Here is a 459,385-nt window from a genome sequence, read left to right on the forward strand (position 1 = left end):
ATCCCCCACCCTTTCGCTTTCGGGCGACAAATCTGTCGAGTATTTTCGGAATATCTTCGCCGGAAAACTGTTTCTGGCGACCGCCGGTGTCGCACTGGACACGGGTTTGACCTATCCGAGTTTCGCTGATCTTCAGCTCAAAGAGGCTATGATCAAAGCCGCTGCCCACGTCTATCTCGTTGCCGATTCCACCAAGATCAATCGGTCGTCCTTCACGCGCTTAGGCTCGCTGGATGTCATACATTCGTTCATTACCGATGACGGTATTTCTGACCGAGACGCACGCGAGTTTGAAAAACGTGGCATTGAAGTATTGATAGCCAAGTAATGCCTTCTGATGGAAGGTAAGGACCAGTTTCACGGCTGCCTCTCGAAAATCCATTGAGGAACCGCCTCATGACTCACACCGCGTGTTTCGCGCCCCCGACCATTGCGCAAGCTCCTGCTCTGCCCGCTCCAACGCGCTGTAATTGAGGAGTTTCCGCAAGAATGCCACCGTGACTGCTCGGGTGCGGAGATTGTATTGGCCTTCGGGCTCACCGTCGCCACTCGTCTGGTAGACGTTGAGTTTTTCATAAAGGCTTTGGAGGCGGTTCTGGACGCTTCTGAGGGACAGGTTGCGGCGGCGGGCTATGGTTTTGTCCGTCAAGCCGAGAGCGACGTCGACAAGGATTTCGTATTCGGAATCGCTGAAGCCCCTGACGCGGCCGAGGCTTTTTTCCTGCATTCCTCGGACTTCGCGATCAATGACGCATTGGGCTTCGATGAAGATGCTGCGGAGCGCAAGGCGCAGGCGCTCGTCGGAGGCAGATTTGAGTACGTACCCATAGGCGGCACCTTCCGGCACTATGCGGGAGACGCCTCTCACATAGGCCTCATCGGAGTAATTCGACCAGAACAGAATGCGGGTATCGGGGCGCTCTTTCCAGATCGTGCGCGCGGCCTCGATGCCATTGCGCTCGCCCATCTGCAAATCCATGACGATATGCGCAGACCGGTTTTCCCGCGCCAGTTTTTCGCCCGTTTTACCGTTTTCCGCCTCGATGACGTGGTTGCATTCCGGAAGGGCAGCGCGCACCGCTTCGTTGAGATAGGAGCGATGCAGAACATCGTCTTCCACGATCAGAACTTCCATCTCACATCTCCCCGAATATCTGCGCGCTGTCAGGCAAGGTAATGCTGACGAAAGTGCCCGGACCCTGCCGGTTGTGCCCCATCTCGAAGCGGGCGGAAATCAGCCTAGCGCGGGTCTTCATGTTGCCGATGCCATGGCCGTGAACGGCGGCATGTTTGCCGCAGCCGCTTCCATCGTCGCGGACGATGATGCGCAACCGACCATCGATGGGTTGGATATGGACGGTGATGTTCTGCGGTTGGCCATGGCGGATGGCATTGTTGACGGCCTCCTGCACGATGCGAAACACGGAGGTCGCCACCGTCTGCTCCAGCGCTTCGATCCGGCCATCCGTTTCATCGACCACAGTCCAGTCGATTGCCAGCCCACTGTCGCGTACTGAGCGTTCCAGATCGTTTTCGATGGCCTGAACGACGCCGAAAAGCTGGAGGATCGAGGGTTTGGCTTCCTCAATGATCTGTCGCAAATCCTGCATGGAATGCTGTAGGCTACGAACCAAGGGGTCCAGCATTTCGCCGGAGAGATCGGAGACATGCGTCATCTGCTCCATGCGGCGCGCCAGCCGGGTCAAATCGGCCAGTGTCTGGTCGTGCAAATCCATGCCGATGCGCTGGCGTTCCGCCTCCAAGGCTTGCGTCAGTTTCAGCGCGCCGAGGCGCAATCCTTCTTCGCGTGCATGGGCCTCGGCCTCAACTATAGCGGATCGTTTGGCCTGATCGGCGGCGCGGATGGCGAAAAAATACGGCGCCAGCAGGTCAGCCACCGCGCGGGCATTGGCCACGTCTTCCATGGTGTAGGCATTTGCCTCCAGTGACGAGCAGCTGAGCGCGCCGATGATATCGCCATGGACCTTCATGGGAACATGCAGGCGGCTGTGAAGGCCGAGTTCTATGATCGGGCTGGAGAAGGAGCCCTCGAAATGAAACCGCGGATCGCAGCAGGCATCACCACTCAACAGGAAATCCACCTCACCCGACAGAAGCGAGCGGATGGGGCTGCCGGTGAGTAGTGCGGGCGGCTGCTGGCTCCAGGCGCTGTCCATGCCGCTCTCATACGCAATGTGATATTTGCCGTCGATCAGCTTGATGCAGACATCCAGATGGTCGTGCGGGATGATGTGAGTGATCTCGGTGGCGACGGCCTGAATGATCGCATTGAATTCCAGCTGTCCTGCCAGCAGCCGCGAGATGCCCATATAGTGGTGAAACAGCGATGATCGTGGTGTGTCGAGCATTGGCGGACGCCCTCCCAAGCGTCTGCAACATGGCCTGACTTCGCAATCGACCTCAGCCCACATATCTTGCGCCGTCGTGGCGCTTGCGTCCTGCGGAAACCCGCATAAATTCTGCGGGAACCCGCAACCAGATTGCCTTGAACAGCCTGTACATCAAAGGCTTTCCCGGTCATGCTTATTTAGTACTGGGGAAAGGAGCCTCGGTGCAACGGGAATCTCAGCTCAACGTCGAGGAGGCGTCGCGAGGGTTCCTTTACCCGGAGACGGGTGGGCCACTAGGGAGGAAAATCAATGGCTATCAGGAAGATGCTTCTGGCATCGGTTGCTGTCGCATGCGCGACCTTACCGATGACCGTACATGCCGAGACATCAAGCAAGAAAATCGCGCTTTCGAACAATTACGCCGGCAATTCATGGCGCCAGGCCATGTTAACCAGCTGGGACAAAATTACCAAGGACGCCGTTAAGGCTGGCACGGTTGCCGCTGCCGACCCGTTCACGACAGCAGAAAATCAGGCTACCGAACAGGCCGCCCAGATTCAGAACCTCATTCTACAGGGCTATGATGCCATCGTCATCAATGCAGCTTCGCCGACCGCGCTGAACGGCGCCATCAAGGAAGCATGCGATGCAGGTATTACCGTCGTATCCTTCGACGGCACCGTGACCGAACCCTGCGCATGGCGCATTGCCGTGGACTTCAAGGCCATGGGTGAAAGCCAGATCGATTACCTCGCTAAGAAGATGCCGAAAGGCGGCAATCTGCTGGAAATTCGTGGTCTAGCCGGTGTGTCCGTCGATGACGAGATCCACGCAGGCATTGCCGCTGGCGTTGCCAAGAACACCCAGTTCAAGATCGTAGGTTCCGTGAACGGCGACTGGGCGCAGGATGTGGCACAGCGCGCTGTCGCCGGTATTCTGCCAAGCCTGCCGGAAGTGGCCGCCGTCGTGACGCAGGGTGGTGATGGTTACGGTGCCGCACAGGCATTTGCCGCAGCCAAGCGCCCGACACCGACCATCGTCATGGGCAACCGTGAAGACGAGTTGCAATGGTGGAAGCAGCAGAAGGATGCCAGCGGTTATGAAACCATGTCGGTTTCCATCGCCCCCGGCGTCTCCACGCTCGCCTTCTGGGTCGCACAGCAGATCCTCGACGGCAAGGACGTGAAGAAGGATCTGACCGTCCCATTCTTGCGTATCGATCAGGCTAATCTTGAGGAAAACCTCAAGAACACCCAGAAGGGCGGCGTCGCAAACGTCGAATATAGCCTGGAAGATGCACAGAAGGTCATCGCCTCCGCCAAGTAAGCGCAGACCCTCCCAGCACCAAGACATCGCAGTGCCGCCTTCGCGGCACTGCGATGGATGTAAAGCCGTGGCGAAGGCCGCAAAACTGGCGTAACTGCTCATGAACGAAGTGATATCCACACAGGAAGTCGTTGCAGCGCGGGGCGTGAAGGTGGTGTTCGGTGCCGTAAAGGCGCTGGATGGTGCCGATCTCGTCATTCGCTCTGGCGAATGCCTTGGCCTCGTCGGCCACAATGGCGCGGGAAAATCCACCATAGTCAACGTCATCAATGGCGGGCTGACACCGCATGAGGGGTCCGTCTCCTATGGCGGAAAGCCCAGCAGCTATGGCATTGCAGCAGCACGGGCCAGCGGCGTGCGCTGTGTGTTTCAGGAACTATCGCTCTGCCCAAACCTGACGATCAACGAAAATGTCCGTATCATGCACACCGACATGAAGGGCAGCAATTGGCGCAGCCGTGCGCTTTCTCTGATCAGCAACAAGCTGGACGAGATATTCCCCGGCCATAGCATCGATTGCGATCTGACCATTTCTGAACTCTCCATCGCCGAACGGCAGATGGTGGAAATTGCAATCAACTTTGCAGGCTTGAACGAACAGCCGAAGCTGGTCATTCTCGATGAGCCGACATCATCGCTGGATGCGGGGCTTGCCGAACAGTTGATGGACTATGTGCGCCGCTTCGTGCGCACCGGCGGCGCGGTGCTGCTGATATCCCATATTCTCGGCGAAATTCTTTCCACTGCCACCCGCGTTGTCGTGATGAAGGATGGCAAGGTGGTGGCCGACCGTGCTGCTGGCGAGTTCACGAACAAAACTCTCGTGGAAGCCATGGGCAGTGTGGTGAAGGAACAGGGCTGGAAGCGTTCACTGGAACGCAAGGCTGGCCCCACCGTCCTGTCCATGCCGCCGAGAAAGGGACAGGGCCTCCCCTTTGAGGCGTATCGTGGCGAGATCATCGGGCTTGCCGGTCTGGGTGGTCACGGGCAGACAGAAGCCTTGCTGGACCTCTACCTTTCCCGCAACAGCAGCTGGTTTCCGACGCGGCATCAGGACATCGCCTTCGTCGCCGGCGACAGAAGCCTGAACGGCACGTTTCCGTTATGGAGCATTTTGAAAAACCTCAGCATCGCATCGCTGCGGGACTTTTCACCGGCGGGTCTGGTCAATCGCACGAAGGAAGACGAACTCGGCGCAAGCTGGAAGAAACGCATCGAAATCCGCACGCCTGATGTCGATAACAAAATCCTCTCTCTGTCAGGCGGCAATCAGCAAAAGGTGCTGTTTGCCCGCGCCTTGGCCACCACAGCCAGCACCGTGCTGATGGACGACCCGATGCGCGGCGTCGATATCGGCACCAAGCAGGAAGTCTACGAAATCCTGCGCAGCGAAGCCGCCAATGGCCGCACTTTCATCTGGTACTCGACCGAGATGGACGAAATCCGCCTCTGCGACCGCGTTTATGTGTTTCGCGAGGGCAGCATTCAGGCTGAACTCACAGGCGATGACATCAACGAACAGGCAGTGCTTGCTGCATCTTTTTCCGGGGACGCGCACGCATGAAACTTTCCGCCAACGCCCTGCGCCTCATCATTCCCGCTGCCTCGCTCGCCGTACTTTTGATCGCCGTCTTCTACATGCAGCCCCGCGCCATGAGCTATACGGGCCTTAATCTACTGTTCAATCTGGCCGTTCCCATAGCGCTGGCCACCATCGCGCAGATGCTGATCATGTCAGTCAACGACCTTGATCTGTCGATGGGAACATTCGTCAGTTTCTGCGCCTGTGTTACCGCGACGTTTCTGCAAACGTCACCGATGGTTGGCATCCTGATTTTCGCAGCCGCGATTGCCGTCTATGCCGCCATGGGTGCGATCATTCATATCCGCGCGCTGCCCTCCATCGTCGTGACGCTGGGCATGAGCTTCGTTTGGGGCGGGCTGGCGGTTCTGCTCCTGCCATCTCCGGGCGGCCAAGCGCCTGCGTGGATACGCACGATCATGACCGCAAAGCCGCCTTTCATCCCCATGGCCATCGTTGCCAGCATCGTGATTGCGGCCATTGCCCATTACATCGTCATGCGCTCGTCCTTTGGTGTGCTGATGCGTGGTGTGGGTGGCAATTTCCGGTCCGTTGAACGCTCAGGCTGGTCCGTCATCGGCATCCGCGCCGCGACATTTGCGCTTGCTGGGTTCTTCGCCGTGCTGGCAGGCATTGCGCTGGTCGGTCTCACCACCTCGGCCGATGCCAATATCGCACTGCGTTACACGCTGCTGTCCATTGCCGGCGTCATTCTTGGCGGCGGTGAATTCGTCGGCGGTCGCGTCTCACCCATCGGTGCCGTGATCGGTGCGCTGACATTGACACTGGCGGGCTCGTTCCTGTCCTTCATGCGCATTTCGCCGGATTGGCAGATCGGTGCGCAGGGCGCCATCCTCATCGTCGTGCTCGGCCTTCGCCTGCTGCTGAACCGGCTCGAAAAGGGGGAGAAAAACCAATGAGTGCCTTGCAGAGATTTTCGACGAAGCCGTGGATCTGGTCTTTCGCGGCCACCATCGCGGTGTGGATCATCACCGTGCTGTTTACCGGTGGTGCCAGTTCCTTCGGCCTGTCGCATGCAGCGCTGACATTTGCAGCCTTTTCCGTCATCGTCGGCATTGGCCAGATGTTCGTCATCACGCTTGGACCGGGCAATATCGATCTGTGCGTACCCGCCACAATGACGCTCTCCGGCACCGTCGCGCTGAAGTTCATGGATGTCTCTGACAACCTCATCCTGCCGGGGCTGCTGGTTGCCATCGGCATCGGTGTTGCGGTCGGCATCGGCAATTATGCGCTCATCAAGCTTCTGCGCATTCCGCCCATCATCGCCACCCTGTCCATGAGCTTCATCGTGCAATCCACGGCCATCTGGACCAATCGCGGCCTGCGCATCAAGCCGCCACAGATGCTGGCCGATTTCGCCATCTCCAGCACCTTCGGCATCCCCAACGTCGCCCTCGTTGCCCTGCTGCTTTCCGCCATCGCCTGGGTGCTTCTCGACCGCAGCTTTTACGGACGCTGGATATCCGCCATCGGCCAGAGCACCTTTGCCGCCAGAATGACGGGCATACCCGTGGATGGCACGCGCTTCATCACCTATGTCCTTTGCGCAGTTCTCGCCGCGATTGCGGGCTATCTGCTGGCCAGCTTCTCCGGTGGTGCCGCGCTCAACATGGGTGCCGAATATCTGCTGATGTCGATTGCCGTCGTCGTCATCGGCGGCACGGCGGTTGCGGGAGGTGATTCCAACGTTCCGGGCATCTGGGGCGCATCGCTCTTCATGTTCCTCGTTGTCTCCATGCTCAACACCTACGGTTTCGGTGCGGGCATCCGCCTCATCCTCACCGGCCTCATCATCATCTCCGTCATTCTTCTTGCGAGCGGCCCTAAAAAGCTGCGCTGAACGCGAACCCAATTTTCGGATCAAGCCCATGCCGACAGACCAGTCTTCCCTCTACGAAATTCGCGACGAGCGTTTCCGCCAGTTGATCGTCGGCAATGCAGAGCTTGACGAACTCTATTCCGGCTGTCGCTGGGCCGAAGGCCCTGTCTGGTTCTCAGACCTCAATTGCCTGTTGTGGAGCGATATTCCCAACCAGCGCATATTGCGCTGGGTGCCGGAAGACGGCGTCTCCGTCTTTCGCCAACCCTCCAATTTCGCAAATGGCCACACGCGCGACCGGCAAGGCAGACTGGTTTCCTGCGAACATGGCACAAGGCGCGTGACCCGTACCGAGGTGGACGGCTCCATCACTGTGCTGGCAGACAGCTATCATGGCAAGCGCCTGAATTCGCCCAACGATGTCATCGTCCGTTCCGATGGCAGCGTCTGGTTCACCGATCCCACTTACGGCATCCTCTCTGATTACGAGGGATATAAATCGGAGCCTGAGCAAGCGACGCGCAACGTCTACCGCCTCGATCCATCGACAGGTGACATCGAGATCATGGTGGATGATTTCGGGCAGCCCAATGGTCTCGCCTTCTCTCCTGACGAAACCAAGCTTTACGTTGCCGACAGCTCCTCCAGCCATGACATCACGCGCCCACGCCATATCCGCGTTTTTGATGTGGTTGACGACAGGCGTCTCACGGGCGGGCAGGAATTCTGCGCGCTGGACAACGGCCTGCCGGATGGTTTCCGTCTGGATGTCGCGGGCAATCTCTGGACCAGCGCGGCAGACGGCGTTCACTGCTTCTCGCCCGATGGCACATTGCTGGGCAAGATCAGGATACCGCAGACCGTCGCGAACCTCACCTTCGGTGGCCCGCGCAAGAACAGGCTGTTCATCACGGCAACGAAGTCATTGTATTCGATTTACGTTGCAGCCACGGGTGCGCAGTACCCTTAAGCAGCGGCCGTTCGCGACAACCAACGGGTTGCCTTACCAAATTTACAGTTAGGCAACCTTGGGAAAAGGTGCTGTTGGCGTAACGGGGATTGTCAGCGTTTCAAAGCTCGGCTTCGCCAGCAGATAGCCTTGGATAAGGGATACTCCTAGGTCTTTAAGTGCAGCCAATTCATCCAATGTTTCCACGCCTTCACACAGAGGAACGATTGCCAAGTCCTGCAGCATATTCAGGGTGTGTTTGACGATCGTGCGTCTCACAGGATCGGTGTCGATGCCACGGATCATGTCCATATCAAGCTTGACGATGTCGGGCTGGAAATGGGTGAGAAGGCCCAGTCCTGAGTGACCCGCACCAAAGTCGTCTATTGCCGTTTTGAAACCCATATCCCTGTATGTTCTCAAGATGTGGAGCACGTGCTTGGTATCGAGCACTTCGTTTTCCGTGAACTCGAAAATGATACGGTCCAGCGGAAAGCCGGTTTTCATGGCCGTTGCCAATGTGAGGCGAATGCAGGCCCGCGGCTCGTAGACAGCGTTCGGCATGAAGTTGATCGAAAGCTTCACGTCGTCAGCCGGGTCATAAAGGCTTGATGCCAGCTCAATTGCCTTGACCCGACATTGCTGATCGAAGGCGTAGCGATTGTCGGCCTTCACCTGCCCAAGAACGGTGCCCGCACCTTCGCCATTCGGCCCGCGAACCAATGCCTCGTGAGCAAAGACCTTACCTGTGCTGATATCGACAATGGGCTGAAACGCCATCGAGAATGGCACATCGAAAGCTGCACCATCGCGGCAACCATTGCACTGTGTCGGCATTGCTCATGCTCCTCATGTCGTTGTTTTTCGGAATATTAGATTATAAGGCATTAAGCTTCTGTTGCTGTACCATTTCCAATTGCAACCGTTCCCATATGACAATGCCCTTCATCTGCACGGCGCTCGCTTTTCGCCATCAGAGACGGCATGATGATCAGACGTGATTTCCATCCAGCGCATTCGAGACCGATATGAACGACGTTCCCAAGCCACCCAGGATCAACCGCGGCAGTCTTCAGGAACTGATAGGCGGCTTGAGCGACGGCATCATCTTTCTGGAGCCTGACGGTAATATTGCCTGGGCCAATGAATCAGCGCTAGACATGCACCGCGTCGAGAGCGTCGAGGCGCTTGGGGCGGATGCCAAAGAGTATCGGCGCAGATTTACGCTGCGCTATCGCAACAACCATCTTCTGGAAGAAGGCCAATATCCGCTTGAGCGTCTGCTATCGGGCGAGACGATAGACGATGTGACAGTGGAGATCTCGCCAGCTAGCGATCTCGATCTGGTCTGGGTGCACACCGTGCGCGGCATGGTCATTTCCGACGGCACCGACAAGCCGGACGTTCTGGCTCTGATTTTGCGGGACGAGACGCCGCGTTTCGAGGCGGAAGAACGGTTCGAACGCTCATTCAACGCAAACCCCGCGCCCGGGCTCATTTGTCGCCTGGATGACCACCGTTTCATCCGGGTCAATGAAGGCTTTCTGGAAATGACGGGCTTTACCAAAGAAGACGTCATTGGAAAGACGGTCGAGGCAATAGGTCTGTTTTCGAACTGCGAAACCGGCGAGGACGCTTTGACCAAGCTGGACGATGGCAGGGTTATCCGTCACCGAGAAGCGCTGGTGCCCCTGCCCGATGGCGGAGACCGATTGGTGATCGTCGCCGGTGAGCCGATTTCCGTGGTTGAAGAACCCTGCATGCTCTTCACTTTTGCTGATCTCGATGCCAGACGAAAGGCGCAAAATGCGCTGCGCCAGAGTGAGGAGCGTTTTTCGAAATCCTTCAAGCTTTCACCCGCACCCGCAGCCGTTTCCCGGCTGGATGATTTCGTGTTCACCGAAGTCAACGACGCGTTTCTGCAAGTCTCCGGTTACAGCGTCACCGAAATCACCGGTCGCACTGCAAGCGATCTGCGTCTGTGGGAAGACGTGGCCGCGCGGCGTTCGCTTGAAGAGAAGCTGCGCGACAATATTTTTGTTCGCAACGAAGCCATGCGCATGCGCCAGAAGGACGGCGGCATGGCTGATTGCCTCGTTTCCGCCGAGCGGGTGGAAATCAATGACGAACAATGCGTGATCTGGGCGCTTCAGGATGTGACCGAGCGTAGGCGCAGCGAAGCGCAACTGGTGGAAGCCATTGAAAGCGTGATGGCCGATACCTCCTGGTTCAGCCGCTCCATCGTTGACCGCCTGGCGACACTCAAGCACCAATCGACAGCTGCACCCACCGCGCAACTGATGGAGTTAAGCGACCGTGAGCGTGAAATTCTAGGCCTGATCTGCAACGGCCAGAGTGATGCGGAAATGGGAGAGACCTTGCATCTTTCCAAAAACACCATCCGCAACCACATCGCCTCACTCTATGGCAAAATCGGTGTGAACCGACGGGCAGCGGCGGTCATCTGGGCGCGAGAGCGCGGCTTCACCGGCACGACCGACGCCAAGGCCAAAGCCAAAAAATAATCAAAAACAGGCCGATTTTCGTAAAAAAGGTCATTTTTTACCAATTCAAATAGTACTTTCCACTCTGCAAAAGCTTGGTTTGCGGCTGTATCTCCTATGGCATGGCGCTGGCTCCCACCGACGCCGGATGATTAAGAACACAGTCTTAGGAAGGATACATCATGGATAAGAACCGTATCGAAGGTGCCGCCAAGGAACTGAAGGGCACAATCAAGCAGGCAGCTGGAAAGCTGACGGGCAACAAGAAGCTGGAAGCCGAAGGCCGGGGCGAGAAGCTTGCTGGCGAAGTTCAAGGCAGCGTCGGCAAGGGTGTCGATGCCGTCAAGGGTGCTCTGAAGTAAGCGTTGATCCAGCAATCCCCGCACTGGCAGGCCGGACCTAAGGAGGCAATCCACCAATGTTTTTCCCCGTCTTCTCAGCGCCGTCAGCACCATCTTCTGGCCAGTGTGCAACCAGTGCCGCGATCAAATCGTTATTGGCCTACGCACAGGGTCTAGAAGATTGCCAGATCGATGTTGAGGTTACGTCTGACATTGTCATGCTCACCGGCAAAGCGTCATGCAACGCAGCCGTGGACAAGGCGATAGGGATTGCCGCCGACGTTTCATCACGGCCCGTCTTCAGCGACATCGATGTGCGCGAGACATGCCTGACCCCACCCATACCGCCTGCCCTCGACCTTAAAAAAGATCGACGGACATCCGGCAAAATTCTTCATATTAAAAGAGACATAAAATGAAAAAGACACTCATCCTCGCGCTTGCTGGCGCAATGGCCATGACTTCTGCCGCCTCTGCCGCCAGCACGCATCACAACCGTAAACCTGCTGAAAAAGTGGTGGCACAGCCCAAGCAGCGTCTGGGCACCCTGTCATGCGAAGTCGCAGGCGGCATCGGTCTTCTTGTCGGCTCCAGCCGCGCGGTTGACTGCCAGTTCAAGCAGCGCACCGGCAAGGTGGAACGCTACACCGGCACCATCGGCAAGCTCGGCCTCGACGTCGGCGTTACCGGCAAGTCCTATCTCAGCTGGATCGTCGTCAACACGGAACCAACGACAATCGGCCAGGGCAGCCTCGCAGGCACCTATGTCGGCGCATCAGCCCGCGCTTCGGTTGGCGTAGGCCTTGGAGCCAACGCGCTGGTCGGCGGCAACAACAAGAACTTCGGCTTGCAGCCACTCAGCGCCGAGGCTGGCCTTGGCCTGAACGTAGCAGCGGGCGTATCGCGCCTTCAGCTGCGCACGGCGGGCTAACCAAAGATACCAAGACGCATGGCACCCAGGGTGCCATGCGTTTTTTAATCGGCGTCAATATTGAATACGTGATTGCTCGGTGCTGCACCCTTCGCTTGTGACATCATGCGCAACGCAGATTTCGGCAAATAGCCTGAGAGCACAAAAAATCGCTAAATTAAGTCCTCATTAACCATGATCCGCTAGGAATTGTTACTCGTCCGCCGATGCAGGCTGACGCTCTTAGCATTGGTTAGCGCATGACCCACCAACTGCTTCCGGAATTTTCCCGGCGCCTCGGCTTGTTTACAGCATTGGTCTCGCTCGCCCTCACGACACCTTCTTTTGGTCAGTCCGTCTGGACCGGCAGCGCCAACAATGAATTCAGCGATGGAGCAAACTGGAACCCTAACCTTCCGGGTGAAACAGACGCGGCATCGGTAAACAGCGGCTCGCCGCAGGTGACGAATGGTGTGACAATCGATCAGCTCGGTGTTGGTGGTGGCAATGTCACGATCAGCAACACAGGCACACTGACGGTCACGAATGGCAGCACCATCACGGCTGGCAGCGTCGCCATCAATGCAGGCGGCGTGCTGAACTCGGATGTTAGCCTCAACGGTGGCAGCCTTGGGGTTGACGGTACACTCAATGGCGAACTGAAGCTGAACAACGGCAATGTGACGGTGAATGGCGCGCTTGGCAGTGGCGTCGTTGGCGTAGGCACTGCGCTCTCCAACAATGGTACGGTAGGCAACGTGTCCGTTTCATCAGGCGGAACCTTTGCCAATAACAGCAGTGGCACCGCAGGCTCTGTCAGCAATGCTGGCACCGCCTCCAATGCTGGCACCATACAGTCACTGACGAACACAGCGGGCAATTTTACCAATAATGCAGGCGGGACCATTACCGGAAAGACCACTATCTCCGGCGGGACGGTGACGAACAATTTCGTGGTGACGGATGCCGATGTTGCGGCAGCGGCGGCCTTCGTCAACAATACGGGAGCCACGGCTGGAACTGTCAGGAACTCCGGCTCAGTGACCAACACCGGTACGATTGCCTCACTTCAAAATGATGCGGGGACTTTTACGAATAATACTGGCGGCATGGTGACTGGCGTCACAACGGTTTCCGGCGGAAGCGCCACGAACAATGCGGAACTGAGCGACGTCAATATCGGGGCTGGCGGCACCTTCACCAACACCACCAATGCCAGTGCGGGCGCGGTGACGAATGCCGGAACTGCTTCGAATGCCGGTTCGATTGCCTCGCTGACGAATACCGCAGGAAACTTTACAAACAACAGTGGTGGCGAAATCACTGGAAAAACCGTTGTTTCCGGCGGGACGGTAACAAATAACTTCGTGGTGACGGACGTGGACGTTGCAGCCGCTGCGGCCTTCGTCAACAACGGCGGAGCGACGGCTGGCAATGTCAGGAACTCCGGCACGTCGACCAATGCAGGCACCATTGCTTCTGTGCGAAACGATGGTGGCAGCTTCACGAACAATGGGTCGGTGACCGGCATGACGACGGTCTCCGGCGGAACCGTGACGAACAACTTCATTGTTACGGACGCCGATGTCGCGGCGGCGGCGGCCTTCGTCAACAACACAACTGCCACTGCGGGTGCCATCCGCAATGCAGGCACGGTGACCAATGCGGGCACCATCGCGTCTGTGCAAAATAACAGCGGGCAGTTCACCAACAATGCCGGTGGTGAGGTTACCGGGAAGACAGATGTTGCCGGAGGAACAGTCGTCAACAACGCTAGGCTGGGCGATGTCGAAGTCGGCAAACAAGGCACTTTCACCAACAACAGCGGCGCGACTGCAGACGCGGTAACAAATGCGGGCACGGCTGCGAATGACGGCACCATCGCTTCTCTTGTGAATGTGGACGGCGCTTTCTCCAACACCGGCACCATCGTTGGAACGGCGACAGTCTCAGGCGGCGAACTCGTCAATCAGGGAACGGTGAGTGGGACAATCGATGTATTTGACGGCGGGCTCTTATCCGGCAGTGGAAGGTCTGGCGGACTGATCGTCAATGCGGGCGGCACACTTGCTCCCGGGCCGGGCATAGCGACGCTGAACGTGGGTGGAAATCTGACGTTTCGCAATGGCTCGATCTATCAACTCGACATCAACGGCAGCGGCGCGTCCGACCGGGTCGATGCGGACACGATCACCATTGACGGCGGCACCTTGCAAATCCGTGCTGCCAGTGGCCGCTATGGTCTTTCGACGGACTACACGATCCTGACAGCTAACAGCATCACGGGCTCCTTCGACAGTGTCGCAAGCGATTTTGCCTTCCTGTCGCCGACGCTTACCTATGGCAACAGCAGCGTCGATCTCAGCCTCGATCGCAACACTGTCCGCTTCGAGAACGTTGCGTTGACCGCGAATGATCGAGCCACAGCGGCTGCCGTTGAAAATCTTGGCGTCTCGAACACGCTATTTTCAGCGGTGCTACCGCTTGATGTTCAGACCGCGCAAAGCGCATTCTCCCAGCTTAATGGCGAAATTCACGCGTCTCTCCAGAGTGCATTCTTATCGGACAGCCAGTTTACCCGCGAAGCGGTCATCGACCAGATGAACCCTTTGAATGATCGCCACGCCGCAGATGTCGATGGCGTCTCCTTCTGGACATCGGGCATTCTTGCTCAAAACAATTTCACCAGTGACGGCAATGCCAGAGGGGTGAATACCAGCCTGGCCGGAACCGTTGTGGGTGCTGATGTGGCGGTTTCCGACCACTTGCGACTGGGTGGCGTAATTGGATACAGCCATCTTGGTGCGCAGCCGCAGGCCAGTGCCGACTCCTACCATGTCGGTCTTTACGCAGCGGGCGATATCGGACCTCTGAATATCATCGGTGGTGCGATCTACACGAAGAATGAGATATCGACCCAACGTGATATCGCATTTGGCACATTCACAGACCAGCTTTCCGCCAAATATGACAGCGCCACCACGCAGGTATTCGGCGACATCTCCTGGGCTCTCGAAGCAGATGATTTCAGCGTTCAGCCCTTCGCCAATCTGGCCTACATCAACCTCGATACCGATGACTTCAGCGAGAGTGGCGGTGCAGCGGCCCTGTCCGTATCCGGCGGCGACCGTGAGGTGTCTCTATCGACCCTTGGCATCCGCTGGTCTGCCGCTTTGCAAACCAGCGATCTGCCTGTCGTTGCCTCAGGCATGATTGGCTGGCGTCATGCGGCCGGAGACCTGACGCCCGGTATTCTGACCAGCTTCGCTGGCGGCTCGCCATTCATCCTTGACGGCATCACCATCCCGCAAGATGCGCTCGTGTTGAGGGCAGGCATCACAGCCCATCTTTCCAAGTCGGCACGCCTGTCGCTGACCTATTCCGGGGAGTTTGCCAGCGGATTTCAGTCGAATGCCGCCCACGCAAACCTGTCGATCGATTTCTAGATTGGGCCATCCGCTCAGCCGCTCTTTCCTTCGATGAGGTCCATCGGCCACACCTTACGTTTTATGGCATCGGGATAATGCGCCTGATAGTCCGGCATAACGGATAACAGGCTTTCGGCAAGGCTGATTCCGAGATCGCGAAGAGACAGGCTGAAGCAGGTGAGACTTGGCTGCAGGAACTGCGCCTGCGAGCTCTGTCGCCCGATGATCGCGATATCCTTGCCGGGCATCAAGCCGACTTCCTCCAGCCCGCGATAGAGCCCCGTCACCAGCGTTTCATTGACGAGAACGACAGCGGTGGGGCGGGTTTCGCAAGCCATGATCTGGCGAGCGACGCCATAACCACCCGTTTCGCTCGGCGTTGCGCGGAAGATGTGATTGTCTGCCAAAGATAGACCGTGCCGACCGAGCACGTCGCGCGCACTCTGGACGAACAGATGACCGAGATTGAGATCGCCATGTGGCCAGATCAGGCCGACATGCCGGTGACCACTCTTCACCAGCCTTTCGATGGCAACTTCCGCCATGCCCTCGAAATCGAGGTCGATCCAGGGCTGGCCGACATCGGTCTGGCTTCGCCCTAGGGTTATGAATGGGATGTTGTGGCGGGCGAGCAGTTCGAAACGGGCATCGTGGAGACGGGTGGCGGAGAGAATGATGGCGTCGGCAAAACCCCGCGCCACGACACGCTGGAGATAGGCATCCGGGTCTTCGTCGGATGAGCAGAGCAGCGCCACCAGATCAAGCTTATGCCGGGCAAAAACGGTCTGCACGCCATCGAAGACGCTCATGAAGAATGTGTCGCCTTGCCCGGTAATTTCAGGGCCTGTCTGCATCATGAAGCCGATAACGCCGGTCGAGCCCTTGCGCAACGAACGTCCCGACTGGTTGGCGACATAGCCAAGCCTGTCGGCTGCTTCGAGAACACGGCGACGGGTTTCCTCGTTGACATCCGCTTTTCCATTCAGGGCGCGGGAGACCGTACCGATAGAAATATCAAGATGTTCTGCCAGCTGGCGAATGCCCTTCATGAAGTGCCTTTCCACGGCTCTTAAAGCGATTTCGCAAACAGTATTGACAAAAATAACCTCCTGTCCATAGTGTCGTAAACGTTTACGAAAAACCGGAAGAGGAGTTTCGGTTGCCGTAGGAGGAGGACTTCAGTGACATACAATGCCGTTTTGTGTGGGTGCGGAGCTATGGCCAAAGGCTGGCTCCGAGCATTGCAGGCCACACCGCAAATGAAAGAGGCCGCCAGGATCGTTGGCCTGGTCGATCTGGACCGGGCGACAGCCGAGGCGCTTGCTGCCGAGTTCAATATTCCGAACGCCGTGCTCGGCACCGATCTGGAAACCGTTCTGACGGAAACCAAGCCGGATATTCTCTTTGACGTGGTCATCCCTGTCGCTCGTCATTCGGTGGTCAAAACCGGTCTAGCCCATGGATGCCATGTCTTGAGTGAAAAGCCGATGGCGACATCCATGGAAGAGGCCGAGGATTTGCGCCGCGCCGCCAAAGATGCGGGCCGTGTCCACGCGGTCGTTCAAAACCGGCGCTTTATTTCCGGCGTGCGCCGCATGCGCCGTTTGGTCGAGAGCGGCATTATCGGTCAGGTGACGGGCATTCACTGCGATTTCTTTTTGGGCCCGCATTTCGGCGGCTTCCGTGAGCAAATGGACAATGTGCTGCTTCTCGATATGGCCATTCACACTTTCGATGCCGCGCGCTTCGTTTCAGGCAAATCACCGCTCTCGGTCTATTGCGTCGAAACCAACCCCGTCGGCTCCTGGTATGCCCACGGTGCTGCGGCCAATGCCATTTTCCGTTTCGCGGATGATGTCGTCTTCACCTATCGCGGCTCCTGGTGCGCCGAAGGTGAGCGCACCAGTTGGGAAAGCGCGTGGCGCATCGTTGGCGCTAAGGGCATGCTGACCTGGGATGGCGAGGAGACTTTCAAGGCGGCCGTCGCCGGAAACGAGCCCGGTCTTCTCCACGGGTTCAAACCCGTCGATGTACCACCGCCTGATAACGACGAGGAAACCCACGGCCACGCCAGCGTGATTTCCGATTTCCTTGATGCCATCCGCACCGGACGCGAGCCCGAGACAGTCAGTCACGACAACATCAAAAGCCTGGCGATGGTCCTTGGCGCGATTGAAAGCGCCAAGTCAGGCCAGCCCGTCGACATTGCAGCATAAGGACCGGAATAGTGAGCAATTTACAGGAACAATCCATTCGCATCGGCACCATGGTCAGCGCCACCAAAGGTCAGGCCGCTGAGCGTATCGCGCAGATCGCTGATATGGGTTTTGAGAGCTTCGAGCCGTTTTTTTGGCAGACGACCAACGGGCAGGATATCGCCGAACTCGGCAAACGATGCCGTGAAGCCATTGGAGACCGCGACATCACGATCTCCACCATCGGCATGTTCGGCAATCCGCTGGAAGAAACCGATATGGACCTTCAGAGCTTACAGGGCTGGAAGGACTGCATCAATAATGCCCACCACTTCGGTGCTACCTGCGTGGCCGGCTTTACCGGTCGCATCCGCAACAAACCGCTGACCGACAGCCTGCCACGTTATAAGCAGGTGTGGAGCGAGCTTGCAAAGCGCGCGGCCGACAAGGGCGTGAAGATCGCCTTTGAGAACTGCGCAATGGATGGCAACTGGGCAAGTGGGGACTGGAACATTGCCCATAATCCCGACGCCTGGGAACTCATCTTCAACGAGACACCAGACGACAACATCGGTCTAGAATGGGAACCCTGCCACCAGATGGTCTACCTCATCGATCCCCTGCCGCAAATTCGCAAATGGGCTTCGAAAATTTTCCACGTTCACGGCAAGGACGCGACCATTCGCTGGGACGTCATTCGTGAACACGGCATCTTCGGCAAACATCCCTTCGTGTTCATGCGCACGCCCGGCTTTGGTGACAGCAACTGGACGGACATCATTTCAGAGTTGCGGCTGGCTGGCTGGTCTGGCTCCATCGATATCGAAGGCTGGCATGATCCGGTCTACCGGGACGCGCTGGAAATGACCGGGCAGGTTCACGGGCTCAACCACCTCAAGCAGGCGCGCGGCGGCAGCTTCGTTATCGATCCGGTCTAACGCATGCAATGCAAAGGGATGCCGCGCGGAGGAGTGCGCATCCCGATCGATGAAACATGGATAACCACAAGGAGGAGAACATGGGTATCCGCAATTACACGATTGCCATAGCAACCGCGCTTGCAACGAGCGTTTCACTCTTCGGCATAAGCGCGCAGGCAGAGGATGTGAAGTTGACGCTGTGGTCGCTCGACCGCGACATTCAGCCAGCGCCGAACCTCATCAAGGAATTCAACGCGCAAAAGAACGGCATCCAGATCGAGTATCGCCAGATACAGTTCGATGATGTGGTGAGCGAAGCGATGCGCGCCTACTCGACCGGCAACGCGCCTGATATCATCACTATCGACAACCCAAACCATGCCATGTTCGCATCGCGAAAAGCTTTTGTCGATCTGACCGACATGATTGCCAAATCGACGGTTATCAAGCCCGAGAATTATTTCCCCGGCCCGCTCGCCTCCGCCACATGGGACGGAAAATATTACGGTGTGCCGAAAGCCACGAATACGATAGCGCTCTATTACAACAAGGATTTGTTCAAGGCCGCTGGGCTTGACCCGGAAAAGCCGCCGCAGACCTGGGATGAGCTGCTGGAAACGGCCAAGAAGCTGACCGACCCATCCAAGAATGTCTACGGCATTACCTTCTCGGCCAAGGCCAACGAGGAAGGCACCTTCCAGTTCCTGCCCTGGGCACAAATGGGGGGCGCGACTTACAAGTCTATCAACAGCGATGGTGCGGTTCGCGCATTGACGATCTGGAAGCAATTGCTGGATGGCAAGATGACTTCTCCCGATACGCTGACGCGCAGCCAGTGGGATTCCACGGCAACATTCAACGCGGGGAATGCCGCCATGGCCATTTCCGGCCCATGGGAAATCGACCGCATGTTGACGGATGCAAAATTCGACTGGGGAACGGCTTTGTTGCCGGTGCCACAGCAGGGAGCCGAGCGCTCTTCCGCCATGGGCGATTACAACTGGGCGATTTTCTCCAATACCAAACATCCTGAAGAGGCGTTCAAAGTGCTTGAGTTCTTCGCCTCCAAGGATGTCACGATGTATAAGGATTTCGGCCAGATCCCCGCTCGCTCTGACGTGCCGATCCCGCCAACCGGCAATGCGCTGAAAGATGCGGCTCTAAAGACCTTCGTAGAGCAGCTGAAATATGCCAAGCCACGCGGCCCTTCGCCGGAATGGCCGAAGATTTCGAAGGCTATTCAGGATGCCATTCAGGCGGCGCTGACCGGCCAGATGGAGCCAAAGGCAGCACTCGATCAAGCTGCCGAAAAGATCAAGCTCATCGAAGGTTGAGGCTTACGCCCTTTCTCGAAAACCGATGGCACGCGTGCCATCCAGCTTTTCCTCCCGCGGCGAGCTGTCTGATGCTTCGGCATTGGGCAGCTCAAAGCAGGCTCTCATGAGGTTTCCATGAAAAGGATACTTTCCAGCATCACGGATGGGCGCGGCTTCGACATCGGTCTGGTCGGCGTTCCCTTCGCCTTCCTCTTCATTCTCGCGGGCCTGCCACTGCTCTACAATATTCTGATGAGCTTTCAGGAAGTGGACATGTTCAGCCTGGGAAGCATCATCCGCCCCTTTGTCGGCTTCAAGAATTATATCGATCTTTTCAAACAGCCTGAAACGCTGCCCATTCTCTACAACACCGTCATTTTCGTTGCCGGCTCCATCGCCGGGCAGTTTCTCGTCGGCTTCGGCCTTGCGCTGTTTTTCTGGATCAACTTTCCCGGCTCTTCATGGCTGCGCGGACTGTTTCTGGTGTCCTGGGTCATGCCCGGCCTGGTGGTTGGCGCAATCTGGAACTGGATATTGTCGGGTGATTTCGGCGTTCTGAATTTCTTCCTGCGCGAAAGCGGCCTGATCGACAGCAATATCTTCTGGCGATCAGATCCGCATTTCTCCCTCTGGGCCGTCATCCTTGCCAATATCTGGCTGGGCACCTCATTCAACATGATCCTGCTATCCGTTGGCCTATCGTCCATTCCCGATGATCTATACGAGGCTGCGGAACTCGATGGTGCTAATGCCTGGCAGCGCTTCTGGACGATCACGCTGCCGATGATGCGCTCCACCATCGGTGCGATAATTTCGCTCGGGCTGATCTTCACGCTGCAACAGTTCGATCTCTTCGCCGCCATCACTGATGGAGGACCGAACAACTCCTCCAATGTTGCCCAATATTGGGCATGGGACCTTTCCTTCCGGCAATATGACTTTGGCAAGGGCGCGACGATCTCCGTCATCATGACCGTCTTCGTGATGTTCGCGGCCATCGTCTATGTGCGCTCGACACGTCATGAGGTGCGCGGATGAGCGATACCAGCAGAAATCGCATGATGCTTGCTATCGCCATCATCATGGCAGCTATCTATCTCTTTCCGCTCTACTGGATGTACATCACCGCACTGAAAACCGGCTCCGAGATGTTTGCCAGCCCGCCCAGCTTCTGGCCGTCGACAGCACAATGGAACACCTTCGTCTATGTCTGGGAAAGCCGGAACATGGGGCGTTATCTCTGGAACTCGACGCTGATCGCCTTCGGGTCGGTGGCGCTGATTGCCGTTCTCGGCACCGGCTGCGCCTATGTTCTGGCCCGTTATCGCAACGGCTGGGTGGACATCGGGCTTTTCCTTATCCTGATGCTGCAGGTTCTTCCGGCATCCTTGATGATCACACCGATCTTCGTCGGCTTCTCGCAGGTCGGTTTGCTGGATTATCCCCGCTTTGCCGTCATTCTGGCAATTGCGGCAAAAAGCATGCCCTTCTTCGTCGTGCTGGTTCGAGCCACCTTCATGGCCGTGCCGATGGAGCTTGAGGAGGCTGCGCTGGTCGATGGCAACTCCCGCATCGGTGCTTTCTTCAACATCGTGCTACCACTGGCCCGCAACGGCATCCTCGTCAGCGCCATCCTCATCTTCATGCAGGCTTTCGGAGAGTTCGTCTATTCCAAGTCGATGATCCAGAATGTCGAGTTGCAGCCCGCAAGCGTCGGCCTCAACTCCTTCATGGGTCCAAACACCAGCGAATGGAACAACATCATGGCCTATGCGACCATGTATGTGACCCCGATCCTTGCCATCTTTGTCCTCTTGCAGCGCCGCATCGTTTCCGGCCTCACATCGGGAGCTCTCAAATGACCAATCAAATCGAATTGTCAGGCGTCAACAAATATTACGGTGCCTATCATGCGCTGAAGGACATTGACCTCACCATTCGCAAGGGTGCCTTTGTCGCGCTGGTGGGACCGTCCGGCTGCGGCAAGTCTACGCTTTTGCGCTCACTTGCAGGACTTGAATCGATCTCAGCGGGCGATCTCGTGATTGCTGGGGAGCGCATGAACAACGTGCCGCCACGCAAACGCGATCTGGCCATGGTGTTCCAGTCCTATGCGCTTTATCCGCACATGACCGTCGAGGAAAATCTGACCTACAGCCTGCGCATTCGCGGGACCAAAAAGGCAGAAGCCAGAAAAGCGGCAGAGGATGTGGCGGCTATTACCGGCCTGTCGGACCTGCTGCATCGTTATCCGCGCGAACTCTCCGGCGGGCAGCGTCAGCGCGTCGCTATGAGCCGCGCCATCATCCGCAACCCAAAGGCCTTCCTGTTCGATGAGCCCCTCTCCAATCTCGATGCCGCCCTGCGCGTCCATATGCGCAAGGAAATCCGGGCGCTGCATGACCGGCTGGGTGCGACATCGGTCTACGTCACGCATGACCAGATCGAAGCCATGACGATGGCCGACCATGTGGTCGTGATGCGCCAGGGCGTGATCGAACAGCAGGGGCGACCGCTCGATCTCTATGACCGACCAGTGAACCGCTTCGTTGCAGGCTTCATTGGTTCGCCTGCCATGAACTTCATTCCGGCGACGGCGGGAGCGGATGGTAAAACACTCGTTCTGGAGCTTGGTGAGCCACAGACGATCAGTCTGGATCGCAGCATTCCTGCCAATCGCAAACTTGTGCTGGGCTTGAGACCAGAGCATCTGACGATCTCTGACAACACGGCAGGCGCGCTAAACGTGCCGGTTGCGATGGTGGAATCGACCGGCTCAACAACCTACGTCACCACCGCAACGACGCCCGAATGTGTCGTGGTGGTCAACGGACGCGTTCCGATAAGCGGCGGTCAGACGATCGGTCTGGATTTCGCGCAGGAACATATCCATTTGTTCGATGCGGATACCGGCGTGCGGATCGAGTAAAAGATACTGGACACTCATGAATTCCGGCAAAACTGAACACCTCGCAATCAATGCTGGTGATTAACGTCATTAGATGGTCATAAACGGCCTCTAACTTCAATCATCAGTATATATATATTAGGATCGGTCTCGAAGCCGGAATTCGGCTTTGTTTGGAGGGGTGACATGGTTCGAAAGACAACCGGGCGTGCCAAATCTGCCAATGTCAGTGAAGACGATTTGCGCCGCTTTATTCGGGCCAAGGGTGCTGATTATCTAAACGATCCAAACATAACCTCAGTCGGTATTGGTCTGAAAAACGGCAATGGGCCTATCTGCCTGCAATTTACCGTCAGACAAAAAGGGGAGTCGGCGCTCGAGTCCCTGTCAACGACCCGCGTGCCTGAAACAATCGATGTCGATGGCACAGCTGTACCGACGGATGTCATCGAGCGATCCTATGCTCCGTCTTACAAGCTCGTCGAACCGGAGCAGATTGATCTGCGCAAACAGCGTATCAACCCGATAAGACCGGGCGTCAGTGTTTCTCACATCGCGGAAACGGCTGGCACGATTGGACTCATCGTGTTTGACCGGTCTACTGGCACGCCTTGCATTCTATCGAACTGGCATGTGCTTCACGGAAACATGGGTCGTATCGGTGACACGATTGTCCAACCCGGCTCCTATGACGACAACAACACATCGCAAAACGGTGTGGGACAGTTGTTGCGAAGCCATCTGGGTGCCGCCGGAGATTGCGCGCTCGCTCGCATCCGCCTTCGAGACTATGATCGATCCGTCTATGCACTGGATGTTGTTCCGACGCGCATGGCGCGGGTTTCGTTGGGTGACAAGGTCATCAAGTCTGGACGCACCACAGCAAACACCCAAGGAATTGTTCGCCGCGTCGATGTCATGGCCAAAATCAATTATGGCTCGCCAGCGGGAGAACAGGCAATAGGCTGCTTCGAGATCGGCCCCGACCCGGATGCGTTGCCAGATGACGGCGAAATCAGCAAGGGTGGAGATTCAGGCGCCGCATGGCTTATTTTCGACAAGGGCAAAGCAACCGATATCTTCGCTGGACTTCATTTCGCTGGCGAGAGTGATGGCGTTGCGGATGAACATGCGCTGGCGTGCTATCCTGCATCGGTTCAGAAGAAACTGGACTTCATTCTGGAGCCGGAAACCGACGGCGCCGATGCCAGCGAGGGCATGGAAACGGCTGTGCCACGCTCTGGCTATGACGCTGATTTTCTTGGCCTTGCCTTCCCAGAACCGGGATTGTCCACTTCGCTAAAACGCGATGCCGTCAATTTCGGTCGCGGTCAGAGCATACCCTATACGCATTTCTCTGTGTGCCTCAGTTCCAAGCGCCGCATGGCACGCTATGTCGCCTGGAACATCGATGGCGCCAAAATGGTAAAGTTGCCGAGAAAAGGTTTCTCGCTGGATCCTCGCATCGATGCAAAGCACCAGCTTGGCGATGAGTTCTACGTAGACAACCGTATAGACCGTGGCCATATCGCCCGGCGCGCGGATTTATGCTGGGGCTCTGTTGCCGAGGCCAGACAGGCAAACAGCGACTCCTTTTACTTCACGAACATTGCGCCTCAGCATGAGCGTTACAACCAGTCCTCCCGCAAGGGCCTGTGGGGCGGTCTCGAAAACCTCATCTTTGAGCAAGCGGAACTTCAGGACATCCGGCTTTCGGTGCAGGGCGGGCCGATTTTTGGCGATGATGACATTCCCTACCGCGGCGCGCAGATTCCGCGGGCCTTCTGGAAAGCCATCGGTTATGTCGGCACAGACGGAAAACTGCGCTGCGCGAGCTTCGTTCTCTCGCAGGAGAACCTTCTCAACGACCTCGAAACGCTCGATCTCGATCCGTTCCGGCTCTATCAGGTTACACTGGAAGACCTCGCGGTGAGGACAGGCCTTGATTTCAGTGCTATCGAGCAAAGCGATCTTGTGCGGCATCCCGAACTGGTATCCAGGGTCAACATGCGCGAGGCGCTGGAGCGTTCGGCAAGCGCCGTCGTCGAAATTCGCGCCTTCAGCGACGTGGTGATTTAAGGCCTGAAGCTGACGTTATTGGCACGATCTGGGCGATGCAGCTATAGCAGCGTCGCCCAGTGCGCTTGCCCTTAGATATCCCGCAGACTCGCGAACAGAGCCTCTTGCGCGCAACCGGCTCTGTAAAAAACGGGCGGCTGACCGAGCGGTGCCGCGATCTGGATTTCTGCACCGCCCGCAAATTCCTCGCCCGTCCAGACGTGTACCCAGCGCTCGCCCTGAGGAAGATAGACGGCGCGCTCTTCTTTCGCAGCTTGCCACACCGGCGCGACAAGCATGTCGGCACCGTAAAGGTAGCTATCTTGAATGGTGTAGGTTTGCCGGTCCTGCTGGTGATGCAGGAAAAGCGGGCGTTGCACAGGTAGACCCCGCTCCACAGCCTCTACCGATAAAGACTTGAGATAGGGCGCAAGATGTCGATAAATCCGCGTCATCCGGGAAAAATGCGACAGGACTTCCGGGTCTTGGTCGATCTGAACATTTTCGCGCGGACGGTTTCCTTCATGAGTGCGCATGACGGGGGTGAAAGCCGCCATTTCGGCCCAGCGCATCAAAAGCTCCGGCGTGCGGACATTGCCGAACAGGCTGGTGTAACCTCCGATATCGGAGTGGTGGTAGGCGTTGCCCAGCAGGCCAGATGACAATGCGCCGCAGATGACGGTGATGAGACCATCGTGGCGCGAGAAATCAACCGACTGGTCACCACCCCACAGAAGCGGGCAATGCTTCTGAACGCCCGTAAAGCCTGCGCGCATGAAGAACAGTGCGTCGCCGGTTTTATCGCGGGACGCGACCGCTTTGGCGTTGACCTCGGCCCATAATGTCGGCCAGGCATTGTGCATCAGCTTGGCATCGATCCCATTCGACAGATGCACATCGATCGGCAGATATTCGCCGAAATCCGCCATCCAGCCGGAAAGACCAAAGTCCAGCATGTTCTTGCCGATGATCTCTTCTGCGAACCAGTCCGCCGCCGCTTCATTGGTGAAATCGACCACACCGCAATCGAATTCGCCGAAATCCACGACGGCGGTTTTGCCCGCTTCATCCGTTGCGAAATAGTCTGCCTTTTCAGCAACTTGGAACAGCGGTCCATCGACGCAAAGATACGGGTTCACATAGCCCATAAAGCGGATGCCGCTCTCGTGTAACTCGCTGATCTTCAGACGGAGACCCGGATAGCGCGTCTCGTTGGCTTGCCAATCCCAGAACAACCGTGAGCCAAACGATGTCTGTCTCAGACCGACCCAATCCTCGCACCAAAGGGCGGAGACTTGTACCCCGGCATCACGGATCACGTCGAGACGAGCAAATGAATTTTCACCATCCTTTAAGCCGATGATCGCGCCGTTATAAACCCAATCAGGCAGCGGCGGCTGTCTTCCGAAGCGCAGGGAAAGCGTTTCTACCAGTTCCACGAATGTTGGAGCAGCAAAGAACTCGAGGCGGTCAGGAATTGCCCATATCTCGATCTCATGAAAAGCTTTCTGCCGGAAGTCAAAGACCGAGTAGGCAGTTGTGTCCACATGCAGGGCATAGAGCGCCGATGATACATAAGTCGGCTGCGGATAATTGGTGTTGAAGTAATCGCCCCCTGCCCTGTCTTTGACATTGGCCTTGAAGGTGATCTCACTCGTTGGATCGCGACCGACACCGGGCTCGGATGTCCAGAGCGGGAAACGGCGTCCGCGCATGTCGAAATATGACATCTGCTCGCCACCACCCCAGACATGTTCGTCTTCATCGGCCTTGATACGAACCCAGAGGCGGTTGAGTTTTGGATCGGTTGCTTCAAACTCGATGGCGTTTTCAACGACGTTGAGGATGAGACGAGCGGGAAGCCCTGCGGCGTCGGATAGCAAGACGTGGTTGCCTTCGATCCGGGCATGGGCGAGACCACGGCGCTCGATGACATAATCTTCGATGTCGAAATTACCGCGATACATGTCCATGCGCTCTTCACCGTAACCGACAAAGATTGCAGGTGATGTATCGCTGTGATCAAGGATCGTCCGGCCATTCAGGGACAGCGTAAAGCCGGTCGGTGTCTGCTCGAGTTTCATTCCACAGTCTTTCAAAGTCTTTGATATCAGTTGGTTCTCAGCGCAAACGCACTCATCCCTTGATGCCGCCCGCCGTCAGGCCGGAGACGACACGCTCCTGGAAGATGACGATGAGAATGGCGACCGGCACGATGCCGACGACGAGGGCGGCGGAAATGACCGGCCAGGGGAATGCGAACTCGCCCTGATACAGCTGAATGCCTACGGGTAGAGTGCGCAAGCTGGGATTGGAGTTAAAGGACAAAGCCAGCAGGAATTCATCCCATGCATTGACGAAGGCAAGAATACCAGCGGTAAATACGCCGGGTGCGCAGAGAGGCACCACGACTTTGAACAGAGCTCCCAGCCGCGTGCAGCCATCGATCATGGCGGCGTTTTCCAAATCGCGCGGAATGCCCTCGAAAAACGAGACGAGCATCAGCGTGCAGACCGGCAGGCTCAGCACCGTGTAGGGCAGCACGAGAGCAGTCCAGCTGTTGAGAAGATTGAGCGCCCGCATGATTTCAAACAGTGGCACGAGCAGCGTGACCAGTGGAAAAGTGGAAACTGCGATTATCAGCGACAGGATCAAACCGCGATAGGCGAGGTTGAGCCGCGCCAGCGCATAGGCTGCGAGAACTGAAACAAGCAAGGTCAGCGCTGTCGATAGCAGCGCGACCATGAAGCTGTTGAACAGAAAGATATGCAAAGGCTGGTCGGAAAAGGCCTGCATATAGTTCTGCAGCGTCGGCGCGTGCGGTATCCAGGTAATCGGTTTGGCCGTCAGCTCCGCTTCTGATTTCAGCGAGGTAAAGAGGATCCACAACGCCGGAAACATGCCGTTGATGAGCAGAATGCCCGCGGCGATGAAACGCAGTGGCTTGCCGGACAGGAAGGACATCGAACCGGAGGCTGTCGTTGTGCTCATGGCTGCTACTCCTTCGTCCGTATCATGCGCAGATACACGGCGGTCACACACATCGACAGTATGAACATGACGACGGCAAGCGCGGAGCCGTAGCCGAGATCGAGGAACGAGACGGTGTTCTGGTGGATATACATGGCAAGCGTTGCAGTAGACGTACCCGGCCCGCCGCCCGTCATCATGTAGGGAATGTCGAATGTCTGAAGCGCCGTGATGGTACGGAAAATCAGGGCCACGACGATGGAGGGCTTGAGCAGCGGCAGGGTGATCTCGAAGAACTGCCGCAGTCTGCCTGCACCATCAACATCGGCAGCTTCGTAAAGCGAGCGCGGAATGGTCTGCAGGCCTGCCAGAATGATCAGCGCCATGAAGGATGATGTCTTCCAGATGATTGTCAGGCAGATGGCCGCAAAGGCCCAGTTTGGCGAATTGAACCAGATAATCCCTTCAAAGCCGAGCCGGTTGAGAACATCGTTGACGACGCCATATTCGGAATGGAAGAACCACGCGAAGATCAGTCCGGCAAAGGATAGCGGCAGCGCCCACGGAATGAGCAGCGACAGGCGAACTGGCCACTGCATGCCGAATGGAAGATTTGCCATCAGCGCCAGACCTAGGCCGACCAGCAACGCGCCCGGCACAGTGATGAGGGTGATCAGCACGGTGTTCCAGGTCGTTTCCCAAAACACAGGATCTTCGATCATCAGCTGGTAGTTTTCAAACCCCACAAATGCCGCTGGTAGCCCAGACGTCAGGGAAAGGCTGAAAAAGCTCGTATAGATCAGTCGGCATACCGGATAGACGATGATCAACGCCAGAAGCAGTGCCGCAGGCGCCAGAAGCAGGACCGCCAGCGAACGGTCGCTCAGGTCGAGCCACCGCGTCCAGCTTGGCGAGGGTGCCGACTGTTTGTCGTCCGCTTTGAATGGGGTTGTCATTGCCATGGTTTCGTTCCGAGACATTGTAAGGGCTGGAGGCGATGCAATGCGTCGCCTCCAGCGGTCGGAGCATTTGGAGGGCAGGCCCCTCCCCTAAATCAGGAAGAAGGCGATCCAGCCGTATTATCGCAAGATGCGCTTCAAGCGGGCTTCGATCTGATCAGCACCCTGCTCCGGCGTGGAAACACCTGCGAGGACCGAGTTGACGGTGGTGCGGATGACTTCGCTGACCTCGTTATAGCGCGGGGTCACCGGACGCGGCTTGGCGGTTTCGACCACCTCGAGGGCATCTGCAAACCATGGCGCGCTCTTGAGGACATCCGCATCCTTGTAGAGACCGGCATAGGTTGGAAGCAGAGAGCCGTTGATGGCCATGAACTTGGACACGTCCTGTGAGGACAGATATTCTACCAGTTTCTTGGCTTCATCCTGATGCTTAGAGTAGGCCGAAACGCCCCATTCCCAGCCACCAAGGCACGTCGCCTGCTCTCCACCGGTTACCGCAGGAAGACGCGCAACGCCGACCTTGTCGGCAACGGCGGATTCTTTGCCCTGCGCCTGCGCCCAAGCATAGGACCAATTGACAGCGAAGATGGCGTTACCAGCCTGGAATTCCTTGCGGGTATCGTCCGTGCCGACTTCAGCGATGTTTTTCTTGGAAACGCCATCGTCAACGAAGCTTTTCCAGAGGCTCAGCGACTTGATCGCCGCGTCGCGGTCGAAAGTCAGCTTACCGTTTTCGGTCAGATTTTTGCCCTGGCTCCAATAAGGCAGCAGGAATGTGCAGACCGCACCTTCGATGGCTTTGCCCTGGAAGGACAGTCCCTGGAGATTGGCATTGCCCTCACCTTCAGAAATCTTCTTGGCTGCGGCCTTCAGCTCGTCCCACGTCTTGGGCGGCTGGATGCCGTATTTTTCCAGAAGGTCTTTTCGGTAATAAAGGAACTGCGAGTCCGCAAAAGCCGGAAGCGCGATGACTTTTCCATCGACGGTATTGGCACCTGCATAGGCAGGCAGATACACCGACATATCCTTATTGGCGAAATCGCTCGTCCAGCCAGCGGCTGCAAATTGCGCCGGGCGGATGACATCGAGGATCAGCACGTCGAGCGATGTGTCCTTTGCCGACATCACCGTGTTGAGATATTGCGCCTGCGCTTCCGACGTGTTTCCACCGGTTTCGATCTTGACCTTCACGTCAGGATTGGCAGCCTCGTATTTATCGAGCGCCTGACGCCAGACCTGCGGCTGATGCTGGCTGGAGATATAAACGCTCAGTGTCGTCTCGGCTGCCGCTGGCATCGCGAAAGCCAGCATCGTGCCGCAGAAGAGTGCACCGGTGAGTTTGGTCAAAGTCATTATGTCATTTCCTCCCGTTTGGTCTGTCTCGCGCGGCGCTATCCTCCCCGCACGGAATTTTCGTTTAAATTGCGCGTTCAGTCTCTGCATCGAAGAGGTGGATTTTTGCGGGATCCACCCCAATTCTCAATGTTTCACCAGCTTTGATTTGCGTTTCCGGTGGCATACGCGCCGTCAAGGTTTCATCACCAATGGCGAAATGGACCAAAGTGTCGGAGCCAAGGGGTTCGACAACCTGCACCTGACAGGTCAACGAGACCTCAGAGGCGCCCGCGCTGAAATGTTCTGGGCGAATGCCGACGATGAATTTACGACCATCGACAGAGCCCGCATGACTGGCTGCGCGCAGCATCGAAATCGGCAGGCTATCGCCGTTTGAAAACACCAGATTGCCGCCATCGACACGCGCTTTTGCGAAATTCATAGCTGGTGAGCCAACGAAGCCGCCGACAAAAACGCTGGCTGGTTTGTTATAAACCTCATCCGGCGTTCCGACCTGCTCGATCTCACCACCGCGCAGAATGACGATACGATCCGCAAGCGTCATGGCCTCGACCTGATCGTGCGTGACGTAAATGATCGTTGTTCCGATAGTCTGATGCAGCTTTTTGATCTCTGTGCGGACCTGCCCGCGCAGTTTGGCATCAAGGTTGGACAGCGGCTCGTCGAACAGGAACACCTGTGGGCGACGCACGATGGCGCGACCCATGGCCACGCGCTGGCGCTGACCACCCGAAAGCTGTCCTGGCCGTCGGTCCAGAAGATGGGCGATGCCGAGCATATTGGCGGCTTCATCGACCCGCGCCGCCGCCTCGCCAGCGGCGATACCGCGCACCTTCAGGCTGAAACCCATATTTTCACGCACGGTCTTGTGCGGATAAAGCGCGTAGTCCTGAAAGACCATGGCGATATCACGTTCACGCGGGGCCAGACGATTGACGACGCGGTCGCCAATTTTCACCTCACCACCCGTGATTGTTTCCAGACCTGCGACCATGCGCAGGGTCGTGGATTTTCCACAGCCGGAAGGACCAACGAAAACAACGAACTCCCCGTCGTTGATCTCCAGATCGATACCTTTGACGATGCGCAGAGCGCCATAACTCTTTTCGAGCTTGGTAAGCTTAACTGATGCCATTCTCAATCACCCAACCCTCGGCGATGTTGCTTCGGGCTCCTCTAAAATTGAGCATACGCAAGGATTTAAGGAAATCAATGGTGTATCAATTTAATTTATTCTGTTTAAAATTGAAATCTACATTTTGATTTCACACGAGAATTTTGATTTCGTTTAAAACGCGAGATGAGGCAAATTCATGCCGGTCTAGTCGAAGATTCGCGCAAGCGCCTACCTCAGTCTATTGACGTAACGGGCAACATTCGGGTCGTACCATGTGTGCGAAACCTCGGCCATGGCACCTTCATGGGAATGGCTGATGCGCAATATATGGGGAAGGGGCTGCCCGATTTTCGGGCCGAATGCCTCCGGTGCCCACTCCGGTACATGACCGAGGCCTATGTGGTCTTCCGCTTTGGCGATCCATAGCCCCAAGCGCGTGCGGTAGTAGAGATAGAGCGATTCTGACAAATCTTCGGCGGCGACCTTTTCGATGTAGGATCCGTCCAGCCAAATTTCTTCGATCGCCGCAGCCTGCCCCGCAATGCGTCTGATCCGACGAATGCGGTGCCCTTCTTTAGACGCACCGAAGGCAGGTAACTCCGCAGGCTTGACCTCGCGGCTGACGCTCAGAATTTCTGCCGTTGGAAAACCGCCACCCGCCACCAATTCCAAGCGAAACATGGCATACACGCTTTTGGGGTCGGTAACGGCGCGGATGTAGTTACCTGATCCCTGAATGCGTTCCAGCAATCCGCGACTATGGAGTTCAGCCAGCGTCTTTCGCAGCGTTCCAACCGCAATCCCCAGCGTCGTCGCCATCTCGCGCTCCGGTGGAAGCTTCTCCCCATCGATCAGGCGGCCAGCCGTTATATCTCGCACCAGCGTCTCGGCGATCTGGAGATACACTGGCAAACTTCCTTTGGAACTCCGCATTTTCAATGCCTTCCGATGCGCGGGAGAAATAATTGATACATTATTGATTTACTAAATACCTGATGTTAGTTAATTGGGCAACGTCCTGTGAGGAGGATTTCATGACGATTGTGCCTGTAACGTCTGCTGATCTCGATGCTGCGGAAGTGTCCTGGTTTTCAGCGCTCTGCTCCGATGACTACGCCTATCTCGGCATTCCCGACGGGTCCTTGCGCTCAAGCTGGGATCATTGCTCCGCCATCGTCAAGAAAGCCGAAGAGCTTGGATTTCGCAATATTCTGTGTCCATCCTCCTATCAGGTCGGACAGGATACAATGAGCTTCGTTGCCGGTTGCGCGCCGATTACCGACAAGATCAACATGCTGGCTGCGATCCGCTGTGGCGAAATGCAGCCCATCATGCTGGCCCGTACGATCGCCACGCTCGACCACATGCTCAAGGGTCGCTTGACGCTGAATGTCATCAGTTCCGATTTTCCCGGTGAAGTCGCCGACAGCGCTTTCCGTTACCGCCGCAGTCACGAAGTCGTGGAAATCCTGCGTCAGGCGTGGACCCGCGATACGATCGACCATGATGGGGAAATCTATCAGTTCAAGGGCGTTTCGACCGAACCCGCACGGCCCTATCAGCAAAATGGCGGCCCTCTGCTCTATTTCGGCGGTTATTCGCCCGATGCTCTGGAACTATGTGGCGCGCAGTGCGATGTTTACCTGATGTGGCCGGAAACGAAGGATCAACTCGCCGAGCGTATGCGTGCCGTTCACGCCCGCGCAGAGGCTCACGGCAGAACGCTGGATTATGGCCTTCGTGTTCACATGATCGTCCGCGACACTGAACAGGAAGCCAAGGAATATGCCGAGCATCTCGTTTCAAAGCTCGACGATGAATATGGCCAGCTCATCCGCAACCGTGCCCATGACAGCATTTCGCTTGGCGTTGCGCATCAGGCAAAAGCACGCGAACTGGCGGACAAGTTCGGCTATATCGAGCCAAACCTGTGGACCGGTATTGGACGTGCCCGCTCGGGCTGCGGTGCCGCCTTGGTCGGGTCTACCGATCAGGTCATGAGCGCCATTGAAGACTACCAGAAGATGGGCATTCGCGCCTTCATCTTCTCAGGCTACCCGCATCTGGACGAGGCTGAACATTTTGGTCGCAAAGTCTTGCCGCAGTTGAAAACCTGTTCCCTGCCCCATATTCACGGGCGCGTGCCGGCAACAACACCAGCAACACCCCTTGGAATTGGAGAACGCCACTAATGGACCGCATCGAACTTACCTCCGACCTGTCTGTCAGCCGCATCGTCTACGGCATGTGGCGCATTGGCGATGACACGGACACCTCGGCGAAGCACGTTCAGGCCAAGATCGAAGCGTGCCTTGCGCAGGGCATCACGACCCTCGATCAGGCCGATATCTATGGCGGCTACACCGCAGAAGCAATTCTTGGCGAAGCGTTCAAGGCGTCACCATCGCTGCGCGACAAGGTCGAAATCGTCACGAAATGCGGCATAGTCGCACCAGCCGGTCGGCATTCCGCCGCCCGCGTCAAACATTACGATACGTCGGCAGACCACATCAACGCTTCCGTCGAGGCGTCGCTGCGGGATATGGCGACCGATCACATCGACCTGCTTTTGATCCATCGCCCTGACCCAATGATGGACCCGGATGAAACCGGCGCGGCTCTCGATGAACTGGTCGCCTCCGGTAAAGTGCGCAGTGTCGGCGTTTCGAATTTCCGTCCCTGGGACTTTTCCCTGTTGCAGACGCACATGGAAAACGAACTGGTGACGAACCAGATCGAACTCAGCCTGGCTGAAACGTCACCTTTCACCAATGGCGATCTCGCTTATCTTCAAGAGCGAAACCTCGCCGTGATGGCTTGGTCCCCGCTCGGTGGCGGCGCGCTGATGACCGCAGGCGGCGCGTTGGCCGATGCCATGGGCAAAATCGCTCAGGATCAGGGTGTCGACAGCGCCGCGGTGGCCATCGCCTGGCTGCTTCGGCATCCGGCAAAGATTCTGCCCGTGCTCGGGACCAACAATCTCCAGCGCATCGTCACGATTTCACAGGCCAGCAAAGTCGTCATGGATCGACAGACATGGTTTGAACTCTACACGCTTGCAAAAGGTCACGAGGTGCCCTGATGACGTCCCTTGCCAGCATGCACAATCACAATGAACACAGGTTCGTTCCGGATGCTGCCAATACACGCAGCTTTCGCACTGCGCTTGGAAATTTCCCGACAGGCATCACAGTCGTAACGGCCCAGACGCCGGTCGGGCCAATCGGCATGACGGTCAACAGCTTCTCTTCGGTGTCGCTGGATCCGCCCTTGATCCTGTGGTCTCCGGCGAAGACTTCGTCCCGGCATGATCTCTTTGCTGGTGCCACGCATTTCGCAATCCACGTTCTTGCCGCAGATCAGGGCGATCTCAGCAGCCGCTTTACACGCGGTGGACTTGGTTTCGAAGAGTTTGAGTGGGATGCGAACCCCGAAGGTGTTCCCGTTATTCCAGGGACACTCAGCCGTTTCGAATGCGAACGCGCATCGATCTATGATGGCGGTGATCATTCTATCCTGCTCGGTCGCGTGTTGCGCGCGGCCCACCGTGATGGAGAGCCATTGTGCTTCGCGCGCGGTGCGCTGGGTCGGTTCGCCGCTGTATCCTGATCTCTCCAGCAACTATGCGTGGAGAGCGGAAATCACGACGAAATAGCTGACGACCACGAGCAGAAGCAGCGAGATGGACGATGCAAGGATGACACGTCCACCCGCACTTGCCACCGTGCGGATATCGACCGACAGCCCCAATCCAGCCATCGCGACGACAGTCAACCCACCGGAGACGGTCAGCAATATATTCACGATGTTGAGCGGGATAAGCCCCAAAGACCGCGCGACAACCACAAGCATGAAGCCGATGATGAACCATGGGACGAGGTTTCGGTAGGACGTAGGACGGCCAGCGCGGCGGGCTGCCTTGCCTTGAAGAATACCCAGCGTAAAAATCACCGGTCCTAGCATGAGAACGCGCAGAAGTTTGATGACCGTTCCCGTCTGGACCGCAACCAGACCAGCCGGGGTGGCGGCGGCCAGAACCTGCGGAACGGCATAGACTGTAAGACCGGTCAGGGCGCCATACTGCGCGGCACCAAGGCCCCCATAAGTGTAAAGAAGCGGTAGAAGAAGGACGGAGGCGACACCGAGAACGGCTGTGAAAGCGAGAGCCGAGGCGACTTCATCGGAATTGGCCTCAATGACGGGCGCAACCGCGACGATGGCCGAGTTTCCGCAGATGGAATTTCCGCAGGCAATCAGCATGGCAAGCCGTGGCGACAGGCGCAGCAAGCGAGCGACGGCAAAACTCACATAGATCGACATGCTGACGATAGCCGCGACCGAGATGATCAACGTTAGCCCCGCGCTTTTGATTGTGGCAAAACTGATCGAAGCACCGAGAAGGACGATGGCAATTTCGAGCAGGGTTTTGGAACTGAAACTGATGCCGGGCCGCCAGGACTGTCTGTCAGAAAACATGGTGCGGATGACGATGCCGATGATGATCGCAAAGACCAACGGCTCCAGTAATCCTGCGCCGAACAGAGCATGCTCGACATGAGCCACAAGATAGGCTGCACCGGCGACCGTGACACAAAGGGCAAGGCCGGGAATGATTTGAAGTGCGCGGGGGGAATTCATGATGGACTGTCTCTGTGATGCTTTGTGACAGTTTTTTCACCTAATTTAATTTACTTCCATCGAATATAATTCTACGTTTCATTCGGAAAAACAGAACGATTTCCTATGACTTTCGAACAACTCTCAATTTTTGTCGCCGTCGCAGAGCGTGAGCACCTGACAAAGGCTGCCGCCGCAATCCATTTGACGCCATCGGCAGTCAGCGCATCGATACGCAATCTCGAGCAGCATTACGGTGTCGAGCTTTTTCACCGGATCGGCAGGCGCATTGAACTCACCGCAACGGGACGCATCTTCCTGGATGAGGCGCGAAAGCTTCTCGCACGGTCTCGCTCGGTCGAACTTATTCTCAGCGAGCTCGGCGGCATGCAGCGTGGTTCGCTCAGTGTTTTTGCCAGCCAGACAATTGCCAGCTACTGGTTGCCGCCGCGCCTGATGGAGTTTCACAACAGGTTTCCGGGCATCGAGCTAAGCTTGACGATTGGAAATACACGCACCGTCGCGGATGCGGTCATCAGCGGTGAAGCGGATATCGGCTTTGTGGAGGGCGAACTTGATGAGCCAGCACTTGCCGCGTCCATCGTCGCACACGATGAACTGGTCGTTGTCGTCGGCCCTTCTCACCCTTGGGCGGGCAAGAAGACCTTGGGCATCGATGACATAAGAGATGGCCAGTGGGTGATGCGCGAAGTCGGCTCCGGTACCCGCTCTGCCTTTGAAGAAACCCTGACCGAGATGGGCATCAAGGCAGGCACGCTCAATACGATACTCGTTTTGCCATCCAATGAATCGATCTTGTCTGCTCTGCTGGCTGGCGGCGGTGCCGCAGCCGTTTCGCGACTTGCCGCTCAGCAATATATCGAAAGCGGCAGACTGTGCGAAGTCGACTTCCCCGCATCTGCGCGTGAGTTTCGCCTGCTGAGACATAAGGAGCGCCATGCGAGCAAGGCAGCGCTGACGTTGCTCGACATCTGTCATCAAACGGGATGATGACGGGTCTTAAGCGGTGGTGAGAAACCCGCGAAAAGGAGCGAGGCATGCCAAACTAACGATGCCTCGCCGCGACAATGTTTACTCTACGCTTCCACCGGTTCCCGTACTTCATCCAACAGGAAGTGAACGATCACATATTTCGTTTCGTGAACCATGCCGCTTGGCAGATTCATCTGCTCACTTCCCCCATCGGCGGGGTGCCAATGCTGGTAATGAGGATTACTCGTAATCAAGGTGATTGCTGAGCCCGCGCGCGCTCCTTGCAAGCGAAAACGCATTTCTGCGAGCGGCCAGATTTTTTCGTAGTCCTGCTGGGAAAGCCGAACCTTCAGTGCCTTACGCGTCACCTTGGGATGATCACTGTCTGGGCTGGATAGTGTGAGAGTGACTTCTTCCGCGCCATCTAACAATGAGCCGAACTCATCAGGCCAGTTCCGTTTCATGAAACGCTCCTCCCAAAGCTGGTTTCCATCAACAGGATGTAGTTTCGCTGTCACACGGCGCAAGTCAACCTAAATTCTTGGTTTGGCTTTCAGAAACAGGTGCGGCGTGCGAAACCCAACCACGAAATCAAAGCTCCGCCACCAGATGGCCCGGTGAGACCTCGCGAAATTTCGGTGGAACAGCCTGGTAATCAACTGGTCGTATCGGGCTTTTCAGTTCCTCGGCGACTGATCCGCTTTTGATGCGGCGACGATCCGGGTCAGGCACCGGCACCGCCGACATCAGGCGTTTCGTATAGGCATGCTGCGGGTTGCCAAACACTGCCGCGCGCGGCCCAATCTCAACGATCTCGCCCAGATACATGACCGCCACCCGGTGGCTGACGCGTTCCACAACGGCCATATCGTGGGAAATGAAGAGGAAGGCGAGATCGAGGCTCTGCTGCAAATCCAGCATGAGATTGATGACCTGCGCCTTGATCGAGACATCAAGCGCCGAAACGCTTTCGTCTGCCACGATGACTTTCGGCTGAAGCGCAAGCGCACGGGCAATGCAGACACGCTGGCGCTGACCGCCGGAAAATTCGTGTGGGTATCGCTTGGCCATGTCAGGTGTCAGCCCGACTTTCACAAGCATATCGGCAACCACGTGCTTTGCCTGTTTTTTATCGCCCATCTTGTGTTCGAGGAAGGGTTCAGCGATGGCGGCGCCAACCGTCATGCGCGGATTGAGCGAGGCGAAGGGGTCCTGAAAGATCATCTGGACAGTCTTACGCATCTCGCGCATTTCCTGCTTGTCCAGCGTCAGCACCTCACGCCCATCGACCAGAACGGAGCCGCTTCCCGGCTCTATCAGCCGCATGATCGCACGGCCCGTGGTGGACTTGCCGCAGCCGGATTCGCCAACCAGCGAAAGCGTTTCACCGGCATGAAGATCGAAGGAGACATTCTCCACCGCATGCACACGGCCCGAGAGTTTGCCGAAGAGGCCGGAATGAATGTCGAAGCGCTTGGTGAGATTTCTGACCTGCAACACCGGCTGGCCCTTCGCTACCGTATCGCTAACCTCGACCGGCACATCGGATTCGCCGGTGGCGACGTTGACGACGGGAAAACGACGCGGTCTCTGGTAGTCCTGCATCGAGCCAAGCACCGGCACAGCAGATAGCAGCGCGCGTGTGTAAGGATGCTGGCCGCGATGGAAGATGTCGGCGGTCGCACCCGTCTCCACCTGCTCGCCTTGATACATCACGACGGTCCGGTCGGCGATCTCTGCCACAACGCCCATATCGTGGGTGATGAAGAGAACCGACGTCCCCTCCTCTTCCTGCAAGGTTTTGATGAGATCGAGGATCTGGCCTTGAATGGTGACGTCCAACGCCGTCGTCGGTTCGTCGGCAATCAGCAGCTTCGGCTTGGTGGCAAGCGCCATGGCAATCATCACGCGCTGGCGCATGCCACCGGAAAAACGATGCGGATATTCATCGAAGCGCGATGCGGCGGATGGAATACGAACCTTTTCAAGAATGCGGATGGTTTCCGCCCTCGCATCGTGTTTGCTCATCGGCGCATGACACAGCAGCGCCTCGGAAATCTGGTCGCCAATAGTGAAGAGCGGGTTGAGGCTCGTCATCGGTTCCTGAAAGATCATCGCCACATCATTGCCGCGCACTTTACGCATCTCATGCTCCGGCAGCGCCAACAGATCTCGACCTCCGAGCATGACCTTGCCCTCGATGCGGCTGGTATCGGGCTGCAACAGCCGCATGATCGACAGCGACGTGACAGACTTGCCGGAGCCGCTTTCACCGACGATGGCCACAGTCTCACCCGGCGCGACCGTGAAGGAAATATCACGAACGACCGGCTTCCACACACCATCGACCATGAAGGATGTGCGCAGCTTTTCGACCGACAGAACCGGCTCGGTAGTTTGTGGCGCAATGGGCATGGTCTTTGCGAGGTTGGTCATGATCGTTCCTTTATGTTCTTTCTGCCTGAACCAATCCAACTGATCCGCCTGATTAGTGGATCAGTTGGATGCAACGGGTCAGTCAGGCCATTTCAACGCGCCATCGAAACGATGCTTGCTCAAATCCTCGAAAGGTGTCGCGATGATCTCGTTGGAGGCGCGGGCCTTGTCTAGTTCCTCTGCAAGCCTTGCCGCCACCACCGTTTCCTGGCCCGGATGCAGGTTGCAGGGGTCGAGGTAGAAATAGTGATGCTCGACTTCATGATCCCGCACGATGATCGGCTGCGGACCTTGGCGCAGGGCAGCGGCCAAATCCCAGGCGGTGATGTGGGCTTCCTCCGGCGAGATGATGACCCGCATGCGGTCCAGCGGATTGTTGGTCGGGTCGGGTTCGATCAGCGCGGTGACGCCCGGGCGGTTGGCAAGCGTCTGCTTCCACAGGTTCAGATAGCCTGTTTCACGCTCGCGGATGCCGACATGGTCACGCTTTTCCCAGGCTTCCAGCGCCGCCATGACGCCGTAAATGCTTTCCTTGCCAACCTTCATGCCACGGCCAATGCCCATGTTTTGAAGGAATGCGTTGCGCACGAGGTCTTTTTTGCCCGCGACGATGCCCGATGTCGGGCCACCGAGAAACTTGTGGCCGGAATAGAGGGCGATATCAGCGCCTTGCTCGAGAAAAAGCTTCAGGTCATATTCCGATGCCGCATCCACAATCACGGGCACGCCCTTGGCATGCGCGATCTCCACGAATTCTTTGAGATTAAGGAGGCCGTAATCCACAACGTGATGCGACACGACATAGACCGCTGCTGCCGTTTTATCGGTGATGGCATTTTCCATGTGGTAGCGATGCGTCGATGTTGCCTGACCGATCATCACAACCTTGCCGCCAGCCAGACGGATGGATTGGTCTACCGGTGCGCCGTAGCTCACCACATGGCCCATTTGCACAAGAACCTCGTTCTTGGGCGTCGATGTTTCCGGTAGCCTCTCAATCGCCAAAAGGTCTGGCCCGGTAATCGTTCCGGCTACAGCCAGGCTGATGCCGGATGAGCAGGACGCTGTGACGAACCCGGCTTCACCACCGGTCAGCCGCGCAATGATGGTGCTTGCCTTGCGCTGAAGATCGTTGATCTCAACAAATTGCGGAAGGATAGCTGCCATGGCGGCAACCGCTTCCGGCACCACGATGGACGCCCCGAGGCTGGTCATCGTGCCGGAGACGTTGATCACCGGGCGCAGGCCGAGCTTCGTGCGGATATCGTCGGACATTGTCATTCTCCAGTCTGTGAGCCGTCGATACCGGCTCTGATTTCGGTTGCCCCGCAAACGCCTATGCCATAGTAATGCAATATGTTCTTTAAGGTGCAGGAGCTTGGTTTTGGATTTGAAGACATCATCGGACCTTTCCGAGGTTACATCGGCGGTTGACGGTGACGGCAAGGCGCGTCGCTCGCGTGTCAGCGGCATCGACCGCGCCTTGCAGGTAATCGATTATCTCTATGAAACCGGTGCGCCCGCCGGTGCCTATGCCATTGCCAAGGCCGTCAAGGCTCCGCTTTCCACCGTCTATGTGATCATCGATGATCTGGTGGAAAAGAACATGCTGGCCCGCAATGCCGACGGCATGATCTGGCTTGGCGCGCGGCTTTATCATTACGGTCTGGCTTACGCCCGCTCGCTGGACTTCATGAGTGTCGCGACCCACGAAATGCACGATCTTTGCCGCGAGGCGGGCGAAACCGTTCAGGTTTGCGGCCGTGACGCTGAGCACATGCTTGTGCTGGCCATGGCGGATGGCCCCAGCCATTTTCAGGTTGCATCCCGTGTCGGCACCCGTGTTCCCCTCAACTGGACGGCGTCCGGCCGTCTTCTCGTCGGCCATATGCCGGAAGCCGAGCGTATCGAGCTGTTCAAACGCGGCGCGCGCATATCGCCCACCGGTCGCGCCACCATCGATGCGACCACGCTGTCGGACGCGGCGCGCAAGGCTTTTGAAGAGCGTCTGTCCATTCAGGCCGGGGAGTCCGATTACTCCGTGGCCTGCATTGCATCGCCCATTGTCGATAACAGGGGTGATTGCGTGGCGACGATTTCCATCGTGCTTCCCGAACAGAAAGTCCTTGCCGACAAGTCCGGCTATGCCGACCGCGTCAAGGCGTCGGCAGCGCGGATCGAAAAGCTGATGGGCTGGCGCAACCACTGACCGTCCCCCCTAGCCGTGCAATGCCACGATGGCTTCAATCTCCACCGTGATATTGCCTGGAAGTGAACCGAAACCGACGGCGGAGCGGGCATGCTGGCCCGCCTCACCAAACACGGCATTGAAAAGATCAGAGCAGCCGTTGATGACCTGCGGATGCTCCAGAAAATCAGGCGCGGCATTGACCATGCCGAGCAGTTTCACGACGCGACGCACGCGCGACAAATCGCCCAGCGCGTCGTGCATGACCGCCAGCAGGTTGACGCCCGTCAGCCGTGCATCGGCATAGGCCTTTTCCGCCGAAACATCCGTTCCGACCTTGCCGGTGTGCATGAAACCATCCGCCTCTCGCGGGCCTTGGCCGGAAAGGTAGAGCATGTTGCCTTCAATGACATGTGTTACGAAGTTGGCGATTGGCGGCGCTGGCGGCGGCAGTTCGATGCCGAGCGCGGCAAGCCGGTCATAGGGCGTTTCCGCCTTTGCTTCTGACTTGATCGGGGACTGGGTCACGCAAACTCCTGTATTATGCGAAATTCTCTGTTCATGGCTGGCAGTCCTCAGCGATAGGAATAGCCGTGGCTGTGGCGAACCAGTTTGCGCGCACGCGGAATGTAGCGGCTGGCAACAGTGGCATCCGCGCCAATGACGGCGTAACGCGGCTCGAACAGTTGTTTGAGTTGCGAAACGTCACCGTTGGAATCGGTCGCTTCGAGATCGGAGTCGATGACATCGAAAATGGTGAAATCAGCCCGTGCACCGACCGAAAGGCGGTTCTGCATGTCGAGCTTGATAACTTCGGCGGGCGCATGCGTCACAGCGTTAACGACCTTGTCGAAAGGCATGCCGACGGACATCAGCTTCGACATTGTCGTTGCCAAATCCCAGACAGGGAAGTTCATCGAGTGACCGTGAAGGTCTGTCGAAATGGAATGCGGCAAGAGACCACGCGCAATCGCCGCTTCCGCGACCTTGAACGAGAAGGATGCTCCACCGTGGCCGATATCCAGCCGCACACCTTCCGATGCGCAACGTTCGGCCAGATTGAAGAGGTCTTCGTCTTCCAATATTGATGAACCTGCCTTGCCGTTAAAGCAGTGCGTGACAACGTCGCCCGGGCCGAGAATTTCCAGCACTTCGTCGTATAGTGCTGGTGGTTCGCCCACATGCACCATCATCGGTATCTTCAGGATTTTGGCGATCTTTTTGCCAAGTTTAACCGGGGTCACGCCCCAGGAGCCGGTGATGACGTGGCTGGCCCGGACCTTCAGGCCGACAATGTGCTCGCTGTTTTCGGCATAGCATTCGATGATACGATCAAGGTCGATGTCTCTGATATCACGCAGTTCCGCAACACGATTGCAGGCGACAAGGCCGATAGAACCGAGATTGAGGAAGGCCTTGATGCGTTCCTTGGATGGCTCGATGATATATTCGCGGAAGCCATGAAAGTTGGCTTCACCGGCAGAACCGGCATCGACCAATGTTGTAACGCCGCGCTCTGCCCCGCATTCCGAAGGACGGATCGAAATATCTGTACCGCCGTGCCAGATGTGGACGTGCAAATCCACCCAGCCGGGGGAAATCCATGCGCCCTTGCCGTCGATACGCGTGGCATTTGCGGGCGCGGCAATGGACTGGCCGATGGCGGCAATCTTGCCGTCACCGCCGACCAGAATGTCGGTCGTGCCAGTCTGCACGGTTTCGCCAAAAGCCATTGGCTTGACGTTGGTGAGGAGGAGCGGTTTCGCGTTTTCCCCGGTCATATTACAAATCCCTTCGCAGTCTTGGATCGAGCATGTCCCGCAAACCATCGCCGACCATTTGCAGCGACAGCACGGAAAGAATGATGGCAAAGCCCGGGAAATAGGTCATCCAGTCGGCCTGCCCGATATATTGGCGGCCGCTGGCGATCATGGTTCCCCAGGTTGGAATTTCCGGGCTCACACCGAGCCCGAGAAAGGAAAGGCCAGCCTCCGCCAGCATGGCGCTTGCAAACAGGAATGTGGCCTGCACAAGGATGGGCGAGAGCAGATTGCGCAGCACATGCCGCGTCATGATGTGGAAGGTCGAAATGCCGAGCGCTTGCGCGGCTTCCACATATGGCAGTTCGCGGATCACCAATGTCGAGGCGCGGACGATGCGGGCAAGGCGCGGTGAATAGACAATCGACAGTGCGATGATGACGGTGGTGAGCGAAGGGCCAAGGGCTGCCACCAGCGCGATGGCAAGAAGAATATCCGGAAACGCCATCATTGCATCGATCAAGCGGGCAATGGGCGTATCGAGTTTCTGGAAGAAACCGGCCAGAAGTCCGAGTGTCACACCGATAGCCGCCGACAGCACAACGACAGAGGCACCAATCAGCAACGACAACCGCGCGGAATAGATGGTGCGCGAAAAGACATCGCGACCGAATTCGTCTGTGCCAAACCAGAAGGTTTCGCTCGGCGGCTTCAGCCGGTTGACGATGGACAGTTTGGACGGCGAGTACGGTGCGATCCATGGCGCAAGCGCGGCCAGCAGAACGAAGATCACTAGAATGAGGAGGCCAAAGGCCACCGTTTTGCGCGTCAGGAACCGGCGCAGGAACTTGGAGCCTTCGCTGGCGGCAGGTTTTGGGGTGGCTGTTGTCAAATCGACCATCCGTCGCGCCCCCTTAATAACGAACACGCGGATCGATCGCCAAATAAAGCATATCGATTGCGAAATTGATGAGGACGTAGAGCGCCGCAATGACCAGCAGAGCCCCCTGAATGACTGGATAATCCCGTCGCAGCACAGCCGACACCACCAGACTGCCAACACCCGGCAAACCAAACACGGTCTCGGTAACGACAGCACCGGAGATCAGCACGGCAGCGGTCAGACCTATGACAGTCAGGATGGGGATCAGCGCGTTCTTCAGCGCATGTTTGAGAATGACGCGGCGTTCGACCAGACCTTTGGCACGGGCCGTGCGAATATAATCATCGCCAAGAACATCCAGCATGGACGCGCGCGTGAAACGCAGAATGAGGGCAGAGGAAACAATGCCAAGCGCAAAGGCCGGAAGCGTCAAATGGTACATGCGTTCCATGAAGCTAGAACCCGGCCCGCCATAGCCGGACACGGGAAAGATGTTCAGCCGCACGGCGAAGAACTGCATGAGAATGAGTCCGAGCCAAAAACTGGGAATGCTGGCCGCCAGCATGGCAATGGTCGTTGCGGCCTGATCGATAAATGAGCCACGGCGATAGGCCGCATAGATGCCGATGGGCAGCGCGATGACGCTGGCAATCAGAAGCGAGAACAGCGTGAGGAAAAACGTCGGCTCAGCCCGCGCCATCAGCGCAGAGGTGACCGGCATGTTGAGAAAGATCGACTGACCAAGATCGCCCTTCAGCATCTGGCCGATATAGATCAGATATTGAACGATAAGGGACTGATCCAGCCCCAACCGCATGCGCAGATCAGCAATGTCCTGTGCAGACGCATCCGGGCCCAGCATGACGGCAGCCGGGTCGCCCGGCGTTACGCGCACGATGACGAAAACAATGGTCACGACGAGAAACATCACGACGATCATGCCGAACAGGCGCTGGAGAATATAACGGATCATAGATGTCTCTCTTCATGCTCCAAGACAGAACCATTTTCGAAACCGGAGCCGCAGCAAAGCGGCATCCGGCCCATCGAAAAGCGTTACTTCTTGATCGAGGCATTCCAGAAATACGGCCATGGAGCGGGATCCACGCCCTCGACCTTCTTGGCCTTGGCAGTCAGACCGTTGAAGTCACCGATCTTCATGTAAGGAATTTCCGCATACATCGCCTTTTGAACATCAGCCCAGAGCGCGACGCGCTTTTCCGGATCGGATTCGGCAGAGAAGGCTTCAACCGTCTGCTTGCGCAGCGGCGTATCCCACCAGCCCGGAGATGTTGGCGCGAGCGAACCGATCAATGCAGGTTCTGGCAGGAACGGGCTGTGGGTGATGTAGATGTCCCATAGACCCTTGTCGGCGCGACGCTGCGTGAGCGTTGCCCAATCGACCACCTGCATATCCACCTTGAAACCGGCGAGCTTCAGATATTCCGCCGCGACCTGCGCCATCTTGTAATGGAATTCATACTGGCGGCTGGTCAGAATACGGATCGGCTTTTCGCCGTCATAGCCAGCAGCCTTGGCCGCTGCGGCAGCGCCCTCAGGGTCTGCGAGATTGTAATTGCCTTCAACACCGGCATCTGTGTTCCAGACGAAATTCTTCGGATAGATATCGCCATCCAGCGCGTAGAAATCGGTGCTGCCAAACGCTGCGGCCATCATGTCTTCCATACTCAGAGCCTGGCGAATGGCTTTACGAATGGCTACATCCTTGGCAATACCCTCTGCCGTGTTGAACACGAAGACTGGATAGCCGAAAGGCTTGAGAACGACCGGCTCGGTCACCGTGGACGACTTGATCTTGTCGAAGGATTCGACCGGAAGACTGTCGATGTAGTCATACTGACCGGAGACTGCCGCTTCCACTCGCGTATTGGCGTCCGGCACCGGCACGAAACGGATTTCATCGAGATACTGATGGCGCGCGCCACCATAACCATTGCTTTCGCCAGAGCGCGGTGTGTAACCATCGAAGCGGACGAGCTGGATATACTGGTCGGCCTTGCGCTCTTTCAGCATATAGGGCCCGGTGCCGATGAAGTCCTTCATCGGCTCATCCTGCTTTTCGGCTGGCAGAATAATCGCCGCAGAATTATTGAAGGCGAGCAGTGAAACAAGCGGCGCATAAGGCTGCTTCAGCGTGATCGTCACCGTGGATGGATCGGTCGCTTCGATCTTGTCGATGAAAGATGCTGCCTGCTTGCCGCGCGAGGCAACTTTGATCCAGCGGTTCAGCGAGGCGACGACATCATCGGACGCCATATCGGAACCATCGTGAAACTTGATCCCGGAGCGGAGCTTGATCGTGTAGGTTTTACCATCCGCACTGATCTCAGGCAGGCTTTCAGCCAGCAGAGGCGTCGTCTTCCAGTCCTTGTCGAAGGTGTAGAGCGTCTCGAACATATGCTGCGTAACGATGCCGACGAGGTCCGCAGTCGATGCCATCGGATCGAGTGTCGGCGGCTCGCCAATCGTCGCCACATTGATGACGCCACCCTTTTCCTGTGCGGAAAGAAGCGACGGGGCAGCAACAAGCGCGGTGGCAATAAGAAGTGCTAGCTTGAGTTTCATACAAAGCTCCCGGTTTTCAGATGTTCCACTATTATGTTATATAAGCTTTTATAACAGAATAACTGAAAGCGAAGGGCTGTCAATTACGTTCCTTAAACAGGAGCGATTTTGTAAGCACATGATAATATCTAAATGGAACCGCCCGCACCCGCCTCCGTTGTTTTTTACTCAGACAGTCGGGAGAAAAAACGTGAGCGACTTCGACCTTTACTATTGGCCCGTGCCGTTTCGCGGCCAGTTCATCCGCGCCATTCTGGCCTACGGTGGCCGCGCCTGGGATGAACATGATTCCAACGAAATCGGCGAAATGATGGAGCGTGACGCAGGTCAGCAGCCCATCGCCTTCATGGGCCCACCCATTCTGATCGACCGCGAACGAGACTTCGCCATCTCACAAATGCCCGCAATCGCCATTTACTTGGGAGAACGTCTCGATCTTTTACCGAACACCGCTGAAGGCCGCGCACTCACGACCAAAATCATCAACGACGCTAATGACGTCATCGACGAACTGACGCTGGATGGCGGGCGGGAAATGTGGACCGATGAAAAGTGGAAAGAGTTCCTGCCACGGCTTCAAAAATGGATGTTGATTTTCGAGGACACCGGCCGGCGCAACGGCCTGACGCGCGATGCGGGTTACATACTCGGAACAAAGCAGCCAGGCATCGCCGACATCGTCACCGCTACGCTCTGGGCGACGATGAGTGATCGCTTCCCCGCAATCGATGCCATTTTCAAATCGACGGCACCGACTATCTGTGGGCTTTCGGAGCGGATGCAAGCGATGCCATCTCTTGCTGAGCTCAATAAGAGCACCCTAAAGAAATATGGAGATCAATATTGCGGCGGGCAGATTGAAAAATCACTGCGGAAGGTTGCGGGGTAGGCAGCCAGTTAGATTTCAGTGTTGTTAATATGGCCTGTGCCGAAAGCACACCACCACTTACGGAAAAGATACCTAACTGCCAATTTTCCACGAAGTTTGGAACGAATTTTGCATGCTGGACTAAGTCGATATCTCCTGAGATCGACCAGTAACGCAAATACAGGAATGGCAATGTCCCAGAACATCGATGACAACTATAAGCTCGCATACGGAAAAAAGGCAGGCTTCGGCAAACGCCCCGCGCTGGTTTTGATCGATTTCGCTCACGCCTATTTCGATCCCGATTGCCCACTCTATGCTGATGTCGATGATGCGCTCGCCTCTGCACTGCGCATCCGCAAACTAGCGCACAAGGTCGGGATTCCCGTAGTGCTGACCGAAGTGACCTATCAGAAGAGCGGCATCAACGGTGGACGCTTTATGGAAAAGGCTAAGCCGCTTGGCGCATTCATCAAAGGTAAAAGCACTGCCGAATTTGCACAGGGGCTTGTGCCTCTCGAAAACGAGATCATCGTCTCCAAGCAATATCCAAGCGCCTTCTTCGGCACAAGTCTCGCCTCGACGCTAACATCTTTGGGCATCGACAATGTTGTGCTGACGGGCCTCACCACAAGTGGATGCGTCCGTGCATCCTGCGTCGATTCCATGTCGCATGGCTTCATCACCACGGTCGTTTCAGACGCCTGTGGCGACCGTCATCAGGGGCCACATGAAGCCAACCTGTTCGATATGAATGCCAAATATGCCGATGTCGTTTCGGAAGGCGAAATCACCCAGTTCTTCGAAACTTTCAGGGCGTAATGCACAGAGGCATTCTCGAATTCGCTTTGCTTGCCGCTACATCACTCCCGGTGGCGTCAGGCGATGGAAGTTCGTTGTCCGCTGGAAGGCAGCACCTAGCCGCAGGCAGATGGCATCGGCCTGTGGCCGCCCGACGATCTGGATACCCGTCGGCAGGCCGGACTTGCCAAGGCCCGAGGGCATCATCAGGGCGGGCAGTCCGGTGACGTCGAAAATCATGGTGTTGCGGGAAATCAGCGACTGAAAGGAATGCCCCTCGCCGTTGACGTCCACGGTCAGATTATCAAGACGCCCCGCCTCGCCGCCCACACCGGGCGTGATGACAAGGTCGACATCATCAATGGCGCTGAGGAAACAGATATGAGCCTCGGCCCGCCGCTGTAACGCCTGCGCATAATCCACCGCTGTATAAGTCAGACCGTTTTTCAGCCGGTGCAGGAGACTTGGATCGAAGAGTTCAGCGCGATCAAGCCGGGCAGAATGCAGCGCGGCCAGTTCGCTCTGCAAAATGACCCAACCGGCATCATGCCACGGCGCGATGTCGATGGCAGGCAGGGGCACAAGTGTGCAGCCCAGTGTTTCCAGCATTTTCAGCGCATTTTCCCAATTGATCAGAACCACGTCATCGACCAGTTCCGTGAACCAGTTGACGGGCACGCCGATGCGCAAGCCTTCGATCGCCGGATCGTTGAGAAGTGCGGCGCATTGCGTGGCGAGTTCCGGTTCGCTCTGCGCCGTCATGAACGGCAAGACGCGAGCAATGTCACGCGCCGAGCGCGCCATGGGTCCGACATGATCCAGCGTCCAGGAAAGCGACGCAACACCTGTGCGCGAAACACGTTCGCGGCTGGGCTTCAACCCCGTCGTGCCGCACCAACAGGAGGGAACGCGGATGGAACCGCCGGTATCGGTGCCGAGCGCTAGTGGCATGAGCCTTGCTGCTAATCCGGCACCTGAGCCGGTTGATGAACCGCCCGTCCAGCGGCTTTTGTCCCAAGGGTTGGTGACGGTGCCGAAGCGTGGATTGTGCGGCGAACCGGTGGCAAATTCGGTCGTTGCCGTCATGGCAAAGGGGATGGCACCGGCGGAACGCAAGCTGGCCACCGCCGCGGCATCTGCAGGCGCAATCCGCTCGCCGGTAAAATGAGAGCCGGAGGTGACGACAGCACCCGCAACATCGATGATGTCTTTGACCCCGAAAAATATGCCTTCGAGAGGCCGCGCCGTGCCGCTACGCCAGCGCTCTTCGCTTTCGCGCGCCGCAGCCTCCGCGCCAGGCACGAAACGAAGAACCGCCTCTTCACCGGCCACGCTCCCTCGAACCGCATCGGTTAATGTCCTCAAGACATCTGCGGGCGAGACGCTCCCGCCCGCATAAGCGGAAAGGAGTTGCTCGACGCCAGCCTGTCTCCACGGCATATCCAGAGATGAGGCTTCGACGGGCGCACATTGCAGCGTTCCAGAAGATATCCCGACCCCGCGATATGCTCGATCTGTTAAACCCGGATCGACCAAGGTCAGTGGGTCAAACATATCACTAGCCTCGGTACATGAATTGCCGAGGGTGGCAGGGGGCATCTGGTTCATTTTATTCGGCTGCGATCTGGGTCGGCGTGCGCGATGCCATCAAAGGCTGAATACGCTCGCCGAACGTATCGAGACCGACCAGAAAGTCGTCGAAGGTCAGCATGATGCCCTTCGTGCCGGGAACATTGCCTGCCTCGTCCAGCATGCGCGCCACGTTGGCGTAGGATCCGACCAAGGTTCCCATGTTGAAGTTGACGGCACCTTCCGGCAGGTTGATGTGTTTGGCCGTGGAGTTGCTGTCGGCGGTTGCGTCCTTGCCCCCCTGATCGGCCATCCATGCCAAGGCATCGACATCGGCACCGGCGCGGTAGCTTTCCCACTTGGCCTTCGCCAGTTCGTCGGTCTCATCGGCGATGACCATGAACAACACATAAGCGCCAACATCACGACCGGTTTTCGCAGCAGCCTCAAGCAGCTTGGCGTTGTTAGGCGCATAGGCTGTCGGCGTGTTGATGCCAGCGCCCATAACGAAGTTGTAATCGGCATATTCAGCCGCGAATTCCATGCCGCGGGGGCTTTGGCCAGCGGCAACGATTTCGATCTTGTTTTCCGGCGTCGGCTTCATCATGCAATCCTTCATGGTGAAGTGCTTGCCTTCGAAATTGCATTCGCCGTTCGCCCAGAGTTCTTTCATGATGTGGACATATTCTGTCGAGTAGTCGTAGCGGTAACCAAAGTAGTCGTTGCCCGGCCACATGCCCATCTGGTCATATTCCGCCATCTGCCAACCGGACACGATGTTGACGCCGAAACGCCCCGGCGCAACGCTGTCGATTGTTGTCGCCATGCGCGCAACGATCGCGGGCGGCAGTGTCAAAACGGCAGTCGAGGCAAACAGCTTGATACGGTCTGTAACTGCAGCGAGGCTCGCCATCAGCGTGAAGCTTTCCAGATTGTAGTCCCAGAACTCTGCCTTACCGCCGAAACCGCGCAACTTGATCATCGAAAGCGCGAATTCCAGCCCATATTTTTCGGCTTTCTGGACGATCTGCTTGTTGAGCTCGAAGCTGGGCTTGTACTGCGGCGAGGTCGTAGAGATCAGCCAGCCATTGTTTCCGATGGGAATGAAAACACCGATATCCATGTGGTTCCCCTTTATGATCTGGTGGATATGCTAGGCAGTATGTACGAACTAATGCAAAAATATTTGAACCTGTCCAGCCAAAAATGACGCAAGTTTAGGCGTGATTATTTTTTGGTCAGACGGTGATTTTGCGCGCAGGAATTCATTGCCGATGATTTCGCCAAAAGACGAATCGGGAGGCAAAGGGCCAATAATCGGGCAGGATTTTGGAGTGCTAGCTTTCGGCGCGGAGTGTTGTCGTGAACGTAAAGCGTTCGGCAGGCAGAACCTGAAATGCATATTCCAGCAGGCGCCGACCGGAGCCGTAATAGCGGCGCGTCACAACAAGCGCCAGATCGCCCGCCTTGACGCCAAGCTTTTCAGCGGTAACGTCATCCAGCATCAGCGGCTTGATATCCTGCTGAATTTCTTGGATTTTCTCGCCCGTGAACTGCTCGATATAGTGGAAGATGGCACTGCGGGCGACGGTAAGGTCTTTAACCGCTGCGGCAAGCTTGGAATCGACATAAACCTCATTCCAGGAAAAGGCGCGACTGCGATCTCCAGAATAGCGAATGCCCGCCATGTGAACGAATTTGCGGCCGGGGCGGCAGCCCAGCTCAACCGCCAGCTTGCCCTGCGCCGAAATCTCTTCCTTCGTATCGATCACGAATTCAGTTTCGGCAGCGATCTCGAACAGTTCCGAGCGTGAGTGGGCGATAAAGCGCTTGCGCTCCGGGTCAAAGCCAGCCTCGACGCGGGTGCCAACGCCCTTGCGCGCTGAAAGACGACCCTTGTTGCGCAATGTGCCGATAGCCTGACGCACAGTCTGGCGGCTAACGCCCAGAGCTATGGCAATCTCGTTTTCCGTGGGCAACAAGGTTCCGACCGGATAATCGCCCTTATTGATGCGGCTTTCCAGATGATGTGCGACTTGCAGATAGAGCGGCGCCGTCTCCAGCTCCGGCTTCCAATCAGTGCCTTTTTGGTCCAAGCCCATCCCCGCCTGCGTCCGTGCGCGTTGCCGCATTCTTGTTTCAAAAGTTTCAACCTTCTTTCCGGGTGAAACGCAAACAAAATCCGGACGATCAACAAAGCCGTGCCAGCAACCTTGCGACACGACATCAAATCAATTAGTACGTACATATACCAAACGTCATTTCCCGGGACATTGAAACGCATGTCGGACTTAGTTGGGCAAGAGGCCACGCCAGCACGCCACGCCTCTTCGCTCATTCAAACGCTGGTCGCAGCAACTCTTATCCAGATCGTGGCAACGGCAAGTGTTCTCGCGCTGACGGCGATTGCGCCAACCGTGGCAGCCGATCTGGATATCGGCGCCTACTGGATCGGGTATCAGATCAGCCTGATCTATGCATCCGGCATGTTCTCTTCGGCTGTTGCGGGCACGCTCGTGCAGCGTTTCGGGCCTGTCCGTATCGAACAGATCGCTTTGATGTGCTTCGTGCTTGGCTTTGCGGGCATCGCCACCGCCAATATCGTCATCATCATTCTGGCGTCGCTTCTCATCGGCATCGGTTACGGGCTGAACAATCCGGCAGCCTCCGAAATGTTGAGCCGTGTCACGCCGCAGAACAGGCGTAATATTGTCTTTTCGCTGAAGCAGTCCGGTGTTCCGCTGGGCGGCATTCTGGCGAGCTTCGCTTTCCCCTTTCTGTCGCGTTATGTGGATTGGCATGTGGCATTGCTCATCGGCGCACTTGCTCCGCTTTTGACAATGGGTTTGTTGGCAACGACCCATGCGGCGGAACCGAAAACCACAAAACAGGTGCCATCCATGCTGCGCGGCCTGATCGAAGAGCAATCGACGATCTGGCGCAACCCGCGCCTGCGGGTTTTGAGCTGTCTTGGCTTTGCCTATTCGGCCATGCAACTCTCCGTCTCTGCCTTTGCGGTGGTAACGCTCGTGCATGATGCTGGCTGGCCACTTTTGGCCGCAGGCTCCGTTGCCGCCGCCATGCAGCTTGCAGGGGCGCTCGGCCGTATATTCTGGGGCGTGGTCGCGGATCGGATCGGCGGCGGATATATCACCCTGTCGCTGCTCGGATTGCTGGGTGGGATCGGCTATGCCCTGCTTTACTGGTTACCCTATTTGCCCCCGGCGGCCCAGATCGCGCTCTTCGTCGCCATGGGAGCCGTCACCATCGGCTGGAACGGCGTGCTGCTGGCCGAAGTCGCCCATAATTCTCCCGAGGGTCGGGTGGGCGCGATTACCGGCGGCGTTCTGGTCTACACGTTCATCGGCGTCATCGTCGGCCCCTCATCCTTCGCGGGCCTTTACGCAGTGACGGGACATTACGGCGCGAGCTTCCTGATTTTTTCGCTCTTCGGCTTTGCGGGCATGATCATCGCTTGGCGGGCGCGTATCAGCACACGCTAAGATGAACGATATGTACTGACATAGCATTGGTGTTAGCCGGGATTTCTTTGTTGCGAGCGCTCACGCTGCACCAATTGTTCATAATTGAAGCGTTGCACTGTCAGGGTTTTCAGCAGTCGCCGCTTAAATGTGCAGTGCAAAAAATTAGGCAAAAACCGATTGACGATCGCTTGAGTATGTACGTACATTATCTCTACAGCGGATCACAGGGACCGCTTAAAAGATACCCGGACAACCGGGATCATAGAGGGGATGTCGATCATGCGCCTGCTTCTCGTCAGTTCATTCTTGGCCGCCTCAGCTGTCGCGGCCGTCTCCAACCCAGCTTCCGCAGACCCCATGGCAGATGCCAAGGCAATCATCGAGCAGCACCGCGCCATGCCGGTCTTTACGCCTCCGGGCGAAGCCTTCGATGCCAAGGCGTGTATGGCGGGCAAGAAGGTGCTGTCGATCCCGATTTCCATGACGATCCCCTTTAACGTCGAACTGCAAAAGGCAATGTCTGACGCGGCCAATGAGGTCGGTTTCACCTACACGACATGGGACAACCAGCTGAAAATCGACCAGTGGGTTCAGGGCATTTCACAGGCCATCACGCAGAAATATGATGCACTTGATCTTGCCGGTGGGCTGAATCCAGAGGTTCTCGGCCCACAACTGGGCGAAGCGCGCGCTGCCGGATTGAAAATCTCAACGACGCATTTTTATGACGTGACGCAAAAGGCGATCGATAGCGTCGATTACTCCGGCAAGGTCGATTTCACCGGCGCTGGAAAACTGCTAGCGGTCTGGGCCTATGTACAGACCGGCGGCAAACCCAATGTGCTGATCATCGGCTCATCGGATGTGTTGCCATCCATTCCCTTCGTCAAATCGATACAGGATGAACTCGCCGCGCTTTGCCCGGATTGCAAGACGAAGCATCTTGACGTTCCTGTGTCGGAATGGGCGACGAAGATTCAATCCGGCACGCAGTCCGCTCTGCTGGCCGATCCGTCGATCAATTACATCCTGCCGATCTACGACTCCATGTCGCAATTCGTCATTCCAGCCATGCGCATCACCGGCGCGGAAGGCAGCGTTAAGCTTGCCAGCTTCAACGGCACGCCATTCGTACTAGACATGGTGCGCGCAGGTCAGGTGCAGATGGATGTGGGTGAAAGCCTTGGATGGGCGGGTTACGCCGCTATCGATAACATTATGCGCATGCTGTGCGGAAAGCCCGAGGTGGCCAAGCTGAACGTGCCGCTGCTGGTCTTCGATGAAAGCAATATCGAAACCGCTGGTACGCCCGCCAACTTCAATGATGGCTATGGCGATGCCCATCTCGATGGGTTCCGAAAACTCTGGATGATCAAGTAGGCCAGCCCCAAGCAGGAGCCGCATCATGACTGATAATGCCGTGCTCTCCATGAACAACATCCGCATGCGGTTCGGCAGCTACTATGCTCTCAAGGGTGTATCGCTGTCGATCCGGCGCGGCGAGGTGTTCGGGCTTCTTGGCCAGAACGGCTCCGGCAAATCCACTATGATCAAGGTTCTGGCTGGCTTTCACCAGCCGGAAGACGGCAGTGAGGTCATACTCTGGGGACAGAAAATGCCGCTGCCGCTTGATCCGATGGAGATCAAGAAACGCGGCGTTGCCTTCGTTCACCAGCATCTCGGCCTCGTGCCATCTCTCACGGTGCTGGAGAACATGCGGGTCACCGCGCTTGGTCAGAAAACGCCATGGTTTGTGAACTGGAAAAAAGAAGCGGCAGCAATCTCGAAGCTGTTTGCAGAGTTCGATCTTTCGATAGACCCCTTCCAGACGGTGGCTAACCTGCCCCCGGTGGAGCGGGCATTCGTTGCCATCATCCGCGCCTTCGAGGATTTGCGGGCATCCGATGCCGGTCATGGTGGGGAAGGCATATTGGTGTTGGATGAACCAACGCCCTTCCTTCCCGCCGAAGACGTGCAGCGACTGTTTACCCTCATCCGCTCCATCGTCAAGACGGGCGCTTCCGTCGTCATAGTCACCCACGACATTGACGAGGTGCGGGACATAACCGACCGCGTCGCAGTGCTGCGCGATGGAGAGTTGGTCGATATTCTCGACACACGCAGCTCTGAGCGCCAGTCCATCCTCGACACCATCGTTGGTTCGCGCATCGATGCGTTTGAGAAAAGGCGGATGCCACAGAGTGGCGTACCGGCAGCCGTCAGCGTGCGCGGATTGACGGATGGCGTCAGCGCCCCGTTCGATTTCGACATTCGCGAGGGCGAAACGCTGGGCGTGACCGGCCTTATCGGTTCCGGCTTTGCCGCGCTTCCCTATCTGCTTTATGGCGCAAAGCGCGGCACGGGCGAAATCTCGTTAGGCGGGAAAACCGTCCGTATCGACGCCATGACCCCGCTGGCCGCGCAGAGAATGGGCATCGCCTTCCTACCCGGTGACCGGTTGGGCGCTGCAGGTATTGGCTCGCTTTCCGTGACCGACAACATCACGCTTCCCGTTCTGGACAACCTGCTGAAGCCTTACGGGCTTGACAGGTCGGGCATGACGCGAGAGGCCGCGCACCTTGCAAAAATCTATGACGTCAGGCCGGACAATCCCCACCTGACGCTCGGGTCTCTCTCTGGCGGCAATCAGCAGAAGGTCCTGCTGGCCAAATGGCTACAGATCAAACCCAAGCTGCTGATGCTGGATGAACCGACGCAGGGCGTTGATTTTGGTGCGCGTCAACAAATCTTCAAGGCGCTGGACCGGGCAGCGGCAGAGGGCACTGCCATTCTCTGCGCCTCCACCGATAATGAACAACTCGAGCAAATCTGCGACCGCATCATCGTCTTCTCACGCGGTCGCCCGGTGATCGAACTCAAGGGCTCCGACATCAGCCGCAAGGTGATCACCGAAGCCTGTTTCCACAGCCATGAAGCGGAGGCCGCAGAATGACGACGCTCGATATGCCGACAATGAAAGCTCCCGCCTCCCCCAAAAGCCGCTTCACGCTGAAGACCGAAGGAGAGCGTTTTGCGCTCGTGGGCGCGTGGCTGCTGCTGATCGTGATCTTCGGCGCCCTGATGCCGGATTCCTTTTTGAGTTGGCGCAGCTTCTCAACGCTATTCGGCTCGCAGGCCATTCTGGTGGTGCTGACGCTCGCCATCATTATCCCACTCACGTCAGGTGACTTCGACCTATCCGGCGCCTCGACATTGACGATGAGCTGTATGTTGATTGCGGTTTTGAATGTGAAACTAGGCTGGCCAATCGTGCCGGTCATTCTGATCGCCCTTGTCAGCGGCGTCATCATCGGCGCGGTCAACGCCTTCTTCGTGCTCTATTTTCGCATTCACTCGCTGATTGTAACGCTCGGCGTCGGCACCTTCGTCAACGGGCTGATCCTGTGGGTCAGCAATTCGCAAACGATCTCCGGTGTGTCGATGGGGCTGGTGCAATGGGTCATCATCAATCGGATGTTCGGCATTCCCCTCGCCTTTTTCTATGCGATGATCCTCGCTGCCATTCTGTGGTACGCGCTTGAATTCACCATTGCGGGCCGCAAGCTGCTTTTCGTCGGTCGCGGGCGCGAGGTCTCCCGGCTGAACGGCATCAATGTGGACCGCGTTCGCGCCACCTCCTTCATCCTGTCCGGCCTGATATCGGCCTTCGCGGGGATGCTCTATGCGGGAATGACAGGCTCTGCCGACCCGCTGTCAGGTCTCAATCTGCTGCTCCCCGCCTTCGCAGCAGCCTTTCTCGGCGCCACGACCATCTCGCCCGGTCGGTTCAACGCCTTCGGTGCTGTCATCGCCGTCTATTTTCTCGTCACCGGCATCACCGGCCTGACCATGCTGGGCGCGGATGCCTATGTGCAAAACTTGTTTTACGGCGGCGCACTCGTCATCGCCGTGTCGCTCAGCCAGCTTGTGCGCAACCGCCAACCGCAGGATTTCAGCTGATGGATACCAAGGATGTCGTGGCAGCGCTTGCCGAGACTTATTGGGGCCGACCGGCTGTCGAGGCTGAATTGGTGGCCATGGCAGGGGAGATCGCACGCGACAGTGCGGCGATTGCGCCTTCACTTGTCGGAAAATCTGGAGCTCTGTTCAACATTGAGCCGGCGCATTTCGACGCCCTCCTGCTTGCGGAGGCAAAGCGATGAGCCTCGACAATCCCACATCTCTTAAACAAGCGGCAGAGGCAATTCGCACCGGCAAGATCAGTTCGGTCGAGATGACACAGGCAGCGCTGACACGGGCTAAGTCCAGCCAGGAACGGCTGAATGCCTTCATCGACATCGAGGAAGGCCCAGCACTTGAAGCCGCGAAGGCCGCGGACGCCATGCTGGCATCCGGCCAAACCGTCGGCCCGCTGCACGGCATACCGCTTGCCCATAAGGATATGTATGACCGCAAAGGTTTCGTGACCGGTTGCGGCTCGAAAATCCGGGCCGGAAACATCGCGGCCTCGACATCGACGGTGATGGAGCGCTTGCAGGGCGCTGGCGCGCTTTCCATCGGTCGGTTGAACATGAGCGAATTTGCCATGGGGCCAACCGGGCATAATTTTCACCACGGGCGAGCGTTGAACCCGATAGAGGCAGCGCGGATCACCGGCGGCTCTTCATCCGGCTCAGGCTCGTCGGTAGGCGGTGGCGTGGTACTGGCAGCCCTTGGCTCCGATACAGGCGGATCGATCCGCCTGCCAGCCGCCTGTTGCGGTGTGGTCGGCATCAAACCCACGCAGGGACGCGTCAGCCGCCACGGCGTCATGCCACTCTCCTTCTCGCAGGATTGCGTCGGCCCTCTGGCTCGGTCGGTTGAGGACGCCTATCTGATTTTACAACTAATCGCTGGCCCTGACGGTCGCGACACGACCTGTATGGACGTTGAGAAACCAGCCGCACTGCTTGAGGATATTTCGTCGCTCCGCATTGGCATTGCTGGCGGCCTTTTCACTGAAGGTCTGGAAGACAGTGTAACTGGCGGCATCGAAACCGCCATCTCTGCACTTACGCCTGGCGTCGCCAGCATTGCGCAGGCTTCCATTCCAGATCTCTCGTCCATCGCAGAACTCGCCAATGCCGTTGCCATGGCGGAAGCGGGTGCGGTGCATTTCGACTGGATGCGCGAGAGACCTGAGGATTACGGTCCCCAAATCCGCATGCGTCTGTCTCAATCCCTGGCCATACCGGGGCCAATCTATCTGCGCGCGTTGCAGATACGCTCGGTCATGCTGAAGGAATTTCTGGATACCGCTTTTGCCTCCGCCGATGTGCTGATCGCTCCCACCATGCCCTTGGTGCCACCGCTCTCGTCGAATGTCGATGTCGGCACAAGCCCGACCATGAACGCCGTGGTCAGCGCCATGACATCCTTCACGCGCCCCTTCAGCTATCTCGGCCTGCCCGTGGTAACCGTGCCGGTATCGATATCCGCCGAAGGCTTGCCAATCGCTCTCCAGATCGTCGCACGGCCATGGCGCGAAGACTTGGCGGCGAGCGTTGCCTTACGTCTGGAAAAGGCACTGGCCCTGCCCGCCTTTACGGACAAGTCGCTTACCAGATCAGCAGCATGATCACCGTGCACACCACGCCGAAAAGGCCAGATGGCCCAGAAAGGAATGTTCCGATGAACACCATGCCAAATCTTGTTGGGCCAATCGAGACCGTGCCCGATGTCGATCAGCAGGCATTTCGCAACGCCATGGCCAAGATGGGCGCTGCCGTCAACATCATCACCACGGATGGTCCTGCCGGAAAGGCAGGCTTTGCAGCCACGGCAGTTTGCAGCGTGACCGACAGCCCCGCAACGCTTCTCGTCTGCCTGAACCGCACAGCATCAGTCTTCGAAGCTGTCATGGAAAACAAGGCGATTTGCGTCAACGTGTTGACTGCAGAGCATGAAAAGCTCTCATCCCTATTTGGCGGCAAAACGCCCGTCGAAGAACGCTTCGCAGCAGCCAATTGGCACTATGGAGCAACCGGCGCCCCGATACTCGATGACGCCATGGTGTCCTTCGACTGCGTGATTACCGACATGCAAGATATCGGCACCCATCGCGTGCTGTTCTGTTCAGTGAAAGCGATCCGCGAAAACGAGGCGGACAAAGCGCTGGTGTATTACAAGCGGGCCTACCATCACATAGGTGGGTGATCCTAAACGGAGCCGTCTGCGCCGCTATTGGCGCAGAGCCTTTGGCATCATCAATCGATGAATTCGCAACCGGCCTCCTTCAGGACCTTATCCACCCAGTCACGACTGACCGTGCCTGCCTCGGTTTCTGTCATCTGCTTGGTCTCGGCCTCATGCTTTTTGATTGTTGCCTTGAGGACATCAGCCGCATCGGCTTTTGGAACGCATACCACGCCATCGAGATCACCGAGTATCAGATCGCCGGGCTCTATCACCGTCCCGTTGATGGCGATGGGAAGCCCGATTTCGCCCGGGCCGGTGCGATAGGGGCCGCGATGGGTTACGCCGCTGGCAAAAACGGGGAGGTTGCGCTCCATAAATGCTTCGGCGTCGCGAATTGCACCGTTAAGCACAAAGCCTGCTACGCCCCGCCGGATTGCGTGGGCAAGCATCAACTCACCCATCAGGGAGTTGGCGGTTTCGCCAGCGGCATCGACAACGATGATGTCGCCCGGTTGTGCCATATCGATTGCCTTGTGAAGCATCAGATTGTCGCCGGGGCGGGTTCTGACGGTCAGTGCCGGGCCCGCGAGATTGCCAGAGCGGTGCATCGGTCTCATCCCTGTGCCAAGGGCACAAATGCGCGACATGGAATCGCTGACATTGGCTACGGGAAGGCTTCGGAATGAATCAATGAGCGTTGGCTCGATACGATCCCAGTTCAGTTTCACGCGAAATCCGTAAGTCATGAGAGCCTCAGGTAGCAGAAAGTTCGGTTGGTCGGGCAATCGAGCGCTCGTCGGGCGCATTGCCGTCGAGAACGCTGATAATGTGCTGAGCGGCGATAACCGCCATCGCATCTGCGGAGCCGTAGGTGACGCCACCGATATGAGGGGTGGCGATGAGTGTGCCCAGTGTCCACAGCGGATTGTCGGGTGCCGGTGGCTCGGTGGCGAAGCTGTCGAGTGCTGCGCCTGCGATGGCACCAGTAGACAGGGCTTCAGCAAGCGCCGCCTCATTGATAATGCCGCCACGAGCCGTGTTTACGAGGACGGCGGTCTTCTTCATCATGCTGAGACGACGCCCGTCAATCAGATCGCGTGTCGTTGCTGTCAGCGGGCAATGGATGCTCAAAATATCGAGGGCTGGCAACATGAGATCGATGTCGCTGGCAGAGGCAAACCCATCGGCTTCTGCTGCGTCCGGCGCGAAGGGATCGTAGACCACAACCTCCATGCCAAGCGCTTCAGCCATGCGAGCCGTCTCGCGCCCAATGCCGCCATAACCGATCAGGCCAAGCGTAGCTCCGAGGAAATCCTTGCCGATAAAGGTCGGCTTAGGCCATTCACCACTTTTCACCGCCCTGTCGAGCGGCAGCACCTCTTTGATAAGGCTCAGTGCCAAAGCAATCGTATGCTCTGCAACAGCACGAGAATTCGATCCCATGGCTCTTAGCACCGGGATACCAAGTTTAGCGGCAGCCACGATATCAACATTGTCGATGCCAACACCATGTTTCGCTATGACTTTGAGGTTGGATGAAGCGGCAATCACTTCCTCCGTGATACGGCCCTGCCGGACCATCATGCCATCAATCTTAAGCTCTGCAGCCCGCTTGGCGACAATGTCGGATGCATCGTAAGGTGGAGAGAAAAACACGTCGATGTCGTGTTCGTTCAGCAAGCGGATCGCTTTTTCAGCAATCTTGTTATGGGTCACGAGGATGCGGCGGCTGCGATGGCCGTGCTGTGCGCCCTGAATGATGTCGTGGGTCATGAGGTGGCCCGTCCTTTCTCAAATCGTGCAAGAAGATTTTGGGCGCGCATCACGATTGGCGCATCGATGAACTTGCCGTCCAGCATGAAGGCCCCTCGCCCTGCCGCAGCCTCTTGAGCATTCGCTGCGATGACTTTCTGCGCCCACGCAACCTCGTCCAAACTGGGGGCAAAGCATTGGTTCAGGATCGGCACGACGGATGGATGGATGCAGGTTGCGCCATCGAAACCGAAGTCACGCGCTTCAAGTGCAGCCGAACGAAGCGCCTCCTTATCGGCGAAATCGACCGTTGTCCGCAGCATTCCAAAGGAGAGAACACCCGCCTCCTTGGCCGCATAATGGATCATCAGCTTGGGATAGCGCAGCACATCCGGTGTCGGCTGAGCTCCCATTGCTGTCGCCAGATCCTCGCCGCCGGAGGTCAGTGCCAGAACGCGCGGGCCGTGTGCGATTGACCGGACTTCAAAGAGACCCTTCATATCCTCGATTAGAGGCACGAAATGGATCGGTGGACGTGAGGCCTCATACTTCTGAAGGCGTTGCGCCAAATCTGTGAGAACATCTGCGGTGTTGACCTTTGGAATATAGAGCGCATCGGCTCCCGCAACGGTCGCTGCCACAGCATCCTCGAACAATCGCTCAGAGTTGTTGACGCGAACGAAAACCTTGCCGCCGCTCTGCTGTATTTCCGGCACCCATCGTTCCAGCGCCTCGCGTGCTTCCGCCTTGGCATCTTCCGGCACGGCATCTTCGAGGTCGATGATGACGACATCCGCGCCCCGCTGGCCTGCTTTTTCCAGAAAGCGCGGCGCATTGCCTGGAACATAAAGGAGAGACGCGATCATTCGTCGCCCTCCAGATCATTAGGGGTCAAACCGACCTCGGCCAGAATTGCCTCCGTCTGCTCGCCCACATCCGGTGCCGGATGACGGAAAACACCCGGCGTCTTCGAAAAGCGCGGAAAAATATTGTGCTGCGGAATACTGCCGAGATCGGCATCCTCGACATTCACGACGATTTCCCGTTCGGCAAAATGCCGATCCGTACTGATGTCAGCGATGTCGTAGACCGGTCCGACGGTGGCACCTGCCTTACGCATCTCCGCAAGCGCTTCATCTCGGGTTCGCGTCACGAACCAAGCCCCGAGCGCGGCATCGACCAGTTCGCGATGTTTTACCCGTTCTGCATTGGTGGCAAAGCGTGGGTCATCCTTCATGTCGGGGCGTCCAACGATATCGAATATCCGCATCGCAATAACCTGCGTCGAGCCGGACAGCGCCACGTATTTGCCATCACTGCACAGATAGACGTTGCGCGGTGAAACCGTGTTTGAGCCTGAGCCAGACCTTTGCTTGACCTTGCCGGTAACGTGATAAATTGATGCTTCTGGTCCCAGCGACGCGAAGATTGGCTCCAGTAGTGAGAGGTCGATAACCTGACCGACAGCATCACCCCGTTCACGCGCGAACAGCGCCATCATGACGGCATTTGCGCCCGTAAGACCGGAGATCATGTCTGCGAGAGCCAAAGGTGGAAGGACCGGTTCGCGATCCGGGAAACCGGTGCGCATGGCAAAGCCACTCATCGCCTCAACCAATGTGCCGAAACCGGGAAGCTTTGCATAAGGACCGGTTTGACCAAAGCCGGAAATCCGCACGATGATGAGCTTCGGGTTAAGCTCCGCCAGACTTTCCGGCGAGAGTCCCATTTCCTCAAGCGTGCCGGGCCGGAAGTTCTCTATGAAGACATCCGCCGTTTCGAGCAGTTTCTTCAACGCCTCCAAAGCTTTTGGATTGCGCAGGTTGAGAGCGATCGATCTTTTGTTTCGGCCATAGGTTTTCCAATGCAGGGAATGGCCGTTGTCACGCCATTCACGCAACGCATCGCCCTGCGGTGGTTCGACCTTGATGACATCAGCCCCGAAGTCTCCGAGCTGCAACGAGAGCATGTTACCGGCGACGACGCGGCTGAGATCAACGACCCGAATGCCGTGTAACGGGCCTTTTTGATCCGCCTGAAAACGGACGGTTTTTGGATTCTCTACCATTGAAGGCCTCAATTCTGGTCACGTGTTCCGGGAAAAACGGCACAAAACTCCTGAGGAAGATGAACCAGAATGGACGAGTCCTTCAGCTCCAATGGTGTCTGGATACGAAACTCGATCGGGCCGGAGCGCACCGCATATTGCCAGACGGAACCGAGATAGGTCCGCTGCTCAATGGAAACCCGCATCGTGTTCGGGCCGGTCTCAGCGACAATTTCGATCTTTTCAGGCCTGATGGCTACAACAACGGCCCCGTTAGGGTCAGATGGCCCCGCTGGCGTCACGATTTCGCTACCATCGACAAGACGGATGCGTGCCGCGTCCGTGCCGCTCTCAATCATCGTGCCATCGAAGAAGTTTGACGAGCCGATGAAGTCAGCAACGAAGCTGTCGGCGGGACGCTCATAGATATCGCGCGGGCTGCCAAGCTGGCGCATCCGCCCCATGCTCATCACGGCGATGCGGTCAGACACGGCAAGCGCTTCGGCCTGATCGTGGGTCACGTAAATGGTCGTCACTTTCAACCGCTCCTGCAATTCGCGCAGCCAGACACGCGCACGCTCTCGCAGTTTCGCGTCGAGATTCGAGAGTGGCTCATCAAGGAGAAGAAGCGGCGGGCGATAGACGAGCGCGCGGGCAAGGGCAACGCGCTGCTGTTGTCCACCCGAAAGTTCGAACGGATAGCGATCCGCATAGGGCAACATTTCAACGAGTCCCAACGCATCCTTTATGCGCTCATCCCGCTCTGCTCTGCCAATTTTGCGTAGCGTGAGAGGAAAGGCGAGGTTTTCAGCGACTGTCTTGTGTGGCCATAGGGCGTAAGACTGGAAAACGAGGCCGATATTGCGTTTTTCCGGGGGCACGGTGTTGCCGGGATTGCCATCGAACAAGACACGGTCACCGATCCGGATCGTGCCTGACGTGGCATGGTTGAGACCGGCAACGGCAAAGAGCGACGTGGACTTTCCACAGCCGGAAGGGCCGAGCAAGGTCAGAAATTCGCCGGACGCAACGTGAATGTTGAGATTATCGACCGCCGTAACGGCCCCGTATTTGATGGTGAGGTTTTGGAGAACGAGATCAGCCATAGATTTTGGCTCCCATGACGCGGCGTGCGAGAAGAACGAACGCGGCGGTAATGATGACTTGGATGGTTGCAAGGGCGGAGACCGGGCCATTATCGCCTTGGGCAACAAGCTGAAGCATGGTCGTGCCGATGATTTCGGACCCGGGCTGATAGAGGAAGGCCGCCGTCACATATTCTTTGAAGAAGTGGATGAAGAGCAGCGCATAACAGCTGAACAATGCGGGCTTCAGAATAGGCACGATAATGCGTGTCACTGTGGTCCACCAGTCCGCACCGGAAATACGTGCCCCGCGGTCCAGCTCTTCACCGACCTGAGCAAGAGCCGGAGCGATAGCGCCGAAACCAACGGGTATGTAGCGGATCATGAAGGCAAGGATCAGCACAGCGATGGTGCCGCGAATGACATCGGCTCCCGGCAGCCAGATTACCGCATAGAAGAAGCCGAGGCCCGCAATGATACCCGGCAGAGCGCGCGGAAACAGCGCGATATATTCGAGCGTCCGCCTGTAACGGAAGTCCGAGCGGCGCGCGACGAGCGCGATGACAAGAATGAAGAAAGTGCCGATGGCTGCGCCAATCGTGGCGACCAGCACGGAGTTAACAATCGATCTTACATAGTTGGCTGAACCCAAGACATGTTCGAAATTGGCGGTGGTCAGCACTTTCCAGAAGGGAATGAGCGGCGTGAGAAAGCTGACCGCCGATCGCATGAAGATGCCTCCGAAGATCGAAATGATCGTCAAAAATGCAAAGGCAAAAACGAAGAGGAAAGCGGGCCAGCGCCATGCGCCAAGATCCAGTGTCGATGGACGGCTGGCCTTGCCGCGCACCGTGACAAAACGACCTGAGGATTTCATCAGGAAGCCTTGAAGCCACACAAGGAAGGCTACCACGATCAAGAGAATAACGGCTGCGGCACCGACAATTCCGTATTCCGGACGGACAGAGGCGTTGATGCCGGCATTGTAGAGAAACGTCGTTACCGTCTGTATGCCGGACGGGCCGCCAAACAGAAGGGGAATGGCGAGCATCTCGATGCCGACAACGAAATTCAACACGGCGGAATAGATGATGGCCGGACGGATCATCGGAATGGTGACCGAAAACAGCGCGCGGAACGGGCCAGCCCCTGTGGAGCGGGCCGCATCTTCCAGAAGCGGATCGGCCTTGGTCACGGCAGCAAGACACATCAGATAGGTCAGCGGCGCCTGGCTGAGACCCGCAACGATGCCCATGCCGGTCACGCTATAAAGATTCCACGGCGCGCCACCGAGATAAGTCTTGGCGGCGAGCGTCATGAAGCCTGAAGGGCCATACATGGTGAACCAGCCGAAGGCGATCACGAGGTTAGACACAAACAGCGGCCAGATGAAAATCTCGCCCAACCACTTGCGACCCGGAAGATTGGTGCGCCCGACGAGAACGGCCATGACTGCGCCGAAGAGCTGCGCAACGAGCATGGTCAGCGCGCCAAAATAGAGCGTATTCCAGAATATGCCTGCCATGCCAGGTTCACTGAACAGGCGGCTGAAATTGCCGACCGTCATGACAGCCGTGTCGTCATAGAGTGGCTTGTCGAGGAAGGCCTGGAAGATGATCGGGGTGATCGGACCGAATACGAGGATCGTCGTCAGCGCCGCAACGCCCCAGTAGATCGCACGCGATCGGTCTATCCCCCTTCCGGCCGCGCCGGGGTGGCTGATATCCGTCATCGAATTTTCCTGTCAGGGTTGGTAGGAGGGCCGCCACCGAAAGGCGGCTGACCCTCGAAGCACGGCCTTAACGGCCAGCGATTGCCGCGTTCCACTTCTCGACAAAGGGACCCGCTTCGGTAATCAAGCGCTGATCGAAGCCAGCAATGATCATGTTGTCGTTGCCGACGATGCCGCCGATTTTCTGGAACGTGTAACGCACCTGGTCTTCCGGCACATCTTCACGGTAGGGAACAAGACCACCCTTGCCCACCTGCGTCTGGCCATCCTGGCTCAAAGCGTAATCGACAAACAGCTTGGCAGAGTTCGGATTGGCGACACCCTTGGGAATACCCATGCCGCGAAGCATCATGATCGTGCCGTCATCGGGGAAAGCAAAACCGAGAATCTCGCCGCCTGGCTGCTCTAGGCGCGGGAAAATGGTGATGCCAGAAACCGCAACGCCCATCAGATACTCGCCGGTAGCGATCTTTTCATTCATCGGGCCACCGGATGTTTCGCCACGGATCATCGGGCCGATCTTGCGCAAATCGCTCCAGCCCTCTTCACCTTTCTTGTTCATATAGCTCCACCACGCGCTGAGACCGAAGCTGTTGCGCGAGGCATCGTAAGTGGTGATCTTTCCTTTGAACGTGTCCGGATCAGCTGTGGCCGCAGCAACCATTGATGAGAAACCCTTCGGGCGCTTGTCATCTGGAAGAAGCGCTGCGTTATAAGTAATGACCAGCGGATCGGTCGAGAGCACATTCACGCCGGGATAGGGATGTGCGAACTCTGGAAGCTTGGCGATTTCAGGGCTTTTGTAATCTTCCATCAAGCCATCCTTGCCATAGGATGCCCAGCGGTCGTTGGCACCGGAAACAAGAATGTCGGCGGTGCGTGCGCTCGAACCCTTTTCGGCCTCCCAACGCGAATGCACGGTGCCCGATCCCAGATCGACCGTCTCGACCTTTACCCACGGATATTTGGCATTGAAGCCCTTGATGATGGGCTGCCAATTGTTATCGGCCATGTTGGAATAGATCATGACCCCTGACTCGGTGCGGGAACCTTCGATGATCTTAGAATAATCGGCTGGATAGCCGGCCGGGACTTCCTGCGCTTGGGCAATGCTGGCAATGCCGGCAAACAAACCGGCAATGGCCGAAAGCGTGGTGAATTTCATTGTTATTACCTCCCTTTTGATAGGCGACGACTGCGACGCGCCAGCTCCTCACTGATTGCGACCGCAGTTTCTCTGACCACTTCACTGATGCGGCCGGAATTTGAAATGAACCTTGCCTGGGGACCGGAGATGTTGAATGCGGCAACGGCTTCGCCACTCGCTCCGAGGATTGGCGCCGCCGCACCCGCGGCTCCCTCAACGATACCCATTGGATTGAGATAGAAGCCAGACGCCCGGGCACTTGCCACCGCTTCTAGAAGTTTCGTTTGCTCGGGCTCCGAAAGGGAGGTCGCGGACACATAATGATCAATCTTCGTGCCGCTGCCAGCGGCAAGAAGAACGATACCGCTCGCAACCTTGTGCGCGGGCCGCGTCGGAACGATATCACGGTCGTACAATATCTCGCGCTTCGGCAAGACCTTGTTGAGATAACGGATCGACTGCCCCTCCAGAACGGCGACAAAGCCGCTTTCTCCGGTCTCTTCTACAGCCTGGAGGATGTAGGGTGATATCAGCGCGATCAGCGCACCGTAGTTGTGGCCATCGGAGGAAATTTCCCCCGGAAGGCGCCGCAACTCATATTCACCACTTCCCAGCCTGTGAACATAACCGCGCTCCGTCAACGACTGGAGCATCTGCAACGCGCTCGATTTCGGCATCGCGAGAGCGTTTGCAATCTCCGAAAGGCCAGCAGGTCCGGTCGAAGCGGCAAACCACTCGATCATATCAAGAACACGCTCGACACCGCGACCACTCAAAAACAAATCCTCCCAGATCGTTCGCTATAATGAACATATACATAATATTGAATCGCATAGACGTAGTCAATCCACGAAACGACAAGGTTGCCCTTCGAGCAGTTACGGGGTGAAAGCTATGGCAGCGAACCGACGAACGGCGATGTTGGGATGTTTTGAGGGAGGCTAGGTCAACGTCTGGATGACGTGAGCAAGCTTTCTTAAAGCCAGCCCAGTGCGGTCGCTGCCCTGATTGCTTCTGCACGACGTTTGCAGTCGAGTTTTTTGAACAGGTTCCCAAGGTGGAACTTGACCGTCACTTCGGAGATGTTGAGGGCTTGCGCGATGCGCTTGTTGGACATGCCACCCGCCAGAAATTGCAACATCTGCACCTCCCGCTGAGACAATCCGCCGTGCAAGGCGCGTGCCTGGGGCGAGTTGATGGAGGACGCGAAGATCGACAGCGCAGCGCGGACATCGGATGAGGTTTCGATGAAGCTGCGGATGCGGCGATTTTCCAAGAGAGGAGACAGAAATATCCGCTCTTCGGATAGCACGCCGTGGCAGCCGAGACGTTTGGCCGATTCCAGCGCCAGAAGAATATGCGAGCGCGCTGCGGCATTATCTCGGCGTTGGTGAGCGGTGTAGCTCTGCCATATGTGCAGGGCGACCCTCTCGCGATTGGTCACCTTTGGATTGGCGATCAGGGCATCGAGCTGGCGGGAAAGATACGGGCGTGGCGTCCACAGGTGAACGGCGTCGCGCAGCCATGCCATGACATAGGCAATCTCATCCCGCCGCGTCAGGCGCGAAAGCTCGTCCTGCGCGGTTTCCACCCAGTTCCGGCCCATGGGCATTCGGATCGACGTCAGTGTTGCAGCGGCTTCAGCCCAGCGGTTGGTGTTTTGATAGGCGATGGCCGTGCGGATTTCCATCATCGCATGGAACTGCAGCCCTTCTGACAGATGAATCCAAAGGCCATCCAGAAACCCCGGCCTTATGGTCGTCGGGAAATGATCGATTACGGCCTGCGTTGCATAATGCAAGCCGAATTGCATGAGGCTCGGCCATATTTCCGATGCCGCGAATTGTTCGAAATCATTCTGCACGAATTGCAGAAGATCATGCGAGCGGCCTGCCTCATAGTTGATGCAGGCGTCCGCAAGCCGCAACATCCGAAACTCCGTCTCGGCTTCGTGGTTGACCTGTCCCAGCCTGTTGCGGGCATCTTGCGCTGCGTGCCGCGCCATCAGCACATCGCCGCTCATCAGGCGCAGGACGATCTGGTGCAGGTGGATAAAGAACTCTAACAGCGGCTGACCGCCCATTTTTCGCAGGTAAATGAGGGCGCGCGCAGCAGCGGCTTCCGCCTCTCGAAAATTGCGGCGGCGAATTTCGAATTCGAGAAGTGCGTTGTAATAGCTCGCCCATTTGCCATGGTCCCCCATGGGATAGTCAGCCATGAATTCCCCAAGCCGGTTGATCACGGTATCATTTGGGGTCAAATCCTCGCTGATCATCAGATTGAGGCGGAAAGTGCGGGCGGCGAAGGAAAATCTTGATCCAAGCGACAGCACTTTGAGCGGATCGAGATAATCCGAGCCGAGATGCTTGCTGACGAGATGGCGAACGCGTTGAAGTTCTCCCTGCTTGAGGAGCGAGCGACAGACGGCAAACAACACCGTCTCATTCGTGGCAATCATTTCACGCGAGAAGCGGGTGATGATGTCCTGAAATGAACTGACACTGGTGCGATAAATCAGTTCGCGACCATGGGCGCGCTCAAGTATCTGTGCCGCGTGGGTTTCGTATCCATGATCGAGCAGAAGGGACATGGCGCGCAGCGACTGCCCCGACGTTTCCAGTGCCGATGCCAGTTCGACCACGGCACTGCCGGTCTCAAAAGCTGCAAGGCGCTCCCGAACGGCTAGTGACAGAAGCCGCAGAAGCTCGGTATGCTTTTGCGGCTCACGCATCAAAAACGGCGGCAACTGACTGGTCCAAGGCTCATTTTCGGAGGCTGTGGGAGCTTCAAGCCATAGGTTGAGCGCCATGGCCTGTGATGGCGAGAGGTGGGCGAGAAAAGCCTCTCGCAGATAGTCGATCCGCGTCGGCTCATCTACGCCCTCATCAAGGCCCAGAAATGCTGGCCAACCCGCGTATTCGTTGCGCATGCGGGCCGCGGTTGTAATCGGCAGAGCTGCAAGTTCACCATCGCTCAGCGTCAGATCGTCCGCATGGATCGTGTCGGACCCGAAATGCAATATTTGCCGCGCCAGACCGCTGATGCGTTGTTCGGGACGGCACGCAATCACCAGCGTTCGCACGATCTCGATGACCCCAGCCGGCAGCCGTGCCGTTCGCACAGAAACTGGAATATCCCAAAACAGCCAGCCATCCTGCACATCCGTCACGCCCGGTTGGCGGGACGTGCAAACGTGTCGCCCTACATGCTCCGCCACCGTGTTCAGCAGCATTGTCTTACCAGCACCCGCAGGGGCGCGCAGAAAGATGACGCCCGCTTCATTGCTTAGAATGCGCGAGCACAAAACCGGGCGTTGGATGATCAAAGTCATAAAATCGGAATAGGCGAAACTGCGTCAAAAACCTATACCATAAAGCAAAAAAACTATACCTTTTTCGGATTGCTGTCATCCGATCTGCGGGGGATGTTCGCTTCATCAGGAAGCGACAACCAAGAAAGCCTCCCCGATGCAGCAACATCCTTTGTTGGCAGTCATGACCCGGCTTGGCACCTTCGTGCTGGTCATGGTTGCTCTGTCGATTATGATTTTCACACTGGCACGTGTGGTGCCCGGCGACCCGGCACGCATGGCGCTTGGCCCTGCGGCGACACCAGAACAGGTGGAGGCGTTGCGCCTTCAGATGGGCTTGGACAAGCCGCTGGCGCTGCAATATTTCGACTATGTCGGCCACGCCTTGCAAGGTGATCTCGGCCAGTCACTTGTCTCTCAGAGGCCTGTAACGACGGACCTTGCCCAGACAGTTCCGGCCACGGTCGAACTGGTTCTCGTCTCTGTTATCTTCATGTTTCTGGTCGCCATACCGCTTGGTGTAATCACCGCGCACTACCGGGACAGAGGCCTCGATCATATCGGTCGGATACTGTCGCTCACCGGCGTCACCATCCCGAGCTTCCTTTTCGCCATTACGCTTCAGTTGCTGGCAGCAAAGTTCATTTCCGGCTGGCCCATCATCGGCAGGCTTGATCACTCCTTGGGCTGGCAGGGCGGGCCAACGGGCTTTCTGATACTGGATGGTTTGCTGGCTGGCCGCTTCGATGTGGTGCTCGATGCGCTGAAACACCTTGCACTTCCGGCTTTCGCGCTCTCCATGGCCGGCATCGGGCAGATCACCCGCATCACCCGCTCCTCGATGATCGAAAACCAGCGCAAGGACCATGTGCTGACGCTGCAAAGCTTCGGCGTACCTGAGCGCGTGATTATCTTCCGTTATCTGCTCAAGCTGTCTTCCATCGCGCCCTTGACGATCATGGGGCTGGAATTCGCGTCGCTAATTGGAAATGCCTTTGTGATCGAGATGGTGTTCGCCTGGGGCGGCTTCGCATCCTACGGGCTGACCTCGATCCTGCAAAAAGATCTCAACGCCGTGACCGCCGTGGTGCTGGTTGCAGGCCTGTTTTTCATCGTTGCGAACATGATCGTCGACATCCTGATCTCGATCATCGACCCGCGCCTGGGCCGAAAGGAGGCACGTTGATGGCCGATATGAAAATGCTCGACACATCCGACCGGGCGCTGAGTGCCGGATATATCATGTGGTATCGCTTTAGCCACAATCCGACGGCGGTCATCGGCGCGCTGATCCTGCTTTCCGTCGTCATCCTCGCCGTGTTCGCACCCTGGCTAACGCCCTACCCCAAACATGTCGGCGCTGTGGTGGATTTCCGTGCCCGGCATCTGGCTCCCGATGCCCTTCACTGGTTCGGCACCGACAAAGCGGGACGCGACATCTTTTCACGCACCGTGTTCGGCTTGCGGGTGTCACTGCTTCTGGTCATCGGCGTTCTCGGCATTTCCGTCCCAATCGGCACCGTTCTGGGTCTGATCGCTGGTTATTTCGGTGGCTGGACGGAAAAGCTCATCACCGGATTGACCAATGTCATGCTGGCCATGCCGCCGCTGGTCATGGCGCTTGCCGTTTCCAACCTTCTGGAACCGACACTGACCAACGCCATGATTGCGATTACGCTTCTGTGGTGGACCTGGCACGCACGGCTGATCTACTCCGTCTCTAAATCCATCGCCTCGGAAGATTACATCGAGGCCGCGCGTCTGGCCGGCGCAGGACCGATGCACATTCTGTTTCGCGAAATTTTGCCGAACTGCGTATCGGTCATCTCGGTCAAGACCACCTTGGATGCGGCCTTCGTCATCCTGTTCGGGGCAACCCTTAGCTTCCTCGGCTTTGGCGTAAAGCCACCGACACCGGATCTCGGCTCTATGGTCGCAGACGGTCGTCAGTTCATGCCTGACTTCTGGTGGGAGGTCCTCTGCCCAGGTGCCGCGGTCTTTTACGTCACCCTGGGCTTCAACCTGCTGGGCGATGGCCTTCGCGACATGTTTGACGTGGAGAACTGATCCATGAGCGAAGCGCTTCTCAAAGTCGAAGGCCTCGACGTTTCCTTCACCACCTATGGCCGCATCCGCCAGGTATTGCGCAATGTCAGCTTTACCGTTGCGGCGGGTGAGCGCGTGGCACTGATCGGCGAAACAGGTTCCGGCAAGTCGGTCACGGCCAAGGCGATCATCGGCACTTTGCCGAAAAACGCGGCTATCACCTCCGGTTCCATCCTTGTCGGCGGCAAGAACATTCTGGACATGCGGCCTGCTGAACGCGAAGCACTGAAAGGCACCGCTTTCTCGCTCATCATGCAGGACCCGCTTTCGTCCTTCAACCCAGTGTTCAAAATCGGCACTCACCTAGATGACGTCATGCGGTTTGCGGATCGTCGCAACGGCATCTCATCACCAAAGGCCGAGCGCCGGACCCGTATTGCGGAAGTTCTACGCCGAGTGCAGCTTGCCGATACCGACCGCATCATGAACGCCTATCCGTCCGAACTGTCCGGCGGCATGCGCCAGCGGGTACTGATTGGTCTGGCACTGTTACACCGCCCGAAACTACTGATCGCCGATGAGCCCGGCACGGCGCTCGACGTGACCACGCAGGACGAGATTCTCAATCTCATCAACCGGCTGGTGATCGAAGAGAACATGGTGCTGCTGATGATTACCCATAATCTGGGTGTCGTGCGCAAAGTGGCGGATCGCGTGGTGGTGATGCACCATGGCGACATCGTTGAAACCGGTGCCTGTGCGGACATTCTCCACAGCCCCAAGGACGCCTACACCAACGCGTTGCTGGACGCCGTCCCACCCCTTTACGGATCAAAGGTCAAGGATGCGCAACAAAGCGACCGGCAGCCAATCGTTCGCATCGAAGGCCTGAACAAGATTTTCGGCAGACGCAACGGCTATCATGCGGTGCGGGACGTTTCCCTCACCCTTCGCGAGGGTGAGGTTTTCGGACTTGCGGGCGAATCCGGTTCTGGAAAGACGACCGTGGCGCGCATGATCATGGGGCTGGTGACGCCCACATCGGGCGTGCTTGCCATCGACGCACCGCAGCCGGAACGCGGCAAGCGATTGACGCAGATCGTCTATCAAAATCCCGGTACGTCGCTCAATCCCAAGCGCTCGGTTCGGCAGACGCTGTCACTGCCGTTGAAATCCATCGGTATGGACGCGTCAGCGCGCGAAGCCCGGATGGCGGAACTGATGGATCTGGTGCGATTGCCGCAGGCTTATCTGGCGAAATATCCGCATGAGCTTTCCGGTGGGCAAAAGCAGCGCGTGGCAATTGCCCGCGCACTGGCTGCCGAACCGAAGATTCTCATTCTGGACGAGCCGACCGCAGCACTGGATGTGTCGGTGCAAAAGACCGTCATCGAATTGCTGGAACAACTGCGCCGAGAACTCGGGCTGACCTATCTGATGATTTCGCACGACCTATCGCTGATGCGCAATTTCTGCTCGCGCATCGCCATCATGCTGCGGGGTGAAATCATCGAGGACGGGCCAACCGGTGATGTCTTCGCCAATCCGCAACACCCCTATACCCGCGCCCTGATTGCCGCAATTCCCGTCGTAACGGACGAAGAAGAGCGCCTGAAACCGATTGTGACCACCGAGGAGCGTCAGCGCTTCCTGGTCAAAACGACAGACTGATTGAGGAGGAACTAACGTGTATCGCGTTGGAATCGACGTAGGCGGCACCAATACGGATGCCGTTGTCCTGAAAGATAAAACCGTTTTAGCGGGGGTCAAGGCATCGACCACCGAGGATGTGACATCTGGCGTGATCGAAGCGCTGGAAAAAGTCATCGCCGCATCCGGTATCGACCGCAGTGGTATCTCAGCCGTCATGATCGGCACGACCCATTTCACCAATGCGGTGATCGAGCGGCGTCATATGGAAGAGGTCGCGGCGATCCGCCTCGGCCTGCCGTCAGGCGCCGGCCTGCCGCCAATGGTGGACTGGCCGGACGACCTGCGGGAAATCGTCGGCAATCACGGCTATCAGGTGAAAGGTGGCTATGAGTTCGACGGGCGCGAAATTTCCCCGCTGGATGAAGATGCCATCATCCGCATTGCTGGAGACATCCGCGCCAAGGGCCTCAAGGCTGCCGCCGTGACCTGCGTGTTCAGCGGCATCAATGACGCCATGGAGCAACGCGCAAAGGAAATCCTGCAGGAGCGCTGCCCCGGCCTGCCGGTGGTGATGTCCAAGGATATCGGTCGGCATGGCCTGCTGGCACGTGAAAGTGCTGCCATCATGAATGCCAGCCTGCTTTCGCTGGCAGACCGCACCGTGACGGCTTTCGGCAAGGCGCTCGCCGCCGCCGGTTTGACCTGCCCATTCTACATCACCCAGAACGACGGCACCCTGATGGCTGCCGATGTCGTGCGGGCTTTCCCGGTTCTGACGTTTGCCTCGGGGCCTACCAACTCCATGCGTGGTGCTGCCTTCCTCACCGGTCTAAAGGACGCGGTCGTGGTCGATGTAGGCGGCACGACGTCGGATGTCGGTTCATTGTCACATGGCTTCCCGCGTCAGGCTTCGACCACCGTCGATATTGGCGGCGTGCGCACCAATTTCCGTATGCCGGATGTGTTTTCTATCGGTCTGGGCGGCGGCTCGCTGGTTGTGAATGGCGACAAGGGCATCACTGTCGGCCCAAAGTCCGTCGGCTACCGCGTGCGCGGCGATGCCCTTTGCTTTGGCGGCTCGACCCTGACGGCAACCGATATCGCGGTCGCTTCCGGGAAAGCTGACATTGGCGACAGGAAGCTCGTAGAAGGGCTGGATTCCAAGCTAGTCGAAGCGGCCGTAGCGAAGATCAATGCCATGCTTGAGGCCTGCGTTGAACGCAGCCGCATTTCCAACACCCCGGTTCCTGTGATTGCCGTGGGCGGCGGATCGATCCTGATGCCCGACCGCATCGGTGAACTCGACGTCATCCGCCCCGAGAACTTTGCCGTCGCCAATGCCGTGGGTGCCGCCATCGCCCAGATCAGCGGCGAGACGGACCGCGTCTTTTCACTGATCGATGGTCGTACCCGCGAAAGCGCCCTGGCCGAGGCCGAAGCCGAGGCCCGTGAAAAGGCAATTGCGGCAGGTGCCATGGCCGAAACGCTTGAGGTCATCGAGCGCGAAGATATGCCGCTTGCCTACCTGCCAGGCAATGCCACCCGCATTCATGTGAAAGTCGTCGGAGAAATGGGAGGCCACCATGGCTGAAACGCGCAAGCTGAAATATGACGAGGCCGATCTGCGGACGTTGACGCGCGAAGACCTCGACGCTCTCGAAATCGGCGCTGGTATTCTGGGCACTGGCGGCGGCGGCAATCCCTATCAGGGCAAGTTGCTGGTGCTGGAAGCCATGAAAGCCGGTTACGAGATGAAGATACTCGCGACTGATGCCATCGAACCCGATGCGCTCTGCATGTCTCTCGGCGGCATCGGCGCACCGGTGGTTGGCGTGGAGCGCATACGCGAGGGTCGCGAAGGCCTGCGCTGCCTGCGCGCCATGGAAGAACTGATCCGCACGCCCATAGATGCCATCGTCTGCGAAGAAATCGGCGGTGCAAACTCCATGAACCCGCTGGTAACCGCCGCCCTCGGCGGCCTGCCGATCCTTGATTGCGATGGCATGGGCCGCGCTTTCCCGGAAATGCAGATGACGACATTCTCGATCTATGGGCATAGCTCCACGCCATCTGTCATGTGCGACCTGCACGGCAATGCGGTGATCTTCAGCCACGCCGTCTCGGAAGTCTGGCATGAGCGCATGGCGCGCGCCTGCGTCGTGGCGCAAGGCGGTGGCGCGATGCTGGCGACCGCGCCGATGCAGGCACATTATGTGCATCAATATGGCATTCCCAAAAGCTACACCAAGGCCATCGCGCTGGGTGAAGCGGTTATCAACGCCCGCAAGGCGCAGGAAGACCCGATTGCAGCCGTCTGCACGCTCGAAGGTGGCCGACGCATCTTCAATGGCAAGATCACCGACCTGAAACGGCACCTGCGAGGCGGTTTTTCCGTAGGTGATCTGGAGCTTGCAGGCTTCGACGATTTCAGCGGCCAGACCGCTGGCGTCGCCATTCAAAACGAGTTCCTGATCTTCCGCCGCAACGGCCAGGTCGAGGTTTGTGTGCCTGATCTGATCGTTCTGCTGGATGTAGATACCGGCTATCCGATCACCACCGAAATGCTGCGCTATGGCCAGCGCGTCGCGGTCATCGCCATTCCCTGCCACGATCTGCTGCGCAGTGCCCGCGCTCTCGAAGTGGTGGGACCAACAGCCTTCGGATACCCGGACATCAATTTCTCGCCCCTGCCCGCGCCGGTGCGAAAAGCTGCCTGATAACAAGCGGGGCCGTTCTGTTCCCGCATATAAAGAGGAGAACTTCCATGACGTCACATACCAGAGACTCCCGCCTGGCCGCCTTGGCGCTGGGCACAGCAATGGCTTTGAACTTCGGTTTTTCCGCAAAGGCAGCGGATGAAAAGGTGTCCATCGCCGTCAACACCATGCAGATCTTCAGCTCGCTCGATCCGGCAAAGGTTACCGATTACACAGGCTATATGGCTGTGGTGAATATGTATGACGGCCTGACCACAGTCAGCCCCTCGGGCGAGGTCATCCCGCATCTGGCGAAATCCTGGGAGATTTCATCGGATGGTCAGACCTATACCTTCCATCTTCGCGACGACGTGAAGTTTCAGGATGGCACCGCGCTGAAGGCCGCCGATATGGTTTGGTCGATCCAGCGTCTGATCGGCATCAATAAAGGCCCGTCGAACCTTGTCGTCGGCCTCGTCAAGCCGGAGAACATCACCGCGCCTGACGAAAAGACCGTCGTCATCAAGCTCGACCGCAAATTTTCGCCCTTCTTGTCGATCACGCCGCTGATGGTTGCGCTGAACGAAAAGCTGGTGACGGCGAATGCCAAGCCAGATGACAAATGGGGCGAGGCCTATGTCGGAGAACATTCTGCCGGCTCAGGCCCATACAGCCTTGTGAGCTATAACCGCTCTGCCGACATGGTCATTGCCCGCAACCCGGATTACTTCGGCGGCTGGAGCAATGGCAAACCAATCGATGAAGTCCGCTTCATCCAGACAAGCGACGATGCCACGGTCAAGGCACTGGCGGAAAAAGGCGATCTTGGCCTCAGCTCGCATGGCCTCGGCAACGACACCTATGAATCCATCGGCAAGATGCCCAACTACAAGCTCATCCAGACCCGCATCTCGGGCGGCTTCGTTATCAAGCTGAACACCAAGACCTATCCGACAGACGATATCCACGTCCGCCGCGCCATTGCCTATGCGACGGACTACAAGACCATTCAGGAAGTGATCTATCCCGGCTTCGACATGCAGGGACCGCTGTCTACGGCCTTCAAGGACGCGCATAATGACGGCATCCAGCCAGGCGTTTTCGATCTCGATAAGGCCAAGGAAGAACTGGCGAAGTCGAAATATGCCGGTCAGAAAATCACGCTGGTCAACAGCTACGTCGCATCCCTCGCTTTTGAAGCGGAAGTGGCGCTGATGCTGCAGGCCAATCTCGAGCAGATCGGCATCACGCTCGACATCAAGCCTGAGCCATGGAACCGCATTGTCGAACTTTCCTCCAAGGCAGAAACGACACCGGCCTCGACCCAGGTCAACATTTCGCCCACCTATCCTTCGCCGGACGCGATGTTCTACAACCAGTATCACTCGAAGGCATCAGGCACATGGATGTCCATGGAATGGCTGCAAAATCCTGAAATCGACGCGCTGATCGACAAGGCGCGTGGCACGACTGACGTCAGCGAACAGAACGCGACATATAAGGAACTTCAGACGAAGATTGCCGATCTTCAGCCTGATGTCTGGGCCGTCTCGCCAAACCGTCGCTATGCCGCAAATAAATGCCTTCAGGGCTACGAGTTCATTCCCATGCAGAGCTGGGACCTGAACTTCTCGCGCTTCCACTGGGATTGCGCGGCCAAGTAATAGCCGGATGAACGAAGGCCCCGCATGCGTGCGGGGCCGCAGATGCCATTGCCGAAGGTGATACATGCTTCAGGAATTTGCAGAAGAAAACATCGAGCCGCTGGCCACCGGCGCATGGATTTTGGGTACGGGCGGCGGGGGCAATCCCTATATCTCGACGCTGAACCTGAGACGGCTCTACGCCGAGGGAAAGCGCGTACAGGTCATGGACCCGATGGCGCTTGACGATGATGATATGGTCGCGGTCGTTTCGATGATGGGTGCTCCACTTGTCAGCCAGGAACGTCTGGGCGATCCGGCGCATCTGGCCCGTGCAGTCGAGGTGATGGAAGACTATCTCGGCAAACCGTTCCGCGCCATCATGAGCGTAGAAATCGGCGGATCCAACGCCATCTCGTCCTTCCTCGCCGCAGCCATGCTGGACCGTCCGGTGGTCAATGCCGATGCCATGGGCCGCGCCTATCCGGAAGCACAGATGACCTCTTTTGCCATCGGGAACCTGCCGATGTTTCCGCTCTCGCTGGTCGATGTTCGCGACAACGAAGTCATCGTAACGCGCGCAGCATCCTGGAAGTGGATGGAGCGTATCTCCCGCAAAGTCTGCACCGAAGTCGGTTCGACGGCTGCCACCTGCAAGGCACCCCGGACCGGCAAGGAAGTCAAAGAGTGGGGCATCCACTACACCGTCACCAAGGCAGTTGAACTCGGTCGCGCCGTCATGGACGCACGCGCACGCCATGACGATCCGGTCAGAGCCGTTCTCGATCATGAAGGTGGCAAGCAGCTTTTCCGCGGCAAGGTCGTAGACGTGGCCCGCGAAACCACCGGCGGCTTTTTGCGCGGACGCACGATCATCGAAGGCAGTGATGCAGACCGTGGTTCGCGGATGGAACTGGGCTTTCAGAACGAATGGGCTGTGGCCTTCCGTGATGGTGAGCCAGTGGCGATGACACCCGACCTTCTGTGCCTGCTCGACACCGTATCCGGCAGCGCCATCGGCACGGAATCCGTTCGCTACGGTCAGCGGGTAACCGTCGTTGCCCTACCTGCACCGGAACTGCTGACGACGCCGGCTGGAATAGCCGCAGTGGGGCCGCGTGCCTTCGGTTACGACATTGATTTCAGATCGGTATTTCCATGAAACGCATCGGTATTGACGTAGGCGGCACCAACACGGATGCCGTGCTGATTGATGGTGATACGATCATCACCTCCATCAAGGTCCCAACCACGACGGATGTCCTTTCGGGTGTTCGGGCTGCACTCGCACATGTGTCTGCCCATCCGCAGGCGGCTGGTCGCCCGGTTGATGCTGTCATGATCGGCACCACCCATTTTACCAATGCTGTGGTGGAGCGAGCACGGCTGGAGCGCGTGGCCGCCATCCGCATCGCGCTACCGACAGGCGCTTCCCTGCCACCGATGTGCGACTGGCCGGACGACCTGCGCGCCGCTATCGACCCGATGATCTTCCTGGTGCATGGCGGCCATGAATATGACGGCACCCCGCTTGTGCCGATGATACCGGATGAAATCCGCGAAGCGGCCATGAAAATTCGTGACGCTGGCATCACCTCCATTGCCATCTCCGCGACATTCTCGCCGCTGACGACGGAATGCGAAGTGAAGGCCGCCGAAATTGTTCGTTCGGTGATCCCGCAGGCACGCATTACGCTTTCGCATACGCTGGGCCGCATCGGCCTGCTGGAACGCGAAAACGTCGCTATTCTGAACGCTGCCTTGCAGTCACTCGGCAAGACAACCGTTCAGGCGTTTTCAGATGCGCTTCGCGATGCAGGTGTTACCGCGCCGTTTTTCCTGACGCAAAACGATGGCACCGTGGCACTTGCGGATGTCGCCTCGGCCAACCCCGTCCATAGTTTCGCATCTGGCCCGACCAACTCCATGCGTGGCGCGGCATTCCTGACCGGACTGACCGATGCCATGGTTGTCGATGTTGGGGGAACAACGTCGGATATCGGTTGTCTGGTGGGAGGCTTCCCACGCGAGGCGAACAACATCGTCCATATCGGTGGCGTGCGTACTCTATTCCGTATGCCCGATCTGCTGCCGATAGCCCTGGGCGGCGGCACAATCATCGACCCGGAAACAGGCAAGATCGGCCCACGGTCTGTGGGTTATCGCATCCTCACCGAGGCCCGCGTTTTTGGCGGCAAAACATTGACGACCTCTGACATCGCGGTTGCGGCAGGGTTGATCGACATGGGCGACCGCGACCGTGTGAAAAACCTCGACCCCGCTTTCGTGAAGGCAAGCCTTGCCCGAATCCGCGATATGGTCGCCGAGAATTTCGATCAGATGAAAACCTCGGCGGATGGTGTTCCGCTGATTGCCGTGGGCGGTGGCGCGTTTCTGATACCGGACGAAATTCCAGGCGCATCCGAAGTGCTTCGTGTGGAAAATGCCGGAGTGGCCAATGCGCTGGGTGCCGCCATGGCACAGGTTTCCGGCGAGGTCGACCAGGTGTTTTCAGGCATGAGCCGCGATGAGGCGCTGGCAAAAGCGGAAGCCGATGCGCAGGAAGCTGCCGTTGCCTCAGGCGCCGGACGCCACACGCTCAAGACCCTGGAAGTCGAGGATATTCCGATTGCCTATCTGCCGGGCGGCGCACGCCGCGCGCGGGTGCGCGTTATCGGCGATATCGACTTCAACTGAAAAGCGAGTGGCGGCAATTGCCGCCCCGGATGACGGAAGCAAGACATGACGGAAATTGCATTGGCCATTCATGGTGGCTGCGGCGTGCTGCCGGAAGACAGCATGACACCACAGGAATGGGCTGAAGCCAGACAGGATTTGGCAAAGGCGCTGCGCGCCGGTTACAGCGTTCTCGCATCTGGCGGCAAAGCCGTGGATGCGGTGGAAGCTGCCTTGATCACGATGGAAGACAGCCCGCATTTCAATGCCGGTCACGGGGCGGCGCTCAACGAAAACGGCGTGCATGAACTAGACGCGTCGATCATGGATGGCACAACGCTTGAAGCCGGCGCCATTAGCGCAGCGCGCGCCATCCGCAACCCGATCAAGGCGGCCCGCGCATTGATGGAGGACGGTCGCGCCGTCTACCTCACCGGTGCCGCAGCGGATGATTTCGCCCGCTCAAAAGGTCTAAAAACCGAGCCGCAATCCTATTTCACCACGCAAAAACGTGTCGAGGCGCTTGAGGCGATGAAGGCCCACGCTGCAGTAGGCACTGATGCGACGGAGAATGAGAAACATGGCACGGTCGGCGCCGTGGCACTCGATGCCAATGGGCATCTTGCTGCGGCAACCTCGACCGGCGGCTATACAAACAAGCCCGACGGTCGCGTTGGTGACAGCCCCATTATTGGCGCGGGAACCTATGCACGAAACGGATCCTGCGCCGTTTCCGGCACCGGCAAGGGCGAGTTGTTTATCCGCTACGTCGTCGGCCACGAGATCGCCGCCCGCATATCCTATCTCAACCAGAGCCTGGAAACCGCTGCAAATGGCTTGGTGCATGACGATCTGGCGCCCCACAGCATCGGGGCAGGCCTTGTCGCCGTGGATGGCCAAGGCAATATCGCAGCCCCATACAATACGCCCGGCATGTTTCGCGGCTGGGTCACATCCGCAGGCAAAGGATTCGTCGCGACCCATGACGAGGTTTTTGAAATTGCGCTGTGAGGCGACAGCGGGGCCTAACTAAAGGCCCGCGTCGTTACGCGCGGTCTGCCCGATAGGCGACGCAATCAATCTCGACTTTGCAATCCACCATCATGCGCGATTGAACGCAGGCGCGTGCGGGAGGGTTCTCTCCGAAGTATTCCGCATAAACGCCGTTGAAGCTCCAGAAATCTCTGGGATCATCAAGCCAGACGCCAACGCGGACCACATCCTCGATGCTGTAACCGGCCTCGTGGAGAATTGCGATCAGATTTTCGATTGTTTTGCGAGTTTCCGAAACGATTCCGCCGCGAACGATCTCACCCTTTTCCATGGCAACTTGACCGGAAACATGAAGCCATCCGCCAGCTTCGACAGCGCGAGCAAAGGGAAGCGCCTGCCCGCCCGCGCCGGTTTCGCCTGCACCATATCGCTTGATCGTCATCAGTTTCTCTCTTTCTGATATTTGAAACAGGGTATCTGAAGTTCCCGTTGTCCCGTGGATGTTTCGCTGGATTGACATATCACGGCTTGGGCATGAAGACTTGTCAATAGGGCCTGCTCACACCTAAGCCTGTGCCACAATTCTCTCGCTGCACATCATTTCTATCGAGGTCAAAATGCCTTTTTCGTCTGAAGAACTGGCTGCCATCAGCACACCCGCCGTCCTCGTCGACCTCGATATTGTCAATCGCAATATCGAGCGGTTTCAGCTTTATGCGGATGCCAACGGTCTGAATGTTCGTCCACACATCAAGACACATAAGCTTCCCGCAATCGCGGAAATGCAGCTGGAAGCGGGGGCTATTGGCATCACCTGCCAGAAAGTGTCTGAAGCGGAAGCCATGATGTCGGGCGAGGCAAAAATCCGCGATATCCTCATCACCTACAACATCGTTGGCCGTGAGAAGCTTGAAAAGCTGAGAGAGCTTGCGAACCGCGTAACGCTTTCAGTCGTGGCCGATAGCACGGCTGTGGTGGATGGACTGTCGGAAACGTTCAGGAATGAGCCGCAGCCACTCACGGTTCTCGTGGAATGCGATACAGGGGCCCGACGCTGCGGTGTTCTAACCCCTGAGGCTGCGGAGAATTTGGCGGCCTATATCGACGTAGCGCCGGGACTTACCTTTGGTGGCCTGATGACGTTTCCACCAGTGGGACAGGAAACCTCTGTTGAAAGCTTCATGAAGGAGGCTAAAACCCGGATCGAAGCGCGCGGCATTGCCGTTCCGGTCATCACCTCCGGCGGCAGCCCCTCCATGATGCATGCCGCCGATGCACCGGTCACGACAGAATATCGACCGGGAACATATGTCTATAACGACCGCTCCCTGGTCGCCCGGGGTGCCTGTGGCTGGGATGATTGCGCGTTGCATGTTCTGGCGACCGTCGTTTCCGTACCAGCACCGGATCGCGCGATTATAGACGCTGGCTCCAAAACGCTGACCTCCGATCTCTTCGGCCTCACCAACCATGGGCATGTGGTCGGTCGTGACGATATCACCATCGATCAACTCTCGGAAGAACACGGACGTCTGGTCAGCAACGGACCCATCGGCCTCGTCGTCGGCCAGAAGATCAGGATCGTGCCCAATCATGCCTGCGTGGTGACCAATATGGTCGATGCCGTGATCGTCAAAGGCCACGGACGATCTGTGCCGGAAAACTGGGCTGTCGCGGCGCGCGGAAAGATTACCTGATAAAAAAGCTTCCTCATCAAAACGCGTGAAAACAGCTCAAATGTTTTTTTGAAAACCATTTGACTAAATAGAAATGCGGTGTCAGTCTTCCCTCATTCGGGGACTTCTGACATGGCATTGCGTGGCACCAATCAGGAATCTGGAAGGCCGTATAACCGGCGGATCGTGCTGGAATCCATCCGGCTGCGCGGACCGACGACACGCGGTGACATTGCCGACAGCGTGGGCCTGACAGTCCAGACGGTGTCCACCATCGTTCGCGAGCTGGAAGAGCATGACCTCATCCGCTCTGTTAAAGAAGAGCCCAAAGGCCGCGGCATTCCGCCATCGACACTAAGCATCAATCCAGATGGCGGCTTGGCCGTGGGCATTCACCTGACGCCGCTTTTCATCGAGGCGGCGCTGGTCAATCTTCTCGGTGATGTCGTCGAAAGCCGCCACCGTCACGCGTCAAACCCCACACCGGACGAGGCCTTTGCCCTGATCGGCGAAATGGTGACAGAACTCAAGGCGAGCCTGCGCGCTGGCCGGTTGTTGGGCGCTGGCCTTGCCCTCCCCGGCCCATTCGATGTGGAATCCATGAGCTTCGTTGGCCCGACGACCATGACTGGATGGCAGAATGTGGACATTCGCCAGCGCCTTGCAGAAGCGACAGGCCTGCCGTCGTTTATCGAAAACGATATGGCGGCCGCCGCACTCGGGGAGCAGCTTTATGGTCTCGGGCAGCAGCTTTCGGATTATTATTATCTATTTTTCAGCGTGGGCCTCGGCGGGGCTATGATGCATGACGGTCTCGTTATGCGCGGCGCCTGGGGCAATGCAGGAGAAATTGGCCACATCCCCGCAGTGCCAGATGGCGAACCATGTCCTTGCGGAAACCACGGGTGCCTTGAGCGGTATCTGTCACTTGAAGCCTTCACGCGTCGGGGCATACCGGAAGAGGAATGGGTGCGCGAAATCGCACCGATTTTCCGAAATGCGATCCGCACCATCGAAAACCTCTTCGACCCCGAAACCGTCGTCGTCGGCGGACTGGCGCCGCAACCTTTGATCGACCAGTTGGCGACGCTCGTTGAAGGCCTCAACAATTCCGTGTCCGTCCGTCCAAACCGCTCATATCCACGCGTCGTCATTGCCAGTGACTGCCAGCACTCCGCGCTTCGCGGTGCTGCGGCACTTGCCGTGTTCGGCATTCTCTCACCACGATACGGCCAAATGTTCGAAACCTAAGAAAACAGGGGAATGCCTGATGAACGAGAAGCTGCTTGTGCTCGATAATATTCGAATGAATTTCGGCGCGATTGAAGCGCTGAAGGGCATCAGCTTCTCGATTGGCAAGGGCGAGGTCGTGGCGCTTCTCGGCGACAATGGTGCAGGCAAATCGACCTTGGTAAAGATCATTTCCGGCGGCCTCAAACCCACATCCGGACGCATGCTGTTCGAAGGACAGGAATATAACGCGACAACACCTGCGCAGGCCAAGGCGGCGGGCATCGAAACCGTCTATCAGGACCTTTCGCTCTGCACCAATGTCGATGTCGTCGGCAATTTTTTCATGGGCCGGGAGATCACCCGCAAGATCGCAGGCATACCTTTTCTGGACGAGCGTGCGATGGAGGATGTCACGGCCAAGGCACTGGCAAGTGCAGGCACGCGCATTCCCTCCATGCGCACCAAAGTCGAGCATCTGTCCGGCGGTCAGAGACAGGCCATCGAGTTGAACCGCTTCGTCCACTGGGGCGGAAAGCTGGTTCTTTTGGATGAACCATTCGCAGCACTCGGCGTGGAACAGACGCGGCGCGGGCTGGACATGATCCGTCATGTTGCCAACCAGGGCATCGGCGTCGTCATCATCACGCATATCATGCAGCAGGCCTTTCAGGTCGCCGACCGCATCGTCGTCATCCGTCACGGCGTCATTGCCGGGGATGTCGAGCGCAATCAAACAAGCCCGGATGCAGTGATCGAGATGATCACAGGGCAAACCCTCGCCGGTGCCGGACCGGCGGGCCAATAATGACAAGGGGTCCGGCTAAAACTGGAGAGAACGACCATGAAGCGAATAGGATTGATGCTGCTGAGCGTATTGGTGCTCGGCCTTTCCATGCTTTCGACTGCCAACGCTCAAACCAAGGGCACCGTTTATTACCTCGTACCAACGCTGCTTGACGAGTTTCAGACCGGGTCTGTCAGCGCGCTGGAAATGTTTCTGAAACAGGCCGGCTATGAGATGAAGACGCTTAATGCCGATAACAAAACCGACGCGCAGCAATCGCAGATGAACGACGTCATCGCGCTGAAACCTGCAGCGATCATTCTCGCTGCTGTGGATTTCAATGCACTGAAACCCTCCATCGAGGCGGCACGCGCTGCGGGCATTCCGGTGGCGGAGTTCGACCGTCAGATCACCTCCACAAAGTCAGACTTTACGTCCGTGGCGGGAACGATAGAGATCGGCCATGTTGCCGCCGATCAAGCGCAGGCTATGCTGAAAGCAAAGAAAGGCGACGTAAAAGGCAAAATCCTGCAGGTGCTGGGTGACCCCGGCGATCCCTATACGCTCGACATCCAGAAGGGTTTCGAAGAAAAGATGAAGGCCTTTCCCGGCATCACCATCATTTCTGTGCCAGCCCTTCAGTGGGAAGCCAGCAATGCGGGCACGATCGTTTCCGACCAGATGCTGGCCAATCCCGATATCGATCTGATTTTCCTCCATGCAGCCCACCTATCAGTTGCAGCCGTTGCCTCGCTTGAGGCCGCTGGCAAAAAGCCCGGTGACGTGATGATGATGAGTTCAAACGGTGCGCCCGTTGGCCTCGACCTCATTCGCAAGGGCTGGCTGAATGCGGAAGTGGAGCAGCCGCTTTACGCGCAGGCTGCTGCCATTGCCATGTTCATGGACAAGATTGTCGGCAAGCAGGAAATCAAGGCTGGAGACTATGACGTGCTCGGTCTCAAGGGCGTGGTGACCATCGAGGCCTGGGGCCCCAACATCAAGATTCCGGGTTCGGCGATCACCAAGGAGAATGTCGATGACCCGGCTTTCTGGGGCAACCTGAAGCCGCCGACATCGAAAATCGAATCCGTCAAATAAAGGCGGTTCGTCCATCCGGGGTCTCAACGACCCCGGCTTCCTTCTCCTCCCATCCCGGATTGGCCGTATGACGCCTCGTACCCGCACAACTCTTGAATTCGTGCTGGACAATCTTGTCTGGTTCATGCTCATCCTCGTGCTCGCCCTGTTTTCAGCGCTGATCCCGAACTATTTTCAGCTCGGCATTTTCACCAACATCATCGAGGCTTCCAGCGTGCTCGGTGTCATGTCTATCGGGCTGGCGCTGGTCATCATCACCGGCCACATGGACTTGTCGGTGGAGTCCGTGGCGGCTTTATCGGCCATGGCGGTGGGAATTCTGTTCTGCTCGGCAGGCATCGGGCTGGGCATCAAGCTTTCGCCTGAATGGCTGATGGTGCCCGTTTCACTGCTGATCGCCTGTGCCATCGGCGCGCTGATCGGATTTCTCAACGGCGTCCTCGTCGTCAAACTGAAGATGAGCGCCTTCATCATCACGCTCGCTTCCTTCATTTGGGTGCGCGGTATTGTGCTGGCCGTTTCCGGCGGCAGGTCAGCGCAGGATCTTGCGCCTTCCATCCGGTGGTTTGCAATCGAACGCTTTCTCGGCATCCCGCTTTCCGCCTGGATCGCGATCAGTTGCTTCGTCATCTTTTCCGTTCTCATGGCGAAAACGCCATTCGGGCGGCATCTGGTGATGATCGGCGGCAATGAAACAGCGACGTTTCGGGCCGGTATTCGCGTGACCCGCAATCTCATCATCGCCTTCGTCATGGCTGGCGCCATTGCAGGTCTGGCGGGCTGGCTGCTGGCCATTCGCACATCTGGCGCAACGGCCAATCTGGGCGTTGGGCTGCTTTTCAATGCTTTCGCTGCGGTGGTCATCGGCGGCGTCAGCCTGAAGGGCGGCGTTGGTTCACTGCCGGGGGTTTATGCCGGTGTGCTACTTCTTTCCTCCATCAACACCGCCATCAACCTCATGGGCCTGCCCGCAAACTATACGCAGGTCATCCACGGCTTTCTGGTGCTGGCGGCCGTGCTTCTCGATACATTCAAACAGAAACTTCGCCAGAGGCTCGCATGACAGACAGATTGAAAGACAAAGTCGCACTGGTCATTGGTGCCTCACGCGGCATCGGCAAAGCGATTGCGCAGCGCTTCCTTGAGGAAGGTGCCAAAGTTGTGGTGTCGGATTTCGAGGTCGATGAGGGTAAGGCAACCGCGGAGGAATTCGGCGTCGATTTCATCCAGACCGACATTTCGAAAATGGATGACGCAGTGGCAGCCGTCACCCACACACTGTCGCACCATGGACGCCTGGATATCATCGTCCAGAATGCTGGCATCTATCCCTGGCAACTCATCGAAAACACCAGCCCCGACGATTGGGACCGGGTGATGGCCGTCAACCTACGAGGCTGTTTCAACGCAGCGCGCGCAGCGCTGACACCGATGAAGGCGCAAGGATCAGGCCGCATTCTGTTCACATCCTCCATCACCGGCCCGCATGTAACCAGTCCCGGCCACGGCCATTACGCCGCGACTAAAGCAGGAATCAACGGCTTCATCCGCTCTGCGGCACTGGAGTTTTCGTCCTATGGCATCACCGTCAACGGTGTGGAACCGGGCAATATTCTGACAGAAGCCGTCCAACTGCATCGGAGCCCTGCCTTCATCGAAAATATGAAAGTTTCCATCCCCCTTGGCCGCCTCGGCTCACCAAGAGATGTCGCCAACGCCTTCCTCTTTCTTGCGTCAGACGATGCCAGCTACATAACCGGCACGACAATCGTCGTCGATGGCGGGCAACTCTTGCCGGAAGGTGCGGATTTCCGGCTCCTGCCTTCGTAAAAACGGCCCGTATTCGCTTCGTTCGCATAATCTCGGGAACCCCTGTGACTTACGCGGGTTATTTATGCATGACCCCAACGAGGAGTGGAACCATGCCTAGCAACGATAGCTTCCCGACCGACCCGGCATCTTCACCACGAGGCCCGACATCGACACCGGGAATTCCTGACCGTGTTCAGGAAAAGCCGCCGACACCTCCTGTCCAAGATCCGGGCGATAGCAAAAATCCGAACGATCCAACGCTTGATCCTGCGCTTTTGCCGATAGGTGACCCTGCTGGCGCGGCGTAAGCCAAAACAGCTTAAATTCAAGGCGCTTGAAGTACTTTGCTCACGGAGCTGGTTTTCAGGCGCTTTTTCATGTGTTTTTGCAGGGGTTGGTCGAAGTATACCGTCAAAGCATATGAGATACAGACCGTTGCTACTATAAAGGTCAGGCCAGCAGGGATTGCCCAGCCCGCGTCACTGGCGCGGGGAATAAGAAAAACCGTCCAGGCAAGCAATGGAATGTGCAGCACGTAGACGGCGTAAGACGCTGTTCCCAGAAAGCTCGAAACCCGATCAAGCCACCCGCCCGCCTCGATTGAGGACGAGACACTTAACAGGATCGGCCAGACAATCAGCACGATAACGAGGTCGAATATCGGGCGAATTTCGTCGGTGATGGGCAGAAACAACACCAGAGCAACAACTGATAGGCACAACAAGGCTAGCGCCGGACGGGTTTTGATTGTTTGACTGCGAAAGCGATAAATGAGCACACCGGCGAAGAACGAGAAGAATACTCTCCCCATGCCTGCATACATCTCGTGCCAGCGAAAACCCAGATGAAGCTTACCAGAATGGATGGCCGCGATAATGAGAACACAGGCGCTCAACGCTGAAATGACGCCGATTGTCTTTACATGCGCGCGAGCGCCCTTGAGAGCATAGGCAATGTTGACCACCAGTTCATTGAACAGCGACCACGCGGGGCTAACCAGAAACAGCGCACCGTTGAGCGTGAGCGTAAAGGGGGCCGGCAAAAACAGCAGCCCTGTCACCAATGCAAAACCCAGTTCTGCAGGCTGTATCTTCCGATGAAGATCATCGATAGGCGTGGGCAGATCGAGGACATATAGGCAGACGAAGAAGGCTGTCATCAACAGCAGCGCCAGACCATAAAGCGGGTATAGCCGCAGGAACCGCGCCTTCATAAAGTTCAGCGGCTTCATTTGTCCGTTCGCAAGCCGCTCGCCATAGGCGTGAGCCAGCACGAAACCGCTGAGTGCGAAAAACAAGTCTACGGCAAGGTAGCTCGACGCTTCCGGTCTGCCAAAAAAGACTTCAGCATGCCGATGCACAATCGCAACCGCCGCTAGCCCCCGCATTCCATCGAGCAGCACAAAACGTTGCGGGGCAAGAGTATCTGTCATTTATGATCCTGAAAGGCAGAACGCGAATGGATCAAACGCGTAAAAGCGAGACCAGTTCACGACGCATACCACATTGGTGGTTTTTCTAGAGGTCTCTGCCATTGCGAAGTGACTTTCAAGCCCAACTCAAAGCTGCGCTTCTTCACGAGAAACGCTCCGATCCTACTTGATCGGGAAACCTAGCGCCCGCAAAGTCGTCATCATCTCCGCTCTGCCTTTAAGTGCGTCCGCGTTCTCGATGCGCTTTGAGATTGGTGCTGTCCAGCCCGCTTGTGGCATCTTTTGCTTGGCTTGAAATGCTTTCAGCACATCGTCATAAGTGCCCAAATCCGTCTCAGTGGTACCGGCATATGTCTCGTGAAACAGTACGGAAGATTGTGGCAGTCGTGGTTTCACATCGGTGACAACGTCCGGGTCTGGATACCCGACGGTGAGGCCGAACACAGCGACGGTTTCCGGCGGCAATTGCAGTTCACGGGCAACCTCCTGCGGCTGGTTGCGAATGCCTCCGACATAACATGAACCGAGACCGATGGAATCGATTGCCGCAACAGCATTCTGGGCTGCAAGAGCCGCATCGACAGCACCGATCAGGAAGCTTTCCAAATAATCGAGACCCTCACCCTCATTGCCATGTTGCTGGGCAATCGTTCTCAACCGGTTCAGGTCGATAAGCCATACGAGGAAAAGCGGTGCAGCCAGAATATGCGCATTGCCGCCGGTATAGCCAGCGAGCCGAGCCTTGCGATCTTTATCCTGGACGGCGACGACACTCCAGGCTTGAAGGTTGGAGGAAGTAGGCGCGGATTGGGCTGCTGCAACCAACAGCTCCAGCGTCCCTTCGGGCAATGATTTTGGCAGATAAGCGCGTGCAGTACGGTGATCCAGCAAAGTATCTATCGTGCTGTTCCAGAATGGCAGTGAGAAATCCTGGTCCTCGCCATAGCGCGCAGCAAGGCGCTGCTGTGGAACTTCGCTTTCGGTGATGGCGGAGGAATGAATCGTCATGGAAAACCTCTTGAGCGAAAAACAAAGTGGTGCGCTTACATTCAGCCAGCGTCAACCGAGGAGTTTTCAAGCCTTGCCTTAGGCAATATCTGCGACGGACTCCCGCTCGATCAGCTGGGTTGGGATGACGATGCGCCGCGCCGGACACTCTTCGCCGTTCAATCGCTCGATCAGCATTCGGGCAGCCGCCTCACCCAGTTCGTAAACCGGCTGGCGAACGACAGTCACCGGTGGTGTCGTTACCGCCGTCCAGGTGGCATCGTGGAAGGTCAAGAGCGACAGCGTTTGCGGAATGGCGATACCAACTTCGCGAGCGACCTTGAATATTTCCAAGGCGATCAGACTATCGGACGCGATGATCGCACTGGGCGGCGTCTTTGCGTTCAATAAATCGAGCGTCATTCTACGGGTCGCTTCGGGCGTCGTTGCACCCAGCCGAACCCATTGCGGCATATCGGCTATTCCCTCTTCCTCACCGACATGAAGAAATCCTTCGATACGTTCGCGAACGGACGCTGTCAGAATATCGCTGGGGCGCCCGTAGAGATGCGTTGGCGTATCGCAGGCCGTGACGTAAGCGATATGGCGATGACCGCGGGTGACCAGCAGCCGCGTGACGGCTTCCGCTGCCTCCCGATCATCTGCCGTTACGCTGTCCACATCGAGCGTTGCAATCGCGCGATCCAGGAGGACGAGCGGACGCCCAGCGCGGCTGATGTCTTGAAGGTGGCCGACTTCGTTTTCACGCGCTGGTGAAACGATCAATCCATCGACGCGCTTTGCGACAAGGGTTTTGATTGCGGCACGCTCGACATCGATATCCTCTCCGGAATTCGCGAGCACGACGTTGAAGCCTGCAGCGCGCGCGGCGTCCGATATTCCCCTCACCGCCGACCCAAAGAACGGATTTTCAATATCGCCCACCACCACGCCAATAGTACCGGACCGCCCGGTCGTCATGCTGCGTGCCAGTTCGTTTGGCCTGTAATCCAATGCCTTGGCAGCATGTTTTACGGCCTCGCGCACCTTTTCACTGACGGTTCCGTAGCCACCTAGGACGCGGGCAGCCGTGGCCTTGGACACGCCAGCAGAACGCGCGACATCAGCCACCGTCGCGGCTGAATTTTTCGGCTGAGATTCTTTCATGGGCCAAGCTTTACAAGAGATATTGACGGGCGGTCAACTCGAATATAACAATCGTCAAGTGAATAAGAGACCGGTCTCAAAGAGGAAAGAGAACGGTCTCATACTCAAATAAAAGAGATTGGTTCTACGCAGCGGAAGCAATGTTTGGAGATAACTCTCCCGACTGAGCGTACACGCGTTCTTGCAAACCAAATCCAATAACAACCAACAGAGACGGAGAACAAAATGACGATTTCTGCTATGACAAAGCTCTCATTTTCAACCCGGATGCGTACTGCGGCGCTGGCCTTTGGCCTCGCGCTGTCCGGCGGTCTCGCCATGACCGCACAGGCAGCCGACAATCCGTATGGATTGATCGACCCGCAAACGATCAGTGTTGGTACGATGGGCGATTCAAAGCCCTACACTTTCACGACAGCGGACGGCAATTTCACGGGCTTCGATATCGAACTGTTTCTGAACGTCGCCGAGCGGATGGGTTTCAAGAAGGATCAGGTGATCTTCACAGGTCAGGAGTTTTCCGCTCTCATGCCATCGATTGCCAATGGGCGATTCGATGTCGCCGTGGCTGCCATCGGCACCACCGAAAAGCGAAAGCAGACGGTCGACTTTTCTGATGGATATCTTGCCGGTTATCTCTCGGTCGTTACGCCTGACGCCAAGATCACCAATGCTGATGCGCTGAAGGGAAAGCGCCTTGGCGTCGTGCAAGGCACATTGCAGGAAATCTATGCCGAAAAGAACTTTACCGGCACGGACCTTGTCAAATTTCCCGACAATAATTCTGCAATCTCAGGTCTGAACAACGGAACCATCGACGGTCATTTTCTCGATTACGAAGCAGCCAAGGACTACACAACCCGTTATTCCGCACTCAAAATCACTATTAACATTCCCAGCTTCGACGCGCCTGCAGGTTTTGTGATCCGCAAGGGTAATGATGGCTTGCGCACGGCTCTGAATAAGGGGCTGCACGATGCCATGCAGGATGGCACCTGGAAAACCCTGTACGAGAAGTGGTTCCCAGGTTCGCCAATGCCGGACGCCTATCTTCCCAAGAAGTAGCATGCGGGCCCGATCGCATTGAGGTCGGGTTCCCCAACGCTGGCCTGAGCGGCAGACTGACTCTCCGCTTGCCCCGAATAATAAACTTCCAAGGAAGACCATATGAACTGGTTCGATAATATCAGCCGGAGCTTTTTCGACTGGAATGCGATGGCGGAGGTTCTGCCGGCGATGATCAAGGTTGGTCTCAAGAACACTTTGATCCTTGCGTTCGCATCCACGGTCTTTGGTGTCGTCATCGGTATGATCCTGGCGATTATGGGCATCTCACGCTCGCCGTGGCTGCGCATTCCCGCACGCATATACACGGACGTTTTCCGCGGACTGCCGGCCATCGTCACCATTCTGCTGATCGGTCAGGGTTTCGCCCGTATCGGTAGAGATATTTTCGGGCCATCACCCTACCCACTCGGGATTATGGCTCTGAGCCTCATCGCCGGTGCTTATATTGGCGAGATTTTCCGCTCCGGCATCCAAAGCGTGGATCGAGGACAGATGGAAGCGTCTCGGGCTCTTAGCATGAGCTACGGGCAGGGCATGCGGCTCATCGTCGTGCCTCAAGGCGTGCGTCGGGTTTTACCTGCGCTGGTCAACCAGTTCATTGGCAACGTCAAGGATTCGAGCCTTGTCTACTTCCTTGGCCTCCTTGCCTCCGAACGCGAGATTTTTCGCGTAGGACAGGACCAGGCCGTTGTGACTGGCAACCTATCGCCATTGCTGCTGGCCGGGGTGTTCTATCTGGTCATCACGGTGCCGCTGACACATCTGGTCAACACCATCGATACGCGCCTGCGCATCGGCAAGCAGAAAACGACCTCCATTACAAGCGGACTGGAAGAGGTCTCGGAACTCGACCGGGCCAATCAAGCCAAAGACACAAGCACCTCCTTCAAGGGCGGAAGCCTCCATGTGCGCGGGCTAACCATGGCCTATGGTGAATTGGACGTCTTGAAAGGCGTGGACTTAACCGTAAAGGCGGGCAGCGTTACCTGCATCATCGGCCCTTCCGGCTCCGGCAAATCCACCCTGTTACGGTGCCTCAACCGGCTGGTAGAACCCAAGGGCGGGACACTTCTGCTTGACGGCGACAGCATCCTTGCAATGAAGCCGGAACGATTGCGCCGCCGCGTCGGCATGGTCTTTCAGCATTTCAACCTGTTTCCGGATCACACGGCCCTCGACAACGTCATGCTATCGCTGACGAAGATCAAGCGCATGCCGCGTGCGCAGGCAGAACGTATCGCCAAGGCGCGGCTTGCGGACGTGGGTCTCGCCAGCCGTCAACATCACCGTCCCGGCGGACTGTCCGGCGGCCAGCAGCAGCGTGTGGCCATTGCCCGCGCGCTTGCAATGGAGCCTGAAGTCATTCTTTTTGACGAAGTAACCAGCGCACTAGACCCGGAATTGGTGAAGGGCGTCCTCAACCTCATGGCGGATCTTGGCGGGCGTGGCATGACTATGGTCGTGGTGACGCACGAAATGGGTTTTGCCAGACGCGTGGCAGATCAGGTGGTCTTCATGGACGAAGGCCGCGTTGTGGAAGCCGGCACGCCAGAGCGCATCTTCGATGATCCACAAAGCCCGCGCCTACAACGCTTCCTCGCCGAAGTCCTGTGACGAAGCAAAGTACGGGGAAGCGCCCCACGTTCGAATTTTGAAACAAACTGAGTGAAAGACAATCTCATGTTCGACAACACAATCTCTACCGCTGTCATTATTGGCGCAGGCATCTTCGGCGTTTCAACCGCCGTGCAGCTTTTGCGACGGGGCGTCTCCGTAACCCTGATCAACGACGGTCCAATTGGCAATGGTGCGTCCGGGCGCTCACTGTCATGGTTGAATTCGGCGCGCATGCGCTCCAACCCTTACCATTTGCTGCGGATGGCAGGGATCGACCGTTATAGGACATTGTCGAGCCAAATTGGCCCGGTCGATTGGCTTCAATTTGATGGAGGCCTGACCTGGGACCCGGAAGGAGAAGGCAATGAGATCGAAGCGGCCTACGCTCATGAAGTGTCGCTCGCTTATGATGCCAGGCATCTTGTGCCCTCTGAAGTTGCCCATGCGACACCCGGCATCGACTCAACGGCCATCACCGGCGGGGCAGCAATCTTCAACCCGGGCGAAGGCTGGGTGGACCTTCCTTCACTCATAGCCTTGCTGATGAATGAATTTACGGAGAAGGGCGGCATGCTCGTAACCGGCGAGGGCAAAGCCCAAGTTCTCGTTGAAAATGGCCGCGCTGTTGGCGTCAAGACGACGGCGGATAAATCCTATCTCGCTGACGCGGTCCTGCTCGCGACCGGACCAGCTGTTCCTGCCATGGCGGCGGAGCTTGGCGAAACGATTGTTGACGGCACGCCGGTTGCTCTTCTTTTAACGACAAAGCCTACCGACCACCCTTTGAAGGCGGTGCTGAACACACCTCGCGTCGCCGTTCGACCTACACCAGATGGCGGCTTTGCAATCGATGCGGATTGGGCCGCAGATGAGGTTGTGACCCAACCCGACGGTTCCTATAAGGTGGCACAGACGACCGTTGATGGCCTGTTGGCAGAGGCCTCCAAGGTGCTGTCAGGTCATCCCAAGCTAGAGCTGGCGTCTTATGCAGCCGGACATAAACCGATACCCGGCGATGGCGATCCTGTACTCGGCGCGCTGCCCAATCTGCCGGGATGCCACGTCGCTTTCAGCCACAGCGGTGCGACCCTCGGACTTATTGTCGGGGAATTGACGGCTTATGAAATGGCGATCGGCAAGCGCCATCCGCTTCTGGCAACATTCCGCCCCGAACGCTTTACCAAATGACGTGAGAGGGTGTGCCAACTAGGACGCGTGTTCTTAAGGCTTCTTTTCAGTAAGGCCCGCAGCCCTTCGTTGATCAATTTCGCCCTTGGTGATAATTGATAGTATCAACGAAGGGCGCCACATGCGATTTTTGCTATCATGAGCGACTACAGCCAGATCACAGGCCGTCAGATTGCTGCCGCGCGGGCTTTGCTGGGATTAGATCAGGCAGGTCTCGCCGGGGCGTCGCATATTTCAGAAGATGCGTTGCGTGCTATAGAGGCCAAAGGCGCGACCATCACAGACGTTTCTGATGATCTCCAGGCCGTGGTAAGTGCGCTCCAATCGGCTGGCATCTCCTTTATTGATGACAACCAGACGTCTTCAGCGGGCGGGCCGGGCGTTCGGTTGTTGAAGTCGCCGGGCGAATTCGATACCGATCAGTCTCAGACCGTTCAATATCCCGAACATTTGGCGCCGGATGCGCCGACAGGTGCAGGTGGCTGATGCCAAAGAAACAGAAGTTGGAACATTCCGAATTTTCAGGTGAATTCGAGGACGACGGCGTGACCGTACTGGTCGATATTTTTCGGCCTGCTGGCACCCAGCAGGACTGGCAGATGGAAGTCGTCAGTGAAGAGGACGATGTGACCTCCTGGGACGAACCTTTTGCGACCGATAAGGATGCCTGGGAAGAGTTTCTGGCAACCGTCGAGAAGGACGGTATCAAGACCTTTCTCGAAGGCGAAGAACCAGCCGTGCACTGAGGCCGACTGGGTTTCCCGGCTTTGACTTGCGGGCATGTCGGCACCCGAAGGTGCCGCCATCTGTATCAATTGATTTTCGGTAGCAATTCCGACACCGACTTCTTGGCATCGCCGTAGAACATGCGCGTGTTTTCCTTGTAAAACAGCGGGTTCTCGATGCCCGAATAGCCAGTGCCTTGGCCACGCTTGGACACGAATACCTGCCGCGCCTTCCAAACTTCCAGAACCGGCATGCCGGCAATGGGTGAGTTGGGGTCTTCCTGTGCAGCCGGGTTGACGATGTCGTTGGAGCCGATGACGATCACCACGTCTGTCTCGGGGAAATCGTCGTTGATCTCATCCATTTCCAGAACGATGTCATAGGGCACACGGGCTTCGGCAAGCAGCACATTCATATGGCCGGGAAGACGTCCCGCCACCGGATGGATGGCAAAGCGCACCGTCTTGTTGGCCGCACGCAGTTTGCGGGTCAACTCTGAGACTGCCTGCTGGGCCTGCGCCACCGCCATGCCATAACCGGGAACAATGACGATGCTGTCGGCATCGTTGAGAGCTGCCGCGACACCATCGGCGTCGATGGCGATCTGTTCTCCCTCGATTTCCATGGCAGGCCCCGTCGTGCCACCAAAGCCACCGAGAATGACCGAGATGAAGGAGCGGTTCATCGCCTTGCACATGATGTAGGACAGGATAGCGCCCGATGAGCCCACCAGCGCGCCGGTAACGATCAGCAGGTCGTTGCCCAGCGTAAAGCCGATGGCTGCCGCTGCCCATCCAGAATAGGAATTGAGCATCGATACCACGACTGGCATATCCGCGCCGCCGATACCCATGATCAGGTGATAGCCGATGAAGAAGGCAAACAGCGTCATCAGGATCAAGGTCCAGACGCCCGCGCCATTCGCATACATCATCAAAAGAATGAGCGAGAAGATTGCCGCGCCGGCATTGAGAAAATGCCCGCCCGGCAGTTTTTTCGCCTTGCCATCCAGCTTGCCCGCAAGCTTGCCGAAGGCTACAACGGAACCGGTGAAAGTGACGGCGCCGATGAAGACGCCGAGGAAAACCTCGACCTTCATGATGGCGAGCTCCACGGGGGTCTTGTGGGCAAGGATACCCGCAAAACCGACAAGACCCGCCCGCTCCACCGCATCCATGCCTGCTACGCGCCATGCTTCAATATGCGCGTTGAAGCCGATGAAGACGGCTGCCAGACCCACGAAAGAATGCAGCGCGGCCACCAGCTGCGGCATTTCCGTCATCTGCACGCGTTGCGCCACATAGGTTCCCAGCACCGCACCAACTGCAATCATGACGATGATGACAAACCAGTTTTCGACACCGGGGCCGAAAATGGTGGCGATGACGGCGAGCGCCATGCCGACGATGCCGTACCAGATGGCCCGTCTGGCGCTTTCCTGACCGGAGAGGCCGCCGAGCGAAAGAATGAAGAGAACAGCCGCAGAGATATAGGCCGCCGAAACGATTCCGATTGTCATGTTGATCTTCCCCTACCCGCTCAAGACTTCTGGAACATGGCGAGCATGCGCCTTGTTACGAGGAAGCCGCCGACGATATTGACCGTCGCAACCAGCACGGACAGTGCGGCGAGGATCACCACGAGCCAGTTACCTGACCCGATCTGCAAGAGTGCACCGAGAATGACGATGCCGGAAATGGCATTGGTCACGGCCATCAACGGTGTGTGCAGCGAATGCGAGACATTCCAGATGACCTGGAAACCGATGAAGCAGGACAGAACGAAAACCACGAAGTGGCTCATGAAGCTGGCAGGAGCAACCGCACCGACCAGCAGAAGCAGCCCCGTTCCCACTGCCAGCAGCAGGCCCTGGTTTCTGGTCTGCGCTTTGAATGCGGCCAGCTCCTGCGCCTTCTTTTCCTCAGCCGTTGGCTCCTTGACCTTGGCTTTGGGTTTTGCCGCAGCAATGGCCTGCACTTTGGGCGGTGGTGGCGGGAAGGTAATCTCGCCCTCATAGGCAACCGTCGCACCCCGGATGACATCGTCTTCCATATTGTGGACGAGCTTGCCATCCTTACCGGGTGTCAGGTCGGCAATCATGTGGCGGATATTGGTCGCATAAAGCGTGGATGCCTGCGCGGCCATGCGGCTTGGAAAATCCGTGTAGCCAATGACGACGACGCCGTTATCGGAAACGATCCGCTGGTCGGCAACGGTCAGATCGCAGTTGCCACCGCGCTCAGCGGCAAGATCGATAATGACGGAGCCCGGCTTCATCATCGCAACCATATCGGAAAGCCAAAGCTTCGGCGCATCCCGGCCAGGGATCAGCGCCGTGGTGATGACGATATCGATCTGCGGTGCCAGTTCGCGGAACTTTGCCAGCTGCTTTTCGCGAAACTCGGGCGAAGATGGAGCGGCATATCCACCGGTGGCGGCACCATCCTGATGCTGGTCGCTGAAATCGAGATAGACGAATTCCGCCCCCATGCTTTCAATCTGCTCGGCGACTTCCGGGCGGACATCGAAGGCATAGGTCACAGCACCCAGCGACGTCGCCGTACCAATGGCTGCAAGACCTGCGACACCGGCGCCAATCACCAGAACCTTGGCTGGCGGCACTTTGCCCGCAGCCGTCACCTGCCCGGTGAAGAACCGTCCAAAATTGTTACCAGCTTCGATCACCGCGCGGTAACCGGCAATGTTGGCCATGGAGGAGAGCGCATCCATTTTCTGGGCGCGGGAAATGCGCGGCACCATGTCCATGGCGATGACATTGGCGCCTGTGCCCTTGGCCTGCTCCAGCAAATCCTTGTTCTGGGCGGGATAGAAAAACGAGATCAGCGTTTTGCCGGCCTGCAACCCTACAAGCTCCGCCTGCTCAGGCGGGCGAACCTTGGTAATAACGTCGGCTTCCGCAAACAGCTGATCGGCACTCTCGACCACCGTCACACCGGCCGCGCGATAGGTCTCGTCGGAAAACCCCGCATCCACTCCGGCCCCGGCCTCGACAAGGCATTCATGTCCCAGTTTCTGTAACTGCAACGCACTGTCAGGTGTCAGTGCGCAACGGGCCTCTCCCGGATATCGTTCTTTCGGCGATCCAATTTTCATGTCAAAGCCTTGGTAAGATGCCGCCCTGCTCCGCAAAGGAAGCAAACTGGCCAAATGAATACTGATTTGGCAATGAACCTCGTCTTTTTGAAAGCGTCAACTACGGCTACGGGGCATAGGCGTCGCAAGCGTGCGTTATTTTTACGCAGCTGGAGGTCAAGAACTGAAGTCCAGGCGTTTCAACGGTAAGGTCTACCAGATTTTGCTTTGGTGCATGAACACCGTTACATGTGCGAGGCAACGGCAGTGCTCAACATGGGTGACAACTCATTTCGTCATCCTGAGTGCGCCGAGGATGGGAGGATTATTGCATGAAGATTACCGCAATCGAGACCTTGCGGACGGAGGAGTTTGCGAATGTGTTATGGGTGCGGCTCCACACCGACGCCGGGCATATCGGGCTTGGAGAAACCTTTTATGGCGCTGGGTCAGTAGAGGCGCATATTCACGATATCCTCGCCAGTCGTCTGCTCGGCAAGGACCCGCTGCGCATCGAAGCGCTTTCTCGCGAGCTTGTGAACTTGCCGATGGCGCAAGCATCGACCGGGGCCGAATACCGCGCGGCGTCCGCAATCGATCTTGCGCTGTGGGACATTTTCGGAAAGGTCTGCGACCAGCCTGTGCATCAGATGCTTGGCGGCCTGTGTCATGACCGTATTCCCGTTTACAACACTTGCGCCGGCTATGGCTATGTACGCTCCAACAAGATCAAGCCTGTCGATACGTGGAACTTTCGTGATGACCCGGAAGGTCCCTATGAAGACCTTAGGGGTTTCATGACCGACGCGGGCGCGCTTGCCGAAAACCTGCTTGAGCAGGGTATTTCCGCGATGAAGATTTGGCCGTTCGACCCCGCCGCCATCGAAAATGACGGTCGCTACATCACCGCCGAGCAATTGCGGACGGCCATCAAGCCCTTCGAGCAAATCCGCAAACGGGTGGGCGATCAAATGCGTGTCATGGTCGAGTTTCACAGCCTCTGGAACCTGCCGACGATCAAAAAGCTTGCCCGTGAACTGGAGGCATTCGACCCCACTTGGTACGAAGATCCGATACGGATGAACTCCGTTTCGGCCCTGTCCGAACTGGCCGCATCTACCAGCGTGCCGATCTGCGCATCCGAAACCCTGGGCTCCCGCTTTCCCTACAAGGACATGCTGGAAGCCGGTGCCATCGGCATTGTTATGACCGATCTGGTCTGGACAGGCGGTTTGACCGAGGGCCGCAAGATCGCCTCGCTCGCCGATACCTACCACCGCCCCTATGCCCCGCATGATTGCACAGGGCCGGTTGCCTATGCGGCGGCAGTCCATTCGTCGTTCTCTCAAACCAACACGATGATCCAGGAATCGGTGCGGGCTTTTTATACGGGATGGTATAGCGAGCTGGTGACGAATGTTCCCGTGATCGAAAATGGCTATGTCCTGCCGATGGAAGGACCGGGACTTGGCACGGAATTGCTGCCACAACTATTCGAACGCCCGGACCTGACGGTTCGCCGCAGTTCACTTTGAGGAGGATACTATGAACACCCCTGGAATTTTCGATCTTTCCGGAAAGACCGCCTTGGTCACCGGCTCCTCTCGCGGGCTTGGGAGAGCCATGGCGGAAGGGCTTGCCAATGCCGGTGCACGCATTCTCGTCAACGGAACAAATGCGGTTCGCGTGGCCGAAACCGTTGCTTGGTTCAAAGACGCGGGCCATTCTGCAGACGCTGCGGCTTTTGACGTGACCTCGGAAGTATCCATCCTTGAAGCCTTCGCACGCTTTGACGCAGATGGGATCAACATCGACATTCTCGTCAACAATGCCGGCATCCAGTTTCGCAAACCCATGATTGAACTGGAAACGGCGGACTGGCAGCGGGTGATCGACACCAATCTGACCAGTGCTTTCGTGATTGGTCGGGAAGCAGCGAAACGGATGATCCCTCGCGGTTATGGCAAGATCGTCAATATCGGCTCCCTGACAAGCGAACTCGCCCGCGCAACCGTAGCGCCCTATACCGTCGCCAAGGGCGGCATCAAAATGCTGACCCGCGCCATGGCCGCCGAATGGGCGCAACACGGCATTCAGTCGAACGCAATCGGCCCCGGTTACATGCTGACGGACATGAACCAGGCTTTGATCGACAATCCGGAATTCGATGCATGGGTCAAGGCGCGAACGCCGTCAAAGCGCTGGGGCAAGCCTGAGGAACTGATCGGCACAGCCGTATTCCTTGCATCTTCTGCATCCGACTACATCAACGGCCAGATCATCTATGTCGATGGCGGCATGCTCGCTGTTCTCTAAGCGGCTTGCAAAACACGTCGAGAAAAGGAACCACGCGAGGCGTCGTTATCGACGCCTCGACCCGCTGTCATCCTTCACCGGGTCGCCGGCTCAGGCTGCCGCTTGGGCTGGCGGTATGGTTTCGGAGGCGTCGCGCCTGCAATCGACTTGTAGATTTCAGCCGTCCTCAGGCCAATCGTCCGCCAATCGTATTTCGACATGATGCGCGAGCCGTTCAGGCGAGATGCACGGGTAGCGGATTTGTTTTCCATTTTTGTTTGCAGCGAGTTCGACAAAGCGTGGATGTTGCCGAGCGGGAAGTATGAGGCGTCATCCAAAGCTAAAGCAAGATTGGCTTCGATGTCACTGGCTAGAACCGGCAGCCCATGCGCCATGGCTTCGAGAAGTGCAATCGGCATGCCTTCATGGCTCGAAGGCAGAACAAAAAGCCCGGCATTTGCGAACAAACTGGCGAGTTTACGACCTGACTGAACCCCAGTGAGAACGACATTCGGATTGTCGTTGGCGCGTGCCTTAAGCTCCGTCACATAGCCGCTCTCCAGATCGCCGCCACCGACGAGAACGAGCTTTGTGCCTTTAAGATTGGTGCGAGCGAAGGCTTCGACCAGATCGAGCTGGCGTTTTTCGGCAACCAGACGGGCGACGAGCAGGATGTAGCGACCTTTTTCCAGGCCGAATTCACCGAGAACGCTATCTTCCAGATTGCGTGTATCGACCTTCACGCCGTTCGGAATGAAATGTACGGGCGCCTGAAAATCCTTCTGCATCCTGTCTGCAATATGTTTGGCAATAGCGATGCGCGCATGCGAGAAGCGCATTCCGGCCCATTCGCCAAGCTGCAAGACGCGTTTTTCGAACGAATTCCATTTCTCGCGATCATAGTCATAACCATGGTGGGTAAAGACCACGCGCAGGCCCAATATGCGCGCCAGCGGCGCTACCAGAGACGGCCCGACTGCGTGAATGTGGACGATATCCGGGTGCAGAAACCGTGCTTTCACCAAGGCAAGGGCGGTATGAAAAATCGCCTCGAACCGGGTGCTGCGTGGTGCCCATAATGGATGAACGGTGATGCCGCGCCAGATGTAAGGCTTGGTGTCGGCTACATAGTTTTTGCGGGCAAAGACATGCACATCCGCTCCCAGATCGACCAGATTGGAAACCAGCTGTTCGACATGGGTTTCGACCCCGCCCTGCACGTCCGGAATGCCGCGCAGACCGATCATGCAGATGCGCATTTGATCGAGCATCCGCTTATCTTCATCCCGGCGATCAGCGGCTCCGTCCACCTCAAGTGCAGGCTGATCGTCTTGCGTGTGACCGTAATCCATAACCCGCTCCTAATTACATTAGAACATTAGGATATAATAACTTAAAATGAGGATTAGGCTAGTGGGGTCGCAACATCACCCTTTTGAACTCACCGACATAGTAAACGGCGTGGCTGTAGAAACCCGTCTTCTAGACGGCTATCTTCGACTCAGTATTATCCTCACGCCTAATAAACCTATACCCAAGGTTGATCATTGGCTTCTCCAAATACTCGTAGACGAAGACTGAGATAAGGATGGTGAGGACGAGGCTGGTAATCCCTATGGGTAAGTCCACCCATGTGCCTGTGAGCGGCAGGAACGAAAAAACCAGAAGTGCCGCGATGCCGTGGAACAGATAGATCGAATAACTGAGCGCGCCGAGCCATGAGAGCAGCGGGTGGTTTGGCATTCTCGTTTTGACCGAAAACACGAAGACGCAAAGTGCGGCGACATAGCTGGTCAGAATCGGAACAGAGCCGACCAGAAAGAAACCATCCTGCCGCGACAGGGAGAATTCCCCGATTGTCAGAAGAATGATGGCCTGCGTGATCAGCACGCATATTGCGCCGAACTTAGCACCCGCAAGCCTGTCGATCAGCGTCATCCGAAGCAGCAAGCCGAGATAGAGGAATGAAACGTGCAGGCTGATATATTGTACCGGCAGCGATGTCCCGTAGGAACGCAGAGCGATGGGAATGGCGGTGGCCAGCGCGAGCAATATGGCGAAGAGCGCAATGATCGCGGGCCGGTAAAGCGCGCCCAATGCAAAAAGGCCTGCGGACAGGGCGTAAAATACCAGTTCGATGGTGAGGGTCCAGTAAGCGCCGGACATCCATGGCTGCCGGAATGCAGCTGGCAGCATGGTCATATTCGCCAAAAATGTGGGCAGCGACGGCATTTGCCCATGGAAGAGCGACGCAACAGCCAGACAGAAAAGCGCCAGCCACATGGCTGGGAAAAGCCGGAAAAATCTCGATATTGCAAAGCGATGTAGCGGATAACTTCCCTTGATGCTGAAGGGAACGACGAACCCGCTGATGAGAAAGAACAGGACCACACCAAACCGACCGGCATCGAAATATGAGACGCTGGACGAGGCAACATGGACTGCGATGCCCTGCTGATCCGTTGCCTCCCGAATGATATCGCCGAAGAAGTGCTGAACCACCACAGCAAGGGCGGCAATTGCACGAAGGGCATCAATGTTTTCATATCGGTTCGCCGGTCTTCGAGCAGTGCCTTGATCGAGAACGACCGTGATCGGCACTGGCGACCCACTGGATGTAACGTCTGAAGACTGCATCGAACCACACCTCTCCGCTGTATCGGACCGCGCACTGGATTGGATCCGGCATTTGCAGATTTAATGTATTGCAGTAAATTCTAAAATAACTAATTCCCTTCTACGATTGCATGGATGTTGACGCGGCCCTTGAATATCGGCGCGTAAATATCTGAAATGCCGACGAACCGGCTGAATTCAACATTGCACGGGTCTGGAAATGCCAATTTTCTTACGGAATTTTCTGTTCAAAATTTTCGGCGCTGCGATCCTGTTCAGCGTCTGGGCCAAGCATCGCTTGATGGGGTATCGCAAGCCCAACACAGTATCGGCAGACGATCGGGATGCCCGGATCGATTACGTCCATGACGTGATGCAATCGTGGCTCAGGTTTTTGCCTGCGGATGTTTCGGTGAAAGACCGTGCGGTGCTGGAGCTTGGGCCGGGCTCTTCGCTGGCGACGGGCGGGCTTTTGCTTGCCCATGGCGCGAAGTCCTATACGGCAGTGGATGCCTTCAGGCTGGCAGCGGGCGAGACCGGAGACTTCAGGCGCGATGCAATTGCGCGTTTCAATGGCACGATGCAGCCTGATGACATCAAAGCTGCCAATGCCATGCTGGACGATTTTTCTCCGCCTTTTCAATATCATGTGGATGCCAGCTTCGACATTCCGGCCCTCTGCAAAGGGCAGACATTCGATCTCATCCTCAGTTGTGCCGCCTTCGAGCATTTCGATGCCATAGAGACGACCATAGATGGCCTGACAAAGGTCGCGAAAAGCGGCTGCGTCAGCCTGCACATCGTCGACCTTCAGACACACACCAACGCCATCCGCCAACGCGACCCCAACAACATCTACCGGTTTTCGGATTGGTTCTATTCGCTGCTCGCCTTTCCCGGCCAGCCGAACCGCAAACGTCCGATCGACTATGTCAGGGCATTCGAGCGAAATGGATGGGTGGATATCGAGGTGATTGCGGCAAAATCGATCCCCGAAGATAAGCGCAAGATGCTGACGGCGGGCCTTGCAGATCGGTTTCGTTCGCCCGAAATGGATATGAACATGCTGGATGCCGTCATCATCAGCCGTTATCCTTGAAGCCTCAAGGCCGAACGCCGAGTTCGCGGTAGAGTGTCGTCGTGCGGTCCAGATAGGCAGCCTGCGAAAAATCCTGCTGCACCCAGGCACGACCGCGAGCGCCCATGTCCCGGCGCGCGCTTTGTGACAGATCGCTCATGGAGGTCAGCACCCGGGCCAGATCCTGCGAATCGGACGGCTGCGCAATCAGGCCGGTCTCACCATCCCTGATCAATTCCGGGATGCCGCCGATATTGGTGCCGATGACAGGGCGACCAAGAGCATAGGCTTCAAGCAGGCTCACAGGCGCGTTTTCATACCACTCGGATGGCAAAACCAAAGCCTTGGTACCAGCAATCGTCTTATGCAGCGCCCGCCCCGTCATGTAGCCCAGAAACTCAACCTCCGCACCGGTCTCCTGCGCTAATGCACGAAGTGCTGCCTCGTCCGGCCCCGTGCCTGCAATGCGAAGACGTTGTCCGGACAGGCCCGCCGCCTTGATCAGCGTCGCGATGCCCTTTTCAGGTGCTAACCGTCCGGCAAACAGGAAATAGTCGCCTTCATCGACCGAGACCGGATTGTCGGTGATCGACTGATCCACGAAGTTTGGAATATGGACAAGCTGCTCGCTCGGCCAACCCCATTCCATGAGTTTGGCCTGATAGAACCGGCTGGGGACGATGATCTTGTCCAAATGGTTGCGATAGACGCCGAGCGTGCGGTGAACCGCCGTCTCCACCATCACAAGGCCGCTCAGCGCCACGGATTCCTTCATGCAGCGATTGACGAGCACGTTGTATATTTTGCCGCCCTTGCATTTCTCACAGATGCCCTGCGGCGATAGCATCTTATAGGCCGGACAGGCCAGTTTCAGGTCATGCGCCGTCAGAACCGTCGGTATTCCCCTTTTCTTCAGAAGCGGAAAAATCGAAGGGGAAATATGGTGATAGACATTGTGAGCATGGGCGACATCTGGGCGCACCGCATCGATCAGACGGTTCAAATGGGCGCGCGCTTTTCTTGAATAAATGACCTCGAGACTATGCTCGACCTTGGTCATCAAGCCGCTTTGGCGACCGAACTCGATCTCGGGAATGAAATAGGATGACCAATCCGAATTCAGATTGTTGGGATGCTGCATGGAAAACGGCACCGCCTGCCAGCCTGCACGCTCGAACATATCCATCTGGTCGAGAAAGATCGCCTCTGCGCCGCCACGACGGTAGAAGTAATTGTTGATTGCAAGCAGCGTCCCTCCCATCCTCTGGCGTTCCTATTCTGCAATGTGCTGAAGGGCGTCACGCACGGGCAAGACAAGACAGCCCTTTGAGACGGCGTAATGAACAAGCGTGGCGAAGGTTTCACGCCGACAGCCATAGGGGGTCGGCGTTTCGCTCACATCATGCGTGAAGAAAATCAGCCAGCCCGGCTGCGCAAGCACGGCATCGATCTGACTGGTGAGAGCCAGAGCATCGCTTTCCGGCTGCCTGATCTCCATGCCCCAGAGATAGGAGCGATTGACCACGCCGCGATTGATACGATCTCCACCACCGCGCGCTGTCGTATAGCGCTTCGCAAAGGCCTGCCGATGGCGAAGGGAGCCTCGATTATAGGGATAGGCAAAGTTTCGTCTCCCGATGTTGGGATCGAAGCTGTCCAGCATGTCCCTGTTGCGGTCGAGATCGCGTTCCAGCGCGTCGCCCGACAGGGTACGCACTGCACTGTGTGCAAAGGTGTGGCATCCAATTTCGTGACCGGCATCCGCAAGCAGCTTGCAGCCTTCAGCCGAGATCAACTCTCGGTCCGCCTCCTTGTTACCCAAGAGACCGCCCGCGATGTAAAACGTTCCCTTGACGCCATGTTCGTCAAGAATACGCGCGCCTGCGGAATGCGCCGTTTCTGGAACGTCGTCGAAGGTGAAGGACACGATGGGGCGCGTGCACGTCACGTTCAATGTGGAAACGGGAAAGGCGCGGACGGCCCGCTCCGCGACGCGATCCTGCACATGCTGCAGCTTTGAAACGGCCTTAGACAGCAACGGCATGTTTCCCCTCCCACTCGGCTTTTCGTTCTTCCACAAGGTTCATGCGCGACTGCATTTCCAGACCGAAAATGGAGACCAGGAGGAAAAAGCAGATCGGACTGCCGCTCTGGAAAAAGATAACTTCAAGACAACCGGCATAGATGACGTAGAGCCAGACGCGCATGAACAGGCGCGACAGCGCCGGGCTATTCGGAGTAGGCCCAAGCCGCCCCACCGCGCGCAGAGGTACGAAAATCACCAATGCGATGGTCAGGAGAAACCCCGGAATTCCAGTCGTCAGCAGGGCATCGACATAGGCATTATGCCCATTGAAGGCCTTCACAGCCCAAGTTTCCAGACCAGCAGAACTCTGCGTGATATCAGAGGTTTGCCAGAAACCCTGAAAACCGTACCCAAGAATGGGCGACTGGGTGATGGCGTCAAAGGCGATCTTCCAGATGTCGGTTCTGTTGGTGAAAGTGGGATCGACGCCGAGTGCCGCGATCAATCCGCGAAAGCCTTCGGACTGTGCCGCGCCGAGAGCCAGAAGATTGAAGGCCAGAATACCGCCGACAGCAATGGGCCATCTGGTCCAGCGGAATTTCTCGAAGACCCATTGCAGACCAAGGATCAGCGGCAGCATGGCGGTCGAGGATTTACCGCCTGTCTGAATGAGGAAGAAGACGGACAGGACGATGACCGCGAGCCCGCTCTTTTTGTAACCGACACTGCGAAAATAGAGACCAAAGAATGCGGCCACCAGCATGACGGCGGCGGCAAGATTTTTGTGGGAATATTGACCTCTCCAGAAGCCCGCATTCATGGGCTCGATCAACTCGTCCGCCTGATGGATCGACAGCCTTGGCAGAAAAATTACGCCAAAATAGGCCATGCCAAGCGTAATGGCCGTTCCGATCAGCATCAGCCTTGCGAACTGCTTTTCGGAGCGCGGGAGCAGTAGGAACATGCCAGCATTGGCGCAGGTCAATATGGCAAGGATGGTCCTTTTGATCCCATCAACCGGATAATGCGAAAGAGCGGATGAGATCAGGAACCATGAGAAAAGAGCAATAACGAGCCATTGCGGCTGGCATATTCGCGACCGCAGGGGATGGGTGAGCGCGGCATAGACCGTCAGTAACGTCAAAACAAGGAAGGTCAGCTGGTTGATGAGATTGGAGCCGCCGGTGGCATCCGACCCGCTGGCCTCGACGCTGACGAGATCCACGAAGGGATTGGTGGTGATCCAGAAAAACAGGAAGAGGCCCATGAAGACCAGCGTTCTGATCCTAGCCTGAAGCCCTGTTCCGTCCACCCCCAACGCCGCCGTTTTCTGCATCAGCCTGCCCGCTCAAAACGCCAATTGTTTTGCTTGAGAACGAGGAAGAGACGTGTTGCCAGAACGGCGATGACGCCGAGGATTAGCCCAGCGAGAACACCGCCGATGGCAAGAAGCAATGTTGGCGGTGGCCAGCTGCGTTTTTCGGGCGGCACGGGTTCTGTTACGATGCGGAGATTGGAGACGCTGATCTGCTGCTGCTCACTGGTTTCGCCGACGCGCTTCAGGAACGTATCGTAAAGTGCGGATTTTGCCTGGCTGTTGCGCTCCAGCTCCTGCAACTGAACCTGCGCGCTATCATCGGTGGAGACTCGTTTCTGCGCTTCTTCAAGCTGGGTGCGCAGCGTTGCAACAGAGTTTTCCGCCTGGTTGAGATCAACCTGAATGGTCTGTAGCGACCTCTCGGTCTCCCGCGCCATTTCAGCCCTTAGCGTACCGAGCTGTGCACGCGCGCTGACAAGCCTTGGATAACGTGTGCCGTAAGTCAGCGCCAGTTCCTCATATTGCTGCTTCAGCACGCTATATTGCGACCGCAGTGCAATCAGCGTCGGCGAATCCAGTGTGTCGGAAGGTGTCACGCCATCGGCAGCCGGTTGGCTCAGGCGGCGGTAACGTGACTGAACGTCTGACAGTCGCGACGACGCCTCATTCAAAAGCGTGTTCAGTTGCGACACGCTCTGAACATTAACGGAGCCCGTGCCACCGAGATTTTGAAGATTGTTATCCTGACGGAACTGCACAACGGCATTTGCCGCCTGCGTTGCCGCCTGCCTCAACTCCTCAAGCCGGTTGGAAAGAGCCTGGCTTGCATTTCTGGCAAGGTCGGTCTGTGTTGCCTCCAGCTCTTCCCGGAAAGACTGGGCCAGTGTCGAAAGAACACTGACTGACCTACCAGAATCTCGGGTCCAGAGGCTGATGGAGACCAGATAAGTGCCGCCCTGTCGGGCGACCTTGATGCGCTTGGCAAGGTTGCGCATGGCAACGACCACGCCATCATCTGCGGGGGCTGGGCTTGCCGGTTTCAACCAGCTGAACAGCCCTTCCTCGGTATCGACGGCGGAATTGAATTCCGGCAATTGCTGAAGATTCTCGCGCTCGACGGTCCGACGCAGGACATTGCCGGAGGTGATCAGCAGCAGCTTGCTGGAAATATCCAGAATTTGCGCGTCGCTTTGAATATTGGGTGTCGTCAGTTCATTCGGCACCACCTGACCCGTGGGCGGCGGCAAGAGAATGTCCATGCTGGATGTGTAACGCGGCTTCACCGCCATGCCAAAACCAACCGCAAGCACACCACCAAGAAGTGCAAAAACAACGATAAACAGCAGGCCACGCCGGAGCCATATCAGCAGTTTTGCAGGCGTTATCAAGGGTTCGGCAGTGGTCGAACCGCGTGGATGAACGCTTACGCGAGGCGCTGAATCGTCAAAAACGGGTTTCGCCCGCTTCTCGGCTGGGTACTCGTACATGCGCTACCGTAACCTCTATATCAATCAAAACGAAACGTTTTTAGTATATACGATCTTACTAAATCACATAGTCCGCTGATAAATAGTTTACAGCACGTCTATTTTTGCGGCATGGAGATGAACCGTATGAGCAGCAGCGACAAAAAGGACAAGCCACGGTTGATCGGCATGCTGCTGTCCTACAGCGCGTCCTCGGCCAGCCTATTGATTGCCAATGCAGCGCAGCTCGTCACCTTCGCGATTCTGGCGCGCTCCTTCGGCGCGGAGGAATTCGGGCGCTATGTCTCTTTCATCGCCATCACCAGCATCGCCGTGCATCTATGCGGTCTTGGCGCATCGGAATGCCTTGTCCGACGCGTGCCGCAAGACCCCAGCTGCTTCCCGCGTATTTTCGGCCACAACCTCATCCTTACTTTCGTCAGCGGTGCAGTTCTGTTGGCACTCGGCACCGCCATATTGCCGGAGTTCATAAGCTTTGGCGAAACGACCAGCCAAAGCGTTCTGACCACCTTTCAGCTGGTGCTGACCAATGTCGTGCTGGTGCGGCTGATCATGCTGGGCGAAAGCATCTTTCTGGCTCATGGCAAATACGGGGCAGCCAATGCGTCCGTGGTCGGCTTCGCTTTCATTCGCACGATTACGGCAGCGTTCGCCTGTTTTGCCTTTCATGTTTCAACGGTTGAAAGCTGGGCGACCTGGCAGCTTGCGGCCCATCTCGTCACACTCATCCTCTACGCCTTCATCGCGTTTCGCATCGGGCGTCCGAAATATGTCATTGAGCGAGACGAAATCCGGCTTGGGCTTTTGTTCGCGACGCCGTTTATTTTCCGCGCCATCCGCCAGAATGTCGATTTGCTGGTGCTTGGCTTTGTGGCTGGTGCCGAACTGGTGGGCAGCTACGGGGTTGCGCGCCGAATTACAGACAGCAGCTACATGGCCATCGATGCGCTGAACCGACTGGTTTATCCACGCCTTGCCGTGGCCAGCATGACCGGCATTCACAATGCCTTTCGCCTGACGATCCGTATTCTCGGCGTGGCTCTCGCGCTCGGTCTCGTGGCGGCTATCGTGATTTACGTCTCCGCCTCCTTCATGCCTTTGATCTTCGGCCCGGAATATGTCTCTCTGCCGCATTTCCTACGGATCATGGCGTGGCTCATCGTTCTGGTCGCCGTCTGGTCTATCGCCGTGGATTTGCTCGGAGCGGCAGGTCGGCATTCGTCACGCGCATGGGTTTTAAACCTGTCCAACGGCATCGGCGCGATCCTTATCGGAGCCGCCGCCTGGGCTTGGCCGCCCTATGGCATTTTCATCGCAGGTTACATGATTGAGCTGAGCATTGTCGTGGCGGCATGGATCGTCGTCAAAGTCCATGTCACGCGCTCACTGGAGAAAAGTCGGGAGGTCCAGCCATGACAGCAGATAACGCCACCAAGATCAGACCTGCGGAGCCGGCTGACGTTCCCCAAATCGCTGACCTGTTTGCCAGCGTATTTCGAAAACGCACGAAGCCGGACAAGGCCGACCTCAGCACCTACATGTCGCAACTCATGTTTTCGCACCCAAACTACACGCCTGAAAACGGCAGCATGGTGTCTGTCGATCATGCCGGCAATGTCAAAAGCGCACTGACGACCTTGCCGCTTTCCTATCGCATCGGCGAAAAAAGGGTGATCGCGCGGCTGGCCTGCACCTTCATGGCCGCAGAGGATGCCAATCCCCGCGGTATTGCGTCGCTTATTTTTCAGCTGCGGCCGCGCACAAACCAGATCAGCTTTTCCGATAGCGCCGCCCGCGTCAGCATTTCACACCTGAAGGCCATTGGCGGCACCGAACTTCCGGTCCAGGGCCTGCGCTGGTACAAGCTCTTCAAGCCTTTACCATCTGCGTTGGGCTATATCCGGCGTCGTGTCTCGCAGAAATATCCCTTCATTCTGAGCGCAGGCGCGCTGCCTGAACCTGTCACTCTTGCAGGGACGACAACGTCAGCAGGATATAGCGCCTCGCAGGCAACGCCTGCTGTCTTCGCAGAATACGCCAATCGTTTTCTCAGTGGCTTCGTCGTCGCACCGGTCTATACAGCCGAGGAGATCGAGTGGACGATCAACGCCTCAAGCGGTCCAAGTGGCCGTGGCAAGCTCGCTCTTACGCAGGTGCATGACGAAAATGGCGATACATGCGGCGTCTTCTCTTTCGCCGGCGCGCGCGGTGGTGAAGCGCAAATCCTCGACCTTCTGGCGCAGGATGGCAAACACGAAGCGGTATTGGAGACAGCTTTCGCGGCATTGAAAGAGGCCGGCTTCGCCTTCGCCTCAGCACAGCTTCGGCCGGAAATGATACCGTCCTTGTCGAAATATAATGGCATCTGGTATCGCCACGTCACCGGCGTTTCCGCTTCCTCCCGTTCCACTGAATTCAGGCAGGCCATGCTCAGCGGTCAGGCCTATATTGGCGGCATCGCCGGTGAAAGCTGGAGCCGCCTGGTGCGGGATTTTTACTGAGTGGTTTCTAGAAGAAAATAAGTGGTCGGACCTTGAGGCGTATCATTCGTCAGCGTCACCGCCTCCCCGCCTGCGGAACTAATCACCGGCGGATAAACCCGTCCATCCAGACCAACCGGAGAAATCCTGAAAGCACCGGTGGCTTTGAACGTCAGGCCAATCTCCATTCGACGGATCATAACCGGGAGCCGCCCGAAATCCTCGATAACCCGTTCATCCGCATCTCGAAACGTCATGCCCGTATTGTGGGCATCGGAAGCCATGATCAGCAATTGTCTCTTGCTGCTTTCCAGCGGCAGATCATCCAGCGATGACATTGCGAACAACCCACGCCCATCTGCCGATTGCACAGTGGCAAAGCCGAGATCGACAGGCTCATCGATCTTGTCGAAAGCCAGCGCCTCGGTCTTGGGCGAGCGTAGCGCAAGGCTTTTCTCCGGCGCATCCAGCTGTAATTCGCCGGTTTGGCTGACGACACGTCCCTGATCGAGATCGGTTGGGTGGGCAGCATCCAAAGTGCCAGCCTGCTTCAACTGCGCGACGATTTGCATCGGTGTCTGGCCACTGCGCACGGGTTGAACGGCGACAGCACCACCTCCGCCATTCCCGGGCTGAAGGCCAATTGCCCCGACCAACCCGAGACGGGTCAATATCTCCGGCTCCATATCGTTGATTCCATCAGGCAAACCAGCCTGCCCATCGACGAGAAACGGGATGCGAACTGAGGCAGCTGTCGCATCGCCCCGTCGAAAGACGAGTGCGCTCAATGTTTCTCCAGCACGCGCGACGGGATCGAGCGCGATGGCATAGGGAAGCATCTGTTTTTTGTGCGGAACATCTTCGCCATAAGACAGGATGATGGGACCGTGGGCATGCCTGCACAACACATCCCAATTCTGCAAAGCCGCGAAGGCAGGCGCGGCAAGCCCTGCCTCATATCGATAAGGGCTCCAGAACAGATGGTCATACTCGGTCACGAAAAAAGGCCGCCCCAGCCAGCGCGCAGCCCCTATGGTTCTGAGATAAAGCAGGCCGTCTTCCAGCGAGCTTTTGCCTTGAATGCTGGTGCCCGGCGCATAGGAATCGACCCAATCCTGATAGGTGTTCATCGCCACCGCATCCTGAATGCTGCGCGTGATTCCGGTCTGGATAGTCGGCCAGTTGTTGTAGGGAAGGATGATGCCCCGAAAGCCGAGGTCTCGAAACGCCTTCGTCACGCGGCCTGTGGCCTGTTGCTCCACCTCGATGAAAAAGGATTGCAGGTCGCGCATCCGCTCACTGCGCTCGTAACGATTGGTTGGCAGGGCGATAGAGCGGTTGAAAAGTTCGCCGCTTGTGGCCCACCATCCCCACTCCGCAACAAGCGCTTCTGTCGTGCCGTATTTCTTGAAAAGCCAATCGTTGAACAGCGGCTTCAGGCGCTCGGAAAACACGCTGCCCCGCACATTCTCCTGCATCATGGAGTCGAACTCCAGACCGTTCTCGTTGAACGGCACGATTGCGACGAGGGCTGGATCACGAATAGGCGCTACACCGGTATAAGGATTGACCTTGGCCAGAACGAGCTGCTGAAACTTGAGCCAATGCTCAAAATCCCGGTCATCGATCTGAACACCTAGCTTCAGATCACCCTTAACCTCCCACCGATCACCAAAACCGCCAAAGGCTCCGCGCGATGAGCTAAGCCCGTCCATGATCCAATAGATGCCGTTCCGCTTCAAGGCGGCCATGAGATAATGGATGCGGTTAAGAACCTCCGGATTAAAATCGAAATCCGTCGTGCGCCCTTCCATCAGCGCTGCATCGACATAGTGAAAACGCGCAATATTGTAGCCGTGCATCTTCAGCTGCGCCGCATATCGATCCGCCGTTGCGTGATCGGGAAACCCGCCGGATGCAGGGCTCCATGCCAGAGAGGCGCAGAGGAAGCGCTGAGATGTCTCACTGTCGCCAGCCTTCGCCAGTTTCCCGGCGGAATTGATGACAATCCGGCTAGCGTCATCGATAGGCGGGTTAGGAAGTATGGTGGAGAAATCCAGTGGACTGCCGGGCTGAACTTCCAGCGACACGTCCCGCACCGGCAGCCATTCAGCCGCACGAACCTGCTGGCAAAACAGCAGGCAGGCGACGAGGCTGGCTAAAACGGCATGCTTCATTGCGACTTCAGAAGTTTGCTTTCGATCCATCGGTCCGGCGGCTGGCGAGAACCAAAGAAGCCGAGCGGCAAGGCCGCGGCATGGAAGCACCATGCAACAACGGCATAAAACCCCAAAGACAGGCTTTTCTGCTTGATACTCATGAGAACGACCGGAAGCAGAAGGGCAACGAGAAATGCGATGAAGCCGTAAGCACTGAAGAAGCCTGCAATCAGACACACCAGCACTATGGCCCACCACAGATAAACACCGAACCACAGCCGTATCTCGGAAAGCTCATTGGTCAAAGCTTTCAATCGCGACTGTTCCGACCCGGCCCGCAAAAGCTCTCCAACGCCTCGAAGATATTTCGAGGACCAGCGGCGGGTCAGGAGCACATAGGAATTGATGCTGTGGCCGAAGTGATCGACAAATCTTCGGTCGAGACGGTAAAGCGTCCAGCCCCGCATGCGCAGACGCTGGCCCAGATCGAACTCCTCGTAGCCGTGAAGATTTCGATCCGAAAAATATCCCACCTCTTCAATCGCCGCACGCCGATAAAGCCCGCCCCCATTCAGTCGATCAAGAACACCGCTGCGATTTTCAGGCGCGTTTCTCTGCACTCGTCGGGTGAATTCAAGGTTGTCGAGATTGACCTCGTTGACATGCCCACTCACGCCCGCGACCTTTGGATTGTCATTCAGATATTCCAGAGCGGCGGGCAAAAACGCCGCATCCAGCAGCATGTCTCCGTCCATCAGGCAAACAAATTCGCCTTTGCTGTACTGAAATCCAAGCTGAGGACCAATCCCGCAACTGGCTTTGGCAGGCGCTTCAATCTGCGCGATGATGACGGGATAACCGGAGGCGATCTCAACAGTCCTGTCCCGCGACCCACTATCAGCAACGATAATCTCGCCGTCCATGCCCTGCAAAGCAGCCATGACGCTTTCGATAGCCGCTGCAATGCGCTTTTCTTCGTTGAGCGTTTTGAGGATGACCGATATCTTCAAACCCGAATCCTGCAACCAGTAAGCGATGAGGTGAAATTACACTCTGTGGGCGGAATGTATATACGAGTTTGCTTAAATTATTAACAAGGGTTGCGTGGCTTTGGGTGCAACACAGCTCATCCTTTGACGCCGGAGGATATCATGATTGCATCGGTTACCCGTCGCTGGAATATGACATAGGCGAGGATGACCGGCAGCGCCGCCAGCATGGCTACAGCCATCAGTCTGGCATAGGCCACACCGAAAGCATCGTTGACCTGCGTGATTCCAACCGGAATGGTCATCATGTTCTCCGAAGTGACGACGAGGAATGGCCAGAAAAATGCGTTCCACACAGTGATGAAGGTGACGATCGCCATGGCAGTGGTAATCCCCCAATTCAGGGGCAGATAGACCTTGAACAGGATCGTGTACTCACCGCCGCCATCGAGAACCACGGCCTCCCTCATTTCTTTCGGCACGCTATCGAAGAACTGCTTGTAGACGATGATGACGATGGGCGTGATCAGTTGGGGTAGAATGATGCCGGCCCAGGTGTTGATGAGGTTCAGATTTTTCATGAGAATGAACTGCGTCACCACGAGCGTCTGCGCAGGCACCATAAAGCTTGCAAGCACGACGCCATACAGCAAGCGCCGTCCGGGAAAACGTATCTGGGACAGCGCGTAAGCGCAAAGCATGGATATGAACAGCACGGACACTGTGACGATTACCGCTGTACCAATCGAATTCACGTACCAGGTCAAAAGCCGGGTGTTGAAGATCGCGTCAATATAGGCCTTTAGCCGAAACTCATCTGGAAAAAGCGACATATTGCCAGCCACATTCTCATCGGAACGTATAGACGTGACGAAGGTCCAGTAGAGGGGGAATATCCATACGATGGCCGCTGAAAATGTCAGCAGGGTCAGAATGACGTTTTCCAGTCTCTTCGTCGGGCTCATGCGTTTCTCCTTATGCGCAGCAGCTGGAATTGCAGCACGGAAACAATGACGATCAAAAGGAAGAGGACAGTGGCGACGGCAGAAGCATAACCACCATTGTTCAGCTGAAAGGCCTCGCGGTAGACCTTGAGCAGAAGCACGAAACTGGAATTGAATGGACCGCCGCCGCTCAGCAGGTAAATCTGGTCGAAAATCTTCAGTTGCAATATCAGCTGTAACGTCAGCACAAGCGCGGTGACCGGCCACAGCAGCGGCCAGGTAACCCGACGAAATTTTTGCCAGGTTGTCGCACCATCCAGCGCAGCCGCCTCATAAAGCTCTGTTGGAATATTTCTCAAACCAGCAATGAAAAGCAGAACATTAAAGCCATTCGTCCACCAGATGGTCACGACGGCAACCATAGGCATGACCCAATATGGATTCTTGAAAACGGCAATCGGCTTGCCAGCAATCAACGAAATGACCGGCTGAAGAATGCCGAATTGCAGGTCGAGCATCCAGGCCCACATTTCTGTTACCACCGAGACTGGCAGGACATAGGGAAGGAAAAACAGGCTCATGACTATCGTCTGCTTCACACCCTTGAGACGGCTGACCGCCAGCGCTATCAGCAAAGCGATCACCGTCGTTGGCACAACAGTCAGCAGCACGAAATAACCATTGTTTTTCAGCGACGTTACGAACAACCGATCGCTGAACAGCTTCACATAGTTTTCAAAACCAACGAAATCGCCATCCCCGATCAAAGGCGCGTTGGTGAAACTCATTCGCACCATCTCGATCATCGGATAAGCGAAGAAGGTGCCGAAAACCACGATAAAGGGCGTCACCATTGAAAGCGCAATCAGCGACTTCTTACGCCTGTTTTCAATCATCGCCATGGGATGCCTCCGAGACTGCCAGCATTGTGAGATGTCCTCCGGCACTCACGCCGAAGGACAAATGCAGGTTATTTAAGTTTGCCCTGGAGCTCTTCCTTGATCTGCTCAACGGCGTCGGCACCACTCATGTAACCCTGAATGGATGGAGCGATGATGTTGAGTGCAGCGTCGTAGGCCGGTGATGCGACCCCTGTGATGGTGGTCTTTGGGTCGAAGACAGCGGCCTCGGCCAATGAGGCATAGGTCGCATTCGGCTGCATTGCCTTGTACTCACTGCTTTCCGTGACGGATTTGTAGGCTGGGATATGTCCGGCATCGGCCCAGGTGATGGCGTGTTTTTCCATCCAGCCAATAACCTTCATCACCGCTGTGCGTTTTTCACCGGAGATCGTCTTGTCACCCTCGTTTGGAATCGCGAACGCGTGGGAATCTGCCCATGTCGCACGTTTGCCCATCAACGGTGGAACCTCGACGGCGCTCCACTTGAAGCCCAGCTTTCCGCTCTTTGCCAGATCGTTGTAGGTCGGGACCTCCCAAACGCCGTTGAGCTGGAACGCGGATTTGCCCGCAGAGAAAAGCGCAACGGAGGCTTCGTATTCGGCCTGCTCAGGTGCCCACCCGTTTTCCCGCCACTTGGACATGATGTCGATCACCTTGGCTGCCTTTTCCGCGTTGTCCCCGACCAGCACCTCATTGTTGGTCACCAACTCACCGCCCTGCTGCGACAGCAATGTGTAAAAGACGCGCCAAACACCACCCTCACCGCCGGACTGATAGGTCAGAGGCGTTTGAACCCCGTGGTCCTTTGCCCATGCCAGAGCGGCTTCAAAATCCTCTATGAATTTTATACCGGTCAGTTTGCCGTCTGCATCGAGATAGGGCGAACCCTTCAGAAGGTCGGCATTATAATAGAGAATGAGCGCATGAATATCGAATGGCACTGCATAGAGCTTGCCATCATGCGTAGCAGCTTCAATGGGGGCGCTGAAGAAATCACTCGTCTTTAACCCAGCATCATCGAGGTCTTTCTGCGTGATCTCGCTCAAGACCTTTTCTTCCAGGCCAAGCGGCGCGCGCGACAGGTGATAGGTCATGATATCAGGCCCTTCACCCACGGCCGATGCAGTGCGAACCTTGGTGTAGAAGGGAACACCCCATTCAAGCGTCGTACCTTTGATTTGAATGTCGGGATGCTCCTTGTTGAAGGCACTGATCAGCGCCTTCATGCGCACGCCATCTCCACCCGCAAGGAAATCCCACCAAATCACGTCCTGTTTTGCCAGCGCAGGAAGCGCCGTCAGACCAAGGACCGTGCCAATAAGCAATGTCTTGATAAGTCGCATCATTCACTCCTCCCGTTTCATCATCGTCCACGTTTCAGGGATGTTTTGGTCCTGTCGATATGCGCCTCCTCCGCGCCTATCGCAGCCTGTTACCCTCGCTATCAAAGACCAGAATGTGCTGAGACAAGGCACTCAGCGTTACCGATTTTCCGTCCAGACTTTCGCGTGAGCCCTGCCTTTGAACGACGAGTTCTTTGCCGCTTTTTGTGCGGGTATAGAGATAGGAAACATCGCCCAACTCCTCGGCTACCTCGACATTGACGGGTAGCGCTCCGTCGACTCCAATCAGAAAATGCTCAGGCCTTATGCCAATCTCGATCCGCTGGCCCGTTGGAACCGCGTGAGACAACTTTGCCTGCAAAGGCTTTTCACCCCCTTCGATAGAAAATGTAACGACATCTCCCTGCTGAGAGATGATTTCAGCCTGCAGGAAATTCATCGCCGGAGAGCCTATGAAGCCTGCAACGAAACGGTTGTCCGGATCATCATAGAGGGTCAGTGGCGAGCCGGCCTGCTGAACAACCCCGTTTTTCAAAACGAAAATCTTGTCGGCAAGCGTCATGGCCTCGACCTGATCATGCGTGACGTAGATCATCGTTGCGCCGAGCTTACGGTGCAATCGTGTCAGCTCCAGCCGCATTTGCACGCGCAGTTCTGCATCGAGGTTGGACAGGGGCTCATCGAACAAGAACACCTCGGGCTGCCGGACGATAGCTCTGCCAATAGCGACGCGCTGCCGCTGCCCGCCGGAAAGCTGCGATGGACGCTTCTGCAGCTTGTCTTCCAGCTGAAGTACCTTTGCGGCTTGGCCTACCCTCTCATTGACCTCCGCTTTTGGTCGATGCGCCAGCCGCAAGCTGAAGGCCATGTTTTCGAACACAGTCAAATGCGGATAGAGTGCGTAATTCTGAAAAACCATGGCCACACCACGGTCTGCCGGCTCAACCGCTGTTACGTCTTTTCCAGCGATATCAATCTGTCCGCCGCTGGTTTCCTCAAGTCCGGCGATCATGCGCAGCAGGGTGGACTTGCCACAGCCGGAAGGACCGACAAAGACGGCGAAACTGCCGGTTGGAATTTCCATCGAGACGTCGCGGATCGCTGTGAACGACCCGAACGACTTGGCGACATGTGTGAGACGGACACCCATCAGAGCCTCACTGAACCTTTATCCGCAGGACATGGTAAGACAGTGCTGGAACCGAACCCCTCACGACCCCGTCCTGCACAGCGACACCCGCGCCTTGAACCGGCACGACACGATCAGGGTGATCCGGACCATTGCCGGTACGCAGATCATATCCGGCCATAGAAAGGTGCAATGCGAGTTCCGGCGATGCGAAACCCGTTAGGCTGACGTTCAGGTCTGCCGCTTCGGTCAGGTGGCGATTGAGAATGAAAAGCGTGACGAGACCCTCATCCTCATTATGAACGCCCGCGACATCGAGATATTTCACATCATCGGCGGCATTGCAGTCATATATCGGGCAATCGACAGCAACGTTCAGGGCGGTTCCTCTGCCATAAAGAGATGCGAACTGATAGGGGTAATAAATGGTCTGGCGCCATGCGGGCCCGCCCTTCTCTGCGCGGATGGGCGCGATGACGTTGACCAGCTGCGCGATGCAGGCAATACGAACGCGGTCCGAACGCCGGATGAATTCGTTCAACAGACCCGCGACGAAAAGCGCATCTTCGAAATTATAGGTTTCCTCCAGCAACGCAGGCGCTTCCGGCCAATCCCAGCTTTTGTAGCGCTTTCCGTCCTCTTCGCGAATATGGTACCAGACATTCCATTCATCGAAGCAGATAGTGACATCGTTCTTGGCGCGCTTCTTGGATTTCACGTAATCTATGACACCAGCAATGGTCTGGATGTAGCGTCCCGTTTCCTCGATCTTGCCGAAATAGTTCAGTGTATCGTGGCTGCTGTTGCCGAAATATTTGTGTAGCGAAATATGATCGACGTTTTCGTAGCACTCCTCCAGAACTTCGCGTTCCCATTCGGGATAGGTCGGCATGCTGTCATTGGAGCTGCCACACACGATCGCCTCTATCGTCGGATCGAAGCCTTTGAATGCCTTCGCGGTTTCATTGGCAAGCCGCCCATACTCCACCGCCGTCTTGTGGCCGATCTGCCATGGACCGTCCATCTCGTTTCCGAGGCACCACATTTTGACGCCATGCGGCTTTTCAACACCATGAGTGCGACGAAGATCGCTCAGTGTCGTACCGCCGGGGAAATTGACATATTCCAGAAAGTTGCGGGCGTCATCGAGACCACGCGAACCGAGGTTGATGGCAAGCATCATTTCAATGCCTGCAAGCTTGGCCCAATCGGCGAATTCATTGACGCCGATCTGATTGGTTTCCTTGGAGCGCCATGCGAGGTCAAGGCGGATCGGTCGCTGGTCGCGGGGCCCGATACCGTCTTCCCATCGATAGGCCGAGACAAAATTTCCGCCGGGATACCGAATGGCGGGAATTTTGAGATCCTGCACGAATTTCAGAACGTCTTTTCGAAAGCCGTTCTCATCTGCCTGAGGATGCCCTGGCTCATAGATCCCGCCATAAATGGCCCGGCCCATATGTTCGATGAAGGCAGAATATAGGCGATCGTCAATGCGCCCAATCTGGAAATCCCGGTGGACTGAAACCCGCGCTTTCATAGGCTCTCCTCCCATGCGCATATATATCTTAAAATATGATATAAACCATATTTCATGATATTGATGCAGAGAGACGGGCAGGATGTCAACCGGTAAAATAATACTAATTAGAAGTTGGGATGCACATCAACTTGCCGTGCGTAAGCGCAGAACGATGTCCTGATTATAATTGCCAAAGCCACGCCCGAAAATATTGAGCCCGCCGGGATGGCGCGCATCGGCCTTTACCTCAATGCGCAGTCGAATTGACCGGTGGCTCGAAAGGTCGATGTCAGACAGCGTGACATCCGAAATACGCGTCCCATCCACATAAGTGCCTTGGCTGGTAATCCGCCATGTTTTGAGCATTCCATATTGCGAGCCGGAAAGCTTCCACCAGTCCGGCGTGAATGTGCCTCGCTTATCCCCAAAGTCGCCGGGCGAGGTCCAGACGCCGATTTCCTGACCGTTGACGGATAAGGTGATATCGGACGGCCAGTTGGTGTGAGTGCCGGGAACTTCCGAACTCACCTCCATGGCGAATTCGACTTCCTCCACAGTCCGACCCTGGATTTTAGCGTTATTGGGAAACTGGTACTCTACGAACCCTGATGTAAACCAGAGCAATGCTGCCTTCATGCGGTCAGGGTCCATGAACGTATCTGGCACGTCAAGCAGACCTATGATTCCCTCCGGCGAGCAGATTCCGCAAGGGCCGGTAACGGCGCTTTGCGTGTACAGACCAAGGGGCATGGCGACGGCAATGTGATTGGACGCAGCCGGTTTTTCCGGCTCTCTAAACGAGATGACAAGTTCGTCGCATGTTGCAAAACAGATTTTCTGATTGCCCTTGCGCGCTTTTCGCGTCTCCGTCCGCAGAAGACCTGCCTCCTCCAGCATCGTGACACTGGCAGAGACGGTTGACTGCGGAAGCTCTAGTCGCTCGGCGATTTCATTGACATTGAGACCATGACTATCATGCAGCAGCTTCAATATCTGAACGCGCATCAGCGATGCCGCAGCCTTGACTATGTTGAAGTCTTTTTCCGCATCAATGAGAAGAATATTGGGCGCCATCGTCTCAGCTTCAGATTTTTCGATTTAGATCGGAAAATCTGGCCTGAAAACATGATCGTTGTCTAGGGGGTGCCCACAGGAAAACAACGTGCGTAAATCGATTTCCGCTCACCTAATTGGCTGCATGCCACAAGCGATCCGCAAAAAATCTCTGACGGGTGATGGCCATGATCGCTGCGTGCTTAGTCGGCAGATTGACGCTCTTCACATGGGAAAAGCCCGATTTCTGGAGATTGCGCAATTGCCGATGATGGTTGCTGCTTGGCTCCTGCACGATAGATTGAGTTCGGGGATCGTCCAGAAACATGAAGTGGAGAAGCGAAGGTAGCCATGCGGTGAACCAGTCACGACCACGGCAAGCTTCATCCCCGACGATCACATGGCAGCCTCTGCCGTAATCTCCGGCGTCGCAGAAGGTGCCGACAATATCTTCTTTAGCCCAATAGACTTCGAAATAGGCGAATGCCTTCCCATCGAAACGGCCAATCAGCGGCATGATGTGCGGATCGGCAAACATGCCCTCCAGATAGCGGCGATGCCTGTCTTCGTCGCCAGCCTCGTGCCAGAACTCGTTAACCCGTGGATCATTCATCCAGCGATGAACGATGGGCAGATCGTCAAGCGTGGCCACATCAAGCGAAAACACGCCGCCTAACCAGGGAATATAGCGAGCGTAGACGGTTCCCGTTGGCTTTGGTGGCCGCAAGGGATGCGCTATCCTGCCATCGAAAATGTCATGCCGTGGGAAAGCAGCTGCGGCAGACGACGTCCACAAGCCGGTGGTCTGCCAGAACATATCTGCAAGCACCACCAGCTCCGTAGCCGACGCATTCTCCTGCGGCCAAATTCCATTGCGTGATAGCTCATCCCGAAGGTCCGACCATGTCTCATCCTCAAGCACCAAAGATTGAAGCGCGGGCAGTGAAGAAAACAGATACTCGAAAACGGCACTCACCAACCGCCAGCGGCTACCCACATCGCTTGAAATATCGACAAGCTCAATATGCGCATGAGAACCGTTCAGAGCAAACCGGAACGTAGCATTCGCTCCTCGTTCGGAGGAGACGAACAAGACAAAATCTCTTCGACGCACCTCGACGGCATGCGGACCGTCGAGGCAAAAAGCTCGATACACGACAGGGTCGGACGCCCAAGCCGATGAAGGGCGTCCTAGGGTATTGACGATACCGTGCCGTATGTCACCCTGATGATCCATCAGAAGACTTTCGTCAGCGACACGGCGAAAGTACGACCGCGTCCCTTGTAGTCGAAGATTTCGTTGGCGACGGATTGACCCACCGTGCCGCCGTAAAGTGCTTTTGCACGGGAGCCCCAGACGGTCGTGTAATCCGTATCAAAGAGATTCTGAATACCAAAATTCAATGTCGTATTGGCTGTCTCAAATTTGTAGCCGCCCGTGAGATCGAAAAGCGTATAACCTTCAATTTTGAAGTTGTCGGCATCTGTCAGATCGAAAATATGCTGTCCTGTAAATTTGAGGCTGAGTGCATCGTTCGTCCAGCCGACATAACCGCCGACCTTGGAAACACTCGCATTTTGTACTGTTGCTTTTTCCCAGCCATTGTCACCCTTAACGTCGGTGCGAACCCATTGGCCCAACACCCCGACGTCGAAACCGTGATCGAGCTTTGCTCCGACTTTGCCTTCAATGCCGTAAACCCGCTTGTCTTCGTTCAGCACATTCACGGCAAGTGACGTGCGATCAAGCGTTATCGACTTATCAGATAGTGAATAATAAGCAGCCGTTTCCACGTTGTAAGTGCCATCATCAAAACGATATCCGACTTCTACGGAGTTCGTTTTAATTGCCTGAAGCGCAGAATCCGCAACATTAACGCTGTTGCCCAATACGTATCGACCAGCGCCGTTGAGCGTATAGCTACCGACACCATAGTATTTGGCGGGATCAGGCAGTTCTACGCCTTGGCTGAAGTTGGCATAGATTTGCTGGGCATTGGTTATTTCGTAAGTCGCACCGAAATTGAAAAGAAAATCATCATAGCTGACACTACCACCCGGGATGGAATCGGCCGAAGTTCCCACACCTTGAATGATTGCAACCTGCTGTGCAGCACCTACAAAGTCGGATACCTTCGTATAAACGAATTGGTACCGTGCGCCGCCAGTCAAAGTCAGCCGATCCGTGGCTTCGTACGACGCCTCTGCAAAGCCAGCGACGGTGGAAACCTTAATGTCTGGATAAAGACCCGCTATTCCAATCGTATCAAAATTAAGCCCGCCGCTCGAGGAGGCTGTTGCATAGTCAAAAACGTTTTGATGGGACGAAAGGGCATCATGGTCCGCGTCGATACCGTACGTAATTTTCAGTTTATCTGTTGGTTCTGCAACGAGCGCAGCCTTGCCGGAAAAGTAATCTGTATCCTGCGCACTGCCGCCAAAGTAAAAACCGTAAGGCGGTGATGAAGCGTTGGACGCCGGGAATGGGCTGAACGATATGCGCTCTTTACGAAACGCGCCTTGAAGCAACAATTGCTGACCGTGAAAATCTTCGTCCGTATAGGTGGCATTAAACATGGTGCGTTGAGTACGAGGATTAAAGTCCGACTCGTACCCATTTCGCGTTTCAAAAAGTGACGGGTTTCTGGTCAGGAAACCATTGAGATTGGCTCCGTAATAAAGACCGTAATCGGAGTCCTGCTTACTATCGTAATACTGCCCCGACAGCTCCAACCTCCGCGTATCGTCGATCTGGAAACCAACAGACCCTAAGAAATCCAAACGCTTGTTGAACGCCGTTGAAGTCTGAACAATGTCCGGTATGACCATGGTGCCACTACCGTCGTAGTAAGCACCACTGCGGTTGCCCGCGATGGAGAGACGTGCGTCCCAATTTTCTGCGTTATAGGTCACAGCGCCCTTGGCGAAGCGGTCGAAATCCTGGCTTCCGGCAAAGCCGGTTTCCGCACCAATGGTGACTTCGCTGTGCATGCCGGGTTGGGCGTCCTTGCCCTTTTTGGTGATGATGTTGATGATACCGCCGGTTGCGTTACCACCGTAGATGGCTGTCGCGCCGGACAAGACTTCGATGCGCGCGATATTGAAGGGGTCAATCGAGTCGAACTGGCGGCTCAATCCGCGTGCGGAGTTCATGGATACGCCATCGATCAGCACGAGAGCCGTACGACCGCGAAGGTTTTGACCATAAGAAGTTCTGGCACCGTCGCTGGCAGGGTCGAAGCTTGGGACCGTATCGGCAAGTATCTGCTGAACGGACTTTCCGGCATTGGCCTGCGAGGAGATTTCTTCGCTTTCCACGACGTAGATCGTCTTGGCGGTTTCGGAAATTTGCTGCGGTGAACGGCCACCCGTCACCACGATGGTTTCCAGAACCGTCGAGCCCCCGCTCGCCTGCGTATTTTCAGCCGCATCCTGCGCCTGCGCTGCTGCATGCAAACCCGTTGCAACGGCGATAGCCAACAGGCTAACACCAATATTCCATTTTCCGTTCATTTCGCCCCCGATGCACAAAAAATCCCCGCAGCCGTCCAACTGCGAAAAATACAAGACTATTTTTATCATGTTTTATGAGTTAAGACGTTGAAGCGCTTGGATGAGAACGAACACGTTTTGGATAATTGCGAACATCAACAATAAAGACGGGTTGATTTTTAATGGAAATAATTCGGCCTCTCAAACTCGGGACCATTTCTCTGCCCGACTCCGAAAGCAGGCTCGTTTGCCGCACCATTTTGCTGGATATGCTGGGTGAAGCGACGATCACGGTCGAGGATGGTGACTTGGCTGGTGTCACCGGGCTTTTCTGGAAACACGTCGATCTTTCGCTTGCAACGCTCTACCTTCCCAAAACACCACTGCGCCTCACCGCAAATGGCATTGGCACCCCTGACATCGTCATGCTTCGGGCGACGGACGGCCCAATGATCGTGCATCATCGCCAGCAGACATTCACGCTGGCGTTGAGGGACGTCATTCTGCTTCCGGCGGATACGTCTTCGGAAATTGTTTTGCCGGAGGGTGGCAGGTTCGATTGTGCGCATCTGCCGCATTCTGCCGTTGCGCCGGTTCGAAAATCGCTTGATAGCCTGCTGCTGCGACGGTTCCAGGCGGAGTGCCTGCCCCTGCAATTGCTCACGAATTATGCAGGCTATCTGTTGCGACAAGACCATCAGGACAAAGACCATGCCAGCATGATGGTCGCGCATTTCTATTCCCTGCTGCCGGTTCTCGCGCAGCAGGTGAAGGATGATAACAACCCGCCGGATGTGCCGCAAAACCGGGTGGAAACGATGAAGGCGCTGATTGAGGACAATCTGGCGGACGGCTCATTCTCCATCACCGATGTCGCCAAGGCCGAAGGCATTACGCCGCGAGCCATCCAGAAGATTTTCAGCCGGACGGGCACGACATTCTCTCGCTATGTGCTGGAACGGCGGCTAGTCCTGGCCAAGACCCTGATCCTGTCCGACACTGCAGCGACGCCGATCAGCCAGATAGTCTACAGCGTCGGCTTCAACGACCTGTCCTATTTCAACCGGACATTCCGCAGCCGGTATGGCATACGCCCCACGGATTTGCGGCGTATGACAGGGCAAAACGAAGAGGCGTGACGGAGGGCTTACGCCCTCCGCGATATTCAAGCTGCTTCTTTCTTCCGGTCGAAATGGACCAGCGGATTGCTGACCATGCCCTGGAAGTCCGGCACCGGGCGCTCGTCATCATCGGCATAGCCATGGGTGAAGAGGCGGACGCGGTTGAGGCAAAGCCTTGGATATTCGTCACCGAAGAGGTCGAAAATCTCGAAGCGGTCGGCCATATCCGGGAACCGAGCCTGATAACGCTTCACGGCGTCTCCAGCCAAGGCCCAGAATGCCTCTTCCGAAAGACCGGATTTCTTGTCCAGCAGCACCGACATGTAGCGGAAGACGCAAACGAAGAGCGTTGTCTGAATGAAGTGGATCAGGAAATCCGGCGGAAGGCGCAGGAGAACATCCTCGACTTTCGCTGGAAGGCTGGCAGTCTCTGGGAAGTTCAGGTCGCAGACGATGACATCATCGATGAAGTCGCGCAGCGCCAACCGCTCCGGCAAGCCATCTTTCAAAATCAGCGTCGCATTCTGGCCGTGGGCTGAGAAGGCCAGACCGTGACGTGCGAGCAGATGGAAGACGGGCGGCAGGACAACATCGAAGAACCGCGCCATCCAGGTTTCAACGCTGACACCAGCCTTTTCCGCCAAGGCCTGAACAACCGGCTTGCCATCGCTGCCCGCATGCATGAAGGCCGCCAATGGCATGCCGGTCTCACCGGCTTTGAGGTGACCGGCAAGGCTATCGCGCCACAGGCATCCCAGCATTTCGTTGAACTGGTAAGGCGCTCCTGGGATGTTGGAGAATTGCGGATGGACATAATGCATCCCCGCGCGTTCGCCGAGAAGAATAAGGCCGCATTCCTCGGATAGGAAAGTGTCGCTCTCCAGCAGCTTATCCAGCCACGTCGTGAAGGCGGCTGCCGTAAGGGCACGCTTGCCCGGAATGCCGCGATAAACCGCCGTATTGAGAATGGTCATGCACAGTTTCAGCGTCGATTTTGCGGGTGCGCTGACATTCGACATGGTCCGGACGGACTGCTGCGGCAGGTAGAGATCATTGCCGTCGCCCAGGAGAACGATATGCCCCGACGAAATATCCGCAGCGAAATGCGGCACGATCATGTGGTCCCACTGCCAGGGATGAACCGGCATGATGTCATGTGTCGTCAATGATGCACCGGCGGCCTCCAGCTTTTGCACGAAGGCTGCGAAAGCCTCGTCGCCAACAGCTTCAGTAACGAGTGCCTCATTCGTCATGCCATCTTCAGCAACGAAAGACGCGCGCTCGCGGCTGACGCCGATCCAGACGATTTTCATCGCTGCACGGTTTTCTGGCGTATAGGCCAGATAGTCGGCATAGCCCAGACCGATGCGGCCCTTGCTGACCGTGACCCAAGGATGGCCGGTCGTCTCGCCTTCCATGCGGATGTCGTCCAGCTCGGCCAGTTCGGCTCCCGTATTGCTAGCGCGGGCCGCGATATGGGCGTCTGAGACCAGTGTATTGCCAAGCTCACGAATGAAATGCGCAACCGTCATTGGCTTCACGCCAAGTTCGGGCAGCACTTCTGCGCAAAAGGCGAGTGGATCGTGAACCGGCATATCGATACCATCGGCATGTTTTACGATGCTGTGTGGCTCGACCGAGAGGTTGTCGAACACATAGCGCTTTGCCTTAAAGCTGTAGGATGCGTTGGAAAATTCGATCCGGTAATGGCCGGACTTTTCCTGCGTCACCGGGAAAACGCGCTCATAGGCGAATTCTTCGATAACCTTGGCCAGCAGGCGACGGGATGTTTCTTTCCACAGGGTCGGTGCGAAAGCGGGCTGAAAAGGTGCTTCAAACGGCGCGGGCATAGACATCTCCTGATATTTTCGAGGATTGGGCTGGGTCCTGTGGCACTCCAAAGCTCTGGAATGCAGAGCGTGCGGTGACCCGGTAATGCTCTTTTTCGAGCAACTGGTTGATGATGACGGCGTTGCGGAATGCGCCGAGCCCAAGATCGGGCGCGCCGACACCGTGCTGGAAAGTTTCGGCGTTCTGAACGAAGACAGCACCTTTGCCACCATCGCTGCGCTGCGCGCGGAAATCGGCGCCCACGACAAGATCGCCGCGCTCACATGTTTCCAGAACATCACCTTTCAGCCTGCCCAACCATTCGGGCCACGCATGGCGATATCCCGTCGCGGCCACGATTGCGTCGGCCTCGACAATGCTTTCCTCCTCTGAAAGATTGTGACGGACGCCAATCTTCAAGCTGCCGGAGAAGCCTGTGCCTTCGACATTGGTGACTTCGCAATTGGGCGAAAGGGAAAGGCCGGGATCGCGCCCGCCAATGGAGCGCTCATAGAGAAGGTCGAAGATGTCGGAGATGGTCGAGAAGCTGATCCCCTTGTAGAGCAGCCCCTGATCGGCAACAACATCGCGTCTTTTCGAGCGCGGCAGCGTGTGGAATGCTCGCATATAATCGGGCGTGAAATATTCCAGACCGAGCTTGGAATATTCCATGGGGAAGAAGCCTGCCGAACGGGTGATCCAGCGAATGGAAGCTCCGGCTGAAATCTTCTCAGGCGTCAATTCGTTGAACAGCGCTAGCACGCATTCAGCCGCGCTCTGGCCGGAGCCGATAACGGTGACCCTACGTGCTTTGGTCAGTTCCGCCTTGCGCTTTGCAAATTCGGCAGAATGGAAAATCGGCGCATTGCTGCGCTGCCCTGCCCATGCGGGCAAATGCGGTGCGGTGCCGATGCCGAGAGCAATGTTGCGGCTGTGATAACTGCGCAAAGCGCCGGTCGGAGAACGCGTCTCCGTTACGAAGGTTTGCGAGGCGGCATCGTGCCGCACATCGATGACGCTTTCACCAAATCGGCAGCTTTCCAGCTGCTGCGACGCCCAGCGGCAGTAGTCATCATATTCCTGACGCGGGATCAGGAAGTTTTCATAGAAATAGAATTTGTAGAGCCGGTCGTGCACCGCAAGGTAATTGAGGAAGCTCAAACGATGCGTCGGGTCCGCCATGGAAACGAGATCGGCAAGGAACGGCACTTGCAGCGTGGTGCCTGGCAGAATGAGGCCCTCATGCCAGCGGAAGCTCGGCTTGCGTTCCAGAAACGTGGCGGAAACCTCGGGGTGGGACGACAGAAGCGAGGCAAGGCCAAGATTGAATGGCCCGATACCGACGCCGGTCAGATCGAGTGTTGTCATGATCAAAGTCCAAATTGTTCGGTAAAACGCTGCCTGTGGCAAAACATCAGCTTGGCACGCTTGTCCGGCAGATCGATTTCGCCCTGCTCCTCAAAGGCGCAGACAGGGGCATAGCGAAGCAGGCGACGGGCGGCGACGCTCGGTTCGCCCACCACCTTTTCGGTGGCAGGATCATCAAGAAACAGAAAACGCGTGAAGGCGCGGATGACAGCGGGCGCAATGCCGTGGCCCAGAAAGGATGGCTCCCCCACCAGCATGTGCCAGCCACGATCCTTCTCCGCCGCCGGGTAATGGCGACCGAGAATATCATCCTTGGCCCAATAGGCTTCCCAATAGCTCATGGGCGAGCCATCAATGAAGCCGATATACGGGTCCTGATGCGGATCGGCCAGATTGGTGTCGATGTAGGCGGCAATGTCCTCTTTAGGCTTTGCCATCTTCCATTGCGGCACCACATGCGGCTGGTTCATCCAGCGCCAGAGCAGATCGAGATCGCGGTTCTTGTCCAGCATCCGGAAACTGACCGTGCGGCCAATATCCGGATCATATCTCGAATAGGCAAACTGGCTGCTGGCCGTGGTCAGATCAGCCATGAGCCTGCACCCGGGCGTTCTGAAACAGCGGATTGTCGATTTCCAGATAGACGGACTGCGTTTCAAGCGGCCCGACCAGTTCGTCCATCTGCGCAAGCCGAGTTCTGAGGTTTGCCTTGCATTGCAGAACCGGTGCCAGCATCTTGCTGACGAGGCGGGATTGGCCGCCTTCCTTGGCGTCCAGTTGCACCAGCGCCTCGCGTAGCATGGCAATCAGCCGTTGCTCGTCGATCAGTCCCTCGCGACCAAGCGCGCCGATCATGCCCAGCGTGGAATTGATGAAGCCGTAGTAAAGCACACGTTCGTCCACAGCTTCCTCGCCAAAGACGGATTCACTGCGTTCGCCAATGCCCGGAATGGCCGCATTCAATGGTCCATGGGCCCTCTCATGGTGGAAGAAGCCCTGATTGTCCCGGTAAAAAGCCGCGGCAGGATAACCCTCGGCAATTTCCAGCAGTATGTTCTGCTGGTGTGCTTCAATGGCGATACCGTGGCGCAGGTAAAGCGCAAATACCGGCGTGACGAAGACGGAAAGGAAACGGGCGAACCAGGCTTCCGCGACAGCCTCGACCGGGCGGTTTTCAATGTCGGCCCGCTTGCGGATCAGCGCCCCAAGCCGGCTGCCACGTTCCGGCAAATGCTCGCATAGCGCCGCCAGAAGCGTGACATTGCGGTCAACCTCCGCGCCATGGAACGGGTTTTCGCGCATAGACACGGACAGCCCATCGATTACTTCGCCGCCGACGGAGACACCGATATAAGCCGGGTCAGGCATGAAATTCAGACCGGGATAGTCAGTTGCGAGAGCGTTCCCCAACGCGCTTGCGCGGAAGCGATACATGTCATCGCCGCGCAAAAGCTCCCGCGCCAGATTGATGCGCACGGAATTGGTAATGCCGATACCAAGCGAGAGCTTCAGCATGAAGGGCGCATCGGGCCGGTAAAGCGTGCGGACAGAGGATGTGGGAAACCACGGCTTTCCGGCCTCTCCGCAATCCACGATTTTGCCCGAAGACAGCAGTGCGGCGACATTTGCATCTTTCAGCATGGCATCCGCCTGCCAGGGGTGCACCGGCAGAAATGCAAAGTCTCCCTCTGGCAACCGGCTGCGCAAAATGTCCAGCGTTTCGGCCTCTACTGTATTCAACCAGTCCTCGACAGAAGGCGAACCAGTGGAATGGCCGGCGTGATAGATGTCACGGGCAACGGCAAACCAGCGCAATGGAAAGCTTGCCGCGAATTCCGGTGAATATCGCTTGCCCTCTTCTTCCGTCATACCATCGCGGCTTTTCGGGCACGGGTGAATGCCGTGCCCGGCAATCAGGCCCTGTTCCGCCTCGATGAATGAAACGTCCTCACCGGCGAGTTTTTCGAGATCGGCTTGGCGATCCTGAAGTGCGGCTTCAACCAGCAGGCGGCTGGAATGAGCACGGCTCAAGAGGTCGCGACGGCCTTCGTCGGAGGCATTAGCCTCCAGCCGTTCGATGACGATGCTCATTGAATCGCTGGCGCTCACGGCGCGGGTGCCGTTATCATCGGTCAGCACAATTGGCTCGCCGAACAGGTGATGGCCAGTCGCGGAGCGATAAAGCACCGGAATTTTCAGACTGCCGCCGTGACCCGGAAAGTTCAACGTCAGTTTCTGGCCGCTACCGTCATGGCTCCAGACGATGCGGCTGGCATATTCGCGTGTCACGCAGTTGAGAAGAGATCGAAGGGCGAGTGTTGCTGCCTTACGGGCGTACATGGTCGTTCTCCAGTTCGCGCGCCATGGTTCCAACCGCATCCAGAACGCGGTCGATGACGTCAGGTGTCGAATTCGGGTTGAGAAGCGTCAGTTTGAAATGAACCCGCCCATCAAGGACGGTGGTCGCAAGTGCTGCGGTGCCGTCGCGGAAAAGCTGTGCCCGGATGGCCAGCGTCAATTCGTCGGACCGCGCAGCACCGTGCGGCGAGACGTAACGGAACAGGACGGTGGACAGGGTGGGCTGCTGCGCCAATCGCAGATAGTCGCGCTTGCGAATGGAATCAGCCGCAGCCAGTGCATTATCCAGTGTCCGGCAGATCAGGGCATCGAGACCGTCTTGACCGATGGCACGCAGCGTCATCAAAACCTTCAAGGCATCGCTTCTGCGTGTTGTCTGGAAGGATGATTCCACGAAGTTCGGTACATCACCGAAAATCGAAACCTCGGGGTTGAGGTAGTCTGCCTTCATCGACAGAGGTGAGAAATGCGCGCCGTCACGAAGCAGCAGAGCGCCGCAGCTGATTGGCTGAAACAGCATCTTGTGGAAATCGAGCGCGACGGAATCCGCACGTTCAATGCCGTTCAGGCGGTCCCGATGGCGGGAAAACAGAAGTCCGCCGCCATAGGCCGCATCCACATGCAGCCAGAGCCCATGAGATGCCGCAAGATCAGCCACCTCGCTCAAGGGGTCGATCGCACCGAGATCGGTCGTGCCCGCCGTCGCCACGACTACGAAGGGTACGCGGCCTTGCTCTTTGGCGTTATCGACAGCCTCTTTCAAAGCCGTAACCGACATGCGGCCTTCTATATCAGTCGGTACCGTTACAACGGCATCGCTGGCAAAGCCCAGAACGGAGGCGCTTTTGCGGATGCTGAAATGCGACTGCTCCGAGGTGAAAATCACACCCCGGCTTCTTGCCGCCGCACCATGACGTTCGGTTGCGAGATAGAGCGCCGTCATGTTGGACTGGCTGCCGCCACTGGTGAAGCTGCCGCTTGCCGCTGCGGGTAGACCGGAAAACTGCGTCAGCCACGTCAGCACCCGCTCCTCCACAAGCGTCGCGAAGGGCGACTGGTCCCAGGAATCGAGAGACTGGTTGGTGGCGGAAATCAGGACTTCCGCCGCCAGTGCGGGCACGGCGACCGGGCAATGCAGATGCGCCATGGTTGCCGGATTCCCCACATCAAGCGCATGCCGCACCGCTGGGGCGCCAATATCCTCAAGCGCTGCGGAAAGACCGGTGCCTTGCTGCGGGAAGACATCCAGCGAAGAGAGGAAGCCGCGCAGATCATCCGCATCCACACCAGAATGAACCCGGTGTATGGACGCATTCTGCACGACCAGATCCACCGCTTCGATCATTGCCTTGCGATAGGATGCCTGCGATTGGAGGCCGGGACCGAGGATGGACGCTGAAAGCTCATCCCCTGTGGCAAGCACCTGTTTGCTTTGCAATACGGTCACGTTCATGCCGCGTTGCGTCCAAGGCGCGAAAACGTATCGGACAGAATGTTCGACACCTGATCGATCTCGGCATCGGAAATGGTGAGCGGCGGCAGGAACCGCAGCACGCTGCCATGACGTCCACCGGTTTCGAGAATGAGCCCCGCCCTGAAGGCCTCGCCCTGCACTGCGCGCGCCATATCCCCACCATGCGGTGGCTGGCCGGAACTATCCGGCTTGCGCGTTGGGTCGATCATTTCGACACCGAGCATGAGACCCTCACCGCGCACATCGCCAATGTAAGGCGTCTGCATCCGAATGCGCTCCAGATTGGCGCGCAACCTGCGGCCAGCAATGGCCGCGCGTTCGACCAGACCATCCCGCTTGATGATTTCCAGCGTTTTGGAACCCGCCGCCATGGCCAGCTGGTTGCCACGGAACGTGCCGGCGTGGGCACCCGGCTTCCACACATCGAGACCTTCGCGGTATATCATGACAGCCATTGGCAGACCGCCGCCGATGGCCTTGGAAAGAATGATGATGTCAGGAACGATGCCTGCCTTCTGGAAGGCGTAGAATGTTCCGGTACGACCAACGCCGCTCTGCACCTCATCTAGGATCAGCGGAATACCAAGTTCACGCGTCACGGCACGAACCCGGCGCAACCACTCCACTGGCGCGGGGATAACACCGCCCTCACCCTGAACAGCCTCCAGAATGACGGCAGCGGGCCGATTGATGCCGCCTTCAGGATCACGCAGGGCAGATTCGAAATAGTCGGCGGCAAGCGTTGCGGTTTCGGCCCCGCCCCGTCCGAAGGGGCAACGATAGGCGTAGGGGTAAGGGAAGAAGTGCGTGCCCGGCATCAACTGGCCAACATCCGCCTTTGGCCCCAAAGACCCCATGAGGGAGAGCGAGCCTTGCGACATTCCGTGATAAGCACCCCGAAACGCGACGATATCGGTCCGGCCCGTGGCCGTCTTGGCAAGCTTTATCGCCGCCTCCACCGCATCCGTGCCGCTTGGTGAGCAAAACTGGATTTTTGCTTCTTCGCGCAGACCGGCGGGCAGCGTTTCATAGATATCCGATACGAATTTGTCCTTGACCGGGGTCACGAGATCGAGCGTGTGCAGGGGAAGACCCGAGGTGAGGACCTCTTGCAGGCTTGCGATTACCTCGGGGTGATTGTGGCCTAGTGCCAGAGTTCCGGCACCGGCAAGGCAATCGAGATAGGTTCGGCCTTCAACGTCGGTCACCATGCAGCCGGAGGCGGATTTCAGAGCCAGCGGAAAGCGGCGTGGATAGCTGCGGGCATTGGATTCTCGGCGCGCCTGACGCTTGAGATAAAACTCGTTATCGTGCCGTTGGAACGTGTCCATAAGATCAACTCCAGTGGAATCTTTCGTGGAATTCGCGTTCGTTCAGACACCTGCCGTAACAGGTGCCTTCGAACAGCGCCCGAGCCTTTGGAGAAACCAGACAGACAGCGCCATGCCAGCAAGCGAGATAACGGTCGCTGTGGAAAACAGCGCGGAATAACCCAGCTTGTCGGCAACGATACCGGCAACGGATGCACCAGCCATATAGATGATGAGTTCCGCGCAGGTCAGGATCGTGAAATCCGTGCCGGGCTGATCATGCGATGAGGATTTCATGAAGAAGGAATAGATGGCGACGAGTTCCATATAGCGGATCAGTGTCTGAAACGCCGAGGCCGACAGTGCCACCCAGATACCAGGCAAAATGCCAGCAGCGTTCAGCGTAAATGCCAGAAAGCAGATACTTCTCAGACCACCCAGAAGAATAAGCGTGGCCGTCAATCCTGCCTTGCGAATGAGAAATGCGGCAATCGCCACCCCAATCAGGCCAGCCGTTGCGGCAGCACCGCCGGAGAGATAACCGATCCAGTCTGTCGGCACCTTTATATCGACGAGATAGGTGCCTTCCATGCCGCGCACGAGGCCTTCGCTCGCGCGATATGTCAGCGCAAAACCGAGGATCAGCCAGGCATTCGGGCGACGGAAGAAGCCGAGCAGACTTGCGGGCTTCTGGCTTTTCTCCGCAGTCGGCGCTTCCGGCTGCATGGCGACAGCAGCGGCAAGCGGCAGCAGAGACAAGGCCGCAACAAGCAGGATCATGGTCTGCCATCCGGCAAGATGGAACACGACCAGAGCCGCCGTTCCGCCGATGATGACGCCCAAAGCCACGGCCCCCGCCTGTACGGCATTACCCATGGACCGTGTTCTGTCCGTCAGTTGCCGCACCGCATAGCCATCCGTCGCAATGTCCTGAATGGAGGAGATAACGGTGATGCAAATGCAGATGGCAAAGAGAACCGAGACATTGCTGGGGTCGACCAGAGCCATCGACGCAATTCCGGCGCTGACGAGAAGCTGGGTGGGAACCACCCATCCCCGGCGATGCCCGATCTTTGGCCAGGGCGACCAGCGGTCCACCAATGGCGCCACGAGAAACTTCAATATCAAGGGCAGCATCAGCAGGGAAAACAGCCCGATAGCCGTGCGCGATGCGCCGCTTTCTCGCATGATAGGCGGCAGTGCGACCAGCAGCAGGTATGTCGGAATGCCCTGAGCGAGATAGAGGCCGCCCAACACGCCCATCAACCGCCGCTCGAATGGCGTCGTCGAAACAGCGCGGTCAGAAATCGTGTCGTTGATGTGGGCCATGCAGGAACCGAATTGTTTGGCCGATATCGCAACAGACCTTGAAGGCTTGGCGTCAAACGCCATTGCGTACCGGTGAATTAAACAGGAGTAATATTATCATGTTTAATTCCAGACGATCCGTAAAGCTTGGATATGAGCGAACCCGGTTAAGACAATAACGAACCGTGATTGTCTGCGGGGATTTTTCATCGGCAATCGACTTAGGGCGTCAAGATAAATGGTATAAATGACATAACCTTATAATCTTTTAAATTGCGCCACGCGACCCGCTATGAGATTGTTCGTTCAGAAGCAGAAACGGTTTTGGGCGGAGCAAATGAGTGATGCGGGGCGCGGTCGCGAAACGATAGCGGTGATCGGCGGCGGACTGATCGGGACGAGTTGGTCTGCGCTTTTTCTGGCCTATGGATATGACGTGGCACTGTTCGAGCCCGCCGTTGCTGACCGCGATCACGTCGCTGTTCGCATCGATGCGGCAATGGCGCAGATTGCGGAGGTGGCCCAAACCGTGCCTGCGCCGGGCCAGCTCCGTTTGACGGAAAACCTTGCAGACACCCTATCCGACGCAATCTGGGTTCAAGAGAACGCCCCGGAAAACGTGCCGCTGAAACGTGAACTTTACACTGCGATAGAAACCTACGCCCCGGAGGGGATCACCATCGCCTCCAGCACCTCATCGCTGGTCTGGTCGGAGCTGAGTGCAGACATGACCGATCCGTCACGGCTCATCACAGCGCATCCCTTCAACCCACCGCATCTGATGCCACTGGTCGAACTCTATGGCAGTGATCGCAACCGCGTTGAGGCTGCGGCGTCTTTCTATCGCACGCTGGATCGCCATCCGGTCAGATTGAAACGGGAAGCAGTGGGCCACATTGCCAATCGCCTGTCTTCGGCGCTCTGGCGGGAGGCGGTCAATATGGTGGCGGAAGACATTGCCGAGGTCGAGGATATCGATGCAGCTCTCGTCTACGGCCCTGGCCTTCGCTGGTCCGTCGTCGGTTCGCATATGGCATATCATCTCGGCGGCGGCGCAGGCGGTATCGCACATTATCTTTCGCATCTCGGGCCCAGCCAGGAACGCCGTTGGCAGGACCTTGGCTCGCCACGCCTCGATGCAGCAACGCGAGAAAAACTCGTCGACGGCATCAGCTCGGAAACACGCGGCAGGAACATGTCCGAACTGGAGGCGATGCGCGATGACGGGCTAATTGCCGTACAGCGCGCATTAAAAGGTCGCCGCGTCTAACGAGCTTCGCTCACATCCTTTTTTCTCATCTCTATGGATCCACGCATATATGGCCGAACGACATTCCCCGACCCCGCTTTATCATCGCGTTTATGCGGTCATGCGCGAACGTATCGTCAAGGGCTATTACCCCATCGACGTACCGGTTCCGAGTGAAGCGGAGCTTTCCGAAAGCTTTTCCGTCAGCCGCATTACCATCCGCAAGGCCATGGAAATGTTGACGGCGGAGGGTCTGGTGACGCGCACGCGCGGACGCGGAACCTATGTCACCGACCGCTCAAAGGAAAACAAACTCAACCGCGTGGTCGTTTCAAATATCAACAGCCTGTTCAGCTACCTCAACACGGTGGGCAAAAACACGAGGCTGAAAGTGGTCAGCCTCGATCTCGGTGAAGCGCCACCGCGCATCTGCGAGCAGATGGGCGTCCCACCGACCACAGAACTGATACGGGCCGTTCGCATCCGCTCCCTCGACCGGCGCCCCTACTCGCTGTCGATCGCGTATCTCCTGCCAGAGATCGGCCAAACACTGAACCGTCAGGACCTGGCGACCACCAATATGATCGATCTGGTCCAGAAAACCGGTGTGGTGGTGGAACAGGTTGAACAGACCCTGACGGCCACGCTTGCCGATGATTACGCCGCTAAGCATCTGGAAATTCCTATCGGCGCGCCGCTGATGCTGGTCAACCGCGTGTTCTTCAACGCCGATCTGAAGCCGTTCTATGTAGCAGAAATTTTCTACCGGGCTGACCGCTATGAGTACCGCGTCTCGCTGAAGCGGGAAGATGGCAAGGATTTCTCGCTAGGGAATTGATCGTCTTCGCGTCAAAGAAAAGGCCGCACATCGGATGCGGCCTTCCTCTAAACTATGACATCAGCAGCTCTGAACCTATCGCTCAGCCCTTTGCTGCATTCTCCGAAACGGCTCCCGCCTTCATCATGGCGTGCAGCATATCCAGCCGCGGCTCGACCGGTGGCGGATAGACATCTCTGCCGTGGGTGAGGCCAAGCGCGAGAAAGGTCTCGACCAGCTTGTAGGTAAGAGGACCGGGATTAACCACCGGCACCGGCAGGTTCGCGGCGAGATATTCGCCGGCCTGATGCATGGTCGTTGATCCCAGGCATATGACCTCCGCTCCGTCTTCCTCGATACAGCGCATGGCAACGTCGCGCATGCGTGGGAAAACACTGTCTTCCTTGCCGCCCAAGAGGTTGGAAAAATCCGGCGGCTGATCGAAACTGCGCACCGAGGCGCATTGACGGTCGAAACCATATTCGCGGATGGCCTTGCGGTATCGCGGCAAAGCGGGTTCCCACTGCGCCAGTACCGAGAATTTGCCACCGAGCGTCAGCGCGTACAGCATCGAAGCCTTGCCCGCGCCGATGACGGGAATGGAGAGGATCGAGCGCAGCATGACCATGCCGCTGTCCGACATCGTGTCGATGCAAACGGCGTCAAAGCCTTCGTCTTGCGCCTTGCACCCGGCCTCGAAGATGGCGAGGTCCATCAGCCCCCAGTCATGCGGAGACATGAAGGATGTTGGGCCACAGGTGACGGGGCGATAGGTCAGCTCCCAATCCGCAGGCAGGGGCACGTATTGCGATTGCGCTTGGCGATTGCGCACACCTTCTTCATCCAGCGCGAAGGGAACGATGACGAGAATGCGGATCATTGGTTACCCTCCAGATAGGCCGCACCGGCAGCGCCGATGGCACGGATCATGTCATGCTTGGGAGACAGCGGGGTCGGCCAAGTCGCCTTGCTGTGGGTGAGGTTCAGGTCGAGCGCAATCGATGCCAGCTTGTAGGTCAGCGGACCTGGGTTGATGACAGGAACGCCGATACGGGCGGAGAGCCAGGAGTGCGCCTCATGCATCGTGGTGGAGCCGAGGATCAGCACCTGCGCGCCATCCTCTTTGACGCATTTTTTCGCCGCGTCCAGCAGAAGCGGGAAGACTTCATCTTCCTTGCCGGCAAGCAGGCTCTTATTGTCAGGTGTCACCCCAATCGAGCGCATCGAAGCACATTTATGCTCCATGCCAAGCTCGCCCAGCGTCTTGGTGTAGAGCATTTTCCAGCGATCCCACATCATCAGGATCGAGAACTTGTCACCCAGCATCTGCGCCATCAGCATGGAATGACGTCCCGGCGCAATGACCGGAATAGTCAGAACCGAGCGCAGCATCGACATGCCGCTATCCGACATGGTGTCGATGCAGACGGCGTCGAAGCCTTCCTTCTCGGCGTCAAGACCGGCATCGAGGATCGAGAAATCGGCGAGCGCCATATCGTGCTGGCTCGAGTAGTTCTTTGGGCCCACCCGCACGGAACGATAGTGAAACTCGATGCCCGGGCCGAGATCGACGGCTTTCATCTGCGCTTGCCTGCGAGCCAGATCGTCCTGCCCCATGGGAAACGGTACGATGACAATAACCTTCTTCATCATGTCCTCCTCCTAATTGTGATTAGCTTTCAGCAGCAATCCGCGCAGCCGTGATGCCAGCCAAACGGCCAAAGCTGGTCGCCGTCAAAAGGCCGTTGCCGGACAGGTAACCGTAATTGGAATCGCCAGATACGCCCCGCGCCGCGCCGCCGCCTGCCAAAAGGTTCGGCAAAACAGTGCCATCTTCGCGCAGCACCCGCGCCTCGGCATCGATCACCAGCCCGCCCTGCGTGTGGAACAGCGCACCGTTGACCTTAACCGCATAATAGGGGGCGCTGAGCACCTGATCCTGCGTAAAGCTGCGACCAAAGCGGTCTGGCTCGCCGGTGCGTGCGGATGTTTCGATGGCTTCGAACTCTTCGCGGATGGCGGAAAGAGGAAGCCCTGTCACCGTGGCAAGTTCTTCCAGACTGTTTGCCGTCTTGATGGCACCCAGCTTGCGGATTTCACGGTAATCGTAAAAGCCCATCCCGGCCTCATCGCCCCTGGCATCATAGATGTCCCACGCGATATGGTCCGGCTGCGCGGCGACTTCTGCGGCATGTTCGGAATAGCCACGCATCTCGTTGGAAAAGCGCTGGCCTTGCGTGTTGAGAAGAATGCCGCCCTTGGTGATGACGGCCCATGTTAATGGCAAGGCATGCGGGTGCGCGACCGATCCATGACCTTGATAGGCTCCCATGTCGGCCAGCGCCGCGCCGATCTGGGCGCCCCATTTCACCGCATCACCCGTGTTGGAGAGGTGACCGCAGCGCTCGGCATCGGCAATTTCCGGGATGTATTTCTGCACCAGGGCAACATCGCCAGCGAAACCGCAAGAGGCGAGAACGAGCGCCTTGCAACCCAACATTTCCAACGCGCCATCCGGTCGACGAAAACGGACGCCGGTTACGCGACCAGACGCATCCACATAAAGGTTTTCGACGGACGCATTTGTAACGACATCGATATCGGCGTTGGACACGGCAGAAAGAAGCGACTGTTCCAAGTCCGCACCGGTGCGGCTTTTTGGGCCATGCATGCGAAGGCGCGAATGGCCGGGATAGGTGAACCCCGTAACCAGTTCGAATTCCACATTATGCGTGTCCATCAACCAGTCGATCATCGGACCTGCGGTTTGTGCCGCGACCAGCGCCATATCATGGGGCGTGTGGTCATGGGTCTTGGCGACGAGGTCTTGCGCGAAGAGTTCGGGGCTGTCCTCGATACCGGCCTCTTTCTGCAACCGGGTGCAGGGAGCCGGAATGAGCCCGGCGGACAGCGAGGTAGAGCCCGTCGGGTTCTCGTCCCTCTCCAGCACCATGACCTCTTGGCCCGCATCATGGGCCGCAAGGGCTGCGACCAGACCGCAGGCCCCTGCCCCGACGACCACGACCGGCATTTCAAAATCGAACGTCACGCCTTCCGCAGATAGCACTGCCATGGCTCAAATCTCCTGCTCAGTAGCTAGTGCGGCTTGCTTCCGGCGTGCCGTAGCGCGCTTCCAGTTCCTGAATTTCAGGCATCCGCGCCATATCGAAGAACTCCTTGAAGTTCATGACGTTGGGCGCGACCGAAGCGATGGTCTCTTCCGTCTTGAGAACCTGAAGCGTTTTACGTGCAGCCTCACAGGCCGAAAGCAGCAGCCAGTTCGGATAGATAATGAGCTTGAAGCCTAGCGCCTCGATTTCCGACCGCGTCAGGAACGGTGTCTTGCCCGAAGTCGCCATGTTGTAGAGCAGCGGAATGCCGGGGAAGCGCGGGGCGATATGCGGCAAGTCATCCGGGCCGGGGCTTTCAATGAAGATAACATCGGCACCAGCCTCGCGGTACATTTCCGCACGGTCGAAAGCGGCATTGCGGCCAAGCAGCGCCAACGCATCCGTGCGGGCGATGACGACGAAATTCTCGTCGATACGTGCATCCACGGCCGCCTTGACCTTCGCCACCATATCTTCGGCTGAAACGATCTGCTTGCCTGCCAGATGGCCACAGCGCTTCGGCAGGACCTGGTCTTCCAGATGCACCGCAGCCACGCCGCCACGCTCATAAAGCTGAATGGCACGGCGCACGTTGAGCGGACCGCCGAAACCATTGTCGGCATCGGCAATCAGCGGAATGTCGGATGCGTCGGCGATGCGGGTGGCATTATCAACCATCTCCGTCATCGTCAGCAGACCGACATCCGGGTAGCCAAGGCGCGTGGCAGAGGTGCCAGCACCGGTCATATACATGGCGTCAAAACCGGCTTCGGTCACAAGGCGGGCATACATGGCATCGACCACGCCAGGAGCCATGAGGGCTCGTTCGCCTGCCAGCAGCTGCCGCAGACGTTGGGTACGTGTAAGGGACATTGTATTCTCCATTTCTCTGTAAATTGGCCCCGGCTCACTCCATCCGGGGCCGTGGCTCACATTCCGAGATAGGCTTGGCGCAACTGTGGATCGGCCAGCAGTGTTGCGGCCTCTCCCTGCATGACGAAGCGGCCCTGCTCGATGACATAGGCGCGCTTGGCGACACCCAGCGACTGCATGACATTCTGCTCCACCAGCAACACGGCAACACCATCGGCATTGATCTTGGTGATCAGACCGAACATTTCTTCGACCATGATGGGGGACAGGCCGAGCGACGGCTCATCCAGAATGAGCAGTTCCGGCTCCGACATCATGCCGCGACCGATGGCCAGCATCTGCTGCTCACCGCCAGACAGTGTGCCTGCAAGCTGGTTCATGCGTTCGCGAAGCCTTGGGAAGATTTCGCAGATGCGCTCGAAATTCTGTTTGGTGTTTTTGCTGGCACGGCGAAACGCACCGAGCTTCAGATTTTCGCCGACCGAAAGGTTCGGAAAAACCTTTCGCCCTTCCGGCACATGGGCGATGCCAAGCGCCACGATGTCACGCGCGTTTTTGCCGGTTATCGTCACGCCCTTGAAGGAGATCGATCCCGCACTTGGCTTGATGAAGCCGGAAATGACGTTGTTGAGCGTCGTCTTGCCCACGCCGTTCGAGCCCAACAAAGCGACGATTTCGCCATTGTCGACCCGCATATCGATGCCTTGCAGCACGCTCATCGAGCCGTAGCCTGCGCAGATACCCTTGATATCAAGCATGGTTTTCCTCCTGCAGGCGGGCTGCGGCACCGTGGCCGAGATAGGCTTCCACCACGGACGGGTCCTTGACGAGTTCGCGCGGCGTACCGTGAGCAATCATCTTGCCCTGGTTCAGCACATAGGCCGTTTCGGCAAGCTGCATCACCGCCTGCATGACGTGTTCGATCATCAGGAAGGTGTGCCCTTCCTCGCGGATTTTTCTGATAATGCCGACGATCTCGGTGATTTCAGAGGGTATCAGGCCCGCCATGACTTCATCGAGCAGCAGCAACTTCGCACCGGTTGCCAGCGCACGCGCAAGCTCAAGCCGTTTGCGACCCGCAATGGTCAGCGAAGAGGCGGAGCGATCAAGCATCGCGCCCATGCCGAGCCGCTTACCCACATCCCGCGCCACCGACATGGCTTCGCGGCGGTCGTGGTGGTGGAGATAGGCACCGACAGCGATGTTTTCCTGAACCGTCAGCCCGGCAAAGGGCTGGACGATCTGGAAGGTGCGGATCATACCCAGCGCGCAGATGCTGTGCGGCGCAAGGCCGGTGATGTCCTTGCCCTGAAAGCGCACCGTGCCTTCATCAGCCTTGGTAAAACCGGCAATCATGGTGAAGCAGGTCGTCTTGCCTGCGCCGTTAGGGCCGAGAAGTCCGACGATGGAGCCTTCCGGCACATCGAGCGAAGCGTCCGTGACGGCCTTCAAGCCACCGAAGCTTTTGGAAAGATTACGGACTTCAAGCATTGTCGTCCTCCTTCTTCTTGAAGGTGCCGAGCTTACCCGCAAGGCCAACAAGACCATTGGGCAGGAAGCGCAGCGCGCAGATCAGCACAATCGCGTAAAGCACGAAGTTCAGACCCGGCGCATTGGGCAGCAGATGTTTGGCACCTTCTCCGAGGAGATGCAGGCCGAGTGTGCCGAGCAGCGGGCCCCAGATCGTCCCGGCACCGCCGATGATCGGACCGATCAGCGCTTCGATGGAAACGGCGCTGCCATAGACCACGTTGCTGTCGATGAAGAGCCAGAGCTGGAGATAGAGAACACCGGCTAGCCCCCCGAAGGCGCCGGAGATCGCCATGGCCTGCACCTTGATCTTGTAAGTGTCGATACCCAGCGCGCGGGCTGCATCCTCGTTTTCCCTGACGGCGATGAGATAGGCACCGAAACGGGAATATTTGATGAGAGCCGTCAGCGCCATGACCAATCCCACCACCACCAAGAGAGCGGTGTAGGCGATGGCACGGTCATTGAATTGCAGGTTGGCAACGCCGGGAACCAGCTTCAATTGCAGCCCGCTGCCGCCGCCGGTGAAATCGAAGGAGGAAGCGCAGATGCGCAGCACTTCGGCAAAGGCCAGGGTGACGAGCGCAAAATAGGAGCCCTTGAGGCCATAACGAAACGCCAGGGCGCCGATGAAGGCACCCATGGCGGCACCCGCAAGAATGCCAGCACCAAAACCGACCCATGCATTGACGCCGTACTGCACCTGAAGGATGGCCGAGGCATAGGCACCGGTGCCGTAAAGTGCGGCGTGACCGAAGGACGACATGCCACCGAAGCCGCCGGTGATGTTCCACGACAGGGCGACGACCGCGACGATCAACGCGTTGATGGTAAAGCCCATCCACACCGGAGAGGACGCGAAATAGACGCCGAAGAGATAGGCGAGAGCCGCCGCAATGAGGGCGATCTGCCCGATGGATTGAGGTCTCATGTCCTTGCCCTCCCGAGAAGCCCTGACGGTTTGAAGAGAAGGATAAGGATGAAGGCGAGGAAGATGCCGATCTGGCCAAGGCTTTCGCCAAGGAAGAGACCGCAGAGAGACTCGATGACGCCAAGAAGCAGACCTGCGACGAGCGCGCCCAGCAAGCTGCCCATTCCACCCAGCACCACCGTGGTGAAGGCGACGAGGACGAAAGTGTAACCAACCTGCGGCGTGATATAGAATGTCGGCAGCAACAGGCAGGCAGCGAGCGCCACACAGGCCGTGCCGATACCGAAACAGATGGCATAGGTGTGGTTGACGTCGATACCGACGAGTTCGGCCCCACGCTTTTCAATCGCCACCGCGCGAATTGCAGAGCCTGTGCGCGTATAGGCCATGAAGCACCAGAGGAGCGGTGCGACGGCGAGCGCGGCACCGAAGGCGATCACACGACCAAGCGGCAGGTATGCGCCCAGCACCTCGACCGTGTCATAGGCATAGGCGATATCCGCCGTGCGGGTATTAGACGTCCAGAAGTAGAGCGCCAGATTGTCGACGATCATCGACACGGCAAGCGTGATGAGAAGCACATTCTGTTCCGAGCCGCTGCTCATCGGCGCAATCAGGAAACGCTGCAACACGTAACCGAGCGCGAAGAAGACCGGAAGAACGATGGGAATGGCGAGATAGGGATCGACGCCGAAATAGAAGTACAGGAAATAGACGGCGTAAAGCGCCAGCATCAACAGGCTGCCATGCGCAAAGTTGATGATGTGGAGCACGCCATAAATGAGGGTGAGGCCCAGCGCCACCAGCGCATAGACAGCTCCCATCATCAGGCCGCTCAACACGGCAGGTAAGATCAGACTTGACATCAGGGCTCGCCTCTCTGTCGTTTGAAGAGCGCCCCCAGGGACATTGGCGTCCGTTGGGGGCGAGACCGTGTCAGTTTTTGGCAGGGATCGGGAAGACCGCTTCTGCGGTGGCATATTCCTTCGGGAAGACCAGTTCGATCTTGTCGCCACGGATCTGCGTGTTCACCGGCTGCGAGTTGACATTGTCACCATTGACGAACTTCGTCGGACCGTAAGGCATGATGGACTTGTCGAAGGTCGATGCGGCCAGAGCTTCGATCATCTTCTGGCGATCAGCCGAAGCGCCACGCTCCAGAGCGTAAGCGATGACCTGTATCGTCGCATAGGACACCATCACGTCATAGGTCAGGTCGAGCTTGGCAGCAGCAACGCTGGCGGCGAGCGCCTTGGACAGGTCCTTGGACGGATCGTACCAGTGATTGCAGTCCATCACATATTGGGCGACTTCCTTGTTCTCGCGAACGAACTTGATGTTGGATGCCGCGCCGCCGAGGATGGAGTAGATGGCTTTGAGTTCAACACGCTGCTGGTTCAGCGCACGCGCCATCAATGTGTATTCATTGATGTAGTTCGACGGAATGAGGATATCGGCCTTCGATGCCTTGACGCGGAGCGCGATGTTGGAAAAGTCACGCTGCGGTGTTGGGTGCGAGATGGTCTCGACCACCTCGATGCCCTGCTTCGGCAGCTGTTCGGCCAGGATTTTTGCCATATTGGAGCCGAAAGGACCATCTTCGTGGACGATGGCCGCTGTCTTGATGGAATTGCCAGCGCCTGCATTGAGCAGCTTGAGGTTTTCAAGCGCAACGCTGGTGCATTTGTTGACGCCCGGCGTGAAGCGGAAAACGTTGGGCAGGCCGCGCGTTACGACAGTTTCGGCGGTGCCGATGGAGAAGACCTGAGCGAGATTGTACTTTGCTGCTGCCTGCGAAGACGCAAGGCCGAGCGCAGATGCCGTTGCGCCGGTGAAGGCGCAGGCGTCTGCCTGAATCAGCGTATCGACAGCGGCGGCGGCGGCTTCCGGGCGGCTCTGCGCGTCCACCACGACGAGTTCGATCTTGGCGCCGCCCATGGACTTGATGCCGCCTGCGGCATTGATGGCTTCTGCGGCAAACTTTGCACCGGCAGCACTCTGCGTGCCGTTATAGGCAAGGTTGCCTGTCAGTGGTTCGATGACGCCAACCTTGATGGTGGGTGTCTGCGCGCGCAGAATAGATGGCGCAGCCAGGCTGACGGCTAGCGCTCCAGAGACCTTTAAAAGGTCGCGTCGTTCGATTTTGAATGTCATTTTTATGCTCCCAGTTTTTTTATGAGACGGCAAAAGAAACTCGCTGGTCCGCCCGTCAACGGCCCAGCCAGGAATGCGACGCCATTCGATCCGTTTCGAAGGCGGTGATCTGCTCCATGAAAGTGAATGTCATCTCGATCTCGTCCAGACCGCGTAAGATACAGTCGCGCGCGAAGGGATCGATGGTGATGGGGTGCGTGCCGAGATTACCCGGCAGGATCAGCTCGGCAGCCTCCAGATCGACCGTGACCTCCAAGTCAGGAAAACGGTTGAGGTGATCCGCTAGCGCTTCGCAATGATCTACGGACAGGCGAACTGGCACGAGCCCATTTTTAAGGGCGTTGTTGAAGAAGATATCGCCGAAGCTCGGCCCGATGACCGCCCGGATGCCGTGATCCACCAAGGCGTAAACCGCACCCTCTCGAGAAGATCCGCAACCAAAGTTATCCTCCACTAGAAGGATGGTCGCGGCATCGGCACCCGGCTTGTTCAGCGGAAACGATGGGTCCAGTTCTTTCTGTTCGTCGCGACGGATGTCGTGGAACAGGAACTGACCATATCCCTGCGCGCGGTCTGCCTTCAAAAAACGTCCGGGAATGATCTGGTCCGTATCGCAGTTCACACCGGGGATCGCTACTGCTGTGGATGTTTCGCGAATGAATGCTTTCATCATTTTGCCCTTACATCCTTCGCACGTCGGTCAGACAGCCGCTGATAGCGGCAGCGGCGGCCATGGCCGGACTGACAAGATGGGTGCGCGCGCCCGGGCCCTGACGACCGACGAAATTGCGGTTCGACGTGGAGGCACAACGTTCACCGGGACCAACCACGTCGCCATTGATCGCCGCGCACATGGAGCAGCCTGACTCGCGCCACTCGAAACCTGCTTCAAGGAAGGTGCGGGCAATGCCCTCCGCTTCCGCCTGCGCCTTCACCTGTGTCGATCCCGGCACGACGATCGCGGGTATCATCGCTTTCCGGCCTTTGAGAATGGAGGCCGCCGCCCGCAAATCTTCGATCCGGCTGTTGGTGCAGGAGCCGATGAAGACCTTGTGCAGCTTCAGACCATCCAGGGGTGTGCCGGGCGCAAGCTCCATATATTCCAGCGACTTCGTCACCGCCTTGCGCTTTTCGGCGCTATCGAATGTCGATGGATCGGGAACGCGTCCATTGATCGAAACGGCATCTTCCGGGCTGGTGCCCCACGTTACCATCGGCGCGATATCCGCAGCGTTCAAGGAAACGTCGGCATCGAAAAAGGCATCGCTATCGCTGGCAAGCGTGCGCCAATGGGCAACCGCGCCGTCCCACTCCTGCTCCGATGGCGCGAAATGACGGCCCTTGACGTAAGCGAATGTCGTTTCATCCGCCGCAACCATGCCGAAGCGGGCCGCAGCCTCGATGGACATATTACAGAGCGTCAGCCGTCCCTCGATGGAAAGATCCCGCACCACCTGCCCGGTAAATTCGATGGCGTGGCCACCGGCACCCGCCGCACCAATCTTGGCGATCAGCGCCAGCATAACGTCCTTGGCGGTCACGCCCTGCCCCAGCAAGCCGTCAATCGTCACCCGCATAGTCTTAGGGCGAGACTGCCACAGCGTCTGGGTAGCCAGAACATGCGCGTTTTCGGATTGGCCGATACCGAAGGCGATGGCACCCAGCGCCCCTTGCGTCGATGTGTGGCTGTCGGAACAGACGATAGTGAGGCCCGGCAAAGTAATACCCTGCTCCGGCGCCATCACATGCACGATGCCCTGTTCCCGGCTCGATATGCCGAAATGGCGCACGCCGCCCCATTCCATGTTTTCATCGAAAGTGTCGATCATGTGGGCGATTGCCGGGCTTGCCGCATCGCTCGATTTTCGGCCCAGCGTCGGCACATAATGATCGGCAACACCGAAGATTTGCTGCGGACGCCGAGGCTTCAGGCCCCGCCGCTTGAGATCGGCAAAGGCATGGAAGCTGCCTTCGTGAATCATGTCGCGGTCGATGTAAAGCAAAGACGGGCCAGCCGGATGGCGCAATATCTCGTGCTCATCCCAGATCTTGCCCAACATTGTGCGCGGTGCGACTGCTTGCGCCATGACCTTGTCTTCCTGTTATTCGGCTCGACGTTCGGCTTTAGCCAGCAGCACGAAACGCCGCGCAAATGTCACCCGCGGGTGCGTTCCACACACCCTCATGCGACAGAATGTAATCGAGCGCTTCGCGCAGATATTCGACGCGATAGGGCATGCCAGACACCCAGCTATGCAAAGGCAAGCTCATGACGCGACCGCCATACTGCGCACTTTCACGGTACAGCACGTCGAAGCGGTCCTTGACCTGCTGCACCCATTCGGCTTCCGACTGGAAATACTCATCGGCCACGACACGGTCATCCGTCTCATAGGCCATGGGCATGGCGAGCAGAGAACCGTTTTTCGTCTGCATCTCGTAGGGAAGATCGTCGTTTGCCCAGTCCAGGCTATAGGCAACACCGTTGCGCGCCAAAAGATCGGGCGTATTGAAGCCCTGCGCGCGACCGGGCGAGAGCCAACCCTCGACCTTCTGTCCGCTCGCGTCGCGCAGCAGGCTCAGGGCCTCGGCAATGATGGTATTCTCTTCGTCTTCGCCAAGGCCGGAGTGATGGACCTTGCCCATATCCAGACCGTGGGCAATGATTTCATGCCCGCCCCGCACCACAGCGTCGATAAGCGCGGGATAACGCGCCGCAATAACGCCATTGATCGCAAAGCTGGCTTCCAGCTCCTTTTCCGCAAGCAGCTTAAGGATGCGGAAAATGCCGATGCGATTGCCGTAGTCACGGTTCGTATAATAGCGAAAATCCGGGTAAGGCATCGACAAAGCGCCCGGCGCCTTGAACGGCTTCGAGGGCATATCAAGCGGAAAATGCTGGACGTGTGTGACGATGGATAGCGCGATACGCGCACCATCGGGCCACGAGATCGGCTTGCGGGCAAACAGGTCGCTCCACTCGTAGCGATCATGGTCCATGCCATAACGACGGGCGGGATAGTTGAGATAGTCTTCAGGCATAGACATCAACGCGCTCCCTTCCCGGAATTGTGGGTGACCATGGCGGCGCTCATGGCGTCATAGGCACCGGTGGCGTGATAGGCAGCTGCGATCTCACGGCCTGTCGTCTGCCAAACACCGTCATGGCTGGCGATATATTCGATGGCTTCGGCAAAGGCGTCGATGCGGTGTGGCTGACCGACGAGATAAGGATGCAGCGGAATGCACATGACCGTGCCGCTTTCATCGCCTTCCTTGTAAAGCTGATCGAACTGCCGCTTGATGATCTCACCGTAGTGGCGAGGCGTGACCTTCTGGCTGTTGTAAACGATGACGTCGTTCATCTCGAGCGAGTACGGCATGGAAATCAGCTTGCCGGACTTCACCTTGACCGGCATCGGCTGGTCGTCATGGAACATGTCGCAGGTGTACTGAATCCCCGCTTCCGAGAGAATATCCATCGTCCAGAAATTATTGGACAATGCAGGCGAAAGCCATCCCGCCAGCTCCTGACCGGTGTGTTTACGCACCGTGTCGAAAGCGTCGCGGATGATCGCGCGTTCCTGCTCGATATCGAGATTATAGACATAACGCGTGTTGTAGATGCCGTGAGAGAAGAACTCCCAGCCACGATCCGCACAGGCCTTGATGATCTCGGGATGGTGATCGCACAGGGCAACATTGAGCGAGACGGAGCCGCGAAAACCGGCCCTGTCCATCGCCGCCATCATCCGCTGCCAACCGGCGCGGTTGCCGTAATCGCGATGAGAATATTGCAGAACATCCGGGTTAGGCCGCGCCCATGGCGTGCGGGTGGGATTGTTCGGCGGATTGTATTCGTAGAACTCGATGTTGGGCGCGATCCAGACGGCAATCTTCTTGTTGCCGGGCCAGACGATCTTCGGACGGTTGGGCCAGGGCAGATAATCATAAAGCCCGAGGTCCGATTTCATTGCACTCGCCTCGTCAGCCATCTCAGCGCACCTCCGGCTGATAGGCCTCGTACCAAGCGATGGCATCCGAGACAGGGATCACGTCGCCATACTTCACCGAAATGTCGTAGAGATTGGCGAAATGCGGGCTCTCATGCTTGTCGGCCACGCACTCCTCGGGAACGATGACCCGGTAGCCGCGCGAAATGGAATCCACGACGCAGGCGCGGATGCAGCCGGATGTCGAGCCACCGGTCAGGACGACCGTATCGCACTGGTGCCAGACCATCAGCGACTGAAGATTCGTTTCGTGGAAGGGCGACGCCATGCGCTTGTTCATGACGATGTCCTTGACGTGATCGATCTCCAGACGCGGGTCGAACTCGGCTCTGCGCGAACCGACCTTGATGTTCTGCAGGGAATCCGGCGTGTCGGTGCGAGTGCCCCAGACGCCACAGTCCTCACCCGATTCCATGTAGGCCACATAGGTCCACGTCACCGGCAGGTCCTTGTCGCGGGCAAGACCGGACAGCGTATTGACGTATTCCAGCTGCCGGGGATCGGTCTCATATGCCGTCACGAACTCGCCGAGAGACGTGTAAGCACATTGCAAATCGATATTGATCAGCATCGGCTTGCGGCCGAACCCAAATCGTTTGCGCGTGGGGTTGGCTTTGGCCTGCTCGTACAATTGACGCGCGGTAAGCGATGAGTTTTCCATGACGGCCTCCTGTGTCTTGCGACCCTCCACACGGTCCGACAGGCGGGCCGCTTCCTCAGCAGAGGGGACGCTTTATTCTTTCTATTGTTATCACTTTATATCATTTGTAAAGCCACTTTTCGAAGCCATTTGATGTCTTTTTTAAAGGCGCATTTTGTCTGTGCAGATGCCTTGCAAGTAACGGATTCAATGCTGATAAATTGAGCAACTAGAGCTACCATGATGGAGAAAATGCGATGTCCCAATCCCCCTGCCCGCCGATCCGCGATGCGGAATGGCCCGAATCCATCATTGAGATGCGCAGCGGTTTTGCTGGTCAGCTGAATGTCTATCGCACCATGGCGCACCACCCTGCCCTTCTTCAAAGCTGGGCACCCCTTCGACAGCATCTTGTGAAAGAAAGCGCTCTTGGCCCCGCTCGATCCGAGGTGGTCATTTTGCGCACCGGGCATCGCCTTGGCTCGCATTATGAATGGGCGCACCACGTTAGCAGGGCGCGCACCTTAGGCTTCACCGATGAGCGCATAAGCGCCATCGCGGCCATCCCTGATGGAGAGGATAGCTTGCTCGTCAAAGCGGTCGATGCCCTGTTCGACCTCCATCGCATTCCCGCAGAACTGGAAGCCGAACTGGCAGCGGTCATAGGCCGCCAGGCGGTTTTCGATCTGATCGCAACAGTCGGCTTCTACATCGTCCTCGGCGGCATTCTGATGACCTATGAGACGCCCGTGGATGACGCCGTCGCATCGGAGCTGGCAGCAGTTCCGATATCGCCGTCTGCATGAGATCGCGTCAAGCGTCTTTCAGTTTGGGCGCGCCGTTCAACTGGTCGATAAGCGTTGAACTGGCTTCGTTCATACCCAGCACATCAACAGTCACACCGTGCTTTGTGAAGCGGTCCACCACCTTCTCAAGCGCGGCAACGGCAGTGATATCCCAAAAATGCGCCTGGGAAACGTCGATGACAGCAGCCATACCGGTTGCTTCCTCGATATCGAAGGCATCGACGAAGACATCCGCCGAGGCGAAGAAGACCTGACCTGACACACGGTATGTCACACGACGCGCAGTCTCGTCCCCGTCCGTTTCCACCCGCAACAGCCGGGCAACCTTGAAGGTGAAAAAGACGCCGCTGAGAAGCACACCCACGGCGACACCCAAAGCGAGGTTCGCGCTCAATACCGTCACGACGACGGTTGCGACCATGACCACGCTCGATATTTTTGGATGAACGACGAGGGTCTTGAGCGATGACCAGTCAAACGTATCGATGGACACCATGACCATTATCGCGACCAGTGCAGCAACCGGAACTTGAGAAACCCAGGGCTTCAAAAGCACCATCAGCACCAGAAGAAATGCGCCCGCAAACAGCGTCGACAGGCGCCCGCGCCCTCCATATTTGACGTTGCTGACGGTCTGGCCGATCATCCCGCAGCCCGCAATACCGCCGAAAAGGCTGGCCGCCGTGTTGGCTATGCCGAGGCCTGTGCATTCGCGGTTCTTGGAGCTGGGAGTTCCCGTCAGATCGTCAACGACGCTCGCGGTCATCATGGATTCCAGCAATCCAACCATCGCGATGGCCAGCGCCGGTCCGGCGATGATCTTGATCGTGTCCAGCGTGAGTGGAACAGCAGGCCAGCTGAAGATCGGCAGGGAATCCGGCAGTTTTCCAAGGTCTGCGATGGTCATGACCGGAAGCTGGAAGCCTACTGAAACGGCGGTCAAAACCAGAATGCAGATCAGAGGCGAAGGAACAGCCGTCGTCAGTCTTGGAACGAGGTAGATGACAACGAGCCCGGCAGCCAGCATGCCGTAGGCCAACCAATCGCCACCCAGAATATGCGGCAACTGCGCCGCGAAGATGAGGATCGCAAGCGCGTTGACGAAGCCAGTTCGCACGGATTTCGAAACGAAGCGCATCAAGACGCCCAGCCGCAACAGACCGAACAGAATTTGCAGCACACCCGCCAGCAGGCCGGCGGCAAAAAGATAGGGTAGTCCATGCGTATGGACGAGCGGCGCAGCGACCAGCGCCACGGATCCGGCCGCAGCCGAAATCATGGCGGGGCGGCCACCGGTAAACGCAATGACGATGCCAATGATGAAGGAGGCAAAAAGCCCGACTTGAGGATCAACGCCCGCGACGAAGGAAAACGCGATGACTTCCGGGATCAAAGCGAATGTCGCGACGGCACCGGCAAGCATTTCGCGGATGGGATTGGCAGACCAATCCCGACGAATAGAGGTGAGTAGCATGTGATGAGTTCTCGCAAAGCATGTCGAACGCGCTTGAGGCGTCATTAAAAAGGCATGCAGCTTTTGCGTTGTCTGGCGGATCGGCGGCCAGAAGAGCCACCCGGAGTTTCACCGGGTCCGTGGTGAGTGACTTTTTATGACCTCATCCGTTCTGCGATGCAACATGGTGCTCAAAAAATTTGACATCAAGACGCCAAGCGTCAGCTTATTCAGGCCTAGCAATACTCGCCATTAGCGGGAAACGTCTCCGTTTTATCCGCTCAAATGCCCTCGATTTTCCTAGCAGCCGCGCAGAGGAACCAATTGAGTTCATAGGCGTTTATCTCCGTCCCGCGAAGGAGAGCCCTCATGAAAATCTTCACTGCTGCTATCTGTTTTGTTTCCGTTGCCGTACTCAGTGGTTGTGTCGATGACCGTGGCTACCGAAGCGGCGGATATTATTCGACCACCGTCTACAGCCGGACCTACGACAATGATCGTTACTATCGTGATCGGGATTACCGCCGGGATCGTGGTCGCGACTGGAGAGACCGTCGTGGCGATTGGCGCGACAACGACCGTGGCCGATATCGCTACGGTGACAACCGTGTGATCTACGGCGTTACTACGCGCTAGTCGTATTTTCATGGGAGGCTCCGCAAGGTGCCTCCCCCTTCTTTAGTCAAACCTTAGACAGCCATTTTTTGAATTTTCCATTTTAGAATTTGCGCATCGCACTGGCGTCATCCCTTGCGACGAGTTCCAGGCCACATCGAAATATTTTATGAAGATGGAACCTAAGAATGGTCCTTTCGGTTAGGGGCCTAATGATTAGCATCATACGTGCGGACACCCGGACCATCGTTACAGGCGCTTGGAATTAACCATGGCATTCAACCAAGCCTGAATTCAGCCGATAATGCCTGCTTTGCGGTTGAGGGATACCCCACGTTGCCATACGAGTGGAAGGTCTGTTTGGTGGCCTGATCCGGGCCACCCAATCGCATGGGGGACTGGATTGATGCATGTGGAGAGCCTTGCCGTCGCTTATGAGGAGGCCGGAATCTATACGTGGTCGCTTGAGAATGACCGGCTCTACGGTGACACAGCGGTAGCCGCGCTGTTTGGCCTTGAGCCTGAGATGACTATACGCGGCCTGCCACTCAATTCTTATCTGGAACGAGTTCATAAAGATGATAGGGCCATGCTTGCGGCGCTCATAGCCAAAGCCGTCAGGGACGGTCTTCCTTACAGTGCGGAATATCGGGTGCAAAATGCGCTTGATGAGTTCGAACTCGTCATGGCTCTCGGGAGGTGCTTCCGAGACCCGAACGGAAACCCATCCATCTATTCGGGAATTATTTATCCCATAGACAAGCTCGGTAGAGACTAATACCCAACAACGGTGTCAGTCGGGCCCGCCTCTAATGACAGGCCCGACAAAGATCTTCTTAGGCGACCTCTGGCAGCCCGCCGAGGAGCTTATCGAGCGTCATCGGATAGTGCCGAACACGCACACCAGTCGCATTGTAAATCGCATTGGCAATGGCCGCCGAAACACCACAGAGACCCAGCTCTCCGACACCCTTCGCCTTCATGGGCGAAGACATAGGGTCTGTCTCATCCAGAAAAATCACATCCTGATGTGGAATATCGGCATGAACAGGCACTTCATATCCGGCGAGATCGTGGTTGACGAAGAAGCCACGCTTGGTATCGACCGCAAGCTCTTCCGATAGGGCACCACCGGCACCCATCGTCATCGCACCGATAACCTGGCTGCGCGCCGTTATCGGGTTCAAAATGCGGCCCGCAGCACACACCGCCAGCATGCGACGGATGCGTGTTTCGCCTGTTGCGGCATCCACACCGACTTCAACGAAGTGGGCGCCGAACGTGGATTGCTGATGCGTCTTGGTGAGATCACCCCATTCCATCTTGTCTTCGCCAACCAGTCCCTCAGCACCGGCTGCTTCAGCAAGCGGAACAGCGCGATTGCCAGATTTGACGGATCCGTCTTCAAACACCGCATCTTCGGAATTGAAGCCGAGCTTCTGGGCGATGGCTTCCCGCAGTTTCACGCAGGCGGCGTAAACACCTGATGTCGAAGAGTTCGCACCAAACTGGCCGCCAGAGCCCGCAGATATCGGGAAGCGGGAGTCGCCTAGCTGCACGGCGACCTTGTCGATGCCCACACCCATCATCTCCGCTGCCGTCTGGGCGATGATCGTATAACTGCCCGTGCCGATGTCGGTCATATCGGTTTCGACGGTGATGATGCCGTCCGTGCCAAGTTTGACTCGCGCTGCGGACGGCAGAACGAGGTTGTCGCGGAATGCAGCGGCAACGCCCATACCGATCAGCCAGTTGCCCTCTCGCTTTGATCCAACCTTCGGGCGGTTGTTCCAACCAAAGCGTTCCGCACCCAGCTTAAGGCAGCCGATGAGATCGCGGTGGGAGAATGGCCGATCGTGGTTTTCGGGATCGACCTGCGTGTCGTTGAGGACACGAAACTCGATTGGGTCGAGACCAACTTTTTCCGCAATTTCGTCGATTGCGATTTCCAAGGCCATCAGACCCGGCGCTTCACCCGGCGCACGCATGGCATTGCCTTCAGGCAGGTTCAGCGTCGCCAGCCGCATTGCCGTCATGCGGTTTGCACCGGCATACAAAAGACGCGTCTGATTGACAGCCGTTTCCGGCACGCCACCGGGAAGATCACCCGACCAGCTTTCATGAGCGATGGCCGTGATTTTTCCATCCTGCTCTGTACCAATACGAATGCGCTGGATCGTTGCTGGGCGATGCGTAGCATTATTGATCATGAAGGGACGCGGTAGCGCCACCTTCACCGGGCGACCAGCTTCTTTTGCGCCAAGCGCAGCCAAAACAGCATCGACGCGCAAAAACAATTTGCCGCCAAAGCCGCCACCGATAAAGGGTGACATCAGGTGGATCTTATCCTTCTCGACGCCCAATGTGGTGGCGAGATCGGAACGCCACCAATCGATCATCTGACTGGACGTCCACACCGTCACTTCATCACCATTCCACGCAGCGATGGAGGCATGCGGCTCCATCATCGCATGTGATTGGTCAGGAGTCGTATAGGATTGGTCAATCGTGACAGGCGCTGCGGAAAACGCGGCAGCGAAATCACCGACGGCGGTGTCAGGCTTCTGGGATTCGTCCGGTTTCTTTGCTGCGTCCTTTTGCGCACTCAGATCGAAAGCACCCTTTTCTTCCGCATATTCGACCTTGATCAGACCGGCAGCGGCACGCGCCTGCTCAAAAGTCTCAGCTACGACAACGGCGATGGCCTGATGGTAATGCTCGATCTCATCACCACCGAAAAGATTGGCGGTGTTAAACTCGCCCTTTTTGAGCTTGCCGACATCCAGAGTGGTGACAACCGATAGAACTCCGGGAGCCTTTTTGGCTGCGGAGACGTCCATGGATTTGATCCTGCCCTTGGCAATGGCCGAGCCGAGCGGATAGCCATAGGCATATTTCAGGTTGGGGTCATGCCACTCATAGGCATACATGGCTCGGCCCGTCGCCTTCAACTCGCCATCGATGCGATGGATCGGCTTGCCGACGACTTTCAAACGGTCGATAGGGTTGGTCGTTGCTGGCTTATCGAACTTCATGACTCAACCCCTTGCTTCGAACAGGACGGCACCAAGCGTGCGCTCGACGAGATCGACCTTGAACCGGTTTTCTTCAGTCGGGCGAGCGCCAGCAAGAATATGCTGTGCCGCCCCCCGCGCGCCCTTCGGCAGATCGGCTTCCGCCGCTTCAACGCGCCATGGCTTGTGGGCAACACCGCCGACAGCGACGCGTCCCGTTCCATCTGGTTGGATGATAGCCCCGACTGAAATCAGCGCGAAGGCGTAGGACGCGCGGTCCCTCACCTTCTTGTAGATGTGCTTTCCGCCAATCGGCGGCGGCAGTACGACGGCGGTGATGAACTCACCCGGTTCCAGAGCCGTCTCGATGTGCGGCGTATCGCCGGGCAGCCGATGAAAATCAGCAATCGGGATGGAACGACGGCTAGCGTCTGCCTTCACCGTCTCTACCGTTGCATCCAGCGCGCGCATGGCAATCGCCATATCGCTTGGGTGCGTTGCGATGCAGGCATCGCTTACGCCAACAACCGCATGCTGGCGGCTGAAACCGCCGATGGCGGAGCAGCCACTACCCGGCTGGCGCTTGTTGCACGGCTGGTTGGTATCGTAGAAATAAGGACAGCGTGTTCGCTGCAAGAGATTGCCAGCCGTGGTCGCCTTGTTGCGCAATTGGCCAGACGCCCCAGCGACAAGCGCGCGTGACAACAGACCGTAATCACGGCGAACGGTTGTGTGGGCGGCGAGGTCGGTGTTCCGCACCAATGCGCCGATGCGCAGACCACCATCCTGTGTCGTTTCGATCTGGTCCAGGCCCAGCCCATTGACATCGATGAGATGCGTCGGCGTTTCGATCTCGAGCTTCATCAGATCGAGAAGATTGGTGCCGCCTGCAATGAATTTGGCGTTGCGATTGGAAGCGGCAGCTCCGGCTGCGGCCTCCACGGAAGATGCGCGTTCGTAAGTGAAGGCTCTCATGCTCTTATCCCTCCAACTTCTGAAATCGCATCCAGAATGTTGGAGTACGCCCCGCATCGACAGATATTACCGCTCATACGCTCGCGCACTTCCGCTGCTGTCAACTGTGCAGGGCTGTTGAGATCACCGGTAACGTGGCTTGGAATGTTGGCTTTGATCTCTTCAAGCACCGCCACGGAGGAACAGATTTGCCCCGGCGTACAGTAGCCACACTGAAAACCATCATGTTTGACGAAAGCGGCCTGCATGGGGTGCAGATTGCCGGGAGCGCCCAGCCCTTCGATGGTCGTTACGTCGTCACCGTCATGCATGACAGCAAGCGTGAGACAGGAGTTGATCCGTTTGCCGTCAACCATAACGGTGCAGGCACCGCACTGACCGTGGTCGCAACCCTTTTTCGTGCCTGTGAGATGTAGATGCTCCCGCAATGCGTCCAGCAATGTCGTGCGATTATCCACGTCAAGAATGTGGTTTTCACCATTGACGGTGAATTCAACTTTGGAATGATGGTTCATCTGGCTCCCCGGAGACTGCGCCACCGCCTGTCCGGCGACACCCGTGGCCGCGATTGTCGCAGCCGAGGAGATAAGTAAGTTGCGTCGGGAAAGTTCCAGTAGGATGCTATCCTGCATATCCAACTCCGCTTCAATTGTTTGAGGTGCTTGGTTAACGGGGCTGGCCGGTAAAAGTGCCGCGGACGAACGGAAAGTTGAACGCAGCCGAGTTCTGAGCACGCTTGTCAGTTACGGCGCATAATCAGTCTCGCCGCTCAACATCGCTTGCTACCTTCGCGCAGGTCTGCCATCACAATACAATCTGCATCTGCAACGACTGACCCTGACATCACATGCTAGTAGCCGCGATACTTTCCCTGTTACTTGTTGGCGACGGCGCCGATCTCGCCGCGACTTCTGGCGCGCAGGTCACCCCAGCGGTTGAGAAGACTCAACAGGAAACATCCACCAGCTTCAGCGCGCTTCGCTGCCAGGGCATGGCCGATCTCTCCTCACCCAGCCGCCCGGTCTTTGTTGAGAAGCAGAACGGTGAATGGGAGTGCACCTATCTGCTGGAATATTCCGAAACCGGCCACAGCCCTTCGGTGTTCATCCAGATCAGAGGCGTTGCAGCCGGAACATGGAACAGTTTCCGGCTGAAGCTGAATTTCGGCTCGCTTCTGTCGCGCCAAGTCCTTGCGACAAGAGCGGCCAGCCTCGTCAACAGCCTTTTCGGAACGAAAACTCCACTGACCGACTTGGATGGAATGCTTGCATCAGGACGCGAATTCGAGCTGACCTTCGACGGCGTAACGCTGAAATACCGGCAGGAACGCATGGACGAAAATCGTTTCAATCTTTTTGGCAGCCAAAACGTTGTTGACGCACGGAAGACTGATCCAGTGCCGGACTGAGCGAGGGGCGAAACCATGGACAACCCGACAGATGATCCGCTGACGACCGCTCAGGAATGGGCAAAAAACGGACGAAAGGTCGCGATTGCGACCGTCATCGAAACCTGGGGGTCGGCACCCAGACCTGTCGGCAGTCACCTCGTTATCGATGCTGACGGCAATTTCGAAGGATCAGTATCTGGCGGATGTGTAGAAGGTGCCGTCATAGCTGCTGCAAGCGATGTCATCGAAGACGGAAACTCTAAACTTCTCGAATTCGGCGTTGCGGATGAAACGGCATGGGCTGTGGGCCTATCCTGCGGCGGTCGTATCAGCGTTTACGTCGAAAAGCTGCCAAGCCTTGAACAGCTGAACGCGCTCCGTCAGGCTCGTCAGGCTGTGGTGGTCATAACTGAGATGGGAAGCGGCCAAACGCGTCTTGTTACTCATCACGACGAAGTTGACGGGCTTCTCGGGGAGGAAGTTACAGCGGCGTTTCGATCAGGCAAATCCGGCAGCGTCACGATTGAAGGCACACGTTACTTTATCAATGCCTATCTTCCCGCGCCATGTCTCGTCATCATCGGCGCGGTCCACATCAGTCAGGTTCTGGTTCAGATGGCCAAGCTTGCGGGTTTCGATGTCAGCATCATCGATCCACGCAAGGCCTTCGCCACTGCCGAGCGTTTTGCGAAAACCGATCTCGTGGCAGATTGGCCGGAGGATGTATTTCATACTAGGCCGCTTGACGCGCATACGGCTCTGGTCGCGCTGACGCATGATCCCAAGATCGATGATTTTCCGCTGGCGGAAGCGCTGCGAAAAGGCTGTTTCTATGTGGGTGCGCTGGGTAGCCGCAAAACGCATGCCGCACGGCTGGAACGTTTGAAACAACAGGGATTGACGGAAATCGATCTTGCAAAAATTCACGGGCCGATCGGATTGAACATCGGAGCCGTCAGCCCCGCCGAAATAGCCGTCGCTATTCTGGCCGAAATGATCGATGCCCTGCGATCTGGAAGCCTATCGAAGCGGAACAGTTGAGGACGGATCGACCAACACGCCGCCCGCTGCCGCAACTGCCTCAGGCGTATCGACATCCACCTGCGCCGCAGGACCGACATCCACATTGATGACCGGCAAGCCGGAGGTTTCGATCAGATGCCGCGCGCCCACATCGCCTTCCAGTTGCAAAACGCCGTCATGTAGAGAGCGCGGCAGAATAACCGGATTTCCTGGTTTGCCGCCCGAAACGGCACGGACAACGGCGGTGTTTCCCGATGTGTGGAAAGCTTCGATCAACTGGTTCAGGTGATGGCTAGTGATCTCAGGCATATCCGCCAGCATGACCATCACCCCTTCCGCGGCCTGCGCCTTGGCCGTAGCAAAACCCATGGCAAGAGAACGCGCCATTCCTAACGCGTAGTCCGGGTTGATGACGACGTCCACATCGACGCCGGAAAGAACATTCCGCATGTCGTCATTCCTGTGCCCCAGCACAACGGTCACAGATGAGGCTTCGCTATCGGCTGCGACCATAACCACGCGTCGCAGCAAGGGCACGCCGTCGAACTCGGCCAGCAACTTGTGCGGTCCATCTTTGCCCATGCGGCTCGACATTCCGGCGGCAAGGAGGACAATTGCAACGGCCATGTGATGTTCTCCGTGAAGTTTTATATGACACAGGGTTCAGCAACTATCGTTGCCCGCTTCACCGTTTTGCCACTCAATGGTCCTATGGTGCAATCCTGCATCGGTTGCGGTTGTGCGAACGGCAAAGGCTTCATATCTTGCTGCTGCGGTCGCAAAAAACATGCGTCCAAATCGGGAGGTAAAGCGTTACCGTCTGCAAAGACTGTGATCGCTTGTGAAAAGGAGATGTGGATGTCGGATGAAAAGACGGTGAAAGACTGGCAGGGGCTTGCCGAAAAGGAACTCAAACGATCACCGGAAAGCCTTGTCTGGCATACGCCTGAAGGCATCGACATCAAGCCGCTCTACACCGCCGAGGACACGAAGGACATCAAGCATCTCGATAGCCTACCGGGCTTTGCACCTTTCGTGCGCGGTCCGCGTGCCACCATGTATGCTGGCCGTCCCTGGACAATCCGCCAATATGCCGGGTTTTCCACGGCAGAAGAATCCAACGCCTTTTACAAACGCAATCTTGCTGCCGGACAGAAAGGCCTGTCCGTCGCCTTCGACCTAGCTACCCATCGCGGTTACGACAGTGACCACGAGCGGGTCGTCGGTGATGTCGGCAAGGCGGGCGTTGCCATCGATAGTGTCGAGGACATGAAGGTTCTCTTCGACGGCATTCCGCTCAAAGACATGTCCGTTTCCATGACCATGAACGGGGCCGTTATCCCCATTCTTGCGAGCTTTATCGTTGCGGGTGAGGAGCAGGGTTGCTCCAAGGCCGAGCTTTCCGGCACCATTCAGAACGATATTCTCAAAGAATTCATGGTCCGCAACACCTATATTTATCCGCCCGAACCCTCGATGCGGATCATCGCCGACATCATCGAATATACCGCCAGGGAAATGCCGCGTTTCAACTCGATTTCCATTTCCGGCTATCACATGCAGGAAGCGGGCGCGACGCTGGTGCAGGAACTGGCATTCACCCTTGCCGATGGCCGCGAATATGTGCGCGCCGCCATCAAGAAGGGGCTCAATGTCGATGATTTCGCAGGCCGCCTCTCCTTCTTCTTTGCCATTGGCATGAATTTCTTCATGGAAGCGGCAAAGCTACGAGCGGCACGCCTGCTGTGGTCCAAGATCATGGAAGAATTCGAGCCGCAAAAGGCATCCTCGCTAATGCTGCGCACGCATTGCCAAACCTCGGGCGTGTCTTTGCAGGAACAGGACCCGTATAACAACGTCATCCGCACGGCCTATGAAGCCCTGTCCGCTGCTCTTGGCGGCACGCAGTCTCTGCATACCAATGCGCTGGACGAGGCGATGGCTCTGCCAACCGACTTCTCCGCCCGCATTGCCCGCAACACCCAGCTTATTCTTCAGCACGAAACAGGCGTGACCAAAGTGGTCGATCCGCTGGCAGGTTCCTACTATGTGGAAAGCCTGACCAATGAGCTTGCCGAAAAAGCATGGGCTTTAATTGAAGAGGTCGAGGCGCTGGGCGGCATGACCAAGGCCGTAGATGATGGCCTGCCGAAACGGCTGATCGAGGAGGCCGCCACACGGCGTCAGGCTGCGGTGGACCGTGGCGAAGAGGTTATCGTCGGCGTCAACAAATTCCGTCTGGAGAATGAAGACCCGATCGACATTCTCGATATCGATAACAGTGCCGTGCGTGCCGGTCAGATCAAGCGGCTGGAACAGGTACGCCGTCAGCGTGACCCGAAACGGGTGGAAGCAGCGCTTGCGGCTTTGACTAATGTTGCGAAATCCCGCGAGGGCAATCTGTTGGAGATGGCAGTGGAAGCGGCCCGCGCCCGCGCTACCGTCGGCGAAATATCAGACGCCATGCGCACAGTCTTCGGCGACCATGCCGCCGTGCCGGAGGTGGTACATGACGTCTATGGCGCTGCCTATGAAGACGATCCTGAATATGCAACGCTCTGCACACGCCTTGGCGAACTGTCTTCCGTGGTGGGAACCAAGCCGAAAATGCTGGTGGCCAAGCTAGGTCAGGACGGGCACGACCGCGGCGCAAAGATCATCGCTTCCGCCTTTGGCGACATAGGCTTCGATGTGGTGGCAGGTCCGCTGTTCCAGACGCCTGAAGAGGCGGCGGAACTGGCCATCGAAAACAAGGTCCATGTCGTTGGCATGTCGTCACTGGCGGCAGGCCACAAGACGCTAGCACCGCAGCTCGTGCAGGCGCTGAAGGCGAAGGGCGCGGAGAATATTATCGTCATCGTCGGAGGCGTCGTGCCGCGTCAGGACTATCAATTCCTGCTGGATAACGGCGTCGCCGCTGTCTTTGGCCCCGGCACCAACGTGCTCGAAGCCGCCCGCGCAGTCATAGACTTGATGCAGGGGCGGCTTCGAAACGCTTGATTTCGTAAAATCGGCGGCCCTTTACAGGGTCGCCAGCAAACGGTTGTTCAACATGCCAGCCGATGCCGCCTGCATGTTCACTTTCTTCTCAATGGCTTCGATAACGGTATCGGTAAAGTCAACCTTGGTCAGATCACGGATATGCGCGAGCCCACCCGGCGAAAACACATTAACCTCCAAAATCTTATCGCCGACGATGTCTAGCCCCACGAGGAACATGCCGTCTTCCACCAGTTTCGGCCGCATCATTTCAGCAAGGGCGATAACCTCATCTGTCACCTCCACCGCTTCTGCCGTGCCGCTGGCGTGAATGTTGGAGCGCAGATCGCCCTTGGCCGGCACCCGGCGCAGCGCCGCATATTGGCCATCGCGCATCAGCGGCTCGCCATTCATCATGAAAAAGCGGATATCGCCATCTTTCGCAGCGGGCAGATAAGCTTGCGCAATGAGATAACCCTCGATGCTGACGGCTTCGAAAATCTGATTGAGGTTGGTTTCCTTACTGGAGCCGATCTTGAAGACATTTTTGCCGCCCGACCCCTGCAAAGGCTTCACGATTACGCCCTTCGGATGCGAATCCGCAAAAGCCCGGATTTCCTCGACATTGCGCGAAATCAGCGTCGTTGGCCGAACGATTTCAGGGAAACTCTGGAAATAAAGCTTGTTTTGCGCCAGTGCCAAGCCTTCAGGGTCATTCAGCACCACCACGCCGCGCTGTTCCGCCAGGCGACCAAACAGAATGCCGGAATGGACCGCCCATGGCCGCGCGGTCTGATCCAGCGACGGGTCGTTGCGTAACATTAACGCATCGATATCCTCGATGTTGATCGTTTCCCGCTCCAGCTTCTTTTCCTGCAAGACGGCATGGAAATTTTCGACCTTCTTGTACTTTTGACGCGGCAGCACGAGGCCGTGGACCACAAGCGAGTCATCCGGCCTCAGCGTAAAATCACCCGGTGTGAGATAGATGACCTCATGGCCGCGGTTGAGCGCGGCCATTGCCAGCAGTCCCGTGGCAAAGGTCGGTTGTTCGCCCTCGATTGAATTGACGAAAAATGCAAGACGCATATGTCCCTCCCTTATAAGGTTGCCATTTCTGCTATCGATAAACCTGATCGTATTTTTTCCAGCCGTTCATTGGCCTTTGCAGGCGCAAGAAAGGCTGGCCGTATGCCCGGTGGACGCAAAAGCCCACGAAGCGCAAGCTCCTGCATGACCGGGAAATGTGCGGCTGAAATCTTGCCCATCCAGAATGGATCGAGAGCGCCGCCTTTTCTCAAATGCTCGAGAATTTCGTTAAGACCGCGCAGATAGATTGCGTCCTTGGAAAGTCCGCCACCGCGATAGATCCTCAAGACCATGTTGAACGCACCGGCCTCATCGAAACCATGCTGCTCGGTCACAATGCGGAAGGTTTCGACAAAACTCGCACCATCAAGCATCGCCGCACAGCCAACCACGCGCCCCGCAATCAGCCGCAACCGCTCACGCGTCATGCCGCCAGCCAGATACTCTGCCAGCACCGCAAGGCCTTCCTGCACACCTTCGTAACCGGAAAGGCCCGTACGAAAGAGGCGTAGCCCCTGCGCGGAGCCATTGAAATATGTCAGCAGATGGACGCCAATCTCGTGATGAAGCAATGCTTCCACACGTCGGCGTTCCATCACCGTGTGGCGTGAGACAAGCAGCTTTTCACCGGTCACCATCAACCCCGGCGGCAGGTCATCGCGTATTTCGACGCGCGCCTTGAATTCGGGATTTTCATCCCGGTAGGCTTCCACCATTTCCCGCGCTCTATTCGTCACCTCGTAGCAATCGACCATAGCGATTTCCCCGACATTATCCGGGCGGGGACAGCGTGCCAGAACATCTTCGGCAAGGGTCAGTAGCGAAGGCTCTACCGAACCGTACAGCGCGCGGCTAAAATCCGAATACTGACGGCGATGCAGGTTGGCCAGCATCGTCAGCTGCAAATCGATCTCCTGCTGTTTTTCACGATACAGATGATACAGCACCGGGTCTTCAAGATGATCGAATGCTACGGAGTAGAGCTTTCGCTTCTGCTCCTCCACATCGACACCGAGCGGTCGATAAAGAAAATGCGGCGCATATTGGAAATTGCTTTCCTTGAAATCCGCAAAAGCCTTGCGCGCATTGATTGGCGTCACCGACAACAGAAAATCGAATGAAGCGGCAATATCGTCTATAGACCGGTCGGCGCGACGCACTGCATCCACAAATGCCTTGCGGCCAAGCGCGCGATGCGACGCAACCTTGAGGGCATCCGAGCCGGTTGAAAACGCCGCAAAGGCGCGCAGGCCCGCGTCAAACAAATCCGCGATCATCGTCTCGCGCAGACCTGGATAGTCCGCACCGGATTCCGGCTGGCGATAAATCGGCGCAAAGCGAACGCTGATGCAGGGAAACTCGAGCCCTGCCGCTTTCAGCTTCACGACTGGATCGTTTTCTTCATCGGGACGCGTTATGCGCGGCGTGCGGAAGCGTATCTCCACATCACACACCGCTTTGATAAATACCCGCTTTGCATTCTGCGTTTCCGTCTCTGCCGTCGCGGAAACCGCCACTTCATAATGCGGCAGAGACGGCGAGTCATCGGCCAGCAGAATATCGTGCTCAAGCTCGCCCATATCCAGAACGATGAAGGTGCCGAAACGCTTCTGCATTTCCGCCCCCACCGCCTGAAGAAGCGGCATGGCTTCAGCAATATTGGAGGCGATCAGATAAGAAGCATGCGCCGACGCAATATCCCGCGCCGCAAGATTTTTGGACCCATTGGTCAGATGCAGGCAGATAAAAGGCAGAGGTCTGTCGATATGCAGGCGTCCATCGACACCGATGTCCTGACGAACAGCCCTTCCGGCAACAAGGGCCTCAAGAACATCATCGAGTACGTCAGTGACAGCAACCTGCTTCTTCGCCTCAGACGCACTCATGTCCGCGTCCTCAGCAATTCCTCCAGAACAGGCTCCAGCGATGTCACGGCATCCCTGATATCCTGGATGATTTTCATATCAGGCTCACCGGTCCATTCGTCCATGAAGATTTTCTTGAACTCAATGGCAATCGCACAGCCGTTGTCTGGAAAGCGCTCATGGATAAATCGCGTTTGCTCACCCTTGCCCTGAAACGCTATATTCTCACGTACGTCCAAATGGCGACCGCCGATCAGAGCACCGCTGAAATGCTCAATAATCGTATCCACAACATCAGCCCAACGATCCCGATCCATTGAGATCGTACCAATATTGACATCCGGTGCATTTCGCTGAGGCGTAGGCGCGGCCTCTGCACCGTCTCGTCTGTGGTTATAGCTGTGCACATCCAGCACAACGAATGAGCCATAGCGCCGCTCTACGCTCTGCAACATCTCATACAGCATCGCATAGTAATCATCGTGGAAATTCAACGAGCAGCCTGAGACATCGTCATCTGGCTGCTCCCGCCAAACCTTCAAACCCCAAGCCTGTTCAGGCTTCAGGTAAATCGCCTGGTCTTTCGCCCTGTTTAAATCGATTTCAAAACGGGAGCGGTGAACAACGATCTGATTTGTCAGCCCCGAAATCATCTGTGCCGTAAAAGGGTCTTCCTCACGAAGCCGCTCATCATCCGAAAGCGCCATCAAAGGCAAAACGTCATCCCGCGTCCCATGCCCGTCATGGATAGCCGTCGCCACCACAGGCGATGCCCCACATTCAACCGACCAAAACCGCTGCTTATCTCTGTCTTCCCGCTCCGACGTCGCGCCCATCCTGCCCTCTTATTCATAGGCAGGGAAACACCAAGACGCGAAATTTAGTTCCGAATTGATTTCCAGCAAGGCAAAACACCTACCCCTTGCCAACCCAAATTCCCCCTTTTCACAAAAGCATCAAAAACTTGCGCAAGCACCACCACAACAAACATTTAGCCCTTGCAAGCACGCAGATTGCTGGTTATGAGAACGCCCGCACGACGCTTAAAAACCTCGTGCCCGCGGAGAGGTGGCAGAGTGGTCGAATGCACCGCACTCGAAATGCGGCATACCTGCAAGGGTATCGTGGGTTCGAATCCCACCCTCTCCGCCACTATGAATTTTGGCTTGTGCGCCTCACGCCAGTTTCTAACCCAGCTCGAAAATACTGTTCTATTTAGTCATCCCGACACGTATCAACTGCCGCTATCAACACGTTCGTTGACTTGAAAGCGCCGAACCACCATCTGTGCGGAATGCCAAAGCGTGAAAAAGATGAGATCGAACTGATCAGAACATGGACCCTGCCGGCCACGGTAACAATGGGGTCGGCCGTTCGGGCAAAAGGCATTCTTCAGGAAATACAGGCGAGGCTGCCTGCGATCTCTAAAAAGTCGATCTCGCTGGGAGGCGTCGATCTCACACTGGCAATGGCAGCCAGTGAGAAGACCGCCTTCAACGCGGCAGCGGCTATCGTCGCGAAAGTGGTGGGGGAGGCCATAACCCTTCCGGTCATTCCGCGCGAAATCGAAGACATCCTGACCATCAAGACGAGCGAGCGGCATCGTTGGCTTGCCGACGGTCGTTTGCGAAGCGCGGGTACGAGAACCGTCAGGCTGAACGGACGCGCCCGTCAGATCACATTTCATGTTTTCGACCTGAAGGTGGTGGAAGACCTTCTTGACCGTGGAGCTGTGGAAGAATGGCGCTTGGAGGATGCCGAGGCCAAAGCCGAAAAGAGGCAGAGGGCGGCATATCAAGCGAAGCTGACGCGTTCGCTCAAGAAACAGACTGCTAAGCGGCCCAGGAAATCAGGCGACAGTTCCGATGATCCAGCCCCGGAGCTGGGCGGCTGGGCGGAGTTCGACATTGACGGATTGCTCCGTTGAGCATTTTACACCCGCCGGGAAGACGATAACGTTTTTGCGATAAGCATATCAGACATCTCGTGTTTGCTAAAAGCGGTGCCTATGTAATTGCTTCCAACAGCACAGGAGAACGCATGACGGAAAAGTATGGGCCCTACAAACAAATGGGAATTCTTGCAGAGCGGATGGCCGCCCATTACCAAACGGATGCGAACCTGGAACTGGGACCACATCTTGCTCACTACATGGATGAGGTCCAAGTCAATATTGCCGCCCACCATTTCGACCATGTGGGGTTCATGAGAAAAATAGACGAGCGGCTAAAGGCAACCTTGGCAGCGACTTCAAACCCTCGGCGTGTAGAGTTCTTGCGCGCGGTTACGGTTGCGCTTCAAGACCGCATGGACGCTCATCCAGCGGTAGAGCATTAACTTGTGCGGTTCTACTCACGCGCTTTAGAACCAGCGCTCGCGTGTTATTGAGTTTCTATGATGTCGATTGGCATGCAACGGAAAACTGCATAAAATCTTACCCGCCTGTGATTATTCGAAACGTTTGCGAAGGAATGCGGCGGCCTCCCTCGACTCTGCCGGTGAAATCGTGTGTCCGACGCCGGGGAAGATTTCGGACGTCACGTCGAACCCTGCTGACTTCAGTTGGTTTGCCGCTGCTACTGTTGCTGCCGAAGGTATTGTCCTGTCTGCTTCGCCATGCATCAATAATATCTTCGTAGCCGATGAGGTTGAGGTCGGTGGTAGAGGCAGCAGTCCTGCGAAGCTGACGAGAGCACCGACCTTCCATCGACCCGATGCCACAGCGTCCAGCGCCATGATTGCTCCCTGAGAAACCCCGACGAAGGCCACCCTGTCCAACGCACCTTCGAAACCCTCTCGCTTGATGATATCCGAGACCATGTCATCGAACGCGCGTCGGGCGGCCTCTATTCGCTCGGGGCGCATGACTTGGTCATCGATCGCAAACCATTGACGACCGCCTGATCTGTGGGGAAACGGCGCGTCTGGCGCGACGTATTCTATATCGGGCAACGTTGCCTGCCAGGACTCGGCGACCGCTTCCATAACAGCGCCCCGCCCCCGAAGGCCGTGAAACAGGATCACTAGGTGGCGCGCGCGCAATCCTTTCTGCGCTTCCGCCAATTGTGCGGCGCGTCCTTTTACCTGCGTAAGCCTGAAGGTATCCACCGCACTCAAGGTCCTCTCCGGAACACTTCGGAATTCCCTGTCATCAGCCATGGCTTGGACCGGGCTTGCGACGGCGTATATCGATGAGATCGCGAGGACGAATAGGCAAAAAAGGGCGGCGGGATTTGACGATGTCATCGGATTTTCCTGTTGTGTCGTCCCAACCACGACGCTTAGGCGTTCGTTCCGCACAACTGCCGTGCCGAAACTGACAATCTCGTTATCTCCGCTCGATCAAGCGTATATTTCGGGGCGGGGCAAAAAATTAATTATCTGCCGTCTCGGATCAGAGACCATCCAATCATCAATCGCGATCAGCGGCAGGCCAGTCGGATGAGCGACATTTTCATCTCCAGCGAAAATATCCCCCCACAGCAACTGAACGATGCGCCAGCCCCTGCGTTATCTCCACTCGATAGGAGATCGCGCTATGAGACGTTTGCTTGTCGCATCTATTCTTTCAATCACGGCATCACAGGGGTTTGCTATGGATGGGTTGTCGGATTTCAACTGGAAAAACCGTGTCGTGCTGGTCTTTGGTGATGCTGGTGATCAAAAGGTCACACGGCAGATATCGCTGCTGGAACGCCAGAAGGGAGAATTGGCAGACCGGGACATGGTCGTTATCCAGGTGTCAGGGCAGCAGGCTCACGCTGTTTATGGAGAGGCTGCTGTCATGGATGCTGGAAGCCTGAAGAAGTCTGCGGATGTCAGCGGAAATGGTTTCCACATTGTCCTAGTGGGCAAGGATGGCGGTGTGAAGCTTCGAAGCGAGCACGTCGTCACGGACGTCGAAATGTTCGATCTCATCGACCGGATGCCGATGCGACGCGCTGAACGGAATTGACGTCTTATGGGTAAGGCGCTGCCCTATCCCGAAACGCCTGATGGAAGGTACTTCGTCGTTAAGGGACGTCTCTGGCGTAAGACCAACCCTAACCTTTCAAAGCCGGATGAAGAGCAGCTTGTACGTGAACTTATGGCGGCTAGGCGCGCCGTTCGCGCCAGCAAAGGCGATGCCGACGAGACTGTATCTGCTCGAAGCAGGGTTGACGCTGCAAAGATCGCTTTGGGTGAGCGAGGGCCGGTCTGGTGGGAAGACGGCGCGCCTGACTATAATCGCCACCTCGCTCGCAATACGCCCTATTCGGACTGGTTTGCCGGACTTACGGATGACTAGACATGCTGGACGGCATGTAAGGCAAGCTTGAATAATCGCGGGGTTACAATCCGTTCTGCGGTGGCAGGTGAGGCCATCGAACGAGCGCGTCGCGACATTTGTTAGTCCGTAGATGCCTCTCTCAAGGACGCTGGAACCAGCCATAGATATTCTACAACAGGATTTTCCCAGCTTCGGGAAAAGCTCTCGCTTACCAAATGTTCTGAGGCGGTCTGTGGCAAAGAGAATCTGAAGCCCCCGGGTTCATTGTTGTCGCACTATCTCAGTCAGCATGGCGCGCCATAAGCGACGGTACTTGTTGCTCAAAAAACTTTGAGAACGAGGCTATTCGAGGCGGCAGGGCCTGATAAGGCGGGTAGTAGAGCGTTAGCCAAAGGTCTGGCGGCGTCCATGCGGGCAAAACGTGGATGAGTTTTCCGGATTGAAGTTGCTCCTCTACATGAAACTTTGGGAGCAATGCTACACCGGCACCCTCTGCAGCCATGCTTGCAAGAACCTCACCGCTATTGGAGCTGAACGCTCTGCCCGCTGAGATACTTGCGCTTCCGCTGCCATCGGAGAGCGCCCAATTCTCCCTCCTGCTTTCCCCGCTATAGGCGAGGCAATCGTCCGGCGTCAGTTCACTTGGATGCTGTACATCCGCAAACCGGCTTCCCGGAGCCGCAACCAGAATACGCTTTACCACGCTGATTTTACGCCAGATCGTGAACTTGTCCGATGGTGCCGCCGAGATGCGGATCGCCAGATCGAAATCGTCATCGATGATGTTGACCAGACCATCACCGAGGGACACTTCGAAGCTGATCTTTGGGTAACGTTCGCGGAACCCGGACAGGATAGGCGGTAGGACCTGCTGGCCGAACCATGTGGGCGCGCTGATCCGCAGGCGGCCATGATCAGCCTTGTGGGTGTTCATCACGTCCTTTCGGGCGTTCTCCAACGCCTCGAAGGCGGGCTGTATCTGCGCCGCGTAGATTGCGCCGTCGGTGGTCAGAGAAACCTGCCGCGTCGTGCGCACGAAGAGCTGAATGCCGAGATCCTCCTCTAACGCAGCAACCGCACGCGTCACAGCCGCTGGCGTCATATCCAGTTCCCGAGCGACCTGCGCGAAGTTGCGCTTTTCCGCAGCCATCAAAAAGGTTCGCAACGCCTTGTAGTCGTTCATTGATTATTTCATCCAACGCAATTCATTGACAATTATTATTGCAATTCTTCTGCGTGATCAACTGGCTTAGATTTCAAATCACACCAGACAACGAACTCAGAAAAGGAAGGCCAGCAGCACGATGTCACTTTCAGACAATCGGTCGGCATAACCTTCAAGACTTAACGCCTCCCCTTCTCCATTCCCTTAGTCAACACATCAAAGGAAAGACGACAATGTCCAACAAGCTTCAGGTTCTCACGCCCCAGAACAGCCAGATCATCTTCATCGACCAGCAGCCACAAATGGCCTTCGGCGTGCAATCCATCGACCGGCAGGTGTTGAAGAACAATGTCGTCGGTCTTGCCAAGGCGGCCAAGATTTTCAACATTCCGACAACGATCACCACTGTCGAAACAGACAGCTTCTCGGGCAACACATTCCCGGAATTGCTGGCAGTCGTGCCAGATAATGACATTCTCGAACGTACTTCGATGAACTCCTGGGATGACCAGAACGTTCGCGATGCGCTTGCCAAGAATGCCGCAGAAGGTCGCAAGAAGATTGTCGTCGCCGGTCTTTGGACCGAAGTCTGCAACACGACCTTCGCGCTCTCCTGCATGAACGACACGGATTATGAAATCTACATGGTTGCGGACGCCTCCGGCGGCACCTCTGTGGATGCCCACAAATATGCCATGGACCGCATGGTTCAGGCTGGTGTGGTTCCCGTCACCTGGCAGCAGGTTCTTCTGGAATGGCAGCGTGATTGGGCACGTAAGGAAACCTACGATGCCGTCACAACCTTGGTCAAAGAGCATTCCGGCGCTTACGGCATGGGCATCGATTATGCCGTGACCCACGTCCACGGCGGTGCCGAGCGCGTTAGCCACGGCAAGCGCATCGGCCCAAACCCAGCCGCCATCTGATTTGAAGCTGCCCCGCCTGAATTGTCGGGCGGGGCGATCATTTTGGAAAAGGAACGCATCGATGAAAATTTACCTGCTCTCGCTTGCCGTAGGCCTTCTCGTCGGGGTTATTTACGGCCTTCTCAATGTCCGCTCTCCCGCTCCGCCTGTCATCGCTCTCGTCGGTCTTCTTGGCATTCTCGTTGGCGAACAGATCGTGCCGCTGGCCAAAACGATCTGGAACAAGGAGCCAGCAGCAGTCTCGTGGCTCAACCACGTCAAGCCGCACATGTTCGGCCATATGCCCAAAGGCGGACAGGCTACGACCGATATTGCCGCCTCCAGACAAGACGCTCCCGAAGGTAAAGGCTGATGACGACGCGCCGCACGTTCCTGGGTGCGGCCTCCAGCCTCGCCTTGTCCAATCTCTTCTCGTCGGCCAAAGCCGCGGATCCAAACAAGACCGGAGCAGCCACCATGCATCCCGATATCATCCTTCACAATGGCCGCGTGACGACGCTTGATCTCGCCAACCCCAACGTAACGGCCATTGCCATCAAAGACGGTCTCTTTAACGAAGTGGGCAGCGATGGCGATGTCATGGCGCTTGCCGGACCGGATACCAAGATCATCGACCTCAAGGGTAAACGCGTTCTGCCCGGCCTGATTGACAACCACACCCACGTCGTACGCGGCGGGTTGAACTTCAACATGGAGCTGCGGTGGGATGGCGTTCGCTCGCTGGCCGATGCCATGGATATGCTGAAGCGGCAGGTGGCAAACACCCCTGCCCCGCAATGGGTGCGCGTGGTTGGTGGTTTCACCGAACATCAGTTTGCGGAAAAGCGTCTACCGACAATCGAGGAAATCAACGCGATTGCGCCGGATACGCCGGTGTTCCTGCTGCACCTTTATGACCGGGCGCTTCTCAATGGTGCCGCCCTTCGCGCCGTTGGTTACACGCGTGATACGCCCAACCCGCCGGGCGGCGAGATCACCCGCGATCTCAACGGCAATCCAACAGGGCTGCTGCTGGCAAAGCCGAATGCGGGCATTCTCTATTCCACGCTTGCCAAGGGTCCGAAGCTGCCGCTGGACTATCAGGTCAATTCCACACGCCATTTCATGCGGGAATTGAATCGGTTGGGCATTACCGGCGTCATCGATGCCGGTGGTGGTTTCCAGAATTACCCCGATGATTACGAAGTCATCCAGAAGCTTTCCGACGAAAACCAGATGACGGTTCGTCTGGCCTACAATCTCTTCACGCAAAAGCCGAAGGAAGAGAAAGAAGACTTCCTCAAATGGACGTCTTCCGTCAAATACAAGCAGGGCAATGATTACTTCCGCCACAATGGCGCGGGCGAAATGCTGGTCTTTTCAGCAGCCGATTTCGAGGACTTCCGTCAGCCGAGGCCTGAAATGGCCCCGGAAATGGAAGACGAGTTGGACGAGGTCGTGCGGGTTCTGGCCGAAAACCGCTGGCCATGGCGCCTGCACGCCACCTATGACGAAACAATCACGCGAGCACTGGACGTTTTCGAAAAGGTCAACAAGGACATTCCGCTGGAAGGCCTGAACTGGTTCTTCGACCATGCCGAAACGATTTCGGATCGCTCCATCGACCGGATCGCGGCGCTCGGCGGCGGCATCGCCACCCAGCACCGCATGGCCTATCAGGGCGAATATTTCGCCGAGCGCTATGGCCACGGTGTTGCCGAAGCAACGCCTCCGATCCGCAAAATGCTGGACAAGGGCGTCCATGTCTCAGCCGGAACCGACGCAACCCGCGTCGCCTCCTATAATCCATGGGTGTCGCTATCGTGGATGGTGACGGGCAAGACCGTTGGCGGCATGCAGCTTTATCCGCGCGCAAACTGCCTGGACCGTGAAACGGCGCTTCGCATGTGGACGGAAAAGGTCACATGGTTTTCCAATGAGGAAGGTAAGAAGGGACGCATTGAAAAGGGCCAGTTCGCCGATCTCGTCGTGCCGGACAAGGACTTCTTCTCCTGCGCGGAAGACGAAATCTCCTTCCTGACCTCGGACCTCACCATGGTCGGCGGCAAGATCGTCTATGGCTCGGGTGACTTCAAGGCGCTGGATGAAACCGACGTGCCGCCAGCCATGCCGGACTGGTCTCCGGTTCGAAAGTTCGGCGGTTATGCCGCATGGGGCGAACCGGAAGGTGCAGGTCAGAGGTCGCTGCGCCGCACGGCCATAACCTCCTGCGGTTGCGCCAGTGATTGCGGTGTTCATGGCCATGACCATGCAGGTGCATGGACGTCGAAACTGCCGATTGCCGATCTCAAGGGCTTCTTCGGAGCGCTGGGTTGCTCGTGCTGGGCGGTGTGATTTCCCCTGCTTTAGCGAACGGGCCTTGCCGCCCGCTCGCTCTCATAATTACAAAAAATGCAATTAAATCGAAACTATTGATGCAATTGTTGGCAGCAATGTTTCGGCGCAAGATCACTCCATCGCAAGACGACAGCCCGTCAAACCGGCCCAACCTGCAGGAGCAGCCATGACCTACCAAACACCTACCACCAATCGACTGAAAAGAGGTCTGGAGGGCATTATCGCAACACCAGCGGCGCGTACCGTTGCGCTGCTCGCGCTCTGCGCCGCCTATATTCAGGGTCCGCTGACCAAAATCTTCGATTTCAACGGTGCCATGGCCGAGATGGACCATTTTGGCCTGCATCCAGCCGCCGTCTTCGCATTCGTCGTCATCATTTTTGAGCTGACGGCGTCTGCCATGGTGATATCAGGCGTTCTGCGCTGGGCAGGAGCATTAGCACTTGCGGGCTTCACGCTAATGGCCACATTCATCGCGCTCCGGTTCTGGGACATGGATCCCGGCATGGACCGCATGATGGCAACCAACGCTTTCTTCGAACATCTCGGCCTTGCCGGTGCGTTCGTCTTCGTTGCCGCCTCCGACCTCACCAAGGGAGCGAAGTGATGACCGCCCGCATATCATCCACCGGCGGAAGCTTCGCGCCGCTGCGCCAGCCTGTCTTTGCAGTCCTTTGGGCGGCAACGGTTCTGGGCAATACCGGCAGTTTCATGCGCGATGTCGCCAGTTCCTGGCTGATGACCGATCTTTCCGCAGCGCCCGCAGCGGTGGCTCTTGTGCAGGCCGCCGGTACGTTGCCGATCTTCCTTCTGGCAATCCCGGCAGGCGTGCTCTCCGATATTCTTGATCGCCGCAAGTTCCTTATCGCCATCCAGCTTCTGCTTGCCAGCGTCAGCATATCGCTGATGACGCTGTCCTATCTCGGCATGCTGTCGATCAGCGCATTGATTGGTCTCACATTTCTGGGCGGCATCGGCGCAGCCCTGATGGGGCCGACATGGCAGGCCATCGTGCCCGAACTGGTGCCGCGTGAAGATGTGAAAGGTGCGGTTGCGCTCAACTCGCTTGGCATCAACATTGCCCGGTCCATCGGACCTGCGGCGGGTGGTCTGCTGCTTGCGGCGTTCGGGGCTGCTGTCACCTATGGGGCCGATGTTGCCAGCTATATTCTAGTCATAGCAGCCCTCATCTGGTGGCCGCGTGCCAAAAATGCCGACGACGCTTTATCCGAAAACTTTCTCGGCGCATTCCGTGCTGGACTGAGATATACCCGCGCCAGCAAACCGCTGCATGTCGTGCTGTTGCGCGCCGCTATCTTCTTCGCCTTTGCCAGTGCAGTCTGGGCACTGCTGCCCCTCGTCGCCCGCCAGCTTCTCGGCGGTGATGCCAGCTTCTATGGCCTTCTGCTCGGCTCGGTCGGTGCGGGTGCCATTGGCGGCGCACTGGTGATGCCGAAACTGCGAGTGCACTTTGACTCCAATGGCCTGCTTCTTGGCTCCGCCATCGTGACTGCGCTCGTCATGGGCATTCTCTCACTTGCCCCGCCACAATGGCTGGCCATAGTCATCCTCCTGTTTCTCGGTGCATCCTGGATAACGGCGCTGACGACTTTGAATGGCGCAGCACAGGCTGTTCTGCCCAACTGGGTCAGAGGCCGTGGACTTGCGGTTTATCTGACGGTCTTCAACGGCGCGATGACGGCGGGCAGCCTTGGATGGGGTGCCGTCGGTGAAGCCGTGGGCGTTCCGGCAACGCTGCTCATTGGAGCAGCCGGATTGCTGGTGGCGGGGTTCATCATGCACCGCGTCAAGCTTCCCGCAGGCGATGCGGATCTGGTCTCTTCCAACCATTGGCCGGAGCCGCTGGTTGCCGAGCCTGTCGCACATGATCGCGGCCCGGTTCTGATCCTGATCGACTACCACGTCGAGAGACACAACCGCACCAAGTTCCTGCACGCGCTTGATGAGATGTCATCCGAACGACGCCGCGATGGTGCCTATGGTTGGGGCGTTACAGAAGACTCCGCCGACCCCGAGAAAATCACCGAATGGTTCATGGTGGAATCCTGGGCAGAACATTTGCGCCAGCACAAGCGCGTGTCCAATGCGGACGCGGATGTTCAGAGCAAGGTCATCGCATTCCATACCGGTCCTGAAAAGCCCGTGGTTCGGCACCTTCTGACAATCAACAAGCCGGGCAAAGCAAAATGACGGCATTATTGCAATTATCAAAATATATTCGAGAGTTTTATTGCAATTGTTAGCCGTTCGTTTTCGGCGCATTCTCTTCACATAGACAAACGCACTGCACACGAAACCACTTCGAACCAACAGTGAGCCATCATGGCCGACCACAATTTTCCTCTGAGCCGCCGTGATGCACTTCTTGTTGGCGCTGCCATGACTGCGGGAGTGCTGCTTCCAACCCGCCCGGTCCATGCTGCACCGGCTGCCACACATCCAAATCCAACCACAGGAGACACGACAATGGGCTTCGTTAAAACCACAGACGGCACCGACATCTTCTATAAGGACTGGGGTCCGAAGGATGCACAGCCAATCGTATTCCATCACGGCTGGCCCTTGTCTTCCGATGACTGGGACGCACAGATGCTGTTCTTCCTCGCCAACGGCTACCGCGTGGTCGCCCACGACCGTCGCGGCCATGGTCACTCGGCACAGGTGTCCGATGGCCATGACATGGACCATTACGCTTCCGACGCATTCGCCGTTGTCGAAGCACTGGATCTGAAGAACGCGGTTCACATCGGCCACTCCACAGGCGGCGGCGAAGTTGCTCGCTATGTTGCGAAGCACGGCCAGCCTGCCGGTCGCGTTGCAAAGGCTGTGCTGGTGTCCGCCGTTCCACCGTTGATGCTGAAGACAGAAGCCAACCCTGAAGGCCTGCCGATGGAAGTTTTCGACGGCTTCCGCTCAGCCACTGCTGCCAACCGCGCTCAGTTCTTCCGCGATGTTCCCGCCGGCCCATTCTACGGCTTTAACCGCGAAGGCGCGACCGTTCATGAAGGCGTGATCCAGAATTGGTGGCGTCAGGGCATGATGGGCAGTGCAAAGGCCCATTACGATGGTATCAAGGCCTTCTCGGAAACCGACCAGACCGAAGACCTGAAGGCCATCACCGTGCCAACGCTGGTTCTCCACGGCGAAGACGACCAGATCGTGCCAATCGCGGATGCGGCTCACAAAGCCATCAAGCTGCTGAAGAACGGCACCATCAAGACCTATCCCGGTCTCCCGCACGGCATGCTGACCACCAATGCCGACGTGCTGAACGCCGACCTGCTGGCTTTCATCAAGGGTTGATCCAGCTAAACATGATACCGACGGCCATGTGTCGTCGGCATCGTCGGCATCTTCAGCTTAGTGACGATTGCGCGAGCGCCATTCGTCCGGTGTGACACCCGCGGAATGCGTAAAACTTTCAATGAAGGTCACTTGGTCCGTGAAGCCACAGGCCTCCGCAACCTGATCGATACTCTCGCCGGTCTTGGTGAGGTAGGCCTTTGCCCTGGCAATCCGGCTGGCCAACAGCCACTCGCTAATGGACTGCCCTGTCGTCTCTTCAAAGCCGGAGGACAGTTCTTCCACCGAAAAGCCGCTGGCCACGGAAATATCCTCAAGGCCGATATCTCGGGAAAGATTGGTGTTTATGTAGGTCTTGATCCGCTTTTCCTGCAGGGAGGTGAGCTGCCCGGACGCCGAAAGATGTTGGGCGGGAGACCGGCCATATTTATGGGCAAGATGCGCGATGAAGGCGAGACCGATGTGGGGAACAAGCGTATCCCTTACCTCATCCGGCATGTCGAACATGGGCATAAGCGCTGCGCCCATATTGCGGATCACTTGATCATGCAAACCGCGACAGGTCAGGAAATCATCGATCCGAGGCTCGCCTGCTTCCTCGGCGAGTTCGGCTAGATGCGAAAACGGAACATGGAAGGCGAGCACATCCAACCGGCCATTGATGGAAATCGCCGCACCCTGTTTCAGGCTCACAAGACAGATGGAGGCCTTGGGATAGATCTTGATCGGTTCTAACCGCTCGTCCAACCCAATATCGGAATGCTGGGCATCCTCAAGATAGAGCATGACGAGGAATGCGTTATCAGGTTCCAGAATGACACGGCTGTTGCCATGCTCATAAAATTGCTGAAGGTGAACGACGGTGAGTTGGGCATCCCGTAATGGCCTGATGACCAATGCCCTTGCCGCTTCGACCCCAAAGCTCTCTGCAATTTTTTCACTGACTGCCAACCATTCACTCACATTCGTATTGTTCTTGCATAAACTACGTTGCAGGCCTCATTGCGGATCATCTATCGCAGTTTCCTACACATAATTTGTCACGCTATCTTGTATAAAAGCATTCTTGTAGAGTGGTTACAGTCCGTAAACTGATTGCAATGCAGGAACCCGTTGGGCCTATCAACGAACACCGTTGCTGCAATCAAAAGGAAGGTGGATTTCATGAGTGCCGGTTCAGACGATAAAGGCCTCCCCATCCCCGGCAAAACCTCCGACAAGTTCGGCTGCACGTTGACGCAACTGTCGATCAACCAAAGCCTGTCTTCCTCGAACATAGACATTTTCCGCAAGGCGACGCAATCCAACGCACTTGACCAGGTGAAGACATCGGCCAGCAATCAGGGTTTCGTGGTTGGAGTGTCATTACTCGCCGGGCATCAGCGGCGAATCTTTCACGAGAACCACGCAACCAGCCATGATTTTTCCGAAAACGCGATCTACATCCGAGATCTCTCCGACAACTACAAAGCCGATCTCAGCACGCCTTTCGATTTCATGCTATTTCAGATTTCGCCCTCTTCCCTTGCCAAGATTGCGGAAGATGCGGATGTGAGCGGCATAGCCCTGCTGACGACGGAAACAGCATCCAAAGACATCGTCCTTGCCAACCTAGCCCGCGCCCTGCTTCCCGCGCTTCAGCGTCCAGAAGAGGCGAATGCGTTGTTCGTCGACCAGATGACGACGGCCATTGGCACCTATCTGGTGCAGCGTTACGGCGGAAAGACCGCACCGACCGCCAGCAAAGCGCCGACATTGTCTCGCGCGCATTTGGAGATGGCGAAATCGATCCTTCTCGAACATCTCGAAGGCGAGGTGTCGATTGCCGACGTGGCCGAAGCCTGCAGCCTCTCGCGCGGATATTTCATCCGCGCCTTCCGCGAAGCAACGGGCATGACGCCCTATCAGTGGCTCCTGAACCAACGCATTGATCGCGCCCGGCACATGATCAGCGCCACCAATACACCACTTGCAGAAATTGCCGTGGCTTGCGGCTTTGCGGACCAGAGCCATTTTACACGGGTGTTTTCAAATATCGCAGGAACGACACCCGGCACTTGGCGTCGCAATTCATGATCGAGGCTCTCCCACCGGGTTCTACGCCTTGCCTGATCGGCTGATCCCAACCATCTCAAGTAAGCCAAGAGATAGTGGGTAAAGGCTGCGAACAGTCCGACGATTGACGCGTAGTTTACAAAGAAGCCCAGCGTTGGCTCGTTGAAGTCCCACATGTCGAGTGAATAGGTCAGCATCAGCTTCTCGCCGAACGCCATTCTAGAGAAACTTTTCACACCCCAGACGACCACGCCCAGAGTAAGGATTCGGAGTATCCATGTTCGAACCGGGTGCGGCTGCCGCATTCCGAAGGTCGTTCGGGACGCATTCATCACCACCGCCCAACGTGTTCCGAGATGGACCGCAATGATGAGCAGGACCCAATAGCCCGCAAACATATGAATTTCCCGGACAGCAAACGCGCCGCTCAAAGCCGTAAAGGGAAAGAGGTTTCGCGAAACAAGAAAGCTCGTGACCAGCATGATTGTCATTCCGATTACGAGACAGGCAATGGTCACGAGATTGATGACGCGTGTTGCATCCAACGGGCGCTTTGCCACCCCGCCGTACCAACGCCTGTTGAACACGTTGTGGACGATGACAAGCGCAAAAAGCGCCGTGCCAAACAGTTCGTGATAAAGGTTGTCCAGCCACCAATAGGCAAGGCAGGCGATCACGAGAGCGACGGCCAGAAAATCCAGCAAAAGACGGAGGCGGAAGGCGATCATTTGAGTTCGAACCGCCGCATCTCGTTGAACGTGTACAGGAAGTCCCTGTCGGCGCGGGACATGTGACAGCTCTGGCAGCGCGTGGTGTTCTCCGCCTCGTTGATGGTGCCATCAGGCTTGAACCACTGGAACTGCCAGTCGGCGGTGCGTCGGTTTTCTGGGTAGTCCTGCCCCCAGTTATCGCCTTTCTCCATGATGAAAGTACGGAAGAGCTTGCCGTCGCGGTAATCGACCAGCGCGACATGGGTGCCGTTGGGGATTGGTTCGCCGCGCTTCACCGCTTCGATTGCCTCGCGGGTCGTCATGATATGCTCGGTGACGTCGCCGCGTGTAACCGTCGTGTAGTGGATGAGCTTGTCGATGTCAGGCATCGTCGCGCGGGTAGGCTCTGCGTGAACCTGCATTCCGACCAGAATGACGACAAGCCCAGAGAACACAGCTCCTCCGCCTATGCCACCAATGAATTTTCTCATGAGCACCTCATCTGAGCGCGTGACCAGAGGTCACCGCGTATATTGTTTGTCGGTAACGTGTTCCAACCACTCGACCGTCTTCCCGTCCAGTGTCTCGGAAATGGCAATGTGGGACATTGCCGTGGTCTCGGTCGCGCCGTGCCAATGCTTCACGCCCGGCACTATCCACACGATATCGCCAAGACGGATTTCCTGCACCTCGCCCTCCCATTGCTGGACAAGGCCGACGCCTGCGGTGACGATCAGCGTCTGGCCAAGAGGATGCGTGTGCCAGGCGGTGCGCGCACCCGGCTCGAAGGTCACCGTCGCACCTCCGACAGTGGCGGGCGCCGTCGTTGCAAAACGGGAATCTATGCGAACGGCACCGGTGAAATAGCTCGACGGACCAACCGTTGAGGGTTGTGTTCCTGCCCGCAGTATCGAAACGGCTTCGTTGTTTTTAGCGGGCGAAGTTGCGGTTGTCTTGTTCATGGGTCACCTATCCTTGAGTTTAAGGGGCTGTTCGCGAACTATTCGGCAAAAACTTCCTTTGCGATAGCCACGGCAGACACCGCGCTCGGCCAGCCGGAGTAAAACGCCATGTGGGTGATGGTTTCCACGAGCTGCTCTTCTGTCAGGCCGTTCGCCTTGGCACGTACGAGATGTGAGCGAAGCTGGTCTGGACGGTTGAGCGCAATCAGCGCTGTCACGGTCACAAGGCTTCGGTCGCGCTGGGAGAGCTGCGGCCTTTCCCAGACATCGGCATAGAGAACATCATCCGTCAGTTCCGCCAGCTTGGGCGCGATATCGCCCATCAGTTGCTGAGTGCGTGACCGTGCGGAATCAAGGTTAGATGCTGGTTGCTGTGCCATGCTGGCCTCCGGTCCTGATCCCAACAGGATCGTTGCGCTCAAAATTCCAGATATGAGGTTTTTCACGTTTGCTTCCTCTGCTTCTTTTGCCCGTGGCTGTTAGGCGGCGGTTACGGATGCACTAGTGCCGATGCCTCAATCGAGCTTCTTGTCAGCGAGGAATTTGGATATCTGGTCGGCGATCTCGACATTGTTCAGGTCCGACATCAGAAAGTGGGTGCCGCCCTTGATGCCGATTTCCGGCAGGTGGATGAGCGTCGCATCGCCGCCGTGCCTGTCGACGGCCTCGACCCAAAGCTTGGCCATCGCCAGACGCACCCGCCAATTATCCTGACCGCGTTCGGTGGTCGGCTCGACAGGGAAATTGTCGCCGTAATAGATGACGATCGGCAGTTTGGTCAGTTTCTCGAAATCAGCGACCGGGACCGCCTCGCCCTTCAGCGTGCCGGCCGCGCTTGGCATGTCGGCGGGCACTTCGCCTTCGGGGAAGATGAAGCCACTACCGGGTTCAAGTGCGACGATACCCTTGACGTTCGGGTTCTTGATCGCGGTCCGCCAGCCGGGACCACCGGCCTGCGAATGGGTGAAGAGAATGCCGGGTCCAGTCTTTTCGAACAGAGCCGACATTGCGTCCGAGATCACCTTGGCATCGTAAGGGCCGGTGTTCGGAGTCACTGAACGGAAGAACTGGTCGAGCGTTTCTGGCCCACGATCGAACTGGACATTCTGAAAATAGTCCGGCCATTTTCCGAGGCGGAACTGGTCGAAGAAAAGCTGGTCATTGGGTGCCGGTTCAATCGTCGCTGCCACGGTAGAGTTGCCCGCACGGCCTCGGCGCGGTTGGTCTACGACATAGGTGGAAAAACCCTTGCGCAGAAAAATATTCTGGAAACCTTCGCGACCATCGGGGGTGGTTTCCCAGCTACGGCCGGACTGGAAGGCTCCATGCAGCATGACGATGGGCAAAGGTTTGGGGTTCTGCGGCACCTGATAGAATACATAGGCGTGATCGCCGTGAAGCGACTGCCCCTCCGCCGTCGGAGCGTTGTTGTTGTAAGTGCCAGCGGTCTTCGCGACCGTCCCGCCCACCGCAAAGCTACCTTGCTCCTGAATGACCAGCGGTTGCGGCTTCGTTCCAGATTGTGCATGGGCTACGCCGGAGAGTGCGATGGCGCTTGAGAAAGCGAGGGCAGAAAGAGTTTTGGCAAATAAGGGAGGCATATCGATCTCACAACATTAAGTTGGGAGAAGGCTGCTTGAGCATCGACAGGATGATTAGATACCTATTTACGATTGAAGCCATAAGCCCTGCTAATCAATCACAAACGGTTGATTAGCGCGTTATCCACGATATCGAAGGGCATCAATTACCAGCGCGAAGGCGGGAGACGTGTGTCTTCGGTTGGGGTAGTAGAGGTGATAACCGGGAAATGGAGCGCACCAGTCTTCGAGTACCCGTATCAATTCACCCTTGGCGATCTCCTCCGCCACCAGATCATCAGGCATATAGGCTAGCCCAAGTCCTCTTTTGACGGCGTCAAGCCGCATGGCAATGTTGTTGAACACGAGTTGGCCCTCAGCCTTCACCCTTAGTTCATGTCCATCCTTCTCGAACTCCCATGAGAGAATATTGCCGTGGGTCGGCATCCTGATCTGGATGCAATTGTGCCCTGTCAGGTCCTCGGGCTTTTCGGGCCACGGGTTCTGCCGGAAATAGGATGGCGCGCCGACGACTGCCATGCGCATCTCCGGGCCGATACGGATCGCGATCATATCCTTGGCGACCTGCTCGCCCAGGCGCACGCCCGCATCATAACGCTCAGCCACGATGTCGGTCAGGCCGTAATCGACAGTGATCTCGACCTTCACGTCCGGATTGTCGGGTAAGAATTTATCCAGCGCGGGAGCGAGAACAGAAATCGCGGCGTGTTCGCCAGCCGTAATCCGCACCGTCCCGGCAGGCTTGTCCCGCATCTCGGTGAGCGCCGTCAGTTCGGCCTGAATTTCCTCGAAGCGCGGGCCAGCCGTCTGGAGAAGACGCTCACCTGCCGCTGTGGGAGAAACGCGCCGTGTCGTCCTCGTCAGCAACCGCAGGCCAAGCCGTTCCTCAAGGCCACGAACCGTCTGGCTAAGCGCAGACTGCGACACGCCCAGCTTGACGGCGGCTTTCGTGAAGCTTTCCTCCCGCGCCACCATTACGAAGGCAACCAGATCGTTGAAATTCTCCTGCGGCATTCATTAGGCATCCTTATAGCTTCATCCCGATTACTGCCCCTAATCCAAATGGTCGGCAAGGGTTATCTTGTCCCAAACGAAACAGAGGCCCCGTCGTGGAGGACGGTGTGGTCGATCTTGAATGGAAAACGAGATGCCAATAGGCCAGGCTGTAACCGCCTCACAAAACAAGACCGCCATCCTTGCGATCATCCTGATCAGCTATGTGATGATCGTGCTCGACATCTCCGTCGTGCTGACCGGCCTGCCGAAGATACATCAGGAACTCAGCTTCACCGATGCGGGCTTGGCCTGGGTGCAGAGTGCCTACACGCTCACGTTCGGTGGTTTCCTGCTTCTGGGTGCCCGTGCGGGCGATATCCTCGGTCGCCGCCGGATGTTCATCCTTGGCATGGCGATCTTCACGCTTGCCTCCATCGCAATCGGCGCTTCGCAATCATCCGCCTGGATGCTGTCGTGGCGTGCTGTCCAAGGTCTTGGCTCCGCAATCCTCGCACCATCGACGCTGGCTCTTCTTCAGACCAAATTCGACGAGGGCGAGGAACGTGTCCGCGCCGTATCGCTCTACAGTGCTGCCGCAGGGGTCTCGGCGACCATCGGGCTGATCGTCGGCGGACTTCTGGCCGACTGGCTCTCATGGCGCATCGGCTTCTTCATCAATCTGCCGATCGGCATTGCCATGATCCTGGCCGCTCGGCTCTATATTCCCGAAAGTGCCAAGCGACCGGGAGCCCTCGATATTCCCGGCGCGATCACCTCCACTCTTGGCATGAGCGCGCTGGTCTATGGTTTCATCCGCTCCGCGCAGTCTGGCTGGGATGCAATGACCATCGCCACTCTGGTTGCTGCCATCGCTCTGCTCGCAGCCTTCGTGCAGATCGAGCGTTACGCCAAACAGCCGATCCTTCCGCTTCGCCTGTTTTCGGACATTGAGCGGTCAGGAGCCTACGCGGCGCGTGTTCTCTATCTTGGCGCAATGGTTGGCTTCTTCTTTTTCACCACGCTGTATTTGCAGGAAGTCGCGGGCTTCCGCCCGGCGGTAACGGGCCTCGCCTTCGTTCCGGCAACAATGCTGCATGTCCCGATCGCCATCCTTGTCCCGCGTCTCATCAATCGCTTTGGCCGCAACGCCGTCCTCGTGTTCGGTATGGTGATCGGCATTATCGCCATGGGCTGGTTAAGCCGCGCGGGCATCGGATCGAACTATTGGACGGCGGTGGCATTACCCATGCTGTTGATCGGGATCAGCCAAGGCCTGACACTGAGCCCGCTCACTTCTTCGGGCGTCGCCCGGGTCTCCAAAGACGACGCTGGTGCCGCATCTGGCGCGGTAAACGTGGCACACCAGATAGGCAGTTCAGTCGGCCTCAGCGTTCTCATCGCCATAGCCGCCTTGGGGTCGGCGGACCTGACCGGGGCTGATCTCACCGCATTCCGCGTCTCGCATGCCTTCGACGCCGGAACTGTGATGTTGATGCTCGCGCTTGTCATTGCCGTCATGACCATCATCCCTGCCGCTCGTCGGCTGGACAGAAACCAGGAAGAGCCCGCGATTGTGAAGAGCGCGGCGTAATCAAGGAAGATTGACATGCAAAAACGTAAAATCGGCACTCTCGAAGTCTCGGCTCTCGGTCTTGGTTGCATGGGCCTTAGCCACGGTTACGGTGCGGCGACCGACACCAAGGACGCGGTCGCCCTTATTCGCGCCGCCCATGATCGTGGCGTGACCTTCTTCGATACCGCGCAGGTCTACGGGCCGTTCACGAATGAAGACGTGGTCGGCGAAGCACTCCAGCCGATCCGCAATAAGGTCGTCATCGCCACCAAGTTCGGCTTCGAGCTTCCAAGCACCGATGGCGGCCAGCATTTAAACAGTCGCCCGGATTACGTTCGCCAGTCGATCGAAGCCTCATTGAAGCGGCTGCGCACCGACGTGATCGATCTGCTCTACCAGCATCGTGTCGATCCGAACGTGCCAATCGAGGACGTCGCGGGCACGGTCAAGGACCTGATCGATGAAGGCAAAGTAAAGCATTTCGGCCTCTCGGAAGCGGGCGCGCAGACGATCCGCAAGGCGCACGCTGTCCAGCCCGTTACCGCCCTCCAGAGCGAGTATTCCCTGTTCTGGCGCGAGCCGGAAAAGGAGATCATCCCGACGCTCGAGGAACTGGGCATCGGCTTCGTGCCCTTTAGCCCGCTCGGTAAAGGGTTCCTCACGGGCAAGATCGACGAAACGGCAACATTTGGCCCCGGCGATTTCCGCAGCGTCGTGCCACGCTTCCAGGCAGAGAATCTGAAAGCCAACAAGGCCCTCGTCTCAGCGCTGACCCAGATTGCCGAATCCAAAGGCGTAAGCCCTGCACAGATCGCGCTTGCATGGCTTTTGGCGCAAAAGCCGTGGATCGTGCCAATCCCAGGCACCACAAAACTTCATCGCCTTGAGGAAAATCTTGATGCGGCAACTGTCGAACTGTCGGCAAAGGATGCCGCAGACATCGCAGACGCCCTCGCAAAGATCGACATCGTCGGCGACAGATACCCCGCGCATCTTCAGGCACGCGTCGGCAAGTAAAGACATGCGGTGAGCTCCGCGCTCCCGCTTCCAACGAAAGGAAATCAACATGGCTCAATCAGTCCCCACAGTGACCCTCAACAATGGGATCGAGATGCCGATCCTGGGCTTCGGTGTCTTTCAGGTGCCCGATCCCACCGAATGCGAACGCAGCGTGCGTGACGCGATCGATGTCGGTTATCGTCTCCTCAACACTGCAACGTCTTACGGCAATGAAGAGGCGGTCGGCAACGCGATCCGCAATCACGGCATTGATCGAAGCAAGCTATTCGTCACGACCAAGCTGTGGATCGAAGACGCGTCCTATGAGGGTGCCAAGGCCGCCTTCGAACGCTCGCTGAACAAACTGCAACTCGATTATCTTGACCTTTGGCTCATCCACCAGCCCTATGGCGATGTCTATGGGGCATGGCGTGCAATGGAAGAGCTGCACAAGGCGGGCCGTATCCGCGCCATCGGTATCAGCAACTTCTATCCCGACCGCCTCGTGGACTTCGCGCTTCACAACGAGATCGTGCCCGCGGTCAACCAGATCGAAATCCATCCATTCCACCAGCAAAACGACGCGCAGGCAGTCCTTCAGGAATACAAGGTCCAACCAGAAGCCTGGGGTCCTTTTGCGGAAGGTAAAAACGGGCTGTTTACAAACGAACTGTTGCAGTCGATTGGCAGGAAACATGGCAAGAGCACCGCGCAGGTCGTGCTTCGCTGGCTGATCCAGCGCAACATCGTTGCCATTCCGAAGTCCGTGCGCAAGGAGCGGATGGCTGAGAACTTCCAGGTCTTCGATTTTCAACTCGACCAGGAAGATGTCACAGCCATTGGCTCGCTCGACCAAAAGGCCAGCAGCTTCTTCGACCATCGCGATCCGGAAAAGGTGAAGTGGCTTGGCACACGCAAGCTGTAAGCCAGTGCCATCCGCCGAACGCGTGGAGGTCTTCCGTCTCAAGTTCGATGCCATCGGCACGTCCTGGGAGATCGACACGCCAGCACCGCTCGAAGCGGAGATCGAACGGCACATCCTCGAACTGGTCGAGCGTTTCGACAGCGTCTATTCGCGGTTCCGGGAGGGCTCCATCGTCACCCGGATCGCGGCGGCAAACGATGGCGGGACGTTCAGTTTACCGGACGATGCGGTCCCCATGTTCGATCTCTACGACCGACTTCACGCGGCCACTGATGGAGGCGTCGATCCGCTGATCGGCAGAGACCTCGAACTGCTCGGCTATGACCGGACGTATTCGCTGACGCCTCGGGAGACAGAACGCGACCAGCTTCGACCATCCTGGCATCGAGACATCGTCCGGGACGGGAGGACATTATCTACCCGTGGCCCCTTGGTCATTGATCTCGGCGCAGTCGGCAAAGGATACCTTGTCGACTTAATGGCCAGAACTCTGGAGACGAATGGCTTCGAGGACTTCGTCATCGATGGCAGCGGCGATATCCGTCATCGCTGGAGCGTTGAACTGGCGGTCGGTCTTGAGCATCCTCTTGATGCGGAGATGGTGATCGGAGTTGCCAATCTCAGAAACAACTCGATCTGCGCCTCCGCATCCAATCGGCGGCATTGGGGCGATGGCCTCCACCATGTTCTCGATGGCCGCACCGGACGACCGACCAACGACGTTATCGCCACCTGGGCCATTGCAGCGGATACGGCGACGGCGGACGGGCTGGCGACAGCACTCTTCTTCGGCCCTTCGTCACGACTTATGCAGAGCTTCGACTTCTCCTTCGTCCGCATGTTCGCCGATGGACGCGTCGAAGTCTCGGACAATTTCGATGGCGAAATCTTCACCTAAAAAGGAACCATCATGCGCAATCAGACAAACAATCTTTTTCTGACCACCGCCCTTACATTGACGCTTGCGGGAAGCGCGGATGCGCAGAGCACCAGACCCACCCGATATGCGGACGGAGTCTACACGGCAACGGGAGAATATGGTGGCCAGCCTTCGCACATCACGGTCAAGGCGACGCTTAAGGACGGCGTCATCACTGCGGTGGCTGTGACCCCGCATGCCTACGTCCCCCGTTCTGTCGAACTGCAACGCGCCTTTGCTGCAGCGGTGCCGAAAGTCGTGGTGGGCAAGCGCATTGATCAGGTTAAGGTTGGCAAGCTGGCCGGATCAAGCGGCACGCCCAAAGGGTTCAACGATGCCATCCGCCAGATCAGGGAACAGGCCGTTCGCGGTTAAAGCGCATGCCTGATTTCTGTGTCAGCCCATTCCAGCGCTCGACCACCGGCGGAAAGTAATTGAAGTGGTGCGACCGGGTCTTTTGTCTCGCTATCCACCAAAACGGAACGCCGTTCGTCGGCTCGATACAGATGCGCTTCGCCCCATTGCCTAAGCGCGACGATCACCAGAAAGAGATTCCGCCCTTTCGTGGTCAGAACATACTCCCGGTACGCGCTGCCATCAGAAGCAGACACCAACTCAAGCACACCGGCTTCAACCAGATCACGCAGACGCGATGACAGCATGCCTTTTGCGATGCCGAGATTCTTTTGGAAATCGCTGAAGCGCGTGATGCCATCGAATGCATCGCGGACGATCAGCAGTGACCACCAGTCGCCGATTGCATCAAGCGTGCGCGCCACAGGACATTCCGCTTCTCGAAAGCTCTTCCTTTTCACTCCATCACCTCCACTAAACTGGTTCTAAAATAGAACTAGAACATGCGTGGCGCAAGTGGTCTTATCTTAATACCAGACTGGAGCATATTCGATGGACAAGATGACAGCAACCAATCACCCGCCCTACGATGAAAGAATGGAGGTCCAGGCCACGCCGGCAGTGTTGCCAAGATGGCTGGTCATGATTTTCGCTGTCACCTGCGGCATCAGCGTCGCCAATATCTATTATGCCCAACCGCTGCTCGATGCGATCGCCTCCGATTTGGCCATAGATCAAGCAAAAATCGGTCTCGTTGTCACGCTGACACAGGTCGGCTACGCAGCGGGTCTCTTCCTCGTGGTGCCGCTGGGTGATCTTGTCGACCGCCGCAAGCTCATCCTTTCCCAGACCATCTTATCGGCCATTGCACTCGCCCTTGTCAGTCTTTCGCCCAGTGCCAGCATTTTCTTTAGCGCAATGATAGCCGTCGGCCTTCTCGCAGTCGTCGTTCAAGTGCTGGTCGCCTTCACGGCAAGCCTCGCGGCTCCGGCGGAAAGGGGCCGCGCCGTCGGCCTGGTGACGAGCGGAGTGGTTACTGGAATTTTGGCTGCCCGGTCTGTAGCCGGACTAATTGCCGACTTCGGAGGCTGGCGCGCCGTCTACCTCACATCAGCCGCGCTGATGCTCTTGATGGCGACAGTCCTCTTCCGCGTTCTTCCCCGCCAACAGGCGTCCAAGACTTCGGACACTTATGCCACCATCGTGAAATCCATCCCCGCGCTCTTCCTGCATGACGGTCTGTTGCGCCAGCGCGCAATATTCGCCTTTTTTGTATTTGCAAGCTTCAGCACGTTATGGACGGCCATGGTGCTGCCGTTGAGTTCAGCACCCTACGAGTTGTCGCACACCGAAATTGGCCTGTTCGGACTGGCCGGACTTGCTGGCGCATTGGCCGCGAATGCAGCTGGCCGACTGGCAGATCGTGGATTTGCGCAGTGTACGACAGGACTGTCGCTAACCCTGCTCACCCTATCCTGGCTTGGGATCGGCTTTCTGCCTCAATCTTTGCTCGCCTTCCTTGTCGGCGTCATCCTTCTCGACTTTGCAGTCCAGGCTGTTCACGTTACCAATCAAAGTCTGATTTTCGCAGCGCGCCCTGACGCCCACAGCCGGCTGGTAGGCGGGTACATGATCTTCTACTCACTCGGCAGTGCGGTCGGCGCCGTCGCCTCGACAACCATCTACGCCAGCTGCGGATGGACCGGCGTTTCCATCCTCGGCGCCGCATTCAGCGGCACCGCTCTGTTGTTCTGGCTCGTGAGCCGGACGCGTGCCGGACGAAAATTCCGCTCTTTTCCTAACTCTTGAAAAGATGCGCCTTACCGAGAAAGGAAACGGAAACGGCTTCTCCGCTACTCATTGTTTCATGAGAGGGAAGGTTCACATGGAAGGACACGCCACTGCTTTGCAGCGTGACCTTTGCGGTGAAAGCTGGCCCGCAGAAGCTCACGTCATTGATTGTGCCAGATGACTGCTTGTTGCTGGTCGCTCTCGTTACGACAATCTGTTCCGGGCGGATCATGATCTGGGCTTTGCCGCGGTAGAGGTCATCCTCGACAGGCAGCCGACCGAGCTCACTATCGGCATGGCCGTCAGCAACATCTGCCGGAACAATAATTGCGTCCCCTAAAAACGTCGCCGTCGCGGGATCAACCGGGCGGGCGTAGAGTTCTTGCGGTGAACCGACCTGGGCAAAACGGCCCTTTTGCATCACCACCAGCTGTTCGGCAAAAGCAAAAGCCTCACTTTGGTCATGCGTGACGAGGATGGTCGGAATGCCTGCGGCGGATAGAACCTCGGTAACCGCTTTTCGTGTGGCGACCCGCAAACCGGTGTCGAGCGCGGAAAAGGGTTCATCCAAAAGCATCAGACGCGGCTTTCTCGCTAATGCACGGGCCAGCGCGACACGTTGCTGCTGGCCGCCCGAGAGCTGGTCGGGTTTGCGCGACAGCATCGCGCGGTCAAGCCCGACCATGTCCATCAACTCGGCTGCCTTGCTGTGTCTGACTGCCCTCTCTGCATTCACGCCAAAGGCAATATTGTCTGCGACCGACAAATGCGGAAACAAGCAGCCGTCCTGGGCGACGATGCCGATATTGCGACGATGGGCCGGGACTTTCTGGCTATCGCCGGCCATCACTTCGCCATCAAGGGTAATCGTCCCTGAATCAGGAACGTCAAAACCAGCCACGAGCCGCAGCAATGTGGTTTTTCCGCAGCCGGACGGACCGACGATGGCGGTGCGGCTGCCTGCCTTTACGGAAAGATCGACGCTATCCAGCGCGACGACCGAACCATAGGATTTGCGGATGGCTTGAAGCTTCAGAAACGTCATCGCCCTGAGATCTTTCGAGATTGATTATGGAGCAGAAAAGTCATGGGCAAAGAAAAAAGCACCATCAGAAGGGCATAGGGTGCCGCACCCGCATAATCGATTTCATTGGTCATGGCCCAGAAAGCCATGGCCAGTGTGCGGGTACCGTTCGGTGCCAGCATTTGCGCAGCGGTCAACTCGTTCATGATACCGAGAGCGGCTAGAGCAGCACCTGCCGCTGCACCCGGGGCTGCCAGCCGCACGGTCGTAGACCAGAGTGCGCGGGCTGGCGAACGTCCGAGACTTGCCGCAGCCTGTTCCAGCTCCACCGGCACCTTCGCTATTCCCGCGCGAAGGCTGACCAGTGCGCGGGGCAGAAACATGACGACATAGGCAAGAAAGATGGTGGTAACGGTCTGATAAAGCGGCAGAATGACCCGAACCGTCACCGTTACAAGCGCCAGCGCAATAACCACACCCGGCATGGAGCTTGCCAGATAATAGCATTTCTCCAACAGGGCGGAGGCCCGCGTCGAGCGGCGGACGGAAAGCCATGCGATGGGCACTGCTGCGGCTGTGACGACAACGCCGCCGATGAGGCAAATCTCTATGGTCTGCCAAAGTGCAAGGCCGATTGTATCCACCTTCCATACCCCTGCCCCGCCCGCAATAAGCCAACGCCCGAGTGTGAGAGCCGGGATGCCGAGAGAGAACATGGATACGATGATGAAAAGGGCAAAGGCGGGATATTTCCATCGCCCAAGCGGAACCAGCCCGTTGCGACCGGAAACGCCTGAACCCACACGCGCACTGCGACTTTTGCCGCGAAACCTAGCCTCAAGTGCAAGGAGCAGAACGCAGCAGAACACGAGAACCACCGCCAGCATATTTGCTGCCGCGCCGCTATAGGTCGATTGGAACTGATCCATGATCGCCGTCGTGAACGTATCGAAGCGGATCATGGCGTAAAGGCCATATTCCGCCAGCAGATGCAGACCAACCAGAAGCCCGCCGCCACAGATTGCCAAGCGGAATTGCGGCAGCACGACACGGCGAAAAACTGCAAGCCGGTTCAGCCCCAGTGATGCCGCACAATCTTCAAAGGCTGGATCAAGCAATCTGGTCGCAGCCGACACTGGCAAATAGACAAATGGAAAATACGCGACGACCGAGATGGCAATACCGGCGGGCAGTCCGTTGAAGCTGGGCCACAGGCCAACCCAGGCGTAAGAATGCACAAAAGCGGGCACCGCAAGCGGTGCAATGGCCATCCATGACCAGATTCTCGCACCGGGAAGATCGGTGCGCTCCGTCAGCCAGGCCAGCGTCACGGACAGGAGTATGCAGATGGGAAGGGTGAAGAGGATCAACAGCACGGTGTTGACCATCAGATCGCCGACGCGGGCGCGGAAAATCAAATGGGACGCCGTTTCCCAGCTGGTTTCGATGCACGCCCACAACACGAAGCAGAATGGCAAAAGCGCCAGACATGCAACAAAGATTGCGATCAGGATCGTCCATGGCAAATCGACCACCGGACGCGGTCTGGAAATGGAAAGATGACCGGTTTCTACGACAGATTTCATCCGTGCCTCGAAAATCGAAAAGTCATCGCAGACAAGCTGCGATGACTTTTGTCTGAGTTGAGGATTTAGAGCAGGCCAGCTGCCGTCATCAGGTCGGTGACTTTGGCATTGTCAAGCGTGGATGCCTCTACCTTCGGCGCCTGAAGATCGGCAATCGGTACCAGCGCCTTGTTGGAGGCCTGACCGTTGCCAACAGCATATTCGAAAGAATCGCCATCACGCAGGATCGTCTGGCCGCCCTTGCCGGTAACCCACTTCAGGAAAGCCTGGGCCTGTTCCTTGTGCTTGGAAGAGGCGAGAATGCCGCCGCCGGAGGTCGAGAGAAACGCACCCGGATCCTGATGTTTGAAGTAGTGCAGCGCGACATTCTTGCTGTTTTCGCCAGTCTTTGCCTGATCGCCGAAGTAGTAATAGTGATAAATCAACGCGCCTTCGACTTCACCGGCATTGACGGCCTTCATGGCTGTTGAGTTGCCGCGATAGGCCTTGAAGTTTTCCTTCATGCCCTTGAGCCATGTGGTGGCTTCCGCTTCACCCTTCAGCTGTACCAGCGCACCAATGATGGCCTGGAAATCCGCACCCGTTGGAGATGCAGCCCAACGGCCCTTCCATTCCGGCTTTGCGAGGTCCAGCATCGACTTTGGCAATTTGTCTTCTGTGAGCTTGGTCTTGTCATAGGCAAAAACGGTGGAGCGAGCAGCAATGCCGACCCAATGACCATCCGCAGGGCGGAACTGCTCGGGAACCTGCTCGAGCGTTTCCTTAGCGACCGGTTCGAACAGGCCCTTGCTATCGACAAGCGCCATGGCTGGCGAGTTTTCCGTCAAAAACGCGTCCGCCGGAGAATTGGCACCCTCCTGCACGATCTGGTTGGCAAACTCCATGTCGCTGCCCTTGCGGAGCGTGACCTTGATACCCGTTTCCTTCGTGAAAGCTTCTGCCCAGGCAATGCCCAGTCCTTCGTGTTGCGCGTTATAAACGACGATTCCATCGGCATCCTGCGCATGCGCGGTGCCAGACAGGCACGTCGCGGCAAAGGCAGCCGCTATCAAAAGATTTTTTCCAGATAGTTTAGTCACGTATGTCTCCCGATCAAAACAGGCCGCGATGGACCATATTTTCCGTGCGATTTAAGCGTCCGAACACGCACTTGAAATGCGCTTAAAACTATTCGGATAAACTCCACTTATACCCGCGAAACGGTTCGAGCTATGGGGACTAAAGTCCCTATCGGGAGATGTGCTGAGAGGTCATTATCCCCCGATCAGTCTTTTGATCGGGCTTCTCGGAGATAGATCGCAGCCTCGGTTCTGTTGCGCAGTTTCAGCTTCTGCAGAATGCGCGTCATATTGTGTTTGATGGTCTTTTCCTGAAGGTTCAACAGCCGGGCAATTTCCTTGTTGCTGTTGCCAGCGGCCACGAGTTCAAGAATCTGCTCCTCTCGGGGCGTCAGACTGGCGAGGGCTTGCGCAGGGTGCCTGACGGTTTCCAGCCCCGCCACGGCATCGCGCGTCGAAGACGACGCGATGCAATCCTCACCAGCAGCAACCCCCGAAATCACCGCAACAAGTTCGGATACACCGACGCCTTTAAGAACATAGCCCTTTGCTCCCTCGGCAAGGGCTTGCGCGATATCGGAATCATGTTCCGAGGCCGTCAGAACGATGACGGAGGCCGCAGCGTCTCGCCGCAGAATAACGCGCAACGCCGAATGTCCGCCACCGGGCATGGAAAGATCCAGCAGCAGGATATCCGGACGGTGCTGGTCAAACAGTGAAATCGCATCGGCAGCACTGGCGCCTTCTCCAACCACTTCAAAACTCGGCTCATCTTCCAGACTGCGCGACAACCCGCTTCGAAAAATCGGGTGGTCGTCCACGATCACGATTCTGATTACACCCGGTTTCATGCGTTAGCCCCACCGGGCAGGGTCATGGAGATCGATGTGCCTGATCCGACTTCGGAAACAATTTCCAACCGCCCGCCTAGCCCTGCGACCCGCTCCTCTAGCCCAGCCAGACCAAGGCCGTCCTCATTATCACGCCGAACAAAACCGACACCGTTATCACGGACACTAATGATGATTTCGCTATTCGTTTCGCCTGCTGAAACAGCGATGTTAGTCGCCTGCGCATGCCGGGTGGCGTTGCTGAGAGCTTCTTGGAGGAAGCGATAAGTGCAGATTTTCATGGCCTGGGAAGTAATCTCCAGCGGAGCGATATCTGCTTCTACAGATCGTGCAGAATGCTTTTCGTGAGTGGCAATCACGCGGCGTACCACATCCTCGCCGGAAAGCCCTTCAAGCTCCGGCAAGGTCAGGCCACGGCAGATACCCCTGATCTCTCTGACCGCTTCATCAATGGAATGTTGGACCATGGCTTCGTCGTCTTCTCTTGCCCGTCCGGCGCGGATTGCCTCCAGCCGTAACGCGGCAAATCCCAGGAGCTGGGCCGGGCCATCATGCAGCTCGGCAGATATTCTGCGCAGATAGCGCTCGTTGAGTGCCGCGGTGCGCTGAGTTGCCTGATCGATACGTCGGCGTAAACCTTTGTTGACCTCAAGCATGCGCGATAGTTCCGTTACCTGCAGATGCAAAGATCGTTTCTGCTCCTCGATCAGGCGGCTCCCTTTCGCGACGATGCCAAACAGCAGCACCAGCATGCCCGCCGTCACGCCGGCAACGACCAGCCAACTTTCGTAACGCGCATTATCTAGCTCCGACATGAGATCGGCAGAGCGCTCGTAAAATTCCGCGACGGCGATGACCCTGCCGGACACGGCATCGCGAATGGGGCTATGAATTTCCAGCAACATCTGGCCGCTTTGCTTTTCCTCGGCATGCTCTTCACCTTCCAGAGTATCGAAAGCGGCATGAACCGTGCCATTGAAGGCGGTAGAAAGTCCGACCGATCCGTCAAACCTCTTGCCGATCAGGCTGGGCTCGCTACTGAAGACTATCGTGTTGTCCTTGCCCCATATTTTGAAGGAAAACAGTTCACCTCTCAAAGGTCCCTGATTAAGCGTGTCGAGGATTTTGCCTCGCGCATCATCACTGAGTGACGAACCGGTCGCTAGTTCCTGCGTCAGCGGAGAGACAATGCCGGCAACATAGAGAGCCGTTCCGCTTGCCATGTTGCGCACGGCTGCGTTCTCGATTTTGGACGTTACCCATAGCCCGATCAGGATCATGCCGAGCAAAAGAACGACCGTCCCAGCCAAGGCGAATTGCCAGGCTAGCGTTGGCCGACGTCCAGACAGACGAAGAAACTGGCGTACAGCAAAATACTTCATGGTCGTTCCGGAGCCGCAGCGTACATCTTCGACTTTCTGTTCCAGAAGGCCGCCGATTGCAACGCTCCAAATGTTTGGAAACGGAAGCACCCTTTGCCACCGTGCCGAAAGGGTGCTTTTTGCCTGACTTTATCTGACGCCGGACACAGGTGAGATCAGTTCGGCGTATTTACCCGCTGCATCTGTCGGCAGAGTTGCGATAGGTCCGATTGCCTCCATCGCCTCACGAGTTCATTGGCATCTACAGCATTCGACAAAAAGTTTCCCAGTTCGCCACCAATCTGAATTTGAGCATCGGTAATCCTGCATGCTCTTTCGTCGATTGAAACGGCAACGGCAATTTCTGCCTGCATTGGCGGCGTGTTGAAAAGTGCGTCTGGAGGGCTTTCGCAGGTCACGAAGGCAGTCGCTCTCAGAGAGGCGTTACGATCCGCGCTGCGACACAATTCCGCTGACTGTACGTGGAAACTTTGCGTGTGATTGGGTCCGGCGGGAAGCTGCTCGCAAACCTTCGCTGACGACAAAGCCCGCGCAATCGTCGGCCATTCGGGCCGTCCAACCAGCGAAACGCAGTTTGCCCATGCGGGAGCAATGGAGGCGGAGAGCGACACGGCGCACATAAACAGCGTTGCAAAAAGGTGTTTCACGGATCACGCTCCTCACTGTCGTTCAGACGCTCGTAAACCCGCTTTGCGACTTTTTTGCTTCGAACAAAGCTCGTCGTGTACACCCTTCGAGTTACAAAAGTTCCTTCAGGCAGGACGTTATCAACGCGTGATCTTCGACATCAGGCAGACCACTGACACCCACCGATCCAATGAGCGTTCCGCCGTTTAAAACCAACGGAAATCCGCCACCGCTTGCCACGTAGTGACTGGTTGGCAACCCGAATTTCGTGTTGAAATCATAGCCCTTCGCTTCCGCTTCAAGCCGGACGCGCAAAGAACTGCGGTGGAACCGATGGACAACAGCGCATTTGCGGCTGGTCCACCCAAAATTATCGATTGTCGCCCCCGGAAGAAGGGTCGCGAATACCACATCAGCGCCATGCCTGACTTCGATAGCCACTGGCAGTTTCAGAGACGCCGCTCTTTGCCTGATATGGCTGCCCAACATCCACGCAAAATCATAGTTGAAGCGATCCAGTTTAAGATTGGCTTCTTCGGCCAACACGGCTTCTATACTAGGCGTTTCTACGGCCATGTGGCTCCCCTAACATGATGATATCCTTACCAACCTCCATTCAAACGCCCGAAAAGTCAAAGGCTGGGTGGGTTGAGCACCCCTTTTGCGCTCACTAGGGCTGCAAGCCCGCACAACGCGCCGTGTTGCGAATATGCGCCTCCATTTCGCTACGGGCCAAAGCTCCGTCGTTTGCCCTCAAAGCTGCAATGATGCGGCGGTGTTCTGCAATGGATTGCCGCATCCGTTCCGGGTCGGTGATCGGGATCGGCTGGCGCTGGGTTTCGGTCACCTGATCCCGAACCGTTTGGTAAAGCGCTTTCAGCATGGTGTTGGAGCAGGCAGACACGATGGTGCCATGAAACTCCAGATCGGCATCGACATTGGCGAGCAAATCCTGATTGGCCCAGCAATCCTCCATGATCTTGGTGGCCTTTTCCATCTTTTCCAACTGTGTCTGGGACAATCGCCCGGCGGAAAGCCGCGCAATCTCGCCTTCCAGCAGAATACGGGTCTGGAAGACGTCGAAGACGGAATAGCTTTCGGAGTAGCGCCATGGCGCCATGCCCGATTGGCCAGCCGCCCCATCACCAGCGGCCACGAATGTCCCGCGCCCGGCCTCCGTTTTCAGCAGACCTAACGTCTCAAGCGTCAGCAAAGCTTCTCGTAGGGATGCCCGGCTGATACCGAATTTCTGGGAGAACTCGCGCTGTGACGGGATTTTCTCGCCGGCCTTCAATTGCCCAGCTTGGATCATGGCCTGTATTTCGCGGGCAACCGATTGTGGCACAAGCGTTTTGTTGAGCATTCGATCCCTGTTCCCTGAAAGCCGCCACCGGCTCTTCCGATATATTTTTTAAGTAACATCTTGCAAAGCACAAAAGCGCGTGCTTGTTTGGTCGGACTGGTCTGACCAGTTAGACCAACGTAGATTGGCTTAAAACATAAAACAAGGGGTTCTCGCATGCTTCACGTTTCGCGCATCAAAAGCACATTTCTCGCCGGGCTGGTCTCAGCACTCGGCGTGTTCAACGTTCAGGCCGCCGATCTCACGGTCGGCGCCAATATCGGCAACGTGCCCTGGGAATTCGAAGATGCCAGCGGCAAGGTCACCGGCTTCGAAGTCGACCTCGTCAACGAAATCGCCAAGCGGCTCGGCAAGTCGGTGGAATTCGTCAACACGCCGTTCAACGGCCTGTTCCCCGCCGTCCAGTCCGGCCGTATCAACATGGCCATTTCCTCGATCACCATCACTGAAAAGCGCCTGGCATCCGTCACCTTCGCGCAGCCCTACTACGACAGCGACCAGTCCCTGACTGTTACAGCCGCTTCCGGCATCACCGGCCTCAAGGGTATGAGCGGCAAGGTCGTCGGCGTCGATACGGGATCGACAGGCGATATGTGGGCCGAAGCTCATAAGGGCGAATACAAGCTTGGCGAAATCCGCAAGTTCGAAGGCTTGCAGCCCGCCATGCTCGATCTCGTAGCCGGTCGCATCGACGGCTATATCTCGGATATTCCTGCCCTGCTCTATTACGCAAAGGACAAGCCGGAGTTGAAGGTTGTCGAGCGCATTCCGACCGGTGAAAAATACTCGATCATGTTCAACAAGGGCGATCCGCTCGCCACTGAAGTCAACAAGGTTATCACCACGCTGAAGGGCGAAGGCTTCATTGCCAAGCTGCATGAGACATGGTTCGGCGCAAAGGCAGAGGACACGACCTCGACCGTTGCCGTTCTCGACATGCCCAAGGCCAAGTAAGGCTTGAACCGCATCCGGCGGGGCCAAACGCGCCCCGCCAGATTGCCAAGGGAGCCACTCCGGCATGAACCTCATCAATACCTTCTTCAATGTTCCCGTGTTTCTCAACAGCCTGCCGCAGCTGCTTTGGGGTCTGGTCGTCACCATCCAGATCGGCATCACCAGCATTCTCTGCGGCCTGATTGGCGGCCTCTTTCTGGCGGTGGCACGCCTTTACGCGCCGGCTTTCTTCAAGCTGCTGATCCGTGGCTACATCGACATCTTCCGGTCGATCCCGCTATTGGTGCTGCTGATCGTCGTCTACTACGCGCTGCCCTTCGTCGGCATCCGGCTGTCGCCGTTCCTATCCGCTGTCACTGCACTATCGCTGGTATCAGCCGCCTATACCGCCGAAATCTTTCGTGCAGGCATCGAGGCTGTGCCGCATGGGCAATTCGAGGCGTCCGCAGCCCTTGGTCTCTCTAACCGCAACACCATGGTCGATATCATTCTGCCGCAGGCCATCCGCATCGTCATTCCACCGCTGACCAACAACTGCATCAACGTCATGAAGGACACCGCCCTTGCCTCGGTGGTAGCCATGCCGGACCTGTTGAAACAGGCGACGCAAGCGCAGGCGCTGAACGCAAACCCCACGCCGCTGATCGGTGCTGCCCTCATCTATATCGCGCTGCTATGGCCGATGGTCGCCGTCGTGGCACGCCTTGAAAAACACTTCAGCCGGGGGAAACGTTGATGGAAAAGGCCACCTCCCCTCTGATTTCTATTCGTGGGCTGACCAAGGCCTATGGCACCTTCACCGTGCTGCACGGCATCGATCTCGATGTGGCCGCAGGCGAAGTCGTCTGCGTCATCGGCCCTTCCGGGTCCGGCAAATCGACGCTCATTCGTTGCATCAACCATCTGGAAGCGTTTTCGCCAGATAGTACCATCACCGTCGATGGGATTCGCGTTGCACCCGGTCCGGCCCTTGCCAAGGTGCGCGCGGAAGTCGGCATGGTGTTTCAGTCCTTTAATCTGTTTCCGCACATGACGGTTCTCAGAAACGTTATGATTGCCCCCATGCGGGTGCGAAAGACGCCGGAAGCGGAAGCCGAACGTAAGGCGCGCGAGCTTCTGGCCCGTGTCGGCATTTCCGAGCAGGCGGAAAAATTTCCCGGCCAGCTCTCAGGCGGCCAGCAGCAACGTGTGGCAATTGCGCGTGCGCTTGCCATGGAGCCGCGCGTTCTTCTGTTCGATGAGCCGACATCAGCGCTTGACCCCGAAATGGTCGGCGAAGTGCTGGATGTCATGCGCAAGCTGGCGGGCACCGGTGTGACCATGGTGATCGTCACCCACGAGATGGGCTTTGCCCGTCAGGTCGCGGACCGCGTCATCTTCATGGACGGCGGCAGGCTGGTAGAGTCCGGCACGCCTTCAGACATTTTCGACAATCCACAAGAGGCAAGGACACGCGGCTTCCTTCGCGCCGTCCTCAACCATTGAATAAAAGACCACTCGGGAGACACCAGGAATGACCACCCCTTCACCGCTTAACCTCGATTATGTGCGCAGCCAGTTTCCAGGCCTGTCACGCGGTTGGACTTTCTTCGACAATGCCGGCGGATCGCAAATACTGAAAGGCGCGCTGGAGCGCATCAATACGTTTCTCATCGAAAAGAACGTGCAGATCGGCGGCTCCTACGCGGTTTCGCAAAGCGCAGCCAATGCGCTCTACGAGGCCCGAACGGCCGCCATGCATCTGGTCAATGCTTCGAGACCGGAAGAAATCGTGTTCGGCAGTTCCACCACGGCGCTCTTGCAAAACCTTGCCCGCGCTATGCAAAGCCAATTGTCTGCGGGCGATGAAATCATCGTCACCGTCAGCGACCACGAATCCAACATCGGCCCTTGGGACCGTTTGCAGGATGGCGGTATCACGCTCAAATTCTGGCCGCTGAACAAGGAAACGCTGACGCTCGATCTGGCCGATCTCGCACCACTGATGAGCGAACGCACAAGGATGGTCTGCGTCACCCATGTCTCCAACATTCTCGGCTCCATCAATCCGATCCGCGAGATCGCCGACTTCGTTCATGCGCGCGGCGCAAAGATTTGCGTCGATGCCGTGGCCTATGCCCCGCACCGCGCCGTCGATGTGCAGGCGTTCGACGTCGATTATTACGTCTTCAGCCTCTACAAGACCTATGGCCCGCATTATGCGCTGATGTATGGCAGATACGATCTGCTGCTCGAGCTTGATACGCTCTACCATTATTTCTACGGCAAGGACAAAGTGCCGGGCAAGCTGGAGCCGGGCAACCCGAACTATGAACTGGCCTACTCTACCTGCGGTATCGTCGATTATCTGACGGCGCTGGGCGAGCAGGCGGGCGAGACCGGCACGGTGCGTCAGAAAATCGAGGCGGCCTTTGCAGCCATCACAGCGCAGGAGAACCTCCTGACCGAACGATTGCTAACCTACCTGCGCTCCCGCAACGATTGCCGGATCGTTGGGCAGACCACCAACCATGATGAAACACGCGTGCCGACGATTGCCTTCCGCTTCGATGGCCGTGAAGCTGGCGATCTCTGCAAGGCAATGGACGGCGAAAACATCGCCATGCGCTTTGGGGATTTCCACTCCCGTCGGCTTGCCGAATATCTCGACCTGACAGACCATGGCGGCATGCTGCGGGTTTCCATGGTGCATTACAACACGCTGGAAGAGGTTGATCGCTTTACAGCTGCGCTTGACCATATTCTGGCTGGCGATGCGGGATTTGCGAAAGCAAGCTGAGCTGTGAACGACAGGAAGGATAGGGAATGATGCGTTTCGATACGGTGATCAGGCACGGAACCGTGGTGACGGCAAGTGACACCTTCGTCAGCGATGTCGGCATCAAGGATGGTCGTATCGTCGCACTTGCCGCTGAACTGACCGACGCCGACGAAGTGATCGACGCCACCGGCCTTTTCGTCATGCCCGGCGGTATCGACAGCCATGTCCATCTCGACCAGCCCTCCGGCGATGGCATCGTCATGGCCGATGATTTCGATAGCGGCACCCGCTCGGCCGCCATTGGCGGCAACAGCACGGTTCTGGCTTTCTGCATGCAGGAAAAAGGCCATTCACTGCGGGAGGCGTTGAAGGTCTATCATGCAAAGGCCGAAGGAAAATGCCATGTGGACGTGTCCTTCCATCTCGTTATCACCGACCCGACTGCCGAAGTTCTGGGGCAGGAGCTTCCGGCGCTGGTGGAGGATGGCTACACCTCACTGAAGGTCTTCATGACCTATGAGGGCTTGCGGCTCCGCGACGATGAAATCCTCGCGACTCTGGATACGGCACGCCGCACCGGCGCGCTCGTCATGGTTCACTGCGAGAACGAGGATGCCATTCGCTACCTCATCGGTCGCCATGAGGAAGACGGCAAATTCGAACCGAAATACCACGCCACGACACGACCCATCGCTGCCGAGCGTGAGGCGACACACCGCGCGCTCTCGCTTGCCGAAATCGTCGATGTGCCCATCGTCATCGTCCACGTCTCCAACCGAGAGGCGATGGAAGAAATCCGCAGAGCCCGTCATCGCGGTCAGAAAATCGTCGGCGAAACCTGCCCACAATATCTGATGTTGACCGCAGACGATCTCGACCAGAGCGAGATGGAAGGTGCCAAATATGTCTGCTCACCGCCCCCGCGCGACAAGGCCAGCCAGGACGCCTGCTGGGAAGGTATCGAACAGGGCGTGTTCGACCTGTTCTCCTCCGACCATTGCCCGTTCCGCTTTGATGACCCGGAGGGAAAACTGAACGAGAAAGGCAAGCGGAATTTCCGTTGGATTCCGAACGGCATTCCCGGCGTCGCCACCCGCCTGCCCATCCTGTTTTCGGAAGGCGTAATGAAGGGCCGGATCGACATCAACCAGTTCGTCGCCGTGACCTCGACCAATCACGCCAAACTTTACGGCCTCTACCCGCGCAAAGGCACCATCGCTGTCGGTGCAGATGCTGACATCGCCTTGTGGGACCCGAACAAGCGCGTCACGCTCACCAATGACATGCTGCACCATGGCGCGGATTATACGCCTTACGAGGGGCTGGATATTAGGGGTTGGCCAGTGCGTCTGCTGCTGCGCGGCAAGACCATTATGGAGGACGGAGCTTTTGCCGAACCCACCCCTCAAGGAAACTATCTGCCGCGCGAACGATCGTCGCTTACGAAGCAGCGTTCCGAAGCGTTGAGTTGAAATCGCAAAGCATCAGGCTGATTTCTTCGCAAGCAGGTGCTCGGCATATGCCATCATCAACGGACCCACGCCCTTGGCATCGTCACTGACCACTGGCTCGGTCAGATAATATTCCTGTGAGCCATCGCGATAATTACCATCGAAACCACCGAGACCAGCGACGTGGACGATCCCGCACAATTGTGTTCGTCCGTGCGAATCTTGCTCGAGTTTAGTCTCTATCAACGCATTCAAAGCGGTGCCTCCCCCCTTTCGCGCCCTCTCCGTTTCGTCTGCGTCCAACAGCTTCAGTCGCGATGCCCGCAGCAGGGCATATGCGAACATGGCAGAAGCCGACGTTTCTTCATAATTGCCGACAAGATCGGGCGCGTCGAAGACCTGCATCCACAGGCCTTTCTCTGTTTGACGCTCCATGATTGCCGCCAGAAGCACCCGAGTGCGTTTTCGCAGCGACGCGGTTGCCTCATCGTCTGGTAATATCGTCAGGCAGTCCACGAGGGCCATGGCCAGCCACCCCAAAGATCGCCCCCAAAGGGCTGGCGAGCGACCAGTCACGGGATCGGCCCACCTCTGGTCGCGGCTATCATCATAGCCATGAACGTAAAACCCACCCGGATTTTCTGTCAGGGCCAGCGCCGTCGAAAGCTGTTGCAGCGCGTCTGTAATCAGTTCGAGACGGCCTGTCTCTTGCGCGTATTCGATCTGGAAGGGTAATCCCATGTAAAGGCCATCCAGCCATAGCTGATGCGGATAACGCTTCTTGTGCCAGTAATTTCCAGCCGGAATTCTGGGATGCGTCTTGAGCTGACCTGCCAGATGATCAGCAGCCTTCAGGTATCGGCTGTTACCCGTTGCAGCGGCCAGAGGAAAGAGAACGCGCCCCGCCAATATGTGATCGATGTTGTATTCGTGCGGATCGTAACCCGCCAGCGTACCATCTTCTCCAATCTGCTGATCCGCGAGGCGATGCAGATGATCGTCCCAGCGCTTCTCAGCCGTTGCGTCATGGAGAAGCTGCAAGCCGCGATAGATGCAGCCATCTTCATAACACCAGCTGCCACCTTTGTAGTGCTGATAGCGGCTGGCGAATTGCTCAAAATAGTCGATGACTGTCATCTGTGGCTCAATCGGCTTGTGAAACATTGGAAATGGGAGCGCGACTTAGCAACGCGGGGTCATCGCAGGATATGTCTGCCTGCTCGCAGACGATCATCTCATGCAGCATGGAACGCACCTGATCCGCCATGATGGGCGCTGTCGCCACCGCATCGGGATCAAGAGACACGACTTTCAGTCTTCTGATCTCGATGTCGCGGATCGGCGCTTCGGGAAGCCCGAGGAAAACGCCTACGGCATGGGACAGTTTTCGAATCTCGATATCTTCCACGAAGATTTTGTCGATCTGCGGCGTGCCGCTATCGACCTCAGCGGGCAGTCTCGATTGTACCCGGTCGCTATGACCATCTGCATCGCAGTGATAATGCGCGTTGGTGGAGAGAGCAGTATGGACACCATCCAGCAGGACGCGCCGCATCGTGATATTGCTGACGGTGCCGCCGCGTCCGCGCCGCGTCTTGAGACGCAACCCGCGATCCGTGCCGATCATCTCGCAGTCTTCCATCGTCACATCTTGAACGCCGCCGGACATTTCCGAGCCGATCACCAGCCCTCCATGGCCACGCTCCATGAGGCAGTGGCGGATACGGATCGCCCGTGTTTCTGCCAGATGATCCTCTTCGCCATTGGACCCGCGCTTGCCCGCTTTGACCGCGATGCAGTCGTCACCGACCGAGAAACGCACGCCCGCAATCTCAATGTTGCGAGAGCTCTCCGGGTTGAAACCATCCGTATTCGGACTGTCGTGAGGCGCCATGATGGAAAGGCCAGCGGCCACGAGACCATCGCAACCCTGTGGGTGGATTGTCCAGGACGGCGCGTTTTGAATGGTGAAGCCAAAGAGCTTCACATTGTTGCAGGAAACGAGATGCAGGCCGCGCGGTCGGCGCGCGCCGTCGCGGGTTTCCTTCGGCCATGTCCACCAGTCCCCCTTGTCACCGGAACCATCCAGAACGCCCTCGCCTTCAATGACAAGGTTGTCCGCTGCGATGGCGTGAAGAGGAGCAGCAAAACAGGCATCCGGCAGTCCTTCCCAGCTGCCCAGCATACGACCATCCGCATCACGCGCCGGTAGGATCGGCCAGCCTGCACGGGTAGAGGGCGGGCGAAGCACAGCCCCCTTGGCCAGATGCAGGGACATGTCGCTCTTCAGTCGCAGAGGGTAAGAGGTCCATGTGCCTGCCGGAATGCGCAAGCTGCCGCCTTTCGGAACGGCTGCAACGGCTTGCGCGAAAGCATCTGCATTTGCGCGTGCAGCCTCGGCATCGTCCAACGCCACATCGGGCACAATCGCAAATGCAGCCGCATCCACGAGACCGGCGCAAGGCGTCGTCCGGAACTCGAGGCTTTCGAAACCATCCGCCTCGAACCGGAAACGCGTATCAGGCTGCAAATCATGCAACAGCATCACGACCGTATGGGTGTGGCCAAACCGCTCGCCATGATCGACGTCAGGCGTGGACAGCCGCCAGGCAATCGCCGCGGGGAGATGATAGCGCGCGCCGGGAACGGGAAGGCATAGCGCCGCCGTTCGTGCAGAATGCGCGATGAGCGAAGGTCGGTTCATGTTCGGTCTCGTGTTGTACAAGCCCCCGCCCTAAACGTCGGCGGAGGCAGTGCTTGGTCAGCAAAGAGTGGCTGGGCCGCTGTGATCGACAACGGCCCGGCCGCATCAGTCGAATTTCGCCAGAACATCGTTGGTGGAATCGATGATCTGCTCGGCGGCCTCCTCAGCCGTGAGCTGGCCATAGGCATATTCTTCCAGCGTATCGATGAAGGCCGAGCGGATTTCCGGGTGTTCGTTGAAGGGCGATACGACGGGGCCGGAGGCTGCCATGACGATGGCGTTTGCTGCACGAACCTCCGGCTCGCCCTTTTCGCCGAGACGCTGTGCTGCCGCCTTGGATGCCGGAAGACCACGCGAAGTGCCGAGCGCATCGATGCCTTCCGGTTCGTTCAGCAGGCAATTGACGATTTGCGCCGCAGCGTCAGGGTTCTTGGAGTTGCGCGAAATCGAAAACACCATGGACGGCTTGCGATAGACGCCTTCGGTCACAGCATCAGCCTGCTTCAGCATCGGCACGGGCTTCAGGACCTGACCCTCCTTCAAAGGATCGGCATATTTCGAATAAGTCGAGTCCCACTCATAGGAGCCGGCAATGCGCCCCTCAGACCAGGACGGTTTCTCATAGAGATTGACGTTGCCGTCACTCGCCTCTTCCTTCTGAGACCGGATGGCACCGCTTTCAACCAGTTTGCCGAGGAAAGAAATTGCGCTCGCAAGCTCCTCCGGCGTCCATGCAACCCGGTTGGTCTTTTCATCGACCAGATCCTTGCCGGTCTTCTGGACAACTGCGAGCGTGACCAGAAGCTGGGCTGTCTCTTTCACGGCATTGAAAGTGTAGTAGTCCTTGCCAAGCTTTTCTTTGATGGTCTTGGTGGCGGTAAAGAATTCGTCCCAGGTCTTCGGAATGGCAACGCCAGCCTTTTCAAAGGTCGTGGCATTGAAGAAAAACACGCGGCCCGTGGTGGATACCGAAAGTCCCTGCAACACGCCATTCATCGACCCGGCCTCGAGATCGGTTTCAGCCCACTGCGACAGATCGAGCGCTTTGAGCTGTCGCAGATCCGCAAATCCCTCGCCATTCTTGGAAAACAGCGGCAACCACGGCCAGTTGACCTGAACGATATCGGCCTCTGTCTTGCCCGCCATCTGCGTCGTCAGCTTTTCCAGATAGCCATCAAAGCCAGTGAATTCGCCCTTGACGGTGTGCCCATGCTTCTCACCGCAGGCGGCAATCGCCTTCTGGGTCGCCACATGTCGGCTATCGCCGCCCCACCAGGACATGCGCAGTTCTGCGGCATTGGCCATAGGGGCCACAGCCATCGTGGCATAGGCACCGGCAGCCAGCAGGATCGCGGTTCTTTTCAGCTTGCTCATTGTGTATTCCTCCTCCTCAAAAACTTGAAACTTCGCGCCGCGCTCATATCGAAACGTTGCGGCCATCGGCCTTGTCGAAAATGTGCAGCTTCTCAGGGTCCGGTTTCAGCCGCAGATCCCCTGACTTGCCAAGCTCCTCGAACTCCGCAGCGCCCACCACACTCACCACCTTCTGGCCGCCAAGATCGGCGTGAAGGTAAACCTCGTGTCCCATGAACTCCGCATTGGTGAGCTTGGCCTGTAGCGATGGCCCCTCATCCTTCATCGCAAGAGAAAGATGCTGAGGCCGGATGCCCACGACGGCGTCCTTCGGTCTGGCGGTCAGGCGCTTTTCCAGATGGTCGCCGATTGGCAGCCGCTGACCTGCAATCAGGAAGTCGGACCCTTCTATCGTAACGTCGATCAGGTTCATTTCCGGCGAACCTATGAAGCCTGCGACGAAGAGATTGGCAGGCTGGTTATAGAGTTCCTTCGGTGTCGCGACCTGCATGATGCGACCGTTCTGCATGACGCAGATGCGGTCCCCCATGGTCATGGCTTCGGTCTGGTCGTGGGTCACATAGATGACGGTCGATGACAGACCATCCGCCTTCAATTGCCGGTGAAGATCGGTGATACGCACGCGCATCGAAGCACGTAGTTTGGCATCCAGATTGGAAAGAGGCTCGTCGAACAGAAACACTCCGGGCTTTTTGATCAATGCGCGCCCCAGTGCCACGCGTTGCGCCTGTCCGCCGGAAAGCTGCTTCGGCAACCGGTCCAGAAGCGGCTCGATCTCCAGAATGCGGGCGACGTTGTCGATGGCCTTTTCGATCTCCGGCTTCGCTACACCTGCGATTTTCAGTCCGAAGGCCAGATTTCCGCGGACCTTCATGTGCGGGTAAAGCGCATAGTTCTGGAAAACCATGGCGATGGATCGCTTGCCCGGCGGCAGATCATTGACGCGCTGATCCCCGATCAGGATTTCGCCTGCGGTAATTTCCTCGAGCCCGGCCACCATGCGCAGGGTGGTGGACTTGGCGCAGCCGGAAGGCCCGACAAACACCATGAACTCGCCGTCTTCGACCTCAAGGTTGATGCCATGGACAGCTTTGAAGCTGCCGCCATAGACTTTTTCGAGATTTTTTAGTTGTACGCTTGCCATGTTCAGCCCTTGACCCCGCCAGACGAGATCCCTTCAATGAAATACCGTTGTGCTGCGAAGAAGACGATGAGCGCGGGCGCAATCGTCAGGACCGACATCGCCAGGATGCGGTTCCACTCGAAGGCTTCAGTGGTATCGATGGAGAGTTTGAGCGCGAGGCTCACCGGATATTTTTCGACCGAGGACAGATAGATCAAAGGCCCCAGAAAATCGTTCATCGTCCACATGAACTGGAACAGGCAGACCGAAATCAGGGCCGGTGCCAGCATGGGAACAACAATATAGATCAACGTTTGCAGGCTGTTGGCACCATCGACCCGTGCGGCCTCTTCCATATCCGCAGGCAGCGACCGCAGAAACTGCACGAGCATGAAGACGAAGAAGGCGTCGCCCGCGAATGCCGAGGGCACCCATAGCGGCAGGAAGCTGTCGAGCCAGCCGAGATCACGGAACAGGATATATTGCGGAATACGCGTCACGACATTCGGCAAGAGCAGAATGGCAATGACCGAGCCGAACAGGATTTTCTTGAATGGAAAATCAAAGCGGGCGAAGGCATAGGCAGCCATGGTGCAGGAAATTGCCGTACCAATGACCTTTGGCAGAATGATCAGGAACGAGTTCCAGAAAAACCGACCGAATGTATAGGGCGTCGAAGTTTCCCAACCGCGTATATAGCCATCAAGCGTCGGGTTTTCGGGAATGAAGCCAGCGCCCGAAAAGATTTCCGAATTCGTCTTGAAGCTTGCACCCACCAGCCAGATCAGCGGGTACAGCATGATGAGACCGACAGCGAACAAGAGCACATATCGAACCGTTGTCGATAGAAGCCTTACCCGTGCGCGGCGCGCAGTCTGAAGGTCGTTTAGGGTTGCGATATGCGTCATGGCATCAGTTCCGCTTGTCGCCAGCGTAGTAGACCCACTTCTTCGAGGACCAGAAGGCCACGAGGGTCAGTACGGTGATGATGGTGAAGAGGATCCAGGCGATGGCAGATGCATAGCCCATGTTGAACTTCTTGAAGGCCTCGTCGTAAATGTAGAGGGGCAACAGGTAAGTCGATTTCAGCGGTCCACCCTGGGTGATGATGTAGGGGCCGTTGAACTCCTGAAACGCCTGGACCATCTGCATGATGAGATTGAAAAAGATCACTGGCGTCAGAAGCGGCAGGGTGATGAAGAAGAATGTTCTGACCTTGCCAGCACCATCGATGGCCGCAGCCTCAAAAAGCGATTTGTCGATGGATTGCAGGGCTGCAAGGAATATCACCATCGCGGAGCCAAACTGCCAGCAACGCAAAAGCGTGATGGTGAAAAGCGCATTGCCGGGATCACCGAACCAGTCCACCGGGGACAGACCGATTGCTGCAAGCGCCATGTTTGCCAACCCTTCTGAAGCGAAGATATAGCGCCAGAGCACTGCGATCGCGATGGAGCCACCAAGAATCGACGGCACGTAGAAGGCGGTTCGGAAGAAATTGATGAACTGCAGCTTGTAATTGAGTATGGCCGCGATGAAGAGAGCGAATGCGAGTTTGATGGGAACCGTCAGAAACACGTAGAACAGGGTCACGTTCAACGATTTCACGAAGGTGCGGTCACGGGTGAAAAGGCGCTCGTAATTGGCCAATCCCGTCCATGTCGGGTCGCTCATCAGGTCATAGCGCGTGAAGCTGAGATAAAGAGATCCGAGAAATGGTATCGCCGTGAATATCAGCAGGCCAATGATGTAAGGCGCCAGATATCCCAGGCCCAGAAAGCGTTGAGATTTCACGGCTTCCCTCCCCGCGCCCCGGAGGAGCGCGAATGATAAAATACGATTTTGTACAAGTGTCTCTCCCAAGTCGATCAAGGCGCGCGCGAATTTTGTCGCTCCCGCAGCCAAAACCGATCTCCTCCTCGGTGTTAAGCATCGTGTCGCAAGTTGTGGCGTGACAAAACCAAAATTTACGACCAAGGTGAATTAACAAAGTCGAGGAAAAATATGGACGAAATTGAAGGTGGCATATTGTCCTCCATTCCCCCGGCCGCCTTGCAGCTCAACCTGACGCGCGCCACCATCCGGATGGAGCATTCCCGCACATGGCAGATCGACAAATCCAATCAGGTGGATGATCTCATCATCTGCCTGGAAGGACAGGGCCATTATCTTGTGGATGGCGAGGCACGGGTTCTGGAACCCGGTGATGCCATGTTGATCTATCGTGGACAGCGCTTCGTCGGCTGGAATGAGCAGGCCACGACCTACAGGGGTGTCGCCCAGCATTTTTCGCTGGACATCTACGGCAGACACAACCTTGTCGCGCAGATGGAATTGCAGCCCAAGATTCGTCTGAGTCGATGGGCGCTTCTTGAGCCTCTGGTGCGGCACTACCGCCAAAGCGCCCCACCCTCCTCCGTCACGCTCGGCCAGCATCATCTGTTCATGGTGCTGTTGATCGCCTTCATCGACGATGCCTTCATTGGATGGACAGACCGCCGGAGTTTTCAGTCAGACGGAACGGAGGCCCTGGATCTGGCCGTAATGAAAGCCGTCACGATGATTTCGGCAAACCCGCTCGACCCGGACATTGCTGGCAAAGCCGCGGATGCCGCACCCTACAACCGCGATTATTTCCTGCGGGAATTCCAGAAACGCGTCGGACGAACCCCGCGCAAATACCAGGAATTCAAACGAATGGAACGCGCGATGCATTTCCTCGAGGCGGGACAGTCGGTCGCGTCTGCAGCAGCCGAGGTCGGCTACTCCGATCCCTTTTATTTCTCCCGCATGTTCAAGCGCACGCTGGGTTTGAGCCCCAGAGACCACATGAGAAAACTTCGCCGCAGCCAGCATGGCAATCTATTGGGCTTTGACGAACACGAGCAGGAGCAGCTTCTTGCGGCACAGCCCGATGGCCTTGGCGAACAGCGTTAAATCCTGTCAGCTTCAGGTGTGCCGACGAGCTTTGCTGCGGCTGCATTTGCTTTTTGAAGCGCCTCGTTCATCGTTTTACCGGATGCAATTTCTGCAGCGAGGACGCCGATGAACTCATCTCCCGCCCCATGCGTGCTTTCGACCTTCACCTTGACGGCTTCGATGGCAATTTCTTCCCCGTTCTGACTGACATAGGCAACGCCTGAACCGCCTGCGGTGACAACGACCTCTGGATAGACCTTCGCGAGCTTCCTTGCAGCTTCAAGCGCGCCTTCAAGCGTTTCCACGACCGGAACGCCTGCCAGCATTTCTGCTTCGATGGCGTTGACGACGAGGATGTCGATCAGCGGCTGGAGATCGCTGGAAAGAGCGCGCGCAGGCGCCGCGTTGATCAGCACCCGGCCACTGGCCTGCCTGACGGCCTTTGCGCCTATGACGTTGGCCGCATCGGGAATCTCGTTCTGGAGGACAAGCAGTGTCGTCTTTGACAGCAGATCATGAGCAGCTCTCACGTCGGCTTCACCAAGGGTCAGGTTGCTGCCAGAAACGATAACAGCGCCGTAATCGCCCTCGTCATCAAAAATGGCAACGCTCATGCCGGTGGATTGGGAGGCATCGCGCCGGACGAAAGTATGATCGACGCCTTTGCGTTCCAAATTAGCAAGCAGGAAACGCCCGAAATCATCATCTGCGACGGCTCCGATCATCGAGGTCGCAACGCCGGTGCGTGCTGCCGAAACCGCCTGATTACCGCCCTTGCCGCCGCTCTTGGGATGCCATGATGTGCCTGTTACCGTCTCGCCTTTGCGTGGCCGTGATGGCCCCATAACGGCAATATCGTAATGAAGACTGCCGAAAACAGTGACGAGAGGCGAGGATGTCATGAAGGTTTATCTTTCCGTTTGGATTTGACGGCAGACATGGTGCGGTCAAGATTTCGTTCAGCCGACTGATAGTCGCGTTGCGCCACTGCCATGAAAACGGCGTCGAGAATATTCAGCTGCGCGATGCGCGCCGCTGCGTTCTCCCCCATCAGGGGAGAGCCCTGTGCCGTGGAACAGAGGACGACATCAGCGGCCTGCGCCAAGGCAGAGGAGTTGTAGTTGGTAACCGCAATCGTCTGCGCGCCGTTGCGCTTGGCGACTTGAAGCCCCTCGATGATGGCCGTCGTGTTGCCCGAATGGGAAAAGCCGATGGCGATATCGCCTTCGGACAATAGGGCTGCCGACATCAGCATCATGTGCACATCATCAAACACGCTGGCGCGCACGCCGATGCGCAGAAACTTATGGGCGACGTCCCGTGCAATCTGCGCCGAACCGCCGACACCGTAGAAATCCCGATGTTTCGCGCCGTGAATGAGGTCTGCGGCTTTTTCGAACGCAACCATATCGAGGATCGAAAGGGTTTCTTCCAGGGCATGGATCGATGTCCGGAAAACCTTTTGCACGATCTCCAGCGACGTATCATCGACCGAGAGTTCCTGGTGCATTTCCGCAGTCGGCTGGCGATTATACTGGCTGACTGCCGTGCGAAAATCACGATAACCGGCAAAGCCCAGTTTCTTGGTGATCTTCACCACCATGGCTTCGGACACACCGGCATCGTCTGCGATCTGTTTCAGCGAAGTCTCATCGCTGAAATCACGCATGGCGAACACGGTATCGACAACCTTGGCTTCGAGCGGCGTCAGCAGGGGCATCATCATGCGGATGCGTGGGCCGACGGCCTTTGTGTCGAAGCTTTCGGAATTCATTCTCTTCCCCTTGTCGCACGATCAATCATCATGGCGACGAGGATTATAAGGCCAGTGGCGAGCAGTTGATAGAAGGCCTGAACATTCATCAACGTCAAACCATTGCGCATTGCACCCAAGATGATCGCGCCCAGAATGGTGCCGAGAATGCTTCCCTTGCCGCCCATCAAAGATGCGCCGCCTATGGCTGCTGCCGCAATGGCATCCAGTTCCCACAGATTGCCGAGAATGGGTTCGGCTGCGCCAAGGCGGCCGATGAGGATGAGCGAGGCAAGTGCCGCGAGACCACCGGAAATCACATAGGCCGTGATCTTGGTGCGGGCAATCGGAACGCCCGCGACATAAGCCGCCTCTTCATTGCCACCAACCGCCATCAGATATTCGCCAATCGGCGTCTTCTTGAGCAGAATCCATGCGGCAACGGCAACGACAGCGACGATCAGGACGGGTGTCGGGATGCCGAAGAGATTGCCGTTGAACAGCGAGCGGAACCCTGCGGGAATACCGAGAACTGGATTGCCCCCCGTGTAGATCAGCGCGATGGCGCGGTAGGTGCTGAGCGTGCCGAGTGTGACGATAAAGGGTTGCAGTCCGACATAGGCAACGAGGCCGCCATTGATGAAGCCGCAAAGGACGCCAACGCCGAGACCCGCGAGGATCGCCAACGGTATCGGTGTGCCAGCAACCAGCAGGCTGGCAGTGACGACCGCAGAAATCGCAGCCGTCGGGCCAACAGAAAGATCGATGCCACCAGAGATGATGACCAGCGTCATGCCGAGCGCCAGGCAGGCATTGATGCTGGATTGCTGCAGAATGTTGACGAGGTTCCTCTCGGAAATGAAGCCCGGAACCAGTGCGGCAAACACCGCCATGATGACGATGAGGCCGATCAGCGTTCCCGCATCGCGCAGCGAGAATGAAAAACGGCGGAAAGCCGGAGCGGAGGTGGCGGGAGCATTGGAAGTGCTGGTCATGGGTTGTCCTGTAGGTTCACACGGGTCGCGCAATGCGCGCGTCATCCGCATCGGCATTCGCCCCTGGAATGGCATGCGCGACAATCGCGCTTTCGCTCAGTTGATCACGTTCAATCGTCGCAGCAATCCGCCCTTCGCGCATGACCAGCACGCGGTCAGACAGACGAATGACTTCCGGCAGTTCGGAAGAAACGACGATGATGGAATGGCCCTCGCGGGCAAGGTCTTCGATCAGGTGATAGATTTCAGACTTGGCCCCGACGTCGATGCCGCGTGTCGGCTCATCGAACAGCAGAATTTGCGATTTCGCCGCCAGCCAGCGCGCGATGATCGCCTTCTGCTGGTTGCCGCCGCTGAACAGGCGGATCGGGCGATCAAGCTGGAAGGGCCGCAGATTGACACGCTTCAACAAATCCTTCGCGGTCGTGTGAAGCTTGGAATTGTTGATCATACCGCCGGACGAGAAGCTGCCGAGGGAGGCCAGCGCCATATTGGTGGCGACAGGGCGCAAGGGAATGATGCCTTCCCGCTTGCGCTCTTCCGGCACCAGTCCGATACCGGCGGCAATGGCATCACGCGGATTGGCGAAGCTCTGCTCCTTGCCGTCTATGCTGATCGATCCTGCGCTCAGGCGGTCGACACCCGCCAGAAGGCGCAGGAGTTCCGTGCGGCCAGAGCCGACGAGCCCGGCAATGCCTAGAACTTCACCCTTATGCAATGTGAAGGACACATCACGAATTCTGGTGGCCGAAGAGAGATTTCTGGCTTCGAGCTTGACGCTATCGGTGACGAAGGAATTATGCTCTTCCTGCATCAATTCACGACCGACCATCTTGGCGATCACGTCGGTTTCAGACACCTTGGCAAGATCGACAATGTCCACCAGCTTGCCATCGCGCATGATGCTGGAGCGCTGGCAGATACGAAACACCTCATCCATCTTGTGCGATACGTAGATTATGGAAACGCCGCTTTGCGACAGACTGGCGATGACTTCGGCCAGACGATCGAACTCGCTGGGTGTCAGGCTCGATGTCGGCTCGTCCATGGCGATGACCTTCGCCTTGTCGAGAAGCGCGCGACCGATTTCGACGATCTGGCGCTGCGCGACCTTCAGCGACGATATCGGTGCTGAGGGGTCGATGGTCTTGTCGATCATAGCAAGCGCTTCGGCAGCGCGGGCTTCCTGCTGGCGGCGGGAGACGAAGATGCCGCCCATATGCGTCAGCGAGTGTCCGAGAAACATGTTCTGGGCGACGCTCAAATGCGGCACCTGCTGAAGCTCCTGATGGATCATGGCAATACCGGCGGCACGCGCATCCATCGGCTTTTTGAAGGCAACGGCCTCCCCGTCCACGAAGACGGTGCCGGATGTGGGGCGAAACACACCGGACAAAATGCGCAAAAGCGTGGATTTGCCGGCGCCGTTTTCACCGAGAAGTCCATGGATTTCGCCGGGAGCCACGTCAAACGAAACGTCCGTCAGCGCGTTGACGCCGGGAAAGCTCTTGGAAATCGTCTCGAATCTCAGTCGTGGCGTCATCGTTCCACCTCTTGGCTGATGGAGATGCCGAGGATAGGTCGGCATCTCCTTGAGCATTGATCACTTGGCAGTCTTGGCATCTTCCATCAGCACGGCGCGCACATCGACGCCCTGGCCCTGATAGCGGCTGAGATTGTCTTTGGTGATGAGGGCCTGCGGCGTGGCGACCACGCGCGGCAATTTCTGACCGGCGACGAGACGCAGCGCAGTTTCGAGTGCGACTTCGCCCGTCAGAACCGGGAAGCTGTCCACCGTGCCGGTGAGTTCGCCTGCCTTGATGGAGGCATAAGCGTCGGAGATACCATCAGTGCCGAAGACTGCGACTTTACCAGCAAGACCGGCAGCCTTGACTGCTTCAACAATACCCAGCGCCATGCCGTCATTATTGGCGTAAAAGCCGATCAGGTCAGGATGCTGGTTGAGAATGTTGGTGGCAGCGTCATAAGATGTCTGACGATCCCAGTTGCCGGGAACGCTCGCAACGACCTGGAACTTGTCGTTCTGGGTAATCGTGGATTTGAAGCCATCCGTGCGCTGAACCGCCGCGTAAACGCCAGCCTGACCTTCGACAATGGCCACCTTGCCGCCCTGCGGACGGTTTTCGATAAACCACTTGGCAACGCGCACACCATTATCGCGCTGGACGTTACCGACATAATGCTCAGCCTGCGGAATGACGGCATCATTGACGTTGACGACAGGGATATTGGCGGCCTTGGCCTGCTCGATAACCGGCTGAAGATTGGCATCCGTCTGCGGCGAGACGAGCAGAACATTATAGCCCTGCGTGATCATGCCTTCAGCAATCGTCAACTGACCCAGCTGGTCGCCTTCACTCTGCGCGGCCTGATAGGCAACTGGAACGCCGACCTTCTTGCCGAAAGCCTCGTATCCCAAACCCAGCGAGCGCCAATACTCATTGGTCAGCGTCTTGGAAACCGCACCTGCCTTGGTGCCCTCAGGTAGTTTCGGGAAAGGCCCGAGCTTGGCTTCCAGCTGCGACCAGTCCATGCGGTCCTTTTCCGTATCGGAATTCAGCGGCGCAAGTTCCTGCGCAAAGGCTGCGCTGAACAGGAAGCTGGCGGCAAGCCCGGCAGCCATTGTCGTCTTCAAAAAGGTTTTCATCGGTTTCCTCCCAGATGGAATGTGTCGGCACGCCTTCGGCATGCATTGTGACGAGGTTTTTGGATTTTCTTGCGCAGATCAGCCGAGCATCAGCTCCTGAATGACGGCCTGCGCGGAAACGGCATCCTGACGTTCAATGGCACCGGACAAGCGATTGTCCTGCTCAATACGATCCACCACTTTCAGCATCCGCTTGACGGTCTGGATGTTGACTTCGCATTCGTGAACCGGGTCGAGACCCGTCATGTCAGGGAAGGTGTCGAAATAGATCGCGCCATCATAACCGTCCTTGCGGATTTGGCGCAGAAGCTCGATTGTCTGCTGCGTATGAACAGCCCCAACCATAAGGCCGTCGTCACGCTTGGCGTAACCGTCATTGAGGTGGACGCCGAGAACGCGGCTGTAGCGGGCAATCAGGGCGGCGGCGAAAGCAGGCTGCTCGTCGGCATAGAGCACATGAGCGAAGTCCAGCGTCACACCAAGGTTGGGCATATCCACATCCTTGATGGCCAGAAGCGTGGTCGCGCAATCGGGCATCAGGCTGTAAGAGCGCGGCTCGTTCGGCTTGTATTCGATGCTGACGAGACAATCCGGATCATGCGCACAAACTTCACGAATTCCATCGATCTCGTGTTGCCATAGCGTGTGATAATCGGCCTGGAAGGCGTAGTCGAAACCATCTTGCCCCAGCCACAGCGTCATCAGGTTACTGCCGGCGGCGCGCGCGGCATCGATGCCCTTCTTCGTCAGATCAATCGCCTCACGCCGCACAGCCGCATCAGGATTGGTAAAAGCACCGATCTTGAAGGCCGGATTGGTGTAATAGCGCATGGCAAAGCCGTTAATCGCAAGGCCGAGATCGCCGATCTGGCGAGCAAGAAGCGCCGGATCATCGGCCACATGGTCAGGATAATTCAGATCTAGATCCGTCAGACCATCAACTTTCGCAGCACGCTTTGCCATCTGCAGCATGGTCGGCTTGCCGGAAAGATCAGGCCACTCGGCAGCAGGCTTCGAGGCGAAGGAATTCAGTCGGGTGGCGAATTTCAATTGGGTCACTGGTCTTGCTCACTTCGGTCGTTGTTGACGCAACTTCACAAATTAAAACTATTTTGTAAAGCTATATATGTTGTGCATCGCATCAATTCGTTTCGGAGACGCCGTTTTTCGACCTTATTCCGCGCCATCAAGACGCGCGAAATCCAGCCGCCAGAATTCCTGCAGCCCTCAACGGTTCAGGCATGACAAAGGCAACCAGTTGCGCAGCCAAGCCCCGTGGTGTCAGCGCGCCACCACGGCCTCGATTTCAGACAGCATCGGCATTGCGGGGGCCGTGCCACGCCGGGTCACCGCAATACCGGCGGTCGCGCAACCGAATCGAACCGCCTGAAGCGGCCCAGCGCCACGCGAAAGCGCAGCCGCAAAACCACCCACGAAAGCATCCCCCGCACCGGTCGTATCGATGGCTGGGCCGCAGGACATGGCGGGCACATGCACGGATTGCCCCGGCGCATGAAACAACACGCCCCGCCCGCCAAGCGTGATGATAGCCACGCCGACACCGCGAGACAGAAAAATGTCGCCCGCACGCTCGGCATCATCAATCGTGTCGATTGGAAAACCGACAAGTGCTGCGGCTTCCGTTTCGTTGGGAATGATGAAGTCGCAAAGGCTGTAAATCTCTTCCGGGAAGGCTTCGGCTGGGGCTGGATTGAAAATCGTCGTGACATTGGCACCGCGTGCGATTTCCAGCGCATGGCGCGCAGCCTCGACCGGCTGTTCCAGCTGGGTGACGAAAACGGAAGATTGCGCAATCGTGTCGCGTGCCGCTTCCACATCGCCAACACCAATCGTGCCTGCGGCTCCCGCATAGACGATAATGGCGTTATCTCCGGTGCTGTCATTGACATAGATGAAAGCAGCACCGGTCGGCTGATCGTCCATGACCGTCAGCTTCGCAGTCACTCCGGCCTCGTCATACGTTTTCAGTGCCAGATCGCCGAATGTGTCGTGGCCAATCTTGGAAATGAAAGATACCTGCGCACCGGCCCGCGCCGCCGCAACGGCCTGGTTGGACCCCTTGCCGCCCGGACCGACCGAAAAGCCGCTGCCGGTAATGGTTTCGCCCAAAGCGGGCATGCGGGGTGCTAGATAAGCGGTATCGGCAACAAAAATACCAAGAATGGAAACGCCAGATTTCATTCCAGACCTCATTTTACGGCCCCTGCGGTGAGGCCCTTAACGATGTAACGCTCCAGGAAGATGCCTACGAGAACGAGCGGCATGATGGCCGCCGTCGCAATCGCCGCCATCGACCACCAGTTGATGCCCTGCGACCCCGTCTGGCTGGCCACCATCACCGGCAGCGTCTTGGCATTCGAACTCGTCAGCAGCGCGGCAAAGAAATATTCGTTCCAACACAGAATGACCGAGAGAATGAAGGCCGCGACCATACCGGGCAATGCGATGGGCAGAACGATGCGCAAAAACGCGCCCCAAATCGAGCAGCCATCCACCAGTGCTGCCTGCTCCAGTTCCACCGGGATCGTGTCGAACTGATCGCGCATGATCCAGATGACGATGGGCAGCACCATCAGAGTATAGACGAGGATAAGGCCGACTAGCGTGTCGAGCAGCATGAGGTGCTTGTAGAGAACCAGAAACGGCATTGCCAACACCACGGGTGGCAGGATGAGCTGCGACAGGAAGAAGAAGGAGATGTCCTTGTTCTTCATCCAGAGAAATTTGTAGGAAAACCGGCTGAGTCCATAGGCCGCCAGCGAACCTATCAGCACGGCCAGAAACGATGCGCCAGCCGAGGCCACGATACTGTTGAGAAAGCGGCGAATGAATTCATCGCGAACCGTCGATTGCACAAAGATCGTATCGGGCGAGAGACCCAGTGAGCGCCAGCCCTTCCAGTCCGGGGTGAAGTCAACAAAGGGAATGAGATGCCCCTGCGTCACATTCACCGCCGTCTTGAAGGATGTGGTGATGGTCCAGTAAATCGGAAACAGCGACACGAAAGCCCAGAACACCAAGGCAGCATAGATCAGCAGACTGCTGGTCAGAAACTGCGGACGCCGGGACCAGAGGCTTGGTCGTGGGGTGGATGTTTCAACAGGTGTTGCCATCGGCTCAGCCTCAATTGTCGCGTTGCATCCACCGGCTCGCCCCTTTGAGGATGAGCGCGACGAAAATGATGATGATGACGAGATAGAATTCCGCAAGCATGGTGCCGTAGCCGACATTGGAGCGATCACGGTACTCGCGGAAGATGAAGCTGGAGACGGTATCCGTTGCGCCGCCCGGCCCACCTGCCGTGACATTGATGACGATATCGGCCAGCTTCAGCTGGAAGATGATGCGCAGAATGATGACGGTGATGCTGACCGGCAACATCAGCGGAAAGGTGATTTCCTTGAAGCTCTGCCAGCCGGATGCACCATCCACCTTCGCCGCCTCCTTGATTTCGGAAGGCAAGGCCTGAAGGCCTGCCAGCAGCAGGATCATCATGAAGGGAATGGACACCCAGGCATCCATGGCCATGATCGAGGAACGCGCCAACCATGGTGTAGAAAAGAACGCAGGATTGTCCCAGCCCAGATGTCGCGCAAGCGTAGCCGCCGGGCCGAACCGATATTCCATCAGCGATTTGCCAATCATCCAGCTGACGGCAACGGGGCTTAGCATCAGCGGAAGCAGAAAGGCGACACGGAAGAATTTGCGCGCCTTGATCTCCGCGTTCAGCAGCAATGCCAGCCCGAAGGCGATGGCATATTGGACCAGCACCGACAGAACATAATAGACCATGTTCAGCAGCGCGTTCCAGAAATAGCGATCCGCAAACAGCGTGCGCAGATTATCCAGCCCGTTGAAACGGCGGCCCGCCACCGCACTCAGGTTCCAATCGGTAAAGGCGATATAGAGGCCAAACACAGTGGGAAAGACCACCATGGCAACGGTAAAGAGAACGGCAGGCAGCACGAAAGCCGCCCGCTGGCCCGCCTCCCCGCGGATCATCACTTGTGCTGCGCAAAGCGCCACCGCCCAGATGATGTAGGCGAAAAGCAGTGGTCGCCAACTGACGAAACCAAAACCCGTGATGCCTGCTACGTCGGTTATCTGCGCAACGAGGACGCCAAAGAGCAGCACCGTCGCGGCCACCAGCAGCAGCTTTCCGCGCCGCGCGGAGCTGGGTGGAACGATGGTCCGCTCCACGGGGCTGATGGTTTGCGTGATCGTATGCGACATGGGCAGACCTCTGGGCTGGTGAGCCGAACGGAAGACTTCGTGGCTCAGGCGGCGAAACCCCGCCGCCTGAACGATTGCAAACTAAAAGCCTGCACCGGGCATCATGCCCCAAGTGAGGCCTTGTAGAGTGCAATCTGCTTGTCGCGCCCAAGCTGATCCGTCAGCTTTTCCCACGCAGCAGCAATGGCGTCCGCTCCGGCCTGTGCGCTGGCCTGACCGGCAAACACCTTGGCAAGCTCATCTTCCGCGATGCTGTAATATTGGAAGATGCCGGGAATACGCGGCTCGATGGCAGCATTGGGGTGGTTGTAGGAGTTGGACTGCGAGGCGAGGTAATTCGAGATGAAGGCCTCGTCATAGCCCGCCGTCACCCATTCCTTGATGTCGAACTGGCTCTTGCGATAGCACTGGAAGCCGGATGGGTACGCCGCCGTCCATAGCGCGATGTCCTTGCCGCCCAGATGGGCTGCTGCACTCCAGGCAGCCTTCTTCTTTTTCTCATCGCTATCGACCCGCGACATGACGTAAACGCCCCAGCCAAGATAGGCCATGTTTGGCGCATGGTTCGGGCCGCTGGCAAGCTTTTCCCATTTGCCGGTCTTCGAATTATAGACATCGTCAGAACCCGGCAGAATATCAAAGCCGATGGTGTCGCCCACGACAGAACTATCGCTGGTGCGTGCGGCAGCCCCCACATCACCCCACCACGACACCATCGATCCGGTTCCGGCCAGAAACTGCTGGAAGGCCGTGGTGCCGGGGTCGGCGTTCAGCTGGTCACCCGCTTCCGATGGCAGCGCATCGATAACGTCCTGAATGGCGCGAACCCAGGCAGGGTTGTTGATGCGCGGCTTCATCGTGTCAGCGTCGAACAGCCACGCCTTGTCATCCGGGTGCTTGGCATAGGCGGTGGCACGGCTGCCGAGGAAGTAGAAGCCAAAACCACCCCAGGCCTTCGGCGCATCGAGATAGCCGATAGCATCCCCACCGGCGACAGTCTTGCCCTTGAGGAATTTGGTAACTTCCTGAACCTTTTGCCAGGTTTTCGGCACGCCCCACTCGCCCTCATGTCCCTCGTCCTTCCAGGCTTTGGCAAGGTCGGCATCGGTGAAGTAATCGGTGCGGTAATTGAAATTATGGCAGTCGCCATCGACGGACACGCGGTAGGTCTTGCCATCCCACGTCCCAACAGGCGCTTTCAGGTAATCGACATAGTCATCCATGTCGATCTGGGCCTTGACCCAATCAGGCATCTCGGAAGCCAGCCCCTTGCCGCAGACATCACCCTCAAACGGCGCGCCCATTTCCAGAATGTCGAAATCGACCGTGCCGGTAGCGATGGCCTGCTGCAGACGTGGATTGTAATCCGCCTGCGCCAGATCGATCCAGGTGATCTTCGCGCCGGTATATTCCTCCCATGGCTTCAGAAAGCCGCGAAATAGAACGTTGTGAAGGTTCTGGTTATTGAGGCCCATGAAGGAGAGTTCGACACCGGCAAATTCGCCCTGCTTGACGCTCTTCTTCGTCGCTTCCAGACACATTTCGCCAACCTTCTGCCAATCGGCATCGGTTGGAGAGCCCTTGCCGACGCCCGGCACCTGCAATATCTGCGTGCGCAAAGATGCGTCCTGCGCATAAGCTGCTCCAAACGGACCCAGCATACTGCCTGCGGCAGCCACAGCACCCAGGCTTGCGCCCGTCTTCAAGATGGCACGGCGGCTTAAGCCGATCGCCATCATTCTCTCGAAATCACTGACTTTCATGCGGTTCTCCTCCCGTTGATTAGATATCGTCGCGTTTCTCCTCGCCGCGACGAAAAGATTTCACTCCAGCCTCAGCCAGTTTTCCCCATCGAAAAGATGGACCAGCGCAACATTTGGCGTCATCGCAATCGTGCCGCCCGCTGGCTCTTCCACGCGGTCGCGAAACACGCCGATGATCTTTTGCTGGCCGAGTTTTGCAAAGACCTGCGTTTCAGACCCGGTCGATTCCACCACCGTTACCTGCGCGCTGACAGAACCGCCAAGCGTGAAATGCTCCGGCCTGATACCGTAAAAGGCAGACCTGCCATCCGAGTTGACAGGCGCGCGCGACAGCGGCAGGCGAATGCCATCATCCGTCTCGAAATAGGGTTCAGCGGCACTGCGAACATGGCCCTTGATGAGGTTCATGGATGGAGAACCGATGAAGCCAGCCACGAAGGTATTGGCTGGCTTATCATACAGCGTCAGCGGCGAGCCGATCTGCTCCACGCGTCCATCGCGCAGCACGACGATACGGTCGGCCATGGTCATGGCCTCAACCTGATCATGTGTCACATAGATCATCGTCGTTGCCAAGCGACGCTGGAGTTCCTTGATCTCAGCCCGCATCTGCACACGCAGCTTCGCATCGAGGTTGGACAAAGGCTCATCGAACAGGAACACCTTGGGATCGCGAACAATCGCACGCCCCATCGCAACACGCTGGCGCTGACCACCGGAAAGCTGTCGCGGGTAACGGGCCAGATAAGGCGTAAGATCAAGAATCTCAGCCGCTTTGTGGACGCGGGCATCGATATCCGCCCTTGTTTCTCCACGCATTTTCAGCGCAAAGCCCATATTCTCGGCCACCGTCTTGTGCGGATAGAGCGCGTAGCTCTGGAACACCATGGCGATATCGCGATCTTTCGGAGGCAGATCATTGACCACCTTTCCGTCGATCTGGATATCGCCAAATGTAATCGGTTCGAGCCCCGCCACCATCCGCAGCAGGGTCGATTTTCCGCAGCCGGACGGCCCCACCAGAACGACGAATTCGCCGTCGGGTATTTCAACGGAAACGCCATGGATCACCGTCAGGCTTCCATAGGCTTTTCCGACATTGACGATGTTCATCGATGCCAAAAGCTGTTCTCCTCCCACGGCGTCGCACTCCCCGCGACACTGCGCCTCCCTGTAAAATGGGCGAGTACAGCCCGCCAGCTGCACTCGCCATCATCATGTTATCCTTGGGAGGACACATCCGTTAACCGAACTTCACACATATTTATATTTTTGTAAATTAGAGTTTTGCTAACTTTTGAGAATTCTTTAAATTAGCTTGAGAGCAGAGGTTTTATCAGAGAATAAACGGGAAATGTTGCCTAAGCAGCGCGATATCGCCACTCTCGCTTGCACATTCTGACCTAAAGCAATTGCAGACATTACAAATATGATATAGTTCGTGAAGAATAAGTCTGCAGTTCCTGGGAGGAGAAAGCAGTGCTCAAAGGGATCGACCCTATTATTAACGCGGAACTGATTCATGCCCTGATGTTGATGGGACATGGCGATCAGTTGGTTTTATGCGATATCAATCATCCTGCACAAACCATCGCGCGTCAAACGACTTATGGCCGCCTGATCGATGTTTCCGGCTGCGGCCTGGAACGTGCCGCAGAAGCCATTTTAAAGCTTTTCCCGCTGGACACATTCGTCGATGCCCCAGTCAAACGCATGCAGCTCGTCGGCGATCCAGACGGCCAAGTTCCGATCTTCGCAGCCATGCAGGCGGTCATCGATCGTTCCGAGGGCCACCCCGTTTTGATAGAGCCGCTGGAACGCTTTGCGTTCTACGAAGCCGCCAAGAAATCCTTCGCAATCATCAGAACCTCCGATCCCGGGCCATACGGCTGCTTCATTTTCAGCAAGGGCGTTTGCTAGGTAGACCCGCCGCCCGAGTGGACGGCGCGATCATGTTACTCCTTAGCAGCGGGTAATGCTCTCAGCGACGCGAAGGTCACGATGCAGTTATTGGTACATTTTCCAAAACATCAGGGTTTTGGGATAACGGTTGCGAGCTTGCGAAATGGTGAGAGGATTTCGAGACGGCTTGGCACGCCTTTGGCGATGCTGACAATCGAGCCTGGGCCAATCTTCACCGAGACGGCGTTGGCCTGCGAATACATAGCCTCGCCCTCAACCACGACAAAGGTTTCTTCAAGGTCTCGACCCGGATAGTTGTAGGTTCCAGGCTCCGCTTTCCAGACTGCGACGATAGTGCCGTTTTCAGTCTGGTCTTGCCATATATGTCGGCGGAAAGAGCCGCCATCATGCCCCTCTGCCGGCATGGCTGGAACAAGGTCGACGTCGTCGGAAATATTGAAGATCGGCATCGTCATAGCATTCTCCCTGCTGTGGCTAAAAAAAGTCGCATGGGCCTCATAGCCTTGCGGATATCAAGCATGGGGTGGCAGATCTGCCCCTGCGAGTTTCGTAAATATGTTGTCGCGCAGCCGGTAGTAGCGCAGCGCCATCGCGGGTGCGAAGCTCATGTAGAAAGGAGCGGCCTTCAACGGCTCCAACTTGAGCGCCAGTTCGTTTTCCGGCTTTCCAAGCGCCCATTCCGAAAGAATGGAACCAAGCATCGAGCCGGTTGGCACACCGCGACCCGAAAGACCGGTCAAGGCCACAACACCCGGCGCCAGATCATATAGACGCGGAACGGTACGATATTGCATATCGAGTTCGCCAAACCAGAAATAGTCCCGTCGAATTTCTTCTCGGAGTTGAGGATGCAGCCATTTGAGACGTTCGCTCATAATCTGTTTTGTATAGGCCATGTCCCGACCGCGGCGTCCCATGGGAAACATCGATGCAACAAGCCGGCCTTCGGCATTGTATTTATAAACATAGATGTCACCACGGCCATCGTGGATCGTCGTGTTCTGCGGCAAGACGGTCCGGCGCGTCTCTTCTGACAAAACTTGCGTCGCTGCAGCGAAGACACGCTGAATTTTGAAGGTCCGATCAAGTTTCGGCCAACCGCCGACGGTGTAGGCGCCTGTGGTAAAGATCACTTTCGACGCGACGACTTCTCCGCCATCCGTCTTGACTTTCCAGCCTCCGCCCATGTCGCGCTCACAGCCCGTTACAGCAGAGTCAGTGAATATCCTGCCGCCCTCCTGAATGACGGCCCTGGCTAGACCGCGAGCATAACCAAGCGGATTGAGATGACCTGCCTCCTCGTGCAGCCAACCGCCGTGGAACCGGGGGCTGCCTGTCACCGCAGCCACCTCGTCGCGGTCTAGAAGCCAGGTTTTCGCGCCTGCCGCATTGTAGGTTTCGACTTTGCGCCTGATATCCGCCATTGCCCCCTTGTGCGACGCGCCCATCACATAACCGTTCTGAACCCATTCGCAGTCGATCTGGTAATCACGGATCATGCTTGAGACACGGTCATTCGCCCGTGTCTGCCGTTCGATGAGCCGTTCCGCCCAAGGTTCTCCCAGCATCCTACGCAGCTCGGGAAGGCTGTAGTGTGTAAAGGTTGGGGTGCAATGTCCGGCATTGCGGCCCGAACCGCCGAACCCGACCTCCTGCCGCTCCAGAAGCACGACATGGACACCGGCTTTTGCGAGTTCCAGTGCGGTTGTCAGACCGGTATAGCCCGCACCCACAATGCACACATCGGTCTGCACGCGACCGGAGAGGCGCTCCGTCTGCGGCGCGGAAGCTGCGGTTGCGTACCACGGTGTCACGTCAAAAGGTGAGAACGAGACCATTCTGCGCTGTCCTCAGTTCAGATCACTGCGAGCATCAAGCGCATCACGCAACCCATCGCCGATGAAGTTGAAACTGGTAACAGCAAGCGTGATGGCAACGCCTGGTACGATGGCGAGCCAAGGAGCCTTGTCGAGATACTGCTGGGCTCCATTCAGCATATTGCCCCAACTCGGCAGCGGCGGCTGGATACCGTAACCGAGGAAGCTGATATAGGCTTCCAGAAGAATGGCACGCGCTACCGTCAGCGTAGCGGCCACGATGATCGGGCCGACAGCATTCGGCAACAATTCCCGAAACATAATCCACCCATTGGGCAGGCCGAGCATCCGGGCAGCCATTACAAAGTCACGCTCGCGCAGCGACCGGACCTCCGCCTCAACCAGGCGGGCAATCTCCATCCAGCTCGTGACGGCAATGATCAGCGTGATCATGAATGGACTTGGCTTGACGAATGCCGCAAGCGCAAGAAGTAGAAAAATACTTGGGAAGGATAGAAAGGCATCGACGAAACGCATCAGTATCGTGCCGACGCGGCCGCCGTAATAGCCGGCGACGACACCGATGACTGTACCGATTAGCGTCGATAGAACCATGGCAAAGAAGCCAACAAGCAGCGAGATACGACCGGCATTGAACAGTCGCGCCGCTATATCTCGCCCTAGCGGATCGGTACCGAATATATGATATCCCGTCAGAGGCGGCGCAAAACGCGCGCGTAGATCGATAAACAATTCGTCGTAAGGCAGCAGATATGGCCCTACGAAACAGGCGAAAATCATGATGGTGATCATGATGAGGCCAAGCACGGCCAGTTTGTGGCGGGCAAAACGACGTAGAGTACGGTTCTGCCACCAGTGGAACCGAGGCGCAGCCTGCGAGGGACGGAGTGTTGCAGCGGACATGATCTTTCCTTCGGTTGATTGCGGCATTCGTGGATCGGGCCCTATCCGAGGCGAATACGGGGATCAACGAGAGCGACCATCAGGTCAGCGAGCAAGCTGCCAAGCAGTACAAGGATTGCGGAAAACATCAGAAGTCCCATGACCACCGGATAATCGTGATAACCGAGGCTATCGAGGAACAGGCGGCCCATGCCTGGCCAGGTAAACACGGTCTCCGTGACGAGAGCGCCACCGAGGATCGTCGGGAGTTGTAGACCGGCAAGAGTGATCATCGGGAGAAGCGCATTACCGACAACGTGTTTCATCAAAACCCGACGCGGGGTTAATCCCTTGGCGCGGGCGGTGCGGACGAAATCCTGATTGATGACATCCAGGGTTGCGGTCCGCATATAGCGGCTCCAGACGGCGATGTTGACGAGGGCAAGCACGAGGCTCGGCATGATCAGGTGAATGGCATAATCGTAAAACGACTGATCGCCGATCGTATACATGTTTCCCGCTGGCAGCCATTTTAGTCGCAGCGCAAAGACGTAGATGGCGACGAGCCCAAACCAAAAGGTGGGAATGGAAAGTGCGACCATTGCACCGACCGTCGCGGTGTAATCGAACAGCGTGTAACGTTTGGTGGCTCCCTTGATGCCGAGCCAAGTGCCAACAAGGATTGATACGACAGTCGATGAGACCATCAACAGCAATGTCGCGAACAAATGCCCCGAGATGATATCGAGAACCGGGCGCTGGTCGCGATAGGATTTACCCCAATCTCCCTGAAGCAGGCGCCATGCCCACTCGAGATATTGGACAGGCAATGGACGATCAAGGCCCATCTGGTGGGCGATGCGATCAAGCGCCTCCCGTGTCATGCCCGGTGTCAGCGCAAATTGCGACAAGGGCCCGCCGGGCGCGAGATTGAGGACCGCAAAACCGATGATCGAAACAAGAAACAAGAGCACAAGGCTCTGCCATATCCTGTGAAGAAGAAAACTCAGCATGATGAAACTCCAGGTCGCATCGCAGAAGTGAAAGCAGACCATCCGCGAATAGTCGTTTGGGTGCCGGCTGCATTAAAGCCGGCACTTTCCACGTCGGTCAGGCTCGTGGCCCTGTATGGTCAGCTTTAAGCCAGGTGCCAGGTCGCAACGTTCCAGGTGTCGATGCGGGTATTGACGTTAGGCTTCACATTCTCGATGCCCTGCTTGTGCCCACGAACGGTTGCGTACTGGAACAACGGCAACAGTGGCAGTTCCTTGCGCATAATCTCCTGAATCTTCAGGTAAACCGCCTTACGCTCTTCCGGTACGAACAGGCTGCCACCCTTGGCAAGAAGTTCGTCAACATCCTTGTTGACGAACTGCCAGGTATTTTGACCAGAGCCGCCTTTCGCAGCGCTCGATGTCGAGCGGAAGAAATCCGATGTATCGGGATCGGGGCCAGTCAGGAAGTCGAGACCGACGATCACAGAATCGAACTTCGACAGCATCCAGTAGTCGCCCCACATGACAGCTGGCGGCAGGTTGGAAATGGTCATTTCCACACCCACATCCTTGAAGGATTGCTGCATATATTGCTGGACCTGTTCACGAATGTGATTGCCCGCCGTTGTTGAACATGTGAAGGCGAGCTTTACACCATCCTTGGCGCGGATACCGTCGGCACCGGCCACCCAACCTGCGTCATCAAGCAGTTTTTTGGCTTTCTCAACCGAATACTCATGTTTGGGAAGATCGGGATTGTAGTAGAATGACTGTTGCGGAACATAGCTTTCTGTGGGTGTCGGCAGACCGTAATAAAGCGCGTCGATGATCGACTGCTTGTCGATGGCTGCGTAGAGCGCCTCTCTCACCGCTGGATCCTTGAACTGCGGCCGCTCCATATTGAAGGAGAGTGATTCAATCGTTGATCCCGGGACGACATTGACCACCTTGCCTGCGAGATCCTTGGCTTCCTCGTAGTGATCAGGTGTGATCCATTGCAGACCTGCGACGTCAATATCGCCCGTCTTGAACTGGGTATACATGACATTCAGATCGGGCACGTATTTGTAGATCAACCGCTCAATATGCGGGCCGTCGGCAAAATAGTCGGTATTGGCCTCAAGAAGAATGTAATCGCCTGCAACGCGCTCTTTCCATTTGAAGGCGCCCGTTCCCACCGGTGCGTTGTTATAGGCAGAGGTGTTGCGGTCAACTTCCGCTCCCAGCAGGTGCTTGGGGGTGATGAAGGTAGACGCGAGGATCGACGGATAGGGAGCGAAAGGTTTTTCCATTTTCCAGGTAATTTCCGTCGGTGACACGATAGTCAAATCACGCACGAATTCGTGGCCAGTCTTACGCCATGAACGGAAATTCGGATCAACAAGAAGCTCTAGAGTGAACTTCACGTCTTCTGCGGTGAATGGCTTGCCATCGTGCCATTTGACGTCATCACGCAGCTTGACCTTCCAGTTGAGACCATCAGCAGAGATACCGCCGTTTTCAACTGTCGGCACTTCAGCGGCAAGCGCCGCAATGAACGCTCCTTTATCATCGACATAAAACAGCGGGTCGAAGATGCTGAAATGGATGCCTTCGTCCACTTCGATATGCGGCATATGCGGATTGAAAACGGTTGGCTCCTGCGAGAAGCCGACTGTGATCTGGCCCTTGGCGGCTTTGTCCTGCGCAATAGCGCGAGAAAAACCTGGAAGACCCGATAAGACGACACCGGATGCGCCGAGGGCCAAAAGGCCGAGCGCCTGGCGGCGGGTGGTATTGATAAGCGGCTTGTTCTGGTCGGACATTTTTTGGTTCCCCTTGATCCGATGGTTGAACATGACGATTATTGTTGCTTCCGCCTCTTTGGGCGGTACTACTCCCATCGGCAGTTGCCTGCCTCATGCCTGCTAGGAACGGTGGTGCTTGAGACGCCTAACCTCTCCTTTCAAAATCCGCTGACCAGTTCGATCTTCGAACCGTCGCTGAAGCGGCTGAAACGAAAATCGTGACGATCAACGATCGGATCACGGCCGGTAACGATATCGGCCATGAGTTTCCCTGCCGCTGGGCCAATGCCGAAGCCGTGGCCGGAAAAGCCGGTCGCAACATGAAAGCCAGGAATGGCGTCGATACTGTCGATGACCGGAATGGCGTCCGGCGTCACGTCAATCATACCGGCCCAGCGTTGCGAAATTTCGGCCTTTTCGAATACCGGAAACGCCTGCTTCAGCTTCGCAAGCGCGCCGTCCGTCATACTGACCGACGGAATAGGATCGAGCACACGATTATATTCGAAGGGTGATGGTTCATCGAGTGACCACCGCCGTGGAATGCGCCATTCGTCGTAAAACCGACCGGTCAGGCGCAGGTCAAGCGAACGCCACTCATGCCGCAGCGCTGGCAGAAATTGTCGCGCATAGCGGAACGACGCGGGCACGATATCGACAATGTTCTGGAAGCCGTTCGCGATGGTATACCCGCCGTCAAGGCGCTTGCGGATAGCAAAACCGTTCGACCAGATCGCTTCTTCCGGTCCGCCTTCCAGCGGCTTCGTCCGCAACACGGAATTCATGACCTTGAGCTGGGGCAGATCGAGACCGTTATTGCCAAGAAACAGGCTGGACCAGGCGCCGCCGGCCATTACCGCTGCCTTGCAGGCGATTTCGCCGCGCTCCGTCACCACACCAGAGACCTTGCCACCGGAAAGCTGGAGCCCACGCACCGCGCATTCGGTAAGAATGAAGGCGCCACGGTCGCGGGCGGCTTCCGCAATGGCAGGAGCGGCCCGCTGCGGCTCAGCGCGGCAGTCACCTGCGGTATAGAGCGCACCGGCGACATTCATGTTTGAGCCAGGATACTTCGCCTTGAATTCCGACGCGCTCAGCATGCGGCTATCAATCTGGTAGCCCTCCAGATTGCGGTTCCAGCGTTCGTGCTCGGAAAATTCCTTGTCGGTCGCGCAGGTGAAGACGATGCCGGAACGCGCGAAACCCGTTTCTCGTCCGGTACGGCGGTTAAGATCGGCCCAAATACGCAGCGATTCCGCCATCAAGGGAACTTCGCGAGGATCGCGGCGGGAAATGCGGACCCAACCCCAATTGCGGCTCGACTGTTCATGACCGATCCCACCTTTTTCGCAGAGCGCGACACGCAGTCCCTGATCAGCAAGTTCAAGCGCGGTGGACGTACCGATAATACCGCCGCCGATGACGACGACATCGACTTCTTTCGGAAAATCCGTATCACCGTGGACGGGAACGACATAAGGACCGGGCATATCAGAAAAACTCCTCAAGCTGGCAATTGATAGCGAATTCGGCGACGGAAGCCTCGTTCGGCAGGGACAGCAGCATGGCAATGATGCGGGCAAGATCAGCAGGCTGAGTCATTTGATCTGCCGGTCGTTCGGAGATGGCTGTGGCCATATCGGTTGCGACGAAGCCCGGACATATGGCTGTGGCGCGTACGCCCTTCTCGAAACCCGTCTGACGGATGGCGTGGGCGAGCGCAACGGCGGCAAATTTGGAGAGCGAATAGCTGCCAGCCGACGCAGATTTTACCCGTTTTCCCGAAAGTGATGCTAGAATGATGACCCGGCCACGGCCGCTCTCACACAACGCTTCCCAGGCGGCCTTTATCAGCCTTCGCGGTGCCTTGACGTTGACAGCGAGCATCGCGTCGATGTCATCGTCATCCGCTTCGATCACAGTCTTCGGGATCATGATACCAGCGTTGGCTACAACCGCGTCGATACGTCCTAAATGGCGCAGAGCATCGTCCGCCCATCGCTTTTCTGACGTGATATCATTGGCATCGTAAGCAGCAAGATGGACGTGGTCTTCGTGACCTACTGCCCACTGCGGCAATACGGGGTTGCGCATACCCAGCGATACGGCCCAACCTTCGGCAAGAAGTGCATAGGCAACATGGTCGCCTATGCCGCGGCTTGCGCCAGATATGAGAGCGACGCGTTTTGTTGTTTGATTGGTCATTCCCGTCCCACAATATGACGGTAAGCACGACGCAGAATGTCAATGACCTGTTTCTGTTCGTCTTCCGGAATGAAACTGAAGAAATCGCGCGATTGCTGCGGAACGATTTCTCTGATTTTCATGGCAAGTGCAGCACCTGCTTCGGTTATGTAAAGCTCCTGGGCACGGCTATCCTCTTGCGATACCTCTCTCCGTATCAGATCATGTGACACCATCTGGTCGATGACCCGACCCATGGCTGAACGGTCCCGCATCGTCAGATGCGCGATGACAGAAGGGCGAATTCCCGGATAGTCGTCTACCAGCAGCAAAGTCGTGATCTTTCCTGTTCCCTTCGCCACATCCAACCCGTCCAGCCGGATATCGAGATCACGCGATACGGCAAGGTTGATGGTGCGTATGTAGAAGCTCAACGTATCTTCAAGTACGTCGAGATTGACGTCCGTTGGCGATATCGGCGGTTTTGCAATGGGTTTGGACATGAAGTTTCCGTTTGAGTGGTCAAAAATGGAGCCTTAGCAGATGCGCTTTTCAGGGCGCACCACAGAGCAATTTTTCGGCCATGTCGTATTGCAGTTTTGTGACGATATGAAATGCCAATTAGTGGATAAGTGCAACTATTTTTTTAAAAAGTTTTGATATTTTCCTCTGATAAAACAATATCTTAACGTACAAAAAGCCCGCCGCCGGATCTGCAGGAGACTCCGGCGGTCTAACTGGTTTTTAATGTCGCGCGACGCCGAGGACTGGCTTTAAGCAATCCTATCGGCAGACTCCAATATTACGTGCCGACGGCCGTTGCCGCAGGTTCCCAGTCTGCACCGGGAATGGCCGCGACGAGTTTCTGAGTATAAGGGTGCGTCGGCGCCCGGAAGATTTTTGTCGGCGGCCCCTGTTCCACGACCGTGCCCTTGTGCATGACTAGAACCTCGTCGCAAATCTGGCTTGCTACCCTGAGATCATGGGTAATAAAGATCATCGCAACCTTCATTTCTCTCTGCACCCGCGCCAGAAGCTCCAGAACCTGCGCCTGTATGGAGACATCCAGAGCAGACACGGCCTCGTCGGCGACAAGAACTACGGGATCAAACATCAGGGCACGGGCAATGCCTATGCGCTGGCGCTGACCGCCGGAGAATTCATGCGGGAACCGATCATACGCCTGCTCGTCCAGACCGACGAGGTCCAGAGTCCGAAGAGCTTTAAGCCTTGCCTCATGCAGCGCCATTCCATGGGCAACCGGACCAACCGTCAAAATCCTTCCGATGGTATGACGCGGATTGAGTGAGGCGAATGGGTCCTGAAAGATCATCTGGATATAGGGTCTCAAAGACCGAAACGCGGCCTCATCCATTGCAGCGATGTCGCGACCATCGAAACAAATCGAACCGCCATCCGGCTCCAACAACTTGAGCAAAACACGCCCAAGCGAGGATTTACCCGATCCGCTTTCTCCGACGATACCAAGTGTCTGGCCTTTCCGGAGCTTGAAGCTAACACCGTTCACGGCTTTGACTACCCTGGCCTTGCGGAAGAATGAGCCGGAACTGCGGTATTCCTTCTCCAGATTTTGGACTTCGAGCACGACCGGAGCTTCCTCACTGATCGCCCGTTCAGAGCTGCGCATACGCGGAACTGCCGCGACCAGTCGCTGGGTATAAGGATGAGCAGGCTTAACCAGAACCTGATCCGCCCTCCCCTGCTCTACAAGAAATCCCTTCTCCATCACCACCACACGATCAGCTATCTCGGCAACCACACCAAAATCATGGGTGATGAACATGACGCTCATCTTCTTCCGCCTCTGTATCTTGCGGATGAGTTCGAGAATCTGCGCCTGGGTCGTAACATCGAGCGCAGTGGTCGGCTCGTCAGCAATTAGGACGTCCGGGTCCAGCGCCAGCGCCATGGCGATCATGACGCGCTGCCTCTGTCCGCCGGAAAGACGAAACGGGTATTGCAACCGCATCAACGGTGGGTCTGGAAGACCTACTTCTTCAAGGAGATCGAGGACTTTGGCCTTGCGGCTTTCAGGTGTTCCTTTGCCGTGGGCCACAAGCACCTCGGCGATCTGATCGCCGATGGTCATCAATGGATTGAGTGCAGAAAGCGGGTCTTGGAAGATGATTGAAACCGCCTGACCTCGCAGCGGCCGGATACGCTCTTCTTTGGCCGAAAGCAAATCCAGTCCCTTGAAATGGATTTCGCCGAAACTGACGGTGATCACCGGCGATAACAGCCCCATGATCGTGCTGGCCGTGACGGATTTGCCGGAACCGGATTCACCTATGATGCACAGGATTTCACCTGCATGGAGGTCGAATGAGATGTCTTTTACCGCGTGAGTGCGTTCCATTCCCGAAGGGAGATCCACCGTTAGGTTACGAACGGACAGCACCACGTCGGGCGACGTGGTTTGATGCGACATAAGTTCCCCTTGTTTTTTTGTAACTTTGTTCGCTTTGTCCGACGCGTCATGCGCCGAAGGCAATATAGTGGACGACATCCACTATATTGTCCAGACTTCGGTCTTCAGCGATTTCGTTATCCGCATGGCGGCTTCACTCCGTGTACAAGGTGCATCCATCCAGACCGACAGCGCTTGCCAAACATCTCTACAACCTCCAATTTATCTGTGTTGCGACGACTGTTTTAAACTGCCGATAACATTCCTATCGCAACGTGCTATATGGCCCGGATTGTTTCAGGCCGTTCAGGCTCTGGGTGTCTTTACGGTTTGGAGAATTCGGGCAAATGGCAAGAAAAGCGCAGGGCTCTACCGCTGTCGAAAACGCCGTGGTCGAGCCGCGTGAGCGCATTATCAATGCAGCCCGTGATGTCTTCATAGAGCAGGGTTTCGATCTGGCCACCGTGCGTGAAATCACGTTGCGGGCGGATGTGAATGTGGCTGCGATCAATTACTACTTTGGCTCTAAGGATGAACTGATCAGCGAAGTCCTCAACATCATGATGGAGCCCTATACGAATGCGCGCGTGGCGGCGCTCGACGCATGCGAGGCAGCGGCGGCTCCGGCTACCCCCACACTTGAAGCCGTGGCCGAGGCTCTGGTGCGACCCATGGTTCAGTTGAGCCGCGACGCCGATGGCGCGCGCCCATTGACCCGGCTCATCCTGCAAATCCGCTCTCGCCCTCGCGAAATGACGACTCGATTTTTCATGCGGCGGGTCGATCCGGCAGTCTTCCGCTTCATCGACGCTTTTGGAAAAGCCCTGCCGACGCTGTCGCGCAGCGATGTCTTCTGGCGTTATAATTTCTCCATCGGTGCGGTGATGCAGATCCTGATCGATTCCGATCATGCGACATTTCGGCTTAAACAGCTCTCCGGCGGCCTGTGTGACACGGATGATGACGAAGAGATCATTTCTCAGCTGGTAGCCTATATCTGCGCCGGGTTCTCTGCGCCGCAGGTGCAAGCGATCCGCCCGAAACCTTAACCCACCAAAGGCAGATTCTTCCAAAAATGCCGCGAAATTGGGCAAATCCTGCCTCGATTGCGGGCAAAATGACTATTCAAAATCGTTGACGGTCTCATAATTAAAACTATGTTTGAAATATTGTTTATTTCCATAGGAGCAAGACCAGATGTCCGCAGCCGCCAGGAAGATAACCGGTTCCTTCGTCGCCCTCATCACACCGTTCGATCGTTCCGGCAATGTGGATATCGGCGCGTTTCGCGAGCTTCTTCAGTTCCACGAGACCAACGGTACGTCGGCTGTGCTCATCATGGGGTCTACTGGCGAAGTCTCGATGCTTTCCCAGGATGAGAAGCGCCGGATCATCGTGGAAACGGCGAAAATGAAGTCGGAAAAAATGCCGATCTTCTACGGCTGCACCGGCAACAATACCGATGTCACCATCGACAACGTGAAATTCGCCCGCGACAATGGTGCGGACGGCGCAATCCTTGCGGCGCCCGCCTATATCTGTGCGCCGGAGGCCGATATCGAGCGATATTTCCTTGAAATCGCCGACGCAACCGACCTACCGCTTGGCCTTTACAACAACCCGCCCCGCGTCAAGAGCGACCTGCATTGGGATCATCTTCTGCGCATCTTCAAGCATCCGAACTATGTGATCCACAAGGAGTCCACGGCGCGCGTGGGTCAGGTTGCGCAGGTGCTTGCCGCACGTCCTGACGTCTCTGTCATGTGCTGCGACAGTCCCAATCTCGGCCTCGTGGTACCGACGATGAGCCTTGGCGGCCACGGCACGGCCAATATGAGCGGCAATATCGCACCGGCCGAAGTTGCCGTCATGTCTCGCCCATGGGCGAGCTATACCGAGGCGGAAGGTTTCCGCGACACCTATCTGCGCCTGCTGCCGCTGCTGCATTTCAATTATTCGGCCATCAACCCTGTTGCGGTGAAGTCACTGATGAAGGCGGTCGGTCTGCCAGCTGGCGAGTTGCGCCGTCCACTCACGGGTCTGGAAGGCGAGGCCTTGGCGCGCGGCGTTCGCATCGTGCAGGAACTCGGCCTCGACAAGGTCTACGGCTGGAAAATCAACCCTTCCGCTCTGGCTGCGTGAGGGCGCCCCGATGGATCTGGGGATATCCGGTCGCCACGCACTCGTCACTGGTGCCAGCCGCGGCATGGGCAAGGCCGCAGCGCTTGCACTCGCACGGGAGAATGTTGAGCTGACCATTCTTGCCCGCACGCCAGAAATTCTGGCGGCAACGGCGCAGGAGATCCGCGACCTCACCGGCGCGCGGGTCACGACCGTGGTGGGCGACATCACCACTGTTCAGGGTCGACAGGACGCATTGGCTGCCTGCCCTGCGCCCGACATTCTGGTGAACAATGCCGATGGCGAACTGCCGGGTGACTTTCGCAACTGGGCGAGAGAGGACTGGCTGCGCGGTATCGACCGCATGATGCTGACGCCAATCGATATGATCCGCTTGACAGTGGACGGCATGATGGAGCGCGGCTTCGGTCGCATCGTCAACATCGTGTCGCGCAGCGTCAAGATCGCCCAGCCGGAACTGGGCATGTCGAATGCGGCCCGCTCCGGGCTCGTGGGTTTCGTCGCCGGTCTAGCGCGGCAGACCATCAGCCGGAACGTGACGATCAATAACGTGCTTCCGGGCATCGTCGCCTCGGATGGTCAGCGCCAGCATGTCGAGGTTCTGGCGCAGGAAAGTGGCCGTCCTTTCGATGACATCTGGCGCGAGCGCGCAAAGCAAAATCCTGCCGGGCGTTATGGCGAACCGGCGGAAGTGGGTGACTATATCGCCTTTCTGTGCTCGACGAATGCTGGTTTCGTCACGGCACAGAATTTGCTGATCGATGGTGGTCAATACCCCGGAACCTTCTGAGGAACCGGAACAGCTTTACACACGACGCTCTGTCGATCGTCGCGCAATCCGTTGGTGCAGCCGTGCCGCGAACCCATACTCGTGTCCGCAAACAGGAAGGAATCGTTCAGTCATGAAGACCATTGGATCACTTTTGCTCGCCGCGACCATCGCGACCGTGACAGCCGGTATCGCCGCAGCCGCGGACTATCCCGAACGGCCTGTCAGCATCGTCGTGCCTTACCCGCCAGGCGGCGCGGTCGATGGCGTGGCGCGCGTGCTGGCAACAGAGCTTTCCGCCTCCACCGGCAAGACCTTCGTGGTGGATAACCGTGCAGGCGGCGCAGGCGGCATCGTCGGTTCATCGGAAGTCGTCAAGGCCGCGCCCGATGGCTACACGCTTCTCCTGAACGCCTCCATCCACGTCGTCACCCCGCTAATCAACAAGAACGTTCCTTTCGACGTCCAGAAGGACTTTACGCCGATTGCCGGAATTGCCGCCGGCCCGCTTCTGGTGATCACCAATCCCGAGACCAAGGCCAATACACTGAAGGACTTTTTTGCCGAGGTGCAAGCGGACCCGGACAGCTTCAATTTCGCAACGTCCGGCTACGGTTCTGCAGGCCATCTCGCATTGGAGGCGTTGAAGGCCCAGGCGGATGTCGATGTCGATATCGTCACCTACAAAGGTGCTGGCCCGGCATTGACCGACATGATGGGCGGACAGGTGCAGTTGATGGCCGACCCGATGCTGTCTTCGCTTCCGCATGTCAAATCCGGTCGCCTGAAAGCGCTTGCCGTGACCAGCCCGAAGCGGTCTCCCCTTGCGCCGGATGTTCCGACGGTCGAGGAGAGCGGTATGCAGCCACTGGATATGGTCTCATGGTACGGCGTTTGGGGGCCGAAAGACCTTGATCCCGCCGCGGCCGAATATCTGGGTGCTGCGGTCAGCAAGGTCGTGAACTCCGGCAAATTCAAGGAAAAGCTGACCGTTTTCGGTTTCGAGCCGATGTATAAGAACAATGCCGATCTCAAGACATTCGTCACCGATGAGACGGAGCGTTACCGCAAGATCGTCGATTCAGCAGGCATCAAGGTTGAATGATATGAGCAAGGCTCCGGTGAATTTCAGCGATATGACGCAGGGCCCGGAGCCTTCGCAACACAGGCGTGTCGTGGGAACCCACTGGGGTTTCTATGCGCCGGGACCAACGCCAGATCGTCTGGAACCATTGAAGGATGACCCGAACCCGGCTTTCTTCGGGACCGACCTGATTGCGGACCGTCTTGCACCGTCGCGAATCTTGAGACCTGCGGTGCGTCGCTCCTTTCTGGAACATGGCGGCGCGACACGCCATGGACGACGCGGGGCCGAACCGTTCGTGGAAGTGCCCTGGGATGAGGCGCTTGATCTGGTGGCTGCCGAAATTACCCGCGTCAAAACTGACTATGGCAGCGGATCGATCTTTTCCGGCTCCTACGGCTGGTCCAGCGCCGGACGCTTCCACCACGCGCAAAGCCAACTGAAACGGTTCTTCAATGTGGCAGGCGGGTCGGTGCGATCCGTCCAGACCTATAGTTATGCGGCGGGGGAGGTGATCCTTCCGCATGTGATTGGAACGACGAACGGTCTGATCACGGGACACACGCCGTGGAGCCAGATCGTCGGCCATGCCGAACTGATTGTCATGTTTGGCGGCACGCCCTTGCGCAACGCGCAGGTCAATGCGGGCGGCGTGACGCGGCATATGGCTCGCGAGGCACTTCTGGCGTGCAAAGCATGCGGCACGCGAATGATCAACATTTCACCCGTCAGCGACGATGTGGAGGAAAGCCTTGAAGCGGAATGGCTGCCGCTTCGGCCATGCACGGACACGGCTTTGATACTGGCGCTGTCACACACATTGATTTCTGAGAGCCTTCACGACGTGGCATTTATCTCCCGATACACATCGGGCTTCGAGACATTCCGCGCCTATGTGATGGGTGAGAAAGACGGCATCGCAAAGGACGCGATCTGGGCCTCCGGCATCACCGGCATCGAGACGCAGGCCATCGCCGATCTGGCGCGGCAGATGGCAGCGAAAAAGACCTTCATCATGATGGCCTGGGCCTTGCAGCGCGCCGACCACGGCGAGCAACCCTATTGGGCCGCCATCGCGCTCGCCTCACTACTGGGCGGCATCGGTCTTCCCGGCCAGGGCTTCGGCTTCGGCTATGCCTCCGTTGCCAGCATCGGCCAGGCGGCGTCCAAGGTGCGCTGGCCATCATTGCCGCAAGGCCGCAATCCGGTGGCAGACTACATTCCCGTTGCGCGTATTGCCGATATGCTGCTTTCACCCGGAAGCGAATATGAGCACAATGGTGAAAGACGGACCTACCCGGATATCCAGCTCGTCTATTGGGCGGGCGGCAATCCGTTTCACCATCATCAAGACCTCAATCGTCTTGTCGAAGCGTGGCAGAAGCCGCAAACGATCATCGCGCACGAGCATTTCTGGAACGCCCACGCACGCCATGCCGATATCGTGCTGCCCGCCGCAACGTTTTTCGAGCGAGATGACGTCGTCGCAAGTGGCCGTGACAACTTCATCGCCTATTCCACGGCCATCGCGCCTGCGCCCGCTGATGTGCCCACGGACCACGAAATCCTCCGTCGGTTAGCCAGTCGCCTTGATGTCGAAGAGGCGTTCACCGAAGGCTTGAGCGAAGAGCAGTGGCTACGGCGCCTTTACGACGACGCCAGCAAGGACGCCGCGTCTCGGAATATCCAATTGCCGGAGTTCTCAGGATTCAAGGAAGACAGTATCGTAGAGGCCCCGCAGCACAAGGATGAACCTTTCCTTGCCGCCTTCCGTGCCGACCCGGAGAAGGCAGCGCTGCGCACGCCATCGGGACGTATCGAACTTGCGTCCGAGGTCATCGCCCAATTCGGCTATGATGACTGCCTCGGCCATCCGGCATGGCTTGCACCGCGCGAATGGCTAGGCGCGGCATCTGCAGCAACCTACCCTTTGCATCTTCTCTCCTGCCAGCCGCATGACAAGTTGCACAGCCAGTGGGATCACGCAGCGCCATCACGGCGCACGAAAGCGGGTGGCCGCCAGCCGCTGCGCATCAATCCGGCGGACGGGAAAGCGCGGGGTGTCGAAGATGGAGACCTTGTCGAAGTCACCAATTCACGCGGCACGTGCCTCGCCGTTGTCGCGATCAGCGACGACCTCATGCCGGGCGTGGTGCAGCTTGCAACCGGCGCGTGGTTCAATCCCGTCGATCCCTCGCAGCCCGGATCGCTGGAACTCAATGGTAATCCGAATGTGCTGACCCCGGATCATGGCACCTCCCGGCTGGCACAGGGGCCAAGTCCCAATGCCTGTCTGGTCGAGGTGAAAAGATATCACGGCGACGTGCCGGAAGTGACAATCTACCAGCCCATGACCTTCGTTGCAGACCCACGCCAGTCAACGCCCGCCGAATGAACGAGGTAGAACAATGTCTCGACGCATGAATGCCGAATTGCTTGCCGGAGTTTTGTTCATGGTGATTGGCGCCGCCTTTTTGATCGGCAGTTTTCAATTGCCATTCGGCACGCTGCGCCGCATCGGTCCTGCGGGCTTTCCGACCATGGTGGCATCAGGCCTGATCGTCATGGGCATCATTGTCCTCGTGCAGTCCTTCAAATCAACGGCCTCACGCGAAGCCCTGCATTTCGATCTCCAGAAACTCGGCGTCATCGTGCTGTCCATCATCGTCTTCGGCATCACCGTGCGCGGTGCGGGGCTGCTGGTTTCCGTTGCCATTTGCAGTCTGACTGCTGCATTGGCTTCACGCCCCTTCCGCCCGCTGCCGATGGCGATCTATGGCTTGTTCCTCGGGATCGTCTGCGGGCTGGGTTTCGTAACGGGCCTTGGCATGCCCGTCGCCATCATCGGTCCCTGGTTCGGCATCTGAGGAGAGATCAATGGAAACCGTTCACGCGCTGCTTCTCGGTCTCGATCAGGCAACGATGCCCAACAATCTGTTCTGGTGCTTCATCGGAACGTTGCTCGGCACACTTGTCGGTGTTCTTCCGGGGCTGGGACCGGCTGCAACCATGTCTATTCTTCTGCCCTTCACCATCGGACTTGAGCCGGTGACATCGTTGATCATGCTTGCCGGGATTTATTACGGGGCGCAATATGGCGGCTCCACGACGGCGATTCTGCTCAACCTGCCTGGAGAAGCCTCATCCGTGGTGACAGCCATCGATGGATACAAGATGGCGCGCAAGGGCCGGGCGGGCGTGGCTCTCGCCACTGCTGCCCTCGGCTCATTCTTTGCGGGAACCGTGGCGACACTTCTGCTTGCGCTTTTTGCACCCTCTCTTGCCGAATTCGGGCTGTTATTCGGCCCTGCCGAATATTTCTCCCTGATGATCCTCGGCCTTATTGCATCCATCGTTCTGGCGCGGGGATCGTTACCCAAGGCGCTCGGCATGGTCTTCATCGGCATATTGATCGGATTGGTCGGGCAGGACGTTCAAACAGCAGCACCTCGCTTTATGCTTGGCTATGAAGAGCTTTCGAGCGGCGTCAATTTCGTCATCGTTGCCATGGGGCTGTTCGGCATCGGCGAACTGGTGCGCGATCTGGAAAATACCGGCAGTCGCACGGCCATCAAGGCACCCTTCTTCTCCATGTTGCCGAGCCGCGAGGATTTTCGCCGCATGGCTCCGTCTATCCTGCGCGGCACCGGCATCGGCTCCGTGCTTGGTCTTCTACCCGGCAGCGGAGCCCTGCTTGCCGCCTTTGCCGCCTACGCCGTCGAAAAGCGCGTGGCAAAGCCCCCGGAAGGCTTTGGCGAAGGTGCCATCGAGGGCGTGGCTGCGCCGGAAAGCGCCAACAATGCCGGAGCGCAGACATCCTTCGTGCCCCTGCTGACGCTCGGGCTTCCGGCCAATGCCGTCATGGCGCTGATGTTCGGTGCCCTGATCATGCAGGGCATAGCCCCCGGCCCGACATTGATCAGCGATCACCCGCAAATCTTTTGGGGTGTCATCGTTTCCATGTGGGTTGGCAATCTGATGCTATTGGTCTTGAACCTGCCGCTGATCGGCATCTGGACCAAGCTGCTGACGGTGCCGTTCCAGTATCTTTATCCCGCCATCATCGTGTTCTGCACCATCGGCGTCTTTTCCCTCGGTAACTCGGTGTTCGATCTGTGGCTGCTGGCGATATTCGGTGTGCTTGGCTACGTCTTCGCCAAGCTCGATTGCGATGCAGCACCTTTGGTCATGGGCCTTATACTCGGCCCTCTGATGGAAGAGAATTTTCGCCGCGCCCTGTTCCTGTCCAAAGGCAGCGTGTCGGTATTCGTTGATAGGCCCATTTCGGCGGTTCTTCTGGTTGCCGCTGCCGTCATTCTGGTTCTGATGATCCTGCCGAAATTCGGCTCCGTTCGGCAGGAGGCGTTTCAGGAATGACAAAGCATGTTGTCATTATCGGTGCCGGGATTGTCGGTGCAGCAACCGCCATCGAACTGCTAAGGGATGGTCATGCGGTGACCATTGTGGAGCCAGGCCAGCCAGGTGGACGACAGGCCGCGAGTTACGGCAACAGCGGCTGGCTAAGCCCGGCATCGATTATCCCCATTTCCATGCCGGGCCTTTGGAAGAGACTGCCGGGTATGATGGCTGATCCTGCCGGGCCGCTAGCCATTCGCTGGCGCCATATTCTTCGGCTTGCGCCATGGCTCCTGCGCTTTGTTGCGGCGGGCGCGACCGTTGCCAAGGTGGAGCGAACGGCAGGCATTCTCTCCACGCTGCTTCACGACGCACCGGAAAGGCACGAAAAGTTGGCGCAAGAGATCGGCCGCTCCGATCTCATTCTGCGCAAGGGACTGATCTACGCCTATCCCGACCGCGCGGCCTTCGACGCAGAGGCGCTGGCATGGTCATTACGGCGCAAAAACGGTGTCGCTTTCCGCGAGCTATCCCCGACTGAACTGCACGCCCTCGAACCCAATCTTGATCCACGCTATGGCTTCGGGGTGATTGTCGAGAAGGGCGGCCATTGTGTCGATCCGGGCGGCTATGTCACCGCCATTGTTGCGCATGCCGTTGGGCTGGGTGCGAAACTCGTCACGGCGAAGGTGACAGGCTTTGAGCTGACGGGGCAGAAACTGACTGCCGTCCAGACAGAAACAGACACGATTGCATGTGACCGGGCAGTCATCGCTGCGGGTATTCATTCCAAGGGTCTGGCAGCGCTGGCGGGTGACACCGTACCGCTTGAAAGCGAGCGTGGTTATCATGTCGTCATACCCCATGACATCGCCACGGGTACGATGCCGATTATGCCTGGGGACGGGAAGATGGGGAACAATCCGACGCTGGCAGGCTTGCGGATCGCGGGTCAGGTTGAACTTGCCAACAGCAGCGCGGCGCCTGACTGGGCGCGCGCGGATATCCTGCTACGGCACGCCAAACGCACCTATTCCGACCTCTCGGCTCCCTTCGATGAAAGCCGCATCGATCGCTGGATGGGGCATCGCCCATCCACACCCGATGGGCTGCCGGTCATCGGCCGTTCCAGCCAAACCCCAGACATCGTCTACGCCTTCGGTCATGGCCATGTCGGTCTGGCAACAGGACCTGTCACCGGATGCCTGGTTGCCGACGTTATCGCAGACCGGCCATCGCCGATAGATCTGGCCGCGTTTTCAGCAGGCAGGTTTTAAAACAAGAGTCCTGTTCGTCTCAAAAACAACAATCATGACGAATCCCGCAACATCCGGGACATAGGCAGTGCAAATCCAGTTTTGCCATGAAACGCTTGATCGAACTCTACCTCTTGAACTGATGAGGCAGGCGTCGATGCTTGACTGACAACCCTCATCCACCTGCGCCCTGATATCGGCGCTGGCAGGCCTTCCATACCACGGAAGCCACCAACACGGCTGCTGGACCTGCCAAAATGGAAGCCAGCGGTGCAGCCTCACCAATAAGCGGTACGGGCTTGCCCAGCAATGATGCGACTGGCACGTAGGCCATGTAGCCGAGAGGCACCACCGATAAGAGGAGGAACTGGAGGGGAAGCGCAAAAATGGTCAGCGGATAACGCGACAGTTCCCAGAAATCGAAATAAATGCCGAACAGATAGCGTGAGCGACTGAGCACCAGCGCCATGGCGCCGACAATTGTCAGCATCGCGCCAGTCAGCAATGCTGCGCTGATGAGGCTTGCGGCAAGCTGCAGTGCTGTCAGCACCGACCAGTCTATGGTCAGTTGCGGCAGCGCCCACACCATCAGTCCGATCCCAAGCGCAATATGGCCTCCATATTCGATATTGATTCCGGAAAAAGCCAGAAATGCCCAAGGGCTGACCGGCCGCACCAGCAGGGTATCGTAAGTGCCCAGCCGCACCAGCTCTTCCATATTGCGCAGCTGTACCAGAGTGAAAACGGCGCCAAGCGCGTAACCGAGAACATGGAAGCCGAGCATAAAAGCAATTTCTGGCCAGACCCATCCTCCCAGCCTTTCAAACCGGCTGGCGATGATCCAAATGGTCGTATAAACGCTGGCATAACCGAAGGCCTGTGCGACCCAGCCGATGACGAGGTTTCCACGATACTGCAGCCGGGTGCGCAATTGCATGCGCATGATATGCATATAGAGCGAAAGCGTATGTCGCATTTCAGCCTCCCTGCACGACCATGCGGCGGCAGGCAGCCCGCCACATAAGGCCCACGATGCAAATCAAAAGCACGGCCCAGATCGCGCCGTAGAAAAGATGCAGCACACTTGCTGCCAAATCCAGCTCACCGAGATAGATCGCCAGCGGATAAAATGTGATCCAGGCGAAGGGCAGATGGAGGACTGAGCTGGCCAAGGCATCTGGGTAAAACCACAGTGGCACGAGGCCGCCGGAAAACAGCGCGAGTGTGCCACGCAGCAACCATTCCAGCGACAACATATCCATAACCCAAAAGCCGATCATGGAAACGGCAATGGAGATCGTGAACAGCAGCAGCAGTGACAGCCCGATAGCGATGACGAACAGCGCGGCATGCCCTAAGCTCGCTGGTGGCTGCACGCCGTAGATTGCGCTCATGAGAATGAAAACAGGGATACCAACCATAAGCATTTCATGACCACGCACGCCCAGCTGACGCGCGAACAGCGAGACAGGGTAGCTGTAAGGCCGCATAAGCTGGCTGATAACATCACCGCTGCGGATATCCGCGCCGATCTCGCGCAAAATCTGGTTGGCGTCCCAGGTCGAAAACATGGTTGCACCGAGGATCGAATAGGTGATCATCTGCTGAAGGCTGATATCGGTCGAGGCCGCACCATGGGAAAGCACTGCCTGCCATATCGAGACGCGGGCGACCACGTTCAGCACGCCCCCGAACAGCTTGAACCAGAACTGCGCGCGAAAACTTGCCTGAATGCGAAAGCCAGCTGAAGCAAAAGCGAGAAACATGGTGCTACCCCGCACGCTTTGACATCAGCACGGACTTGGCAGCGTCCGGTTTTGTCGATGCCTCCCTGGACTGATAATAGGTGCGGATGACCTCTTCAATATCCGGTTCGTGCAGGTGCACGTCTACCAGCTTGGCGTCGGCCACAAGTGTGGTGACGATATCGACCAGCGAGCGATTTTCATCCGTCAGCCAGAATGTGCGAACAATCCCCTCGCCACCTGCCGGCTCGGCATCGGCAAGCTTGACCGTTCCGGGGTCGGTAGCGAATTCCAGCGTAAGTTTACGTCTTGCACCGAAGGACGCGTTGAGGCCTGCCAGTGGTCCGTCGAACAACAGCTTTCCATCATCGACCATGATCAGTCGAGGACATATTTCCTCGATATCACGCAGATCGTGAGTGGTCAGGATGATCGTCGTGCCACGCTCCCGGTTGATACGGGCCAGCAGTTTGCGCACCACATCCTTCGCCACGACATCGAGGCCGATTGTCGGCTCGTCGAGAAACAGGATTTTGGGCTGGTGCAACAGCGTCATCGCAATCTCGCCGCGCATGCGCTGACCGAGGCTCAGTTGCCGCACCGGCCTATCGAAAAAGGGGCCGATCTGCAGCATATCGACAAGGTCAGCCTGAGCTTTCTCAAATTGCGCCTGTTCGATCCGGTATATGCGCCGATGCAGCTCGAAACTTTCAAAAAGTGGCAGCTCCCACCACAACTGGCTGCGCTGGCCGAACACCACGCCGATGTCGCGCGCATTGGCGATGCGATCCGCATGGGGCACACGACCAAGCACCTCGACAGAGCCGGATGTCGGCACCAGAACACCCGTCAGCATCTTGATCATGGTGGACTTGCCCGCGCCGTTGGGACCGAGATATCCCACGGCCTCTCCAGCTTCGATGGCAAAGGATATGCCATCCACCGCCTTGACCTGCTTCGTCACGGGCGCCAGAAAGTTGAGCAGCGCCCCGTAAAGGCCCGGCTGCGGCACCCTTTGAGCAAACCATTTTTTAGCATTATCTGCATGAATGATGGGAGGCATGGCAGCGAATCCGGCGGGAGGAAATCAGCAGGTACACGCCCAGTATGACTGTTATACGACGACCGGCAATGCTGAATCCAACGCGACCTCACCGCGTCACGGAACCGCTGTAAAGCTATACGGCTCCGCACTTCTAACCCTGACGTCGAGGCCAAACACTCAGCCCGCAGAGCCCGTCGCCTGTGGTTGTGTCAACGGACGTGGCTTCGGAACCGGCACGTCAATTGCCGTGTCGCTCGCCCATGTGATGATTGCACGGACCTTGCCTTCGATCTGGTCGTTCAGATAGGTCTCGTGGCCTGGCAGTCCCATGGGGTAAAGCGCTTCACGCTCGGCTTCGTAAGCCACGCTTTTGTCGGTGCAGAGCCGGATGCGCATGTCCTGCGGCGCGACATCCGTGCGGTTCTGTAACGCCTCTAAAGGGCCGGAAGGGTTCAAGCGACCGTCGAAGGCCTCAGTCAGATATTGCGCGGATCGTTCATTGCGTTCGCGCTCCGTCGTCGCGCCCAGCATCACCACCATCACACGCTTTCCATTTCGTGTCGCAAGGCCGACATAGTTGCGGCCAGATGCGCAGAGGAAGCCTGTTTTCATGCCAACCGTGCCGCTGAAGCGGGTCAAGAGGGCGTTGTTGGATTTGATCTCTTTGCCGTCAATCGTGACGGCAGAATCCTGAAAGAAGCGGCTATATTCCGGAAACGCCCGGTCGATTTCCATGCCAAGCAGCGCAAGATCGCGCGCGGTGGAATAGTTGCTGCGGCTGAACAGGCCATTGGGGCTGGCAAAATGCGTTCCTGTCATGCCAAGGCGCGTCGCTTCGGCATTCATTCTTTGAACGAAGGCAGCTTCGTCCGATGCCACGGCTTCTGCGAGAGCGACTGCGACGTCGTTTGCCGAGGCGGTCAACGCTGCAAAGAGCGCGTCCTCAAGTGTCATCGTCCGGCCGAAGGTGAGGCCCGATTCCAGAAAGGCCTGCTTCGTGGCATTGCGTGTCATCATCACGGGCGTCGTCAGCGTGACGTCACCGACTCGCAGCGCTTCGAAAACAACGAGCGCCGTCATAAGCTTCGTTGTCGATGCCGGATACCAGGGCACTCCCGCATCCTCCTGATAGAGGACTTGGTGACTTGCAGTGTCCACGACCAGAACAGGCGTTGCATTGGCAATGCCGCTTGCAAAAACGGATGCTCCAAACGCCAGTCCTGCCCAAAAGTGTCCGGCCACGATGGTTCTTATCATTGTTCAGTCTCCACGGCTTGTGCCCTCATGGCATGAGAGGCCTTTCGGGCACAAGCCTCTGCTAAGGCGTGACTTTGGCAAGTCAAGGACAAAGCAGCGGCTTGGTGTATGGATTTGAGACGTTCACGAAGAGTTTTTCGACGATATGGCAATCACCGTCGTTCTGCGCGTGATGCGACACTGCTATCTCTAGACGCACAACCCCTGATCTTCCAAGCATTTCAGCGTTACGGAATCTTCTCAAAACTGTCGCAACACCGTCATGTAGCGGCTTCATACGCGCCTTCGAAAAGGAGCGCAGAATGCAGCCTCAATCGCTAAATATTTCGGGAATAGGAAAAGGCTTTGGAGCAGATGATGTGCTCAAAGGCATCGACCTTTCCATTCGTCCCGGCGAATTTCTTTCGCTTGTGGGCATGTCTGGATGTGGCAAGTCCACATTGCTGCGGATCATCGCGGGTCTGGAAGCGGCAGATCGCGGCAGCGTTTCCATCGGCAGCCGCGATGTGACGGATGTCGATCCGGCGGATCGCAACCTTGCCATGGTGTTCCAGTCCTACGCGCTTTATCCGCACATGACCGTGCGCGACAATATTGCGACGCCGCTACGCATGCGCCGCCTGTCGTTCTGGGCAAGATTTCCGCTGATCGGACGCATGGTCTCCAATGCCGAGATAGTGCGCGAGATCGACGCCGCAGTCATGGATGCGGCAGATGTTCTCCAGATCAGCCATTTACTGGATCGCAGACCCGCCCAGCTTTCCGGCGGACAACGCCAGCGCGTGGCGCTTGCCCGGGCGCTTGTGCGTTCGCCTGCTGCCTTTCTCATGGACGAGCCGTTATCGAACCTCGATGCCAAGCTGCGCGCCCATATGCGCGGGGAACTCACCAATCTGCACAGCCGCCTTGGCGCGACATTCATTTATGTCACCCATGACCAGATCGAAGCGATGACGATGTCCGACCGCATCGCGCTGATGTCGGAAGGCCATATTGAGCAACTGGGCACGCCGGATGAGCTTTACCAGCAGCCCGCGACGCTGACTGTAGCGCGGTTCATCGGCACGCCGTCGATCAATCTGCTGCCTGTCGAAACGGATGCATCCGGCGAGATCGTCCTGTTCGGGCGCAAACTCGGTCTTCGCACCTCAAACATTGCCTCTGGCCCGGCAACGCTTGGCCTTCGTGCCGAAGACATTTTTCCTGCCGCTGATGGCATTGAAGCGCGTGTTCTGCGCACCGAAACGCAAGGCGCTGACCGTTTCGTGACCTGCCAGTTGAGCGATGATGACTCCATCCATATCGTCATGCGCCAAAGGGCGGGCGATCAACTGGGCGCTGGGAGCGAAGGCAAAATTCGGCTTGGCTTTGCCAAGGGCAATGCGCATCTCTTCGGCTCCGACGAGAAGCGCTGCGAAATCACGGTTCACGAACAGGTGCCGGCGTGAGCATGGTCACCCCAATTACCGAGACCATTTCCAAGACGAGATCTCAAAGATCATCGACGGCGCGGCGCATGGCATGGCGCGGCATTCTGTTCGTCTTGCCCGCAGTTTTGCTCCTGCTGGCGATCTATATCATCCCGATGATCGTCCTCGCCGTCTTCTCGGTCACCGACTATCAACTCGGCGCGCTATCGACAAAATTCGTTGGCTTCCATAATTTTCAGAAGGCATTCAGCGACCCCGTCTTTTTGCGCGCTTTGGCGAATACCGTGCTTTACGCGGTCATCGTGATTCCCGCAGGCGTGTTCCTAGCGCTCGGCATCGCGCTTCTGGTCTATAACCGCAAGCGTAGCCGTGCTTTCTGGGAAATCGCCTACTTCCTGCCCGTCACGGCGACGCTGGTGGCTATGGCAACGGTGTTTCAGTTCCTGCTCCACCCATCGCTTGGTCCCGTCAACGCAGCGATCAAATGGATGGGTTTCGAGCCCGTGGGCTTTCTATCCAACCCGTCGCTGCTCATTCCGACCATGGCCATTATCGGCATCTGGCAGGTGCTCGGCTTCAACATGGTTCTGGTTCTGGCTGGCCTGACGGCCATTCCGAAGGACTTGCATGAGGCGATCCGGCTAGATGGCGCAAAGAATCCGATCGACCGCTTCTTCAAAGTCACATGGCCGATGCTGGGACCGACCACGATGTTCGTCGTCGTCACCACCTCGATCTCCGCCTTCAAGGTTTTTGAGACGGTGGCGGTTCTGACCAAGGGCCGGTCCGGATCGGAAGTGCTGCTGTTTGCGCTGTATCTCGAGGGTTTTGAGTATTCCAACACCGGTTACGCAGCCGCCCTGACGCTGATTTTCCTCGTCATCGTTCTGGTTCTGTCAATCGGTCAGACGCTGCACATGGACCGGAAGGTGCATTACTGATGGTCGCGCTTCGCAAATACCTGCCGCATGTCATCCTCACCGCAGGCGCATTCGTGATGCTCCTGCCGTTCTACTGGATGTTTCTGACCTCGATCCGCTCGCCAGCGGAAATCTTCAGCGTATCGCTCTGGCCGATCCCGCAGAATTTTGACGCAGTGGACAATTACACGCGCGCTGCCAGCCAAGTGCCGATGCTGCGTTTCATGATGAACGGCGTCATTGTCTGTTTCGGCATTCTGATCGTGCAGATTCTGACCGCGGTTCCGGCGGCTTATGCCCTGGCGAAACTGCGTTTTCCCGGCCGCAAGCTGCTGCTGACACTGGTGATTGCCGCACTCTGCGTACCCATTCAGGCGCTGGCACTGCCGCTATTCGTTGGGCTGGCAAAGGCGCAACTGCTGAACACCTATTTCGCGATGATGATGCCGTTCCTGCTTTCCGTCTTTGCCATCTTTCTCTTCAATCAGTCTTTCCGCAGTTACCCCGATGAAATCATCGAGGCGGCGCGCATGGACGGGTTTTCGGAGTTGGAAATCTGCTGGCGGCTGGTGCTACGCGGGTCGCTGCCTTCGCTGGCCGCTTTCTCCGTTTTCTCGCTGGTGGCGCATTGGAACGACCTTTACTGGCCGATGATCGTCGTTACCGATACCAATCTGGCCCCGCCCCCACTTGGCATGCTGTTCTTCTCGGATGTCGAATCCGGAGCGAATTACGGTGCGCTGATGGCGGGCGCAACAATCATCACGGCACCCATGGTCATCTGCTTCCTGCTGGCCAGACGACATTTCATCGCGGGCATCACCATGACCGGCGTGAAGTAACTTCCCTCTCCTCCTCCCCAACCGAACTCTCTGGAGACCGACATGAAAATCAACCGACGGACCGCTCTTGGCGGCCTGGCCTTCAGCCTCGCTCTCGCTGGCGTTTCTACGCCAAGCTTTGCTGCCGATGTAACGCTCAACGTGCTTTACAACCTGCCGGGCTTCACCAAATTCCATCAGCCGCTGGCCGATGAATTCATGAAGAAAAATCCGGATATCAAGATCAACTTTCTGGCTCCGGCACCGGGCTACAATGAAGGCCAGCAGCAGGTGCTCCGCGCTGCCGTCACCGGCAATCTGCCGGACGTCTACTTCTCCGGTTACAATCTGACGGCGGAACTGGTGCACACGCTTGCGCCTCGCAACCAGATCACGGATCTGGCTCCCTTCATCGAAGCCGAAGGCGGTCAGACGTTTCTCGACAAGAACTATACGCCGAACATGGCGGCTCTCGGCAAGATCGATGGCAAGCAGTACGGTCTCCCGGTCAACGCTTCCTCGCCGATCATCTACATCAACGCCGAACTGGTGCGCAAAGCCGGTGGCGACCCAGACAACATGCCGAAGACATTCGATGGCCTGATTGCGCTCGCCAACAAAATCCACCAGCAAGACAGCAAGATCGCTGGCATGGGCTATGACATCAACCTGTGGCCGGATGACTGGTTGTGGCAGGCGCTGATCTTCCAGCAGGGCGGCAAGCTGGTAGACGAAGCCACCAAGACCGTAGCCTTCAACAATGAAATCGGCCTCAATGCCCTGAAGCTGACCCGCCGTTTCGTCACCGAAGGTGGCCAGAACCTGCTCGATTGGGACCAGTCCCGTCAGCAGTTCGGCGCAGGTCTCACAGGCTTCATCTTCTCCACGCCTGCCCATGTGCAGACCGTGGAAGGACTGGTCGGCAACCGCTTCGAGCTGAAGACATCGACCTTCCCGCTCGACAACCCGGAAAAGGGTGGCGTACCCACGGGCGGCAACTCGGCTGTCATGCTGACGCAGGACAAGGCCAAGCAGGATGCAGCCTGGAAGTATCTCAAGTGGATCACCGGTCCGGAAGCGCAGAACGTCATCGTTCGCATCACCGGCTACCTGCCAACCAACAAGCTGGCCACTGGTCCAGACTTTCTGGCGCCATACTACGCCGAGCATCCGAATGTGAAGACTGCTTCCTTGCAGGCTGAGCGCTCGCTGCCATGGGCCGGTTATCCGGGTGGTGATTCCGTCCGTATCTGGCGCACCCAGCGCGATATCATCGGCACCGTTATGCGCGGCGAAGTGACGCCAGAAGACGGTCTGAAGCAGATTGTAGAGCAGACCAACGGCCTGATGAAGTAACCCTTAGATATATCACCCACGGCCGCGGAGTTTCCCTTCGCGGCCAGTTTCAATGCCGGAAATCTCCATCATGAAAATCATCCAGATCACCGATACGCACCTCATGCTCTCCGGTCAGTCCGTCAACGGCGTCGACCCAGAAAAGCATCTGCGCGCGACCATGGCCGATATACTGGCCAAACATGCGGATACTGATCTGCTTGTTATGACCGGCGACCTTTGCAATTACGGTGATCCGGAAGCCTACGACATCCTGCGCGATATTCTGTCCCATGCACCATTCGATGTACGCCTGATGCTCGGCAACCATGATGACCGGGGCAACTTCATCGCAGCCTTTCCCGACCATCCCCTCGATAGCAAAGGCTATATCCAGTCTTATCTCGATACCGATTTCGGACGGCTGATCTTCCTCGATAGCCACGAGGCTGGCGTTATCGGCGGTATTTTTGATGACGACCGGCTGGCCTTCCTCGCAGATGCGCTGGCGAGTGCTGGCGACAAGCCCGTCACGGTCTTCATCCACCATCCGCCAATGGATTGCGGCATCGCCCATTTCGACAAGATCGGCATGCATGATGATGGTGCCGTGATGCGCCTGCTCGCTGCGCATAAGGGCGGCGTCCGGCACATCGTCTTCGGCCACATCCATGTGCCACTGGCAGGCACCAGCGCGGAAGGCATCGCCTTCAGCTCTGGCCAGGCCTGCGCGCATCGCTTCATTACCGATCTGACGAGCCCGATACCTTTCTGGACCAGCGGCAATCCGTGCTACCGCATCATCACGCTCGATGCGCAGGGCTTTCGCGCTTATGGCGTCGAGGTGGGTGAGGTTGTGACGGGACAGGCACCGGTCTGCGACGGGCCGTAATCTTGGGTGCAAGGACGAGGCCGGATCGGCGTCTTTGCCAATTTGATCAACCGAACGCTTGGCTGGCAAGCGCCCATGTTTTGGGTCGCAATGCCTGATCCTCGTCCTGACCCGGCATCCAGCGCCCGCCGAGCGACATAGTGGTGACGGTGTCGAACACGGCGAGGCCCGATTGTGCGAGGTAATGTGCGAAGGCGCCGCTTTCTTCGCGCGTGTCGAGGCGCAGGAAGTTACCCGCATGCTCCACGACATGTGGATGCGTGACTGCGATTGCATCCTCTTCGTTCAATGCGACGACGGGGCCAATCAGCGCGCCGCGCCCAAAACGCCGACACAGCGAGAATGCTTCGATGCGCTGGTCACGCACCAGCACCAGACCTTTGGATACGGGCAGTAAGGCGTTGAACAGCGTTGCACGACTGGCACCAAAGGCCTTGTCATCCAATGCAAGAATGGCTTCCACATCGCCGGATGCCAGCGCCCGCAGCTCCGCACCACCGGAAACAACTGGCGTTGCAATGGGTGTTGCCTCGCCCTGACACTGAAACACCGTCTTTTCAATCGTAAAGCCCATGGATTGGTAGAGCCGCTTTGCCGCGCGCGTGGCGTTGAGGCCGAACCGTCGCTTTCCCGCCTGCTGCATCACATGCAGCATCATCCAGCTTCCCGCGCCCCGTGCCTGAAGCCGGGGCGGGATGATGACCATGCCGATGGTGGAAAAGGCCGAGCCGAAATCGAACCACATGGCAGATCCCGCCAGCCGTCCTATGGCGTCCACGGCCACCACACCCCTGCCGTTTTCCAACAGCATCTGCCAGTCCTTGGGCCGGTGCGGCCAGCCGACGCCGATGGACAAAGCATGCAGCTTTTCGATATCCACATCGGCAATGTCCTGAAGCGTCAGCTCAAAGGTCTCCAGCTGTATGGTGTCATGATTGGCCACAGCGCCCCCCTCGCAGGTTTCTCGCCATGGCGAACCTGCCTCTTCCGTCTGTCCGGATTCTGAAACCCGTTTTCAAGCTTTAAGCGATCCCCAGCAAATATTTCACTCGAATCTGGCGCAGTTTCAGCAGTTTACGCTGAAACGAGCGTCCTTTTGGCGGAAATTGGAGCGAGCAGGCCTTATTTTGGCGAAAACGATGAGAGGCGATGATGACGGCACAAGACATCCTGGAACGCTTGGTTTCTTTCGCCTCCGTGGTAGGCACGCCCAATGCCGATATCGTTGCCTGGATTGCCGATTACGCGCAAAGCCATGGCGCGCATGTCACGACGGCGATCGGCCCGGAAGGAGATCGCGCCAATCTCTTTGCAACCATCGGCCCACGCAATGTGCCCGGCGTTATTCTGTCCGGCCATATGGACGTCGTTCCGGCAGGCGAAGCGGACTGGTCGAGCGACCCGTTTTCTCTGCGTGCCGATGGCGACAGACTCTACGGACGCGGCACCAGCGACATGAAGGGCTTTCTGGCCTGCGCACTTGCCGCCCTGCCAGAATTTGCGACAATGCCCTTGAAGCGGCCCATCCATCTTGCCTTTTCCTATGATGAGGAAGCCGGTTGCAAAGGTGTGCCGCATCTCATCAAACTCATCCCCACGCTGTGTGCGCTTCCGGATATGTGCATCATCGGCGAGCCAAGCGGCTTGCGAGCCATCCGCGCACACAAGGGCAAAGCGGCGGCACGGATTACCGTCCGGGGTCGCTCGGGCCATTCCTCACGACCCGATCTTGGCCTGAACGCCATTCATGCCATGAGCGAGATACTGACAAGCGCCGTGAACGCCGCCAACGCGTTTACGCATGGTCCTTTCGACAGCAATTTCGAACCGCCCTACTCCTCGCTTCAGGTCGGCACGATCAAAGGCGGGCAGGCCGTCAACATCATTCCCGACCTCTGCATCGCCGATATAGAAGCAAGGGCAATTTCCGGTGTCTCGCCCGCCAGCCTGCTCGAACCACTGCGCAACGCGACAGCAGCGTTGCAAGCGGATGGTTTCGACGTCAGCTTCGATACCTTGAGTGAATACCCGGCCCTTTCACTCGCAGCAAGTGCACCTCTAACCGCTCTCATGCGAAACCTGACCGGCATCGAGCCACTGGCTGCCGTCAGTTATGGCACCGAAGCGGGGCTTTATCAGGCAGCCGGCATCGACAGCATTATCTGCGGTCCCGGTGATATCGCACGCGCGCACAAGGCAAACGAGTTCATTACCCGCGACGAACTCGCCGCCTGCCACAACATGCTGCGTGAGCTTGGAACGAGATTGAGCGCCTGATGCGGCCAAATCGGTCAGATGTGCTGCGATCCATCGTTGCTTCAGTGCATCCTGCCGTTTGAAATACGCCAACTTCGAGCGACTGAAAGACGAGGGCTGGCGCATGACATTTCTGTTCAATTCCGACGCAGCGCGCGCGAAAATCTTCGCCGAGCACTTTGCGCAGGAGCTGCCAGAGGTGCCCTTTGTGTCCGATCCGACCTCCGTCGATCCCGATAGCGTGCGTTATCTCATCACCTGGACGGCACCAGCGGACCTTGCGCGCTACAAAAATCTGGAAATCCTGTTTTCCATCGGGGCCGGTATCGACCAGTTCGATACATCGGTTCTGCCCGCCCATGTCAAACTGGTGCGCATGGTGGAAGACGGCATCAGCAGAATGATGCAGGAATATGTGACGCTCGGCGTTCTGGCACTCCACCGTCGCCTGCCGGACTATCTGGCACAGCAGGCAAAAGCCGAATGGAAAGCGCTGCCGGTAAAGCAGGCGCATCAGCGGAGCGTTGGCGTGCTGGGTCTCGGCCATCTCGGCAAGGCGGTTCTGGAGCGGCTGAAACCGTTTGGCTTTCCGCTCTCTGGCTGGAGCCGCAGCGCACATGCCATCGATGGCGTGACCTGCCACCACGGCGCAGATCAGCTTGATGGCTTTCTGGCGCAGACGGATATCCTCATCTGCCTGCTGCCGCTGACACCTGAGACGCGCGGATTTCTGAACGCCGAACTCTTCGCAAAGCTGCCCGCTGGTGCGGCCCTCATTCATGCCGGGCGTGGGCAGCAGCTCGATCAATTAGCGTTGATAGACGCGCTCAACAGCGGTCGTCTGTCCGGCGCGGTGCTTGATGTGACCGACCCGGAACCGCTGCCTGCGGACCATCCGCTGTGGCAGCACCCCGGCGTCATCATCACACCGCACATCGCGTCCGTCACGCAGCCGGAAACGGCAGCGATGGCCGTTATCGACAATATCCGCCGCCACACAAACGGCCTCGACCCCATCGGCCTCATCGACCGCAGCCGCGGCTACTGAACAGCACAGAAAGGACATTCCATGTCACTCATCACCCGTATCGATACCAACCCGCAGACGACGCCGAAAGAGGCGCTGCCGACTCCGGAGCGTCTGATTTCCGGCAATCCATCCTTCAAAACATGGGCGCTGGATGATTGCCGCGATGGCACCGTTCACACCGGCATTTGGGAAGCCACGCCCGGCGAAACACACTCCATCAAGGGCACGACCTACGAGTTTTGCCACATCATCTCCGGCGTTATCGAGCTGGAAGAAAAAGACGGCGACACCGTTACCTACCGCGCAGGCGACAGCTTCATGATGAAGCCCGGCTTCGTCGGCATCTGGCGCACCATCGAAACGGTTCGCAAAATCTACGTAACCGTGACGGACCCGGCATAAGGGTGACAAAGCGATGACGCTCAGCTTCGATCCAGACACGATTTCACTGCCGCATTACCACTTCATTGGCGGTGAGAAGGTGAATGCCAGCGAGGGCATTGCCATGCACCGCCCTTCGGATGGCGTGGCATTTGGTGATTGCCCGGTCGCCAGTGCCGATCTTGTGGATCAGGCCGTTCAGACTTCCAAAACGGCGCTTGAAGCCAGCAATTGGGGTGGCGTGCGCCCGCGAGACCGCACCCGCGCCATGCAACGCTGGGCGGATTTGATCGAGCAGGACGCGGAATATCTGGCGAAGCTTGAGGCGGTTTCCTCCACCCGTCCCGTCGGGCATCTGGTGGTAGGTGATATCGCCGTCACTGCTGAGCAAATCCGCTTCTTTGCCGAATTCGCGGACAAGGAAGGCAGCGATCTCGTTCCGACCTCCGACACGAGCCTCGGCATGATCATGACCGAACCCTACGGTGTCGTCGGGGCCATCACCCCGTGGAATTTTCCGCTGTCGATGGCAGGCTGGAAGCTCGGCCCGGCCTTGGCGGCAGGCAATGCCGTGGTGCTAAAACCATCCGAAATGACGCCGTTTTCGACATTGCGCATTGCCGAGCTTTCGGTCGAGGCAGGCATTCCCGCCGGGCTTATCAATATCGTTCTGGGCGATGGCATGGTCACCGGCAATGCGATTACCGGCCATGCGGATATTTCCAAGGTCAGCTTCACCGGCTCCACCGCCGCCGGTGCCGCCATCATGCAGAATGTCGCGCGCACCGGCATCAAGCCGATGACGCTGGAGCTTGGCGGCAAGAGCCCGCAAGTGGTCTTTGCAGACGCCGATATCGAGCGCACAGCCAAGGCGGTGGCGCAAAGCATCATTTCCAATGCGGGCCAGGCCTGCGTGGCAGGCTCACGCCTCATCGTCGCCAAGGAGATCGCAGAGGAACTGATTGCTGCGATCACCGCCATCATGCGCCGTGTCGAAACCGGGCCGACCTGGGATGAGAAAACCCAATACAGCCCGATCATTTCGCAAAAGCAGATCGAACGTATCGATGCCATCGTACGCGCTACCATTGGCTCCGGTGCCGAGTGCCTGACGGGCGGGCAGATCATGGATCGCCCCGGCTATTTCTACGCCCCGACTTTGCTTGCCAACGTCACACAGGATTCGCCTGCTGTGACGGAGGAAATTTTCGGGCCGGTTCTAACGCTGCAGACGTTTCAGGATGAAGACGAGGCTCTCGCCTTGGCTGACCATCCGACATACGGTCTGGCAGCAGGCGTCTTCACGCGTGATCTTTCGCGGGCGATACGTGTAACGCGGAGGTTGCAAGCGGGCACAATCTGGGTCAATCGTTATGGACGCTCGCGCGATCACATTTTGCCGACCGGTGGCTACAAAAGCTCCGGCATCGGCAAGGATCTGGGGCGTGAGGCCTATATGGCAAACCGGAAGTCCAAAAGCGTTCTTATCGATCTCTAAAGCGGATATTACATATGAAAAATCATTCCATCGCACTCATTCCCGGTGACGGCATCGGCACTGCTGTTATCGATGCCACCTGGGCCGTGTTGCAGGCAGCAGCCAAAAAGCAGGACACCTTCACGCTGAGCGAGACAACATTCCCTTGGTCTTGCGCCTTCTACAAGGAAACCGGCGCGATGATGCCCGCGGATGGAATTGAAAAGCTGCGTGGTTTCGATGCCATCCTGTTGGGTGCTGTTGGCTGGCCAGCTGAGGTGCCGGATTCTGTTTCTCTGCACGGTCTGCTGCTGCCGATCCGCAAGGCCTTCGTGCAATATGCGAACATCCGCCCCCACCGCCTGCTGCCGGGTGTCGAAGGACCGTTGAAAAAGGATGCCTTCGATATTCTCTGCATCCGTGAAAACACGGAAGGCGAATATTCCGGCGCGGGTGGCCGCGTTCATGTCGGAACGCCGGATGAAGTGGCTGTCGAAACCTCGATCTTCACCCGCACGGGCGTAGAGCGCATCTTGCGCTTCGGCTTCGAGCAGGCACGCTCTCGTCGTAAAAAACTCGCGTCAATCACCAAGTCGAATGCCCAGAAATATTCCATGGTGTTCTGGGATGAAATGACGGCGAAAATCGCTGTCGAATATCCTGACGTGGAGGTGATCAACTATCACATCGACGCCATGGCAGCGCGCATGGTCATGGCACCGGAAACGCTGGATGTCGTCGTCGCTTCCAACTTGTTCGGCGATATTTTGACCGATCTGGGTGCGGCCATTCAGGGCGGGTTGGGCTTTGCGGCCTCGGCCAACATTAACCCGGATCGCTCGTCACCCTCGATGTTTGAGCCCGTTCATGGCTCGGCGCCCGATATCGCGCATCTCGGTATCGCCAATCCCATCGCAGCCATCTGGTCGGGCGCGATGATGCTCGATCATCTCGGCGAAAAAGAAGCTGCCGCCGATATCATCTCGGCCATCGAGGCGACCACGGCCAAGGGTGTTGGAACGGTGCCTGGCAAGGACAAAACCGACGTGATTACCGCAGCCGTGCTGAGCGCATTGTCTTAGAGGAGAATGGAATGAATGCTCTAAAAGATCAGGGCCTGTTTCAGCAGCAAGGTTTGATTGGCGGTAAATGGCTGAACGCGGCATCTGGCAAAACGGTCGATGTCATCGATCCCGCTACGCAAAAGGTTCTGGGAACCGTGCCGGATATGGGCGGGGATGAAACCCGCGCGGCCATCGATGCCGCGGCCAAGGCCTTCGCGCCGTGGAAAGCCAGAACCCATGCAGAGCGCGCGGCGCTTCTGGAAAAATGGTATGCGCTGATGATCGAGCACGAAGACGACCTCGGGCTGCTGCTGACCATGGAACAGGGAAAACCCTTAAGCGAAGGCAAGGGTGAAATCCGCTATGGCGCATCCTTCGTCAAGTGGTTTGCCGAGGAAGCACGGCGTATCAATGGTCACACCATTCCATCCCCCACAAAAGACCGCCGCATCGTCATCCTGAAAGAAGCGGTCGGTGTCTGCGGCATCATCACGCCGTGGAACTTCCCTAATGCCATGATTACCCGCAAGGTCGCACCAGCGCTTGCCGCTGGCTGTACCGTCGTCATCAAACCTTCCGAGTTCACGCCCTATTCGGCGCTGGCACTGGGTGTGCTGGCAGAGCGGGCCGGCATTCCGGCAGGCGTCATCAACATCGTCACCGGCATGCCGACGGACATCGGTAACGAATTGCTGTCCAATGAGACGGTCCGCAAGATTTCCTTCACCGGCTCCACCCGCGTCGGCTCGCTCCTGATGCGTGGTGCCGCAGACAGCATCAAGCGTCTGAGCCTCGAACTCGGCGGCAATGCACCTTTCATCGTGTTTGACGATGCCGACATTGATCTTGCCGTCGAAGGCGCGATTGCGTCCAAATTCCGCAATGGCGGCCAGACCTGCGTCTGCTCCAACCGCATTCTGGTACAGTCTGGTGTCTATGATGCCTTCGCAGCGAAGCTGTCGGCGCGAGTTTCGGCCATGAAGGTCGGACCGGGGACTGAGGCCAATATCGATATCGGTCCGATGATCAACGCTGCCGCCATCGACAAGATCAACCGCCATGTTGAAGACGCCCTTTCCAAGGGCGCTGAAATCCTGTCGACGCGACCGACATTGCCTGCGGGCGATCAATTCACCGCACCCATCGTGCTGGGTGGCGCCACGACAGACATGCTGCTAGCCGGCGAGGAAACTTTTGGACCTGTCGCACCGCTCTTCCGCTTCGAGACGGAAGAAGAAGCGATTGCCATCGCCAACGGCACACCTTTCGGTCTTGCGGCCTATTTCTACACGGAAAGCCTGAAGCGGTCCTGGCGCGTGGGGGAAGCACTGGAATTCGGCATGGTCGGGCTCAACACCGGTTCCGTTTCCATGGAAGTCGCACCCTTTGGCGGCGTCAAGCAGTCCGGCCTTGGTCGTGAAGGCGCACAATGCGGTATCGAGGAATATCTGGAAACCAAGGCCTTCCACATCGGCGGCCTGAACTGAAACGAAGAGGCCCGCAGCGTGATCGTTGCGGGCCTATCTTTCACTGAAACTTGTCGAGCATCTTGTAATAGAAGCCGACCACAGGCAGGAACCAGGGCTTGCCGGAATAGCCAGGCACGGCGTTCCAATCCAGGCCCTTTAGCGGATTACGATCCGGTCTGCCCAGCAGCTTATCGGCAATCAACGTGCCCATATGGATCGACATCTGTGCGCCATGGCCCGAATAGCCCATGGCAAAGTTCACGCCTTCGACTTCGCCTGCACGCGGGAAACGGTCGCTGGTCATGCCGACCAGACCGCCCCAGCAATAGTCGATATCGACGCCACGCAGCTGCGGGAACATCTCGGCAAGGCCGCCCTTAAGTATTTCACCGCTTTTGGCATCAGAGCGCGCATCCGACGTTGCCGAAAAACGCGCGCGGCCGCCGAAGATCAGACGGTTGTCTGGCGATAGCCGGAAATAGTTGCCGATATTCATGGAGGTAACGCAGGTGCGGTTGCCGGGCATGACAGAGGCGACTTCAGAATCGCTGAGCGGCCGTGTCGCCACGATGAAGCTACCGACGGGAATGATGCGGCGCTTGAAATAATCGAACGGGCCGGATGTGTAGGCATTGGTGGCAACGACGACATTGCGCGCGTCGACAAAGCCGCGCGGTGTGGTCAGCCGATGAATGCCGCCCTGTTTGCTGCGATCCGTGACCGGAGCCTTTTCGAAAATGGTCACGCCGTGGCGCACGCAGGCTTCCGCGATGCCATGCACGAAACGGCCCATATGCATCATGCCGCTTTTCTTCGACAGCATCGCGCCGTGAAAATCATCCGAACCAATTTCCGTCTTGAGATCAGCCTTGGAAAGAAGCGCAGTATCGAGATCGATCTCGCGATGGACAACCTCGAAATTCTTCGCAATCGCATCCATGTGGGCAGGTTTCGATGCCAGTTTCAGCTTGCCGGCACGGCGGAAGCTGCAGTCGATGCCCTCTTCTGCAACGATCGCCTCGATCGTATCGACTGACGCGTCATAGGCACGGTAGAGCGCGCTGGCGCGCTCTACACCTAAATGCTCCTTCGCCGAGATGAAGCTGTGCGCGATGCCGTTGTTCAGATGCCCGCCATTGCGACCGGAGCCGCCAAAGCCAACATGCTGCGCTTCCAGCACCACCACTTTCGCGCCGCCCTTGGCCAGACTGCGGGCCGCCGAAAGTCCGGTAAAGCCGCCGCCGATAATGGCGACATCGAACGTGCCTTCCACCTGTCCCGTTGCCGCAGAGGTAAAAACGGGGGCCGTGTCGTGCCAGTAGGATTTGAACTGCATCGTCCTCATTCCCCTTGTTTACTGCGTTAAAGCCCGACGACGCCCGCGAGACCCGATATATCCTTGATTTCCGTATAGCCGTAATAGGGATTGGCCGGTTCATGGCCTCTGTTAACCCAGACCTTGTTCTTGATGCCGAGATCATGCGCAGACATCAGATCGTAGCGGAACGACGAGGAGACGTGGAGAATGTCTTCCGGGTTGCAGCCCAGCATGTCGAACATATATTCGAATGCCTTGAAACGCGGCTTATAGGCAGTGGCCTGCTGCGCGGTGTAAACCGCATGGAATGGCGCGCCCAGCTTTTCCACATTGTGCATGATCTGCTCGTTCATGGCGTTGGACAGGATAACCAGCGGAATTTCCTTGGCCACCTTGGACAGACCGGCGGGAACATCCGCATGCGGACCCCAGCTCGGCACCTGCTCGTAAACGAAGCGACCGTCCTCGTCCTTGAAGGTCACACCATTCTTGCGGCAGGCGCGCTCCACGGCGTTGTGAACGACTTCATTATAAGGCTTCCAGTCTCCCAGAATCTCATCCAGCCGGTAGGCCGCAAAGTTCTTGATGAATTGCGCCATTTGCTGTGCATCCAGCCGGTCGCCATAAAGCGCCTGCGCCGCTTCCGCCATCTGGAAGTTGGTCAGTGTACCGTAGCAATCGAAGGTGATGTACTTGGGGCGAAACTGGGTCATGTCGTTCTGTCCTCTGGATTGGCCTTAGGGCTGCGCTCTTTATGAAGCCATAATAGTTGCCGGAATTCGGCTGCGGTCACCGCAATCACCCTGAAGCGAAGCAGATTGTTGCGTAAAGATGCGGCGCTTTGGCAGAGAGTTGCGCAAACTCGTCTCGTCAGGGCGATCCTCCAGACCATCAGCCGTCGCCGCAGCATAAGATGCGGCAGCCCCCGCCACAGACAGCGCAAACTGATTAAACCGACGCTGAGGTCAGGACGATCTTCTTTGCACCAAGGGCTATCAATGAAGAAAGCAAACATGCCGCGAGGGAATACGCCATGCTGGCGAGCCAGATCGATCTCGTTGAATTCACGCCCGACCACTTGGAGGGTGCACTGGCACTCTCGCAACAGGCGCAATGGCCGCACCGGATCGAAGACTGGGCCATGGGCCTTGCGCTCAGCAAAGGCGTCGCTGCCGTGCATCAGGACCGCGTTCTCGGAACAGCCATGGCAACGCTCTATGGCGATGATGTCGCGACCATTAATATGGTCATTGTCGATGAAACCATGCGTGGGCTCGGTATCGGCAAGCGTTTGATGGATTTTGCGCTCAACGCCGCAAGTGGGCGCGAATGCAGGCTGGTTGCCACGCAGGACGGATTACCGCTCTATGAAAAGCTCGGTTTTCGCGAGACACACCGCATCGTCCAGCATCAGGGGCAGGTTTCGCCCATCCAGCCAAGTGAAGGTGTGGAGTGGGCAGGCACGCAGGATTTGACGGAATGCCTGAGCCTTGATCGCGCAGCCTGCGGCATGGATCGCCACAATCTTCTTGGCTACCTGGCCGAATATGGCCGCCTTGCCGTCATTCGTCGTGGCGGCCGCATTTCCGGCTTCGGCGCTATTCGCAACTTTGGGCGTGGTGAGGTCGCCGGACCTGTCGTGGCAGAAAATGCCGTAGATGCCAAAATGCTGCTTTCCTTTCTGTTTGCCGGAAAAGACGGACGTTTTCTCCGCGTCGATACAAGCGAACAAACCGGCCTTGCGCCGTGGCTAACGGACCTCGGTCTGTCCCATGTCGGCGGCGGCATTGCCATGGTGCGGGATGCAAAGCCCCGCGACCACACCACCACTCAAACATTCGTCCCTCAAACATTTGCATTGGCCAGTCAGGCCCTCGGTTGATCCTGGAGATCGTTATGCTCAGCAATTCCCTTATCGAACTCGACCGCGCACATCTGGTCCATCCCGTTGCGTCTTACAGAGGCCATGAAAAGCTTGGCGTCCGGGTGTTGAAATCCGCCAAGGGCGCCACCGTGACCGACATGAGCGGCCATCAGATGATCGATGGCTTCGCCGGTCTGTGGTGTGTGAATGCCGGTTACGGCCACGAAAGCATCGTGGAAGCGGCTGCAAAACAGATGCGCGAGCTTCCCTATGCGACGGGCTATTTCAGCCTAGGTTCGGAAGCCGCGATCCGTCTGGCATCGGAACTGGCAGATCGCGCGCCGGGCGATCTCACCCACATCTATTTCACGCTCGGTGGTTCCGATGCGGTGGACAGCACGGTTCGCTTCATCCGTTATTATTACCATTCTCTCGGTACGCCGCAGAAGGACCAGTTCATCTCTCTGGAACAGGGCTACCATGGTTCCAGCACGGTCGGTGCGGGCCTGACCGCGCTCCCGATATTTCATGCGGGCTTCGGTCTCCCGTTCGATTGGCAGCACAAAATTCCGTCGCATTATGCCTATCGCAACCCTGTCGGCACCGACCCGCACGCCATTATCGCCTCTTCCGTTGCCGCTTTGCGGGCGAAGATCGAGGAGATCGGTGCGGAACGTGTCGCTGCCTTTTACGTCGAGCCCATTCAGGGCTCAGGCGGCGTTCTGGTGCCGCCTAACGGCTGGTTGAAGGCCATGCATGAAGTCTGCAAAGAGTATGATGTGCTGCTGGTGGCCGATGAGGTCATCACCGGCTTTGGCCGCACCGGTCCACTCTTTGCGTGTTCCGAAGATGATGTCGTGCCGGATTTCATGACCACAGCCAAAGGCCTGACATCCGGCTACGTGCCGATGGGTGCTGTGTTCATGTCCGACAGGGTGTATAATGTGATTGCAGATGGTGCCGGTGCTGCTGCAATCGGCCATGGCTACACCTATTCGGCCCATCCTGTCAGCGCAGCTGTTGGGCTGGAAGTGCTGAGACTGTATGAAAACGGGCTTCTTGAAAACGGCGTCAAAGCCGGTGCGCGGTTGATGGCTGGACTTCATAGCCTTGCAGACCACCCGCTGGTCGGCGACGTGCGCGGTCGCGGCATGCTGGCGGCCATCGAACTGGTGACGGACAAGCAGAAGAAGACGCCTCTGCCTGCCGCTGCCGACCCATCGCGCCGCATTTTCGACCGCGCCTGGGACAATGGCCTCGTCATCCGCGCCTTCGGAAACGGCGTTCTGGGCTACGCACCGCCGCTCTGCTGCACCGAAAGCGAAATCGATGCCATCATCGAACGTACGCGCATGACGCTGGACCAGACGCTGGAAGACCCGGACGTGCGCGCCGCCATGGCTTGAAGGGGCTACGCTGGAAATACCGCTTTGACGGCATATTCAGAATATTGTGCCGCAGGGGTCTGGTCTTTCAGCGAATCCCACGATCAATTCTTGCGATGATGGGCGGAAAGAAGGCGGGAAAAGCGCAAAAAGCCACCGCCCAAGCCGGGAACAAAGCGATTACGGATCAAAACTGACAGCACAGAATTCTGCGACGACATCAAGACCCATCCGTGATCCGCTTGCAAAACAGGAGCATGACATTGCCGAAGAGTTTAGCAGACTTCAAATATCTGAGCTTCGACGTGGTCGGAACGCTGATCGATTTCGAAAGCGGCCTGACGACATGCCTGAAGCAGATCGCTGAAGAGCATGGCGTGTCCATCGATGCCGAAGCTGCGCTGACCCTCTATCGCAAGGCTCGCTATCTGCCTGATGTCGGCCTGTTCCCGGATGATCTCGTTCGCGTTTATCTGGTGATCGCGCCGGATCTCGGCCTGCCCGCCGAACGCGCCCTTGGAGAGCGGCTCCGCGATTCCGCAAAAAGCTGGAAAGCCTTTCCCGATAGCGCAGACGCCCTTGCGCGCCTGGCCAAGCGCTACAAGCTGATTGCGATGACGAACGCCCAGCGATGGGCTTTCGAATGCTTTTCCAAGGAACTCGGAAATCCCTTCTACCAGGGCTTTACGGCTGACGACACCGGCACCGAAAAGCCCGACCCTGCCTTTTTCAATTATGTCTTCGAGTTCGTTCAATCCGAAGGTAACAGCAAAGACGATATTCTGCACGTCGCCCAGAGCCAGTACCACGACATCGGAATTTCCAGAAAGCTGGGCATGACGAATTGCTGGATCGAGAGACGCCACGCGCAGAAGGGCTATGGCGGTACCATCGAGCCGGAAAACTTTACCGAACCTGATTTCCATTTCACCTCCATGGCAGCACTTGCCGATGCTGTTGAGGAGAAAGCCAACGCCTGACACTGCCCTCCATGGGTAAAAGCGGCGCGCATAAGCCGTTCGACCCGCCTGAACTTAACAAAAAGGGGAATGAACATGACCGATAAAACACTCATCAACTGGACCTCCGCCGATGATGCGATGGTCGAAAACGCCATTCGCCGTGGCGCGAGCCGTCGCGATCTTCTCAAGATGCTGATGGCGGGCGGCGTCGCCATAACCGCCGGCTCTGCCATTCTGGGACGCGCCGGTCAGGCCCTTGCGGCTGCCCCGGTTTCCGGCGGCTCGCTGAAAGCGGCTGGCTGGTCGTCGTCTACCGCCGATACGCTCGATCCGGCCAAGGCATCGCTATCCACCGACTACGTTCGCTGCTGCGCATTCTATAACCGCTTGTCGACTATCGATCAGGCCGGTATGACGCAGATGGAGCTGGCCGAAAGCATCGATAGCAAGGACGCCAAGGTCTGGACCGTCAAGCTGCGCAAGGGCGTGACTTTCCACAATGGCAAGTCGCTGACCTCGGCAGACGTCGTCTATTCTCTCAAGCGCCATCTCGACCCCGCCGTTGGCTCCAAGGTCAATTCCATTGCCAAGCAGATGACCGGCTTCAAGGCTGTGGATGATCTGACCGTCGAAATCACGCTTGAAAATCCGAATGCCGACTTGCCGACCATTCTGGCATTGCACCACTTCATGATCATTGCCGACGGCACCACGGATTTCGCTAAGGCCAATGGCACAGGCGCTTTCGTCTGCGAAGTCTTCGAGCCCGGCGTTCGCTCGCTTGCCACCAAGAACAAGAATTACTGGAAGTCCGAAGGACCTTATCTCGACTCCTTCGAGTTCTTCGCGATCTCCGACGACACAGCCCGCGTCAACGCGCTTCTGGCTGGCGATATCCAGCTTGCCGCATCCGTCAACCCACGCGCCATCCGCCTGATGGAAGGTCAGCCTAACGTCGTCATCTCCAAGACGACATCCGGCAACTACACCAACCTCAACATGCGTCTCGACATGGCACCGGGCAACAAGGCCGATTTCGTGCAGGGCATGAAAAATCTGGTCAATCGCGAGCAGATCCAGAAATCGGTGCTGCGCGGTCTTGCGGAAATCGGCAATGATCAGCCGGTTTCGCCTGCCAATATGTATCACAACAAGGATCTCAAGCCGAAGTCCTTCGATCCTGACAAGGCGAAGTTCCATTTCGAAAAGTCCGGCCTCATGGGTCAGTCGATCCCGATCGTTGCTTCAGAGGCTGCAAGCTCCTCGATCGATATGGCTATGGTGGTACAGGCAGCGGGTGCGCAGGTAGGCATGAAGTTCGATGTCCAGCGCGTACCGTCAGATGGCTACTGGTCAAACTACTGGCTGAAGGCACCGGTCCATTTCGGCAACATCAACCCGCGCCCGACACCGGACATTCTGTTTTCGCTTCTCTACGCATCCAACGCGCCATGGAACGAAAGCCAGTACAAGTCGGAGAAGTTCGACAAGATGCTGGTGGAAGCACGCGGCCTGCTCGACATCGAAAAGCGCAAGACGATCTACAACGAAATGCAGGTGATGATTGCCGAAGAAGCCGGCACCATCATTCCGGTCTATATCTCCAACGTCGATGGTATCTCTTCCAAGCTCAAGGGCCTTCAGCCCAGCCCGCTTGGCGGCATGATGGGTTACGCGTTCGCCGAACACGTATGGCTCGAGGCCTGATCCCGGAACTTTGCCCGTCGCAACAGGCGGCGGGCAAAACTCCGTCTGCTCCCCGCATTGCCATTGGCGCACTTTGGCCGGACAATGATTTTCAACGGGAGCCAGGATCGTTTCCGAAAGAGAGGCCGCATGAACAAACATGTCCTTGCACTTGTGATAAACCGGCTCTTTGTGGCGATCATTACCCTCTTGATCGTCGCCTTCACCGTGTTTTTTGCAACCGAGATGTTGCCGGGCGATGTCGCGCAGATTCTGCTCGGACAATCCGCAACGCCGGAGGCCGTGGCGGGTCTCAGAACCGCAATGCATCTCGATGACCCGGCCATTTTGCGTTTTCTTCGCTGGCTAGGGGGATTGTTCGTCGGCGATCTGGGCAAATCCTACGCAAACAACATGGCCATCGTGGATCTTATCGGCGGACGTCTGGCCAACACGATGAAACTGGCCGCCGTGACCGCGCTGTTTTCCATTCCCATTGCGCTGACGCTCGGCATAACCGCGGCCATCATGCGGGGCACGATTTACGACCGTGTCGTCACGACGATCACCATCACGGTCATCTCCGTTCCCGAATTCATGGTGGCAACCTCTGCCGTTCTGATTTTCGCGGTCTATCTGAAGTGGCTGCCAGCGCTTGCTTTTGCCAATGAGGTTCATTCCTTCGGCGAATTGCTGCGCGTCTTTGCGATGCCGGTAATAACGCTCAGCTTCGTCATTTCCGCGCAGATGATCCGCATGACACGCGCAGCCGTCATTGAAACCCTCGACACGCCCTATGTGGAAATGGCGCTGCTGAAAGGCGCGTCACGCTCCCGCATGGTGTTGCGCCACGCTCTTCCCAATGCGCTTGGCCCCATCGTCAATGCTGTCGCGCTTTCGGTCTCCTACCTGCTGGGCGGCGTCATTATCGTCGAGACCATTTTCAACTATCCGGGCATTGCCAAATTGATGGTCGATGCCGTTTCCACCCGCGACTTGCCCCTTATCCAGACCTGCGCGCTGATTTTCTGCCTCGGTTATCTCATATTGATCACCATTGCCGACATCATCGCCATCGTCTCCAATCCGAGGCTCCGCTGATCATGGCAGGTTTTGCTCTTTCCCCCCGCAGGCTCGGATATCGTTTCAACGCGGTAGGTATTGCCGCTCTGACGGTCATTCTCTTCTGGGCCGTCATCGCGATTTTCGCGCCGCTGCTGATCCCCTATCCCGTCGGCGATATTGTCGATTTCGACTATTTCGGCCCGATGTCGCAAAAGTTCATCATGGGCACCGACTACCTCGGCCGCGATATCTTCTCCCGCATTTTGATGGGCGCCCGCTATACAGTCGGCATCTCGCTGGCCTCAGTCGCTATTGCCTGCTTTTCCGGCGTGACACTTGGTATGTGCGCCGCCGTTACAGGCGGATGGTTCGACACATGCCTGTCGCGTTTCCTCGATGCGCTGATTTCAATTCCCAGCAAGCTGTTCGGCCTCGTCATCGTGGCGGCCATGGGGCCATCCATTCCAGTCCTGATCATGACAATGGCCATCATCTATACGCCAGGCTCATACCGCTTTGCCCGCTCGCTGGCCGTCAACATCAACACGATGGATTTCGTAACGGTGGCCCGTGCGCGTGGAGAAGGCGTGTTCTACATCATCCGTTCGGAAATCCTGCCCAACATCTTGGGGCCGGTGCTGGCCGACCTCGGCCTGCGCTTCGTCTTCATCGTGCTGCTGTTGTCTGGCCTGTCCTTCCTCGGCCTTGGCGTGCAGCCGCCAAATGCAGACTGGGGTGCGCTGGTGCGGGAAAACATCGGCGGGCTTTCCTACGGCGCACCTGCCGTGATGTTTCCATCCATCGCAATCGCCACACTCACCATCAGCGTCAACATGCTGATCGACAATCTGCCGCAGAAAATTCGTGACCGGAGTGCTTGATGGCCAATCTCGTTGAAGTTCGTGACCTCAAGGTCGAAGCGAAAACCGACACTGGCCGGACGGTGGAAATCATTCGCGGCGTCAGTTTCGATATCGCCGATGGCGAAATCGTTGCCCTGATTGGTGAAAGCGGTTCCGGCAAAACGACCATCGCATTGACGATGATGGGCCACACCCGCCCGGGCTGCAAGATCGTTGGCGGCTCCGTTCGTCTTGGCGCCAATGATATGGCCGCGACGTCACGCAAAGGGCTTGCGAAACTGCGCGGCACGGAAGTCGCCTACGTGCCGCAAAGTGCCGCTGCCGCCTTCAATCCCGCACAGCGCATCATGGATCAGGTCATTGAAGTTGTGCGCATTCACAGCCTGATGAGCGACGAGGCCGCGAAGGCCCGCGCCATCGAGCTATTCCGCGCACTGGCCTTGCCCAATGCCGATACGATCGGTGATCGCTACCCGCATCAGGTTTCCGGCGGCCAGCTGCAACGGCTTTCCGCCGCTATGGCACTGATCGGCAATCCACGCCTGATGATTTTCGATGAGCCGACAACCGCACTTGATGTCACGACCCAGATCGAAGTTCTGCGTGCGTTCAAATCCGTCATGAAAGCCGGCAATCTCGCAGGCGTTTACGTCTCGCACGACCTTGCAGTCGTCGCGCAGATTGCTGATCGCATCGTGGTTCTTAAAGGCGGCGAAGTGCAAGAAATCGGCACGACCGAACAAATCCTGACCGCGCCAAAACACCCCTATACGCAGGAGCTTCTTGCCGCCTTCAAACCTCACATCCACGCCAGTGCCGCGGAAACTGAAGGCAAGGTGCAAAAGCCGTTGCTGGAAGCCAAGGGTATCTTTGCCGGTTATGGACCGATCCAGCCCAACGGCATGCCGCTGGCGCTGGCCTTGAAATCGGTCGATATCTCGCTGGAAGAGGGCCGCAACCTGGGCATTATCGGCGAATCCGGCTGTGGAAAATCGACCCTTGCGCGCGTCATCGCAGGTATTTTGCCGCCCGTTTCCGGCCATATTATCTTCGATGGCAAGGAGCTGGCCCCGGACGCCCGCCAGCGCCGGCGCGAAGAGTTGCGCAAGCTTCAGATCGTCTTTCAGTTTGCCGATACGGCGCTCAACCCCTCCAAGGCGATTGGCGACATTCTGGAGCGGCCGCTGGCCTTCTATCACGACATGAACAGAGCCGCGCGCGAGGCACGGATCGATCAGCTTCTCGACATGGTTCGCCTGCCACGCACCCTGAAGTTCCGCCGTCCGGCAGAATTGTCTGGCGGACAGAAGCAGCGCGTCAATCTGGCCCGCGCTCTGGCTGCCGATCCGAAAATTATTCTTTGCGATGAGATTACCTCCGCACTCGACACAGTGGTGGCTGCTGCCATCATCGACCTGCTGAAAGAACTGCAGCGGGAGCTAAAACTCTCCTACATCTTCATCAGCCACGATCTCTCCGTGGTGCAGGCCATCTGCGATGAGATCGCCGTGATGTATGCGGGTGAAAAAGTGGAGCAGATGCCGCCATCCGCCGTGGGCAATGCCAATGCTCACCCCTATTCGAAGCTGCTGTTCTCCTCCGTTCCCAAACTCGATACCGGCTGGCTGGACGGTCTGGAGCGGGACCCGGAACTGGTGCGGGCTTTCGCGCAGCGCTGAAGCGCTGCCGTTACATCGGGAACAGGCTGGTCAGCGGCATATGCGGCTTGACGATGGGGGATTTCAGCACGACGAAGCTGAAATATTTGTCAATGCCGATATCCATGTCTATCAGCCGTTCCATGATCGTCTGATACTCGCCAATGCTGCCGGTGACGAATTTGAGCAGATAGTCATATCCACCTGATACGAGATGGCATTCGATGACCGAGTCCAGCTTTTCCACGGCGGCGAGAAAGCGTGCAAAATCGATCTGTCGGTGATTTTTCAACGTTACCTCGGTAAAGACGGTCAGTGTCTGGCCAAGCTTGCCGATATTGATCTGCGCCGAATAGCTGGTGATGAACCCTTCGGCCTGTAACTTCTTGACGCGCATCAGGCACGGGCTGGGCGAGAGGTTGACCAGTTCCGCCAGCTCGACATTGGTGATGCGGCCGTTCTTTTGAAGTTCATGGAGAATCTTGATATCGATCCGGTCAAGCTTCATTTCACCAAACATCCTGCTGCGCCATCATCTCACAGCATAATATGCGGCAAGGCCACTTGCGCAAGCAAAACCACCCATACAGAGCCGTTCAAAAGCGTGAAAATCCGATTTTGGCAGAATGATGCGCGGCAAGATGCCGCTACAGAATAAAATGCTGCTCGTTGCTTATCTTGCGGCAGGCGGGAGATGACGCGACTGCTAGAATGGCGCGTCGACAGGAGAAAGCAATGCCCGCACCGCTGTATCGGATAGAGTCCTCCCCGCAATTGCCCAAAGAAGCCGACGTTGTCGTGATCGGCGGTGGCGTAGCAGGCGTGTTCTCGGCCTATTATCTGGCAAAGCGCGGGTTGAAGGTGGCGCTCGTGGAAAAGGGCCTTGTTGGTGCTGAGCAAAGCAGCCGCAATTGGGGCTGGTGCCGCCAGCAGAACCGCGATGCCCGCGAGCTCCCCATGTCCACCCATAGCCTGACGCTGTGGGAACGCTTTACCAAGGAAACCGGCGAAGACACCGGCTTTCGCCGTTGCGGCCTTCTTTATTTGAGCAATGACGAGGCCGAGCTTGAAGGCTGGGCCCGCTGGCGTGATTTTGCCCGCACCGTTGGCGTCACCACCCATATGCTGAATGTCGAAGAGGCAAAGACGCGAGGCAAAGCCACGAGCAGAGACTGGAAGGGCGGCGTATTTTCACCGACCGACGGCATCGCCGACCCTTCGCGGGCGGCACCCGTCGTGGCGCGGGCCATTCTCAAACTGGGCGGCACGGTGCACCAGATGTGCGCCGCGCGCGGTCTGGAACTTCAGGCTGGCAAAGTCAGCGGTGTCATCACCGAAAAAGGAACGATTGCGACCAAGACTGTCGTTCTGGCGGGTGGCGCTTGGGCCTCCTCCTTCTGCCACCAGCTTGGCATTCGTTTCCCGCAGGCATCCACCCGCTCCTCCATTCTGTCTGTGACACCCGGCGCGCAGGGTTTGCCAGACGCCCTCCACACTTCGGAAGTCTCCATCACCAGCCGTGGCGATGGCGGCTATACGCTGGCGATCAGCGGACGAGCGCGCATCGACCCCACCCTGCAAATGCTGCGTTTTTCCCGCGAATTCGTGCCCATGTTCCTCAAGCGTCGCAAAAGCCTGGCACCCGGCGGGCTGGAAGGCTGGAAAGCGGGTCACGAATCTCTGAGCAAGTGGCGCGTGGATGCGATCACACCGATGGAAAAGAACCGTATTCTCGACCCCAAAGTCGACCAAAGCCAAATTGACGAAACATTCCGCCGGGCGCTGAACCTGCTGCCGGAATTGCGTAAGACCACGATTGCAAACGCCTGGGCAGGGTATATCGACAGCACACCGGATGGCGTGCCAGCAATTGGTGAGGTCAGCGGCGTACCGGGCCTGATCCTTGCTGCGGGCTTCAGCGGCCACGGCTTCGGCATTGGACCCGGCGCGGGCCATCTCGTTGCCGACATCATCACTGGCGCGACGCCCATCGTCGATCCCATCCCCTACCGCCCAGACCGATTGAACACCTCGGTCTGGGGTAAGGTCGCTGAGTTTTAAGCCGGGTTACGCAGCAATCTCAGGGCGTTCAGGGTCACCAAGACCGTCGCACCCGTATCCGCCAGAATTGCAGGCCAGAGGCCGGTGATGCCGAGAATGGTGGTGACCAGAAACACCGCCTTGAGCCCGAGCGACATGGCAATATTCTGGTGAATATTGCGCATGGTGCGTTTGGATAGATCGACCATTCGCGCGACATCGCCGACGCGTCCATGGAGAATGGCGGCATCCGCCGTTTCCAGCGCCACATCCGTACCGCCGCCCATGGCAATGCCGATATCCGCAGCGGCGAGCGCTGGTGCATCATTGATGCCATCCCCAACCTTGCCGACGATGAAGCCTTGAGCCTTCAACTCGCCGACAATGCGCTGCTTGTCTTCCGGCATCAATTCGGCACGAACCTCGATGCCAAGCGTCTGGCCAATGGCCGTTGCTGTCCGGGCATTGTCGCCGGTCAGCATCACGATCTTGACGCCTCTGTCCTTGAGGGATTTCAGACCTTCGGCAGCGTCCGTCCGTGGCTCGTCACGCATGGCGATGGCCCCGGCCAAAGTCTTGCCGATGATCAGCACCGAGACCGTCTTGCCCTCATCGTTTAGCGTAGAGATGGTCTTCCAGTGTTGCCCTGAAATGGCAACACGCTCGGCAGCGGCCTTGGGAGACCCGAGGAAAACCTCCTGATCGGCTACGATTGCGGTCACACCCTTGCCGCCCAACGCTTTCGCATCCGTAGCTGAGGGAATGTCGATATTGTTCTCGACTGCCCTCGCCAGAATGGATAACGCAAGCGGGTGGCTGGAACCGGTTTCGAGTGCGGCAGCAAACTTCAGCACCTCTGCTTCTTCCGTGCCGAAAGATACGATATCCGTGACCTTCGGTTTGCCCTCCGTCAGCGTGCCGGTCTTGTCCAGGGCGACAGCAGTCAGCTTGCCCAAACCTTCCAGAACAGCACCGCCCTTCATCAGCAGCCCGCGCCGCGCACCGGCGGAAAGCGATGCTGCGATGGCAGCGGGCGTGGAGATGACCAGCGCGCAGGGGCAGCCGATCAACAGAATGGCGAGGCCCTTGTAAATCCACTCGTTCCAGTCAGCGCCAACAAAAAGCGGTGGAATGATCGCGACAAGAGCGGCGACGAGAACCACAGCGGGGGTGTAATATTTGGAGAAGCGGTCGATGAAGCGTTCGGTTGGCGCCTTTTTCTCCTGCGCTTCCTCCACCAGTTTCACGACGCGGGCAATGGTGTTGTCCTGCGCCGTTGCGGTAACTTTTACGCGGAGTGCTGCATTGCCGTTGACCGTACCGGCAAAGACGACGTCGTCCTGCTTTTTGTTGACCGGCACGCTCTCCCCCGTTACCGGGGCTTCATCCACGGAGCTTTCACCGGAGAGGATAACGCCATCAGCCGAGATGCGGTCGCCCGGGCGCACAAGAATGGTGGCGCCGACGCCCAGACTCTCTGCAGGCACTTCGCGCGTCTTGCCGGCTTCCTCCAGAAGTGCGGTTTTGGGAACGAGAGCAGCGAGCGACTTGATGCTGTCTCTTGCCTTGCCAGCGGCAACACCTTCCAGCAATTCACCGACCAGAAACAGGAAAACGACCGCTGCCGCCTCCTCGGTTGCATTGATGATGAGCGCGCCGATAGCGGCAATCGTCATCAGCATTTCAATGGAAAACGGCGTTCCAGCAAATGCCGCCATGATGGCGCGGCGCGCAATGGGAACCAGACCGACCAGCATGGCGAGCACAAAGGCGTAGATTTGAATGGCGGGAAAGAGGTGGCCGATACCATAGGCGATTACCAGCGCAAGACCGGCCAGAATGGTCATCCGTCCCTTCTTGCTCTTCCACCACGGGCCGATGCTGGGGCCGTGGTCATGACCGTGCAAGCCTTCGACCGCAGCCACAACACCCTTCTTATCAAGGGAGGCGTGGCTGTGATCGTGATGGTCGTGATTGCACGCCGGACCGTGTTGATGTGTCGCTTCAGACGTACTGGATGACCGGGCTGCAAGCTGCTCGACCGCATAGCCCAAGCCCGTAACCTTCTTGCCGATGGCCATCAGGTCACTGCTTTCGTTATGACTGACGGTCATCGTGCCTGCGGTGACGGAGACCGAAACATCGTCTACGCCGGGGATGCGGCGAACAGCGGTGTCGATCTTGGCGGCGCAGGAGGCGCAATCCATGCCATCTACGCGAAATCTGGTCTGTAAAGACGTGCTCATATGCCATTCCTCTCAATTACAAACCACGTCTTACGACCTCTAGTAACTAGAGCTGCAAGAGCGAAAATCAGCTATTTTCATTTAAGTTGAAGCGGAGAAGATGGGACGCGTCCGATTTTCCGCGAAATATCGGCACACGCAAGTTCTTTTCCTAAGGCGGGTCTTTGAAGCAAGCTTTGCCTCTTGATTGCAGGCGCTATCATGACTTATGTTCATTTTGTTCTCAGGGCGGGGTGTAATTCCCCACCGGCGGTATCGGGATTTTCCCGGAGCCCGCGAGCGCTTTCGGTGGAAGCCGAAAGGTCAGCAGATCCGGTGAGATGCCGGAGCCGACGGTATAGTCCGGATGGAAGAGAACAAGGTGACAGAACCCGCACACTGCGGAGGACCGTCGCGTTGTTCGCCCAAGGGAAATTTGGCGTTTTTAAAAAACGCGAAAGTGCTGGAAACGGCATAACCCTTGAAAGGCAAGACATGACTATTTCTAAAATTGAAGATGCGGTTGCAGCCATTGCACGCGGTGACATGGTCATCGTCGTGGATGACGAAGATCGCGAGAATGAAGGCGACATCATCGTCGCTTCAGACAGCATCACCGCCGAACAGGTTGCTTTCATGATGAACCACGCCCGTGGTCTCATCTGTGTGGCCATGCCGGGTGAGCGGCTGGATGAACTCGATATCCCCTTGATGGTGCCGCGCAATACCGAGTTCCACAAAACGGCATTTACCGTTTCGGTGGATTACATTCCCGGCACCACGACCGGAATTTCCGCCAGCGACCGTGCCAAGACGGTGCGCGCGCTGGTTTCTGCGGAAGCAAAGCCGGATGACTTTGCGCGTCCGGGCCACATCTTCCCGCTGCGCGCCAACCCGCTGGGCGTTCTTGGCCGAACGGGACATACGGAGGCAGCGGTTGATCTCTGCCGTCTCGCTGGCAAGTTCCCCTCTGGCACGATCTGCGAAGTGGCCAATGACGACGGCACGATGGCGCGTCTGCCGCAGCTGGAAGTCTTTGCGGAACGACACGGGCTGATCGTCGTGACAATCAAGGATCTGGTCGATTATCTCACAGTGCGCGAGCACGGCGACATCGCCGAAAAGCAGGTCGCCTAATCAACGCAGCATTCCGTGAAAGCAAATGCGCCCTGATGGGGCGCATTTTTGTTTGTGTATTTTGGCTCAAGGCGAGCGATCAGTTCGGATAACGCGATGCGTACCATGCCTTGAACAGGGCATACTGGTTTTCCAACTGGCGGCGCTGGGAGGCGCTAAGCTCATCCGTCTCGTTAAAATGCAGCGCGTATTCGGTGTCGCCGTTCAGAACCATCAGATATTTGTAGTGAAGCACAAGGTCCGGACCTTCGTCATAGGCGGAAAGCACAGTCAGCGCTTCTTCCAACTCGCGTGCATCGCGACGCGCAGTCGCATCGCCCTTCGCGGCTTTTTCGCACAGGGAAACGAGGTGTAGGACTTCCTTCGGCAACGCGTTGCCAATGCCGGTGATGGCACCGCCGGCACCGCAATTGACGAAGCCATGGTAGACGCCGGTATCAACGCCGACCATCAAAGTCAGGTCATCATCGCCTGCGGTGATGTTTTCGGCCGCATAGGTCATGTCGGCTTTGCCGCCAAATTCCTTGAAGCCGATGAGGTTGGAGTAGCGCGAGCGGAGATCGAAAAACAGGTCGGCGCGGGTGGCAAAGCCGTAATAGGGGCTGTTGTAGATCACCGCTGGCAGGCCGTTTGCGGCTTCCAGAATGGCCGAGAAATGCGCCTTTTGCGCAGAAGACGAGGACCCGCGCGAAAGCACGCGCGGAATGACCATCAGCCCCTTCGCGCCAACCTTTGCCGCATGCGCAGCATGACTGACGGCAGACCTGGTGTTGATAGCGCCGGTGCCGACGATGACGGGAACGCCCGCTTCCGCCAGACGACGCACGCCTTCCTGACGCTCTTCATCCGTCAGCAAAGGCCAGTCACCCATGGAACCGCAATAAACAACGGCAGACATGCCAGCAGCAATCAGCGCCTTGCCCTTCTTGACCAGCGCATCGAAATCCGGCGTGCGATCTGCCTTGCAGGGTGTCATGAGAGCAGGAATGCAGCCAGTGAATATCGTATCAGCCATGTTGTCAGCCTCTTTAAGCCAGGGGCGCCAAGGCCCAATCAATCTCTGAACAACCATCTAACACAGCGTCGAATTTTTGTCGACAAATAAAATACAGAGATTAAGGGCGTGTGAAATCACCTGCGTCAGGTCGGCAATCTTAGAGAGGCAGGCCCACGCTCTGGCGCGTATCGGCAGCGATGTAAGAGCGGATTTGCTGGACGATCTGGTCCGCATGAGCAACCGCGATGCGGTCTGCTTTTTCCACGTCCCGCTCGATGATCGCCTGGATCATGTCTTCGTGTTCAGTAACATAATGGCGCGGCAGAACATCGTTGAAGGACGAATAATAGAGACGCAGAATGCGGCGTCCCTCATCCAGCAATCGCGTGAAAAGCTCCGTGTAATGGCGGTTGCCGCCAGCAACGGCGATGGCGAGATGGAAATCGCGATTGGTCGCGATCATGGCCACAACATCCCGCTCGTTCACAGCTGTCTCGAATGCGGTTTGAAACGCCTTGATCTTGGCGATGTCTTCCTCAGCATGTCTTGCAGCGGCTAGCCGCGTTGTTACGCGGTACATCAGCGTCAGCGCGTCGAAAAACTCCGGCAGTCCGAGGAAGTCGATCTGAGATACGATCGTTGCGCGGTTCGTCAGGGTGGTAATCAGCCCTTCGGCAGACAGTTTGACCAGTGCCTCACGGATTGGCGTTCTTGAAAGCTCGAAACGTTCAGAAAGCTGCACCTCGTCGATGGGGCTGCCCGGGGCCAGTCTCAGTTCGATGATTTCATTGCGCAGCGTCTCGTAAACGGTGGAAACGCCAAACCCTCTGCGGTGGGTCTGTTTTTCCTTCTCGTCCACTTTATCGCTTACGCTCATGCCGTCATATCCCCGCAACCTTCTAGATAGGATCATTTACGATATTCAACGGGATAACGAAATCCCCAAACAGGCCCATGCCGGAGGCCATTGGTGCCGAAAGGAAGGTTTTGCGCAATTTTCGGTAACGCTATTCCCCTGACCGCTTTCCCATCGAGAAAAAACTGTTGCGACCTTCGCCTTAAGTGAGCATGAGTTACTAAAGGCGATTCTAAATCGTCTCATATCGCGTTCATGGTAAGGGAGGAAATTCCATGAAAGTCGTTCTCACTTCGGTGACATCCGCAGTTCTTGCTACGCTCATGGCATCCAGCGCCATGGCCGCCACGGAAATCCAGTGGTGGCACGCCATGACTGGCGCCAACAACGAAGTCGTTGAACAGCTTGCCAAGGAATTCAATGAAAGCCAGTCCAATTACAAGGTTCTGCCGGTTTTCAAAGGAACCTACCCGGAAACCCTGAATGCCGGTATTGCCGCATTCCGTGCCAAGCAGCCGCCTGCGATCATTCAGGTCTTCGACGCCGGTAGCGGTGTGATGATGGGTGCGCAGGGCGCAATCGTGCCGGTGGCCGATGTGCTGGAAAAGGGCGGCTACAAATTCAACAAGGCCGATTATCTGCCTGGTATCGTTGCTTATTATTCCAAGCCTGATGGCACCATGCTGTCCTTCCCCTACAACTCCTCGTCTCCAATCCTTTATTACAACAAAGACATCTTCACTAAAGCTGGACTGGACGCGGAGCATCCGCCAAAGACATGGCCAGACGTGTTCGAAGCCGCCAAGAAGATCAAGTCCAGCGGCGCAGCGCCTTGCGGCTTTACCTCCACATGGCTGACATGGATTCAGACCGAAAACTTTGCCGCCTGGAACAACCTGTCCTATGGCAGCAATGAAAACGGCCTTGCTGGAACGGATGTGAAACTGGCGTTCAACGCCGAGCCTTTCGTCAAGCATTTTCAGTCGATTGCCGATCTCGCAAAGGACGGCACCTTCCGTTATGGCGGTCGCACATCCGAAGCAAAACAGCTCTTTACCTCAAGCGAATGCGGCATTCTGACCGAGTCCTCGGGCGGTTTGGGCGATATCGTCAAGAGCGGCATGAATTACGGCATCGGTCAGCTTCCCTATTACGAAGGCGACGGACGTCCGCAGAACACCATTCCCGGCGGCGCCAGCCTTTGGGTGTTCGGCGGCAAGTCCGATGATGAGTATAAGGGCACGGCCGAGTTCTTCCACTTCCTGTCCCAGACCAAAATCCAGTCTCGTCTGCATCAGGTCTCCGGCTATATGCCTGTGACACTTGCAGCCTATGAGGACACCAAGAAGTCCGGCTTCTACGAAAAGAACCCGGCCCGTGAAACACCACTGCTGCAGATGATGGGTAAGCCGCCGACAGCAAACTCCAAAGGCGTTCGTCTCGTCAATCTCCCGCAGGTCCGCGACATCATGAACGAAGAGTTCGAGACGATGCTGGCGGGCAAGCAGGATGCGAAGGCTGCTCTCGACAAGGCCGTCGAACGCGGCAATGCCGCCATTCAGCAGGCTATCGGTCGGTAATGCGCTTTTGGCTGCGTGGTCTTCCAGGCCGCGCAGCCAAGGCTATCGAGCAGAGTGGAGATTCCATTTCGCTTCACGCATTCTAAACCCAAGACCACCTTAGCCGTCTCATAGAACGCCTTTCGATGTTCTAAACCTCTATGCCATGCCATTCCATTCGCAGAGCCGCTTGCTGGACCTGTGCTAAAGGAGCCCGACTTTGCAAAGCGTTGTCTTTCCAAACAAGATTCTTCCCTATTTTCTCGTCGCTCCGCAAATCGTCCTGACCGTCGTGTTCTTCTTCTGGCCAGCAAGTCAGGCGCTTTATCAATCGGCGATGCGGGAAGACCCGTTCGGACTTCAAAGCACATTCGTTGGTTTCGCGAATTTCTCGGCCATTCTTGCCGATCCCAATTATCTGCACGCGCTTCAGGTCACGGTGGTTTTCAGCGTTGCCACGGCGCTGCTGTCCATGGGCGTGGCGCTTTTGCTGGCAACGGCGGCTGATCTGGTGGTGCGGGGCAAGGGCTTCTACCGCACCATGATGATTATTCCCTATGCGGTGGCACCGGCGGTGGCCGGCATGCTCTGGCTGTTCATGTTCAACCCGGCCATGGGCACATTCGCCTATATTCTGCGCCGCAACGGCATTGCCTGGGACCCTCTTCTGGACGGTAATCAGGCCATGACGCTCGTGGTAGCTGCCGCCGCCTGGAAGCAGATCAGCTATAACTTCCTGTTCTTCGTCGCGGGCCTGCAGGCCATACCGAAGTCGCTGCTGGAAGCTGCCGCCATCGATGGCGCACGCGGCGCGCGGCGTTTCTGGACCATCATCTTCCCGCTGCTGGCGCCAACCACCTTCTTTCTGCTGGTGGTCAACACTGTCTATGCCTTCTTCGATACCTTCGGCATCATCCATTCCGTCACCGGCGGTGGCCCGGCCAAAGCCACGGAAACGCTGGTTTACAAGGTTTACAATGACGGCTTCGTCAATTTGAACCTCGGCTCATCCGCTGCTCAGTCCGTGGTTTTGATGGTCATCGTTATCGCGCTCACGGCCTTCCAGTTCCGCTTCGTTGAGCGGCGCGTGCATTACGGTTGAGGGAAAAACAATGATCCAGAACCGCCCTATCGCAACCCTGATGGCGCATCTGATGCTGGTCCTCGGCATCATCATCGTCGCCTTTCCGATCTACTATACCTTCATCGCATCCTCGGCGACGTCGACCGACATTCTTCGCCCACCGCTGTCACTGCTGCCTGCGGGGCATCTGGCGGAGAATTATCATGAGGCGATTTCCGGCGGCGTCGAGCGGGTGGTTGGCGTCAGCCTTGAGCGGCTGCTGTTCAACAGTTTCGTGGTGGCCATGGCGATTGCCATCGGCAAGATCATCATCTCGTTTCTGTCGGCCTTTGCCATCGTCTTCTTCCGCTTTCCCTTCCGCATGGGCTTTTTCTGGATGATCTTCATCACCCTGATGCTGCCGGTGGAAGTCCGCATTCTGCCGACCTACAAGGTGATCGTTGATCTGGGCCTGTTGAACACCTATGCCGGTTTGACGCTGCCGTTGATGGCGTCAGCAACAGCCACATTCCTGTTCCGGCAGTTCTTCCTGACGATACCTGGCGAAATGGTGGAAGCGGCGCGCATCGACAATGCCGGACCATTCCGCTTCATGCGCGATATTCTGCTGCCGCTTTCCACGACGAATATCGCCGCCCTTTTCGTGATCCTCTTCATCTATGGCTGGACCCAATATTTGTGGCCGCTGCTGGTAACGGATCGCGCTGAAATGAACACGATCATAATCGGCCTGCGCCGCATGGTGGATTTCACCGACGCCTCGACACCCTGGAATTACGTGATGGTCACGGCAATCCTTGCCATCATCCCTCCGGTTCTCGTCGTGGTGCTGATGCAGCGCTGGTTTGTCAAAGGCTTGGTGGAGACTGAAAAGTAATGGCGACAATCGAACTCAAAGACGTTCGCAAAGTCTATGGCGGCAATGTCGAGGCGATCAAAGGCGTATCGCTGAGCATTCAGGATGGTGAGATGATCGTTCTGGTCGGCCCGTCCGGCTGCGGAAAATCAACGCTTCTGCGCATGGTCGCCGGGCTGGAAAGCATCAGTTCCGGGGACATCGACATTGCGGGCAAGCGGGTCAACGATCTCGAACCGGCAGAACGCGATATCGCCATGGTCTTCCAGAACTACGCGCTTTATCCGCATATGACCGTGCGACAAAACCTCGCCTATGGTCTGAAAAACCGCAACACACCGAAAGACGAGATCGACCGCCGCATTACCGAGGCGGCACGCGCACTGGAAATCGAACAGTTTCTGGAGCGCAAGCCTCGGCAATTGTCGGGCGGCCAGCGCCAGCGCGTCGCCATGGGTCGCGCCATCGTGCGCAAACCTTCCGCGTTCCTGTTCGATGAGCCGCTTTCCAACCTTGATGCGAAGCTGCGCGTGCAGATGCGGGTGGAAATCCGGCGGTTACAGCGATCGCTGGCGACCACCAGTATTTACGTAACCCATGATCAGATGGAAGCCATGACACTAGCCGACCGTCTTGTGGTGCTGAATGCAGGCCGCATCGAACAGGTCGGCACCCCAATCGAGCTCTATGAAAAACCCGCGACCAGCTTCGTTGCCACATTCATCGGCTCTCCATCCATGAACCTGTTGCCGCTCAACGGCTCGGTCTGGAAAGCGCCTGAGAATGGAACGATACCGGCCAATGCCAAGACAATCGGCATCCGCCCGGAAGACATCACCATTGCCGATGGCGTATCAAATAGCCCATTCCAGATTCCGGTAACGGTGGCTGCCGTGGAGCTGGTGGGGGCGGAAAGCTATGTTCACGGGGAAATGTCGGATGGAAGCCCGATCGTCTTTCGCGTGCCGGGCCGTTCCGCGATCGAGATCGCAGAGACGCTGACCATCACCGCCGATCCTAGCCGTTTCCACCTTTTCGATGCGGAAGGAAAGCGCATCTGAACGGATGCGCTTTAGGCTTGGACCACAGAGACCGGCATTGCGAAGGTGAAACGCGTGGCGACATCATCGGAATGAACGGTGATCGTCCCCTTATGCGCCTTGGCAATTTCGGACGCGATGTAAAGCCCTAGTCCCAGACCTTGCATGCTGGGACGCACATCGCCGCGGCGGAACGGTTGGAATAGCTTTTCCAGCGTGTCCGGTGGGATGGGCGTGCCGGGGTTGCTGACGCACAGTTCCAGATGATCGCCATTCACGGAACCGGTGATGGTGACAGGGCCGTTCTCGATACCATGCGTCAAAGCATTGGACACGAGATTGGAGAACATTTGCGCAATGCGCAGTCGGTCTATCAACAGCGGTGCCGGGATGTTGAAATCGACATCGATGTGCCTTTCGGGATGCGCGACCCGGAGTTCGTCGATGATGTGGGACAGCGTCGTCGCGACATCATGCTCGGCAAGCTCCAGCGAAATACCGCCGCCTAGCCGTGCGCGCGCAAGGTCCATGACGTTATCGACCAGCCCGCCCATGCGGCCAATGCTCGATTTCATCAGCTTGAGAACCAGCGGACTGCGCTCCGTCCAGCCTTCCTTCAGCAGGCGCGATGTGCCCGCATCGACGGCGGCGATGGGGTTGCGCAGGTCGTGGCCGAGAACGGCAATGAACTGCTCGCGCAGTTCCGAAACCTGACGTTCACGCTCCAGCGATTTCTGCGCCGCCTTTAGCCTGTCATCCGCATCGAGGTGATGGCCGATCAATTCGGCAAAAAGCCTGAAGGCGCCCAGAACCTGCGGATTGTTGACCCGCGCCGGATTGGGGTCGATGGCACAGAGCGAACCGAAGAACTGACCATTCGACAGGATGATCGGCACAGATATATAGCTGCGCAGGCCATAAATGCGCGGCGTGTGATGATCCTTGTAGAGAGGATCAATGCTCGCATCATCGAATACGACTGCTTCCCGGTGATCACGGATTTCGTTACACAGCGTGCTTTCAATCGGCAACTCGTCGCCGGGTTTCAAGCCAAAACCGAGATGATCAAGCGACTGGCAGGTGATCCATCTTTCCTTCGTCACACGGGCAACGGCAGCAAAGCCCATACCCGTCATGCGAAGCACGACATCCAAAATGGTAGGAACAGCAGCAATACCACCAACGCGCTCGATGTCTTTCGAAAAATCGTCCTGGCTGTCGCTATAATCCGGTAATTGGCTACGCGCCTGCGCCAGATCATTGGACAGTGAATCGATGAGGTCGGCGGTTTCGAAGGCGGAGGCCGCCGCACTCGCCAAAGCTTCGAGCGTTTCGATTTCCCACTGCGTCGGCTCGTAGGCGTGAGACCAATATGCACCGATGGCTCCGACAGGATTTTCCATGCCGACGGGTGCCATTGCCAAAGCTTTGACAAAGGTGCCTGCATAAAGGTCATGCGGAATGCGCTCGTCCTTCACAATATCTGGAATGACGGCGGTCTTCTTGTTCACCATCGCCCAGCCGCTGATGCAAGCAACTGTTGGAAATCTCTGGCCTTTCCAGAGCGGGCCGATGGCGTCCTCTTCCACATAGTGGCAAAGGTCTCTATCGCGGCGGATAATGGCGATGCCTTGGCAGCCGATCAATGCACGTGCGGAAGACCTCACCGTCTCGATCACTTCGTCCCGCGTGCGGGCGCGCGAAATCCGAGCGGTTGCCTCAGTCAGACTGGCCAGCGACGTCACATTGATGGATGTAAAGTCCTGCAGCGCCATATCGGTCTTCTTTCCCGGTACTATGGCCGTGTTGCATATAGATCAGCACTTTCGCACATGTCCGCGACGAGAGCAAATACATTGCATTCCAAGCCAATAGAGCCTGCTCGTTCATGTCGGACTGACGTCTCGTTGAGGCGTCAGCCCGACTTTTCTCATGTCAAGTTGGGCGTCGTTTCCGTAACAGGCTTGTGCCGCCCACGGCTCCACAGCGATTTGATGAAATCAGACAGCCGTTCGATTTCCACAAACACGACAGGGGTCATGAAGAGCGTCAATATCTGGCTGACGATCAGCCCCCCGACCACCGCGACACCCAAAGGCTGGCGCAGCTCCGAGCTTGCGCCCGTACCAAGCGCAATCGGCAGCGCCCCGAAGAGAGCGCAGAAGGTGGTCATCATAATGGGTCGCAGGCGGCGCACGGCGGCTTCGTGAATGGCCTCAAGCGTCGGCATCTTCTGATCGCGTTGCAAGGTCAGCGCCACGTCGATCATCATGATCGCGTTTTTCTTGACGATACCAATCAGCATCAAAAGACCGATCAGGGCGATGATGGACAGGTCAAACCCGAAGAGCTTGAGCGTGAGCAGAGCGCCGAAGGCAGCCGATGGCAGGCCCGAGAGGATGGTGATCGGATGCAGGAAGCTTTCGTAGAACACGCCAAGCACGATATAGATGGTGAGAACCGCCGCCCCAATAAGAAGGCCGGTGCTATCGCTCGTCTGCTTGAATATCTGCGCGGCACCGGCAAGGTTTGTCGTGACGGTTGCCGGAAGATTGATCTGCTGCTTCAAGGCATCGATCTGCGCCGTGGCAGAACCCAGCGAGACACCCGCAGGCAGGTTGAACGAGAGAGTAACGGAGGTTAGCTGTCCCGTCTGGTTGACGGTGACCGGACCCGATACGCGCGACACAGTCGCAAAGCTCGACAACGGAACCAGTGTTCCGGACGAGGAGGCCACTCGGATTGCGCCCAGAGCCTGCTCCGTCCATTCGATGGACTGGTCATATTCCAGAATCACATCATAGCTGTTGCCGGTGGTCTGGATTTGCGTCGCGACATAGCTGCCGAAAGCGGCTTCCAGGGTCTTTCTGATCGATTCCGACGTCACGCCCAAGCTGTTTGCCCGGTCGTGATCGACCGCGACATGGGCTTGCAGGGCGTTATCCTGCAAATCCGAGGCGACATCCACGAAGTAGCTGTTGTCGGCACGCATGGCGTCGGCCAGCGTTTGCGACCATTGCCGCGCAGCTGGCGCATCGATGGATTGCAGCACGACCTGATACTGGCTTTGGGTGCTGCGACCGCCGAAACGAAGGCTCTGCTGTGGGGTGATGAAGGTTCGCAAGCCGGCAATCGTGGATAGCGAATGGCGCAACTCGTTGAGCGTGACGTCAAGCGCCGGGCGGTTTTCGGCGGGCTTCAGCTGCACCAGAAGCGTGCCCGAATTCAGCGCCGAGCCGCCGGGGCCGGAGCCAAGCGTGGAGGTGACATGGGCCACGGACTTATCTGCAGACAAAATCTCCGCTGCCTTGGACTGAAGAATGCTCATCGCCTTGTAGGAAATATCCTGCCGCGCCTGCGTGGAAACCGTCAGCAGGCCGATGTCTTCCGTGGGGAAAAAGCTGCGGGCGAGGCTTGAGAACATCCAGCCGGAACCGATCAGCGTCAGCACGAACATCAGCATTACCACCATGCGGTGCTCAAGGCACCAGCCGACAGACCAGCTGTAAGCATCCGTCGCGCGGTCGAACAACGTCTTTTTGGCGTGTTCCGGCTCTTTGTGATGCGGCAGACGCGCGGCCAGCATGGGCGTGACCGTCAGCGAAACGATGGCAGACGACATGATGGCCAGGGTGACGACGACACCGAATTCGTTCAGCACACGACCAACGATACCGCCCATCAACAGGATCGGCAAAAACACGGCGACGAGTGAAATCGACATGGAGATAATCGTGCCGGTGACTTCCTTGCTGCCTTCCACGGAAGCCTGAAATGGCGGCATCCCCTCTTCCACTTTGCGCACGATGTTTTCGAGCATCACGATAGCATCATCCACCACCAGACCGACGGAAAGCGTCAGCCCCAGCAGCGAGATGTTGTCGATGGAGAAACCCAGCGCATACATGGCACCCAGCGTTGCGACCAGCGACAGCGGAACGGCCAGACCCGGAATAAGTGTGGCCCAGACCTGACGCAGAAACAGGTAGATGACGAGTATGACAAGGCCGAGTGTGACCATCAGCGTCGTTTCGACATCGGCCACGGCGGCGCGGATTGAGACCGAAGCGTCGTTGACGACATTGATATGCATGTTGGCGGGCATGCTGGCCTGAAGCTCGGGAAGCTTGGCCTTGATTGCGTCCACCACCTGCACCGTATTGGCACCCGGCTGACGCTGTACGGAAAGCACAATTGCGGGCGTGCCATCCAGCCAGCTGCCCTGATTGAGCACTTCCACGCTGTCATTGACGGTCGCAACATCCTGCAGGCGAACGGCCCGCCCGTTTGGATTGGCGATGATCAACGTGCGAAAGGACGCGGCATCGGTACGCTGCGTAGACGCATCCAGTGTCAGCGCCTGCGACGAGTTCTGCAACGTGCCGATTGGCGACTGGTCGTTGGCGGCTGCCAGAGTGTTGGACAGCCCATCCAGCGACAGCCCACGATTGGCCAGTTTGGACGGATCGACTTCCACACGCACGGCGTAGGTTTTCGCACCGAAAATCTGTGCCTGCGCCACACCTGAGATGGTCGATAGTGCCGGGGAAATGATGTTTTCGGCCAGATCGTCCATTTTCGTCAGATCGGCACCGTCGCTCGTCAGCGCCAGAATGATCACTGCCGCATCGGCGGGGTTGGACTTGCGGTAGCTCGGGGTCGAGGTCATGTTGTCGGGCAATTGCCGCTGCGCGCGCGCAATAGCTGCCTGCACATCCGCCGCCGCCGCATCGATGTTGCGCGACAGGTTGAACTGGATGGTGATTTGCGTGTTGCCGAGAGAAGAGCTGGCAGTGATCGTATCGATACCGGCGATGGTTTCGAACTGCTTGATAAGCGGTGTGGCGACCGAGCTCGCCATCGTATCGGGTGCAGCCCCGGCAAGCTGGGCAGAGACGTTGATCGTGGGGAAGTCTGCTTGCGGCAGGGCCGCGACCGGCAGGTTCTTATAGGCGGCGGCACCGGCAAGTAGCACGCCGATGATGAGAAGTATGGTCGCTACCGGTCGGCGGATGAAAATCTCGGAGATATTCATAGGGAAACACCGTTTTGAGATATTTCCGCCTTGGTATCGGCAGGGTCTGCGGTCTGGTTGACCACCACATGGCTGCCATCGGTCAGGCTCGCCTGCCCTTCGGTCACGACCAACTCACCCTCTGTTATGCCTTGGGAAACACCCGCAAGATTACCATTGCTGAGCGCCAGGGTGACCTTTCTCTTCTCAACGGTCTTGTCCGGCTTCACGACGTAAGAGACATAGCCGCCCGCCTGTGGCTGAAGCGCAACCAGCGGCACCGTGACCAGATTGTCCATCTGCCCGGCATTGACGGTGACCTTCAGCGACTGGCCCGGCCAGAAGGTTTCGCTCTGATTGTCCAGCAGAACGCGCAGTTTGAAAGTGCCTGATGCGGCATCGACATTGTTATCGAGAAACACGACGCTTCCCGAGGCGGATGCATCCTTGCCCTGAGCCTGCGTTGGGTAGACATCCGCAGTCAGGCTTTTGCTGGCGAGGTTGGAACGGGCGAGATCAAGGTCCGGCTCCGGCAGCACGAATTCCGCATAGACGGGTTTCATCTGCGTCAGCAGCACGACGTCAGCACCGGGGGCGACATAGGCGCCTGCCGACAGAAGCACCGCACCCAGTTTGCCATCAAAAGGCGCACGGATCTGCGTTTGCGACAGCGTGACATTGTCTGCTGCCAGATTGGCCTGATCGACCGCAACCGTGGCCGCAGCCTGTTTTGCGGCGGCAGCGGCATCGCTGAATTGCTGTTGTGTATCGACGCCGGATTTGCTGAGCGATTCCACCCGCGCCAGCGTCGTATTGGCTGAATCCAGCGAAGCTTGGTCCTTGGCAAGCTGCGCCTCATCGCGCTGGATATTCGCCTTGATGGTGCGGTCATCCAGTTGAACCAGAAGATCACCGGCCTTGACCTCTGCGCCATCCTTGGCCAGCACATTGGCGACGATACCGGAAATTGGGCTGGTCAGCGCTGTCGATGCCACCGGGACGATGGTACCGATTGTCTGGCGAACCACCGGAATAGAGCCGGACTTTGCAACGGCCACTGTTACGGCAGATGTACGCGCGCCTGCCTGCGCTGCGCCGCCTCGCTTATCGCCATTTCTGGTCTGGCCATTGGCCGCAGAATGGGTGGCACCCGAGGTTGTCTGTGTCGGGTTCGCCCATGCCGGCAGATAGGCCTCAAACTCTCCGCGATAAACAAAGAGCAGGAGAGAAATGGCGGCGACCAGCAAAATTGTAACGATGTATTTCATGCAGAAGTCCTTTGAGGAACCAAATCCGATGGACAGAAGGCACGTATGACGACGAGATTACACCAAGCAAAACCTAATTTTCACTTGCCGATGCTTGCCGTTGATCGATGCGTATGCAGTTAACTTCGAATTGAATAATAAGCGCGGACGGTCTGGTGGGCTGCCGAGATGACCATGCCTCTTCAAGCTTTCACTATACAAAGAGGTCGGCAGACGGCGCAGCTGCCATTCTTCCTGGCGATCACTTAACGCGCCAACACAGGAAAACGAAAGATGATGGAAGATTAAATTACTGTAATATGTAAGCTATTTGGAAAGTAACGCTCTCGGATTAACTCACGCGAGGGACCGAGTTTTACCGCAGTTTGCTCTTCGCTGACTGAAAGAAAGCGGATTTTTATGTTTGCCAGGAACGACATAGCGCGCGGTCGGATCGGCTCGCAGTACCGCGAAAACTTCTTCGAAGCATGGGAGGCGGCGACCGGTACGCTACTCGATCAGCTTGAATTCCAGCATCACATTTCGTTGCAGGAAGGAGTAGTTATCGTCAGAGACGACGATCAGATGCGTCGAGCCGTCTGAAGCCTTAACGACATCGAGGCCTTCCATATTGTCGATCTGGTTGGAAAGATCGGCTTCGATGATGACGTCACCATCCACGATAGCGCCGGGCTTGATGGTTTCACCAACAATCCGGCGGATGCGCATGCCGACGCCCTCGGCCAGATTGAAGCGTCTCTCCAACAGCAGCAAATCACCATTGTCCAGAAATGCACCGTCCGTGACAGCGAAAGAGCCGCCCTTGATGACGGAGAAGAGCCCCTTGCGCTTTCCTTCCAGAGTAGCGGCGTAGAGATTGCCGTGGCCATCGACACTCGCCTCTGCCACCGTGACCATGGCACCCCTCAGCGGGCTGTTGGCGGGAGATAGAGCAAGGGTTTCCATCCCTGCATTGCGGCGGAATTCATGATCGGGAATGAGATGCGGCAGTTGCCCGACTGGCTTGGCCGTTGCGAGGTTGTCCGCATTGTAAATGTCGATGCGAGGTCTCTGTTCATAGCTGACAAAGGCCTGTTTGCCGCGTAGCGCCAGCCCTTCCGCATCCATATCGACCTTGCGCTTGGCCTCGCGTCCGTTCTCATCCAGCATGGGGTCGATGTGAACATTGGAAAGACCGGACAAGGCACCGGCCTGATTGCGCTCGATCTCCCCCTTCATCCAGTGTCCCGTGTCCAGCACGGCAAGAAAACTCCGGCCATCCGGCATGAAGCGGATGCTGGAGATGGCACCGAACAGCGGTTCAGGCGAATCCATGATCAGCCCACCGACGAATTCCAGTTTGCCGAAGCGCTTCTGATCAGACCCAACTTTGAATGCCGAGATCGGTCGCGCAGTGACCTGCACGTCAACTGTTGCTGCGGCCATGCCGGAAGGAAAAAGCGCCCCCACGAGGAGGGCCGCAATTGCGAAGAGTTGACCGCGGATAGGATTGCCAGACCGTATCGAACCACGGTCGCCGCGCGGCTTAGCCCGCACGGCGCATCCTGCCGGCACGACGGGGCGCAGTGCTGGTATCTTCAAACAGCGCAGCAAGCTGCTCGGTCATTGCTCCGGCCAGTTCGTCCGCATCCACGATGGTAACTGCGCGGCGGTAGTAGCGCGTCACATCATGGCCGATACCGATCGCCAGCAGCTCGACAGACGAACGTGTTTCGATCTGCTCGATAACCGCCCGCAAGTGCCGCTCCAGATAGTTACCGGGATTGACCGATAGCGTGGAGTCATCCACCGGTGCACCATCAGAGATCATCATCATGATCTTGCGCTGCTCAGGGCGATTGATCAGGCGGTTATGCGCCCACATTAGCGCTTCACCGTCGATGTTTTCCTTCAGCAGCCCTTCGCGCATCATCAGGCCGAGATTGCGGCGCGCGCGGCGCCATGGAGCATCCGCCGACTTGTAGATGATGTGGCGAAGATCGTTGAGACGACCGGGAGACGGTGGCTTGCCGCCCGCCAGCCATTGCTCACGCGACTGCCCGCCCTTCCAGGCCTTGGTCGTAAATCCAAGAATCTCGACCTTGACGCCCGACCGTTCCAGCGTGCGCGCGAGAATATCGGCGCAGGTGGCAGCAACAGTAATGGGACGGCCACGCATGGAACCGGAATTATCGATAACCAGCGACACGACCGTATCGCGGAACTTCGTGTCACGCTCTTTCTTGAAAGAGAGCGGCTGCATGGGGTCGATGATGAGGCGCACCAGACGTGCCGGATCGAGATAGCCCTCCTCCAGATCGAAATCCCAGGAGCGGTTCTGTTGCGCCATCAGGCGGCGTTGCAGACGGTTGGCCAAACGACCGACCGCACCCTGCAAATGCGCAAGCTGCTTGTCGAGGAAGGCGCGAAGGCGGTCGAGTTCGGCTTCGTCGCAAAGTTCTTCGGCCGAAATCTCCTCGTCGAATTCCTGCGTGAAGATGCGGTAATCAACCTTCTCGTTGAAATCGTTGAATGGGCTGTTAGGGCGGCGTGTCTCACCGGGTGTTTCGGAATCCTCATCGAGATCGTCGGACATTTCGTCCTCCGACATCTCGGCTCCGTCCATTTCGCCGTCTTCCATCTGCTCCTGAGAGGCTTCGCTCTCTTCGGCAGGGGCAGCATCGGAACCGGCGTCTTCTTCGACCTGTTCGTCCTGCGTCTCGTTGCTGGCGGGCTGGTCTTCGTCGGTTTCCGCTTCCTGGGTATCGGGCTCTTCCTCGTCGCCGAAATCCTCCGCCATCTGCATGGAGGTCAGCATTTTGCGGATGAGCTTGGAAAACGCCTTCTGATCTTCGACGACGGTCGAGATATCGCGAAGGTCGGCGGCAGCCTTGTCTTCGATGAAGGGGCGCCACAAATCCAGCACCTTGCCGGCACTTTCCGGGGGCTTTTCGCCCGTCAGACGCTCTCGCACCATCATGGCGACCGCTTCGGACAGCGGTGCGTCTTCCTGGGTATTGATGTTGACGAAATTGGCCTTGGCGTATTTCTCGGTGTTCATGGCGCGTATGTTGGAGGCCATGCCCGGCATGCGTCGCGCACCGATGGACTCGACACGCGCCTGCTCCACCGCATCGAAGATCAACCGGGCATCAGCACCCTGCGGGGCCATGCTGGCATGCACGTCGCTGTCATGGCAGGCAAGGCGCAAAGCCATGGAGTCGCCGAGACCACGGGTAACGGCGATTTCCTGAGCCGTCGGCTTCTTGGAAATTTCCGGCAGGCGCATACGCTCACCGGCAAGGCCCGGACGCTCATTGGCGAAGACGACTTCAACTTCAGCGTCGCCAGCAATCGAGCGCACACATCCGGTAATGGCCTGACGCAACGGTTCGGTGTCGATGACCATCCCCGATTTGGGTCTCACATTATCGCCGCGGCCTGCCATTGTCTTTCCTGTCGATTCTGGACGTTACCCGCCAGCCAGAGGCGGAAGGGTAACGTCTTCAACTCATCGGTGATGTTCTCCGGTCAAACCGGGGAAATCAGGCGCTCAGAACGATGTTCGCAGCGCTTTCCTTCAGTTCAACGCCGAATGCGCGCTGATACTGCTCAGCCACCAACGTCCGCTCCAGCTCGTCGCACTTGTTGAGGAAGGTCACGCGGAAGGCAAAGGCGATATCGCCGAAAATATCGGCATTTTCCGCCCAGGTGATGACCGTACGCGGGCTCATGACGGTGGAAAGATCACCATTGATGAACGCCGAACGGGTGAGGTCCGCCACGCGCACCATCTTGGAAGCGGTTTCGCGACCCTTGGCATTGTCGAGGCTTTTGACCTTGGCAACGACGATATTCACTTCCTGCTCATGCGGCAGATAGTTCAGCGTGGTCACGACAGACCAACGGTCCATCTGCGCCTGGTTGATCTGCTGCGTGCCGTGGTAAAGGCCGGTGGTGTCACCAAGGCCAACCGTGTTGGCGGTCGCGAAAATACGGAATGCGGGGTGAGGACGAATGACGCGGCTCTGATCGAGCAGGGTCAGGCGGCCGGAGGATTCCAGCACACGCTGGATAACGAACATCACGTCCGGGCGACCGGCATCGTATTCATCGAAGACCAGCGCGACATTGTGCTGGTATGCCCAAGGCAGAATGCCGTCCTTAAATTCAGTAACCTGCTTGCCGTCCTTCAGAACGATGGCGTCCTTGCCGACGAGGTCGATACGGCTGACATGGCTGTCGAGGTTGACGCGCACGCACGGCCAGTTCAGGCGGGCCGCGACCTGTTCGATATGGGTGGATTTACCCGTTCCGTGGAAACCCGACACCATGACGCGTCGATTGTGAGCAAAACCGGCAAGAATGGCGAGCGTCGTATCGCGGTCGAACAGGTAGTCGGGGTCTAGATCCGGCACATAGGCATCACCCTGCGTATAGGCAGGGACGCGCAGGTCCGTATCGATGCCGAAAACTTCGCGCACGGAAACAGTCGTATCCGGCAGGTTGGTAATATCCAGGTCAATTTTGCTCATAACGTCTCCAAGGCGGGTAGCAGCCACCCGGCCACATATCTTTCAGGCGATCACACAAAAGGGCTTAGCAGAAACCGGATTGCTTTAACAATTGGTAGGCTTGAATAACAGCACGAAAACGCTCTTCCGATCCGCGATCACCCCCATTAGCATCAGGATGATGCTTTTTGACAAGCTCCTTATAGCTTCGTTTTATATCTTCTTTCGCTGCATTGACGGAAAGACCAAGCGTATCGAAGGCTTTCTGTTCCAGCGTCTTCAACTTGCGGCTCTGCTGGTAACGCGGCCCGCCGCTGCGTCCCTGCCCTGCAAATCCGAAGGGATCGCGGATGCGCGCATTGGCCGCGCCGGAGCGAAGTGTTGAATGCAGCGGGCTGTCACTGGCGGTTTTGTTCACGCCCACAGTCCAGGTGGGGCGGTGGCCGGTGATGGCCTCTTTCTGATAGCGCGCGATCTCGCTGTCCGACAGGCCGGAGAAATAATTATAGCCCTTGTTGTAGTCCTTCACATGCTCGAAACAGAACATGAAGAATTGCCCCTCGGCATTGCGGCCGACGGGAGCGCGGTGAACGCCCGGCTTGTCGCAGCCATCCCACTGACAGGTCACGGTCTGAACCTCAGGTTCCCGGTCCCGTTTGCGGCGCGTGCGAATGCGGTCGAAATATTTCGAATCCAGTTTCATGGTAACCTGATTATGGTGCGCGAAAACGCGCACAACAAGAATTGACAAAGCGGAATGTTACAGGTTTCTAGAGAGCCCCTTTTCACAGACAAACATCGATTTGGAGACCGAACAAATGTCCCTGCGCGAGCACATAGAAAACAAGCTCAACGAGACGTTTTCGCCGGTCCGGCTGAATGTGATCGATGAAAGTCACATGCATGCAGGGCATCAGCCGGGCATAACCGGCACGGGCGAAACACATATGCGTGTTCAGATAGTGTCGGAGAGCTTCTCCGGCAAGTCACGGGTGGACCGCCACCGCGCCATCAATGCGCTGCTGAAACCGGAGCTGGATGCAGGGCTGCATGCACTTGCCATCGAGGTCGCGGCACCGGGTGAGCCCACCCGGTTCTGACGTCGTGCCGTTAGCCCGGATGCTTCTCGCTGAGGAAGGATTGCACTTCCGACGCTGCCACATCATCGGCCACGAATGACTGACCGATGCCGTGGGTCAGGATGAAGGTTAGCTTGCCGCCCTTGACCTTCTTGTCCTGCGCTATTGCAGTCATCAGCGTTTCCACTGGCGGCAGCTTACCCGGGATGTCTTTCATGGTGGTCGGCAGGCCAACGGCCTTCAGATGCGCCTCGACACGGGCGGCATCATCAGGGCTGGCAAGGTTGAGCCGCGCGGAGAACTGGTGCGCCAGCACCATTCCGATGGCCACACCTTCGCCATGCACCAGACGCCTGCTGTCATATTCCGTTGCTGCTTCCAGCGCGTGACCGAAGGTATGGCCGAGATTGAGAAGGGCGCGGACGCCATTTTCCTTCTCATCTGCCACGACAACATCCGACTTCGCCTGACAACTGATTGCAATGGCCTGAATGCGGGCCGGGCCGCCCTTGAGAACATCCCCCCAGTTCTTCTCCAGCCATTCGAAAAAGTCCGGCTTGTCGATGAGGCCGTATTTGACGACCTCCGCATAACCGGCGCGGAATTCGCGTGGGCTCAGCGTGTCGAGGACGGCGGTGTCGGCCAGTACGAGATCAGGCTGATGGAAAACGCCGAGAAGATTTTTGCCGTGGCGGGAGTTGATGCCTGTCTTGCCGCCAACGGAGGAATCCACCTGCGCCAGAAGCGAGGTCGGTATTTGCACGAAGCGCACGCCGCGACGCACGATGCCTGCAGCAAAGCCTGCCAGGTCGCCAATCACCCCGCCACCGAGCGCAATCACGGCATCGTTACGTTCAATGCGCGCTGCGAGTACGGTATCGCAAACCGTACCCAGATGCTCGAAGCTCTTGGTCTTTTCACCAGCAGGCAATGTTAGCGAAACGGCTTCGATGCCATCCGTCTGCAGACCATCCATCAAGGCTTCCAGATAGAGCGGCGCGACATGCTCATCGGTGATGATGGCGGCGCGCTTGCCCTTGAGGCGAGAGGAGATTTCCCCACCGGCACGCCCCACCAGACCCGGCCCGATCAGAATGTCATAGGCGCGTTCGCCGAGCGGGACATGCACGAGGCGTTCTTCGATGTGGGTGTCGTGAGCGGTCATGGATCAGGCCTTCTGTTCGGTGCCGGCGATGGCTTCCAGCACTTCATTCACGATGATCTCCTTGCGGACATCGCGCGATTCGATCGTTATGTCGGCTTCCTCGTAAATCGGGTAACGCCGTTCCATCAGCGCCATCAGCGTGGCCTTGGGGTTTTCCGTCTTGAGAAGTGGCCGGTTGTCGCGCTTATTGACCCGCTCCCACAACACGTCAAGGTCAGCCTTCAGCCACATGGAGATGCTGCCGCGCTTGATATGCCTGCGGGTGCTCTCATTGACGAAGGCTCCGCCACCGGTGGAGACGACCTTCGGCCCGCCACGCAACAGGCGCTTGATCACCCGCATTTCCAGCGCACGAAACTCATCTTCTCCATAGGACGCGAAAAGCTCTGAAATCGTCATGCGCGACACGCGCTCGATTTCGACATCCGTATCGATGAAAGGAACTCGGAGTTGCTGTGCAACCATCCTGCCAATTGCGGACTTGCCCGCACCCATCAATCCCACGAAAACGAGGTTTCGTCTTCCGAGCTTAGCCCGTGCCCGTTCGCCGATACTTTTCTCACCCATACCGGGGTGAACCGCTGTGTTGGTTTCGCTCATGAATGATGGCCCGTTTGGCATCGGTATCTGCAAATGTTTACCAAGCGTCAAGCCTAATTGCGCCTTATAGAAAGAGAATCAGCTGGAAGACGCGCCTCTCGGCAGGGCATCGGCCTTGTCCTTGCTTCAGGCGCATCTCATATTATGCCCAAGACGTGCACCGGAGTGTCCATGCCTACCCTTTTCCGTTTCATCTTCGTGCTGGCTGCCATTGCGGGCATCATCTATGGCAGCATGGTTTCGCTCGTCATGCTGGTCCAGCCACGCGAACGTGAAGTGACGGTGCGCATTCCCTCCGAACGCTTGAACCCGCCCACCCCCTGACCCTAGAAAAAGAAGACATCCATGGCCGGTCAGGATGCCGCAAGGCTCGACAGTTTTCTGGAGATGATGAGCGCCGAGCGTGGGGCTGCGGCCAACACGCTATCGTCCTACGACCGCGACCTGAACGACCTCAGAGATTTTCTGCAACAGCGCAAGGTGCCGATGTCTGACGCGGCGACCAGCGATCTCTCGGCCTATCTCGAACATCTTTCGGCACAGGGATTTGCCGCATCCTCACAAGCGCGCCGATTGTCCTCCATGCGGCAGTTCTACAAGTTTCTCTATTCGGAAGGTCTGCGTGGCGATGATCCGACGGGCATATTGGATGCGCCCAGGAAAGGTCGCTCCCTTCCCAAAACCATGAGCGTTGCGGATGTCACAACCCTTCTGGCTCAGGCATCCACCGAGGCCAGCAAGGAAGGGCCCGGTCAGGTCTCGCGGATCCGCATGCATCTTCTGCTGGAGCTTCTTTATGCCACCGGCATGCGTGTCAGCGAACTCGTGTCGCTGTCTGCAAAGGTTTTGCGGCATGAAGGGCGTTTCCTGATGATCCGCGGCAAGGGCAACAAGGACCGCATGGTACTGCTCTCCCGCGCTGCCATGGAAGCCATGGACACCTATGACCGGGCGCGCAAAGCACTTATCCCCAAAAAAGAGGGCGTGCCGGAAAGCCCGTGGCTGTTTCCTTCCAACGGCAAGGAAGGACATCTGCCGCGACAGGTTTTTGCGCGCGACCTGAAAGACATCGCCATCCGGGCGGGTCTCTCGCCTTCGGCAATTTCACCGCATGTCATGCGCCACGCCTTTGCCAGCCACCTTCTTCAGAACGGTGCGGACCTGCGCGCGGTACAGGAACTGCTGGGCCATTCGGACATTTCCACGACACAAATCTATACACATGTGCTGGAAGAACGGCTTCAAGAGCTGGTACAAACGCACCACCCTCTTGCCAAACAGGCTAAAAACCTTGAATAGAGCGACCGGAACCGCCGGGACCACCCGGTCAAACCTTGCGCAAAACGATCGGAAACGGATCTCATGCACAGCTACCTCGACTTCGAAAAACCTATCTCGGACCTGGAAGGCAAGATTCTTGAGCTGAAAAAGCTCGCTGCCGAAGACGAGAGCATAGATACATCGGAGGAGATTTCGCGTCTTGAATCCCGCGTCAACGACGCGATGCAGGACATTTACTCCAAGCTGAATGCCTGGCAGAAAACGCAGGTCGCGCGCCACCCGCAGCGTCCGCATTTCGTGGATTATGCCAAAGCCCTGTTTACGGATTTCACGCCGCTTGCAGGCGATCGCAAGTTTGCCGAAGACGCCGCAATCCAGGCAGGCCTTGGCCGCTTCAACGGACAGCCGGTTGCCATTATCGGCCAGGAAAAGGGCAGCGACACCAAATCGCGCCTGAAGCACAATTTCGGTAGCCCGCGCCCCGAAGGATATCGCAAGGCGATCCGCGTGCTGGAACTAGCCGACCGCTTCTCTCTGCCGGTCGTTACGTTGATCGATACGGCAGGTGCCTATCCGGGTGTTGGCGCGGAAGAGCGCGGACAGGCGGAAGCCATCGCCCGCTCGACAGAAATGTGCCTCAACGCGAAAGTTCCGATTGTTTCTGTGGTCATCGGTGAAGGTGGATCTGGCGGCGCAATCGCCATCGCCACCGGCAACCGTGTCTATATGCTCGAACATGCCATCTATTCGGTCATTTCACCGGAAGGTGCCGCTTCCATTCTCTGGCGCGATTCCACTCGCGCGAAGGAAGCTGCAACAAACATGCGCATCACTTCGGACGATCTGAAGGCGCTGGGCGTGATCGATGCGATCATTCCAGAGCCCATGGGCGGCGCCCATCGTGATCCAGCGAAAGTGATCGAGGCAACCGGCAAGACAATCGAAGCCGCACTGAAGGAACTCCTGCCTCAGTCCGGCACCCAGTTGCGTGCAGAACGCCGCCAGAAGTTCCTGGATATTGGCCGCAGCCTGTAATCCAACTCTATCGATGAAAAACAAGCCCACTGCGTGACAACGCCGGTGGGCTTTTTGTTTGCGTATAGGCTGTTGACACCCGAAAACAAAAAGGGCGGCTGCAATGCGCAGCCGCCCGATTATTCAAGACGAAAGACCTGACCGGCCTTACTTCTTCAGTGCTTCCAAATCGATGTCGAGCTTGAAGTCCGGGCCAAGACCGAACTCTGTGAGTTTGCTGATGCCGAAATCGACGCCGTTGAAGCCACCCGTTGCGGAGAAGCCGGTCTTGATCTTCGTCGCATCCCATGGAAGCGGCGATTCATTGTTCCATGTCACGTCGAGCGTAACGGGCTTGGTGGTGCCAGCCAAAGTAAGGTCACCGGTGACCTTCGCAGTCTTGTCGCCGGTCTTTTCGATGGCGGTGCTGGTGAAGGTGATTTCCGGGAATTCCTCGACATTCAGGAAGTCCGGGCTCTTGAGATGCGTATCGCGCTTCTCATTGTTGGTGTCGATGCTGGCTGCATCGATCTTCAGTTCGATGGAGCTTTTCGTCACATCTTCCTTGTCGAAGGAGATGGTGCCGGAAACCGTCTTGAAGTTGCCATGGGCATTCGACCAGCCTGCATGGTTGGTCTTGAAGTTGACCCATGCGTGGGTCGGGTCGATTTCATAAGCATCGGCAGCGAGAGCTGTGCCGGCGAGAAGGCCGAAAAGGGCGGCGGTCGTTGCAAGAAGCTTCATATATGTCTCCATTTGGGAAGATATCCGACGACATGTCGGACGGTTATCAGCCGGAAAATTGAACTCCGGCGATGAGGATGCCCGCAATCGCGGGAACGGCGGCCAGCAGGCCGAACAGAATGGGGCGCAAGCCTGCGGGAACGTTGGGCAGACGGCTGATATGGGCGGATAGGGGCAACAAGCCGAGCGTCAGTCCTGTTGCGACGAGAGCAGCAGATGACGCGACTGGCGCGAGCATCGCGGTCGTGAGCAGGCCCATATAGGCAACCCATGCAAAGGCAAATCCACTGACATGACCCAGCGCAAAAGCTGTGCGGTCTCCGCGCAGGTAGGCGATGTAGGTCACCAACAGATAACCGCCGGACAGTGCCGTCAGCGCGCCGTTGAACATCGCCATGCCCATGTAGCCGCCAAGAATGGCGACGAGGGAAGTGGCGAGCGACGTCGCAAAGACGGCTTGCGGCAAGACCGGGTTCTGCACGCCAGTCTCGGCCTTGCGTTTCGATGCGAACCAGATAACCCCGGCAACTGCAATGGCAACAAGCGCCAGCGTTACGATCAGTTTCTGCTGGTTGCTTGCGAGAATGTTTTTGCCGATCCACCAGACAGGCAGACCAAGAGCAATCAAGGTTGCGACACCTGAGATAACAGCGGACTGGACGCGCAAGCGCCAAGAAGCGACAGCCAGAACCAAGCCGCCGATTACCAGGACATGCGGCAGCTTGTGGAGGGCACGCACCGGCGGGAAGGCCGGAAACCCTTCAAGAATAATGAACACCGCTGCTGCGCAGACGGGAACGAGCAGTGCGAGAATGACCCCGCGAGCGCCCGGCAACTGTCGGGCCAAAAAGGCAATTGCAACACCAAATACCAAGGGAATGGCAATGATTGTCAGAAGCATGGTTTGCAGCATTTTTGTCGCTATACCTTTGAAATCTAAATTAGAATATTGAGCGAAGCAGTGCACGAGCGCTGCCCGATCTGCGCGCGACGCTAGTCCGAGTTTCAGCGTGCTTGCAACCGCGCTTCAAACACGAACCCGTCACATCGACGTGACATGAGGGGTGACGCTTTGTTCGATAAAAGTGAACAACTTAACCAATGATGCAGCAACGACTTGCGCAACCCATCAAGGCTGGACTACTTACGAAATATCTTAAAAACTGCGGGGCATGCGGTGGCAAAATTATCTGCGTTCATTCGCCGAACACTCATAATGTTGGGACTGGGTGTTGCGTTGCTTGTCGGCATGGTTGCGACCTCACTCTGGCTGGTGCAGGCAAACAACAAATACTCGCAGGAAACTGCCGAACTGCGCAGGCTGCGCGCCTCCATTCTGGACGTTCTGACAATGGTGCAGGATGCAGAAACCGGGCAGCGCGGTTTTCTCCTGACCGGCGACGAGCGCTACCTCTCGCCCTATCGGGAAGCTCTGGAGACGCTTGGCAAGAAACGTGCGCTTCTCGTCGAGCGCATCGGCGAGCGCCCGGAATATGTCAATGATCTCCCCAAGCTCCAGTCCAATCTGGATGCGAAACTCGCCGAAATCGGTCGCGGTATCGACCTCGTGCGGGATAACCGTACACAGGAGGCCATCGACCTCGTTCGCAGCGATACTGGCCTCGCTTATATGCGGGAAATTCGCGGCACCCTCAATCGCTACCAGCAGACGACCGATGACCGTTTGCGCGTCATCGTCGCAGACCAGCTGTCTGCGGCGGAAAACCTGCGTTGGGTAACGATCCTCGGCGCCGTTGCCATCCTTGCCGTGATTGGCGGTGCGCTTGCGCTGATCATGAAATATATTCGCGAGTTGATGCGCTCCCGCGAAGAGGTGGATGAGCTGAACCGCGGGCTGGAAGAGCGCGTAGATGAGAGAACGAGAGACCTCATTCGCGCCAATCAGGAAATCCAGCGCTTTGCCTATATCGTGACGCATGATCTGCGTGCGCCATTGGTCAACATCATGGGGTTTCTGTCGGAGTTCGATTCATCGCTGAAGCCGGTGCAGGCCTTTGTTCTGGCCGGTGAAAATCCGGTTTCCGACCGGGATGCGCAGGATGCGAAGATCGCGGTTGAGGAGGACTTACCGGAAGCCATTGGCTTCATTCGCTCCTCCACCCGCAAGATGGATCAGCTGATCAACGCCATTCTCAAGATTTCCCGCGATGGGCGCAGAAAGCTTCAGGCCGAAAAAGTCGACCTCAAGGAGCTTCTTGTGGGCGCAGCGGCCAGCGTTCAGCATCAGGTCAGCGCCGTTGATGGCACAATCGATGTGGAGGTCCAGAATTTCACTGTCATCAGCGACAGGATTTCTTTGGACCAGATCCTGGGCAACCTCTTCGACAACGCCGTCAAGTATCAGATGCCGGGCAGGCCATTGCAGCTTTCCGCCCGCATTCTGCCGCAGGGTCGGGGCATTGTTCGCGTTGACGTCAGCGACAATGGTCGCGGCATTGCCGACGATGATTTTGAACGCATTTTCGAACTCTTCCGCCGGGCAGGCGCACAGGACCAGCAGGGCGAAGGCATAGGCCTTGCCCATGTGCGCTCACTCATCAGAAATTTAGGCGGAGACATTACGGTCACATCCGAACTCGGCAAAGGCAGCACATTCCACCTGACACTGCCGACAGATCTTCGGAAAATCACGCGCGGGAGCGACATATGAAAGCCACAGGACAAGAAGTTACGATCGTGATGATCGAAGACGATGAGGGTCATGCGCGCCTCATCGAAAAGAATGTGCGCCGCGCTGGCGTCAATAACGAGATCGTGCCCTTCACGCTCGGCCACAAGGCGCTGGACTTCATCCTGGGCCCGGAGCGCGATGGGCTCGTCAGCAAGGATCGTTATCTGCTGATACTGCTCGATCTCAATCTCCCGGATATGTCCGGGATCAAGATCCTCGAGCAGATCAAGAGCAACGAATACACAAAACGTCTTCCGGTGGTTGTACTTACCACGACCGATGACGAAACCGAGATACAGAAGTGCTATGATCTTGGCGCAAATGTCTATATCACCAAGCCTGTAGACTATGAGGGTTTTGCAACCGCTATCCGAAACCTCGGTCTCTTCTTCTCTGTAATTCAGGTCCCGTGAAAGCTTGATGACGTTGCGAATACTGTATGTCGATGACGACCCAACGCTCGCAAAGCTCGCGCAGCGCGTGCTTGGTCGCCATGACATAACGGTGGTTCACGCAGCCTCGGTTCACGCCGGACTGGAAGAGTTTGGGGCGAATACTTTCGATGCGGTGGTTCTCGACCACTATTTCCAGAATGGAACGGGCCTTCAGTTCCTCGCCAGTATTGGTGACGCATGCCGGGATATCCCCGTTCTTTACGTTACCGGCGCAAGCGAAGCCCAGATCGCCATCGATGCGCTGAAGGCGGGCGCGGCGGATTACGTCATCAAGACCGTTGGTGACGACTTCTTTCCGCTGTTGCTGAACTCCATTCAGCAAGCCCTGGATAACTTCCAGCTGCGCCGCGAAAAGGAAGAAGCCGAACGGCAATTGGTGCAGGCGAAAGAACGCGCCGAGCTGATGGCCAAGGAAATGAACCACCGTATCGCCAACAGCCTGTCATTGGTGTCGGCAATGATTCGCATGCAGTTGAATGCGGTGGCGACTGAAGAGGCCCGCACGGCACTTCTGGAAACCCAAAGCCGCATCTCAGCCATCGCAGGCGTTCATCGCAGTCTTTACACCGCTTACAACGTGGGCGAAGTGGAGCTTGATTCCTATCTCTCCTCCATCATTCACGATCTCGCGCGCTCGGGCCAAGACAGCGAAAAAATCCGCATCGTGACCGATATGGAAACCGTCAAGGCATCGCCGGATCAGGCCGTGGCTCTCGGCGTCATCGTCACCGAATTGACCACCAATGCCATTAAATACGCCTACCCCGATGGTGTCGGCGACATTCGTATTCTGCTGAAAACGCAGGAGAACATGGTGCGGTTGGTTGTTGAAGATGACGGCATCGGAATCAGCGGCAACAACCCGCCAAAAGGCACGGGCCTCGGCACACGCCTGATTACCGCCATGGCACAAAGCCTGCGCGCAACTGTCAGCCAGTCTGCCACGCCTTCATCTCAGGGCGCGTCGATTTGCGTGCAGTGGGAAGAAAACACTCCTTCCCACTGATCTATTGCTCAACGAGCTTAGTAAGGCTCTGCCATCGGCACCATGGCGATGTTCTGCGAACCGGGCGTTCCTGACATCACCACAATCGGTGTGCGGTCTGGCACACGATTGTAGAGGTCGATAATGTCCTGGTTCATCAGTCGCACGCAGCCTGATGAAACCGACTTGCCGATTGTCCACCACTCCGGCGAACCGTGCAGACGGTAAATCGTGTCTACGCCATCCTTGAAAATATACAGCGCACGCGCGCCAAGCGGGTTCATGAGACCCGGCGCCATGCCGCCATTGGCCGCACTGTAGGGCTCAAGCTCAGGCTGACGGGCGATCATTTCCGTTGGCGGCGTCCAGCGAGGCCATTGGCGCTTATATTGGATGACGCCCCTGCCCGCCCATTCGAAACCGGCGCGACCGAGACCCACACCATAACGCATGGCCTGATTACCCTCATAAGTCAGATAGAGGAAATGGTTGGCTGTATCGACAACGATCGTTCCTGGGCGCTCACCGGTCGGATTTTCGACCATCTGGCGGTAGAAGCGGCGGTCGATCTTCTCATAGGGAATAGCCGGCAGCGGGAACTGCTCATCCGGCTTCGGGCCATAGATTTCCGCGTAGAAGGGATCAACCACAGGCCGGTTATTCTGTGCGACTTCGCGCGGCGTGGTAGTGCATCCGGCAAGCGCTGTCAGGGCCAGGCCTCCAGAGCTGAAGAGGAAAGACCGGCGGGTGGTGTCATGCATTGTCAATCGATGTCCTTGTCCAGATAATCATCTCGCACCCGCAAACGGGTCTGCGAGCGCCGCATCGGGGCGGCTGATGGGGTATTTCGTGCCGGAAACTTTTGCTGCCATGCTCGTTGCGCCATCGTTCTTCAACAAAGCGCGGAAGCTGGGGTGCATCCCGCCGTCGACATAAGCGTTGACCGCGCTCGAAGTTCCTTCGTTTAACGCAACTGTGAGCTTCTGTTGTTCGGCATCAAGCTTGGCGGCAATGGCCGGTTCCGGCTGGTTGATCGTCTGTGGGCAGCTCGCCAGCGGGTCGGATGGCTCACCGCCCGCAAATTCGCTGTTGAACACATAGCGACGGCCACAGACGGATACTTTCGGCTGACGCTTGGTCAGTTCGAAATAGTCATAACCTTCTTTCAGGGTTTTCCAGAAGGTGAAGTTGGGGTCGTTCTTGTACGCAGCCATATTGCGCGTCGTCATGCGAAACGGATAGGCCTGAACCTGGAACTGGTTCTGTCCACCCTTCAGGGCTCTATCGACAATGGCGTAGATTTCGCCGACCTGCTGGTCCGTCATGGCGTAGCAGCCGGACGATGAGCACGCACCATGCACCATCAAGGCTTCGCCCGTGTAACCGAGAGCCGACTCCAGCCGGTTCGGATAGCCGAGATTGAAAGAGACGTAATATTGCGAGTTCGGGTTCAGCATGCCTGCCGAGACATGGTAGAACCCTTCCGGCGCCTGCCTGTCACCGCTTTTGGTTTTCGGGCCCAGTTTACCGGACCAGCGGCACATGGGGTAGGTCTTGAACAGGGCGTAGTTGCCCGTCTTGTCCACTTTCCAGACCTCAAGTTCGCTCTCCTGCTTGAAGATGCGAACGAGCACCGGGCTTTCTGGCTTCATGCCCTTGGCGGACATGGAAGCTGCAACTTTCGAAGACAGCTTCGGCGGGGCTCTGTTGGCGGTATCAAGCCCCATGGATGTGCAGGCCGCGAGCGCGCCACACACAACAGCGACGGCTGTTGCCCTCGCCGATGCGTTGAATACGCTCCGCAGCTTCGCAGGTACGAACCTCGAAAGATGTAAAATGCTCATTAAAACGCCTTGCCCGCCTCTGTAAGCGAAACCGTACATAGAGAAGTTGGCCGCATGACGGCAACCATTCCGAGGGACAAAGAGTCGTGAATTTGCGTTACAGGTTCGTTAATCATACGAACACAACAAAGTGAGGCTTTCAGGCTTTAGACCAGTAGCCCCTGCCCGCCATCAATCCAGACCGGGCTACCGGTTATGTGTCGAGACTTGTCTCCTGCGAGGAAAACAATGAGATCAGCGACATCTTCACTTCTGCCCGGCTGGCCGCGCGATACCGGAATATTGCCCTGCGGCCACTCGACCGGAATCTCCGTCTCATCCTTGGAGCGAATATCCGTATTGTCATCGATTTCGGTTTCGATGGCACCGGGGCAGACGGCATTCACCCGTATGCCATAACGCGCCAGTTCCAGCGCAAGCTGCTGCGCCATGGCCAGTTGGCCAGCTTTGGTCACGGAATAGGCGGTTGCGCCGGGTGAAGTAAAGGTGCGGGTGCCGTTGATGGATGACACGATGACGATAGAGCCGCCGGTCGATTTCATATGCGGCACGGCCTTGTTGATGGTCAGATAGGTACCGCGCAGATTGATGTTGATCGTCTGATCCCACTCATCCGGTTTCAAATCCTCAATCGGCGCCCAGACGCCGTTGATGCCCGCATTGGCCACGACGACATCCAGTCTGCCGAATTTGCTGACGAGCTCGGAAGTGGCGGCACCCATCTGCTCTTCATCGGAAACATCTGCGAGCAATGTCATCGCCTCGAAGCCATTTGCCCGGATTTCATCCGTAACGGAATCAAGCTCATCTTTCGTGCGTCCCAAGAGGCCGATGGCATATCCTTCTTTTGCCAAAGCAAGCGCCGACGCTTTTCCGATACCCGAGCCTGCTCCCGTCACCAGCGCAACTTTTGCTAATGCCATGCTTTTCTTCCTTTATGACTATATCTTGCCTGCCGAACGGCTTAACTCAAACACAACAGCGTGGACTCCCGCGTTGTTCCCGTCAAACACGCGTGCAAACATGACCGTCCTTCCGCAAAGCTTTTATTCCCGAGACGCCGTGTTCGTTGCCGAAGCGCTCATCGGCTGCGTATTCCACGTCCAAAATACCGGCGGCATCATCGTGGAAACGGAAGCCTATCGCCCGGATGATCCGGCCTCGCACAGCTTCAATGGCCCGACGCCCCGCAACAAAACCATGTTCGGCCCGCCCGGCCATCTCTATGTCTATCGGTCCTATGGGCTGCACTGGTGTGCCAACATCGTCTGCACCTCTGGCTCTGCCGTGCTGATCCGCGCGTTAGAGCCGACGACAGGCATCGACCTGATGAAACTGCGTCGTAATATCAGCGACGTAACCAACCTCTGTTCCGGACCGGGAAAGCTGACGCAATCGCTGGGCATCACAGCCGAGATGGATGGCGTAGTGCTGACGAGCGGACCCATTCTCGTCAGAAGAGGCCCGGCAACGACTTCGACAATCGCCGGTCCCCGTATCGGTATTTCAAAAGCCATCAATCAACCTTGGCGTTTTGGACTGGACGGATCGAGGTTTTTAAGTCGAAAATTCTGAGAGGGGTATTGGCTCACCCCAGCCAGACGTCATTTTCTCGTTAGCCTTACTCGTGCCCACACAGGGCGACCCAAGCTCGCAACTCATCAACTATGCCGACGCCGGTCTGAATATAGGCGAAACGGTCGTTTGCGCCACCGCACAATTTTATGCCGTGACTATCGTAAAGTTCATTTTCGCGCTTTACGCGTAAGCCAGAATTTTCAATATTCGGTCATCACTATAAAGGTTGCGTCATGAATTATCACCTCGTTGCTGACTACACGGATGCCTATTCCAACGGCATTCACATTGCCGGTGGAGATCGCTGGCCTGCTGCTTGGGTCAAGCCTGCGGCAGACTATCGCGCGGCCATGTTGGCAAAGGGGCTGGCAAAGCTGGATGTCTCCTATGGGCCGGGTGAACGCAACGCTATGGATGTCTTCCTGCCAGAAGGCACGCCGCGCGGCCTCGTCGTTTTCATTCACGGCGGCTTCTGGAAAAGCCTCGACCGGAGCTACTGGTCTCATTTCGCAAATGGCTGCGTTGAGCGCGGCTTTGCGGTGGCAATGCCATCCTATGATCTTTGCCCGGATGTTCGCATCACAGAGATCGGTCGCCAGATGGGTGCTGCTATTACAAAGGCGGCGGAAGAAATTGCAGGACCGATCATCGTCACCGGCCACTCGGCGGGAGGGCATCTGTCGGCCCGCATGGTCAGCGCCGGTTCTCCTTTGCCCACCGCTATTCTGGACCGCATTGAAATCGCCGCACCGATTTCCGGCCTGCATGATCTACGCCCGCTGATGCGCAGCCAGCTCAATGAATCACTTCACATCGATGACGCAGAGGCGGCGGCTGAGAGCCCGGCGCTTTTGCGCCCGGTTGCCCATGCGCGCATCTGCGCTTGGGTAGGCGGCGCAGAGCGGCACGAGTTCATCCGTCAGAACGCGCTTCTGGCCAACATCTGGACCGGGCTTGGCGCGGAAACATCCTGCTATGCCGAGCCTAACCGCCACCATTTCGACGTGCTTGACGGAATGGCGGACCCCAATCATCCCCTCACCCGCGCGCTTACCGACATTTGACGCGCTGCATTGACGGCTGAATCAAAAAGGGCGTGGAGATCCCACGCCCTTTCGCTTCTCACCGAAAAGCTTGATCTGTTAGCCGCGGGAAGCAGCCACGGCGTCCAGTGCGCGTCCCAGCGCATCGAACATGTCATCGATCTGCTCAGCCGTGATGATCAAAGGCGGGCAGAAGCAGACAGCTTCGCCAACGGCACGGGCAATCACGCCCTCATGCTCCAGCGCTACGGTAACAGCCGCAGCCGCATCTCCTGCCTTCGCATCGCTCCAAGGCTTGATTTCCAGCGCGCCAAGCAGGCCAACGCCGCGTGAGGAATGCGCAATCGGGTGCTTCGCCAACTCTGCCAGACGGGACAGGAATTTCTCCTCCAGCCGCGCAGCATTGCCGACCAGATCACGCTCCTGAATGATCTTGAGATTTTCCAGCCCAACAGCCGTCGCCACCGGATGGCCGGACGCGGTAAAGCCGTGACCGAAGACGCCGATACGGTCGGATTCATCGGCTATGGGCTGATAAAAGCGGTCATTCATCAGGATGGCCGAGAGGGGCAGGTAGGAAGACGAAATCTGCTTCGACAGCACCAGCACATCAGGCTCGATACCATAGGTCTGGCACGCGAACATATTGCCGGTACGGCCAAAGCCGCAGATGACTTCATCGACAACGAGGAGAATGTCGTATTTCTTCAGAATGTCCTGTACGCCAGCCCAGTAACCATCCGGCGGCACCAGCACGCCGCCTGCACCCATCACCGGCTCTCCCCAGAAAGCAGCGATCGTATCCGGGCCTTCCTTGAGGATCAGGTCTTCCAGATCCTTCAACATACGCGCCGTGAAATCGACTTCGCTTTCACCGGCCTCACCGAAATGAACATAGGACGGGCAGGAGGTGTGGATCATCCGGTCGAGCGGCAGATCGAAGCTTTCATGGTTGCGCGGCAGGCCGGTGATGGAGCCTGCGGCAATGGTCACACCATGATAGCCCTTGATACGACCGATGATCTTCTTCTTGTCCTTCTTGCCGAGAGCGTTGGAGCGATACCACACCATTTTGCAGGCGAGGTCGTTGGCTTCGGAACCCGACGAGGTGAAATGCACCTTGGACATCGGCACAGGCGCGAGCTTGATCAGCATTTCGGACAGATCAATGGACGGTGCATGCGTCTTATAGGCAAAGGTGTGGTAATAGGGCAGCTTCTCCATCTGCGCCTTGGCCACTTCCGCCAGCCGCTTTTCACCAAAGCCGATTGCGACCGACCACAGACCCGCAAGGCCTTCGATATAGCGCTTGCCGTTATTATCGAAGACGTAAATGCCCTCACCGGATTCGATGACCAGACCACCGGTCTTTTCGTATTTCCTCAGGTTCACGTTTGGATGCATCTGATAGGCAATATCGCGGCCTTCGATGGAATTCGGCATAATGTTCACAAGCTTGCTCCTACGTTCCCTGTTATTGCAGCTCCGACCCTTGGTCTGGGACTCTATCCGTGCTTTGACTGGCATCCACCTGACACCCGTGACTGCATGCTATCGTCTGCTCTTTGCTTCACAAGCCATTTCTTGGCGAGATAATAGGAGGTCGCAATCGGCGAGCGCCGGAAGCTACCGCAAGACGCGCAAAACGATAAAGGGCGGATCAGAACAATCTTGCTCACGCCAAAAAATCCTTCCGCGAGAACCAAAAAGCGGCAGCGATGCAGAAAATAATATTCTGAAATCAGCATTCTAAGAGAAATCTATCTTCCGGCAGAGTTCCACCTTTCGAAAAGAAATTCTAAACAGGCGATAGAATTTAGTCGTTGGACCCCTCCCGATACGCTGCATATCGTCTCCTCAACAACAAGGTGAAAGGGGAATATCGATATGAAGTGCATCTCCATGAAAGTCCTTTCTGCTACTTTATTCGCGGCGACAATGCTGTCGGGAGCTTATGCAAGCGCTGCGGAAATCACCGTCATGGGCTACCGTGGCCCGTTCGAAGAAAACTACATGAAAGCCGTCGTCCAGCCCTTCATGAAGGCTCATCCCGATATCAAGGTGAACTATTACGGCGTGCAGAATGCAGCCACATCGCTCGGTAATATGCGCGCTCAAAGAGATGCGCCGCAGGTGAACGCCGTGATCTACGACCTTTCGGTGGCCAAGATCGCAAAGGAAGAGGGCCTCGTCGCGGAACTCGACACAGCCAAAACTCCGAACTACGCGGATCTCTTCGATATCGGCAAGGAGCTTGGCGGTGCCGCCATTCCATTGACCTATGATACGTTGACGCTGATTTATAACAGCAAGGCTTTCCCCACCCCGCCGGTCAGCTGGGAAGCGCTGTGGGATAAAAAGCAGGCAGGCAAGGTCATTCTGCCGGCGCAGGGTGGCGGTGACATTCAGGCCATCGTACTGACCATTATCGCCAATCGTCTGGCGGGTGAAGAAGATTACAAGAAAACCATTGATCCCGGCGTTGATAAGCTGGTCGAACTGGCACCGCGCGTTCAGACCTGGGAGCCCAAGCCGGATGCCTATACGCTCATTGCCAACGGTACGGCCACGGTTTCAATCGGCTGGAACGCACGCTCGCAATTCTATTTCGATCAGACGGAAGGCCGCCTGAATTCGATTGCCCCTGCGGAAGGCACCGCGTCGCAGATCAACGTCATCAGCGCCATCGAAAAGGCATCCGAAGCCGAGGCAACGCAGACCTTCATCAACTATGCGATTGGGCCGGAAGCACAGGCCGCCTTTGCGAAGGCTATGTTCTACGCGCCGACCAACAAAAAGGCCGAGGTGGACGAGGCCACGGCCAAGCGCATTCCGATGATGGACCCCGCTCAGCAGGAAAAGCTCATCAAGGTTGATTGGATGACCATCGGCGATATGCGCGACGATCTTCTCCAGCCATGGCGCCGCAAGATCATTCCAGCGGGTCGCTAAGACCTGAAAGCTGGAAGCGCGCTGCTCCTTACCAACATGACATTGGATCGATGACCGCAACGCGTGCCCGCACGCGATTGCAGCCACGTACCTAGAGTTTGGCAGCGCGTTTCCCTCCCACGATGACGACCTCAATCTGCGGATGGTGATGACATGTATACGCAACAACGACAGCTGGATGATCAGGCCGCCTCGCCCGCCGGTGATCAGACCTTTCTCAAACTTGAGGGCGTGACCAAACGTTACGGCGTCGATTATCTGGCAGTCGATGATCTCGCCATCGATGTTCCCAAGGGCAAGCTTCTCGGACTTCTAGGGCCGTCTGGATGCGGCAAATCCACGACCCTACGCATGATCGCGGGCCTGCTGGACATCACCAAGGGCAAAATCTCGATCGACGGCGACGATATCTCTCACAAGCCGCCGCATAAGCGCGATATCGGTCTCGTCTTTCAGAACTACGCCCTGTTTCCGCACATGACGGTGGCGGAGAACGTGGCCTTTGGTCTTGAAATGCGCGGCATATCCCGCATCGAGGCGCGGGACCGGGTAGAAGAGGCGCTGGAAATGGTGCGCCTGCCCGGTTACGGAAGCCGCAAACCCAAGGAAATGTCCGGTGGCCAGCAGCAACGTGTGGCGCTAGCCCGCGCCCTTGTTATCCGTCCGCGCCTTCTCCTTCTTGATGAACCGCTTTCCAACCTCGATGCCAAATTGCGCGACGACATGCGCATCGAAATTCGGGAAATACAGCAGCGTCTGCAAATCACCACCGTCTTCGTGACACACGATCAGGTGGAAGCGCTGACCATGTGCGATTTTGTCGGCGTGATGCATCGTGGCAAGCTTGCGCAACTCGGCACGCCAGAAGACATCTATGAGCGTCCGGCAGATCTGTTCGTCGCCAATTTCGTCGGCCGCACCAATGTTCTCGATTGCGAGATCGAAGCGCTGGACCGCGTGCGGATCGGCGGCTCCGTCTACCCTTGCAAGACGCAAGGGCTGACATCCGGCAAAGCCAAAGCCGCCATCCGTCCCCACCGCATCAGCCTGACTCCAAGCCGCGACCGCAGCCTCGTCAGCATCGCGACCAACTCCACGCACGGCAAGGTCGTGCGTGTGACCTATATCGGAGACGTCGTGCAATATGACGTCGATATCGGCGGCAACATTCTGACCACCGAAGTGCATACGGCCAGTGCAGGTCACAGCTTTCAAAGCGGTGAGAAACTTCTCTGTGAGTGGAAGCCGCAAGACATGCAAGTTTTCGGGAGCTGACCCATGGCAACCGTAACCGGCACTTTTCCAATTACCCAAGCGCCAGCGCGCAAGCGAACGTTTCCGTTTCTTATCATCGCTCTGCTGTTACCGATGGCGATCATCAATTTCATCGCCTTCGTGCTGCCCGTGGCAAGGTTGGCGATGATATCCTTCATCGAAAGCCGAAGCGGCGGCGTGCTGACGAACAACTACACGCTGGAAAACTACATCGATTTCTTCACCGATAGTTTCAGCATAGAGCTCATCTCCAACTCCCTGATCCTGGGCTTTGGCGTAACCTGCATCACGCTGTGCTGCGCCTATCCGATTGCACTTTTCCTGCACAGGGTTTCACCAAAATGGCGCAACATGCTGTTCGTCATCACCGTATCGCCGCTTCTCGTCAGCAGCGTTGTGCGCACCTATGGATGGATGGTCATTCTGGGAGACCAGGGCGTGGTCAACGGCATGCTGATGTCGTCCGGCATCATCGACAGCCCCTTGCGCCTGACCAACAACACGCTGGGTGTCTTCATCGGCATGGTCGAAGTGCTCATTCCCTATATGGCACTGTCGCTGATCGCCGGCTTCGGTCGTCTGGAAAATGTCTATGAGGAAGCCGCCGCCTCTCTCGGGGCCAATAGCTGGACCCGCTTTCGCCGCGTCATTCTTCCGTTGACGGCACCCGGCATCGCCCTTGGTTGCCTGCTCTGCTTCGTCCTTTCCATCAGCTCGTTCATCACGCCGAAGCTTCTGGGCGGCGGGCGCGTCTTTCTGCTGGCCACCGAAATCTACGATCAGGCCGTCATCCAGCTGGAATGGCCAACCGCTGCAGCGATCTCCGTCATCGTCCTCATCATCTTCGGCATCGCCCTTGCCGTCTACTCCCGCGTCGTCAAGCGCTTCGACTAGGAAGGAAATTGATATGATCGGCCAATTGAGCATTCCGTTCCGGCTTCTCGTCGCCAGCATCTATCTCTTTCTGCTGGCTCCCATTCTGATCGTGCTGCCACTCTCCTTCAGCAATGACAGCTACATGACCTTCCCACCGGAAAGCTGGGGCATACGCTGGTATGTGGCGATGTTCAGCCACAGCGGTTTCATCAACGCGCTTTGGATCAGCCTTACCATTGCCGTCACGGTAACGGTGCTGGGACTGGCAGCGGGCGTGCCTGCGGCCTTTGCCATCCGCCGGAGAAAATTCATTGGCCGGGAGTTTCTGTTGAACCTCTTCACAGCGCCCCTGCTTCTGCCATCCATCGTGCTGGGCCTCGCCATTCTCCTGGTGTTCGTTCAGGCAAGGTTGCTTGGCACATACACGGGCCTGATCATCGCCCATTTGATCATCACCACCCCCTATGTGATCCGCATCATGCTGACGGCGTTCTCCACCCTGCCGCCATCCGTGGAAGAAGCGGCGACCATGCTCGGCGCTTCCCCTTTCACCGTCGTACGCCGCATCACCTTGCCGCTGATGATGCCCGGTTTCATTGCCAGTGCCGCACTCTCCTTTCTCCTTTCCTTTGACGAGGTGGTCATCTCGCTGTTCATCACCGGCCCGCGCCTGCGCACTTTGCCGGTGGAAATCTTCGACTATGTGGAGAGCCAGACTGACCCGATGACCGCCGCCGTCTCGGTCGTTCTCGTGGCCGCCACCCTTGCCATCATCTTCCTCATCGAACGCACGCTCGGCCTTTCCAAGACCGTCGGCAAATAACGACTTTGCAATGGAGACTTCTGACATGGACAATATCGCGCTCTGGATGTCGCAGCCGCATTTCGGCTTTCTGGAAATCGCAAAGACCTGCGGCGTCAAGCAGCTGGTGATCGAACTGGAGCACGGCACATTCGACCTCGCCACGCTCGATCAGTTTCTGGCCTTTTCCAAATCGCTGGGCATCCCGACCCTGACCAAAGTCATCGCGCCGACGACGGAAGCCATTCAGCAGGCGCTCGATTTCGGGTCCGATGGCGTCATCCTTCCCCATATTCTCGGCGTCGATCATGCGCGGGAGGTGACGAAAGCGGCAAAATATCCGCTGCTGGGTATCCGCTCCTACGCCGGTGGCCGCGTCTTCGGTTATGCACGCCCCTCTTCCGATGCCTTCGAGGCAGAGAACAAACGTACCAAGTGCTATGCCATGATTGAGACGGCAGAAAGCCTGACCGACGTCGAAAAAATCATTGCTCTCGATACGGTCGATGGACTGTTCCCCGGACCATCCGATCTGGCACTGGCCTGCGGTCGTGGCGCCTACGCCTTCAACGATGCGGATCGCAAAGACCTCTCCCGCATTGCCCGTGCCGCGCGTGAAGCAGGCAAAAGCTGGGTCATGCCAGCCTGGACCCCAGCAGAGCGAAGCTTTGCGCTCGAAGAAGGCGCAGAAATGCTGGTCGTCGCCACCCAGACCATGACGCTGCGCGCAGGCATCATGTCCACCATCAACGCACTCAAGCAGGAAAAGATCGTCGCCTGATGGCGGTCGATACAACAGGAGGGAAATCCATGAAAATCAGCCTCATCCAGACCAACCCACAAAAAGACCGCGACGCCAACCTGAAGATCACCCGCGACCTGATGACGGAAGCGCTTAAAGCCGACCAGCCGGACCTCATCGTTCTGCCGGAATATTTCGAGGTTTATGGCACGACGACAGAAGAAAAACTCGCCCTTGCCGAACCCGCCGGTGGAGCCGCCTACAAGATGGCGCAGGACTTCGCCCGCGAGAACAAGGTCTTCGTCCATGCTGGCACCATCATGGAAAAGGTCGAGGGTGAGAACCGTATCTACAACACCAGCTTCGTGTTCGACCGCGAAGGCAAGCAAGTTGCTGCCTATCGCAAGATACACATGTTCGACATCGTCGCACCCGATGGTACGGCCTATAAGGAATCGGCGACCGTCAAGCCGGGCGAAGACATCGTCACCTATGAGATCGACGGCATGAAGGTGGGTTGCGCGATTTGCTACGACATCCGCTTTTTCGAACTCTTCCTGCAACTGGAAAAAGCAGGCTGCGATATCATCGTGCTGCCCGCCGCCTTCACCTTGCAAACCGGCAAGGACCATTGGGAAGTTCTGGCCCGTGCACGCGCCATCGAAACGCAAACCTATTTCGTGGCCTGCGGCCAGACCGGCAGCGTCACCGTCAATGGTGAAAAGCGGGCCTGCTACGGCCACTCGCTGGTTTGCGACCCGTGGGGCCACACGATTGCCCGCGCGTCAGATCCGGTCGGGTACGTCACAGCCCGCATCGATACAAAGGAAATTGCGCGGGTGCGCAATCTCATCCCCATGACCCAGCATCGCCGTCTGGCCTGCGCTTAAAGGAGGTTCGATCATGTATGTCATCAAGGACATGCCGGAACAGGTTCCACAGGAAGACCTCGATCTCTTGAGCGGTGTGGAGACGGCAACCGTCGGCCACTGGCGTCTGCTTGGCTTCATGGATCGCCAGATCCAGCCGCTGCTTCCCGGTCGTCGCGTGGTAGGTACGGCGGTGACGCTGGCCATCGCTGGCCCGGACTCCACGCTGTTGCACCACGCCACCGGGCAGCTGCGACCGGGGGATATTCTCGTTGTGGACCGCCTGGGCGACGACAAATATGCCTGCTGGGGCGGCGGGGTGACCGTTGCGGCCAAGGCGGCTGGAGCAGTTGCCGGGATCGTGGATGGTCCCTGCACCGACCTCACAGAGATTCAGGATTCCGATTTCCCAATGTGGTCACGCGGGCTCTCGCCGATCACGACCCGACTCTACGATCTCGGTGGCGGTTTCAACATTCCGGTCAACTGCGGCGGTGCCGTCGTCATGCCGGGGGACGCTATCCTTGCCGATGAGAGCGGCGTGCTGGTCATACCGCGCGACGAGGTGCGGGCTGTTTCCGAAGAGGCGCTAAAACGTCAGGAAACCGGCAAGAAGCGCGAAGCCAGCGTGCGAGACAAGGTGCAGAAACTCGGTGACATGACCGGGGCCAGCGCCAAGGTTCTGGCAAAGCTTGCCTGATGATTTTCAACGATGCGGTTCGAGCATATCGTCCGGGCCGCATCGTTGCGACGATCTCACAAACTCTACCGACCCGACGTTGTCATATTGCCCCTGCGGTGTAACGTGGTGACTGGGAACATAGTCTGTAAAAAACAGCAGCTTGCGACAATTCTTGCGCCACTTTGCACGATTTTGTCGAAAAACGGTGGGGCGCTTTTAAGCGATGAATATTCGTTTTCTGGAAACCGTGGTCTGGCTTGCCGAACTGAGAAGTTTTCGCGTCACAGCCGACCGCATGAACATCACACCAGCCGCTATTTCCAACCGAATTTCGGCCATGGAACAGGAACTCGGCATCCGGCTTTTCGAGCGCGATACGCGCGACGTGCATCTGACGCGTGAAGGGCGCGCTTTCGTCTCGGGCGCACGGGATATCATCACCCGCTACAATCGCCTGGTCTCTGACGTCGCTCCGCCGGAAACACTGGAGGGCACCATCCGCATCGGTCTCGTTCCCTCAATGGCGCTGGCAATCCTTCCCGGCATCATGGAAACGCTCCGGCAACGGTTCCCGCGCGTTCGTGTGGCTGTGACCACGGACGCGTCGCAGACAATTCTTTCCAAACTGGAAAAGCGGGAACTGGATATCATTCTGGGTTTCCACGGCACGCAGGTGGAAAAATACCGGATCGTCGATCTCTGCACGCTCGGCATGTTCTGGATTGCCAACAGCGCTTTCCCAGCCGACGAAGAAAATATGAGCCGCGCCGACCTGATGCTGCACCCGATTATTTCCTACGAAGTCGGAACACAGGCCTACAAGCGAATGGTCGAATATCTGCCGACCAACTCCTTCGGTCAGGGCGTGGTGCATTACTCCAACTCGCTTGCAACGACGATCAGCATGGTGGCGGCAGGCATCGGCATTTCAGTTTTGCCGCCCATCGTCATTCAGAATGAACTCAGGCTCGGCACGCTCAAAGTGCTGAACGTCCGCCACCCATTTCCGGCAACGGACTATTTTGCCGTCTATCTGGAAAATCCATCGTCCCGCCTCTCACCGCTGATCGCGTCGATTGCAGCCGAAGTCGCGGCCGATTTCTGCTCGCTTTATGACAATGCACTTGCGGTTCATCTGTAAACCGATCACTCCATCACATGTCACAAACAAATAAGCACCACGCCTGAAACAGGCGTGGTGCACTGATGCTGATTGTTGATCCGATCAGGTCGTCTGAGGAAGATCGACTTCGAATTCGCGCACGATCTGCTCTTCGGCGGCCTTCGGATCGCGGTTGGCCAGCTCCGCTTTCGCTGGATCGAACTCGTTGCAAAGCTTGGCAGTCACCACAGTCGCCACGCAGTTGCCGACGACGTTGCAGGTCGCGACCGCCATGGACATGAAGCGGTATACGCCAAATAGCAAAGCCAGGCCCTCGACGGGTATGAAGCCGGATGCGGTAACAGTGGCGGCGAAGACAACGAAGGTGCCACCGGATACGGTTGCCGCACCTTTGGATGTCAGCAACATGATGGCCATCAGTGTACCCAGCTGCGTCCAGCTGATGCTGATACCATAGGCATGGCTCAAGAAGACGACACCCATGCCCATATAGATGGACGTGCCATCGAGATTGAAGGCATAGCCCGTTGGCATCACCAGACCAACCGTCTGCTTGGATGCGCCGTAGCCGGGAAGCTTCTCAAGCAGCTTTGGCAAAACACTTTCTGACGAGGCCGTGCCGAGAACAACGATGATCTCGTCTTTGATATAGCGCAGCAGACCAAGGAGGTTGATCTTGAAGATGGCGCAGACTGTACCCAACACTATCGCAATGAATGCAATGATCGTCAGGTAGAAACTCAGGACGAGCCAAGCCAGCGCAATCAGGACGTCCGTGCCGTTAGCGCCAACGGCATAAGCGACGGCGCCGAAGGTACCGATAGGCGCAAGCTTCATGATGAGATGAATGAATTCGAAAAATGCTGTGGAGATTGTTGCCAGACCGCTTTCGATCGGTGCGCGTTTCGCGGGCTTCAGAGACAGCAAGGCAGCGCCGAAGATGATGGCGATGACGAGCACTTGAAGAAGCTCACCCTTGGCAAAAGCTCCCATGAAATTGTCCGGGAACACATTGAGGAAAAACTGGCTGAACGTCGTATGTGAATCCGCCGCTTTCTGTGCGGCGTCGGCAGCGCCTTTTGCTGCGCCCGCAGAAGCCGTTGTCTGCCCCATGCCGATACCGACGTCGAAGAGATAGGCAGCAGCGAGGCCGAACACGATTGCGATGGTCGAGATGATCTCGAAATAGACCGTCGCGATCAGTCCGACTTTTCCGACGCGTTTGAAGTCACCGGCAGCGGCAATACCTGCCACCACTGTGAGGAAAACGAGCGGTGCAACTGCGGTCTTGATCAGGCGCAGAAAGATGTCGCCGAGCAGCTTTAGAGATGCGCCGAATTCTGGCCAGATAAGCCCGACGAGAATGCCCAGCACCATGCCGATAACGACCTGGAAGCCGAGCCCACGCCACAGCGCAGGTTTTGGTTTAGGCAATGCTGTACCAGCATGCGGACGCGAAACATCAGTCATGAAAGTCCTCCCGCGCAATACCCTCCCGGCATGCGCACTGTAAATTTTAATGGATGAAGGGTGCAGCAGAAAGCAGCACCCTTGATGTGCTGAAATCAGCGACCGTCGACGGCGCGATCAACCATCTCACCACTCAGGCCGAGATAGTTTGCCGGATCACAAGCACGATCGATCGCTGCAGGTCCGCCTAATGCTGATACCACTTCGGCGTTTTCCTTGAGCAGGTCGGCAAGCATGCCGCCGCCTTCGATTGCCTTGCGGCAGGCTTCGTAAACCACGTCATGCGCGTGTTGACGCCCCAGCTTTGGAGCTGCTGCCATCATCACCGCTTCGGCGACGATCAGGCCCTTGGTCAGATTGAGGTTCTCGCGCATGCGCGCCTCATGGACCACGAGACCATCGAGCATATATCTGGCGTTGGCCAGGGCTGAGGCGGTGAGAATGAAGCTTTCTGGAACAGCGATCCATTCGAGATGCCAAGGGCCGGTCGCACGTTCGAAATCGTGGATCATGCCATCGAGCATCGTCGCGACCTGCTGGCGAACAGATTTGGCCGCAGCGAGAATGAGCTCGCTCGAAATCGGATTGCGCTTTTGCGGCATGGTGGACGATGCGCCACGGCCCGGAACGAAAGGCTCAGAAACCTCGCCGAATTCGGTCGACATCATCATCATGACATCAGTGGCGATCTTTGCCAGCGAGCCGGTTACCAAGCCAAGGAACGTCACGACTTCCGCGATACCGTCACGGGCAACGTGCCATGTGGCTGGTGGCTGTGCCAGATCGAGTTCCTTGCAGAACTCGGCCTGCATTTCGAGACCGCCCTTGCCGATGGAGGCAAGCGTTCCAGCCGCACCAGCGAATTCACCGAAAAGCACACGGCTGCGAAGCTGCTGTAAGCGCTCGGCATGTCTGTCGAGTGGTGCCAGCCATACGGCAACCTTGTAACCGAAGGTAACGGGAAGTGCCTGCTGAAGATGCGTGCGGCCCGCCATTGGCGTGTCACGGTATTTCTTGGCAAGACCCACGAGAATGCCGCGCAACGTCTCGATGTCGGCATCGATGATATCCAGCGCCGCACGGATCTGAAGGATATTGGCGGTGTCCATGATATCTTGGGTGGTCGCACCCCAGTGCACATAACCACCTGCATCGCCGGCGGCGTCAGCCAATTGATGCACCAGCGGGAGGATTGGATATCCAACGATTTCCGTTTCGTGACGAAGGCGGTCGTAATCGATCTGGATGGCGCGTGACGCGGCGTCGATCTTGGTACCGGCTTCGGCTGGAATGGCGCCGAGCTTGGCCTGCGCCCGAGCAAGCGCAGCCTCTGCTTCAAGATAGCGGCCAACGAGCGATGTATCGGAAAAAACGTTGCGCATTGCTTCCGTTCCGAACATATCCCGGAATAGCAATGAATCGAATACAGTGCTGGACATAAGCATTCCTCCCTTTTGTTCGAACAAAACATATTGTACGAACAATGTCAACCGATCTGCAGGAGCGATCATGAAGAAGCGATACGAGCAGGTGGCGAGAACACTCACAGCACGCGTGGCCGATGGCGTTTACCCGCTTGGCTCGACACTGCCGAGTGAGCCTGCTCTGGCGGAAGAACTTGGCGTCAGCCGCTCGACCGTGCGGGCGGCATTGTCCGAGTTGCAACAGCTGGGAATGGTCAGCCGCCGCCCGTCTTTAGGCACGCGCGTCGATTCCGTTCGCCCGGTCGGCAGCAGTGGTGGATATGCGCAGACAATCGAAACCATCGATGCTCTCGTTCAATATGCAGCCAAAACACGCCGAACGATTCTGGACATTGTCGATATTGTTGCGGATGACGTTCTGGCAAAAAAGCTGGATATTCGTGCTGGCAGCAGATGGCTGCGCGTCTCCCATCTACGACGAGACCCTACGGATATGTCCAAGCCACCTATCTGTTACACCGAGGTCTATATCGACGCGCGATATACAGAAGCGCTGAAGGAGCGGGTTCAGGATTACCCCGGCGCCTATTCAGAAATCATCGAAGAAGTATCTGGACGGCGTGTCGTGGAAATCGAGCAGACATTGTCCGCATCCGCAATTACAACCGAGACAGCCGAGAAACTCCAGGCTTCAGCAGGCCACCCCGCTCTGGAAATAACACGCCGCTATTACTTTGCAGGCAACGATCTTGCAGAGGTGACCGTCAGCGTTCATCCAGCAGACCGGTTTCAATATACGTCCCGGCTGAAGCGGGTGGAGAGCCTGTAGCACCTGGCGAGTCTGCGGCTGAACGCAAAATCCAGACGCAATGCGTCCGAGGATTTACCTAACTTTACAATCTCCTGACCGCACTTAACGTTGGCTCGAATAGCTTGCGATGAGCCGACTTTGACACGGGAAAGGGTGCCCGCCCCCCATCCGTTAAAAGCCTGCGGCTGGCTCTGATCGCCAGAGAGCCCTACGAGTGCCAAGAGCTCCCCCAGCTGGTCACTCGTGGGGCTTGAGTCGGTCGTCGCTTTATTGAACCACTGGAGGTTTGAGCGCGTGACATATCTGCACCCGGCAAAAGACGTGAAAAGCAGCGGCAAGATGTACCCTGTATCACCAAAAATCATCACAGCGGCATTGGCGCTCTTGGCGACACTCCTCGCTCTGCCGCCTGTTTTTTTAGAGCTGACGACACCACGCTTCGTCGGGTTGCTGGCTGGCGCAAACTTTTTGGCGCTCCAGTTTGGGATGTTTTGGTGCCTGCTGAAAAACAGTGCGGCCCACCGCATGCTTCACATTCGCGGCAATCGGGTAACAGATTAAATGCAAAACGCTGACATTGAGCCGAGGCTTCTCGAACATCATCGTGACATTCCGTCATCGCTCGCAAAAAGCCCGCCGTCTTTTTCGACCTTCTCATATTTCATTATCGGCTCTCATCTTCGTGCCCATGGCATGAGGCTGCTGATCAGTAGCACACTTGTCTGCGTGCTGGCGGGCTGCACGAATGTCGCGGTTGCGCCGCCACAGATCGAGACACCAAGTAAATTCGCCTATGCAGCATCGGAGACCAAAGCGCGATCCATTCAGAAAAACTGGTGGGCTGCTTTTGATGACAAGGCGCTATCGCGCTACATCGAGAAGGGACTTGCCCAAAGCCCGCAACTCCAGCAGGCGACAGCAAAGGTCGATCAGGCGAAAGCGAATGTCGGCCTGGCGAATTCCAGCCTCTTCCCATCCCTCTCCACAGGCGCTGGTGTTGCGCGAGGCGATAAATATGGCTTCGGCACCGCGCAAAGCAGCAAATACAGCACCTTGTCCACGGACTGGACGGTCGATCTCTTCGGCGGTGTACGTGCAAAGAAACGCGCTGCAGAAGCAGATTTGGCGTCAGCTTTGTCATCAAGAGACCAGACCGAGGACAATCTCGTTTCTGCAATCGCGTCAGCTTATGTTGATATACGATATTATCAGGCGCGAATTGCGATAGCCCGTTCTACGGTGGCCAACCGAGAGAAGAACCTGAAATCGGTGGACGACAGTCTCGATGCAGGCAACGCTTCGAAAATACAGGTCGTGAATGGACGGCAGCTTGTCGCCCAGGCTGAGGCGACTCTACCTTCGCTCGAAGTTCAGCTTGATTCATCCATTGCAACCCTTGCCGAACAGGTTGGAGACTCGGTCAGCCACGTCAAAGCGGATGTCGCACGCTCGACTGGGCAACCGGTGGTACGTTACAGGATCGGCACCGGTGTTCCGGCAAATGTCATCCGTAACCGTCCTGATGTCAGAATGGCAGAAAGCAATTTCGCCTCGGCAGCGGAAAGCGTTGGGGTTGCCAAAGCTGCCTTCTATCCTAGCCTCGATCTATCCGGCTATCTGACTCCGACGCAGATCCTCGAGACGGGCCACGTCAATGTTTGGCTGATTTCCGCCGCTTTGAGCGCGCCACTCTTTGATGGTGGAAAGAACAAGTCAAACCTCGCCAATGCGAATGCGAAGCTTGAAGAGGCGCGGGGTGCCTGGCGTGCAGCCGTTCTGACCGGCATCACCGATATCGAAAAAGCCCTGGCTGCTTACAATAAAGATGGCGCCAATATCGCCGCCCAGCGAAAGCTGGTGGCGACGTCGAAGGAAACCGTCGAAATGGGCCGAACGAGTTTCCAGCTTGGAGCAGATCCCATCTCGATTGTGCTCAATTCGGAAAAGGATTATCTCACCGCGCAAGAAGGTTATGCCGACGCGGTCAGGCAGCAGGCCCTGCATTATATCACCCTGTGCAAAGCGGCCCCGGCAGAGCGGCCTGATCACTTGCTCGAAGTGCGAAACACAGAAATTGCCCTCGCGAAGAAATAGACTTCGCGCCCTTAGCTCGGATCAACGCCTACCTGGCGCTTGCCAGATGTGGCCCTTCACGGACATCTGTAACCGCAGGCTTGGATGAATCGATCTCACGACTCCAGCCACCGCCGAGCGCCTTATTAAGCGAGATGTAGTAGGTCGCGACATCGGACCGTGTTTCGATCAAATCCTCTTCGACCGAGTAAAGCGACCGTTCCGTGTCCAGCAGACTGAAGAGATCGCTGTCGCCCGTTTTGTTCAGTTCGGTCGAAACCTGTAAAGTGTGTCGATATCGCTGCGCCGAAACGGCAAGCCGCGACTGACGAATTCTGGACTGATTGACTGCTACGATGGCGTTTTGAACGTCTTCCATGGCGGACAGGACAGCGGATTGATAGGCAAAATAATATTGGTCGCGCTGCGCCTTCGCGACATCGACGGCAGCCTGTAACTTGCCACCTTGAAATAGCGGTATGTTGATACTTGGACCTATCGACCAGCCGATTGTCGATTTTCTCCCGATATCACTCAAACTGCCGCCCGACGTATCGATGGAGCCGGATAGCGAAATGGAGGGATATCGGTTGGCCTGCGCCTGACCGATGCGTGACGTATATTGCGCCAGTTCGCGCTCTGCCTCACGAATATCCGGTCTGTTGACCAGAATATCGGCCGGTATTCCCGTCGAGGTCGATGCAGGTGGTGACGGTATCTTGCGCTTCTTTCCCAAGACGGCATCGAGCGCCGATGGCGGCTGACCCGTGAGCACACTCACCCGATGCACATACTGCGCGTAGGAAATTTTATAGGAAGGGATATCTGCTTCCGTATAAGCTGCCTGCGCTTCCGCCTTGGTGACATCACCCATGGTTGCGTAGCCTTCGTTCAGCAGTTTCTTCGTCAACTGTACCGTTTGGCGCTGCGATCTCGATGATCGCTCAGCCAGATCGACCAACTCCTGATATTCCCGCGCCTGAACGTAATAGGCCGCAACATCGCCAATCAAAGTCACCAGAGTATCTTGCAAGGCTTCTTCGGTGGCCTGCTCGCCAAATCTGGCCGCTTCGATCCCGCGCCTGTTTTTGCCAAACAAGTCGAGTTCCCAACTCGAGTCGAATCCCGCCTGAAATTGGCTTGATGTCGAGACGCTTTGATCGGTGCTGGCTGCGGTTTTGGCACGGGTCGCAGATGCTGAAGACGAGACGGTGGGGAATAGCCCGCCGACCTGCTCTCGCGTGGTTGCTCGCGCCTCGCGAATCTTCGCTTTCGCAACCGCCACATCCAGATTGTCCTGCACGGCCCGGGCGACAAGGTCGTCCAGCACGGGGTCATCAAGCCGTTTCCACCACTCATGTAACTGTGGCGCTTTGGCTGGTGACTTATCCTTCGAACTCCACTTTGCGGGCATCGAAAGAGACGGCTTTTCATAATCCGGACCGACGACACACCCCGTCAGCATCGACGTCACAAGCAGGAGTGAAACGCGACGATAAAGGCCGGAAATGTGGGATTTCGGGGATGTTTCCCGATCAGTGGTCAGCAAGGCGAGACTCCCTATAGACAATGATCTTCATCCATAGAGAGCCAAACGTTAAGCGCTGTAAACCGCGTGTAAAGTTGAGTAAAATTGTACGTTTCGCGGTCTACGATAACGCGCGCGATGACGTTATCGTAGAAGCTGTAAACCTCCTGCAGGAGGCATTACGAACAGACGCCAACTTCCTACGAAAGTGGCAATGCAGTCAGCGTGAAACACGCGTGTGAGTTCAAACGAGTTGCCCGCACGCCTTTGCAATTCTTGCCATGGCTTCCATCAACTCCGCTTCTGATGTCGCGTAGGAAATGCGGAAATATGGGGAGAGGCCAAAGGCCGAACCGGGAACGACGGCAACATGCGCCTCTTCTAGAAGGTAATCGGTAAAATCGCTGTCTGCTTCGATCCGCTTGCCTTTCGGTGTCGTCTTGCCCATGAGGCCTTGGCAGCCTGCGAAAGTGTAAAAGGCACCTTCCGGCGTGCGGCAATCGATGCCGTCGATGGCATTCAGTGCAGACACCACGAGATCGCGCCGCGCCTGAAAGCTTGCCCGACGCTCTTTCAGAAAATCCTGCGGCCCGTTCAGCGCCTCAATGGAAGCAGCCTGACCGACCGAGGACGGGCAAGAGGTGGCCTGACTCTGGATCACCGCCATGGCCTTGATCAGAGCTTTTGGCCCACCGGCATACCCGATGCGCCAGCCGGTCATGGCATAGGCTTTGGAAACACCGTTGATCGTCAGCGTCCGCTCCTTCAAAGCAGGCTCCAGCGCGACGGGGGTGACGAAGGCGAAATTGTCATAGACGATATGCTCATACATATCATCGACCATCAGCCAGACATGCGGGTGCTGCAACAGAACATCGAGAAGCGGTCTGTAGTCCGCGGCGCTATAAGCAGCGCCCGAAGGGTTGGATGGTGAATTGAGCAACACCCAGCGCGTCTTCGGTGTGATCGCTTTTTCCAGCTGATCCGCTTTCAGTCGAAACCCTGCCTCGGCGTCACAAGGGATCAATACCGGCACGCCGCCGCAGATTTCCACGATATCTGAATAAGAGGTCCAATAGGGTGTAGGAATGATGACCTCATCGCCCGGATCGATGCTGGCCATGAAAGCATTGAACAGGATTTGCTTGGCACCCGTTCCAACCGTGATTTCGTCCAGAGCGTAATCGACGCGGTTCTCGCGGCGGAATTTTCCTGCGATTGCTTTTTTCAGTTCCGGCGAACCGTCAAGGGCGGTGTATTTCGTTTCGCCGCGGTCGATGGCTGCCTTGGCGGCCTGCTTGACGTTTTCAGGCGTATCAAAATCCGGCTCGCCCGCTCCGAGAATGATGATCGGCAGGCCATCACGCTTCATCGCAGCGGCGCGTGCGCCTATCTGCAAAATTTTTGATACACCGATTGAGGCGATCCGCAAGGCAGGCCGAAACGCAGCATTTTCGATTTTCGTTTGCACATTCATGAGCTTTACTCGATTGGGCGGCCGTGCCGCTAGAAGTTGACTGTTCCAAGCGGTGCAGGCGACGTCATCGCCTTCAAACCAGCCGCCAAGCGGCGAACCTCTTGCGGCGTGTATTTGTCGTAGAAACTCTGGTTCTTGCGGCCAAGCGCGTGCTCGGCGCTGAAACTTCCGCCAAAATCCTCGACGGCAATCTTGAACACCCACTCTCTTAGAGAGTGTTCGAAACCAGTGTCCGCCAATCTAGCATCGTCTTTCGCGACCACGAGATTGAAATGAACGCCGCCATCGCCGATATGGCCAAAATCACAGATCGTAATGCCCGGAAAAGCCTGCGGCATCTCCAGCTTCATCCGCTCGAGGAAGCGCATGATATCGCCACGGCGGAAGGAAAGATCGAAAGCGATCAGCCGTCCCATGTGTTTCACACCTTCCGACAGCGCATGCCGAAGCGCCCAGATTTCATGCGGCGGGCCAACGAACGCATCGGCCAGCGGCGCGTCGTCGCGTTCCCAGATAGCGCCCAAAACCTCTTCCAGCACAGCATCCAGAGGCTGCTCACCCTCGCGTGGTGCGTTGGAGCGGGAGATTTCTGCCAAAATGACGAAATCCGGCACGGCTCCATTCTGGAACGGATTGCGCAGCGATGGCACATGATCCAGTGCTGCGCGCACCGCGTTGCCCGACATGCCTTCAAAGGCGGAGAGATAGCTGCCGAGCGCCTCTTCCATCGCGATTAGAAGTTCCGGCACTTGTTCGGGCGAGGAAGGAACCAGCAGCGCAGTTGCGCTCTGGCGTGGTGCGGGCTCCAGATTGAGCACGCATTCCGTCACGATGCCGAAGGCGCCGGACGTGCCAATGAAAACCTGTTTCCAGTCAATGCCGGTATTGTTCTTGCGCAGGCCCGAAGACAGGTCCAGCACCGTTCCGGCCTCATCCGCCAGCACAACCGTAAGGCCGAGTGTATTGCGGCGAACATCGCCATAGCGCAGGAAGCGAGACCCGCCTGTATTGGTGGCAATCATGCCGCCGAGCCGCGGATCGGCCCCGAGATCGATGGGAAAGAACAGGCCGCTTGCCTCGAGTTTCGCATTGAGGTCTGAAAGCCTCAACCCGGCACCGGCCTTGACGGTGCGATTGATGCGGTCGAGTTCATACGGTGCAGTCAGTCGGTCGAGACTGAGAATGCCCTGCTGCCCGGAGCCATCCGGGGTCGATCCCGACACCAGCCCCGTATTGCCGGACTGGGGCACAAGAGCGATCCCATTCTTCACGCAATAGGCAACCACGGCCGAAACATCTGCCGTCGATGCAGGGCGCGCAACGAAGGCTGCACGGCCCTGATCGTAACGGGCACCTGTCTCGTAGGCAACCATGTCGGACGCCGCAGTCAGCAAGCCCTTATCGCCAAGCATATGCGTCAGCGCTTCGATATGCCGAGGCTCCATCATCTCAGCACTCACTCCGCAGCAGCGGAACTGCGGACGACTGAGAGGCATGCCTCAAGCGAAGCGCGTTCGATGCCCGCATAATGCTGGAATTCGTCCAGCACCCCCGCCCCGAGATCGCGCTCGAACATGACCTGATTTGGGCTGGCGATGAATTCCTGCGCGACTTCATCACCGAGGTTCGACTGGAAGATGCCAGCCGCGCTGACAGGTAGGAAGTCTTCATAGACGATGGGATCGAAGCGGACATAGCCCTGATCGATTGCATCCTCCAGACCAAGCGCTGATACATTCGCAGCCTTGCCTTCATCCGTCAGGGAATAGTTGAAATAGCCGAGACCGGCCTTGCGAATGGAATTCCAGTCATCCGGGAAGGCTTTGAAAACATCGGCCAATGCGGCTTCATAGGCATCGGAATTGGAGCCATCGGCGGCAGGGCGCACACGTGCGCGAGTTTCGTTGAGCAAAGCATCGTAAAGCGCCCGTCCTTTAGGCGTCAGCGCCACACCGCGCTGCTCGATTTCGCCGAAACGAGCCGTGTGCGAACCTTCCTGCCAGGTGCCATCTGTCCCGATGAAAGATACGGCTTCTTCTAGCGCCTTGAAGGATGTCTGGCGCAGAAGGATTGGACATGTGCGTGTCGGCGGCCCCTCGACCACGGCCTTCGGCGCGATGCCCTCTTCCGGCATCAGCGTTTGAACCTTGTCGATGTCCAGCGTACGCGGGGTCAAATGGTTGATGTGAGGGCCTTTGAACGACACCACATCGGCAATCAACCGATGCGCATCATGCAGCCGCTTGTACATCTGCACATCGACGATGGCCTTGTCATGCCAACGGAAGGTTTCCAGCACCTCCTGAATGAAACGCGACGCATCGGCAGCATCGAGACCGCCATCTTTCTCAGCCTTTTCCACGAGAGCGACTGCCGCATCGGTAAAAATCTTGCGTGATGCCAGAACCTTCGCGGCTTCAGCGCGCAAGGCTTCATCAGCGATCAGATCAAGCCGGAGCAGAGAAGTGAAGACGCGGAAAGGATTGCGGTTAAGGCTCTTTTCGCCAACGGGGCGAAACGCCGTAGAATGAACGGGAACGCCAGCGGTGGAGAGATCATAATAACCGACCGGATACATGCCCATGACGGCAAAGACGCGCCGCATCATGTGCAGCTCCTGCGGCGTGCCAAGTCGGATCGCGCCGTGGCGCTCTTCCGAAATGCGCTCCAACGTATCCGTGGCTTCCAGCCGTTCTTTCAAATGCTGGTCGGCTGCAAGCGTTGCGTTGTTCACCTTGGCAACCAGTGCCATCAGCGTACCGTAAGCCGGCACTTCATCGCGATACATGGCCGACATGGCCAGAGAAAAATCAGAACGGATGTCGTCTGGGGATATAAAGGAAGTGGCGGTCACGGCGTTTACCTCGCGGCATTGAATGGTGAACTTCATGCGTTAGCGGCACCATACCAAGCCGCAAAGCGCAAATCTCGTGAGCTTTATGACTATGTTGATGCAAATATGGAATTAATGTCGTTTTAAAAAACACACAGGCAAGCGCAGCCACGTCCTGCGGGGCAAGTAAACTCTTATGTTCTGGAGCGAACCCTAGTCGTCCTACCTCGCCTTAAGAAACGATCAGGGACGATACGGTTCTGGCGGTTTCGTTGAGCAACGGTACGAGGCGATCCTTGACGGAGTCAGTGGAATGGCGAACCCGCAACGCAGACAGATTGATCGTGGCGATGACCTTGCCACGATAATTGTAGACCGGCACGGAAGCGGAGAGTGAACCGAGATCGAGGTCTTTCTCGGTTAAGGCGTAGCCTTGCTCCTTGACGATAGCGAGTTGCTCGCGAAACTCTTCAAAGCCGATATTGTCGATACGCTTGTGAGAGCCGGGCAAGGCCTTGTCGAAGATCATCTTGACCTCGTCATCCGAGGCATGTGCCAGAAAGACCTGCCCCGATGATGACGACAGCGTGGGATAGCGCGACCCCACCGGCAATGTAATGGCAGACCGATGCGGGCTTGGGACACTGCTCATCACGACGATGTCTTCGCCGTCCAGCTCCACCCAGGAAACGGTTTCTTCCGTCTTTTCGGCCAGCTGCGTCAGGAGATGGAACGAGGATTCCAGTGCGCTGTTGGCGGAAAGAACGCCCTGAACGAAGCGCAGGACGCGGTTTGACAGACCGAATTTGCGCGATTCCGGATCACGTCTGAGATAGCCGATCTTTTCGAATGTGTAGGCGAAGCGTTGGGCCGCACTGCGACCCAAGCCGGTTCGTTCGGCGATTTCCGAAATGGACAGCATACGATTGTTCTGGTCGAACGCTTCCATGACGAGCATGGCCTTCTGCACCGACCCTACGAACAATCGGTCGTCAATCGGAACCTGAACATCCCCTTCCGCCATCGTCTCTACCTTCATTGTAAGCACGTCTCTAAAATCATCAAAACAACCGAACCGCAAGCATGTTCAACACGCTCAGGCATTCTCGAAATGCTTCATATACTGGTTTCGCAATTCGCTTTTCTTGATCTTGCCCAAAGCGTTGCGCGGGAATTTGGTGACGATTTCAAAATGCTTGGGCACCTTATAACCGGCAAGCGAGTGGCGAAGCAATCGGCGCATTTCGGCGGGTTCGGGCAAACGCTGAGGCTCTGCCGTTTCGATAACCGCAACGACGACTTCTCCATATTCCGGATGCGGCAGACCGATGACCGCCGTCTCCGAAACGCCCGGCAATGTGTTGACGAGTTCCTCGACTTCCTTGGGATAGACATTCAGCCCACCGGTAACGATGAGTTCGCTGCCGCGCCCCAGCACGGTCAGCCGACCCGCGGCATCCAGCCTGCCAAAATCACCCGTTATCATCCAGCCATCATCGGTAAAGCTGGCAGCAGTTTTGTCCGGTGCATTCAGATATTGGCGAAATGGCATGGGCTGGCGGATCTGGATCATCCCCACCTGCCCTTCCAAGGTCGCCCCCCCGTCTTCCTGAACCAGACGGATGTCGCTGCCCGGTAGAGGATAGCCACTGTTTTCAGCGAGGCGTGCCTCGCCCGCCCTATTGGAAGTGATCAGAAGCGCCTCCGTCATGCCGTAACGGTCCAGCAGCGCGTGACCTGTCCGCTCGTGAAACGCTTCGAACAAATCCGGGCGCATCGGTGCCGAGCCGGTGATGAACAGGCGCATGTTGCGAATGCGCTCCAGCGTGAATTCAGGCGCATCGAGCAGGCGCTTGTAGACGGTTGGGACAGTCGCCAGCATGGTCGCCTGCGGAATTGCCGCGACGATGCCATCAATATCCGATCCCGGCAGGAACATGATGGATGCCCCGGCGGCATAGATGGGAAGCAGGGTCGCGAAAATGCCGAAGGCCATGAGATTGAGGTGCAGCAGAACGTCTTCGGAACTGATGTCCCATACATCGCGGACAGCGGATATATTCCACACCACCTGACCGCATCCAATCCACGCGCCTTTTGGTTTTCCTGTCGTGCCGGATGTGTAGACCAGCGCATTTGGGTGTTCGTGGTCACAATCAGCAAGCGTGGCCAATGGCGCGGCGGTTGCGGCTTCATCCGTGAAGCTGCCTTGCCCGCTGATATCGAGTGTGAGGGGCGGTTGCGGAAGCAAAGGTGTGACCAGCGCCTCGAACCGTGGATCACAGATGGAAAGCTTCGGCTTTGCATCCTGAAAGATGTGGGTTATTTCCGTATCCGTCAGTCCCGAGTGGACAGGCAGGAAAACCGCCCCGATCCTTGCCAGAGCCAGATAAAGCATCAGACCTTCTGGAGACTTGTCCAGCAGAACAGCGACGACATCTCCCTTGCCGATGGCCTTGGACTGAAGTGCACCGGCAAACCTTTCGGTCGCCTGTTCCATATCGCCGTAGGACAGAACCGTACCCGACATCTGGCGTATGAATGGTGCGTCGGGACTAAGATGTTTCGGTCTCAGCGCACCAAACACATTCCAGCGCCCCGGTTGATGGGGCGTTGGAACGTAAGCCTCTGTGATTTCCACCATGGTCTCAGCCTTCGAACTTGCGGCTGCTGCGGGCTTGCAGAAAAGCCCCGACCGCCATGATAGACAGAACGATCAGCAGAACGATGGTCGAGACCGCCGACAGTTGAGGATCGACCTGCATGGTGGCCGCGCTCCACATTTCCTTCGGCAAGGTCGCCGACATGCCAGCGGTGACGAACAGCGAGATGGTCAGGTCATCGAAGGACGTGACGAAGGCAAAAAGGAATGCTGCCAGCATGCCAGCCCTGACCAACGGAAACTGGATGCGCCAGAAGGTTTTCCAGGGCGAGGCTCCCATGGTCCAAGCGGCTTGCGTCAATCTGCGATCATAATTCTTGACCACGGCCATCACGGTAATGACGACATAGGGCAGAGCGATGACGGCATGACCGAGCATCAATGCGCCTTTCGATCCGATCAGACCCAAGGGCGCAAAGACATAGAACAAGCCGACCGCGAAGATCACATGGGGTACGATGAGCGGGAGAATGAGCAGCAAAAGCCAGGCCGAACGCCCCTTCACGCCCTCGCTGGCCAAGCCGATTGCTGCAAGCGAACCGACGATGGTCGCGACCAGGGATGCGCCGATACCGACGATGACCGAGTTGCTGAGCGCCCGCAGCCAGAGGGTGGAGTTGAAGAAGCCTTCATACCATTGGAACGAAAACAGCTTTGGTGGCCATGTCAGATATTTCTGTTGCTGCAAGGAAACGGGGATGACCACGAAAATCGGCAAGACGAGAAACACCAGAACGAGTACGGCCACGAACCAGACCGGCGCTTTGGCCCATGCACGGTTTGGACGATCGGCGCGAGCTGGAAAAATGTTACCGAAGAACTTCTCCACCGCCGTTCCAGCCCGGGCGGGAACCTCAAGTGCGGCGGCCCAGAAGCGTGACACACCGGCGGATTTGTTCTTGCTCTCACCAGCCAGATTGGAAATACCGACAACCCTGTCGTAAGCCAGAAAGAGCAGGCCAGCGGTTGCCAGCAGCAGAACCGAAAGCGCTCCGGCAAAGCCCCAGTCCAAGCCCTCTTCCACCTCACGGATGATGATGCGGCTGATGACCGTTTCCCCACGACCGCCCAGCAATGTCGGCGTCAGGAAGAAGCCGATGGAGGTGATGAAGACGAGGATGGCACCGGCAGCGACGCCCGGGACGGAAAGCGGGAAATAAATCTTCCAGAATGCCTGCGAATGGCTTGCGCCCATGGTTGCGGCGGCATTGGAAAGGTTGCGATCGATACGCGCCATTGTCGGCGCTGCCGCGATGATGAAAAGCGGCATCAGCGAGTGAACCATGCCGATCAGCGCGCCGTTGAAATTGTAGATAAGCTGCAAGGGCGCATCGATGAGGCCAAGGCTTTTCAATATGCTGTTTACGGCACCGGTACGACCCAGAAGGATCATCCATGCAAAACCGCGAACGAGGAAGCTGGTCCAGAACGGCAGCATGACGAGCACGAGAAGTTTGCGGCTGACGCTGTTTGAACTGGAGGTGAGAAGATAGGCGACGGGATAACCGCCGACAACGCAAATCACGGTGGTGATGAGGCCGAGCTTGAAGGTGATCCAGAGCGAGTCCAGATAGACCGAAGCCGAGAATATCTGCGCGTAATTGGCAAGCGTCAGCTCACCCGTTTTGCCATCCACGAAGCTGAGGCGCAGAATGTGCAAGACAGGCACGGCGAAAAGCAGCAGCAGGAACACCATCGCTGGCACCAGCAAAAGCAGCCAGCTGCGATTGCGTGCAAACCAGCTGGTCGAAGGAGCTCTGCCCTGCACGGTGGCAATATCCATGACGCTCATTTGCTCTCACCCTTTGGAAAATACCGTGTGAAAGACACCGGGAAGGAAAGAGACAAAGCGCTTCCGCGCTCCACACCTTCGGTAAAGAACTGCGACAGACAACTCATGGAAATCGGCGTCGATGCTGGACCATCGAAGAAGATGCGACGCGTGCCGCCAACCAGAACGGTATCTCGAACCGTTGCCGAAACCACATTATCCTGCTCCGGTGCCGCCTTGCCGGAAATGGTGACGTGTTCCGGGCGGAACATGATTTGAACCGATGTTCCTGGCGTCAGGTTATCGAGCGATTTCGGCGCGCGGAACTTGCTGCCATCAGCCGCCTCGATAACAGCGACCTCGCCTTCGTAACCCAGCAGGACTCCATCCATAAAGTTGCTATCGCCGAGAAAGCTTGCGGCGAACTGCGTGCGTGGGTGAAAATAGAGTTCCTGCGGAGCACCGAGCTGGACAATGCCACCGCTCTGCATCAGGCAGACGCGATCGGACATGGTCATGGCCTCATCCTGATCGTGCGTCACATAGATGATGGTGGTGCCCAGTTGGCGATGCAGTTCCTTGATTTCATACTGCATCTCTTCGCGCAGATTGCGATCCAGCGCACCGAGCGGTTCGTCCATCAGGATGATCGAGGGCTTGTAGACAAGGCAGCGGGCCAGTGCGACACGCTGCTGTTGACCACCGGACAGAGCCTGCGGCAACCGGTCGGCTACATGACCGAGGCGGATGGTTTCCAAGGCCTGGCGAACCTGAACACGGATTTCCGCTTCCGGGACATGGCGCATGCGGAGCGGAAAGGCGATGTTTTCCGCGACGGATAGATGCGGGAAGAGCGCATAGTTCTGAAACACCATGCCAAGATCGCGTTTCTGGATCGGCAGATAGGTCGCTTCGCGCTCGTCGATCCACAACTGGCCACCATCCGGTGTGGCAAGACCGGCGATCAGGGTGAGAAGCGTCGTTTTGCCGGAACCGGATGGGCCCAGCAAACTGACGAATTCACCGGCGCGGACTTCGATGGAAACATTATCGAGGGCGACAACGGGACCATAGTGCTTGCTGAGCTTCTGCGCACGCAGCTTGAGGGGATTATCCGATGCGGCAGACGCATGTATTTGGGTATTGGACACGTTCATGTTCATGGCTTTCGTCTCGCAATTCAGGTGCCCGTGAAAACGGGTGGTCGCTTGGCGGCAAATGCGGCCGCGCCTTCCTTGTAGTCATTGCTGCGATCAGCACGCTCCGACAGAGCGCGTATCTTGTCTTCGATTGCGGTCAACTGGCCAATCGCGATGGCGTCACAGGCGATTTTCGATGCTTCGATGGCAAGCGGTGCGTTACCGGTAAACTCTTCCGCAAGGCTGAGCGCCGAGCTGATGACATCGCTTGTATCGGTGCCAAGGCCGAATGCCAGCCCGCTCTCCACGGCCTGAGCCGCATCGAGCCGATTGCCGGAGTAAAGCATATATTTCGCAGTTGAGACACCGACAGCCGTAACCAGCAAGGCGGTACTATCGGCAGGATAGACCAGTCCAAGTTTCGCCGGAGGAATGGCAAAACTAGCGTTGCTTCCCACAATTCGGAAATCACAACGCAGTGCCAGCGTACAGCCACCGCCGTAGCAGGGACCATCAACTGCGGCGATGACCGGAACCGGTATGGCACTCACGGCAGCATAGGCTTCCATGATGCTGTCCCAGTAAACCTGCCGCGCAAGCGGATCGGCCTGCGCCGCCCGAAACGCCAGAATATCGTCACCCGCGCAGAACGAGCCATCCGTTCCCGCCAGTATGACCGCTCTAACAGAGCGATCATTGGAGAGTTCACGAAAGGCCTTGCCCAGATCGGACCAGCCCGACTGGTCGAGCGCGTTGCGCTTTTCCGGCCGGGAGATGGTGATCTGCGCAACGTTCTCCCGCGGACGGCTGACCTTGATGTAGGACAAGGCTGCGACCTTGGAAGCGGCGGCCGTCATGACAGCAACCATGCATCGAAGCGTGCTTCAATCGCTGCACGGTTCTTGGCCCAGAATTGCGGATCGACCTTGACCAGCTTGCTGAAGATTTCCGGGTTGGTCGGCAGACCGGCACCGGCTTCCGGCGTCATGAAATCGAATGCCTTGGGGTGGACGGGTCCAACGGCCAAGGCCGGTGTCCATTGCGCAAGACGCTCGGGATCCGTCGAGAAGCTGATGAACTCACGGCAGAGATCAGCCTTCGGCGTGCCACGCAGCATGCCCCAACCCGCGGTGTTGTAATAGCCCTGGTTCCAGACGAGCTTGATCGGAAGACCTTCGTTGATGGCAGGCTGAAGGCGTTGCGACCAGGTAGCCACCATGTCCACTTCACCGCTCGATATGACGTGGGTGGATTGCGGGCTGTTTTCCCACCAGACCGCGATGTTCTTCTTGGCCTTGTCGAGCTTGGCAAAAGCGCGGTCGACATCCAGCGGATAAAGATCGGCACCGGAAACACCATCGGCCAGAAGTGCCGCTTCCAACGTATCGAGTGCCGCGCGACGAAGAGAACGCCGACCGGGGAAGTCATCGAAATTGAAGAAATCGGCCCAGCTTTGCGGCGCGGCGCGACCGGCGAAGGCCTCCGTATTATAGCCGAAAATGCCGGGATAAAGATAAAGCGGAACATAGATGTTGGAGCGCAAATTGGCCGGTATGGCCGATACGTTCTTGTCATTATCCATATTGATCGGCTCGAGATATTGATCTCCGAGCGTCACGGTCGAGAGTTCTGCAAACTCCGCCATGTCCCAGCTATAGGTCTTGGTATCGACCATGCCCTTGATCATGTTGAGCGGGGCCTGACCCGAGGTCACCATGACGACTTCGATACCGGAGGCGGCCTTGAAGGGATCGATGATGAATTTCTTGTAGGCGTCTGCCAGCGCACCACCGGAAACGCGCAGGACGATGGTCTTCTCCTGAGCGCTGGCCGTGCGCATGATGGATGGTGCGAAAAGTATTCCGCCCGCTCCAATCGCGGCAGTCTTGAGGAATGTTCGCCGCGATGCCTCAAGGGCACCAGAGGTTTTTTTGGCTGATGATTGCTGTTCCATGTCAACTTCTCTCCAAACATAGGGGGACGGAGGACGCCTGTTTTGTTGAATTGCTCGCAACCTGAACATAGACGTAAAAATTGCATTGCAATTACCGTAATTATTTATCGACATTTCTTGCCTGTCAACCGGTTTTCCACTCTTGACGGAGTTATTTTAATCGAAATATAATTTACGCAATTGCATTACAATTAATTGAGGTGCGCAATGCTGACGAAGACGAGCCCGAAAACGGTTGATGACCATGTGGAACTGCCGACAGCCACGATTGCAGAATTGTGGACAGCCAGAGCGGCGCGGGACCCAGACCACGTTTACTGCACCTATGAGGGTGAGGACTGGACGATTGGCCGTATGCATGATCGCTCCAACCGCATCGCCAATGGATTGCTGACCCAGCTGGCTACCGGCGATCGCGTGGCCGTGATGCTGCCGAATGACCCGGAATATGCAGCTGTGATCTTCGGACTGGCCAAGGCTGGGCTGGTGCGCATTCCCGTCAACGTCCACCTGAAGGAACTGGCGCTTGAATTCATTTTCGAACGCTTCGACCCGCGAGGGCTGATTGCCGATGTCAGCTACAGGGCGGCGCTGGCACCGATTCTGGAAAAATATCCGGCATTGACGGTCATCTGGCGCGACTCGTCAGCACCGGAGGGCTGTGCACTCAGCACGCTCGCGGCAGCGGCGAGTGCGGAGAACCTTGAGGTCGGTGTTACGCCGGATACGATCATTGCGATCACGCCGAGTTCCGGCACCACCGGTGAGCCGAAGGGCGTGTTGAAGAGCGACCTCAGCCTTCGCGCCGGGCCGTTGGGTATCATCGCGCTGACCGATGCCGATGCTGGCGACGTGCTGTTGCACTGGGAACCGCTCTATCACGGCGCGGGTGTTGCAGTGCTGATCGCCGCCGTGATGAAGCCCTTGAAACTGGTGATGATTTCCCGTTTCAGTGCATCTCGCTTCTGGCCGCAAATCGCCGATAACGGTGTGACGTTGATCCACTATCTGGGTGGAGTTCTCCAGATATTGCTCGCACAGGCACCCCACCCTGCAGAAGAGCGGCACAAGGTTCGCCTTGCCTGGGGCGGGGGCTGTTCGGCGGAAGTCTGGAAACGCTTTACTGAACGTTTCGGCATTCCCATGCATGAAGGCTACGGCCTTTCCGAAGCCACTACCTTTGTGACGATCAATCGTGATGGCCCCGCCGGTTCCTGCGGCGTGGCGCTGCCTTTCTACGATGTGCGCTTGCATGACGACGGCGACGACGCAGACCCAGACGTCGGAGAACTGCTCATTCGACCGAAAACCCCGGGACTTGCGTTCAAGGGCTATTACGGCCGCCCGAATTCCGTCAGCGAACTGGTAACGGACGGCTGGTTCGCCACCGGCGACCTGATGCGCAAGGACGAGAATGGCTACTTCTATTATGCTGGCCGTCTGAAGGACAGCGTGCGCCGACGCGGTGTCAACATCTCGTCCTGGGAAGTAGAACGCGTCTTTCAGGCCCATGAAGAGGTCGAGGAATGCGCCCTGATTGGGGTGCCCGGCGAATTCGGTGACGACGATCTCAAACTCTTCGTCAAACGGTCCGATGGCGCGTCGATTACCGACGAGGGCTTGCTGTCCTGGGCAAAGGAGCGGATGCCCTATTTCCAGCTCCCGCGCTATCTTGCCTTCATCGATGCGTTTGAAAAGACGCCGACGCAGCGCATCATCAAGGCCAAGCTCTCAAAGGAAATCAGCGATTGCTATGACTATGAAGCCCAGGTGGGCCGTATCTCTGGCAAGCGCTAAGGTGCAGGAAACTTGCAAACGAGGTTGCCACTTTGACTTGGCAACCTCTCACTCCGTTTCGGATGGAAGGTTCATCAGCCGGTCACGCATCGTGATCAAATCCGACGAGACACGCTCGAGGTCGGACAGCGCAAATCCTTGCGCATGTGGCGTACCGGCCTCCTCCAGAAGCTCCTTCAGCCTGCCATGATAGCGCACCGCGCCGTTACTCACCGTCAGACCTTTTCTCTCCTCGAAGCCTTCATTCCAGTCGATGGCGTCTTGTTCGCTCAATCCTCGCGGCAAATCCAGCGTTAGTTCACCGCTTTCCAGCCGAACCGCGTAACCGCCGGGCAAACCGTTGGGGCCGGGTACATGGCCTTCCCATTGCTTGCCTGCAACCAGCGCACAGATCAGCGTCACGCCGGATGCGCCAGAAATCTCGATTGCCGGTTCGGGCGTCAGCTTGCACGATGCAAAGGCCTCGAACGGATTCTGTATCTCCTCATCACCGATGAAGACGCGTGGCGATGGCAGACCCGACCGCTCACTGGATGGTAAACGCCACGGGGCAAGGCATTGATAATGCGCCAGTACGCGCAGCTTGCCATCGGGCAATGCGTTACGCGCACCGGCAAAAATGTTGGATAGTATCGCGACGTTGCCGGTGCCGCACAACACGCGGTGCCCCAGCCCGACAATCATGCCGTTGACGACATCGGGAAAGGAGCAGTTTATCAGCTTTGTGTCCGGTGCGATCTCACTGATCGCTGCGGCCATTCGCGCGGAGATCACGGCCTGAAAGACGGCAGTCGCGCTCAATCCGCCCTTTGCAACGAGATCGGTCCATCGCGACCCCTTGTCCGAAATCACCGTGGAGGTCTGGATCGATGCGGCCTGCACGACCAGTTTGGGTGCATATTGACGAAGCAGGCCTGCACTGGCGGAGGGTTCAAGCAGATCGATTTCCTGCGTAGAGAATCGAGCCGCCGTACCGAACATGGCAGCACGCGCGTTACCCGCTGTGCGCAGCCAATCGAGGCGGGTCCGGTTTCTGCCCGCGATGACGACATCGATCGGTTCTTTCGCCGTCGCTGCAATATCCAGCGCAATACGTCCGGCGAACATCCCAGTCCCGGTTATCAGCACATCACAGCTCATGATCTCGCCCCCTGCTTCATGTCGGCCTTGCGGCTGGATATCGCCTCCCAGCGATTATCCGGCTCGTTGGGTAACAGATGTTTCTGGATGCGCTGGCTGGGCGTGCGCGGCATATCTTTTGTCAGCACGATGTATCGCGGGCGCTGGTGCGGTGCCAATTGCTCTGCCATCCAAGCCCATATCGAAGCGGGATCAGGATTGGTGCCGGCACGCGGCTCGATGAAAAGCTGGATATCATGCTCGCCGATATCGGCAGGCACGCCTACCATGGCGGCATCCAGAACATCCGGATGTCTTGCCGCGACACTTTCCACCTCGAACGCCGAGACGTTTTCGCCCTTGCAGCGCACGGAGTCCGTCATGCGTCCATGAAAGAGCAGCATTCCATCCGCATTCCATGATCCCAGATCTCCCGTATGAAAGCCGGTGCGACGGATGGCCTTTTGAGTTGCCTCAGGATTGCGGTAATAGCCTCGCGTGATTGCGCCCGGCAGCGACGTGCGCACCACGATCTCGCCGCGTCCCTCATCAGGCCCCAATATCCGTCCGGCCTCATCGATAAGGTCGATCTCGAACCATGGCATGGGCCGACCGACGGAGCCGACGACCCATTCATTGTTCCATGTGGTCAGGCTCGAGCATTCCGTCATCCCGTAGCACTCGCGGATCTGTACGCCGAAACGCTCCTCAAACGGACGCCAGGCATCCGGCGCGCAGCCCCCTCCCCAGGCAATGCGCACCTTGTGAGAACGCTCGAACTCACTGACCGGTTGCTTGAGCAATATCTGGATGATGCCTCCGAGATGATGAATATGGGTGCAGCCGGTCTCGACCAGTTGCTGCCAGAACTTCGACGCGCTGAAGCGCTCGGCAATGGAGAGATGAACATCGCGGATAAGCGGCAGAAGAAGCACCTGTGCACCACCGATATGGTAGAAAGGCTCCCACATGAACAGATTGTCGCCGGGCACCAGATCGGCGCAGAGCGCCACACCCTCAGCGGCCAGTTCCAGCATCATGTGACTGACCATGACGCCTTTGGCCGGACCGGTGGTGCCGGAGGTAAACATGATGGCTGCGAGATCGGCAGGTTCGGGAAACCGTTCATCGAGCGCGGGGCCAGCCGTTGGCAGACCGTGATCGGAAATGGTCTCGACTGGAATGCCGGATGCGCTGCCGCAAGCAAGAATGGATGCTTCCAGTCCCGCATCGCAAATGATGCGACTTGGCTGGGTGGTGCGGATCACGTGAGCAAGCGGCTCGCCGACCAAAGCCGGATTAACCGGCACCCAGACGAGCCCACCGCGCAGAAGACCGTAGATCGTTGCCAGCGACGCCACGCTGTTGGCCATCATCAGCACGACCCTGTCGCCTTTGCGCAGACCCTGCTCATGCAGACGCGCAGCAATGCCATTGGCTGCTCCCGCCAGTTCGCTGAAGGTCAGCGGGCTTTCGCCGATCTGCGCAAAGAGCCGTTCCGGCGCGGTATCGCCCAGCGCCTGCAAGCGATTTACAAGTCCTTGGATTTGCATCGAAAATTACCTTATATGCCGATCATGGGAGATCATCGCGTCTTTTGCATTTTTTGCGCGATGAGAAGGATCAATGTCACGATCACCAGAACCACGACCGAAACGGCCGCCAGCGTCGGATTGAGCTGCAGGAACATGTCGTCCCACATCTGTTTGGGCAGGGTTGTCTTGAGGCCGCCTGAGATGAAGATCGCGATGGTCAGTTCATCGAAAGAGGTGACAAAGGCAAAGAGTGCCGCCGACAGAATGCCTCCGCGAAGAAGCGGCAGCGTAATGCGGCGCATGACGGTGAACCGCCCGGCCCCCAGTGTTTCCGCAGCATCGTTCAGCCGCCAGTCGTAGCTTCTCAGCACTGCGCCGATGGTGATGAAACAATAGGGAATGGCCAGCAGCGTGTGGCCGATCACCAGTCCAAGGTCGGTCGCCACCAATCCGATTTGCGCCATGAGGTAGAAGAGGCCAACCGCCACCACGATGCGGGGCACCACCATGGGCGCCAGAATGAGCGCGAAGATCGGACCTTTCCACAGGGAGCGTGAACGACCGAGCGCGAGCGCTGCAAATCCTCCAAGAACCGTTGCACAGAATGCCGTTGCGAAGGCGACGCCGAAGGACCGCACGGTTGCGGCCAGCCAGACGGGCGACGACAGATATTGCTCGAACCAGCGCAGCGAGTATCCCGGCGGCGGAAATTGCAGGGACGTTGCCGAGGTGAAGGCGATGGGAAAGACGACCAGAAGCGGCGCGATAAGAAAGGCCAGTGCAAACAGCGGATAGATGCCCATGCCGCCGCCATCCGCGCCGCTGTGAGGACGAATTCTATCGAATGGTGCTGACACCCATGCCATGAAGCGAAGCACGCGACGTCCGCTGTTTCGAAGGATGCTGTTGCGATTGGGCAGCGTATTGCTTTCCCGGCCTGAAATGGCCGACAAGCCAAAGAGCCTGTTGTAAATCCAGATGGATGCCAAAGCAGTCACGACCAGAAGGCTGGCCAGCACCGCGGCGAAGGACCAGTTCACCAGTTCCTGCACCTGCGTAATGATCGCCTGCGCCAACATGGTCTGGCCACGGCCACCGAGAAATGCCGGGACGATGAAGAAGCCGAGCGATGTTATGAATGTGAGAAGCCCTGCCGCGGCAGCACCCGGCGCGGACAGCGGAAAATAGACCAACCAGAAGCGCTGCGACCTGCTGGCGCCCATGGTACCAGCCGCAAGGGACAGCCTTTGGTCGATCCCATTCATGACAGGCAGCATTGTCAGCACCGCCAAGGGCATCATGGCGTGAACCATGCCGATGATAACACCGAGTTCGTTATACATCAGGCGCAATGGCCTATCGATCAGGCCGACATCGATGAAGAGTGTGTTGAGCACACCGCGATTGCCCAGCAGGATCATCCAGGCGAACGTCTTGACGAGATAGGATGTCCAAAACGGCAACAGAACCAGAAGCGCAACAGTCGCCTGCCGTCCCTTCTTCATCCGCGACAGCCACAGCGCCAGCGGATAACCAAGGAGCACGGAAAAGAGGGCCGTGAGAATGGCGATGCGGAAGGTGATGACGAGGATGCGCCAATAAACGGGCGTATCGAGCACCCGCGCATAATGTTCGCTCGTAAATGTACCGGTTGCCTGATCCTGCACGCCCAGCAGAAACAGCCGTGCCATCGGAAAGAGGAAGAAAACGGCGAGCAACACGACGGCGGGCAAGGCCAGCCAGATCGGGCCGAGACGAAATTGCTTGGGAGACGCAAGGTTCTGGGCGGTACTCATGCCACGATCCTTGCAAGAGATTTCAGCCAGTGAACATCGATCTCATCTCCTACAGTCGGCAGGGCACCCAAAGAGGGATCGTGTCGCAGCATGAAATCCGAACCATCGGCAAGCCGGAGCAACAGCCGCGTCTCCGAGCCGAGATAGATCAATTCGGACAAACGACCGCGCAATCCTTCAAAATCACCTGACGGAGAAGGGCCAAGGCGGATTTGTTCAGGACGGATAACGAGCGCAACCTCGCTTGTGGATGTATCGCGAGCGGTATAGCGGCCCGAAAACGTGCCATTGCCGGTCTGAACCGTTGCCGACTGCCCATCGACGCTCTGACGCGTACCCTTCAGCACATTGGAATTGCCGATAAAGGTTGCGGAAAAAATCGTCGTCGGGTCGGCATAGATTTCCTGTGGGGTGCCAAGCTGCTCGACCTTGGCATGGTTCATCACGCAGATCCTGTCGGACATGACCAGTGCTTCTTCCTGGTCATGCGTGACGTAGATGACCGTCGTGCCATATTCGCTGTGCAGGCGGCGGATTTCCAGCTGCATCCGCTCCCGCAATGCTTTGTCGAGCGCACCGAGCGGTTCGTCCATCAGGATGATATTGGGCCGGAAGACAAAACAGCGTGCCAGAGCCACACGCTGCTGCTGGCCACCGGAAAGCTCCTGCGGAAAACGGTGAGAAAAGCTGTCAAGCTGCACTTTGCGCAGCGTTTCCGCTACCTTGGCGCCGATATCCGCGGCAGGCAGTTTGCGCATCTCGAGCGGAAAAGAGACGTTTTCCTCCACCGTCATATGGGGAAAGAGGGCGTAATGCTGGAAGACCAACCCCATGCCCCGCTGGTTGACCGGGCGGTGTGTCCAGTCCTGACCATCCACCATCAAACGACCCGCCGATGGCTCGGCCAGACCGGAGATCATCTGCAAAAGGGTTGTCTTGCCGGAGCCGGACGGACCTAGCAGGGTCAGGAACTCACCCTCCTTTACGTCAAGACTGGTGGGTTCCAGCGCGGTAAAAGTACCATAGCGCTTCGACAGGCCTTCAAGCACAATCTTGCTCTCACCAGTTACCGTCGTCATCGTCGCTCCTGCAAGTCATAGTAGGCTAAAGCACCGGGATAGAGGGTGCGCCTGTGTTTCATCGGGCGGGCATCGCGAGGGGCTCTAAAGCCCCACACGAAAACGGCAATCACATCAGAAGCCAACCATTGAAGCGCTCCGTCAGTGCAGAGCGATTGGCTTTCCAGAAGGGTTCGGACGCCAGCGACATGGATTTCAGGTTCTGCGGAGCGGTCGGCAGGACCGAAGCACGTTCAGCGGAAATATGGTCATAGGCTTTCAGATTGGTCGGACCATAGGCCAGCTTGTCCGTAAACTTCGCCTGCATGTCGGCCTGAGCGCAGAAAGCCACGAATTCGCGGGCAAGATCGGCTTTCGGATTGCCCTTTGGAACACCCCAGCCCTCAATCGAATAAAGCCCGCCATTCCAGACGATCTTTGCCGGTGCGCCATTATCGATGGCAGCCTGAAAGCGTGCGTTCCATCCCGCGATCATATCGACTTCGCCGCTTTCCAGAAGCTGTGTCGATTGCGCGCCGCCCGTCCACCAGACATCGACCTTGTCGCGGATTTGGTCGAGCTTCTTGAACGCCCGGTCGACATCCAGCGGATAGAGATCGGCTGGTTTGACGCCATCTGCCATGAGGGCGATTTCGAGTGTGTCGATCGGGTTCTTGCGAAGGGACCGGCGGCCGGGGAAGCGATCGAAATCCCAGAATGCGTCCCATCCAGCCGGCGCATCGGAAAACGTATCGGTATTGTAGGCAAGCACGGTCGAGTAGACATCCGTACCAAGCATATTGGGATGGACCGCTTCGGGCATGACATCTGCAACCTTTGCCGGGTCGAGGTTCAACGGCTCCAGCAAGCCCTGCTCTTCGAGAATAAGGCGAGCCGAGAGCGTCAGGGTGCAGACGTCCCAGATGTAGGAGCCCGTTTCCACGATCGACTTGAATTGCGCGGTCGGCTCCGCGTCGCGGGCGACGCCATTGATGGAAATGCCGGTCGCTGCGGTGAAGGGCTCGTAAAATGCCTTGCGATAACCCTCGGTAAACGGGCCACCGGGATCGGCCACGACGAGCGACTCGTTCGCCCATGAGCGACGGGTCAGCATGGGTGTGGCAAGAGCGGCAGTCCCTGCCACCAGAAAGCCACGACGGGATAGGTTCAGTAAACTGGTCTTTGTCACATCATTCTCCTCTGTGGTTTTTTTGTTCGGCATCGTTGATCGACACTCGAAATTTGCGCTTCGGCGTTGCCGCCGAAGCGCTGTCACTCACGCCTTGCGAGCAGCCCGCACGGCCAAAAATTTCTCCATCATCGCCTGTGGTTCACCGGAAGCGTAGGCTTCGCGCTGGATGCGCACGCCGGAGGTCATGGCATCGTCGAAGCCTTCCTGCGTCAGTTCGGCAAAGCGCTGGCGGTTCAAACGCATGGCGCCTGGTGGCTTTTCTGCCAGGAATTCTGCAAGCGCCAAGGCTTCCGACTGAACCTTGTCCTCATCCACCAGACGGGAAATCAGTCCGAAGGAGAAAGCCTCTTCTGCTTCAAGCATGCGACCGGTCAAGGTAAGGTCGATGGTGCGAGCGGTTCCGATGAATTCCCGCATGATCCAGCTGCCGGTGACGGTGGCGATCCCGGAATTGATTTCGGGCTGTCCCATCTTCACACCGGCATGCGCCACACGAAGGTCGCACAGCAGCGAAACCTGAAAAGCGGAACCCGCCGCGATGCCGTTGAGGGCAGCAACGATTGGCTTCGAGCCGAGTCTGAAGAGGTTATAGAGCCGCTTCCACTCTCCCATCCAGCTAACCGCGCGGTCGGCATCAAAGCTCTTGCTTTCGGACAAGTCCTGTCCGGCACCAAAAGCTCGATTTCCAGCACCTGTCAGAACAATGGCCCTGACAGAACCGTCAGCCTCTGCCGCCTCAAGGGCTGCAATCAGGTCTGAACGCATTTCCGTGTTCCAGGCATTGAGTTTTTCAGGACGGTTCAGTGTCAGCCTCCGCACGGAACCAATTGTCTCAACCAGTACAAAATCCGACATGTCTACCTCATATTGCATAGCGATAACTTTTATCGTATGTTGATATCGACATTGGGAATGGTCAAGTTAAAAATGCACGGTCGATGATTTAGGTGGGCGTGGCATTGCAGAGCGGTTGGTTGTAAAGCTTTCGATCTGCCGCTTAGGGCGGAGTGGAAGCTCGAACAGAGAGCGCAGCGGTATCGCGAAAGTCGGACTAAGGCAGATATGGAAAACGACAGCCCACGGACCAAACGTGCAGAACCCTTGATGGTGAATTCCGTCGCCAAGGCGTTCAAGGTTTTGAATGTATTCGACAAGGGGCGTGGATCGCTGACGCTGTCACAGATCGCTCAGTTGACCGGCATGGATGTCAGCGCGGTGCAACGGTTCACCCACACGCTGACGCAATTGGGCTATCTGCGAAAAGACCCGCTGACGCGCCAATTCGAGCTGTCGATCAAGACACTCGATCTCGCGTACCACTACACACGCGGTTCGCGCTTGGTGGACCGGGCGATGCCGGTTCTCCAGCATCTGAGCAAGGAAACAGAAGAAGCCGTCAGCCTGACCATTCTAGATGGCACCGAGATCGTTTTCGTATCGCGCTTTCTCAGCCGTCAGTCTCTCAATACCGACGTCATTACCGGTTCGCGATTGCCAGCCTATTGCACATCGCCAGGCCGGGCCATTCTTTCGCGCATGTCGGAAGCAGCGGCCCGCGAGGTTCTGGACCAGACGAAGCTTCAGAACCACACGCCCTCCACGCCACGAACCATCGAGGAGGTGGTGGAGCGTTTGAAGGAAGCACAAAAAACCGGCTACGCTTTTGCTTTCGAGGAAATTTATCACGGCGATGCCTCGGTCGCGGCCCCCATTCTTGGCCCCGACGGCGAAGTCGTGGCTGCCGTCAGCATTGCCGTGCCTCTGGCGCGAATGAGGCGGGATGAGATTTTGGAGACCTTTCCGAAACTGGTGATCGCAGCCGCTCGCGGCATCTCTTTCACCTGATCCTCAACATTAGAAATTTCGACAATTGACAGCGAGTGCGATTCGGGATTGTCTTATTGCAATAATTTTTATTGCATAACGATAAGATGGCCGCATGTGTTCTCGTCGCCCGCAATTCTATCCAGCCGTCACCGTGACGCCCGATACCGTCATCCGTATCGACGGCGATGACATCCCGGCATGTGTGGGCGATACGGTCATAGCGGCTTTGTTGCAATATGGAGAAATCATAGGCCGATCCGAGTTTGATGGGACGGCACGGGCCGGCTTTTGTCTTATGGGCGCCTGTCAGGACTGCACGTTATGGACGGCATCCGGCAAGCGGCTGTGCGCTTGCATGACGACAGTCGAGCCGGGCATGGAGTTGCACAGGACACCGTTGATCGGAGATGCAGCGCCATGACCTCTCCAACGCCCCCGGTCATCATCGGCGCAGGTCCGGCGGGGCTGGCATGTGCCCGCGCTTTGGTTGAGGCCGGAATACGGCCGATCATTATCGAGGAAAGCATGCGTCCGGGCGGACAGGGGACACGACGCCTGTCCGGGGCGATGACCAAAGAAGCCACACGCTTCATGGGGCGTCGTGCAGCGGCAGAAGCCTCGGCTCGAGAACGCTCTGAAGACCAAATCCTTGCCGCTTGCGACTGGCGTCCGCAGACACTGGCCTGGGGCATATTTGCAGACCGGGTGGAGACAGTCAGCGAAGGTCGTCACGACAGCATTCCCTATGATCAACTCATGATTGCCGTGGGTGCGACAGACAGGATCATGGCGATGCCGGGTTGGACATTGCCGGGTGTGTTTTCGCTGGGCGGTGCGCAGGTGGCCTTGAAAACCCACGCGTCATTCATCGGGAAGCGCGTGGTTCTTGCGGGGGCATCGCCCCTGCTCTACCTCGCAGCCGCGCAATATGCGCGAATGGGCCTGCGCGAACTCACGGTCGTCGATACCGCTCGCTCCTCCGACAAACGGAAGGCAGCACTTGGCATGGCGATGACATCGCCATCGACGCTGCTTGAAGGCATCCAGCTTCTGCGCGAACTCAGACGCCACAAAATTCGCACCATAACCGGCGCGACCCTCGTCAAGGCATCCGGCATCGAACGGCTCGAAACCGTTCATTTTCGCCACGCGAACGGAGGATTGGAAGCGATTGATTGCGACGCGCTGGCCTTTGGATATGGATTGCGGCCAGAGACGCAACTTGCCGAATTGGCGGGCGCAGACTTCCGTTTTGACGACACGCTTCGCCAATGGTTTCCGGTTACAGACACCGATGGCCGCGCGGGGCCAAAACTCTGGCTCGCCGGCGACAGCGCATTGACCGGCGGCCGTGTGGCAGCAGCACGAAGCGGACGGCTGGCGGCACTTTCAATGATCGCGGCGAGAGAGAGCAAACCCAGCGATACGCAAGAGATGAGGCAATTGCGGACGTCCGTTTCGCGCCTGCGTCGGTTTCAGATGCACATGGCTGGCGCTTTTCCCTGGCCGCATGATGCAGCAAAGGACCTTCCGGACGACACCATCGTTTGCCGTTGCGAGCGTGTGTCCGCAGGCGACATTCGTGACGCTATTCGAAAAGTTACAGGGCCGGTCGAAGTCAATCGCGTCAAGGCAATTACCCGCTGCGGCATGGGCCGCTGTCAGGGGCGTTACTGCGCGCAGACCCTTCAGGAGTTGACGGCAGCCACCTGCGGGCGACCCGTGGCCGATGTTGGCCGGCTGCGGGCTCAGGCGCCGGTGCGCCCAATACCGATGAGTGTTGACGAGGACGGAGGCCACCAGCGATGAGCGGGGAGTTCGACGTCATCATCATCGGCGGAGGCCTTTTCGGCAGCTTCACGGGCCTTTTTCTAGCACGGGCGGGCAAGCGTGTTGCCTTGATAGAGCGCGGCTTCGTCGGTGGGCAGTCGAGCGGCGCCAACTTCGGGGGACTTCGGCTGCAAGGACGCTCGCCGGAGCAATATCCACTGTCGCTCATGGCCCAAAAACACTGGGAAAACTTCGAAACGCTCGTGGGCGAAGGATGCGAGTATGACCGCAACGGCATGGTCTACTTTGCTCACACCGAGGCTGGCAGGGAGCGCTTGCTGACATATGCCTCGCAATCACGCGCCTGCGGCCTTGAAGTCGAGATATGGGAAGATGCCGACATTCGCCACCGCATGCCCTGGCTGACAGGAAATGGATTGCTGGCATCTTATTCACCAAGATGTGCCGTCGCCAATCCGCGTATCAGCACACCTGCCGTGACACGCGCAATGGTGCGGGCCGGAGGTCATGTTTTCGAGCAGACCGAGGTGGTGGAGATTGACCATCACAATGAGATGTTCACGATCAGGACCGCCAATCGACCGCCAATGAAAGCACCTGTGCTTGTAAATGCAGCGGGAGGCTGGGCTGGATCGATCAGCCAGCATTTCGGCGAGACAACACCGCTGTTTTCCGCAGGCCCACCGCAATTCGTCACCGAGCCTATGCCCTATGTGCTGAGATCGTCAGTCTACGCCATCGAAGGCGATCTCATCCTGCGGCAGATTCCGCGTGGTAATTTCATTTTCGCCGGATATCCGCACACCCTTTCGAATGAAGATGGACAGCACACATTCGTCCCGCCACAGAAAACGCTAAACGGAATGCGCGCGGTATCACGGCACATGCCAGGCTTGCGAAACGCGGAGATCATCAGAGTTTGGTCCGGTGTCGAGGGGTATCTACCCGATATGTTGCCGGTCATAAGTGCCAGCGAAACCACACCCGGCCTCTATCACGCATTCGGCGGTAGCGGCGGCGGCTTCCAGATTGCCCCGGCGGTTGGAGAATGCCTTGCGCTTCAAATCTGCGGGCAGACGCCACCCGTTGACCTCTCGCCCTATTCCATCGGACGATTTCGATCTTCCATTAAGGCAAGCGACAAACTCGCGAAGGAGTTTGATGGCGCGCATAAAGGCTAGTCCTAATTTCTATCGAACCAGCGCGCGGAACAACTCTAAGAACCTGAGCAAATCCTGAAGGCCAGATGTTTTGACACTCTCCTCCACCATCGTGCCCGCACACAGGTCGCGATAAAATCCGATTTTCTCCGCAGACAGGCCATTTGTCGTTCCATCAGCGCGGAGAAAATAGAAATCATCCACCATTTGCCGAAGTGGCAGAGGCGTAAATTGCGGCCATCGCTCAGTCAGCCCTAAGGCGTCTACATCGAAGAGTTGCCCAATCGGGGTATCGAGAGTGGCTCGAAATTCTGGTGTCCAGTCTTCTGGTAGATGCCTATTCTCGATCAGGTTTTGCAGGTGGGCACGTAAAAAACCGGAGTAGTTTGGAGCGGCAAGAGCGTTAGTAAAGGCGTCATTGCTGGTATGTGCGGTCTGCGCGCGATAGGCGAGGAACGCGACGTCGTAACCGTGAACCTCATCAAGCTGGACGGTTTCTATGTCTACCTTGTCAGGGTCGGTATTTACGATGGCATAGCCACCCGGATAGGCGACGGGGGATGGCACCGCGATGTTGACAAGGCCATCCAGTTCAATTTGTCCACCAATATGCATATGCCCGCTGAAATGCCAACGGATGCCAGCCTTTGCGAGTTGTCTGCCGCTTTCCGGTGATGGCATGCGCTTTAGCCAGTCCGGCGTGCATGCGGCCTTTACGGCATCGCCTTCTCCGGCCAAGGCCAGCGGCAAAGCGGGGTAATGGGAGAAAGCCAGAAGGGTCTTGCCTGACTGGGCTGCACGCTGGGCGACATCGGTGATCCACGGCAGGAGGTATGGACGTGCCGCCAGAACATGGTCCCAGGCGGCATCTGCCCTGAGTTCCCAGACATTGCCGACCTTTTGAAAGACGTTGGCATCCAGCATGAGCAGCCACAATCCATCCTGCGGCTCCACTAGATAGGAGGCATCGAGTCCTGAGGCGTCGCTGCCTGCCGGTCGCCGGTCATTTAGTTGGTCGCTTTCGCCGAAGGGTGTTTCCCAGTGCAAGACATCATCTGGTCGCGCTACACCATAGTTGGCCATCACCTCCATGGCTTCCAAGGTGGACATTCCGCGCATGCCGGAGCGGATCAGTGCTGTCTCATCAGCATTCTCATCGCTCGTCACGATGACCGGCTGAAGCCCATCGGCCTTCGTCAGCCGCTTGGCCTGATGTCGTGGCTCCGGGCCGTAGCAATCGTGATTGCCGAAGGTGAGGAAAAAGCGCAAGCCGTGCCTTTCCTCATAAGACGACAGCACGCGTTTGACCGCCGATACGGCGCCCAGCTGACCATCGTCGGAATAATCTCCCAGCAAGACCACATCACGAATGCCGCGCTGAACGATATCGTCAAGCACCGCGATAAATGCCGGGTAGCTTTCGTTGAAGACACGCGTGGAAGCCATCGTGTCTTCAAGCGTGCGCAGGGCAAGCTCGCCGCTCCCCTCTTCCAGCATGCCGTAACCGCCGTGGAGATCATGCAGATGAACGTCGGCAACCACTGCAATCTTCATTATGCGGCGGCTCCGCGCAGTTCCCGGCGGGCGGACTCGAACAGGTCCGGGCGGTCGAGATTGATGTAATCGACGCCAGCCTTTGCAATCTCGCGATGAATGGCCATGTCGTCTCCGCCGTAATAGGTCATGACTTCAAGCCCGGCCTTGGCGCATGCCTGTAGCAGGCCCGGCCTGCGCATCTGCTCCACCGTTATTTCGATGATCGAAGCATGGTGAACAGCCCCCACCAGAGACGGTGATTTGGCGATGTTCAACGTCATCATCTTGCGAAACTCCGGCGCAATCAATTGCAGATCACGGCGCATTTCCTCGGAGAACGAGAAGTAGAAAGTATCGCGCACTATGCCGAGATCGCGCACCAGCGAAACCACCTTGGCGGGATCGCAATATTTAAGTTCGATGTAAACGCCTGCACGACCGCGCAGATGTTCAAGATAGGCATCGAGGCGCGGCACCACAGCACCCTTGAAGGCGTCGCCGAACCAGCTTCCGGCATCCAGCGCATCGATTTCGCTCGACAGCGCATGGCCGATGGGACCGGTGGCATTGGTGGTACGATCCAGCGTTTCGTCGTGGAAAACATAGAGAACGCCATCGGCACTCTCGCGCACATCGAGTTCGATATAATCAGCGCCCTGCTTGATCGCGAGGTCGGCAGCGGCAAAGGTGTTTTCAGGCGCAAAATGGTTTGCACCGCGATGGGATACGATCTTAGTCACGAAAAAGTCCTGTCAGTTTGCGGGTTCGAGTGTTTTGACCCGGATGTCTTGATGCGAAACATGGGCGTGGAGATCGACAATGCGATTGCCCGACACGTCGAACAGAAGCGTGAGGTCGGATTTGCACGCAATGCCGACGGACGCGCCCGGCGCGTGACGAACCAACTCGCCATACTCAAGCGCATGGATGGGCCCGGCCGGTGTATCGATGGTGTAGAACACTTCGCGGCCCATGGGCTCGACGGTGACGATCTGCCCCTTCAACGTTGCATCGGCATCTGAGCCAAGGGTGATATCTTCCGGTCGCAGACCGAAGGTCACCTCGCCATCATACTGCGAGGTGAGGTCCAGCGACGTATCCCCCAACCGCAATCGGCGTCCGGCAGACTTGCCCTTGATCAGATTCATGGGCGGCGTGCCAATGAAACCTGCAACGAACAGATTGTTGGGACGGCGGTAGAGATCATCAGGCGTGCCGATCTGGGCAATTTCACCATTGTTCATGCAGATGATCCGATCTGCCATGGTGATTGCTTCGATCTGGTCATGAGTGACGATCAGCGTGGTGAAGCCAAGCCGCTTCTGAATGCTTTTCAACTCTGCCCGCATGGTGATGCGCAAGGTGGCATCGAGGTTGGAAAGCGGCTCGTCCAGAAGGAGGATGTTCGGCTCCTTGACGAGCGCACGCGCCAGGGCCACGCGCTGCTGCTGCCCGCCGGAAAGCTGTGACGGGCGGCGGTCGAGTAGGGCGCTGATCTGTACGAGGCTTGCGGCTTCTTCCACCCGTTTCGCGATTTCCTGCTTGCCCATGCTTTTGAAACGCAGTGGAAAGGCGATGTTTTCCCGCACGGTCAGGTTCGGGTAAAGCGCATAGGACTGGAAGACGATGCCGACATTGCGGTCGCGTGCATCAATGCGGTTGACATTGTGCCCATCGAACGAAATCTGCCCGCCCGTCGGCGCGTAAAGACCCGCCAGTAGAAACAGCGTGGTGGATTTGCCGCAGCCGGACGGCCCGAGGACAGCGACGAATTCGCCATCTTCGATGGTCAGGTTCATGGGTTTCAGAACCTGGGTCTCGCCCCAGCTTTTGGTGACTTTATCGAGAGTGATCTTGGCCATGGAATTATCCCTTGATCCCGCCGAAGCTCATCTGGGTGATGTACTTTTGCGTGAAGGTGTAGAGGAGCAGCACAGGCAGGAGATAGATGATGCCGACAGCGGCGATCATGCCGTAGTCTGCGCCCATATTGTCCTGTGCGACGAAGAAGAGGTAGAGGCTCATCGTCATCTGGCTCTTGTCGATGAGCAGCGTCTGGACGAAGACATATTCCTCCCAACCTCTGAGGAAGGTGAAGGTCGCAACCGCGATCAGGCCGCTTCGTACCTGCGGCAGCACAATCATGCGAAACGCCTGCGAACGGGTCGCACCGTCCGTCACGGCACTCATTTCGATATCCCAGGGGACATTGTCGAAGAAGCTTTTGAGCACGAAAATTGCAAAGGGCAATTCCAGTGCGCTCATGACCATCACCACGCCTGCTAGGTTGTTGAGCAGGCCCATATAGTGAAGCTGAATGAAGATGGCGACGGTCAGCGCCAATGCTGGAAAGGCGTGCAACAGCAGCAGGCCCCGCAAAAAGCTTTCACGACCAGCAAAGGCGAAGCGAGACAGAGCATAGGCAGCCGGTGTTGCGACGAGCGTGACGATCAGCGTCTGGCTGACCGCAAAGATCACTGAGCTTCCCAGCGCGGTCCATATGGATGGCATCAGGTCTATGATGGTCGTTTCTGTTCCGGCGATGTCCCGATTCCACAAGAAACGGTAGTTATCGATTGTCATGTGCGGGGCGAGCAAAATCCCCACAAGAATGACGATGATGATTCCCAGTGCCGACCAGGACAGAGCGGGTTTGCGCAGACGATCAGCTAGGAAAGCCAAGGCAATCGCGCCGAAATAGGCAACGAGCGCAATTCCTGCGGTGCGCCATAGAACCAGCCGGCTGACAGCTTCATCCGATGATGTCAGCGATTTCACCAGCAGCCAGAGATACGGCAGGAGAACTGGGACGGAAACAATCGTCAGAAACAGGATGATTGCCGAGAGAAAACCGGCCCTGTTGGCGACACCGCGACGCTCAAGGCGCTGCCAGTGTGCGGAGGGGGCGGCAGGCATGGTATCGGTCTGGACGAGCGTCATCACAGCACCTCGATCTTTGGAGCAGAAAAGGTGGAGCGCATATTGCTGACACGCCACTGGATGAGCGTTACAACCACGCCAATAACCATCAAGCCAAGCGCCAGCGCAGCACCATAGGCATAGGCGCCGTTTTCGAATGCGCGACGGTAGATATAAAGCGCGTATGGGGTGGAATCGTAGACCGGGCCGCCGCCGGTGATAAGCAGAATGTACTCATAGGTCGTCATCAGCGAAAGCGCCTGATAAATGGTTATGAAGCGGATGGGCTGCGAAAGCGCAGGCGCCACGACATGCCGCAGCACACCCCATTCGCTGGCACCATCAACCCGCGCGGCGTTGGCAAGGTGGGACGGGATCGAGCGGATGGACGACGTCAGGATGACCATGGCGAAAGACGCACCGACCACGCCATTTGCGAGAATGACGAGCAAAAGCGGAAAGTCGTTGCGCAGGTTGAGCGTCGGAAGGCCGAAGGTGCTTGTGACCTGGTTGAGCAGACCTGATGGTGACGGATCGGCAATCCATATCCACAAAATGCCGTAGAGGACGGCCGGGCTCATGCGCGGCAGAAGCCAGAGGCCGCGGAAGAAATTGCCGAGTTTGTCAGGTATCGCCGTAGACGTCATCGCCAGCAGCGTGCCGAGGCCGATGTTGAAAATGAACAGTGTTGCGGTGACGTAAATCAGCGTCGTCAGCAGCACCATCGGCATGCGGGCATCCCGCTGCACGATGCGTTCGAAGTTCTGCGTCGTGAACTGCCCGACGCGCAGATTGGCACCCATATCGGTAAAGGCAATCACCGCATTGACGACGATTGGCGCCAGAAAAAACACGGCAAGCAGCGCTATTGCCGGCGCAAGATAGAGCATGGGCCGTGCCGGACGGTGCGCTCGGAGCTGGAATTGGGACATTGTGAACTACCGGTGAGAAAAGGCGTTGCCGCCCGGCATCATGCCGGGCGGCAGGCAATGAAGTGAAATTTTAGTTGCTGGCGCTATCGCGGATTTCGATGTCCTTGCCGAACTGCATTTCAAGCTCGTCGGCGATGAAATCGACAGCCTGTTCAGCGGTCATCTTGCCGGTTTCAACAGCCTGAAGACCATTGAACAGCACCTTATTGTAGCTGCCGAACTGAGTGTGGTTCGGAACGAACTGAGCATTCGCCATCATCGGAGATGCAGCAGACAGGACCCAGTTTTCCTTGTATTTTGGCATCGCCGTCTGCGCGTTGCTGATTGCCGTGTGATAAGACGTCACGGCATGCTCATTGTTGAAATAGGGCAGCGATGCAAGCGCTACGAGGTCGGCAGCGATTTCCGCATTCTTGCTCTTCGGGTTGACGGCGTAAAGAATGGGGTGGGAAAGGTTGGCAGGCTTGCCGCCCTTTTCTGCGGCAGGAGCAGGCAGCCAGCCGATCTTGTGGAAGTACCCTTCCTTGTCAGTCGGCCACGTTGCACCGTTCTTTTCACCAACCTGCCAGGCAACAGCCCAGACGCCCTGATGGAAGATGAAGGCCTTTTCCTGCTTGAACGCGCCCTGGATCGCTTCCCAGCTCATGGCCGTATTGTCGATAGGCGTGACGCCTTCCTTGGCATTACGCTCATACCAACCCAGCGCCTTGGTCATTTCAGCCTTAGGGAACACCAGCTTGCCGGTCTTTTCATCCATGAACTTCACGCCATAGGCCTGGAAGACCATGAGATAGTCGATACCGACATTGGGGCGATGCAGCATGCCGTACTGGGCAGCCTTACCGTCTACGACTTCCTTGGAGAGCGCGGTCAGATCATCCAGAGTAAACTCGCCGGCTTCGACCTTGGCTGGAAGGCTTTCGATGAAGGCTTCGTCCTTGCCGATCTTGCGCAGCATATCCTTGTTGTAGAAGAACATGCGGATTTCGGCATCCTGCGGAACGCCGTAAATCTTGCCATCATTGGCCTTGGCGGAGTTCCACAGCACCGGCAGGATATCGCCGTAAACCCATGGTGACGCAGCGATCCGCTCATCCATCTGCATTGCATAACCATCTTGGGCAAACTGATCGATCCACTCGTGCGGCACGGTGTAGATGTCTGGACCCTGACCGACAGAGAATGCCTTCAAGTTTTCCAGCGCCAGATCGTCCCAGCCCTTTACGGCGCTGTTGTTGGCTTCAATGACGATGTGCTTGTCCACGCCTGCCGACTTGAACTGTTCGTTCATGATCTTGGCCGCACCTTCAATATTGGTGATACGACCCGGTGCCGTCTTGTCGGCCAGGGTGGAAATCTTGATCTTGATGTCTTCCGCATGCGCTGCGCCTGCGACGAGAGCGGAGATCGCAACGGATGTGAGAAGGGAAACGAATTTGGTCATGGAGGTGTGATCCAGTTGAAGAATGATTATTTAATTAAGTTGCTTAAGTAATAGATTTATGACATCGCAAATTAAATATGTTGAGGATGGACGACTGTGCTGAAACGACTGCGCCCGCTTGACGAGATTGGCGATACACAAGCTGCGGTGCTGAGATTTCTGCGCCGCAGGGGTTCTGCCTCACGCGCGGAGATTGCTGAATTTTGCCGCGTTACCCCGGCAGCCGTCAGCATGATGGCGCGTGACCTGATCGAACGCGGTATCGTCATAGAAGGTGCACGGCGTGCCGGCGGACGTGGTGCGCCACACATCGATCTGATGCTGGATGGCAATGTCGGCTATGCGCTGGGCGTCCATGCGAACCGCTATACGCTGACGATGACACTCCTGGATTTCTGCGGCAAACGGGTTGGAGAGCAGCATTTACATGGCCCTTACGACACGCTCGCCGACATCCAGACATCTCTGGGCAGCCTCAAGACGAACCTTCTCACGGCACATGAAATCGATGAGCGCCTGCTGATTGGCGCTGGTATTGCCATGCCGACCCGCTTCCGTCAGGGCGCAACCGTTCTCGATCTGGCAGAGGAAGTGATTTCCTGGGCAGGTTCCGATCTGACGTCAACGCTCAACGAAGCGCTCGGCTGTCCTGTCATCATTGAAAACGATGCCAACGCCGCAGCTATGGGTGAGCTTGCGCTGGGCAATGCGGATGAACATGAGAACTTTGCCTATCTCTACCTATCCGAGGGCATCGGGAGCGGACTCATCATCGGCAAAGAGCTTTATCGCGGCAATCTGGGAAATGCGGGCGAAGTTGGCGCGCTTCGCGCACGCGGCTTGACCCGCCCGTCTTTCGAAGACCTCGCAATCTGGTGCAAAGAGCATGTCGGGCATATTCCAGATGGCCGCGCGTCCGACCGATGGACAGCCTATCTCGAGAAAAACCGTCCTGTCCTCAATGCTTGGCTGGAGCGCGCCGGACCGCAGACCGCGCAGCTTGCCTTCTCGATAGCGGCTGTTCTCGCTCCCTCCGCGATCTACATCGGTGGCACACTTCCGCCAATGGTTCGCGAAGAGCTGGCCAAATGGCTGGACTTCGCGACGTCCAAACCGTTCGAAGGCGCGCGCGTTCTTCAACCTGACATCCGCATCCCGCAAATCCCGGCAACGGACTCCGTCGCTTTCGGTGCCGCCGCCATGATACTGCACAGCATTCCGCGACAGAATGCCTGACCCCGAACTGCTGGTTTCAAAACGAAAAGGGACCGAGCTCAACGCTCAGTCCCCTGTGTGTTTTGGGCTGTGATGGCTTACTTACGGATTTCCGTCAGCTCGGCAATGATCGAGTCGACAACGTCAGGGCCGATCTGGGCCTTGTGCTTTTCATAAACGACCATCGACTTTTCGCGGATACGTGCCTGTTCTTCCGGCGACAGCGTATTCACCTTAAGACCGGCTTCCCGAATCTTTTCAAGCGACGTCTTGTTCAGCTCCTGAATGACCTTGCGTTCTTCATCACGACCAACCACGGCGCATTCACGAAGGGCAGCCTGCTCTTCCGGCGTATAGGTATCGAAAATTGCCTTGGAGAACAGAAGCAGGAATGGTGTGTAGGCGTGGTTCGTCTCGGTGATGTATTTCTGGACTTCGAAGAACTTCGACGTATCGATCGTCACATAGGGATTTTCCTGCGCGTCGATGGCGTTGGTTTCCAAAGCCGAGAAGACTTCACCGAATGCCATCGGCGTGGGGTTTGCGCCAAGGTTCTGGAATGTATCGAGGAAGATGTTGTTCTGCATGACGCGAACCTTCATCCCCGAGAAATCTTCCCACTTGGTGACGGGGCGTACGGAGTTCGACAGGTTGCGGAAACCGTTTTCCCAATAAGCAAGATTGACGAGACCGGCGCCTTCCAGCTTCTCGTTCATCATATCACCGAATTTGCCGTCAAGCACTTTGTAGGCTTCCTGCGGTGTGGCGAAAAGGAACGGTAGGTCAAAGACGCCAAGCGCTGGAATAATGCCGACCAGCGGTGAGGACGAGGTGACGACACCTTCCTGTACGCCGGAGCGAAGAGCCTGCGTCGCCTGAAGGTCTCCACCCAGTGCACCGCCCCAGAAAGCCGTGATCTTTAGCTTTCCGCCCGACTTTTCGTCGAGGCAGGCCTGCATTGCCTTGATGCCATTTCCGACGGGGTGGTCTGCGTTGATGCCGTTGGAAATACGAATATTGCGGGCGTTGAACTCGGCAAAGGCCGGAGCAGCGGCTGAAAGGCCAAAAGCAATCGCCGTCGTGGCTAGAAGCAGTTTTCTCATAATATCCCTCCCTGGATTATTGAAAACATCATGTATGGATCGCCAGCTGCTATCGCAGCCAGCGGGCAGGCACGAGTACGAGGTCCGGAAACACGACCAACAGGAACAGCACGATGGTCTGCGCCAAAAGGAATGGCCACACACCTATGGTGACCTTGCCGAGCGGGATGCGTCCAACACCGCTGACGACATTCAACACGACACCAACCGGCGGTGTGATAAGGCCGATACAATTGTTCATGATGAACATCACGCCGAAATAGACGGGGTCGATACCGGCCTGTTTGATGATCGGCATCAGCACCGGCGTCAGGATCAGAATGGTTGGCGTCAGATCCAGCGCCGTGCCGACAACCAGCACGAGGATCATGATGACAAACATCAGCAGCATCGGACGGTCGATCAACGGTTCGATATAACCGGCGATTTCTGCCGGAATATTCGCGGCCGTGATAAGCCATGCCGAGACCAAAGCTGCACACACCAGAAACATGATGACCGAGGTCGTTTTGGCGGCCTGCAGAATGACGCGCGGCAAATCTTTCGGCTTCAGTTCGCGGTAGATGACCATGCCGACGAACATTGCATAGGCAGCAGCGATGACCGCCGCTTCGGTCGGCGTGACGATACCAGCCTTGATACCACCCAGAATGATGACGGGCATGCCCAGCGCCCAGGCAGCGCGCCCGGTTGCGTTCAGCCGTTCCGACATCGGCGCCTTCGGCAAGGGCTCGACCTTGTCTTTGCGGACGACGATCAGCCAGGCGATGACAAGCGCCAGTCCCATCATGATGCCTGGCACGATACCGGCCATGAAGAGTTGCGTGATGGAAACGTTTGCCGCCACACCGAAAACAATGAAGGCCATCGATGGCGGGATGACCGGCGCGATGATGCCGCCAGCGGCAATCAGTCCGCCAGCGCGCGGCACGTTGTAACCGGCTTTCGCCATCATCGGCAGAAGAATGGCGGCAAGGGCTGCCGTATCAGCGGCGGCTGATCCCGAAATACTGGCCATGATGATCGCCGCCAGAATGGCGACGATGCCGAGCCCGCCGCGGATGTGGCCGACGCAGGCAATCGCAAAATCGATGATGCGGCGGGAAAGACCACCGGAATTCATCAACTCACCGGCCAGAATGAAGAACGGAATGGCCAAAAGCGTGAATGTATCGGCACCGGCAATCATGTTTTGCGCAATGATCTGCGTATTGAACATGCCCATGAACCACATGAGCATGACGCCGCAGAACATCAGCGCAAAAGCAACGGGTACGCCGATCACCATCGCTCCCAGAAGCGACGCGATAAAGACGAGAAGGGTCATATCAGGTGCGCTCCGCCAGCTGCTCGATTGTCAGGTTTTCACCGGCAAAGGCAGCGATTTCATCATCTGTGACGCGGCCCGTCAGCAAGCGGAACAGGCGCTCGAGCGCAATGATCGTCATGCCTGCGCCTGTGAAAAGGCCGATGCCATAGACCCAGATCATCGACATGCCCGTGACCGGGGCCGCCATGCTGGCATTGATGGGAAACTGCTTCCATGTGCCCCAGAAGAAGATGGCGGAGCAGGCGACGATGACCAGATTGGACAGGATCATGCAGATGATGCGACCGCGACGCGACAGGAACATCACCAGCGTTTCGATGCCGAGATGGCTGTGTTCGCGAAAGGCGACGACGGCGCCGATGAAGGTCAGCCAGACGAAGAAATAGCGCGACAGTTCTTCGGATACGTTAAGACCCGAATTGAAGCCGTAGCGCATGATCACGTTGACAAAAACCATGATTGCCATGCCGGACAGGAGAATGATCAGCAGCACTTCAAGGAAGCGGTAAAAGAGGTCGATTGCTCTTTGCATGCCTCACACCTTTCCCAGAAGACCGCGCCCGGCCAGATTGCGAACCAGCGCACCGACACCGAAGCTCCATTCCGGGCAGACATCCGTGCGCTCGACCCAGTTTACAAGACGACCGAGTTTGGCTGTCGAGATTTCCACCCGGTCACCCACTTCATGGGTAAAGCCTTCGCCAGCGCCGCGACGATCCTTTACCGGCGCAAACATGGTGCCGAGAAACAAAACCGCGCCATCGGGGTACTGATGGTTCCGGTTTCTGAGTTGCGAGGCGAGGCTTTCCGGCGAACGGCTGATTGCTTCCATGGGGCTTTCGCCTGTCATCTCGAAGCCGTCTTCGCCATGAACCTTCAAAGCAACCCGGATCTGACGCAGGTCATCCATGGTGAAACCGTTATCGAACAGGCGAATGAACGGGCCGATCGAGCAGGAGGCGTTATTGTCTTTCGCTTTGCCCAGAAGCAAAGCGGAGCGCCCTTCGACATCCCGCAGGTTCACGTCGTTGCCCAAAGTGGCCCCGACGATGGTGCCATCGGCGCGCAGGACGAGGACGACTTCCGGTTCAGGATTGTTCCACTGCGAAATGGGGTGAATGCCGACAAGGTCGCCACATCCGACTGACGACATGGGCTGCGACTTCGTAAAGATTTCTGCATCGGGGCCAATGCCGACTTCCAGATATTGCGACCACAGGCCCATATCCTGCAGCAGTTTCTTTACCTCGGCAGCCTTTTCAGAACCGGCAACAAGCCCGCGAAGACTATCGCCCAGAACCGGAGCGAGTTTGGCGCGGATATCCTGAGCGCGGCGCGGATCGCCCTTGGCCTGCTCTTCGATGACGCGTTCCAGCATACTGTCGGCAAAAGTGACACCAGCAGCCTTGATGGCCTGGAGGTCGGTGGGGGCAAGGATTTTACCGGTTTCACCGGACAAAAAACTTTGCAGGCTACCGAGGTCAGGCAGGCTGGACGCGGCATGCAGCGTTTGCACCAGACTATCCATCTCCAGAAGTCCGGACATGGTGGCGGCAATTCCGGTGAGGTCGAGGACGCGCCCGTCCGAAATCAGCACCGGGCAAGGGCCAGCGCTGGTATTCGACCAGACACGCCCAACCAACAGAGCCTCGGCTGCGTCATCAGGCAAAATGGATTCTGCGCGCAATATACGTTCGGAATTCAAAACTCGTCCTCCACATTCCCCAGGCAAATGCGCCCTCCAGCGCCGCTTGCCCTATTGTCAGGATGTCTGACAATGCTCCTGGTTGCATTTCTAATATGGCTTATTCGCTATGTCCAGCGCTCTCGCGCCAGTAAAATTGTATAGGCGGCGGATACCCCGCAGACCGTCGCAAACCTCAATAGACTTCGAGCGTCAGATCAAGGCGTTGCGCAGCACCAATCAGGTGGTGGCGCATTGCCGCACGTGCCTTCAACGGATCACGCGTCACCAAGGCATCCCGGATGGCGACATGTTCGGCGATGGTGGTCTCGACAATTTCTTCAAGAACAGCAGCGGCGCGCGCGGCGTTGATCGCAAGGCTGATCCGTTCGGCAATGAAGCCTATGAAAAGAGAGAAATACTCATTGTGCGTGGCCGCAGCCAAAGCACGGTGGAAAACGAGATCCGCAACGATGCCCTGATCCGTCCATTTCTCCGCACCCGTCATCTGCGCAAGCGCATCATCGAGCTTTTGCAGATCGGCATCGTCGTGGTGAACGGCAGCAAGACCGGCGGCCTCGATTTCGAGCGGCATGCGAAGCTGGAACAGGCTGCGGAAGCTTTCCCGATCATACAGCGCGTTCTGCTCAATGCGGATGGAGCCCCGCCCCTTGGCTTCGGTCACGAAAGCACCGATGCCCTGGCGGGTTTCAACCAGTCCCTCATTGCGCAACTCGGCTATGGCTTCCCGCACCACCGAGCGACTGACACCAAAAGTCTTGGCAAGAATATGCTCTGTCGGCAGCTTATCACCGGGCAATATCCGGCCTTCCGCGATTTCTTTGCCGATGTGACCGGCAATGCGCGCCGGGAGATGTTCATTCCGTCTGATCTGGCTAAAATCCGCCGTCATGCACTTGTCCGCCTTTGATGATGCCAGACTATTCTACGATATGTCGTTGAAATTCAATTGGCAGCCCGGGTTCATCACCATCGAAGGATCGATTGCCCTTTTGACCGCCGTCAGCAAGGCACGCTGCGGCGATGGCAAACGCTCTTCGAAATCTCCCCGCTTCAAACGACCGATGCCATGCTCGGCACTGATGCTGCCGCTATAGATGTCCACGACCTCGTTCACCACGACCTTTGCTCTGTAGATCATGGCATTTACCTCATCAGCCAGCAGGCCGGATGGCGGCAGGACATTGAGATGCACGTTGCCGTCCCCGACGTGTCCGTAGGAAACGCTGACACAGGTTGGAAGCGCAACCGACACCGCCTTTTCTGCGTCGCGAACGAAATCCGCAAGGCGTGAAAGCGGCACCGAAATGTCCGTGCGCATATGCGGACCGCGCTTGGCCTGCCCCTCATTCATGCCTTCACGGATCAGCCAGAGATTGCGTGCCTGAGCCTGCGAGGACGCGATCACGCCATCGACCACGAGGCCATCCTCCATGACACCGCCCAGAAAACGCTCCATCAGATCTGGAATATCGACAAGGCCAGAGCCGGAAATTTCCATCAGCACATAGGCTGGATAGTCACCCGCAATCGGCAAAGGCAGATCGGGCATCGCTTCGCGAGCGAGAGTAAAGGCGAGCGGCGGCATGAATTCGAAAGCCGACATCAGATCGCAGCAATCGCGGCGCGCGCGGCGGTAAAGAGCAATGACATCATCGAGCGAATTCAGACCCAGCAACGCCGTTGCGATCTGATCGGGGTTCGGCATCAGCTTGATCGAGACTGCGGTGATGATACCGAGTGTGCCTTCTGCCCCGATGAAAAGCTGTTTTAGGTCGATGCCGCGATTGTCCTTGCGTAGCGTCGAAAGACCATTGAAAATCGTGCCATCTGGCAATACCACCTCAAGCCCCAGAACCAATTCCCGCGTCATACCGTAGCGCAAGACATTGATGCCGCCTGCATTGGTCGACACGTTGCCGCCGATGCGGCATGAACCCTGTGCACCAAGCGCAAGCGGGAAATACATGCCCTTGGCGGCAACCTGCTCTTTCAACTCTGACAGAATGCACCCGGCCTCGACCACCGCAGAAAAATCATCCGCATCGATGTCGCGAATGGTCGCCATGCGCTCTAGACTGAGGATCACCTGGCGATCAGGCTGATCGGGAATCGCGCCTAGCACAAGCCCGGTGTTACCACCTTGCGGAACGATAGAAAGCCCAAGGTCCCGGCAGGCAAGAACCGCAGCGCTGACGCCTTCTGTCGATCGCGGGCGCAAGACCGCAATCGCGTCACTGGTCACGTCGCCATGCCAATCCCGACAGAAGCGCAGCATTTCGGCCCGATCCGTCAACACGATATCGCTGGTCAGTGCCGCGCGGAGAGATTCCTGCAAATTCCAAACAGCGCTCGCGACATCGCCTGTCATAGTTCCGCCTTTCCAATCGTATCGCAGCTTCAGAAGCCACGCCGATGTTCCTCAGCGCGGTCTGTTTTTGCGGGGCATAAGTCAAATCCCTGTTTTCAATCCAGCAATATATGGTTATCAGACAACCTTACAACGAAAATTTTCGGCGTTATCTGAGATGCTTGTTGTCGTTACGGAGGAGAGACGAAATGCATATTCTGATCATTGGTGCGGCAGGCATGGTGGGCCGTAAGTTGACGAACCGCCTTTGCAAAGACGGACAACTGGGCGACCGACTAATTTCCGAGATGACGCTGGTTGATGTCGTCATTCCAGACGTTCTGCAAAGCTTTAGCGGCAAGGTGAACACCAAGGAAGCCGATCTATCGGCACCGGGCGAAGCTGAAAAATTGGTGGAAGCCCGGCCAGATGTCATCTTTCACCTCGCAGCCATCGTCTCCGGAGAAGCGGAACTCGATTTCGACAAGGGCTACCGGATCAATCTCGACGGCACGCGCTATCTCTTTGACGCCATCCGTTTGGCCAACGGGGTGGACGGCTACCGACCACGCGTCGTCTTCACATCCTCAATCGCGGTTTTCGGCGCACCTCTGCCATACCCCATCCCCGACGACTACCATACGACGCCGCTGACCAGCTACGGCACTCAAAAGGCAATCTGCGAGTTGCTGCTGTCGGACTACAGCCGCCGCGGTTTTCTGGATGGTATCGCCATACGCCTGCCGACAATCTGCATTCGCCCCGGCGTCCCAAACAAGGCGGCATCCGGCTTCTTTTCCAATATCCTGCGAGAGCCGCTGGTCGGCAAACCCGCCGTCCTGCCTGTTTCTGACGATGTTCGCCACTGGCACACGTCGCCACGCTCGGCTGTTGGTTTTCTCATTCACGGCGCGACAATAGACTTGGACACGGTCGGCCCGCGCCGTGCGCTTTCCATGCCGGGCCTCAGCGCCACGGTGGGTGAACAGATCGAAGCGCTACGCCGGGTAGCGGGCGATAGTGCCGTCGCATTGATCCGCCGCGAACCCGACGACATGATCATGAAGATGGTGGCTGGCTGGGCTCCGGGTTTTGATGCAAGCCGCGCCACATCGCTCGGGTTTCAGGCAGAAACCTCCTTCGACGACATCATCCGAGTGCATATAGAAGACGAGCTTGGTGGAAGCATCTAAGCAGGTTTGGGAGTGGAAAGGCGGTCATGACGGGCCGCCTTTTTGTATGCAAACCCAAATGGGTCACGAGTTATCCACCGGTCCGGAATTTTAAGGTAGCAAAGAGTTCCAATTCTGAACCCTCCAGAAGTAAATTAAACTACTATGGGCATTTTTTACGCAACATCGTTTTGAGTCTATTTCCTAACCAAATCTTTCATTTACATTTCAATAAAGCCATCATAGCATCCTCATAATGCAATTTATGAATAATGAGGCCTCAGGGTGACAAGCCTTGGAAACCAGCGTCCGGACTCATTGGAAGCTCTCGAAGAGCGGCTTCAGCTCGACCTTCTTTGGCTGAACCTGCCGCCAAAGACATGGATGCCTGCGCTTACCTCAGACGGTCAGACAGTGCTGGATGTCGCTGTCATCGGCGCCGGTCTCTGCGGCCTCGTCACCCTTGCAGCGTTGAAAAAACTGGGCATCGAAAATGCCTGCGCTTTCGACCGTGCCTCGGAAGGCCGCGAAGGACCGTGGGTGACGTTTGCCCGTATGGAAACCCTGCGCACCCGCAAGGAAGCCGCAGGCCCGGCTTTGGGTATTCCGTCCTTGACCTTCAGGGCTTGGTTTGAAGCGCAATATGGCGCGCAGGCCTATCTTGATATGGGGCTTATTCCGCGCATAATGTGGATGGACTACCTTGTCTGGTACCGGCGGGTTCTGTCTCTGAATGTCGAGAACGATACCGACCTTCAGACAATGCAGCGTCGTGATGACGGGCTGATTTCACTGTCCTTGCGAAATGGCGAAACGATGAAAGACGTTCTCGCCCGCCGTGTCGTACTCGCCACGGGTCTTGATGGCTTAGGCGCACCGACCATGCCAGAGGTCGCCGGGCGCGTGCCATCACGTTTCATCCGCCATGGCGCTGACTTGATCGACAGCGCGGAATTCAAAGGAAAGCGCGTTTCCGTCGTGGGTGCGGGTGCTTCTGCCATGGATAATGCCGCAGCAGCGCTCGAAGCTGGTGCATCCCGCGTCGATATCTTCATTCGTCGCGCCGATATTCCCCGGATCGACAAATTCACCGGTGTCGGAAGCCAGGGCATGACGCAAGGTTATGTTGGCCTGCCGGATGCTGATAAATGGACCTACATGGTCGCGGGCGAAAGGGCGCAGATTCCCCCTCCCCGCCACAGTGTGCTGCGCGTTTCCAAACATCCCAACGCTTTCTTCCATCTGGCAAGTCCCATCAAAGACCTTGCGGACAATGGTCACAGCGTATCGGTCGTAACACCGAAGGGGCGTTACGAAACGGACCTCGTAATTTTTGCCACCGGCTTTTCCGTCGATTTTAGCAGGCGTCCTGAATTTGCGATGCTCGCGGACACGATCAAGCTCTGGCGCGATGCCTATACGCCGCCGCTGGGCTGGGAACATGAGGGCATAGGTTCAATGCCCTATCTCGGCCCATCGTTCGAGTTTGTGGCCAAACCCGGTATGGACGCGCAGACCGCGAATGCGGTGTCCAACATCTTCTGTTTTGCCTATCCTGCCGTGCCATCGCACGGAAAAATCACCAGCGGCATTCCATCGATCAGCGATGGCGCCGCCCGCCTTTCCACCGGCATTGCGCGCTCTCTTTTTGTGGAAGACCGCGCTTACCATCTGGATCGCTTCACCAATTTCGAAACGCCGGAACTGTTTGGCGACGAGTGGAGCGATGCGGATCAGCTTCAGGAGATAAACCGTGCAAATGGATGATACCAAGCCGACACTCCAGATTTTCTACGGCATTTCTTCACCATGGGCCTATTTTGGCGCGCAGAAGGCGGCAGCCGTTGCGCGAGACAATGGTGCGAAGATCAAACTTCGGCCCATTCGCATTATCGAGGCGAATGGCGGTATTCCGCTGAGAAAACGCCCGGATGCGCGACAGGCCTATCATGATGTCGAGTTGCGGCGCTGGCGGGAATATCTAGACATTCCGATGAACTTGAAACCAAAATTCTATCCGTGCCGCACGATCGAACTCGCCGCCCAAGCCGTTATCGCGCTTCAGAATGCAGGGCTGGATGCCATTTCATTTTCCTTTGCCGTGCAACAGGCACTCTGGGCTGAAAACCGCGATATCGCCGATATTGTCACGCTGCAGGAGATCGGGCAGGAAACTTTGGGATGTGCTGCCGTCAAGCTCATCGTTGAAGAGCAGCCCGAAGCCATCGTGGATGAATGGAACGGCAATCTGGCGGAAGCGGAACGGCTCGGCATTTTTGGAACGCCGACCTACGTTCTGGGTAAGGAATTGTTCTGGGGACAGGATCGTCTCGATTTCGTTGACCGGGCACTCAAAGCTATCAAGCAGAAGAACGAAACATTGAAGGAACTGGCCGAATGACCGATACGCAATTGCACGACAAGGCGATCATCGTCGATGGCTTGCAGACCTGCCAGTGGAGCCGCGAGATTTTCGAAGAAATGCGCGCCGGCGGGTTAACCGCCGTCAATGTCTCTTCTCTGCTCTGGGAAAATTTTCGCGAAGGCATCGCCTATGTCTCGGAATGGAAGCGCTTTATCCGCGAGAATGACGATATTCTGCGCCCGGTTCGCTCCGTCGCCGATATTCATGCCGCAAAGGCCGAGGGCAAGACCGGTATTATTATTGGCTGGCAGAACACCTCTCCGCTGGAAGACAAGCTGGATTACGTCGAAATCTTCAAGGATCTCGGCGTTGGCATCATGCAGATGACCTATAATACCCAGAACTATTCCGGTGCCGGATATCTGGAAGAAGTCGATAGCGGCCTGACAGGGTTCGGCAAGGAAGTGCTGTCGGAAATGAACCGCGTCGGCGTGTTGTGCGATCTCAGCCATGTTGGCGACAAGACGTCGGCGGATGTCATCGCGCAATCGAAGTCGCCCGTGTGTATTTCACATATTCTTCCCCGCGCATTGCGTGATGTGAAGCGCAACAAGCCGGACGATCTTTTTCTGGCATGTGCGGAAAAGGGTGGCCTGATTGGTGTCAGCCTTTTTGCCCCGGGCCTCGCGGCTGGAAATGACGCGACCGTCGAAGACTATCTCGATGCCATGGCCTACATCATCGATCTCGTGGGTGAAGATCATGTCGGCATCGGCACGGACTTCTCACTTGACCGCCCACGCCCCGGCCCTTGGCTGTTATGGGCCAATAAGGACAAGGGAACGGCCCGCAAGCTGACAGAATTCGGCAACGTCAAGATCAACAAGCCGAAGGGCATTGAGCGGATGACGGATATGCCAAACCTGACATCGCGCATGCTGGCGCGCGGCTGGAGCGACGAGCTGGTTTTGAAACTCCTGGGCCAGAACTGGCTGCGCGTGCTGGGTCGTGCCTGGACACCAGCGGCCTGACAGTTGTAGTGGCGAAAATCATAAACCGCAGATATGACTAATCGACCTATTCGCAGTCACAAATACCATGGCGCACATCGCCAAAAACGGAACTGGAGAGAGGAAATGAAGAAGACTATGCAGAGTGGAATTTCCAAAACCCTTCTCCGCGCCGGCGCAGTGGTTGCGGCCTTCGCGGCATTGATGGGATCGGCATCCGCACAGGATGCATCGACCAAGGGCACCGTCAACATCGTCGGTTTTTCCGGCGTATTTGCCGATAACTATCAGAAATTCATCATCAATGCCTTTAAGGAGAAATATCCGGGCATCGACGTCACCTATCAGCAGAGTAAAAATTCTGCCGAAACACTCGCGCTTTTGACGCTTCAGCGCGCCGACCCGAAGGTTGATGTCGCGTTGATCGACGTTTCCGTAGCTATCAAGGCCAGCAAAGAGGGTATCTTTTCCAAGCTGGACGCGGCAAAGGTTCCCAATATTGCCGAGGCACCGGACTGGGCCCGCATCGATGGTGACAAGGCCATCGCCTTTTCTCAGGACAATCTGGCAATCCTTTACAACACCGACGCCGTGAAGGAACCGCCAACCAGCTGGAATGATCTGACCGACCCTAAATACAAGGGCAAGATCGCAGCAAAGCTGGGCGATACACGCGGCGTCATTCTGCTACCGATCCTCAGCAAATTGCAGGGCGCGGATTACAAACAGACCATCGATCCCGGCATCGAGAAGCTGACGGAAATCGCCCCCAATGTTTCGACATGGGAACCGGCACCGGATTGCTATGCGGTCGTGCAGAGCGGCGAAGTCGATCTTTCGATCTGCTGGAATGGTCGCGCGCAGTATCTGCATGATACACAGGGCGGCAAGATCGCAGTCGCGGCACCGAAGGAAGGCTCCATCGGTCAGACCAACACGATTGGTCTTGTCGAAGGCTCCAAGAATGCCGAAGCGGCGCAGCTTTTCGTCAATTATGCGCTGAGCGCCGAGGCACAGGCTGCCTTTGCCGAAAAGAGCTTCTATGGCCCCGTTAACACCAAGGTCAGCCTGCCGGACGCTGTCGCTGCCCGCATTTACGGCTCCAAGGAAGCGCAGGCCGCGCAAATGTCGCTCGACTGGAACTTCGTTGCCGAGAAATATTCGGCATGGATCCAGCGCATCAACCGCGAAGTCATCGCACTCAACTGATCTTTAAAGGAAAACTGGACGCCATGGCTGAACAGCACGTCATCATCGACAATCTCGTGAAGACCTATGCGGGCGCCCAGAAACCCTCTGTGGATCACGTCAGCTTCTCGTTGCCGCGCGGCGAGATGCTGGCGCTGCTCGGGCCCTCCGGCTGCGGAAAGACGACGATCCTGCGGATGATCGCCGGTCTCATCGACCCGACATCCGGTGCAATCCGGGTCGATGGCAAGGATGTATCTTCGACACCGGTCTACAAACGCAACATGGGCATGGTGTTTCAGGCCTATGCCCTGTTTCCGCATATGACGGTTGCCGAAAACATTTCCTTCGGTCTGGAAATGCGCAATTTCGGTCGTGCAGAACGGGAAGAGCGCGTCAACAAAGCGCTCGATCTCGTGAAGCTGACGGGGCTCGGTGCACGCAAGGTCGCCCAGCTTTCCGGCGGGCAGCAACAGCGTGCGGCGATTGCCCGTTCGCTCGTCATCGAACCGGAACTGCTGCTTCTCGATGAGCCGCTTTCCAACCTCGACGCCAAATTACGTGACGAGATGCGCGATGAAATTCGCGAAATCCAGGCCCGCACCGGCGTTACCGCCATCTTCGTAACGCATGATCAGGACGAAGCATTGTCCATGGCGGATCGCCTTGCGGTCATGTCGAATGGCAGGTTGGAGCAGATCGGCACGCCGCGCCAGATATTCGACCGCCCACAAACCGAATTCGTGGCGTCCTTCATCGGCGCCGGAACATTCTTCGAGGGAGAAGCCGTCGAACCGGGGCTTGCCGTCGTCGATGACCTGAAAACGATACGCTTTACCGGCACCGCACCGGTCGGTGCCCGGGTCAAGCTGATGATACGCCCGCACCGCCTTCGCCTTGCAGAAGGCGCGGCGACTGCCAACACCTTCAAAGGCACGGTGGAGCATGTCGTATATCGCGGGCAGATTCTGACGATGAACGTGCGATGCGGCAAAAAGCTTTTGCAAGCCGATCTGCCGACGCATGCCGGCTCTCTTCCCGAAAAGGGCAGTGAAGTCACGCTTTCCGTCGCGCCTGAAGATGTCACTCTCATCGGTGAGGAAGCACGATGAGTGCGGCGGTCGCGACAGCAACGGGCAAGCAGTCTTCCGGTGCGCCGCGCGGCGTGCTTCTCCTGCTGCTGGTGCCGGGGCTTGCCGCCCTTGTCGTTACTTTCGTCTTGCCATTGATCTGGCTGTTTCGTGCTTCCTTTGCGTCTTCGACCATCGCTGCCTTCAGCGGCGGTGACTGGACTGCGCAATCCTATTCGACTGTGGTCTTTGATCCGTTTTACTGGCGCGTGGCGTGGAACACGCTTGTTCTCGGCTTCAATGTGGCCCTGTTTGCCGTCATCCTGTCCTATCCAATCGCGCTGTTTCTGGCGCGCACCGAAAGCCGCTGGCGCGGCGTGTTGACGGCACTGGCGGTTGCGCCGCTGCTGACGTCATCCGTTGTCCGGACTTATGGCTGGATGGTTATTCTGGGCGATAAGGGGGTCATCAACAGCACCCTGCAATCTCTATCCTTGACCGATGGCGTCATCCGGCTGACGAATAACAGCTTCGGCGCGACCGTCGCGCTTGTCGAAATCCTGATGCCCTACGCCATCCTGGCCATGCTCAGCGGCTTCGGTCGCCTGAATGCGCAGTTGGAAGAAGCCGCAGCCATGCTCGGTGCCAATCGCCTCAAGGTTTTCACCCGCATCATTCTGCCGCTCAGTTTGCCCGGCGTGCTGACTGCGGCACTTCTGGTGTTCGTTCTGGCCATCTCGGCCTTCGTCACCCCACGATTGATGGGTGGAGGGCGCGTTTTCGTTCTTGGCACGGAAGTCTTCAACGAAGCGACAGTGACACTGAACTGGCCACTTGCGGCAGCGCTTTCCGTGATGCTGCTTCTTCTTTTCAGCAGCATCATTGTCATGTACCAGCGCGCGTTGCGCTCTCTGGAGGCGTGAGGCGAACCATGCGCAACAATCTCCTCGGCCGCATCACTTGGAACAGCCTGATTACGCTGCTTTATCTGTTCCTTCTGGCCCCAATCATCATCGTCTTCATCATTTCCTTCGATACGCGGCAATATCTGGCATTCCCGCCCGAAAGCTTCTCGTTCGGCTCCTATGTGAAGGTCTTCGAAAACGCGAAGTTCATCTCCGCCTTCTGGCGCAGCCTGATCATCGGCGTCATCGTCGGTTCTGCCGCCGTTGTGTCCGGCATGCTGCTGTCCTTTTCGCTGGTGCGGTACAAGTTTCGCGGCAAGGGCGCGGTCAATTTTCTGATCCTCGCACCGTTTCTCGTCCCCCATATCGTGCTGGCCGTCGGCATCATGCTTGTCATCGCACCGATTGGCCTGCTGGACAGCTATCCCGGTATCGTCCTCGCACATCTTGGCATCACCATTCCCTATACGGTGCGGACCATCACCATGAGCCTGATGGCGGTCGATATCCGTGTCGAGGAAGCTGCGCTCGTCCACGGCGCTTCACCAGCAAAGGTGTTCTGGCGCATCACGCTGCCATTGGTGCGACCGGGGCTGATTGCCGGTGCCGTCATCGCGTTTCTGATCTCATTCGATGAGGCGACAATTTCGCTGTTCATCGTTTCGGTCAAGGCATCGACGTTGCCGACTGAAATCTATCACTACCTTGAATATTCCACCGATCCGCAGATCGCAGCACTCTCCGTCATCCTCATTCTCATTTCGATTACGGTTGTCGTGGCGGTCGAGAAACTGATCGGTCTGCGCAAGGCATTATAAGATGACTGTCGAGACCAAAGCCGGGCGGGTCGAAGGTTTCGAGGAAAACGGATATCACGTTTTTCTGGGCGTACCTTATGCTGCGCCCATTACACCGGAGCGTCGTTTCATGGCGCCGCAGCCGGTTGATCCGTGGTCCGGCGTGCGACCGGCAAAACACCTCAGTGCCGTCTGCCCGCAAATCCCCACTTACGGACCGGTGGGCAAGGCCGCGACCTCAAAGCTTGAATTCGGCACAGATTTTCTGACGGTCAATATACGCACGCCTTCGCTCAGTGGCTCAGCGCCCGTGCTGGTCTGGATACACGGCGGCGGTTATGCGGTGGGCTCCGCCAATGAGGCCGTGTTGCAAAGCGGCGCTTTTGCCTCAAGCGGGATCGTGGAAGTCACGGTCAATTATCGTTTGGGCGCGCTTGGCTTTCTGCATCTAAACGATGGCTCGCCTGACAATCGCGGGCTGCTCGATCAGATCACGGCAATGGAATGGGTTCGCGACAACATCGCTGCCTTCGGCGGAGATGCTGAACGCGTGACCTTTGCCGGACGCTCGGCGGGTGGCTTTTCCGTTGCAGCGGTGATGGCGATGCCAAAAGCCAAAGGCCTGTTTGCCAAGGCCATGCCGCAAAGCGGCGCCAGCACCGGCATCGCGACAATGGAGGACGCAAAAAAACTCAATCGTCGTCTGCTGGAGCGACTTCAGGTGACGGAAGCGGAACTGATCGATGTGCCGCTCGAAACACTGCTGATCGCCCAACGCGATCTCTGCAATCAGTCCTATGAGGGTCATGACTTCGAGCGCGACGGGTCAGCGGCGATGTTGGGCGTTCCCTTCGTGCCGGTCATCGACGGCGTTTCACTTCCGGGTCACCCGGAGGAACTGGCTGCAAAAGGCGAGGTCGCGCAGGTGCCGATGATGATCGGCTGCACGACGGGCGAATATGTCACCCATGCCACCGCCCAGCCGCAAGACATGGACTTTGCCGGTACTGCCCAACTTCTGCACGAACGCATGCGGCCCATGGGTTTGACAGGTGAAGAGATCGTTGCACGCTATCGTCATGCTCTTTCAGACCACAGCCCGCTCGGTATCTGGCGTGCAGTGGCGGGCGATCTGGTTTTTCAAAATCCGGCAACAAGCTTTGCGCAATTGCATTCCCGCCACCAGCCCGTTTACAAATATCTCTATGGAACGCTGGAGGCTGACGAGCTTGGTGCGCCGCATGGTGCGGAGGTCGGCGCGGTCTGGTATCGCCAAGGCATGGATGTGAACAGCCTGCCCGAACGGCAGCGTCCGAGTGACACAGTATTTGCCAAGGCCATCCACGATATATGGGTTTCGTTCATCCGTGATGAGGCGCCCCAAACGCCAGTTGGTTCCTGGCCGCGTTTCACGGCCGACACACCTACCGTGCTTCATGCCGACAACGGAGATTTCTGCTTGGCGACCGATCCTTTCCAAGATAGGACAAATTTGTGGAAAGATATTCCACAAAACCATTCACAGAGAGATGAAGCATCGTGACAACCATCAGTCGAGCACCGCGAACCCGCCAGACACAGCGCTTCTTTTCTGCCGGATGGAGTGCTGCGTGATGTCAGATTGCCTCTCCACACCGCCCATCACGCCCCTGCCCGCCTGCGAAGACCGTGACTGGGCTCGCCGCGCCATCGGCATTCTTCAGGGCGATGGTCGTCGTTCTGCCGATACGCATCTTGTGAAGCCCGTGTTCAAAGGCTTGCGCGGCATTTCGATCTATCTGAAGGACGAGTCCACGCACCCGACCGGCAGCCTCAAGCACAGGTTGGCACGCTCCCTGTTTCTCTACGGCATCTGCAACGGCAAGATTGCGCAGGGCACGACGCTGGTCGAAGCATCATCCGGTTCCACGGCGGTTAGCGAAGCCTATTTCGCGCATCTGCTCGATCTGCCCTTCATCGCGGTGATGCCGCATTCCACCAGCCCGCAAAAGGTGGAAGCCATCGAGCGCTTTGGCGGCAAGTGCCATTTCGTGGATCGACCTTCCGAAGTCTATACCGTCGCAGAAAAGCTGGCTGCCGAGACAGGTGGACATTATCTCGACCAGTTCACATATGCCGAACGCGCCACCGACTGGCGCGGCAACAACAACATCGCCGATTCCATTTTCGAGCAGATGAGAAGCGAAGAACATCCCGAACCCGAATGGGTGGTGATGAATGCCGGAACCGGCGGCACATCAGCGACGATCGGTCGCTACATTCGCTACCGCAACCTCTCCACCCGCCTCTGCGTGGTGGATGTCGAACATTCTGCGTTCTACGCATCCTATATGACCGGCGATAGAGACGTGACCTGCGCGACGCCATCGCGCATTGAAGGTGTTGGGCGTCCTCGCGTGGAGCCGTCTTTCATTCCCGGTGTGATCGACCACATGATCAAGATACCGGACGCCGCCTCCATTGCGGCCATGCATGTTCTGTCCGACCGGCTTTTCCGGCGCGTTGGCGGCTCGACGGGTACTAATTTCTTCGGCCTGTGCTGGATTGCCGCCGCGATGATGAAGGAAGGCAAGGAGGGCTCGCTGGTATCACTGATCTGCGACAGCGGTGACCGCTATGCCGCGACCTATTACAATCCCGACTGGCTGGCGAAGAACGGCATCGATATAACACCCTATCGCGATATGCTGGAAACCTTTATCGATAGCGGTGAATTCAGGAGTTTCGATGCCACCGGATTACCTTGATACCCGCCAACTCGAAGCATTTGTCGCCGTAATTTCCATCGGCAGCATGACAGGGGCCGCAAAAGCTCTCGGCAAGTCGCAACCCGTCATTACCCGCCTGATCCAGGATCTGGAACAGGAACTCGGATTTTCCGTCCTTCACAGAAACGGTCCGCGCATCGCCCCAACAGAACAGGGCGTTGCCTTCTTTGCTCAAGCGGAACTGTTTCTAGGTGGTTTGCGCACAATCAGCGAAAAAGCGCGGCAGATCGACAAGGCGCAGGCACGGCCCATCGAAATCGCAGCCATACCGGCTCTTGCCGCCAGCATCGTGCCGCTTGCACTTGGGGATTTGCCAAAGGAAAACTTCCCGCATCATGTGCATGTGCAAAGCACGGCGTCGGAAAATGTCGTCCAGTCCGTGGTGGCTCGCACCGCAGATATCGGCATCGCCAGTTTACCGCTCGATAATCCCGGCATCGATGTGCACTGGATTGGTGAGGTTCCCTGCGTCGCCATCGTCTCGGAGAACAGCGAACTGGCGGCCAAAGACATTCTGCATGCCGCCGACCTGAGAGGACACAGGCTGATTGCCTCCGCCAATCCCTACCGGCTGCGCATGCGCATCGACAAGGCGCTGGCGGAACATTCAATCGAGCCGCGCGGTGTTATCGACAGCAATGCGACCTATGTGTCGCTTTCGCTGGCGAGGGCAGGTCTTGGCGTTGCGATTGTCGAGTCCACCACCATTGCGGGCCTGCCTATCGAAGGGCTGAAGATATTGCCGCTTGATTTCCACATCCCGTTTTACTGGGGCGTCATCACCGCGACGGGGCTGCCTTTGCCGAACACGGTCAGAACCTTGATCGCCGCTATCGAGCAGCGCGCGTTCACGCTGCCCAGTTTCCGAAAGCACGACAGCCTGCCAAACCTGTATTGAGTGCTTAGCCTCAGCTAGACCCTGCGACCATCCGCACCGAAGACATGGGCGTTGGCCAGATCGAAGGACAGAGGCACCATTTCACCGATCCGCAATGGCTTCTGCCCATCCAGCAAAACGGTGACTGGCTGTCCATCTGCGGTGTTGGTGTAGATCACCGTCGATCCGCCCAGATGCTCCACCAGCTGAATGTTGCCATCGCCCAGGCTGGCTGATTGTGCCTGCGGCTGAATGTGTTCGGGCCGGATGCCGAAGGTCAGTGCCTCACCATCCTCAGCCTCCAATGGGCGATCCAGAACAATCTGCTGACCGGATATTTCTATGGTCCGGCGCGATGTATCTGCAGCCACAAGCTTTGCGGACAGGAAGTTCATTTTTGGCGAGCCGATGAAGCCTGCCACGAACTGGTTGGCGGGATGATTATAAAGATCGAGCGGTCGCCCAACCTGCATGATGCGCCCCTCGCGCAGAACCACGATCTTGTCGGCCATTGTCATGGCTTCCACCTGATCATGGGTCACATAGATCATGGTGCTGCCGAGCGTCTGGTGAAGCTTGGCGATTTCGACACGCATCTGCACGCGCAGTTCAGCATCCAGGTTGGATAGCGGCTCATCGAACAGGAAGATTTTCGGCTCACGCACGATGGCTCGACCAATGGCAACGCGCTGACGTTGGCCGCCGGAAAGCGCTTTCGGCTTGCGCTGCAAAAGCGGGCCGATCTGCAGCACATTGGCTGCCTTTTGCACCCGCTCCTCGATTTCCTGCTTTTTATAGCCAGCGGTCTCGAGGCCGAAGGCGAGGTTCTTGTAGACGCTCATATGCGGATAAAGCGCGTAGGACTGGAAGACCATGGCAATACCGCGCTTTGAGGCGGCGGTTTCATTCACCCGCTCACCATCGATCAGGAGATCTCCGGCCGATATTTCCTCCAGACCGGCAATCATGCGCAAAAGCGTGGATTTGCCACAGCCCGATGGGCCGACGAAGACCGTGAATTCACCGGGCTCAATCTGAAGGTCAATGCCATGAATGACGGGGAAAGCGCCGAAGCGCTTGACGATTTTGTCGAGAATAATGCTGCTTGCCATATCGTTCCTCCGCCCCGCGATTAAGGTCGCCAGCTTATGTATTTTGGATGACCTGTGGTGATGGGCAGGGTGACATCCGAATTCGTATCACTGGAGTGATAGATTGCTGCGATGAGCTCCAGAGAGCCCCGCGCATCCGATGTGCGAACCGGCGCCGGTTCGCCCTTTTCCAGCGCATGATAAAAAGCCTCCATCTGCCCGGTAAAGCGCCGACCAACCGGCGGCATGTCCGCCAACAGCGCGTCGATCTTCTGGCCAATCTCCTCGTTGGCTGGAAGGATGCGCCAAGGGCCGTCACCCGGCGAATAGGCGGCGTGATTGCTTTCGAAGGTGACATTTTCAAAAGCCAAACGTAGACGGCTGATTTCTTCCTGAGAGCCGAGTGTGGTGGTGAGAGACACCAGCGCGCCGTTCTTCATCAGCAGGCTTGCAGACACACAATCCTCAACCTCGATATTATTGACGCGGGTATCTGTGCGGGCAAACACACGCTCAACCGGCCCCATGAGATAAGTCAGCATATCGTGAAGGTGGATGGCATGTGTCATCAAGGTGCCACCCAGTTCAGTCGCCCATTTCCCACGCCAGGGATTGTCATAATAGGCCGCGTCCCGTTTCCACAGCGTTTCGGCGGTGCCGACATACGGCTTTCCGGCCAGACCGCTTTCGATGATGCGGCGGGCCTGCTGCACACCATCGCCGTAGCGATACTGATAGATCGGCATCAGAGTGCCCTTGGCACTCTTTTCCGCTGCAACGACCTCATCCAGTTCCGCCAGCGAACCCGTCAGCGGCTTTTCACACACCACATGTTTGCCAGCGGCCAGAGCTTGAAGAATGAGCTTCGTGTGAATGGCAGGTGGCGTGCAGATATCGATGATGTCGATGTCCTCCATCGCCATCAATTCATCGGAAGACCGGGTGCGGCCTTGCACGTTGAATTCATCGGCAACCGCATTCAACCGCGCTTCGTCGAGGTCACACAGGACGGCAACTTCGTATTTATCCGGATGCGCCGCATATCCTTCCTCGATATGGGATCGACCGATGCCGCAGCCGATGACGCCAACTCTATAACGCTTAGCCATTCTGGCGACCCTCCGCGATCTGCTGGGCTTTCAGCGCAATCTCCATCGCCGCAAAGCAGCGGGCCTGCGGCATGGCCGTTTGCGTGCGGTTGCGAATATCGTCCAGAAGCTGCGGCCCATAGGGCAAGGGCACATCCGCACAATCGAAGTGCCGAACGCTGGTTTTGTCGGTCAGGAACAGGTGATTGCCGCCATCGCGCCCGGCAATATCGACATTCTTGCGAATTTCGATCGCGCCTTCCGTGCCTGTTATGAACAGACGTCCATCGCCCCAGCTTGGCAACCCGTCTGGCGTAAACCAGTCTACACGAATGAAGCCGTCCGCATCCCTGGTGGAAAGATGAATATCGCCGCTATCCTGCAAACCCGGCGATTGCGGATTTGCGCGGTTCGAGACTTTGGCCGAGAGAATGTCGGCAGTGTCCGAATTGGTGAAAAATAGGAACTGCTCGCACTGGTGCGACGCGATATCCACCAGAATGCCGCCATAACGCTGCCGCTCGAAAAACCAGTCCGGTCGTGTGCTGGCACGCAGGCGGTGCGGCCCGAAACCGGCGGTGGATACGACTTTGCCGATGGCACCGGCGGCAATCAGCTCGCCAGCCTTGACGGTGGCGCGGTTTTCGAAATGTTCGGAATACAGCACCGAAAAAATACGGCCTGTCTCTCCCTGGACTTTTCTGACCTCATCCAACTGAGCGAGCGTTACCATGCCCGGCTTGTCCACCATCACATCCTTGCCAGCGCGCATGGCGTCGATGGCAAGAGGCGCGCGCTCATCGGGAATGGCGGCGCTGATGATGAGGTCGATGGACGGATCGTCCAGCAGTCTGCGCTTGTCATCGACACGCTGCACGCCTGAAAACGTCTCGGCATATTCCTTTGCCAGATCATCTTCGATGGCGTGGAAGCCGACGAGTTCAGCGCCTGCATTCAACAGGCAGTTCGTCTGGCCGAATATGTGATTGTGGTTGATACCGATTGTCGCAAATCGAACGGGTTTCATTGTCCAATGCCTTGATGTGTCAGCGTTTCATGCCTGTGGTGGCGATGCCCTCGATAAGGAGGCGCTGGAAGAAGAGGAAGAAAAGGAAAACGGGGATCAGTGAAAGGTTAGACATGGCAAACAGCGCCGTCCAATCCGAGCTGCCGGTGGAATCCACGAAGGATCGAAGGCCAAGCTGCACGGTGTAGGTATTGATATCGTTGAGGTAGATCAGCGGCCCGAAGAAATCATCCCAGGTCCAGATGAAGGAAAAGATGGCCGCGGTTGCCAGAACCGGCGAGGATAACGGCAGCATGATTTTCCAGTAGATGCGGAAGGGGCTACATCCATCCATGACAGCAGCCTCGTCCAGCTCTCGCGGAATGCCCCGGAAGAACTGCACCATAAGGAAGATGAAGAAAGCATCTGTCGCCAGATATTTCGGGACGATCAATGGAAGCGACGTGTTGACCCAGCCCATTTCCAGAAACAGGATATATTGCGGGATCAGCACCACATGATAGGGCAGCATCAAGGTGCCCAACATCAGCGCGAACCAGAAATTCCGCCCGCCGAAACGAAGGCGAGCAAAGGCGAAGGCCGCCAACGAGCAGCCGACGACATTGCCGATGGTCGCAAGCACGGCGATGAAGAACGAGTTCCAGAAGAACTGCCCGAAGGACACCTGAAGTCCGGTCCAACCGCGAATATACCCGCCAAGATCAAGCGCCGAGGGAATGAGCGACGACGATCCGAACAACTCGTCCTGCGGGCGGAAAGAACCGGATATCATCCAAAGGATGGGGTACATCATGGCGATGGATGCAAGGATCAGCGCAGTGTGCAGAAGCACTGATTTCCAAAGCGGGCGTTGCACCGCCTGACCGGGGCGAAGGGAGGTAACGGCATCAGTCATCGTAATGCACCCAATATCGCGCGCTAAGGAAGGAAAAGGCCGTGAAGAGCGAGATGATGACGACCAGAATCCAGGCCAGAGCCGAGGCATAGCCCATGCGGAAGAAGCCGAACGCTTCCTGATAGAGATAGAGCGTATAAAACAGGGTCGAGTTGATCGGCCCGCCGGAGCCTTCGGAGATGATGAAGGCAGGGGTGAATGCCTTGAAGGCATCGATGGTCTGTATCACAGCGTTGAAGAAGATAACGGGTGTCAGCAGCGGCAGCGTGATGCGGAAGAACTGGCGCATCTTGCCTGCACCATCCATCTCCGCCGCCTCATACATGTCCTGCGGAATCTGTCGCAGACCGGCGAGGAAGATGATCATCGGCGAACCGAACTGCCAGACCGACAGGATGACCAGCGTGTAGATGGAATAGTCAGGGTTGGAAATCCAGCTAGGACCTTCATAGCCAAACAGCTGCCACAGCACCATGTTGACCAGACCATCCGAGGCGAAAAGCTGGCGCCAGAGAACGGCGATGGCAACGCTGGAGCCCAAGAGCGACGGCAGATAGAAGACGGCGCGGTAAAGCGTCAGCCCTTTCATGCCGCGATTGAAGGCCATCGCCACCATCAGCGCGAAGATGAGTTTCAGCGGGACCGAGAGAAGAACGTAGGTGAAGGTCACCTTCATGGCCGCTGCAAATTTCGGGTCTGCCGTGGCGATCCGAACATAGTTGGACGCGCCCACCCAATCCGGTGACTGCAGCAGATCGTAATTCGTAAAGGAGAGATACAGCGAGGCCAGAGCGGGGCCAAGCGTCAATCCAAAAAAGCCGATCAGCCATGGCAGCAGGAAAACGTAGGCGTGGACGTTGCGATCGAACATCTTTCGCAGTCCACCCTTGGGAAGAGCCGCAGAGCGGCCCTCCCTCGCTATCGTATCGGATCGAAACGCCATTGATCGTTACTTCCGTTTGATAACTGTTTCCGCTTCTGTAACGAGCTGCTTTCCGCCCTGCTCCGGCGTCATTCTGCCGAAAGCAACCTCTTCGGCGGTCCGCTTCAGCACGAAAGCAAATTCACCGGCGCCCGGAGGTGGTGCTGGTGGCAGAGGTCCAACGCCCGGCGTAACCTCGGCAATATATTCGACCATGGCTTTGCTGACGTCGTTGAGTTTGGGGCTGAGCTGGTTACGCATGGATTCCGACGCCGGAACGCCACGCTCCACGCCCAGAATATCCACGCCTTCCGGAACGGCCACGAGGAAGTTGATGAACTCGACGGCTGCCTCGATAACGGCACTGCCATTGGCCACGCTCATCAGCATCGATGGCTTGAGATAATGACCGGACGGTGAATCCTTGGACACCTTGGGGTAGGACGTGATCGAGAGCTTGGCCTTGTTGACCGCCTGATAACCGACGAACTGGTTGGAATGAGCGAAGGCTGTCGCGGCCTTGCCTGTGGTCAAGGCGTTGCTTTCGATGTTCAGCTGGTCGAGAGCCTGAATGTCGGCTGGCACGCAGGCGCCTGCCTTGCGCATATCGGCCCACATGGTGAACCAGTCACCCGCATCCTTGGCGTCATAACCAAGTGCGCCTTCTTCACTGAATAGCGCCTTGTTCTGCTGGCGAAGCCAGTTTTCGAAACTCGGCTCGACGCCGCTGGCATCCGCCGTAGCGAAATAGCCGGGCTTCGGTTTGTTCTTGCCAAATTCCGTGGCGCTTTTGACGAATTCTTCCCATGTCTGCCCGGCGCTCGGCGGCTTAACACCGGTCTTTTCCCAGCCCGCCGCATCATAAAAGACCGCACTGGAGTTCACGCCGAGATTGATGCCGTAAAGTTTCCCATCCACGCGACCTGAATCGATATTCGGCGCACCGAAATCATCGATTTTCAGAGCCTTGCCAAGATACTCATCCAGCGGAGCGAGAGCGCCACGGCGGGCATATTCAAAAATGTAACGATAATCCATCTGGATCAGGTCCGGCGCATTGCGGCCCGCGACCTGTGTGGCCAGACGCGGCCAATAATCCGACCACCCCGCAAACTCGCCAGCAATGGCAAGGTCAGGTTTTACCTGCTTGTAAGCCGCAATTGCCTTGTTGGTGCGGTCTGCTCGTTCCTGCGAGCCCCACCAGAGAAGGCGAAGGCGGGCTGCCTGTGCGAAAGCGGGTCCTCCACCCACCGTCGCCAAAGACAAAGCCGCGAGACCCGCTGATAGAACAGCACGTCTTTGAAGCATCATGGACATTGGCAACTCCTCCCTAATTGACTGCCAAATTGAATGATGATGGTAAACAGCGCTTGCCGTTTTATAACTATCTGGTTACATGGGATCATTGATCAGCAACATTGTCAAGCGGCCATTAAACATGGATGACACCGGCAAAACAGTTTCGGAAAAAGCAGACGACGAGCCCGTTCAAAAGGCGGCACCGGCGCGCAAAAAAGCTGCAGCTCAATCTCGCAATCCGGAACGTACCCGTGCCGCCATTCTGGAAGCCGCCCGTCGCGAAGTTGCGGCCAAGGGGCTTGCGGGCGCGCGCATCGATGTGGTGGCAAGACGCGCAGGCACCAACAAACGGATGATCTACCACTACTTCGGAGACAAGGACGCACTGTATCTCGCGGTTCTGGAAGACGCCTACCAGCACATCCGCAATGCAGAACACCGACTGGACCTCGCCCGCAAACCACCGGTAGAGGGTCTAAGAGAACTTGCCCTGTTCACATGGCATTATTTTCTCGACCATCCGGAATTTCTCAGCATTCTGGCGACTGAAAACCTCAATCAGGCCAGATACTTGCGCCAGTCCGACTTCATACCGGAGATGCATTCCAACTTCATTTCGGAGTTGAAGGACGTTTTGCGGCGCGGCGAAGGAACCGGCGATTTTCGGCCCGGGCTGGATCCTGTTGACGTATATCTAACGATCGCGTCGCTCGGATTTTTCTATCTTTCGAACCGCTTTACGCTGTCTACGATCTTTCAGCGAGACCTCGCAGCCCCCGCAGAACTGGAGCGTTGGGGCCAGCATATCGTGAACACAGTTATTGCTGCACTGCGGCCAATCTGAGCGGCCATTCCAAATTACCCAATAAGAACAACCATCCTTATCTTCGCACATGCGAAATATCGAATGTTAGGGTAGTCGCGACGAAGCCCTACAGATTTTTCCGTATCATTTCCTCGGTCAATTTTCGCATCAAAATCCTCTTGACAGAAACATCCTTTCGCGACCACAAATAACCAAATGGTTACAAATTCTAACCGGAAGACTGTGCCCTGACGGGAGTGGGGCGCTCTTGGAGGAGGTTTCATGCAACGTATCGGCGTCATCATGCACGGCATCACTGGCCGCATGGGATATAATCAGCATCTTGTTCGTTCCGTTCTCGCAATCCGCGACCAGGGCGGCGTAACGCTCAAGAGCGGCGAGAAGGTCATGCTCGACCCCATTCTGGTGGGTCGAAATGGCGAGAAAATCGAGGCGATTGCCAAAAAGCACAATGTCGCCCGTTGGACGACGGATATCGATGCGGCACTGGCGAACCCTGACGATACGCTGTTTTTCGACGCTGGGACCACCCAGATGCGCGGCAGCCTTCTGACCAAAGCGATCAAGGCCGGGAAGAATGTGTACTGCGAAAAGCCTATCTCCGATAATATGGAAGAGGCAATTGCCGTGGCGAAGCTAGCCGAAAGTGCTGGCATCAAGCATGGCGTGGTGCAGGACAAGCTTTTCCTGCCCGGCCTTCGCAAGTTGGCCATGCTGCGCGACAGCGGTTTCTTCGGCAAAATTCTTTCCGTGCGCGGAGAGTTTGGCTACTGGGTTTTCGAAGGCGACTGGCAACCAGCCCAGCGCCCCTCCTGGAACTACCGCGCAAAAGACGGCGGCGGCATCATTCTCGATATGCTGTGCCACTGGCGCTATGTGCTCGACAATCTGTTCGGCGAAGTCAAAGCCGTCAGCTGCCTTGGTGCAACGCACATTCCGCAGCGTTTCGATGAACAGGGCAACGCTTATGTTGCCGATGCGGATGATGCCGCCTATGCAACGTTCGAACTCGAAGGCGGCGTCATTGCCCACATCAATTCATCCTGGGCCGTGCGCGTTCGCCGTGATGACCTCGTAACATTTCAGGTGGATGGCACCCATGGCTCTGCCGTTGCGGGCCTGACGAAGTGCTTCACGCAGCACCGCACCAACACGCCAAAGCCCGTCTGGAACCCGGACCAGCCGCAGACCATCGATTTCTACAAGACATGGCAGGAAGTGCCGGACAATGTCGTCTACGACAACGGCTTCAAGGCCCAGTGGGAAATGTTCGTGCGGCATCTGGTAGACAACGACCCATGGCCTTACGGGCTGATGGAAGGCGTCAAGGGTGTGCAGCTTGCCGAACTCGGTCTGAAATCTTGGAAGGAGCGCCGCTGGCTCGACGTTCCGGCCATCGCTTGAGGAGGTTCACATGACCCAACTCAACCTGCCCACAGAAGACCGCTCGATTGAGCTTTACGCACTGAGCGGCACGCCTATTGCTCTGGAAAAACGCAGTGCGGCAGATTTCAATCGCATTGCTTTTGCCGCTGCCCATGTGGTGGCCGACCCGTTTGCCGATAACGACCCCTGGCTGACACCGGCAATCGATTGGGACGCCACGCTTCGCTTCCGGCACCGGCTGTGGGATTTGGGTTTGGGCGTGGCGGAAGCCATGGACACGGCCCAACGCGGCATGGGGCTGGCATGGCCGCAGGCACAGGAGTTGATCTCCAGGGCCTTGAAAGAAGCCGCGAGCCGGAAGGACGCACTGATTGCCTGCGGCGTCGGTACGGATCACCTGACCGGCACGGGCTATAATCTCGATCAGATTGTCGATGCCTATCAAGAACAGCTGGATTTCGTGCAAGGCGAAGGCGGTCGCGTGATTTTAATGGCAAGCCGCGCGCTGGCCGCCAGCGCAAAATCGCCCGACGATTATCTGGAAACCTATGCCCGCGTGCTGGCGCAGGCCAAGGAGAAAGTTGTCATCCACTGGCTCGGTGAAATGTTCGACCCTGCGCTTGAGGGCTATTGGGGTTCTAGTGACCACATGACTGCGATGGACACATGCCTTGAGATGCTCAAGGCCAATGCGAACAAGATCGACGGCATCAAGATTTCGCTTCTGTCGAAAGAAAAGGAAATCACCATGCGCCGCCGCCTGCCAGCGGGGGTTCGTATGTATACGGGCGATGACTTCAACTATGCGGAACTGATTGCGGGCGACGAACAGGGGCATTCCGATGCCCTGCTCGGCATTTTCGATGCGATTGCTCCGGCAGCGTCCAAGGCGTTGGCGAGCTTGAAGCGCGGGGCAAATAACGAGTTCTTCGATATCCTCGAGCCGACCGTTGCGCTGTCGCGGCACATCTTCAAAGCCCCTACGCGCTTCTACAAAACCGGCGTCGTATTCCTGGCCTATCTCAACGGATTGCAGGACCATTTCACCATGATCGGCGGGCAGGAAAGCACGCGCTCCACCCTCCATCTTGCCGAGCTTTTCCGGCTGGCGGACAAGGCAAATGTGCTCGCTGACCCGGATGATGCTACGCGACGCATGAAGGCGATTCTCTCGGTCAGGGGTGTGCATTGAGATGGCTGGAGTGCCAATATTAAAGGTCAAGGATACCTCGATTTTCGAGCGGCGCCTGACCATGCGGATGCCGTTCCGTTTCGGAGCGGCGACTGTGACCGAAGCTGCGCAGATTTTTCTCTGCATCGATATCGAGGATGCGCAGGGGCGGATCGCCACTGGTTATTCCGCCGAGTTGATGGTGCCAAAATGGTTCGACAAAAACCCTACCCTCAGCAATGCGGATAATGAGCAGCAGCTACGCCGCTCGGTGCACATGGCGGCAGCACTTGCCAGAGAAACTCCTGCTTCCTCAGCCTTCGGTCTTCACTCAACGCTGGAACCACAGCAGCACGCGCAGGCAGCATCGGAAAATCTCAACGGACTGATCGCCTCGTTCGGTCTGGCACTGGTGGATCGCGCCATTCTGGATGCGCTTTGCAGGCTGCATGATCTGCCGCTGGTGGAAGTGATCAAGTCAAACCTCCCCGACATCGACCTGTCGACTACACCCGATCTCAATGGGTTTGACGTGGCCGGTTTTCTAAAGCAACTGAAACCACAGAAGACTCTCTATCTACGCCACACCGTCGGTTACATCGATCCGCTGACACCACAACAGATAAGCGGGCCTCGTCGCGACGATGGCTTGCCCGAGTGCCTGAGCGAAGAGATCGAGACCTACGGCATCAAGTATTTCAAACTGAAAGTTTCCGGCAGACCGCAGGAAGATACGGAACGATTGAAGGATATCGCCGCTGTCCTCGATCGATTACCGGCTTACAAAGCCACACTGGATGGCAACGAACAATTTGCTGATGAAGCCGCCGTCATCGATCTGATGGACCGCATCGAGAAAGAGCCCGCACTCGCAAGGCTGCGGCAATCGCTGCTTTTCGTGGAGCAACCGATCATTCGTACTGTGGCGCTGTCTCAACCTGTCAAGACGCTGGCCAAGCGGGTGGCGCTGGAAATCGATGAATCCGACGGCACTAAAGATGCGTTTCTCGAAGCGCGCGAACAGGGCTATCTCGGCGTCTCTTCCAAATCCTGCAAGGGTTTCTATCGCTCGCTTCTCAACAAGATGCGGGTTGAGAAATGGAATGCGGAAACGGGTGGTGGCTATTTCATGTCGGCTGAAGATTTGACGACGCAGGCGGGCATTGCCGTGCAGCAGGATCTGGCACTGGCATCGCTTCTCAACCTCGGACACATCGAGCGCAACGGGCACCATTATGTCGATGGCATGCAGGGCGCATCTGCCCCGGAGAATGCCGCGTGGCTTTCCGCCCATGGCGATCTCTACCGCGATCATCAAGGGCATGCGCGTCTGACGATCCAGAACGGCCAGCTTTCGCTCGATACGGTTCTGACGGCCAAGGGCCTGGGCGTCGCGCAAGCCGCTGGGCAGGCAACATTTCAGACGCTTCAAGAAAAGGAGAATGCCGCATGAGCCTTGAAGGTCTTTCCATCAATTTCGCCACCATCAAGCAGGGCGGATCGTTCGGCACGCTGGTGGATGCCTGCTTGGCACAGGGCATCACCACCATCTCCCCTTGGCGAGACCAGGTGCATGGCGTCGGGCTGGACGAAGCGGCGCGCATCGTGGCACAGAATGGCATTCGCCTCAGCGGACATTGCCGTGGCGGATTTTTTCCCGCGCCAGACGCGGAAGGACGCCGCAACGCCATCGAGGACAACAAGCGCGCAGTGGATGAGGCCCAAGCCTTGAATGCCGATTGCCTTGTGCTGGTGGTCGGTGGCTTGCCAGCCGGATCAAAAGACATCAAAGGCGCGCGGCAGATGGTGGAAGACGGCATGGCAGAGCTTCTGCCCTATGCCAGACAGGCTGGCATTCCACTCGCCATAGAACCACTGCATCCGTTCTATGCAGCAGATCGCGCCTGCTTCAACACGCTGAAGCAATCGCTCGACCTGTGCGATAAATTGGGTGAAGGCACCGGCGTTGCGATCGATGTCTATCACGTATGGTGGGACCCGGAGCTGGAAGAGCAGGTTGCCCGGGCCGGTCGCAATGGCCAGATATTTGCTCATCACATCTGCGACTGGCTGGTGCCGACAACGGACCCGCTCAATGACCGTGGCATGATGGGTGACGGTGTTATCGACCTCAAGGGCTTCCGCCGGATGATCGAAAAGGCTGGCTTTTTCGGCCCGCAAGAGGTGGAGATATTCTCCTATAACTGGAACGCCCGGCCTATCGATGAAGTGCTGTCGACCGTCGTTGAGCGTTATCAGACTGTCTGCCAGCCTTGAATTAGATTTCCCTGACGACATCAAAAAAAGGGCGCGTAAACCACGCGCCCTTTGTTTTGCGTCATCGCTTTGAAGCGATTACCGCTCCTTGGTCACGACTTCAAAACGCGAATACCAGGGGCTGACGATCATGCCTTTGACATCGCTGCGATAAGCCGCCGTATCCACCACTTCCGAGAACGGCTGGATCGAAATGACCAGCTCATCCATATAGGCCTGAATGTCTTCGTAAGCCTTGGCCTGCTTGGCAGGGTCGCGCTCGACAAGTGCCTGCTCGATCATCTTGTTCAACTTTTCATCGTAGAAGCTCGTGCGCCAGCCTTGATAATTCGTGAGCTTTGCCTCGTCGGCATTGTTCGGATTATAGACCATGGCGCGTAGATTGTTGTCCGGGTGCGGCTGCTGCCCACCGCCGCCACGACCGACGAGCAATTCGAACTTACGGTCACGCATCGCGCCGTAAATCTGGTCGCCGGAACCGCTGATCAGTTCAGCCTGAATACCAGCCTGACCCAGCGTGTTCTGTATTGCGGTCGCGGCCTTCATGAACGGATCTTCGGACAGCACGCGCAGCGTCGTTTTAAAGCCGTTTGGATATCCGGCTTCTGCAAGCAGAGCCTTTGCCTTTGCTATATCCAGTTTGAAACCTTCGTCCGGCAGAGCGCCAAGAACCCCAGTGCTGATCGGGCGCTGGTGCAGCTTGCCGTAATAGGGCATGACGGCCTTATCCAGACCTTCATAATCGATCAGATAACGAAGGGCTTCGCGCACTTTCTTGTTCGCGTAACGCTCGTCCTTCATCGAAACGCCAAGGTAATAGAAGCCCGAACCCGGCGTGGATTCGATGGCGATTTCCTTGTCGGCCTCAAGTGACTTCAAGTCCGGCGCCTGCAGAGAGTAGGCAACATCGATGTCACCTTTTTCCAGCATGAGGCGCTGCGACTGCGATTCCGGCAAGTGGCGCATCAACACCCGCTTCATGGCAGGCTTTTCACCCCAGTAATCGTCGTTACGGGTGAGAATAATGAACTCGTTGGATTTCCATTGTCCCAGTTTGAAAGGACCAGAACCTGCGGAGTTCAAGGTCAGCCAACCGGCTCCGAGATCTCCGTCCTTTTCGTGTTCCAGCACGGCTTTGCTATCAAGGATCGAACCCGGTCCATTCTGACCAAGGATCATCAGCAACAGGTTCGGGTCATCCGGCTTTGGCATGTTCAGAACGAATGTGTATTCATCCTTGGCAACGAACAGCTTGTCCGCATCCTCGACCTTGTAACCGCGAGTTTTGAGGAAGGAGGACTGCGCCAGATTGCGGGTAAGAACGCGCTTCAGGCTCCAGGCGACATCATTGGCCGTGACCGGATTGCCGGATGCAAACTTTGCATCCTTGCGCAGGTGAAACGTGATGGAGTTGCGATCTTCGGAGATTTCCCAGCGCTCGGCAAGGCGGGGCTGAACGCTTCGGTCTTTCTCGGAGAGAATGACCAGTGTGTCATAAACGTTATTCAAAACCTGAACGGTCTCGCGACCCGTGATGGCGGCAGGGTCGAGCGTCAGAATGTTGCTCATGGTCGTTGCAACGACCAGCTGATCCTTCGGCGTTTCCGCCAGAGAACTCAGCGGCATGGCACCGATCAACAAGGCACCGAGCGCTACTGTTGTAAAAAACTGTCTCATGTTTCCTCCCAATGAGCCGTGTTTCATGACGGCGTTCAAATTACGATCAGGCCACACTCCTCTGCAGCGATGCTGATCAGCACAAAATGGCGCGAACGGGTGCAACAAGCGCCCGCCCTATTTTTGCAGTTGTCTCGGCGTCGAGGTGAACGCCATCGACCGATGACGCGCGCGCAACCGTACCTGCATCGAAAAATGCGCAGTTGGTTTCACCGGCAAGCTTCTCGTAAAGCGGCGCCAGACGTTCAGACTCGGCAATTCTCCGTCCCGCCGCTGGCGCACCGGCTGGCCCCGCAACACATGGCGGTGGTGCAACGATGAGCACTTTCGGCAGCGCTAAGCGCGGCTTGTAGGGAAAGGTCTCCACGATCTGGGCCAGGCGTCGCATGCCGGATACGGCAGTCTCAGCTTGTCCACCGTGAACGGGTTTCAGATCATTTGTTCCCAGCATGATGATGACGAGATCGAGCGGCATGTGGCTGGCCAGCGCAACTTCCAACGCTTTTGCACCGTTGCGGCAGGCCGGGCCAGCATGGTCGTCATAACACGTGGTGCGCCCGCCCAGGCCTTCCGCCAGAACCTTCGCCTCACCAGCAAACTCGGCTTCCAGCACCTCCGGCCAGCGATATTGCGGCGGGTGGCGCAGTCCAGTTTCCGGGTCTGCGCCCCATGTCAGGCTATCGCCAAATGCAAGTATGGTCTTCATCGCAACATTACCTTACGCGGTTGTTCTCGATGAAATTGAAATCTATGTCCTCACCAAGACCGGGACGATCCGGCACATGCACAAAGCCGTCCTTATCCATCGGGTCGGACAGCGACTTCAGGTAATCGAAGCCGTCATCATATTCGAGGAAGGGGTGAAGCAAGCCGCGCTCATACCATCGGCAGTTCTTCGTTGCGGCCACCACATGCAGGTTCATCGCCGTATTGCCGTGGACCTCGCACTCCACGCCAAAGGCTTCGGCCAGATGCATTGTCTTCAGCGCGGGCGTGATGCCACCGACGTCGTTGACGCCGGTTCTGAGAATATCGCAGGCACCCGCCTTCAGCCACTCCGCGCGGTGCCAGTGCTTGCCGGCGGCGCTTTCCGGACCAACGACGGGAATGTCGAGATTATCGGCCAGCCATTTGTAGGATGACATGGACTGCTCATCCATCGGCTCCTCGATCCAGTCGAAATCGAGCTTTTCAAGACCGCGACCCAGCGCCATTGCGTCCGTGCGGGAATACCAGTGGAAGGCATCGATCATCAGGCTAATATCCGGACCGACCGCTTCGCGAACGGCGGCGCAGGCCTTCAAATCCATCTTCACATCTGGAGCCCAACTGACAGGTGGCATCCAAGTGTGCAGCTTGATGCCTTTATAGCCGCGCTTGACCAGCGTCTCGGCGAAACGACCGTAGTCTTCCGGCGTCGCCAGACCGCCCTCCAGCTCGTCTCCGCACATGATAGAGCCATAGGCCAGCACCTTGTCGCGATAACCACCAATCAACTTGTATACAGGTTGGTTGAGTGAGCGACCCGCCAGATCCCACAAGGCGCAGTCTACGACGGCTAAGGTGCGGTCCGTCAACTGCGCCGCAGAGCCGCGCTGCCAGTGGGCAAGGTCTTGCCACAAGCGCTCACGGTCGCGGTGATCCTCGCCGATCAGCACCTTTTTCACGAATTTCTCGATGACATGCGACCGCACGATCTCCGGCGCCGTAAAAGAGTGACCTTCTTTGCCGTCTTCGGTGCGGATCGTCAGCATCGCCTGCTCTACCTGATGCGCAGGACCGGGATGAGCGTGGCCGGCGCTATCGGAATGGCGACGCGTTGTCGTCTTGAACACTCGCACTTCGACGTCGGTAATAATCATCTGTCCTCCCAATGCAGCCCGGCGGCCAACGGCAATCTACTGTGCTTCTTATTAGACAGATATTCGAATAATTGTCAAACATGTATGACATGTTGTTTTTGGCACTTATTTGTTGGAGAGGCTAATTTAGACTTGCGGCAATTGATGCCAGCACATCGAAATCCCTCACTTTCTCTGTTTTGCATCCGGCAATAATCGTCTAAGAGGTTCAGACATCTCCGCTCATCGTCTGCCCAATCAGAGTTCCCAATGCCTCCTCAATCCGTAGGTTATCTTTACGCGTTAGCGGCTTTCACGATTTTTGCTGCGCAGGATGGCATCTCGAAACATCTTGGTTCCGCCTATCCGCCCATATTCGTGACGATGCTGCGCTATTGGGCCTTCGCCGTGTTCGTGACCATTCTTGCGTTGAGATCGAAAGGTGGAATTCGGCAGGCTGTCGCCACGAACCGGTTCTGGCTACAGGCAAGTCGCGGCGTCATTCTCGCGGTCCAGATCGTTCTTTCGATCATATCCTTCGCGGCTGTGGGTCTGGCTCACACCCATTCCATTCTCGCCTCTACGCCATTGATCGTTGCCGCCTTGTCCGTCCCTATTTTGAGCGAGCAGGTCGGCTGGAAGCGCTGGTCGGCCATTCTCGTCGGCTTTCTCGGCGTCCTCGTCATTCTCAAACCCGACGAAAACGGCTTTGACCCGATACTAATCGTGACATTTGCCGCGGCATTCCTGCTTGGCCTCTACGGCGTGCTGACGCGGCTCGCCAGCCGCACGGACAAAGCGATGACAAGCTTCTTCTACACCGGTGTTCCCGGCGCTATTGCCTTGACGCTGGTCGGGCCATTTTACTGGGTAAACATGGCGTCCTATGACTGGGGCTGGATGCTGGCGCTGTGCATAACCGGCATGAGCGGCCACTATCTGCTGATCCGCGCCTTTGAGCTTGCGGATGCCGCGTCCGTCCAGCCTTTTTCCTATTATCAGCTGGTGCTGGTTTCCATTCTCGGTGTCAGCTTTTATGGGGAAGTGCTGAGCACGCATATGGTGGTCGGCGCGGCAATCGTGGTTGCCGCTGGCCTTTTCACCATATGGCGGGAGCAAATGGCGGCCCGCAAAAAACGATTGGAGCGGTTATAATACTGCTTCGGGCTGGAGTGGCGACGCGGCTTTCGTCGATGCTTCGCAGCGCAAAAGCATGCCGTAGAGATCGCGGGGCTCGTCAGGGTCTGCGAGCAAATCCAGTTCCTCATAAAGACCCGTCTCGGCAAGCTTCGATCTGACATAACGAAGCGCAGAAAAGTCTTCAGTGGCAAAGCCGACGCTATCGAACAGCGTGATTTGCCGATCCGTCTTTCGCCCAACCGTTTTGCCGGTAATCACCTGCCAGAGCTCGGTCACGGGATGGTCCTGCGTCAATTGCTGAATTTCGCCTTCGATTCGGGTCTGTGGCGGGTACTCCACGAAAATGTCGGAGCGGAGCAGAATATCCTTGTGCAACTCTGTTTTCCCAGGGCAATCGCCACCCACTGCGTTGATGTGAACACCGGGGCCGACCATGTTGTCTGTCAGAATAGTCGCGTATTGTTTATCCGCCGTCACGGTCGTGATGATATCGGCACCTTCGATCGCCTCTTCGGCGCTCTTGCATATCGTCGTCAAAAATCCCTGCCCCTCCAGATTTCGCTGACATTTGAGGCTGGCAGCAGGATCGATGTCATAAAGCCGGAGCTGATCGACGCCCAGAATAGCCTTGAAAGCGCGGGCCTGAAATTCGCTCTGCGCGCCATTGCCGATAATGGCCATTGAGCGCGCATCCTTGCGGGCGAGATATTTCGCCGCGACTGCCGAGGTCGCCGACGTCCGCAACGCCGTCAGGATCGTCATCTCTGTCAGCAGCATCGGGTAACCGTTACCAACATCTGAGAGAACACCGAAAGCGGTTACCGTCTGCCTGCCCTGTCTCGTGTTTTTCGGATGCCCGTTGACATATTTGAAGCCGTAAAGCTTACCGTCACTCGTCGGCATCAATTCTATGACGCCCTCTTCCGAGTGAGATGCGATCCGCGGAGTCTTATCGAACGTCTCCCAGCGGCGGAAATCCTCTTCGATCGTATCGGCCAGTTCACGAAGAAACGTGTCGATGCCGACCGTCAGAACCAGCTTCATCATGTTATCGACGCTGATGAATGGGACGATGTTGAGATTGGGTGTTGCTGTCATCATGCTGTTCCTCCTCAACCCGCTCTCGTCGGGCGATCCATCACACGCTTGCCCATCAGGCTAGCGGTCAGGTCCACCATCAAGCGTGCTGTACGCCCCCGCTCATCAAGGAAGGGATTGAGTTCTACTAGGTCGAGACTGGAGACCAAGCCGCTGTCACACAGCATTTCCATAACCAGATGCGCTTCCCGGAATGTCGCGCCCCCAGGCACGGTGGTGCCGACAGCAGGAGCGATTGAAGGATCGAGGAAATCCACGTCGAGGCTGACATGCAGCAGGCCGTTCGCAGTTGCGACACGCTCCAGAAACGCACGCAACAGCACACCCATGCCGTGCTCATCAATCATACGCATGTCATGAATGGTAACGCCGGTTTCGCCAAGCGCTGCGCTTTCCGCCGGATCGACGCTGCGGATGCCGATCATGCAGATATTGTCTGGATCGACGGGGTTGGTTACCGGCGGAAAGTAACCTTCGAACCCTTCGCGACCGCTATAATAAGCGACCGGCGTGCCATGCAGATTGCCGCTGCGGGTGGTCTGCAATGTGTGATAATCCGTATGCGCATCCAGCCATAAAACGAAAAGCGGCCGCCCCCGCTCTGCGGCACGCCGCGCAACACCTGTTACGCTGCCCGCCGAGATGGCATGGTCGCCGCCCAAAAATATCGGCATCGCATTTTCGCTTTCGCGGTAGGCAACCTCCACCAACGCTTCTGTCCAGGCCACCGTTTCCGAAAGATGATGAACGGCGCTGTTGGGATGGTTAAACTCGCGAAACACAGCGGGCGCGACATTGCCTACATCCACGACGGAATGACCCAGCTCTTCCAGAGCGGTTTTCAACCCGGCAATGCGAAGCGCGCTTGGCCCCATTTCGCAACCCAGTTGGCCTGCACCGATTTGCAGCGGTACCCCGATAAGCCTGCATTCCATGAAATTTCCCCCTATACCGTTCAGGGAATTTCACCACGGCAACATGGCAGATTGAACAATGAATATTGGCAAAACAGTCCGCATAACTTATCATTTTGATAATTCGATTTATCATAATGGCGCCAATGGACGATCTAGATAAAAAACTGGTCACGCTTCTGCGTCACAATGGCCGACGCAGCATATCCGACCTTGCGCTGGAAACAGAGACATCGCGCGCAACCGTGCGCGCCCGCATCGAGCGGCTGGAGCAGAGCGGGGCGATCATTGGTTACACGGTCATATTGCGCGCCGATGCTGTGGAAGAGGCGGTGCGCGGCATCATGATGATCGAGATCGAAGGGCACGTCACGGATCGCGTCATTCGCGCCCTTGGCGGGTTTCCGGAGATTTCGGAAATCCACTCTACCAATGGCCGGTGGGATTTAATTGTGGAACTCAGCGCTTCAACTCTGGGGGATTTCGACTCGGTCCTGCGCCGCATTCGTCTGGTTCCCGGCATTACAGGCAGCGAAACCAGCCTGCTGCTTTCGACTGCGCGCTCCACGAAAGCCAGACTGTAAAGATTACCGCGCCATTGCAATCAGCCTGCCGCTCGAGGGCTGGCGGATGATGTCCATCGGCACATCGTAAATCCGCAACAACTCGTCTGTGTTCATAATCTCCTCCGGCCTTCCATGCGCGATCAAGTGTCCCGAATGAAGCGCAACGATTTCATCGCAATAGCGCGCGGCCATGTTGATATCATGCAGCACCATGATGATACTGATGCCCTTCTTGCGGCACAGGTCGGCGGTCAGTTCCAGAACATCCAGTTGATGGCCGATATCGAGAGCGGAGATCGGCTCATCCAGCAAAAGGCAGGTCGCATCCTGCGCAACCAGCATGGCGAGCCAGACGCGCTGGCGTTCACCGCCTGACAAACTGTCCACCATGCGATCTGAAAACTGGCCGATGCCGGTCAGTTCAATCGCCTCATCCACCTTGTCGCGGTCTTCCTGCCCGAAACGTCCGAGCGCGCCGTGCCAGGGGTAACGGCCAAGCGCGACGAGTTCCTTGACCAGCATGCCGGGTGCAGATGGCGTGCGCTGCGGCATGTAGGCAAGCCGGCGCGCGAAGGCCCGGTTGCCCCAATCGCTCAAAGCTTTGCCCTCGAATTCAATCGAGCCACCCGTCGGCATCTGTTGGCGTCCGATCAATTTGAGGAGTGTCGATTTGCCAGACCCGTTATGACCAATGAGTGCGATGGATCGGCCAGAACCAAGTTTCAACGTCAGTGGATGAAGCAATGTTCGGCCTTCGACCGCAAAGGACACGTCCGACAGAGACAGAAGTGGCGCGTCGATACGCGTGGACTTTTGCTGGGCATTCAAAGGCATTGGAATTCCGCTGGGTAGATTTCGAAGATTGAGGAGCTCGATCTTTGGCCAAGTTGGAGCAGGGCGTCAATATCGCTTGCGGGCCGCCTGTTGAATACAACCAGAAAACTTGATAAAGACCCGCAACTTTTAGCGCTTTATCTCCCTTGAGTCCGTAAATGACCTTTCAGCCGAGAATGCAGAACCAGATTGAAGGCTTCTCTGTTGTGGGAGGGCTGCGCCGCCGATACTGGAATGGCATCACTGCCGATCTGTGGGATGTGGAATGCGCCAGCTATGCAGGCGGGCATTATATCGCCCGCGATCCGCGTCTCTTCATTCTTCTCGATCAGCGCGGCCGTGGCCGCCCCTCCGTCAAGCGCTCGGCGCGAGAACCGGGAATGCCGCAGGATTCCCATCTGAGCCCGATCTCTTACGTCCCGGCGGACATGGACCTTTGGGTGGATATCAAGGATGTCCAATCCATTCGCCACCTCGATATCCACTTCGATGTCGATGCCATCAGCCGCCGTCTGGGTGATGATCTCGATCCCTCGCTGCTGAGAGAACCAAAACTTCTCTTCGCAGACAGCCGGATCGTGACATTGGCGCAGCTGATTGCCGCCGAAATCGCCAGTTCAGATCCGCTGCACGACCTTTACGGCGATGGCCTGGCGCTTTCGCTCTTGATCGACGTATTCAAGCTCGCCAAGGCGCAGCCCCGCAAACGCGGTGCGCTGGCCCCTTGGCAATTGAGGCGCGCAAAAGACTTCATCGAAGAACATTGCCTGCGCAATATCAGGCTGGAAGAACTGGCCGCAATCACCGGCCTGTCGCAATCGCATTTCAGCCACTCCTTCAAGGCCGCCACTGGCGTGGCTCCGCATGATTGGCAGATGAGTGCGCGGTTGGAACGCGCGAAAGACCTGCTCAAGTCAGGTCGACACATGTTAACGACGGTGGCCGCGGAAACGGGTTTTGCAGATCACGCCCATTTCAGCCGCACGTTTCGCAAGCATACCGGGCTGACACCTTCCCAGTGGAAAAAGGCACAATGTGAATAAAACCAGTGAGCAAATGCGCTTGAGCGTGAAATTTGCCCAAATTCGTTCAATTCCCGTGCATACGGACAAGCAGATAAGTTAAATCTGAGTTAACCACTCACCTTATCGAGAGGCCGCCTGAGAGAGCGGTATGAGTGGGGCGCAGAGTGAAGACATTGATCAAATCTTCCGCAATGAAAGCGGGCCTGTTGGCGGGCGTAGCAACGATTGTTCTCAACACCGGAGGGCAAGCTTGGGCGCAAAGCGCAAGCGATACCGGCAACACGACAACCCTCGCCCCCATCATTGTTCAAGGCAACAAGGAACAGGGCGGCACCGGGCCAGTGAAGGGCTATGTCGCCAAGGAAACGACGACGGGATCGAAAACCGACACGCCGCTGAAGGAAATTCCGCAGTCTGTTTCGGTGGTGGGCACACAAGAAATGAACGACCGGGGCGTCCTCGATAAGGTGGACCAAGCCCTGCTCTACACGCCGGGCGTATTTGCTCAGCCTTTTGGCTCAGATCCAGATACTGACTGGATTTACGTCCGGGGCTTCAATGCCAGCCAAACCGGGCTCTTTCTCGACAATATGGCACTAACGAGCCATGCCTTCGGAAACTTTCAGATCGATCCATTTATGCTGGAGCGTGTCGAAGTTCTCAAAGGCCCAGCATCCGTTCTGCTCGGCGGCGCCAACGCTGGCGGCGTGATCAACATGGTGCGCAAGCGTCCCTCGGACGAACCATACGCCTATACTGAGATCGGGATCGATAGTAACGCAAACGGTTTCTTCGGCTTTGATTTCTCAGATAAAATGCCAGGAACAGAGTCCGTAAACTATCGTTTAACCGGCAAACTTTCCGGCGGCAAAGGTTATTCCGATAAGCAGGAAGATATTCGCGGCACGTTTATGCCGCAGATCACCTTCCAGCCAGATGACACCACCAGCCTGAACATCTGGGCCTATATCAGTCATCTGGACCAGACGCATACCTCAAACGGACTTCTCCCCTATTCCGGCACCGTTGTCGCCAACCCATTCTTTGGCAAAATCGACCGAGACGCATATTTCGGACGCAAAGACTTCGACATCGGCTTGGCGACGCAGGCACTGACGGGCTACGAATTCCAGAACGAATTTGAAAACGGGTGGAAATTCACGCAGAATATGCGGCTTGGATATCTCAACAAGCGAGAACGCCAGCTATACCCCTTCGACTTCGCCAACCAAGCAGATGACGAAGTTATGATGTATGCCGATGATGTCCGGTCGAAGGCATATTCCGTCAATATTGATAATCGTCTTGAAAATGAATTCGAGCTCGGCGGCACCAGCCACAAGCTGATGGCTGGTTTGGATTATCGCTCGTATCGACTCGACAATGATCAGCTGGCCACACCGTGGGGTGCATATCCAACTCCAATTAATCCAGATGACCTGCCATACAACCTGCCTTTACCGCCGCTTACACCTTTCACGCATCAGGTCTACACAATCCGCCAAGTTGGCGTTTACGCGCAAGACCAGATCAAATTCGGCGATGGATGGATTGCGACACTGAATGGCCGCTACGACTATCTCGACAGTAAAGTCGATGACCGTCTCGGAACCGGCGACTTCTCAAGAAACGATGCCGCGTGGAGCGGTCGCGCGGGTCTGGCCTATGAATTCGACAACGGCATTACCCCCTATGCCAGTGTTTCGACATTCTTCAGCCCACTCGTGGGAACATCGTCAGACGGAGCACTAAAACCGGAAGAGGGCGAGCAGTACGAAGCTGGCGTCAAATATGAGCCAAGCTGGCTTGATGGCAGCCTGACAACTTCCGTATTCCAGATCGACAAGAAGAACTATACCGTCAACATAGCGGGGACGTCTAACAGCAGGCAGTTTGGTGAGGTTCGTTCCCGTGGAGTTGAGGTCGAAGGGAAATTCAACCTGACGGAAAATTGGAAAACAATTGCGTCGGCCTCCTATACCGATCTTGAGTTCACCAAAAATCCCGGCGATCCTAGCATGGAGGGGCTTACTCCTTTGCTAGTCCCTAATTCGCAAGCGTCGCTATGGCTGGACTACACCGTTACGGAAGGCCCTTTGACAGGCCTCGGCCTTGGTGCGGGCGTGCGATATCGCGGCAAGTCTTGGGCTGACGACGCCAATACATTGCGTGTTCCAGACGCAACCGTTTTTGATGCCGGAATTCGCTACGAAAAGAATGACTGGAAGGCTTCGCTCAATGTGACCAACCTGTTTGACAAGGAATATGTTGCCGGTTGCAACACCATGTCCTTCTGCGGTTATGGTGAAGCGCGGACCGTCAGTCTTAAACTCAGCAGAACCTGGTAAATGCTTCTGCGAAAGTGGCGCAACAATGCATTTAGAGGGAAGGTCCGAAAGGGCCTTCCTTATTGTCGTTGGAGACAGATGTGAATTCCCATTTTCTGTTCTCCCGTCGAGCCTTTCTCGCAGGTGCCACCTCGTTCGCAATCACGCGCTCTGCACATGCGGAAACGCTGCCACGAACGGCGACGCTCGATTGGGCCTTGCTGGAAACACTTCTCGCCTTGGGCTCCAATGTCGTTGCAGGGCCGGAGCTTCGGCAATTTCGCGAAGTGGCGGTCGAGCCGGCGGTGCCGGAAACGGTTGCCGATCTGGGGCTGCGGGGATTGCCCAATCTGGAAACGTTGTCCTTCGCCAAACCTGACATCATCTTCAACTCCAATTTCTACGCCTGGGCTGATCCTCTGCTGTCCGGCATCGCGCCCACACACAATCTTGGCATCTATCTCTCTAGCGAAGACCCTTATGTCATGGCTCAGCGGGCGACGATGGCTGTGGGGAAGCATCTCGACATCACATCCAAAGCCGAAACCTATGTTGCGGGTACCGCCCAGCGGCTGGTCGATCTGCGAGAGAATTTGGCGAGGGGTGATCGACTTGCCGTGTTGCCCATCAATCTCGGCGATTCCAGGCATTACCGTGTGTTCGGCTCAGACAGCATGTTCGGCTCTACGCTAAAGCGGCTGGGATTGGAGAATGCATGGACCGGGCAGACGGCCTATTCGGCAGCTGCGCCCATGGGCATCGAAACGCTTGCCTCCATGCCGGATGCCTGGATCATTCTCATCCCACCGCATCCGCTTGATGCGGTCATGGGTCTGGAGCGAAGCGCCTTCTGGAACGCCCTGCCCGCCGTTCGGGAAAAGCGGGTCATCACGTTGGGCTCCATCAATCCCTATGGGGCGCTACCCGCTGCGCGTCGTTTTGCCGAAGAGCTTGCGAAAGGTCTGACCGATGCCGGGAACGGCTAGCGCAGCCTCGATGGCTACAGGCTCCCGTCGCGCCATGATTTCTGTGGTGGCGATTTTTGCCGCGTGTGCTGCCATGCTGGCGCTTCTCATCGCCACAAGGCCAACGGTGCCGGGGGATCCGGTCATAGCAAATGTGCTCGGCCAAATTCTCCTATGGAATAGTCTGCTTCCGCGAACCGTCATTGCACTTTTGGCAGGTGCTGCGCTTGGATTGGCTGGTGCGCTGTTGCAACGGGTGCTGCGCAACCCCATCGCGGATGCGTCCACGCTTGGCATTGCTGCCGGAGCGGAGCTTGCGCTGGTAGCAGGCCTTAGCTTCTCGCCGCTTCTGGCCGGATTTTCGCGTGAATTGGTGGCTTTCTCTGGCGGGCTTGTCGCCGTCGGCCTGGTATTGGCGCTGTCGTGGCGGCGATCATTCGATCCGGTAACGGTTGCGGTATCGGGTCTCATCGTCAGCATGATCACCGCCTCGCTCACCATCACCTTCATTCTTGCGCGCGGTGAATATGCGCTTTCCGTCAGCATTTGGGGTGCGGGTTCCCTGAGCCAGCAGGATTGGCAGGGCGTGCTGTCCTTGGCACCCCGGATCTTCATCGGTGCCATCGCTGCCGCCATCCTTATTCGCCCCCTCAACGTTCTGGCGCTGGACGATACAAGCGCCAAAAGCCTTGGCCTCTCGCTTGTGTGGCTGCGACTGGCCATTCTGTTGCTCGCCGTATGGCTGGCGGCTTCCGTTACCGCCACGGTGGGTGTCATTGGCTTTCTCGGGCTTGCAGCGCCTGCAATCGCGAGGCTTTGCGGTGCGCGAACGACGGGGCAGGTTTTGATCGCAGCACCGTTTACGGGCGCCGCACTGCTGTTTCTCACGGATGCCATCAGCCAGTTGCTGGGCCCAGGTTTTTCCGATCTGGCACCAGCGGGTGCCGCAACCGCGCTCATGGGCGGGCCTGTCCTGCTTTTTCTCTTGCCAAGGCTGCACGCCATCTCGCCCGTCACGGCCTCCGCATCTTCCACGGAACGACGCTTGGCGCGGCCCGACTTATACATCGTTTTTCTGGTGGTGTTGATCGCTCTGCTCATGCTGGCGGCACTTGTGGTCGGCCCCTCCCCCACAGGCTTGCGCTTTGCATTTGGACAGAGCCTATCCGAGCTCATGCCCTTCCGGCTGCCGCGCATTCTGGCTGCTGGGGGTGCCGGGGCACTTTTGGGGGCCGCCGGCTACATCATGCAGCGCGTGACGGGAAATCCGATCGCGAGCCCCGAAGTGCTGGGCGTTTCGGCAGGCGGTGGCGCTGGACTGGCCGCCACGCTCTATCTTTTCGGCTCCGGACCGCCAACCGTGATGCTGATGGGCATGGCATTGGGGGCGCTAGCAGTGTTCTCCATCATGATCGCCATCACCGCAAGCCGCGAACTGTCCGCAGAGCGCCTGCTTTTATCCGGCATTGCCATGAGCGCGATATCCATGGCCATCGTTACCATCGTGCTGGCACAAGGCGATATGAACGCCTTCATTTTGTTGATGTGGATGGCAGGATCGACAAATCGTGCTGGCGCATTCGAGGCATGGACATCACTAAGTGCACTCGTTCTATTCGCGGCACCACTGCTGTTCATGAGCCGCTGGTTGACGATACTGCCACTAGGGTCCGTCGTCTCCAAGGGCGTTGGCCTTGGCCTCACATCCTCACGACTCACCCTCGCCATCCTCGCAGCGCTGATGACGGCGGTCGCCTCTTTTCTCGTTGGTCCACTTAGCCTAGCCGGGCTTGTCGCCCCGCATCTTGCCCGCCTGATCGGGCTGACCGGCGCGCGCCAGCAGCTTTTGGCGTCGTTGCTAATCGGCGCTGCGATGTTGATCGGCGCCGACTGGCTGTCCCGCGTCGTCATCTATCCCTATCAGGTGCCGGTCGGCGTGTTTGCGGCTCTGATCGGCGGGCCATATCTTCTGTGGCTCATCTCCCATACCGGAAAACGGTAGGGGCCGGGCACATCAGGCCACGCGATTTCCCTCACGCCAGACACCTGCAATGAAGGGTGGAAGTCCCTTTGTGGCCCGAACCCGAACGAGATCCGCCCGACGACCGATCTCGATCCGTCCACGATCATCGAGCTTGGCCGCTTCGGCTGGGTTTGCAGAGATCAACCGGATGGCTTGGGGCAGGTCGATGATCTCTTTCTCCCAAAGCGTGAATGCCGCCTGCACGAGGCTGAAGGGCACATAGTCGGACGAGAGGATATCCAGAGCACCCTTTTCCAGAAGCTCAAGCGCCGAGACATTTCCGGAATGGGAACCGCCGCGCACCACATTCGGCGCACCCATCAGCACTTGAAGACCGGCCTCACGCGAAAGCTGTGCCGCCGTGACCGTCGTCGGGAATTCGGCCAGCGAAATGCCAAGGGCGATCCCTTCCGCCACATGCTCGGCGGTCGCATCATCATGGGAAGCGATGGATATGCCCGCGGCGTGACAACGCTGCGCAATGAGCTGCCGGTGTTTTGCCGAATACATTTCAGACTGCGCGATGCGTCGTTCGCTGAAGGCAGCAAAATCCGCGTCTGAGAGCTTTTTCTTGCCCTGATAATAAATGCGATAGGCTTCGAGACTGACGAACTGGCGCTGGCCGGGCGCGTGGTCCATCAGCGACGCGAGCTTCACGCGGTCATTGGACTTGATCTCATCGAAATGCTCCGCAGCATCAGGCATCGATACCTCGCAGCGAAGATGGATGAAGTGTTCCGCGCGCAAGCGGTTTGCTGCCGTTGCCGCCGAAATGGTCTGCGCCATGGCCGACATATCGTCCGAACCAAGTTCGGTATCACCATCCATACCAACCCGCAGAGCATCGAACACAGTCGTGATGCCAGCCGTGGCGATCTGTCCGTCATGCGCCTGAAGGGCTGCATCCAGATTCCAGCGCACTTTCGGGCGCGGCTGGACGTGGGTTTCTAGGTGGTCCGTGTGCAGCTCGACGCAACCCGGAATCACGAAATCACCATCCAGATCCGTGCCCGAGGATGAGTTGCCCTGAGTGACATCGGCGATCTTTCCATCGCGGACGAGCAAGGTGCCGTTGATGATTTCCTGCGGGAGAACGATGGCGCAATTGGTGAAGACGATATCTTTTTGCATGATGTTCATTCGGTTGATGTGCCGTTGCGAAACGGCTGTGGAGAGCGAAAAAGTTGCAGTTGGGCTCAGATCACGATCCGGCGCAGCTGCTGCGAAATGAGGTCCATCAGCGTAACCGTCAAAACCACGATGATGATGATGGCGGATGCCTGCGGGTAATAAAAACCGCGGATCGATTCAAAGAGAACCTGACCGATTCCGCCAGCGCCGATAAGGCCCAGCACGGTTGCTGAACGAATGTTCGATTCCAACCGGTAGAGCGAGAAGGAAATCCACAGCGGTAAAACCTGCGGAATGACGCCGAAAATGACCTGTTGAATGCGCGATGCACCGGTCGTGCGGATGGCCTCGACGGGACGCGGGTCAATGGCTTCGACCGCCTCGGAAAACAGCTTTGCGAGAATGCCTGTTGTGTGGATGAAGAGAGCCATGACACCGGCAAAGGGGCCGAGCCCGACCGCCACCACGAAAAGGACCGCGAAGACGACCTCATGGATGGCGCGGAACATGTCCATCAGGCGTCGCACCGGCTGGTTGATCCACCACGGTGCCATGTTGTGGGCAGAGAGGATGCCGAACGGGATCGACAGAAGCACGGAAAGGAAAGTGCCCCAGAGCGCGATCTGAACCGTAACGATCATTTCTTCGAGGTAATATTGCCAGGTGCTGAAATCCGGCTTGAGGAAATCCTTGGCATAGGCGGCCATGTTGCCGCTGTCGCTGAACAGATAGGTCCAACGCCCCATTTCGGCAGGGCCCCAGCTGATGAGCAGCGCGGCAACCAGCCCCAGCGTGAGCAGTCCATTGCGCAGGCCGCCCGGCTGTTTCGCTACCGCCATGGGCATCGCTTTGTTTTGCAGGGGTGTTTCACTCATTGTCGTCAATCCGGTGCCAGAGGGCTGGGCGGGCCTTTGAACCCGCCCAGTAGATTTTGAAGAGATCAGGTCTTGGAAGCTGTTGCGAGTTCGGCTTCGAACTTGCTCTTCTGTTCCGTCAGATCCTTGACCTTTGCAGCTTTGGCTTCAGCGGAAAGCGATGCATCGGCATTCGCCTGGGCAATCGACTTCGACAGTTCCATGACGCGGATCGGCAGAAGCTGCTTGTCGGTGGAAGCGCGGAACGGAGCCCACTTCAGACCGGCCAGTATCTTCTTCTCTTCGGCAACATTTCCGGTGGACTTGTCGGTGCCGTAGGTCAGGAAGAACTCGCGGATCTTTGTCTTGGTGTCGTCCGACAGGTCCTTGCGCCATACGATTGGGTCAGACGGGATCAGCGGCGAACGCCAGACTTCGCGGATATTGGCGAAAGCGTCCGGCTTGTTCTGCTTGATCAGCGCCATGTTCTCGGTGTTGTTGGCAGCAGCATCGACCTGCTTGTTGGCAACGGCCATGGCATTGGTTTCATGGTTGGCGTTGGTCACGTTCTTGAAGCAGGACTTCGGGTCGATACCGCGTGGGCCGAATACGAAGGTCATCGGCACGAGGTAACCGGACGTGGAGTTTGGATCGCCCAGACCGAAGTTGAGCGACTTGTCGCACTTCAAAACGTCGTCGATGGTCTGGATCGGGGAATCCTTGGGAACGATGACAACGGACCAGTAGCCAGGCTCGCCGCCGACAGCAACGCTCTGCACGAAGACTTCGCCATTGGCGCGGTCAACGGCTTCCATGGCAGACTTGTTGCCGTACCAGGCGATCTGCACCTTGTTGAAGCGCATGCCTTCGATAATGCCGGCGTAATCGGAAGCAAAGAACGCCTTGACGTCCAGACCGGTCTTTTTCTTCATGTCGGCCAGAAGCGGATCCCAGCTGGTCTTGAGGTTCTGCTGAGACTCGGTCGAGATGATGCCGAAATTGATCGTGTCCTGAGCCAGGGCTGCGGACGTCATTGTAAAGGCGATAGACATCGCCGCCATGCTTTTCAGTATCGCGTTCATGAGAGGTCTCCGATAACAGGGGAAGTCAGGCGGTGGTAAACGCCGGCTGACGGTTGGGCAGCTCCGTGGCAGTCACGGGAGCCGATTGCTCCGCCGGGGCATCCGGCAGGACCAGTTCTTCCGATGCCGAACCGTAAAGTTCGGCCAGAAATGCGTTGGACAGCGAGGTCGAAGGGCCATCGAAGACGATAGCGCCGTTGCGCATGGCGATGGTGCGCTTGCAATATCGACGGGCATATTCGACCTGATGCAGAGAGACGAGGACCGTAATCCTGTCCTGCGTATTGATATCGGCCAGCACATCCATCACCCGGCGCGCCGATGATGGGTCGAGCGCCGAAATGGGTTCATCGGCAATCAGAATTTCCGCACCCTGCACAAGCGTGCGAGCGATTGCCGCGCGCTGCTGCTGCCCGCCAGACAGTGTGGAAGAGCGCTGCACGGCAACCTGTGGAATGCCTACGCGTGCAAGGGCTGCACGGGCTGCGGCTTTTTCCTCCGCATTGAACAGCCCCAGCGTTCCGCGCCAGCGCGGCACCCGGCCAAGAAGACCGATCAGCACATTGGTCAGCACCGAAAGGCGACCGACGAGATTGAACTGCTGGAACAGCACCGATACGGCACCGCGCTTCACATAGCCTGTCAGGCGACCGGCCTTTTGCGAAACCGTGTCCAGAATCTCGATCCGCCCATTTTGACCGTCACCTGTTTCGAGGCCAGCGATGTGGCGAATGAGCGTGCTTTTGCCGGAACCGGACGCCCCGATCAAAGCCACCATCTCGCCCCGCTCGAGCGTCAGATTCACGCAATCGAGAGCACGCGTATTTCCGTATTTTTTCGAAAGATTGGATACGGTGATCGCAGTCATTTTTCGCTCCTGATGTCTGTCAATTAGAAAGACATTGGGTGATGTTCGATGATCGCTTGGTGACGGTTCGGTGAAGTTTTTATGTCAACCGCCGTAGCGGCTGAGGAATTCTTCCGCGCCCAAAGCTCGGAAGTCGGCAAGCGCTTCGAAAAGCTTGTCGTGCGGCCAATCCCACCAGGCGAGTTGGTCCATTCGCGCGCCAATTTCAACCGCAAACCGTTCGCGGATTACGCGGGCGGGCACGCCACCAACGATGGTGTAAGGCGCGACATCGCGGGACACGACGGCCCCTGCGCCGATAACGGCTCCGTTGCCGACAGTCACACCGGGAAGAAGTGTTGCCCCATGACCGATCCAGACATCGTGACCGATCACCACCCGCTTTGCACGGCGGGCAGTGAAGAAATCCGCCTCATTGCCTGCACCTTCCCAATAGTCACCAGCGCGATAGGTGAAATGATGAAGGCTGGCACGGTCCATGGGGTGGTTGGTGGCATTGATGCGGACGCTGGCCGCGATGTTGACGAACTTCCCGATCGTCGCGCACCAGACCTGGCCGCCGCGCTCGATATAGGAATAGTCACCCATTTCGGTTTCCGAGATATGGCAACCCGCAGCCACTTCCGTATAGCGTCCAAAAACGCAATCCTTGACCTGCGCGGTTGGATCAATCAGCGGTTCAATGGAAAGCTTGGTCATGCTGCTGCCTTTCTTGCAGAGAAGCCCGATACATCAAGCATGCGCGTGGCAACGGCGTTGCGAACCGGCAGGTCATGGAAAATACCGAGGATCGCCGTGCCTTGGCTAAGCTTTTCCTTGATCATATCAACCACGACATCGCGGTTTTCAGCATCCAGCGAAGCCGTTGGTTCATCCAGCAGCAGGATGGGATGATCGGTGATGAAGCCGCGTGCGATGTTGACGCGTTGTTTCTCACCGCCCGAGAACGTCGCAGGCGGGAGGCCGAACAGCGCTTCCGGCAGGTTGAGTCTGGTCAACAACGCCGCTGCGCGCGCAATGGCGTCTTCCTTGCTGACACCGCGCGCCGTCAAGGGTTCCGCTACGATCTCCAGCGCCGAAACGCGCGGGACCGCGCGCAGAAACTGGCTAACGTAGCCGATACTGTTGTGCCGCAGCGCAAGGATCAGTCTCGGATCGCCGCTGCCGAGATCACTCATGGTGTTGGTCGAACCGTCGCGAACCAGAATATGGCCTTGGTCGATAGCATAGTTGCCGTAGACCATGCGCAGGATCGATGACTTGCCGACGCCGGATGGGCCACCAAGCACGACACATTCTCCGCGATGGAGATCGAAGCTGACATTGCGCACCACCGGCAAAACGATGCCGTCGCGCAGATGCATGGTGAAAGATTTGGCGACATCGCTGACCGAAAGAACGATCGTCTCTGCAAGTGCCGACGTGGGATGATGAAGCGTCATTTCAGCTCTCCGGTATCGAGGCGACAAGAAGCTGGGTGTAGGCATGCTGCGGATCGTCCAGCACCCGGTCTGTCAGTCCCTGCTCTACGATTCGACCACTCTTCATGACGATCATCCGTTGCGACAACAGGCGGGCAACAGCCAGATCATGTGTGACGATGACCACCGAAAGACCGAGGTCGTTGACGAGATTGCGCAACAGGTCGAGCACACGGGCCTGCACGGACACATCGAGGCCACCAGTCGGCTCATCCATGAAAATCAGACGTGGATGGGTGACGAGATTGCGGGCAATCTGCAATCGCTGGCGCATACCGCCGGAAAAAGCCACAGGCTGATCGTCTATACGATCCACGGCAATTTCGACACGCGACAGCCACTCGCCGGCAGACTTGCGGATATCACCATAATGCCGCTCGCCAACTGCCATCAGCCGCTCACCGACATTGGCACCGGCAGAAACCCGCATGCGCAGACCATCTGCCGGATTCTGGTGCACGAAGCCCCAGTCGGTACGCATCAGAAACCGGCGCTCGGCCTCTGAAAGCTCCTCAAGATCAGGAAAACGCCCGTCCCGCATGCGGTATTGCACGCTACCCGAGGAGCGTTCGAGCCGCGCCGATATGCAATTGAGCAGCGTTGTTTTGCCGGAACCGGATTCACCGACGATGGCAACGACTTCGCCGGGCCAGACATCGAACGAGACATCCGTACAGCCGATGAAGTCACCGTAACGGCGCTCCAGATTTCGAACAGAAAGGATCGGGCCTGTCATGGCTGTTCTCCCATCGCCAGTTGGGGCAAGCCTGGGCCGTGATGACCCTCTGCCTGGCGGGTTTCGCAATGGTCGGTATCGGAGCAGACGAACATCCGGCCCCCGCGATCATCCGTCACCACTTCATCGAGATAGACGCCGGTGGCGTTGCACAGCGCGCAGGGAGCGCTGAAACGCTGAATAGCAAAAGGGTGATCCTCGAAATCGAGGCTGACGACTTCGGTGAACGGCGGCAAAGCATAGATGCGCTTCTCGCGCCCGGCACCGAACAATTGCAGCGCAGGTGAATTGTTCATTTTCGGATTATCGAACTTCGGGATCGGTGATGGGTCCATCACATAGCGCCCTTCAACCTTCACAGGATAGGCATAGGTGGTGGCGATATGGCCGTGTTGGGCGATGTCCTCGTAGAGCTTCACATGGATGAGGCCGTATTCCTCAAGCCCATGCATGACACGCGTTTCCGTTTCGCGTGGCTCCAGAAACCGCAACGGCTCGGGAATGGGAACCTGATAAACGATTGTCTGGCCAGCTTTAAGCGGTGTTTCCGGAATGCGGTGACGTGTCTGGATGACCGTCGCCTCCTCGGTCTTCGTCGTCGTGGCAACGCCCGCCATCTTTGCGAAAAAGGCGCGGATGGAAACGGCATTGGTGGTGTCGTCGGCCCCTTGGTCTATGACCTTCAGAACATCATCCGGCCCCAGAATGGCAGCGGTGACCTGAACGCCGCCGGTTCCCCAGCCATAGGGCATCGGCATTTCCCGCGATGCGAACGGCACCTGATAACCGGGAATGGCAATCGCCTTCAAAATCGCGCGGCGGATCATCCGTTTGGTCTGTTCGTCAAGATAGGCGAAGTTGTAGCTTGGCAGGTTCATTCTGCGGCCTCCTTGGTCGCCAGCAGTTCTTCGTTTTCGCGCCGAAGCATGCGCAATAGGCCCAGTTCCGCCTGGAAATCCACGTAATGCGGCAGTTTCAGATGCTCGACAAAGCCGGTGGCTTCGACATTGTCGCAATGTGCAAGAACGAATTCCTCGTCCTGCGCGGGCGCGGCGCGCTGCTCCTGAAACTCGTCGGCGCGGAGAGCGCGATCGACAAGGCTCATGGCCATTGCCTTGCGTTCCGACTGGCCGAAAACGAGGCCGTAACCGCGTGTGAATTTCGGCCCGTCCTCACCCTGCCCTTTGAACTGTGAGACCATCTGGCATTCCGTGACGCGGATGGAGCCAAGGCAGACGGCAAAACCAAGTTCCGGCACATCGATCTCGATATCGACCATACCGATCCGCACTTCGCCGACGAAGGGGTGAGTGCGGCCATAACCGCGCTGGGTGGAATAGCCGAGCGACAGAAGAAACCCTTCATCGCCGCGCGCCAGGGCCTGCAAGCGCAGATCACGGTCAACCGGGAAAGCGGTGGGATCACGCGTGAGATCGGCAGGCTCCTTGTCCGAAGCAACGTCCGGCTCGATCAGGCCTTCATTGTTGAGGATATCTGTTACGCGTGGGTAAGATGGTGCACCATCCAGCGGTCGTCTGGCGGGTTCATCCACCGGCGCGTCACCGGCCATGTCGGGATCGATCAGACGGTGCGTGTAATCGAAGGTTGGGCCAAGCAGCTGCCCACCCGGAATATCCTTGTAGGTTGCCGAGACGCGTCGCTCGATACGCATGTTATCCGTTGCGATAGGCCGCGAATATCCGAAGCGCGGCAGGGTCGTGCGATAGGCGCGCAGCAGAAAAATCGCCTCGATGAGGTCCCCGCGCGACTGGCGCACGCACATGGCCGCAAGTTGTGGATCGTAAAGCGATCCCTCGGCCATGACCCGGTCAACCGCCAGTGACAATTGCCCGGCGATCTGTTCGAGCGTCAATGCGGGCACTTCACGATCACCACGCCGACGATCCGCCAGCAGCTTATGGGCTTTATCGATGGCCGCTTCGCCACCCTTTACCGCGACATACATGGATCAAACCTCCCGAATACGCGTGGTGCGCGGCAAGGCAATCGCCTCGGCACCGCAAACAAGCAGAATGTCAAAGCCCAGCGGATAGCGGGCGGCGTTGGCGTCCATGGCATCCACAAACCCCTCAGGTAGTCCGACGGGCGCGATGTTGGAGGAGGCTTCGATGCCGGGGCCTGTCAGTTCAAGCGAGGGGCCGCCATCCATCGAGCGGACGGGCAGAATGAGGGTCGCGGAACGGTCCGGATATTCCATCGTTCCATGCGCGAAGCCCTGCCATTGCGCCACGTCACTTGCTTCAGACAGAAGAACGAAGCTCGCCTTCTCTGGCTGCTGCGCAATGGGTGCGCCGCTGTGGAAGGTTAGCCAGGTGGCAACATCCTGAGCTTCCAAGTCCTCAATCCAGACAGGCGTGTCGTAGTCAGCCAAGGTCAGCAGAATGGCCGATGCCGCAGCGCAGAGCGGTGCAGGGCCCGAAGCCCGCTCACCGAGATCGGCGACCGATCCCGGTCTGGAAAAGGCATGCATGACGGCGTGGAAAACATCCTGCGAAGCAAAAACTGGATCGGCGAAACCGCCATCGAACGTGACTGTACTCATCAGTCTTCTCCTCTCGCGACCGTGAAGAAATCGACCCTTGTCGCTTCGGTCTCTTCGGCCTTGCGACGCTGCTCGTCTTCCATCACGGCCAAAGCCGGACGGACGATTTCGCCATCGATGCGCGAAACCCAGTCGGGACGTTGACGCAGCGCGTCGAGATGCGCGACGATGCGAGCCTTGGCCTTGTCCCTGCCCAGAACAACCGAATGACCGACTTCGCCGCTCTCCAGCTTGACGGTCGCGCGGGTGACGCTTGCTTCGCCAAGATTGAATGCCGCGCCGCCACCGCCGATCTTGCCGCGAACCATGACGGTGCCGATTTCCGGTCCGCGCACAGGGGTCGCCGCGGGCATGTCGGATGCCATCAGGTCATAATGCTGCAAAAGAACATCCGCTGGTGCGCCAGCCAGAATATCCAGCGCCTGCTTTCGATCAAAACTGTTCATCGTTGGGTCGCCATCTTCATTCGTCAAATTTGTCTATTTGTATAGACAACCATTCTTATTTGTTTTATACACCCTTAATGATGACGAAGGAATGACAATGGGACGTTTGGCTTGAAATGAATGCAAATGATGATGGCATATCGCGGTGGCGCCGGGTCGCGGACGGCATACGCAGTGCGGTGTCCGAAGGGCGGATCGGCGAGCAATTACCACCAGAAACAGAACTCGCGGCACAATTCGGCGTCAACAGACACACGGTAAGGCGCGCCATCGCAGTTCTTTCGACCGAGGGGCTGCTGCGCGCTGAGCGGGGGCGCGGCACCTTCGTCAACGCGGTCCAGCCGCGTGTTGTCTATCCCATCGGCACCAGAGCGCGTTTCTCCGAAAACATGATGCGCCAGTCGCTCGAACCGTCTGGACGGCTTATCCATGCGGAAGTCATCGCTGCAGATGCCGTTCAGGCAAAGCTTCTTCTGTGTGGAGCAGGCGCACCCCTGCACCGTGTCGAGCATCTGGCGGTGGCTGCCGGCGCGCCGATGTCCCGCTCTGTCTCCCTGTTTTCAGCCGAACGCTTCCCCGGCATTATTTCCGCCTATGCGGAGAGCGGCTCCATCACCAAGGCGCTGGAGCGCGAGGGCTTGGCGGATTATCGCCGCAAGGAAACGCGCCTGACGGCTGAACGGGTGTCTACACGCGATGTGGAACTGCTCAATTGCGCATCTGACAGTATCGTCCTCGTCAGTCAGGCCATTGATGTCGATCTGGAAGACAGGCCTATCCAGAGCATCGTCACCCGCTTTCTGGCCGACCGCATGGAGCTGGTTTTCACAAACCCACCAACGCATTCCAACTGAAGCGATACGGGAGGCGTGGGCAATCGGAAGGCGATGCGCACGGAACTCATCCCTCCATCGCTGGTTAGACCGGGGAGCACGTCATCCCCCCAACCGCACGATTGGAAGTTTCATGTCCGATATCAGCCGTCCTATGCCGCCCTTTTCTGAACAGCAGCAGGAGCCACCGGGGCTAACGGCAAAAATGCAGCCAGTGCCTGATCACGGTGAACGTTCCTATCGCGGAGACGGCAAGCTTACCGGCAAAGTCGCCCTCATCACCGGTGCCGATTCCGGTATCGGCAAAGCTGTCGCCATCGCCTTTGCGCGCGAAGGTGCCGACATCGCAATTTCCTATCTCAATGAAGATGAAGATGCCAAGGACACGGCGAAATGGGTTGAAGAGGCAGGCCGAAAAGCCATTCTGATGCCCGGCGATATCAAGTCAGAAGATCACTGCAAATCGCTCGTCACGCAAACCGTCCAGAAGCTTGGGAAAATTGACATACTGGTCAACAATGCGGCGTTTCAGCGGACCTACGACTCTATCGAGGACATCACCGCTGAAGAATGGGATGAGACGTTCCGCACCAATATCTATGCGCCGTTTTTCCTGTCAAAAGCCGCCGTGCCGCATATGAAATCCGGAAGTGCCATCATCAACACGACATCGATCCAGTCCCGTCAGCCATCTCCAGCGCTGCTGGCCTATGCGTCGACAAAGGGCGCGATTTCGAACTTCACCGCCGGACTTGCTGAGATGGTGGCAGACAAGGGTATTCGAGTAAACGCAGTCGCGCCCGGTCCAATCTGGACCCCTCTCATTCCATCGACAATGCCGGCGGAAAAAGCTGCGAAGTTTGGTGAGAAAACCTTGATCGGTCGCGCTGGCCAACCGGCAGAACTGGCTGGCGCTTATGTGCTGCTTGCTTCTGAACTGGGAAGCTACATGACCGGGGCGGTCGTTCCAGTCACCGGCGGCGAGATCATGATCTGATGTGATCAGAACTATTGAAACATAAATAAATTTGGCATGCCGCAACTGAAATCAGTCGCGGCATGCTTCTTTAATTACATATCGACCTTGGCATTCTCGCCCATGTCAGGCCGCGTCTTGCTGACAGCAGCTGCCGCCATCTTGATGTAGCTGATGACTGTGCCGGGGCTATCCCAATATTCCGCGAAATTCGGCGTTACCTTGAGGATACGAATGGATGGGTCATCCGCGTCATCCCACCAGGCCTTTGCGGGCGTTGCCCACAATTCACGAATTTTCTCACGGTCATTCTGGACCTCAGCAGCACCGGAAATGGAGACGTATTTCTGGCCCTTGGAATCCGCAAATGCCAGGCAGACATTTGGCGCTTTGGAAATTTCCTCGTCCTTGTGGCTCGCCACATCTGTCAAAAAATAAAAGGCATTTTCCAGCTGCTCAGCATAGGCAGACATGGGCCGCGCCCGCAGGTCGCTGCCAGTCTGCGTCGTCAACATGCAGAAGCCAATCTTGTCTGCGAGTTGCCATACCTTGCTGATATCGTCATCGGTGTTGGTCATGCGTCGTCTCCTTTGTGTGTCAAGGAAACGGCATTGGCAGATCAACGTTCCAATGCTTTTTTATTCCACCAGACTTGCCTGCAAACGGCTTGGCACCGCAGGATCGTCAAGCGATCCCAAAGCGCTTTTGTGCAGCAGCTTTGCGATCCAATCGACAAAGACACGAACCTTGTTCGTCACATGTCGTGTTTGCGGATAAACGATATAAACCGGCATCGGCTCCTGCTTCCATTCAGGTAAAATGCGAACGAGATTGCCCTTGGCCAGTTCACCCCTGATCGTAAACGGCACGAGTTGCCCAATGCCCATGCCGGCCAGAACGGCATTTTGATAGGTGCGGCTATCATTGGCGGAGACGATGTAGCGGGCATTGATCTCCACCGACCGTGTGCCGTTGTCGAAAGCCATGGTCATGATCTGCCCCGACGTCGCGTTGAGATAGCCGACGCTGAAATGGTCGCCCTCCAGATCTTCCGGTTGCTGCGGCATGCCGAAGCGCTCGATATAGGAAGGTGCGGCGCATGTGACGAAATCGAGTTCGGAAACCTTGCGCGCAATGAGCGACTGGTCTCGCGGTGTGCCGACACGCAAGGCGCAATCGACGTTTTCGGCAATGTAGTCCACCAATCTGTCGCCGACACCGAGATCGAGACGAATGAGTGGATAGCGCTGGTAGAAATCGCACAGATTGGGAATAATGATATTATCGGCAAATGCACCCGCCATCTCCACCCGCAAACGGCCTGATGGCTGCACATTGGCGTTGGAAAGGCTTCCGTCCAACTCGTCTATTTCAGACAGAATTTGTATCGCGCGTTCATAATAGAGTGCCCCATCCGTCGTAACCATGACGCGGCGGGTCGTGCGGTTCAAAAGCGTTGTGCGCAAGTGCGCTTCAAGGCCTTGCACCATATTGGTAACGGTGGTCTTTGGCATGTTCAACGCGCTGGCCGCGCGGCTGAAATTTCCCGTTTCCACCACACGCGCGAAAACACGCATTGCTGACAGTTGGTCCATGGCATATTGCCCTTTGATCGATTATCCGTGATTTTGGAATAGTGTTTCCAAATTTGCATGCTTGTGCAATTTCTCCCGAACAATAATATCTGTTTTAGAAATTGCTGCAAGAGGCCGCCTTTAACGGCCTCCGAAGGAAACAAGATGAACACGCAGTGGCACACGATTGAGAGCAGCGGAGCGGCACAGCCGCCTCTGTCCGTTCGTGTTTACAAGGGTGCTGGCGAAAACCGGACGCCGCCGCTGGTGCTTTATCTGCGGGGCGGCTCGTTCTTGGAAAAAGGCGGTCAGTGTCCGGAATTACCGGTTGCCCGAGCGCTTGCCGATAACGGCGCTGTGGTCATCGAGGCTGATTACAGCACGACGTCCTGCAACGAGTTTCCAGCGGTGATCGATTGTGCATTCGATGCGCTGGACTGCCTGAGCAACCATCGCAAGCAATATGGCAGCGCGAAATCGCTGCTGTTTGTGGCGGGTGAAGAGGCGGGCGGAAATGTTGCGGCCGGTCTTGCGCTCAAAGCAAGGGATCGGATGCCGGGAAAGCTGGCGGGGCAGATTTTGCTCTCGCCGATGATAGACCCGCTGATGGCGACGACGTCTTTTCGGGACGCCGACAAGATTGGCATGCGGCAGCGCTGGGCGGAAGGCTGGAGCCATTATCTGGCAAAGGCCTGCGGATTTGCCCACCCCTACGCGGCACCCTGCCACTGTACGCGGCTGAACCGCGTGGCACCGGCGCTGATATTTACAGCCGAGGACGACCCTCTGCGCGACGAGACCGTGAATTACGCTGGTCGTTTGAGTGAGGCGGGAGTTCAGGTTCGGCAGCATGTTTTCCCTGTCGGTTCCGGCTGGACAGGGCTTTATCGCGGTGAAGGTGGCAAATGGCTTTCCGCTGTTTGCACCGAGTTTGCGGATTTCGTTCAAGACCTGAAGCATTAGCATTTATTTACAGTAACTGATCGGCTCCGGATGGAGCCAAGGAGATACCCATGACGCTGAAGAACAAGCGCCGGGCCCTGGCGGGCGCCGGTATAGGCCTTGCTGTGTCCGTTGCAGCGGCGGCATTCCTATTCGAGTTTCCAATGACCACCGGTGCGGTAGCCGCATCCGGCCCGGCGGAAACGCCAGCCATCCCTGTGACGGTTGCCGTTGTCGAAAGCCGTGACGTCACCCATTGGGAACAATTTTCCGGTCGTCTGGAAGCCGTCGAGCGGGTCCAGATCCGCTCACGCGTGGCTGGCCAGATCCAGGCCGTCCATTTTCGTGAAGGTGCTTTGGTGAAGGCGGGTGACGCCCTGTTCACCATCGACCCCGCGCCCTATCAGGCAACCGTTGCCGGTGCTGAAGCGCAGGTTGCCTCTGCCGAAGCCAAGGTCGGTCTTGCCAGAACCGAACTGGAGCGCGGTCGCAGACTGTCAGACAACCGCACCATTTCGCAAAGCGATCTGGACCAGCGCCAGAGCAACGTTGCCGATGCGGAAGCACAGTTGCGGGCAGCACGCGCAGCCCTGACGACGGCGCAGCTTGATCTGGGCTATACGGAACTACGCGCCCCTGTCTCGGGTCGCGTCGGCAAACTTGATATCACCGTTGGCAACCTCGTTGCTGCTGGCTCTTCATCGCCCGCACTGACCACGCTGGTCTCTGTCGATCCGATCTATGCCAGCTTCAATGCCAGCGAAGAAATGGTCGCAAAGGCTCTGTCGCAGCTTCCCGTCTCGGACGGTGCGCTTCAGGCTCTGGAGCAGATCCCGGTCGAGGTGGGAACGCTGGCTGATGAAGGCACGCCGATCAAGGGCACCTTGCACCTCATCGACAATCAGGTCGATAGCGCAAGCGGCACGATCGGGGTGCGGGCCGTGTTCGCCAATGCGGATGGGCATTTGATCCCCGGCCAGTTCGTGCGTGTCCGCATGGGCGAGCCGAAGTCGGAAAACCGCATCGTCATCACCGACCGTGCCATCGGCACGGATCAGGACAAGAAGTTCGTCTTTGTGGTGGATGGCGAGAACAAGGTGAATTATCGCCAGATCAAGCCCGGCCCAGCGGCTGATGGCCTACGCGTTGTCGAAAGCGGCCTTGCCGCCGGAGACAAGATCGTCGTCAACGGTCTTCAGCGTATTCGCCCTGGCGCAATCGTTGCCCCGCAGACCGAAGAAAAGGTCGCGACCTCGCAGTAAACATTCATGGCGGGCCCCTGAAGGCCCGCCAGCATAATCCAACAGAAGAGCGATCCGCCGGTGGCCCAATGTCACCGGAGCGGTTTTCTGCATCCAAATTCCACCCGGAGGCGAGAGGGCCTTTGCTATGAACATCTCCAGATTTTTTGTGGACCGGCCGGTTTTCGCTGGCGTGCTATCGGTTCTAATCGTCGTCGCGGGCCTTATCGGCATGCGCGCCCTGCCGATTTCTGAATATCCGGAAGTCGTGCCACCATCCATCGTCGTGCGCGCCACCTATCCCGGTGCTAACCCCAAGGTTATCGCCGAAACGGTGGCAACGCCGCTTGAAGAACAGATCAACGGCGTCGAGGACATGCTCTACATGTCCAGCCAGGCGACATCCGATGGCGTCATGACGCTGACGGTGACGTTTAAGCTCGGCACCGACCCGGACAAAGCCCAGCAGCTGGTGCAAAACCGCGTCTCGCAGGCCGAGCCACGTCTGCCCGCGGAAGTCAGAAGCCTCGGCGTTTCCACCGTCAAAAGCTCTCCCGACCTGATGATGGTCGTGCATCTGGTTTCACCCGGCAACAAATACGACCTGACCTATCTGCGCAACTACGCGGTCCTCAACATCAAGGACCGTCTGGCTCGCATTGAAGGTGTGGGACAGGTGCAGATATTCGGTGCAGGTGACTACTCCATGCGCGTCTGGATCGATCCGCAAAAAGCTGCCGAACACAATCTGGCTGCCGCCGATATCAGCAACGCCATTCGCGAGCAGAACGTGCAGGCCGCCGCTGGTACCATCGGTGCTTCACCAAGCCTCAACGGCATCGACCTTCAGCTCAACGTCAATGCGCAGGGCCGTCTTTCCACGCCGGAAGAATTCGGCAATATCATCGTAAAGAGCGGCACGAATGGCGAAATCACTCGCCTGCGTGACGTTGCGCGCGTCGAACTCGGTGCGGCGGATTATGCGCTGCGCTCTCTGCTGGATGGCGAGTCTGCCGTTGCCATTCCCGTCTTCCAGGCTCCCGGCTCCAACGCCATCACCATTTCCGACCAGGTAGCTGCCACAATGCAGGACCTGCAAAAGGCAATGCCTGATGGGGTGAAATACGAGATCGTCTACGATACAACCCAGTTCGTGCGCGCTTCCATCGACAAGGTCATCGACACGCTGCTCGAAGCTATCGCGCTCGTCGTCATCGTCGTCATCCTGTTCCTCCAGACATGGCGTGCCTCGATCATACCGCTGATTGCCGTGCCCGTATCCATCATCGGTACGTTCGCGGTGATGTATGTCTTCGGCTTCTCGATCAACGCGCTTAGTCTCTTCGGGCTTGTGCTGGCCATCGGTATCGTCGTGGACGATGCCATCGTGGTGGTCGAAAACGTCGAGCGAAACATCGAGAACGGCCTGTCTCCGCGTGACGCGACCTACCGCGCCATGAAGGAAGTGTCCGGCCCGATCATCGCCATCGCACTGGTGCTTGTCGCCGTGTTCGTGCCGCTAGCCTTTATCTCCGGTCTGTCGGGACAGTTCTATCGCCAGTTCGCGCTGACGATTGCCATCTCGACGGTGATTTCGGCCATCAACTCGCTGACCCTGTCGCCAGCTCTGGCAGCGCTGCTGCTGAAAGGCCACGACGCGCCGAAGGATTGGCTGACGCGAGGCATGGACAAGGTGTTCGGAAAGTTCTTCCGCGGCTTCAACCGTGCCTTCGGTGCAGCCTCGAATGGTTATGGCAAGAGCGTGGGTGGGTTGCTGAACCGCAAGAGCATCGTGATGTTCGTGTATGTGGTTCTGGCCGGTGCGACCTACGGCATGTTCAGTGCGGTGCCGGGTGGTTTCGTGCCTGCACAGGACAAGCAATATCTGATCGGCTTTGCCCAATTGCCGGATGCCGCCAGTCTTGATCGCACCGAAGACGTCATCAAGCGCATGAGCGATATCGCCATGCAGCAGCCGGGCGTCGAACATGCGATTGCTTTCCCGGGCCTGTCCATCAACGGCTTCACCAACAGCTCCAACGCTGGTGTCGTCTTCGTTGGCCTCAGCCCCTTCGAAGAGCGGACAACACCTGAACTCTCCGGCGGTGCCATTGCCATGGCGCTCAACCAGAAATTCGGTGCGGTTCAGGATGCCTTCATCGCCATGTTTCCGCCACCACCGGTCAACGGCCTCGGCACGACGGGTGGTTTCAAGATGCAGATCGAGGACCGCGCAGGCTTCGGCTATCAATCTCTGGACGAAGTCACCAAGGCGTTCCTTGCCAAAGCCTATCAGGCGCCGGAACTGGCGGGACTGTTCTCCAGCTTCCAGATCAACGTGCCGCAGCTCTATGCCGATCTTGATCGCGCAAAGGCTGAACAGCTTGGAGTATCTGTCACCGACGTGTTCGAAACGCTGCAGATCTATCTCGGCTCGCTTTACGTCAACGACTTCAACGCCTTTGGCCGCACCTACAGTGTGCGGGTGCAGGCAGATGCGAAATTCCGCGCCCATGCGGAAGATATCGGTCAGTTGAAGGTGCGCTCGTCCAACGGCCAGATGATACCGCTCTCGGCTTTGCTGAAGGTGGATGCCACGACAGGACCGGAACGCACGACCCGATACAATGGCTTCCTGGCCGCTGATATCAATGGTGGTCCGGCTCCGGGCTTTTCATCGGGCGAGGCGCAAGCTGCCATCGAGCGGATCGCTGCCGAAACCCTGCCATCCGGCATCTCCTTTGAATGGACGGATTTGACCTACCAGCAAATCCTCGCCGGAAGCTCGGGCCTGCTCGTCTTCCCGCTGGCTCTGCTGCTGGTTTATCTGGTGCTGGCTGCGCAATATGAAAGCCTGACCCTGCCGCTTGCCATCATCATGATTGTACCCATGGGTGTGTTGGCTGCCATGACCGGTGTCTGGTTGACAGGAGGCGACAACAACATCTTCACCCAGATCGGCCTCATCGTCCTTGTGGGTCTGTCGGCAAAGAACGCGATCCTGATCGTGGAATTCGCCCGGGAACTGGAGTTCGAAGGCCGCTCTCCCGTTGCCGCCGCCATCGAGGCAAGCCGTCTTCGTCTGCGGCCTATCCTGATGACATCGCTCGCCTTCATCATGGGCGTGGTGCCACTGGTAATCTCCACCGGCGCCGGTGCAGAAATGCGCTCGGCCATGGGTATAGCGGTGTTCTCCGGGATGATCGGCGTTACGATCTTCGGCATCTTCATGACGCCGGTGTTCTATGTACTGGTGCGCAAGCTCTCAGGCAACCGTCCGCTGATCCAGCACAAGCCGGAGGAAGCAGCGAATACGGACTACAAGATGGATAAGGCCGTCTGACGAGCTGATCTCCACCTCAGACAAATAGAAGCCGCAGGATAATCGTCCTGCGGCTTTATACTGCGCACTAAGCGACAAGCTCACAAGGCCCGCCTCCAGTTGGAGCTGATCATCTTGATTGTTATCCAATCATCGATATATCTGACATTAGGGAAAATCTCAGAGAGTCGCATGAATGCTCCAAACCTTGTCGAATGAGACCGTTGCGGAGAGCAGCTATCGACGGATACGTTCGGACATCATCTTTGATAGATTACACCCCGGCCAGAAGTTAAAGCTGGACAGTCTCAAAGACGCTTATGGCACAAGCATCAGCACACTCAGAGAAATCCTGAACCGTCTTTCTGCCGACGGATTTGTATTGGCTGAAGGTCAGCGGGGTTTCGAGGTTGCGCCGGTATCGGCAAGCGATCTCAAGGAAATTGCAGCCCTGAGATTGCTGCTGGAAACCCATGCCCTGTCTCAATCCATTGCCGATGGCGACACAGAATGGGAAGCACGGGTTGTCTCTGCGCATTACAAACTGACGCGCATGGAAGACGTGATGACCTCAAACGACGAGGACAGTGCAGAGGACTGGAAGCGTTATGACCGGGAATTCCACCAGTCGCTGATCTCTGCCTGTGGCTCTAATCTGCTGATGGAAACACATTCCAACGTCTTCGACAAATATCTGCGCTATCAGATGGTGACGCAGTCCTACCGCGGGAACGTCGCTTCCGCGGAACACCAGCAGCTACTGGATGCCGCATTGGCGCGCGACGAAAAGACCGCGAAAAAAGTCCTGACGATGCACATTCAAAGCGGCATGGAACACGCCTTGGCGTGTGGCAAGCTCGGCTGAAAAACGCTGCGAGAAAGAGCAGGAAACCCAATGTTGAAACAGAGCCATCCCCCAGCCGAGACCGTTGGTGACATCGTCTTTCGGCAAATCCGCCAGGACATCATTTCGGGCCATTTGCCACCCGGCTCTAAGATCAAGCTGGAACAGGCCAAGGAACATTATCAAATCAGCATCTCCTCGCTGCGGGAGATTCTGAGTCGCCTAGCCATGGAAAATCTCGTTGTCGCGGAGGGTCAGCGCGGTTTTGAAGTCAGTCCCGTATCGCGAAAAGAACTCGAAGAGTTGGCAGACCTGCGCATCGTTCTGGAAACACACGCCATCGGCTTGGCGTTTACGGAGGGCGACCTTGAATGGGAAGGCCGCATCGTCGCCGCTCACCACAAACTAGCGACCGCAGAACGCAAACTTCTGACGGGCGACGTCTCACGCACGATTGATTGGGTGCGATATGATTGGGAATTTCATCAGGCCATCGTTTCCGCCTGCAACTCCGTAACGTTGATGGCAACCCTGTCCTCTGTATTCGACCGGTTTTTGCGTTATCATCTATTTGCAAGAACGTTCAGAGGCCCCGCCGTGGTCGATGACCACAAATTGCTATTCGAAGCGGCGCTCAAAAAGGACGTCGAGGGTGCCAAAGCAATCGTGCGCAAGCACATAAAGAGCGGCGTCGATCACGTTTTGCAAAGCGGGTTTATTCCGTAATCGCCCTCGCGGTTGCCACTTCCATATCCCTTATTTCGAAATCAGGACTGAAACGATCGCCCTCGTGACGGTCGTCGTTTGCCTGTGCAAAGCGCTCACAGCAAAAAGCAAAAACATAAGAAATTATTTTTAGTCGTTATATTTATTATCATCATATGTTTTTAAAAAACTCTGTTGATTTATGTTTCGCTCTCTGCAACCATGCCTTCCAGCAGTCAAAGGTGAGGAATAGCTGCACGGTCGTTTCACGGCCGCCGTTACAGGAGGAGGAAATATCATGATCAGATCGAAGTTGACTCGTCGGCACCTTATGCTTGGCGCAGCCATCCTATCAGCGGGCCTCGGCCTCGCGCAGCCGGCAGCGGCCATCACGCCTGACGAGATCAAGGCCAGGGGTAAACTCATTGTCGGCATCCAGGGCGACAATCCGCCATGGGGATTTGTGACCAGCGCCGGAAAGCAGGACGGGCTTGATGCAGACATCGCCACGCTGTTCGCCAAGGAACTGGGTGTAGCGGTGGAATTCGTTCCGCTGGAAGTGAACAACCGCATTCCCGCGCTGACAAGTGGCCGCGTCGATCTGCTTTTTGCAACCATGGCCATGCTGCCGGATCGCGCCAAAGCCGTACAGTTCAGCAAGCCTTACGTCGCAAATGCCATCGTACTGATTGGCCCCAAATCCATGTCGATCAAGACCAATGAGGACATGGCGAACCTGACGATATCCGTTGCAAAGGGCGCTGCGCAGGATACGCAGGTAACGAAGAACGCTCCTTCGACCGCAACAATCCGCCGATATGACGGCGATGCTGCGAGTGTTCAGGCTCTGGCCTCCGGTCAGGTTCAGGCGCTGGGCGGCAACATTTTCTACATGGACCGGGTTGAGAAGGCTCGTCCGGGCGAGTTCGAAAACAAGCTCGAGTTCCAGAAGCTCTACAACGGCGCCTGCACGCGTCTTGGAGAAAAGGAAATCAACGCCGCTCTCAACACCTTCATCGACAAGATCAAGGCAAATGGTGAGTTGAAGACGGTCTACGACAAGTGGATGAAGGTCCCCGTGCCGGAATTCCCCGAAAGCCTTGAAGGCATTTCTTTCGTCGCAAAGTAAACTTCGGTCGGCCTTGCTGACAGAAACGGTGGACATCGCCTGATGTCCACCGGCACCCTTCTCATGCTTGCGAGATCATCTCGGAACTAGTCCAAGAGTATGACCATGAGCCAAACCATCTTCATCTTGAACGGACCAAATCTCAACCTCTTGGGACAGCGCGAGCCGTCCATCTACGGCACGACGACGCTGCTGGACATCAAGGAGCGGTGCATTGCCAAGGCTCAAACGCTCGGTTTCAATGTCGAATTTCGCCAGACAAATTTCGAGGGCGAATTGGTCGAGAGCGTCCATCAGGCGCGCAATGAGGCCTGCGGCATCATCATCAACCCTGCCGGTTACACCTTCACCTCGATTGCGCTTCTCGACGCACTGAAGACATTCGATCCGCCGAAGATCGAGCTTCATATTTCCAATGTCCACGCCCGCGAGAGCATCTACCACAATTCTCTCATTTCCCGCGTCGCCACGGCCATCATGATCGGCTTTGGAGCGGCGGGTTACGAACTGGCCGTGGAAGCCATGGCTGGCATGGTCAACAAAGCCGCACCTTCTACCGAGCGAACCAGAGAAGCGTCATGAATTACCAGCTGGATTTCACGCCCGTCATCGACGGTTTGCCGAGCCTGCTATCGGCCTGCCTCGGCACTTTTACGCTTGCCTTGTGCGGCATGGTTCTCGCCATCATCATTGGCATTGGCGGGGTGGCGTTACGCGACTCCCGGTTCAAAGCCTTCCGCTGGCTCGTCATCGGCTTCGTGGAGTTGATCCGTAACACGCCGTTTCTGGTGCAAATCTTTTTCATCTATTTTGCACTGCCACTCGCCGGTGTCCGCCTCGACCCGACACCCACCGCCATCATTGCGCTCGGCATCAATGGCGGAGCCTACGCAATCGAGATCATCCGCGGTGGCGTCCAGTCAATATCGAAGGGGCAGATGGAGGCTGGTCTGGCGCTTGGCCTGCACAAGGCGCAGGTTTTCCGCCTGATCATTCTCAAGCCCGCCCTTCGCGCCATCTATCCATCGCTGACAAGCCAGTTCGTTCTTCTGACACTGTCTACCAGCATCGCCTCGGCAATCTCCGCCTACGAGCTGACCTCTGTTTCCCAGCGGATCGAATCCGAAAGTTTCCGAAGCTTCGAGATCTATTTCACCATCACGGCCCTCTATCTGGTGATGTCGTGGATGATGATGCGCCTCTTTTCACTCTTTTCGGCGCGCTACTTCGCCTATCCCGTCAAGTAGGAGCTGGTCATGGGTTACGATGAATTTGTCTTCCTGCTGATTGGGCTGAAATGGACCGTTGCCCTATCTGCTGTAGGCTTCGTCTGCGGCTGCATCGCGGGCCTGCTGGTTGCACTGGCCAGAACATCGGGCATTATTGTGCTGGAGAAACTGACATCCGGCTATATCGCTGTGTTTCAGGGCACGCCGCTTTTGATGCAGCTTTTCGTGGTCTATTATGGCCTTGCTCTTATCGGCTTCCGGCTGGATGCCTGGGTCGCGGTGGCGATTGGCCTCACGCTCCATGCCAGCGCATATCTGGGCGAAATCTGGCGCGGCTCCATCGAGGCCGTGCCGAGAGGCCAGATCGAAGCCGCGAAAGCGCTAAGCCTCCGCTATTATCACCGCACAAAAGATGTGGTCCTGCCCCAGGCCATCCGCATCTCGCTTCCCGCAACCGTGGGTTTTCTGGTGCAGCTGATCAAGGGAACGTCGCTGGCATCCATCGTCGGCTTCACCGAACTGACGCGAGCAGGCAACATCATCTCCAACCAGATATTCGAGCCCCTGACGGTCTTCAGCATCGTCGGCGCACTGTACTTCGTGATGTGCTGCCCGCTGACGATTTTCGGTGCACATCTTGAACGGAAGTTTGCGGCGACAACACGCTGAATGCGCGCCGTCGCAGCCTCCAATCAGACCGCCTTTAAAACGGCACCAAGCGTATCCACCAGAAGATCGGCATTTTCGCGCGAGAAAACCAGCGGTGGCCGGATTTTCAGAATGTTAGCATTGGGGCCGGAGGCGCTGATAAGGATGCGGCGGTCGCGCAGACCGTTGACGATGCGGGTTGTCAGAGCCGCATCCGGGCACTTGGTTGAAGCGTCACCGACAATCTCGACGCCGATGAACAGGCCCGAGCCGCGCACATCCCCGATTGCCGGGTGGGAGAGGCTTTTCAAACCATCCACCAGGTAGCGTCCAACCTCGAGCGCGTTCTGCTGAAGGCCTTCAATGCGGATCGTATCCAGAACGGCCTTGCCTGCGGCAGCAGCTACCGGATTGCCACCGAAGGTATTAAAGTATCTGGCACGCGGGCCGAAGTCGGCAATGACTTCCGGGCGCAGAACGATGCCCGCGATGGGATAACCGTTGCCCATGGGCTTGCCGATCGTCACCATATCAGGAGCAACGCCATGCCGTTCGAAACCCCACATGGTTTCGCCGGTGCGACCAAAGCCCGGCTGTACTTCGTCGGCTATGAAAAGACCGCCCGCTTCGTGAATTGCGTCCACAGCTGGCTTCAGGAAGCCCTTTGGCCCGGCAAAAATTCCGTCGCTCGAAAAGATCGTATCGGTGATCAACATGGCTGGCTTAATGCCGTGACGTTTCAGGTCCGCGATTGCGGCGCACACATCCCGCCCGAACTTTTCCATCACCTCTTCCGGTGAATTCCGGTAGCTGTCTGGCGCCGGGATCGTGCGGACATGCGGACCAAGCGTGACGGATTCACCGAGCGAGGGGGAAAACTCCGCCGTCGCACTCGTCAGGCCGTGATAGGCAAGTTCGGTGGCAATGATGCCGGTGCCGCCGGTGACGAAGCGGGCGATGCGCACGGCAAGATCGTTGGCCTCGCTGCCAGTGCAGGTAAACATGGCCTGGCTGAGCGCGTCTGGAAACGTCGCCGTCAGAGCTTCGGCATAATCCACGATGCCTTCATGCAGATAACGCGTGTGGGTGTTGAGAATAGCGGTCTGCTTTGTAATCGCTTCCACGACGCGCGGATGGCAATGTCCGAGCGACGCGACATTGTTATAGGCGTCGAGATATTTCTCCCCGGCGCTGTCGTAGAGAAACACACCTTCACCACGCACCAGATGCAATGGCTTTTCGTAAAACAGCCGGTAGGCTGGACCCAGCACCTTTTCCCGACGGGCAATGAGCGCACGTTCCGTCTCATCCAACCGGTCAAAATCTTCGCGCGAGAAAGCATTTACCATAGACATGATTCAAGCCTCGGAAAGGTTGGGCACGAGCGTTTTCAGCCGTGCCGGTGTTAAATCGGAAATGTTGAGGATGCCCTGCCAGGCAGAAGCGTGGTTGCGCATGATATAGCTGGCATTCTCCGGCACCCGCGCCGAGCGCCATTCCGCGATGATGATCGACATGGCCAGCCGCGCCCGGGTTAGCACGGGCAGAAGCTCCAGTTCAGCAGGCTCAAGCGTGCGCGCCGAGCGATAGCCGTCGAGGAAAGCGCCGGTTCGCGCAGCCCAGTTGTCTGTTGCCAGATGATAGGAGAGCGCCACGGCAAGATCATTGACGAGCGGTGCGTACACCATATCGCCGAAATCGATGATACCCGCGACCTCGGTCTGTTTTGCCGGGTTGAGCAGAATGTTGTGCGGGTTAAAGTCGTTATGGATGATCTGGCGACGCGCGAGCCCCTGAATAGCAGGCAGGGCGCTCTCGAATTCACGAAGGATCGCCTCCACCCGTGCGCGACGCTCCGGCGCGACATGGTCAATGACCCCTGTCAGATCGAGCGTGTGGGAAATGTCCCACATCAGCTTTCCGACAGGCGGGCGTCCATCGTAATCTTCCAGACCGATACCCAGTTCAGCCAGCGCCCGGCCGACATTGCGGCTCTGCACTTCGCAGCTTTGCGTACGGTACTGCAATTCACCGCGGAGAAATGTCAGCAAACGCATGATCCGTGGGCCGTCCTGAGTGTCCAGCGCGTGGCTGCACTCACCGTCATTCGTCAGGACAAGTCGCGGCACGGGAACATTTGGTGCTGCCGAGGCCAGATGCAGCAACGCGCCATCCTGAAAATCCAGCGCAACGGGGTCTTCTGCGGGATTGGCGATTTTGAGAACAAATTCCGTCGCATCGTCGCGCGTAAAAAGAAAGGTTTCATCGCGCTCGCTGGAAAGCCGCTTCACGGTGCCGGTAAATCCATAAACACGCTGGACGGCAGCCTCGGCTTCGCCAAGCGATGTCACATTCCATGTGGCCAACATGGAGTCCGGTTTTTTGGTAGCAGCCGATGGCTCCGTCATGCGTCCTCCATTGCGCGCGGTTGCCCGCATCTCCCCAAGGCCTTTGCTGCCAAAAAATCATGTTTTGCAGCAGCAGACCGATGCATTCCCGATCACTCTGTGAGAACATTAGCAAACGAAGCTTGCATCACGCAAGAAAAGATGCATCAAATATCATAATAATCGAAACCTGGACCAGCGCATGCCCGAATTTTCCACACTGGAATATGAAAACCTCAACAGCGCCGTTTACGGCAAGCTGTGCGATGCGCTCATTCAGGGGCAGTTCCAACCGGGCGACCGCCTAAAAATTCGCGATCTTGCCGAACAGTTCGGGACAAGCGTGACCCCTATCCGAGATGCGATATTGCGGCTCGCGAATGATGAAGCCATCATCTTCCGCTCTCCGCGTGATATTCGCATTCCTGGAATGAGCGAGAGCCGCTACAAGGAAATTCGCGCGATCCGCATCAAGCTTGAAGGACTGGCAGCAGAAACCGCAGCGCAGGTGGCGACCGGCGCGGATATTGAGGTTCTGGAGCGTATCGTGCGGGAAAACGAGCAGGCAATTGCTGACGGCGACAGATTACGCGGCACAGAGCTCAATCAGGCTTTCCACTTCATGCTGCCGAAAATCGCCCAGCTTCCGCTGTTGAATGGTATTTTGAGACGCCTCTGGCTGCAGATGGGGCCGCATATCTCCGATGCCTATGTCCAGGGTGGGCGGGAAATGATAAACCATCATTATCCCGTGATCGAGGCGCTGAAACGTCACGACTCCCCCGCTGCTGCCATGGCCATCGTTGACGATATTCTGCTCGGCGGTAAACCTATTCTTGAACGTCTGGAACGGGGAGACGAGCAGCAATTGCGTCAGGCATAGTTTTCACCACAGAAAGCTTGCATTTCAAAAATCCCCTATTACGATGTATCAAGCATCAACGGAGAATGTTCGCATGACCGAAGAACGCCGCTACATGTTATTGACTGGTGCAAGCCGCGGCATCGGACACGCAACCGTCAAGCTCTTCCAGTCAAAAGGCTGGCGCATCCTCACCGTTTCCCGCCAACCGTTTTCCGAAGAATGCGCGTGGCCATCAGCCCGCGAAAGCCATATTCAGGCGGACCTCGCGGATTTGACGCAGATCGACCGCCTTGCAGAAACCGTGCGCGAACGCCTGCCCAATGGTCGGCTGCATGCGCTGGTCAATAATGCCGGCATATCACCCAAAGGCCCGGAAAAGAGCCGCCTTGGCGTCATGGGCACAGACGCGGACATCTGGACGCAGGTGCTGAATGTCAATGTCGTCTCCACAGCCCTTATTGCCCGCGCCCTGATGCCGGAGCTTGAGGCGGCCAAAGGGTCCATCGTCAATGTGACCTCGATTGCCGGAACACGCGTCCATCCGTTCGCCGGTGTCGCCTATGCGGCGTCCAAGGCAGCACTCGGCTCACTGACGAGAGAAATGGCCCATGAATTTGGCCGCCGCGGGGTCAGAGCCAACGCGATTGCTCCCGGCGAGATCGAAACTTCAATCCTTTCGCCCGGAACAGATGCGCTAGTCGCGGCGGAAGTACCAATGCAAAGGCTGGGAGACCCGCGGGAAGTGGCTGAAACCATCTACTTCCTCTGCACGGAACCATCCTCCTATATCAACGGCGCAGAAATCCACATCAATGGAGGGCAGCACGTCTGATTGCGAGCCAATGCCGAACCGGCAGGCATCGCAACATCTCTATCGGTTGCAGGCATCCAAGGGGAAATGGACGCAACAACCGGAAAGACTGCGCAGCACCGGTACGCCAAAGGCGACGGTGAGAGCGGTTTATATAAAGCACCATCAAAACGGGACTGCAGGCTTCCTGCAATAACCAAGAAAAGGGGAATACAATGAAAAAATTTATGAAACCCAGCGTCATGACGGCTGTCGCCGTCGTATTGTCTGCAAGCCTCGTCTCACCGGTTTTCGCACGGGATTTGACCGTCGTTTCCTGGGGCGGCAATTATCAGGACGCTCAACGCAACATCTACTTCAAGCCTTTCGCTGAAAAGACCGGCAAGCCGGTTCTCGACGAAGCCTGGGATGGCGGGATCGGCGTCATTCAGTCGAAGGTCAAGGCTGGCGCTCCCAACTGGGATGCCGTGCAGGTGGAGGCCGAAGAACTGGCGCTTGGCTGTGCAGACGGCCTTTATGAAAAGATCAACTGGGACAAGATGGGTGGCAAGGACAAGTTCCTCGATTCCGCCGTCAATGACTGCGGCGTGGGCGCCATCGTATGGTCCACCGCTATTGCCTATGATGCCGACAAGCTGAAGGCAGGCCCAACATCCTGGGCGGATTTCTGGGACGTCAAGAAATTCCCCGGCAAGCGCTCCTTGCGCAAAGGCCCGAAATATACGCTCGAATTCGCATTGCTTGCCGATGGCGTTTCGAAAGACGAGCTTTACGATGTGCTGGCAACCGAAGAAGGCGTGACGCGCGCGTTCAAGAAGCTCGATGAGCTGAAGTCCAACATCGTCTGGTGGGAGTCTGGCGCGCAGCCGCTGCAATTCCTGGCGTCTGGCGAAGTCGCGATGACATCGGCCTATAACGGTCGCATCACCGGCATCAACCGCACTGAAGGCAAGAATTTCAAAGTCGTCTTTCCGGGCAGCATCTATGCCGTGGATAGCTGGGTCGTGTTGAAGGATGCTGCCAACAAGGATGCTGCGCAGGACTTCATCGCCTTCGCAAGCCTGCCTGAAAATCAGGCCAAGCTGCCGGAATTCGTGGCCTATGGTCTTCCCAACAAGGCAGCTGCGGCCAAAGTCCCGGAAAAATTCGCCAAGGATTTGCCAACCGATCCGGCAAACATGACGGATTCCATTCCGCTGAATGTTGATTTCTGGATCGACAATGCGGAAACACTGACCCAGCGCTTCAACGCCTGGCTTGCCAAGTAAGACAATCCTCGCGGAAGGGTGCCGCGCAGGTACCCTTCTCCTTTTGCCAGACGCGATCTCCCGGTTTTATGGGAGCGCCGCCTCCTGCCTCAAGTGATGGAGTGTTCCGTGGCGGAATTCATTCGATTTGACAATATTACAAAATTTTATGGCCCGCTCTGCGTGGTCGAAAACCTTGATCTCGGCATCGATAAGGGCGAATTCGTCAGCCTGCTCGGCCCCTCCGGTTCGGGCAAAACCACATTGCTGATGATGCTTGCCGGTTTCGAGCAGGCGACCTCCGGCAATATTCTGCTGGACGGGACGGCCATCAACAACGTGCCCACCTACAAGCGCGACATGGGCGTGGTGTTTCAAAGCTACGCGCTGTTTCCGCATATGTCGGTGGGGGACAATGTCGCCTTCCCGCTCCAGATGCGCGGCATGAACAAAGCGGAGATTGCACAACGCGTGGCGCGGGCGCTGGACATGGTGCAACTGTCGGCCTTCGCAAACCGTCGCCCTTCGCAACTGTCCGGTGGTCAGCAGCAGCGCGTGGCGCTGGCCCGTGCGCTGGTCTTCGAGCCCCGCGTCGTTCTGATGGACGAGCCGCTTGGAGCATTGGACAAGCAATTGCGCGAACAGATGCAGCTCGATATTCGCGACCTGCATCGCCGTCTCGGCCTCACCATCGTTTTCGTCACCCATGACCAGTCTGAAGCGCTGACCATGTCTGACCGGGTTGCCGTGTTCAACAAGGGCAAGATCGAACAGATTGGAACACCGCGACAGGTCTATGACGAGCCCGCGACGAAGTTCGTCGCGGAGTTCATCGGCGAAACCAATCTCGTGGAAGGTGTCGTTGAAACAATTCAGGCTGGGCAAGCGGTTGTGCGACTACCCTCCGGCGCTGAAGTCGTGTCCGTTGTTCCCGCCAATGTTTCGACAGGGCAGAAGGTATATGTCTCCATTCGCCCTGAACGGGTCGATCTCACCGAAATACGTGGCGATGCGCGCAACTGCCTGGAGGCGGAGGTAACGGACTCCGTCTATCAGGGCGATCATTTGCGGGTGCAGTTGCAGAATGCATCGCATCAGCTGATTGCGAAACTCGGGCGTCGGTCGCGGGAGTTTCAGCCGGGCACGAAGGTCTATGCCGCTTTTTCAGCGGATGATTGCCGGGTCATAGCACCATGAGCGCAATCACCTCCCGAACCAGCCGGTCGCTGCTGTTGCTTGCGCCGCTGTTGATTTTCGTTATCGGCTTTTTCGTCTGGCCACTGTTCAGCATGATGTCGCAGTCGGTGTCAGATACGGCAGTGCTGCGCCTGTTGCCACGTAGCGCCGAAGTGCTGCCGGAATGGGACCGCGTATCGCCACCCACCGCTGCCATGCAGACGGCGTTGATGGATGACTTGAAGGCCGTCAATGACGATCAGGCATTGGGTGATATGGTGCGTCGTCTCAACAGCGCGCGCTCCGGTTTCCGCACGCTAATGTCCAAAACCACCAGCGCGCTTGGAGATGCGGCAAACCCGCCAGCCGATCTCGTCTCCATCGACAAACGCTGGGAAAAGCCAGACTTCTGGCTGGCCATTGCCGATGCGCTCTCGCCGCTGACCGACCGCAATCTGCTGGCCGCCGTCGATCTCGGTCGTAACGCATCAGGCGAAATCGAACACCTGCCCGCCGATCAATCGGTCAACCGCGTCATTCTCGTGCGCACTTTCTGGATCGCAGCGCTCGTCACCTTCGCCTGTGCCTGCATCGGCTTTCCTTATGCAATCATTGCCGCATCGCTGACCGGGCGGAAACGAGACCTTATGCTCGGAGCCGTTTTGCTGCCGCTTTGGACCTCGCTTCTTGTGCGCACGGCGGCCTGGTTCATTCTGTTGCAGGAAAAAGGGTTGATCAACGATGCTTTGCAGGCAATCGGCCTGATCGATGGTCCGTTGCCGCTGATCTTCAACCGCACAGGCGTCATCATCGCCATGACCCATGTGCTTTTGCCGTTCATGGTGCTGCCGATCTATTCTGTGCTGATCACCATACCGAAAAACCTTATGCCGGCAGCGGCCTCTCTCGGCGCCCATCCGCTGCGCGCCTTTCTGCGCGTGCTTCTGCCGCTCAGCCTGCGCGGCGTCGCATCGGGTAGTCTACTCGTCTTCATTTCAGCCATTGGATACTACATCACGCCTGCGCTGATCGGTGGGCCGGGCGATCAGATGATCTCCTCGATCATCGCCTTTTATGCCATCGGCTCGGCAAACTGGGGCATGGCGGGTGCACTGGGCGTTGTGCTGCTCATCGCGACATTGCTTCTCTACAGTGTCTATGCGCGGCTTTCTGCCGAAGAAGCGGAAAGGTATTGAGCCATGCCGATGAAACTCACCAAATTCACCTTCGCGGCACTGGCCATGCTGTTCCTTGTGGCACCGCTCATCGCCATCCTGCCGCTCGCCTTCACGTCGAGCGTCATCCTCACCTATCCGATACCATCCTGGTCGCTGCGTTGGTTCGAAGAGCTGTTCACGGCGGATGCCTGGCGGCGCGCAATCGTCAACAGCCTGATCATCGGCACCGGCACGACCCTGCTCGCAACGGTGCTGGGCACGACAGCGTCACTCGGTTTGCGCAACCGGCTCATCTTCTTTCGTGGAACGATGCGAACGCTGTTTCTTCTGCCTATGGTCGTTCCCGCAGTCGTGCTCGGCGTCGGCATGCAGGTGCTGCTTGCGCGGTTTGGCCTGACGAACAGCTATCTGGGCGTGATCATCGCACACACCGTCGTCGCCGTTCCTTTCGTCGTGGTCAGCGTCACTGGTGCCTTGACCGGTATCGACAAGCGCGTAGAGCTTGCCGCGGAGAGCCTTGGCGCTTCTCCAATTACGGTCTTTCGACGTGTGACTTTGCCGCTTGCCATGCCGGGGGTTCTATCGGGGGCCGTTCTGGCTTTCGCAACCTCGCTTGATGAAGTGGTGCTGACACTGTTCGTGGCAGGCCCCAATCAGCGAACGCTCGCACGGCAGATGTTTTCCAGCATCCGGGAAAATATCAGTCCCGCAATCGCCGCTGCCGCTTTCCTGTTTATCGCCGTCACGGTCATTGTCGGCGTGATCGTCGTCATATCTCGGCTGATGCTAGCGAAAAGGTTAGGCCGGGCGTAGTGGCAGCAAATAGCTGCCACTACATTTCAAACATTAGAAACGATAGTTCACGCCACCTTTGACGACATTATCGCTCAGGTCTGTGTGGGATGCAGAACCATTAGCAAAGGTGCGAACGTCACCGGTCGCAACATAATTATATTCGACCTTGCCGGAGATTTGCGGCGTGAAGCGATGCTCAACGCCAGCGCCCAGCAGATAGCCTTCCTTCATGCCATCAGGGCCTGTAACGCCATTGCCATCACGCAGACTTGTGACTGTCACGCCGGCCGTTCCGTAAACAAGCGTCTGGTCAAGCTTGACGCCAGCCTTTGCCTTTACGGCAGCGCGCCAGCGCTCCTTCAGGTGACCGTTGGGAACTTTAACCTGCGCATCGCCAAGATGCGTGGCTTCGACTTCACCGCCGACGACAGCAGATCCCAGGTCATAATCGTAACCCGCCTGCGCACCCAGTGCCAGACCCTTGCCGCTGCGGAACGGATTTGCACTCGGCATCGCCGCGCCGATATGACCGCCGACGTAAGCGCCCGTCCACGACGTCGAGGCGGGAGCTTCATTGTAGGCAGGAGGAGCCTCATAGGAGTTCAAATCTGCAGACATTGCAGGAGCTGCTGCAAACGAGACCAGCAAAACGGTGGCGAGGGATTTCAGACCATAGGACATTTTATACTCCATACATTGTCCGCCCACTTGACGACGAGAGGGCTTAAGGCATTTGCAGAGCTACCCCGGACAGGCACCTCGTTGACGCCCGTTATGGCGGGAAATCATGCGAAGATAAGGCAAAATCGAGATTTCATTCGAATTTGACTAAAAGCTTAAATGTATGATTAACAATGGATTAATCAGGTCAACCCAGCCGTGATTGGCCACTGCAATGCACCCTACAAACGCCTTTCCGCGGTTAGCTCAGCACCAGATGTCCCGGCGAAACCTCGGTATAAAGCCTGTTCGGTGCTTCATACCCCACCGGCCTGATCGGGCTTTTTAGCTCGTCTGTGCCAGCATTGCGGCGAATGCCACGCCGGGCCGGATCGGGCACTGGAACCGCCGCCATCAGCTTTTTGGTGTAGGGATGTTGCGGGTTGGCGAAGATATCCGCGCGGGGGCCGATCTCGACGATCTCGCCCAGATACATGACGGCAACGCGGTGACTGACGCGCTCTACCACTGCCATGTCGTGGCTGATGAAAAGGAAGGCGATCTTGAATTGCTCCTGAAGGTCCATCAGCAGATTGCAGACCTGCGCCTTGATCGAAACGTCCAAGGCGGAAACGCTTTCATCCGCCACGATGACCTTGGGGTTGAGCGCTAGCGCTCTGGCAATAGCCACGCGTTGCCGCTGGCCGCCTGAAAACTCGTGCGGATAGCGATCCATCATCGCGGGTGAGAGCCCAACCCTCTCCAGAAGATCAGCGGCGTTCTTGCGCGCCTGCGACGATGTCGCCGTGCGATGCTTGATCATCGGCTCCGCCACGGCAGCGCCAACCGTCATGCGGGGATTGAGGCTGGAAAACGGGTCCTGAAAGATCATTTGCACGCTGCGCCGCATCGCGCGAAGCCCCTGCGGGTCCAGCCGCAAGACGTCGTAGCCATCAAGCGAGACTTCGCCCGACAGTGGTTCGACCAGACGCGTGATCGACCGACCAGTCGTGGATTTACCGCATCCGGATTCACCCACGAGCGAGAGCGTTTCGCCCTGAAACAGATCGAAGCTGATATTCTCCACAGCATGCACTGCACCCGTTACACGGCCAAACATTCCCGAGCGGATGGCAAAGCGTGTGACGAGATTTTTGACGGACAGAACCGGCGTCATGCCACCCACGACCGTATCGCCAAGTTCAGGGCTGTCGCCCACAGCACCCGTCGTCATATCGACTTTTGGAAACCGCAGTGGCCGCTCATGCCCTTCCATGGAGCCGAGTTTCGGCACCGCGGCCAACAAGGCGCGGGTATAAGGGTGCGATCCGCGATGGAAGATGTCGGCGGTTTCTCCGGTTTCCACCTGATCACCCCGAAACATCACGATTGTTCGGTCAGCAATCTCTGCGACGACAGCCATATCATGAGTAATGAAGAGAACGGCCATGCCCTCTTCTTCCTGAAGCGTCTTGATGAGATCGAGGATCTGACCCTGGATTGTCACGTCGAGCGCCGTGGTCGGCTCGTCCGCAATCAATAGCTTGGGACGCGATGCAAGTGCCATGGCGATCATCACACGCTGGCGCATTCCGCCGGAAAACTGGTGGGGGTATTCGTCAAAGCGGCTGGACGCATTGGGAATACGAACCTTCTCGAGAAGACGGATCGTCTCGGCTCTGGCCTGCGCTTTGTCCAGCCCCTTGTGACGAACGAGAACCTCGGAAATCTGTCGTCCAATCGTGAAGACGGGGTTGAGCGACGTCATCGGCTCCTGAAAGATCATCGCGACGTCGTTGCCACGCACATGACGCATGTCCTGTTCGGAAAGCGACAGGATGTCCTTGCCGTTCAACTCGACACTGCCTTCGATCCGGCTGTTCTTAGGGTCCAACAGGCGCATGAGGGACAGGGAGGTCACGCTTTTTCCAGACCCACTCTCGCCGACAATGGCAACGGTTTCGCCTGCCTTCACCTCAAATGACAAATCTCGAACGACACTCTTCCATTCATCATCGATCCGGAAAGATGTGGTCAGATTCCGGACGCGAAGAACTGGCTCTTCATTGCGTTCACTGTTTGCGGCCATTCTCATCGCCCCACTGCATAGGCTTGCATCAGGCGCGGCGTGGCAGCGGCGCGCAACAGCCCATCCGCGTCACGACGCGCCGCCGTCAAACGGCCAACGGTCCATGGATCGGCAGGCGTAATATCGTGCCCACGCTGCTTCAACTCATCCAGCACGCCCTGCCCGATACTCGTCTCGATCATGACATTGCCGGGCTGTCTTGTCCGCGGATAGAAGGAGCCGGGAAAATGAGATGTGTGGAACAGCGGCAGGTCGATGGCTTCCTGAAGGTTGAGGCCGAAATGCGCGTAGCGCAGGAAGAAGGACAGCTGCCACTGATCCTGCTGATCTCCACCCGGCGTGCCAAAGGCAAGCGTCGGGCGACCCTCGAACAGGGCAAGAGAGGGCGTCAATGTCGTGCGCGGGCGCTTGCCCGGCGCAAGTGAGGTCGGCAACCCCGACTGGAGCCAGAACATCTGCGCGCGCGAATTGAGGCAGAAACCAAGGCCCGGCACGATGGGTGAGCTTTGCAGCCAGCCGCCGGACGGCGTGACCGACACCATGTTTCCTTCGCGGTCGATGACGTCGATATGGACGGTATCGCCCCGCTTTTCGGTGAGATGCGACATCGTCGGTTCATAGACCGCGCCGGTGCCTTGCATGGAGTTGAGCATGGAAAGCGTCAGGTTGCGTTGATTATCGAAACCGGGAATGAGGCCCGGCCTCAATTCCATCGAAGCTTGCTGCGTTATCAGTTTACGACGTTCGTCATTATAGCCATCGGACAGCAAGGTTTCGACCGGAACCTGCGCGAATTCCGGATCGCCGTAATAGACTTCGCGGTCAGCATAGGCGAGCTTCATGGCTTCCACCACCGTATGCACGAAGTCCGGACCGGCGGGGTCCATTTTCGCGATATCGATACCCTTGAGAAGCGCCAGGGATTGCAGCAGAACAGGCCCCTGCCCCCATGGTCCGGTCTTGGCAATCGTCCAACCATGATAATCATAGGTCGTTGGCGCTTCTATCGTGGCGTGCCAATTGGCCATATCGTCCGCGGTCAGCACGCCCTTATGGCGCGCGCCGCTCGCATCCATGACTTCGGCGTCTTTCAGATAGTCGGCGATCTTTTCTGCGACGAAGCCGCGATAAAAAGCATCGCGTGCCGCCTCGATCCCGGCCTCGCGGTCACTCTTCGCCTCCGCCTCTTTTACGATCCGCTTCCACGTCTCCGCTAGAACCGGGTTCTTGAAATTGGAAAGCGGCTGCGGCACGGAACCGCCCGGCACCCATGTTTCATAAGACGTCGGCCATTCCTTTTGGAAGAAGTCTGCCAAGCCAGCGATAGAGGCCGAAACACGCGGCAACATGGGGTGGCCGTTTTCCAGATAATGGATAGCCGGCTCCAGCACCTCCCGCACGGTCATGGTGCCGTAATCACGCAGCATCAGCATCCAGCCATCGAAGGCACCGGGAATGACGGTCGACAGCAGGCCGTCGCCTGGAATGATATCGATGCCTTCGCTTTTATAATGCTCGATGGTCGCGCCAGCAGGTGCAGGGCCCTGCGCGCAGATAACCTCCACCTTGTCCTTTCTCTTGGAATAGATCACAGCGGGCATATCGCCGCCGGGACCGTTCAGATGCGGTTCCAGCACTTGCAGAACAAAGCCGGTGGCGACAGCAGCGTCAAAAGCATTGCCGCCTTTTTCGAGCATGCTCATGCCAACGGAAGAGGCGATCCAGTGCGTGGAAGTGACGACGCCGAACGTACCGAGGATTTCGGGGCGGGTTGTGAATGCAGTCATGTCTATGTCCTTCGGTCCGTAAATTTCAGTGTTCGCGTGGGTCGAGCGCATCGCGCAGGCCATCACCCAAGAGGTTGAAGCCGATAACCACGAGGAAGATTGCAGCGCCCGGCCACATGGCCATCCATGGCGCCTGTGAAAGGTAGTTCTTGGCCACGTTCAACATCGACCCCCAGCTCGCCGCCGGAGCCTGTTGGCCAAGGCCCAGGAACGAAAGGCTGGCTTCTGCGATGATGGCGGTAGCCACCGTCAACGTTGCCTGCACGATGATCGGCGGCACGATGTTGGGTAGAATGTAACGCAGCATGATGTCGTGATGGCCAAGGCCAATCGAACGCGCGCCCTCGATGTAATCCTCAGTTTTCACCGCCAGAACCTGAGCACGCGTCAGCCTGATGAAGATCGGCATGGCGGAAAGACCAATCGCAATCATCGCATTGCTGAGGCTTGGCCCCAGAAATGCGGCAAGTGCAATCGCCATGATGAGGAAGGGCATTGCCAGAAAGGCTTCCGTGATGCGCGAAATGACCTGATCGATCCAGCCTCCGAAATAGCCCGATACGAGCCCCAGCGGCACACCCGCCGCGACCGCGATGGCAACGGAAATCACGCCCGCCATGAGTGAAGCCTGCGCACCCCAGATCATGCGCGAAAGAATGTCTCGCCCGATATCATCCGTACCCATCCAGTGCGCGAGCGACGGTGCCTTGCGGATTGCACTCCAGCTTGTGGCATAGGGATCAGCCAGCGGCAAAAGCGGCGCGACGACAGCCAGCAGCGCGAAGAATGTTATGATGACAAGCCCGGCAATGGCGCTTTTGTTGCGCTTCATTTTTTTCCAGGCGCGGCTCTCGGACTTTTGGGCGACTGGACCTGTCTCTATGGCGGCGCTCATATCGCAGTCCTCATACGGGGGTTGAGCAAGACGGTGACGACATCGGCCAGCAGGTTCATGAGAATGAAGCCGACAGCGGTGCAGAGAACGACGCCCTGAACGACGGCGTAATCACGCGTGAAGACGGCATCGACGATAAGTTTGCCAAAGCCCGGAATGGTGAAGATTTGTTCGGTCAAAACGGCACCGGCCAGCAGTTCGCCAAACAACAGCGCTGCAAGAGTGATGATGGGCAAAAGCGCGTTGCGGAAAGAATGACTGAAAATGACCTGCCAGTTGGAAAGACCCTTTGCCCGCGCCGTGCGAATGTAATCCGACTTCATGACAGACAGCATGGCCGAGCGTGTGTGCCTCATCAACGTTGCCGCCAGGGCGTTTCCCAGAACGAAGGACGGCATGATCATGGTCTGGATCGACCGCACGGGATCAACGAAAATCGACTCGTAGCCCGATGCAGGCAGCCATCCCAGCTGCACCGACACCAGGAGAATAAGCATGATGCCCAGCCAGAAGTTCGGGATCGAAAGTCCTGACAGTGCGACGATGTTGGAGACATAGTCGATCCATGTGTTCTGCTTGACCGCTGCCAGAATACCAATCGGTACCCCAATGATGAGCGCAAAAAACATCGACATGAGCGCAAGCTGGATCGTAACGGGAAGCTTCTGTCCAATCAGTTCGAGAACCGGCTGATTGGTCCTGAGCGAAATTCCGAAATCACCCTGCAACAAGGAGCCGAGCCAATAGAAATACTGGTAGATGAAAGGATCGTTCATCCGGTATCTCTCCCGCAAAAGCTCGATGACGACAGGATCGCGCTCTTCGCCCGCCATGGCGAGAATAGGATCGCCGGGTAGCAGTTTTTGCAGAGAAAACACGAAAATGGAGATGATGAGCAGCGTCGGAATGGCCACCAGAAGCCGCTTGCCGATGTATATATGCATGGGATGATCCTTGTGGCGCGCAGGCCGTGTCGGGATTTCCCGATACGCGGCAAGCACCACGCATCGGGAAAACAATCGTCGTCTTACGAACCCTTTTTCACGCCGGTCAGCCGGATCATGCCATCAGAGGAAGGCTGGAAACCGGTGACGGCTTTCGACGTCGCATAGAGATAGGCCTGGTGGCCCAGATAGATCAGCGGAAGATCCTCATCGAGAATCTTGGTCGCAGCGTCATACTTCTCTTTACGCACCGCATTGTCTGTCGAGGCACGAGCCTCGTTCAGCAGCTTGTCCACGTCTGGATTGCAATATTTCGTGTCGTTGATGCCACCCTTGCAGGTCACGAACTGGTGGATATTGCCATCCGGGTCGGACCGGCCCGACCAGTCAGAGCGCGAAAGCACGTAATTGCCTGCCGTCTGCTCGGACAGCAGCGTCGCAAATTCCGTCGCCTTCAGCTTTACGTCGAAGCCCGCTTCCGCCACCATGGCCTGAATGACCTGCATCATCTGGGTCTGCGTGGTGTTGTTGGCGTGCTGCAACTCGATTTCGAAGCGGTCATAGCCCGCCTCCTTCATCAGCGCCTTTGCCTTCTCAACATCGCGGGCTGGCACCGGGATATCCTTGTTGAACCACGGGCTGGTCGAAGGCCAAGGCTGATTTCCAGCCAACGCAGTTCCCTCAAACACGACCTGATTGATCGCCTCGCGGTCGATCGCCAGCGAAAATGCCTGACGCAAACGCTTGTCCTTGCCGAACGGATTTTCGGCACGCGCGCCATTTCCAATATTGGCATACATGGCCATGTAACCGGGACCGACAACCTCGCCATAGGTCAGCTTCGGATCGTCCTTAACCGATGCGGCGTCAGACGCGGAAATGCGCTCTGCCATATCGAGATCACCGGCGCGCAGATTGGCGAGACGCACGGTCGTATCCGGGATCGGGAGGAACGTGACCTTGTCGAGGAAGATATTGTCCTTGTTCCAGTAATCCGCGAACTTCTCCAGAACGATGCGGTCCTGCTGAATGCGTTCGACAAATTTGAATGGCCCGGCGCAAACCGGCTTAGAGCCAAAATTGGCGCCAAGCTCTTTTCCGGCCTTCGGAGAAATCATCATGCCCGCGCGGTCGGAAAGCTGCGCAAGAAGGCTCGCATCGGGGCTTTTGAGGGTAAACTTGATCTGATACGGAGCAGTCGCCTCGACTTTTGCGACCGAGGCAAGCTCGCTCTTGCGACGCGATTCCGGCATCGTCATGTTGCGTTCGATGGTATAGACGGCGGCTTCAGCATTGAAGGGCGTTCCATCGTGGAAGACAACACCTTCACGCAAATCCATGGTCAGCGTGCTGCCATTATCACCCCAGGCCCATTTCGTTGCCAGCTGTGGAACGACGGCCAGATTGTTGTCGAGATCGACGAGCTTGTCGCACATGCTGGTGTAGACGAGACGCCCGACGAATGTGCGAGATTGGGCAGGATCGAGCACATCGGCATCATCCTGCAAACCAATGCGGATGTCTGCCGCGTGAAGTGTGGATGAAAGGAGTGCTGCTGCCAGCAAGTAACCGGAAAATTTTATCTGTCTTTTCATATCTTCGTTCCTCTGGTCGGTTTGTTTGGCAGCCGGTTTTCCGGTTCTTGCCGTTACGGAGGGCTTCCCCGCATCTGTCAGTCAGCCATCTCCCTTGGATGTATGGTCAAGGTGATCCATGGAGGTCTGGCGGATAAGGCGTTCCTGAAGCGTCAGCAGATGGTTGCGCATCGCCTCACCCGCTTTGGAAGGGTCCCGCTCGGCAATCGCATCGATGATCTCGTCGTGCTGGTCGCGCGATTCCTTCAAGGTCCTGTCAATGCGGCGGGCGCGTTCTCGCACCGCCTGCCAGGACGGATCCTGGCGAACGCGGTTGACCACGTCGAACAGTGAGAGAAACAGCTGGTTTCCGGCGCTTTGCGCGATCAACCTGTGCAGCGAGCCATCCCACAATTCACGCCAGTCGGCATCCGTGCGTTCGTAAATCTTGGCGCAGGTCTCGCGCATACGGGCGATGTCGGAAGGCTTAGCGCGCATGGCTGCGAGCTGCGCCAGCTGTGGCTCGAGACGAAGGCGAACCTCCATGATCTCCATGAAATTGGTTCCGTCAACGAGGCTCGCCGCGTGGTCGCCCCAACTGTCCGGCTTTTGACCGAGAAATGTGCCTGCACCCTGCTTGCGCCAAATCAGACCTTCAGCCTCCAGCACTTCCAGCGCCCGACGAATTTCACGCCTGCCTACGCTGAGACGCTCGGATAGCGTCCGCTCGGTCGGCAATTTCCCGTCTCGACCGAAAGCGCTGACAGCAATCAGCTCACGCAATCGCTCGAGTGCGTAATTGGCGTTTTCCGGTCCGAGGATTTTGGAGTTATCGGTCATTGGTTCGTACCAATTATCTATTGGTTCAAATCAATCCGTAAAAAGAGGAAGCGTCAAGCTTAATTTTTGATCGTGCGCGAATTTTATGCATTGACGCTAAAGTGCGGGACGTGGGCGCTCTACTGGGTCCGCGATGCAATCCGGTCTTTCATGGCGCGGACAATGTTCGCATCGGTCTGCTTGATTGCAGAGGCGGAGAAGCCAAAATCGACGACCGCAGAGTTATTTGAGACAACGCTTGATGAGCAGGAGGAATGCACTTCGGAAACATCGAGCTTAGCAAGCAACCTATCGATCGTCTCGAGATTCACGCCTGAGCCCGGCATGATCGAAATCCGCCCGGCAGCAGTCTTTATCGCCGTCTTGAGGTCATCAATTCCATCTGATGCCGACACCGCACGACCCGAGGACAATATTCTCTCGAAACCACAGGCTATGGCGATCTCGATTGCCTCTTCCATATCCGGCACCAGATCGAACGCGCGGTGCAAGGTGCGCGGCATGGAGCCAATCACCTCTGACAATTGCATCAAAGCGTTCTGATCCAGCCGCCCATCGGGCAGACTGGCACCGAAGACGACGCCAGCGATGCCGCAGGATGCCGCAAACCTTATATCGTCTTCCATGACCGCCAGTTCGTCGGCGGAATAGACGAAGTCACCGACACGCGGGCGGATCATCGCGTAGCAGGGCACTGGCGAGCGTCCGGCAAGGCTCATCAATCCCACCGATGGCGTCAGCCCGCCGACGGAAAGCGCGCTGCAAAGTTCGATCCGGTCCGCACCGCCTTTGATTGCGGCTTTGAGACCGGCAATGTCATCGACACAGACTTCCAGCAAAATATCAGCCATGGGAGACCTGACGCAGCGATTTTACGAAGGCAGAACGAAGCATCATCGAATGACGTTGCCATCAACGTCAAACCGATGCGTAGCATCTCCACTGGGTGAGACATAAACCACATCGTCCGGCGCATAGGCATGTTCACCAAACAGCCGCACCGTCAGAAGGCCGACGGCATCGCTTTCCAGATAGACGATTGTGTCGGCACCCAGATGCTCGACATGCACGACCTTGCCGGACCATGTGCCGCTATCGCGCGACAGCACGATGTGTTCAGGACGAATACCCAGCGTCTTGTAGCCGCTTTCACCCAGTCGTTCGGCATCGATAAAATTCATCTGCGGCGAGCCGATGAAGCCTGCGACGAACAGATTGGCCGGGCGGTTATATAGTTCCATAGGCGAACCGACCTGCTCGATGCGACCGGCGTTGAGAACGACGATCTTGTCGGCCAGCGTCATCGCCTCGACCTGATCATGCGTCACATAAATCATCGTCGCCTTCAGGCGGCGGTGGAGACGGGCAATTTCCAGGCGCGTTTGGACGCGCAGTGCTGCATCGAGATTGGAAAGCGGCTCATCAAACAGGAAAAGCGTTGGTTCGCGCACAATTGCGCGGCCAATAGCAACGCGCTGACGCTGTCCGCCGGACAGTTCTGCCGGACGTCGCTCCAGATAAGGTCCGAGCGACAGCAGGGAGGATGCATTGGCAACCCGCGCCTCTATTTCATCCTTCGGCGTTCCGGCCTGTTTGAGACCGAGACCCATATTATCTTTCACCGTCAGATGCGGATAAAGCGCATAAGACTGGAAAACCATGGCGATGCCGCGCTTGGCGGGGGGCACAGCAGACACTTCCCGACCATCAATGACGATTTCGCCGGAGCTGATATCCTCAAGCCCCGCAATGGTTCGCAGCAAAGTGGATTTGCCGCAGCCCGATGGGCCGACGAAGATCACGAACTCGCCGTCCTTGACCTCCAGATCGATGCCTTTCAGCACATCGACAGTGCCAAAGGATTTTGCGACGGATTTGAGTGTCAGATTACCCAAGGATTTTCTCCAGATTCAAAGATCGACCATGCGACCGGTTCGCGCGCTTTCATCCGCCGCAAGGCAGATACGCAGCGATTGGACGGCATCGGTCATGTGCCGGTTGAGATCGATATCTTCGCGGATGGCTTTGAGAACATAGGCCTGTTCCCGGTCGCACAGCTCCTGATGCCCCGGCTCACCCTCCATCTGCAGAAACTGATCCGGCTGGATGAACTGGCCATCCGGTCCCGTCTGCGCCTTGTGAAGGCGGATGGTTGAGGTCTTTGTATGCGTATCGATATCGTCGGATTTGGCATTCGGGTCCATCACGATAGAGACCGAGCCTTTCGGTGACATGACGTCTTTGACGAAGAATGCCGTTTCCGAAATCATCGGGCCCCATCCCGCCTCGTACCAGCCGATGGAGCCGTCATCGAAGGTGACCTGAAGGTGGCCATAATTATACATGTCAGGCGCGATTTCATCGGATAGGCGCAGGCCCATGCCGCGAACCGACACCGGTTTCGCATCCGTGATCTGGCACATGACATCGACATAATGCACCCCGCAATCAACAATCGGCGGCGTGGTCTGCATCAGCGCCTTGTGCGTCGCCCATGTCTTACCCGATGACTGCTGGTTGAGGTTCATGCGGAAGACGTAAGGGCCACCAAGCTCCCGAGCGAGCGAGATCAGTTTCATCCAGGATGGATGGTGGCGAAGAATATAACCGACCACCAGTTTTCGGCCATTGGCGCGGGCGCAGGCAACGACACGTTCGGCATCGGCCACCGTTGTTGCCAGCGGCTTTTCAACAAAGACATGGCACCCCGCCTCCATCGCCTTGATGGCAAAGGCGGCGTGACTATCGGAATAGGTATTGATCGAGCAGAGGTCCGGCTTCAATTCCGCCAGCGCATCCTCAAAGGACGGCAGGATTGTGTGGCTCGAAAGCGGCGCAGGCAAAGCGGGTGTGGAGCGATTGACGAGACCGACGATTTCGAAGCCCGGATTGGCGGCATAGGCCAGCGCATGGCTCATGCCCATATTGCCGAGACCGGCAACCAGAACCTTGAGGGGTTGTTCGCTCATTTCACCGCTCCTGCCGTGATGCCGCGGATCAATTGCCGCGAGAAGATGGTGTAAAGGACGAGAACCGGGGCAATCGCCAGCGAAAGCGCTGCCAGAACTGCGTTCCAGTTCGTCACGAACTGGCCAATGAAGATTTGCGCCCCGAGCGTGATTGTCTTGGTCGCTTCGCTGGGCGCGAGGATCAGCGGGAACCACAGATCGTTCCAGATCGGGATCATGGTGAAGACGGCCACCGTTGCCATGGATGGGCGGATGAGTGGCAAAACGAGGCGGAAGAAAATCTTATATTCCGACAAACCATCGATTCGCCCGGCATTCTTCAGATCATCGGAAACCGTGCGCATGAATTCCGACAGAATGAAGATCGCAAGCGGCAGACCCTGCGCCGTGTAGACCAGAATAAGGGCGGTGCGCGTATTGACCAGCCCCGTCGCCACCATGCCCTGCAAGATGCCGATGGTGCCAAGGCGAATGGGGATCATGATACCCAGCGCCATATACAGCCCAAGCCAGGTGTTGCCCTTGAAGCGATACTCCGACAGCGCAAAGGCCGCCATCGCCCCAAAGAGCAGAACAAGGGCAATCGACACGACGGTGACGATCAGCGAATTTTGCAGGTAATGCACAAAATCGCTTTGCCCCAGTACGGTGGTGTAACCCACCAGATCGAAGGTCGATGGCAGCGGCACCTGCATGGGATTGCGGAAGATGGCGTTTCGCGACTTGAACGAATTGATGATCGTCAACACCACCGGAAAAAGCGCGATGGCGGTATAGGTGAGAAGGATCGCGTGGGCGGCGACTGTGCGGGCGATGGAGGAACGGGCTTTCGACATGTCTGCTTCCCCTCTCAGAACTGATAGCGGCGCATGCGGCGCTGAATGGCAAAGAGATAGAAGCTGACACCGGCGAGAATGATGAGGAACATCACTGTCGCAATCGTCGCGCCCATGGAGCGATCTCCAAGCTGAAGCTGGAAGCCGAAGAAGGTTCGATAGAGCAGTGTTCCCAGAATGTCAGTCGATCCATCCGGCCCGGCAAGCGCGCCCTGCACGGTGTAAATCAGGTCGAAGGCGTTGAAATTTCCGACGAATGTCAAAATGGAGATGATGCCGATGGCGGGAAGAATGAGCGGCAGCTTGATCTTCCAGAACTGGCTCCAGCCCGTAATCCCATCCATCTCGGCAGCCTCGATCACCTCATCGGGAATGTTCAAAAGCGCCGCATAGATCAGCATCATTGGGATGCCGACATATTGCCAGACCGAAATCAGCGATACGGCGATGAGAGCCGAATTAGGCCTGCCGAGCCACGGGGCAAACAAGAATTTCAGATGAACGAAATCCAGCAGCGTCGGCGCGATGCCCCAGAGCGGCGAAAGGATCAGCTTCCATATGAAGCCGACGATCACGAAGGAGAGCAGCGTCGGAAGAAAGATGGCGGTGCGGTAAAAGGCCGAAAAGCGCAGCTTTGGTAACGAGAGCAGGGCCGCGAGAGCAACACCGATGGGGTTCTGCACCAGCATGTGGATGATGAAAAAGTAGATGTTGTTGACCAGCGCATTCCAGAAGCTAACAGACCAGCGATCTTCGAAGAACAGCGCTTTGAAATTCTCCATGCCGACGAAAATTCTCTGACCGTCCACTTCCCGGAAGAAGGAGAGCCACAAGGTGCTGCCAAGCGGAATGATCATGACAGCCGTGTAGACCAGAAATGCCGGCAGCATGAATATGAGAATATGCCAGCGAAACGGCCGCCGGATCGATCTTTGATCGTTGGAAGTGATATCGGCGCTCATGGGATCGGTCCGAACTGTCTAAAAGGAAAATCAATCATCGCGCCATGCGCTTGGATGCTGCCAGCAATCCGCACCTGAGACAGCTTGCCAGCAACGGCAAGATGCTCAGGCTGGATATGGTCGATAGGCTGAAGGTGCATGGCGACTTTTGATCGCCATGCACAAACCCAGACTTACTTTGCAGGCTTGTACCAGCTGTCGAGACCCTTCTGCAGCTTCTCAGCAGCAACGGTCGGTGTGTCCGTACCGTTGATCACGTTGGCGGATTCAACCCAGGTCTCGTTTTCGAGGTTAGGCGTGCCACGTGACAGGATCTGATAGGTGGAGCGGATCGTCGGCTTGCACTTTTCGCGCCAGGACACGAATTCCTGGGCAAGCGGGTCGGCCATCTTTACTGCGGTTTTGTTCAGGCTGAAGAAGCCCGGGAGCGCGTTGGCATAGAGATCGGCGAACTCCGCAGAGGCAACCCATTCCAGGAACTTAGCAGCTTCTGCCGGGTGCTTCGACTTGGCATTGGCACCCATGCCGATGTCGGTATGGTCAGAAATGTAGCAGGTATCGCCTGCCTTTTCGACCGGCGGCGGGAAAGCACCCATCTTGAACTGGGCCTGCGTGTTGAAGCCGGAGATTTCCCAGGAACCAGCAGGATAGATAGCAGCGCGGCCGAGGGTGAACATATTCTGGCTGTCAGGATAGGTCTGGGCTTCGAAGCCGTCGCCAAGATAATCCTTCCACTTGGCAAGCACTTCATAAGGCTTGACCCAATCGGCATCGGTCAGCTTCTGCTCGCCCTTGATCAGCGCCAGACGGCCTTCTTCGCCCTTCCAGTAATTCGGCCCGATGTTCTGGTAGCCCATGGTCGCGGCTTCCCACAAATCCTTGGTGCCCATTGCCATCGGAACATAGGTGCCGTCAGCTTTGATCTTGTCGAGCGCTGCAAAGAATTCAGCCTCCGTCTTCGGGACCTCAATTTTCAGCGTATCGAAGGCTTCCTTGTTGTAGATGAAGCCGTGGATAACCGATGCCATGGGCACGCAGAAGGTCTGATCGCCATCGTCTGTAGACCATGCAGTTTTCGCAACGTCGGAGAAATTCTCCATACCGGGGTTCTTGGACAGATCGCTGAGATAGCCCTTCTTGAAAAGCTCAAGCGAGGCATCGAACGGACGGCAGGTGATGAGGTCGCCAGCGGAGCCGGATTCCAACTTGGCATTCAGCGCGGCATTGTATTCGGTCGGTGCCATGGGCTGGAACTGGAGCTTGATGCCCGGGTTTTTGGCTTCGAATGCTGGAATGAGCTTGTCTTTCCAGATGGCCAGATCGTCGTTGCGCCAGCTTTCAATGGTCAGCGTCACGTCTGCTGCCGATGCCATGCCAGCATAGGCAAACAGGCTTGCGCCCAGAGCCAGCGCCTTGGTGAGATTACGGGTCATGTTGTTCTCCCTCTTGGTGTAACGCCGCCACGGCGTTCATCAACTATGGTTGTTGCAGTCTCATCCGCCGATCAGCTGAAGCGCGCGGCGAACATTGTGGCCGCTTGTCTCAAGCATGGTTTCGGCTGAATTCTTGTCTTTCGCGCCTGCCGCCAGCAGAATCGCGATCTTGACGGAGCCGGACGCCTTTTCCACCAAACGTCCAGCCTCGTTCATATCCACACCCGTTACGCCCGATACGATCCGTGCGGCGCGCTCGATAAGCTTTTTATTGTCTGCCCGCAGATTGACCATATAGCCGTCATGCACATGACCAAGACGGATCGCCATCAGTGTCGAAAACATATTGAGCGCGATTTTCTGCGCCGTGCCTGCACCCATGCGGGTGGAGCCGGATACGAATTCCGGCGGTGTCCGCAGCAATATCGCAACGTCGCAATCATCGAAAAGTCTGGCATCAGGGTTATTGGCAATCGCCACTACCCGCGCGCCCTTCTTCCGAGCGACCTCTGCGACGGCCAGCGCATAAGGGGTCGAGCCACTGGCGGAAATCGCAACGACGCAATCTCCTGCTCTAATTGCTCCTTCAGCATCCAGTCGCGCCTGATCGACATCGTCTTCGGGCGCACCCGGCATATCGGACAAATTGCTGGCGCCGCCTGCAAACAGGATGGCGATCTGGTCGCGCCCGATGCCATAAGTGCCGGGCAGTTCCAGCCCATCCGCCATCGCCATCAGGCCAGAGCTTCCCGCACCAGCGTAAACAAGTTTGTGACCGGACGCGATAGCATCAGCTGCGAGCGCGGAAGCCACGGCGATTGCGTCACGCACCGCATCCACGGTCCGTGCGGCTTCCTGCTGGCCTGAACTCAAAAGCGACAGAACATCCCCCGGCACCATGGTGTCGAGGCCCTTCGCTTTTTCGTGCAAACCTTCCGTTCCGCTTGCGCTCATCCAAAAACTCCCTGCATCAGGATTTAATGCCAAAAAAATACCAATTGTCCAGCGTCTTTTAAGAAATGGTTTATTTATTGAACCCAGCCGAATGCGGAAAGAGTGCAAATCTCTGTTATCATTGTAGATTATCGCAATCTCAGAAATTTTTGCTTTGCCACTTGGAAATTGGTATTTTTTTGGTATCTTCGCAACAGGAGACAATTTCATGCAGCGATATCTCGTGGGAGTCGACGGCGGCGGCACGAGTTGCCGGGCAGCAGTCGCAGACGCAACCGGCAGAATTCTCGGCCGTGGCAAAAGCGGCGCGTCCAACATCATGACCGCGCCCGATACGGCTATTCTCAACATTACAGACGCTGCGACAGCGGCTTTTGCAGATGCGGGCCTCGATACCGACCTCGTGAAAGATGCCTACGCCTTTCTCGGGCTTGCAGGCAACCACGTCGAAAATACTGTCGCCTATGTCATGCCGCGCCTGCCCTTCTACAATTCGATTATCGAGTCCGATGGGCTGATCGCTTTGCAGGGCGCTCTCGGTGAGGGCAATGGCGCGGTGGCCATTCTGGGCACCGGTACGATCTATATCGCCCGCACTGGTGCCGACATCCGCTACATCGGTGGTTGGGGCTATCATTTGGGTGATTTGGGAAGCGGTGCGCGGCTTGGCCAGTTGGCCTTGCAGGAAAGCCTGCTGGCCTATGATGGTATCTCGCCACAGACTGAAATGACCCGTGCGTTGCTGGACGCTTTCAACAATGAGCCACGCAAGATGGTGGCCTTTTCGCAAGCCGCAAAGCCCGGTGATTATGGCCGCTATGCACCCCGCGTGTTTGAGTTTGCCGCGGCGGGCGATGAAGCGGCCCTGACAATCCTGCGTCAGTCTGCTGGCGACATCGACCTCTCTCTGGACCGCGTCGCTGAGCTGACGGACGGCGGCAGGCTCTGCCTTCTCGGCGGATTGTCTGCGCTCTATGCACCCTATCTGGCGCAACGCCATCGCGAACGCCTCGTTCAACCGTTGGAAGATGCACTGGCCGGCTCCATCGCACTTGCGAAAAACGCTTTTGCCCACGTGGAAGAGGGGGCGGCATGACGGAAACCCTGTCCCAGTTCCTGACGCCAGACGATCTGCAATCCAACGGATCCGGCCCGCTTTACATGAAGCTTCGGCAATCGCTGGAAGAGGCTATACTTTCCGGCAAACTCAGCCATGGACAGGCCTTGCCACCTGAGCGCGATCTGGCCGAATTCGCCAATGTCAGCCGGGTCACCGTTCGCAAGGCGGTGGACGATCTGGTCAAGGATGGGCTTTTGACCCGCAAGCATGGGTCGGGCACCTTCGTCATGAAGCCGGTCTCGCGCCTGCAACAGCCCTTGTCGCGACTAACATCCTTTACCGAAGATATGGCACGGCGGGGTTATGTTACTCGTTCCGAATGGCTGGCGCGCGGGCTGTTTCATCCCTCATCCGATGAAATGATGATGCTCGGCCTCAAGGTCGATATGATGGTCGCACGGCTGGAGCGCCTGCGCATTGCCAATGAATTGCCGCTTGCCATCGAGCGCGCCAGCCTCGCCTCCGATATTCTGCCGGACCCGAAGGCGGTCGGAACCTCGCTTTATGCCGAGCTTCACCGCACTGGCCACAAGCCGGTTCGCGCCGTGCAGCGAATTTCCGCTTGCAATGTGAGCCGTGAGGATGCGGGCCTGCTGGCTGTTCCCGAGGGATCGGCGGGGCTCACTATTGAGCGGATATCCTATCTGGAGTCTGGCCGGGTGGTGGAACTGACCCGCTCGCTCTATCGCGGTGACGCCTATGACTTCGTCGCTGAAATGACACTGACAGAATGACCCGGATGGGCGGCTGATTTGCAGGCCGGCACCACAGGAAGAGAGAATACCATGCCAAGCCATATGCGCCAGGAAATCGATGAAATTCCCGATGCCGCCAGCCGTCTGCTGAGCCGCTCGCAGGATGCGCTACACGCAGCGGGCAAAGCGTTGCGCGAGCGTGACCCCGCTTTCCTCATTACCATCGCGCGCGGGTCTTCCGATCATGCAGCGCATTTCCTCAAATACGCCATCGAGCAACAGGCAGGCCGCGCCGTGGCCTCCATCGGTCCATCGCTTGCCTCCATCTATGGCAAATCGTTGAAGCTCGATCAGGCGGCAGCCATCTCCATTTCGCAATCGGGCAAAAGCCCGGACATCGTGGCGCTTGCCCAATCGGCAGCGGCCTCCGGCGCGCTGACGATTTCGCTGACCAACACTCAGCCCTCGCCGCTATCTGATGCTTCAGCCCATGCCGTCGATATCAATGCCGGGCCGGAGCTTGCGGTCGCGGCCACCAAATCCTTCTTCAACTCGGTGCTGGCCGGCCTGGCGATCCTCGGCGAATGGACTGCAGATGCGGATTTGCAGCGTTCCATCCAGCACTTGCCTGAAAAGCTTGCCGAAGCAATAAAGCTGGATTGGCACGAACTGGCGGCGGAATTGGGTGAGGCTGAATCGCTCTATATGCTCGGTCGCGGCCCATCCTTGGCCATTGCCAGCGAGGCTGCCCTGAAATTCAAGGAGACATCGGAAATGCATGCCGAGGCCTATTCCAGCGCCGAGGTGCTGCATGGACCGGTGGCTCTGGTAGACCGGCGCTTCCCCGTCGTGACCTTTGCGGCACGTGACGCGGCGCTCTCTTCCGTGCGCAGCACCGCCGACAGTCTTGCAGAAAAGGGCGCGCTTGCCTTCATCACTGCCGATGGTGCGGCCCATGCGCGCCGCCTGCCGTTCGTCGAAACCGGCCATCCGCTGACAGATTCCCTTGCCCTCATCGTGCCCTTTTACGGTTTCGTAGAAGCATGGTCGCGTTCGCGCGGCTTTAATCCTGACGCGCCAGCCGCCCTTAAGAAAGTCACGGAGACCCGCTGATCATGGCTCAAGCACTGACCAATGCCCGGATTTTCGATGGTTTGCAGTGGCACGACAACAGCGCCTTGCTAATCGATAGCGGCAAGGTCTCAGGCATCGTGGCGCAGGGTGAACTCGCATCCGGCATAGAGCAGGTCGATGCCGGGGGCACAATCATCGTGCCGGGCTTTATCGATTTGCAGGTCAATGGCGGCGGCGGCGTGATGCTGAACGACGATCAGTCTGTTGAAGGCATCCGACAAATTTGCGCCGCACACGCGAAATTCGGAACGACCGCGCTTCTTCCCACTCTGATTACCGACACGCGCGAGATAACGGCAGCGGCCATCGAAGCCGGGTTGAAAGCAAAGGAAGCGAAAGTTCCGGGCTTTCTTGGCCTGCATCTGGAAGGCCCGCATCTTTCCGTTGCCCGCAAGGGCACCCATCATCCGGGGCTAATCCGGCCTATGGAAGATGTGGATCTCGAACGCCTGCTGGCCATCGGCCACAGCTTCGAAGCGCTGATGATTACGGTCGCGCCTGAAAACACGACTGAGGAGCAGGTCAGAGCGCTGGCGAAGGCTGGTTTTACCGTCAGCCTTGGCCACACCAATGCGCCCTATGAGACGGCAAAAGCCTATGCCGAAGCTGGTGCGCGCACCGTAACCCACCTATTCAATGCCATGAGCCCGCTGGAAAATCGCTCGCCCGGCCTTGTCGGCGCAGCGCTCGATCTTGGCATGCTCTCGACTGGTATCATTGCCGATGGTTTCCACGTCCACCCCGCCTCGATGGGCCTTGCCCTGCGAGCAAAGCGTGGACCGGGCCGGGTCTTCATCGTCACCGACGCCATGTCCACCATCGGCACCGACTTGACCGGCCTGACGCTGAACGACCGGAAAATTTATCGCAAGGACGGACGGTTGACGCTGGCGGACGGCACGCTGGCGGGGGCCGACATCGACATGCTGTCATCGGTGCTTTTCGTCAATCGTCAGCTGGGGCTCGATTTTGAGGAAGCCGTGCGCATGGCAAGCCTTTACCCGGCAGAGGCCATCGGTGTGTCAGATCATAAAGGCCGTTTGAAAGCCGGTTACGACGCGGATTTCGTAGTGCTGACCGATGACCATCATATGAGAAGTACGTGGATTGGTGGCGAGCAAGTATTCGCTGCTTGATCAAGGTAGTTCGACAAAAAATACGCGGAGCATGATCGCCCCGCGTAATCTTCAGTTCAATCTTCCATATGGCATGGTCACAAACCAGCCATCACCTTGTCCAGCGTCATCGGCAGATCACGAATACGCACGCCCGTTGCATTGTAGACTGCGTTGGCAATCGCCGCTCCGACACCCGTGATACCAATTTCACCGATGCCGCGTGCGCCCATGGGTGCCTGTGGATCTGGCTTGTTGGTGTAGATGATGTCGATGGGTGGGACATCCATCTGCACCGGTACATGATAATCCGCCAGCGAAGCATTGACCACGCGACCTGTTCTCTCATCGAAATTGGTTTCTTCGGTGAGTGCAAGGCCGATGCCCATGATGATACCACCCTTGAACTGGCTGGTGGCCATCTTGGCATTCAGTATCTGCCCTGCATCAAAGGAGCCGAGGAGCCGCGACACCCGCGTTTCGCCCGTTAGCGCACTGACCCGCACCTCGCAGAACTGTGCGCCATAGGAGTGCATCGAAAAAGCCTGCATCTCCGCCGGTGCTGGTCCTTCCGCTTCACAGACCAGCTCTTCACGCCCTGCCCTGCGCAATATGGACTGATAGCTCTCGTAGCGGCTCTTGTCGTCCACATGGCTGAGACCGCCGTCCCGAGGTTCGACCTCGGAAAGCGACAGACCGGCCAGCGGTGAGTCATTGCCAGCAAGCTTGATCAGTTCCTCCACAAAGACTTCCGTCGCAGCGATGACGGCACCGCCAATCGAAGCGGTTTGTGTCGAGCCACCAGCAATCACCCCACGCGGCAGGTTGCTATCGCCATATTCGAAGGTCACATGGTCGAGCGGCACGCCCAACCGCGCAGCGATGTGCTGGGCCTGAGCCGTGGCCGTTCCCATGCCCATGTCATGAACGGCGGTAGAGACCGTCACATGACCCTCTGCCGTCAGCTTGATCCTCGCCGCACCACCGGGAAAACGATGGTAGGGATATGTTGCAGTCGCACATCCCATGCCGATCAGCCATTCGCCTTCTCGCTTCTGGCGTGGTGTCTGGCTTCGGCGATCCCAGCCAAATTTCTCGGCACCCTTCTCATAGGCTTCTATGAGATACCGTGACGAGAACGGCTTGCCGCTCGTTGGGTCTTTTTCCGGTTCGATACGGCGACGCAGCTCGATCGGGTCCATTGCCAGCTTGTCGGC

At 57.3% G+C, this 459,385-nt stretch carries 414 protein-coding genes, 1 tRNA gene, 1 pseudogene, 1 riboswitch and 1 other annotated feature (2 of these 418 only partly in view); of the genes and pseudogenes, 193 read left to right on the forward strand and 223 right to left on the reverse strand.

The annotated features are described in order from the left end of the window. On the forward strand, positions 1–328 hold the 3' end of the coding sequence (locus AC27VJ_RS06140; RefSeq protein WP_113085791.1) for a DeoR/GlpR family DNA-binding transcription regulator. Its footprint begins 482 nt before the window's first position; only the last 328 of its 810 coding nucleotides appear in the window; the start codon falls outside the window, past its left edge; it ends in the stop codon at positions 326–328. 66 nt (positions 329–394) lie between these two features. On the opposite strand, the gene AC27VJ_RS06145 is transcribed toward AC27VJ_RS06140, so the two are convergent. Then, complete coding sequence (locus AC27VJ_RS06145) at positions 395–1,135, reverse strand: response regulator (protein WP_488683244.1); 741 nt, start codon at positions 1,133–1,135, stop codon at positions 395–397. Between the two features lies 1 nt (position 1,136). Further along, positions 1,137–2,369: a GAF domain-containing sensor histidine kinase gene (locus AC27VJ_RS06150; RefSeq protein ID WP_488683245.1), complete on the reverse strand. Its 1,233-nt coding sequence runs from the start codon at positions 2,367–2,369 to the stop codon at positions 1,137–1,139. A gap of 291 nt (positions 2,370–2,660) precedes the next feature. Between AC27VJ_RS06150 and AC27VJ_RS06155 the strand changes: the two genes are divergently transcribed. The 5 genes from AC27VJ_RS06155 (at position 2,661) to AC27VJ_RS06175 (ending at position 8,072) form a co-directional block, all read left to right on the forward strand. Next, on the forward strand, positions 2,661–3,677 hold the full coding sequence (locus AC27VJ_RS06155; protein ID WP_488683246.1) for an ABC transporter substrate-binding protein: 1,017 nt from the start codon (positions 2,661–2,663) through the stop codon (positions 3,675–3,677). 100 nt (positions 3,678–3,777) lie between these two features. Continuing rightward, on the forward strand, positions 3,778–5,241 hold the full coding sequence (locus tag AC27VJ_RS06160; RefSeq protein WP_488683247.1) for a sugar ABC transporter ATP-binding protein: 1,464 nt from the start codon (positions 3,778–3,780) through the stop codon (positions 5,239–5,241). Beyond that, positions 5,238–6,179, forward strand: coding sequence for an ABC transporter permease (locus tag AC27VJ_RS06165; RefSeq protein WP_488683248.1), 942 nt, complete (start codon positions 5,238–5,240; stop codon positions 6,177–6,179). The genes AC27VJ_RS06160 and AC27VJ_RS06165 overlap by 4 nt, the downstream gene beginning before the upstream one ends. Further along, positions 6,176–7,123 carry an ABC transporter permease gene (locus AC27VJ_RS06170; protein ID WP_488683249.1) on the forward strand — a complete coding sequence of 316 codons (948 nt, stop codon included), beginning with the start codon at positions 6,176–6,178 and terminating at the stop codon, positions 7,121–7,123. The genes AC27VJ_RS06165 and AC27VJ_RS06170 overlap by 4 nt, the downstream gene beginning before the upstream one ends. Before the next feature lie 28 nt (positions 7,124–7,151). Continuing rightward, entirely contained in the window at positions 7,152–8,072 is a 921-nt protein-coding gene (locus AC27VJ_RS06175) for an SMP-30/gluconolactonase/LRE family protein (protein ID WP_488683250.1), read from the forward strand. A 48-nt stretch (positions 8,073–8,120) separates the two neighbouring features. Here AC27VJ_RS06175 and AC27VJ_RS06180 read toward each other — a convergent pair whose 3' ends face one another. Further along, positions 8,121–8,888 (reverse strand): EAL domain-containing protein, encoded by a 768-nt coding sequence (locus tag AC27VJ_RS06180; RefSeq protein ID WP_488683251.1) that lies wholly within the window; start codon positions 8,886–8,888, stop codon positions 8,121–8,123. Positions 8,889–9,079: 191 nt separating this feature from the next. Here AC27VJ_RS06180 and AC27VJ_RS06185 point away from each other — a divergent pair, with 191 nt between their 5' ends. The 5 genes from AC27VJ_RS06185 to AC27VJ_RS06205 all read left to right on the forward strand — a co-directional run bounded on the left by AC27VJ_RS06185 (position 9,080) and on the right by AC27VJ_RS06205 (position 15,252). Continuing rightward, positions 9,080–10,576: a helix-turn-helix transcriptional regulator gene (locus AC27VJ_RS06185; protein WP_488683252.1), complete on the forward strand. Its 1,497-nt coding sequence runs from the start codon at positions 9,080–9,082 to the stop codon at positions 10,574–10,576. A 161-nt stretch (positions 10,577–10,737) separates the two neighbouring features. Then, positions 10,738–10,917 (forward strand): CsbD family protein, encoded by a 180-nt coding sequence (locus AC27VJ_RS06190; protein ID WP_113085781.1) that lies wholly within the window; start codon positions 10,738–10,740, stop codon positions 10,915–10,917. A 56-nt stretch (positions 10,918–10,973) separates the two neighbouring features. Continuing rightward, positions 10,974–11,315 (forward strand): BON domain-containing protein, encoded by a 342-nt coding sequence (locus AC27VJ_RS06195; RefSeq protein WP_488683253.1) that lies wholly within the window; start codon positions 10,974–10,976, stop codon positions 11,313–11,315. Next, complete coding sequence (locus AC27VJ_RS06200) at positions 11,312–11,827, forward strand: DUF992 domain-containing protein (protein ID WP_113085779.1); 516 nt, start codon at positions 11,312–11,314, stop codon at positions 11,825–11,827. Before AC27VJ_RS06195 ends, AC27VJ_RS06200 begins: the two co-directional genes overlap by 4 nt. Before the next feature lie 239 nt (positions 11,828–12,066). Continuing rightward, positions 12,067–15,252 (forward strand): autotransporter outer membrane beta-barrel domain-containing protein, encoded by a 3,186-nt coding sequence (locus AC27VJ_RS06205; RefSeq protein WP_488683254.1) that lies wholly within the window; start codon positions 12,067–12,069, stop codon positions 15,250–15,252. Between the two features lie 14 nt (positions 15,253–15,266). Here the strand turns inward: AC27VJ_RS06205 and AC27VJ_RS06210 are convergent, their stop codons facing one another. Further along, positions 15,267–16,283 (reverse strand): LacI family DNA-binding transcriptional regulator, encoded by a 1,017-nt coding sequence (locus AC27VJ_RS06210; protein ID WP_488683255.1) that lies wholly within the window; start codon positions 16,281–16,283, stop codon positions 15,267–15,269. Between the two features lie 132 nt (positions 16,284–16,415). On the opposite strand from AC27VJ_RS06210, the gene AC27VJ_RS06215 reads away from it, so the two are divergent. From AC27VJ_RS06215 to AC27VJ_RS06245, 7 genes are all read left to right on the forward strand, one after another. Continuing rightward, positions 16,416–17,450, forward strand: coding sequence for a Gfo/Idh/MocA family protein (locus tag AC27VJ_RS06215; RefSeq protein WP_488683256.1), 1,035 nt, complete (start codon positions 16,416–16,418; stop codon positions 17,448–17,450). Positions 17,451–17,500: 50 nt separating this feature from the next. Then, positions 17,501–18,367, forward strand: a complete 867-nt coding sequence (locus tag AC27VJ_RS06220) for a sugar phosphate isomerase/epimerase family protein (RefSeq protein ID WP_488683786.1) — start codon at positions 17,501–17,503, stop codon at positions 18,365–18,367. A gap of 80 nt (positions 18,368–18,447) precedes the next feature. Continuing rightward, positions 18,448–19,683, forward strand: a complete 1,236-nt coding sequence (locus AC27VJ_RS06225) for an ABC transporter substrate-binding protein (RefSeq protein ID WP_488683257.1) — start codon at positions 18,448–18,450, stop codon at positions 19,681–19,683. Between the two features lie 117 nt (positions 19,684–19,800). Further along, a complete protein-coding gene (locus AC27VJ_RS06230) occupies positions 19,801–20,703 on the forward strand; it encodes a carbohydrate ABC transporter permease (RefSeq protein ID WP_488683258.1) in 903 nt (300 codons plus the stop codon). Then, positions 20,700–21,527, forward strand: a complete 828-nt coding sequence (locus AC27VJ_RS06235; RefSeq protein ID WP_113085773.1) for a carbohydrate ABC transporter permease — start codon at positions 20,700–20,702, stop codon at positions 21,525–21,527. Before AC27VJ_RS06230 ends, AC27VJ_RS06235 begins: the two co-directional genes overlap by 4 nt. Continuing rightward, on the forward strand, positions 21,524–22,594 hold the full coding sequence (locus AC27VJ_RS06240) for an ABC transporter ATP-binding protein (protein ID WP_488683259.1): 1,071 nt from the start codon (positions 21,524–21,526) through the stop codon (positions 22,592–22,594). Before AC27VJ_RS06235 ends, AC27VJ_RS06240 begins: the two co-directional genes overlap by 4 nt. A 165-nt stretch (positions 22,595–22,759) precedes the next feature. After that, positions 22,760–24,652 (forward strand): DNA/RNA non-specific endonuclease, encoded by a 1,893-nt coding sequence (locus tag AC27VJ_RS06245; RefSeq protein ID WP_488683260.1) that lies wholly within the window; start codon positions 22,760–22,762, stop codon positions 24,650–24,652. 71 nt (positions 24,653–24,723) lie between these two features. On the opposite strand, the gene AC27VJ_RS06250 is transcribed toward AC27VJ_RS06245, so the two are convergent. The 6 genes from AC27VJ_RS06250 to AC27VJ_RS06275 all read right to left on the reverse strand — a co-directional run bounded on the left by AC27VJ_RS06250 (position 24,724) and on the right by AC27VJ_RS06275 (position 31,969). After that, positions 24,724–26,715, reverse strand: a complete 1,992-nt coding sequence (locus AC27VJ_RS06250; RefSeq protein ID WP_488683261.1) for an alpha-glucosidase — start codon at positions 26,713–26,715, stop codon at positions 24,724–24,726. A gap of 52 nt (positions 26,716–26,767) precedes the next feature. After that, positions 26,768–27,622, reverse strand: a complete 855-nt coding sequence (locus tag AC27VJ_RS06255; RefSeq protein ID WP_113085769.1) for a carbohydrate ABC transporter permease — start codon at positions 27,620–27,622, stop codon at positions 26,768–26,770. 5 nt (positions 27,623–27,627) lie between these two features. Then, positions 27,628–28,563: a carbohydrate ABC transporter permease gene (locus AC27VJ_RS06260; RefSeq protein ID WP_353577648.1), complete on the reverse strand. Its 936-nt coding sequence runs from the start codon at positions 28,561–28,563 to the stop codon at positions 27,628–27,630. Positions 28,564–28,680: 117 nt separating this feature from the next. Then, the gene (locus AC27VJ_RS06265) at positions 28,681–29,916 is read right to left on the reverse strand and encodes an ABC transporter substrate-binding protein (protein WP_488683262.1); all 1,236 of its coding nucleotides are present in this window, start codon (positions 29,914–29,916) and stop codon (positions 28,681–28,683) included. A gap of 64 nt (positions 29,917–29,980) precedes the next feature. Further along, positions 29,981–31,054, reverse strand: a complete 1,074-nt coding sequence (locus AC27VJ_RS06270; RefSeq protein ID WP_488683263.1) for an ABC transporter ATP-binding protein — start codon at positions 31,052–31,054, stop codon at positions 29,981–29,983. 210 nt (positions 31,055–31,264) lie between these two features. Then, positions 31,265–31,969: a GntR family transcriptional regulator gene (locus AC27VJ_RS06275; RefSeq protein WP_488683264.1), complete on the reverse strand. Its 705-nt coding sequence runs from the start codon at positions 31,967–31,969 to the stop codon at positions 31,265–31,267. Between the two features lie 101 nt (positions 31,970–32,070). Between AC27VJ_RS06275 and AC27VJ_RS06280 the strand changes: the two genes are divergently transcribed. Genes AC27VJ_RS06280 through AC27VJ_RS06290 form a run of 3 tightly spaced genes read left to right on the forward strand, consistent with a single transcriptional unit; the run spans position 32,071 to position 34,645 of the window. Continuing rightward, positions 32,071–33,228 carry an LLM class flavin-dependent oxidoreductase gene (locus AC27VJ_RS06280; protein WP_488683265.1) on the forward strand — a complete coding sequence of 386 codons (1,158 nt, stop codon included), beginning with the start codon at positions 32,071–32,073 and terminating at the stop codon, positions 33,226–33,228. Beyond that, a complete protein-coding gene (locus AC27VJ_RS06285) occupies positions 33,228–34,118 on the forward strand; it encodes an aldo/keto reductase (RefSeq protein ID WP_488683266.1) in 891 nt (296 codons plus the stop codon). The genes AC27VJ_RS06280 and AC27VJ_RS06285 overlap by 1 nt, the downstream gene beginning before the upstream one ends. Further along, on the forward strand, positions 34,118–34,645 hold the full coding sequence (locus AC27VJ_RS06290) for a flavin reductase family protein (RefSeq protein WP_488683267.1): 528 nt from the start codon (positions 34,118–34,120) through the stop codon (positions 34,643–34,645). Before AC27VJ_RS06285 ends, AC27VJ_RS06290 begins: the two co-directional genes overlap by 1 nt. A 12-nt stretch (positions 34,646–34,657) precedes the next feature. Here AC27VJ_RS06290 and AC27VJ_RS06295 read toward each other — a convergent pair whose 3' ends face one another. After that, complete coding sequence (locus AC27VJ_RS06295) at positions 34,658–35,674, reverse strand: YeiH family protein (protein WP_488683268.1); 1,017 nt, start codon at positions 35,672–35,674, stop codon at positions 34,658–34,660. 105 nt (positions 35,675–35,779) lie between these two features. On the opposite strand from AC27VJ_RS06295, the gene AC27VJ_RS06300 reads away from it, so the two are divergent. Further along, positions 35,780–36,664 (forward strand): LysR substrate-binding domain-containing protein, encoded by an 885-nt coding sequence (locus AC27VJ_RS06300; RefSeq protein ID WP_488683270.1) that lies wholly within the window; start codon positions 35,780–35,782, stop codon positions 36,662–36,664. An 86-nt stretch (positions 36,665–36,750) separates the two neighbouring features. Here the strand turns inward: AC27VJ_RS06300 and AC27VJ_RS06305 are convergent, their stop codons facing one another. The 3 genes from AC27VJ_RS06305 to AC27VJ_RS06315 form a co-directional block, all read right to left on the reverse strand. Then, positions 36,751–37,110 (reverse strand): hypothetical protein, encoded by a 360-nt coding sequence (locus AC27VJ_RS06305; protein ID WP_488683272.1) that lies wholly within the window; start codon positions 37,108–37,110, stop codon positions 36,751–36,753. A gap of 127 nt (positions 37,111–37,237) precedes the next feature. Next, entirely contained in the window at positions 37,238–39,082 is a 1,845-nt protein-coding gene (locus AC27VJ_RS06310) for an ABC transporter ATP-binding protein (RefSeq protein ID WP_488683273.1), read from the reverse strand. Between the two features lie 78 nt (positions 39,083–39,160). Continuing rightward, positions 39,161–40,357: an aminotransferase class V-fold PLP-dependent enzyme gene (locus tag AC27VJ_RS06315; RefSeq protein WP_488683274.1), complete on the reverse strand. Its 1,197-nt coding sequence runs from the start codon at positions 40,355–40,357 to the stop codon at positions 39,161–39,163. A gap of 103 nt (positions 40,358–40,460) precedes the next feature. On the opposite strand from AC27VJ_RS06315, the gene AC27VJ_RS06320 reads away from it, so the two are divergent. Further along, positions 40,461–41,291, forward strand: a complete 831-nt coding sequence (locus AC27VJ_RS06320) for an IclR family transcriptional regulator (RefSeq protein ID WP_488683275.1) — start codon at positions 40,461–40,463, stop codon at positions 41,289–41,291. Between the two features lie 9 nt (positions 41,292–41,300). Here the strand turns inward: AC27VJ_RS06320 and AC27VJ_RS06325 are convergent, their stop codons facing one another. The 5 genes from AC27VJ_RS06325 to AC27VJ_RS06345 all read right to left on the reverse strand — a co-directional run bounded on the left by AC27VJ_RS06325 (position 41,301) and on the right by AC27VJ_RS06345 (position 46,499). Further along, positions 41,301–41,798 carry a RidA family protein gene (locus AC27VJ_RS06325; RefSeq protein WP_113085755.1) on the reverse strand — a complete coding sequence of 166 codons (498 nt, stop codon included), beginning with the start codon at positions 41,796–41,798 and terminating at the stop codon, positions 41,301–41,303. Positions 41,799–41,845: 47 nt separating this feature from the next. Next, positions 41,846–43,051, reverse strand: a complete 1,206-nt coding sequence (locus AC27VJ_RS06330; RefSeq protein ID WP_488683276.1) for an amidohydrolase/deacetylase family metallohydrolase — start codon at positions 43,049–43,051, stop codon at positions 41,846–41,848. Between the two features lies 1 nt (position 43,052). After that, on the reverse strand, positions 43,053–43,931 hold the full coding sequence (locus AC27VJ_RS06335) for an ABC transporter permease (RefSeq protein ID WP_488683277.1): 879 nt from the start codon (positions 43,929–43,931) through the stop codon (positions 43,053–43,055). A 13-nt stretch (positions 43,932–43,944) separates the two neighbouring features. After that, positions 43,945–44,886, reverse strand: coding sequence for an ABC transporter permease (locus tag AC27VJ_RS06340; RefSeq protein ID WP_488683278.1), 942 nt, complete (start codon positions 44,884–44,886; stop codon positions 43,945–43,947). 83 nt (positions 44,887–44,969) lie between these two features. Beyond that, entirely contained in the window at positions 44,970–46,499 is a 1,530-nt protein-coding gene (locus AC27VJ_RS06345) for an ABC transporter substrate-binding protein (protein ID WP_488683279.1), read from the reverse strand. Positions 46,500–46,689: 190 nt separating this feature from the next. Between AC27VJ_RS06345 and gst the strand changes: the two genes are divergently transcribed. Both gst and AC27VJ_RS06355 read left to right on the forward strand, forming a co-directional pair. After that, entirely contained in the window at positions 46,690–47,388 is a 699-nt protein-coding gene (gene gst / locus AC27VJ_RS06350) for a glutathione transferase, Atu5508 family (RefSeq protein WP_488683280.1), read from the forward strand. A gap of 171 nt (positions 47,389–47,559) precedes the next feature. Beyond that, a complete protein-coding gene (locus AC27VJ_RS06355; protein WP_488683281.1) occupies positions 47,560–48,189 on the forward strand; it encodes an isochorismatase family protein in 630 nt (209 codons plus the stop codon). Between the two features lie 36 nt (positions 48,190–48,225). Here the strand turns inward: AC27VJ_RS06355 and AC27VJ_RS06360 are convergent, their stop codons facing one another. From AC27VJ_RS06360 to AC27VJ_RS06370, 3 genes are all read right to left on the reverse strand, one after another. Beyond that, positions 48,226–49,533 carry an amidase gene (locus tag AC27VJ_RS06360; protein ID WP_488683282.1) on the reverse strand — a complete coding sequence of 436 codons (1,308 nt, stop codon included), beginning with the start codon at positions 49,531–49,533 and terminating at the stop codon, positions 48,226–48,228. Between the two features lie 244 nt (positions 49,534–49,777). After that, positions 49,778–50,860: a pyrimidine utilization protein A gene (gene rutA / locus AC27VJ_RS06365; protein WP_488683283.1), complete on the reverse strand. Its 1,083-nt coding sequence runs from the start codon at positions 50,858–50,860 to the stop codon at positions 49,778–49,780. A gap of 214 nt (positions 50,861–51,074) precedes the next feature. After that, positions 51,075–51,833 carry a GntR family transcriptional regulator gene (locus AC27VJ_RS06370; RefSeq protein ID WP_488683284.1) on the reverse strand — a complete coding sequence of 253 codons (759 nt, stop codon included), beginning with the start codon at positions 51,831–51,833 and terminating at the stop codon, positions 51,075–51,077. A gap of 186 nt (positions 51,834–52,019) precedes the next feature. On the opposite strand from AC27VJ_RS06370, the gene AC27VJ_RS06375 reads away from it, so the two are divergent. From AC27VJ_RS06375 to rutF, 7 genes are all read left to right on the forward strand, one after another. Continuing rightward, a complete protein-coding gene (locus AC27VJ_RS06375; RefSeq protein ID WP_488683285.1) occupies positions 52,020–53,240 on the forward strand; it encodes an MFS transporter in 1,221 nt (406 codons plus the stop codon). Between the two features lie 261 nt (positions 53,241–53,501). Beyond that, positions 53,502–54,602, forward strand: a complete 1,101-nt coding sequence (locus AC27VJ_RS06380) for a sugar ABC transporter substrate-binding protein (protein ID WP_488683286.1) — start codon at positions 53,502–53,504, stop codon at positions 54,600–54,602. A 25-nt stretch (positions 54,603–54,627) separates the two neighbouring features. After that, complete coding sequence (locus AC27VJ_RS06385) at positions 54,628–56,175, forward strand: sugar ABC transporter ATP-binding protein (protein WP_488683287.1); 1,548 nt, start codon at positions 54,628–54,630, stop codon at positions 56,173–56,175. Continuing rightward, positions 56,172–57,182, forward strand: coding sequence for an ABC transporter permease (locus AC27VJ_RS06390; protein ID WP_488683289.1), 1,011 nt, complete (start codon positions 56,172–56,174; stop codon positions 57,180–57,182). The genes AC27VJ_RS06385 and AC27VJ_RS06390 overlap by 4 nt, the downstream gene beginning before the upstream one ends. Further along, positions 57,182–57,385, forward strand: a complete 204-nt coding sequence (locus AC27VJ_RS06395; protein WP_488683290.1) for a hypothetical protein — start codon at positions 57,182–57,184, stop codon at positions 57,383–57,385. The genes AC27VJ_RS06390 and AC27VJ_RS06395 overlap by 1 nt, the downstream gene beginning before the upstream one ends. Further along, complete coding sequence (locus tag AC27VJ_RS06400; protein ID WP_488683291.1) at positions 57,382–58,800, forward strand: amidase; 1,419 nt, start codon at positions 57,382–57,384, stop codon at positions 58,798–58,800. The genes AC27VJ_RS06395 and AC27VJ_RS06400 overlap by 4 nt, the downstream gene beginning before the upstream one ends. Before the next feature lie 62 nt (positions 58,801–58,862). Next, positions 58,863–59,378 (forward strand): NADH-dependent FMN reductase RutF, encoded by a 516-nt coding sequence (gene rutF, locus AC27VJ_RS06405; protein WP_488683787.1) that lies wholly within the window; start codon positions 58,863–58,865, stop codon positions 59,376–59,378. A 50-nt stretch (positions 59,379–59,428) separates the two neighbouring features. Here rutF and AC27VJ_RS06410 read toward each other — a convergent pair whose 3' ends face one another. The 9 genes from AC27VJ_RS06410 to AC27VJ_RS06450 all read right to left on the reverse strand — a co-directional run bounded on the left by AC27VJ_RS06410 (position 59,429) and on the right by AC27VJ_RS06450 (position 70,454). Then, positions 59,429–60,106, reverse strand: coding sequence for an RraA family protein (locus AC27VJ_RS06410; protein ID WP_488683292.1), 678 nt, complete (start codon positions 60,104–60,106; stop codon positions 59,429–59,431). Between the two features lie 7 nt (positions 60,107–60,113). Continuing rightward, positions 60,114–61,133, reverse strand: coding sequence for a hydroxyacid dehydrogenase (locus AC27VJ_RS06415; protein ID WP_488683293.1), 1,020 nt, complete (start codon positions 61,131–61,133; stop codon positions 60,114–60,116). Continuing rightward, positions 61,130–61,978 (reverse strand): HpcH/HpaI aldolase/citrate lyase family protein, encoded by an 849-nt coding sequence (locus AC27VJ_RS06420; RefSeq protein WP_488683294.1) that lies wholly within the window; start codon positions 61,976–61,978, stop codon positions 61,130–61,132. The genes AC27VJ_RS06415 and AC27VJ_RS06420 overlap by 4 nt, the downstream gene beginning before the upstream one ends. Then, positions 61,975–63,180 carry a CaiB/BaiF CoA transferase family protein gene (locus AC27VJ_RS06425; RefSeq protein WP_488683295.1) on the reverse strand — a complete coding sequence of 402 codons (1,206 nt, stop codon included), beginning with the start codon at positions 63,178–63,180 and terminating at the stop codon, positions 61,975–61,977. Before AC27VJ_RS06425 ends, AC27VJ_RS06420 begins: the two co-directional genes overlap by 4 nt. An 8-nt stretch (positions 63,181–63,188) precedes the next feature. Next, complete coding sequence (locus tag AC27VJ_RS06430; protein WP_488683296.1) at positions 63,189–64,265, reverse strand: ABC transporter ATP-binding protein; 1,077 nt, start codon at positions 64,263–64,265, stop codon at positions 63,189–63,191. Further along, positions 64,258–65,976, reverse strand: coding sequence for an ABC transporter permease (locus tag AC27VJ_RS06435; RefSeq protein WP_488683297.1), 1,719 nt, complete (start codon positions 65,974–65,976; stop codon positions 64,258–64,260). The genes AC27VJ_RS06430 and AC27VJ_RS06435 overlap by 8 nt, the downstream gene beginning before the upstream one ends. A gap of 67 nt (positions 65,977–66,043) precedes the next feature. Next, positions 66,044–67,141 carry an ABC transporter substrate-binding protein gene (locus tag AC27VJ_RS06440; RefSeq protein WP_488683298.1) on the reverse strand — a complete coding sequence of 366 codons (1,098 nt, stop codon included), beginning with the start codon at positions 67,139–67,141 and terminating at the stop codon, positions 66,044–66,046. A 5-nt stretch (positions 67,142–67,146) separates the two neighbouring features. Continuing rightward, on the reverse strand, positions 67,147–67,899 hold the full coding sequence (locus AC27VJ_RS06445; protein ID WP_488683300.1) for an IclR family transcriptional regulator: 753 nt from the start codon (positions 67,897–67,899) through the stop codon (positions 67,147–67,149). Between the two features lie 200 nt (positions 67,900–68,099). Beyond that, entirely contained in the window at positions 68,100–70,454 is a 2,355-nt protein-coding gene (locus AC27VJ_RS06450; protein WP_488683301.1) for a helix-turn-helix transcriptional regulator, read from the reverse strand. Between the two features lie 136 nt (positions 70,455–70,590). Here AC27VJ_RS06450 and AC27VJ_RS06455 point away from each other — a divergent pair, with 136 nt between their 5' ends. The 9 genes from AC27VJ_RS06455 to AC27VJ_RS06495 all read left to right on the forward strand — a co-directional run bounded on the left by AC27VJ_RS06455 (position 70,591) and on the right by AC27VJ_RS06495 (position 82,158). After that, positions 70,591–71,619 (forward strand): ABC transporter permease, encoded by a 1,029-nt coding sequence (locus AC27VJ_RS06455; protein WP_113085877.1) that lies wholly within the window; start codon positions 70,591–70,593, stop codon positions 71,617–71,619. Continuing rightward, entirely contained in the window at positions 71,619–72,500 is an 882-nt protein-coding gene (locus tag AC27VJ_RS06460) for an ABC transporter permease (RefSeq protein ID WP_488683302.1), read from the forward strand. Before AC27VJ_RS06455 ends, AC27VJ_RS06460 begins: the two co-directional genes overlap by 1 nt. Positions 72,501–72,503: 3 nt before the next feature. Continuing rightward, positions 72,504–74,150 (forward strand): nickel ABC transporter ATP-binding protein NikE, encoded by a 1,647-nt coding sequence (nikE, locus tag AC27VJ_RS06465; protein WP_488683303.1) that lies wholly within the window; start codon positions 72,504–72,506, stop codon positions 74,148–74,150. 16 nt (positions 74,151–74,166) lie between these two features. Continuing rightward, complete coding sequence (locus AC27VJ_RS06470; protein ID WP_488683304.1) at positions 74,167–75,723, forward strand: hydantoinase/oxoprolinase N-terminal domain-containing protein; 1,557 nt, start codon at positions 74,167–74,169, stop codon at positions 75,721–75,723. Then, positions 75,716–76,849 carry an S-methyl thiohydantoin desulfurase family protein gene (locus tag AC27VJ_RS06475; RefSeq protein ID WP_077105074.1) on the forward strand — a complete coding sequence of 378 codons (1,134 nt, stop codon included), beginning with the start codon at positions 75,716–75,718 and terminating at the stop codon, positions 76,847–76,849. Before AC27VJ_RS06470 ends, AC27VJ_RS06475 begins: the two co-directional genes overlap by 8 nt. Positions 76,850–76,896: 47 nt before the next feature. Continuing rightward, positions 76,897–78,492: an ABC transporter substrate-binding protein gene (locus AC27VJ_RS06480; RefSeq protein ID WP_488683305.1), complete on the forward strand. Its 1,596-nt coding sequence runs from the start codon at positions 76,897–76,899 to the stop codon at positions 78,490–78,492. Between the two features lie 64 nt (positions 78,493–78,556). Beyond that, entirely contained in the window at positions 78,557–79,633 is a 1,077-nt protein-coding gene (locus tag AC27VJ_RS06485) for an S-methyl thiohydantoin desulfurase family protein (protein WP_488683306.1), read from the forward strand. Continuing rightward, on the forward strand, positions 79,630–81,168 hold the full coding sequence (locus AC27VJ_RS06490; RefSeq protein WP_488683307.1) for a hydantoinase/oxoprolinase N-terminal domain-containing protein: 1,539 nt from the start codon (positions 79,630–79,632) through the stop codon (positions 81,166–81,168). Before AC27VJ_RS06485 ends, AC27VJ_RS06490 begins: the two co-directional genes overlap by 4 nt. A 45-nt stretch (positions 81,169–81,213) precedes the next feature. Next, positions 81,214–82,158, forward strand: a complete 945-nt coding sequence (locus tag AC27VJ_RS06495; protein ID WP_488683308.1) for an isoaspartyl peptidase/L-asparaginase family protein — start codon at positions 81,214–81,216, stop codon at positions 82,156–82,158. A 34-nt stretch (positions 82,159–82,192) separates the two neighbouring features. On the opposite strand, the gene AC27VJ_RS06500 is transcribed toward AC27VJ_RS06495, so the two are convergent. Further along, positions 82,193–82,582, reverse strand: coding sequence for a RidA family protein (locus tag AC27VJ_RS06500; protein ID WP_488683309.1), 390 nt, complete (start codon positions 82,580–82,582; stop codon positions 82,193–82,195). A gap of 175 nt (positions 82,583–82,757) precedes the next feature. Between AC27VJ_RS06500 and AC27VJ_RS06505 the strand changes: the two genes are divergently transcribed. From AC27VJ_RS06505 to AC27VJ_RS06535, 7 genes are all read left to right on the forward strand, one after another. Then, entirely contained in the window at positions 82,758–83,837 is a 1,080-nt protein-coding gene (locus AC27VJ_RS06505; RefSeq protein ID WP_488683310.1) for a D-TA family PLP-dependent enzyme, read from the forward strand. 111 nt (positions 83,838–83,948) lie between these two features. Beyond that, positions 83,949–85,067 carry an ROK family transcriptional regulator gene (locus AC27VJ_RS06510; RefSeq protein WP_488683311.1) on the forward strand — a complete coding sequence of 373 codons (1,119 nt, stop codon included), beginning with the start codon at positions 83,949–83,951 and terminating at the stop codon, positions 85,065–85,067. A gap of 19 nt (positions 85,068–85,086) precedes the next feature. Further along, on the forward strand, positions 85,087–85,854 hold the full coding sequence (locus tag AC27VJ_RS06515; protein WP_488683312.1) for an ATP-binding cassette domain-containing protein: 768 nt from the start codon (positions 85,087–85,089) through the stop codon (positions 85,852–85,854). A gap of 36 nt (positions 85,855–85,890) precedes the next feature. Further along, complete coding sequence (locus AC27VJ_RS06520; RefSeq protein WP_488683313.1) at positions 85,891–86,931, forward strand: sugar ABC transporter substrate-binding protein; 1,041 nt, start codon at positions 85,891–85,893, stop codon at positions 86,929–86,931. A gap of 67 nt (positions 86,932–86,998) precedes the next feature. Then, on the forward strand, positions 86,999–87,994 hold the full coding sequence (locus AC27VJ_RS06525) for an ABC transporter permease (protein WP_113085712.1): 996 nt from the start codon (positions 86,999–87,001) through the stop codon (positions 87,992–87,994). Continuing rightward, positions 87,991–88,761 carry an SDR family NAD(P)-dependent oxidoreductase gene (locus tag AC27VJ_RS06530; RefSeq protein ID WP_488683314.1) on the forward strand — a complete coding sequence of 257 codons (771 nt, stop codon included), beginning with the start codon at positions 87,991–87,993 and terminating at the stop codon, positions 88,759–88,761. Before AC27VJ_RS06525 ends, AC27VJ_RS06530 begins: the two co-directional genes overlap by 4 nt. 92 nt (positions 88,762–88,853) lie before the next feature. Next, on the forward strand, positions 88,854–89,051 hold the full coding sequence (locus AC27VJ_RS06535) for a hypothetical protein (RefSeq protein WP_113085710.1): 198 nt from the start codon (positions 88,854–88,856) through the stop codon (positions 89,049–89,051). Between the two features lie 17 nt (positions 89,052–89,068). Here the strand turns inward: AC27VJ_RS06535 and AC27VJ_RS06540 are convergent, their stop codons facing one another. The 3 genes from AC27VJ_RS06540 to AC27VJ_RS06550 all read right to left on the reverse strand — a co-directional run bounded on the left by AC27VJ_RS06540 (position 89,069) and on the right by AC27VJ_RS06550 (position 92,329). Further along, positions 89,069–90,175: an acyltransferase family protein gene (locus tag AC27VJ_RS06540; RefSeq protein ID WP_488683315.1), complete on the reverse strand. Its 1,107-nt coding sequence runs from the start codon at positions 90,173–90,175 to the stop codon at positions 89,069–89,071. Between the two features lie 162 nt (positions 90,176–90,337). Then, positions 90,338–91,183, reverse strand: a complete 846-nt coding sequence (locus AC27VJ_RS06545) for an NADPH-dependent oxidoreductase (RefSeq protein ID WP_488683316.1) — start codon at positions 91,181–91,183, stop codon at positions 90,338–90,340. A 78-nt stretch (positions 91,184–91,261) separates the two neighbouring features. Beyond that, positions 91,262–92,329, reverse strand: coding sequence for a LacI family DNA-binding transcriptional regulator (locus AC27VJ_RS06550; RefSeq protein WP_488683317.1), 1,068 nt, complete (start codon positions 92,327–92,329; stop codon positions 91,262–91,264). Positions 92,330–92,596: 267 nt separating this feature from the next. Here AC27VJ_RS06550 and AC27VJ_RS06555 point away from each other — a divergent pair, with 267 nt between their 5' ends. The 5 genes from AC27VJ_RS06555 (at position 92,597) to AC27VJ_RS06575 (ending at position 96,948) form a co-directional block, all read left to right on the forward strand. Beyond that, the gene (locus AC27VJ_RS06555) at positions 92,597–93,394 is read left to right on the forward strand and encodes an ABC transporter substrate-binding protein (protein ID WP_488683788.1); all 798 of its coding nucleotides are present in this window, start codon (positions 92,597–92,599) and stop codon (positions 93,392–93,394) included. Positions 93,395–93,496: 102 nt separating this feature from the next. Next, a complete protein-coding gene (locus AC27VJ_RS06560; RefSeq protein WP_488683318.1) occupies positions 93,497–95,011 on the forward strand; it encodes an amino acid ABC transporter permease/ATP-binding protein in 1,515 nt (504 codons plus the stop codon). 66 nt (positions 95,012–95,077) lie between these two features. Next, on the forward strand, positions 95,078–96,202 hold the full coding sequence (locus AC27VJ_RS06565) for an NAD(P)/FAD-dependent oxidoreductase (protein ID WP_488683319.1): 1,125 nt from the start codon (positions 95,078–95,080) through the stop codon (positions 96,200–96,202). Between the two features lie 138 nt (positions 96,203–96,340). Beyond that, positions 96,341–96,688: a helix-turn-helix domain-containing protein gene (locus AC27VJ_RS06570; RefSeq protein WP_488683320.1), complete on the forward strand. Its 348-nt coding sequence runs from the start codon at positions 96,341–96,343 to the stop codon at positions 96,686–96,688. Next, a complete protein-coding gene (locus AC27VJ_RS06575) occupies positions 96,688–96,948 on the forward strand; it encodes a hypothetical protein (protein ID WP_113085682.1) in 261 nt (86 codons plus the stop codon). Before AC27VJ_RS06570 ends, AC27VJ_RS06575 begins: the two co-directional genes overlap by 1 nt. Before the next feature lie 65 nt (positions 96,949–97,013). Here AC27VJ_RS06575 and AC27VJ_RS06580 read toward each other — a convergent pair whose 3' ends face one another. Beyond that, entirely contained in the window at positions 97,014–98,447 is a 1,434-nt protein-coding gene (locus AC27VJ_RS06580; RefSeq protein WP_353577691.1) for an NAD(P)(+) transhydrogenase (Re/Si-specific) subunit beta, read from the reverse strand. A 20-nt stretch (positions 98,448–98,467) separates the two neighbouring features. Beyond that, positions 98,468–100,042, reverse strand: a complete 1,575-nt coding sequence (locus AC27VJ_RS06585) for a Re/Si-specific NAD(P)(+) transhydrogenase subunit alpha (RefSeq protein ID WP_488683321.1) — start codon at positions 100,040–100,042, stop codon at positions 98,468–98,470. Positions 100,043–100,353: 311 nt separating this feature from the next. On the opposite strand from AC27VJ_RS06585, the gene AC27VJ_RS06590 reads away from it, so the two are divergent. After that, positions 100,354–101,556 carry a mandelate racemase/muconate lactonizing enzyme family protein gene (locus AC27VJ_RS06590; RefSeq protein WP_488683322.1) on the forward strand — a complete coding sequence of 401 codons (1,203 nt, stop codon included), beginning with the start codon at positions 100,354–100,356 and terminating at the stop codon, positions 101,554–101,556. Positions 101,557–101,566: 10 nt separating this feature from the next. Then, positions 101,567–102,337 carry an SDR family oxidoreductase gene (locus AC27VJ_RS06595; protein ID WP_488683323.1) on the forward strand — a complete coding sequence of 257 codons (771 nt, stop codon included), beginning with the start codon at positions 101,567–101,569 and terminating at the stop codon, positions 102,335–102,337. Between the two features lie 74 nt (positions 102,338–102,411). On the opposite strand, the gene AC27VJ_RS06600 is transcribed toward AC27VJ_RS06595, so the two are convergent. Together AC27VJ_RS06600 and AC27VJ_RS06605 are read right to left on the reverse strand one after the other, a co-directional pair. Next, positions 102,412–103,668, reverse strand: a complete 1,257-nt coding sequence (locus AC27VJ_RS06600; protein WP_488683324.1) for a glycosyltransferase family 4 protein — start codon at positions 103,666–103,668, stop codon at positions 102,412–102,414. A gap of 130 nt (positions 103,669–103,798) precedes the next feature. Continuing rightward, a complete protein-coding gene (locus AC27VJ_RS06605; RefSeq protein WP_488683325.1) occupies positions 103,799–104,953 on the reverse strand; it encodes an acyltransferase family protein in 1,155 nt (384 codons plus the stop codon). A 199-nt stretch (positions 104,954–105,152) separates the two neighbouring features. On the opposite strand from AC27VJ_RS06605, the gene AC27VJ_RS06610 reads away from it, so the two are divergent. Then, a complete protein-coding gene (locus AC27VJ_RS06610; protein ID WP_488683326.1) occupies positions 105,153–106,031 on the forward strand; it encodes a class I SAM-dependent methyltransferase in 879 nt (292 codons plus the stop codon). 4 nt (positions 106,032–106,035) lie between these two features. Here AC27VJ_RS06610 and AC27VJ_RS06615 read toward each other — a convergent pair whose 3' ends face one another. The 4 genes from AC27VJ_RS06615 to AC27VJ_RS06630 are packed head-to-tail and all read right to left on the reverse strand — an operon-like array spanning position 106,036 to position 110,841. Further along, positions 106,036–107,271: a glycosyltransferase family 4 protein gene (locus AC27VJ_RS06615; protein WP_488683327.1), complete on the reverse strand. Its 1,236-nt coding sequence runs from the start codon at positions 107,269–107,271 to the stop codon at positions 106,036–106,038. A gap of 12 nt (positions 107,272–107,283) precedes the next feature. Then, complete coding sequence (locus AC27VJ_RS06620; RefSeq protein WP_488683328.1) at positions 107,284–108,054, reverse strand: polysaccharide deacetylase family protein; 771 nt, start codon at positions 108,052–108,054, stop codon at positions 107,284–107,286. Continuing rightward, positions 108,038–109,372 (reverse strand): O-antigen ligase family protein, encoded by a 1,335-nt coding sequence (locus AC27VJ_RS06625; protein WP_488683329.1) that lies wholly within the window; start codon positions 109,370–109,372, stop codon positions 108,038–108,040. Before AC27VJ_RS06625 ends, AC27VJ_RS06620 begins: the two co-directional genes overlap by 17 nt. Beyond that, positions 109,372–110,841: a GumC family protein gene (locus AC27VJ_RS06630; protein ID WP_488683330.1), complete on the reverse strand. Its 1,470-nt coding sequence runs from the start codon at positions 110,839–110,841 to the stop codon at positions 109,372–109,374. Before AC27VJ_RS06630 ends, AC27VJ_RS06625 begins: the two co-directional genes overlap by 1 nt. A gap of 126 nt (positions 110,842–110,967) precedes the next feature. Here AC27VJ_RS06630 and AC27VJ_RS06635 point away from each other — a divergent pair, with 126 nt between their 5' ends. Both AC27VJ_RS06635 and AC27VJ_RS06640 read left to right on the forward strand, forming a co-directional pair. Next, a complete protein-coding gene (locus AC27VJ_RS06635; RefSeq protein ID WP_488683331.1) occupies positions 110,968–112,257 on the forward strand; it encodes a lipopolysaccharide biosynthesis protein in 1,290 nt (429 codons plus the stop codon). Further along, positions 112,254–113,342, forward strand: a complete 1,089-nt coding sequence (locus AC27VJ_RS06640) for a hypothetical protein (RefSeq protein ID WP_488683332.1) — start codon at positions 112,254–112,256, stop codon at positions 113,340–113,342. The genes AC27VJ_RS06635 and AC27VJ_RS06640 overlap by 4 nt, the downstream gene beginning before the upstream one ends. Here the strand turns inward: AC27VJ_RS06640 and AC27VJ_RS06645 are convergent. From AC27VJ_RS06645 to rhtA, 10 genes are all read right to left on the reverse strand, one after another. Beyond that, the gene (locus AC27VJ_RS06645; protein ID WP_488683333.1) at positions 113,336–115,498 is read right to left on the reverse strand and encodes a glycoside hydrolase; all 2,163 of its coding nucleotides are present in this window, start codon (positions 115,496–115,498) and stop codon (positions 113,336–113,338) included. The genes AC27VJ_RS06640 and AC27VJ_RS06645 overlap by 7 nt on opposite strands. Further along, complete coding sequence (locus AC27VJ_RS06650) at positions 115,495–116,490, reverse strand: glycosyltransferase family 2 protein (RefSeq protein ID WP_488683334.1); 996 nt, start codon at positions 116,488–116,490, stop codon at positions 115,495–115,497. Before AC27VJ_RS06650 ends, AC27VJ_RS06645 begins: the two co-directional genes overlap by 4 nt. 116 nt (positions 116,491–116,606) lie before the next feature. Continuing rightward, on the reverse strand, positions 116,607–117,434 hold the full coding sequence (locus AC27VJ_RS06655; protein ID WP_488683335.1) for a carbohydrate ABC transporter permease: 828 nt from the start codon (positions 117,432–117,434) through the stop codon (positions 116,607–116,609). After that, on the reverse strand, positions 117,431–118,315 hold the full coding sequence (locus AC27VJ_RS06660; RefSeq protein ID WP_488683336.1) for a carbohydrate ABC transporter permease: 885 nt from the start codon (positions 118,313–118,315) through the stop codon (positions 117,431–117,433). The genes AC27VJ_RS06655 and AC27VJ_RS06660 overlap by 4 nt, the downstream gene beginning before the upstream one ends. Before the next feature lie 68 nt (positions 118,316–118,383). Continuing rightward, positions 118,384–119,658: an extracellular solute-binding protein gene (locus tag AC27VJ_RS06665; RefSeq protein ID WP_488683789.1), complete on the reverse strand. Its 1,275-nt coding sequence runs from the start codon at positions 119,656–119,658 to the stop codon at positions 118,384–118,386. 76 nt (positions 119,659–119,734) lie between these two features. Then, entirely contained in the window at positions 119,735–120,808 is a 1,074-nt protein-coding gene (locus AC27VJ_RS06670) for an ABC transporter ATP-binding protein (protein WP_488683337.1), read from the reverse strand. Positions 120,809–120,815: 7 nt separating this feature from the next. Then, entirely contained in the window at positions 120,816–122,327 is a 1,512-nt protein-coding gene (gene arfA, locus AC27VJ_RS06675) for an arabinosylfuranosidase ArfA (protein WP_488683338.1), read from the reverse strand. Between the two features lie 126 nt (positions 122,328–122,453). Further along, the gene (locus AC27VJ_RS06680) at positions 122,454–123,383 is read right to left on the reverse strand and encodes an ArsR/SmtB family transcription factor (protein WP_488683339.1); all 930 of its coding nucleotides are present in this window, start codon (positions 123,381–123,383) and stop codon (positions 122,454–122,456) included. 112 nt (positions 123,384–123,495) lie between these two features. After that, positions 123,496–124,455, reverse strand: a complete 960-nt coding sequence (locus AC27VJ_RS06685; RefSeq protein ID WP_488683340.1) for a GNAT family N-acetyltransferase — start codon at positions 124,453–124,455, stop codon at positions 123,496–123,498. 143 nt (positions 124,456–124,598) lie between these two features. Further along, positions 124,599–126,875: a TonB-dependent siderophore receptor RhtA gene (rhtA, locus tag AC27VJ_RS06690; protein ID WP_488683341.1), complete on the reverse strand. Its 2,277-nt coding sequence runs from the start codon at positions 126,873–126,875 to the stop codon at positions 124,599–124,601. A gap of 161 nt (positions 126,876–127,036) precedes the next feature. Here rhtA and rhrA point away from each other — a divergent pair, with 161 nt between their 5' ends. Continuing rightward, positions 127,037–127,993, forward strand: a complete 957-nt coding sequence (rhrA, locus tag AC27VJ_RS06695) for a rhizobactin biosynthesis transcriptional regulator RhrA (RefSeq protein ID WP_488683342.1) — start codon at positions 127,037–127,039, stop codon at positions 127,991–127,993. Between the two features lie 26 nt (positions 127,994–128,019). Here the strand turns inward: rhrA and AC27VJ_RS06700 are convergent, their stop codons facing one another. The 7 genes and pseudogenes from AC27VJ_RS06700 to AC27VJ_RS06730 all read right to left on the reverse strand — a co-directional run bounded on the left by AC27VJ_RS06700 (position 128,020) and on the right by AC27VJ_RS06730 (position 137,644). Next, positions 128,020–129,825: an IucA/IucC family protein gene (locus AC27VJ_RS06700; RefSeq protein WP_488683343.1), complete on the reverse strand. Its 1,806-nt coding sequence runs from the start codon at positions 129,823–129,825 to the stop codon at positions 128,020–128,022. After that, positions 129,809–131,173, reverse strand: a complete 1,365-nt coding sequence (gene rhbE, locus AC27VJ_RS06705) for a rhizobactin siderophore biosynthesis protein RhbE (RefSeq protein ID WP_488683344.1) — start codon at positions 131,171–131,173, stop codon at positions 129,809–129,811. Before rhbE ends, AC27VJ_RS06700 begins: the two co-directional genes overlap by 17 nt. A 2-nt stretch (positions 131,174–131,175) precedes the next feature. Beyond that, positions 131,176–131,766 (reverse strand): rhizobactin siderophore biosynthesis protein RhbD, encoded by a 591-nt coding sequence (rhbD, locus tag AC27VJ_RS06710; RefSeq protein ID WP_488683345.1) that lies wholly within the window; start codon positions 131,764–131,766, stop codon positions 131,176–131,178. Next, positions 131,759–133,513, reverse strand: a complete 1,755-nt coding sequence (locus AC27VJ_RS06715) for an IucA/IucC family protein (protein ID WP_488683346.1) — start codon at positions 133,511–133,513, stop codon at positions 131,759–131,761. The genes rhbD and AC27VJ_RS06715 overlap by 8 nt, the downstream gene beginning before the upstream one ends. Further along, positions 133,500–134,984, reverse strand: a complete 1,485-nt coding sequence (rhbB, locus tag AC27VJ_RS06720; protein ID WP_488683347.1) for an L-2,4-diaminobutyrate decarboxylase — start codon at positions 134,982–134,984, stop codon at positions 133,500–133,502. The genes AC27VJ_RS06715 and rhbB overlap by 14 nt, the downstream gene beginning before the upstream one ends. After that, positions 134,981–136,351, reverse strand: a pseudogene (rhbA, locus tag AC27VJ_RS06725) (diaminobutyrate--2-oxoglutarate transaminase); the annotation flags it as partial. The gene rhbB and the pseudogene rhbA, both read right to left, overlap by 4 nt. 27 nt (positions 136,352–136,378) lie before the next feature. Then, a complete protein-coding gene (locus AC27VJ_RS06730) occupies positions 136,379–137,644 on the reverse strand; it encodes a RhtX/FptX family siderophore transporter (RefSeq protein WP_488683348.1) in 1,266 nt (421 codons plus the stop codon). Positions 137,645–137,960: 316 nt separating this feature from the next. Between AC27VJ_RS06730 and AC27VJ_RS06735 the strand changes: the two genes are divergently transcribed. Then, on the forward strand, positions 137,961–138,893 hold the full coding sequence (locus AC27VJ_RS06735) for a 3-hydroxyacyl-CoA dehydrogenase NAD-binding domain-containing protein (protein ID WP_488683349.1): 933 nt from the start codon (positions 137,961–137,963) through the stop codon (positions 138,891–138,893). A gap of 49 nt (positions 138,894–138,942) precedes the next feature. After that, the gene (locus AC27VJ_RS06740) at positions 138,943–139,710 is read left to right on the forward strand and encodes a GntR family transcriptional regulator (protein WP_353577715.1); all 768 of its coding nucleotides are present in this window, start codon (positions 138,943–138,945) and stop codon (positions 139,708–139,710) included. An 82-nt stretch (positions 139,711–139,792) separates the two neighbouring features. Here AC27VJ_RS06740 and AC27VJ_RS06745 read toward each other — a convergent pair whose 3' ends face one another. The 14 genes from AC27VJ_RS06745 to AC27VJ_RS06810 all read right to left on the reverse strand — a co-directional run bounded on the left by AC27VJ_RS06745 (position 139,793) and on the right by AC27VJ_RS06810 (position 152,961). Then, positions 139,793–140,569, reverse strand: a complete 777-nt coding sequence (locus AC27VJ_RS06745) for an aspartate/glutamate racemase family protein (RefSeq protein WP_488683350.1) — start codon at positions 140,567–140,569, stop codon at positions 139,793–139,795. Then, a complete protein-coding gene (locus tag AC27VJ_RS06750; RefSeq protein ID WP_488683351.1) occupies positions 140,566–141,342 on the reverse strand; it encodes an aspartate/glutamate racemase family protein in 777 nt (258 codons plus the stop codon). Before AC27VJ_RS06750 ends, AC27VJ_RS06745 begins: the two co-directional genes overlap by 4 nt. Before the next feature lie 19 nt (positions 141,343–141,361). Further along, positions 141,362–142,762 carry an FAD-dependent oxidoreductase gene (locus tag AC27VJ_RS06755; protein WP_488683352.1) on the reverse strand — a complete coding sequence of 467 codons (1,401 nt, stop codon included), beginning with the start codon at positions 142,760–142,762 and terminating at the stop codon, positions 141,362–141,364. 16 nt (positions 142,763–142,778) lie between these two features. Continuing rightward, entirely contained in the window at positions 142,779–143,672 is an 894-nt protein-coding gene (locus AC27VJ_RS06760; protein WP_488683353.1) for an isocitrate lyase/PEP mutase family protein, read from the reverse strand. Between the two features lie 56 nt (positions 143,673–143,728). Next, positions 143,729–144,430, reverse strand: coding sequence for an ABC transporter ATP-binding protein (locus AC27VJ_RS06765; protein ID WP_488683354.1), 702 nt, complete (start codon positions 144,428–144,430; stop codon positions 143,729–143,731). Next, positions 144,423–145,163: an ABC transporter ATP-binding protein gene (locus AC27VJ_RS06770; protein WP_488683355.1), complete on the reverse strand. Its 741-nt coding sequence runs from the start codon at positions 145,161–145,163 to the stop codon at positions 144,423–144,425. Before AC27VJ_RS06770 ends, AC27VJ_RS06765 begins: the two co-directional genes overlap by 8 nt. Then, the gene (locus tag AC27VJ_RS06775; protein ID WP_488683356.1) at positions 145,156–146,133 is read right to left on the reverse strand and encodes a branched-chain amino acid ABC transporter permease; all 978 of its coding nucleotides are present in this window, start codon (positions 146,131–146,133) and stop codon (positions 145,156–145,158) included. The genes AC27VJ_RS06770 and AC27VJ_RS06775 overlap by 8 nt, the downstream gene beginning before the upstream one ends. After that, entirely contained in the window at positions 146,130–146,999 is an 870-nt protein-coding gene (locus tag AC27VJ_RS06780) for a branched-chain amino acid ABC transporter permease (RefSeq protein WP_488683357.1), read from the reverse strand. Before AC27VJ_RS06780 ends, AC27VJ_RS06775 begins: the two co-directional genes overlap by 4 nt. 70 nt (positions 147,000–147,069) lie before the next feature. Next, positions 147,070–148,287 carry an ABC transporter substrate-binding protein gene (locus tag AC27VJ_RS06785; protein WP_488683358.1) on the reverse strand — a complete coding sequence of 406 codons (1,218 nt, stop codon included), beginning with the start codon at positions 148,285–148,287 and terminating at the stop codon, positions 147,070–147,072. Between the two features lie 55 nt (positions 148,288–148,342). Beyond that, on the reverse strand, positions 148,343–148,960 hold the full coding sequence (leuD, locus tag AC27VJ_RS06790; RefSeq protein WP_488683359.1) for a 3-isopropylmalate dehydratase small subunit: 618 nt from the start codon (positions 148,958–148,960) through the stop codon (positions 148,343–148,345). 7 nt (positions 148,961–148,967) lie between these two features. After that, on the reverse strand, positions 148,968–150,374 hold the full coding sequence (gene leuC / locus AC27VJ_RS06795; RefSeq protein WP_488683360.1) for a 3-isopropylmalate dehydratase large subunit: 1,407 nt from the start codon (positions 150,372–150,374) through the stop codon (positions 148,968–148,970). 37 nt (positions 150,375–150,411) lie between these two features. Then, positions 150,412–151,335, reverse strand: a complete 924-nt coding sequence (locus AC27VJ_RS06800; RefSeq protein WP_488683361.1) for a polysaccharide deacetylase family protein — start codon at positions 151,333–151,335, stop codon at positions 150,412–150,414. Beyond that, positions 151,335–152,261 (reverse strand): polysaccharide deacetylase family protein, encoded by a 927-nt coding sequence (locus AC27VJ_RS06805; RefSeq protein WP_488683362.1) that lies wholly within the window; start codon positions 152,259–152,261, stop codon positions 151,335–151,337. Before AC27VJ_RS06805 ends, AC27VJ_RS06800 begins: the two co-directional genes overlap by 1 nt. Before the next feature lie 22 nt (positions 152,262–152,283). Then, positions 152,284–152,961 (reverse strand): isochorismatase family protein, encoded by a 678-nt coding sequence (locus AC27VJ_RS06810; RefSeq protein WP_488683363.1) that lies wholly within the window; start codon positions 152,959–152,961, stop codon positions 152,284–152,286. Between the two features lie 236 nt (positions 152,962–153,197). Here AC27VJ_RS06810 and AC27VJ_RS06815 point away from each other — a divergent pair, with 236 nt between their 5' ends. Then, positions 153,198–153,746, forward strand: coding sequence for a carboxymuconolactone decarboxylase family protein (locus AC27VJ_RS06815; protein WP_488683364.1), 549 nt, complete (start codon positions 153,198–153,200; stop codon positions 153,744–153,746). A gap of 7 nt (positions 153,747–153,753) precedes the next feature. Here the strand turns inward: AC27VJ_RS06815 and AC27VJ_RS06820 are convergent, their stop codons facing one another. After that, positions 153,754–155,220: a SulP family inorganic anion transporter gene (locus tag AC27VJ_RS06820; RefSeq protein ID WP_488683365.1), complete on the reverse strand. Its 1,467-nt coding sequence runs from the start codon at positions 155,218–155,220 to the stop codon at positions 153,754–153,756. 66 nt (positions 155,221–155,286) lie between these two features. Then, positions 155,287–155,342, reverse strand: a sequence feature (sul1 is cis-regulatory element that is thought to sense ions involved in sulfur or methionine metabolism; They are found in Alphaproteobacteria). A gap of 226 nt (positions 155,343–155,568) precedes the next feature. Between AC27VJ_RS06820 and AC27VJ_RS06825 the strand changes: the two genes are divergently transcribed. Together AC27VJ_RS06825 and AC27VJ_RS06830 are read left to right on the forward strand one after the other, a co-directional pair. Then, positions 155,569–155,835, forward strand: coding sequence for a hypothetical protein (locus tag AC27VJ_RS06825; RefSeq protein WP_353577728.1), 267 nt, complete (start codon positions 155,569–155,571; stop codon positions 155,833–155,835). 385 nt (positions 155,836–156,220) lie between these two features. Next, entirely contained in the window at positions 156,221–156,592 is a 372-nt protein-coding gene (locus AC27VJ_RS06830; protein WP_488683790.1) for a PAS domain-containing protein, read from the forward strand. Between the two features lie 58 nt (positions 156,593–156,650). Here AC27VJ_RS06830 and paoC read toward each other — a convergent pair whose 3' ends face one another. The 3 genes from paoC to paoA are packed head-to-tail and all read right to left on the reverse strand — an operon-like array spanning position 156,651 to position 160,435. Beyond that, positions 156,651–158,849 (reverse strand): aldehyde oxidoreductase molybdenum-binding subunit PaoC, encoded by a 2,199-nt coding sequence (gene paoC, locus AC27VJ_RS06835; protein ID WP_488683366.1) that lies wholly within the window; start codon positions 158,847–158,849, stop codon positions 156,651–156,653. A 3-nt stretch (positions 158,850–158,852) separates the two neighbouring features. After that, complete coding sequence (locus AC27VJ_RS06840; protein ID WP_488683367.1) at positions 158,853–159,803, reverse strand: FAD binding domain-containing protein; 951 nt, start codon at positions 159,801–159,803, stop codon at positions 158,853–158,855. Further along, on the reverse strand, positions 159,800–160,435 hold the full coding sequence (gene paoA / locus AC27VJ_RS06845; RefSeq protein WP_488683368.1) for an aldehyde dehydrogenase iron-sulfur subunit PaoA: 636 nt from the start codon (positions 160,433–160,435) through the stop codon (positions 159,800–159,802). Before paoA ends, AC27VJ_RS06840 begins: the two co-directional genes overlap by 4 nt. Positions 160,436–160,650: 215 nt before the next feature. Here paoA and AC27VJ_RS06850 point away from each other — a divergent pair, with 215 nt between their 5' ends. Together AC27VJ_RS06850 and AC27VJ_RS06855 are read left to right on the forward strand one after the other, a co-directional pair. Continuing rightward, positions 160,651–161,211: a DUF6030 family protein gene (locus AC27VJ_RS06850; RefSeq protein WP_488683369.1), complete on the forward strand. Its 561-nt coding sequence runs from the start codon at positions 160,651–160,653 to the stop codon at positions 161,209–161,211. Between the two features lie 15 nt (positions 161,212–161,226). Further along, on the forward strand, positions 161,227–162,234 hold the full coding sequence (locus AC27VJ_RS06855; RefSeq protein WP_488683370.1) for an XdhC family protein: 1,008 nt from the start codon (positions 161,227–161,229) through the stop codon (positions 162,232–162,234). On the opposite strand, the gene AC27VJ_RS06860 is transcribed toward AC27VJ_RS06855, so the two are convergent. Continuing rightward, positions 162,214–162,843 carry a nucleotidyltransferase family protein gene (locus AC27VJ_RS06860; protein WP_488683371.1) on the reverse strand — a complete coding sequence of 210 codons (630 nt, stop codon included), beginning with the start codon at positions 162,841–162,843 and terminating at the stop codon, positions 162,214–162,216. The genes AC27VJ_RS06855 and AC27VJ_RS06860 overlap by 21 nt on opposite strands. A 231-nt stretch (positions 162,844–163,074) precedes the next feature. Here AC27VJ_RS06860 and scpA point away from each other — a divergent pair, with 231 nt between their 5' ends. After that, the gene (gene scpA, locus AC27VJ_RS06865; protein ID WP_488683372.1) at positions 163,075–165,216 is read left to right on the forward strand and encodes a methylmalonyl-CoA mutase; all 2,142 of its coding nucleotides are present in this window, start codon (positions 163,075–163,077) and stop codon (positions 165,214–165,216) included. Between the two features lie 21 nt (positions 165,217–165,237). Here scpA and AC27VJ_RS06870 read toward each other — a convergent pair whose 3' ends face one another. Genes AC27VJ_RS06870 through AC27VJ_RS06880 form a run of 3 tightly spaced genes read right to left on the reverse strand, consistent with a single transcriptional unit; the run spans position 165,238 to position 168,985 of the window. After that, on the reverse strand, positions 165,238–166,284 hold the full coding sequence (locus AC27VJ_RS06870) for a glutathione synthase (protein ID WP_488683373.1): 1,047 nt from the start codon (positions 166,282–166,284) through the stop codon (positions 165,238–165,240). 11 nt (positions 166,285–166,295) lie between these two features. Continuing rightward, on the reverse strand, positions 166,296–168,170 hold the full coding sequence (locus AC27VJ_RS06875; RefSeq protein ID WP_488683374.1) for a flavohemoglobin expression-modulating QEGLA motif protein: 1,875 nt from the start codon (positions 168,168–168,170) through the stop codon (positions 166,296–166,298). After that, positions 168,167–168,985: an N-formylglutamate amidohydrolase gene (locus AC27VJ_RS06880; RefSeq protein WP_488683375.1), complete on the reverse strand. Its 819-nt coding sequence runs from the start codon at positions 168,983–168,985 to the stop codon at positions 168,167–168,169. Before AC27VJ_RS06880 ends, AC27VJ_RS06875 begins: the two co-directional genes overlap by 4 nt. A gap of 226 nt (positions 168,986–169,211) precedes the next feature. Here AC27VJ_RS06880 and AC27VJ_RS06885 point away from each other — a divergent pair. The 3 genes from AC27VJ_RS06885 to AC27VJ_RS06895 all read left to right on the forward strand — a co-directional run bounded on the left by AC27VJ_RS06885 (position 169,212) and on the right by AC27VJ_RS06895 (position 170,486). Beyond that, positions 169,212–169,301 (forward strand) — tRNA-Ser (locus AC27VJ_RS06885). Positions 169,302–169,443: 142 nt separating this feature from the next. After that, positions 169,444–170,076: a hypothetical protein gene (locus AC27VJ_RS06890; RefSeq protein ID WP_488683376.1), complete on the forward strand. Its 633-nt coding sequence runs from the start codon at positions 169,444–169,446 to the stop codon at positions 170,074–170,076. Positions 170,077–170,189: 113 nt separating this feature from the next. Beyond that, positions 170,190–170,486 (forward strand): hypothetical protein, encoded by a 297-nt coding sequence (locus AC27VJ_RS06895; RefSeq protein WP_488683377.1) that lies wholly within the window; start codon positions 170,190–170,192, stop codon positions 170,484–170,486. A 111-nt stretch (positions 170,487–170,597) separates the two neighbouring features. Here AC27VJ_RS06895 and AC27VJ_RS06900 read toward each other — a convergent pair whose 3' ends face one another. Beyond that, positions 170,598–171,257, reverse strand: a complete 660-nt coding sequence (locus tag AC27VJ_RS06900; protein ID WP_488683791.1) for an alpha/beta hydrolase — start codon at positions 171,255–171,257, stop codon at positions 170,598–170,600. A gap of 430 nt (positions 171,258–171,687) precedes the next feature. Here AC27VJ_RS06900 and AC27VJ_RS06905 point away from each other — a divergent pair, with 430 nt between their 5' ends. Both AC27VJ_RS06905 and AC27VJ_RS06910 read left to right on the forward strand, forming a co-directional pair. After that, the gene (locus AC27VJ_RS06905) at positions 171,688–172,104 is read left to right on the forward strand and encodes a DUF4174 domain-containing protein (protein ID WP_488683378.1); all 417 of its coding nucleotides are present in this window, start codon (positions 171,688–171,690) and stop codon (positions 172,102–172,104) included. A 6-nt stretch (positions 172,105–172,110) separates the two neighbouring features. Further along, the gene (locus AC27VJ_RS06910) at positions 172,111–172,437 is read left to right on the forward strand and encodes a hypothetical protein (protein ID WP_488683379.1); all 327 of its coding nucleotides are present in this window, start codon (positions 172,111–172,113) and stop codon (positions 172,435–172,437) included. A 262-nt stretch (positions 172,438–172,699) separates the two neighbouring features. Here AC27VJ_RS06910 and AC27VJ_RS06915 read toward each other — a convergent pair whose 3' ends face one another. Further along, positions 172,700–173,602, reverse strand: a complete 903-nt coding sequence (locus AC27VJ_RS06915) for a LysR family transcriptional regulator (protein ID WP_488683380.1) — start codon at positions 173,600–173,602, stop codon at positions 172,700–172,702. 215 nt (positions 173,603–173,817) lie between these two features. Here AC27VJ_RS06915 and AC27VJ_RS06920 point away from each other — a divergent pair, with 215 nt between their 5' ends. The 6 genes from AC27VJ_RS06920 (at position 173,818) to AC27VJ_RS06945 (ending at position 180,171) form a co-directional block, all read left to right on the forward strand. Beyond that, entirely contained in the window at positions 173,818–174,510 is a 693-nt protein-coding gene (locus AC27VJ_RS06920; protein ID WP_113087539.1) for a hydrolase, read from the forward strand. Between the two features lie 61 nt (positions 174,511–174,571). Beyond that, positions 174,572–174,862, forward strand: a complete 291-nt coding sequence (locus AC27VJ_RS06925; protein ID WP_488683381.1) for a XapX domain-containing protein — start codon at positions 174,572–174,574, stop codon at positions 174,860–174,862. After that, on the forward strand, positions 174,862–176,844 hold the full coding sequence (locus AC27VJ_RS06930) for an amidohydrolase (RefSeq protein WP_488683382.1): 1,983 nt from the start codon (positions 174,862–174,864) through the stop codon (positions 176,842–176,844). The genes AC27VJ_RS06925 and AC27VJ_RS06930 overlap by 1 nt, the downstream gene beginning before the upstream one ends. Before the next feature lie 169 nt (positions 176,845–177,013). Next, positions 177,014–177,454 (forward strand): DoxX family protein, encoded by a 441-nt coding sequence (locus AC27VJ_RS06935; RefSeq protein WP_488683383.1) that lies wholly within the window; start codon positions 177,014–177,016, stop codon positions 177,452–177,454. Next, complete coding sequence (locus tag AC27VJ_RS06940) at positions 177,454–179,058, forward strand: MFS transporter (RefSeq protein ID WP_488683384.1); 1,605 nt, start codon at positions 177,454–177,456, stop codon at positions 179,056–179,058. Before AC27VJ_RS06935 ends, AC27VJ_RS06940 begins: the two co-directional genes overlap by 1 nt. Before the next feature lie 276 nt (positions 179,059–179,334). Next, positions 179,335–180,171 carry an alpha/beta fold hydrolase gene (locus AC27VJ_RS06945; protein WP_488683385.1) on the forward strand — a complete coding sequence of 279 codons (837 nt, stop codon included), beginning with the start codon at positions 179,335–179,337 and terminating at the stop codon, positions 180,169–180,171. A 57-nt stretch (positions 180,172–180,228) separates the two neighbouring features. Here AC27VJ_RS06945 and AC27VJ_RS06950 read toward each other — a convergent pair whose 3' ends face one another. After that, entirely contained in the window at positions 180,229–181,122 is an 894-nt protein-coding gene (locus tag AC27VJ_RS06950) for a helix-turn-helix transcriptional regulator (protein ID WP_488683386.1), read from the reverse strand. Between the two features lie 291 nt (positions 181,123–181,413). On the opposite strand from AC27VJ_RS06950, the gene AC27VJ_RS06955 reads away from it, so the two are divergent. After that, positions 181,414–182,247, forward strand: coding sequence for a helix-turn-helix domain-containing protein (locus AC27VJ_RS06955; protein ID WP_488683792.1), 834 nt, complete (start codon positions 181,414–181,416; stop codon positions 182,245–182,247). Between the two features lie 703 nt (positions 182,248–182,950). Here the strand turns inward: AC27VJ_RS06955 and AC27VJ_RS06960 are convergent. The 5 genes from AC27VJ_RS06960 to AC27VJ_RS06980 all read right to left on the reverse strand — a co-directional run bounded on the left by AC27VJ_RS06960 (position 182,951) and on the right by AC27VJ_RS06980 (position 186,513). Beyond that, positions 182,951–183,427 (reverse strand): cytochrome P460 family protein, encoded by a 477-nt coding sequence (locus tag AC27VJ_RS06960; protein WP_488683387.1) that lies wholly within the window; start codon positions 183,425–183,427, stop codon positions 182,951–182,953. A 30-nt stretch (positions 183,428–183,457) separates the two neighbouring features. After that, positions 183,458–183,898: a (R)-mandelonitrile lyase gene (locus AC27VJ_RS06965; RefSeq protein ID WP_488683388.1), complete on the reverse strand. Its 441-nt coding sequence runs from the start codon at positions 183,896–183,898 to the stop codon at positions 183,458–183,460. A 38-nt stretch (positions 183,899–183,936) separates the two neighbouring features. Continuing rightward, the gene (locus tag AC27VJ_RS06970; protein ID WP_488683389.1) at positions 183,937–184,344 is read right to left on the reverse strand and encodes a carboxymuconolactone decarboxylase family protein; all 408 of its coding nucleotides are present in this window, start codon (positions 184,342–184,344) and stop codon (positions 183,937–183,939) included. Positions 184,345–184,413: 69 nt separating this feature from the next. Further along, on the reverse strand, positions 184,414–185,499 hold the full coding sequence (locus tag AC27VJ_RS06975; protein ID WP_488683390.1) for an alpha/beta hydrolase: 1,086 nt from the start codon (positions 185,497–185,499) through the stop codon (positions 184,414–184,416). Between the two features lie 120 nt (positions 185,500–185,619). Beyond that, positions 185,620–186,513, reverse strand: coding sequence for a LysR family transcriptional regulator (locus AC27VJ_RS06980; protein WP_488683391.1), 894 nt, complete (start codon positions 186,511–186,513; stop codon positions 185,620–185,622). Between the two features lie 133 nt (positions 186,514–186,646). On the opposite strand from AC27VJ_RS06980, the gene AC27VJ_RS06985 reads away from it, so the two are divergent. Genes AC27VJ_RS06985 through AC27VJ_RS07005 form a run of 5 tightly spaced genes read left to right on the forward strand, consistent with a single transcriptional unit; the run spans position 186,647 to position 191,286 of the window. After that, entirely contained in the window at positions 186,647–188,086 is a 1,440-nt protein-coding gene (locus AC27VJ_RS06985; protein WP_488683392.1) for an MFS transporter, read from the forward strand. Between the two features lie 15 nt (positions 188,087–188,101). Then, positions 188,102–189,085: an aldo/keto reductase gene (locus AC27VJ_RS06990; protein WP_488683393.1), complete on the forward strand. Its 984-nt coding sequence runs from the start codon at positions 188,102–188,104 to the stop codon at positions 189,083–189,085. 49 nt (positions 189,086–189,134) lie between these two features. Continuing rightward, complete coding sequence (locus AC27VJ_RS06995; RefSeq protein WP_488683394.1) at positions 189,135–189,992, forward strand: aldo/keto reductase; 858 nt, start codon at positions 189,135–189,137, stop codon at positions 189,990–189,992. Continuing rightward, positions 189,973–190,890, forward strand: coding sequence for an FAD:protein FMN transferase (locus tag AC27VJ_RS07000; protein ID WP_488683395.1), 918 nt, complete (start codon positions 189,973–189,975; stop codon positions 190,888–190,890). The genes AC27VJ_RS06995 and AC27VJ_RS07000 overlap by 20 nt, the downstream gene beginning before the upstream one ends. A 12-nt stretch (positions 190,891–190,902) precedes the next feature. Next, a complete protein-coding gene (locus AC27VJ_RS07005; RefSeq protein ID WP_488683396.1) occupies positions 190,903–191,286 on the forward strand; it encodes a hypothetical protein in 384 nt (127 codons plus the stop codon). On the opposite strand, the gene AC27VJ_RS07010 is transcribed toward AC27VJ_RS07005, so the two are convergent. Continuing rightward, positions 191,283–191,726: a winged helix-turn-helix transcriptional regulator gene (locus AC27VJ_RS07010; protein WP_488683397.1), complete on the reverse strand. Its 444-nt coding sequence runs from the start codon at positions 191,724–191,726 to the stop codon at positions 191,283–191,285. The genes AC27VJ_RS07005 and AC27VJ_RS07010 overlap by 4 nt on opposite strands. A gap of 100 nt (positions 191,727–191,826) precedes the next feature. On the opposite strand from AC27VJ_RS07010, the gene AC27VJ_RS07015 reads away from it, so the two are divergent. After that, positions 191,827–193,074 (forward strand): MFS transporter, encoded by a 1,248-nt coding sequence (locus tag AC27VJ_RS07015; protein WP_488683793.1) that lies wholly within the window; start codon positions 191,827–191,829, stop codon positions 193,072–193,074. Here the strand turns inward: AC27VJ_RS07015 and AC27VJ_RS07020 are convergent. The 8 genes from AC27VJ_RS07020 to AC27VJ_RS07055 form a co-directional block, all read right to left on the reverse strand. After that, a complete protein-coding gene (locus tag AC27VJ_RS07020) occupies positions 193,064–194,101 on the reverse strand; it encodes an ABC transporter ATP-binding protein (protein ID WP_488683398.1) in 1,038 nt (345 codons plus the stop codon). The genes AC27VJ_RS07015 and AC27VJ_RS07020 overlap by 11 nt on opposite strands. Next, positions 194,098–195,666: an ABC transporter permease gene (locus tag AC27VJ_RS07025; protein WP_488683399.1), complete on the reverse strand. Its 1,569-nt coding sequence runs from the start codon at positions 195,664–195,666 to the stop codon at positions 194,098–194,100. Before AC27VJ_RS07025 ends, AC27VJ_RS07020 begins: the two co-directional genes overlap by 4 nt. A gap of 65 nt (positions 195,667–195,731) precedes the next feature. Beyond that, on the reverse strand, positions 195,732–196,745 hold the full coding sequence (locus AC27VJ_RS07030) for an iron ABC transporter substrate-binding protein (protein ID WP_113087521.1): 1,014 nt from the start codon (positions 196,743–196,745) through the stop codon (positions 195,732–195,734). A gap of 185 nt (positions 196,746–196,930) precedes the next feature. Further along, positions 196,931–197,575, reverse strand: a complete 645-nt coding sequence (locus tag AC27VJ_RS07035; protein ID WP_488683400.1) for a response regulator — start codon at positions 197,573–197,575, stop codon at positions 196,931–196,933. Next, entirely contained in the window at positions 197,572–198,957 is a 1,386-nt protein-coding gene (locus AC27VJ_RS07040; protein ID WP_488683401.1) for a sensor histidine kinase, read from the reverse strand. The genes AC27VJ_RS07035 and AC27VJ_RS07040 overlap by 4 nt, the downstream gene beginning before the upstream one ends. A gap of 155 nt (positions 198,958–199,112) precedes the next feature. Continuing rightward, complete coding sequence (locus AC27VJ_RS07045; RefSeq protein WP_488683794.1) at positions 199,113–199,577, reverse strand: hypothetical protein; 465 nt, start codon at positions 199,575–199,577, stop codon at positions 199,113–199,115. 118 nt (positions 199,578–199,695) lie between these two features. Beyond that, on the reverse strand, positions 199,696–200,160 hold the full coding sequence (locus AC27VJ_RS07050) for a heme-degrading domain-containing protein (RefSeq protein WP_353578737.1): 465 nt from the start codon (positions 200,158–200,160) through the stop codon (positions 199,696–199,698). Between the two features lie 94 nt (positions 200,161–200,254). After that, positions 200,255–200,947 (reverse strand): FadR/GntR family transcriptional regulator, encoded by a 693-nt coding sequence (locus tag AC27VJ_RS07055; RefSeq protein ID WP_353578736.1) that lies wholly within the window; start codon positions 200,945–200,947, stop codon positions 200,255–200,257. Between the two features lie 156 nt (positions 200,948–201,103). Here AC27VJ_RS07055 and AC27VJ_RS07060 point away from each other — a divergent pair, with 156 nt between their 5' ends. The 5 genes from AC27VJ_RS07060 (at position 201,104) to hydA (ending at position 206,134) form a co-directional block, all read left to right on the forward strand. After that, positions 201,104–201,901, forward strand: a complete 798-nt coding sequence (locus tag AC27VJ_RS07060) for an ABC transporter substrate-binding protein (protein ID WP_077106409.1) — start codon at positions 201,104–201,106, stop codon at positions 201,899–201,901. A 64-nt stretch (positions 201,902–201,965) separates the two neighbouring features. Then, on the forward strand, positions 201,966–202,637 hold the full coding sequence (locus AC27VJ_RS07065) for an amino acid ABC transporter permease (protein WP_062450185.1): 672 nt from the start codon (positions 201,966–201,968) through the stop codon (positions 202,635–202,637). Beyond that, positions 202,637–203,386 carry an amino acid ABC transporter ATP-binding protein gene (locus AC27VJ_RS07070; protein WP_488683402.1) on the forward strand — a complete coding sequence of 250 codons (750 nt, stop codon included), beginning with the start codon at positions 202,637–202,639 and terminating at the stop codon, positions 203,384–203,386. The genes AC27VJ_RS07065 and AC27VJ_RS07070 overlap by 1 nt, the downstream gene beginning before the upstream one ends. Positions 203,387–203,414: 28 nt before the next feature. Beyond that, a complete protein-coding gene (locus tag AC27VJ_RS07075; RefSeq protein ID WP_488683403.1) occupies positions 203,415–204,680 on the forward strand; it encodes a cysteine desulfurase-like protein in 1,266 nt (421 codons plus the stop codon). A 29-nt stretch (positions 204,681–204,709) separates the two neighbouring features. Next, on the forward strand, positions 204,710–206,134 hold the full coding sequence (gene hydA, locus AC27VJ_RS07080; protein WP_488683795.1) for a dihydropyrimidinase: 1,425 nt from the start codon (positions 204,710–204,712) through the stop codon (positions 206,132–206,134). A gap of 12 nt (positions 206,135–206,146) precedes the next feature. Here the strand turns inward: hydA and AC27VJ_RS07085 are convergent, their stop codons facing one another. From AC27VJ_RS07085 to AC27VJ_RS07110, 6 genes are all read right to left on the reverse strand, one after another. Beyond that, positions 206,147–207,250 (reverse strand): glycoside hydrolase family 88/105 protein, encoded by a 1,104-nt coding sequence (locus AC27VJ_RS07085; RefSeq protein ID WP_488683404.1) that lies wholly within the window; start codon positions 207,248–207,250, stop codon positions 206,147–206,149. A 7-nt stretch (positions 207,251–207,257) separates the two neighbouring features. Beyond that, positions 207,258–208,817: a polygalacturonase PglA gene (pglA, locus tag AC27VJ_RS07090; RefSeq protein ID WP_488683405.1), complete on the reverse strand. Its 1,560-nt coding sequence runs from the start codon at positions 208,815–208,817 to the stop codon at positions 207,258–207,260. Positions 208,818–208,922: 105 nt separating this feature from the next. Then, the gene (locus tag AC27VJ_RS07095; RefSeq protein WP_488683406.1) at positions 208,923–210,191 is read right to left on the reverse strand and encodes an ABC transporter substrate-binding protein; all 1,269 of its coding nucleotides are present in this window, start codon (positions 210,189–210,191) and stop codon (positions 208,923–208,925) included. 43 nt (positions 210,192–210,234) lie between these two features. Beyond that, on the reverse strand, positions 210,235–211,335 hold the full coding sequence (locus AC27VJ_RS07100; RefSeq protein ID WP_488683407.1) for an ABC transporter ATP-binding protein: 1,101 nt from the start codon (positions 211,333–211,335) through the stop codon (positions 210,235–210,237). Between the two features lie 2 nt (positions 211,336–211,337). Continuing rightward, complete coding sequence (locus AC27VJ_RS07105) at positions 211,338–212,222, reverse strand: carbohydrate ABC transporter permease (RefSeq protein WP_488683408.1); 885 nt, start codon at positions 212,220–212,222, stop codon at positions 211,338–211,340. Between the two features lie 4 nt (positions 212,223–212,226). Further along, the gene (locus AC27VJ_RS07110; RefSeq protein ID WP_488683409.1) at positions 212,227–213,108 is read right to left on the reverse strand and encodes a carbohydrate ABC transporter permease; all 882 of its coding nucleotides are present in this window, start codon (positions 213,106–213,108) and stop codon (positions 212,227–212,229) included. 210 nt (positions 213,109–213,318) lie between these two features. Here AC27VJ_RS07110 and AC27VJ_RS07115 point away from each other — a divergent pair, with 210 nt between their 5' ends. Continuing rightward, entirely contained in the window at positions 213,319–214,251 is a 933-nt protein-coding gene (locus AC27VJ_RS07115; protein ID WP_488683411.1) for a helix-turn-helix transcriptional regulator, read from the forward strand. On the opposite strand, the gene AC27VJ_RS07120 is transcribed toward AC27VJ_RS07115, so the two are convergent. The 11 genes from AC27VJ_RS07120 to AC27VJ_RS07170 form a co-directional block, all read right to left on the reverse strand. Further along, on the reverse strand, positions 214,248–215,135 hold the full coding sequence (locus tag AC27VJ_RS07120) for a ribokinase (RefSeq protein ID WP_488683412.1): 888 nt from the start codon (positions 215,133–215,135) through the stop codon (positions 214,248–214,250). The genes AC27VJ_RS07115 and AC27VJ_RS07120 overlap by 4 nt on opposite strands. Further along, a complete protein-coding gene (locus tag AC27VJ_RS07125; protein ID WP_353578724.1) occupies positions 215,132–216,007 on the reverse strand; it encodes a MurR/RpiR family transcriptional regulator in 876 nt (291 codons plus the stop codon). The genes AC27VJ_RS07120 and AC27VJ_RS07125 overlap by 4 nt, the downstream gene beginning before the upstream one ends. Beyond that, positions 216,004–216,981: an ABC transporter permease gene (locus AC27VJ_RS07130; protein ID WP_488683413.1), complete on the reverse strand. Its 978-nt coding sequence runs from the start codon at positions 216,979–216,981 to the stop codon at positions 216,004–216,006. Before AC27VJ_RS07130 ends, AC27VJ_RS07125 begins: the two co-directional genes overlap by 4 nt. A gap of 16 nt (positions 216,982–216,997) precedes the next feature. Continuing rightward, a complete protein-coding gene (locus AC27VJ_RS07135) occupies positions 216,998–218,524 on the reverse strand; it encodes a sugar ABC transporter ATP-binding protein (protein WP_488683414.1) in 1,527 nt (508 codons plus the stop codon). A gap of 60 nt (positions 218,525–218,584) precedes the next feature. Then, complete coding sequence (locus tag AC27VJ_RS07140) at positions 218,585–219,649, reverse strand: sugar ABC transporter substrate-binding protein (RefSeq protein ID WP_488683415.1); 1,065 nt, start codon at positions 219,647–219,649, stop codon at positions 218,585–218,587. Between the two features lie 78 nt (positions 219,650–219,727). Continuing rightward, entirely contained in the window at positions 219,728–220,699 is a 972-nt protein-coding gene (locus tag AC27VJ_RS07145) for a sugar phosphate isomerase/epimerase family protein (RefSeq protein WP_162727747.1), read from the reverse strand. A 231-nt stretch (positions 220,700–220,930) separates the two neighbouring features. Further along, entirely contained in the window at positions 220,931–221,851 is a 921-nt protein-coding gene (rbsK, locus tag AC27VJ_RS07150) for a ribokinase (protein WP_488683416.1), read from the reverse strand. An 8-nt stretch (positions 221,852–221,859) separates the two neighbouring features. Beyond that, entirely contained in the window at positions 221,860–222,783 is a 924-nt protein-coding gene (locus tag AC27VJ_RS07155; RefSeq protein WP_488683417.1) for a carbohydrate ABC transporter permease, read from the reverse strand. 10 nt (positions 222,784–222,793) lie between these two features. Beyond that, positions 222,794–223,903 carry a carbohydrate ABC transporter permease gene (locus AC27VJ_RS07160; protein WP_488683418.1) on the reverse strand — a complete coding sequence of 370 codons (1,110 nt, stop codon included), beginning with the start codon at positions 223,901–223,903 and terminating at the stop codon, positions 222,794–222,796. Positions 223,904–224,004: 101 nt separating this feature from the next. Then, complete coding sequence (locus AC27VJ_RS07165) at positions 224,005–225,666, reverse strand: extracellular solute-binding protein (protein ID WP_113086425.1); 1,662 nt, start codon at positions 225,664–225,666, stop codon at positions 224,005–224,007. A 60-nt stretch (positions 225,667–225,726) separates the two neighbouring features. Continuing rightward, positions 225,727–226,788, reverse strand: coding sequence for an ABC transporter ATP-binding protein (locus AC27VJ_RS07170; protein WP_488683419.1), 1,062 nt, complete (start codon positions 226,786–226,788; stop codon positions 225,727–225,729). Between the two features lie 357 nt (positions 226,789–227,145). On the opposite strand from AC27VJ_RS07170, the gene AC27VJ_RS07175 reads away from it, so the two are divergent. Next, on the forward strand, positions 227,146–227,586 hold the full coding sequence (locus AC27VJ_RS07175) for an RbsD/FucU family protein (protein WP_488683420.1): 441 nt from the start codon (positions 227,146–227,148) through the stop codon (positions 227,584–227,586). 110 nt (positions 227,587–227,696) lie between these two features. On the opposite strand, the gene AC27VJ_RS07180 is transcribed toward AC27VJ_RS07175, so the two are convergent. From AC27VJ_RS07180 to AC27VJ_RS07220, 9 genes are all read right to left on the reverse strand, one after another. Then, positions 227,697–228,044 carry a cupin domain-containing protein gene (locus AC27VJ_RS07180; RefSeq protein ID WP_488683421.1) on the reverse strand — a complete coding sequence of 116 codons (348 nt, stop codon included), beginning with the start codon at positions 228,042–228,044 and terminating at the stop codon, positions 227,697–227,699. Between the two features lie 57 nt (positions 228,045–228,101). Then, positions 228,102–229,427 carry an NAD(P)/FAD-dependent oxidoreductase gene (locus tag AC27VJ_RS07185; protein WP_488683422.1) on the reverse strand — a complete coding sequence of 442 codons (1,326 nt, stop codon included), beginning with the start codon at positions 229,425–229,427 and terminating at the stop codon, positions 228,102–228,104. Between the two features lie 12 nt (positions 229,428–229,439). After that, entirely contained in the window at positions 229,440–230,330 is an 891-nt protein-coding gene (locus tag AC27VJ_RS07190) for an ABC transporter permease (RefSeq protein WP_113086800.1), read from the reverse strand. Between the two features lie 41 nt (positions 230,331–230,371). After that, positions 230,372–231,322, reverse strand: a complete 951-nt coding sequence (locus tag AC27VJ_RS07195) for an ABC transporter permease (protein WP_488683423.1) — start codon at positions 231,320–231,322, stop codon at positions 230,372–230,374. Positions 231,323–231,447: 125 nt separating this feature from the next. Further along, entirely contained in the window at positions 231,448–233,109 is a 1,662-nt protein-coding gene (locus AC27VJ_RS07200) for a peptide ABC transporter substrate-binding protein (RefSeq protein WP_488683424.1), read from the reverse strand. Between the two features lie 140 nt (positions 233,110–233,249). Continuing rightward, positions 233,250–234,581 carry an NAD(P)/FAD-dependent oxidoreductase gene (locus AC27VJ_RS07205; protein ID WP_488683425.1) on the reverse strand — a complete coding sequence of 444 codons (1,332 nt, stop codon included), beginning with the start codon at positions 234,579–234,581 and terminating at the stop codon, positions 233,250–233,252. Between the two features lies 1 nt (position 234,582). After that, positions 234,583–235,296, reverse strand: coding sequence for an SDR family NAD(P)-dependent oxidoreductase (locus AC27VJ_RS07210; protein ID WP_488683426.1), 714 nt, complete (start codon positions 235,294–235,296; stop codon positions 234,583–234,585). Next, positions 235,293–235,778: a MarR family winged helix-turn-helix transcriptional regulator gene (locus AC27VJ_RS07215; RefSeq protein ID WP_113086432.1), complete on the reverse strand. Its 486-nt coding sequence runs from the start codon at positions 235,776–235,778 to the stop codon at positions 235,293–235,295. The genes AC27VJ_RS07210 and AC27VJ_RS07215 overlap by 4 nt, the downstream gene beginning before the upstream one ends. Positions 235,779–236,077: 299 nt before the next feature. Further along, positions 236,078–237,724 (reverse strand): ABC transporter ATP-binding protein, encoded by a 1,647-nt coding sequence (locus AC27VJ_RS07220; RefSeq protein WP_488683427.1) that lies wholly within the window; start codon positions 237,722–237,724, stop codon positions 236,078–236,080. A gap of 326 nt (positions 237,725–238,050) precedes the next feature. Between AC27VJ_RS07220 and AC27VJ_RS07225 the strand changes: the two genes are divergently transcribed. From AC27VJ_RS07225 to AC27VJ_RS07260, 8 genes are all read left to right on the forward strand, one after another. Continuing rightward, positions 238,051–238,752 carry a TetR/AcrR family transcriptional regulator gene (locus AC27VJ_RS07225; protein WP_488683428.1) on the forward strand — a complete coding sequence of 234 codons (702 nt, stop codon included), beginning with the start codon at positions 238,051–238,053 and terminating at the stop codon, positions 238,750–238,752. Between the two features lie 148 nt (positions 238,753–238,900). Beyond that, complete coding sequence (locus AC27VJ_RS07230) at positions 238,901–239,845, forward strand: 4-hydroxy-tetrahydrodipicolinate synthase family protein (protein WP_488683429.1); 945 nt, start codon at positions 238,901–238,903, stop codon at positions 239,843–239,845. 10 nt (positions 239,846–239,855) lie between these two features. After that, on the forward strand, positions 239,856–240,635 hold the full coding sequence (locus AC27VJ_RS07235) for an SDR family oxidoreductase (protein WP_488683430.1): 780 nt from the start codon (positions 239,856–239,858) through the stop codon (positions 240,633–240,635). A gap of 112 nt (positions 240,636–240,747) precedes the next feature. Next, a complete protein-coding gene (locus tag AC27VJ_RS07240; RefSeq protein ID WP_488683431.1) occupies positions 240,748–241,719 on the forward strand; it encodes a Bug family tripartite tricarboxylate transporter substrate binding protein in 972 nt (323 codons plus the stop codon). Position 241,720: 1 nt separating this feature from the next. Then, the gene (locus AC27VJ_RS07245; protein WP_488683432.1) at positions 241,721–244,093 is read left to right on the forward strand and encodes a molybdopterin-dependent oxidoreductase; all 2,373 of its coding nucleotides are present in this window, start codon (positions 241,721–241,723) and stop codon (positions 244,091–244,093) included. Positions 244,094–244,106: 13 nt separating this feature from the next. After that, entirely contained in the window at positions 244,107–244,565 is a 459-nt protein-coding gene (locus tag AC27VJ_RS07250) for a tripartite tricarboxylate transporter TctB family protein (protein WP_488683433.1), read from the forward strand. Positions 244,566–244,575: 10 nt separating this feature from the next. Continuing rightward, positions 244,576–246,075, forward strand: a complete 1,500-nt coding sequence (locus tag AC27VJ_RS07255; protein ID WP_488683434.1) for a tripartite tricarboxylate transporter permease — start codon at positions 244,576–244,578, stop codon at positions 246,073–246,075. Continuing rightward, positions 246,072–247,331, forward strand: coding sequence for an NAD(P)/FAD-dependent oxidoreductase (locus tag AC27VJ_RS07260; RefSeq protein WP_488683435.1), 1,260 nt, complete (start codon positions 246,072–246,074; stop codon positions 247,329–247,331). The genes AC27VJ_RS07255 and AC27VJ_RS07260 overlap by 4 nt, the downstream gene beginning before the upstream one ends. A gap of 154 nt (positions 247,332–247,485) precedes the next feature. Here AC27VJ_RS07260 and AC27VJ_RS07265 read toward each other — a convergent pair whose 3' ends face one another. The 4 genes from AC27VJ_RS07265 to AC27VJ_RS07280 all read right to left on the reverse strand — a co-directional run bounded on the left by AC27VJ_RS07265 (position 247,486) and on the right by AC27VJ_RS07280 (position 251,357). Further along, positions 247,486–248,286, reverse strand: coding sequence for an ABC transporter permease (locus AC27VJ_RS07265; protein ID WP_488683436.1), 801 nt, complete (start codon positions 248,284–248,286; stop codon positions 247,486–247,488). Between the two features lies 1 nt (position 248,287). After that, complete coding sequence (locus AC27VJ_RS07270; protein ID WP_488683437.1) at positions 248,288–249,076, reverse strand: ABC transporter permease; 789 nt, start codon at positions 249,074–249,076, stop codon at positions 248,288–248,290. A gap of 4 nt (positions 249,077–249,080) precedes the next feature. Further along, complete coding sequence (locus tag AC27VJ_RS07275; protein ID WP_488683438.1) at positions 249,081–250,118, reverse strand: ABC transporter ATP-binding protein; 1,038 nt, start codon at positions 250,116–250,118, stop codon at positions 249,081–249,083. A gap of 159 nt (positions 250,119–250,277) precedes the next feature. Beyond that, positions 250,278–251,357 carry a D-alanyl-D-alanine carboxypeptidase family protein gene (locus tag AC27VJ_RS07280; protein ID WP_488683439.1) on the reverse strand — a complete coding sequence of 360 codons (1,080 nt, stop codon included), beginning with the start codon at positions 251,355–251,357 and terminating at the stop codon, positions 250,278–250,280. Between the two features lie 302 nt (positions 251,358–251,659). Here AC27VJ_RS07280 and AC27VJ_RS07285 point away from each other — a divergent pair, with 302 nt between their 5' ends. The 5 genes from AC27VJ_RS07285 (at position 251,660) to AC27VJ_RS07305 (ending at position 256,755) form a co-directional block, all read left to right on the forward strand. Beyond that, positions 251,660–252,805: an ABC transporter ATP-binding protein gene (locus tag AC27VJ_RS07285; RefSeq protein ID WP_488683440.1), complete on the forward strand. Its 1,146-nt coding sequence runs from the start codon at positions 251,660–251,662 to the stop codon at positions 252,803–252,805. Between the two features lie 2 nt (positions 252,806–252,807). After that, complete coding sequence (locus AC27VJ_RS07290; protein ID WP_488683796.1) at positions 252,808–253,728, forward strand: carbohydrate ABC transporter permease; 921 nt, start codon at positions 252,808–252,810, stop codon at positions 253,726–253,728. Next, positions 253,728–254,549, forward strand: coding sequence for a carbohydrate ABC transporter permease (locus AC27VJ_RS07295; RefSeq protein ID WP_488683441.1), 822 nt, complete (start codon positions 253,728–253,730; stop codon positions 254,547–254,549). The genes AC27VJ_RS07290 and AC27VJ_RS07295 overlap by 1 nt, the downstream gene beginning before the upstream one ends. A gap of 42 nt (positions 254,550–254,591) precedes the next feature. Then, positions 254,592–255,884, forward strand: coding sequence for an ABC transporter substrate-binding protein (locus tag AC27VJ_RS07300; RefSeq protein WP_488683442.1), 1,293 nt, complete (start codon positions 254,592–254,594; stop codon positions 255,882–255,884). Between the two features lie 70 nt (positions 255,885–255,954). Continuing rightward, the gene (locus tag AC27VJ_RS07305) at positions 255,955–256,755 is read left to right on the forward strand and encodes a phosphodiesterase (RefSeq protein ID WP_488683443.1); all 801 of its coding nucleotides are present in this window, start codon (positions 255,955–255,957) and stop codon (positions 256,753–256,755) included. A 46-nt stretch (positions 256,756–256,801) separates the two neighbouring features. Here the strand turns inward: AC27VJ_RS07305 and AC27VJ_RS07310 are convergent, their stop codons facing one another. Next, the gene (locus AC27VJ_RS07310; protein WP_488683444.1) at positions 256,802–257,698 is read right to left on the reverse strand and encodes a GNAT family N-acetyltransferase; all 897 of its coding nucleotides are present in this window, start codon (positions 257,696–257,698) and stop codon (positions 256,802–256,804) included. Between the two features lie 209 nt (positions 257,699–257,907). Here AC27VJ_RS07310 and argE point away from each other — a divergent pair, with 209 nt between their 5' ends. The 6 genes from argE (at position 257,908) to AC27VJ_RS07340 (ending at position 264,450) form a co-directional block, all read left to right on the forward strand. Continuing rightward, complete coding sequence (gene argE / locus AC27VJ_RS07315; RefSeq protein ID WP_488683445.1) at positions 257,908–259,032, forward strand: acetylornithine deacetylase; 1,125 nt, start codon at positions 257,908–257,910, stop codon at positions 259,030–259,032. A 103-nt stretch (positions 259,033–259,135) separates the two neighbouring features. Then, positions 259,136–260,059 carry a 2-hydroxyacid dehydrogenase gene (locus tag AC27VJ_RS07320; protein WP_488683446.1) on the forward strand — a complete coding sequence of 308 codons (924 nt, stop codon included), beginning with the start codon at positions 259,136–259,138 and terminating at the stop codon, positions 260,057–260,059. A gap of 21 nt (positions 260,060–260,080) precedes the next feature. Then, positions 260,081–260,443 carry a cupin domain-containing protein gene (locus tag AC27VJ_RS07325; protein ID WP_113086454.1) on the forward strand — a complete coding sequence of 121 codons (363 nt, stop codon included), beginning with the start codon at positions 260,081–260,083 and terminating at the stop codon, positions 260,441–260,443. Positions 260,444–260,456: 13 nt separating this feature from the next. Next, positions 260,457–261,920 carry an aldehyde dehydrogenase family protein gene (locus tag AC27VJ_RS07330; RefSeq protein WP_488683447.1) on the forward strand — a complete coding sequence of 488 codons (1,464 nt, stop codon included), beginning with the start codon at positions 260,457–260,459 and terminating at the stop codon, positions 261,918–261,920. A gap of 14 nt (positions 261,921–261,934) precedes the next feature. Beyond that, a complete protein-coding gene (locus tag AC27VJ_RS07335; RefSeq protein ID WP_488683448.1) occupies positions 261,935–262,981 on the forward strand; it encodes a tartrate dehydrogenase in 1,047 nt (348 codons plus the stop codon). 11 nt (positions 262,982–262,992) lie between these two features. Further along, positions 262,993–264,450 (forward strand): NAD-dependent succinate-semialdehyde dehydrogenase, encoded by a 1,458-nt coding sequence (locus AC27VJ_RS07340; protein WP_488683450.1) that lies wholly within the window; start codon positions 262,993–262,995, stop codon positions 264,448–264,450. Positions 264,451–264,490: 40 nt separating this feature from the next. Here AC27VJ_RS07340 and AC27VJ_RS07345 read toward each other — a convergent pair whose 3' ends face one another. Next, positions 264,491–265,768, reverse strand: a complete 1,278-nt coding sequence (locus AC27VJ_RS07345) for an NAD(P)/FAD-dependent oxidoreductase (RefSeq protein ID WP_488683451.1) — start codon at positions 265,766–265,768, stop codon at positions 264,491–264,493. Between the two features lie 26 nt (positions 265,769–265,794). Then, positions 265,795–266,463 (reverse strand): haloacid dehalogenase type II, encoded by a 669-nt coding sequence (locus AC27VJ_RS07350; protein WP_488683452.1) that lies wholly within the window; start codon positions 266,461–266,463, stop codon positions 265,795–265,797. A 320-nt stretch (positions 266,464–266,783) separates the two neighbouring features. On the opposite strand from AC27VJ_RS07350, the gene AC27VJ_RS07355 reads away from it, so the two are divergent. The 7 genes from AC27VJ_RS07355 (at position 266,784) to AC27VJ_RS07385 (ending at position 275,254) form a co-directional block, all read left to right on the forward strand. After that, complete coding sequence (locus AC27VJ_RS07355) at positions 266,784–267,632, forward strand: GNAT family N-acetyltransferase (protein WP_488683453.1); 849 nt, start codon at positions 266,784–266,786, stop codon at positions 267,630–267,632. Between the two features lie 14 nt (positions 267,633–267,646). After that, on the forward strand, positions 267,647–269,020 hold the full coding sequence (locus AC27VJ_RS07360; protein ID WP_488683454.1) for an aspartate aminotransferase family protein: 1,374 nt from the start codon (positions 267,647–267,649) through the stop codon (positions 269,018–269,020). Between the two features lie 242 nt (positions 269,021–269,262). After that, positions 269,263–269,979 (forward strand): HAD-IA family hydrolase, encoded by a 717-nt coding sequence (locus AC27VJ_RS07365; RefSeq protein WP_488683455.1) that lies wholly within the window; start codon positions 269,263–269,265, stop codon positions 269,977–269,979. A 75-nt stretch (positions 269,980–270,054) separates the two neighbouring features. Further along, the gene (locus tag AC27VJ_RS07370) at positions 270,055–271,668 is read left to right on the forward strand and encodes an ABC transporter substrate-binding protein (protein ID WP_488683456.1); all 1,614 of its coding nucleotides are present in this window, start codon (positions 270,055–270,057) and stop codon (positions 271,666–271,668) included. A gap of 129 nt (positions 271,669–271,797) precedes the next feature. Continuing rightward, positions 271,798–272,748: an ABC transporter permease gene (locus tag AC27VJ_RS07375; RefSeq protein WP_488683457.1), complete on the forward strand. Its 951-nt coding sequence runs from the start codon at positions 271,798–271,800 to the stop codon at positions 272,746–272,748. A 2-nt stretch (positions 272,749–272,750) separates the two neighbouring features. Continuing rightward, entirely contained in the window at positions 272,751–273,593 is an 843-nt protein-coding gene (locus AC27VJ_RS07380) for an ABC transporter permease (protein ID WP_488683458.1), read from the forward strand. Further along, positions 273,593–275,254: an ABC transporter ATP-binding protein gene (locus AC27VJ_RS07385; RefSeq protein ID WP_488683459.1), complete on the forward strand. Its 1,662-nt coding sequence runs from the start codon at positions 273,593–273,595 to the stop codon at positions 275,252–275,254. Before AC27VJ_RS07380 ends, AC27VJ_RS07385 begins: the two co-directional genes overlap by 1 nt. A 10-nt stretch (positions 275,255–275,264) precedes the next feature. Here AC27VJ_RS07385 and AC27VJ_RS07390 read toward each other — a convergent pair whose 3' ends face one another. Continuing rightward, the gene (locus AC27VJ_RS07390) at positions 275,265–275,741 is read right to left on the reverse strand and encodes an Lrp/AsnC family transcriptional regulator (protein WP_113086804.1); all 477 of its coding nucleotides are present in this window, start codon (positions 275,739–275,741) and stop codon (positions 275,265–275,267) included. A 227-nt stretch (positions 275,742–275,968) separates the two neighbouring features. On the opposite strand from AC27VJ_RS07390, the gene AC27VJ_RS07395 reads away from it, so the two are divergent. Next, a complete protein-coding gene (locus AC27VJ_RS07395) occupies positions 275,969–277,294 on the forward strand; it encodes an NAD(P)/FAD-dependent oxidoreductase (RefSeq protein WP_488683460.1) in 1,326 nt (441 codons plus the stop codon). Here AC27VJ_RS07395 and AC27VJ_RS07400 read toward each other — a convergent pair. Further along, positions 277,291–279,519 (reverse strand): heavy metal translocating P-type ATPase, encoded by a 2,229-nt coding sequence (locus AC27VJ_RS07400; protein WP_488683461.1) that lies wholly within the window; start codon positions 279,517–279,519, stop codon positions 277,291–277,293. The two genes, AC27VJ_RS07395 and AC27VJ_RS07400, sit on opposite strands and share 4 nt — an antisense overlap. A 215-nt stretch (positions 279,520–279,734) precedes the next feature. Further along, positions 279,735–279,881, forward strand: a riboswitch (FMN riboswitch). 112 nt (positions 279,882–279,993) lie between these two features. Here AC27VJ_RS07400 and ribB point away from each other — a divergent pair. Further along, positions 279,994–280,635 (forward strand): 3,4-dihydroxy-2-butanone-4-phosphate synthase, encoded by a 642-nt coding sequence (ribB, locus tag AC27VJ_RS07405; RefSeq protein WP_488683462.1) that lies wholly within the window; start codon positions 279,994–279,996, stop codon positions 280,633–280,635. Between the two features lie 79 nt (positions 280,636–280,714). Here ribB and AC27VJ_RS07410 read toward each other — a convergent pair whose 3' ends face one another. Both AC27VJ_RS07410 and AC27VJ_RS07415 read right to left on the reverse strand, forming a co-directional pair. Beyond that, positions 280,715–281,650 (reverse strand): dihydrodipicolinate synthase family protein, encoded by a 936-nt coding sequence (locus tag AC27VJ_RS07410; protein WP_488683464.1) that lies wholly within the window; start codon positions 281,648–281,650, stop codon positions 280,715–280,717. Between the two features lie 139 nt (positions 281,651–281,789). After that, positions 281,790–282,509, reverse strand: coding sequence for a GntR family transcriptional regulator (locus AC27VJ_RS07415; protein ID WP_488683465.1), 720 nt, complete (start codon positions 282,507–282,509; stop codon positions 281,790–281,792). A gap of 254 nt (positions 282,510–282,763) precedes the next feature. Between AC27VJ_RS07415 and ugpB the strand changes: the two genes are divergently transcribed. The 4 genes from ugpB (at position 282,764) to AC27VJ_RS07435 (ending at position 287,048) form a co-directional block, all read left to right on the forward strand. Further along, on the forward strand, positions 282,764–284,068 hold the full coding sequence (gene ugpB / locus AC27VJ_RS07420) for a sn-glycerol-3-phosphate ABC transporter substrate-binding protein UgpB (protein ID WP_353578686.1): 1,305 nt from the start codon (positions 282,764–282,766) through the stop codon (positions 284,066–284,068). A 199-nt stretch (positions 284,069–284,267) separates the two neighbouring features. Then, positions 284,268–285,149 (forward strand): sn-glycerol-3-phosphate ABC transporter permease UgpA, encoded by an 882-nt coding sequence (gene ugpA / locus AC27VJ_RS07425; protein WP_113086472.1) that lies wholly within the window; start codon positions 284,268–284,270, stop codon positions 285,147–285,149. Between the two features lie 10 nt (positions 285,150–285,159). Beyond that, the gene (gene ugpE, locus AC27VJ_RS07430; RefSeq protein WP_353578685.1) at positions 285,160–286,008 is read left to right on the forward strand and encodes a sn-glycerol-3-phosphate ABC transporter permease UgpE; all 849 of its coding nucleotides are present in this window, start codon (positions 285,160–285,162) and stop codon (positions 286,006–286,008) included. Then, entirely contained in the window at positions 286,008–287,048 is a 1,041-nt protein-coding gene (locus AC27VJ_RS07435; RefSeq protein ID WP_488683466.1) for a sn-glycerol-3-phosphate import ATP-binding protein UgpC, read from the forward strand. The genes ugpE and AC27VJ_RS07435 overlap by 1 nt, the downstream gene beginning before the upstream one ends. Before the next feature lie 11 nt (positions 287,049–287,059). Here the strand turns inward: AC27VJ_RS07435 and AC27VJ_RS07440 are convergent, their stop codons facing one another. The 7 genes from AC27VJ_RS07440 to AC27VJ_RS07470 all read right to left on the reverse strand — a co-directional run bounded on the left by AC27VJ_RS07440 (position 287,060) and on the right by AC27VJ_RS07470 (position 298,505). Beyond that, positions 287,060–288,802: a sensor histidine kinase gene (locus tag AC27VJ_RS07440; protein WP_488683467.1), complete on the reverse strand. Its 1,743-nt coding sequence runs from the start codon at positions 288,800–288,802 to the stop codon at positions 287,060–287,062. Positions 288,803–288,957: 155 nt separating this feature from the next. After that, positions 288,958–292,062 (reverse strand): efflux RND transporter permease subunit, encoded by a 3,105-nt coding sequence (locus AC27VJ_RS07445; protein ID WP_488683468.1) that lies wholly within the window; start codon positions 292,060–292,062, stop codon positions 288,958–288,960. After that, a complete protein-coding gene (locus AC27VJ_RS07450) occupies positions 292,059–293,309 on the reverse strand; it encodes an efflux RND transporter periplasmic adaptor subunit (RefSeq protein WP_488683469.1) in 1,251 nt (416 codons plus the stop codon). Before AC27VJ_RS07450 ends, AC27VJ_RS07445 begins: the two co-directional genes overlap by 4 nt. 489 nt (positions 293,310–293,798) lie before the next feature. Continuing rightward, complete coding sequence (locus AC27VJ_RS07455) at positions 293,799–294,734, reverse strand: esterase-like activity of phytase family protein (RefSeq protein ID WP_488683797.1); 936 nt, start codon at positions 294,732–294,734, stop codon at positions 293,799–293,801. 100 nt (positions 294,735–294,834) lie between these two features. Further along, on the reverse strand, positions 294,835–296,736 hold the full coding sequence (gene cobT, locus AC27VJ_RS07460) for a cobaltochelatase subunit CobT (protein ID WP_488683470.1): 1,902 nt from the start codon (positions 296,734–296,736) through the stop codon (positions 294,835–294,837). A 97-nt stretch (positions 296,737–296,833) separates the two neighbouring features. After that, on the reverse strand, positions 296,834–297,823 hold the full coding sequence (gene cobS, locus AC27VJ_RS07465; protein ID WP_113086479.1) for a cobaltochelatase subunit CobS: 990 nt from the start codon (positions 297,821–297,823) through the stop codon (positions 296,834–296,836). A gap of 64 nt (positions 297,824–297,887) precedes the next feature. After that, entirely contained in the window at positions 297,888–298,505 is a 618-nt protein-coding gene (locus tag AC27VJ_RS07470; protein WP_113086806.1) for a J domain-containing protein, read from the reverse strand. Between the two features lie 115 nt (positions 298,506–298,620). Between AC27VJ_RS07470 and AC27VJ_RS07475 the strand changes: the two genes are divergently transcribed. Next, positions 298,621–298,902, forward strand: a complete 282-nt coding sequence (locus AC27VJ_RS07475; RefSeq protein WP_488683471.1) for a BolA family protein — start codon at positions 298,621–298,623, stop codon at positions 298,900–298,902. A gap of 10 nt (positions 298,903–298,912) precedes the next feature. Here AC27VJ_RS07475 and aroB read toward each other — a convergent pair whose 3' ends face one another. Both aroB and AC27VJ_RS07485 read right to left on the reverse strand, forming a co-directional pair. Then, the gene (gene aroB / locus AC27VJ_RS07480; protein ID WP_488683472.1) at positions 298,913–300,046 is read right to left on the reverse strand and encodes a 3-dehydroquinate synthase; all 1,134 of its coding nucleotides are present in this window, start codon (positions 300,044–300,046) and stop codon (positions 298,913–298,915) included. Between the two features lie 3 nt (positions 300,047–300,049). Then, complete coding sequence (locus tag AC27VJ_RS07485) at positions 300,050–300,646, reverse strand: shikimate kinase (RefSeq protein WP_113086482.1); 597 nt, start codon at positions 300,644–300,646, stop codon at positions 300,050–300,052. A 171-nt stretch (positions 300,647–300,817) separates the two neighbouring features. Here AC27VJ_RS07485 and AC27VJ_RS07490 point away from each other — a divergent pair, with 171 nt between their 5' ends. The 3 genes from AC27VJ_RS07490 (at position 300,818) to AC27VJ_RS07500 (ending at position 302,962) form a co-directional block, all read left to right on the forward strand. Continuing rightward, complete coding sequence (locus tag AC27VJ_RS07490; protein WP_113086483.1) at positions 300,818–300,970, forward strand: hypothetical protein; 153 nt, start codon at positions 300,818–300,820, stop codon at positions 300,968–300,970. Between the two features lie 21 nt (positions 300,971–300,991). Beyond that, complete coding sequence (xerD, locus tag AC27VJ_RS07495; RefSeq protein ID WP_488683473.1) at positions 300,992–301,945, forward strand: site-specific tyrosine recombinase XerD; 954 nt, start codon at positions 300,992–300,994, stop codon at positions 301,943–301,945. A 63-nt stretch (positions 301,946–302,008) separates the two neighbouring features. After that, entirely contained in the window at positions 302,009–302,962 is a 954-nt protein-coding gene (locus AC27VJ_RS07500; protein ID WP_488683475.1) for an acetyl-CoA carboxylase carboxyltransferase subunit alpha, read from the forward strand. 147 nt (positions 302,963–303,109) lie between these two features. Here the strand turns inward: AC27VJ_RS07500 and AC27VJ_RS07505 are convergent, their stop codons facing one another. Continuing rightward, entirely contained in the window at positions 303,110–303,685 is a 576-nt protein-coding gene (locus AC27VJ_RS07505; protein ID WP_488683476.1) for a YceI family protein, read from the reverse strand. A 46-nt stretch (positions 303,686–303,731) separates the two neighbouring features. Next, positions 303,732–304,598, reverse strand: coding sequence for a hypothetical protein (locus AC27VJ_RS07510; protein ID WP_488683477.1), 867 nt, complete (start codon positions 304,596–304,598; stop codon positions 303,732–303,734). A gap of 303 nt (positions 304,599–304,901) precedes the next feature. Between AC27VJ_RS07510 and AC27VJ_RS07515 the strand changes: the two genes are divergently transcribed. From AC27VJ_RS07515 to AC27VJ_RS07525, 3 genes are read left to right on the forward strand one after another with little or no spacing between them, the layout of a single operon-like run. Next, positions 304,902–306,356, forward strand: coding sequence for a sensor histidine kinase (locus AC27VJ_RS07515; RefSeq protein WP_488683478.1), 1,455 nt, complete (start codon positions 304,902–304,904; stop codon positions 306,354–306,356). Then, positions 306,353–306,790: a response regulator gene (locus AC27VJ_RS07520; protein WP_113086489.1), complete on the forward strand. Its 438-nt coding sequence runs from the start codon at positions 306,353–306,355 to the stop codon at positions 306,788–306,790. Before AC27VJ_RS07515 ends, AC27VJ_RS07520 begins: the two co-directional genes overlap by 4 nt. Before the next feature lie 7 nt (positions 306,791–306,797). Further along, positions 306,798–307,838 (forward strand): response regulator, encoded by a 1,041-nt coding sequence (locus tag AC27VJ_RS07525; RefSeq protein WP_488683479.1) that lies wholly within the window; start codon positions 306,798–306,800, stop codon positions 307,836–307,838. Between the two features lie 17 nt (positions 307,839–307,855). On the opposite strand, the gene AC27VJ_RS07530 is transcribed toward AC27VJ_RS07525, so the two are convergent. From AC27VJ_RS07530 to AC27VJ_RS07540, 3 genes are all read right to left on the reverse strand, one after another. After that, positions 307,856–308,578, reverse strand: coding sequence for a L,D-transpeptidase (locus AC27VJ_RS07530; protein ID WP_488683480.1), 723 nt, complete (start codon positions 308,576–308,578; stop codon positions 307,856–307,858). 27 nt (positions 308,579–308,605) lie between these two features. Continuing rightward, positions 308,606–309,661, reverse strand: a complete 1,056-nt coding sequence (locus AC27VJ_RS07535; RefSeq protein WP_488683481.1) for a L,D-transpeptidase family protein — start codon at positions 309,659–309,661, stop codon at positions 308,606–308,608. A 146-nt stretch (positions 309,662–309,807) separates the two neighbouring features. Next, a complete protein-coding gene (locus AC27VJ_RS07540; RefSeq protein WP_488683482.1) occupies positions 309,808–310,584 on the reverse strand; it encodes an SDR family oxidoreductase in 777 nt (258 codons plus the stop codon). 100 nt (positions 310,585–310,684) lie between these two features. Between AC27VJ_RS07540 and AC27VJ_RS07545 the strand changes: the two genes are divergently transcribed. Both AC27VJ_RS07545 and AC27VJ_RS07550 read left to right on the forward strand, forming a co-directional pair. Then, positions 310,685–311,236 carry a DNA-3-methyladenine glycosylase gene (locus AC27VJ_RS07545; RefSeq protein ID WP_488683483.1) on the forward strand — a complete coding sequence of 184 codons (552 nt, stop codon included), beginning with the start codon at positions 310,685–310,687 and terminating at the stop codon, positions 311,234–311,236. A 236-nt stretch (positions 311,237–311,472) separates the two neighbouring features. Continuing rightward, positions 311,473–312,303 carry an alpha/beta hydrolase gene (locus AC27VJ_RS07550; RefSeq protein ID WP_488683484.1) on the forward strand — a complete coding sequence of 277 codons (831 nt, stop codon included), beginning with the start codon at positions 311,473–311,475 and terminating at the stop codon, positions 312,301–312,303. Between the two features lie 78 nt (positions 312,304–312,381). On the opposite strand, the gene AC27VJ_RS07555 is transcribed toward AC27VJ_RS07550, so the two are convergent. Further along, positions 312,382–313,734, reverse strand: coding sequence for an aspartate aminotransferase family protein (locus tag AC27VJ_RS07555; protein WP_488683485.1), 1,353 nt, complete (start codon positions 313,732–313,734; stop codon positions 312,382–312,384). A gap of 450 nt (positions 313,735–314,184) precedes the next feature. Between AC27VJ_RS07555 and AC27VJ_RS07560 the strand changes: the two genes are divergently transcribed. From AC27VJ_RS07560 to AC27VJ_RS07595, 8 genes are all read left to right on the forward strand, one after another. Continuing rightward, positions 314,185–315,234, forward strand: a complete 1,050-nt coding sequence (locus AC27VJ_RS07560; protein ID WP_488683486.1) for an extracellular solute-binding protein — start codon at positions 314,185–314,187, stop codon at positions 315,232–315,234. A 153-nt stretch (positions 315,235–315,387) separates the two neighbouring features. Next, positions 315,388–316,509: an ABC transporter ATP-binding protein gene (locus AC27VJ_RS07565; protein ID WP_353578661.1), complete on the forward strand. Its 1,122-nt coding sequence runs from the start codon at positions 315,388–315,390 to the stop codon at positions 316,507–316,509. 3 nt (positions 316,510–316,512) lie between these two features. Next, positions 316,513–317,403, forward strand: coding sequence for an ABC transporter permease (locus AC27VJ_RS07570; protein WP_488683487.1), 891 nt, complete (start codon positions 316,513–316,515; stop codon positions 317,401–317,403). A gap of 13 nt (positions 317,404–317,416) precedes the next feature. Continuing rightward, positions 317,417–318,208, forward strand: a complete 792-nt coding sequence (locus tag AC27VJ_RS07575; protein ID WP_320194523.1) for an ABC transporter permease — start codon at positions 317,417–317,419, stop codon at positions 318,206–318,208. Positions 318,209–318,233: 25 nt separating this feature from the next. Beyond that, a complete protein-coding gene (locus AC27VJ_RS07580; protein WP_488683488.1) occupies positions 318,234–318,968 on the forward strand; it encodes an HpcH/HpaI aldolase family protein in 735 nt (244 codons plus the stop codon). 29 nt (positions 318,969–318,997) lie between these two features. Then, complete coding sequence (locus AC27VJ_RS07585; RefSeq protein ID WP_488683489.1) at positions 318,998–319,819, forward strand: carbon-nitrogen hydrolase family protein; 822 nt, start codon at positions 318,998–319,000, stop codon at positions 319,817–319,819. 13 nt (positions 319,820–319,832) lie between these two features. After that, the gene (locus AC27VJ_RS07590) at positions 319,833–320,498 is read left to right on the forward strand and encodes an RraA family protein (RefSeq protein ID WP_488683490.1); all 666 of its coding nucleotides are present in this window, start codon (positions 319,833–319,835) and stop codon (positions 320,496–320,498) included. A gap of 205 nt (positions 320,499–320,703) precedes the next feature. Further along, entirely contained in the window at positions 320,704–321,621 is a 918-nt protein-coding gene (locus AC27VJ_RS07595) for a LysR family transcriptional regulator (RefSeq protein ID WP_488683491.1), read from the forward strand. 84 nt (positions 321,622–321,705) lie between these two features. Here the strand turns inward: AC27VJ_RS07595 and AC27VJ_RS07600 are convergent, their stop codons facing one another. After that, on the reverse strand, positions 321,706–323,073 hold the full coding sequence (locus AC27VJ_RS07600) for a cation:dicarboxylate symporter family transporter (protein ID WP_488683492.1): 1,368 nt from the start codon (positions 323,071–323,073) through the stop codon (positions 321,706–321,708). Between the two features lie 95 nt (positions 323,074–323,168). Further along, positions 323,169–324,512, reverse strand: coding sequence for a 3-carboxy-cis,cis-muconate cycloisomerase (gene pcaB / locus AC27VJ_RS07605; RefSeq protein WP_488683493.1), 1,344 nt, complete (start codon positions 324,510–324,512; stop codon positions 323,169–323,171). A gap of 70 nt (positions 324,513–324,582) precedes the next feature. On the opposite strand from pcaB, the gene AC27VJ_RS07610 reads away from it, so the two are divergent. The 3 genes from AC27VJ_RS07610 (at position 324,583) to AC27VJ_RS07620 (ending at position 327,402) form a co-directional block, all read left to right on the forward strand. After that, complete coding sequence (locus AC27VJ_RS07610) at positions 324,583–325,326, forward strand: GntR family transcriptional regulator (RefSeq protein WP_488683494.1); 744 nt, start codon at positions 324,583–324,585, stop codon at positions 325,324–325,326. Between the two features lie 276 nt (positions 325,327–325,602). After that, the gene (locus AC27VJ_RS07615) at positions 325,603–325,869 is read left to right on the forward strand and encodes a hypothetical protein (protein WP_488683495.1); all 267 of its coding nucleotides are present in this window, start codon (positions 325,603–325,605) and stop codon (positions 325,867–325,869) included. Continuing rightward, complete coding sequence (locus tag AC27VJ_RS07620) at positions 325,870–327,402, forward strand: efflux transporter outer membrane subunit (protein WP_488683496.1); 1,533 nt, start codon at positions 325,870–325,872, stop codon at positions 327,400–327,402. A 28-nt stretch (positions 327,403–327,430) separates the two neighbouring features. Here AC27VJ_RS07620 and AC27VJ_RS07625 read toward each other — a convergent pair whose 3' ends face one another. The 10 genes from AC27VJ_RS07625 to AC27VJ_RS07670 form a co-directional block, all read right to left on the reverse strand. After that, the gene (locus AC27VJ_RS07625; protein WP_488683497.1) at positions 327,431–328,930 is read right to left on the reverse strand and encodes an efflux transporter outer membrane subunit; all 1,500 of its coding nucleotides are present in this window, start codon (positions 328,928–328,930) and stop codon (positions 327,431–327,433) included. A 223-nt stretch (positions 328,931–329,153) separates the two neighbouring features. After that, the gene (locus AC27VJ_RS07630) at positions 329,154–330,386 is read right to left on the reverse strand and encodes a pyridoxal phosphate-dependent aminotransferase (protein ID WP_488683498.1); all 1,233 of its coding nucleotides are present in this window, start codon (positions 330,384–330,386) and stop codon (positions 329,154–329,156) included. Positions 330,387–330,415: 29 nt separating this feature from the next. Continuing rightward, positions 330,416–331,834, reverse strand: coding sequence for an FAD-binding oxidoreductase (locus AC27VJ_RS07635; protein ID WP_488683499.1), 1,419 nt, complete (start codon positions 331,832–331,834; stop codon positions 330,416–330,418). 8 nt (positions 331,835–331,842) lie between these two features. Next, positions 331,843–333,240, reverse strand: coding sequence for a 2-oxoadipate dioxygenase/decarboxylase HglS (gene hglS / locus AC27VJ_RS07640; RefSeq protein WP_488683500.1), 1,398 nt, complete (start codon positions 333,238–333,240; stop codon positions 331,843–331,845). 211 nt (positions 333,241–333,451) lie between these two features. Continuing rightward, complete coding sequence (locus AC27VJ_RS07645) at positions 333,452–334,258, reverse strand: IclR family transcriptional regulator domain-containing protein (RefSeq protein ID WP_113086504.1); 807 nt, start codon at positions 334,256–334,258, stop codon at positions 333,452–333,454. Positions 334,259–334,315: 57 nt separating this feature from the next. Next, positions 334,316–335,863: an AMP-binding protein gene (locus AC27VJ_RS07650; RefSeq protein WP_488683501.1), complete on the reverse strand. Its 1,548-nt coding sequence runs from the start codon at positions 335,861–335,863 to the stop codon at positions 334,316–334,318. A gap of 4 nt (positions 335,864–335,867) precedes the next feature. After that, the gene (locus AC27VJ_RS07655; RefSeq protein WP_488683502.1) at positions 335,868–337,673 is read right to left on the reverse strand and encodes an ABC transporter permease subunit; all 1,806 of its coding nucleotides are present in this window, start codon (positions 337,671–337,673) and stop codon (positions 335,868–335,870) included. After that, on the reverse strand, positions 337,670–338,815 hold the full coding sequence (locus AC27VJ_RS07660) for an ABC transporter ATP-binding protein (protein ID WP_353578644.1): 1,146 nt from the start codon (positions 338,813–338,815) through the stop codon (positions 337,670–337,672). Before AC27VJ_RS07660 ends, AC27VJ_RS07655 begins: the two co-directional genes overlap by 4 nt. A 17-nt stretch (positions 338,816–338,832) precedes the next feature. Beyond that, the gene (locus AC27VJ_RS07665) at positions 338,833–339,648 is read right to left on the reverse strand and encodes an enoyl-CoA hydratase/isomerase family protein (RefSeq protein ID WP_488683503.1); all 816 of its coding nucleotides are present in this window, start codon (positions 339,646–339,648) and stop codon (positions 338,833–338,835) included. Beyond that, positions 339,645–340,745 (reverse strand): ABC transporter substrate-binding protein, encoded by a 1,101-nt coding sequence (locus AC27VJ_RS07670; RefSeq protein WP_488683504.1) that lies wholly within the window; start codon positions 340,743–340,745, stop codon positions 339,645–339,647. The genes AC27VJ_RS07665 and AC27VJ_RS07670 overlap by 4 nt, the downstream gene beginning before the upstream one ends. A 207-nt stretch (positions 340,746–340,952) precedes the next feature. Between AC27VJ_RS07670 and AC27VJ_RS07675 the strand changes: the two genes are divergently transcribed. Further along, a complete protein-coding gene (locus tag AC27VJ_RS07675) occupies positions 340,953–342,542 on the forward strand; it encodes an AMP-binding protein (protein ID WP_488683505.1) in 1,590 nt (529 codons plus the stop codon). A gap of 48 nt (positions 342,543–342,590) precedes the next feature. Here the strand turns inward: AC27VJ_RS07675 and AC27VJ_RS07680 are convergent, their stop codons facing one another. The 6 genes from AC27VJ_RS07680 to AC27VJ_RS07705 all read right to left on the reverse strand — a co-directional run bounded on the left by AC27VJ_RS07680 (position 342,591) and on the right by AC27VJ_RS07705 (position 350,097). Continuing rightward, a complete protein-coding gene (locus tag AC27VJ_RS07680) occupies positions 342,591–343,682 on the reverse strand; it encodes a hypothetical protein (protein ID WP_488683506.1) in 1,092 nt (363 codons plus the stop codon). After that, positions 343,679–345,214 (reverse strand): class I adenylate-forming enzyme family protein, encoded by a 1,536-nt coding sequence (locus AC27VJ_RS07685; RefSeq protein WP_488683507.1) that lies wholly within the window; start codon positions 345,212–345,214, stop codon positions 343,679–343,681. Before AC27VJ_RS07685 ends, AC27VJ_RS07680 begins: the two co-directional genes overlap by 4 nt. Positions 345,215–345,246: 32 nt before the next feature. Beyond that, the gene (locus AC27VJ_RS07690) at positions 345,247–346,992 is read right to left on the reverse strand and encodes an ABC transporter permease subunit (RefSeq protein WP_488683508.1); all 1,746 of its coding nucleotides are present in this window, start codon (positions 346,990–346,992) and stop codon (positions 345,247–345,249) included. Next, positions 346,989–348,071 (reverse strand): ABC transporter ATP-binding protein, encoded by a 1,083-nt coding sequence (locus AC27VJ_RS07695; RefSeq protein ID WP_488683509.1) that lies wholly within the window; start codon positions 348,069–348,071, stop codon positions 346,989–346,991. Before AC27VJ_RS07695 ends, AC27VJ_RS07690 begins: the two co-directional genes overlap by 4 nt. Before the next feature lie 109 nt (positions 348,072–348,180). Beyond that, a complete protein-coding gene (locus AC27VJ_RS07700; RefSeq protein ID WP_488683510.1) occupies positions 348,181–349,239 on the reverse strand; it encodes an ABC transporter substrate-binding protein in 1,059 nt (352 codons plus the stop codon). Positions 349,240–349,326: 87 nt separating this feature from the next. Then, positions 349,327–350,097: an enoyl-CoA hydratase/isomerase family protein gene (locus AC27VJ_RS07705; protein ID WP_488683511.1), complete on the reverse strand. Its 771-nt coding sequence runs from the start codon at positions 350,095–350,097 to the stop codon at positions 349,327–349,329. Between the two features lie 249 nt (positions 350,098–350,346). Between AC27VJ_RS07705 and AC27VJ_RS07710 the strand changes: the two genes are divergently transcribed. The 4 genes from AC27VJ_RS07710 (at position 350,347) to AC27VJ_RS07725 (ending at position 354,041) form a co-directional block, all read left to right on the forward strand. Continuing rightward, positions 350,347–351,087, forward strand: coding sequence for an IclR family transcriptional regulator (locus AC27VJ_RS07710; protein ID WP_488683512.1), 741 nt, complete (start codon positions 350,347–350,349; stop codon positions 351,085–351,087). Positions 351,088–351,181: 94 nt separating this feature from the next. After that, positions 351,182–351,490 (forward strand): (2Fe-2S)-binding protein, encoded by a 309-nt coding sequence (locus AC27VJ_RS07715; RefSeq protein ID WP_488683513.1) that lies wholly within the window; start codon positions 351,182–351,184, stop codon positions 351,488–351,490. Next, entirely contained in the window at positions 351,487–352,878 is a 1,392-nt protein-coding gene (locus AC27VJ_RS07720; protein ID WP_488683515.1) for an FAD/NAD(P)-dependent oxidoreductase, read from the forward strand. Before AC27VJ_RS07715 ends, AC27VJ_RS07720 begins: the two co-directional genes overlap by 4 nt. Further along, the gene (locus AC27VJ_RS07725; RefSeq protein ID WP_488683516.1) at positions 352,875–354,041 is read left to right on the forward strand and encodes an NAD(P)/FAD-dependent oxidoreductase; all 1,167 of its coding nucleotides are present in this window, start codon (positions 352,875–352,877) and stop codon (positions 354,039–354,041) included. Before AC27VJ_RS07720 ends, AC27VJ_RS07725 begins: the two co-directional genes overlap by 4 nt. Before the next feature lie 9 nt (positions 354,042–354,050). On the opposite strand, the gene AC27VJ_RS07730 is transcribed toward AC27VJ_RS07725, so the two are convergent. The 6 genes from AC27VJ_RS07730 to AC27VJ_RS07755 form a co-directional block, all read right to left on the reverse strand. Next, a complete protein-coding gene (locus tag AC27VJ_RS07730) occupies positions 354,051–355,574 on the reverse strand; it encodes a metallophosphoesterase family protein (protein WP_488683517.1) in 1,524 nt (507 codons plus the stop codon). Further along, entirely contained in the window at positions 355,574–356,296 is a 723-nt protein-coding gene (ugpQ, locus tag AC27VJ_RS07735) for a glycerophosphodiester phosphodiesterase (RefSeq protein ID WP_488683518.1), read from the reverse strand. The genes AC27VJ_RS07730 and ugpQ overlap by 1 nt, the downstream gene beginning before the upstream one ends. Positions 356,297–356,308: 12 nt before the next feature. Continuing rightward, complete coding sequence (locus AC27VJ_RS07740) at positions 356,309–357,418, reverse strand: ABC transporter ATP-binding protein (RefSeq protein ID WP_353578628.1); 1,110 nt, start codon at positions 357,416–357,418, stop codon at positions 356,309–356,311. Positions 357,419–357,422: 4 nt separating this feature from the next. After that, entirely contained in the window at positions 357,423–358,496 is a 1,074-nt protein-coding gene (locus AC27VJ_RS07745; protein ID WP_488683519.1) for a carbohydrate ABC transporter permease, read from the reverse strand. Next, positions 358,496–359,407, reverse strand: coding sequence for a carbohydrate ABC transporter permease (locus AC27VJ_RS07750; RefSeq protein WP_113086522.1), 912 nt, complete (start codon positions 359,405–359,407; stop codon positions 358,496–358,498). The genes AC27VJ_RS07745 and AC27VJ_RS07750 overlap by 1 nt, the downstream gene beginning before the upstream one ends. A 70-nt stretch (positions 359,408–359,477) precedes the next feature. Continuing rightward, positions 359,478–360,851 (reverse strand): ABC transporter substrate-binding protein, encoded by a 1,374-nt coding sequence (locus tag AC27VJ_RS07755; RefSeq protein WP_488683520.1) that lies wholly within the window; start codon positions 360,849–360,851, stop codon positions 359,478–359,480. A gap of 96 nt (positions 360,852–360,947) precedes the next feature. On the opposite strand from AC27VJ_RS07755, the gene AC27VJ_RS07760 reads away from it, so the two are divergent. After that, positions 360,948–362,087, forward strand: a complete 1,140-nt coding sequence (locus AC27VJ_RS07760; protein ID WP_488683521.1) for an ROK family transcriptional regulator — start codon at positions 360,948–360,950, stop codon at positions 362,085–362,087. A 77-nt stretch (positions 362,088–362,164) separates the two neighbouring features. Here AC27VJ_RS07760 and AC27VJ_RS07765 read toward each other — a convergent pair whose 3' ends face one another. From AC27VJ_RS07765 to AC27VJ_RS07790, 6 genes are all read right to left on the reverse strand, one after another. Next, positions 362,165–363,169 carry a TRAP transporter substrate-binding protein gene (locus tag AC27VJ_RS07765; protein WP_488683522.1) on the reverse strand — a complete coding sequence of 335 codons (1,005 nt, stop codon included), beginning with the start codon at positions 363,167–363,169 and terminating at the stop codon, positions 362,165–362,167. 49 nt (positions 363,170–363,218) lie between these two features. Then, on the reverse strand, positions 363,219–364,496 hold the full coding sequence (locus AC27VJ_RS07770; RefSeq protein ID WP_488683523.1) for a TRAP transporter large permease: 1,278 nt from the start codon (positions 364,494–364,496) through the stop codon (positions 363,219–363,221). A gap of 1 nt (position 364,497) precedes the next feature. Then, a complete protein-coding gene (locus AC27VJ_RS07775) occupies positions 364,498–365,031 on the reverse strand; it encodes a TRAP transporter small permease (protein WP_488683524.1) in 534 nt (177 codons plus the stop codon). A 3-nt stretch (positions 365,032–365,034) separates the two neighbouring features. After that, positions 365,035–366,204 (reverse strand): fumarylacetoacetate hydrolase family protein, encoded by a 1,170-nt coding sequence (locus AC27VJ_RS07780; RefSeq protein WP_488683525.1) that lies wholly within the window; start codon positions 366,202–366,204, stop codon positions 365,035–365,037. A 175-nt stretch (positions 366,205–366,379) separates the two neighbouring features. Continuing rightward, on the reverse strand, positions 366,380–367,096 hold the full coding sequence (locus tag AC27VJ_RS07785) for a FadR/GntR family transcriptional regulator (RefSeq protein ID WP_113086529.1): 717 nt from the start codon (positions 367,094–367,096) through the stop codon (positions 366,380–366,382). Between the two features lie 33 nt (positions 367,097–367,129). Further along, positions 367,130–368,575, reverse strand: a complete 1,446-nt coding sequence (locus AC27VJ_RS07790; protein ID WP_488683526.1) for an FAD-binding oxidoreductase — start codon at positions 368,573–368,575, stop codon at positions 367,130–367,132. Between the two features lie 188 nt (positions 368,576–368,763). On the opposite strand from AC27VJ_RS07790, the gene denD reads away from it, so the two are divergent. The 11 genes from denD (at position 368,764) to AC27VJ_RS07845 (ending at position 380,727) form a co-directional block, all read left to right on the forward strand. Further along, a complete protein-coding gene (denD, locus tag AC27VJ_RS07795) occupies positions 368,764–369,747 on the forward strand; it encodes a D-erythronate dehydrogenase (protein WP_488683527.1) in 984 nt (327 codons plus the stop codon). Positions 369,748–370,011: 264 nt separating this feature from the next. Beyond that, positions 370,012–371,493, forward strand: coding sequence for an NAD(P)-binding domain-containing protein (locus AC27VJ_RS07800; protein ID WP_488683528.1), 1,482 nt, complete (start codon positions 370,012–370,014; stop codon positions 371,491–371,493). Next, a complete protein-coding gene (locus tag AC27VJ_RS07805) occupies positions 371,486–372,127 on the forward strand; it encodes a 2-hydroxychromene-2-carboxylate isomerase (protein WP_488683798.1) in 642 nt (213 codons plus the stop codon). Before AC27VJ_RS07800 ends, AC27VJ_RS07805 begins: the two co-directional genes overlap by 8 nt. Further along, the gene (locus AC27VJ_RS07810; RefSeq protein WP_488683529.1) at positions 372,124–373,122 is read left to right on the forward strand and encodes a dipeptidase; all 999 of its coding nucleotides are present in this window, start codon (positions 372,124–372,126) and stop codon (positions 373,120–373,122) included. Before AC27VJ_RS07805 ends, AC27VJ_RS07810 begins: the two co-directional genes overlap by 4 nt. Positions 373,123–373,227: 105 nt before the next feature. Then, positions 373,228–374,310 (forward strand): ABC transporter substrate-binding protein, encoded by a 1,083-nt coding sequence (locus AC27VJ_RS07815; protein ID WP_113086534.1) that lies wholly within the window; start codon positions 373,228–373,230, stop codon positions 374,308–374,310. Positions 374,311–374,333: 23 nt separating this feature from the next. Next, positions 374,334–375,401, forward strand: a complete 1,068-nt coding sequence (locus AC27VJ_RS07820) for an ABC transporter ATP-binding protein (RefSeq protein WP_488683530.1) — start codon at positions 374,334–374,336, stop codon at positions 375,399–375,401. Then, positions 375,398–376,282: an ABC transporter permease gene (locus AC27VJ_RS07825; RefSeq protein ID WP_488683531.1), complete on the forward strand. Its 885-nt coding sequence runs from the start codon at positions 375,398–375,400 to the stop codon at positions 376,280–376,282. Before AC27VJ_RS07820 ends, AC27VJ_RS07825 begins: the two co-directional genes overlap by 4 nt. Before the next feature lie 8 nt (positions 376,283–376,290). Then, a complete protein-coding gene (locus AC27VJ_RS07830; protein ID WP_113086537.1) occupies positions 376,291–377,082 on the forward strand; it encodes an ABC transporter permease in 792 nt (263 codons plus the stop codon). 1 nt (position 377,083) lies between these two features. Next, positions 377,084–378,604 (forward strand): carboxylesterase/lipase family protein, encoded by a 1,521-nt coding sequence (locus AC27VJ_RS07835; RefSeq protein WP_488683532.1) that lies wholly within the window; start codon positions 377,084–377,086, stop codon positions 378,602–378,604. Positions 378,605–378,674: 70 nt separating this feature from the next. Next, the gene (locus AC27VJ_RS07840; RefSeq protein WP_488683799.1) at positions 378,675–379,808 is read left to right on the forward strand and encodes a PLP-dependent cysteine synthase family protein; all 1,134 of its coding nucleotides are present in this window, start codon (positions 378,675–378,677) and stop codon (positions 379,806–379,808) included. Next, on the forward strand, positions 379,789–380,727 hold the full coding sequence (locus tag AC27VJ_RS07845; protein WP_488683533.1) for a LysR substrate-binding domain-containing protein: 939 nt from the start codon (positions 379,789–379,791) through the stop codon (positions 380,725–380,727). The genes AC27VJ_RS07840 and AC27VJ_RS07845 overlap by 20 nt, the downstream gene beginning before the upstream one ends. Positions 380,728–380,741: 14 nt before the next feature. Here the strand turns inward: AC27VJ_RS07845 and AC27VJ_RS07850 are convergent, their stop codons facing one another. The 6 genes from AC27VJ_RS07850 to AC27VJ_RS07875 form a co-directional block, all read right to left on the reverse strand. Then, on the reverse strand, positions 380,742–381,818 hold the full coding sequence (locus AC27VJ_RS07850) for an ABC transporter ATP-binding protein (RefSeq protein WP_488683534.1): 1,077 nt from the start codon (positions 381,816–381,818) through the stop codon (positions 380,742–380,744). Between the two features lie 20 nt (positions 381,819–381,838). Then, positions 381,839–382,906, reverse strand: a complete 1,068-nt coding sequence (locus AC27VJ_RS07855; RefSeq protein WP_488683536.1) for a Gfo/Idh/MocA family protein — start codon at positions 382,904–382,906, stop codon at positions 381,839–381,841. Then, positions 382,899–383,912, reverse strand: coding sequence for a Gfo/Idh/MocA family protein (locus tag AC27VJ_RS07860; protein WP_488683537.1), 1,014 nt, complete (start codon positions 383,910–383,912; stop codon positions 382,899–382,901). Before AC27VJ_RS07860 ends, AC27VJ_RS07855 begins: the two co-directional genes overlap by 8 nt. A gap of 19 nt (positions 383,913–383,931) precedes the next feature. Next, a complete protein-coding gene (locus AC27VJ_RS07865) occupies positions 383,932–384,807 on the reverse strand; it encodes a carbohydrate ABC transporter permease (protein WP_353577031.1) in 876 nt (291 codons plus the stop codon). After that, a complete protein-coding gene (locus tag AC27VJ_RS07870; protein WP_454892355.1) occupies positions 384,800–385,678 on the reverse strand; it encodes a carbohydrate ABC transporter permease in 879 nt (292 codons plus the stop codon). Before AC27VJ_RS07870 ends, AC27VJ_RS07865 begins: the two co-directional genes overlap by 8 nt. Before the next feature lie 78 nt (positions 385,679–385,756). Beyond that, complete coding sequence (locus AC27VJ_RS07875) at positions 385,757–387,046, reverse strand: ABC transporter substrate-binding protein (RefSeq protein WP_488683538.1); 1,290 nt, start codon at positions 387,044–387,046, stop codon at positions 385,757–385,759. 121 nt (positions 387,047–387,167) lie between these two features. On the opposite strand from AC27VJ_RS07875, the gene AC27VJ_RS07880 reads away from it, so the two are divergent. The 5 genes from AC27VJ_RS07880 (at position 387,168) to AC27VJ_RS07900 (ending at position 392,688) form a co-directional block, all read left to right on the forward strand. Continuing rightward, a complete protein-coding gene (locus tag AC27VJ_RS07880; protein ID WP_353577033.1) occupies positions 387,168–387,872 on the forward strand; it encodes a TetR/AcrR family transcriptional regulator in 705 nt (234 codons plus the stop codon). A gap of 243 nt (positions 387,873–388,115) precedes the next feature. Next, positions 388,116–389,258 carry a Gfo/Idh/MocA family protein gene (locus tag AC27VJ_RS07885; RefSeq protein WP_488683539.1) on the forward strand — a complete coding sequence of 381 codons (1,143 nt, stop codon included), beginning with the start codon at positions 388,116–388,118 and terminating at the stop codon, positions 389,256–389,258. Between the two features lie 10 nt (positions 389,259–389,268). Then, positions 389,269–390,432, forward strand: a complete 1,164-nt coding sequence (locus AC27VJ_RS07890) for a dihydrodipicolinate synthase family protein (protein WP_488683540.1) — start codon at positions 389,269–389,271, stop codon at positions 390,430–390,432. A gap of 1 nt (position 390,433) precedes the next feature. After that, entirely contained in the window at positions 390,434–391,864 is a 1,431-nt protein-coding gene (locus tag AC27VJ_RS07895; RefSeq protein ID WP_488683541.1) for an enolase-like domain-containing protein, read from the forward strand. Next, positions 391,861–392,688: a sugar phosphate isomerase/epimerase family protein gene (locus tag AC27VJ_RS07900; protein ID WP_488683542.1), complete on the forward strand. Its 828-nt coding sequence runs from the start codon at positions 391,861–391,863 to the stop codon at positions 392,686–392,688. Before AC27VJ_RS07895 ends, AC27VJ_RS07900 begins: the two co-directional genes overlap by 4 nt. Before the next feature lie 78 nt (positions 392,689–392,766). Here the strand turns inward: AC27VJ_RS07900 and AC27VJ_RS07905 are convergent, their stop codons facing one another. From AC27VJ_RS07905 to AC27VJ_RS07915, 3 genes are all read right to left on the reverse strand, one after another. Beyond that, on the reverse strand, positions 392,767–394,365 hold the full coding sequence (locus AC27VJ_RS07905) for an ABC transporter substrate-binding protein (RefSeq protein WP_488683543.1): 1,599 nt from the start codon (positions 394,363–394,365) through the stop codon (positions 392,767–392,769). A 76-nt stretch (positions 394,366–394,441) separates the two neighbouring features. Beyond that, on the reverse strand, positions 394,442–395,071 hold the full coding sequence (locus AC27VJ_RS07910; protein ID WP_488683544.1) for an SGNH/GDSL hydrolase family protein: 630 nt from the start codon (positions 395,069–395,071) through the stop codon (positions 394,442–394,444). Positions 395,072–395,078: 7 nt separating this feature from the next. Further along, positions 395,079–396,227, reverse strand: coding sequence for a mandelate racemase family protein (locus AC27VJ_RS07915; RefSeq protein ID WP_488683545.1), 1,149 nt, complete (start codon positions 396,225–396,227; stop codon positions 395,079–395,081). Positions 396,228–396,476: 249 nt separating this feature from the next. Between AC27VJ_RS07915 and AC27VJ_RS07920 the strand changes: the two genes are divergently transcribed. After that, the gene (locus AC27VJ_RS07920) at positions 396,477–397,361 is read left to right on the forward strand and encodes a DMT family transporter (protein WP_488683546.1); all 885 of its coding nucleotides are present in this window, start codon (positions 396,477–396,479) and stop codon (positions 397,359–397,361) included. Here the strand turns inward: AC27VJ_RS07920 and ocd are convergent. Continuing rightward, positions 397,356–398,444 (reverse strand): ornithine cyclodeaminase, encoded by a 1,089-nt coding sequence (gene ocd, locus AC27VJ_RS07925; protein WP_488683800.1) that lies wholly within the window; start codon positions 398,442–398,444, stop codon positions 397,356–397,358. The two genes, AC27VJ_RS07920 and ocd, sit on opposite strands and share 6 nt — an antisense overlap. Positions 398,445–398,458: 14 nt before the next feature. Further along, a complete protein-coding gene (gene rocF / locus AC27VJ_RS07930; RefSeq protein WP_488683547.1) occupies positions 398,459–399,379 on the reverse strand; it encodes an arginase in 921 nt (306 codons plus the stop codon). Positions 399,380–399,504: 125 nt separating this feature from the next. Between rocF and AC27VJ_RS07935 the strand changes: the two genes are divergently transcribed. After that, on the forward strand, positions 399,505–399,942 hold the full coding sequence (locus AC27VJ_RS07935; protein ID WP_113086555.1) for an Lrp/AsnC family transcriptional regulator: 438 nt from the start codon (positions 399,505–399,507) through the stop codon (positions 399,940–399,942). A 3-nt stretch (positions 399,943–399,945) separates the two neighbouring features. On the opposite strand, the gene AC27VJ_RS07940 is transcribed toward AC27VJ_RS07935, so the two are convergent. After that, the gene (locus AC27VJ_RS07940; protein ID WP_488683548.1) at positions 399,946–400,758 is read right to left on the reverse strand and encodes an ATP-binding cassette domain-containing protein; all 813 of its coding nucleotides are present in this window, start codon (positions 400,756–400,758) and stop codon (positions 399,946–399,948) included. Positions 400,759–400,916: 158 nt separating this feature from the next. On the opposite strand from AC27VJ_RS07940, the gene AC27VJ_RS07945 reads away from it, so the two are divergent. From AC27VJ_RS07945 to fhuB, 4 genes are all read left to right on the forward strand, one after another. Further along, positions 400,917–401,801 carry a helix-turn-helix domain-containing protein gene (locus tag AC27VJ_RS07945; protein ID WP_488683549.1) on the forward strand — a complete coding sequence of 295 codons (885 nt, stop codon included), beginning with the start codon at positions 400,917–400,919 and terminating at the stop codon, positions 401,799–401,801. A gap of 146 nt (positions 401,802–401,947) precedes the next feature. Continuing rightward, positions 401,948–404,131, forward strand: coding sequence for a TonB-dependent siderophore receptor (locus AC27VJ_RS07950; RefSeq protein WP_488683550.1), 2,184 nt, complete (start codon positions 401,948–401,950; stop codon positions 404,129–404,131). An 80-nt stretch (positions 404,132–404,211) separates the two neighbouring features. Further along, entirely contained in the window at positions 404,212–405,096 is an 885-nt protein-coding gene (locus tag AC27VJ_RS07955; protein ID WP_488683551.1) for an ABC transporter substrate-binding protein, read from the forward strand. A gap of 10 nt (positions 405,097–405,106) precedes the next feature. Beyond that, positions 405,107–407,077, forward strand: coding sequence for a Fe(3+)-hydroxamate ABC transporter permease FhuB (gene fhuB / locus AC27VJ_RS07960; RefSeq protein ID WP_488683552.1), 1,971 nt, complete (start codon positions 405,107–405,109; stop codon positions 407,075–407,077). Positions 407,078–407,089: 12 nt separating this feature from the next. Here fhuB and AC27VJ_RS07965 read toward each other — a convergent pair whose 3' ends face one another. The 11 genes from AC27VJ_RS07965 to phnG form a co-directional block, all read right to left on the reverse strand. After that, a complete protein-coding gene (locus AC27VJ_RS07965; protein ID WP_353577049.1) occupies positions 407,090–408,229 on the reverse strand; it encodes an alpha-D-ribose 1-methylphosphonate 5-triphosphate diphosphatase in 1,140 nt (379 codons plus the stop codon). A gap of 65 nt (positions 408,230–408,294) precedes the next feature. Beyond that, entirely contained in the window at positions 408,295–409,104 is an 810-nt protein-coding gene (gene phnE / locus AC27VJ_RS07970; RefSeq protein ID WP_488683553.1) for a phosphonate ABC transporter, permease protein PhnE, read from the reverse strand. 65 nt (positions 409,105–409,169) lie between these two features. Further along, on the reverse strand, positions 409,170–410,165 hold the full coding sequence (phnD, locus tag AC27VJ_RS07975) for a phosphonate ABC transporter substrate-binding protein (protein ID WP_113086562.1): 996 nt from the start codon (positions 410,163–410,165) through the stop codon (positions 409,170–409,172). Positions 410,166–410,190: 25 nt separating this feature from the next. Next, the gene (phnC, locus tag AC27VJ_RS07980) at positions 410,191–411,033 is read right to left on the reverse strand and encodes a phosphonate ABC transporter ATP-binding protein (RefSeq protein ID WP_353577051.1); all 843 of its coding nucleotides are present in this window, start codon (positions 411,031–411,033) and stop codon (positions 410,191–410,193) included. An 84-nt stretch (positions 411,034–411,117) separates the two neighbouring features. Next, positions 411,118–411,732 (reverse strand): DapH/DapD/GlmU-related protein, encoded by a 615-nt coding sequence (locus tag AC27VJ_RS07985; protein ID WP_488683554.1) that lies wholly within the window; start codon positions 411,730–411,732, stop codon positions 411,118–411,120. Further along, the gene (gene phnL, locus AC27VJ_RS07990) at positions 411,729–412,475 is read right to left on the reverse strand and encodes a phosphonate C-P lyase system protein PhnL (protein ID WP_488683555.1); all 747 of its coding nucleotides are present in this window, start codon (positions 412,473–412,475) and stop codon (positions 411,729–411,731) included. The genes AC27VJ_RS07985 and phnL overlap by 4 nt, the downstream gene beginning before the upstream one ends. 1 nt (position 412,476) lies before the next feature. Next, positions 412,477–413,250: a phosphonate C-P lyase system protein PhnK gene (gene phnK / locus AC27VJ_RS07995; protein ID WP_113086566.1), complete on the reverse strand. Its 774-nt coding sequence runs from the start codon at positions 413,248–413,250 to the stop codon at positions 412,477–412,479. Next, positions 413,247–414,128 (reverse strand): alpha-D-ribose 1-methylphosphonate 5-phosphate C-P-lyase PhnJ, encoded by an 882-nt coding sequence (locus tag AC27VJ_RS08000; protein WP_488683557.1) that lies wholly within the window; start codon positions 414,126–414,128, stop codon positions 413,247–413,249. The genes phnK and AC27VJ_RS08000 overlap by 4 nt, the downstream gene beginning before the upstream one ends. Continuing rightward, complete coding sequence (locus tag AC27VJ_RS08005) at positions 414,125–415,216, reverse strand: carbon-phosphorus lyase complex subunit (protein WP_488683558.1); 1,092 nt, start codon at positions 415,214–415,216, stop codon at positions 414,125–414,127. Before AC27VJ_RS08005 ends, AC27VJ_RS08000 begins: the two co-directional genes overlap by 4 nt. A gap of 3 nt (positions 415,217–415,219) precedes the next feature. Beyond that, on the reverse strand, positions 415,220–415,813 hold the full coding sequence (gene phnH / locus AC27VJ_RS08010) for a phosphonate C-P lyase system protein PhnH (protein ID WP_488683559.1): 594 nt from the start codon (positions 415,811–415,813) through the stop codon (positions 415,220–415,222). Further along, on the reverse strand, positions 415,813–416,259 hold the full coding sequence (phnG, locus tag AC27VJ_RS08015) for a phosphonate C-P lyase system protein PhnG (RefSeq protein WP_488683560.1): 447 nt from the start codon (positions 416,257–416,259) through the stop codon (positions 415,813–415,815). Before phnG ends, phnH begins: the two co-directional genes overlap by 1 nt. A 116-nt stretch (positions 416,260–416,375) precedes the next feature. On the opposite strand from phnG, the gene phnF reads away from it, so the two are divergent. Both phnF and AC27VJ_RS08025 read left to right on the forward strand, forming a co-directional pair. Then, a complete protein-coding gene (gene phnF, locus AC27VJ_RS08020) occupies positions 416,376–417,113 on the forward strand; it encodes a phosphonate metabolism transcriptional regulator PhnF (protein ID WP_488683561.1) in 738 nt (245 codons plus the stop codon). Between the two features lie 112 nt (positions 417,114–417,225). Next, positions 417,226–418,089, forward strand: coding sequence for an SDR family oxidoreductase (locus tag AC27VJ_RS08025; RefSeq protein WP_488683562.1), 864 nt, complete (start codon positions 417,226–417,228; stop codon positions 418,087–418,089). A gap of 74 nt (positions 418,090–418,163) precedes the next feature. Here the strand turns inward: AC27VJ_RS08025 and AC27VJ_RS08030 are convergent, their stop codons facing one another. Both AC27VJ_RS08030 and AC27VJ_RS08035 read right to left on the reverse strand, forming a co-directional pair. Next, positions 418,164–418,646, reverse strand: coding sequence for a pyridoxamine 5'-phosphate oxidase family protein (locus AC27VJ_RS08030; RefSeq protein ID WP_353577060.1), 483 nt, complete (start codon positions 418,644–418,646; stop codon positions 418,164–418,166). Between the two features lie 60 nt (positions 418,647–418,706). After that, the gene (locus AC27VJ_RS08035; protein ID WP_488683563.1) at positions 418,707–419,663 is read right to left on the reverse strand and encodes a LysR family transcriptional regulator; all 957 of its coding nucleotides are present in this window, start codon (positions 419,661–419,663) and stop codon (positions 418,707–418,709) included. Positions 419,664–419,807: 144 nt separating this feature from the next. Here AC27VJ_RS08035 and AC27VJ_RS08040 point away from each other — a divergent pair, with 144 nt between their 5' ends. The 9 genes from AC27VJ_RS08040 to AC27VJ_RS08080 all read left to right on the forward strand — a co-directional run bounded on the left by AC27VJ_RS08040 (position 419,808) and on the right by AC27VJ_RS08080 (position 429,723). Beyond that, the gene (locus AC27VJ_RS08040; protein WP_488683564.1) at positions 419,808–420,605 is read left to right on the forward strand and encodes an alpha/beta hydrolase fold domain-containing protein; all 798 of its coding nucleotides are present in this window, start codon (positions 419,808–419,810) and stop codon (positions 420,603–420,605) included. 50 nt (positions 420,606–420,655) lie between these two features. After that, entirely contained in the window at positions 420,656–421,846 is a 1,191-nt protein-coding gene (locus AC27VJ_RS08045) for an efflux RND transporter periplasmic adaptor subunit (RefSeq protein ID WP_488683565.1), read from the forward strand. A gap of 127 nt (positions 421,847–421,973) precedes the next feature. Next, positions 421,974–425,168, forward strand: a complete 3,195-nt coding sequence (locus tag AC27VJ_RS08050) for an efflux RND transporter permease subunit (protein WP_488683566.1) — start codon at positions 421,974–421,976, stop codon at positions 425,166–425,168. Positions 425,169–425,343: 175 nt separating this feature from the next. Next, on the forward strand, positions 425,344–426,012 hold the full coding sequence (locus AC27VJ_RS08055; RefSeq protein ID WP_488683567.1) for a GntR family transcriptional regulator: 669 nt from the start codon (positions 425,344–425,346) through the stop codon (positions 426,010–426,012). A gap of 30 nt (positions 426,013–426,042) precedes the next feature. Next, positions 426,043–426,717, forward strand: coding sequence for a GntR family transcriptional regulator (locus tag AC27VJ_RS08060; protein ID WP_488683568.1), 675 nt, complete (start codon positions 426,043–426,045; stop codon positions 426,715–426,717). Positions 426,718–426,994: 277 nt separating this feature from the next. Beyond that, on the forward strand, positions 426,995–427,825 hold the full coding sequence (locus tag AC27VJ_RS08065) for a transporter substrate-binding domain-containing protein (protein ID WP_488683569.1): 831 nt from the start codon (positions 426,995–426,997) through the stop codon (positions 427,823–427,825). A gap of 105 nt (positions 427,826–427,930) precedes the next feature. Further along, a complete protein-coding gene (locus AC27VJ_RS08070) occupies positions 427,931–428,407 on the forward strand; it encodes a type II 3-dehydroquinate dehydratase (RefSeq protein WP_488683570.1) in 477 nt (158 codons plus the stop codon). After that, positions 428,404–429,072 (forward strand): amino acid ABC transporter permease, encoded by a 669-nt coding sequence (locus AC27VJ_RS08075; RefSeq protein ID WP_488683571.1) that lies wholly within the window; start codon positions 428,404–428,406, stop codon positions 429,070–429,072. Before AC27VJ_RS08070 ends, AC27VJ_RS08075 begins: the two co-directional genes overlap by 4 nt. A gap of 9 nt (positions 429,073–429,081) precedes the next feature. Further along, positions 429,082–429,723 (forward strand): amino acid ABC transporter permease, encoded by a 642-nt coding sequence (locus AC27VJ_RS08080; protein WP_488683572.1) that lies wholly within the window; start codon positions 429,082–429,084, stop codon positions 429,721–429,723. 23 nt (positions 429,724–429,746) lie between these two features. On the opposite strand, the gene AC27VJ_RS08085 is transcribed toward AC27VJ_RS08080, so the two are convergent. Beyond that, positions 429,747–431,057, reverse strand: coding sequence for an aspartate aminotransferase family protein (locus AC27VJ_RS08085; protein WP_488683573.1), 1,311 nt, complete (start codon positions 431,055–431,057; stop codon positions 429,747–429,749). A gap of 3 nt (positions 431,058–431,060) precedes the next feature. Continuing rightward, positions 431,061–432,110, reverse strand: a complete 1,050-nt coding sequence (locus AC27VJ_RS08090; RefSeq protein ID WP_488683574.1) for a phosphotransferase — start codon at positions 432,108–432,110, stop codon at positions 431,061–431,063. 181 nt (positions 432,111–432,291) lie between these two features. Here AC27VJ_RS08090 and AC27VJ_RS08095 point away from each other — a divergent pair, with 181 nt between their 5' ends. From AC27VJ_RS08095 to AC27VJ_RS08120, 6 genes are all read left to right on the forward strand, one after another. Further along, on the forward strand, positions 432,292–432,972 hold the full coding sequence (locus tag AC27VJ_RS08095) for a GntR family transcriptional regulator (protein ID WP_488683575.1): 681 nt from the start codon (positions 432,292–432,294) through the stop codon (positions 432,970–432,972). 73 nt (positions 432,973–433,045) lie between these two features. Then, positions 433,046–433,786, forward strand: coding sequence for an SDR family NAD(P)-dependent oxidoreductase (locus tag AC27VJ_RS08100; RefSeq protein WP_162727685.1), 741 nt, complete (start codon positions 433,046–433,048; stop codon positions 433,784–433,786). Positions 433,787–434,007: 221 nt separating this feature from the next. Further along, on the forward strand, positions 434,008–435,033 hold the full coding sequence (locus AC27VJ_RS08105) for an ABC transporter substrate-binding protein (RefSeq protein WP_488683801.1): 1,026 nt from the start codon (positions 434,008–434,010) through the stop codon (positions 435,031–435,033). Between the two features lie 96 nt (positions 435,034–435,129). Beyond that, positions 435,130–436,209 (forward strand): ABC transporter ATP-binding protein, encoded by a 1,080-nt coding sequence (locus AC27VJ_RS08110; protein WP_488683802.1) that lies wholly within the window; start codon positions 435,130–435,132, stop codon positions 436,207–436,209. Further along, positions 436,206–437,384 carry an ABC transporter permease gene (locus tag AC27VJ_RS08115; protein WP_488683576.1) on the forward strand — a complete coding sequence of 393 codons (1,179 nt, stop codon included), beginning with the start codon at positions 436,206–436,208 and terminating at the stop codon, positions 437,382–437,384. The genes AC27VJ_RS08110 and AC27VJ_RS08115 overlap by 4 nt, the downstream gene beginning before the upstream one ends. 3 nt (positions 437,385–437,387) lie before the next feature. Then, positions 437,388–438,179, forward strand: a complete 792-nt coding sequence (locus AC27VJ_RS08120) for an ABC transporter permease (RefSeq protein WP_488683577.1) — start codon at positions 437,388–437,390, stop codon at positions 438,177–438,179. Positions 438,180–438,212: 33 nt separating this feature from the next. Here the strand turns inward: AC27VJ_RS08120 and AC27VJ_RS08125 are convergent, their stop codons facing one another. From AC27VJ_RS08125 to AC27VJ_RS08190, 14 genes are all read right to left on the reverse strand, one after another. Beyond that, complete coding sequence (locus AC27VJ_RS08125; protein ID WP_488683578.1) at positions 438,213–438,842, reverse strand: outer membrane protein; 630 nt, start codon at positions 438,840–438,842, stop codon at positions 438,213–438,215. A gap of 241 nt (positions 438,843–439,083) precedes the next feature. Beyond that, positions 439,084–440,910: an ABC transporter ATP-binding protein gene (locus AC27VJ_RS08130; protein ID WP_488683579.1), complete on the reverse strand. Its 1,827-nt coding sequence runs from the start codon at positions 440,908–440,910 to the stop codon at positions 439,084–439,086. A gap of 2 nt (positions 440,911–440,912) precedes the next feature. After that, entirely contained in the window at positions 440,913–442,697 is a 1,785-nt protein-coding gene (locus AC27VJ_RS08135) for a gamma-glutamyltransferase family protein (RefSeq protein WP_488683580.1), read from the reverse strand. A gap of 25 nt (positions 442,698–442,722) precedes the next feature. After that, the gene (locus AC27VJ_RS08140) at positions 442,723–443,592 is read right to left on the reverse strand and encodes an ABC transporter permease (protein ID WP_488683581.1); all 870 of its coding nucleotides are present in this window, start codon (positions 443,590–443,592) and stop codon (positions 442,723–442,725) included. After that, complete coding sequence (locus AC27VJ_RS08145) at positions 443,589–444,536, reverse strand: ABC transporter permease (RefSeq protein WP_488683582.1); 948 nt, start codon at positions 444,534–444,536, stop codon at positions 443,589–443,591. The genes AC27VJ_RS08140 and AC27VJ_RS08145 overlap by 4 nt, the downstream gene beginning before the upstream one ends. Positions 444,537–444,619: 83 nt before the next feature. Then, a complete protein-coding gene (locus AC27VJ_RS08150) occupies positions 444,620–446,131 on the reverse strand; it encodes an ABC transporter substrate-binding protein (RefSeq protein WP_488683583.1) in 1,512 nt (503 codons plus the stop codon). 81 nt (positions 446,132–446,212) lie between these two features. Continuing rightward, positions 446,213–446,950, reverse strand: a complete 738-nt coding sequence (locus AC27VJ_RS08155; protein ID WP_488683584.1) for a FadR/GntR family transcriptional regulator — start codon at positions 446,948–446,950, stop codon at positions 446,213–446,215. Between the two features lie 119 nt (positions 446,951–447,069). Beyond that, the gene (locus AC27VJ_RS08160) at positions 447,070–447,801 is read right to left on the reverse strand and encodes a copper homeostasis protein CutC (RefSeq protein ID WP_488683585.1); all 732 of its coding nucleotides are present in this window, start codon (positions 447,799–447,801) and stop codon (positions 447,070–447,072) included. Positions 447,802–447,843: 42 nt separating this feature from the next. After that, complete coding sequence (locus AC27VJ_RS08165; protein WP_488683586.1) at positions 447,844–448,845, reverse strand: ABC transporter ATP-binding protein; 1,002 nt, start codon at positions 448,843–448,845, stop codon at positions 447,844–447,846. Positions 448,846–448,860: 15 nt separating this feature from the next. Then, positions 448,861–449,919: a Gfo/Idh/MocA family protein gene (locus AC27VJ_RS08170; RefSeq protein WP_488683587.1), complete on the reverse strand. Its 1,059-nt coding sequence runs from the start codon at positions 449,917–449,919 to the stop codon at positions 448,861–448,863. Then, complete coding sequence (locus tag AC27VJ_RS08175; RefSeq protein WP_113086598.1) at positions 449,916–450,755, reverse strand: carbohydrate ABC transporter permease; 840 nt, start codon at positions 450,753–450,755, stop codon at positions 449,916–449,918. The genes AC27VJ_RS08170 and AC27VJ_RS08175 overlap by 4 nt, the downstream gene beginning before the upstream one ends. 14 nt (positions 450,756–450,769) lie before the next feature. Next, positions 450,770–451,717 carry a carbohydrate ABC transporter permease gene (locus AC27VJ_RS08180; RefSeq protein ID WP_353577086.1) on the reverse strand — a complete coding sequence of 316 codons (948 nt, stop codon included), beginning with the start codon at positions 451,715–451,717 and terminating at the stop codon, positions 450,770–450,772. Between the two features lie 173 nt (positions 451,718–451,890). Next, positions 451,891–453,150 (reverse strand): ABC transporter substrate-binding protein, encoded by a 1,260-nt coding sequence (locus AC27VJ_RS08185; protein WP_488683588.1) that lies wholly within the window; start codon positions 453,148–453,150, stop codon positions 451,891–451,893. A gap of 60 nt (positions 453,151–453,210) precedes the next feature. After that, positions 453,211–454,104 carry an N-acetylmuramic acid 6-phosphate etherase gene (locus tag AC27VJ_RS08190; protein ID WP_488683589.1) on the reverse strand — a complete coding sequence of 298 codons (894 nt, stop codon included), beginning with the start codon at positions 454,102–454,104 and terminating at the stop codon, positions 453,211–453,213. A 208-nt stretch (positions 454,105–454,312) separates the two neighbouring features. Between AC27VJ_RS08190 and AC27VJ_RS08195 the strand changes: the two genes are divergently transcribed. The 4 genes from AC27VJ_RS08195 to nagA are packed head-to-tail and all read left to right on the forward strand — an operon-like array spanning position 454,313 to position 458,189. Next, positions 454,313–455,200: a glucosamine kinase nucleotide-binding domain-containing protein gene (locus AC27VJ_RS08195; protein ID WP_488683590.1), complete on the forward strand. Its 888-nt coding sequence runs from the start codon at positions 454,313–454,315 to the stop codon at positions 455,198–455,200. Next, positions 455,197–455,958 (forward strand): GntR family transcriptional regulator, encoded by a 762-nt coding sequence (locus AC27VJ_RS08200; RefSeq protein ID WP_488683591.1) that lies wholly within the window; start codon positions 455,197–455,199, stop codon positions 455,956–455,958. The genes AC27VJ_RS08195 and AC27VJ_RS08200 overlap by 4 nt, the downstream gene beginning before the upstream one ends. Positions 455,959–456,009: 51 nt before the next feature. Beyond that, positions 456,010–457,032, forward strand: a complete 1,023-nt coding sequence (locus AC27VJ_RS08205) for an SIS domain-containing protein (RefSeq protein WP_488683592.1) — start codon at positions 456,010–456,012, stop codon at positions 457,030–457,032. Next, complete coding sequence (nagA, locus tag AC27VJ_RS08210) at positions 457,029–458,189, forward strand: N-acetylglucosamine-6-phosphate deacetylase (RefSeq protein WP_488683803.1); 1,161 nt, start codon at positions 457,029–457,031, stop codon at positions 458,187–458,189. The genes AC27VJ_RS08205 and nagA overlap by 4 nt, the downstream gene beginning before the upstream one ends. Positions 458,190–458,266: 77 nt before the next feature. Here nagA and AC27VJ_RS08215 read toward each other — a convergent pair whose 3' ends face one another. Beyond that, positions 458,267–459,385, reverse strand: the 3' end of a protein-coding gene (locus tag AC27VJ_RS08215; RefSeq protein ID WP_488683593.1) for a xanthine dehydrogenase family protein molybdopterin-binding subunit. The gene runs 1,182 nt beyond the window's last position; 1,119 of the gene's 2,301 nt are visible here — the last part of the coding sequence; the start codon falls outside the window, past its right edge; the stop codon is at positions 458,267–458,269.

It is taken from the genome of Agrobacterium sp. 20P9.1.2, from assembly GCF_057799395.1.

What these genes read in the sequence shown, in the direction of transcription:
- AC27VJ_RS06145 (WP_488683244.1), bottom strand. Translation starts at nt 1,135, where the DNA reads ATGGAAGTTCTGATCGTGGAAGACGATGTTCTGCATCGCTCCTATCTC.
- AC27VJ_RS06150 (WP_488683245.1), bottom strand. Translation starts at nt 2,369, where the DNA reads ATGCTCGACACACCACGATCATCGCTGTTTCACCACTATATGGGCATC.
- AC27VJ_RS06155 (WP_488683246.1), top strand. Translation starts at nt 2,661, where the DNA reads ATGGCTATCAGGAAGATGCTTCTGGCATCGGTTGCTGTCGCATGCGCG.
- AC27VJ_RS06160 (WP_488683247.1), top strand. Translation starts at nt 3,778, where the DNA reads ATGAACGAAGTGATATCCACACAGGAAGTCGTTGCAGCGCGGGGCGTG.
- AC27VJ_RS06165 (WP_488683248.1), top strand. Translation starts at nt 5,238, where the DNA reads ATGAAACTTTCCGCCAACGCCCTGCGCCTCATCATTCCCGCTGCCTCG.
- AC27VJ_RS06170 (WP_488683249.1), top strand. Translation starts at nt 6,176, where the DNA reads ATGAGTGCCTTGCAGAGATTTTCGACGAAGCCGTGGATCTGGTCTTTC.
- AC27VJ_RS06175 (WP_488683250.1), top strand. Translation starts at nt 7,152, where the DNA reads ATGCCGACAGACCAGTCTTCCCTCTACGAAATTCGCGACGAGCGTTTC.
- AC27VJ_RS06180 (WP_488683251.1), bottom strand. Translation starts at nt 8,888, where the DNA reads ATGCCGACACAGTGCAATGGTTGCCGCGATGGTGCAGCTTTCGATGTG.
- AC27VJ_RS06185 (WP_488683252.1), top strand. Translation starts at nt 9,080, where the DNA reads ATGAACGACGTTCCCAAGCCACCCAGGATCAACCGCGGCAGTCTTCAG.
- AC27VJ_RS06190 (WP_113085781.1), top strand. Translation starts at nt 10,738, where the DNA reads ATGGATAAGAACCGTATCGAAGGTGCCGCCAAGGAACTGAAGGGCACA.
- AC27VJ_RS06195 (WP_488683253.1), top strand. Translation starts at nt 10,974, where the DNA reads ATGTTTTTCCCCGTCTTCTCAGCGCCGTCAGCACCATCTTCTGGCCAG.
- AC27VJ_RS06200 (WP_113085779.1), top strand. Translation starts at nt 11,312, where the DNA reads ATGAAAAAGACACTCATCCTCGCGCTTGCTGGCGCAATGGCCATGACT.
- AC27VJ_RS06205 (WP_488683254.1), top strand. Translation starts at nt 12,067, where the DNA reads ATGACCCACCAACTGCTTCCGGAATTTTCCCGGCGCCTCGGCTTGTTT.
- AC27VJ_RS06210 (WP_488683255.1), bottom strand. Translation starts at nt 16,283, where the DNA reads ATGAAGGGCATTCGCCAGCTGGCAGAACATCTTGATATTTCTATCGGT.
- AC27VJ_RS06220 (WP_488683786.1), top strand. Translation starts at nt 17,501, where the DNA reads ATGGTCAGCGCCACCAAAGGTCAGGCCGCTGAGCGTATCGCGCAGATC.
- AC27VJ_RS06225 (WP_488683257.1), top strand. Translation starts at nt 18,448, where the DNA reads ATGGGTATCCGCAATTACACGATTGCCATAGCAACCGCGCTTGCAACG.
- AC27VJ_RS06230 (WP_488683258.1), top strand. Translation starts at nt 19,801, where the DNA reads ATGAAAAGGATACTTTCCAGCATCACGGATGGGCGCGGCTTCGACATC.
- AC27VJ_RS06235 (WP_113085773.1), top strand. Translation starts at nt 20,700, where the DNA reads ATGAGCGATACCAGCAGAAATCGCATGATGCTTGCTATCGCCATCATC.
- AC27VJ_RS06240 (WP_488683259.1), top strand. Translation starts at nt 21,524, where the DNA reads ATGACCAATCAAATCGAATTGTCAGGCGTCAACAAATATTACGGTGCC.
- AC27VJ_RS06245 (WP_488683260.1), top strand. Translation starts at nt 22,760, where the DNA reads ATGGTTCGAAAGACAACCGGGCGTGCCAAATCTGCCAATGTCAGTGAA.
- AC27VJ_RS06250 (WP_488683261.1), bottom strand. Translation starts at nt 26,715, where the DNA reads ATGAAACTCGAGCAGACACCGACCGGCTTTACGCTGTCCCTGAATGGC.
- AC27VJ_RS06255 (WP_113085769.1), bottom strand. Translation starts at nt 27,622, where the DNA reads ATGAGCACAACGACAGCCTCCGGTTCGATGTCCTTCCTGTCCGGCAAG.
- AC27VJ_RS06260 (WP_353577648.1), bottom strand. Translation starts at nt 28,563, where the DNA reads ATGGCAATGACAACCCCATTCAAAGCGGACGACAAACAGTCGGCACCC.
- AC27VJ_RS06265 (WP_488683262.1), bottom strand. Translation starts at nt 29,916, where the DNA reads ATGACTTTGACCAAACTCACCGGTGCACTCTTCTGCGGCACGATGCTG.
- AC27VJ_RS06270 (WP_488683263.1), bottom strand. Translation starts at nt 31,054, where the DNA reads ATGGCATCAGTTAAGCTTACCAAGCTCGAAAAGAGTTATGGCGCTCTG.
- AC27VJ_RS06275 (WP_488683264.1), bottom strand. Translation starts at nt 31,969, where the DNA reads ATGCGGAGTTCCAAAGGAAGTTTGCCAGTGTATCTCCAGATCGCCGAG.
- AC27VJ_RS06280 (WP_488683265.1), top strand. Translation starts at nt 32,071, where the DNA reads ATGACGATTGTGCCTGTAACGTCTGCTGATCTCGATGCTGCGGAAGTG.
- AC27VJ_RS06285 (WP_488683266.1), top strand. Translation starts at nt 33,228, where the DNA reads ATGGACCGCATCGAACTTACCTCCGACCTGTCTGTCAGCCGCATCGTC.
- AC27VJ_RS06290 (WP_488683267.1), top strand. Translation starts at nt 34,118, where the DNA reads ATGACGTCCCTTGCCAGCATGCACAATCACAATGAACACAGGTTCGTT.
- AC27VJ_RS06295 (WP_488683268.1), bottom strand. Translation starts at nt 35,674, where the DNA reads ATGAATTCCCCCCGCGCACTTCAAATCATTCCCGGCCTTGCCCTTTGT.
- AC27VJ_RS06300 (WP_488683270.1), top strand. Translation starts at nt 35,780, where the DNA reads ATGACTTTCGAACAACTCTCAATTTTTGTCGCCGTCGCAGAGCGTGAG.
- AC27VJ_RS06305 (WP_488683272.1), bottom strand. Translation starts at nt 37,110, where the DNA reads ATGAAACGGAACTGGCCTGATGAGTTCGGCTCATTGTTAGATGGCGCG.
- AC27VJ_RS06310 (WP_488683273.1), bottom strand. Translation starts at nt 39,082, where the DNA reads ATGACCAACCTCGCAAAGACCATGCCCATTGCGCCACAAACTACCGAG.
- AC27VJ_RS06315 (WP_488683274.1), bottom strand. Translation starts at nt 40,357, where the DNA reads ATGTCCGACGATATCCGCACGAAGCTCGGCCTGCGCCCGGTGATCAAC.
- AC27VJ_RS06330 (WP_488683276.1), bottom strand. Translation starts at nt 43,051, where the DNA reads ATGACCGGGGAAAACGCGAAACCGCTCCTCCTCACCAACGTCAAGCCA.
- AC27VJ_RS06335 (WP_488683277.1), bottom strand. Translation starts at nt 43,931, where the DNA reads ATGGTCGATTTGACAACAGCCACCCCAAAACCTGCCGCCAGCGAAGGC.
- AC27VJ_RS06340 (WP_488683278.1), bottom strand. Translation starts at nt 44,886, where the DNA reads ATGATCCGTTATATTCTCCAGCGCCTGTTCGGCATGATCGTCGTGATG.
- AC27VJ_RS06345 (WP_488683279.1), bottom strand. Translation starts at nt 46,499, where the DNA reads ATGAAACTCAAGCTAGCACTTCTTATTGCCACCGCGCTTGTTGCTGCC.
- AC27VJ_RS06355 (WP_488683281.1), top strand. Translation starts at nt 47,560, where the DNA reads ATGTCCCAGAACATCGATGACAACTATAAGCTCGCATACGGAAAAAAG.
- rutA (WP_488683283.1), bottom strand. Translation starts at nt 50,860, where the DNA reads ATGGATATCGGTGTTTTCATTCCCATCGGAAACAATGGCTGGCTGATC.
- AC27VJ_RS06375 (WP_488683285.1), top strand. Translation starts at nt 52,020, where the DNA reads ATGTCGGACTTAGTTGGGCAAGAGGCCACGCCAGCACGCCACGCCTCT.
- AC27VJ_RS06380 (WP_488683286.1), top strand. Translation starts at nt 53,502, where the DNA reads ATGCGCCTGCTTCTCGTCAGTTCATTCTTGGCCGCCTCAGCTGTCGCG.
- AC27VJ_RS06385 (WP_488683287.1), top strand. Translation starts at nt 54,628, where the DNA reads ATGACTGATAATGCCGTGCTCTCCATGAACAACATCCGCATGCGGTTC.
- AC27VJ_RS06390 (WP_488683289.1), top strand. Translation starts at nt 56,172, where the DNA reads ATGACGACGCTCGATATGCCGACAATGAAAGCTCCCGCCTCCCCCAAA.
- AC27VJ_RS06395 (WP_488683290.1), top strand. Translation starts at nt 57,182, where the DNA reads ATGGATACCAAGGATGTCGTGGCAGCGCTTGCCGAGACTTATTGGGGC.
- AC27VJ_RS06400 (WP_488683291.1), top strand. Translation starts at nt 57,382, where the DNA reads ATGAGCCTCGACAATCCCACATCTCTTAAACAAGCGGCAGAGGCAATT.
- rutF (WP_488683787.1), top strand. Translation starts at nt 58,863, where the DNA reads ATGCCAAATCTTGTTGGGCCAATCGAGACCGTGCCCGATGTCGATCAG.
- AC27VJ_RS06410 (WP_488683292.1), bottom strand. Translation starts at nt 60,106, where the DNA reads ATGACTTACGGATTTCGCGTGAAACTGAACTGGGATCGTATCGAGCCA.
- AC27VJ_RS06415 (WP_488683293.1), bottom strand. Translation starts at nt 61,133, where the DNA reads ATGACCCACGACATCATTCAGGGCGCACAGCACGGCCATCGCAGCCGC.
- AC27VJ_RS06420 (WP_488683294.1), bottom strand. Translation starts at nt 61,978, where the DNA reads ATGATCGCGTCTCTCCTTTATGTTCCAGGCAATGCGCCGCGCTTTCTG.
- AC27VJ_RS06425 (WP_488683295.1), bottom strand. Translation starts at nt 63,180, where the DNA reads ATGGTAGAGAATCCAAAAACCGTCCGTTTTCAGGCGGATCAAAAAGGC.
- AC27VJ_RS06430 (WP_488683296.1), bottom strand. Translation starts at nt 64,265, where the DNA reads ATGGCTGATCTCGTTCTCCAAAACCTCACCATCAAATACGGGGCCGTT.
- AC27VJ_RS06435 (WP_488683297.1), bottom strand. Translation starts at nt 65,976, where the DNA reads ATGACGGATATCAGCCACCCCGGCGCGGCCGGAAGGGGGATAGACCGA.
- AC27VJ_RS06440 (WP_488683298.1), bottom strand. Translation starts at nt 67,141, where the DNA reads ATGAAATTCACCACGCTTTCGGCCATTGCCGGTTTGTTTGCCGGCATT.
- AC27VJ_RS06450 (WP_488683301.1), bottom strand. Translation starts at nt 70,454, where the DNA reads ATGACTTTGATCATCCAACGCCCGGTTTTGTGCTCGCGCATTCTAAGC.
- AC27VJ_RS06455 (WP_113085877.1), top strand. Translation starts at nt 70,591, where the DNA reads ATGCAGCAACATCCTTTGTTGGCAGTCATGACCCGGCTTGGCACCTTC.
- AC27VJ_RS06460 (WP_488683302.1), top strand. Translation starts at nt 71,619, where the DNA reads ATGGCCGATATGAAAATGCTCGACACATCCGACCGGGCGCTGAGTGCC.
- nikE (WP_488683303.1), top strand. Translation starts at nt 72,504, where the DNA reads ATGAGCGAAGCGCTTCTCAAAGTCGAAGGCCTCGACGTTTCCTTCACC.
- AC27VJ_RS06475 (WP_077105074.1), top strand. Translation starts at nt 75,716, where the DNA reads ATGGCTGAAACGCGCAAGCTGAAATATGACGAGGCCGATCTGCGGACG.
- AC27VJ_RS06480 (WP_488683305.1), top strand. Translation starts at nt 76,897, where the DNA reads ATGACGTCACATACCAGAGACTCCCGCCTGGCCGCCTTGGCGCTGGGC.
- AC27VJ_RS06485 (WP_488683306.1), top strand. Translation starts at nt 78,557, where the DNA reads ATGCTTCAGGAATTTGCAGAAGAAAACATCGAGCCGCTGGCCACCGGC.
- AC27VJ_RS06490 (WP_488683307.1), top strand. Translation starts at nt 79,630, where the DNA reads ATGAAACGCATCGGTATTGACGTAGGCGGCACCAACACGGATGCCGTG.
- AC27VJ_RS06495 (WP_488683308.1), top strand. Translation starts at nt 81,214, where the DNA reads ATGACGGAAATTGCATTGGCCATTCATGGTGGCTGCGGCGTGCTGCCG.
- AC27VJ_RS06500 (WP_488683309.1), bottom strand. Translation starts at nt 82,582, where the DNA reads ATGACGATCAAGCGATATGGTGCAGGCGAAACCGGCGCGGGCGGGCAG.
- AC27VJ_RS06505 (WP_488683310.1), top strand. Translation starts at nt 82,758, where the DNA reads ATGCCTTTTTCGTCTGAAGAACTGGCTGCCATCAGCACACCCGCCGTC.
- AC27VJ_RS06510 (WP_488683311.1), top strand. Translation starts at nt 83,949, where the DNA reads ATGGCATTGCGTGGCACCAATCAGGAATCTGGAAGGCCGTATAACCGG.
- AC27VJ_RS06515 (WP_488683312.1), top strand. Translation starts at nt 85,087, where the DNA reads ATGAACGAGAAGCTGCTTGTGCTCGATAATATTCGAATGAATTTCGGC.
- AC27VJ_RS06520 (WP_488683313.1), top strand. Translation starts at nt 85,891, where the DNA reads ATGAAGCGAATAGGATTGATGCTGCTGAGCGTATTGGTGCTCGGCCTT.
- AC27VJ_RS06525 (WP_113085712.1), top strand. Translation starts at nt 86,999, where the DNA reads ATGACGCCTCGTACCCGCACAACTCTTGAATTCGTGCTGGACAATCTT.
- AC27VJ_RS06530 (WP_488683314.1), top strand. Translation starts at nt 87,991, where the DNA reads ATGACAGACAGATTGAAAGACAAAGTCGCACTGGTCATTGGTGCCTCA.
- AC27VJ_RS06535 (WP_113085710.1), top strand. Translation starts at nt 88,854, where the DNA reads ATGCCTAGCAACGATAGCTTCCCGACCGACCCGGCATCTTCACCACGA.
- AC27VJ_RS06540 (WP_488683315.1), bottom strand. Translation starts at nt 90,175, where the DNA reads ATGACAGATACTCTTGCCCCGCAACGTTTTGTGCTGCTCGATGGAATG.
- AC27VJ_RS06545 (WP_488683316.1), bottom strand. Translation starts at nt 91,183, where the DNA reads ATGACGATTCATTCCTCCGCCATCACCGAAAGCGAAGTTCCACAGCAG.
- AC27VJ_RS06550 (WP_488683317.1), bottom strand. Translation starts at nt 92,329, where the DNA reads ATGAAAGAATCTCAGCCGAAAAATTCAGCCGCGACGGTGGCTGATGTC.
- AC27VJ_RS06555 (WP_488683788.1), top strand. Translation starts at nt 92,597, where the DNA reads ATGCGTACTGCGGCGCTGGCCTTTGGCCTCGCGCTGTCCGGCGGTCTC.
- AC27VJ_RS06560 (WP_488683318.1), top strand. Translation starts at nt 93,497, where the DNA reads ATGAACTGGTTCGATAATATCAGCCGGAGCTTTTTCGACTGGAATGCG.
- AC27VJ_RS06565 (WP_488683319.1), top strand. Translation starts at nt 95,078, where the DNA reads ATGTTCGACAACACAATCTCTACCGCTGTCATTATTGGCGCAGGCATC.
- AC27VJ_RS06570 (WP_488683320.1), top strand. Translation starts at nt 96,341, where the DNA reads ATGAGCGACTACAGCCAGATCACAGGCCGTCAGATTGCTGCCGCGCGG.
- AC27VJ_RS06575 (WP_113085682.1), top strand. Translation starts at nt 96,688, where the DNA reads ATGCCAAAGAAACAGAAGTTGGAACATTCCGAATTTTCAGGTGAATTC.
- AC27VJ_RS06580 (WP_353577691.1), bottom strand. Translation starts at nt 98,447, where the DNA reads ATGACAATCGGAATCGTTTCGGCGGCCTATATCTCTGCGGCTGTTCTC.
- AC27VJ_RS06585 (WP_488683321.1), bottom strand. Translation starts at nt 100,042, where the DNA reads ATGAAAATTGGATCGCCGAAAGAACGATATCCGGGAGAGGCCCGTTGC.
- AC27VJ_RS06590 (WP_488683322.1), top strand. Translation starts at nt 100,354, where the DNA reads ATGAAGATTACCGCAATCGAGACCTTGCGGACGGAGGAGTTTGCGAAT.
- AC27VJ_RS06595 (WP_488683323.1), top strand. Translation starts at nt 101,567, where the DNA reads ATGAACACCCCTGGAATTTTCGATCTTTCCGGAAAGACCGCCTTGGTC.
- AC27VJ_RS06600 (WP_488683324.1), bottom strand. Translation starts at nt 103,668, where the DNA reads ATGGATTACGGTCACACGCAAGACGATCAGCCTGCACTTGAGGTGGAC.
- AC27VJ_RS06605 (WP_488683325.1), bottom strand. Translation starts at nt 104,953, where the DNA reads ATGCAGTCTTCAGACGTTACATCCAGTGGGTCGCCAGTGCCGATCACG.
- AC27VJ_RS06610 (WP_488683326.1), top strand. Translation starts at nt 105,153, where the DNA reads ATGCCAATTTTCTTACGGAATTTTCTGTTCAAAATTTTCGGCGCTGCG.
- AC27VJ_RS06615 (WP_488683327.1), bottom strand. Translation starts at nt 107,271, where the DNA reads ATGGGAGGGACGCTGCTTGCAATCAACAATTACTTCTACCGTCGTGGC.
- AC27VJ_RS06620 (WP_488683328.1), bottom strand. Translation starts at nt 108,054, where the DNA reads ATGCCGTTGCTGTCTAAGGCCGTTTCAAAGCTGCAGCATGTGCAGGAT.
- AC27VJ_RS06625 (WP_488683329.1), bottom strand. Translation starts at nt 109,372, where the DNA reads ATGCAGAAAACGGCGGCGTTGGGGGTGGACGGAACAGGGCTTCAGGCT.
- AC27VJ_RS06630 (WP_488683330.1), bottom strand. Translation starts at nt 110,841, where the DNA reads ATGTACGAGTACCCAGCCGAGAAGCGGGCGAAACCCGTTTTTGACGAT.
- AC27VJ_RS06635 (WP_488683331.1), top strand. Translation starts at nt 110,968, where the DNA reads ATGAGCAGCAGCGACAAAAAGGACAAGCCACGGTTGATCGGCATGCTG.
- AC27VJ_RS06640 (WP_488683332.1), top strand. Translation starts at nt 112,254, where the DNA reads ATGACAGCAGATAACGCCACCAAGATCAGACCTGCGGAGCCGGCTGAC.
- AC27VJ_RS06645 (WP_488683333.1), bottom strand. Translation starts at nt 115,498, where the DNA reads ATGAAGCATGCCGTTTTAGCCAGCCTCGTCGCCTGCCTGCTGTTTTGC.
- AC27VJ_RS06655 (WP_488683335.1), bottom strand. Translation starts at nt 117,434, where the DNA reads ATGAGCCCGACGAAGAGACTGGAAAACGTCATTCTGACCCTGCTGACA.
- AC27VJ_RS06660 (WP_488683336.1), bottom strand. Translation starts at nt 118,315, where the DNA reads ATGGCGATGATTGAAAACAGGCGTAAGAAGTCGCTGATTGCGCTTTCA.
- AC27VJ_RS06665 (WP_488683789.1), bottom strand. Translation starts at nt 119,658, where the DNA reads ATGCGACTTATCAAGACATTGCTTATTGGCACGGTCCTTGGTCTGACG.
- AC27VJ_RS06670 (WP_488683337.1), bottom strand. Translation starts at nt 120,808, where the DNA reads ATGGGTGTCCGTCTCACACATGTCGCCAAGTCGTTCGGGTCGTTCACA.
- arfA (WP_488683338.1), bottom strand. Translation starts at nt 122,327, where the DNA reads ATGAAAGCGCGGGTTTCAGTCCACCGGGATTTCCAGATTGGGCGCATT.
- AC27VJ_RS06680 (WP_488683339.1), bottom strand. Translation starts at nt 123,383, where the DNA reads ATGGCGCCCAATATTCTTCTCATTGATGCGGAAAAAGACTTCAACATA.
- rhtA (WP_488683341.1), bottom strand. Translation starts at nt 126,875, where the DNA reads ATGAACGGAAAATGGAATATTGGTGTTAGCCTGTTGGCTATCGCCGTT.
- rhrA (WP_488683342.1), top strand. Translation starts at nt 127,037, where the DNA reads ATGGAAATAATTCGGCCTCTCAAACTCGGGACCATTTCTCTGCCCGAC.
- AC27VJ_RS06700 (WP_488683343.1), bottom strand. Translation starts at nt 129,825, where the DNA reads ATGCCCGCGCCGTTTGAAGCACCTTTTCAGCCCGCTTTCGCACCGACC.
- rhbE (WP_488683344.1), bottom strand. Translation starts at nt 131,173, where the DNA reads ATGACAACACTCGATCTGACCGGCGTCGGTATCGGGCCATTCAATCTT.
- rhbD (WP_488683345.1), bottom strand. Translation starts at nt 131,766, where the DNA reads ATGGCTGATCTGACCACGGCCAGCAGCCAGTTTGCCTATTCGAGATAT.
- AC27VJ_RS06715 (WP_488683346.1), bottom strand. Translation starts at nt 133,513, where the DNA reads ATGTACGCCCGTAAGGCAGCAACACTCGCCCTTCGATCTCTTCTCAAC.
- rhbB (WP_488683347.1), bottom strand. Translation starts at nt 134,984, where the DNA reads ATGAACGTGACCGTATTGCAAAGCAAACAGGTGCTTGCCACAGGGGAT.
- AC27VJ_RS06730 (WP_488683348.1), bottom strand. Translation starts at nt 137,644, where the DNA reads ATGGCCCACATCAACGACACGATTTCTGACCGCGCTGTTTCGACGACG.
- AC27VJ_RS06735 (WP_488683349.1), top strand. Translation starts at nt 137,961, where the DNA reads ATGAGTGATGCGGGGCGCGGTCGCGAAACGATAGCGGTGATCGGCGGC.
- AC27VJ_RS06740 (WP_353577715.1), top strand. Translation starts at nt 138,943, where the DNA reads ATGGCCGAACGACATTCCCCGACCCCGCTTTATCATCGCGTTTATGCG.
- AC27VJ_RS06745 (WP_488683350.1), bottom strand. Translation starts at nt 140,569, where the DNA reads ATGATCCGCATTCTCGTCATCGTTCCCTTCGCGCTGGATGAAGAAGGT.
- AC27VJ_RS06750 (WP_488683351.1), bottom strand. Translation starts at nt 141,342, where the DNA reads ATGATGAAGAAGGTTATTGTCATCGTACCGTTTCCCATGGGGCAGGAC.
- AC27VJ_RS06755 (WP_488683352.1), bottom strand. Translation starts at nt 142,762, where the DNA reads ATGGCAGTGCTATCTGCGGAAGGCGTGACGTTCGATTTTGAAATGCCG.
- AC27VJ_RS06760 (WP_488683353.1), bottom strand. Translation starts at nt 143,672, where the DNA reads ATGTCCCTTACACGTACCCAACGTCTGCGGCAGCTGCTGGCAGGCGAA.
- AC27VJ_RS06765 (WP_488683354.1), bottom strand. Translation starts at nt 144,430, where the DNA reads ATGCTTGATATCAAGGGTATCTGCGCAGGCTACGGCTCGATGAGCGTG.
- AC27VJ_RS06770 (WP_488683355.1), bottom strand. Translation starts at nt 145,163, where the DNA reads ATGCTTGAAGTCCGTAATCTTTCCAAAAGCTTCGGTGGCTTGAAGGCC.
- AC27VJ_RS06775 (WP_488683356.1), bottom strand. Translation starts at nt 146,133, where the DNA reads ATGAGACCTCAATCCATCGGGCAGATCGCCCTCATTGCGGCGGCTCTC.
- AC27VJ_RS06780 (WP_488683357.1), bottom strand. Translation starts at nt 146,999, where the DNA reads ATGTCAAGTCTGATCTTACCTGCCGTGTTGAGCGGCCTGATGATGGGA.
- AC27VJ_RS06785 (WP_488683358.1), bottom strand. Translation starts at nt 148,287, where the DNA reads ATGACATTCAAAATCGAACGACGCGACCTTTTAAAGGTCTCTGGAGCG.
- leuD (WP_488683359.1), bottom strand. Translation starts at nt 148,960, where the DNA reads ATGATGAAAGCATTCATTCGCGAAACATCCACAGCAGTAGCGATCCCC.
- leuC (WP_488683360.1), bottom strand. Translation starts at nt 150,374, where the DNA reads ATGGCGCAAGCAGTCGCACCGCGCACAATGTTGGGCAAGATCTGGGAT.
- AC27VJ_RS06800 (WP_488683361.1), bottom strand. Translation starts at nt 151,335, where the DNA reads ATGTCTATGCCTGAAGACTATCTCAACTATCCCGCCCGTCGTTATGGC.
- AC27VJ_RS06805 (WP_488683362.1), bottom strand. Translation starts at nt 152,261, where the DNA reads ATGAAATCGGACCTCGGGCTTTATGATTATCTGCCCTGGCCCAACCGT.
- AC27VJ_RS06810 (WP_488683363.1), bottom strand. Translation starts at nt 152,961, where the DNA reads ATGGAAAACTCATCGCTTACCGCGCGTCAATTGTACGAGCAGGCCAAA.
- AC27VJ_RS06815 (WP_488683364.1), top strand. Translation starts at nt 153,198, where the DNA reads ATGTCCCAATCCCCCTGCCCGCCGATCCGCGATGCGGAATGGCCCGAA.
- AC27VJ_RS06820 (WP_488683365.1), bottom strand. Translation starts at nt 155,220, where the DNA reads ATGCTACTCACCTCTATTCGTCGGGATTGGTCTGCCAATCCCATCCGC.
- AC27VJ_RS06825 (WP_353577728.1), top strand. Translation starts at nt 155,569, where the DNA reads ATGAAAATCTTCACTGCTGCTATCTGTTTTGTTTCCGTTGCCGTACTC.
- AC27VJ_RS06830 (WP_488683790.1), top strand. Translation starts at nt 156,221, where the DNA reads ATGCATGTGGAGAGCCTTGCCGTCGCTTATGAGGAGGCCGGAATCTAT.
- paoC (WP_488683366.1), bottom strand. Translation starts at nt 158,849, where the DNA reads ATGAAGTTCGATAAGCCAGCAACGACCAACCCTATCGACCGTTTGAAA.
- AC27VJ_RS06840 (WP_488683367.1), bottom strand. Translation starts at nt 159,803, where the DNA reads ATGAGAGCCTTCACTTACGAACGCGCATCTTCCGTGGAGGCCGCAGCC.
- paoA (WP_488683368.1), bottom strand. Translation starts at nt 160,435, where the DNA reads ATGCAGGATAGCATCCTACTGGAACTTTCCCGACGCAACTTACTTATC.
- AC27VJ_RS06850 (WP_488683369.1), top strand. Translation starts at nt 160,651, where the DNA reads ATGCTAGTAGCCGCGATACTTTCCCTGTTACTTGTTGGCGACGGCGCC.
- AC27VJ_RS06855 (WP_488683370.1), top strand. Translation starts at nt 161,227, where the DNA reads ATGGACAACCCGACAGATGATCCGCTGACGACCGCTCAGGAATGGGCA.
- AC27VJ_RS06860 (WP_488683371.1), bottom strand. Translation starts at nt 162,843, where the DNA reads ATGGCCGTTGCAATTGTCCTCCTTGCCGCCGGAATGTCGAGCCGCATG.
- scpA (WP_488683372.1), top strand. Translation starts at nt 163,075, where the DNA reads ATGTCGGATGAAAAGACGGTGAAAGACTGGCAGGGGCTTGCCGAAAAG.
- AC27VJ_RS06870 (WP_488683373.1), bottom strand. Translation starts at nt 166,284, where the DNA reads ATGCGTCTTGCATTTTTCGTCAATTCAATCGAGGGCGAACAACCGACC.
- AC27VJ_RS06875 (WP_488683374.1), bottom strand. Translation starts at nt 168,170, where the DNA reads ATGAGTGCGTCTGAGGCGAAGAAGCAGGTTGCTGTCACTGACGTACTC.
- AC27VJ_RS06880 (WP_488683375.1), bottom strand. Translation starts at nt 168,985, where the DNA reads ATGGGCGCGACGTCGGAGCGGGAAGACAGAGATAAGCAGCGGTTTTGG.
- AC27VJ_RS06890 (WP_488683376.1), top strand. Translation starts at nt 169,444, where the DNA reads ATGCCAAAGCGTGAAAAAGATGAGATCGAACTGATCAGAACATGGACC.
- AC27VJ_RS06895 (WP_488683377.1), top strand. Translation starts at nt 170,190, where the DNA reads ATGACGGAAAAGTATGGGCCCTACAAACAAATGGGAATTCTTGCAGAG.
- AC27VJ_RS06905 (WP_488683378.1), top strand. Translation starts at nt 171,688, where the DNA reads ATGAGACGTTTGCTTGTCGCATCTATTCTTTCAATCACGGCATCACAG.
- AC27VJ_RS06910 (WP_488683379.1), top strand. Translation starts at nt 172,111, where the DNA reads ATGGGTAAGGCGCTGCCCTATCCCGAAACGCCTGATGGAAGGTACTTC.
- AC27VJ_RS06915 (WP_488683380.1), bottom strand. Translation starts at nt 173,602, where the DNA reads ATGAACGACTACAAGGCGTTGCGAACCTTTTTGATGGCTGCGGAAAAG.
- AC27VJ_RS06920 (WP_113087539.1), top strand. Translation starts at nt 173,818, where the DNA reads ATGTCCAACAAGCTTCAGGTTCTCACGCCCCAGAACAGCCAGATCATC.
- AC27VJ_RS06925 (WP_488683381.1), top strand. Translation starts at nt 174,572, where the DNA reads ATGAAAATTTACCTGCTCTCGCTTGCCGTAGGCCTTCTCGTCGGGGTT.
- AC27VJ_RS06930 (WP_488683382.1), top strand. Translation starts at nt 174,862, where the DNA reads ATGACGACGCGCCGCACGTTCCTGGGTGCGGCCTCCAGCCTCGCCTTG.
- AC27VJ_RS06935 (WP_488683383.1), top strand. Translation starts at nt 177,014, where the DNA reads ATGACCTACCAAACACCTACCACCAATCGACTGAAAAGAGGTCTGGAG.
- AC27VJ_RS06940 (WP_488683384.1), top strand. Translation starts at nt 177,454, where the DNA reads ATGACCGCCCGCATATCATCCACCGGCGGAAGCTTCGCGCCGCTGCGC.
- AC27VJ_RS06945 (WP_488683385.1), top strand. Translation starts at nt 179,335, where the DNA reads ATGGGCTTCGTTAAAACCACAGACGGCACCGACATCTTCTATAAGGAC.
- AC27VJ_RS06960 (WP_488683387.1), bottom strand. Translation starts at nt 183,427, where the DNA reads ATGAGAAAATTCATTGGTGGCATAGGCGGAGGAGCTGTGTTCTCTGGG.
- AC27VJ_RS06965 (WP_488683388.1), bottom strand. Translation starts at nt 183,898, where the DNA reads ATGAACAAGACAACCGCAACTTCGCCCGCTAAAAACAACGAAGCCGTT.
- AC27VJ_RS06975 (WP_488683390.1), bottom strand. Translation starts at nt 185,499, where the DNA reads ATGCCTCCCTTATTTGCCAAAACTCTTTCTGCCCTCGCTTTCTCAAGC.
- AC27VJ_RS06980 (WP_488683391.1), bottom strand. Translation starts at nt 186,513, where the DNA reads ATGCCGCAGGAGAATTTCAACGATCTGGTTGCCTTCGTAATGGTGGCG.
- AC27VJ_RS06985 (WP_488683392.1), top strand. Translation starts at nt 186,647, where the DNA reads ATGCCAATAGGCCAGGCTGTAACCGCCTCACAAAACAAGACCGCCATC.
- AC27VJ_RS06990 (WP_488683393.1), top strand. Translation starts at nt 188,102, where the DNA reads ATGCAAAAACGTAAAATCGGCACTCTCGAAGTCTCGGCTCTCGGTCTT.
- AC27VJ_RS06995 (WP_488683394.1), top strand. Translation starts at nt 189,135, where the DNA reads ATGGCTCAATCAGTCCCCACAGTGACCCTCAACAATGGGATCGAGATG.
- AC27VJ_RS07005 (WP_488683396.1), top strand. Translation starts at nt 190,903, where the DNA reads ATGCGCAATCAGACAAACAATCTTTTTCTGACCACCGCCCTTACATTG.
- AC27VJ_RS07015 (WP_488683793.1), top strand. Translation starts at nt 191,827, where the DNA reads ATGACAGCAACCAATCACCCGCCCTACGATGAAAGAATGGAGGTCCAG.
- AC27VJ_RS07020 (WP_488683398.1), bottom strand. Translation starts at nt 194,101, where the DNA reads ATGACGTTTCTGAAGCTTCAAGCCATCCGCAAATCCTATGGTTCGGTC.
- AC27VJ_RS07025 (WP_488683399.1), bottom strand. Translation starts at nt 195,666, where the DNA reads ATGAAATCTGTCGTAGAAACCGGTCATCTTTCCATTTCCAGACCGCGT.
- AC27VJ_RS07035 (WP_488683400.1), bottom strand. Translation starts at nt 197,575, where the DNA reads ATGAAACCGGGTGTAATCAGAATCGTGATCGTGGACGACCACCCGATT.
- AC27VJ_RS07040 (WP_488683401.1), bottom strand. Translation starts at nt 198,957, where the DNA reads ATGAAGTATTTTGCTGTACGCCAGTTTCTTCGTCTGTCTGGACGTCGG.
- AC27VJ_RS07045 (WP_488683794.1), bottom strand. Translation starts at nt 199,577, where the DNA reads ATGTGCGCCGTGTCGCTCTCCGCCTCCATTGCTCCCGCATGGGCAAAC.
- AC27VJ_RS07050 (WP_353578737.1), bottom strand. Translation starts at nt 200,160, where the DNA reads ATGGCCGTAGAAACGCCTAGTATAGAAGCCGTGTTGGCCGAAGAAGCC.
- AC27VJ_RS07055 (WP_353578736.1), bottom strand. Translation starts at nt 200,947, where the DNA reads ATGCTCAACAAAACGCTTGTGCCACAATCGGTTGCCCGCGAAATACAG.
- AC27VJ_RS07060 (WP_077106409.1), top strand. Translation starts at nt 201,104, where the DNA reads ATGCTTCACGTTTCGCGCATCAAAAGCACATTTCTCGCCGGGCTGGTC.
- AC27VJ_RS07065 (WP_062450185.1), top strand. Translation starts at nt 201,966, where the DNA reads ATGAACCTCATCAATACCTTCTTCAATGTTCCCGTGTTTCTCAACAGC.
- AC27VJ_RS07070 (WP_488683402.1), top strand. Translation starts at nt 202,637, where the DNA reads ATGGAAAAGGCCACCTCCCCTCTGATTTCTATTCGTGGGCTGACCAAG.
- AC27VJ_RS07075 (WP_488683403.1), top strand. Translation starts at nt 203,415, where the DNA reads ATGACCACCCCTTCACCGCTTAACCTCGATTATGTGCGCAGCCAGTTT.
- hydA (WP_488683795.1), top strand. Translation starts at nt 204,710, where the DNA reads ATGCGTTTCGATACGGTGATCAGGCACGGAACCGTGGTGACGGCAAGT.
- AC27VJ_RS07085 (WP_488683404.1), bottom strand. Translation starts at nt 207,250, where the DNA reads ATGACAGTCATCGACTATTTTGAGCAATTCGCCAGCCGCTATCAGCAC.
- pglA (WP_488683405.1), bottom strand. Translation starts at nt 208,817, where the DNA reads ATGAACCGACCTTCGCTCATCGCGCATTCTGCACGAACGGCGGCGCTA.
- AC27VJ_RS07095 (WP_488683406.1), bottom strand. Translation starts at nt 210,191, where the DNA reads ATGAGCAAGCTGAAAAGAACCGCGATCCTGCTGGCTGCCGGTGCCTAT.
- AC27VJ_RS07100 (WP_488683407.1), bottom strand. Translation starts at nt 211,335, where the DNA reads ATGGCAAGCGTACAACTAAAAAATCTCGAAAAAGTCTATGGCGGCAGC.
- AC27VJ_RS07105 (WP_488683408.1), bottom strand. Translation starts at nt 212,222, where the DNA reads ATGACGCATATCGCAACCCTAAACGACCTTCAGACTGCGCGCCGCGCA.
- AC27VJ_RS07115 (WP_488683411.1), top strand. Translation starts at nt 213,319, where the DNA reads ATGGACGAAATTGAAGGTGGCATATTGTCCTCCATTCCCCCGGCCGCC.
- AC27VJ_RS07120 (WP_488683412.1), bottom strand. Translation starts at nt 215,135, where the DNA reads ATGACATCCTCGCCTCTCGTCACTGTTTTCGGCAGTCTTCATTACGAT.
- AC27VJ_RS07125 (WP_353578724.1), bottom strand. Translation starts at nt 216,007, where the DNA reads ATGAATTCCGAAAGCTTCGACACAAAGGCCGTCGGCCCACGCATCCGC.
- AC27VJ_RS07130 (WP_488683413.1), bottom strand. Translation starts at nt 216,981, where the DNA reads ATGACCAGCACTTCCAATGCTCCCGCCACCTCCGCTCCGGCTTTCCGC.
- AC27VJ_RS07135 (WP_488683414.1), bottom strand. Translation starts at nt 218,524, where the DNA reads ATGACGCCACGACTGAGATTCGAGACGATTTCCAAGAGCTTTCCCGGC.
- AC27VJ_RS07140 (WP_488683415.1), bottom strand. Translation starts at nt 219,649, where the DNA reads ATGAAAACCTTTTTGAAGACGACAATGGCTGCCGGGCTTGCCGCCAGC.
- rbsK (WP_488683416.1), bottom strand. Translation starts at nt 221,851, where the DNA reads ATGAAATCTGGCGTTTCCATTCTTGGTATTTTTGTTGCCGATACCGCT.
- AC27VJ_RS07155 (WP_488683417.1), bottom strand. Translation starts at nt 222,783, where the DNA reads ATGGCAACACCTGTTGAAACATCCACCCCACGACCAAGCCTCTGGTCC.
- AC27VJ_RS07160 (WP_488683418.1), bottom strand. Translation starts at nt 223,903, where the DNA reads ATGTCGCATACGATCACGCAAACCATCAGCCCCGTGGAGCGGACCATC.
- AC27VJ_RS07165 (WP_113086425.1), bottom strand. Translation starts at nt 225,666, where the DNA reads ATGAAAGTCAGTGATTTCGAGAGAATGATGGCGATCGGCTTAAGCCGC.
- AC27VJ_RS07180 (WP_488683421.1), bottom strand. Translation starts at nt 228,044, where the DNA reads ATGACGATGCCGATCTTCAATATTTCCGACGACGTCGACCTTGTTCCA.
- AC27VJ_RS07185 (WP_488683422.1), bottom strand. Translation starts at nt 229,427, where the DNA reads ATGGTCTCGTTCTCACCTTTTGACGTGACACCGTGGTACGCAACCGCA.
- AC27VJ_RS07190 (WP_113086800.1), bottom strand. Translation starts at nt 230,330, where the DNA reads ATGTCCGCTGCAACACTCCGTCCCTCGCAGGCTGCGCCTCGGTTCCAC.
- AC27VJ_RS07195 (WP_488683423.1), bottom strand. Translation starts at nt 231,322, where the DNA reads ATGCTGAGTTTTCTTCTTCACAGGATATGGCAGAGCCTTGTGCTCTTG.
- AC27VJ_RS07200 (WP_488683424.1), bottom strand. Translation starts at nt 233,109, where the DNA reads ATGTCCGACCAGAACAAGCCGCTTATCAATACCACCCGCCGCCAGGCG.
- AC27VJ_RS07205 (WP_488683425.1), bottom strand. Translation starts at nt 234,581, where the DNA reads ATGCCCGGTCCTTATGTCGTTCCCGTCCACGGTGATACGGATTTTCCG.
- AC27VJ_RS07210 (WP_488683426.1), bottom strand. Translation starts at nt 235,296, where the DNA reads ATGACCAATCAAACAACAAAACGCGTCGCTCTCATATCTGGCGCAAGC.
- AC27VJ_RS07215 (WP_113086432.1), bottom strand. Translation starts at nt 235,778, where the DNA reads ATGTCCAAACCCATTGCAAAACCGCCGATATCGCCAACGGACGTCAAT.
- AC27VJ_RS07220 (WP_488683427.1), bottom strand. Translation starts at nt 237,724, where the DNA reads ATGTCGCATCAAACCACGTCGCCCGACGTGGTGCTGTCCGTTCGTAAC.
- AC27VJ_RS07225 (WP_488683428.1), top strand. Translation starts at nt 238,051, where the DNA reads ATGGCAAGAAAAGCGCAGGGCTCTACCGCTGTCGAAAACGCCGTGGTC.
- AC27VJ_RS07230 (WP_488683429.1), top strand. Translation starts at nt 238,901, where the DNA reads ATGTCCGCAGCCGCCAGGAAGATAACCGGTTCCTTCGTCGCCCTCATC.
- AC27VJ_RS07235 (WP_488683430.1), top strand. Translation starts at nt 239,856, where the DNA reads ATGGATCTGGGGATATCCGGTCGCCACGCACTCGTCACTGGTGCCAGC.
- AC27VJ_RS07240 (WP_488683431.1), top strand. Translation starts at nt 240,748, where the DNA reads ATGAAGACCATTGGATCACTTTTGCTCGCCGCGACCATCGCGACCGTG.
- AC27VJ_RS07245 (WP_488683432.1), top strand. Translation starts at nt 241,721, where the DNA reads ATGAGCAAGGCTCCGGTGAATTTCAGCGATATGACGCAGGGCCCGGAG.
- AC27VJ_RS07250 (WP_488683433.1), top strand. Translation starts at nt 244,107, where the DNA reads ATGTCTCGACGCATGAATGCCGAATTGCTTGCCGGAGTTTTGTTCATG.
- AC27VJ_RS07255 (WP_488683434.1), top strand. Translation starts at nt 244,576, where the DNA reads ATGGAAACCGTTCACGCGCTGCTTCTCGGTCTCGATCAGGCAACGATG.
- AC27VJ_RS07260 (WP_488683435.1), top strand. Translation starts at nt 246,072, where the DNA reads ATGACAAAGCATGTTGTCATTATCGGTGCCGGGATTGTCGGTGCAGCA.
- AC27VJ_RS07265 (WP_488683436.1), bottom strand. Translation starts at nt 248,286, where the DNA reads ATGCGACATACGCTTTCGCTCTATATGCATATCATGCGCATGCAATTG.
- AC27VJ_RS07270 (WP_488683437.1), bottom strand. Translation starts at nt 249,076, where the DNA reads ATGTTTCTCGCTTTTGCTTCAGCTGGCTTTCGCATTCAGGCAAGTTTT.
- AC27VJ_RS07275 (WP_488683438.1), bottom strand. Translation starts at nt 250,118, where the DNA reads ATGCCTCCCATCATTCATGCAGATAATGCTAAAAAATGGTTTGCTCAA.
- AC27VJ_RS07280 (WP_488683439.1), bottom strand. Translation starts at nt 251,357, where the DNA reads ATGATAAGAACCATCGTGGCCGGACACTTTTGGGCAGGACTGGCGTTT.
- AC27VJ_RS07285 (WP_488683440.1), top strand. Translation starts at nt 251,660, where the DNA reads ATGCAGCCTCAATCGCTAAATATTTCGGGAATAGGAAAAGGCTTTGGA.
- AC27VJ_RS07290 (WP_488683796.1), top strand. Translation starts at nt 252,808, where the DNA reads ATGGTCACCCCAATTACCGAGACCATTTCCAAGACGAGATCTCAAAGA.
- AC27VJ_RS07295 (WP_488683441.1), top strand. Translation starts at nt 253,728, where the DNA reads ATGGTCGCGCTTCGCAAATACCTGCCGCATGTCATCCTCACCGCAGGC.
- AC27VJ_RS07300 (WP_488683442.1), top strand. Translation starts at nt 254,592, where the DNA reads ATGAAAATCAACCGACGGACCGCTCTTGGCGGCCTGGCCTTCAGCCTC.
- AC27VJ_RS07305 (WP_488683443.1), top strand. Translation starts at nt 255,955, where the DNA reads ATGAAAATCATCCAGATCACCGATACGCACCTCATGCTCTCCGGTCAG.
- argE (WP_488683445.1), top strand. Translation starts at nt 257,908, where the DNA reads ATGACGGCACAAGACATCCTGGAACGCTTGGTTTCTTTCGCCTCCGTG.
- AC27VJ_RS07320 (WP_488683446.1), top strand. Translation starts at nt 259,136, where the DNA reads ATGACATTTCTGTTCAATTCCGACGCAGCGCGCGCGAAAATCTTCGCC.
- AC27VJ_RS07325 (WP_113086454.1), top strand. Translation starts at nt 260,081, where the DNA reads ATGTCACTCATCACCCGTATCGATACCAACCCGCAGACGACGCCGAAA.
- AC27VJ_RS07330 (WP_488683447.1), top strand. Translation starts at nt 260,457, where the DNA reads ATGACGCTCAGCTTCGATCCAGACACGATTTCACTGCCGCATTACCAC.
- AC27VJ_RS07335 (WP_488683448.1), top strand. Translation starts at nt 261,935, where the DNA reads ATGAAAAATCATTCCATCGCACTCATTCCCGGTGACGGCATCGGCACT.
- AC27VJ_RS07340 (WP_488683450.1), top strand. Translation starts at nt 262,993, where the DNA reads ATGAATGCTCTAAAAGATCAGGGCCTGTTTCAGCAGCAAGGTTTGATT.
- AC27VJ_RS07345 (WP_488683451.1), bottom strand. Translation starts at nt 265,768, where the DNA reads ATGCAGTTCAAATCCTACTGGCACGACACGGCCCCCGTTTTTACCTCT.
- AC27VJ_RS07350 (WP_488683452.1), bottom strand. Translation starts at nt 266,463, where the DNA reads ATGACCCAGTTTCGCCCCAAGTACATCACCTTCGATTGCTACGGTACA.
- AC27VJ_RS07355 (WP_488683453.1), top strand. Translation starts at nt 266,784, where the DNA reads ATGCTGGCGAGCCAGATCGATCTCGTTGAATTCACGCCCGACCACTTG.
- AC27VJ_RS07360 (WP_488683454.1), top strand. Translation starts at nt 267,647, where the DNA reads ATGCTCAGCAATTCCCTTATCGAACTCGACCGCGCACATCTGGTCCAT.
- AC27VJ_RS07370 (WP_488683456.1), top strand. Translation starts at nt 270,055, where the DNA reads ATGACCGATAAAACACTCATCAACTGGACCTCCGCCGATGATGCGATG.
- AC27VJ_RS07375 (WP_488683457.1), top strand. Translation starts at nt 271,798, where the DNA reads ATGAACAAACATGTCCTTGCACTTGTGATAAACCGGCTCTTTGTGGCG.
- AC27VJ_RS07380 (WP_488683458.1), top strand. Translation starts at nt 272,751, where the DNA reads ATGGCAGGTTTTGCTCTTTCCCCCCGCAGGCTCGGATATCGTTTCAAC.
- AC27VJ_RS07385 (WP_488683459.1), top strand. Translation starts at nt 273,593, where the DNA reads ATGGCCAATCTCGTTGAAGTTCGTGACCTCAAGGTCGAAGCGAAAACC.
- AC27VJ_RS07390 (WP_113086804.1), bottom strand. Translation starts at nt 275,741, where the DNA reads ATGAAGCTTGACCGGATCGATATCAAGATTCTCCATGAACTTCAAAAG.
- AC27VJ_RS07395 (WP_488683460.1), top strand. Translation starts at nt 275,969, where the DNA reads ATGCCCGCACCGCTGTATCGGATAGAGTCCTCCCCGCAATTGCCCAAA.
- AC27VJ_RS07400 (WP_488683461.1), bottom strand. Translation starts at nt 279,519, where the DNA reads ATGAGCACGTCTTTACAGACCAGATTTCGCGTAGATGGCATGGATTGC.
- ribB (WP_488683462.1), top strand. Translation starts at nt 279,994, where the DNA reads ATGACTATTTCTAAAATTGAAGATGCGGTTGCAGCCATTGCACGCGGT.
- AC27VJ_RS07410 (WP_488683464.1), bottom strand. Translation starts at nt 281,650, where the DNA reads ATGGCTGATACGATATTCACTGGCTGCATTCCTGCTCTCATGACACCC.
- AC27VJ_RS07415 (WP_488683465.1), bottom strand. Translation starts at nt 282,509, where the DNA reads ATGAGCGTAAGCGATAAAGTGGACGAGAAGGAAAAACAGACCCACCGC.
- ugpB (WP_353578686.1), top strand. Translation starts at nt 282,764, where the DNA reads ATGAAAGTCGTTCTCACTTCGGTGACATCCGCAGTTCTTGCTACGCTC.
- ugpE (WP_353578685.1), top strand. Translation starts at nt 285,160, where the DNA reads ATGATCCAGAACCGCCCTATCGCAACCCTGATGGCGCATCTGATGCTG.
- AC27VJ_RS07435 (WP_488683466.1), top strand. Translation starts at nt 286,008, where the DNA reads ATGGCGACAATCGAACTCAAAGACGTTCGCAAAGTCTATGGCGGCAAT.
- AC27VJ_RS07440 (WP_488683467.1), bottom strand. Translation starts at nt 288,802, where the DNA reads ATGGCGCTGCAGGACTTTACATCCATCAATGTGACGTCGCTGGCCAGT.
- AC27VJ_RS07445 (WP_488683468.1), bottom strand. Translation starts at nt 292,062, where the DNA reads ATGAATATCTCCGAGATTTTCATCCGCCGACCGGTAGCGACCATACTT.
- AC27VJ_RS07450 (WP_488683469.1), bottom strand. Translation starts at nt 293,309, where the DNA reads ATGAAATACATCGTTACAATTTTGCTGGTCGCCGCCATTTCTCTCCTG.
- AC27VJ_RS07455 (WP_488683797.1), bottom strand. Translation starts at nt 294,734, where the DNA reads ATGGCCGCAGCAACAGTTGACGTGCAGGTCACTGCGCGACCGATCTCG.
- cobT (WP_488683470.1), bottom strand. Translation starts at nt 296,736, where the DNA reads ATGGCAGGCCGCGGCGATAATGTGAGACCCAAATCGGGGATGGTCATC.
- cobS (WP_113086479.1), bottom strand. Translation starts at nt 297,823, where the DNA reads ATGAGCAAAATTGACCTGGATATTACCAACCTGCCGGATACGACTGTT.
- AC27VJ_RS07470 (WP_113086806.1), bottom strand. Translation starts at nt 298,505, where the DNA reads ATGAAACTGGATTCGAAATATTTCGACCGCATTCGCACGCGCCGCAAA.
- AC27VJ_RS07475 (WP_488683471.1), top strand. Translation starts at nt 298,621, where the DNA reads ATGTCCCTGCGCGAGCACATAGAAAACAAGCTCAACGAGACGTTTTCG.
- aroB (WP_488683472.1), bottom strand. Translation starts at nt 300,046, where the DNA reads ATGACCGCTCACGACACCCACATCGAAGAACGCCTCGTGCATGTCCCG.
- AC27VJ_RS07485 (WP_113086482.1), bottom strand. Translation starts at nt 300,646, where the DNA reads ATGAGCGAAACCAACACAGCGGTTCACCCCGGTATGGGTGAGAAAAGT.
- AC27VJ_RS07490 (WP_113086483.1), top strand. Translation starts at nt 300,818, where the DNA reads ATGCCTACCCTTTTCCGTTTCATCTTCGTGCTGGCTGCCATTGCGGGC.
- xerD (WP_488683473.1), top strand. Translation starts at nt 300,992, where the DNA reads ATGGCCGGTCAGGATGCCGCAAGGCTCGACAGTTTTCTGGAGATGATG.
- AC27VJ_RS07500 (WP_488683475.1), top strand. Translation starts at nt 302,009, where the DNA reads ATGCACAGCTACCTCGACTTCGAAAAACCTATCTCGGACCTGGAAGGC.
- AC27VJ_RS07505 (WP_488683476.1), bottom strand. Translation starts at nt 303,685, where the DNA reads ATGAAGCTTCTTGCAACGACCGCCGCCCTTTTCGGCCTTCTCGCCGGC.
- AC27VJ_RS07510 (WP_488683477.1), bottom strand. Translation starts at nt 304,598, where the DNA reads ATGCTGCAAACCATGCTTCTGACAATCATTGCCATTCCCTTGGTATTT.
- AC27VJ_RS07515 (WP_488683478.1), top strand. Translation starts at nt 304,902, where the DNA reads ATGTTGGGACTGGGTGTTGCGTTGCTTGTCGGCATGGTTGCGACCTCA.
- AC27VJ_RS07520 (WP_113086489.1), top strand. Translation starts at nt 306,353, where the DNA reads ATGAAAGCCACAGGACAAGAAGTTACGATCGTGATGATCGAAGACGAT.
- AC27VJ_RS07525 (WP_488683479.1), top strand. Translation starts at nt 306,798, where the DNA reads ATGACGTTGCGAATACTGTATGTCGATGACGACCCAACGCTCGCAAAG.
- AC27VJ_RS07530 (WP_488683480.1), bottom strand. Translation starts at nt 308,578, where the DNA reads ATGCATGACACCACCCGCCGGTCTTTCCTCTTCAGCTCTGGAGGCCTG.
- AC27VJ_RS07535 (WP_488683481.1), bottom strand. Translation starts at nt 309,661, where the DNA reads ATGAGCATTTTACATCTTTCGAGGTTCGTACCTGCGAAGCTGCGGAGC.
- AC27VJ_RS07540 (WP_488683482.1), bottom strand. Translation starts at nt 310,584, where the DNA reads ATGGCATTAGCAAAAGTTGCGCTGGTGACGGGAGCAGGCTCGGGTATC.
- AC27VJ_RS07545 (WP_488683483.1), top strand. Translation starts at nt 310,685, where the DNA reads ATGACCGTCCTTCCGCAAAGCTTTTATTCCCGAGACGCCGTGTTCGTT.
- AC27VJ_RS07550 (WP_488683484.1), top strand. Translation starts at nt 311,473, where the DNA reads ATGAATTATCACCTCGTTGCTGACTACACGGATGCCTATTCCAACGGC.
- AC27VJ_RS07560 (WP_488683486.1), top strand. Translation starts at nt 314,185, where the DNA reads ATGAAAGTCCTTTCTGCTACTTTATTCGCGGCGACAATGCTGTCGGGA.
- AC27VJ_RS07565 (WP_353578661.1), top strand. Translation starts at nt 315,388, where the DNA reads ATGTATACGCAACAACGACAGCTGGATGATCAGGCCGCCTCGCCCGCC.
- AC27VJ_RS07570 (WP_488683487.1), top strand. Translation starts at nt 316,513, where the DNA reads ATGGCAACCGTAACCGGCACTTTTCCAATTACCCAAGCGCCAGCGCGC.
- AC27VJ_RS07575 (WP_320194523.1), top strand. Translation starts at nt 317,417, where the DNA reads ATGATCGGCCAATTGAGCATTCCGTTCCGGCTTCTCGTCGCCAGCATC.
- AC27VJ_RS07580 (WP_488683488.1), top strand. Translation starts at nt 318,234, where the DNA reads ATGGACAATATCGCGCTCTGGATGTCGCAGCCGCATTTCGGCTTTCTG.
- AC27VJ_RS07585 (WP_488683489.1), top strand. Translation starts at nt 318,998, where the DNA reads ATGAAAATCAGCCTCATCCAGACCAACCCACAAAAAGACCGCGACGCC.
- AC27VJ_RS07590 (WP_488683490.1), top strand. Translation starts at nt 319,833, where the DNA reads ATGTATGTCATCAAGGACATGCCGGAACAGGTTCCACAGGAAGACCTC.
- AC27VJ_RS07595 (WP_488683491.1), top strand. Translation starts at nt 320,704, where the DNA reads ATGAATATTCGTTTTCTGGAAACCGTGGTCTGGCTTGCCGAACTGAGA.
- AC27VJ_RS07600 (WP_488683492.1), bottom strand. Translation starts at nt 323,073, where the DNA reads ATGACTGATGTTTCGCGTCCGCATGCTGGTACAGCATTGCCTAAACCA.
- pcaB (WP_488683493.1), bottom strand. Translation starts at nt 324,512, where the DNA reads ATGTCCAGCACTGTATTCGATTCATTGCTATTCCGGGATATGTTCGGA.
- AC27VJ_RS07610 (WP_488683494.1), top strand. Translation starts at nt 324,583, where the DNA reads ATGAAGAAGCGATACGAGCAGGTGGCGAGAACACTCACAGCACGCGTG.
- AC27VJ_RS07620 (WP_488683496.1), top strand. Translation starts at nt 325,870, where the DNA reads ATGCAAAACGCTGACATTGAGCCGAGGCTTCTCGAACATCATCGTGAC.
- AC27VJ_RS07630 (WP_488683498.1), bottom strand. Translation starts at nt 330,386, where the DNA reads ATGAATGTGCAAACGAAAATCGAAAATGCTGCGTTTCGGCCTGCCTTG.
- AC27VJ_RS07635 (WP_488683499.1), bottom strand. Translation starts at nt 331,834, where the DNA reads ATGATGGAGCCTCGGCATATCGAAGCGCTGACGCATATGCTTGGCGAT.
- AC27VJ_RS07645 (WP_113086504.1), bottom strand. Translation starts at nt 334,258, where the DNA reads ATGAAGGTAGAGACGATGGCGGAAGGGGATGTTCAGGTTCCGATTGAC.
- AC27VJ_RS07650 (WP_488683501.1), bottom strand. Translation starts at nt 335,863, where the DNA reads ATGGTGGAAATCACAGAGGCTTACGTTCCAACGCCCCATCAACCGGGG.
- AC27VJ_RS07655 (WP_488683502.1), bottom strand. Translation starts at nt 337,673, where the DNA reads ATGAGCGTCATGGATATTGCCACCGTGCAGGGCAGAGCTCCTTCGACC.
- AC27VJ_RS07660 (WP_353578644.1), bottom strand. Translation starts at nt 338,815, where the DNA reads ATGAACATGAACGTGTCCAATACCCAAATACATGCGTCTGCCGCATCG.
- AC27VJ_RS07665 (WP_488683503.1), bottom strand. Translation starts at nt 339,648, where the DNA reads ATGACGGCCGCCGCTTCCAAGGTCGCAGCCTTGTCCTACATCAAGGTC.
- AC27VJ_RS07670 (WP_488683504.1), bottom strand. Translation starts at nt 340,745, where the DNA reads ATGGAACAGCAATCATCAGCCAAAAAAACCTCTGGTGCCCTTGAGGCA.
- AC27VJ_RS07675 (WP_488683505.1), top strand. Translation starts at nt 340,953, where the DNA reads ATGCTGACGAAGACGAGCCCGAAAACGGTTGATGACCATGTGGAACTG.
- AC27VJ_RS07680 (WP_488683506.1), bottom strand. Translation starts at nt 343,682, where the DNA reads ATGAGCTGTGATGTGCTGATAACCGGGACTGGGATGTTCGCCGGACGT.
- AC27VJ_RS07685 (WP_488683507.1), bottom strand. Translation starts at nt 345,214, where the DNA reads ATGCAAATCCAAGGACTTGTAAATCGCTTGCAGGCGCTGGGCGATACC.
- AC27VJ_RS07690 (WP_488683508.1), bottom strand. Translation starts at nt 346,992, where the DNA reads ATGAGTACCGCCCAGAACCTTGCGTCTCCCAAGCAATTTCGTCTCGGC.
- AC27VJ_RS07695 (WP_488683509.1), bottom strand. Translation starts at nt 348,071, where the DNA reads ATGACGACGGTAACTGGTGAGAGCAAGATTGTGCTTGAAGGCCTGTCG.
- AC27VJ_RS07705 (WP_488683511.1), bottom strand. Translation starts at nt 350,097, where the DNA reads ATGTCGGATTTTGTACTGGTTGAGACAATTGGTTCCGTGCGGAGGCTG.
- AC27VJ_RS07710 (WP_488683512.1), top strand. Translation starts at nt 350,347, where the DNA reads ATGGTGAATTCCGTCGCCAAGGCGTTCAAGGTTTTGAATGTATTCGAC.
- AC27VJ_RS07715 (WP_488683513.1), top strand. Translation starts at nt 351,182, where the DNA reads ATGTGTTCTCGTCGCCCGCAATTCTATCCAGCCGTCACCGTGACGCCC.
- AC27VJ_RS07720 (WP_488683515.1), top strand. Translation starts at nt 351,487, where the DNA reads ATGACCTCTCCAACGCCCCCGGTCATCATCGGCGCAGGTCCGGCGGGG.
- AC27VJ_RS07725 (WP_488683516.1), top strand. Translation starts at nt 352,875, where the DNA reads ATGAGCGGGGAGTTCGACGTCATCATCATCGGCGGAGGCCTTTTCGGC.
- AC27VJ_RS07730 (WP_488683517.1), bottom strand. Translation starts at nt 355,574, where the DNA reads ATGAAGATTGCAGTGGTTGCCGACGTTCATCTGCATGATCTCCACGGC.
- AC27VJ_RS07740 (WP_353578628.1), bottom strand. Translation starts at nt 357,418, where the DNA reads ATGGCCAAGATCACTCTCGATAAAGTCACCAAAAGCTGGGGCGAGACC.
- AC27VJ_RS07745 (WP_488683519.1), bottom strand. Translation starts at nt 358,496, where the DNA reads ATGACGCTCGTCCAGACCGATACCATGCCTGCCGCCCCCTCCGCACAC.
- AC27VJ_RS07750 (WP_113086522.1), bottom strand. Translation starts at nt 359,407, where the DNA reads ATGTCCCAATTCCAGCTCCGAGCGCACCGTCCGGCACGGCCCATGCTC.
- AC27VJ_RS07755 (WP_488683520.1), bottom strand. Translation starts at nt 360,851, where the DNA reads ATGACCAAATTCGTTTCCCTTCTCACATCCGTTGCGATCTCCGCTCTC.
- AC27VJ_RS07765 (WP_488683522.1), bottom strand. Translation starts at nt 363,169, where the DNA reads ATGAGAAAACTGCTTCTAGCCACGACGGCGATTGCTTTTGGCCTTTCA.
- AC27VJ_RS07770 (WP_488683523.1), bottom strand. Translation starts at nt 364,496, where the DNA reads ATGACCCTTCTCGTCTTTATCGCGTCGCTTCTGGGAGCGATGGTGATC.
- AC27VJ_RS07775 (WP_488683524.1), bottom strand. Translation starts at nt 365,031, where the DNA reads ATGCAAAGAGCAATCGACCTCTTTTACCGCTTCCTTGAAGTGCTGCTG.
- AC27VJ_RS07785 (WP_113086529.1), bottom strand. Translation starts at nt 367,096, where the DNA reads ATGACGGCGGATTTTAGCCAGATCAGACGGAATGAACATCTCCCGGCG.
- AC27VJ_RS07790 (WP_488683526.1), bottom strand. Translation starts at nt 368,575, where the DNA reads ATGACAGGCGATGTCGCGAGCGCTGTTTGGAATTTGCAGGAATCTCTC.
- denD (WP_488683527.1), top strand. Translation starts at nt 368,764, where the DNA reads ATGCATATTCTGATCATTGGTGCGGCAGGCATGGTGGGCCGTAAGTTG.
- AC27VJ_RS07805 (WP_488683798.1), top strand. Translation starts at nt 371,486, where the DNA reads ATGGATGATACCAAGCCGACACTCCAGATTTTCTACGGCATTTCTTCA.
- AC27VJ_RS07810 (WP_488683529.1), top strand. Translation starts at nt 372,124, where the DNA reads ATGACCGATACGCAATTGCACGACAAGGCGATCATCGTCGATGGCTTG.
- AC27VJ_RS07815 (WP_113086534.1), top strand. Translation starts at nt 373,228, where the DNA reads ATGAAGAAGACTATGCAGAGTGGAATTTCCAAAACCCTTCTCCGCGCC.
- AC27VJ_RS07820 (WP_488683530.1), top strand. Translation starts at nt 374,334, where the DNA reads ATGGCTGAACAGCACGTCATCATCGACAATCTCGTGAAGACCTATGCG.
- AC27VJ_RS07825 (WP_488683531.1), top strand. Translation starts at nt 375,398, where the DNA reads ATGAGTGCGGCGGTCGCGACAGCAACGGGCAAGCAGTCTTCCGGTGCG.
- AC27VJ_RS07830 (WP_113086537.1), top strand. Translation starts at nt 376,291, where the DNA reads ATGCGCAACAATCTCCTCGGCCGCATCACTTGGAACAGCCTGATTACG.
- AC27VJ_RS07835 (WP_488683532.1), top strand. Translation starts at nt 377,084, where the DNA reads ATGACTGTCGAGACCAAAGCCGGGCGGGTCGAAGGTTTCGAGGAAAAC.
- AC27VJ_RS07840 (WP_488683799.1), top strand. Translation starts at nt 378,675, where the DNA reads ATGTCAGATTGCCTCTCCACACCGCCCATCACGCCCCTGCCCGCCTGC.
- AC27VJ_RS07845 (WP_488683533.1), top strand. Translation starts at nt 379,789, where the DNA reads ATGCCACCGGATTACCTTGATACCCGCCAACTCGAAGCATTTGTCGCC.
- AC27VJ_RS07850 (WP_488683534.1), bottom strand. Translation starts at nt 381,818, where the DNA reads ATGGCAAGCAGCATTATTCTCGACAAAATCGTCAAGCGCTTCGGCGCT.
- AC27VJ_RS07855 (WP_488683536.1), bottom strand. Translation starts at nt 382,906, where the DNA reads ATGGCTAAGCGTTATAGAGTTGGCGTCATCGGCTGCGGCATCGGTCGA.
- AC27VJ_RS07860 (WP_488683537.1), bottom strand. Translation starts at nt 383,912, where the DNA reads ATGAAACCCGTTCGATTTGCGACAATCGGTATCAACCACAATCACATA.
- AC27VJ_RS07865 (WP_353577031.1), bottom strand. Translation starts at nt 384,807, where the DNA reads ATGACTGATGCCGTTACCTCCCTTCGCCCCGGTCAGGCGGTGCAACGC.
- AC27VJ_RS07870 (WP_454892355.1), bottom strand. Translation starts at nt 385,678, where the DNA reads ATGTTCGATCGCAACGTCCACGCCTACGTTTTCCTGCTGCCATGGCTG.
- AC27VJ_RS07875 (WP_488683538.1), bottom strand. Translation starts at nt 387,046, where the DNA reads ATGTCCATGATGCTTCAAAGACGTGCTGTTCTATCAGCGGGTCTCGCG.
- AC27VJ_RS07880 (WP_353577033.1), top strand. Translation starts at nt 387,168, where the DNA reads ATGGATGACACCGGCAAAACAGTTTCGGAAAAAGCAGACGACGAGCCC.
- AC27VJ_RS07885 (WP_488683539.1), top strand. Translation starts at nt 388,116, where the DNA reads ATGCAACGTATCGGCGTCATCATGCACGGCATCACTGGCCGCATGGGA.
- AC27VJ_RS07890 (WP_488683540.1), top strand. Translation starts at nt 389,269, where the DNA reads ATGACCCAACTCAACCTGCCCACAGAAGACCGCTCGATTGAGCTTTAC.
- AC27VJ_RS07895 (WP_488683541.1), top strand. Translation starts at nt 390,434, where the DNA reads ATGGCTGGAGTGCCAATATTAAAGGTCAAGGATACCTCGATTTTCGAG.
- AC27VJ_RS07900 (WP_488683542.1), top strand. Translation starts at nt 391,861, where the DNA reads ATGAGCCTTGAAGGTCTTTCCATCAATTTCGCCACCATCAAGCAGGGC.
- AC27VJ_RS07905 (WP_488683543.1), bottom strand. Translation starts at nt 394,365, where the DNA reads ATGAGACAGTTTTTTACAACAGTAGCGCTCGGTGCCTTGTTGATCGGT.
- AC27VJ_RS07910 (WP_488683544.1), bottom strand. Translation starts at nt 395,071, where the DNA reads ATGAAGACCATACTTGCATTTGGCGATAGCCTGACATGGGGCGCAGAC.
- AC27VJ_RS07915 (WP_488683545.1), bottom strand. Translation starts at nt 396,227, where the DNA reads ATGATTATTACCGACGTCGAAGTGCGAGTGTTCAAGACGACAACGCGT.
- AC27VJ_RS07920 (WP_488683546.1), top strand. Translation starts at nt 396,477, where the DNA reads ATGCCTCCTCAATCCGTAGGTTATCTTTACGCGTTAGCGGCTTTCACG.
- ocd (WP_488683800.1), bottom strand. Translation starts at nt 398,444, where the DNA reads ATGACAGCAACACCCAATCTCAACATCGTCCCATTCATCAGCGTCGAT.
- rocF (WP_488683547.1), bottom strand. Translation starts at nt 399,379, where the DNA reads ATGGAATGCAGGCTTATCGGGGTACCGCTGCAAATCGGTGCAGGCCAA.
- AC27VJ_RS07935 (WP_113086555.1), top strand. Translation starts at nt 399,505, where the DNA reads ATGGACGATCTAGATAAAAAACTGGTCACGCTTCTGCGTCACAATGGC.
- AC27VJ_RS07940 (WP_488683548.1), bottom strand. Translation starts at nt 400,758, where the DNA reads ATGCCTTTGAATGCCCAGCAAAAGTCCACGCGTATCGACGCGCCACTT.
- AC27VJ_RS07945 (WP_488683549.1), top strand. Translation starts at nt 400,917, where the DNA reads ATGACCTTTCAGCCGAGAATGCAGAACCAGATTGAAGGCTTCTCTGTT.
- fhuB (WP_488683552.1), top strand. Translation starts at nt 405,107, where the DNA reads ATGGCTACAGGCTCCCGTCGCGCCATGATTTCTGTGGTGGCGATTTTT.
- AC27VJ_RS07965 (WP_353577049.1), bottom strand. Translation starts at nt 408,229, where the DNA reads ATGCAAAAAGATATCGTCTTCACCAATTGCGCCATCGTTCTCCCGCAG.
- phnE (WP_488683553.1), bottom strand. Translation starts at nt 409,104, where the DNA reads ATGAGTGAAACACCCCTGCAAAACAAAGCGATGCCCATGGCGGTAGCG.
- phnD (WP_113086562.1), bottom strand. Translation starts at nt 410,165, where the DNA reads ATGAACGCGATACTGAAAAGCATGGCGGCGATGTCTATCGCCTTTACA.
- phnC (WP_353577051.1), bottom strand. Translation starts at nt 411,033, where the DNA reads ATGACTGCGATCACCGTATCCAATCTTTCGAAAAAATACGGAAATACG.
- AC27VJ_RS07985 (WP_488683554.1), bottom strand. Translation starts at nt 411,732, where the DNA reads ATGACCAAGCTTTCCATTGAACCGCTGATTGATCCAACCGCGCAGGTC.
- phnL (WP_488683555.1), bottom strand. Translation starts at nt 412,475, where the DNA reads ATGACGCTTCATCATCCCACGTCGGCACTTGCAGAGACGATCGTTCTT.
- phnK (WP_113086566.1), bottom strand. Translation starts at nt 413,250, where the DNA reads ATGACAGGCCCGATCCTTTCTGTTCGAAATCTGGAGCGCCGTTACGGT.
- AC27VJ_RS08000 (WP_488683557.1), bottom strand. Translation starts at nt 414,128, where the DNA reads ATGAACCTGCCAAGCTACAACTTCGCCTATCTTGACGAACAGACCAAA.
- AC27VJ_RS08005 (WP_488683558.1), bottom strand. Translation starts at nt 415,216, where the DNA reads ATGTATGTCGCGGTAAAGGGTGGCGAAGCGGCCATCGATAAAGCCCAT.
- phnH (WP_488683559.1), bottom strand. Translation starts at nt 415,813, where the DNA reads ATGAGTACAGTCACGTTCGATGGCGGTTTCGCCGATCCAGTTTTTGCT.
- phnG (WP_488683560.1), bottom strand. Translation starts at nt 416,259, where the DNA reads ATGAACAGTTTTGATCGAAAGCAGGCGCTGGATATTCTGGCTGGCGCA.
- phnF (WP_488683561.1), top strand. Translation starts at nt 416,376, where the DNA reads ATGAATGCAAATGATGATGGCATATCGCGGTGGCGCCGGGTCGCGGAC.
- AC27VJ_RS08025 (WP_488683562.1), top strand. Translation starts at nt 417,226, where the DNA reads ATGTCCGATATCAGCCGTCCTATGCCGCCCTTTTCTGAACAGCAGCAG.
- AC27VJ_RS08030 (WP_353577060.1), bottom strand. Translation starts at nt 418,646, where the DNA reads ATGACCAACACCGATGACGATATCAGCAAGGTATGGCAACTCGCAGAC.
- AC27VJ_RS08035 (WP_488683563.1), bottom strand. Translation starts at nt 419,663, where the DNA reads ATGGACCAACTGTCAGCAATGCGTGTTTTCGCGCGTGTGGTGGAAACG.
- AC27VJ_RS08040 (WP_488683564.1), top strand. Translation starts at nt 419,808, where the DNA reads ATGAACACGCAGTGGCACACGATTGAGAGCAGCGGAGCGGCACAGCCG.
- AC27VJ_RS08045 (WP_488683565.1), top strand. Translation starts at nt 420,656, where the DNA reads ATGACGCTGAAGAACAAGCGCCGGGCCCTGGCGGGCGCCGGTATAGGC.
- AC27VJ_RS08050 (WP_488683566.1), top strand. Translation starts at nt 421,974, where the DNA reads ATGAACATCTCCAGATTTTTTGTGGACCGGCCGGTTTTCGCTGGCGTG.
- AC27VJ_RS08055 (WP_488683567.1), top strand. Translation starts at nt 425,344, where the DNA reads ATGCTCCAAACCTTGTCGAATGAGACCGTTGCGGAGAGCAGCTATCGA.
- AC27VJ_RS08060 (WP_488683568.1), top strand. Translation starts at nt 426,043, where the DNA reads ATGTTGAAACAGAGCCATCCCCCAGCCGAGACCGTTGGTGACATCGTC.
- AC27VJ_RS08065 (WP_488683569.1), top strand. Translation starts at nt 426,995, where the DNA reads ATGATCAGATCGAAGTTGACTCGTCGGCACCTTATGCTTGGCGCAGCC.
- AC27VJ_RS08070 (WP_488683570.1), top strand. Translation starts at nt 427,931, where the DNA reads ATGAGCCAAACCATCTTCATCTTGAACGGACCAAATCTCAACCTCTTG.
- AC27VJ_RS08075 (WP_488683571.1), top strand. Translation starts at nt 428,404, where the DNA reads ATGAATTACCAGCTGGATTTCACGCCCGTCATCGACGGTTTGCCGAGC.
- AC27VJ_RS08080 (WP_488683572.1), top strand. Translation starts at nt 429,082, where the DNA reads ATGGGTTACGATGAATTTGTCTTCCTGCTGATTGGGCTGAAATGGACC.
- AC27VJ_RS08085 (WP_488683573.1), bottom strand. Translation starts at nt 431,057, where the DNA reads ATGTCTATGGTAAATGCTTTCTCGCGCGAAGATTTTGACCGGTTGGAT.
- AC27VJ_RS08090 (WP_488683574.1), bottom strand. Translation starts at nt 432,110, where the DNA reads ATGACGGAGCCATCGGCTGCTACCAAAAAACCGGACTCCATGTTGGCC.
- AC27VJ_RS08095 (WP_488683575.1), top strand. Translation starts at nt 432,292, where the DNA reads ATGCCCGAATTTTCCACACTGGAATATGAAAACCTCAACAGCGCCGTT.
- AC27VJ_RS08100 (WP_162727685.1), top strand. Translation starts at nt 433,046, where the DNA reads ATGACCGAAGAACGCCGCTACATGTTATTGACTGGTGCAAGCCGCGGC.
- AC27VJ_RS08105 (WP_488683801.1), top strand. Translation starts at nt 434,008, where the DNA reads ATGACGGCTGTCGCCGTCGTATTGTCTGCAAGCCTCGTCTCACCGGTT.
- AC27VJ_RS08110 (WP_488683802.1), top strand. Translation starts at nt 435,130, where the DNA reads ATGGAGTGTTCCGTGGCGGAATTCATTCGATTTGACAATATTACAAAA.
- AC27VJ_RS08115 (WP_488683576.1), top strand. Translation starts at nt 436,206, where the DNA reads ATGAGCGCAATCACCTCCCGAACCAGCCGGTCGCTGCTGTTGCTTGCG.
- AC27VJ_RS08120 (WP_488683577.1), top strand. Translation starts at nt 437,388, where the DNA reads ATGCCGATGAAACTCACCAAATTCACCTTCGCGGCACTGGCCATGCTG.
- AC27VJ_RS08125 (WP_488683578.1), bottom strand. Translation starts at nt 438,842, where the DNA reads ATGTCCTATGGTCTGAAATCCCTCGCCACCGTTTTGCTGGTCTCGTTT.
- AC27VJ_RS08130 (WP_488683579.1), bottom strand. Translation starts at nt 440,910, where the DNA reads ATGGCCGCAAACAGTGAACGCAATGAAGAGCCAGTTCTTCGCGTCCGG.
- AC27VJ_RS08135 (WP_488683580.1), bottom strand. Translation starts at nt 442,697, where the DNA reads ATGACTGCATTCACAACCCGCCCCGAAATCCTCGGTACGTTCGGCGTC.
- AC27VJ_RS08140 (WP_488683581.1), bottom strand. Translation starts at nt 443,592, where the DNA reads ATGAGCGCCGCCATAGAGACAGGTCCAGTCGCCCAAAAGTCCGAGAGC.
- AC27VJ_RS08145 (WP_488683582.1), bottom strand. Translation starts at nt 444,536, where the DNA reads ATGCATATATACATCGGCAAGCGGCTTCTGGTGGCCATTCCGACGCTG.
- AC27VJ_RS08150 (WP_488683583.1), bottom strand. Translation starts at nt 446,131, where the DNA reads ATGAAAAGACAGATAAAATTTTCCGGTTACTTGCTGGCAGCAGCACTC.
- AC27VJ_RS08155 (WP_488683584.1), bottom strand. Translation starts at nt 446,950, where the DNA reads ATGACCGATAACTCCAAAATCCTCGGACCGGAAAACGCCAATTACGCA.
- AC27VJ_RS08160 (WP_488683585.1), bottom strand. Translation starts at nt 447,801, where the DNA reads ATGGCTGATATTTTGCTGGAAGTCTGTGTCGATGACATTGCCGGTCTC.
- AC27VJ_RS08170 (WP_488683587.1), bottom strand. Translation starts at nt 449,919, where the DNA reads ATGAGCGAACAACCCCTCAAGGTTCTGGTTGCCGGTCTCGGCAATATG.
- AC27VJ_RS08175 (WP_113086598.1), bottom strand. Translation starts at nt 450,755, where the DNA reads ATGTCGAAAGCCCGTTCCTCCATCGCCCGCACAGTCGCCGCCCACGCG.
- AC27VJ_RS08180 (WP_353577086.1), bottom strand. Translation starts at nt 451,717, where the DNA reads ATGAGCGCCGATATCACTTCCAACGATCAAAGATCGATCCGGCGGCCG.
- AC27VJ_RS08185 (WP_488683588.1), bottom strand. Translation starts at nt 453,150, where the DNA reads ATGACCCGTAATCTCACCAAGGCGCTGGCTCTGGGCGCAAGCCTGTTT.
- AC27VJ_RS08190 (WP_488683589.1), bottom strand. Translation starts at nt 454,104, where the DNA reads ATGAGCGCAAGCGGAACGGAAGGTTTGCACGAAAAAGCGAAGGGCCTC.
- AC27VJ_RS08195 (WP_488683590.1), top strand. Translation starts at nt 454,313, where the DNA reads ATGCAGCGATATCTCGTGGGAGTCGACGGCGGCGGCACGAGTTGCCGG.
- AC27VJ_RS08200 (WP_488683591.1), top strand. Translation starts at nt 455,197, where the DNA reads ATGACGGAAACCCTGTCCCAGTTCCTGACGCCAGACGATCTGCAATCC.
- AC27VJ_RS08205 (WP_488683592.1), top strand. Translation starts at nt 456,010, where the DNA reads ATGCCAAGCCATATGCGCCAGGAAATCGATGAAATTCCCGATGCCGCC.